Raw genomic sequence first — 461,373 nt, forward strand, 5'->3', positions numbered from 1 at the left:
TTCATATGGTGCAAAGCCAACATGTGTTAGGTTAATCGTGTTTGTACCATAATGCTCTTTTAATGGTCCATAGTACACTACCTCTGCTGTTCCTGTTTTCCCTGCAGCTGTATATGGTGCATCCGCAAACTGAGCTCGTGCTGTCCCTTGTTTACCAGTGTATACACGACGTAACCCTTGTTTGACATAATCAATTTCTTCTTTAGGGTTATCTATTTGATTTAAAATCCTTGGCCCAACCTCTGTTACTAATTGCCCTAGTTGTTTGCCATCCTGTGATGGATCACGTACCTCTTTTACTACATGTGGCTGCACACGATAGCCACCATTGGCAATTGTTGAAATATATTGTGCAAGTTGAAGCGGTGTATACGTATCATACTGACCAATCGCTAAGTCCAATGTTTTACCACCCATTGTTGGACCAGCTGGACCTTGTACCCCACTAAATTCATTTGGTAAATCAATACCTGTTTTTACACCTAAACCAAATTGCGCATAATTATTACGCATTTTTGCGAATGTATCATCCTTTAAACGTAAAGGCATACCATAGCTATAAGGTGTGCCATTAATCATCATGGCGATTTTAAACATATAAACGTTGGAAGAGCGCTCTAAAGCACTTAAATCATTCATCGTAATATAGCCGCCTCTGTTAAAGATCGATGTTTTAGGGGCTGTTCCAGCTAATTTAATTGGTTCATCGCCCATAGGAGTACCCATCGAGATAACATCTTGATTATAGCCCATTAGAACTGTTGCAGCCTTGACAGAAGAACCTGTTTCATAAGCTGTTGTAAATGTACCATAGGCATAGTCCACAACTATATTTTTTCCTGTTTCAGGGTCCTTTTCGATTTTTTTACCAACCATCGATAAAATATCGCCTGTATTCGGGTCCATCATAATTAAAAAGGCACGATCTAATAAATAGGAGCCGCCCATGGCCTTTAAGTTAAGCAGTTCTTCTTCTACAATTTTATCGGTTTCTGCTTGTAGCTCACTATCCAATGCTAAAACTAAATCTTTACCGGGCTCTCCTTCATAGGTTGTAACCGTATCGACTACTTGCCCCTTTTTATTGGTAATATTTTTTACAACTGTTTTTTGACCTTGTAATAACTCCTCGTATTGCGCTTCAATATAGCTTTCCCCAACACGGTCATTCCGTGAATAGTCACGTGCTAAATAATAATCAAGCCTTTCTTTTGGTATCCCCTTTGTTGGGACAGTGGTACGGCCAAGAATAGATAAGGATGATAGCTTTACACGCTTCCAGTCTGTTGTTGTATTGACGCCTGGCAGCTCTGTTAAACGCTCTGATACACGTGCAAATTCATCTGCCGATACATTTTCACTTTTAATAATTTGAGGTGATAAATTATAGCCAGAAGCCATTTCTCGATAGATTGCTAATACTTCTAAATCTTCCTCTGTTAATTGTAAAAGCTCCTCATTTGTAATACGTTCACGCACAAGCTTATCAATCTCTGCATTGATTTGACTTGTTGTAATATCTTCTTTTTGTCGAATTTTATCTTCCTCAGCCTTTGTTACTTTTTCATAGGCAGCATCATGGTTTTTAAGTATCCAGAAATCCTGCTTATCGCGCAATGTCACACGATTTGTTGGCTGTTCAATTAATTGTGCTAGCTTCTCAGCGATTTCCAGCATTTCCTCTGTTGTTGTTGTCTGCATTTTCGTATAGGTAATAGCATTTTCAGGGTGATTATCAACTAAAATACGCCCATAACGATCATACATGCGGCCCCTTGGCACACTTGTATTAACAGGCACTTCCTCTGTACTCGCTAAAAGTCGTACATATTCTTCTCCTTTTACGATTTGCATATAACCCAGTCTAAAAATTAACATTGAAAATACGATAAATATTGCAAAGAAAAGGATATTCATACGAAATGTTAAATTAGAATGATGTTTTGCCTTAACACTCGCCGCGCGATTTTTTCCTGGTACTTTACGCATATATTCCCCTCCTTATCTTGTTATCGTTTCAATACACGATACTTAGTATAGCATTCGTAGGCAGGTTTTGAAAACATCATTTATTTGACGGTGCTTGCTCATGAAAGGTTGCTCTTACAGCGCCTTTTTGGACTCTATCCGCCACTTTTGCCCTTTTATCCACCCGCCACAAAAAAAAGGGGCTGTCCCATAAGTCCTTAAAATAAATCTGGAGGAGAAAAACATCACGTTTTTCCCCTCCAGATTTTTTGTCTATTCGCTTGTTCCCTGAAAGTAGCTGACGGATGGCAGCTACTTTCAGGAGATTGTGGGCTAATGCCACAATCCCAAATTCCACGTGGACCTTATCAAGGCCCCGTAATAGGAATCGACGGAACGACCGATTGCCCTTGATGTGACCGAACACACTTTCTACCTCGATTTTACGTCGAGCATAGATGGCGGCTTTTTCTTCACATTCAAGGGCTGCTTTTGCCTTTGCCTTCATTTCTTCAAATACGGTATTCCAATGAACCTGACGATTACCTTTTGCTGTTGTACATTGTGCCTTTAATGGGCAATCTGAACAATCTTCACATTCGTAGATTTTATAGCTTTGCTGAAATCCCGAGGCATTCTTTTTGTTTTGATATTTTTTAAATAGCACCTTGCGTCCATTCGGGCAAATAAACCAATCGTCCTTTTCCTGATAGTCCCAATTTTTCGCATTCTTGATATTATTTTTATACTTGCGCGTGTTTTCTTTTAAATATGTATTATATGGAATTAAATAATCAAAACGTGGCTCTTTTTCTTCCCCTATTGCATATAAGTAATTTTCTTCGCTGCCATATCCTGCATCGGCGATGACGGTTTTTGGCATTGGCAAAGTAGACGCTGCTAGTTTTTCCAAATGAGGAATAAAACAGCGCGTATCTGTTGGGCGTTGATGGATGGAATAATATAAAATAAATTGATTCTCCGTTGCCATTTGAACATTGTAGCCGGGTTTCAATTGACCGTTTTTCATGTGATCTTCTTTCATGCGCATAAACGTGGCATCCGTATCCGTTTTTGAAAAACTATTGCGATCGCCAAATGTCTCATGATACGCTTGATATTTTTGAATGCGTGGGATGAAATTTTCTTGAATTAGTTTGATCGGTTTCTTTAACGCACTTCGACGTGAACGGAGTTCTTTTCGAACAGACACCTCTTTGGTCGCTTCGATTTCAGCTGTTAAGGTATTTACTTGTGTTTCTAATTGATGGGAAAGGGTTGTCAATTGTCCTGACGTTACATCTTCCTCCGGAATCTCCTCCAGTTCCATTTCTTCTGTCTGGGCAAGTTCGTGAATGTGCTGAAGGTTTTCCTTGATTTTCTCTTTCAGTTTTTCTTCAAAACGGACCGTAGATTTTTTCCAAATGAAAGAATACTTATTGGCATTCGCTTCAAGCTTTGTCCCATCCAAGAAGTAGTCCTCAAAGGTAATATATCCTTTCTCAATTAATTGGTGGATCATGTTTTCAAATAACTCATCCATTAGGGTTTTCATACGATAGCCACGAAAAAAGTTGATCGTACGGAAGTCGGGGTTTTGCATGCCTGCTAACCACATCGCGGGAATGCTTTCCCGAATCAATTTTTCAATCCCACGGCAGGAATACACCTTTTGGGAATAGGCGTACAAAATCACTTTCAGCATCATTTTCGGATGATAGGAACTGCGCCCACCACCTAAATAGTGTTGAAAAAGTAGCTCATCTGGAATGTCTTCGATCATTTCATCAACAACACGTGCGACGTGATTCTCAGGAATCAGTTCTTGGAGATCATAAATAAAAAAACTTTGATGATTGTTATACGGTTTGAACGTAGGGGCAAGTTGTCTTTTGGATACAGGTTTTTCTTGTACCTCTAGAAGAAGTGTGGTTTGTGTGGTATACTCTTCATTAGTAATCTTTTGATTGCTCATAAAAAATCGTCCTTTCTACTAGTGATTGTGTGGTACTTTCATTTTACTAGAAGTGGCGATTTTTTTGTTGCCTTTTTTAGAAAAATTAAAAGGGGTGTCGCAAAAGGTCAGTTTTCACTGACTTTTTGGACAGCCCCCATTGTTTAATGATCATTTGTATTCCTGTAATTAAGTTCTTCCCTCCCCAAAAATCCCACCAAACCCTTACCACTACTGACTTCATCGCTATTTTCCTTACATTTAATCTGTAATTAAGTTCTTCCCCGAAATAGGCTTAAGAGAGCAGATTTTAGAGGTTAGCGCGGTCATTTTTAGGCGCAAAAATGATATTAAGTTCTTCCCCGAAGTATGGATAAGAGAGTAGATTAAAGCGCGGGGAAATGCACGATAGCCAACGTTACAAGTCTTGCCAAATCCTTGATACGACTGTATTTAGCCAACAAAAAAGAACCGCACCACGTACAAAAATTGTACGAGCGCGGTCCTCAATCATCTTCATTTCTAAAATCTTACCCCTACTCTGGGTACCAACTTAAAACAGCTGAGTACCAACTTTAGAAGATGGGGAAAGACTTAGTTACAGGAAGATATCATTATTTTGCAGCTTGGAATTTCGCTTCTACTACATCCCAGTTTACTACGTTCCAGAATGCACCGATGTAATCTGGACGACGGTTTTGGTAGTTTAAGTAGTATGCATGCTCCCAAACGTCTAAGCCTAAAATTGGCGTTTTACCTTCCATTACTGGAGAGTCTTGGTTTGGAGTAGACGTAACAGCAACTGAGTCACCATCAACGATTAACCAAGCCCAACCTGAACCGAAGCGAGTTGTAGCAGCTTTAGCAAATTCTTCTTTGAAAGCATCGAAAGAACCGAATTTAGCATCGATTGCTTTTGCTACTTCACCAACTGGCGTATTTGAACCGCCTGGTGCGATTACTTCCCAGAATAATGTATGGTTAGCATGTCCGCCACCATTGTTACGTACTGCCGTTTGCTTATCAGCTGGAAGTGCATCAAGGTTTGCGATTAATTCATTCACATCTTTATCTGCAAATTCTGTACCTTCTAGTGCAGCATTCACGTTTGTGATATACGTTTGGTGGTGTTTAGTGTGATGGATTTCCATTGTTTTTGCATCGATATGTGGTTCTAATGCGTCATAAGCGTAAGTTAATTGTGGTAATTCATAAGCCATTGTTAAGTTCCTCCCTAAAATAAGAAATAATTAGTACATTATTAGATTATCAAAATTGGTCAAACCATTCAACGAAAAAAGCTTCAATTTGTCGATTTCAGCCTTTTGACTGAAAAACCGATACGTTTACTATCCTACCCTGTTCCTTTTAACATTAAACCTTCTTTAAATCATAATGAAGAATAAAATAATCATTACAATTTGAATAACTGCCTTTGCAAGAGTAGATGTTAAAAATCCAATTAATGAGCCAACACCGCTTTTAACAGCCTCGCTAAATGTTCTTTTCTCCACAATGAGCTCTGCAATGACTGCCCCTAAAAATGGACCAACTAAAATACCTGCCACAGGAATAACGAATGGGCCAATTAATAAACCAATGGTACTGCCCCACATACCTGCATTAGAGCCACCAAATTTTTTAATGCCAACAGCATTTGCAATTGTATCAGCGCCAAATAGCAGCACGACAAATAATATTTCAATTACCCAGAACCACCAGCTTAGCTCTGCAAATGAGAAAAATAAGCCATATACTAAAAATCCACCAAGTAAAAACAGTACGCCTGGAATAATTGGATATACTAAACCAATAAATGAAATTACAAAACAGGCAATTACTAAAATCCAGCCAATCACTTCCATCAAGTTTCTCTCCTTTTATTGTGCATTGTCTTTTATACGGAAGCTACCAGCTAAAAGTTTCACTCTATTAATGACGAATACCTAAAATGGAGTCTGCAATATTTACAGCATGGTCACCAATACGCTCTAAATTACTAACAATATCCATATAAACCATCCCTGCTGCACCACTGCATTCATTAGTATTTAATCTAGCAATATGCTTTTGGCGCAATTTATCTTCCATATCATCGATTAAGCTTTCTAGCTCCGTCACCTCTTGCGCTAAGCTTAAGCTTGCCGTATCCAATGCCTCGATACTTTTTCGTACCGCCTCTATTGCTAAGCTAAACATTCCAATTAAATCTTGTCGCGCTGATTTGCTTAAGCTGACCTCATGATGTGCCTTGTATTGTAGCAGCTCTAAAATATTTTCAAAATGATCGCCAATTCGTTCAAAATCTCTGACATTCGTTAATAATGTATGATGCCTTACTGAGTCTGCACGAGAAAGCGGCTGCTTAGACACCATCACCAAGTAATTGGTAATTTCATTATCTAAATGATTTAGCCCAGCCTCTAATTGTACAACTGTTGGAATATGCTCAGCCTCGCCTGTTTTCATATAGAGGAATGTTTCTTCTAATCCTCGCAGGGCATGCTCACCCATGCGTAACACTTCTTCCTTTGCTTGGCCAAGTGCAATCGCTGGAGATGAGTCGATAAAAGAGGGGTCTAAATGCTTTGTTGTAACATTAATATGTCCATCAGAACCTGGCAACAATTTTGTGACTAAAGCAGCTAAGCCAGCGATAAAGGGAAGCTGAATCATCATATTAAATATATTGAAGGAGCCATGTGCTACAGCAATTTGCATACGGGGCCCTAGCTGAAATAATTCGCTTACCCATTGCACATAGTGCAGAAAGGGCGTAAAAAATATCATAAAAATCACTGTACCAATCACATTAAAGAGAACATGCACAGCTGCTGCTCGTTTGGCATAGATGGAAGCACCAAGCGATGCTAAAACAGCCGTCACGGTCGTGCCAATATTTTCACCAAATAAAATCGGTAATGCACTATCTAAATCAATTAATTGTTCAGCATATAAGCCTTGCAGCACACCAACTGTTGCGGTTGAGCTTTGTACAAGCAATGTTAATAATGTTCCTAAAAACACACCGATTATTGGCTGTTGACTTAGTTGAACGGTTAATTCCGCCACATCTGCTAATTTATGAAAGGACTGCATACTTACACTCATTAACTCTAATCCTAAAAATAATCCTCCAAAGCCAAACATAATTTGACCAATGTGCTGATACATAGATTTTTTAAAGAAGAATATACAGCCTGCACCGAGCGCTAGTAATGGATAAAAATAAATACCTACATTAATGCCAATAATAAAGGCTGTTATCGTTGTACCAATATTAGCACCCATAATCACACCAATTGCTTGACGTAATGTTAAAAAGCCTGCGCTTACCAAGCCAACTGTAATAACCGTTGTAGCAGAACTCGATTGGATACAAACCGTTACAAATATACCGACTAAAACGCCCATAATAGGGTTGGTTGTAAAGCGATTTAACCATTCACGTAAACGCTCATCTGCTGACTTTTGCAGTCCATCTCCCATTAATTTAATGGAAAATAAAAAAACGCCTAGCCCACCTAAAAACTGAAAAAGTATACTTTGCCAATCTATTGTCAATTGTTTTCGCTCCAATTCCTACATCTCTATTTGTAATCATTAAAGGATTACAAACAAAAAGTAAAGAAATCCCTTCATTTCTTTACATAATGTTAACATTTTAACATGAATCTATTTCTTTCATATCTTGTCCTCCTTGAACATGTTAAAATATCGTTTGGAGGAGATAGTATGAAACACTCACAGCTTTTTATCGATAGCCTTATTCACCCTAAAAAACTAGCAGCCTATCGTTTACTACCTATTGGAAAGGTTATTCAATATACCTTCCTACTCATTACCATTGTCGCAGTATTCTCTTTAGGTCGATTTGTTACAGGAATGTCTGTGGATACATTTGATATGGATAGCTTACATGGTTTAACTGACTATATAGAGAATATTAAATGGCTTTTATACCCCTTTACCTTCTTAATGCTTTTTATTGTGACGACGATGCTTATTTTTGGTCAAATTGCTATTTATGCATTAGCTGGTTTATTTATCTTAAAAATCACGAAACGTCGCGGAGAATATCGTCATCTATGGCGAACAACAACCTTTGCCATTACATGGGCAACTTTATTATCTATGCTGGCAGAATATCTACCAGCTTATAAAGTTATTATCTCTGTGATTTCTGTATTTGTAACAATTATTCTATTAATAATAGCTTTGACAAAATATCCAAAACAACCAACCGCAAAATAATAGGCATGAATCCCCTCTCTGCTCAATATAGTGTAGAAAAGGAGGGGATTTTTTGCGAGCACTTATTCTAACAGCCATTATTATCATTATCGCCTTTGTTGTAAAAGTAGATTTAACAGAAGGGTCCATACCGCTGACAAACCTACAAACTAAAAATACAGAGGATACACGCCCTTGTGAAAAACAACGTGAGCCCAATTATATTACTGTACAAACAATTGAAGGAGATACCATCCATAGCTTATTTGCCCTACACCCTGCAAAAGTGCCCATGACCTTTCCTGAACGCTTACAGCTTTTTTATCAATTAAACCCTCATTTACAATTACAGGAAATCAGTTCGGGTGAAAATATTAAGCTTCCACTCTCGTTTGAATTGGCTAATCATTGCGGAAAATGAAAAGTTAGCGTTTCTTCCTTGTCCTTATTTTCTTACACTGCTAAAATAAATGACAGTGACGGCTGAAAATAGTGGCCCGAAAAGGAGAGAAAGTTAATGAGTGAAATTTGTCACCGTTCAAATACACGTCCCGTACGTGTCGGTAACTTAACAATTGGTGGTAGTAATGAATTATTCATTCAAAGTATGTGTACAACAAAGACACATGATGTAGAAGCAACGGTTGCAGAAATTCTGCGCCTTGAGGAAGCGGGCTGTCAAATTGTTCGTGTTGCAGTGCCAGATGAGCGTGCAGCGAATGCGATTGCCGATATTAAAAAGCGTATTCATATTCCATTAGTAGCTGATATTCATTTTGACTATAAATTAGCATTAAAGGCCATTGAAAATGGTATTGATAAAGTGCGTATTAACCCGGGGAATATTGGTCGTAAAGAAAAAGTAGAGGCTGTTGTCAATGCAGCAAAAGCAAAAGGTATCCCAATTCGTATTGGTGTAAATGCTGGTTCATTGGAGCGTCATATTTTAGAGAAATATGGCTATCCTACAGCCGATGGTATGGTAGAATCTGCCCTCCATCATATTAAAATTTTAGAAGACTTGGACTTCCATGATATTATTGTGTCGATGAAGGCATCTGATGTAAACCTTGCGATTGAAGCCTATGAAAAAGCAGCTAAAGCCTTTAATTATCCGCTGCATTTAGGCATTACAGAATCAGGTACACTTTTTGCTGGTACAGTAAAATCAGCAGCAGGACTTGGAGCGATTCTATCAAAAGGTATTGGGAATACATTGCGTATCTCCCTTTCGGCTGACCCTGTAGAGGAAGTAAAAGTAGCGCGCGAGCTACTCAAATCTTTTGGCCTAGCTTCTAATATGGCAACACTCATTTCCTGCCCAACATGCGGGCGTATTGAAATTGACTTAATTTCGATTGCGAATGAAGTGGAAGAATATATTTCAACGTTAAATGTGCCATTAAAGGTAGCCGTGCTTGGCTGTGCCGTAAACGGTCCTGGTGAAGCACGTGAAGCAGATATTGGAATTGCTGGCGCGCGTGGCGAGGGTCTGCTATTTATGAAGGGGAAAACCGTTCGTAAAGTACCTGAAGAAACAATGGTAGAGGAATTGAAAAAAGAAATTGACAAATTAGCGGCTGAAATGGCAGAAAAGCGAGCAGCTGAAGAGGCACAACAAGCAAATGCCTAAGGAGGTGCTACGTATGCAAAAGCCCCGCTTTGGGATTGATATTGATGGAACAGTTACATGTCCAAGCACACTCATTCCACATATTAATAAAGAGTATAATGTCAATATTACACTCGATGATGTTTGTGAGTATGATTTTTTATCTGCCTTCCCACATCCTGTTGATCGAGGTGCATTTAATACATGGTTTAAGGAAAATGAGCCTTATATGTATAAAGTGTCAGAGGTAGCAAAGGATGCCAAAAATATTTTAACAGCTTGGAAAAATGATTTTGAGCTTTACTATATTTCGGCACGAGGCGAAAATGTAGCAGATATTACAGTAGATTGGTTTCAAACACAAGCAATTCCCTACGACCATATCGAGCTGCTTGGTAGCCATGATAAGCTAGCAGCCGCTAAAAAATATGCGGTGGAAGCCTTCTTTGAGGATAAGCACGATAATGCCGTTATGCTAGCAGAAGAGCTAAAAATACCTGTTGTCTTATTTGATACACCTTATAATCGTCTAGCCGTACCTGATAATGTGGTGCGTGTCTATAACTGGCAGGAAGCCAATCAATTTATTACAAATTACTTCAAATAACAGAGCTGTGCAAAAAGTGAAAATCTTTTTGCACAGCTCTTTATTATTTTTCATATTGAAATTTAGCAAGTGCTAAATGCAAGGTATCAGCCATAGATGCCAATTGCTGTGCCTTGCTATTAATTGCATGAACCGCTAAATTTTGCTGTTCCATCGTTGCTAGTAGCTCCTCTGTGCCTGCTGAGGATTGCTCACTCACTGCTGTCATATTCTCTACTGCTCGCACAGCCTCCTGTGTTTCCTGCTGAATCATAGTAGCAGCGACAGTAACATGATTAATTTGTGCAACCGTATCAACAATATGCTGTAAAATCGTATCAAGCGCCTGTTTATTGGCAGCAATATACTCGGTATTTGTTTGCATCGCCGTGACCACCTGCTGCATAGCATCGCTTGCCGTTACTGCTTCTTTTACAACCATATCAATAATCACTGCGATTTGACTTGTAGCTTGCGCAGATTCCTCCGCAAGCTTACGCACCTCCTCTGCCACAATTGAGAAGCCTTTGCCATGCTCACCAGCACGAGCCGCCTCAATTGCTGCATTCAATGCCAATAAATCTGTTTGGCTTGCAATCGCATCAATAACCTGTAAAATACGATTAATTTCTGTGGACTGGTCACTTAGCCGCTGAACAACATTAGCCGTTGCTGTCACTTGCGCTGACATTGTCCCCATCCCTTCAATAGATTGCTCTGCATGAAGCAATCCTTGCTTGGAAGACTCGGTTGTTTGCTGAGAATGCTGCTGCATTTCTTCAATTGCCATCTGAATGGTTTGTAATTTTTGCTCGACTTCCTGTGTAACCCCCAATGTTGTTGTTGCTTGCTCAGCCTGTAACGTTACACCTGTTGCAAGTTCGCTCGTTGTTGTTACGACTTGGTCAATACTAATGCCCATCTCATTCGTAGAGGATTGTAGCTCATCGCTATAGAGCTGCACCTGGTCGGAAATATCAGCAGCCGCTTGGATAAGCTCACGCATATTATCTGTCATCTGGTTCATGGCTTGTGCAAGCTCACCAATTTCATCCTTTGAGTGCACTTGCAATGGCTCAACTGCTAAATTGCCAGCAGCGATTATTTTTACTTGCTCCGCCGTCTGAATGATAGGCTTTACAATATGTCTAGCAATCCAAATAATAGCTACAACTAAAATAATAATACCGATAACAGCTAATAAAATGGATAGCCACATCGTTTCATTTGCCCCTGCTTTAACCTCATCCGCTGGAATTGTAACCTGCAATGCCCATGGGGTCGTTGTTTGACCAATTTGGATAGGAGCAACTGCAACAAAGGAGGCTTTTTGCAAATAAGTAGCATAATCCTCTACTATATAGGAGCTGCCTTGTTCAATAGCACTTAAAATTTTATCTGTTTTTTCATATTTTTCCATGCTAGTGACTGGTTGATTGATATAATCAGCGGATGGATGTGCGACAAATGTCCCTTGATAGGACACAACCGCACTATAGCCTGTATCGTATAAGGTAATTTCATTGTTCAAAGCTATCAAAGTTTCTAAGCTAATATCAACCCCAACAACACCAACAACCTGCCCCTCTATTTCAATCGGAATAGCTGTTGAAGTCATCAGCACCTCATGGCCATCAATCGGATAAGCAAGCGGTTCTAAAATAATCTCCTGCTTAAGCGTTTTAGGTAGTAGATAATAATCACTTGTTTCATAATCTTCAAGCGCTGCAACCGTTATATTATTATTACTCCGTGCCCAATAAGGAAGGAAGCGTCCTGTTGCATCATGCCCCTCTTGATTGATAAAGAGGTGATCTTGTTCATCAAAGGCATTTGGCTCCCAAATCGTCCATACCCCAAGAAAGGTGTTATTTTGTGCTAATAATTGCTGAAGCATATCGTTTACTAAATCACGATCCCCCTTATTGTTTGCCACCATTGTTTGGAGAGTTGTCGCTAATGTTCTGGTTGTATCCATTGCATAATTAAGCTCCATCTGCATTTTATAGGCACTTTCAGAGGCACGCGATTGAGCAAGCTGCTGTGCATCATAGACTGCTAATGTATTCGTCTTTACAATATTGACACTTAAAATAATCACGAAAACAATCATTATTGTTGATAATATTGTTAGTAAGATTTTGTATAATAACTTCATAATTCAATCAGCTCCTTACCTATCTATCATATTATTATAACAAAAAAAACAGAATTTTCAGTTTTTTATAAATATAAGCTTTTGATAAAGCCGTATATCATGCTACTTTCGCAAGTAAGATGATATACGGCAGCTATTTTCTATTCGTAATGAAATTTTGCTAATGTTTGTTGTAAAGAATTAGTCATAGCTGTTAAATTTTTCGCCATGCTTTGTACCTCATGAACAGCGTTATTTTGCTGCTCCATCGTTGCTAACAACTCCTCTGTTCCTGCTGAGGATTGCTCACTAACTGCTGTCATATTTTCAACTGCTCGTACAACTTCTACAGTTTCCTGTTGAATTAAATGAGAGGCATTTGTTACCTCATCAATTTGTGCAACAGTATCCACGATATGCTGTAAAATCGCATCAAGCGCCTGCTTATTGGCATCAATATACTGGGTATTTGTCTGTACAGCAGCCACAACATGTTGCATAGCATCACTTGCCTTCACAGCCTCTTTTACGACTGTATCAATAATCGCTGCAATTTGACTTGTTGATTTCGCAGATTCTTCAGCAAGCTTGCGTACTTCCTCTGCGACAACTGAAAAGCCCTTGCCATGTTCACCTGCACGAGCCGCTTCAATCGCTGCATTTAGTGCTAGTAAGTCTGTTTGGCCTGCAATTGCATCAATCACTTGTAAAATCCGATTAATTTCAGTCGACTGATCGCTAAGCTGCTGAACGACATTTGCTGTTAATGTAACTTGCTCTGACATCATCTCCATACCCTGGATGGACTGCTCTGCATGGGCTAACCCTTGCTTGGATGCCTGTGTTGTTTGCTGAGAACGATGCGTCATTTCCTTAATCGCTGCTTGAATCGCTTGTAGCTTTTGTTCAACCTCTTGTGTAACGCTCAATGTAGAAGCTGCTTGCTCTGCCTGTACGGAGGCTCCTGTTGCAAGCTCACCTGTTGTTGTCAGCACTTGCTCAATATTCACGCTCATATGATTTGTCGAGGACATTAGCTGATCACTATATGTATTAGCTTGATGAGAGATTTGTGCGGCTTCTTGAATCAATGTACGTGTATGACTTGTCATTGTATTAACAGCCTGTGCTAATTGACCAAGCTCGTCCTTTCTATCCTCCGCTAATGGCTCCACAGCTAAATTGCCAGCTGCAATCTCTTGCACCTGTGCCACTGTTAATGTAATAGGTTTAACAATACGACGAATAAGCCATGTTAAAACAATGGAAAGATAAATTATACCAGCAATGCCTATCATAATCATTGTCCATGTTAGCTTTGTTGTTTGTGCTAATACTTCCCCAGTTGGTACTGTCGCAAGTAATGACCAAGGTGTTGCCGTTTCTCCAATATGAATGGGTGCGGTAACAATATAACTATCCTCTTGTAAATAATTTGAAAAATCCTCCACAATAGTAGCATTGCCTTGTTGAATAGCAGTCTGTATCTCTCCCATATTCGTATAAGGCTCATGCTCAGCTAGTGGCATTGTTAGATAATTATTATTTGGATGTGTCACAAACATCCCCTCATTCGAAATAATGGAGCCAAAACCACTATCAAATAATTTTACTTGTTGGCTTAATTCAGCTAATGTTTCTAAGCTCATATCGACAGCAACAATGCCTTGAAAATCATGATCAATCATAACTGGCACAATGATAGATGTTAATAAAACATCCTTGCCAGCAACAGGATAGACAAACGGTTCTAAAATCATTTCCTGCCCTTTTTGTTTAGGCAGCGTATAAAAGTCAGCTGTATCATAATCTATAATAGGGGAATGAACGATCATGCTACCATCACGTGTCCAAAATGGTAAATAACGTCCTGTTGCATCATGTCGCTCTGTATTTGCGTAATGTTCGTCTTGTCCATCAAAGGCATTTGGCTCCCATACAGCCCATACACCCATAAACTGCTCATTGCTCGCTAAAATACGCTGAAACATTGCATCTGTTAAAGCACGATCAGCCTTGTTCTCCTCTACCATTGTTGTTAAGTTGGCAGCTAGCGTGCGCGCCGTATCCATCGCATAATCAAGTTGAATTTGAAGCTGATAAGCATGGTCAGACGTTTCAGCCTGCACCATTTTTTGCGCTGCCCCAACCGTTAAATTTTTCGTTTGATAAACATTTACGGTCGTTATCACTGCTAATACAACAAGCATTGTGCCAATAACAGTTGTGAGAATTCTTGCCAATAAATTCATATGTATAGCTCCCCCTTTTAGATACAAAGTAATAATCCAGCAGTGAATTAAATTAATTATACCACCAGTTATTATGATAATAGTATCTAATATAGAGGGATTTATGTCTTTTTTTAGATAAATAATACCGATATAAAAGTTCTATATTATTTACTGAACCTCAAGTAATCCTCTTAACCAGCGCTCTACAAAATTTTCAAAGGTAATTCCATAATTTTCATAAACACTATGATAAACAAAATATGTTCCTAATCGCTCAAGAATTTCATCATTAATTTTCATCACAAACCGCACCCTTTCTCCTTGTACTTTACTAAATTTTCAGTCTTTAATACGTCCCAAATACCGAACAATCGAGTGGAGGTCGCATCGTTGCAAAACCGTCACAATCTGCCGCCTTCATGCCCTTTCTTCGTATTTTTCTTTTCGATAAGATAGTAGTAACAACTTGCCAAACTGGAGGGACTACTTGTGAAATGGATGATAAAGATAGCTTGTATGACATGTATCTGCACACTATTGTCAGGCTGTGGTGAGCAATTGTCTGAAATTAAAGATGCAGCTTCAGGCATCAACACAGCAGCAAACTCCGCAGCAAATGCTGTTAGTCGAGATGTTCATGCAATACGCGCTATGGACATTAACTATCAAGACACAGCTTTTACAGTTAATGATCTATTTAAAACTATTTTACGTGATATCCGCTGGGATTATGACCTTGAAAAAAATGAGCTATCTGTGAGAGGCACTTGGCAACCCCCGCTATTTTCAGATCAGGCATGGGATCAGCAGATGATAAAAAAACTTGCTGAGGAAGGAATCGTCCATGTGCGATGCAAAATTGCAGATGATACGCTCGATAGCGCACATACAATCATTACATTAAGCTATAATCATGAAATTATTTTCGAAAAAAGTGGTGAAGAAGCCCTTCATCATCTCTACGATACTTTTTTACATTTTTAAATCCTTGCGCGATTCTGTCAGCAATAATGGCAGAATCGCAATTTTTTTAGGTCGAAGTCTTACAATTCTGAAAGATTTATAGTGATTATTTGAATAAATAAAAACCATCACGTTATAATAAAAGTATCACGTGATGGTTTGGAGGTGTTTGCATTGGGACAGAGAAATTAAAAATTGGTGAGCTTGCAGAAAAAACGGGCATTACAAAACGAACAATCGATTATTATACAAATATTGGATTGTTGGATGCAGAGCGTTCTGTCACAAACTATCGCTATTATGATCCAACGATGATTGAACGATTACACTTTATTGAACAACGTAAACAACAAGGGCTTTCACTTGTCGAAATTCAACATGAATTAAATATCACACCATATGAAGAAATCGATGTCCAAATGCTTCGTTTAAAAATGCAAGACCTAGAGCATGATGTAGCTTCTCTGCTAGAACAAATGAACAAGCAAGACGATCAAAAAATTGAAACCATTAAGAAAAATGTTTCACCCTCAAGTATTGCATTAATGCAGTCCTTGCTTTTACTTATTCATCAATAGGAGGTGACGTTCTGTTTTTACAGAACGACTATTTGGAGACCATTATTAACTTATCAATTTTTATTATCTTATTAGCATTAACAGGCTTTTTCGTAGCCACAGAATTTGCCATTGTAAAGGTGCGTTCCTCAAGGCTTGATCAGCTTGTTGTAGAGGGCAATAAAAAAGCAATTGCCGCTAAGCATGTTGTCGATCATTTAGACGAATATTTATCTGCCTGCCAATTAGGAATTACGGTAACAGCGCTTGGTATCGGGATGGTTGGTGAAAAAACGTTTGAGTTTATGCTTCATCCGTTATTTGAGATGATTGGTATTTCGGATAAGTATATGACAATCTTTACAATTGGTTCAGCCTTTGCTATTGCAACATTTTTACATGTAGTTGTTGGTGAATTGGCACCTAAAACTGCTGCTATTCAAAAGGCTGAAACGATTACACTGCTTTTTGCCAAACCAATACTATTTTTCTATAAAATAATGTATCCATTTATTTGGTTCTTGAACGGCTCTGCCCGAGTGCTGGTAGGTCTATTCGGTATGAAGCCTGCAAGTGAGCATGAGCTTTCACATACAGAGGAAGAATTGCGACTACTATTATCTGAAAGCTTTAAAAGCGGTGAAATCAATAAATCCGAGCTAAAATATGTCAATAATGTCTTTGACTTTGATGAACGTATTGCCCGTGAAATTATGGTTCCACGTACAGAAATTATCGGGATTGAACGAAATGAGTCCTTTACCAATATTATTCAGTGCATTGCCACAGAGCAATATACGCGCTACCCTATTTATGATGGGGATCGCGATAATATTTTAGGCTTTATTAATGCAAAGGAATTATTTACACATGGCTTACTTGAACAATTAACAGATGAAACATTAGTGTTAGAAAAATTTATCAATCCCGTTATTCGCGTTATTGAAACAATTCCTATTAAAGAATTACTTTTACGTATGCAAAAAGAGCGTATTCATATGGCTATTTTAATGGATGAGTATGGCGGTACATCTGGTCTTGTGACAGTTGAGGATATTTTAGAAGAAATCGTTGGTGAAATTCGAGATGAGTTTGATGATGATGAAATTGCAGATATTCGCAAAATCACAGATCATCATTATATATTAAATGCCAAAATGCTTGTAGAAGATGTGGAAAGGCTCTTAAATATTACATTGGATGCAGAGGAAGTAGAAACATTAGGCGGCTGGTTCTTAACGGTCAATAATGGTATTAAAACATCGAAAAATATTGAACTTGACACATACGTGTTTAGTATTTATGAGCAGCAAGGACATCAAATTCATTATATCGAGGTACGACCTTTACGCAAAAGTGCTCCAGCCATTACTGAAGTGCAAACATAATCATATTTTCAGTGCCTAATAGTAGAACTCCCCTATTCCATTATTAGCCATTTCAGGATATAATAAATAAAGAGTTTCAGGCGTGTTGATTGTAGTGGAGAGGCGACTCTGGCAGGAATAGCTGAAAACCCATAAGGTTGTCTGAGATTCAGACGCCTCCTTCGTTGAAGCCGTAGCCAAAAATCAACAAATTCGTAGGTCTTCTCTGCAAAATAAAGACTAATCAACACGCCTGAAAGAAAATATGATTATAGTTTCAGGGGGCCATATCAATGACATTGTTTAAACTGTACCATTCAGACGGCATTCATATTATTACTGATGTAAAAAAGCATAAAACAAATATTGAACTCAAAACAATTACAGGGGAAGTACTATATATTATCGTGGTAACTGACGAAAACTACACAGTATATGATGACCGCTTTGCAGGTGCTTCTAAACAATTAAATTCCGTCGAAGCTTTTGATATTGATGGAAGTTTTCGCAGCTTAGACTTTGATAATATGCGTGCTTTATTTAAGGAAGCCTTTACAAAGCTTTTACAAGAAATTGCTACATGTGTTCAAAATAAAGAGGAGCTTGTAGATATTGATACACTTCGTCATAAAGTGAGCGCGCAAATTACAGGCATCCATTTCCGTGTTATCTCAGATACAAATAAATATGAAATTTAACACTTAGCAGACTGCTCTCCTTGAAGACAGTCTGTTTTTTAGTATAATAGCTCCCCCCTATTGAAATGAAAAACACGTATCTTTACTTTCATGTATAATAGAATATAATAATCTGAAAATAAGGGGTGTTAGGATGAATCGTGAACAATTGATCACACTCGTTTCAGAAAAACTGAAATTAATCCGTACAGAGAAAGCTTTTACACAGGATCAAATGAGTGATTTGCTAGGATTATCCAAAAAAACACTTGTTCAAATTGAAAAAGGTCGTATTTTGACTGGCTGGACAACTGCTGTGGCTGTTTGCACGTTATGTCGAGATAGCACCATTTTACAACATGAGCTTGGTGGTGACCCATTAGAAGTTATCGATTTAATCGCCAATCATGGAACATTACAGCCAAAGGAAAAAACAATGGGTGGATACATATGGTGGAAAAATATTAGTGAATATAAAGGCTTTCGACTTCAACAAAATATGATTAGTCATCATTATCGTATTTTGGATGAGCAGCATTTTCGTCTTCTGTCAACATTTGATGAACAAGTAGCCATGCAGGCGTGGGAAAAGCTAAAGCATTAATTGCTATTTTACACTGTACAAGACAAAGTCATCGTGAGTGATGAGTGGCTGTCATATACTAAAATAAAAAATAGTGATAAGAGAAGTATTTCTTGCAATATTCTATGGAGGAAAAAGCACCGGAAGCTAGAAAAGTCGAAATTTGTAGAATTTTCCTCTATACTAATTGTAACCGCTCTGCAATTGGAAAGGATGCTTGTTCATGAATCGAATATTAGCAATTAGTGATATACATGGAGAATTAGCGCTGTTTGAAGAATTACTCCTAAAAGCAAACTATCATCCAATGAAAGACCAACTTTTTTTACTCGGTGATTATATTGATAGAGGTCCTGCTTCTAGCGGTGTGTTAAATTTAGTTGGGGAATTACAGGCACAGGGCGCACGTGTGTTGCTTGGGAATCATGAAGCAATTATGCTCCATGCCTGCCGCTCAGGGCATCCGAAGCCTTGGAACCATTGGGTTGGGCTTTGTGGTGGAGAGGCAACACTTGCCAGCTATGGCTACCAGTTGGCTGATTTTGAGGAGGCTATTCAAAGCCAAACATTGCCTGACTTTATTCAAACATTACCAAAGCTTGAAGCGCATTTAAAGTTAATCGAAACCTTTGACACCTATATCGAATTAGAGGATGCTATTTTTGTACATGGCGGGGTTGTACCCGGTGTGGCACTAGCGGAAACAGACCCTATGCAATTTCTATGGATTCGTGAGGAATTTCATGCAGGCTACGAGGGGGACAAAACGGTTATTTTTGGACATACCCCCACATATCGACTGCATCACGATCCAACAGATTATAGTGTCTACTTTGGGGAAAATAATATTATTGGCATTGATGGCGGTGCTGTGTTTGGTGGTCAGTTACATGCCTTTGAATGGCCTAGCCGTAAAACCCTTTCCGTGCAAAATCAAAAACCAACAAGCGCCGAATAGCTTGTTGGTTTTTATCATATTAATATAGTTGAAAAATAACTCCTACTAATGAGTACACAATGACAGTTGCAAATAATACCGTCATATGAAACAGGGAAAAGACAAACATTTTTGTTGCCCATTTCTCTTGATTTGTATGACGATGATAGCCATAAATACTCATAATAAGCCATGCAATGCTTAAAAGCAATGCTACAAGCATAATGCCTATACTTAATGAGCCAAATAAAAAGCTTGATAAAATCAGTAAAATTAAATAGAAGTTTGTTTGATAGTAGGTACGACGCATACCTTTCACAACAGGAAGCATTGGCACATTAGCCGCCTCATAATCCGCATGCTTGCGAATCGCAATCGCATAAAAATGAGGCATTTGCCATATAACCATCACTAAAAATAAACCAAGAATCGCAGGATGTGTAATATCTGTTGATACCGCAGACCAGCCGATTAATGGTGGCACTGCTCCACTAATACTCCCTATTTCTGTATTATAAATCGTCCGACGCTTTGTCCACATTGTATAAGGAACAACGTATAAAAAGACACCTAATAAACCAAATGCAGCCGCTAATGGTGAAGCAAGTGCCAACACTGCTACCCCCACAATTAACATCGCAATCGCTAATGCTAACGTCGATTTAGCTGACATTTCACCTGTTACAGTGGGTCGACTTTGCGTTCGAGGCATAATGGCATCTATATCACGATCATAGACATTATTAAAAGCGCCAGCTGCCCCAATAACAAGAGCAGAGCCAATTGTTGAAAAAATAATTTCAGGTATATTATCTACAAATGTCATTTTATTTTTGTACATGCCTAGTGTTAAGCCTGCCCACATTGGTATTAAATTAGATTTAATAATGCCTGTTTTAACTGTTTGCGCTAAAATTGTAGAGCGTGATGACTTCTCTTGTATTTGTTCGGAGGATTGCAGGTTATGCTCCGTTTTTAGATTTTGTTCCATTCATCTTAATTCCTTTTCTCCATAATTTCTATACATTTTCATCGATAGAAAGCGACAAAATTTGCATCTAGCACATTAAATAATGATTTTACCCCTCTTCACTTCTTGCTGTTTCTATGTTTCATAAACTTTAACAAAGTACGTTCATTCACAACATCTTCTATGATACCACCGACTGACATGAATTTGAACCTTCTTGTCTTGATTCTTGTTATTACTATTTAAGAAAAGTAATGATTTGTACAAAAAAACCAAGACAATTCTTTTGCCTTGGTTTTAGAGCTATTGTAAATCTTGTTGGAGCTGCTGTGCTAAAAATGCCACAAGGTCACGTAAATTATCAGGTGTAACACCATGTCCATCTGGATATTGTTTAAAGGTAACTGTTGCACCAAATTGCTCAAAGATCTCTTTGCTTTCTATACCTAATTGTGAAGGAATAATATAATCATAATCTCCATGAGAAATAAAAGCCTGTAGATGCTCAATTGAACGAATGGCATATTCTTCCGTGACAAACTTTGGTGTATAGCCACTTAATGCCACAATGCCTGTTACTAAATTCCCCATCACAAATGCCAATGATTGCGCTAAAACAGCTCCTTGATTAAAGCCTAGGACAAATACTTGATGTGGGTCAATTTGATATTCGTCAATTGCCTCTAAGATAAAGCGTTGCAGTGCCACTAATACCTTATCGAAAACTGCACGGTCTGGTTGATCCATCTCCTGAATCGTGAAAAAGGCATAGCCAGGCTTTTGTGTAATAGGGCCTCGTAGGCTAAATATATGACATTGCTCGCGAAAATCCTGCACTAATTGCGGTAAATCCTCCTCATTGCTGCCCATGCCGTGCAATAAAAAAAGAGCAGGATATTTTTTCGTAGCGTCCATTTGTGTAGGCTGTGTATGTTTAAACGTAAACGGTGTATTCATGCAATCAAAGTCCTTTCACATTCCTTAAATTAGTGTAATTTTGTTCTATTAATAAGTCCGTCTGTATGATAAGCAATATAGCCATTCACAATACGAATCGTTTCTTCTGGGTCCGCCTCAAATAGTAGCTTGGATTGCTTAGGCGTTGAAACAAGCACCGTTAATAAATCCATCCGCATCGAGTGTCCAGCAGAGCTATATGCATAATCATAAATAATGGCTTCCTCTGTTATCTCTGCTGTTTGATATTGCTGATGGAATAATTCCTTCGCTGTTTCCATTTGCGTTGCCACCTGCTGGCGAATACGCATTTGATGCATTAATAGCTCTTCTTCCAGCGCTGCTGGCGTTAACCATTGCTTCGTTTGCAGCATTTTTAGAAATAGTTGCTCCCAAGCTTGCTCATTTTCAGTAAAATACAGCATATTGACCATCAGCATATCCCAAAAATCTTGCTGTGTTGTCGCTGATGCTCGTTGCATAGCAATTGTTTCATTAAAATGCGCTTCCACTTTTGTAATATTCATATTGCGTACTAAATGATTACATACATTTTCAATAAATGCATTTGCCGCTTCTTGTGTCATCCAAAATCCGTCCTTTATATCTCTAAATCATTTCCTTCTTATCATACCATGATTGTGAAAGATGGCAATCAACCCACCTCCTCTATCAATTACGCCCCAGCGTAATGGCGTGTTGATTTTAGCTGATGTTTTGAAGGGGTCTTACAGTCTATATCTATCGCTTTGCTTTTTAGTACACAAAAATTGTTAATACGGGATAAAAAAGATACCTCCCAATGCAAATGGAGGCATCCTGCTTTAATTATGAAAAAACATAACTGTCCATATTATCAATTGTATTTTGGATAGCCGCTTGCAATGATTGCTGGTGCTCACCACAACAAGCCAGCGCATCCTCTAATGCTAGTGCGGCATTTGCCATAAACGGGGCTAGCTGCAAATCCTTTGCTAATTGAATTAATACTAATGCTCTGTTCCATTTCCAGCGCGGGTTTGTCGGGTCAAGGTCAATCGCCTGCTCTAAATAGCCAAGCGCATCAAAAGGCATCCAGCCAAAGCGATGCATTGTTTGCCCTGTAATGCCCCAATAGACAGCCTTATTCGGGTTTTCCTTTACAGCGTGTTGAAAGCAGTGAACACTCTCATTGTAATGATGGGCAAATAAAAAGAGCTGTCCTTGTGTAAAAAAGGATTGTGCCTTCTCTTGCGATGTGCCCGTTTTTGCAACTTCCTCTAGCTGCCAAATACGTTTTGTAAATGCCCCTTCATCCTTAATCGCCCGAATTTCTGCTACAGCGTCAAACTCAGGATATGTTTCATCAGCACGCTCAGCAGACTGTGCTTCTAGAGTAGATATTGGCTTTGGATAATGCGCCAGTTCATATTCTTCCAATAATGCGATATATTTTTGCGCGCGTTCCTGTTCGGCTTCATTTGTAATCGCCTTTGCTAATTTATAGCATTTCATCACTTCACCATTATAAAAATAATCATCCATTGACATTTACAATTCCTCCATTGTACAACTTTTCAGTATTTTAAGTATACACTACAAAATGAAAAGGGACTGTATCAAAATAACTTTTGACACCGTCCCCTATCTTCTATTTCTTTAATACAACCGTTTCTAAAAATGTTCGTAAATCATCTTCTTTAAGAGCGCCTACAAAGCGATTCACTTCTTTCCCATCTTCAAAACGAATAAATGTTGGTGTTGCTTTAATGTTATACGTATCCCATAAGTCCTCGTATTCATAAACATTTAATTGGGCAATATTAACACCCATTTCATCTGCAATTGGCATTAACACAGGTGTAAACGCTTGGCAGTGAACACAAATTGGGCTATAAAAATAAGCATTGACAGGTTCACCTGCTTCAATTTTTGCTTCAAGTTCATCTGGCAGCATAATATTTTGGTAGTTTTCATCATCCAGTTGATCGATGGTTTCTTGTTTTAGCTTTTTATCGCCATAAGGATTGTTTGCGCTTTCTAATTTACTTTTGTTTGAAACATTTGTTAGCACAATAATTGCTGCAAATAATACAACAATCACTGAACCAATAATTAATAATTTCTTCACTAGAGTAGTGACCTCCTTTTTTACACTAAAAGCCCTAGTTTTAGTGTATTCGCGATTGATTATAAATTGTTTTGAAAACCTAGTAAACTAATTTGTCCTTTTTCCGGGATATTTCACATTTACAACATAATTTTATTTATAATTGGGAACATACATAGTAAAAGGTATTATAAAAATTCAGCATGGAGTGGTCAGATGAAAAACTTTTTACAACATATTTCTCAAATTTATCTAAGAGACCTTCGTAATATTTTTACGAACTGGGTAATTGCCGTTATTATAGGTGGACTTATTTTTCTTCCTTCACTTTATGCATGGCTCAATATTTATGCCTCCATGGACCCATACGCGCACACAGCCAATATGAAAATCGCAATTGTCAATGAAGATACAGGAACAACAGTTAGAGATACCGCGATCAATGTTGGCGATGAGGTTATAAAGCAGCTAAGCACGAATAAAAGCTTTACATGGGAATTAGAAACGGAAAAAAAGGGTACTGAGCATGTCAAAAATGGAGATTATTTTGCGATGATTGTTATTCCAAAAGATTTTTCGCAAAAGCTTACCTCCATTTTAACAGACCAGCCGACACAGGCACATATCGATTATTATGTGAATGAAAAAAAGAATCCTATTGCCCCTAAAATTACAAGTAAGGGGGCAAGCGTTCTGACGCAGCAAGTTTCCAATGAATTTGTGTCAACTGTCAATGGCACATTATTCTCTATCTTTAATACAATTGGTGTTGAGATTGAGCATGAAATTCCTGATTTTCGAAAGTTTGAAAACTATGTCTTTACAATTGAACAGCATTTACCTGACATTCAATCCTTTTTAACGCAAGCTGCTAATCAAGGTAACGATGCAGCACAATTGTTAAACAAAGCGCTTACGCAAGTACCTCAAGTGGAGCAGTTAACAAAGGATGGTCTTACAACGATCCAGCAAGGGTTACAGCTCATTAATGAAGCAGATGCCTTATTTAATGAGCTATCTCCGAGCATTAAAAAGGATGTCCAAGCTGTTCAAACAATTGCTGAGCATTTTACAGAAATCATTACTAAACTAAATGCCATTGATTTCGATACATCTTCTTTCGCTCAAACAAAGGAAGCCCTTCAAAATCAATTGGTACAGTCAAAAGAAAATATAGCAACTAGTATTCAAACGCTTGAAGCATTGCAGCAATTAACACAAGCAGATGCTGCAACTCGTAAGCAGCTAGTAGATGTCTTGGACCAGATGATCAATACCCTACAGCAAAGCGAAGAAGCTCAGGATCAACAAATGCTGGCACAGCTTATCACGATTCGTGAAGCTTTACAAAATGGTCCAAGCTTTGCTGATAACACTGCCAATGCATTAGCTGCATTAAAGCAGCTTCAAACCGTGCATAGTGATCTTCTTGCAAAAATGGATGCCTTACAGCCTATAGACCAAGAAGCAATTAAGCAGCAAATAGCAGCCATTCAAACAATCGCTCAAAATGCAACAGCTCGTTTACAGGAGTTTTTGACTTATTATAATGATCGCTTGGAGCCGCAAATTCGTTCAACATTATCAAGTGCTAAAAAAACATTAACAAATGCCTCGGCAATGCTAACAGATGTACAGCAATTTATTCCACAGGCAACTACTAAATTAACAGAAACACAAGGTACATTAGCAACAGCAAATAGTGCTATTCAAAAAATCCAAACAGAGTTTCCAGCATTAAGCTCAAAAATTAAAGAGCTAGCAGATAAACTTCGTACATTAGAGGATGAAGCTGATATTTCTGAGATTGTGCAATTATTAAAAAATGATGTCAACGCTGAACGAGATTTCTTTGAGGAGCCCATTCAACTAAACGAGCATCGCCTCTTCCCTATTGCCAATTACGGTACAGCCATGACACCGTTTTATACAGTGCTTTCGATTTGGGTTGGATGCTTATTATTAATTTCGTTATTATCGGTTAATCTTCATAGTGGTACACCATACAGTATTCGTGAAGTTTATTTTGGTCGATTATTAACATTTGCAACGTTTTCATTTATTCAAACACTTATTATTACAATTGGAGATATCTTCTTACTAGATAGCGCCATTCAGGAACCTGTTTACTTTGTATTATTTGGTCTGTTGATTAGCCTTGTATTTATTACAGTTGTTTATACACTTGTATCTGTCTTTGGCAATGTAGGAAAAGCTTTAGCAATCATTATGCTTGTCTTACAAATTGCTGGCTCTGGTGGCACATACCCTGTTGAATTGCTACCAAGGTTCTTCCAAATTCTTAACCCTTACTTACCATTTACGTATGCGATTGAAATGATGCGTGAGGCTGTTGGTGGTATTATTTGGTCAACTGTATGGATGGATATGCTCTTCTTAGCTTGCTGCTGGCTAGCCTTTATTTTATTTGGTTCTTTCTTAAAAAAATTGCTGAGCGAGAAAATGGAACATTTTATGAACAAAACACGTGGATCAGATATCTTTCATTGATTTGCAACAATACTACCTGTCCATTGTTCGAATAGCAATGATATAATAATCGTATTGTGAAACGGTAGGAGGCGCTATTGTTGAAGAAATTAATGTCCCTTTTTGCTATTTTTATGTTAGTGCTTTTAAGTGCATGTGGAGAGGATAAGCAAGGTGTAGATGACCATCAAAATAATGATTCACATGAAGGTCATAGTCATGCTTCTGGTGATATACAGGAAGAAACGGCTTCGGCTAATGTCCTCCCTTCTTTTTTAGATGATAAACAAGAAAATATTCGTATGGTCTATCAAATCGCAGGGCAATCAACAGAAGTTTTAGAATGGATGCCATGTTATTGTGGCTGTGGTGAATCTGCAGGGCATAGAAATAATTTAAACTGCTTTATTCAAGAAAAACGTGAGGACGGCTCAATTGTTTGGGATGATCATGGCACACGCTGTTTAGTGTGCTTAGAAATTGCTGTCCAATCTGCTAAAATGCATCAAGATGGGATGAGCCTAAAAGAAATTCGTCAAGTTATTGATGATACGTACAAGGAAGGCTATGCTAAGCCTACTCCAACAGATATGCCTGCATAATAGAATAAAAGCAAAGTCGCATAGTGCGGCTTTGCTTTTATTCATTATTCCTTCAATTGATTTTTCTTTCTTTTGCGTAAAATCATATATAAAATAACAGCGATAACAATAATAAGCCCGACAAACTCTGCAATTAATAGCAAGGAAATTTCAATACCTTGTGCTGCCTCTGTCTTAGGTTCATTTACTTGCTCAGCAACTGCCACAACAAATTGCCCTTCTTTTGTTTCAATTGCAGCAGCAGCTTTCGTATCTGTTTCCTTTAAATGAGCATAGAAATCATTATCAGCAGATGTAGCATTGGATGCATGTATCCATAATAAAGGTTGCTTTGTTTGCCAAAAGCTTTTAGTAATATAAGCATACTTCGCCATAGCTTCAGGTAAAAAGCCTTGCTGTATCAACTGTTGTGCTGTATAAGGAATAGCCTCCGCATTTTTAGCAAGCCATGCTAGCTCATCCATATTGCCAATAAAAATTACCGCATGTTTTTGTAAATCAGCCTCTGTCACATCTTTATCTTTGATAAGCGTAATTTGTGCTACTTTACCATTTATCATCAATGCTTTATATAGCGCACCCATTTCCATATCATTTATCGGTTCGTTATCAGGCACGACCATTAACACATTGTCATGAAAGGCATTTGGAAAATCACGTAATGTAAAGGATAGCTCCTCCGCATCTTTAGTCATGGATAGTGAACTATCGCTATCAATATATAGCCAATAACGCTCATTCGTTGTTTCACATGGCTCCTCTAACTGAAAGCCTGTTACCTCAAATTGCATATCTGTGATTGACTGTTTATTTAACACATTTGTTTGAATCGGTATAGCTACCTCATATATATCCATTGCTGTTTGTTCCAGCTTTCGTAAATCCACTGCATGTGGAACATTATTAATATAAACAATCAATTCTAATTTGCGGTCATCGTCCTCCTTACTGCTCGGCATCGTTGCTGACTTTTTCAATAATAAGTGCATCACCGCTTCTTGATTTGCCTCTAGCTGTGGCAAAGATACATAATAATGCGGTGTGATCGTTGTTTGACTTGATAACGTTTGGTCCTCAAAGCCAAATTGTTTAAATGGTATTGTTGTTGCTGATGGGCTTTCAACTTTTGGCAAATCTTTAATGGTTAATGTTTGACCTACTAATTGCTCAAAAAGCTTTGCTTCTGTTAAAAATAATAATCGCTCTGAAATAGCTTCTGCATTTGTAGCTGTTATAATAAAAAGTGGTACTTGTTGCTGTTCATTTGTATTTTGCAATTTATGCATTGCAAGTGTCATTGTTCCCTTAGCTGTATCAACATCAGCTAATATATTTTGCCATAACGCTGAGCGAAATTCATGTTTTGCACCAACTACAATAACAGGGCCTGTTACCTTCTGAACAGCATCTTCACGCTGAATATGCACATCTGTTTGACCATGCTCTGATAAATAAGCAGCTAGCTGATAGCCGCTATTTAATGTCGCTGTGGAAGCTTCTTTTGGTAAGATAAGCGTTGTTGTATAGCCCTCATAGCCTAAAAATGCCGAAGGGTAACTACTTAATAACGCTGCTTGACCATCCTCAGCAAAAGCCGAAATAGAGGATAAAATATCAATACGCAACCAATTGCCAACATTGCCTGGAGGAACACAAATTCCCTCCTTTAAAATGCCATAAAAGCTCGCTGTAATTTTATGTGTCCCTTTGACTAAAGCTTCTGCTGGCAAATTTACAGTAACCGTTTGCTTTCGTAAATCTGCTGTCAACGGCACCGTTTTAAGTGCAACATCATCCACTTTTACTGTAAAGGATGAGGGGGCAATTAATAGCTCTGAATGTTGAATATGGAATGTTACCTGCTGGTTATGAACCTGCACATCTTCGCTAAGGCTGTAATAAAAATCTCTTGAAGAAGATGGTCCTTGTAATTCAATTGGTTGGGATAATAATGGTTTTTTCTGATATTGATTGCCTTTAATGACAATTGTTTGCTGATCCACCGTAATGGTAGCCGCAGTTGCATCATGTGTAAAACATAAAAAACCAATGACAACTAGAAGTAAATAAAATTTGGCTTTCATTTGTCTGCCCCTTTATCTGATTGCTTTGAAAATCGCTCTGTCTTATACCATTGCACTTCTTGTCCAGTCAACATGCGCTTTATTTCTAATAGCAATGACCAAACAACAAGCACAATCCACATTTGAGAGTACGTAAAATACATCAGTATAACGTAAAAGAAATTTTTTCGATTCATTTCTGTTTTTTCAATACTTAAGGTTATCATCACTTCACCTAGGAATAGTAAAAAGGCTAATACCCATAAAACAAGGGCAATATCACCAACAGTCAATCCAATATCATAAAATAAATTAATGATAAACAAAGCATTGGATAAAATAACGCCAAAGAAAAATAGGAAATACGTAAAGAAAAAGTAAAATAAATCAAAAATAATACTTTTTCTTTTTAATGTAAAAAATTGACTTAAAAATTTAAGGACGACATATTGGTTACCTCTTGCCCATCTTGTTCGTTGCTTCCACCATACTTTGAGTGTTTCAGGCTCCTGCTCCCATGTAATAGCCTTTGGAAAAAAGTGAATATGATAGCCTAAATTATAAACACGAATGGTCAGCTCTGTATCTTCTGCTAAAGCTTTGACATCCCAGCCACCTAGCTGCTCTAAAATCGAACGACGAATGGCAAAGTTTGTCCCAGGAATTGTTGCTACCTTAAACCATTTCCAGCGACCACCTTGTGCCATCCACTGGAAACAAATTGTTTCGATATTAATAAAACGTGTCAGCCAGGTTTCTGCAGCATTAATAACGCGAAACTTCCCTACTGTGGCGGCTGCCTTTGGATCATTGATAAGTCCCATTACTAAATACCAGACTGCCATGCGCTCAGGGGTATTATCCGCATCATAAACTACGACAATTTCTCCTGCCGAATCAGCTAGGGCTGCATTTAATGCAGAGGACTTTCCTTTTCCTTTGTTTGGCTCTACAGTTTCCATCACACGAATAAATGGAAATTTCTCAGCATATTTAGAGGCGATTACCCCTGTGTCATCTGAGGAATTATCATTTATGACAATGATCTCTAGCTTATCTTTTGGATAATACAAACGCGACATAGCCCGTAATGTTTGTTCAATAACGAGCGCCTCATTATGTGCAGGAATAAAGACACTAACGGATGGCACATTACGCATCCTTTTAGACCATTGATCGATTGGCTTTTCAAATGAGCGAAAATGTAAATAACCGCCTTCCATTAAAAACATATGGTAAAGCAGCATGACCCAAATGAGGAAAAGTGAAATAAAAAATAATGTATTAGCCATTCGTTTTCCTCTCCTCAAATAACCTTTTACGCAAGGTAATACGTAAACGTAAAGTATTCATAAAAAATAATGCTACAAACAATGAAACAATTAAAACAAGCGCCCATAAAATGGATTCAAATGGCCTTTCATTCCATAGAATTTTTAAACGCTGAAAATTTGTCAATGAAAGATGAACCATTTGTTCGCCATTTTCATGCTGAACAATGGTAATATTCTCCGATTTTACTTGCTGCTTCGTTTGACGAAAATTAATGAGCTTAATCTGTGGATGGTTAGTTAAATAATCTGCAAGCTCCTGTACATAAGCTGCATCACTATAAGCAGGATATTGCATACCGATAACGGAACCGGGCGCTTTTAATAGCAAATCAATTTGCTGTTTCACAGGATAGAAAGGATACATAGCTGAGTCCATCACCGTTCCTGCTGTTAGGGGATAAATAATATGATTGTCTAGCTGTGCGCTATACAATGACTGATTGCCTTGTTGAATGCTACTTGTAAAAAGCGCACTATTATCAGTACCCATTGTTGGATAGATGTTACGAAGCGCTAAATATTCAAGACTTTGCTCCATTGAAGTAGCAGCAGAAAGAATAAATGTATAGCCTTCTTTTTGTAATTGCTGTAAATAACGTAATAATGTTTTATTATCATGTAAGTAATTGACTTGTTCCTCCACTATAATCGGTGTTACTTCAAGAGCAACTGGTATATTGTGCTCTGCAAATGCATCTACAACCTTTTTTAGCTTTTGGACATTTGTTTTCATCGTAATATCACTTAACACAATAAACGCTTGATGTGCTTGTGGCTTCGGTAACTGTAATAGCTCACCTAGTAGCGCTGGCCAATTATATTGCAATGTGCCCTCATTAATAAAAGCCCCAATAAATGACCAATTCTGCTGCTGGATAATAAACGGATATGACTGATTGATAGCTGAAGCCATCTTGATAATTTTTGCATTGGCAGTCGGTTGCACGCTTTCCCACTGAACAGGTTTGTTCAAACTTTCCGCTCCAAGTGCTCGCAGCTCTACTACGGGACCTTCCTGCCATTGTGCAAAAGGTGCAAGCTGCAACGCATTGTCACCAATCATTAAAGCTGGTCCTTGAAATTGATTTAGTGCATCAAGTGCCTTTGCTGGTAGCACTGTTGAATACGTATTAATCACAACGATTCGCTCATAGCGCTGGAGGCTGTGCGGATAGATATCTTCTAAAGCAATCGTATCTACCGATGTATAAGCTTGTAGTATTTGTTGTACTGCTTGTACATCCTCATTAGGCTGCTTATTGCTTGTGACATAAATTAATGCAACGTCCTTTTGAGCATCTGCCGCGTATACCGTATGATCTATATGCCATGTATAAAAACAAAGCCAGCCCATTATCAGCCAAAGGCAATAGTTAGAGCGCATTTGTTTTCATCTCTCTTTCCAGCTCTGCCAGCAATACATCAAACGTTGCTTCCATCAATGGATAATAGGTAAAGAAGCTTGTTTTATAGCTTAATGTCACCCATTTACCATTAAGCAATTGATGATTTTTTAAAGCTTGATCTAATTTATTATAAATTATTTCCATATGTTGGTCTGTTGTATCAATAAGCAATAGCCCAATATAATTGTCACGAAAGCGAAATTTTTTATCAGTGGCTCTAACCGTCTGTTGAATTTTTTGCGAAAGCTGCTGCCATAAATGCTGAACTTCCTTTGCACCGTAAAGCTGCTGAAACTGATTATAGTTCTCAAGCATTAATACTATAAAAACAAATGTATGCTTATGTCGGTCAGACCTACGCATTTCTTCATTGACGCTTATACGCATACGTGATTCATTATCAAAGCCTGTTTCTACATCTATTGCGACATAGTTCCTTACATCTTCTTGCAGCTTCTTTAAATAGTGTTCCTGCTCCTTCATTAATTCATGTATCTTTCCCGCACAAAGAATTAACAGCAATAACATAATGCCATAGGCAAAAAACATCTGCATGGAAAAGGAAGCATTTAAAAATGTTACAGTACCCGATATACCTGTATACAGTAATGTTGAGCCTGTAATAAAAATAAAAATAAGGCTACTAATAAGTCCAAAAACAGTTCCTCTCCAAAGTGTAAGTAGTAAGAGCACCAGCAGAAAAGCATACAATAATAAACTTTCAGCATTTAGCCGCAATAAAAAATAAGAAGGTATTTGCAGCAATAAAATTAATAGCACCCCATAAAGAAAAATGGCTCTATTCCAGTTCATCGTTGTGCGCATTGTCTTCCTCCTTTTCCGCTAGCAGTGGCAGCAAATTATCAAAAACATGCGTTGATTGTGTCTGGTTATGGATATAACCTGTCTTTGGGTCACTTTTTAAGGCTGTCATTTTAGCAAGGAACTGCTGTGCCATTTGTTGTTCATTCAGCTCAAGCATATAGCGCGCTGCCATCGCATAAACGGCTGGTGATTCATAGCTCACGGCTGGCTTATTTGTTGTAGCATTATAGCGACCATATAGCTTATCGTCTTGTGTGAACAAATGCAGTAGCCAGTCTTTAAAAGCAGTCGTATCTTCGTTTATAGAGGCTAAGTGGTAGGCTGTATACAATTGTTCAATCATATGCAATTCTTCATCAAATACATAGCTTTTGGAGGAAAGGTCATAATATTTTGGGAAAAATCCTGCCTCCGAAAATGGTGCATGTTGTAAAATAGCTATTTGCTGCTCCGCCTGCTGTTGTGATAATAGTCCATGCTTTTCCATTTGATAAAAAGCAGCGGGCATAATATAGCACAGCGTTAATGTATGTGCTTTATCATGTGTGTGAACATCCACAAAATCGACAAATAGCTGATCTGCCATACCAAATTGTTGTAAATTTTCGCCAATGTTCTTCCCTAGCCGTATATAAGAAGCATTATCCCATTTTTCACCTGCTTCCAATAACACACGAATAATGCGTAAATCATCAATCAATGCGTTTACAGACGCTTTTTTCGTTCCTTCTATACGCCATACAATAAAATTATCTGTTAAAAAGAAGGTTTTTATGACTTGAACCTGTTCCTCAAAACGAGTTTGGTCACCTTTTTCTAGCAGGTAAGCAAGCCATAATCCAGCTGATTCAGATAAATATATATCCTTTTGGCTTGTTAAATCTGTACGCAATAGCCCTTTATCTGTCATTAGCTTGTGAAGGACAAATTGCTCTGTAGGTGAAAGTGGCTCCTTTGGTAGCGCAGTTTCTTTTTTTGCACAGCTTATTAACATAAACAGCGCACATATCATCACAATAATTTTCTTCTTAATAAAATCACCCCAAGTACGCCAAAATATATCCTTATCTCCTACATTTTCATTATAATATACTATCCTATACAAACTATAAACATTTCTGTGAAAAAAGCCACATTGTATATAAACCAAGACAAAAAATGATATTAAATAGAGCATAAAGATATATCCATTATCATTGTTTTTTATTTTATTTGATATTTATAAAAATTAAATGCTTTATCTCTTATATTTTTCTTAAATAACAATTACAAATTATTTCTTTTTGGCTACTTTATAAGCCGTAATTAGCACTAATTAAAAGAACTATTTTTAAGACTACAAGCAATATATGTAATAACAGTAAAAAAACATTCATTATTGAATAGGTATTGCTCCACGCTCTGGCAATATTTAATAGCTTCACAGGCTGTAAATGTCAATTGAGTACAAAAGGTCTTTTCAATCAAGAATATATTCATAAAGTCGTGCAGCGTGAGCACATTCATAATCCCATGTTCCCCCTGATAAAATCAAAGCAAGTAACGGCTTCTTCATAGCTTTTTAATTTCGGATATGTGCCAATCGCCTTCACCCATAAAAGATAAGAATTGCATTTAAAAGCTACTATTCGAAAATATTTGAGAGATAGAATTTAAAAGTTGTCTGCGTCATTTTGTGTAAAGGGTATGGAAGCAACATAATAAAAGCAGCTATTTTCATATTAAAGGCTTCCCCATACGTTAAAAATACTTAACGTTGTAACATGTAAAATAATGTTGACCGATAGATTATTGTACCTTAACATACAATATATAGAAAATATTTTTCTATATATAGGAAGAGGTGTATTTTATAGAGCGCAAAAAATATTCTGAATATTATGGAAAATGATTTGTTTCACAATAAAATTATTAGGAGGAAATATTATGACAGTTGCAGTAAAAAATTTTAGCAGCATTATGGACCAAATAAGAGATGCCTATGTAGGAGAGTCTTCTAATGAATTTTCTTTGGCAGAACACATTGGACTTCGGGCTCCTTCAGTATCTGATACACCTGAAGAATTGCAAAAATTAACACAAGACTATCAGCAGAATGTAAATAATTTTTATGAACAAGAAGAATTAAGCTTAAAAGAGAATGTTAAACAATTAGAAAATAATGATGTAAATAAAACAGATTTTATTGAGAAGATGCGTAAGAGAAAAGAAGAAGCATTAAAAAAATCTGAAGACATGATTAATAAACTCTATGATTCATTAACAGATTTTGGTGAAGTGCATCCTGCATCACAAATAATAATCCTTACCCTTGCTGATAAGATTGGGGCTTTTATACAAGACATTATGAATAAAGTTGTAGATGTCTTTGTTGGTGTAGTAGACGCTGTAAAAAAGGCAATTAGTGTAGCTGTTGATTTTATTTCTTCTACTTTCAATTCAATTGTTGATTCAACGAAAAACTTCTTTTCTGAGTTATTTTAAATAATAATGAATAAATGACTGAAAGCAGGACTGTTTACGGACAGTCTTGTTTTCCCTATTTAATATCTACACCAGCATATTTTTTCAAAGACTATCATATTTATTAAGCCAACTATCAAAAGTACAAGGTATTCTTTGCTTGTCCTCTACAGATGATAAGTTTTTTACTCACCCTATTATTTAAACGCTCCACAGCTTTACTATATGCCCCTACAAATACAGCTGAAATGAAATGAAACGAATTATCTTACACCCGCTCAGCTTAGTACTGCTGGATTGTATCAAGCGGAAAATATAGCGTACTATAGCTTATTTTTAATCATCGCCTATACAGGGGTGCGAAAAGGAGAGGCGTTGGGGCTTCCATGGCGAAATATCGACTTTGCCAATCAAACAACTACTATTGAGCGCACTATCACAGAACTATCGAAAGGCTGTCAAAGTATTGTTGCTTTCACATGGTCGGACACTGCATAGTGACAGAGCGAAGGTTAATTCGTTTATTTTCCTTTCACCACATACAACAAAGCCCTTTGAACCTACTGGCTTAAATGCTACATTTAATCGCATGGTAGCAACGGCTGAACTGCCAGCTACTACTATTCATGGATTACAACATACACATGCGACACTTCTTATTGAATAATGGTATCTCTATTAAGACAAGCGCTGAACTACACCTGAAATAATTCCTACAGCATACGGACATGTACTAAAGGAAACAGTATCCGTATTTAGTGAAAGTTTAAACGCAATTGGGGCTAGCATCTAGCTAACCCCCTCTTAAACCGCTTCATATCAATGTTTTTGTACTACTCGTTATTTTACAAGCTGTAAAATTGTTTTAAATTGTGGATGGTCGGCACGTTGTAACAGTTCGTATAAAATCATTTCTGTGCTTGTTGGAGCAATACCGAGCGCCTGCATTTTAGCTAGCCCAATATCTTTATTCGCCTTAGTGCGAGAGGACACAGCATCCACCACAACCTCAACCTCAAAACCTTGCTCCTTCAGTTGTCTTGCTGTTTGATATACACAAATATGTGTTTCAATGCCTGTCACAATAAATTGTGAACGACCACTTTCTTTCATAGCCTTGACAAATGCTTCTTCTTGACACGCACTAAAAGCCATTTTCGCTATTGCCTGTCCCTGTAAATGTTGGGCAATCTCCAGTGCTGTGCCCCCTAATCGACTTGGATTTTGCTCCAGCCATAAAATCGGCACCTCCAATGCTTGCATTGCCTGTACTAGCCTTGCTACATTCCCAATTACCGTTTCACTATCATCTACAATTGTTGCGAGCTTTCCTTGCACATCTACAACAACTAAACACGCTTCTTCCACTGTAAACATTTGTTAAACACTCCTTTCTCTATTTATTATACAAAAAACTACTTCTCTATTGTTATGCGTTCACTACACATGCTATAAACACGAACATTACTAAACAATATAACTATAAATAGCTTTTAATAACGAAAGTTACAGAGAAATAAATATATTATTTTTAATTTTATTCGTGTTTAAATCATTATCCTGCTTAAAATATGTAGATTTTGTTGCGCGCCTGTCGATATTTTGCTCAAATATTAAGAATTTTATTTTTTCTTGTGAAAATTAAGGTATAATTCAGTAAAGTTCGTTATCTTACAACAAAATAAGGAGTGTATCACTTTGACAAAACGTGCATACAATTTTAATGCAGGTCCATCTGCACTACCACAAGAAGTATTAGAAAAAGCTCAGAAACAATTAGTAAACTTCCGTGATTCAGGTATGTCCATTATGGAAATGAGTCACCGTAGTGCTATTTTCGACATCGTACATAATGAAGCCATTGCTTTACTTAAGGAGCTTTATGCTATCCCTGAAAATTATGAGGTGCTATTCCTACAAGGCGGTGCAAGCCTTCAATTTACAATGGTTCCTATGAATTTTTTAACAACGGAGCAACAAGCTAGCTACGTATTAACAGGGTCATGGTCTGAAAAAGCCTTCAAGGAAGCAAAACTATTTGGTACACCTGTTGAAGCAGCAAGCACAAAAGACCAGCAATATCGCAGTATTCCTGCCTTAGAGGATATTCATTTTACTGAAGACGATGCTTATGTGCATATTACTTCAAATAATACAATCTACGGTACACAATGGAAGAAGTTCCCTGAAACAGGAAATGTACCATTAATCGCCGATATGTCTAGTGATATTTTGTCAAAGCCTATTGATATTGAAAAATTCGGCTTAATCTACGCAGGGGCACAAAAAAATCTTGGGCCTTCAGGTGTAACAGTCGTTATTATTCGCAAAGACCTACTTGAAAAAGCGCATAAAACGATTCCAACAATGCTAAAATACACAACGCATGCAGATAGTAATTCTCTTTATAATACACCTCCAACATTTGGTATCTATATGCTAGGAGAGGTCTTAAAATGGGTAGCCGCTAAAGGTGGCGTTGCTGAAATTGAGAAGCATAATGAATTGAAGGCAAAAGTTATTTATGATGCCATTGATAATAGCAATGGTTTCTATAAAGGACATGCGACACCAGAAAGTCGCTCACTTATGAATATTACATTCCGCGTTGCAGATGAAGAACTTGAACAGCAATTCCTTACTGAGGCGAAAGCAGCGGGCTTTGTAGGGCTAAATGGGCATCGTTCTGTAGGTGGCTGCCGTGCTTCCACTTATAATGCCGTACCATTAGAGGCATGTGAAGCTTTACGAGATTTTATGGTAGATTTCCAACAAAAGCATCAAGCATAATGACAAACGACGATGAATTACGCTTCTGTAATGATTCGTCGTTTTTTTAGTTGGAAAACTATATGATTTATAGCAAATTTAACGCTTAGGGCTTTGCACAGCGCAAAAGATTTTGAGAAAAATATAGTTTTTTCAATTGCCTAGCGGACATATTACCAAGCTTTAGCGCTTCTCTAAACATAGATTATTACTGTAAGGGTTACTCTTACGAATCTAGTCGAAGGGAGGTCTTGAGAATGGAAGATAAACGTTATATGACACATATGAACTGGCAAGGCTGCAAATGCCCTAAAAAAGAGGAGCAACGCTGTCCACGCAAAGTTGAAAAATGCCCTTGTGAAAGTACACCAAAAATGAGCAGCAACTGTAGAGGCTGTATTTGTCAGCAATTAAGAAAATTAGAGCTTGCAACAGCAGTTGATATTTTCTTAGCTGGCGGTGTTAGCTTCTTAGGTGTAACATTCATTTCCTTTGACCCACGTACTTGCTGTGCATACTTCCTTGAAGCAGGCGCTGCAGCTACTTCTCCATTAATTGTGGACTGTAATAAAATTGTTGCACTTCGTAGAGCAGCTTAATCATAATAGTAGAGGGCGCTTCCTGCACGAAGCACCCTCTTTTTTAATGTTAACACGCTATCCGTCACTTCTTGTGTTCTATCCGTCACTTTTATAATGCTATCCACCACTTTTGGCGTTCTATCCGTCGCTTGCCTGATGCTATTGTTTACAATCCGGGCATTTCCCGTAGATTTCGAATTTATGGCTTTCAATTTCATAATCAGGTAGTTTTTCGCCCAGCATTTCCATTGGACAAAGATGCAGCTCTTTCACATTGCCACAATCCATACAAATAAAATGATGGTGATGATGAGGTGATTCACAGTGCATACGGAAATTACGCTCTCCTGATAGCTCTGTTTCCTCTAAAATTCCAAGCTTTACAAATGTAGCAAGGTTGCGATAAATCGTATCAAAGCTCATTCCTGGAAAATCTTTTTTCAAAACATCCAGTAAATCACGGGCTGTTAGATATTTATCGGTTGCTGCAAACATATCTAATATTAACTCCCGTTTATCTGTTTTTTTATAGCCATTTTCTTTTAAAATTTCCCACGCTCTTGAAACATTCATGGTGCTACCTCCTCCTGCTTCGCAGCCATTTTAAATGCTATTTTCTTTCCTAGAATTACTAATAGCAAGATCAAAATAGAAGTGACAACAATCGTACCCCCTGGTGCTAAATCCATATAAAATGCGCTCGTTAAGCCAATTAATACAGCCGCTTCCCCAAAAATAATCGCATAAATAATGGTTTGCTTAAAGCCCTTTGCTAATCGCATCGCAGCCGCCACAGGTAATGTCATTAGCGATGATACTAATAAAATACCTACGATACGCATACTTGCTGCAATCACAAGAGCTGTAATAATCATAAATAAAAGATGAATCGAGCGTGCAGGAAGACCGCTTGCTTTAGCATATTCCTCATCAAATGATAGCACAAATAGCTCTTTAAAAAATAAAGATAAAAAGATAATCACAATTGCAGCAATACCAATTACTACCCATAAATCCTGACGCGATACAGCGGATACCGAGCCAAATAAATAGCTCATTAAATCCGTGCTAAAGCCGCTTGCCAGTGAGATAAAGATGGCACTAATGCCAATTCCCCCCGACATAATAATTGGAATCGCCAGCTCCTCATAATGCTTATATAAACGTCTTAATCGTTCAATTAAAATCGAGCCACTCACAGAGGCTAGTATTCCTAAATAGATGGGGTTTAACATGGCTAGAGCTGTTACAGATTGACTGATATATAAGCTGCCCGCTATTCCCGCGAGCGTTACGTGTGATAGAGCATCTGCAATTAATGATAGCCTGCGCACAACAATAAACACGCCTAAAAGTGGTGCTAATACACCGATTAATAGCCCTGAGAAAAAGGCGTTTTGTAAAAATTCATAATGTAAAATTGCTTCAATCATTGTGCCTTCTCCTTCTAATGAATCTTTCTTACCGAATGACCGTACCATTTGTCCAGTGCATCCTGAGAAATATTATCAAATTCATTTTTATAGCCATGGAAGTGAATCGTTTGATTTAAGCATGCTACATGACTAATACGATTGGATACTGTGTCAACATCATGCGTCACAAGAATCATCGTAATTCCCTGTTCCCGATTTAATGTCGCCAGCATATCATAAAATGACTGCACATTCTCGTGGTCAATGCCAACAGTTGGTTCATCTAAAATAAGCAGTTTTGGATCGCTGACTAAAGCTCTTGCAATAAAAACACGTTGCTGTTGACCACCTGATAGTTCACCAATATTGCGATGCATAAAAGCATCCATACCAACTGCCTTTAAAGCTCTCTCTACTTGCTCTTTCGCATTGCGCCCGGGTCTTTTAAAAAGCCCTAATTTTTTGGTTAATCCGCTTTTCACAACCTCCTGCACGGTTGCTGGAAAGCCAGAGTTAAAGGCATTGGATTTTTGCGAAACATACCCAATCCATTCACGGTGCTTAAAGGTTGCACTTGGTTCACCAAAAAGTTGTATCTCACCTGATAGTGGCTTTAATAAACCTAAAATAATTTTTAATAATGTTGATTTACCTGAGCCATTGGGTCCAAGAAGGGCTAAAAAATCGCCCTCTTCTACACGAAAGGAAATGTTTTTTAAAACCTGTGTATAGTCATATTGGAATGACACATTTTGAATGTCGATAAGTGTTGATTTCATACATGATCGCTTCTTTCTAAGTCAAAATCATTACGATTTACAAAATTTAAGTATAAATGAAAGTGCAGTTTTTGTAAAGAAAAGAAGATAGGTGCTTTGCCCATCATTTTGCATAAAGGAGGATTGGCTTTGAGTATACAATTTTTACAGCAATTGCTTCAAAGCACTGATAAGGAAATTGTTGAAATTGCCCGACATGAAGGGTTTACTATTACAACTTCTGAAGTTAAAAAGCTTCGACCTTATTTGGAGCAATTCTCATTTTCTTGGCTTTTTTTAGGTGTGCCTAAAGATATTCTTGTAGAGGTTGAGGCAATTTTAGGAAGAAAGCGCTCTCGTCAACTTATCGCATTGTTTACAAAATAAAGACAGCCCGAAATCAGTACCATTGATTTCGGGCTTTTCCTTAACCTTTTAATGCTTCAATAAGCTCAGGCTTAAATGTACCGCTTCGCAGCATATCAATTTCAGCTTTATATGGAGCTACCTTAGATTTTGCATCACTATTTAGCGGGACAAATGGTGTTTCTAATATTTTCGGAATAGCCATTAGCTGTGGATGATGGACAACATAGTTTAATGCATCAAAGCCAATATGACCAAATCCAATATTTTCATGACGGTCTTTTCCTGCACCTTGCACATTTTTAGAATCATTAATATGCAGCACTTTAATGCGATCAACGCCGATTATTTTATCGAATTCATTTAGGACGCCATCAAAATCCTCTACAATATTATAGCCAGCATCATGTGTATGACAAGTATCAAAGCAGACGGAAAGACGCTCATTATGTGTCACACCATCAATAATTTGCGCCAGCTCTTCAAAGGAGCGTCCGCATTCTGTCCCCTTCCCTGCCATCGTTTCTAAGGCGATTTGAACGGGATAATCCTGCGCTAATACTTCGTTTAAGCCTTCGATAATTTTGGCAATCCCTGCATCCGCACCAGCGCCGACATGTGCACCAGGATGTAAGACAATTTGCGTTGCCTCTAATGCAGCTGTACGCTCAATTTCAGATTGTAAAAAATCTACACCAAGACGAAATGTTTCAGGCTTTGTCGTATTCGCAATATTAATAATATAGGGTGCGTGGACAACAATATTTGTCATACCATGCTCCTTCATATGAAGAAGCCCTTTTTCAATATTAAGATCAGCAATCGCCTTACGACGTGTATTTTGTGGTGCTCCCGTATAAATCATAAAGGTATTTGCGCCATACGATAGCGCCTCTTTACTAGAGCCAAGTAGCATCTCCTTGCCACTCATTGAAACATGTGAGCCAAGTAGCATATTAAAGCCTCCTTATTTTTTACCACGTGCTTTTAAGCGACGCTCACGCTTTTTAATTTTTTCCATTTCCCATTTCATATTACGTTTATAGCCTGGCTTTACTTTTTTAGGCTTACGTACTAATGCTTTCGCTTTTACATCAATTTCATTCTCATGCTTCACACGGTTTTTACGGGCATGACGATCCTTTAATTCCGACCATTCCCCATTTTTTACATCCTTTTGAACAAATGGAATCCCCATTTTTTCCACACGCGCTAATGCATCCTCATCCGATGGCTCAAACAATGTAATAGCTGTTCCTTTATTGCCTGCACGTGCTGTACGCCCAACACGGTGAATAAAGAATTCTAGGTCCTCTGGGATTTCATAGTTAATAACATGTGAAATTCCTTGAATATCAATACCACGTGCTGCTAAATCCGTTGCTACAATATATTGGTAGTCAAGATCACGTATTTGCTTCATCATCTTTTTACGGTCGCGCGGGCTTAAATCGCCATGGATTTGTCCGCAGCGAATCCCATGCTCGTTTAAGTAATTAGCAACATGCTCTGCCGTTTTACGCGTATTTGTAAAAATAACTGCTAGGAATGGGTTGATGCCTTCAATTACTTCCAATAAACGTTTATTGCGAGATTTAGAGCGTACTGGGACAAGTACAAAGTCGATGCCTTCTGCGACTGGTCGTTTATCATTCATATGAATATGAATAGGTGCTTCCATATATTTTTTTAGGAAGGGCTGTAGCTTTTCAGGAATGGTTGCTGAAAATACAAACATTTCAAGCTTCTCAGGCATTTGAGCAGCAAAGCCGTCAATATCTTCAATAAAGCCCATATCAAAGGCTAAATCAGCCTCATCCACCACTAAAATTGGCGCTGTATGCACAAATAATGCCTGTGCTGCCACAAGGTCACGAATACGGCCAGGTGTGCCAACAACAATTTGCGGCTGTGTTTTTAGCTTGTCAATGGAGCGTTGTTTATCTGTTCCTCCAATAAATAGCTTTGCCTGAATTGCTGTTCCTTCTATTAATTGCTGTAACGCATCAAAGATTTGCTGTGCAAGCTCACGTGTAGGAGAAGTAATCACAGCCTGTACTTCCTGCTTTTCTGCATCAATACGCTGCACAATCGGAATTAAAAAGCTATGCGTTTTCCCTGTTCCTGTATGTGCCTGTCCAATGGCACTTTTCCCTTTTAAGACAAGTGGAATAATCTCCTTTTGAATAGGTGTTGGTTCTGTAAAGCCAAGTTTTGCAATGGCGTCCTGTAAAAATGGCTGAAAATTATAATCGGTATATTTTGACATAATGCGTTCCTCCTAACATCTTTCTTATTGTATCATGATTCGCACTTGAAGGCGTATTGACGTCCTATTAGTAACAGCTTCCACATGTTTGCATCATTTTATTACCTTATCAAAGGTACTTGAAATACCAACAATATGCAATCAAAAAAAGCAATAGAGAAATGTTCAGAAATATTCGCAATATGTAATTTTCATGTCAATTTATAGTAAACTAATGATGAGTAACTTCCTTACATGTTATGATAGGAATGTATATTATTACAGGAGGTTGAGAACTTATGAAAGCAGCAAGATGGTATAAAGCACACGATATCCGCGTAGAAAACATTGAAGAACCAGTCATCGCACCTGAAAAAGTAAAAATTAAAGTACATTGGACTGGTATTTGTGGCAGTGATTTACATGAATATGCAGCTGGGCCAATCTTTATTCCAGTGGAGCAACCTCATTATGTAAGTAAAGATATTGCACCAATTGTCATGGGACATGAATTCTCAGGAGAAGTTGTTGAAATTGGCGATGGTGTCACATCTGTTCAAGTGGGCGATTCTGTTGTTGTTGAGCCTATCCTTGCATGTGGTGAATGTGCCGCTTGTAAAAAAGGAAAATACAATATTTGTAAACATTTAGGTTTCCACGGTCTATCTGGTGGTGGCGGAGGCTTCTCCGAATATACAATGGTCGATGAAAAAATGGTACACAAAATGCCAGAGGGTCTTTCCTATGAACAAGGGGCGCTTGTAGAACCAGCAGCCGTAGCATTGCATTCAGTACGTCAAAGTAAGCTAAAAGCTGGCGATAAAGCTGCTGTTTTTGGCACAGGTCCAATCGGGCTACTCGTAATTGAAGCATTACGTGCAGCAGGTGCAGCAGAAATTTATGCTGTAGAGCTTTCAGAAGAGCGTGCGGCAAAAGCTTTAGAGCTTGGTGCAACAGCCGTTATTAATCCTAAAGAAGAAGACGCCGTTGCGCGCTTACTTGAATTAACAAATGGTGGCGTAGATGTTGCCTTTGAAGTAACAGGTGTGCCAGTTGTCTTACAACAAGCCATCGATTCTACAACATTTGAGGGCGAAACAATTATCGTGTCTATTTGGGAATCTACAGCTGCTATTCAGCCAAACAATCTTGTCCTATCAGAGCGTTCTGTAAAAGGTATCATTGCTTACCGCGATATCTTCCCTGCAGTTATGGAGCTGATGACACAAGGCTATTTCCCTGCCGACAAGCTTGTGACAAAGCGTATTGCACTGGATGAAGTTGTGACAGAAGGCTTTGAAGCACTTATGAAGGAACGTAACCATATTAAAATTCTTGTAAACTCTCAAGCATAATCATAGATTGTAAAACGTCAAGAAGCTCATTCTTGGCGTTTTTTATTTGAAGTGTTCAAGCTTATACATAAAATCTCTTCAAAGCGCTCAATTCCTCAACTGATTAATCCTTTGTCGAACCCTCTCGTCAATCGCTGCATATCATAGCTATAATCAGGTATGTCATCAATGATAAAGAAGTAGAAAGGAGATCATTATGGTATTTCGACCACCTTATCCATACCCTATGTATCCCAGTGGCATGAGAATGCCTATGCCAACACCTCCACAGATGTCACCACAGTCCTTTTTCCCGCCTGGAGGCTTCCCTGCTCAACCACGAATTCCAGGCGGCTTTCCGATGGCAAATGGAATAGGTTCCTTTGGAGGACAAATGCCAATGCCACCTGTGCAGGAACCGTCTAAAATCGGTTCATTTCTACAGCAAGCCAACAGCTTATTTAATACGGCTAAAACCTATACGCCTTATATTCAGCAAGCAATGCCAATGGTGAAAAATATCCCGTCACTGCTAAAATTATATAAAGGCTTCCAAGGACTCCCCGCTGCCGGTGCTGGCGCAGCAGCTGCGGCTGAAGCGACGGGCAGTGCAAGAGCCTCTGGTGGAAGCAGACGATCTGCAAGGCAAAGTGAATCATTTACGCCGCCTGAACCACTACCATCTAAGCCAAGAATTTTCCAACCACCGATGTAAATGAACGTTTCTTTGTATTCGTAGTCCCTGTCCGTTATAATGTAGGTAGGTAAGCTTGAAAGGAGTCACAACCATGCAAGTATTAAAAATTAATCCACGTGGCTATTGCTACGGTGTTGTGGATGCGATGGTTATTGCACGAAACGCCGCACTCGATAAAACATTACCAAGACCTATCTACATTTTAGGGATGATTGTGCATAATAAACATGTCACAGATGCATTTGAAGAAGATGGTATTATCACATTAGATGGCGATAATCGTTTAGAAATTATTGAACAGGTTGAAACGGGTACTGTTATTTTTACAGCACATGGTGTTTCGCCTGAAATTCGTGAGATTGCAAAGCGCAAAGGCCTCGTGTCCATTGATGCTACATGCCCTGATGTAACAGTTACGCACGATTTAATTCGTGAAAAGTCTGCAGAAGGTTATGATATTATTTATATTGGTAAAAAAGGACATCCTGAACCAGAAGGTGCTATTGGTGTTGCACCCGACCATGTCCACTTAGTACAATCCTCTAACGATATTGATGCGCTAGAGCTAACCAATGATAAATTACTTGTCACAAACCAAACAACAATGAGTCAATGGGATGTTGCTCATTTAATGGATAGTTTAAAAGAAAAATTCCCACATATTGAAGTACACAAAGAAATTTGTTTAGCTACGCAAGTTCGTCAAGAAGCTGTTGCGAAACAAGCGGGCGAAGCGGATTTACTCATTGTTGTAGGTGACCCAAAATCAAATAACTCAAATCGTTTAACACAAGTTTCTGTTGAAATCGCTGGCACACCATCCTATCGTATTGCGGATGTTTCAGAGCTGAAAATAGAATGGTTAAAAGACATTAATACCGTTGCTGTCACTGCGGGTGCTTCAACACCAACACCGATTGTCAAAGAGGTAATTGCCTTCCTCGAACAATTTGATGAGCATGATGCATCGACACATACGATTAAACGTACAGTAACATTAGATAAAATTTTACCTAAAATTAAAACACCTGCACCTGTTGAGAAAATTATGCCTTACTAATAGCAAAAAAAATCCTGATTGCCCTACGACAATCAGGATTTTCTCTATTTACTAAAATAATAGTTAATAGGGCGACCAACGCCACCATAATGGACATCCATGGTAATAGAGCCCTGCTTTTCTAAGTAATCTAAATATCTTCTTGCGGTAACTCTGGCGATGCCAACACCCATTGCTACATCTTCTGCAGATGCGCCATCCACCGATTGTAAAAAATGGACAACCTTATCAAGCGTTGCACGATTAAAGCCCTTTGGTAGATTCTGTTCTGACTGTAATGTATTAGCCTGTATTACATGACCATGCCCGCCGCGATAATGGAATAGCTGGTCAAGCTCACCTTGTGTAAGAGCACGTTCTGTTTGTGTTTGTTTTTTAAAGCGCAAGTAATTTTCAAGTGTTCCTTGGACTCGTTCAAATGAAAACGGCTTCATAATATAATCGAAGACACCTAAATGTAGCACCTGCTTCACAGTTTCCATATCATTGGCGGCTGTCACGGTAATTACATCTACTGGTAAATCAAGCTCACGTATTTTCCGTAGGCTTGTAATACCGTCTTGCTCTGGCATAAAAATATCCATAAATACTAAGTCTGGCTGGAGCTGATGAATTTGTGTAATACCATCTAAGCCATTTGATGCCTGTCCAATTACTTGAAAATGCTCAACTTTTTCAATAAATTGACGATTGACCTCTCGCACCATTGGATCATCTTCAATTAATAATACGGTTATTTGTGCCATTGTCATCCCTCCATCCTACTTAACAATAATAAAAAGTGATTAAAAAGCTAGTTCCTTTATTTGGCTCACTCACAACTTCGATATCCCCTTGCCCTTTATGAATAATTTCTTTTATTAAATAAAGCCCTATCCCACGATAACTTTTCTCTTTTGTGGAATAGCCATTGTCAAAAATATGCTTCTTGATTTCATCTGTCATACCAACCCCATTATCTGATACAAGGATGGCTAGCACATCATCATCTTCATCAACTGATACATGAATTACTTTCTCCTCAACTTGTGCATCCTTTACTGCATCAAAGGCATTTTCAATTAAATTCCCAAATAGAATAACAAAATCATGATGATCTAAATTCGGCGGAAATGTTGTGAAGCGACTTTCACGGTCAATGTCCAAGCGAATACCTTGTTCTTTGGCATAGGAAATTTTACTAAGCAATAGCCCTGAAATATTTTCATTTTTAATACGTTCATTTAAAAAATTCGTAATTTCATCGTGCTCTTCCTTCACCTGTGTTAAGTAGGTCAATGCCTGTTCATAATGACCAAGCTGTAACAACCCAGCAATTGTATGCAGTTTATTTTTATGCTCATGTGTTTGTACACGTAACGCTTGGACAAATGCCTTGACACCTGTTAGTTCCTCCGCAAGCTTTTTCACCTCTGTACGATCTTTAAACATCGCAACGGCTCCAACTGTTTTGCCATTCACCTGTATAGGGATGCGATTGCTCATAATACTATGGTTATTAATATATAGCTCACGATTAAAGATTGGTTGATCAAGCTCTAAAATTTCAGGAAGCCGTGTATCTGGCAACACATGGAATATTTTCTGCCCAATCAATGTGGAAGGGCGTTCATGAACACCTAGTATATCGCATGCCTTTTCATTAAAAATAGTAATGGTCAGCTCATTATCAATGGCAATAATCCCTTCATGCATCGCATTAAAGGTTTCTGTTCGTTCTACATACATTTTGGCTATTTCATGAGGCTCTAACCCAAACATTTGCTTTTTTATATGTAGCCCTAATGTGTGTGCACCCCATGCACTAAAAAATAATGATAGTACAATCGTTATCATTAGCTCGATCTGCATTGATTGCAGTAATTCCACTACTGTTAGCACACTATAGCCTACAATGACAACGCCAATCTGTTGCCCCTCATTGCTCATAATAGGCACAAAGGCACGCATCATATTGCCATGCTCACCATGTGCAATGGATGTATAATAATGCTCTGTAAAAGCGGCATTGAGATCACTAGATTGTGAGATTTGTCCAATTTCCTGTGGATTTGGATGAGCATATTTGCGTCTTTGCATATCAAGCACAACGATATATTGTGCCTCATTTATATCACGAATTTCTTCTACAACTGGATGAATATGCGCTGTTGCCTCTTGAAAATTTGGCTGTGCAATATAATTTTTAATTTCAGGAAGCTGTGAAACCGTTTTAGCTACAAGTAATGCCTGGTCACGAAGGTCTGTCTTTTGTCCATTCATCACAAACCCTAATAAAAAAGTACCACCAATACTAAAGGAAAGCATAAGAATAAAAAATGTCAGAAACATAATTTTTCGTTCCATTGACAACCTTTGTAATTTCAAACAAATTCGCCTCCCTTCGACTATATTTTAGCTTACTTCGTATGTTAAAATAACAAAAACATCAGAAAATACAAATTAATTAGGTGCAATCAATGAAAAAATTTATTCTAGGAACTATTATCACTGTTTTATTGTTAATTATTGTGATTAGCGTGCAGCAAGGCTTACTACTAGCCAAACCCCTTCCTTATGATGATGAACAAACAGGATTAAGCACACAAATTACGATACATTTAAGTCATGTTGTAGCCGAAAATACACCAAAGGGACAGGCTGCTAATAAATTTGCTGAGTTAGTAGAGGAAAAGACAGCTGGTAAGGTCAAAGTACACGTTTATGCAAACGCCTCTTTATTTAATGATGAAAATGAATTTCGTGCTTTACAAAAAGGTGATGTCGAAATGATTGTCCCTACATTTTCGAAAATGACAACATATGTACCTAGCTGGCAGGTGCTTGATTTACCCTATCTCTTTCATACAGAGGAGCAAATACATGAGGTGCTAACAGGGACAATCGGTGAACAATTATTAGCAGAACTAGAACCGCTCCGTCTTCGTGTGAAAGGGCTTGGCTTTTGGTACAACGGCTTTAAACATTTAACCTCTGCCGACCAGCCCATTCATACCTTTGAAGATTTACAGGGCTTACGTATTCGCACAATGCCGAGTAGAACATTAGAAAAACAATTTGAAGCAGTGAACGCAAAACCAACATCGGTATCCTTTAGCGAGCTTTTTACAGATTTAGAAACACATACAATTGATGCACAGGAAAATACCGCCTCCAATATTTATTCTAAAGGCTTTTATAAAGTACAAAAGCATATGACCATTACCCAGCATGGCATTTTAGGCTATGCCGTTTTAATCAATGAAAGCTTTTGGAATTCATTACCTGAGAAAATCCAAAAACAAATAATCGCAGCTATGAAAGAAACAACAGAATGGCAATTTGAGCAAGCAAGATCAATGAATGATCAAGATATGCAAAAACTGATGCAACAGGATCATTTCAATGTTTATACAATGAGTAAGCAAGAAAGACTACGCTTTAAGGAACAGCTTACACCTGTATATGATTTTTATAAAACGCATATCCAAACAAATGATATTTTAACAGAGATTGAAAAAGTTGTGACACCCTAATAGTTTTGTTCATTTAGAAAAAGCCTTTACAAATAGTGAAGGCTTTTTCTTTTGTATTATAATAGAATCACCGTTTTTTAAGTTGCTATAAAACAGCTTAAACCCCTTGCTATTACTGACTTTATCTATCCTCTTACTAAAAAACGAACAAAATGAACAATAAAAACATTACGGTCATAAAAACCATTGTCGGAAAATTTCAGCTATGATTACTTCATTGAAAGCGTTCACACTAGTGATAGGAGGAAAAGAGATGCGGATAAATTTTAAAAACTTAACAGTACAAGTGATTATCGCTATTATACTCGGTATTATTGTTGGGGCTGTCTTCCCAGAGTTTGGCGCAAAATTAAAAATATTAGCAGATATTTTTATTAAGCTTATCAAAATGTTAATTGCACCAATCATCTTCTTAACAGTTGTTATCGGGATTGGCAGCATGGGTGATGTGAAAAAGGTTGGGAAAATTGGTGGAAAGGCATTAATTTATTTTGAAGTTGTTTCTACATTTGCGCTGGCAATTGGCTTAATCGTTGTCAACCTTGTTCAGCCAGGTAAAGGCTTTAATACAGATGCAGCTAGCAAAGCAGATATTTCTCAATATACAAATGCAGCGGCTGAGGATCATGGCTTTGGAGCATTTATTTTACAAATTATTCCTGAAAATGTAGTAGGAGCTCTAGCAAATGGTGAGTTATTGCCTGTTTTATTCTCTGCTGTTTTATTTGGGCTAGCTGCTGCTGCTATTGGCGAACCAGCAAAGCCTGTTATTAAATTTTTCGAACAGGTAGCGGATATTTTCTTTAAAATTGTTAATATGGTAATGAAAATCTCGCCAATTGGGGCATTTGGGGCAATGAGTTATACAATTGGTAATTTTGGTCTAAAATCGCTGCAAAATTTAGGATTTTTAATGTTATCAGTCTATATGACAATGTTTATTTTTATCGTTGTTGTTATCGGTATTATTGCATACTACTTTAAATTTAATATTTTTAAATTTATTAAATATATTAAAGATGAAATATTTATTGTTGTTGGAACATCCTCATCAGAGTCAGCATTGCCTTCAATGATGCGTAAGCTAGAAAATTACGGCTGTTCAAAGCAAGTAGTTGGACTAGTATTACCAACAGGCTATTCCTTTAACCTTGATGGAACATCTATTTATCTATCGATGGCAGCGCTGTTTATTGCCCAAGCCTATGGTATCGATTTAGATATTTGGCAACAGCTTACATTGCTTGCAATTTTAATGCTTACATCTAAAGGGGCTGCGGGTGTAACAGGCTCTGGCTTTATTACACTTGCTGCCACACTTGCTGCATTCCCAATGATACCAGTAGAGGGAATTGCCCTATTAATCGGTGTAGACCGCTTTATGTCAGAGGCACGTGCTGTGACCAACCTGATTGGTAATGGTGTAGCAACAGTTGTTGTATCAAAAGTAGAAAAAGAATTCGATTTTGAGCAGGAGAAACGTGCGCTTGCAGGACAAGTGACAACGGCTCCATAAGTAATAAAAACTGCTGAAAGAGCATGGCTATCGCCTTCAGCAGTTTTTTTATGGCTAATTAATTTTTTCTCGTTGTGCATTTAAAATATGAATAACGTATGCAGCCTGCTGTGGTGCATTTGTTTGGACAATTTTATTAATGGTATCTTCCATTTTAGCAACTAGTGTCAGTGCTTCATGATTGGCATCTTTTATCGTTGTGTGAATCGTAATGGTCGTTTGATTTTCAAGCGTTAAATATTCATAGACATCGAAAGCTTGGAGACCTTCCAGTAAAGCCTCTATTAAAAAATTCGTGCTATCATCCATTTTTTGATAATCCAGCAATGATGTTAGCTCCCATCTTTCAAAAACAATTGTATAATCCTTCAACACAGAGTTTTGAATCGTATTTTTAGCAATGGACATTAGATCATCTTTTATGGCAAGAAAGTACTCCTCTCCTCCAACAACCTGTATAACCAATTCTTTGTCTGCCGTTCTTTTTACATCAATCCCTACATATGTTTCAAGCAGCTTTTCTTTTAATGTAGCCTGCGTGAATGCTTCCTGCGTGATGAGCCGCTGCTCCTCTTGCACAATTTTGGGCTCTCTACCCTCTGCAAACAATATGACGACAGCTATAGTCGCTAACAGTAACCCTATAATTATTCGTAGCCTTCTATGCATATCACCCCTCCTGATAGGAAGGTATGACTAGCAGAAATGCAATATTCACTACCTAAAAAGATGACCGCTTCCATGCGAGAAAACGGTCATCCTATTATTTTCTATTGATTGGTCGTTCTAATGCCATTAGCTCTTCTTCAATAGAAGCATATTGTCTTTCTACCACATACTTTGCATCGGATAATGCCGCATTGTAAATGTATGGCGCAATATGTTCTTTCATAAAGTCCAATAAACGCTCTGCCTCAAATTCGCTTAGCTCTTCATCTCGCTGATTATAGAAAAAACGTTGAATATCCTCAATCATCATTTCTTGTTGTGCCTTTGTAAAACGAATAAACATAGCCATCTCCCTTTCTGCAAGTATATTAATAAGCGTATTTTTTAGCCGAATACTAATTTACCTAGTATTCGGCTTGTTGATTACTTTTGACATTCAAAGCCATATTTCGTAGATAGAAAGCTTTTTTCCTTTGTTACAATGGCTTGTCCACCTTCACTTTCACATTGCTGTGTCATTGCATCGATTTTTTTATCATTCATCATATTGGTCATCATTGTCATACCAATGCCAAATACGGCGATAAATAGACCAATAATAATCCATAGCTTACCAGCAGATTGTTTAGTTGCCATATGTGCTCTCCTCACTTATACAAATAAAAATGGTTCTGTATGGATGGCTGATTGGACAAATTCAACATGATATTTTTTCTCTGCGCATAGTGTCGCCATTTTCTTGGCAACGCCTGCAATCATCACCTTTTCCACATGATGACCAGGGTCAACAATTTGTAAGCCAATCGCCTGTGCATCCTGCGCTGTATGGAAATACATATCTCCTGTTAAAAAGACATCTGCTCCTGCACGTTTTGCTGCATAAATATATTTATTGCCATCACCACCAACGAGTGCAACTTTCTGAACCTTTGACTGTAAATCGCCTACTACACGCACTGCTGGTACATCTAGCTGCTGCTTTACATAGCTTGCAAATTGCTGTAAGGTCATTTCCTCTGGTAGATAGCCTACACGCCCTAAGCCCATTTGATTTGTACGCTGTTCAAGACGGATAATATCATAGGCAGGCTCCTCATATGGATGGCTGTTTAGCATCGCTTTTATGACGCGATTTTTAATGGATTCTGGAAAGACAACCTCTACCTTTACCTCTTCCTCCATATGTAATTCGCCAACAGTCCCTACGAATGGATTTGCACCTGCTGCTGCACGAAAGCGCCCTTCACCAATAGATGTATAGCTACATGCCTCATAATCACCAAGTCGTCCTGCACCTGCCGTTGCTAGTGCCTCACGCAAATGTTCAGCATTCGCTGTTGGGATAAAGACAGCAAGCTTTAAAAGGCTTTCTGAATAAGTTTCTTCTAAAATGGTACGCTGCTCAAGCTGTAAAGCATCTGCCAATAAATCATTAACACCACCTGCAGCTACATCTAAGTTCGTATGAGCTGCATACACAGCAATATCATGCTTAATTAGCTTTTCATATAAGCGTCCTGCTGGATTGTCTGTGCGAATATTAGCAAGACGTCTAAAAATTGGAGGATGGTGTGCAATAATTAGCTCACAGCCTTTGTCAATCGCCTCACTCGCTACAGCTTCATTGACATCCAATGTAACTAACACTTTATGAACAGGTTTATTTAATGTACCAATGGCAAGTCCAATTGGATCATTATCCATACAAGCTAGCTTTTTCGGTGACCATGATTCAAACACTTGAATGATTTCTTGACCATTTACTGCTTTCATCTTACAAAACCCCTTCCACTAAATGAATCAGAGCCGTTAACTCTGCACGTTTTGCTTCAATTTCAGGTGTTTGTTCTGCATCTGCAATGGATCGCAATACTCGTTGCCAATTTTCCTTTTCACGCAGCCACTTTTTAATAAATGCCGGTGAGCGACGTTGGCTTAATCGAGGACCAACTAAAATTTCTGCCTCTGAAAGCTCCATTTGTCCTCGTTGTAATACGAGAATTTCATAGATTTTATCATCTTCTTCTAAAATTTCTTCATCAACAATTGCCCATTGATGTGCTAAAGCCCATTCGCGAATTACTTTGGCATGAATATTCGGCTGTAAAATAAGACGTGTTACACCTTGCAGCTTTTCTGGATGCTTCTCTAAAATAGAAACAATTAAAGGTCCGCCCATGCCAGCAATTGTTATTGTGTCTACATGGTCAGCCGCTTCAATCGCTGCCAGCCCATCAGCAAGACGTACTGTAATTTTTTCTGTTAGCCCTTCCTTTTGTACCTGCCCGACTGCTGATTCATAAGGTCCTTTAACAACCTCTCCTGCAATGGCATACGAGGCAATCCCCCTATGAACGGAATAGCATGGTAAATAAGCATGATCACTCCCAATATCAGCAACAATAGCTCCTGAAGGAATAAATTTTGCGACTGTTTCTAATCGCTTTGATAGTTTTTGTGCGTTCATTTTATACCGCCTACCTTAAAATAGAGTCCACTCTTAGTATGGATGATGTAAAGAAAAAAAACAAATGGCGTCGCCCAAAGTTTATCATCTAAAGAAACAACCCCATATGCATGATTTTTTGCATTAAAAAGTAGCTGCACCATTTCAGTACAGCTACTTGTCATTCATCCTATTCTAATGTAGAGATGTATTCAGCAATTGCTTTTGCTTCATCTTCTGTTTTCATGTTTGGTTGCATTGGTGTACCTTCAATACCGTTTACTAAAACGTCTACGATATGCTCTTCATCTAAACCATGTAGATTTGGACCCATACCGCCTGTTAAGTCACCGCCATGACAACCGATACAAGATTGTACTAATGCAGAGCCATCATCATTCGCCTCTGTTGTTTCTGTAGATTCGCCACCTTCATGTTCAGCAGCAATTTCTTTCTTGTTATCTGCACCTTGTAAAGACATGAAGAAAATAAGACCAATACCAAATGCGAGAATTAAGATGTAAGGAACGACTGGATTGTTTTTCATAAGTTTCCCCTCCTCATTTTAAGTCTACTTCTATCTATAATATAGAATCAGTCAACATCTAATATTGTACTTCATTCCTAGAGAAACGAAAAGCCCTATTCGCTAAGTTTTCCTTTGTTTGTAACAAATTCGACATTTCTGTATCTATTGGCTAAAATATGTCTTGCCATTCCAAAAATGAATACTAATCAGTTGCTATTTATATGCGCTACTAAAAATCAAAGTTTCCTTTTGCTACTAATGATAACTACTAAAGCTCACACTAAATTTATGATATAATACCCAATCAGCGCTAGTAATCCTAGTACACCTGAAACAGTGAAATAGAGTAGCTTCATTTTGATGCCTGACCAAAGCCAAATCACACAATTGGCAGCAATTAAGCAAAATAACACGAGATTATCACCACTAAAATAAGTAGTGCAAATGCGAATAGACATGCTAAATAGTAAAATGGCAGCAAGTAAATGAAAAATAGGGGCTAATAGATGTTTTTTTCGCGCCATATTCCATGCAATGATAAATAAGATACACGCACTAATCCCCACTACAATGGTTAAAATCAATGTCAAGGAAGTGATTGTAAAATAGATGGCTAGCATCGCAATAATCACGATACATAGCCCTACGATTAACAAAATCATTTTGCGTTTTTCTGTTGGCAAAACAGCTTGTTTTGGGTGTTGTACAGGCTCTAATTCTTCTGGGTCTGCTCCTTCTGTATAAAGAGCTGCTAAAAAATCACAATAGTGTTCTGGTAAAAGTTTATTTTGTTTCCAAAACAAAATCTCATTCAGAATTATCTTTTTTCGAGGATTTGTCATAGTGTTAGCTCCAAACATTGCTTAATAATGGTTGTTGTTACAATTTTATCTCACACTATAAAAAAACACATCTGTATAAAGTAGCAAATCTATTATTTTGTTCCTTCTAATTATCTATTATTACCCATCATGCTATAGGCGAATAGCTTTTGTTTTGCAGCTTTAAGCTATTAAAAAGGAGCTATCCTCATGAGCTTGTTGCTCATTATACGGACAGCTCCATCTATATTCAATTTATTCTAAGAAATCTTTTAGACGTTTACTGCGAGAAGGGTGGCGTAATTTTCTTAGCGCTTTCGCTTCAATTTGACGAATACGCTCACGTGTCACACCAAATACTTTCCCTACTTCTTCTAATGTACGTGTGCGACCATCATCCAAACCAAAACGTAAACGAAGCACGTTTTCTTCACGGTCTGTTAATGTATCTAGCACATCTTCTAATTGCTCTTTTAACAATTCATAAGCTGCATGGTCAGATGGAGATTGAGCTTCAGAGTCCTCGATAAAATCTCCTAAATGGGAGTCGTCTTCTTCCCCAATTGGTGTTTCAAGAGATACAGGTTCTTGGGCAATTTTTAAAATTTCGCGTACTTTCTCAGGTGTTAAATCCATTTCTTCGCCAATTTCTTCTGGAGAAGGCTCACGACCTAAATCCTGTAATAATTGACGTTGTACACGGATTAATTTATTAATCGTTTCGACCATATGAACAGGAATACGAATTGTACGTGCTTGGTCAGCAATTGCACGTGTAATTGCCTGACGAATCCACCATGTTGCATAAGTAGAAAATTTAAAACCTTTACGGTAATCGAATTTTTCAACGGCCTTAATAAGCCCCATGTTCCCCTCTTGAATTAAATCAAGGAATAGCATACCACGACCAACGTAGCGCTTCGCAATCGATACAACAAGACGTAAATTCGCTTCTGCCAGACGTTTACGCGCTTCCTCATCACCTTGCTCAATACGCTCTGCTAATGCTATTTCTTGCTCTGCAGATAATAAGTCCACACGACCAATTTCCTTTAAATACATACGTACAGGATCGTTAATTTTAACACCTGGTGGTACACTTAAATCATTTAAGTCAAAAGTTTCCTCATTTGCTTCTTCTTTCATTAAGCTTTCTTCTTCAAATTCTTCTTTACCGATAATTTGAATATCTTTATGCTTTTCAAGGTCTTCAGCAAAATGGAAAATTTCTTCGTTTTCCAATTCATAAGGAGCAAGTTTCTCTGAAATTTCTTTCATTGAAATTTCACCTTCTGTTTTTGCCTTTTCTTGTAGGATTTTTTTTGCATCATCTAATGTAACTTCTACTTCTATCTCTTTTGAACGTTCTGACTTGTCCGCCATAAACCTTCCTCCTTCTAAACAACCGAATCGGGTTAAATCGCCGATAACGATTTTCTTAAATGAATAATCTGTTGGGCGATTTCAAGTGCACGTGCATACTCATGCATCTTCTCCGCTTCCTTTGACTCATGCATCTTTTGTTCAATTTCTTGCTCAATTCTATATTTTTGAAGCTGGCGTATAGAGTCTAGTACCTCTGCCTCTGCTTGATCAGGATCTCGCTCCACTAAAGCCGCTTCCATCACAATTTTTCGCAATTCAGCATCATCCAAAATTTCCATAAAGCGTTGATAATCAGGATGACCATATTCCTCATAAAACCCTACTAAGCGAACAAACACTGCCATATAAGCATCTCGTACAAATGGTTCTTTTTGCTCACTTCGTAATACCCTGTCTACTACATCTATATTATGAAGCATATGTGCAAGTAATAAACGTTCGGCACGTTCGGCTGCATCCATAGGCTTATGTTGTTGCGTGACTGGCATCGAAGGCTGATATATCGGTAATTCTGCTTTTGTAGAACGTACCTGATTTGCCTCTAGCTTTCGGAATTGAGCATAAATGGCTTCCTCTGAGATATTCGTTTCATTTGATAGCTGCCGTATATACAAATCTCGCTCGACTGGTGAGGACCTACCTATTAGCTGCTCTAGTACTTCTTGAATATATTGAAGCGTATCATTTTCAAATTGAAAATTCTTATTGCGTCTAGCATGCATCATCATAAAAGCAATATACGCGTGAGGATTTTCCAAAATTTTCTCTTTAAAGGCTTGTCCTCCAAAAGTACGAATATATTCATCTGGGTCTAATTTTTCTGGTAGCACCGCAATATTCACTTTCATGCGCTCCGTATGCAGTAGTTGCGCCGCTCTTTTCGCTGCATCAAAACCAGCATTATCACCATCATAGCAAATTGTAACTTGCTCTACTAAGCGCTTCAGCTTTGTGATATGCTGATTTGTTAGCGAAGTCCCCATTGTTGCAACGGCATTGCTAACGCCTGCTGAGCTAGCTGCCAACACATCCATAAAACCTTCCATCAATATTACTTGACGATTTTTCCTGATAGAAGTTCGTGCTTGATCTAGGTTATAAAGCACTTCACTTTTTTGAAATATTGGTGATTCTGGACTATTTAAATATTTTGCCTCTTCACCAGTAGCTGAAAGTATCCGTCCTGAGAAAGCAATGATTTTGCCGTTCTCATCACGAATCGGAAACATAATGCGCCCTCTAAAACGATCAAAATAACGCTCTTCCCCTTCTCGCTTAATGATTAAACCACTTTCTGCAATCTCTTGTAAGTTATAACCTTTTCTTTCAAGCAATATTGTTAATGCATCAAAGCTTGGGAGAGACCAACCGATGTTATTAGATTCGATAAGTTCCCTTGTAAATCCTCTTTCTAGCAAATAATTTAAAGGTTCCTCACCATCTTCGGTGTTCAACAGTAAATGATGAAAAAAATCTGCCGCAAAAGCATGTGCCTCTTTCATCCGCTCTTCTGCTTTTGAAACCTTTTTCGTAACGCCTGGGAAACTTGGCTCAATATCTAAATGTATGCCAGCACGCTCCCCAAGTTTCACAACTGCATCAGGAAAAGAAATGCCCTCTATATCCATTACAAAAGTAATGGCATTACCACCTGCACCACAGCCAAAGCAATGAAAAATTTGCTTGTCCGTTGATACAGAAAAAGACGGTGTTTGCTCTCCGTGAAATGGACAGAGCCCAAACCAATTTCGCCCACGTTTTGTAAGCTGCATATATTCACTAATCACATCAACAATATCTGACTGTGTGCGAATTTGCTCAATTACTTCTTCTGGAATCTTCCCTGCCAAATCCATCACCATCTTAAATATTTACGTTCTAAAAACACAATTCGCTATCCATTTTAAAATTCCTTTATTTCTCGACAAAAAATAGGATTTTTCTCTTTTCAATATTTTTACCACAATTTTATTATTATAAAACAAAAATTAGTATTTATCTATACCATTTTCAAAATCCACTCAAAAAAACCGCCTCTATGAACCGAGGTGGCTTATGGAAGTCCCATCTTTATTTACAAGTTAAAATATATTCAATAATCGTATTTGCTGTTTCTTCAACAGCCTTATTTGTGACATCAATGACTCGGCAGCCTATTTTATCGACAATTTTCTCAAAATGTTGAATTTCTTCTAATATACGATGATGTTGCGCATAGATGGCATCATCATTTAAGCCAAGCGATAGCAATCTTTCTTTTCTGATAGAATTTAACTTTTCAGGCGAGATAATTAACCCAAAGCATTTTTTCGGATCTATCTGTAAAAGCTCTTCGGGTGGCTCTACCTCTGGAACTAAAGGTACATTCGCCACCTTATATTTTTTATGGGCCAAATACTGTGATAGTGGTGTTTTCGATGTTCTTGACACACCGACAAGTACAATATCAGCTTGCAATAATCCACGTGGGTCTCTACCATCATCATATTTTACGGCAAATTCAATCGCTTCGATTTTTTTAAAATAGTCATCATCTAGCATATGAACAATACCTGGTGCTTCCAATGGTATTTCTTCCATAAAGGTTGCCATGGACTGTAAAGCTGGCCCTAAAATATCAACAGCCTGTACATTTTCTTGTGCACATAGCTCATGTAATAATGAGCGCATCTCTTGCCGCACAAGCGTATAAACAATAAATGCTCGTTGCTGTGCTGCAAGACGAACAATTTTACGGATAAGGTCCTCAGATTGAATATGAGGGAATCGACGAATCATCGTATTTTCTAAGCCTGGTCGGAACTGGCTAATAACAGCTTTCGCTACTTGATCACCAGTTTCACCGACAGAATCTGATACAACAAATACGCGTAATCTTTTCATACAGCTCTCCTTCAAATCTCGATGTTTTGTGCAAGTGATAAGAAAGCTCTTGTAATCGTTGTTTTTGTTAAACGACCTACAATGTTTAAGCCACCTTCTTTTGGCTCAACAACTGGTAGCGAATCGACTTCCCTTTCAATTAGCTTATTCGCTGCCACAACTAAAGAATCTGATCTTTCACAATACGAAATATTTGGCATACGCGTCATAATAATGTGTACAGGAATTTTGTTTAAATCCTGTGAACCGATACTTGTACGTAATAAATCCTTACGTGATAGGACGCCTGTCAAAAACTCATTCTTATCTACGACAAAGAGTGTACCAACATCTTCTGAAAACATAAAGCAAATTGCATCATAAACTGTCATCGTTTCTGGTACAACGACAGGACCAGAGTGAAAATCTTTCACTTTCAATGAATGAATACTATCTAGCAATGTAACAGATGCCTTTTTACCTGAATAAAAATAACCGACTCTCGGCCTTGCATCTAAAAATCCTGCCATTGTTAAAATTGCTAAATCTGGTCTTAACGTTGCCCTTGTCAGATTGAGACGCTCTGCAATATGCTCACCCGTAATAGGGCCATTTTCTTTCACAATCTGTAAAATGTCTTCCTGACGTTTATTGAGTTCGATTGGACTCACCGCCTCAAATCTAATAGTGTTATACTTATGCTCGATTATTATATACTATTTTAATAATTATTGCGAATTAAAGAACTACATGCTACAATATCAACACATACGCTTCTGTTCGATACATGTTCGAGCAAGATTGTGTTATACAGGCGATGAGGGGAAAAAAGTATCTGTTCCATATACAAGCGAGTAGAGATGGTGAAAGTCTACACAGTAACAGAGAAAAGGCACTCCCTGAGCTAACTTTTTGAAAAGAGGTTTTAAACATAACGTTTAAAACAATCAGGGTGGAACCGCGGGTATTAGCACTCGTCCCTGGGCATACATTGTGCCCGGCGACGGGTGCTATTTTCATGTAGTGTAATTTAAAGGAGGCTATTTTCATGACAAACAAATCAATGGAAACAATCGTATCATTAGCAAAGCATCGTGGCTTTGTCTTCCCAGGTTCTGAAATTTACGGAGGTCTTGCAAACACTTGGGATTACGGTCCACTTGGTGTGGAATTAAAAAATAATATTAAAAAAGCTTGGTGGCAAAAATTTGTCCAAGAATCTGAGTACAATGTAGGTCTTGATGCTGCTATTCTGATGAATCCTAAAGCTTGGGTGGCATCAGGTCATGTTGGTAACTTTAATGACCCAATGATTGACTGTAAAGCTTGTAAGGCTCGCCATCGTGCAGATAAAATTATTGAGGATGCTGCACTGGCACAGGGCGATGAAATTATTGTAGACGGTATGACGTTTGACCAAATGAAAGAAACAATGGTGAAATACAATGTTGTTTGCCCTGATTGTGGAAAGGCTGATTTCACAGATATTCGCCAATTTAACCTAATGTTTAAAACATTCCAGGGTGTAACAGAGTCTTCTACAAATGAAATTTACTTACGCCCAGAAACAGCTCAAGGTATTTTTGTCAACTTTAAAAATGTCCAACGCTCAATGCGCAAACGTACACCATTTGGTATAGCACAAATCGGTAAATCATTCCGTAATGAAATCACACCAGGTAACTTCACATTCCGTACACGTGAATTTGAACAAATGGAGCTTGAGTTCTTCTGTAAACCTGGCGAAGACCTTGAGTGGCATGCATATTGGAAAGAATTCTGTAAAAATTGGTTACTAAATTTAGGGATGAAAGAAGAATCTATGCGTCTTCGTGACCATGAGGATGATGAGCTATCTCACTACTCTAACGCTACAACAGATATCGAATTCAAATTCCCATTTGGCTGGGGAGAGCTGTGGGGTGTAGCGGATCGTACAGATTACGACTTAAAGCAACATATGGAGCATTCAGGTGAAGATTTCACATATATCGACCCTGTATCAAATGAGCGCTATGTTCCTTATTGTATCGAGCCATCATTAGGGGCTGACCGTGTAACATTAGCATTCCTATGTGATGCGTATGATGAGGAGGAGCTTGAAGGTGACGATAAACGTACTGTTTTACGTTTCCATCCTGCACTAGCACCATTTAAAGCGGCTGTACTACCGCTTTCTAAAAAATTATCTGATGAAGCGGCTGATGTTTGGGCTGAGCTTCGCAAAGCATTCCCTGTTGACTTTGATGAATCACAATCAATCGGTAAACGCTACCGCCGTCAAGATGAAATTGGTACTCCATTCTGTATCACATATGATTTCGACTCCAAAGAGGATGGTCAAGTAACAGTGCGTCATCGTGATTCTATGACACAGGTTCGTATGCCAATTGCCGAAGTAAAAGCATATATCGAAAAACACCTTCAATTCTAATGCACAAAAAGAGAGAGTTCGCCATCTGTTAGGCAACTCTCTCTTTATGCTTTATAGGTTGAAAATAAACGCTCCTGCATTTTTTCCTCAAATGAAAACTTTTTCATGCTCATACCGATTAAGCTTACAAGGATTTCCTCAATATCTGCTAGCGAGTAATAAAGAAATGCTCCTTCTCGCATAGGGCGAACTCGCTTTTCCACAGTCGGTTCATCCTCAATAAAATAGGCAACATTTACATTACAATGCTCCATTAACTGTGTAATCTGTTGGTCATCACCAGGGTTTATAAAGAACGGAACAATTTTATCAATATATAAAATGCTTTGCACAAGTTTAATAAAGAAGTTTTCACGAAGAGGCGTTTCCACCACTAAAATGGTTGTATGTTCATGCTGGTAATCCATATATAAAACAGCTAATTGCTCCTCCAGTAACTTCTTTAATATATAAATAGAATTTTGATATTTTGTTTGATCTGTTTGTATTTCTCTTGTTAATAGGCGCAAGATACGAAAGGCTGGTAAGAAAATTTTTAATACAATCTCTTTTGGATGTAGATGATCAATTAATTTACTATAGTGCATTCTTAAATTATTTTCATCACAGCGGATTAATTGCTCCACAAATAAATTAAAAATCTCCTCAAAACTATCTGCACGGTAATCAATCATTTTGACAATTTTCACACTATAATTCAACGGCAGATTCATGGATGTTTGCTCATCTAGCAATCTTACCTTTGGCAATGTTGGAAATAAATCATAGACAAGCTCCACTCGTGCACTACGGTTATCGGATAATAAAACAACCGAGTTCACAGGATAAATACCTAAACATTCCACAAATTTATGCATAAAGCCTTCATTATATAAATGTCGATCCCTATATAAGACAGCTAAAGCATCTGTAGCGCCATAGCCAGTATGATACACACGCTTCGATGTCATCGCTGAATAGCCATCAATAATTTGCAGCAATTGTACACCTTCACTCATTTCATCTGCACATAGCTGATTCGGATAGCCTTTGCCTGCAAATCGTTCATGATGATCGCGTGCTAAATAAGCAATATCTTCCTCACCATTTTCCACCAACAGCTCATAGCCCCTTGTTGTATGTGTTTTAACAATATCAAATTCATCCTCAGATAGCTTTCGTTTTAAATTTAATATTTCTTGTGGAATAAATACTTTTCCAATATCATGAAATAAATAGCCTCTTGCCAATGTTTCAATATCTGTTAAGCCAAGGTAACGAGCAAAAATAGTACCTAAGACAAACACATCAAATGAATGGACAAATGAATATTCGTCCCATTCCTTTAAGCGCATTAGTAAATCATAGCGATGCTTCTCTTCCAAAATCTTTTCAAAAACACCTCGTACATAGGCTGTATCCTGTATGCTTTTCAATATTTGCCCATAGCGTAATTCATGCACAACATTCTCGAGCGTTGTCATAAAAAGCTGGCTTACCTTTTCTTTATAGTCATCTACTGGTTCTTTTTCATCAAGGAATGGCTCAAATAAATCTTCATATTCTCTTGCTCGCTGCACACTTAAATCATGGACAACACGAACCGAATCAGCAGGTATATAAACAGACAATTCATCTACTTTTCGAAGCTTCAGTAATGCAATAATGCGTTCCGTTAAAACTAAATCTTTTTTAGCTAATAAACGATATTCCGAAAAAATATCTTCGGCTAATATATCATTTGCTTCAACTTCATTAATGCTTAAGGTTACTTTTCGCAGCATATTTTATGCCACATTATACATAAAGGATGCATAATGTGACTCCCTCCTTTTTCCATAGGAATGCATTATTCTGATAAACGTATCCATAACACCTCCGCTAACTCTCGTCTAAACCACAGAAAAATCTGTGACATTGGTTAGAGGCTTTATCATAGTTCAACGAATGGTTGTATAGCATTATTTTTTACTATAAAAACAGTTGTAAAACTAAGATAAAAGGACGTTTTGCTGATAGAGGCATGTTAAAGCTATATAAAGTTTATTTTAATCATTCACAATCATTAAATTTCAAAACAATTAGTTCCATTCTATCGCAGATAAAAGAGCTTTCTATAGGCTTGGCTTTCTCCTCTTTCATGTTCAACGCTTCGCACTGCCGCCACAAGCTCTAGCTTATTACATGGAAATATCCGTCATCATTTTCACTCATTTAGAGCTCATAATCAAAAAGAAATATCAACAGGATGATCTATATTTATTACAATATCATAGGTTAAAATGCCTTTTCAACTAGTATATGGTGTTCATATGATTAGTTTATACTATTAAAATGATGCAAACTATGTAAAAATAAGATTACTTTAGACTATTTTATATCTAAAAAATAATTAATTTCAAATATAACTATTTCTAAGGTACTATTAAATTCTTTTTATAAGCAAATATATTATTATATATATTAATTTTATATAATAATCCCTCTTTTTAAAAATTTGAAATTTTATTTATTTACACTACTTATGATTTATATAAAGCAGCCTTTCAATGACCAAATAAATAGGTCTTTTCACTTAATTCATTTGATTGTTATAATAGGGGGGAAATTGCCTAGAGGCTATGAAAATATAAAATGCCAGAAGCATTTTAATCGTCTTCTGGCATTTCATCTTTTGTAGTAGTGGAGCGAATTTGTAATTCGGGCGTACGCTCTAGCTGGTCAATAAATTTCCTTGTTTTAAAGCGTATCCCTGTTTGCTCCTCATAGATGGTGGTAATAATCTTCTTAATAAAATATTTTGTTTCTTTTTTCAATTCTATTTTGCCAATTTGCTCAATTGGTACAGTATAAAACATGCGAATTAGCTTAAGCTGTGTTGGTGTTAGACGAATAATATAAGGATCATGCTGGTAGCAGCGGTGGCATAAAAATCCCCCTTGTGCAAAGGAAAAAGCAAATTCACCATCAACAGCCCCACATGAGGCACAAGCATGTAAAATAGGCTGCACACCTGTATAAGGGAGCATTTTCCATTCTACAAATAATGTAATCGCTTCAGGATCATACCCTTCCTCTATTGCTTGTAATGCTTGAAGTAGCACCTCAAATGCAAAAGGCTCAGGCTTTCCTTCCTCTACAACGCGCTCCACTAGCTCCATAATATAGCTAGCATAGGCTGTCGCTACAATATCCTCACGAATATGGCGCATTGAATGAAGGTGCTCCCCTTGTTGCAATGTTCCCATGCCTGTATGGTGCTGTACCATAAACATGCCATATGTAAAGGGCTGTGTCACAGATGCCAATCTACTAGAAGGCTTCTTGGCTCCTCTAGCCATCGTCGCCACCTTACCAGCCTCTCGCGTTAATAATGTAACGATTTTATTGGATTCTCCGTAGGCGCGTGCTTTTATGACAATCCCCTCCCATTTATGAAGCATCATACCGCCTCCTTTCTTCAAAAAATAGAGCTCTCCAAAATTTTTGGACAGCTCCACATACACCTATAACAGCACCTTAATATTCATCATCACGGAATCCAAAGTCACGTAAATGTGTTGATTTATTGCGCCAATCTTTTTGCACCTTCACCCATAGCTCTAAATATACTTTAGAGCCTAGCAGCATTTCAATATCTTTACGTGCACGTATCCCCACTTCTTTTAATAGTGCACCACGTTTCCCAATAACAATCCCCTTTTGAGAGTCACGTTCTACAATAATCGTTGCCGCCACATGAATTTTACCTTCATTTTCCTCGTCACGGCGAATTTTATCAATGACTACTGCTATGGAATGGGGAATCTCCTCACGTGTTAAATGCAATACCTTTTCACGAATAAGTTCAGAAATAATAAATCGCTCAGGATGATCAGTCACTTGATCTGCTGGATAATATTGTGGACCCTCTGGTAAATATTTTGATAGTGTTGCTAATAGGTTTTCAACATTATTACCTTGCAGGGCAGAAATCGGCACAATCTCCGCAAATTCATAGCGCTCTTTATAGCTCTCAATAATACCGATTAATTCATCTGGATGAATTTGATCAATTTTATTAATCACAAGGAACACAGGCGTTGAATTTCCTGCTAGCATATCGAGAATAAATTCATCACCTTTACCAAGCTTTTGCTCTGCATTGACCATAAACATAATAATATCGACTTCACGCAATGTATTTTTTGCAACTTTTAACATAAAGTCACCTAGTTTATGTTTAGGCTTATGAATACCTGGTGTATCAATAAAAACCATTTGGCTATCATTTGTTGTTAGTACGCCCTGTACTTTATTTCGTGTTGTTTGCGGCTTATCACTCATAATGGCAATTTTTTGACCAATCACACGATTTAAAAATGTTGATTTCCCTACGTTGGGACGGCCGATAATGGAGATAAAGCCTGATTTATAGCCCTCTTTAGTTTCCAGCATTCTCTAAATCCTCCGTTGTAAATGCAAACGGTAATAATTCGCCCACTGAGGTTACCGTCACATCACCTTTTAAATTCGTTAAATAAACAGGCATTGTTGGCGCACAAAACTCCATCATTACCTGACGACACGCTCCACAAGGGGCACATGGACCATCTGTATCCGCCACAATTGCAATCGCCTCAAAGTCATAAATCCCCTCTGATACAGCTTTAAAAAACGCTGTACGCTCGGCACAATTTGTCATACTATAGCCTGCATTTTCAATATTACAGCCGTGAATAACCTCTCCATCCTTCGTTAAAAGCGCTGCACCTACCTTAAATTTAGAATACGGTACATAGGCTTTTTCTCGTGCTTTTTTTGATTCCTCTAACAATGCTTGCATATCGATTGTCATCTATATAAATTCTCCCTTATGTCATTATTCAAGGCACTCTTTTTGCTTAAAACCATTTTGGTAGAAAGATGAGTAACCCGATGATAGCACTGAATAGCGCAAATACTAACACTGCACCTGCCGCAATATCTTTTGCCTGCTTTGCGAGCGGATGGATATCTGGTGACGCTAAATCAACGACCCGCTCGATGGCTGTATTGATCATTTCCAGTGCCAGCATTAGTGCTATTAATAGTAGCACAATATACCATTCTATACGAGATAAACCTGTAAAATAACCAGCCAGTATAACAATGATTGCACTTAGTACATGCGATTTCATATTTTGCTCTTTACTTGCTGCAATAATGCCCTCAAATGCATAGCCAAAAGACCGCAAGTATTTACGCATATTCATTTAGTTTCTTCCTAAGCCAAATGTTTGTAAAATTTCATCCTGCTTGGTAAACATCACTTTCTCTTCTGCTGGCTCCATATGATCATACCCAAGTAAATGTAAAAAGCCATGTACGGCTAAAAAGCCTAGCTCTCTTTCAAAGGAATGATTATATTCCTCTGCCTGCTCCTTTGCACGATCCGTTGAAATAATAATATCGCCTAGCACACGCGGCATCCCTTCAAAAATGATTTCCATTTCACCTTCACCTAGCTCCTCTAGCGCAAAGGAAATAACATCAGTTGGTTGATCCTTGCCACGATATTCACGGTTAATCTCCTGAATCGCCTCATTTGTCACAAATGTAACAGAAACTTCTGCTTCAGGTTCAATATTTTCTACACTTGCAGCATGCTGTAACAGCTTTTCCACAAGCTCGATATGTTGTGCTGCGACTTCATGTGTGTCATCTGTAAAATCAATTGTTAAAACCATAGACCCTCCTACTTATCTGCCTTTGGATATTCAATACGTGAATGGAAAATGCCATTCATCGTTTCACAAAGTACCCGCTCTATACATTTTAACTCTTTTATCGAAATATCGCATTCATCAAACTGATTATCTTGTACACGGTCATCAATAATAGCTCGCACTAGCTTGCGAATTTTCTCAGCATTTGGCTCTTTCATGGAACGTACCGCTGCCTCGACACTATCCGCAACACTGATAACTGCCGCTTCCTTTGTTTGCGGCTTTGGTCCCGGATAGCGGAACTTTGCCTCATCCATACTTTCTCCTGCTTCTTTTGCTTTATACCAGAAGAATTTTAACAAGCTTGTCCCATGATGCTGTAACGCAATATCAATAATTTCCTGCGGCATTTTATAACGTTTAAGCATCTCGGCTCCGTCTGTTGTATGTGCAATAATAATTTCAGCACTTGTTTCAGGTGGTAATGAATCGTGCGGATTAATGCCCGACATCTGATTTTCAATGAAAAATGCTGGACGCTTTGTTTTACCAATATCATGATAATAACAGCCAACACGCGCGAGTAAACCATCCGCTCCTATTTCTTCACAGGCAGCCTCCGCTAAGTTCGCCACCATTACACTATGATGATAGGTTCCCGGCGCTTCCATTAATAATTTCTTTAATAATGGATGGTTTGGGTTTGATAGCTCAATTAAGCGTAAAGATGACAACAAGCTAAATGCTGATTCAAAGAATGGTAAAAGCCCCATCGTTAACGCGCCTGAAAGCAGCGCAGATAATATAGCTGCAATAAAGTAAAAGACTAACTCTTTTAGATCATAGGATGATTGTGTCATTAATAAATAAAAGGCAATAAAGGTCATGTTGACAAAAGAAATTACACCTACCGCCTGTAAAATATGCGAGCGCTTTTCCACATTACGTAAAAAGAATAGGCTTGCAAACCCACCAAAAATAATATAGAGCGTAATTTCCATTTGCATCACGGATGAATAGCCTTCTTGAAAAATAACACCCGCAGAAGCAGCAGTCATCACCGTGATTAGCACAGCAGTACGCTCATCTGCTAACAATCGCACAAGCATTGTTGCCAATGCTGTTGGGAATAAAAACGCAATCGTTACATCAAAGCCTCCTGCCACTAAGCTAATAAACTTCATCAGCAGGATGGAAAATGTATAAACAATGGCTGTTACTAACAAGGCATTACGTTTTTTACGTTCGTCAGCCTGCCAACGCTCAAATAAAATAAACATAAACATCATTTGCAACAATGTTAAAATAAGCAGTCCTGCAATCGGCTTTAAGGAAGGTTTATTACTAATCATCCCTAATAGCTCTAATTGTCGATAAGCCTCATTATCAATAATTTGTCCTTCCTGCACAATAATTTGCCCTTGCAAAATACGTGTAGGCTCAACACTTTCTTTTACCTGCTCTCGTCTAGCTTTTGTTTGTTCTTCGCTAATTGTTTCATTCTCAATAATACTTGTGCGCGCTATTAATACAACGGTATTAAAAATTCTATCTGGATAGCCACGCTGTCCTCGAATTTTTGCTTCAAAATCATTTTGCGCAACAAAGACATTTTCTGGTCGTATGGATTTTTGTAAGTATTCTTCTACAGATTTAGATAGTTGCGTACTTGTTCGATTCAAATCTGCCTCACTTTGTGTTAACAGACCTTCTAGCTGTGAATCTGTAAAGTTTAAAGGCATTTGACCTTCATCAATCGATTCAAACTTTTTACGGAGCTGTGTCACTTGATCCGCTATTGGAATAGGTTCTTTACTGTCTTCAACATCTTTTTTCACTTCAAGCACATAGCCAAATAATGATGTAATAATCGCTGCCCTTTGCTTGGCGACATCCTCCGAAAATTGATAGACAGGCTCTACTGCATTTGCGGCTTTTTCCCGCTCTTGCTGCGTCTTATAGGTGTCTTCAATTGTTTTAGTAGATCGTACAGTTTCAGGCGCAAGCTGTAGTGGTTTGAAATCGTATGTAACTCCTTTAACATTCCCGTACATAAATGCAAACTGTAGGGCTCCTGTTAAAATGAGAATAATGATAAGAAAATAGCGAAAACCAATAAGCTCTGTAAATTTTCGAAGTTGTTTCTCCATCTGGCACCTCCTCTATCTACCTACTATCATACCAATTCAACATACATTTTTCTCGAAAAATGTATAAGAAAGCAAAAAACAGCTATACAATTTCGCATAGCTGTCACATATTTTGATAAATTTCGATTCATCAATATCCGAACGGATGGCGAATTGAGCGCTTGTGCCTGATAATTGAGCGGTTTTATAGCCAAATTGATTACATGCTATTTTAGGGACAAATTATTGCCCCTGCCGCTAGCGCTTTCGGGGCAGACTTTAACCCTGTTGCCCCTGCCGCTTCGCTTTCGGGGCAGACTTTAACCCTGTTGCCCCTGCCGCTTCGCTTTCGGGGCAGACTTTAGCCCTGTTGCCCCTGCCGCTAGCGCTTTCGGGGCAGACTTTAACCCTGTTGCCCCTGCCGCTTCGCTTTCGGGGCAGACTTTAGCCCTGTTGCCCCTGCCGCTTCGCTTTCGGGGCAGACTTTAGCCCTGTTGCCCCTGCCGCTTCGCTTTCGGGGCAGACTTTAGAATTGCTACGCAATTCTAAAGTTGCTGCTCTTCATAGGCTTGGATAATTTTAGCTACGATTGGATGGCGCACGACATCGCCTTGTTCTAGCACTTGGAAATGGATGGATTTTACGTATTTTAATGTACGTTCAGCAACGATTAATCCTGACTCTGTATTTTTAGGCAAATCAATTTGTGTTTTATCGCCTGTAATGACCATTTTAGAGCCAAAGCCTAGACGTGTTAAAAACATTTTCATTTGCTGATGTGTTGTATTTTGTGCTTCATCTAAAATGACAAAGGCATCGTCTAATGTACGGCCACGCATATAGGCTAGTGGGGCGATTTCAATTGTTCCTCGCTCAATTAGGCGCTGTGTTTGTTCTGCCCCGTAAATGTCGTTTAAAGCGTCGTAGAGAGGTCTTAGATATGGGTCTACCTTTTCCTTTAAATCACCTGGAAGAAACCCTAGGGACTCTCCTGCTTCAACGGCTGGGCGCGTTAAAATAATGCGCTTTACATGTCCATTTTTCAGCGCTTGTGTTGCCATCACTACTGCCAAATACGTTTTCCCAGTACCTGCTGGTCCAATACCGAAAACAACGTCCTTGTGACGGATTGCTTGTATGTATTCTCGCTGACCAATTGTTTTTGCACGAATGGACTTGCCCTTTGTCGTGCGTGCTATTTCTTCGTCATATAGTTCTGCAAAATATTCAATCGTTCCTTTTTGTGTCATTTCAATTGCTGTTGTGACATCACGCTGATCAATATTGATGCCTTTGCGAATCACTTTTAATAATGCATGCAGAAGAAGTGTCGCTTGTTCCTTAGCATTCTCTTCACCTGCAAGTTGAATTTGTTCACCACGTGTAATAATGTGAACATTTAGTGCCTCTTCAATTAATTTCATATTGGCATCGGAAATACCGAGTAGCATAACCGCTTCATTTGGATTATCCACCTGTAATACAGTTAACTGTTCTGACATAATCATTCTCCTTGTAGGCCTTGTATTGGACTTGCAATGTTCTCATTGATTAAAAAGAGAACTTTCCCTTCAACTGTACCATTCCCCCACTTTGCCTGTAAAAGGTTTTCTTTTTTGATAATCGTTTTTGTTGGTAATGTACGTAATACTTTCTCATGAAGCAGCGGTATTAGCAATGACTCTATTTTTGATTCATCAAGCTCTACTTGCATTGTTTTTGTCTGTTGCTCCTCTACAATCGAAACATATGGGTCTAACCAATTTGGCAAATCCTTCTTTTGCACATAATCAATCTGCTCTTCATGAATTCCCTTTATCAATACGCGCCACTGCTTATGCTGTAATGTTTCCAGTGTTATTTTCGTAGGTATTTTGAACGAACATTCCAACCAATAATCCGCAAAAACCTCTCCCTTTGCTCCTACAAAAACTTGCTCTGTACCGCTTTCAATAACACCGCTAACAAGCACATCTCCATTATAAGCTGTATCATTAACGGAAATTTTACGTTCACCATTTTGAATATTAAAATGCGTAATGACACCGCTTTTTGTCGCTACTAAATGTGAGGCTAGCTTATCATTTGCTTGCTCTGTCTGCTTAGGCGATTCTTGCGGTCTAAGAATCATACGCCCGCCATGCTTATCAATATGCACCCATGACAGCTCACGATGCTGTTCCAATAGCTTTTGTCGTATCACTGTATTAGACGGTATATTCTTTTTCGATAATGGCGTTGCAATATGAAAGGTATCTTGAAAGGTCTTTCCAAGACGTTGCTCCATTTCAGGTGTTGCGGCTTCAATATCGACCTGCCAAATCACTTGCGCACATAGCACTGGAATAATAATCATTAAAGCCATACCAAGCAATGTCCAAAGCTGTGCTCGAACAACTTGTAGCTCATCTGCATAAAAAACCATCATTTTCAAGCGAAAGCGTCTACGCGCTCGGCGAATTTTTGGTAAATAACGCATTGTTGTTTCAAAAGAAACCTCTTGTTCACGAAAAACAACACGCTTTAAAGGCACATGTTGAGCATGCAATGTTTGAATAAAAGGATGAACATTTTCATGACGCTTTATACGTATAATAATTGGCCGATTATTCCACATGTTAGCTCACATCCATCTTCTTTGTTATTTTCATATGCAGCTCCTGAAGATTTTCAACCGAAAGATGGAGCATTTCTTCCTTTAACGCATGAATTGTCACTGCTTCAGCATGTACAGTAATATGATATTGTGCATAAATAAATGAGCATGTTGTAGCATCAGCATGGAGAAAACGATACGGTCCAATAATTTTTAATGATTCAAATTGTGACAATTCAAGTAGTGGCGTTAATTGAAATAATTTTTTCATAAAAAATGCCTCCTTCTTCGGCAATATATGCATCAAAAAAGGAGGACATACTTATTTATTTTCTTTTTGCTTTCGGAGGGCCTAATACTTCAGCCATGACAATTGCTTGCATTAACGCATTTTTAGAGCGTGGTATTTGCAAAGTTGATGGTGCGCCCACCACTACTTCTTTTTTTCCAGCAGCCAAACGTCCTACATTTTTTCGTTGTACGGAATCAGTTGGCATAGCTGGTGGTGCTACATAGCTTGGTACAGCCTTTTTTCCCTGTTCTTCAACAATTTGTTTAGATTCTTCTACCTGTTCATTTGCCGGAATCCAATCACCTATAAACTCACGGGCAAAGTCTTCAAAGCTCTGCGTTTTCTCTGCACGGCGTGACAGTTCCTCAGAGGCAGGAGGCTCTACATACGTGTTTTGCTTAGGAGTTGCCTCTTTTTCTGGCTTTTTACTTTTAGCCTTCCCGAAAATAGAGCTAACTATGGCAATTATTGCGAAAATAATTAATTGTTCCATATGCTAGTTCCACTCCTTTCCGTTTTTAGGCATTTGGTTCATTTGTTTCAGGCTTATCCGTACCCACTTTTGAAATCGAATCACGCATTGCTGTATCAGCTTGAATATTGCGATAGTTCATATAATCCATAATGCCTAGATTACCAGAGCGTAAAGCTTCCGCCATTGCTTGTGGTACTTCTGCTTCTGCCTCTACAACTTTTGCCTTCATCTCTTGAACACGGGCAATCATTTCCTGCTCATTCGCTACCGCCATTGCACGGCGTTCCTCAGCCTTCGCTTGGGCAATATTTTTATCTGCCTGCGCTTGTTCAATTTGTAACTCTGCCCCAATGTTTTTACCGATATCCACATCAGCAATATCAATGGATAAAATTTCAAAGGCAGTTCCTGAGTCTAATCCTTTGGCTAATACTGTTTGTGAAATCATATCAGGATTTTCCAATACTTCTGTATGATGTTCAGCCGAACCGATTGTCGAAACAATCCCCTCACCTACACGGGCAATAACTGTTTCTTCACCTGCACCACCGACTAAACGTTCAATATTGGCACGCACTGTAATACGTGCTTTTGCCTTTACTTCAATCCCATTCATTGCCACACCTGAAATAAACGGTGTTTCAATAACTTTCGGATTAACGGACATTTGTACAGCCTCTAATACATCACGACCTGCTAAATCAATCGCTGCACAGCGCTCAAACGATAGTTCAATATTGGCACGATGCGCTGCAATTAAAGCATTAACAACTCGGTCTACATTACCACCTGCTAAATAGTGACTCTCCAATTGATTAATCGTCACAGGTAAGCCCGCCTTATGCGCTTTAATTAACGGATTCACAATACGAGAAGGAATTACGCGACGTAAGCGCATCCCAATTAATGTAAAAATACTAACACGAACACCTGCAGCTAGTGCAGAAATCCAAAGCGCTACTGGTACAAAGGTAAAGAATACCGCAAGAACAATAAATAAAATTACCAGCCCAGCAATTGGACCTATTAAAGCTAAATCAAAACCCATTTTTTTATTCCTCCATCTCTTTTTCTGTTGGCCTCACAACAATGCGTGAGCCTTCAACTTTAATCACTTCCACATGTTTATTTGCATCAATATAGCCGCCTTCTGATACAACGTCAATGCGTTCACTACCAAAGACCATTGTGCCTGCAGGACGTAGTGGTGTCAGTGTTTTCCCCACCTTCCCTAACAGCTCGGTGCGATTAACGTTAGACACATAACCTTCTTCAGTTGTCGTTGCATCCATTAACACAAGCTTATTTAACACATGTAACTTTTTACCAAAAAATTTCATCAGAATCACCATTCCTATCATTGCGATTACAAGCGCAATGAGAATTGCTATTACCATTTGCATCATATTTGCACCTGCCAGTATAAGACTTAGTAATATAAGTACACCACCTAAAATACCGACAATACCACCGGGGACAAAAAACTCCGCAATGATAAGCGCCAAACCAATAATAAATAATAATAAGGTTTCATAGCCAGCAAAGCCTGCAACCATATGTCCAAAGAAAAATAGCCCTAAGGCTGATAGCCCCATAATCCCCGGGACACCAAACCCTGGTGAATACAGCTCCATCACAAGCCCTAAACTTGCCACAGACAATAAAATAGGTACAATAATTGGGTTTGTAATAAAACGTGCCAGCTTTTCTGTAAACGTTGGTTCAATTGGCACAATATCACTACCATCTAGCTTTGTTACCTCTAAAAGCTCCTGAAAATTACGAACCGTTCCTTCAGAGTATCCCACCTTCAACGCTTCTGCTGCTGATAAGGTTAATAAATTCTCTCCACCAGCACGATATTCAGGAAGATTATAAGTAGAATCTGCCATTGCTAATGCATACTTTGGATCACGGTCTGACGTTTCTGCTGCTGCCTGCATTTGTGCAAGCCACGCACTATGCGCTTTTAAATCGGCTGCGTTCCCTGCTGAATCAATCACTGCTGCAGCGCCAATTGTTCCATTAGGGACCATATAGATTTCATCCGCATGTAAGGCTAGAAAAGCACCTGCTGAATGTGCATCCTTATTAATATACGCTATTGTGTGTAATTCCGTAGCATCCATAAGCTTGGCGATCTCACCTGCTGCATTGACAAAACCGCCAGGCGTATGTATATCCAAAATAATCGCCTTCGCATAGTTTTCTTCAGCCTCTTGAAAAGCTCGCTCTAAAAATGCATGAAGTCCTCGCTCCACTTCATTATGAATAGGAATGTGATAAACCTTGCTGCTGGCAAACGCTGAAGTTAATGGAAACGCTAACAAAAGAGCCATCCATATGACCAGTGAAAAACTGAGGATTCTCCTTTTTCGCACCTTCTTCCCTCCCTTCTAACATGCTTCTCTACTCTATATACGGCTGGTCATGTAAAAAGTTTCACAAATTTAAAAAAATTTTAATATGCTATCTACCTATAGTGTGACATAAAAAAGCCGAATGCATCAACAAAAGTGCATTCGGCTTTTTCCATATGTACGTAAAATAGAGCAATGTAAAATACCTGAAATTAATCACAAACATGATTAATTTCAGGTATAACGTTGTCTGCTCAATGAATCATACAATTGCGTGTTATGAACGTAGGGATTTTTAATGGGAAATTAAATTACCACTTACGTTTACGTGCAGCTTCTGATTTCTTTTTACGTTTTACGCTAGGTTTTTCGTAGAACTCGCGCTTTCTAACTTCTTGAATTGTACCACTTTTTGATACAGTACGTTTGAAGCGGCGAAGAGCATCTTCAAGCGATTCGTTTTTGCGAACGACAGTTTTTGACATCTCTCTTTCCCTCCCTCCGAACACACGTCAATACACAATTAGGCAAATTACCTTCTGTTGTGTACTAAAAAATTATATCGTATTGTCTAATAATGGTCAATAGAAAGTGTGCGAAAATATCAAGTGAATTTTTTGTAGTCGTTTTCTTCCTAAAAACATCTATTTTATTTTATGCCTATAGAATTGTAGCTGTTAAACATTTTAACTATCGTCTTATGTATTGTTCGAAAACCTTCTTATTACTTAAAATTCAAAAATAAACCCTCCCTATTTATGGCAGGATGAATGGCAAATCGGTCTAGAGTAAACTTTGCAATCGTTCCAATTCTAGCTCTAAAGTGACAAGCAACTTCTTTCGGCGCGGTTAAAACATCCTTCAGCTTGGATGTATGCCAACTCTGTGGCATTAATATCACATTACGCCCCAATGTAATTGCGTTCAGACAGCCACTGAACAGAGGAAAAAATCTTCTGTATCTGCTGCTAATGCCTTGCTTTCGCGCAAAAAAGATTTGTTGCTTCACTTTCGATATAAAAAGAATTTGCTGAATCAAGATAAAACATTACGTGATTCGCTGAATTGCCAGAAGATTTTTGGATATTAAAGATATAAATTCAGTTTTCGGTTGTCTTATAAAAATTTAAATCTTTCTCATGCTTGGAGAGGAATAGCTTTATATCCTGCTTGAGCATAGTATGAAAGATTTGCTGCAAATATCACACCCCCTACGATAGAATATATCCATTCATTAAAGTATTGATTTTAAATTAAATATGTTATCATAAATCAGTGTTATCATAAAACATGTATCGAATAAAAATCAAAGGCTCTATAAAGCGTAAAGGTACAAAGTGTAATTGAAAGGATGATATATATTATGAGTAACGAGCGATCAAAAATCGTGAGTTTTCATACTCTAGGTTGTAAAGTAAATCATTATGAAACAGAAGCCATTTGGCAGCTATTTAAAGAGGAAGGCTATGAACGTACGGAGTTTGATCAACAAGCAGATGTTTATGTGATTAATACATGTACGGTGACGAATACTGGAGATAAAAAGTCACGTCAGGTCATTCGCCGAGCAATTCGTCAAAATCCCGATGCTGTCATTTGTGTCACAGGATGCTATGCACAAACATCCCCAGCAGAAATTATGGCAATCCCCGGTGTTGATATTGTTGTTGGAACGCAGGATCGTACAAAACTACTGGGCTATATTGACCAATATCGCGCTGAACGTCAACCGATTAATGCCGTACGTAATATTATGAAAAATCGTGTCTATGAGGAATTAGATGTACCAGCATTTACTGACCGTACACGTGCCTCATTAAAAATTCAAGAAGGCTGTAATAACTTCTGTACATTTTGTATTATTCCATGGGCACGTGGCTTAATGCGCTCTCGTGATCCAAAGGAAGTATTACATCAGGCGCAGCAATTAGTCGATGCAGGCTATCTTGAAATCGTCTTAACAGGTATTCATACAGGTGGTTATGGACAAGACTTAAAAGATTATAATCTAGCTCAATTATTGCGCGATTTAGAAACTCATGTAAAGGGACTAAAACGCCTTCGTATTTCTTCGATTGAAGCGAGCCAATTAACAGATGAGGTCATCGATGTATTGCGCGAATCGAATATTGTTGTCAATCATTTACACATTCCAATTCAATCTGGCTCTGATACGGTGCTAAAACGTATGCGCCGTAAATATACAATGGAATTTTTCGGCGAACGTTTAACAAAGCTACATGAGGCACTGCCTGATTTAGCTGTTACCTCTGATGTGATTGTTGGATTCCCTGGCGAAACAGAGGAAGAGTTTATGGAAACTTATAATTTTATTCGTGACCATAAATTTTCTGAGCTCCATGTCTTCCCATTCTCTCCGCGTACAGGCACACCTGCTGCACGTATGGAAGATCAAATTGATGAAGAGATTAAAAATGAACGTGTTCATCGTTTAATTGCTTTAAATGATCAGCTTGCAAAAGAGTATGCTAGTCGTTTTGAGGATCAGGTGTTAGAAGTAATCCCTGAAGAATTTGTGCATGATGGTGAGGAAAAAGGTCTTTTAACAGGCTATACAGATAATTACTTAAAAGTAGTTTTTGAAGGCTCAGAAGACCTAATTGGGCAGCTTGTAAAAGTAAAAATTACACAAGCTGGCTATCCATATTCAAAAGGGCAATTTGTTCGTCTATTAGAAACGGTTCATTAAGTAATTTTTAAATGCCAAAGTGCTGTTTATTCAACGCTTTGGCATTTTATTTTGGATGCAACACTCTTTGTTACCCGCCATAGCGTGTTGTCTTCGCAAGAAATTAGACGCAGACAAAAAAAAATGATATGATGCGAAGAGGTACGTACATCTTCAGTTATAAAGGAGTGTTCAAAATGGAACAAAATTTTGCACGTATGATTGACCATACATTATTAAAAGCGGAAACAACAAAGGAACAAATTGAGAAACTATGTGCAGAAGCCAAACAATTTAATTTTGCTTCTGTCTGTGTGAATCCAACATGGGTAAAGCAGAGCAGTGAGCTTTTACAAGGTTCAGATGTTTTAGTGTGTACAGTAATTGGCTTCCCACTTGGAGCTAATACGCCAGCTGTCAAAGCATTTGAAGCAAAAGATGCCATTGCGAATGGGGCAAAAGAGGTCGATATGGTCATTAATATCGGCGCTTTAAAGGATAAAAACTATGACCTTGTACAAGCGGATATTGCAGCAGTAGTGGAAGCAGCTAAAGGGCAAGCACTTGTCAAAGTTATCATCGAAACATGCTTATTAACAGATGAAGAAAAAGTAAAAGCATGTGAACTAGCAGTAGCAGCAGGTGCTGATTATGTCAAAACATCTACTGGTTTTTCTACTGGTGGTGCAACAGCAGAGGATATCGCTCTCATGCGTAAAACAGTAGGCCCTGAGCTTGGCGTAAAAGCTTCAGGTGGTGTTCGCAGCTTAGAGGATATGAAAAAAATGGTGGAAGCTGGAGCAACTCGTATTGGCGCAAGCTCTGGTGTAGCCATTATGAATGGTTTAATTGCTGATTCTAATTATTAATCATGACTTTACTTTATAAGCCTCAAGCTTTTGCCAAACATGGCATGCGCTTGGGGCTTATGCTATTGAGCATAAAAAAATTTTTAAACACATATACTCTACGGATAAATCGACGAACAGAAAGGAGGAAGCCATGTTTACCCAATATAAGTCTTGGAGGCCCTATAATAGCCCTTTCGACCCCTGCAAGCCGATTAGAGTGAAATATTTTGCAACTCCCCCACAATTATATATGGGATTTCAGCCATATGGATTGCCGCAATTTGAAACACCTAAGGAAGCTCTAAGGGCTGGAACATTATGGCCACAACTATCTAGCCCTTATCCATTTCCAATAAAGGGAGGGACGAAGCATGACTAACAAGATGCCGCCCGAATTTTATACACTATTAGAGGAAATACAGGCTATTGACTTCGTGATTGTTGAATTAAATCTCTATTTAGATACCCATCCCCATGATTATGATGCTATTCAGCAATTTAATGAATACACCGAGAAAAGCATGAAGCTGAAAGTTAATTTTGAGCAAAAATATGGCCCGCTAATGAACTTCGGGAGAAGCTATTCCAATTATCCTTTTAATTGGATTGATACACCATGGCCATGGCAAGTTTAACGCTATAACTTAGGAGGAATAAGCGATGTGGTATTACGAAAAAAAGCTCCAATATCCTGTTAAAGTAAGCACCTGTAATCCTATGCTTGCTAAGTTTTTAATCGAGCAGTACGGAGGGGCGGATGGAGAGCTTGCGGCTGCTCTACGCTATATGAATCAACGTTATACAATTCCAGATAAAGTAGTTGGGCTATTAACAGATATTGCAACAGAGGAATTTTCGCATTTAGAAATGATTGCTACGATGATTTATAAGCTTACAAAGGATGCTACGCCAGAAATGCTAAAGGAGGCGGGATTAGGGGATCATTATGTAAATCATGATAGCGCATTATTTTATCAAAATGCCTCTGGTGTACCATTTACAGCCACTTATATTCAGGCAAAGGGCGATCCAATCGCCGATTTATATGAGGATATTGCTGCTGAAGAAAAAGCACGTGCTACTTATCAATGGATTATCGACTTATCCGATGATACTGACTTAAACGATAGCTTGAAATTTTTACGAGAACGAGAAATTGTCCATTCTCAGCGCTTTAGAGAGGCTGTAGAAATTTTAAAAGATGATCGCGATCAAAAGAAGGTTTTCTAGTAAATTAAGTGCTTGGCTGTATCAAGAAAAACTTGAAGCAGCCTTTTTATTTTAGGCAACATCAATTACGCTGAAGCTTTTATCTTGGTTCAGCAGGCGTTGGATATCCACTGAACCAAGATAAAATGATAGCAATTGCATTAGTAATAACATCACCTTGCCATTAACCTATCTATAAATTAATGGCAAGGTGATAGGTGCTTTATTCAAATTCATATGATATAGCAGATAGTGCATAGAGTGGGGCTGTTTCTGCTCGTAAAATTCTCGGCCCTAGCGACATCGTTTGTGCACCTGCCTGCAATAGTGCCTCAGCTTCTTTGCGCGAAATGCCCCCCTCTGGTCCAAAAATAACAAGCATAGACTGTGCCTTCTGCTCCTTAATAAGTTGCAGTTTGTCGGCAAAGCTTGTGCGTTGCTCAGCCCTTGCATCCTCTTCATCTGCCAAAAAAACAGCATCGAACTGGCTGGCTTGCTGGACGAGTTGTGAAAAAGAAATCGGCTCGTACACTTCTGGAATATATGTACGATGGGCTTGCTCTGCTGCCTCTTTTGCAATTTTTTGTAAGCGCTCTTGCTTTTTTGCCCCCTTTTTCTTGTCCCATTTCACAATTGAACGTTCAGCCTCAAATGGTAATAAAGCAAACATACCAAGCTCTGTTGCCTTTTGTGTAATAAGCTCAAGCTTATCCCCCTTTGGTAAGCCACACGCTACTGTAACTTGAATGGGTAGCTCTGGTGAAGGGATCGTTTGATCTGTTGCTTGAATAACTACTTCATTCTCCTCAAATGCTTCAATTGTACAAATATAAGCTGTATTTTGTGCCACAACAACAATTTTATCGCCCTGCTTCATGCGCATTACTCGCTCAATATGTCGTGCATCCTCTCCGTAAATACGTGCATTGTCTATAGGCGTTTCAATAAAATATCGCTGCATTGTCTAGTATGCTCCTTTCTAGCAAGAGAAAAAACGCCAACTTGCAAGCACACGGCTCACAACTTGGCACTTTCTTAGTCAAGTTATTGTGGACGGCGGGCAATAATAGCTACCCAGTCTTCCATTAATAATACTTCTTCAATGACAAAGCCTGATGCTTCTAGCGCTGCTTTGACATCATCACGCTTTGCACCAATAATGCCTGAAGTGACATATAATCCACCCGGTTTCACAATTGTAAATGCATCGTCAGTAAAGGACATAATAACTTCTGCCAAAATATTTGCCACAACTACATCTGCAGGTTCCTTTACAGTATCCAATAAATTTCCATGAAATACCTGTACTGTATCTTCTACGTTGTTTAAGGCAATATTTTCTTGTGCTGCACGCACAGCTACCTCGTCTAAATCAAGCGCATGTACGCTTTTAGCACCAAGCAATGCGGCTCCAATTGCCAATACACCTGATCCTGTACCAATATCAATGACTGTATCGCCTTCTTGAATCACTTTCTCTAGTCCCTGTAAGCACATAACAGTTGTTGGATGTGTACCTGTACCAAATGCCATACCCGGGTCTAATTCAATAATTAATTCATCTGTTGAAACAGGCGTATAGTCCTCCCATGTTGGTACAATTGTAAAGCGTTCAGAAATCTTGACAGGATGATAATATTGCTTCCAGGCAGTCGCCCAATCTTCCTCATTAACCTCAACAATAGATACAACATTTTCGCCAATATCAATATTAAAGTTCGTCAGATTTGTAATGGCTGCTTTAATTTCTTCGACTGTTTCATTTAAAAAACTAGACTCCGATAAATATGCCTTCACAATGACACCGTCTTTTGGAAAATCTTCTTCATTTAATGCATAAATTTCACCATATTGATCTTCCCTTGGCTTCGCAAATTCTGCAGAATCTTCAATGACAACACCGCTTGCACCTGCTTCATGCAAAATATTCGAAATTGCTTCTACCGCTTCATTTTTTGTATGAATGGATAATTCTGACCACTTCACGTAGCTCTTCAGCTCCTCTAATTATTCGCCTTGGAATTTTTTCTTAATTTTATCGAATAGTGAACTACCTTGCTCTTCAGGAATATCGCCACTAATTTCTGCAAATTCACGCAGTAATTGCTTTTGTCTTTCTGTTAGCTTCTCTGGTGTAATAACTCTTACTGTTACATACTGATTCCCCATGCCATAGCCGTGTACATTTTTAACACCCTTATCTTTTAAACGGAATTGAGCACCTGATTGTGTACCTGCTGGAATGCGTAATTTTACTTTTCCATGAACAGTTGGTACTTCAATTTCATCACCAAGAGCTGCTTGTGGGAATGTCAATTTCAGCTCGTAGTAAATATCATCTCCATCACGCTCAAAGTCTTTATGCCCTTGCACGCGGAACATAATATATAAATCGCCTGCTGGACCACCGTTTATACCTGGTTCACCTTGACCAGATACACGTATTTGTTGACCATCATCAACACCTGCTGGAATCGTTACTTTAATTTTTTTGCGCTTTTGTACTTTTCCTTCTCCACGACATGTTGAACATTTTTCTTTAATAATTTTACCTGTACCATGACATGTTGAACATGTGCGGCGGTTCATCATACGCCCAAATGGTGTATCAACTGCTTGGTTAATTTGACCAGCACCTTTACATGTTGAACATGTTTCAGGCTGTGTACCTGGCTTTGCACCTGAGCCATGACATGTATCACATGTTTCATCCTTTGGAATTTCAATTTCTGTTTCTTTTCCAAAAATAGCTTCCTCAAATTTGATGTTCATGCGATATTGTAAATCATCACCTTTACGTGGTGCATTGGGGTCTTGACGGCGACCACCACCGCCAAAGAATGAGCTGAAAATATCCTCGAAGCCGCCAAAGCCACCGCCTCCGAAGCCACCGCCAAAGCCTGCATTTGGGTCTTCATGACCAAATTGGTCGTAGCGTGCTTTTTTCTCATCATCACTTAATACTTCGTATGCTTCAGCGATTTCTTTGAATTTTTCATCTGCACCTGGCTCTTTGTTCAGGTCAGGGTGATATTGTTTTGATAATTTACGATATGCTTTTTTAATCTCATCTTTTGTAGCTGATTTTGTTAAACCTAGCACCTCGTAATAATCGCGTTTCTCCATTATTCACACTCCGCTCTATTTGCATAAAATCTATTGTACCATGCAGTCGCTAAAACTGCCTTATTTTTTCGCTGAATCATTGATAAGCGCAAAATTTTGTTAGCGTATGCAATGATTTTGCCAATCATATAATTTACTCGTATCATAACCTCGCAATAAGAAAAGCCAAAGCCGCAAGCGGTCTTTGGCTTTTTCACTTAACTGTGCTGTGTATTATTTATCGTCTTTTACTTCTTCAAAGTCAGCATCTACAACACCATCATCTTTTTTGCCAGCGTCTGCACCTGCTTCGCCGCCTTGTGCTGCTTGAGCCGCTGCTGCTGCCTGCTCATACACTTTCATCACAAGTGGTTGTAACACGCCTTCTAATTTTTCTTTAGCTGCTTTAATGCCCTCTAATTCACCAGCTTCAAGCGCTTTTTTCAATTCATCACGAGCATCTTCAACAGATTTTTTCTCATCTTCTGTAATTTGCTCACCAAGGTCAGCAATTGTTTTGTCCACTTGGAATACTAATTGGTCTGCTTCGTTACGAAGATCTGCTTCTTCTTTACGTTTAGCATCTGCTTCAGCATTAGCTTCAGCGTCTTTTACCATACGTTCGATTTCTTCCTCAGATAAGCCAGAATCAGATTGGATTACAATTGTTTGTTCTTTATTTGTACCAAGGTCTTTTGCTTTTACAGATACGATACCGTTTTTATCAATATCGAATGTTACCTCGATTTGTGGTACACCACGTGGCGCTGGTGGAATATCTGCTAATTGGAAGCGACCTAATGTTTTGTTGTCAGCTGCCATTGAGCGTTCACCTTGTAACACATGAATATCTACCGCTGGTTGGTTATCAGCTGCTGTAGAGAATACTTGTGATTTAGATGTAGGGATTGTTGTGTTACGGTCAATTAACTTTGTAAATACGCCACCCATTGTTTCAATACCAAGTGAAAGTGGTGTTACATCAAGTAAAACAACATCTTTTACATCTCCTGTTAAAACGCCACCTTGTACAGCAGCACCCATTGCCACAACCTCGTCAGGGTTTACACCACGGTGAGGCTCTTTACCAGTTTCTTTACGTACCGCTTCTTGTACTGCTGGAATACGTGTAGAACCACCAACTAAAATAACTTGGTCAATTTCTGATGTAGAAAGACCAGCATCTGATAATGCTTGACGTACTGGACCTACTGTACGATTCACTAATGGTAAAGTAATTTCGTCAAATTTCGCACGTGTTAAAGAAATTTCTAAGTGTAACGGACCCGCTTCACCAGCTGTAATAAACGGTAAAGAAATTTGTGTAGATGTTACGCCAGATAAATCTTTTTTCGCTTTTTCTGCCGCATCTTTTAAACGCTGCATTGCCATTTTATCTTTTGATAAGTCAATGCCATTTTCTTTTTTGAATTCAGCAACAAGATATTCGATTACTGCATCATCGAAATCATCCCCACCAAGTTTGTTGTCTCCAGCAGTTGCTAACACTTCAAAGACACCATCACCTAGCTCAAGGATAGATACGTCAAATGTACCACCACCAAGGTCAAATACTAATACTTTTTGGTCTGTATCTTGTTTGTCTAAGCCATAAGCAAGTGCAGCAGCAGTTGGCTCGTTAATAATACGCTCTACTTCAAGACCAGCAATCTTACCAGCGTCTTTTGTTGCTTGACGTTGTGCATCATTAAAGTAAGCAGGTACTGTAATAACTGCTTTTGTTACTTTTTCACCTAAGTAGTCTTCTGCATAGCCTTTTAAGTATTGAAGAATCATTGCAGATACTTCTTGTGGTGTATATTCTTTATCTTCAATTTTTACTTTTTCAGCTGTACCCATTTTTGATTTGATCGACATAATTGTGTTAGGATTTGTTACTGATTGACGTTTCGCTACTTCACCAACTTGACGTTCGCCATTTTTAAACGCCACAACAGATGGTGTTGTACGGTTACCTTCTGGGTTTGGAATTACTTTCGGTTCCCCACCTTCAAGTACAGAAACGCAAGAGTTTGTTGTTCCTAAGTCAATACCGATAATTTTGCTCATTTAAAATTTCCTCCTATTATTTCAACGCAAAGGATGCGTTTTCTCACTAGCTATAATTGATAAAATAGTACAATGACTATTCGTTCACAGATACCATTGTTGGGCGTAATACACGATCTTTCAGCATATACCCTTTTTGCAGCTCGCGTAAAACAACGCCTGCTTCTTTTTCACTATCTTGCTCTTGCATAACAGCTTGATGAACATTTGGATCAAATGGCTCACCTTCTGCTTTAATCACTTGCAAGCCTTCTTTTTCTGTTGCTTCTATTAAAGAGCGATAGACCATTTCAATTCCTTTAATAATAGATGCAGCTTCTTCTGAAGTTGTTTCTACTTGTAAAGCACGCTCAAAATTATCAAGAACTGGCAATAAATCAGCGAGTAAGCTTTGTGCTCGATATTTTTCAGCAGCCTCACGATCTATTTGTTGGCGGCGGCGCATATTATCAAAGTCAGCACGTAGGCGTAGATGACGGTTTTCCTCATCTGCCAATTTCGCTTCAAGCTCGGCAATCTTCGCCTCATACTGCTCTTCTATTGATAATTCTACTTCTTCTTGTACCTCTACTGTTTCTTCTGCAGTGTCAGCCTGTACATTTTCTTGCTTCTGTACATCCTCTTGTACTAGGTCTTTGTTTTCAGTTGTTTCTGTCACTTGAATCCTCCTCATTATTGCTCATTAAAATTCTTTGTAAGGGCCTGCGTTAAATCCAAGCGCATTACATCTAATAACGCTACAACACGCTTATAATCCATACGTGTTGGACCAATGATAGCAATAGCTCCCTGTTGATCATCGCCAATGGAGTAGGTAGTTGTAATCACACTACAGTTTTCCATTTCTAATTGTTTGTTTTCTGACCCTATCCGAATATGAATGCCTGATTCATTTGGATGGAAAAGTGACTGTACTTGGCTTGTCGTTTCCATCAAGTCTAAAATCATACGAACTTTATTCAGATCATGGAATTCTGGTTGGTTAAACATATTTGTTTTGCCACCATAGAAAATCTTACTTTCTGAATTATGCATCGTTGCCGTTACAAGCGCATGAATAAAATCATCCGCTGAGCGAACGTGCTGCTGTAAAACGGCTAGCACTTCGGCCTCAAGCGTTTTATGAATATCTTCTAACGATACACCAATTAAGCGTTCATTTAAAATATTTACCATTTTCTCTAAATCAGAAGCGGTAACACCCGGTGGTAAGGTAAACATGCGATTTTCAACATGTCCTTTGTTCGTCACAATAATTGCTACTGCGGTATCGCTAGAAAGCGGCACAATGGAAAATCGTTTAACACGATGTCTTTGAACATCAGGTCCTAAAAGGATGGACGTATATGATGTCAGCTCTGATAAAATATTCGCTGACTTTCGGATAATATGCTCTACTTCTACAAGACGATCATTAAAAATTGATTGAATTTGTTGAATGTCCCTTGAGTTAATACCTTGTGGGTGCAACAAATGATCTACATAAAATCTATAACCCTTTTCCGAAGGCACTCGACCAGAGGAAGTATGTGTTTTTTCTAAAAATCCCAGTTCCTCTAAATCCGCCATTTCATTTCGAATAGTAGCTGGACTAAATGTAATCCCTTGTTTTTTGGAGATTTGGCGAGAACCTACCGGCTGCGCAGACATAATAAAATCGTCTACAATTACTTGCAATATTTGTAACTGCCGATTTGTTAGCATGATTATCACCTCTGTTAGCACTCAACTAAGAGGAGTGCTAATACTATTATTAAGTTATCAAATCCCACTTTTTATGTCAATGAAATCGCTCAATCTTCTTATAAAAATTGTTGAAATACTTCATTGCCTACAAAACGTCCTTTTCTTGTAAGACGAATTCCTTTATGGTCGTGTTCTAAAAGACCGTTTGCTACTAAGTTTTCAATAACAGCAGAATAATGTGCCATCATTGGTGCTTGAAATTTTTCTTCATATATTTTGTGCAAAACGCCCTCTGTTTTACGCAATCCTAAAAACATCTGCTCTTCTCGCTTCTCAGCTTGTGTGACAGTATGCTGATGCACAATTGGTAGCTCTCCTGCTAAAACAGCATCCATATATTTTTTTAATGGGCCGTGATTGGAATAGCGTACACCCGCTAAATAGCCATGAGCACCAGCGCCCAAGCCTATATATTCGTCATTATCCCAGTAAATTTTATTATGAATGGAATCAAAGCCAGGCTTTGCAAAATTACTGATTTCATATTGTTGACGTCCATGCAATGCCATCTGTTGCATTAACACATCATACATATCCGCCTCTAAATCTTCTGTCGGTAAATGTAGCTTCCCCTTTGTATACTGATTATAAAAAATCGTTTTTGGCTCTACAATAAGGGAGTAAGCTGAAAAATGCGGCAAATCAAGCGCCAATGCTTTGTTCAATGATTCCTGCCATTGCGCCATCGTTTGCCCCGGCAGACCATACATTAAATCAATGCTAATATTGTGGAAGCCAATCTTTTTAGCCAAAGCGATTGTTTCATAGACATGCTCATTGCTATGAGTACGTCCAATCTTCTTTAATAGCCCTTGGTCAAAGGATTGTACACCCATGCTTAAGCGATTAACGCCACCATCCAGCAATACTTGTAGCTTCTCAGCTGATAATTCATCAGGATTTGCCTCTGATGTAAATTCTGTCACACTATCCATTGGAATATACATTTGAATCAGTGTAAGCAGCTTGTCCAATTGCTGCGGAGCTAAAGCGGTTGGTGTGCCTCCACCCAGAAAAATTGTTTCAATATGACGAAAATGTGCAGGGTATTTTTCTGTCACAAGTGCCATTTCTTTTCCCAATGCTTCTATATATTCATCGACAGGCTGATTTTTAAAATAAAATTTATTGAAATCACAATAATTACAGATTTGATGACAGAAAGGAATGTGAATATAAACACCTCGTGCCACAGCAATCCCTTCTTTCTTGTTAAGTCTTTTCCATTTCTACATTATAACCAATCCATGCAAGGAACGCTATGAATCCCATCTAGTCAGCTTTACACATCTATATCTCCTTTTTCATCCAAGCAAAAAAGTATGCTAAAATCCATCATTCTAGCATACTTTACCTTATAATATGAAAGATTTTACTAGTCATCTTTCTTTATTGTCAGAGCTGGACCAAGCTTATTACCCTCCATATCGACAGGAAAAAGCTTATAATTTTTCTCTGTTAAATAAAGTGCATCCACGCGACTGCCCCATTTAGTACCTTCATGATTTAATGAATAAGGCTGTTTAAAATGCCATGTTTTCCCTCCCTTTGATTGAATTTTAAACGGAATCGCATCATTAACCAGACGTTGCTCTGTATAAAAATAAATTGTTGTCGAAATCGGTGTTGACACAATCCTGTCAATCTTTACTTCCTGCTGATCGACATGCTTGACTTTTTTTTCTACAGTAAAAACATGACGATCCTCTTGTAATTGCTCTTGTGAAGCCTCTACTTGAAATTCCCATGGCTCTTCGATGGGTGTTTCTACGTTCCAATCTTTATAACGAATGTCCAATTGTAAGCTATCACCTTTTGGTAAATTGTCCATCTTTATACTATTATAGATGGTATACGCTTTAGTAGATTGTGCAATGGACTGACCTCCACTGCGCACCATATAATCTTTACCATTAATAAGTATTTGCGGAAAGAAAAATAACTGATGACCTGGCGCAAACGTCTTTCCAGGTTCGAAGGTTGCATTTAGTAAAATTTGATTGTCATCAATGATTACTTCATGTAATGTTAAACATCCTAAGCTATTTTTAGAGGTTTTCTCTACTTCAGTTTTGTAGGCTTCAAATGCTACTTCCTTATCCCACCACAAATACAGCACAGCACCACTAGCAACTATCAATAACAGGAATGCAGCCATAACCCATTTTTTGCGTCCTCGATTTTCCTTATCCAGATCGATAACTCGAAGCATATCATCAGCCAACATGTACACCTCTTTTTAAAAATAGTTATGATTTATTGTAGTTAATAATGAGGCATTATATAACCTATATTGAATGACAGGCTGGGAGAATTTCGCTATGTATAAAAGGAATCCTAAAATTCCTTTATTGTTGGTGACGAGCTTTACTCGCTTCCTGCATTAAATAATCCACAAATACATCATCTCTTACTAGCCATGCTTGAAAGTTTCTTTTTAAAAAACATTCCGCTTCATAAAAGCTTGTAAAGGTATGCGTTAAAGGTATTTTATCTTTTTCAATTACCCAGTCAATCTCGTTCTTTGAATACAGCATAAATAATTCATCGTGCTGATTTTTATAAAAAGTACCAAATGTAGAGCCCTTTAAGTTATAGCGATTTCGTTTGGCATCCTCAGGTATTGGCTCAATATGGAATGTCGCTAACACAAACTGCTTATAAGCCTCCTCTGTTAAAGAACAACCAGCCGCTTTTTGATGCCCTCCTCCCTCAAATGCTGCCGCAATAGATGAAACATCTATATGCTCATGAATTGTACGCAAGGACATTTTTTTATTGCCCATATTAATCATGGCTATATAGTCAAGATGTACATTGTCATTGCCCAATTCATTGCCCAGCTCAGAAAGATAGGACTCTGCATAGACAACACCTACATAGAAATCTCCTATATTCGTTTGTATAAGCTCTCGTTTTTTTCGTCGAATATAACGCTCTATTTTGTCTTCTTCCATACTTAAAATTTTCTTTTCGAATTCATCAAAATCAAAATGCTCACTTGTTTTTAAGCGCTCCAGCATTTTCTCCTCAAATTCATCAATGGATACTAAGAAAAAGAGGGCATTGAGCCGCTGTGCTTGAAAATTTTCATTCTTTTCCCATTCCCATGTATCGTACTGTCTTATTAACTCTACAAATTCTGTTATAGCAGCCGTTCTTTCCAATAAGCCCTGTGCCACAAGATAGTGATAAAATAAAGATGTGGCTGATGTTAATAAACCTTGCTCATCTTCAATTAATACCCTTCCCCATTCATAATGATTGAAATGAAGGGCTGTTTTATGATGGTCCAGCAATTGTACATTACCAGTCGCTTGATAATAATCATTTAACAGTTGCTCATTCGTTTCATTTGGCGAAAGGTCTGTAATAAACAAAAAAGTATTTTGGTGATCATTTTCCAAAAAGAATTCAATCTCTCGATCTAATGAAGCAATGGAATTGTAGCGTATTTTTACTTTATCCTGAAAGGCAAGCTTTGCTAAAATGCCACACCCTACACCATCTAAATCGTTATGTGATAATAATTTATACATGTCTTCACCTCAAAAAGTAGTATGGTTGTTTTTCCGAAATTCAAACAAAAAGACGTTCTATCAATTACGCCCCAGCGTAATTGTACCTGTCGCTAATGCTTTCGGTACATAAAGCATCTGCCGCTTTCGATCCAAAAAGAATTTGCTGAAATGACCACGCTTCGATCTATCATGAAAAGATTTATCATTGAATAGAAATAACCATGACTACAAGAAGAAAGGAAACTGTCAATGAAACGAAAAATAATTTATACCGGAATTGGCATTTTATTTATCTTTGCTTTAGCATTTTCAGCATATAAATTGATGAATGCCCGAAACTATCAACTATTTGGTAATATTACCTCTCATATTGAAACCCATGAAAAAGTCGTTGCCTTAACGTTCGATGATGGACCTACTCAAAATACAGATGCTATTTTAACGCTTTTAGATACCTACAATGTGAAAGCAACCTTTTTCTTAATAGGTAAGGACATTGAAGAAAATCCTGAAGAGGCGAAAAAAATTGCTGAGGCAGGACATCAAATTGGCAATCATACGTATTCACACAAACGTATGGTATTCAAAAGTCAAAGCTTTATCAAAAGCGAAATCGAAAAAACAGATGCGTTAATTGCCAGTATTGGCTATACAGAAACACCTGCTGTTAGACCACCACATGGTAAAAAACTAATAGGCTTTCCCTATTATTTAAACAAGCACCATCGTAAAACCATTACATGGAATTTGGAGCCTGATACTTACTATACATCGACTGAGGATAAGATCACGTATATCAAAGAAAATATTCAACCTGGCTCAATTATACTTATGCACCCGATGTATGATACAACAGGCAAGGAATTGCAAACAATTGAAAAGGTTTTACAAACCCTTATCGATGATGGCTATACATTTGTAACGATTGAAGAACTACAAAAATTTAAAAATTAATTACTTTTACCTGTGAGGAAAAAATCTGCAACTTCATCGTTGCAGATTTTTTTATAACGTTAGTAGTTATAAAGCATTACATTATCAATAGTTTAAAATATAATTTCCCTCTTCTATTCACCTTCCTAACAAGGGCATAACCTTACTCTACTCTGAATTTAAAATTTTCGGAAATATTAATAAATATTTTTCTACTAAAATATAAGCCCCATCTATGCTATTATAACTCTAGTATAATGTCCTATTCTTATCGGATTAAAAACAAAGGAAAAACGAACTATAAAAGGATGATGATGATGAAAAATATCCAACAATTATTCCAGAGCGAAGATGGAAATATCCAACAACGAGAGCATTTTTTATTGCTATTAGAGAAAATTATGTCTTCCTTAGATGCTTTAAAAAACCCAAATACAACAACTCTTGGCCCAATAAAGGAGCGTTCTGCTAATTTTTATCAGGAGCTTATGCAGGAGCATGATGTGCCAGCAGCAGGCATTGGGCTTGAGCAAGTTGTAGAACAATTAACACAATTAATGCAAGGCCACCCTTACCATACACGTAACTTTGTAACAAATGTGTTACCAATGGCAAGCATTCCTGGTGTATTAGGTCAATTTACCACTGCACTACTAAATGGGAATAATTTATGGGATGTTTATGGACCTGCTGCTGCGGAATGTGAAGTCAAGGTCATAGCAATGATGTCCAAATTAGTTGGCTATGACTATACAAAAAGCTTTGGCTATACAACTTGGGGCGGACAGGGTGCTGTATTTAGCGGGCTACGTCTTGCTATCGCAAAGCAATTCCCACAGGCAAAGGAAAATGGCATACCAAATAATTTATATTGCTTTGCTTCAGAAAATGCACATTACAGCTTATTAAAATCGGTAGAAGCGGTAGGTATCGGCAGCAAGCATTTAGTGCGTGTGAAAGCAGGCAAAGATCACTCAATGGATGTGGAAGATTTACGTATGCGTATGACTGAAGTAGTTGAAAATGGCGGTATCCCGATTTATGTTGTCGCAACAACGGGCGCAACGGACCAATTTGGTATTGATGATGTACAAGCTATTAAAGAGGTAACAACAAGTCTTGAGAAAAAATACAACCTGCAACCAGTACATATTCATGCAGATTCAGCTTTAGGCGGTTTTTATGCGTTCTTTAATGACTATGATTTCAATAATAACCCACTACAGCTTGAGGAGCATGTTTTACAAGGGCTATTACAAATACAGAGCCGCATGCAGCATCTAGCCATTGCGGACAGCCTATGCTTTGACTTCCAAAAACTTGGACAAACACCTTATTTAACGAGCTTATTTTTATTAAAAGAAGGTAAGCATTTAGAGCTATTAGATATCGAAGACTTTGATACACCTTATGTTGGTAACCGAGGCTATGGTTCTTATCATACAGGCTATACATTGGAATGCTCTCGTATGGGCAGTTCTATCGCTATTTTTGCTGCATTACAAGCATTTGGTAAAGAAGGCTATCAACAATTACTCGCTAATTATGTACGAGTGAATCTAGCATTCCGCGCACAATTAGCAGAGAAAATACCAATGCTACAAGTTGTCAATGCACCAAATATCGGACCTGTTACAGCCTTTCGTTTATACCCTGAAGGCTTGAACTGGCAAGCCGAGCAAGCTGGTCATTATACACAAGATCAAATCGAACATATTAATGCTATGAATGCCTCTTTCTTTGAAATTATTGGCGAAGGCCGAGAGGAAGTATTTTTCGGTGACACAACACGCGTCTGCACAGTGAAGGCAAGTGATACAGCACAATCTGTTCCTGTTGCTGCAGCAAAATTCTTCTCAATTTCTCCTTATACTGAAACAGTGCATATTCCGAATATGATTGATTTCTTACAGGAAAAGCTTAACGTTTTGGAGGCAGCTCACCATGCGTATCATTAATAAATTTAAAAGTTCATTACTCTATAAATATATAGCTAGCTTTACCATACCAATAGCGATTATTTCAGTGTTATTTAGCATCGTGTTGTTTGTTGTTTCCTACCGTATTATTGATAATTTTGTACTAACACAATTTGAAGCTTCCCTTGAAACAACATCAAATGCTATTTTTGAAAACATTGAAAAAAATGATGTTGTTGCAGCGGATAATAGCAATCCTGATAAATATAAAAAGTTATTAGAGCAATTAAATGCAGCCGTTAAAAAATATGATATTGAAAATGCCTATGTTCTTTCAAGGGCAAATGGTAAGGAGCATATTGTTGCTTTAAGTAATACTGACAACCATCATCAGGACTATGTATTTGATGAAAAAATGCATGTAGCTCTGGATAATGGCTCTCCGCAAGTAAGTGATATTTATACAGATGAATATGGCACTCATAAATCGATCTTTATTCCATTTAACAATACAGATATTATTTTTGGCTTGGATATGGATGCATCTTTTATCTCTAAGCTCCAAACAGAAACACTGTGGATTTGTATTGTGATGACGATTATCTTTATTATTTTTGGGGTTATTGTCGCTTACTTTATTAGTATCGGCATTACAAAGCCGATTAAAAAAATGACCCATTATGTGGAGAAGGTAGCACAGGGAGATTTAGTGGTAGAGCCGCTTCAAATTCATGGCAACAATGAAATTGCACAGCTAGCAACAGGCATTGAAGAGATGACTCAGGACTTACGTGCTCTTATTGAACAAATAGCCCAAAATGCTGAACAAGTAGCTGCCATGTCTGAAGAATTAACAGCAAGCTCTGAGCAAACAAGTGCATCCATTCAGCAAATTACCTCCTCCATGCAAGAGGTGGCAGCAGGATCAGAAAAGCAAACAGCTGCTATCGAAGATGTGGAAAGTCATATTACAGAGATTTCTAGCAAAATGACAGAGGTTGTGACAAGCGTTAATGATGTGACAGATAAAGCATTCCAAACATCTGCTATTTCAGAGAAGGGCAATGCAACCATTCAAGAAGCAACAGAAAAAATGTCCATCACCTCTCAAGCGATTCAGGAATCAAGCTCGGTTGTAGAACGCTTAAGCATTTATACAAATGAAATTGGTGATATTGTCACACTAATTACCCAAATTACAGATCAAACAAATTTACTTGCTTTAAATGCTTCCATTGAGGCAGCCCGTGCAGGCGAACATGGGAAAGGCTTTGCCGTTGTTGCCGAAGAAGTTCGGAAGCTAGCCGATCAATCGTTAGCAGCCACAAATAGTATTCGCACGCGCATTGAAACGATTAAAGATGAATCCGCACAAGCTGTTAAATCAATGGCTATTAGCAGTGACAACCTTGCTGAAAGCTCAGCAACCTTCCATGCATCAGGCGAAGCATTTAGTAATATTTATGCTCAAATTACAGCACTTACAGAGGAAATGGATCATGTCAATACGATTATGACCACTATGAATAAAGGTATTGGTGGCATCGCTACTTCCGTAGAGCAGGTTGGCATTGTCGCAGCACAAGCTTCTGGCAATATTCAAAATGTAGCAGCTGCCTCCGAGGAACAATCTGCAAGCATTGAAGAAATCACCGCCTCCTCTAACAATTTAGCGGAGATGGCACAGCAGCTTCGCCATATTATCCACAAATTTAAGTTATAAATGCAAATCCGCTATGCTACAAGAAAGCATAGCAGATTTCATTTTTCTATCCGTCAGTTTTGCTGTTTTATCCGTCACCTTGAGCTGGCTATCCGTCACTTTTGTTATGCTATCCACTACATTAAGAAAAAATGGCTTTATATAAGACTTTTCACCACTTTTGACATAACAGCCCCATCAGCTTGACCTGCTAGCAACGGTTTAGCAATTTTCATAGCCTCGCCCATATTCATGCCCTTACTAACACCAGCAGCAGCTAATTTCTCAGCAATTTCCTCTTCCGATAATTGCTTTGGTAAGAAGGACTTTAAGAGCGTTAATTTCGCTTCTTCTTTTTCAATTAAATCTGCCCGTCCAGCCGTTTGAGCACCCTCTAAAGCCTGATTGGTTTGCTTTACTTCACGGTTAATAACCGCCATTTCTTCCTCAGCAGTGAGTGCCTCGCCTTTGTCCTTTTCAGCCGCATCTAACGCCGATTTTAATAGCGATAATACGCCCTTCGCTAAAGCATCCTTCTCCTTCATAGCTGTTTTTAATTGTTCAAATACCTTTGTTTTTAACAATGCTTTCACTCCTTTTTGTCATCGATTATACCATATAAGCATCGGATAATTTTACTTGATACAATAGCATCCCTTTTAGCTCGCCCTGATAAGAAAAAACACCCTGCTGAATCAGTTGTTGAATACGATATTCAATCCATTCCGCTTCCCTATACTGCTCCATATGCCCTAGCACTTCTCCAACAATCCTAGCTGTGTGTTGATAATCATGCCTCTCCTGCTCATGATGCAGGCGCTTAGCACAGGCAATAATCAAGGCATCATCTTTTGCTTCATCATTGCTATGCCAAAGCTCATGATACTCCCATGTATGAATACAATGAAAATCATCTACTAGCATATGTAAACCTTCCTGACACAAAGTCTGTCGTAATGCTGTTTTGACAGGACGTTCTTGATAATGCTCATAAAAATATAATAAATCCTCTGCTCTAACCTCTCCTGATGACCTTGGATAATGCTCCTCTACTAGCTGTGGATATGTATACATTTCATGGAATAATTGAAAGGTATCAAATACGTAAATATCATTGATGTTATCTTCTAATATCGCCAATATAAGCCGAAGCCCTATTTGTTCATGGGCATTTTGACAAGTCCAAATAATAATATCGAGATGTGGTGGGCTATTTTTAATGTGCTCTATCGCTTCCATTGTTTGACGCTGCACGAGTTCTAAGTCATCAGTGTTCATACTATAGCGCTCTTGAAGCCATTGAAAACGAGCCTCAATCCCTGCAGCTGTATGTATAGCCTTTAAGGGACCGATAGAAAAATTACCCGGTATTACAATCACTTCATCTGTCTTATTATAGCTTGTGTTGCGAAATGCTGCTTTTAAACTGCCTCCTGGTGAATCACCAAAAACAATATGGACTGTTTGCTTAGCTGAAACAGAGGGTTCTTCTGTTTGCTGTAATAAAAACTGCTGTATGCTATCTCTGGATTGCTTATTTATAAGAGTTGGAAAAAGCATGGACTTTGCTTCATCTTCACTTAATTGTTTAATCGCCTTTTTTAATTGCTTTATCTCTGCCATTCACTATCCTCCTTAATCGCTTGTAAGAAATACTTTCCCTTTATTAGCATCAGAGGTTTCAACCGCTTGGATAGCCTTATGAATAGCTAGCAATGGATAGTGAGCGTTAACCTTCATCATTGTTAATAAACCGCTCTGTACGAGGCTAATAAGCTGTTGCATCGTTTGCTGCCACTTATCAACAGGCGTCTGGCGCTGCCAATGTCGTAAATGAAATAAATTAGCCTGTACATGTGCTTTATTCACAATACTTGTCCAATCCACCTGCACGCCTGATAAAAGACCAATCGCTAAAAAATGTCCACTAGACTTTACACAGAAAGCTAGCTCTGTGCCCGCCTCCCCTCCAATGGAATCAATCGCTGCATCTGCCCCTCTACCATTTGTAAGTGTCATCACTGTTTCCTTTAACGGCATTTGTGACGTATCAATCACATAGCTAGCACCAAGCTGCTGCAATGTTTTAGTATGTTGACCATTGCGCACCACTGCAATAAGCTGAAAACCGAGCAGCTTTGCCAATTGTGCAAAAATATGACCGATAGCAGAGCCACATGCATTTACAAGTAAAGTATGATTTGGCTGCAATTTCAAAACCTCTGTACATGTGACAAAAGCTGTTATGGGGTTAATATACATTTGTGCCGCTGTAAAATCATCCATGTTATCAGGAATAGCTACAGCGAATTCAACCTGTGTTTTCACCATTTCCTGCCATGTTCCCTCTCCACGCAATGGCAATACACGCTGACCAATAAGCTGTGGTGACACAAGTGGTCCCACTTGTTCAACAATGCCAACTCCCTCATAGCCAGGAATGGTTGGTAAAGGAATGCGATGTGCATATTTTCCTCGTATCGGTATTAAATCAGAAGGATTAATCGGTCTTACTAACATACGCACAACAATTTCTTGTTGCTGTGGAGGTGTAATCGTTTTATTTTCAAGACGCAGCACCTCTGTTGGGTTGCCAAATTCATAGATTTTCAAACATTTTGCTTTCAATAATTTTAGCTCCCTTCATAAAGTCCTTTCGCATTCCAGCCCGTTGTTTGGTGCAATGCTATATATTCCTCTTTTGTAGAATTAAAGGTACTGCTTGTATACATCGTGTATCCCCTGCAATTACATTCGTCAACTTTGTAGAAACTCTGCCAAGCTAATTTGCCTTTTTTCATAGTCCGCACCAATCGCTTTAAGCTCTTGTTCTATTTGCTGGGCAGTCGCTTCTATTCCCTTATAAATTAAGAAAGGAACATTCTCTAATGATTTTTTTGCTTGTACATAGTCACAAGATAATCGTTTCTTTAGTAATAATAATGTTCTCACTTTATCGTTCCCTGTGCCTGTTATATACAGCGCAAAATAATGGAGGGGAAAATCCTCAGCTATTTCTTCCTCAAAGTTAGGTGGAATAAGCACACTTTCAAGAAACATTACTAAATTGTCATAGGCTAATGAAAAATCCCAGCTACCCATTCCATGCTGGGCAGTAAAAATCGCCGTATCCCCTCTTGCTAAATCTAAACAATAAGGATCACCCTCATCCGAAGCAATAACCAAATAATGTTGCGGCCAATCTTCGATAACCTCATTTGTCACCGAGTTAAACTGATAGCCATCCTGCCCTCGCAGCAAGTCATCTGCACTATAAATCCAAAGATTGATATAGTCACCCGTACTCCATGTCACCCCTTCCACAGCGTAATGCTGTAAAAAGTATATATACTCATCAGGTAATTGCCATTGACGATGAATAAAATGACGACTATCATTTTCCATAGTGTGCTGAAAAACCATCGGAGATTGAGAATTTTGCATTTCCACCATAAACATTCGCATATTTTCGATCACAAGGTCTAGTTCTTTTTTTAGCTGTTTCAATGAATCAACCCCCTTCAGTATAAATTACTTATTCTTTCTATTATAAACCGATAAAGGAGAATAGAAATATGGAAAATATCATCATCCGACGCCCTCTGCCAACGGATAAAGAAGTATTACATCAGTTCTTTTTTCTTGTGATTCAGGATACGTTTGCCAAAGAGGGCCTGGCAGCATTAGCTGGAGACCAACATAATGAATGGGAAATGAAAAAGCATTATTTAGCAATGGATTTCGCAAGCCAAGGTCAACAGCGATTTTTTTGGGTAGCTGTGGAGCCAAAAACAGGAGAAATAATTGGCACAATTGAATATGGCGAGGCAAATGCACTTATCCAGCAAACAATACAAGAGGATTTAACAAACTGTCCAGAAATCGGAACCGTTTATGTTCATCCAAGCTATCAGCAGCGCGGTATTGGCACGATGCTATTTCGACATATGCTTACTACACTCGAAACACAGCAAATACCGAGCTTTTGCTTGGATAGCGGCTATCGACAAGCTCAAATAGTTTGGCAGAAAAAACTGGGCAAGCCAGATTTTTGTCTGAAGCATTTTTGGGGAACAAATATTCCTCATATGATTTGGAAACGTTCAATACCATTTTGAGAAAGTGAATCTTCAATCAGTGTAGTTTTCGCATATCCTCCACTGTTTGAACGTTTCACCCACCTTTGTTTTTACAGGCTAAATGTACAAGTACATCATTACAATGTCAATCCTCCACTTTAGGAATAGAATATTGTCAAAAGGTTATTACAATGAATATTTTAATAAAGTTGACGTATTTAACCTTTAAGCCTTACCATTATTTTATAAATGACACAGAGGATAATAAAAGGAACACTGCCAATAAAAGATTATTATAGGCAAGTATCTTTCTTACTTGTATTTCTATATTTTTTATCACCTATCACTAGCCGAATTTTGGCAAATTAATTCCATCAGTCCGCTATATTGGAGCGGACGATTTCTCCTATTTCAGCCCTGCTATTTATCTAAATAGTCACTATAATATGTTCTACTTTTTTATTAATGTAGGAATGCTCTATATTACTTTAGCCATTAGTAAAAAACGTTTCTAAAAATCATTTGAAGTGTTGATTGAGATCTATTTTTTATGTTTGGAGGGAAGTAAAATGTTTAAATTCATGGATGATTTAGCAGGTGCGGTTTTCGATGTTTTTATGTTATTTTGTTATTTCTTGACAGGTGTTATCATCGTAGGAGTTCCCCTTTTTCTATTAGCTAAATTGTTCTTATTATTTTATTAAAACTGGAGATAACAGTCAAAAGGAACCACAATCTAGCCGTGATTCCTTTTGTTTTATTGAATATTCATAATGAGGAGCCGATAAACACTTATCTAGTAAAAGATTATTAACTAATCAGCTTGAATAAGATATATTTTTAAATAATATTATCTTATTAGTCTAAAATCTTGTTCATGGATACCCGAAATCTAAAGAATCACTCAGCAGAAAATTCCATCCTTCTAGTCAAAAGATAGTGCACGAAATTTAATGCTTCATGTGTACATATCCTAAAAGTGATGCGTCTTTCATTATAGATAAAATTTTTAGTTAAGATGGGTTCTTCTGTTTATCCTCTATATGCTCGTGCTACATAATAAGCTATCGATCCACTTCCAGAGTTGCAACGAATGCTTAATTTGATACCATTTTTCTCAGCTTCCCAAAACTGTTTATTCTGTTTTGTAGTCATTTCGGCAACGGTACTCGCACTTTCATCTATAGCACAATAACAATTATTATCCGTATAGATACCCGTTAAAGGACATTCTACACCGAAAGAAAGCTTCGTGTCTGTACCTCCATACTGCATGGTAAATCCGTATTGTGTGCCTACTAAAGCGTTCTCTCTCTTTTCTGTGGCAATCAATCCTGATACTGGATATGTACCCACTTCAGGAATCACAACAGCTTCAGGAATTGGCGTTGTCATTAACATTGGTTTACCATGAACATTATGATCTGATACAAAAGTAAGTGGTTTGTCCAGTTCATTAATTAACAACACAATCGCATTTGCTGGCTTTGCCATAAAATAAATAATTGGGATGATAATAGCCACAATTACTAGAGCAGCAATGGCTACAACTGCACCAACTGAAGCAACTGTAACACCAGCAAAAGCTGCGACTGCTTCAGCTGCTCCAACTGCCAATTTTGCAATAACAGTAGAGGTTGATAATAGGCCAATCCCTAATGCACCCGAAACAAGAATTTGTGCAGTAACAAGACCAGCATCATCATCTTCCATTCCTTGCAATCGATTTAAACCATCAATCAGTACATGGAGTTGTTTTTTAATATCATCACCAGTAGCATTTATAAGAATTTTATACATATCTTGTTTCAGTGGAATGGGTGCAGTCTGATCGCTTGCCTCTAGCTCGGATATATCCTTGCCTAGCGCTTCCGCCAAAATTTGTTTTCTTTCCTCTATAAATTCAGCCTGAAATCTATTAATTTCTTCTTGTGAAGTTGCTTTCTCTAGTTTTGTTGCATAATCAGGGAATAAAGAACGAAATCCTTCTTTTAATTTAAAATCAATATCAAGTGTAGTATGCATATATTACTAGCCTCCCATTAATTATAATCTGTATTAGCTATAGCTAATAGTTCCCCTCGAGTTATTTATATCCTATCACTTCCAAAATAACCATACAACGGTTAATTCACGCCAATATTTTGCGTTTCCCCCGCCATTTTTTGGCGGATTAAAGGTCCATTCTCATACTATACGCCAATTCACATATAATTGTTTTTTCATGAAATAATACTTGTCACAAAATTGTCAAATTTGTTATGTGTGAAATAAAAAGTAACCAGCTCGGCTATATAAAAAAATTACCTAAAGAATATTTAGACGATACTCTTGTTCGATTGGCTCACCATTCATCGGCACTTGAAGGAAATACGATTACATTAGCCGAAACATTATTTTGCACAACCAAGTGTCAAGCAATCGTAGTATCGATTTACGTGAAGTATATGAAATCAAAAATCATGAACAAGCCTTTCAATACTTAATACAAGAACTTGAACAAGATGCACCGCTCCATTTGCAAACAATCAAGGAAATTCACACTTTATTAATGGATCGCCTGCAATATTTAAATCGATAGACAATGCCATACTAGGGACTGATTTCATGACAGCCAATGTGCAAGAAACACCGCTTCCTATGCAGCAATGGGTCGATAATTTGAACTTCCGTTTAGATGTAGCTGCTACTGAAGACGAAAAAATCGTTAGCATTGTGGAAGCACATATTGCATTTGAACGTATTCATCCTTTTGCAGATGGCAATGGACGCACAGGGCGTGTGGTCCTTAATTATTCTTTATTACAACATGGCTTTGCTCCACTTATTATTAACAGCAAAGAGAAAGCGACTTACTTACGCTATCTTGCTGAACAAGATGCAATAGGCTTTAGCAAGTTTATTGAATCCGCATTGACAGAAGAACAGCAACGCTTACAACGCTTCGTGAATAAAGAACAACACCAAATATCTCTTGCCCCATTGGATTGAGATATTAATTAATTTGCAAATTAATTAAAAATGAGCAAGATTGCCGTCTTGCTCTTCTTTTTCCAGAAAGGAGAATCATATAGGAAAACGCTTAAAAAAAGAGAAGTAGTAGAGGTTCAATAAGACTAAGAGGGCGCAAATGATACTGCTCCTTTGCGCTCCCAGCCCGAAAAGGAGAGAACCGAAAAAGAATAGAGCGTGTTGGTGGGAATACTCAAGCAGAAGCAGAAATTGCACTCACAACCGCATTTGCTGAATATGATGATACTGGACGTTTTTTTGAATCTTCAAAGTCATCACTCGAAGATTATATGTGGTATTGGTTTGAAGAATATTGCCTAATCAACTTGAAATACAATACACAGGAGAACTATCGTAGAGTTATAAAAAACACATTGCTCCCCCAATCGATCATTATGCTCTGCATGATCTTACACCAACAATATTGCAAAAATGGATTAATGGCAAACATCGTGAGGGATTTTCTAGGAAATCATTATCCATCTTTTATAGTGTCCTTAATAATACTTTGAAACACGCTGTACATCCGTGGGACTTTTAAAGGACAACCCTATGCAATATGTGTCAATGCCAAAACATCCACGTAGAAAGACGTCAAAAGAAGATTTAAAGATTATTAAACGAGAGGATTTAATAAGTATTATGGAATACTTAAAGCCAGACATGCCGCTATATATGCCATTCCATATCGGGCTACACATAGGCTTGCGTGTTAGCGAAGTATGCGGTTCGCGTTGGAGAGATATTAATTTTGATTAAAATACATTAACTGTTGAACGCGCAATGGTCAATATCAACAGAAAATGGGTGCTCGATACAACAAAAACGGCATCGAGCGAAAGAACGATACCGTTAGAACCTACTATTGTCAAACTATTAAAAGAGCATCATCTTTGGATTAAGAAAAACAAATTGTTCTATGGTGAATATTATCCCAAAACAGATCATGTATGCGTCAAGGAAAATGGCGAACCGCTAACACCTAGTAGCACAAAATATAATACAAGAAAATTAACAGAAACACTCAAAATTCCATTTAACTTCCATTCATTGCAACATACGCACGCTACAATGCTAATGGAAAACAACGCAAAAACAAAAGACATCCAGACTTGTCTTGGTCATAGCCGGTCAGCTATTACTATCGACACCTATTCACATCTTACGGAAAAGATGCAAAAGGAATCCGTCGATATTTTTGAACGAGCACTGGATGATATTAAATAAAAACTTGCCGATCAGTTGCCGCTGGTCGGCAAGTTTTTTTCGCAAGCAAAATTGTTTCGCAAGCAATTCGCAAGCAAAACGGGTATTGGTGCTTTTATCCAACACCACCAACCCTTGATACGCCTACTATTTGCTATCGTCCATCTTCAATACCGCCATGAATGCCTCCTGAGGAACTTCAACGGAGCCTACTTGCTTCATACGTTTTTTACCTTCTTTTTGTTTATCAAGAAGTTTACGCTTACGTGAAATATCGCCTCCATAACATTTCGCTAAAACGTTTTTACGGATAGCCTTAATTGTAGAGCGGGCGACAATTTTTTGACCAATCGCTGCTTGGATTGGTACTTCAAATTGTTGACGTGGGATTAATTCTTTTAGCTTTTCTACAATTACCTTACCACGCTCGTAAGCAAAGTCACGGTGTACAATAAAGCTTAGTGCATCGACTTGCTCACCATTTAATAAAATATCCATTTTCACTAATTTCGATGGCTGGTAACCAATAAGTTCATAGTCGAATGATGCATAGCCCTTTGTATTGGATTTTAAATAGTCAAAGAAATCATAGACAATTTCTGATAATGGCATTTCATAAATAATACTTACACGCGATGTATCAATATAATCCATTGTCATAAAATTACCACGCTTCATTTGACAAAGTTCCATAACCGCTCCCACATAATCATTTGGCACCATAATAGTCGCTTTTACATATGGCTCCTCCACACGATCAATTTTTTGTGGATCTGGCATAAAGGATGGATTATCTACTTTGATGGCAGTGCCATCCGTCATATGGACATCATAGATTACGGAAGGCGCTGTTGTAATTAAATCAATATTAAATTCACGCTCAATACGCTCTTGGATAATCTCCATATGCAATAGACCTAAAAAGCCACAGCGGAAGCCAAATCCAAGGGCTTGTGATGTTTCTGGTTCATATTGTAAAGCAGAGTCATTTAACTCTAGCTTTTCTAATGCCTCACGCAAATCATTATATTTTGCTGTATCAATTGGATATAAGCCACAGTATACCATTGGGTTTAAGCGACGATACCCTGCTAATGGCTCGGCTGCTGGGCGATTCGCAAAGGTTACAGTGTCCCCTACACGTGTATCACTTACATTTTTAATCGACGCAGTTAAATAACCAACATCTCCTACTGTTAATTCAGCTTGCGGCACAGCCTTTGGTGTATGTACCCCAACTTCAATAACCTCAAATTCCGCGCCAGTTGCCATCATACGAATTTTATCGCCAGGCTTTACTGTACCGTTGATAATACGGATTGAAATAATCACGCCTTTATAGGCATCATAGACAGAATCAAAAATTAAAGCTTGTAGCGGTGCATCAGGATCACCTGTTGGCGCTGGAACCTTCTCCACAATTTGCTCTAAAATATCCTCAATCCCAATACCTGCTTTTGCAGAAGCTAGCACTGCTTCAGAGGCATCTAAGCCAATAACATCCTCTACTTCCTGACGTACTCGCTCAGGATCAGCCGCTGGTAAATCAATTTTATTAATAACAGGTAAAATTTCTAGGTCATTATCAAGCGCTAAATAAACATTTGCTAATGTTTGTGCTTCAATCCCTTGTGCAGCGTCTACCACTAAAATAGCGCCCTCACAAGCAGCTAAACTACGTGATACTTCATATGTGAAATCGACATGTCCTGGTGTGTCGATTAAATGGAATGTATACACTTCGCCATCTTTTGCTTCATACTTTAATTGAACTGCATTTAATTTAATCGTAATGCCTCGCTCACGCTCTAAATCCATCGAGTCAAGGAGCTGTGCTTTCATTTCACGGGACGTTAATGACTTTGTTTGCTCTAAAATACGGTCAGCAAGCGTTGATTTCCCGTGGTCGATATGTGCAATAATAGAGAAATTTCGGATATTCTCTTGTCGTTTTAAACGTGCTTCTCGGTTCATCTTTTCCACTCCTAATTAAACTATACTGAATTATACTATGAACGTTATGTAAAGTACAACAGCAACTCCATGACAAAGCCTCTACTATCAATGCTTGACGTATACTAGAACATTTTTAGGTTTTGCGAAACACGGTCGGATTTGGAGTTAAATAGAGCAGTATTCGGAGCTAATATATAAGAATATATGAGCAATAACAGATTAGGGTTCATTCGTTTGTGGCTAATAAAAAGTGCCCACTGTTTGAAATGAGCACTTTTAGCTTGCTTTATAAAGGAACATATGACGGATTATTTACTGTAATATGCCATATTTATTTTTAATACGCTCTAGCTTTTCTCTTATTGGCTTTTCTAATAATAATAAAAAGATAACATTTGAAACCGCATAAACCATCATAAACGGCACTGCTGAAGTTAATGCCAGTGTATAAGCCTGCCAGCTAAACACACCGTACATAGATATTGTTCCCCAAATATCCATACCAAAGGAAAAGAATACGCCTGCGAAAATACCGAATAAGATAAGAGAAATTTTTTTATGCATCAGCCCCGTTTTCCCTAATAAGCCTGCTATAAAGCCAATCATCCCCCACATAAACATTTGAAAGGGTGTCCATGGCCCTTGCCCAAAAAACATATTCGACACCAATGCGGAAAGAGCGCCTGTTAAAAAGCCTGCCTCTGCTCCAAGTGAAAAACCTGTAATGGCTGTAATTGCTGCAACAGGCTTAAAGCCAGGGGTAATAACAAATAAGGCACGACCTGCCACAGAAATAGCAGCCATCACAGCAATGACTAAAATTTCACGTGGCTGTGGCTTGCGACGTTCAAAGGATAGAAAGAAAGGAACACATGCTAAAATAATAATGGCAATCGAAATAAAATAATATTTTCGATCAGCAAATAGGGTAATACCCGCATATAAAGTAAGTGGTATTAGCACAAAAATAACAAGGAATGAGATCATTAGACGAATGTTTTTTGACATAACGTAACAACATCCTCACATGTAATGGCATTGCTTAGTAGCTCTCGCGATATGCGATGTGCGGCAGTTGTATAAAAATTATTGCCGCTATAAAATGCGCGCGGCTCATCCTCAGATACAATACTACCATCAAAAAATAAGGCACATCTGCTACTGTACTGTGCTGAAAATTCAATATCATGTGTCACCATAATAATTGTCATTCCTTTAGCCTGTAAATCCTTTAATATTCCAGCTAACTCTTCCTTTGCATGTGCATCAAGCCCCTTTGTTGGCTCATCTAGTAACAAAATTTTCGGCTCTATTAATAAAAGCTTAGCGAGTGCTAATCTTTGCTGCTCCCCACCGCTTAAATCATAGGGATGGCGATTTAATAAATGCGTTAAATGAAATAACTGAATCGTTTTTTGCATATTTGCTTCTGTTACTTTATGTAAACGAGCCATATCCTCCAGCTCTTGGCGCACTGTTTTTTGCACAAATAATGTTTTGGGATCTTGCGGTAATAACGTTAAAAATTGTTGATACAATTGTTTATTGCTATAGCTTTTTAAGGCTTTATTGAATAAAGTCACTTTGCCACGATAAGGCTTTTGTAATCCTGCTAAAATAGCAAGCACCGTAGACTTGCCTGTACCATTACCGCCGATGATCGTTAAAAATTCCTGCTCCTTCACTTGTAAGTTAAAATGATAGACAATATCCTGACCATTTTTTTCATAACGAAAGGCAACATCCTTTGCTTCTACTGCAATAGCTGTGTCATTGTACGATATTGTAGGTGACATATCTGCTGGCGTCACTTGTTGATTATGAAGCCAGCGCTGCCCTTCACGAATCGTCAGCGGAATAGATCCGACACCATTAAGCCGATGGAAAATTTTTGTCGCTGCCGGCAATGCAGTAATCATCGCATGCTCTTTTGGCAATGTCATTAAAATGTCCCTTGGTAAACCATCGAATAAAATTTCCCCACTGTCCATAATCAATACGCGATCTGCGAGAGGCAACACCTCCTCAAGGCGATGCTCAATTAAAATAATGGTAATACCCAGTTCCTTATTTAAGCGATGCAATGTTTGAATAAATTCCAACGCAGCGATTGGGTCTAATTGCGATGTCGGTTCATCTAATAGCAATAACTTTGGCTGCATCACCATAATAGAGGCTAAATTTAATAGCTGCTTTTGTCCACCGGAAAGCGCCGTTGTTTTTTGATGAAACCATTTTTGAATGCCGAAAAAATTTGCCATTTCAGCTACTCTTCGGCGAATTGTTACTGAATCAAGCCCCAAGCTTTCTAACCCAAAAGCGAGCTCATGCCATACTTTATCTGTAACAATTTGATTATCAGGATTTTGAAAAACATAGCCAATATCTGCTGCTGCAACTTCAGCATTTAATTGTTGTAAATCGCAGCCTTTATAAAAAATTTGCCCCGCCATTTCTCCATGTGGCTGTAGCTCACGCTTGAAATGCCGTAGCAACGTGCTTTTTCCACAGCCCGATTGCCCTATCAGCACGATAAACTCACCTTGCTGAATTGTTACATGAATATTTTTTAATACAGGGCTTGTCTCATTAGGATAAGTAAAACTTACATTGTCGATTTTAACGAGCGCCATTTGAACGCCTCCCTGATTTCAATTGCTAATGGGATAGACAGCAGCAGGAAATAGCTACTATAAAACAATAGACTACCAATGTCCCATTTAATAGTTCCAAATGTTGGATAGAAATAAAAGGTTGTTGTACCAAGAAAACTCGCAACGAGGTTCGTAACAAAAAGTAGCATAATTATCGTTAGAGCAATGCCATCGCGACGCTCAAAAATAAAAAGCGAAAAGGCTGTTCTCTTTTTCACACCATAGCCGCGAGCTTTCATCGAATCTGCCGTATCAATTGCATTCTCTAATGCCCACGTAATTAAAATAGATAAAATTCGGACGATGCATTTGATGCGATGCCATAATGAGCCAGCAGTATAATCCATGCCAATAACCTTTTGTGCCTGTATGATTTGCGTTAGCTGATGCCGAAAGCGTGGAACTAAGCGCAATGAAATAGATAAGGTTAGTGACAAGGCTGGTGATACTTTGCCAAATAAATAAATAAATTTATCCGATGTCATCACCACATTGTAGCAGCTAAACCAGAGCATCACAGCGACAATCATCGTGGCAATGGCAAGTCCATACATAATTGCCTCCATAGTAAGGGCATTGCCATTGATATAAAGTAATACGAGCTGACCATTATGGCTAATCAGTGGGTTAATAATCGCCATTAAGAAAAACAGTGGTACATATAGCTTCCAGTCCTTAAAAAATAGCTGTCTACGTAAAGCAATATTTAAGCTAATAGCCGAAAAAATAGTAATCGCCAAATAGACTGGATGCATAAAAAACATCGATAAGCCAACAGCAGCTACAAAAAAAGCAAAAAGTACGATAGGATGAAATGTTTCAAATGCCTTCATTATTCACCATCCCAATAATGTCCTAAGTCGCGACCTAAATCGACTGTGTAGTTCCATTCAATGACATCGCCATCCTTTAAAACGTATTGACTACAACCGTAATTTGGATAGACCCCATTCACTTTGTACATCCAGCCACTTAATTCACCTGCACTAAATTCATATAAATGGTTAATCCCTTCTACATAGACACTGTTATACATATTTTCATTGGCCCCTTGATACTCCATTTGAATTTTATGCTCCTTTGTTGCGCGTTGCAGCACATCCCAAACCGTATCATTCTCTGATAATAGTTCATAGGTTGTTGGTTTCAGGATAACGCCATTTTTCGGGACATATTTCTCACTTTGTAGCGCAGGGTCTAGCTTATCCCAATGCTTTAGCAATGTATCAACACGGATTGCAATGGTTACAGCGCGTTTTTTAGGTGCTGGCTGTTGCTGCTTTTCGGTTACTTGTGGCTTAGGTTCTTCTGCTGAGGGAGTAGCTGTATTTGTTGTTGGCTGATGATCGCCTTTTTGAACCATAGGCTGCTCTGTTTTTATATTTGGTGCTGGTGGTGGTACTTCTTGCTTTTCTCCCCGTTGCTGAGGGGCTTGCTCCCGCTCCTCTAATTGAACCTTTTCATCTACCCCAGGCTCTTGCTCTTCTTGTTCTTCCACAACCATCTTATTTTCTACTAAGGGAGTCTGTTCTTCGACTTCAGGCTGCCCAGGAGACGGTCGGGTTTCCATGCTCCGTTCCTCATCCTGCATTTGCTCAAATTTCTCTACGGTTTGAATATTACATGCTGTTAAAAAAACAACAAGCAACGAGATAAAGAAAAAATGTAGAAATCTTTTCATACTAATCTTCAACTACCTTTAAGAAATTAACATACATTTTAGCTGCTTGTGCACGCGTAAGAACATCTGTAGGGCTAAATGATCCATTCGCTCCCTGGGCAATGTTAAAATCATATAAAAATGTAATGGCTTGCTGCGATTCCTGTGATAATTTTGCAATATCGTTGAAAGGTGCATTATTTTTCGGTACATATGGTTTATCTGTTTTAAATGCATAGGCTCTTGCCAGCATAACTGCCAGCTCTTCACGTGAGATTGGAGAAGATGGTGAAAGCTTATTGGACTTTACCCCTAATAACTTTGCCTCATAGGCAGCTCCAATTTCTTGTTTTATGTCATTTGGATAGGCATTAATATCTGTGAAAGGTGCATTGCCAGAGCCTGTTAAATGAAGAGCACGCACTAAAATCGATATAGCCTGTACCCGTGTTAAATTATTATCCGGCTTAAATGTATTGTCTTCATAGCCCTTTAACAGCCCTTTCGCCACAGCCGCTTCGATATCAGACTTTGCCCAGTGAGATTGTGTATCTTTAAAGCTCACTTTCACAGGAGGAGCTGTAGGCTGAGTCGGGGTAGATGAGCTATTAGGCTTTTTATCGGATGTATCATAAAGCTTTGTTTTGCCTGCAAGTAATCGATTATAGGCTGCTAGTGTATAAGAAGCCTGCTCTGTTGCCATGCCATTAGCTGCTCCCTCAGTTAATACATGCTTGAAGCCACCGTCTTTTGCATGGTAGAAGGTGAAAAAGCTTGCAAATAGCTTATGGAAGCGCTCATCTTTGCTGGCATCAATATTTAAACTGGCAAGTGCTGTAATAACCTGTGCTGTGCTTTCTAAGTTGGTTGTGCCCCAGCTTTTGTAACTGCCATCAGCTCCTTGTAAACTTGTCAATGTATGAAGTGCCTTATCAATGGATGTCTTCACATCTGGTTGATCCTTATACGTGGAAAGGGCTTGAATAGCCATTGCAGTCATATCTGGGTCTGCCTTCGTCCCCGATAAATCCCAGCCCCCATCAGGCAATTGCTTTGCTAGTATATGTTGAATCAATTTCTCGCGAGTAGTTGTAGCTGTTTTAGAAAGCTCAAAGTCCCATGTATCTAAAGCAATTAAAGCAAAATAAGCACCATTGGGACCTTGCCATACAACTTTATCAAAATCACTTAATTTTTCGACTAAATTATAGCCACCCACATTCGTAGGATCTTTTCCGATAGCAGTAAGGGCAATAATTAAACGTGAATATTCCGTATATTTACGATTGTGTAATTCACCTTTTACTGCCTGTATATGTTTTACAACATTTGCATAGTATTGATCGTAATAGCCATCAGGAACATTGTATTCGCCACGGGCAAGTGCAATAATAAACCATTCATCACCAAAAGCAGGATTTGGTGCTTTTGTCACCATAAATTGCCCAGTCGTTTTGTAAGCATCTACAGTAGAAATATTTTGAGCGGAAACTGGCGTTACAATTAACACGAATGCAAATAGCATCATGATAAGCATGGATAATCTTTGCTTCATTTGGATAACCTCCATTCTAAAAAGTACTAACCCAAAAGCTTTCTGCAATTGGGTTAGCCATGAAAATTACATCATACCTGCAGTATTTAACGTACGTTTTAAAATTTTTGCTGTTTGTTCACGTGTTAATGGCGTCTTTGGATCAAAAGAGCCATTCGTCTTACCCGTCATAATATCAAGGCTATTTAATAGCTCGATATATGGTAGATATTCAGCACTAATATTGTGAATGTCCTTGAAATGAATTTCTTCATTGTTATTCTTCATATCAGCATTTAAATATTCTAAAACACGTGCCATAAATGCAGCAGCCTGTTCACGTGTAATATGGGCCTGTGGATTAAAGGCTGTAGCTGTTACTCCGTTTGTAATCCCCGCCTCATATAACGCTTGAATATCTGCCTCATACCATTTACCAGCCGTATCACGGAAAGGATTTGTACCAGTTGCTTGTAAACCAAGGGCACGGCTTACTAATGCTGCTAACTGTGCACGTGTAATTGGTTGAGTTGGGCCAAACGTGTCTGGTGTAACACCTTTAATAACAAGACGATTCGCTAAAAACTCAATTTCCTCTTTATTTGCTAAATGCGCGATATCTTTAAAGGTTACTGCATTCTCTATGATCACAAATGTACCACCTGCTTTTGTAAATAAAACAATTTCGCCATCCACAATTTTATGTGGAACAGGTTTATATTCGTCACCTACAAGCTGTAAAACAACGCTGTTTGGCTTTAGATCGTTGGCTGGTAGCGTTACTTTTAAATACTCCTTTCCTAAAGAAATGGGCTTTAAATTTCCTTGCTTTGTTTCAATACCAAATGTCACTGTAAATTGTTGTTGTCCTGTCTCTTTCGTTACAGCAGCAATGATGTTCTCGGATTCAGCAAGTTTAATTCCAGCAAATACAGAAGTAGCCACCTCTAATTTAAATTGGTTTTCCTTCTGAATCACAAGTTTTTGAATATTTTTATCCATGTATTCTTGAATATTTTGAGGTGTAAGCACGACTTTATTAGCGTTTTCTTCAATCGTAATTTCGACCACTGAGCTATCTTCCTTCTCTTTGTTACTTTCATTCTTAGATTCTTCTATACACTCTTCATCTGTACATGGCTTTTCTTCTAACTCCAGACAATTTTCTGTTGCTTCCTCAGCACATTGTTTTTTCTCTTCTTCAACAGCGAGTTTATCCTCTATTCCTTCCACATAGCCACCAATATCTTTTCCTAAATCAGTTGTGTATAGCCATTCAACAGCATCATTTGGAGAGAGTGTGTAATTGGCTGCTGAGTATGAAGGATATTTGCCATTGACCCGGTACATCCACCCACTTAAAGGACCACGATCGAATTCATAAAGCCCCGCAATACCATCTACATATATGCCATATTCTGTTTGACGATAGCTTAGGGCAACCCCGTTTTCTTCTGCTGCTCGTTGTAAAACATCAAAAGCAGTTTCACCAGCAAATAACTTAGTTGCTGTCGGTTTTAATGGAACTTCAGATGACGAAATTCGTATGGAAACCGTTGCATAACCAATTTCTTCAGAAGGAACAGATGGCTGATTGCCATTGTTATCAGGAGGGGAAGGCTCCTCGTCATCATCACCATCTCCGTCCTTATCCCCTGGAGTTGATGGTCGATCTTTCGTATCTGACATATCATAAAGCGCCGTTTGTCCACTTAGTAGACGGTTGTAGGCTGCTAATGTATAACCAACTTGCACGGTTCCCATGCCATCTGCTTTCGATTGGCTATGGATATGCTTAAAGCCACCATCACCAGCGCTAAATGTCATCATATTAGCAATAACTTTATTAAAGCGAGGGTCTTTGTTGGCATCAATGCCCAAGCTAGCAAGGGCGGTAACAACTTGAGCAGCACTTTCAGCAGCTTCAGAACTGCCTGCCGTCGATATATAGCCACCATTCGCTGTTTGGATAGCTGCCAATTTAGCTATTGCTCGATTCGTGACAGCTGCCACATCCGATCTGTTTTGATAGGGTGCTAATGCCTGAAGCACCATGCCTATCATATCTGGATCAGCTACACTTCCACTCCATGCAAATCCCCCGCTATTTTGAATTTCCTTAGATAAAATATGCTGAATTAATTTATCCCGCGTTGTTGTTGCAGTTGCAGGTAGTTCAAACCCCCATGTATCCAGTGCAATTAATGAATAAATGGTTGCGTTTATTCCTTGCCCTGTAATAAAGCTTAGATCTGCTAATCTATCGACTAAATTATAGCCAGCAACATCTGTCGGGTCTTTTCCAATTGCTGTAAGAGCTATAATAACGCGAGCCCAGTCTGTTGCTTGCTTATCTATTTCACCATTCGTGGCTTTTACATGGTTTACAATATTACGATAATATTGATCATAGTAAGTTGCATACTTCGCAGAATGATCACCGCGAGCCAATGTTATTATTGTCCATTCGTACCCATAACTAGGATTGTTTAAATTTTTTGTTAAATATTCTGCAACAGCGTTATATGTATCAACTGTTGGCGGCTGTAATTGTATAAGACGCTTTTGTAAAGCCTCTAGCTTAGCATAGTTTGTTACTAGGTCTTTATGAATCGCTAGTAATTGGTCATAGGCTTGTTGAGCTTCAAATATTTTTAGATAATCAGCCCAAATAAGTTCTTCTACAGAAGGAAGTGCATCAATTTTGGCAATAACTTGATTAATATCGCCCTCTGCATTAATTATTTTCTCCTTTTCAAGGAGGTCATTATAGTTTGATACTTTTGTATGCAGATTATTAGGATCTTTTATCTTCTTCAAGCCATCATATGCATCTTTTGCTGCTTTTAATTGATCTTTTACTAAGGGGCTATTAATATCAATAGCATCAATTAATAATTCAACATATTTAACTTCTTTATCAAAAAGTTCCTGTTTATTTGTTACATAATTAGTAAATGGCAATGTTATATTCAGCGATGGGGGCAGATTCGGGTCAGCATAGCGACTAATTATGTTACTATATTTTTTTCTTGCATACTCTAGTTGCTCTTTTATTACTGGATTGATTGTTAAATCTTCTATTTTAGGTAGTACATCGATAGCAAGAATGGCATATTTAACTTCTTTATATGCCAAAGTATGATCAAATGTTTCTATTCTTAGATCTGTTGGTTTCCAACGATCAGATTGACCAAGATCGAAAAGAGATAGGTACACCTTACGAATTTCATCTAGCTTAGCACTAAGTTCTTCATCTAAAGCTGTTATCTGATTAACAGGAGGAGTGTAGTTGGCTGGCTCTTCCATATATTTGATAAAATATTCAGTAGCTTTCTCTAGTAACACACTAGTTTTATAAGGTGTTTTGTTTAATATATTTCGATTTGATTGGCTTAGCGCTTTTTCTTTCTGTTTAATCGTAAGCAATTGCTGATAGATCGTTTCAGTTGGCTCTAATTCATCAGGCAGTGCGATAATTAAATCGATTATTTCCTTTACTGCCTCTGGAACAACGTGGGCTTTAATTGTTTTAGATATCGCACCTATCGTAACAGTAATTTCTGTATCTCCAATAGCAATGCCTGTTACGAGCCCGTCACCATCAACTGTCGCAATGTTGGGCTTGCTTGAAGACCATACAACTGTAGCACTATCATCTGTTGTTGTGTTAGTTACAGTAAATGGATATGTTTCTCCTTCTAATAATAATAAAGGCTCCTCTGTATTTAGCTGAATCTCACTAACTGAGAAGGGCGCAAATTCCATTGCATCATTTAGTGGTATAGGATGCTCTAGTTCGGCTTCATTCTCAGATTCTATAGGATTATCTAGTTCTGCCGAATTGTCTAGTTCTGTTTCATTATTAGATTCTATCGTATTATCTTGCTCTGGTGAATCATCAAGTTCAATATCGCTAATATCAGTAGTATCTTCTATAATTGGATCGAATATTTCTCCTTCAAAATGCTGTGCTTTTACAGCGATGGATGGAGAAAATAGCGACAATATTAAAATAAAGATAACTGCTATATGTAGCTGCTTTTTCCATATAGCCATGTAAAGTTCACTCCCTCTATCAAATAGTTAAATACTGACAAGATGGAAGAATTCACCTTATCAGTATTAATTTACCTAGCTATTGGACGTCCACTTCAAGTGGCTCGCTTGCTGAATTACCAAATAATGCGTTAGCAGAGGCTGTAATCGTAATAGTGCCTTCTTCCGCTTGACCTGCAAATGTAATAACAGCTTGTTGGCTTGTATTCACAGTAACAGACTGAGCTGTTAATGCTGTTGTACCCGTGTCAATTGTCCAATTTGCTAAATTCGAAGCAGTCCCCGTATTCAATAAATCACCAGTTAAATTTACCGTAACAGATGGATTTATATCATCTACAGCAACTGTGCTCGGCGTGTTTAGCTGAGCCCATGTAGTGTAATACACATGAACTTCATCATTCGGAGCTAATACGTAAGCACCTAAGCCAACTGTTGGGCTAATATCATTTACTGTATATACCCAGCCATCCCAGCCATTTAAGCTCCCTGCAGCCAGTCCATCAATTGATTCAAGGTATGGCCCATACACAGGATGAACAGTTACTACATAGGGTTTGTTATTGTCTTGTAGTACTTGTTCTAAAAGCTCTAGCGCCGTTGTCCCTGCTTCAACATCCTCAATTGTTTCTGGCACAATAGTTGTACCGTATAAACCATCAATAGATAATGTAACATCAAATGTTGTTGCTTGTTGTTCTTGGTTTACAGGCTGTAATACTGCGGCACTTGCTGTTGGTGATACAAGCGAAACTGCTAAAAGCAGGGCAAACGCTAATTGCCACCATTTCTTGAAAATCTTCATTTGCAAAACCTCCTATTTTATTATTTCGTGAATGTTCTTGCTATTAACTCGAAAAAGAAAAAGATGCTTCTCCCAAAAAGGGGGGAAGCATCTAATGGAAAACAGAAAAAAGGCGTAAAATACAGTTTGCCTGTCCGTCTATTTGCCGTAAGTTCTCCTAGCTTCCGAAGAGAGTTAATACGATGAAATAAAGGCAGGTCTCCTGGCTTGTGTATCCTAAAATCAGCACCTTCCCATCTACTGGAGGCATTTTTCCTCGTTCGACAGTGGTATTACGCTGTAGTCATCTACACTTACAGTTGCGGAAACAGCTTCGGTTTTGCACCGAATTCCCTATTAAGCTCTATAAAAGAGCACCTTTATTCTGCAATTGCTATTCACTTATTAGAAAGTATAGCACAAATTCCTTATTTTCAAAATATTATAATAAAAAAGAAAAAATGTTGGAAAAGTTTACTTATATTTCACCCTTTTGTAGCGATTCTATTCATTAGTGACAGTATAATAATCTTTTTGATTAGTAGAAACGTACATAGTTGTTTTTTTAATACACCTATAAAAAATGGCTTACACTAAGTAATTAACCGAAAAAAGCCAGTGGCGCAGTTAACAGCGCGGCACTGACTTAATATTCCCTTTACTATATAGTTATTTTTTTGTATCATTAACAAATGCTTTGGCGATTGCCTTTCCTAAAACAGCAATTGTACGATTGACCTCTTCCTCTGTGTTACCAATGCCACCGATTTCTACAATCATCATTTGCTTCGCTAAATCTTGATTGTAGCGGCCATCAACGCCATCACCACTTTTGGAAATAACGCCTTTTGATATTTTTGGCACAATGGCATTTAATGTGGATGATAGGCTTTCAGCATAGGCAGTATTCCAGCGGAAATTTGCATGCTCTGCACCAACAACGATTGCAATTTTCGCGTAGTTTTCACCATTATACCCAACTGTTGTAAGATCATGTTTTAATGAATCACGATGTAAATCTAGTATTAAATCATAGCTATTTGTTTCTAAATGCTTACTTAAATGTGGTCGCATCACATTATAGGATTCATGATAGCCCTTGCCTGCTTGCTTTAACTCTTTCATCACATCTACATTTAATACGTCCGTTTTCAAGCCATTGACATTAAAATGATTCACAATCTTATCCTGCATGCTTAAAATATTAATTGTTTCATGAGAGGTCGCTATCTTACCACTTGCAGCTTTCACGATTGGCTCATATGCTTCATGTGAATGCGTAAACAACACTAACACTTTAAAGGGATCAGCATCTGCTTCAGGCTCTTTTGTTTGTTCAAGCGCATTTTGTTCAGCTAAATTGGTAGCGGCAAACACGACTTGTTTATCTTCTGGTTGTTTCGTCGGAGTCGATGCTTGCTTGTTGAACGGAAGTTGCCCAGCAATGACAGGTAATACGAAAAAGAACAATAATATACCAAATGACCATTGTAGTTTTTTTAGCAAAGTCACACCCTCCTCCCCTTATCGTATGGAGGGGGTGTGGCGTTTAGAACGAAAAAATTTTTCTTGTTTTTCGCATAAATTATAGTAGCTTTAGACGATTGTTGTTATAAATCGCTTGCCCAATTCATTAGCATAGAAGCGACTAATTTTGCATAGCGATCAACCCAATAATCTGCTTCTTTTGGCGTTACCATTAGCTGCATACGTGTGCCTGCAAAGGTTTCTTCAAACAGTTGCTGACGTTCTTCTCTTGACCATGTTGCCCATTCTCCAAAAATAGGCTGTACTAAGGACATGTCCACCTCCTGCTGAATATCTGGCTGCCAAGAGGATAAGGATAGCTTTGAAGAGGGTTTATTGCGCTCAGCTACACGAGCAGCTATTGAGCGCAGCATTGTTTCTACAGCATCCGCAATTAAAACAGGTGCATCTACCACTGTTGGGATACCAATGGCTGTCACAGGAATACCAAGCATCTCATAGGAAATTTCTTGTCGTTGATTACCTACCCCTGAGCCTGGATGGATGCCTGTATCGGTTAATTGAATTGTTTTACATAATCGATCACTTGCTCTTGTAGCAAGTGCATCCACTACAATAATTAGCTTTGGTTGTAAACGTTCGGCAATAGCCGCGACAAACTCCCCTGTTTCATAGCCTGTTTGCCCTGTTACTCCCGGCGCATACATAACAAATTTATCGTCAATGACATCTAAGCTATGCAGATGGTCAATCAAATAGGGACCTATTGCATCGGGTGTGATGGTACGATTTCCTAAACCAACGATTAAAATTTTATCGTCTTCTTGCCAAGCAAGTGCATCATGCATTTTTTTGAAATTCACAAGCAATTCCTGCTCAAGTTGTGCAAAGCCATCTTGATCTTCTAATGTCAGTGTCGGGACAGAAAGTGTAATATATTGACCTTCTTTTTTGCCAATTTGCTGTTCACCTTCCGCATCCACCAGCACATCTGTAACTTTAACACGACCAGCATTCCGATCTTCTATTTGAATGCCACTCGATTGTTTAAGCTTATCTTTTTGCTCTTTCGTCTGATGGACAACGACCTCTTCTGATTCATCAATTAAATCTGTTCGTTGCCAGTTTACATTTTTCATACAGCTCACCTCAAGCTGTAGTTTGTTCAAACTGTCAAGTAAATATTCTTTGCATTTATCTATTGCAATTTGGTCAGGCGTTTGTTAAAATGATTTTTGTTGTATTGACACAAGAAATCAATGAGAAGTTATCATCTCGTACCTAATTTAGGAGGTGAAATAGATGCCAAACATTAAATCTGCCATTAAACGCGTAAAAGTGAACGAAAAAGCTAACATTGCTAATTCTCAAGCTAAGTCTGCAATGCGTACTACAGTGAAAAAAGCTGAAAATGCTATTGCTACTGACGCTGAAAACAAACAAGAACTTTTACAAGCAGCTTACAAATCTTTAGATAAAGCAGCTTCAAAAGGACTTATCCACAAAAATGCGGCGGCTCGTAAAAAGTCTCGCCTTGCTAAAAAAGCATAATCATGTAAAAGACCAACTACTTGAAAAAAGTAGCTGGTCTTTTTTATCTTGGTTCAGTAAATTCATTTTGGATCGAAAGCGAAGCGTCAGCGTAATTAATTAAAGCTGACGCAATAAAAAAAGTTCTAAATAGCGCTCACGATTACCACCTGTCGATTTAAGCTGTAAATCAACCTCAGCCAATTGATACAATGCCCTTAGTAAGCTTTCTTCTGAGGGCCGATGACGCTGCTCAACCATTAGCTTAACACGGTATGGATGGATTTTTAAATTTTTCGCAATTTGCTGTGGATGGTAGCCCTTTTTTAATAAGTAAAATACATTCGACATCGTTCGAACATTGGAGGCTAGCAATCCTACAAGCATAATTGGCTCTTGCTTTTGGCGCAATAAATCATGATAAATCGTTAAAGCACCGACAGCATCATTTGCTAAATAAGCATTGAGCATTTTAAAGGCATCCTCTTCCAATGTTTTTGCTACTAACTCCTCCACTAGTGGGGTCGTAATTTCGCCACCCTCCCCTAAATAGAGTGTTAGCTTATCAATTTCCATTTGTAATTGCAGCATATTTGTCCCAACCATTGCCACAAGCTGTTCAATCGCATCCTGTCTAATCGTATTACCCGCTGCCTTGACAATACTCTGAATCCAAACAGCTAAATCCTGCTCCTTAGGCGTTTCTGCTTGAACATATAGAGCATGTGCCTTCATCATTTTTGTGACTTTTTTTCGTTCATCCAATTTTTCATAGGGGGCAATAAACACGGTAACGGAAAAATCTGATGGATTGGTTAGCCATGCTTCTAGTCGCTTCACATCATGATCTATTTTTTCCTTGCCCTTCTCTGCTGCCTTTAAAAACGAAGCATTTTTAGCAATAATAAGCTTGCGTTCGGAGAAAAAAGGAATGGTATCTGCTTCATCTATTACGACATCAACAGGCACCTCATCCAAATCGAATATTGTCATTTCCAGCTCTTCCTCTGGCCCCAGTGCTTCCTTTAAACGTTTGATTGTTTCATCTATAAAATAGCTTTCTTCACCGACAAGTAAATAGACTGGTGCAAGCTCTCTTTTTTTGATTGTATTCCAAACCGTTGAAATCATAATTTTCCCTCCATCTAGCAATATTATCAGTATACATGATTTTATCGTTTTTGTGACTTTGACCGAATTGTGTCGATTCATTGCTAGACATTGAAATCTCCTTTTCAATATAGCTTTTATGCACAGGTTGTCTTATAATAAATAACAGAATTGGAGGGATATCAATGAATCCATTTGAAGGAAAAAACATTCAATGTCGACGTAACGATGCAATTGATTCTGGTGTTGGCTTCGGCGTATCATTTGGCGTTTTTACAGTTATGTTTATTATTGCAATTATCGTAGAATTTGTATCACAATAAACAAACTTATCCGTGAAGAAAAAGGCCTTTGTCATTGGACAAGGTCTTTTTCTTTCGCTGTCACATGCCATTGATTATCACGAATGCGAATTTCAATCGTACCATCAATACCCGTTGTTAATGTTGCTAAATTTCGACTCACAAAGCGCTCGACTATGTCTGGATGAGGATGACCATAGCGATTATGAAGCCCTGCACTAAATATCGTTAATTGAGGCTGTAATAGCTCAATAAAAGACTCAGAACTCGATGTTTTACTACCATGATGGCCTGCCTTTAACAATGTTATCCGACGTATTCGCTGACCATAGTGTTGTATAAGCCGCTGCTCACCCTCTGCCTCTAAATCACCTGTCAGCAATGCTGTAAAACCTTTTTGTCGCATCAATAGCACAAGGGAATCATTATTTCCCTCATACATAGTATCTTCTGGCCATAAATAAGAAAAATTTGTTTCCCCTTGCTGCCAGCCCATACCCTGCATCCTCTCCTTTACAGCAACACGCTGCTTTTTAGCTTCCTTCAATAAATCTGCCATAATAGGCTCGGTAAGAGAGCTCGGTGTTACATGGATTTCATTCATAGCAATCTCTTGTAATATTTCCTCTGCCCCTTCCACATGGTCTGCATCAGCATGTGTCACAATAAAAATATCAATCGTTCGAATACCTTTGCCCTTTAAAAATGGTACAACAACCTGCTTCCCTATCTCATAAGGCTGATCTGCCTTTTTCCACTGCTCTTGCTCAAAGCGCAGTACACCACCAGCATCAATGACATAGACCGCTTTGCGAAAAGGTAGCTCAATCACAATGCTATCTCCTTGCCCAACATTTAAAAATGTAATTTTCGTATCTTTGTATAGCATAGGAAATAGCTGAATTCCTATAATTGGAATTGCCAATGTACTAATGAATTTTCTATACTGCTTTGTTTCTAAAAAATAAAAGCCCATAAGTACACTTAACATGGCTAAAGCAATAAGCCAGATAGGTGGTCTACCCGGCGACCATAACTGAAATGGTAGCTCCTGTATAGCAAAAATCATCTTGGTTAGCCATGTGCGTAATGGCTCATAGACAGCAAATAGTCTATTGGCTAGTGGCAACGATACATACGTTACACCTAATGCCACAATATTCAAAGGCAAGATCACAAAGGAAAACAGTGGGACAAAGATAATATTCACTAACAATGACGAAATGGAAAGCTCATAAAAATGATAGAGCAATAGGGGATAAACAAGAAGCTGACAAACAAATGTAATAAGGAAGGAGCGTATAAGCCAGTTCCTTATCTCCTTTAAAATAACACCTGAATAAATAAGACTAACTGTTGCTAAATAGGAAAGCTGAAAGCCAATTTGAAAAATAACACCCGGCTCAAGCAAAACAAAGCCTATAACGCTGATGGCAAGTGCATCATCCATAGCAATTGCCCAGTTGATAGCGCGCAATATCATGATTAATTCAACAACAGAAACCGCACGCCATACAGAGGGTGCACCTCCTGCAAGAACTCCGTAAAGAGGCAAGAGCACCATTAATGCAATTGTTGCTAGTTCTTTGCGCACACCTAATCGCAACAAGCTTTCAAAAAACAACCAAGATAACAAGGCTACATGAAGCCCTGAAATTGCAAATAAATGAGTAATACCAAGCTTCTGATAGGCACGTTGCAAGTCCTCATCCACCTGATCTTGTAAGCCAATCAACAATGCCTGTGCCTCCGCTACAAGTGATGCAGGAAAAGTTCTTTCAATATGCATGTTAATGCTATGTCTAAGTGTGGCAAGAGATGTACGAATGGAACGCTGTTTCTCTATATACGTCCACTCGTGAATGTCAACAATACCCGTTGCTCCTTTACTCACTAAATAGTCCGTCATTGAAAATGCATAAGCATGTGCAGGAGGATTAGGCTCAGATAGCTCACCCTTTGCAAGAAAGGTCATACCTGCTAATGATAGCTGCTCATAAAAGGCTTTCTCCTGCGCTGACGTAAATGTATAAACAATATAAAGCTTGTCGCCATTAGCTGTTGTAGCAAAACCGCGCAGCTTTTGACCTTTTATTTTATAGTCGCTTGTCCATGTTAAAGGGAAGGTTGACGGAAGAGGGGAAGATTTTTGTAACTGATAGGTTACAAAAAATAGATAGGCTAGTAAACCACTTATAATGACCAATAGAGCAAGAAAACGGCTTTCTTCCTTCCATATAAGCCATAATGCTAAAAGAAGTAACAAGATAAGTAGCCCTGCTGCCTTGTGTGCCGCTATGGACGCTACAAGTACAGCAAGTGCTACAAATATCCATTTATGCTTTAATGCCTTTACCAAATAATGCACTCACCCTTTGCTCATAGGGCAACAATTTTTCTGCTGACACACCACTCTCACGTAGCTCTTGTAGCATATCTGTATACAAGGCTAGTTTTTCATCGCTTAAAAAATCAATTTTGCGCTCGTCAAATGGGACATGTACAACCTCTACCCCTGCTTTTGCCAATAGCTCTTGAGCATATGGATTATTTTTATAATCTGTTGCATAATACACACGCTCAATCCCAGCTTGAATAATTGATTTTGTACATGGCAAACAAGGAAAATGCGTCACATATAAATCTGCCCCTCTTGTTGGCGTACCATATTTAGCACATTGCAGTAATGCATTCATTTCAGCATGTACTGTACGCACACAGTGATTATCCACCACATAGCAGCCCTTTTCAATACAATGCTCATCGCCTGTAATAGAGCCATTATAGCCGCCTGCAATAATACGTTTATCACGCACTACTGTTGCGCCTACTGCTAGCCTTGTACATGTGCTACGTAATGCGAGTAAATGGCTTTGTGCCATAAAAAATTGATCCCAAGTAATTCGCTCCATATGACTACCTCCGAAAATATCCAAGTTAAGTGCTTGTTTTCTACTCTAGTGTAGCCCTTTTGGAAAAGACGCGTCAATATCACTCGTTACTTTACGGTAATCAAATCCTTGAGCTTTTCAAAGGTTTTATCACCAATGCCACTAATGTTCTTCATATCCTCAATCGTTTGGAAGCTACCATTTTCCTCTCGATAAGCGAGAATGCTTTGAGCTTTAGACGGACCGATGCCAGGCAATGTTGTTAATGCTGCTGCATCTGCTTGATTGATATTGATTTTTTGCTCCTTACTATTACTCTCCGTCTGTGCTGTTCCATGTACAGGCATTGTTAAAATAGCAGAAGCAATGTCATCTAGCTTCTCACCCTTTATTGGTATATAAATAACCATTTCATCCTGTACTTTTTGCGCGTGATTAATAAGCTGGGTGTCAGCATCCTGTGTGTAGCCACCTGCAAGCTGTACAGCGTCGATAATGCGCTGATCTGGCTGTAGCTCGTAAACACCTGGATGCATGACAGCGCCCTTTATATCTACAAATACCTGCTGCTCAACCGCTTCCTCAGCAGGTTCAGTATCCTTGATTTCTTCAATAGGTTGGATTTGTTCGATAAGCTCTTCTTGGGGAGGTGAAGAGTTAACATTTGAAAAATAGAAGTAAAAAATGCCACTGACTACTAGTACGCTGGGGAATAGCATACTTTTTCTATACTTTTGCCATAAGGTTTGGAACATCGTACCATCCTTTCATTGCAAAAGGTAATCATATGGAGTTAACTCCATCATACACGATCATGTGTTTGTTGAAAAGATGTCATGATCGTCTTTATTGAGCGAATTTTTGTCATGCTATCCGTCACTTTGCTCTCTCTATCCGTCTACAAAATAAAAAGCCACACTGCTCCATCACAGTGTGACCACTTCTCTTCTTATTTCACTGCACGAATAAAAATGCGCTCGCTGTCATCTTCGGGTGCATCAGCCGTAAAGTCTGCTGTTATTTCCACATCGCTAAAGCCAATTGCACGAAGCCAAGTCATATATTGTGTGACTGGGAAAGTTCGCTGAATATGCTCCTCATCAAAGCGTTCGTATAAATCACTGGCAGACTCTCGTACATAAAAGGTCATTTGATGAATCACAGAATGCTCAACATCACCAGGCTCTGTATGCCATACATAGCTAATATCACCATCATCATATGTAAACGGCCCATCTAAAAAGATTTCAGTCATTTTAAATAATGAGTGGACATCGAAAAATAGCTGACCCCCATCTCGTAAAGCATTATAAATACGCGCTAATGTTGTATAAACAGCCTGCTCCTCCACAATATAATTGAGGGAGTCAATCGCAATTGTCACAACATCCAGCGCCTCAAAGCCTTCTAACTCATCCATTGACATACAATACAGCGGCACACTATATCCTACATTTGCAAAGCGCGCTGCTGCAATGGATAGCATTTCCTCTGATAAATCAAGTCCGCTGACCTGATAGCCAGCCTGTGCAAATAACAAGCTTAGTACACCCGTACCACAACCAATATCTAATAATGTCGGATATTGATCGCTTGGTGCATGCTGTACAACCCAATCTACATAACGATTGTAAGGAATATCAGTTTGTAGCTTATCATAAACATATGCAAAGCGTTCGTAACTACTCACACTTAAGCCTCTGGCATGTCTAGTTGCGGTGCATCGCCCCATAGACGCTCTAAATTATAATAAGCACGCTCATCCTTATGGAATATATGCGCTACTACATCGCCTAAGTCTACAAGCACCCAACGAGCTGCATCAAAGCCCTCTATACGGCGGATTTCATAGCCTTGCTGTTCAGCGATATCTTGTAATTCACGAGCAATTGCTTGCACTTGGCGATCTGAATTACCATGTGCAATGATAAAATAATCCGCTAAAAGAGAAATGCCCTGCATATTTAATACGACAATATCCTCACCATGTTTATCGTCGATTGCTTTGTACGTTGCTTGTAATAAAGTTGAAGTCATCCTTCACTATCCTCTCTGTTCATTATATCGTTATAACATTCTATTGATAACGGATAAATGGGCTGCTTTGTGTCAATTAAAAAAGCCAATGTATGGCGTACACATGCACTAACCGCCTTATCCAAATTTTTTTTCGCCTTTTTTCGCAAACGATCAACACCATCAAATCGACGGTTTGGTTCAATCATATCTGCGACAAAAATAATTTTTTCTAAACGGCTCATATGAGCGCGTCCTGTTGTATGGAAACGAATAGCATTCAACAGCTCTTCGTCTGTGATACCAAACTCACTTTGTGCGATATATGCACCCACTGGACCGTGTAGTAATTCACTACCCCAGCCAAGGAGTCTTGCATCTAAATGTTGATCACGAACGATATTCTCCATCCATTCAATGTCTGCATATTTCGCAATATCATGGAGGATTGCGGCTGTTTCGGCTTTTTTCACATCTTCGCCATACTTTTGTGCTAACTCGATTGCGGTTTCCATTACACCGATTGTATGAATATAACGTTTTTCAGGCATTCTTGGCTTAATCGCTGCTAAATACTGCTCGCGTCCCATAAAGACCTTCCTCTCGTATATAAGCTTCCACTGCTTCTGGTAGTAACAATGTGACGGTTCCACCAGTTGCAAGACGTTGACGAATCAGTGTGGACGATAAATCGATTTGAGGCACTTCCACCATACATATAGGATACGCCGTTTTAGCAGCTGTCCCTGGACGCTTTACACCAACAAATTGCACAAGCTTTACTAACTCATCGATACAATACCAGGTATGAAGTGAATCAATCATATCGCCACCAATAATAAAGTAAAACTGCACATGTGGCTCTCGCCTGCACAATGCTGACAGCGTTTTATAAGAATAGGATACGCCGCCCTTTTCCACCTCATACGCCTCTATTGAAAAATAAGGGAATGGCTGAATGGCACGCTTTAGCATTTCCAGCCGTTCGATATTGCCAGCATCATTGTGGATGTGCTTATGTGGTGGGATGGCATTGGGCATAAAGCGGATTTCGTCAAGCTCTAGCGCATGGTAAACCTCATTTGCCATCAATAAATGCCCCATATGCGGTGGATTAAATGTGCCCCCTAATAAACCGACCCGTTTCATTGCTTCACCTTACTTTGCTGCTTTTGGTAAGACAATCTTTTTATGATTGCGTGATTCTTTATATAAAACAACTGTAAGACCAATTAATTGGACAAGCTCTGCATGTGCGCCCTTTGCAAGCGCTTCTGCAACAGCATGTTTATCTTCTTCACAGTTATCTAAAATACGCACTTTAATTAGCTCACGTACTTCTAATGCCTCACGAATTTGCTTTGTCATTTCATCATTAACGCCGCCTTTTCCCACTTGGAAAATAGGTGTTAAATGGTGTGCTTCCGCACGTAAAAAACGTTTTTGTTTACCTGTTAACATAAAAATTAGTTTCCTCCTAATTGCGCCTTTAACTGCACAATCATTGAATTTGTATTTGGATAGCTTCCTAGCCAGTGCTCAAAGGCAATTGCTCCCTGATGCACAAACATGCCTAAGCCTGTGACAATTGTTGCTCCCTGTTCTTCTGCCGCTTGTAAAAAAGGCGTCATTAATGGATTATACACAATATCTGCAACAATTGCTTCTGTTGTAAGCCGATCTAACGAAAATGGCATTGAAAAATTGCCCGTAGCAAGACCAGCCGATGTCATTTGCACAATAATGCTGAAATCAGCTAATGTTTCCTCCGCTTCTTGTAATGACATTGCACGGCCCATTTCCATCTCATCCACAATCGCTTGTGCATTTGCCACTGTGCGATTAGCAATTGTTAAATCGCGATAGCCTTGCTGCTGCATTGCAAAGGCAATGCCACGCGCAGCACCGCCAGCACCAACAAGCAGCACAGGTCTATTTTTATGGTCTGTACCAACAGCCTCCTCTAATGAGCGTACAAAGCCTATTCCATCTGTATTATAGCCTTTCAGCTTGCCTTCTTGTGTACGCACCACCGTATTAACAGCACCCATTTTTTGTGCCAGCTCATCCAGCTCATCTAAATAGGGAATAATCGCTGTTTTATGCGGGATTGTAACATTCCAGCCGCTTGCCCCTAATGTTTTTAAACCTGCAACGGCTGATGCTAGCTGGTGAGGCGATACATGGATAGGAATATATGTTGCATCAATACCCATCTCCTCAAACCAGGCATTGTGCATAGCTGGTGATTTAGAATGTTCAATCGGATCACCAATAACTGCAAACCATTTTTTCATGCTCTAACTCCTTTGCTCTCTTTAAATAAGTGAAGGACGAATGGACACTTGCACACCTTTTGGCGCATACGCTGCAACAACAACATTGGCATGCTGAACAGTAATCCAGCCTAACCCAGAAATCACCACATCCGTTTTAGCTTCTTTAATGGAAAATTCATGGCGCACAAGTGGTGGTAGCTGGTCAATAAAATCGGCTGTTGGTGGTGCTAGCAGCTCTCCTTTATGCTCTGCATACAATGTATCTGCTTTCTCAAGCTTTGTCCGATGAATTGGCAAATCATTGGCTACATGTACAGTAAATGCAGAGCGATCTCCCTGAATAAAATCAAATCTCGCCAATGCCCCAATAAATAAGGTTTGTCCTGCATTTTGCTGGTAGACCTTTGGCTTAATTTCTTTTTTCGGCATAATATATTTTAATTCACTAGCATCAATATGATGAGCCATTTGATGGTGATTAATAATACCAGGTGTATCATATAATGCACTACCATCATCCAATGGAATCTCAATCATATCTAAAGTCGTGCCTGGGAAATGGGATGTTGTAATCACTTCACCCTCCCCTGTAGCCTGTTTAATAATACGATTAATAAATGTGGATTTCCCAACATTTGTACAGCCAACAACATAAACATTGCGTCCTTGACGGTACTCGTCGATAGCTTCCATTGCTTCCACCATGCCTTTGCCTTTATGGGCACTGACTAATAGGACATCTACAGGCTGAAGCCCTAGCGCCTTTGCTTCACGCTTCAGCCAGTTAATCACCTTTTTCGGCTTTACAGACTTTGGCAATAAATCAGCTTTATTGGCAATTAATAAGACAGGATTTTTACCGACAAATCGGTGTAACCCAGGTAGCCAGCTTCCATTAAAATCAAAAATATCAACAATTTTTACGATTAAGCCCTGCTGTGTACCAAGACCATTTAAAATACGTAAAAAGTCATCATCTGTTAATGACACTGGTTGAATTTCATTATAATTTTTCAAACGGAAGCAACGCTGGCAAATGACCACATCCTTTTCTAATGATGATGGGGGTGCATACCCAACTGCTGTTTGATCTTCTGTTTGAATCGTTGTACCACAGCCAATACAATTTGGCATTTCAATCATTCTTGTTCCTCCCAAGTTATTATTCCTTTACGTTTTAAATCATTAAACACGCGACGTTCGACAAAGCGATTAAACTTTGTCACAAGCCCGTCCGATTGTGCAACAGGCTTCACTAATACGGTATATAATCCTAAGCGATTGGCACCCATCACATCTGTAAGCAGCTGATCGCCCACCATCACAATTTCATTAGGACGTAAGCCTAATTGAATAATGGCACTATAAAAAGCATTGCGAAGCGGCTTTTTGGCTTTATGAATATACGGGATGCCTAATGGCTCAGCAAAATGTTTCACACGCGCCTCATTGTTATTCGATGCAATAATAACACGAATACCTGATTCTTTCATAATGCGCAGCCAGATCGTCAGCTCCTCTGTTGCATCTGCGCGATCCCATTCTACAAGCGTATTGTCTAAATCTGTAATGATGCCTTTAATCCCTAATTCTTGTAGTTTTTCTGGTGTAATAGCAAAAATATTTGTGACAAATTCATTTGGTAATAAAAAATTGTACAAAATAGCGACCCCTAATCTTAACGTATTATTCGACCATTATAGCATATTTGCGAAGGCTTCACCCATTCGAATTGGGCTTCCTTGCACAACATTATCTGTAAACTCAATCGCACCTTTTTCAAATAACATCACAACGGTTGAGCCAAATGAAAAATAACCAACTTCCTGCCCCTTACGCCATTTGGATGTGGTATTTGTTAGCACAATGGAATTCACAAACGTAGCACCCACTTTGATAAAGGCAACATGCTGATTGTTGGTAGCTTTCAACTCTGTTACTAAACGGTAATTATGCGAAATTGGTTTTTTACCGTATGTAAGACCTAATTGATTTACAGGATACGATTTTTGCCCTAGTGTATATTGACGAATAACCTCCCCATCAATTGGGCTATGGATGCGATGATAATCAGCAGGACTTAAATAAAAGACAATAAAATGACCATCCGCATATTGCGCAGCACGTTCTGTATTGCCAAGTAAATCCTGTAATGCATAGGGCTTACCTTTTACAAGAAATGTCATATCCCATTCAATACGTCCAAAGGATTCCACTTTGGCATCTACAGGACTAGCATAGATCATTGGATTTTCTTCAATTGGTCGAGCATCCTCCAGCAGCTCTCTTGTAAAAAAATCGTGTAAACATGAAAATTGTTGTGGTTTTTTTGAAACTTCTTCAAGGTTAATATCGTATAGTTTCATATAGCTTGGAATAATGCGTTTACTCCACCTTGCCTTTGCAATTGCTTGCAAAAGATGAGAGGATTGCTTACCATTCGTTAGTTCTATTAAGCTTTGGTATAGTTTTTCTTTCATATCTGTAAAACCCCTATCTATTAATTTAGACTGTCAATTTTTTTGCATTCGAAGTATAATGGTATAATATCTTAAGTCAAAGGAGTGATCCCCCTTGTTTTTTTATCACAAGTTGGTGGATACCACGGTTAAGAAAATGAAATCGCACGCAGCTAACTTCATCACAATTAGTAATATGTCCTTTGGAGGAGCGGCTATTATGGCCACTTTACATGAATATTATAGCTATAGTGTCTTGTTTATCTTTATTGCAGCGCTTCTTGATCGCTACGATGGTAAGGTAGCGAGAGCGCTTGGACAAGTGTCTGAGTTAGGTAAACAATTAGATTCTATGAGTGATATTATATCATTTGGTGTGGCGCCTGCATTATTAATGTATGAAGTTGTTTTAGTTGATTTTGGTTTTGTCGGTATGATGATGACCATCTTATTTATTGTCTGTGGTGCAATGCGGTTAGCTCGCTTTAATATTAGCGATACAAACGGCTATTTCACAGGCTTACCAATTACAGCTGCAGGTACGTTCTTAACATTAACGTATTTTGCAGTAGGTACGTTCCACCCGGCATTTTATCTTTTCCTTTTTCCCATTTTAGCTTTATTGATGATCAGTACATTTACACTAAAAAAAGTGTAACAGCACATTTGCTGTTGCACTTTTTTTCATTTCCCGCTGCTTTTAAACATATACTGTCGAAAAATGGGGAAAGGATGACATCATTCAATGAGCGGAATTTTTACATCTATGTTGCAGTTATGGTTTGAGCTTCCTGCATTACTTGGCTATTTAAAGGGGCAAACATTCCATAAACCCTTTTCAAAAGAAGAGGAAGCTGCTTGTATTGAACGATTTTTAGGTGGTGATGAGCAGGCACGTCTTGACCTAATAGAGCGTAATATGAGGCTTGTTGCGCATGTCGTAAAAAAATTCCATCCAAAGCATGAGCAGCTTGATGATTATATTTCAATTGGCACAATTGGTCTTATGAAGGCTGTAGAAAGCTATACGCCTGATAAAAAAACAAGGCTTGCCACATATGCCGCACGCTGTATTGAAAATGAAATATTAATGCATCTACGCACACAGAAAAAAGTACAAAAAGATGTTTCATTGTTTGAACCAATTGGTACGGATAAAGACGGCAATGCTTTGCAAATTCGAGATTTACTACAATGTGATGAGGAAAGTGCTACAGAAAAGCTTGAGCATAAGGAGCATGTTGCACAGCTCTATCGCTATTTAGATATGCTTGATGAACGTGAACTCGAAATTGTCACACTTCGCTATGGTTTAAATCAGCAGGACGCACTTACACAAAAGGAAATTGCTGCCCGCTTAAATATTTCTCGTAGCTATGTATCTCGTATTGAAAAGCGAGCGCTTATCAAACTCTATCAATTATATAAACGCGATCAAAAATCGATTGAATAGCCCGCATATAAAAAGCTCCCTTGCAACCATCACAAGGGAGCCTTTCTTATTCTACATCGTTCTAGTGCGTTGATTCTGTTAATTCCACTGAAATTAGTGAGCCGATTAAGGCTGTAATAATCACAACACCCGCTGTTAAAAATAACATACTAACTACCTCCCATAAAGAGATTCCTTGCTAATAGTGTAGCATGTATCATTTCGATAAACTGTGATTTTTCTCACAGAGAAAACAGCACATTTTGACTATTTTGTGTAGTTTATAAAGCGGTAATGGCCTTTAGCACGACCTGTGTTGAATGCTTTGCAGCAATTGGTAAAAATTCATCAAAGCTAATATTTGATTCCTTCCCTGCAATATCTGATAGCGCGCGAATAACAACAAAAGGTGTCGCGAATTGATAGCATACTTGTGCAACCGCAGCCGCTTCCATTTCTACAGCTTTCATTTGAGGAAAATGACGACGTACAGTTTCTACGTGCACAGGATCATGCATAAACGTATCCCCTGAGCAGATTAAACCAATGCCATACTGATGCTCGCCTACAGCCTTTACAGCCTCCTCAGCAACCTTTATTAAGCCCTCATCTGATGGATAGGCTGCTGGCATCCCTGCCATTTGTCCAATTTCATAGCCAAATATTGTAACATCTACATCATGATGACGTACTTCATCCGAAATAACGACTGCACCAACCTCAAGATTCTCATCATAGCCACCTGCAGAGCCTGTATTAATGACAACATCAGGCTTAAATTCATGTAAAAGTATTGTCGTGGACATAGCAGCATTTACTTTACCAATACCACTTTTCAATAAGACAACTTCCTTACCCTCATATGTACCTGTTGTATATTCACTGCCTGCAATCGTTGTACTTTGTGCATCGTTTAATGCTGCACGTAGTAGCTCTACTTCTTCTTCCATTGCGCCAATTACTGCTATTTTCATGTTTTTATTTCTTCCCTTCTTTATTATGCTTTTGTTATCAATTATGCCTCGACAACATTGCATGCGCCAGAGGCTTTAACCTATTCAGTAAACGGCAAAGCATTCACTGAATAAGTTAAAAGTAAGCAAAGACATGATTTTCGTTAATAGGCGCCTTCTAATGTATTGAGTTGCTCAAGCTTTACAGGCAACCAGCCTTCATTATCTACCCATTCCATGCTCACACGATATATTTGCGATTTATCATTTGTGGAAACAACAGCCAATGTTGAATTAGGACCACCATTATTTTGCATACGCCAAATAATCATATTGCTTTCATCAATGCCTGTTACCGTTGTTACGGTTGCCACCTTTTCAGCCCAGTCCACAGATTTATCATCATAAGAAGATACATGCTGTCCTGTTTGTGTTGTAGGCGTTGGTTGCCAATGTTTACTTGTAATCACCTTATCAACGATTGGGTCATCCGATGTAGATTCTTCTAGTGTATCTTGCTTATCCTGAGGTGCTTCAGGCTCTACCTCTGATTCCTCCTCTAGAGGTTCTTCATCTACCGCAATATCTTGATCGTCCTCTTTAATAGGCTCTTCATCAACATCCTTCTGGTCTTCTTTATCACCGCTCTTTGCCTCTTGTTGCGGTTCATCCTTTGTTGCTTGTTCTGCATCATCTTGCCATTTAAACACATAGGTTGCCGTTAGTATAATTAGTACGACTACAATACCAATTAAAACATTTAATAGTTTATCTAGCTTTTTATTACGAGATGGCTGCAAATGACGACTACTACGAGTTTGTCGTTCACTCATAATATTTCCCCCTCTCTAGCCAATATTCTATCAAGTTCGACAGCACTTGCAAAATAATTATACCCATAATTTCAATCCTGCCAATGAAAGCATATAAAAAGCAGCCAGCCTTTCTAACAAAAGAAAGACCAACCGCTTGTACATCTACATCATTATTTAATAGAAAGAATTTTTACTTTCATTTCGCCACCAGGTGTTTGGATTGCTACTTCTTCACCTTCACCACGCCCAAGCAGACCTTTAGCAATTGGAGATTCATTAGAAATACGGAATTCCATCGGGTCCGCTTCTGCTGAACCTACAATTGTGTATGATTCTTCCTCTGTTGATGGCTTACCATTAATAATTTCAACAAATGTAACCGTTTTCCCTAATGATACAACACTGTTATCTGTTTCATCCTCAGAAATAATTACAGCATTACGAATCATTGATTTTAATGTAGAGATACGTCCTTCTAAAAAGGCTTGCTCCTCTTTTGCTGAATCGTACTCAGCATTTTCAGAAAGGTCACCGAAATCACGTGCTATTTTAATACGTTCTACGATTTCCTTACGTGTTTCCGTTTCTAATTTCACTAATTCTTCTTCTAATTTACGCTTTCCCTCAGCTGTCATTGGGTATTGTTTTTCATTTGCCAAAGTCCTTCACTCCTTATTTCTTCAATATAAAAACATAAAACTCGACTAAATGCTATAGGAGAGCATTTAATCGAATTTTATTATTTTTAAACGTTTTTCAAATTACGCTTTGACCTAATAGTATGCATAGCCTTTTTAAATATGCATGAAAATATTGTCAACACCACTCTATCTTATTACAATACGTTATCAGTTTCAAGAATAGTTTTAATTTTCGTTACCATTAAATCAATCGCAACTTCATTATCCCCACCTTCAGGAATAATAATATCAGCATAACGTTTCGTTGGTTCAATAAATAAATTATGCATTGGACGAACAGCTGTTAAGTATTGTTCAATCACAGAATCCGTTGTACGTCCACGCTCTTTAATATCGCGCATTAAACGGCGAATAATGCGTAAATCCGCATCCGTATCTACAAATAATTTAATATCCATTAAATCTCGTAAACCTGCATCCTCTAACACAAGAATACCTTCTAAAATAATCACATCTACTGGGTCGACATGAATAACGTCCTGCGCTCTTGTATGTTGCACATAATCATAAACAGGCTTGTCGATTGGCTGACGTGCTAATAATTTTTTTATATGCTCAATCAATAAATCATTATCAAAAGCTAATGGATGGTCGTAGTTTGTGCCTAAACGTTCTTCAAATGTTAAATGACTTTGATCTTTATAATAAAAATCTTGTTCAATGACAACTACGGAATGGTTACGGAAAACATCATAAATGGCATGCGTTACACTCGTTTTACCTGAGCATGAGCCTCCCGCAATACCAATAACAACAGGACGCTTCACTACCATTTAGCGATTCTCCTTTCGCATCATGTTATGCGGCTTTAAAGGTGTGTCGCATTTGAATTTCACAATTTGTAATGGATGGCGAGCTGCATCTAAGCTATTCCCATCCTCATCCCATATTTCACCCATTGTAAAGCGGAAGTTGTCGATTTCAGGACCAAAGAACTCCACCTCATCACCAGGTTTAAAATAATTTCGTTGCTGCATTGTAACGATTTTTGTTTCTGGGTCATGATTTAAAATTAAACCAGCAAACTCATAGGTTGTTTTACGACCATGCACACCAAACATTTGCTCCTCAAAGCCAGGTGCATCATGGAAGAATGCTTCCGCTGTATCACGGTTAGCACATTTGTCTAGCTCCTCTAACCACTCACGTTTAATTGTAAAGTTGTCAGGGTCAGCACAATAAGCATCAATCACTTTACGATAAACAGAAACAACTGTTGCCACATAGTGAATCGATTTCATACGACCTTCGATTTTTAACGAATCAATACCAAGCTCAATCATATGAGGAATGGCTTCGATTAATTTTAAATCTTTCGGGCTCATTGCAAAAGGTGCATGATTATCATCGAAAAGCGCTTTCTCTTCGCCCTCTTCCAGCTCATATAAATCATAGTCCCAACGGCATGATTGACAGCAGCCACCACGATTCGAGTCACGAGCTGTCATATGATTGGATAGCACACAGCGACCTGAATAAGCGATACACATCGCACCATGAACAAAAGCCTCGATTTCAATATCGACGTTTTCCTTCATTAGCTTCATTTCTTCGCCACCTACTTCACGCGCTAGTACAACGCGGTGTAAGCCCTCTTCCTTCCAGTATTGCACAGCCTTCCAGTTCGATAATGATTGCTGTGTAGAAAGATGAATTTCAAGCTTAGGTGCTGCTGTACGGCATGTTTCGATAATTAATGGATCTGCTACAATAATACCTGTTACACCGGCAGATTCAATATCTTTTAAGTAATCTTCTAAGCCTGCCATATTTTCGTTGTGTGCAAAAATATTTGTTGTGACATAAATTTTTGCACCATATCGATTAGCAAACTCCACACCTTCACGCATCTCTTCAATCGTAAAGTTATCTGCATTGGAGCGTAAACCAAACTCTTGTCCACCGATAAAAACAGCATCTGCTCCATAATGAACCGCTACTTTTAATTTTTCTAAGCTACCTGCTGGGGCAAGTAGCTCTGGTTTTTTTGTAATGACACGTTTACCGTCGACAATCTCACGGATTTTGTCATTTTGTTCTAATGCTAATGCCATGTTATTGCCTCCTCCTAGTAAACTGTTTCTTTAAAGATAAAGCCTGTATCTAAAGGTCTGATAGCTGGCTGAATCGCTTCAATTTTTGCCAATAACTCATCCTTTATCTCTTCATACGCTTCTTCTGATTCATCAAAATAAGTATCAATAGCTTGACGATAAGCTGCTGTTACTGTGACCACATATTCTGGTGTTTGTAAAACGCCCTCAATTTTTAGCGCATCAATGCCACCTTCAAATAATTCACCAAGCTCATCAATGACGCACATATCATTTGGACTGAAAATGTGTGTGCCATTGACATCCTCATAGATTGGATATTTATTATTGCGCTCATCATCATGCAGGAACATATTGCGATTTTCATGGCGATTCTCAATTTCCATTACTTTATCTTGATATAAGAAATAATGTCCTAGTAATGGGCGTTTTGATTGGAACATACATGTCATCCCATGTACCTGCACTTCAATTTCGACTTCCGCATTTTCCTTAATTTCTAATATTTCATCCAGTGAAAGCTCACGGGCTAAAACGGCACGAGTCGCACCACGCTTGCCCCAATAATTAGCTGTAAACCAGTTCGTAGCAATTGTTTCTGGATTCCAATGTAGTGGAATTGTAACACCTTGCTCACGACGAAGTATTAGAACAGCTGGATCACCATAAATTAAACGATCCACACCGATACGTTGCATTTCTTTTAAATAATTCGCAAGAGCTTCTAGCTTGTCATTATGGAACAGTGCATTGACTGCCACATATACTTTTTTACCTGCTGCATGAATAAGCTTTGTCGCTTCTTCCACTTCATCAACAGAGAATTCTCCTGCTAGTCGTAGACCAAATTGTTGTTCACCAATAACAAAAGCATCTGCTCCAGCATTTAAAAGTGCTTTTATATGTTCTATTGATTGTGGTGTTACAAGCAATTCTGGTTTTTTCATAGTAGTCACCTCTTCAAACATAATAATAAACCATCACCGACTGGTAAAAAAGCACTTGTATAATCGGGGTGCTGCATAATCCATTCTGTGAAGTTTTTTAAATTGCGAATCATTGTACGCTTACGACGTGGTACATCCTTTAACTCTAAATCTGATAAGCCATGCATATACATATTGTCGATATATAGAACACCACCTGATGCTACGAGAGGCGCATATTTTTCAAAAAAGCGCTGATATTGTCCCTTTGCGGCATCAATAAAAACAGCATCAAATGTTGTGTGAATGGCTTGATCATCCACCTCTAAAGCATCTCCCTCAATGACCGTAATGCGATCTGCTACAGCTGAGCGTTCAATATACGCTTTTGCTGCTGTGACACGCTCTGTATCACGCTCAATTGTAACAATTTGCACATTTGGCAATGCCTCTGCCATTCTGATTGCAGAATACCCAATTGCTGTGCCTATTTCTAAAATCTTTGACGGATTTTGAATACGTAACAGCTGATTTAATGCATCAATAGCTGCTAGCTGCATAATTGGTACATGATGCTCCTCCGCATATGCTTCCATTTCTAAAAGCAATGTATTACGTGGCTGGATAAATGATTGTATATATGCATCTGATAATTCCATTGTTTCACCCTCATTTAAAAGGCAACGTGCATTTTGCCGTTGTCTGTACTTCATCATTTAACAAAAAGAAAAAGACCAAACATAAAGTCTTGGTACTTACCCATACAAAAATGAGCAATTGTTTGGATGATGCTCAAACAATTGCCACCACGCATATTTATTCCACATAGCAATGCAGATTGATCAAAAATCACACTTTATAATAGCACGAAAATAGAAGGAAAGCTATTTTTCTTTCCTTCTATCGCATGTTGTCGAAAAACAATTATGTCAATAGCACAACAATGCCTTTTTATAAGGCAAGAGGTTGACCTCCATTATGACCGTGTGGTGTCCGCTAAGCTGCTAGGAGTCACGCAGTCTTCTCTCCAATCAACCATTTTACATAAGCATCCGCTACTTTTTTATAAAAAACAATTGGTCACTGCTATTTCGGTAACAATGACATAGCTACCTCACTTTATTGTCAGTTCAACCATACTGTCATGGTTACTTTACTTTCGTATAGAGCATTTTTCTAGGCAAAAGCGAAGTAAAGCTTAAAACGAAACTTCAATCTACATCATCACACTATATGTTTGTGTTTACTCTGCTTGGCGTAAATATTTTTCAACCTTTTGTAAATGCTCATCATATGTTTTCGAGAAGTGGTTGACACCCTCTTTATCTGCCAAGAAGTAGTAATACTCTGTTTCACTTGGGTTTAATGTTGCCTCAATCGATGTTTTCCCAGCGCCTGCTATAGGGCCAGGTGGTAAGCCTTTATTTTTATAAGTGTTGTAGGCATTATCTACCTCTAAATCTTCATAAAGCACACGATCTTTATGATCGCCAAGTGCATATAAAACAGTCGGGTCTGTTTGCAGTGGCATATCTGTATTCATACGATTATAGAAGACACTTGCAATTGTTTCTCGGTCTGTTTGAGCAGTCGCCTCTTCTTCCAATAATGAAGCAAATGTTAATAACTGATGCACAGACATTTGTTTTTCCGCTAAAATATCATTGTAATTTTTCACCACATTATTCATAGCCGCTACCATTTCTTCTACAATCGCCTCTAAAGATGGCTTTTCTTCATAATAAGAGTAGGTTGCTGGGTATAAATAGCCCTCTAAGTCATAGCGAATATTTTCCGCTAACACAGCCTCTGTCACAAGCTCTGGGTAATTTGCCATCATTTGCTGAACAAATGTATCACTTGTCACTAAATCCATAAATTCCTGCTGTGTATATGGTGTTTTCTTTTCAATAATTTGTCCAATCTGTTCAAGCGTTAACCCTTCAGGAATTGTCATTGTAAAGACAGGCTTACGATATACTTTCCCTGTTTTTAAGCTTTCAATAAGCTCATCAAATGTCATGGCTTGTGTTAAATCATAATTTCCAGCTTGAAATTGAGATTCATTTTTAAATTTTGCATAATATTTAAAGACACGTGCATCTTTAATAACACCTTTTTCCTCTAATAGCGTTGAAATAGAGCTTAAACCAGAACCGATTGGTACCTCAACCGCAATTGTTTTTGTGGCATCAGGATCAAGTGGCTTCAATGCACTTTTAACATAATTGTAGCCAAGTAAGCCACCGATCCCTATAATCAGTACAAAAACAATAGCAGTAATTGCAACGATTTTTCTCACTATTTTTACCTCAGATTTTCTTTCTTGCATTTTTGCAAACATTTCTTGTTTTTTTGAACCGTTATCCACGGGTTTCCCCCCTATCACTATTCAATATCATACTAGAAATCAACTTTCACGACAAACGGAAATCGTCAATTCAGGAGAATTTGCATATGTAAAAAATCTGCCAACAACTTTCGTTAGCAGATTTTTGGGCTTTTATAGAATTTGTTTAAACTATAAAGTGTTTAATACTTCTTCAACAAAATCCCACTCTTCATCTGACTCAATCGGCAATAGCTCTTCAATATGCCCATTTGTTCCAGCAATATATTGTGCAGCAAATACATCTCGTTGATCAATCGGCTCATCCGTTGCTGGTGTATATAAAACATAAGACTTAGCAAATTGCTCAGATGAAAATGTATGCATTACCTCACAAACCTGCTCTGTGCCATCTTCATCTGTTATAGTAATAAACTGTGGCTCTTCCTCAAATTCATCAAGAAGCGTTAAGACAACCTCATTAATCATTTCCCATTCTAAGTCTGTTTCCACAGGTCGTAAATTTATCATTTCCCCAGTATTGTCATCATAATCAAATGTCATTGCGGAAAGGTCCCCTGGCATTTCCTGACCATTGTCATCCAAAATCGAAAATAAAACATAGGATTTTTCCTCAGCATCAAATGTTAATACAACACGACATTGCTGCTTCTTACCATCCTCACTGATAATTGTAAACTCTTGTGCTTCTTCATTCATTTCCGTTCCTCCTTTATTGAATTGAGTGGTTCCTCGCATTTTATGAGCGCTTCCTCTCACTTTTGAGGGGTTTCCCTAGAGCTTCTCCATAAAAAAGGAACAAGGACTGCAAGCTGCGATCCTTGTTCCAAGCCTTAAAATAAAGAAGATTAATCTTCGTATTCGTCCTCTAAAGCGTTTAAAACATCCTCTACCATATCCCACTCGGCTTCTGTTTCGATTGGTGTTAATTCACCATCTTCACCATTTTCAGATGGTACAAATGAAGATACAAAAATTTCAACTGAGCCATCTTCATCTTCCTCTGCGCCTACCATTGAGTAAAATACGTATGATTTGCCGAACTCTGGAGATTCATGAACGTGAATTACTTCACAAAGCTGCTCATTTCCGTTCTCGTCAATCACTGTAATGTGTTGAACATGTAGTTCTTCTTCATGGTTATGCTCGTGTGCCATGCATTGTCACCTCATCAATTAATTTTTGCTATCTAAGTAGCCTTGTAAAATCATCACAGCCGCCATTTTATCAATGACCTGCTTACGCTTTTTGCGACTCACGTCCGCTTCAATTAGCATACGTTCAGCTGCCATTGTTGTTAAACGTTCATCCCATAATGTAACCGGTAGAGAAAAATGTTCTTCTAATAGTTTTTTATAGTGCTCAGAAGCCTCTCCACGTGGTCCAACCGTATTATTCATGTTTTTAGGATATCCTACAACAAATTCTGTAATAGCATACTCCTTTACTAACTGGGCTATACGTTCAATGCCGAATTCTTCGTTAGCTTCATCAATTTTTACGGTTTCAATACCTTGGGCAGTCCACCCTAATGCATCGCTAACAGCAACGCCAACGGTTTTTGACCCAACGTCTAATCCCATAATTCTCATTTCTAGTCCTCGTTATTCTTTTTAATATAAAATTTAACAAGCTCTTCTAAAATTTCATCACGTTCAAGCTTGCGAATTAAATTACGAGCATCCTGATGGCGAGGAATATACGCCGGATCACCAGAAAGTAAGTAACCAACAATCTGATTGATAGGATTATATCCCTTTTCCTCTAATGAAGAATGTACTTTCAACATTACCTGCTTGACTTCCTGTTCCATTGATTCTTCTGGAAAATTAAATTTCATCGTTTGATCAAATGAACTCATGACCAGCACCTCGCTTTCAGAAATAAGGAGATGTGCAAACAAAGCTCATCTCCAATTTCTCTTTATTATAACATGTTTTGGTGAATTAATTAAATGGATTTAACATAATCATACACAGAAAGTAGTGCTTCATCAAGTTTTGATGCATCTTTTGCGCCTGCCATCGCCATATCTGGACGACCGCCGCCTTTACCACCACAAGCTTCAGCTACCATTTTCACAATATTTCCTGCATGATAATTGCCACCAACTAAATCTTTTGATATGCCTGCACATAGCATAACTTTGTCACCATCAACTGCTCCAAGGACAATTACGGCTTTTGGCATTTTCGCTTTTAAGTCATCCATCATTTGACGCAGTTGATTATTATCCTTTGCCTCTACCTTTGTAGCTAGCACTGTCACATCACCAAATGTTTGAGCTGCATCAACAATTGCACCAGCTTGCGCATTGGCAATTTTTTGAGATAATGCTTCATTTTCACGTTGCAATTCTTTATAGTCAGCTTGTAACGCTTGTACTTTTGTCACAATATCTTTCGGATTTGCCTTTAATAATGCTGCTGCATCATTTAATAATGCTTCTTCCTCTTTTATTGTTTCATAAGCCACTTTACCTGTTACTGCTTCAATACGGCGCGTACCTGCACCGATACCACCCTCTGACACAATTTTAAAGAAGCCAATTTCAGAAGAGCGTTTAACATGAATACCACCACATAGCTCAATTGAATACTCTCCAATGGATACAACACGTACAATATCGCCATATTTTTCACCGAATAATGCCATTGCGCCTTTTGCCTTTGCTTCGTCAATGCCCATTTCTTCAATTACGATCTCTATATCATCCCACACTTTTTCATTGACAATACGTTCAATTTGCTGTAATTCCTCTTTTGTTACTTGCCCGAAGTGTGAGAAGTCAAAGCGTAAACGATCAGGCCCTACATATGAACCAGCTTGATTGACATGGTCGCCTAATACATCTTTTAATGCGCGCTGCATAATATGTGTTGCTGTATGGTTTTTAATAATTAAATTGCGGTCATCACGATTGACAACGGCTATGACTGCATCTTCCACATGCATTTCGCCAGATTCAACAACTACAGTATGAAGCGGCTGTCCATTTGGTGCCTTTTGTACATCCTTCACAACAGCTGTAAAGCTATCGTTAGAAATAGTACCACTATCAGCAATTTGACCACCCATTTCAGCATAGAATGGTGTTTCTGCTAAAATAACAAGCGCTTCCTGACCCTCTGAGGCAACTTTTGCTACTTGACCATCAACAATCAACGCCGCGATTTCTGTATTTGCTGTTAATGTATCATAACCAACAAATTCACTTGCAACCGTTAAGTTTGCTAATACTTCATTTTGCACTTGCATCGAATCAACATCTTGGCGAGCTGCACGCGCACGTTCACGTTGTTCCTCCATTGCTGCCTCAAAGCCTTCATGGTCAACCTTCATGCCTACTTCTTCTGCATACTCCTCCGTTAATTCAATTGGGAAGCCATACGTATCATATAAACGGAAAGCATCTGCACCTGGAATATAATCATGTCCAGCTGCTTTTTGTGATTCTACAACCTCATTAAAAATGGCAAGACCACCGTCTAATGTTTCATGGAAGCGAATTTCTTCATTTTTAATAACACGTTGAATAAATTCACATTTTTCCGTTACCTCTGGATAGAAGTCTTCCATAATTTTACCCACAGTTGGCACTAGTTCAAACATAAATGGCTTTTCAATACCGATTTGTTTTGCATAACGAACAGCGCGGCGTAATAAGCGACGCAATACATAGCCACGGCCTTCATTGGATGGAAGCGCACCATCCCCAATCGCAAACGCCACTGTACGAATATGGTCTGCAATCACTTTAAATGGTGTATTAATATCCTCTTCTGAGCCAAAGATTTCATTTAAATCTACTTCATCTGGACGCTTATATTGACGGTTAGCAAATTCCTCAATTTTTTCAATAATCGGCATAAATAAATCCGTATCAAAGTTTGTTGGTACATTTTGCACAACGGATACAATACGCTCTAAGCCCATACCAGTATCAATATTTTGCTTTGGTAGTGGCGTGTAAGTGCCATCAGGATTGTGGTTAAATTGTGAGAACACTAGGTTCCAAATTTCAAGATAGCGCTCATTTTCTCCACCGGGATACATTTCTGGATCATTTTCATCTGAACCATATTCTTCGCCACGGTCATAAAAAATCTCCGAGTTTGGACCTGATGGACCTTCACCAATATCCCAAAAGTTTCCTTCTAAACGAATTAAACGCTCTTCTGGAATGCCAATTTCCTTATGCCAAACATCGTAAGCTTCCTGATCCTCAGGATGAAGTGTAATGGATAATAGCTCAGGGTCAAAGCCCATCCACTTTTTATCCGTTAAAAACTCCCAAGCATAGTGAATTGCTTCCTTTTTGAAATAATCGCCAATCGAAAAATTCCCTAGCATTTCAAAAAATGTATGGTGACGCGCTGTTTTCCCTACGTTTTCAATATCATTTGTACGAATGGATTTTTGCGCATTGGTAATACGTGGATTATCAGGAATCACACGTCCATCAAAATATGGCTTTAATGTAGCAACACCTGAGTTAATCCACAGCAATGATGGATCATTAATGGGCACAAGCGGTGCTGATGGCTCATGATGATGCCCTTTTTCTTTAAAGAATTCTAAATACATACGACGAATATCTACTGCTTTCATGAAAAAAATTCCTCCTAAAATGTTTTGTAAAAATACGATAGATATGCAAAAAAGCCCTCATCCCAATAAAGGGACGAGGACTTGTAACAATCTCGCGGTACCACCCTAGTTGTAAGCATGCAAAAATGCTTACCTCTCTAGCACTTGTAACGTCAGTGAACGGCAGGGATTAGCTGCACTCTGGAGTAGCTTTCGGTATTTGCTATTGTGAGGATTTTTTCAGCCAAGAAATCCCTTTCTTCTACACGCACAAATACGTACTTGTTCCATCATCGTTTTTACTATAGCTCTACCGAAAATTATAAAAAAAATAAGTTCCACTGTCAATCAGCACAATGATAATGAATGCTTCTATATCTTGAGCAATTAATCGCTGTTTAAAAAATCCTCTACTCTTTGCACTAAATGCATACGATTATAGGTTTGATAAAGCATAGATGATAAACGAACAGGATCGCCAAAGAAAAAGCGTTCATACAATGTTTGTCTTGTACCAAAGCTACTCATTGTTAAATCCCAAGCTAAACGGAATTTTTGAACCCGCTTCTCCCCATCATCCTGAAATGATTGTAAGTAGTGTGCAAGATTACCCTCATCCTTGGCAAATGCTTGTGCACTTGGTATAGACATTAAGCCACTTGCGCCAAGTAATTGAATGATTTCCGTAAAGGTCGGATATGCTTTCGGAAAAATTTGAATAGCAACTTGAAGTGTCGCTAGGTTTGGTCGAACAAACCCAAATTGATCTCGCTGTGCTTCGATTTCAGATTTTATTAGCAATGCTTTCATCGTTTCAAGCGTGACGATAATATCGACCACTTTTTGCTGTACATGCTGATAATCGCCAATATTAATGGTATCGACAATGGACTGCACAACGCCTAGCACAAATTCCGTTTTCGCAATTTGACGAGAAAGCACCTGATGTAATGTATAGGCTTTAAAGCCGCTAACATCCATAAAATGATTTGCAACATCCACATTTTCATAATAAAAAACACGTTCCCAAGGGACAACAACATTATCAAATACAACAATGGCATCCATTTCTTCAAAACGAGCACTCAATGGATGATCAAAGATCGAATCCCCACCAACAAAAGATTGTCGACATAAAAACTTTAGACCTTCCGTATTACTTGGTATAGAAAAGCCAAAAGCTTTCCATTCATCATAGCCATTTGTTGATAAGACAAGCAGTTCATCGGTAATTCCGCCTTGTGTTGCAAGCAACCTTGCCCCTTTTATCACTAATCCCTTGCTTGTTTTGCCAACAATTTTAGCAGCAATGGTTACTTCTTCATCTTCAAAATAAAGCCGTTTACGATTAACCTGAGGCTCTATAAAGGTATGTGTCATTGTTAAATCATGCTCACGAGCATCCTCATAAAACTGTTGTAAATGCTCTGGAAAACAATTTGGCTTATCTTTTAAAAAGTCGGATGCTGAGGCTAATGCCATTAATGTTGTATTCATATAATCAGGACTTCTGCCCATAAAACCATGTGAACATAAGGCCCATTCTTGTGCAGCATAACGCCTTTTTACAAGGTCTTCTGGCGTTATCACTTGAAGAAAGGACATCCCGACTCTCTCTTTACTAGTTGGCGATTCATAGGTCATTGTTTCAAGCAGCTCCTGCTGATGTTGTAAATCAAAGAGCTTCGCTTGACTTTGCATAACCCCTTTAAAGGCTGGATGCTCTGACACCTTCCCTGTTATAACGTCCCCATCAATTGAAATATACGACTTTAAAGCATCAATACGGTCAATATATTGCTGTCCTGTTCGAATTGGCATGCTGTCACCCCTAAATAGTTCTATGTTTTTGTACTCATGTAGTATATGAAATAACTAAATAGTAGGTGAATTGCAAAACCCGATCAGCTATATGCTAATCGGGTCAGACTGTAGACAAAAGCCATCGAGAGGTTCACTCTCGATGGGCTTTTGTCATTTTTCTTCCTATTTTATCTTTAACATTTGGTAATATACTACCAAATTCAACATACTCTTCGAGCATAGCTACCTTCTTAAGCTGCCTGCCACGTCCAAGTAGCCAGTTTCTTTAAATTCATGGCAGCAAAAGTAAGCATCGCCTGCATGGACAATTTTTTTAGACCTCTTAAGGTTGTCCAACGCATACCATGCTTTTCTTTTGCATCCGCAAATACACGCTCAATCGTTTCTTTGCGCTTTGCATAAATCTGTTTGATGTCATAGGAATGGCGTAAATGTTCAGCTTCCTCCACATACGACTCCCAAATATGGCGTTGAATGAGTTTTTGATGATGCTTACTTTCTGTACATTGGGAAAGGCTTGGACACTTCGCACAAATCAAAGGATTCGATTTATATTGACGATACCCTTCTTTAGTCGTTGTCGTATACTTCAATATCTGTCCTTGTGGACAAAGATAACAATTATAGTGCTCATCATATATATACTCATGCTTTCGGAAGAATCCATCTTTCGTTTTAGGACGTGTATAAGGAAGAACAGGCAACATTTGATTCTCTAATAAAAAATTCGTAATCGCTGGTGTTTTATAGGCTGCATCTGCCGCAACAGCTAATGGTTTTTGAACGTTTTCAATGACTTTTTCCACAAGTGGCTGTAATACATGACTATCGTGCACATTTCCCGGAGTTACAATGGCACCCAAGACAAAGCCCTTTTCATCTGTCGCTGCATGAAAAGAATACGCAAACTGCTTCGTACGTTCATCCTTCACGTAATAGCCACTTTCAGGATCTGTCGTGCTTTCCTTTATTTCTTTCCATTCTTCCTTTTCAAACTTCTCCGGGGGAAAGGGCTTTTTTCCGTGTTCCTCACGATCCATATTTAACTCTAATTGAAGTTTCTCTTCATAAGCCCGTGTTTCTTTTCGCACAACTTTTTTATCATACTTTCGTTTATTCGCACTCGCTTTCACATGCGTGGAATCGATAAATAAATGGTCTGCATGGAGGAGTCCTTGATGCATAATCTCTTTTAATATACGATAGAATATCTGCTCAAATATATCAGTGTCTTGAAAGCGACGGACATAATTTTTACCGAAGGTAGAGAAATGCGGGACTTCTGTATGGAAGCCAAATCCTAAAAACCAACGATACGCCATATTCGTTTCAATTTCTTTGATGGTTTGACGCATGGACCGTATACCAAAAACGTACTGAATAAACGTCATTTTAAAGAGAACAACAGGATCAATACTAGGGCGTCCTTTAGCAGAGTAGAGATTTTCTACTAAAGGATAGATAAATGAAAAATCAATAGCCGCCTCTAGTTTTCGCACTAAATGATCTTGGGGAACTAATTGATCAATCGTTAGCATTTCTAATTGTTCACGTTCATTGATTTGATTTTTTGTCATCATGGTTGATCACCTCGAAAGTGTACTTTTTATCAATAGATGAATAAGGAATTCTTTATGTAGAAGTTGATTGGAACGAAGGGTGGCGACTCCTGCGGGAAAAGCGGGAAAGTCGAGATCCTGGACTGAGCGAAGCGAGGGAAGCAGCTCGACCCCGCCCGCGGAAAGCGTCCGCCCGTAGTGGAAATCAACGGCTTTACTTTATTTTATTGTAAAAGAAAAAAGACTGTAGGCAAACTCAAAATTCATTGAGTTTGTCTACAGTCTGACCCGATCAGCTATATGCTAATCGGGTTTATCTTAAAACAATGTTAGTCATCTAAAAAATCATAGGGTGATACATGATCCATACCAATCATTGGATGAATAGAAGGGGCAGTTTCGACAGTAAGCCTATAGTCCGCGGATGCTGGCTCCTTTCGATCTACACCCTCTACAGCAATAGCCTCTACTGTCACTACCTCTTCCGTTATATCCATTGGATTGAGTCGTGCACGCAAGGATGTAAAGCGCTGAAGGTCATCTGTACGCTGTAAGCCATCTGCCAGCACATCAGGCTCCCCACATAAAATCAAGAAATTTTTCGCTCTTGTAATACCTGTATATAAAAGATTGCGGCGTAGCATTTTCGAATAGCCTCTGACAACAGGCATAATCACAGTCTGAAACTCAGAGCCCTGCGATTTATGGATAGAGCAGCAATAAGCGAGTGTTAGCTGATTCAAATCACTGCGCTGGTAAGTAACCTCGATGCCATCAAAGGATACAACAAGTAAATCCTGCTTCTCAATCGTTTCTTTGGCTTTAATAATACTAACAACTTCTCCCATATCTCCATTAAAAACATTGCTTTCTGGCTGATTGACAAGCTGTAGCACTTTGTCTTTGATGCGATAGGTTGTATCGCCAAAAATAAGCTCTTTGCGTGTACCTGTATCATTAGGATTAATCAGCTCTTGAATCATTTTATTTAAATTATCAATGCCAGCTGGTCCCTTATACATAGGCGCAAGCACTTGAATATTACGAATTTCTTGTCCTTTTGCAACAGCGCTTTTGACCACTTGCGTAACGACATTTGCCACTTGATCGGCTGATGCTTTAATAAATGAACGATCCGTTGTTTTCACCGTTAAATTATTAGGAATCGTACCTTTTTTTATTTGATGGGCTAGTTCAATAATCGTTGAGCCTTCTGCCTGCCTATAAACATCCGTTAATTCAACCGTTGGTAATTGTTGCGATGCTAATAAATCCTTTAGCACCTGCCCAGGACCTACTGGTGGGAGCTGATCTTGATCGCCAACAAAGACAACCTGTACATCCTCATGTAAGGCTTTTAATAGCTGATGGGCAAGCCATGTATCAACCATTGACATCTCATCCACAATAATGAGCTTCCCCGTCACTTCCCGCTCTGTTTCTTCTTCTTTTTCTTGCCCTGTAAAGCCTAGTAAACGATGGATGGTCATTGCAGGAAGCTCTGTTGATTCAGCTAAGCGTTTTGCAGCACGTCCTGTTGGTGCACAAAGAATAATGGGAAAAGGCTGTTCCTTTTGTGCATATTCTTTTGGATTTAATGATAACCCATGCAGCTTTGCATAGACTTCAACAATGCCTCGTACGACCGTTGTTTTCCCAGTGCCAGGTCCACCTGTTAAAATCATTACAGCTGAATTTAATGCCTGCTCAATAGCATTCGCTTGTGTTTCAGCGTAGGTGACATTGAGTAGCTCCTCTGTTTCACCAATTGCTTTGCGAATTTCATCCTTACTAAAATGTTCTGCCTTCCGATTCCGTTCAATAAGCGTTATTATTTTGGATGCAATACCTACCTCTGAAAAATAAAGAGAGGGTAAATACAATCTTGTTTCTTCGCCGCATATCTTGCCTTCCTCTCGTAGCTCAATACATGCCTGTGAAATAGCCTCAAATGGAATTTCCTGCTGTTGACTTTGCTCCAGCATTTCTTTCACAAGAGGTAAAACATGTTCTGCATCCAAATAAACATGTCCATCCGATAAAGCGGCTGTATTTAATATATGCAAAATAGCTGCCTTGACACGATCAGGATGATTTCCTGTAATCCCCAACTTCGCTCCTAGCTCATCTGCTCGAAAGAAGCCAATCCCTTCAATATCTTCAATAAGACGATATGGATTTTCCATCAGTAGCTCTATTGCCTCTGTACGATAGGTTTGATAAATTTTCATGCCAAGCTGTGGACCAAAGCCCCACTCATTGAGCTGAATCATAACACGCTCTAAACCAAGATTTTGCTCAATCGTGCTACGAATCACTTCTTTTTTCTCTGCTGATAAGCGTGGCACAGCATCTAATGCATTAGGGTCCTCCAAAATTAGCCTTAATGCATTGGCTCCAAGCTTATCAACAATTGTTTCGGCTGTCTTTTTACCAATGCCAACAAATAAATCACTCGATAAATAATGGACAATCCCTTGCTCAGTTGCTGGTACTTCCTTTGTAAATGTTTCAATTTGAAATTGCACACCATATTTGGGATGCTGTTTTAAGTTACCTGTAAAACGGTATTGCTCATCCATTTGTAGCGGTGGAAAATAACCAACAACAATTATTTCTTTATCTTCATATTGCAAATTTGTTTCTTGAATTTTCACACGCACAATCGAATACATATTTTGTGCATTATGAAAGATGGAAACAATTGGACGTCCGAGTATAAAAAACTTATTAATTTCAAATAAATCGAATTGGTCTGTCATGTTCGGTTCGTCCTTTCGTATCATTTTCAATCCTTTTATTTTACCATAGGCTTTACAAAATAGTGGTGTGAAAAATATTTTCGCTCTATTATCCTCAGATTATTTCGATAAATGACAATTCTCTGCTTTTATAATTCTTTCCATGCTATGATAAAATAAATAAGAATTTGCATGGAAGGATTGTGGAGCAATTGGAATTTAGACCTTGCATCGATTTACACGATGGCAAAGTAAAACAAATTGTTGGAAGTACGCTCGGTTATACAAACCAAGCAGTCGTGGAAAATTTTATTTCTAATTATGATGCTAGCTATTATGCTCAAATGTTTGCAAACGATCAGTTAACAGGTGGACATGTAATTATGCTTGGTTCAGGTAATGAGGAAGCTGCTCTATCTGCCTTAGCCGCCTATCCCCAAGGCCTCCAAATTGGTGGTGGTATTACAACTGAAAATGCACAGCGCTATATTGATGCAGGTGCTTCACATGTTATTGTCACTTCCTATATTTTTCATGATGGTCAGCTAGATATAGCGCGTTTACAGCAACTATGCCAGCTAATTGGCAAAGAACATCTGGTGATTGATTTAAGCTGTAAAATGCGGGACGGCAAGTGGTTTGTCATGACTGATAAATGGACAAAATTTAGTAATTTCGAAGTAAATGCTGACTCCATTGCCTATATTGAAAATTTTTGTGATGAATTGTTGATTCATGCGGTAGATGTGGAAGGAAAAAAGGGTGGCATGCAAGAAAGCTTAGTGCATGATTTAGCTGCTTGGACATCGATCCCCACAACCTATGCAGGCGGTGTGCGTTCACTGGAGGATTTAGAAAAATTTCATGAGTTAGCACAGGGTAAGCTTCATGTTACAATTGGTAGTGCTCTCTCCATTTTTGGTGGAGATTTACCTTATACAGATGTAGTGGAATATTGTAAAAAAGGCGGGATACTATGAATCTGATTTATAAAGACTATGTTTTTCCTTTTCAAGAAACAAATTTAGAGCGCATTATTGATGGCAAGTATTTTAAAGTAAATAAAAAAGATGACTCCCTTGCTATACAAATTCAGCTTGATAATGAGCAAATGCTGTTGGAGTTTTCTAAATCGTTAAAAGCAACATGTGGCTTGTTACGCGATCAAGAAACAGAACCTTATATTGAAACATCTATTGATTTACAAATATTTGTGGAGGAATTTAATAAACGCTATAACTTAAATGCTAAAATTATTGCTTAAAGCAAAGGGCTACCTTCTCCCTTTGCTTCCTCCTCTCCTTTTTAACCGAAACCTTTTCCTCATGAATATAGTTATATAAAGGACATCTCCTTATTAAATCATATAAAATTTTCCAATTTTCAGCTAATTTATTGCGATTTATAGCATCTCTACATACAATAAAATTAAGAAGAGATATGCTTAGAGGAAAGGATGAATCAATCAATGAAAACCGAACATGAGGTAGCATCTTTCGCATCCGTTCAAACAGAACTAACTCGCTTCTTTTTAGCTTATAAATTTGCTTTACAAGAAGTGGAAACAAAAATTAATATTTTACAAGAAGAATTTAAGCTTATTCATGAATACAATCCAATCGAGCATGTTTCAACACGTATGAAATCACCTAAAAGTATTCTAGCTAAAATTATGAAAAGAGGCATTCATCCATCACTAGAAGCTGTTCGCGAAAATATTCGTGATATAGCAGGCGCTCGTATTACATGTTCCTTTGTAGAAGATATTTATAAAGTTAGTGCTATGTTACAGGCACAAAATGATATTGAAATTGTAGAGATCAAAGACTATATTGCCAATCCAAAAGAAAATGGCTATCAAAGCTTACACCTGATTATAAAAGTCCCAATTTTTATGTCTGATCGCATGGAAAAGGTGTACACAGAAATTCAAATTCGCACCATTGCCATGGATTTTTGGGCAAGCCTTGAGCATAAAATTTATTATAAATACAACAAAGAAGTACCAGAGCATATTCGTAGAGAACTAAAGGAAGCCGCTCTACAAGCAGCGGAACTGGATCGTAAAATGGAACGACTAAATAAGGAAATTAATATTTTAAAGGAAAATGAAGCTGAATCAACTGTCCTAGACAGCACCCCCATATCCCATCTGGCTAAATATTTAACACAGCTACCGATTGATAGATAAAGCCATTACGCTGGGGCGTAATGGCTTTCAGATTTTTCGAGTTCACTCGAAAAGCTTCTCTCCAAAATTCGCCTTACTATATGCAAAAAAGCACAAACCATAAAACAAGGGTTTGTGCTTTTTTTGCAGAAGTTATGCAGATTCTACCTAAGCTCTTTCGATTTTGTGGCGATAAAGAAGGAGAAAATAAGAGCACAAATGGCAAATACAAAAGCTGTAATATAAACATAGCTAACACCATTCGCAATCGTTTCCTTTAAAAAGCTTACTTCGTCAATGCTAAAGCCGCCTTTCGCGAATTCACCATTTAATTGAATTTCGCCCTTCTCTAAAGAAGCTATTTTTTCACTTGTTGCTAGGTTAAAAATCATCCCAAATAATGCTGCACCTACCGCTTGGCTAAATGTATTTGTAAAAGAATTCAAACCAATGGATATACCAAGCTGCTTTGGATGAGCTACCTTTTGAATAGAAATCATCAGCATCGGCATAATAAAGCCCATACCAAGCCCAATTAATGAAGATCCAATATAAACGCTGTAATCACTAGAGCCTGCAGATAATCTTGCGAGCAAAATCGCTCCTACTATGAGTAAAATCGTCCCCATTTGAATAATGCGCTTATTCGTTAAACGTCCGATTAAATAACCTGCTGTAATGGAGTTGACCGTCCAAAAAACAGACATTGGTGTTAATAATAAACCTGCCTGCGTCGCATTTTTGCCAAGAACACTTTGGGCAAATATTGGAATATAAACAGTTACGCCAATTACAATCGACATAGCACTTAATGTTAATGCATTAATCACCATAAGACGACCATTTTTAAACAACGTTAATGGAATAATTGGCTCCTCTGCTCGAAGCTCCACCCATACAAAAATGCTTAAAAAAACAATGGCAATACCGAACATTAACAGTGATTGGCTTGATAACCAAGCTTGTGTTTTACTATTGTCAATAATCACATATAAAAGGGCCACCATACCAATTGTAAATAATGTCGCACCGAGATAATCAATTTTACGCTTCACGGCCTCTATCTGCTCTTGATAATGTTTAACAATCAAATAAATAGAAGCTAAACCGAATGGTACATTAATAAAAAAGATAAAATGCCATGATACTTGGTCAACAATAAAGCCGCCAAATAACGGTCCGACAACACCCGATACGCCCCATACCATGCTTAAATAGCTTTGTCCTTTTGCTCGTGCTTTTTCAGTCTGGAATAGCTCGCCAACCATTGTTAATGTAATAGGTAAAATCGAACCTGCACCAATTCCCTGAATTGCGCGAAAGACAATTAGTTGCTCCATTGATTGTGCTAAACCACATAACATGGAGCCGATTAAAAAAATAATAATACCTATAATAATCATCCGCTTACGCCCAAATAAATCGGCTAGCTTACCAAAAATAATCGCTGCAATGGCAGAGGCTAATAAGTAAGCAGAATAAATCCAGCTTATTAAGTCTACACCTAATAAATCAGCTGTAATACTTGGAATAGCGGTACTAACAATTGTTCCTTCAATTGCTGCAAGCGCTGTTACCAATAATAGTGCAATAAATACTTTATTCATGTTGTCACCTTGTTCCTTTCCTGCATGTCATACATTAACAAGTTTGAAGAGAAAATAAAAGAGGAAAGAATTGAACCTTCAATTAGTGGAGGTGTCTTACAGCCTATTAATGTGGGATAAAAAACAGCAAGTCCACCAAGTGATACTTGCTGCTTTTTCTATAGTTAGTTAAAACGCTGAGCAATCATATCGTAAATATAACGTGCTTGGTCATATTCAGGTTGTAGTGTAAATGCCTGCTTCAAATGATACATGGCATCCTCTGTTTGCTCCGTGGATACAGCATAAAGCACACCTAAATTATAGTGGGCATCTGCATTATTCCAATCCTGCTCGATTAATAAATCCAGCTCCTTTTTCCCTTCCTGAAACATTTCAAGCGCACATAATACAATGGCATAGGCTAAACGAATTTGTGTATCGTCAGGAGCAAGTTCTACCGCACGCTGTAAATATGGTAGTGCTAATTTTGGATTTTCCATGCGCTCAAAGCATTTTCCCAACATATAATAAACATCTGCACCTTCGATTTGATAGGTTAGTGCTTGTTCATACAGCTTCGCCGCCTCTGCATAACGCTCTGCATTATAATACAAATTAGCTAAGCCATAATAAGCAGTAGCTGCCGTTTCATCAACAGTAATCGCCTTTTGGAAAAAACGCTCTGCACGCTCTGTATCCTCTAACACAGCTAATAAATTCCCAAAATTAATATAACCAATAGCATTATCAGGCGCTGCTTCGATTGCCTTTGTAAACAATTGGGCAGCATCCTCATAACGCTTTTCTTGAAATGCTTGAATACCTTGTTCATTATAATCCATTTATTTATTCACCTCTATGTAGCGAAAGACTGCTTTTATGCATAAAAGCAGTCTAAACGCAAACTATCCAACATATGTTAGCTTTTCGTTATGTTTAAAGACCTCATCAATTGTGCCGCCACCAAGACATTCTTCTCCATGATAGAGTACAACAGCTTGCCCTGGTGTAATCGCACGTACAGGCTCTGCAAATGTAATATGTGCACGTCCATCTGGTAAAATCTCCACTTCCACAGGTGTATCTGTTTGACGGTAGCGGAATTTTGCTGTACAAGAAAATTTCCCAGGCAATGCTTTTGTTGATGTATAGCTCATTTTAACAGCTGTTAATGAGGAAGAATATAAATACTCATTATGGAAGCCTTGTCCTACAAGAAGAACATTACGCTCTAAATCTTTTCCTAAAACAAACCATGGCTCACCATCTCCACCAATACCAAGACCATGACGTTGACCAAGTGTATAGTACATTAAGCCATCATGCTGCCCCATTACAACACCATCCATGGTTTCCATTTTACCAGGCTGTGCAGGTAAATACTGACTTAAAAATTCTTTAAAATTACGTTCACCAATAAAGCAAATACCTGTTGAATCCTTTTTCTTAGCTGTTGCAAGGCCTGCTTCTTCAGCAATTTTACGCACTTCTTTTTTCTCAATATCACCAATTGGGAACATAACATGTGCTAACTGCTCCTGTGATAGCTGATTTAAGAAATACGTTTGGTCTTTATTATCATCAACACCGCGCAACATTTTGACCTCGCCATCACTGCTACGATCAATACGTGCATAGTGACCTGTTGCTAAATAATCTGCCCCAAGGCTCATGGCATGCTCTAAAAAGGCTTTAAATTTAATCTCTTTATTGCACATCACATCAGGGTTTGGTGTACGTCCCGCCTTATATTCTTCTAAAAAATAGGAGAATACTTTATCCCAATATTGTTTTTCAAAGTTAACAGCATAATATGGAATGCCAATTTGATTACATACTTTGATCACATCATCATAATCTTCTGTTGCTGTACAAACACCATTTTCGTCTGTATCATCCCAGTTTTTCATAAAAATCCCGATTACTTCATACCCTTGTTGTTTTAAAAGATATGCAGCAACTGAGGAATCTACCCCACCCGACATGCCAACGACAACACGAATTTGTGAGGGGTCACGTGTTTCTTTCATTGTGGTCACCTTTTCTTTTATCTAATTGCTATAATACTTTATGATTATTTTTTCGCTAGTCTTTGTACGATTTTAGCCGTTTTTTCAGCTGCCTTTCGTACATCCTCCGTTGTTAAATCCTGCCCAAAGCTAAAGCGAATAGAATTGCGAAGTTCCTCCGCACCCTGACCAAACATCGCAACTAGCACATGGGATGGATCAATGGAGCCTGCTGTGCATGCTGAGCCACTGGATGCACAAATGCCAGCCATATCAAGATTCACTAAAAAGGATTCCACTTCCATGCCTTCAAAGCTAATATTTAAAATATGCGGCAGTGAAGCATCCTGATTTCCATTTATATGGAATGTTAAGTTTTCCTTTGAAAAAACATCAAGCATTATTTGCTTAAAGTGATTGTATAGTGAACGCTTTTCTTCACGCAACTTATTTGCAACTTGCATGGCTGCTGCAAAGCCAATAATAGCAGGAATATTCTCTGTCCCTGCACGGCGTTTCTTCTCTTGTGCGCCCCCTAATGCATAGCTTGCTAAAGGCGTTCCTGCTTTTTGATAAAGGAAGCCAATACCTTTAGGACCATTTATTTTATGGGCAGTCACGCTTAATAAATCTACCTGTAATGCAGCTACATCTATGACCTCTAAGCCATAAGCCTGTACCGCATCTGTATGAAATGTAGCTGTATGATCACGTAAAAGCTCGCCAATTTCCGCAATCGGCTGAATAGTGCCAACTTCATTGTTCCCATACATAATCGTCACTAAAATTGTATCTTCACGCAGCGCCTTTTGAACATCGCTGGTAGCTACACGCCCCGTTTTATCCACTGGTAAATATGTTACCTCAAAGCCATCACGTTCAAGTTTTTCACAAGTATGCAACACCGCATGATGCTCAATTTGTGTTGTAATAATATGCTTGCCTTCTTTAGCACGAGCATAGGCAGTTCCTAAAATAGCTGTATTATCAGCCTCTGTACCACCACTTGTAAAGATAATTTCTCCCGCCTTGGCACCAATGGACTGAGCGAATACCTCACGCGCATCATCTAAATATTTACGTGCCTCTCGACCAGCCCCATGAATACTTGAGGCATTGCCAAACACTTGCTGCATTGCCGTCGTCATCGCTTCAATGACTTGCTCATTCATCGGGGATGTGGCTGCATGATCGAGATAAATATATGAATTCATATTGAAAACTCCTTTGAATTAAAAAGCGCTAAAGCTCATATTGCTAAAGACAACATAGCATATTATGAGCAACGCCTTCACTTAAACATTTTAAATATAGAACATGTAGCCTTCCACTACATTTTCCTCCGTATATTGTGCTAAATCTTCAATTGTTGTTGTATCTAACACATTTTTTACAGCATCACGAATGCGTAGCCATAGCTCTCGTTGCGGTGCTTCTTCATTTTCAATACCCTCTACTGGTTGAATTGGTCCCTCTAATACACTAATGACATGTGCTGCTGAGATTTCGCTAGGTGGATTTGCTAGCATATAGCCACCATAAGCACCACGTACGCTTTTTACTAAGCCTGAATTACGAAGCGGTGATACCAATTGCTCTAAATATGCCTCAGAAAGCTCCTTTTCAGCCGCAATTTTACGCAAAGGAATAGGACCTTCCCCGTAATGTTTTGCTAATTCAATCATAATTGTTAGCCCATAACGGCCCTTTGTTGAAATTTTCATTTTATCACCCTCAATTAGTCTAGTCAAAAATACTATCAACAGTATATCATAATCTCCTCTTGAATAACTCGGAAATACACCTCGAAGGATATGATATACTAATAAATGTTGCTTCAATAGCTATATGAGCCGTACAAGAGCTGAAAGGAGAAATGATTGTGCACAATGAACCACTCGCTTTTCGCATGCGTCCCTTAACCCTTGATGAGGTTGTAGGTCATCAGGATTTCATTGGACCCAATACAGCGCTTTATAAAATGATTCATAATGGACATGTACCCTCTATGTTGCTTTATGGTGAACCAGGCATCGGTAAAACATCGATTGCTAATGCCATCGCAGGCAGCTCAAAGCTTCCCTTCTTTGCCCTTAATGCCACACGAGCTGGTAAAAAGGATGTTGAGGATATTGTACAAGAAGCTAGAATCTCAGGAAAAGTCCTGCTGTTTTTAGATGAAATTCATCGCTTCAATAAATTACAGCAAGATACATTACTGCCACATGTTGAAAATGGCTCGATTGTATTAATTGGTGCTACAACAGAAAACCCTTATCATGATGTAAATCCAGCGATTCGTTCACGCTGCGGAGAAATTTATCAGCTAAAGCGACTGACAAAGGACAATATTATTGAGCTGATTCAAAAAGCACTTGCTGATGATAGGCGTGGATTAGGGAAATATCACTTTGGCTTAACAACAGCACAAATCGAGCTAATTGCTGGAGCAGCAAACGGAGATGCACGAAAAGCATTAACATTGCTAGAGTCCATTTACTATGCAAGTGATGAAGTGGACGGTCAAACGGTTGTAGCAGATCATATTATTGAGCATCTAAGTAGCCGAATTGGTGTTTATGGCGATAAAAAGGGCTCACATTTTTATAATCTGCTCTCTGCCTTGCAAAAATCTGTACGTGGTAGTGATACAAACGCTGCCCTATATTACTTAGCACATTTATTAGAAATAGGCGATTTAGTGGCTGTTAGTAGACGCTTACTTGTCATGGCATATGAGGATATTGGGCTTGCGAATCCTACGGTTGGACCTCATGTGTTAGCTGCTGTCCAAGCAGCCGAACGCCTCGGATTACCAGAAGCACGGATACCGCTTGCTAATGCTGTGATTGAAATGTGTCTAGCCTCAAAATCGAATTCAGCCATTGCAGCAATTGATGCAGCCATTGCTGCGATTCATGAAGGCAAAACAGGTGATATTCCTCATCATTTACGTGATGCTCATTACGAAGGGTCAAAAGATTTAGGACATGTCGGCTATCAATATCCACATAATACACCCATCGGCACATTTGGAGGCTGGGTAGACCAGCAATACTTACCAGATGAACTTGAGGGCATAGAATTTTATAAACCTGTTATTGCAGGTGAAGAAAAGCGCATGGCAGGCATCTACGAAAAGCTAAAATCCTTTCATAAAAAGTAACATCGCTTGCAGGAAGTGATGTTACTTTTTATACAAAAAAACAGGATAAGCTGTTTAAGCAATTATCCTGTAAAGCTAGGGTTATTTGTTGTGTAGCGCTCTTGATAAAATCGATTTAATGTTTCTGCTATATTGCGAAGTGAGGGCAAAATTGGTTTTTCCCCACCTTCTTCATTTACTTTATTATGCAAAAATGCAATCAATTTATACGATTGATACAAAAGACTTGTAAATTCTTGTGTATGTTCCCGCACTTCAAAGCGAATAGCTTTAACCGCAACAGCCTGTGCCACTTTTTGCTCTCTTGTTTCAAAACATTGCTCTTGACGTACTTCATCATCACTCACTCGATAGAGCAACCTTAGTGTACTATAGACCTCTTGATTATCACGAAAACGCTCCTTCAGCCACTGCAACACAAATTGTAAAAGAATGACCGCATACATAAAGGAAAGGCATTCGTCACCGCGTGATTTTTTTGCTAAACGTTGGAAATACTCTGCCTGTGTCACTAATTCAAATAAAATTAAACGAACCGGATACAACATGGCATGACCGCTATTGACATATAATTTTTCTCGATCTCTGTACATTGCTAGCCAAATATCCTTTACCAATGAAATGGATTTCCTTGTAGAGAGTGCTAATTGACATTGAATAAGCTGATGCTCAATCGTTGGCTGTAGTAGTCGTTGAAATAAAAGCTCATCTTCCTCACTCACAAGTAATAGTGGTTTTTCCAAATTTGCTACATCTATTTCGATACCATTTACAAGCATTGCCTAGCCCCCTTCATTCCAAGTTTACAGACTCACACTATACAAATTACCTGTTTTTAACTATAATTCGACAAAAAATTATAAATACCTTTTCCAAAACATAGCTTTTTACTTTCTGTACAATCAATTACGCTCCAGTGTAATTGTACCTGTCACCAATGCTTTCGATACATAAAGAATTTGCTAAACCAAGATAAAAAAAGAATCTATGAAACTTCATCCATCCTATTTTTCAACAGCAAATGTTGTAGAAAAACAAAATATCATTGTAGAAGTCATATAGATTCTAAACGTATAAGCTATTTTCAAAGCAAAAGTTGGTTGTATTGTTTACGCAGATATTTCATGATCGACAAATACTTTAAGCTGAAGAAGACATTGCTTTATGTCACCTTGCTGTGCAAGAACTTCATTGCGTATCACTGCCACTTTTTCTTTATCCTCTAGAACTTCCATCATAAGGTCAAAAATAGCCGTTAGTAATTGTTCATTCTCTTCCTGTACAATATTTGGCAGCGAATAGGCAGCTACTTTTAATAAATGCTCCACCTGTTCAGGCGTTTTTTGTAGGGCATTCGATGAATAATAGGTTGCTTCTGCTAAAAAATAGCATAGCTTTGCATAGCAGTCGACGAATAAATGCCAATACGTATTCGCATTCGGTAACTCCCCTGCTCGTTTATCAATATACTCTTTATAAAAAGTTGTTGCTTGTCTATATAAAGGATTTAACTCTCTCATCGCCTTTGGGTAATTATTAGAAGTATCCAAATAATCAAATACAATATCATTCATTTTCTCTTGAAGCTTTACAATATCTAGATGGTCACGAATTACTTGAATTTCCATTTTTCTCACTCTCCCATATCATTTGTTATTTTAACGTCATGGCTATTCACTGAGTAGCTTTGAACATCCCAAACAATTGATTATCCATTGGTATTACTCAAATTATAGCAATAAACCAAATAGATAAGGGAGTACATGAAAAAAATAAGACAATTTCGTGAATTATTAGCATTTTATATACATAACGCGAACTATTTTGATAAAATTATATTTTTTGTACATAGTCGTCAAAAAGACCTAAGTCCTTTGCCTGATCAATGATTTCGAGAATGCTTCCCTGTGCATATTTTATGATGCGCTGTTTTGGACGATAAAAATAGGCTTTGTTCTGTATTAACCATTCATTAAGCGTTATATCACTAGCGGTTTGCTGATTTGTTAATATTCGTTTATGTCGAAGTATATCTGCCATTTGATAAAAACCATCTGATGGCTCATAGGCAGATACATCAAAGTTAAAAATCGGGCTAACAACCTGTCCAATATCAAAAATATGGATCGTTTGCTGCTGTTCATCTATCGCCAACTCTACTGTACTAATTTCATCGAAAAGATTTAAGCCTTTATACTCCATTTGATAAATTTTCTCCATTTACAAACGCCCCCCTTTACAGTGCCCTTATTGTAACATACAAAAAATAGCTGCCTCACAATGAGAAAGGCAACTATTTTTCAATACGATTAACCTTGTACACGTGTAATTTTTACATCTTGTAAAATAGTGTTCACAACCCAGCTTGCCGCAATTAAGCCTGCCACTGAAGGTACAAAGGCATTGGAAGAAGGCGGCATTTTTGCTTTACGAATTGCTGCATCAGGCTTTCCTACATGCTCCACAACATCTGGACGCACAACAATTGGGCTTTCATCTGAAAAGACAACTGTTACACCTTTATGAATTCCTTCTTTGCGTAGCTTTGTACGTATGATTTTAGCTAGAGGGTCTGTATGTGTTTTTGATATATCAGCAATTTGGAAGCGAGTAGGGTCCATTTTATTTGCCGCACCCATACTAGAGATAATCGGGATATTACGCTTTAGACATTCTTTCATAATATGAATTTTATACATCACTGTATCACTAGCATCAATCACATAATCAATGCCTTGTGCAAAAAATTCTTCATATGTTTCTTCTGTGTAAAACATATGCATATCAATCACTTCACATGCTGGATTAATATCGGCAATACGTTCCTTCATAATCGCTGATTTAGACTTACCGATTGTAGAAAGATACGCCACTAATTGTCTATTAACATTGGTAATATCTACATTGTCCTTATCCACTAAAATAATGCGACCGATGCCACTTCTTGCACATGCTTCAGCGGCAAATGACCCAACACCACCTACACCAAGAATGGCTACTGTTGTATTTTTTAATTTCTCAAGCCCCTCTGTTCCTATAGCGAGCTCGTTACGTGAAAATTGATGTAACATCCTGACACTCTCCATCTATGAAATTTTATTAGTAAACCTAGTTAAATGCTAAGATAAAGCAAGCCTATCTTACATTTTCTCAAGGTATTTAGCAAGTAAAAATTTAAAAGGGATAAATAGATTTCTTAGCAAATCCATTTACCCCCATAAGTTCTATTATAATAAATTAAGTAGGTCGTGCCCTCATTTGAGCGCTTGTCCGCTGTTATTGAGCGAAATCTACTCTACATTGAGCAATTTTCTCCAGCAATTAGCATTCTTCTCCGATTGCCTTCGATACGATTAGCTCTGTTACTGTTTGCAATAATTTTTCAGCATCTGGTCCATTAGCTGTAATTTCTACTACACTACCTGGTGTTACTCCTAAGGACATCACACCCATAATAGATTTTAAATTAACAGACCTGTTATTATGCTTTAATTCAACATCACTTTCAAATGGTGTTACGGCAGCTACAAGTAATGCTGCTGGTCTTGCATGAACGCCTTCTGATGTCGTAATTTTATACGTTTTTTTCATTTATAATGCCTCCATTTTCATGTAAATTTAATGCGATGTTGATATTTGGCAATCATCCGTTCATTATAAGATCCATCTGCATCAACATTATTGCTAATAAAGACAGGTAATGCTGTTGATGATTGTGCCATTTGCTCAATAACTTCACTAAACAACGCATTTAATAAAAGCGAGCCAATAACGGTTGAGGCAGGTGCATATTGCATATGATGCCAATGCAATATACCATCACCAATTGGTATATGTGTATTTAGCACAAGGTCAACAACCTCCTCTAAGCGTTGGCCGCTCTGATGGTGTGCTGACTGTTCGCTATAGGCAAGTGATTGCAGGGAGAGGACAAATACGCCTGCATCCTTTGCTAATAATGCCGCATCAATAGGAGCTGCATTTCTTCCTGAGGTTGAAATCACAATACATGTGTCGTGTTCATGAAAGTCAAATTGCTCCTTATACCGTTCAATAATCGTTGGGTCTTTTTCATTTTCAGATGAGGCTAAGGCTCCTGCCTGTAATGTTAAAGGTTCAATAAAAATTGGTCGCACAGGCACTAAACCACCAGCACGATAAAAAGCCTCCTGTGCTAAAAGGTAAGAATGACCACAGCCAAATAATTGAATAATGCCACCCTTCTGAAGGCGTTGTATTATAATTTGTGCTGCTTCCTGAATACAAGCAGCCTCCTGTTTCTTGACAATCTCGATTAACTTTTCGATTTCAGAAAAATATGCATGCATATAATCACCTTTTAATTTCACTTGTAAATTTATAGCGATCCGCTCGGTACGTACTACGCACAAGCTCAAATGGCTTACCGTCTGATAAATAACTAGTCCGTTTAATAATTAACACAGGCGCTGTTGGATGAATTTGCAATAATTTACTATCCTCTTTAGAAACGATGGCTGCCTCCATTTGTTGAATCGCATTGCCAATTTTTTGGTGAGATGCTGTTTCAATTAATGCATAAAGAGAGCCCATTAATTGTTGTTCATCTAATTTTGGATAAATTTTAACAGGAATATACGTTCTTTCAATAGCCATTGGTTGTGCATCAGCATTTCGAATTCGCACAACAAAGAAGACTTCTTCTTTAGGCGATATCATTAAATCCTTTGCAATATCCACTGGCGGCATTATTTTTTCAAAACGCAACACCTTACTGCTCGGCTCCATCCCTCTTGCACGCATATCCTCGGTAAAGCTTGTTAACCCTTGCAATGGCTGCTCTAATTTCGGATTCGCTACATATGTTCCTCTTCCTTTTTCTCGATACAACAAACCGCTATTCACAAGATTTGTAATCGCTTGACGAACAGTCATTCTACTAACATTAAACTGTAATGATAGCTCTCGCTCGGAAGGAATTGTTTCACCAATTCTATATTCCTCTAAATCAATCCGTTGCTTAATAATTTCTTCTATTTGTATATAAATAGGTATAGGAGAATTCTTCTCTACCAACGCTTGCACCATCCTTATTGCCTCATATAATGTTGGTGATAACAATAACGATAAAACGCTATTATAATGAGGGTTTAAAGCGTATTTTAATCTATTCCAATTATAGGCTACTTTCACGAAAATAAAAAGGAATCGCTTGCTATTCTCTCAATTTTTCTGCTTGCAACAATAAAAAAAGAGCTTGCACCTAGCATCGCTCTCTTTTTGCTTATGTATAGGACGAATCCCGATTGTGCCGTAATGCCAAAAAACATTCGTTTTGAACCCGCAATTCGCAGGTGGGTGCCCGCTTTATAGCTTTAAACGTCCCCTTAAATAGGGGCATGTTTGCCGCTACAAAATAAAGGCTCCCGATTCAATAATGTTCGGTCAAAACTGTGAAGTAGCGTTAGCAGTTAGACAAACACATCAGGATTCGTATTACAGATATCATACCATCCCTTTTCTGATAATTCAAACGATTTTCTCTTATAAACTTTGTTTTTTATAAAAACGCAAAAAATACCTAGAATCCCAGCAATTTTTGCTAGAAAATCCAGGTATTTTGTAATATTGATTATTTTCTAAATGCTTTAATTGCCAAGCTTAGCTCACTTAATTGGTCAGGTGATACTTCACTTGGTGCTTCTGTTAGCAAGCAGCTTGCACTTGCTGTTTTCGGAAATGCAATGGTATCACGTAAATTTGTACGACCTGCTAATAGCATCACAAAACGGTCAAGACCAAAAGCAAGGCCCGCATGTGGTGGTACACCATATTCAAACGCCTCTAATAAGAAGCCAAATTGTGCTTGTGCCTCTTCTTCTGAGAAGCCAAGTAATTCAAACATTTTTTCTTGTAGATCACGTTCGTAAATACGTAATGAGCCACCACCAAGTTCGTAGCCGTTTAAGACGATATCATATGCTTGTGCTCGTACTGCTGAAGGATCTGTATCCATTAATGGGATATCTTCATCAAATGGTCGTGTAAATGGATGATGCGCTGCATAGTAGCGTCCATCTTCCTCCGAGTATTCAAATAATGGCCAGTCAGTAATCCATAGGAAAGCAAATTGTGATTCATCGATTAAGTTTAAGTCTTGCCCTAATTTTGTACGAAGTGCTCCCAATGCAGCGGCTACAACAGATGCTTTGTCCGCTACAAATACTAAAATATCGCCAACTTCTGCTCCCATACGTTCAATTAATGCTGTTGTTAATGCTTCATCAAAGAATTTTGCAATTGGGCCATTCAAGCCTTCTTCTGTTACCTTTAACCAAGCAAGACCTTTTGCACCATAGATGCCAACGAATTTTGTTAGCTCGTCCATATCCTTACGAGAATAGTTATCCGCTGCTCCTTTAATATTAATACCTTTTACTTGTTTGCCTTGTGCTACAGTATCCGCAAACACTTTAAAGCTACAGCCATCAAAAATATCATTTAATGCCACTAACTCTAAGCCAAAGCGTACATCTGGCTTATCTGAACCATAACGATCCATCGCCTCTTGATATTTCATGCGCTGGAATGGTGCAGGAATATCAATGCCTTTTACTTCTTTCATAACCGCCTGAATTAAGCGCTCGTTCATTTCTAATACTTCTTCCTGCGTCAAGAAGCTTGTTTCAATATCAACCTGTGTAAACTCTGGCTGACGGTCAGCACGTAAGTCTTCATCACGGAAGCAGCGCGCAATTTGGAAGTATTTTTCAAAGCCAGCAACCATTAATAATTGCTTAAATAATTGAGGTGATTGTGGCAATGCATAAAATTCACCTTCATGAACACGTGATGGCACTAGATAGTCACGAGCGCCCTCTGGTGTAGATTTAGTTAAAATTGGTGTTTCTACCTCTAAAAAGCCTTCGTTTTGTAGGAAGTTACGAATTGTACGCGTAACATCTGAACGCATTTTAAATGTATCGAACATCACTGGACGACGAAGGTCAAGATAACGATATTTTAAACGTAGGTCCTCTGATACATCTGTGCGATCTTCAATTTGGAATGGTGTTGTTTTTGCTGTATTAATGACAACTAATTTTGTCGCTTCTACTTCGATTTTACCATTTGGTACATTTGGATTAATTTGATCCTCAGCGCGAAGCAGCACTGTTCCTTCTACTTCAATCACATATTCATTGCGCACTTTATCCGCTAATGCATGTGCTTCTGCAACATCAGGACTAAACACAACTTGTGTAATACCAGTACGATCACGTAAATCAATAAAAATCAACCCACCAAGGTCACGACGACGCTGCACCCATCCTTTTAATACAACTTTTTCACCCTGTAACGCTTCCGATAGTTCGTTACTAGCATGTGTTCTTGTAGCCATAGTTAATTCCTCCAAAATCTCTTCAATTCGGTTTTATGATTGTTGTAATAGGTAATTTACTAATTCTGAAAATGCAACTTTTTGTTGTTCTCCAGATTCCATCTGTTTCACTGTTGCCGCCTGCTCCTCAAGCTCTGTTTCACCAAGAACAAGCGTATATTTTGCACCTAGGCGGTCTGCAGATTTCATTTGTGCTTTCATTTTACGGTCTAAATAGTCCATTTCTGTCGCAAGACCCTTCGCACGGAATGTACTTGTTAATTCTACAGCCTTTTGTTTCGCTTCATCGCCCATTGCAATAACATAAACATCTAGCCCTGATGCTGTATCTAATTCAACACCCTCTGCTTCAAGTGCTAATAATAAGCGTTCAATACTTAAAGCAAAACCAATCCCCGGTACATCTGGACCACCAATCTCTTGGACTAAGCCATTATAGCGTCCGCCACCACAAAGCGTTGTAATCGCACCAAAGCCTGACGCTGTAGACATAATTTCAAATGTTGTATGATTGTAATAATCAAGCCCTCTTACAAGGTTTGGATCAACCTCATATGTAATGCCAAGTGTATCTAAATATGTTTTTACTTGTGCAAAATAAGCGGCTGATTCTTCAGTCAGGAAGTCTGTTAATGCTGGAGCTGTTTGCATTAATGGATGCTCACGGTCCACCTTACAATCTAAAATACGTAATGGATTTTTCTGTAAACGATTTTGACAATCTGTGCAGAACTCATGGATATGCGGCTCAAAATGTTGTAATAGAGCTGTGCGGTGTGTATCACGTGTCACTTTATCACCAAGGGAGTTAATCACTAATTTTAAATCCTTTAAGCCTACTGATTCATAAATATCCATGGCAAGAGCAATAACTTCTGCATCTATTGCAGGGTCTGCTGAACCAATGGCTTCTACACCAAATTGGACAAACTGACGATAGCGCCCAGCTTGTTGTCGTTCATAGCGGAACATTGGTCCTAAATAAGAAAGTTTTACTGGTTGATCAGGCGCACCAAACATTTTATGCTCGACATAGGCACGTACAACACCTGCTGTATTTTCTGGACGTAATGTTAATGAACGTCCCCCACGATCCTCAAATGTATACATTTCTTTTTGCACAACATCCGTTGTTTCACCAACACCACGTGCAAATAACTCCGTTTGCTCAAAAATAGGTGTACGGATTTCGTTATAACGGTACACACGGCAAATATCACGAATAATTGCTTCAACCTTTTGCCATTTTTCAGACTGCCCCGGCAAAATATCTTGTGTCCCTCGTGGCACTTTAAAACTCATGTAATTCCCTCCTGTATAGATTGCTTATGATGTAGCAGGGGACCTTGGAATTAAGTGACTCTTCACTACTTTTGAGCGAGTTTCCTTTTAAATTTGAGTGGTTCCCCACTGCTTTAGAGCAAATTCTCCCTTGCATTGAGTGGTTCTTTATCACTTTTGAGCGAATGCTCATCCAAATTGAGTGAATCAAAAAAAGCTCCCGTCACCTTGCAATTGCAAGGGACGAGAGCTGTATTAGCTTCCGCGGTTCCACCCTAGTTGACACAAATAATAGCATGTGTCCTCCTCATAATCGGATAACGGCCGATTCCGTTTTTTCCTACTAAGTCATACCTTTCAGAAAAAAGCCTCTCAAGTGTTATTCGCGCTATACGTTTTTGTAGGAAAGATTGCAGCCTAAGTCTTTCCCTCTCTTTTCCAATAGAGGTATACGCTACTTGCTTGGTCATAAGCGATTAATCATTTTTCGATTACTCTTTATGTTAGTCACTAGGTAAGCTAATGTCAACTATTTTTGTATTTTTCATAAAACAGTTACGAAAATAGCAAATTCCATTACCTTTTTACCACGAATTCTCGTATAAAAGCATGATAAAATAACACAAGGAATAGGAGGAATCTGATGAGGAAAAAAATTTTACATAGTATCATTATCTTTATACTCATGGTAACAATTACGTTTCCAAATAAGGGCTATATTCAAAACGCATTTGCTGATACTAGTGACTTGAAAGTAGCTGGGACGATTCTTCATTTACGTGAGGGACCCGGATTATCCTATCCCATTATTACGACGTTAGAAGAAGGTGACCCACTAACCTCTATTGGTCGTGAAGGTGATTGGATTCAAGTAAAAGCTGGGAGCTATGAAGGTTGGGTTGCCTCTTGGCTCACAACATCGACAAATGCTACACAAAGCATTCATAAAACTGTTATCGCACAGGTGGATCGTTTAAATATTCGAACAGAGCCAGACATTTCTTCAGCTGTTCTTGGGCAGCTTTCTACAGGAAATCAAGCAAATCTGCTAAAAGAAAATGATGGCTGGGCTAAAATTGATTGGAATGGGCTAACAGGCTGGGTTTCTAAAGATTATGTAACGATTAACGACAGCTCCCCTGAACAAGAACAAGAGCAAAAACAAGAACCTGAATCCAAAGAGGACACTGTAGAAGTATCTACACCAACTATTAATAAAGATACGACCTTTACCATTTTAGTAGACACCCTCAATGTTCGTAAAAAGCCAGACTTAAATGCTAAAAAAGTTGGCACTGTTACAAAAGGTCAGGCCTTTAAGGTGCTTGCACATGAGCATAATTGGGTACAAATTCAATATGATAAGAAAAAAACAGGATGGGTCTATAGCTTTTATGGTACATTTTCAAATCAGGTAAAAAGCACATCGAAAGCCTCCTCTTCAAAAGAAGTAGAGTCCGTTACAATTATCTACAATGGGACAAACTTGCGTACAGATGCCTCAACAGCCTCTGATGTAGTGGAGCGTGTCGATGCGGGTAAAACCTATCCAATTGTAGGCGTTAAAAATGATTTTTATGAAATACAATTGGATGACGGAACAGCCTTTGTTGCGAATTCGGTTGTCACAACAAGTGCCGATAAAACAACTGTCTCTCAAAAAGAACAGACAACGCCTCGTAAAAAAGGAACATTAAACGGACTAACGATCGTGGTGGATGCTGGTCATGGAGGAAATGACCATGGCACAACGGGTCAACGTGGTACAGAGGAAAAGGATATTACGTTAAAAACAGCCACGCTTCTTGCTTCCAAGTTGAGTGCTGCTGGTGCAAATGTGGTCATGACAAGGGAATCTGATGAATATGTAGCATTAAGAAAGCGTGTATCCATTGCCCATCAATATGAGGCAGATGCATTTATTAGCATTCATTATGATGCAACTGACGATAGCTCAATTAATGGCTTTACTTCCTACTATATGAATAGCAATCAAAAAGGGCTTGCAGAAGCGATTCATGATGGACTTGCTAGTAAGGTTGATTTAAGAGATCGTGGCACACAACAAGGCAATTTTTTAGTGCTACGAGAAAATCGCCAAAAAGCTGTTCTTGTTGAGCTAGGCTTCCTGAGTAATTCAAGTGAGGAACGAGTAATTACAACGGCTAAATTCCGTGAGCAAGCAACACTTGGTCTTTATCAAGGCATTTTAAACTATTTTAATAATGAAGAATAATCAAAAGCTTTCGCACAGATAAACATTTTTGTTGCTGTCGCTTCGCTTTCGCACAGAAAACATTTTGTTGCTGTCGCTTCGCTTTCGCACAGAAAACATTTTGTTGCTGTCGCTTCGCTTTCGCACAGAAAACATTTTGTTGCTGTCGCTTCGCTTTCGCACAGAAAAATATTTTGTTGCTGTCGCTTCGCTTTCGCACAGAAAACATTTTGTTGCTGTCGCTTCGCTTTCGCACAGAAAACATTTTGTTGCTGTCGCTTCGCTTTCGCACAGAAAACATTTTGTTGCTGTCGCTTCGCTTTCGCACAGAAAACATTTTGTTGCTGTCGCTTCGCTTTCGCACAGAAAACATTTTGTTGCTGTCGCTTCGCTTTCGCACAGAAAAATATTTTGTTGCTGTCGCTTCGCTTTCGCACAGAAAACATTTTGTTGCTGTCGCTTCGCTTTCGCACAGAAAAATATTTTGTTGCTGTCGCTTCGCTTTCGCACAGAAAAATATTTTGTTGCTGTCGCTTCGCTTTCGCACAGAAAAATATTTTGTTGCTGTCGCTTCGCTTTCGCACAGAAAAATATTTTGTTGCTGTCGCTTCGCTTTCGCACAGATAAACATTTTTGTTGCTGTCGCTTCGCTTTCGCACAGAAAACATTTTGTTGCTGTCGCTTCGCTTTCGCACAGATAAACATTTTTGTTGCTGTCGCTTCGCTTTCGCACAGAAAACATTTTGTTGCTGTCGCTTCGCTTTCGCACAGATAAACATTTTTGTTGCTGTCGCTTCGCTTTCGCACAGATAAACATTTTTGTTGCTGTCGCTTCGCTTTCGCACAGAAAAATATTTTGTTGCTGTCGCTTCGCTTTCGCACAGAAAAGGGGAGTTCAAAAATTATTTGAACTCCCCTTTTTCCTATGAAATTCCTAATGCTACTGCAACAACTAACGCAATACATGCGATAATAGCCCAGCCAAGAATCATTTTCCAAATAAATTTGATCCACTTTTCATAAGGGATACCTGCAACAGCTAAATAAGCCATTAATGCAGATGAGGTAGGAATAATAGAGTTTGTTAATGAATCTCCATATTGGAAGGCTAAGACAGCTACTTGTCGCTCTAATCCTAATAAATCTGTAATCGGAATCATAATAGGCATTGTTGCAGCTGCCTGTCCACTGCCTGATGAAATAAATAGGTTTAAGATTGCTTGAATAAATAACATACCAATTGCACTGATCGCATGTGGCAAATGACCGATTGTTTCTGATGCCGCATAGACGATTGTATCAATAATTTTCCCTTGCTCTAATACGACAGTAATAGCACGAGCAAACCCAACAATTAACGCACCAAATGTAACAGCCTTTGCGCCCTCAATAAAGGAATCAAAAATAGTGGCAGGCTTTAACCCACCAATAAGCCCTGCAATAAGACCCATAATTAAAAATGATGCGGTTAACTGCGTTAAAAACCAGCCCCAATTAAAGACTCCGTAAATATTAAAACCAATCCCACAAGCCATTACAAGAAATACTAGTTTATGTTTTCCTGTTAATGAAGGAATATCAAGCGTAGCCACAGTCGATTTAGCCTTTTGCTCAATATCATAAATAACACTAGCCTGTGGATTCTTTTTCACCTTAAAGGCATAACGAGATACATAAAAAATAGCAAAGGCTAGCACAAACACATAGACAACAGCACGGAAGCCAATTCCTGAGAACAGCGGTACATCTGCTAATGATTGCGCCACACCTACTGTAAAGGGATTAAGCATTCCTCCAAAAAATCCACTAGCCGCACCAAGTGTGATCATCGCTGTTCCTGTTACAGCATCAAAGCCCATTGCACGGGCGATTGCGACACCAATCGGAACAAAAATAATTGTTTCCTCAGCCATTCCCATTGTAAAGCCACCAACAGAGAATAAAATCATTGATAACGGTATTAGTAGCTTTTCTCTGCCCTCTAAAGCTTTTACACCTTTATAGACACCTGCTTCAATAGCTCCTGTGGAACGAATAATCCCAAATACACCACTTACCAAGAAAATATAGAAGATAATTTGAGCCCCTTTTTCCAACCCCATCGGAACCGCTGTAAACACTTCGAAAAATGATACAGGATCACTTTCAATCTGATGGTAACTACCATCGACAACGAGCATTCGCCCTTCTTCATCCTCTACACGCTCAAACTCACCTGCTGGAATAATATAGCTCGCAATACCTGCTAGAAAAATAATAGCAAAAATAATGGTATATGTATGAGGTACTTTCAACCAACTTTTCTTTTTTACTACTTGCTCTTCTTCCATTTAAACACCAACTTTACTTAAGTTAGACATTAGCACCTATCAATCCCTTTTGTCGCTATATGTCGTTAATTGAAAATAAATATACATTAGTTTAAATTTATTGTAAAGTATTAATTTTCTATTATTTTAAAAGCATCATTACGAGCCATAAAAAAGAACCTTCCATCATCCATGATTGAAAGGTTCCTATACATTTATTTTTTACTTGTATCCAATGTTACCCATACAATTTCCTCCATCGCAATAAAGAAAGCTGTACGACTTATTTCTAACACAATATGGTCAGGTAGTATCGACATTAGAATACCTTGCTGAATACTTTTTTCTGTTTGCACAACAATTGCCTGACCAACCATCATTTTAAGCGTTTCGTATAAATATGGATTTGATATACTTTCCATCTGCGTCATATTTAAGACACTCCTTCCTACAAAACTAACCATACTCTTTAGTATATGAAGGAATGATAGGAAATGTACCATTATTTTGATTCTAGAAGTATTGTTACTGGACCATCATTAATGAGTGCCACATCCATCATTGCACCAAAAATACCTGTTTCCACCTGTAAGCCATGCTCACGTAATGCTTGATTAAAAGCTTCCCATAGTGGTTCTGCTACTTCTGGTCTTGCTGCACCTGTAAAGCTTGGTCGATTCCCCTTTTTGACATCCCCATATAACGTAAATTGTGAAACAGATAAAATAGCGCCTCCATGCTCTAAAATGGAATGATTCATTTTCCCCTCAGCATCTTCCCAAAGGCGTAAATTCGCTATTTTTTTAGCTAAATAGGCGATGTCCTCCTGTGTATCTCCCTGTGTAATCCCCACTAAAAGTACATAGCCTTGATCAATCGCTCCCGTCACAGTTCCATCCACTGTAACAGAGGCAGCCTTACTGCGCTGTAATACTACTTTCATGCGTTCAAACTCCAATCCTATCTATGTTGCTTACGATTAATTGATCACACGCTGTACCGAATAAATATCAGGTGTTTGTTTAATTCGTTCAACAACTTTATGCAAATGCGAAATATCTGAAATGGCAATCGTTAAATGAATGGTTGCGATTTTATCGTGATCAGCACGTCCACTGACCGCTAAAATATTTGTTTTTGCTTCACTAACAATTTGCATCACTTCGTTTAAAATTCCCGGTCGATCAAACGCTGACACTTCAATATCAACAGGGTATTCTTTTTTCACAGGTGTTATACCATGCTCCCATTCAACCTCTATTAAACGCTCCTGCTCATCTTCCACTTGAATATTTGGACAGTCAGCACGGTGCACAGATACACCTCTACCCTTTGTAATAAAGCCTACAATATCATCGCCAGGCACAGGCGTACAGCAGCGTGACAGGCGAATCAGCATGTTATCAATCCCCTTGACAATGACACCTGATTCTGTGCGTTTTTGGGGAACCGGATTTTTCATTTTTTGTTCGATTTTCTCTAAGGCTTCTTCCTGCTCACGCTCTTTGCGACGTTTTTCGGCTAAACGATTCACAACTTGCTGTGCAGTAATACCATTCATGCCAACTGCCGCATATAAGTCATCTTCGTTTGTATAATTAAACTTATCACAAACACGTTTTAAGTTTTCTGCTGACATCGTTTCCTTTAAATCGAAATCTTGTGCACGAATTTCTTTTTCAATCATATCTTTTCCTTTGACAATATTTTCTTCGCGCAAATGACGTTTAAAGAATTGTTTAATTTTATTTTTTGCCTGTGAGGATTGAGCTATCTTTAGCCAATCACGGCTTGGTCCAAAGGATTGCTTAGATGTTAAAATTTCAATAATATCGCCTGTTTTTAATGGTGTATCAAGCGGCACCATTTTACCGTTAACCTTTGCACCAATTGTACGATTTCCAACCTCTGAATGGACACGATAGGCAAAATCAATCGGAACAGAGCCTGCTGGCAACTCAATAACATCGCCCTCAGGTGTAAAGACGTAAACCATATCAGAAAATAAATCAAATTTTAAGGATTCCATAAATTCCTCAGCATTGGATGATTCATTTTGGAATTCTAAAATTTCACGGAACCATGTTAGTTTTTGATCGACATTTTGCTTTTGTTGATCGACCTTTCTACCCTCTTTATATGCCCAGTGTGCTGCAATCCCGTACTCAGCAATTTGATGCATTTCCTTTGTGCGAATCTGTACCTCTAATGGGTCGCCATAAGGTCCTATGACTGTTGTATGCAAGGATTGATACAAGTTTTGCTTTGGCATCGCTATATAGTCTTTAAAGCGACCTGGCATTGGCTTCCACAATGTATGAACAATTCCTAACACGGCATAGCAATCTTTAATGCTATCGACAAGTACACGAATGGCTAATAAATCATAAATCTCATTAAACTGCTTTTTTTGCAGTACCATTTTGCGATAAATACTATAAATATGTTTTGGTCGACCATATATATCTGCCTCAATTTCGACCTCTGCTAGCTGTGACTTCATTTCAGCCATTACATTCTCTAGATAAGCTTCACGTTCTTCTCGCTTTTTCTTCATCAAACTAACAATACGGTAATATTGCTGTGGATTTAAATAGCGAAGTGCTGTATCTTCAAGCTCCCATTTAACAGCCGAAATTCCAAGACGATGTGCAAGTGGTGCAAAAATTTCTAATGTTTCTTTTGAAATGCGTCGTTGTTTTTCAGCAGGTAAGTGCTTTAATGTACGCATATTATGAAGACGGTCTGCTAGCTTAATTAAAATCACACGAATATCCTGTGCCATTGCTACAAACATTTTTCGATGATTTTCTGCTTGCTGTGCTTCTTTTGATAAATATTTAATTTTCCCTAACTTTGTTACACCGTCAACAAGCACGGCTACCTCTTCACCAAATTCCCGTACCAAATCATCCCGTGTAACATCCGTATCTTCGACAACATCATGTAAAAAACCTGCCGCTACAGTTGCTGGGTCCATTTGTAATTCAGCGAGAATACCTGCTACTTGTACTGGGTGAATAATATACGGTTCACCAGAGCTACGGAATTGCTCAATATGAGCATCCCTTGCTACTTCATATGCTTTTTTCACGAATGCGACATTTTCAGCATTCATGTAGGATTTGACCAACTCAAAAACGTCCTCAGGAGTCAAAATTTGCTCTTTCGCCATAACATGTCCACCTTGCTCGTCAAATTTTTCAGATTAGATATAAGCTTAATTGTATAAAACATTGGTGTCGCTTGTAAAGGGAGTGTATCATTTAGTTGCGTTAATCTCGTGAACAGTTTGAAAAATAGCAAAAAATAATGTAAATGCTACTGAAAAAGGCCCTTTGCGATTCAACCGCAAAGAGCCTTTTATTTTGCTAATATTCTATGAAAAAGCGTACATAAATAAATTAATGTAGTTGATTATAGGCTACAGCAATTTTTGCACCTACTACTGCATTATTTTTCACCAATGCAATATTTGCATCAAGGCTTTTGCCTTCTGTTAGCTCCTTTACTTTTCCAAGTAAGAATGGTGTAACATTTTTACCTTGAATACCATTCTCTTCAGCTTCTACTAAAGCTTTTTCAATAATAGCTGTAATAAATGCATGCTCTAATGCATCCGCTTCTGGAATTGGATTTGCGATCACAGCGCCACCTTTTAAGCCTAATTGCCATTTCGCACGTAGCATTTCAGCAACTTCCTCTGGTGTATCAAGCTGGAAGTTTACATCAAAGCCACTTTGACGTGTATAGAATGCTGGTAATTCAGCCGTACCATAGCCAGCAACTGGTACGCCTTTCGTTTCAAGATACTCTAATGTTAAACCAATATCTAAAATAGATTTTGCTCCTGCACAAATAACGGCTACATTTGTTTGTGCTAATTCTTCTAAGTCAGCCGAAATATCCATTGTTGTTTCCGCACCGCGGTGTACGCCACCAATACCACCTGTTACAAAAATTTCGATACCTGCAAGCTCTGCACAAATCATTGTCGCTGCAACTGTTGTAGCACCTAATTTTTTCGTTGCAAGTAAATAGCCTAAGTCACGACGAGAAGCTTTTGCTACATCTTGCGCATTGCCAAACATTTCAAGCTCTTCATCCGATAAACCAATTTTTATTTTGCCATCAATTAAGGCAATTGTCGCTGGCACTGCACCATTATCACGAATAATTTGCTCGACTTCTCGTGCAGTTTGTACGTTTTGCGGGTATGGCATACCATGTGAAATAATTGTTGATTCTAATGCAACGATTGGTAAGCCCTTTGCTTGTCCTGCTTTTACTTCCTCTGATAATACGATAAATTCTTTCATGTTGTTATTCCTCCATTTCACTTTTTAACACATCAACTGATAATTCTGGTCTTACAGTATAAGGAGATGCCAGCGTATTTTTAGCATTTGTTAGCCCAGCATCAATACATGTTGTAAAAGCTTGCCCTGTCAGCCAGCTATGGATAACCGCACTGACAAAGGCATCTCCTGCGCCTGTGACATCCTCAATTTTGTCTATTGCCTTCGCAGCAAAATGACTTGGTGCAATTGTGGCAGATGCTGCATAGACACCCCTGCTGCCCGCTGTGATAACAGCATGCTCAGCTCCTAGCTGCAGAAGCTTGTGTAATGCCTTTTCATAATGGGTAGCGTTGTCAATTGGATGTCCAACAATTGTTTCTGCCTCATCTGTGTTGCAAATAAACCATGTGACACCCTGCAATGTTTCAGGTAAGCGATTCATTTTAGGTGAGGATACAGGCACAATAACAAGTGGGATAGCACGCGCAATCGCTACTTGCTGCATATAAGCCACTGTTTCTTTTGGACAATTTAAATCCAAAATAAAGCAGCCAGCATTGACAAGCATTGTTTCATATTTCTGTAACAAACTCGGTAGCAGAAGGTCATAAACCTCCATATTCGCGACAGCTAACGCTAGCTCTCCCTGCTCATCCATAATGGCTGTATAGGAACCAGTAGAAGCCTCTGGTAGCTGCTCCACATAACGTAAATTCATAAAGGGCTCAGAAGCCTCTTGAATAACTTGCCAATCGGCATCCTTACCAGCCGTTGTCAATAACGTTACTTGATGGTTTAATCTGCCTAAGTTTTCAGCAATATTGCGACCAACGCCTCCTACACTAAAGGAAGAGCTCGCAGGATTGGATGTCCCAAATTGAACATTGCCCTTCACATGAAATTTACGGTCTAAATTAGCTCCCCCGATACAAATAATTTCATTTTCTTCAGGTAAAATATATGCACGACCTACAATTTTTCCTTGCTTCATTAAATTCGACACTAAATTCGCAAGCACAGGACGCGACAGATTCATAGCATCTGCCATCTCCTGCTGAGACATAAACGGATTTTGGCGAATTAAAGCAAGCACCGCCTGTTCTCTTTCATTCATAGCATCACCTTTTATTATATTTGTTTGTATTATAAACTTTTGTTTGAAATAAGTCAAAAAAAGTTGAACCCTTTTATCGGTGTTCAACTTTTTCATTATAAATGCGCTTTAGGTTGCTTTTTAATAATAATCACACATAAACTCGCCATGGCACAAAATAGACCTGCAAGGAAAAATGCCCATGTATAAGCATTGAAAAACTTATAAATAAGTCCCCCTCCATATGCAGCAACGGCGGCCCCTACTTGGTGTGCTGCAAATATCCAGCCATAGATGACACTACTTTGCTGCATACCAAATGTTTGGCGTGTAATGCTAATGGTTGGCGGCACTGTAGCAATCCAATCAAGTCCATAAAATATTGCAAAAATTGTTAATAAAATAAGTGACCCTTGTGCAAGTGCATACGGCAGTAATAATAAAGAAGTCCCTCTTAATAAATAATACCAAAACAATAGCCAACGATTGTCAAAACGATCAGATAGCCAGCCTGAGATTGTTGTCCCAAGTAAATTAAAGACACCCATAAATGATAGCAATGATGCAGCGGTCACTAAAGGGATGCCAAAGCTAATACAATAAGAAACAAAATGCGTACCAATTAGTCCACTTGTTGATAGCCCACAAATAAAAAAGCTACCTGCCAATAGCCAAAATGCTTTTACTTTAACTGCCGCTAACAAACCATTAAAGGCAATCGTAATTGGATTTTTATTAATATGAACAGGCTGTTCCTCTACCACACCTTCCTGCCCATACGGCGTGATACCTATATCCTGCGGTTTGTTTTTAATGACAATGGCAATCAGCATAAACATAATGGCACTAAGAATAAGAATTAAGCTGATGGCACCTCTCCAAGAATAGTGTTCAATCATCATAGCTAAAACTGGCAATAAAATTAATTGACCTGTTGCTGTGCTAGCCGTTAAAATACCAACCGCTAGCCCTCTTCGCTTCACAAACCAATGATTAGCCACATACGGGCTTAGCACTGTTAAAAAGAGGCTTGCACCAAGACCAATTATACCTCCCCAGATTATGATTAACTGCCATGCTTGACTCATAATAAAAGTGAACGCCATCCCGACCATCAACGTAGCCATTGCGCTTAACATCATTTTCTTTAAGCCTATAATTTCAAGTAACGCTGCCATAAACGGTCCCGATATACCATACAAAAATAAGCTGATGGCAAATGCTAAGGCAATTGTTGAACGTTCCCAATGGAATTCCCTTTCAAGAGGGTCTATAAAAACACCTGCTGAGGAAATTGTAATCCCCGCTACAATAATTGAAAAAAAAGTAACAACTAAAATTAGCCAGCTATAATGAATACGTTTCATAAAGACACCTACTTTTCTATGTCTATTGTTAAAAGTATGTATATACATATATAATGAAGGTAATAAGAAGAGCTGTCAAGAAGGGATTTCCAGCTCTTCGGTGTATACTTGACATAAGTTGAATTTTTTAAAGGAGTGTAAGGCTATGAAAAACATAGATTATACACAAATATGTGTTTGTGCAAACCTTCGAAAAAAAACAAGGGTTGTCACGCAATTATATGATAAGCTACTTCAGCCTACAGGTTTAAAAATCACACAATATTCCATGCTGGCAAACATCGCTCATTACCAAGCTGTGTCGATTAGTCGCTTAGGTGATATTTTGCAGCTTGACCAAACAACTGTTACACGCAATATCCGTCTATTAAAGGAACAAGATTATGTACAGCTAACAAAGGATACGCAAGATGCTCGCAGTAAAAATATTACGCTTACTGATAAGGGCTTCGCAAAGCTCAATGAAGCAAGACCTATTTGGCAAGCTATTCAAAGGAGAGTAATTGACGATATTGGTATCGAAAAGTACACAGATTTCTACGATACTTTGCAAACACTGCAAAAAATTATCAAGTCCTATGATGAAGAAGATAACATATAATAAAAAATGCCTAACATGAAGTGAAAGACCTTCATGCTAGGCGGATTCTTTAACCCTCTTAATATTGGATAAGCGCTTTAATATCTAAGTCGCCAAGCTTTGCACGACCATTTAATTCTACAAGCTCAATTAAAAATGCACAGCCTACTACTTGTCCGCCTAATTGCTCTATTAAGCGAACAGTCGCCTCTACTGTACCACCAGTTGCCAGTAAATCATCACAAATCAATACTTTTTGCTCTGGCTTAATGGCATCCTTATGCATTGTTAATGTATCTTGTCCATATTCAAGACCGTAATCTACACTAATCACTTCTCGTGGTAATTTGCCAGGCTTACGGACAGGAGCAAAGCCAATTTGCAGTGCATAGGCTACAGGGCAACCAATAATAAAACCGCGAGCTTCAGGGCCTACGATAATTTCAGCACCTAATTCTTTGGCATACTCGACAATTTGATCTGTTGCATATTTATAGGCAGGACCATTATCCATAATTGTTGTGATATCTCTGAAGGTAATGCCCTCTTTTGGCCAGTTTTCAACCGTTGTAACATATTGCTTTAAATCCATGTAATTGTTCCTCCTACGAAACGTTTTCGTCTAGTTCTGTAATCGTTCATCAAACCATTGTTTTAATTCAATATAGGGGGCATAAACTAATTTTTGCTCCATTTCAATCTGCTGTGAACGGTGTTTGTAAGACGGTGCCTCTGTTAGTGCTTGTTTTGGGACATTCACGTTGACAGTTGTCAGTCCATTCTCCATTTTAACAAAACCGAGCTCAAAAAACACCTGTGTCATAAATTTTAATGCTTCTAATGGCCATCCTGTATGCTTGGCTAAATCGGCAATATGCATATTAAGCGGAAAGGCTGGTCGATTTTTCAAAAATTTATAATACCAAGCAAATTGCTCACGAGTAGGTAAACCGCTAAAGTATTGTGAATCTGGTATATAAAAATGCGCATAAATACGCGAAGGCTTTGTTTTCTGTAAAACCGCCTCTAATCTCTCAATACTTTGTGGCAAATCTAATAGCACAATATAATCACTTTGCTCAATATTTGATAGGGCAGGATCAACCACCACAATTGGTGCACCAATTAATGATTGATAATATGTCATCGTTTCTGGACGAAAGGCAATAAATATGGCAACATCTTTTGGCACTGTATTCAACCAACGAGCTGTTTGACGAATACCTCGAATATCAAATAATTGCCATTCTGTTGTTTGTACATCCTCAATCATAAATTGAGCCTTTTTGCGTCCTTGCCATTCATTAATTTGTAAATCTCCTATAAAGGACACCTTAATGCCGTATGTTAGCTCATCGTGTAAATGTCCTTTATTAAAGCCAACACTATCTAGCTTTTCATAACCATCTGTTAGCTCCATTTTAATATGGTTATCAGCTGCCCCGATTTTACGCATCGATGCAATTTCTACATCTTCCAGCACATACGTAGGCTTTGGAAAATCTGTACCAAATGGACCAAGCATAGCAATTTCCTCAATGGCATCTGCTGAAATTTCATCAAGGCGCAGCGGGATATCAATATGAACAACAGGTGTTAATTGCTCCTCTGTTAAACAGGCTCTTGCCTGAGCATCTAAGCGAGTACGTAGTTCATCCACATGCTCTAATGATAAGGTCATACCTGCAGCCATAGGATGTCCACCGAAATGCGGCAAAATATCTCGATTTTTAGCAAGCTCATTATATAGATGGAAGCCTTCAATACTACGAGCAGAGCCTTTCGCTATACCTTTCTCTGCATCAAGTGATAGCACAATGGTTGGGCGATAATACAGTTCAACTAAACGCGAGGCGACAATACCAACAACCCCTGCATTCCAGCCTTCACCTGCCACAACAAGCACTAAGGAATCGCCAATCTTTTTATCTGCTTCAATTAAGGCAACAGCTTCATCTGTAATGCTTTTCACCAGGTCTTTGCGCTCTGCATTGCAGGCATTAAGTTGCTTTGCCAAGGCAGCTGCTTTGGCACTATCCTCAGCCATTAATAGATGAACGCCAGGAGCCGCTTCCCCAAGTCGTCCAACAGCATTTAAGCGTGGGCCAAAATAAAAGCCTATCGTTTCTTCATTAATTTTTGCCTGCTCTGTGCTTGCTACATCACACATCGCCTGCACCCACGGACTAAGAGAACGGCGCATTTCCTGTATGCCACGCTTCACAAGATAACGATTTTCATCCACAAGTGGCACTAAATCCGCTACCGTACCAATCGCAACAAACTCAAGCAAATGGGTTGGCAATTCTCCGTAAAGCGCATGTGCTAGCTTAAAGGCTACTCCAACTCCCGCAAGCTCCCCAAATGGATAATGCCCCTCTGGTATACGAGGATGTAAAATAATATCTGCTGGCGGCAGCTCCTCACCCGGCTCATGGTGATCCGTTACAATCACATCCATGCCTAGCTCCTTTGCCATGCGAATCGGCTCAATACCTGATATGCCATTGTCCACTGTAATAATTAACTGTACACCCTCATCATAGGCTTCACGGAATAATGCCTCATGCGGGCCATAGCCATGAATAAAACGATTCGGTATCTTAAACGATACATCTGCCCCAAGATCAAGCAGAACATTTAACATCACGGTTGTGCTTGTGATTCCATATAGTGATAGGTAAGCCTTTGAAGTCATCTCCAGCTTTTCCCCCACTTCACACCGTGCATGAGATTTTCACCTCACACGGCGTTCCATCGAAAACATTCAAAACTTTTGTAATCTACATAACTTAACAGAATTCACTTTATTGTTTACTATGTCTAATCGTCCAAATTTAGATTGTTAATGCTTCTAGTTCAAGTTTCTTTCTTAGCGTATTTAGCTTACTTAACATACTGATGTTCATTATTAAAGCTTTATATTTTGGGATTACTGCTTCATCTTTTGCATGTATCAAGATATGTATTTCTTTATCAACTATGCAGAGGTTTTTATATTCATCAGTACTACCTTGCAATCGTGGTACTTTATGATGTCAATGTAAAGTCATCGGATTTAATTCTTGCGCTGTTACATAACATTTACCTCTTTATGCACAATATAATGCAATACGATTATCATTATATTCAATACTTCGTTGTGGAATTGGATGTTCCATTAAAAAGCGTAGTATATTGACATCAATAGTAGATAGATTTCTATGAATTTCTTCTCTACCTTCTTTTGTATATGCATTTACTACATTGCGTTTCATTATTGGACTTTTGTGTTTAATGTAGCCAATAGGTAGAAACGGTGCTCCTGATATAAATCTAAGTTGTTTGCTTTTTCCGTATTCTTTCTTAATAAAGTCGGATGTAATAACACCCGCCTTCTTGATTCGCCGTTTCATTCGATGGTCTTTTAAACATGCATTGATTTCATACGCAATGTTTCCCATATCCTCAGCTATCATTGTGGCTATACGGAAATATTGATGAAGCCCTATTACAGTTGAGCTGTATAATGCAATTTTTCTTGCTTGGTCGTTTGAGCCACTATCATCTCGAATACCCTTAATAATTTCTTTTATTTAAAGTTACTACCTCTTGAACTATGGTCATACAGCATATCGAATGTATCTTGCATGCTGTAGTATTCCATATTTCTTAGTTTGGACTTTTTAACATGTTTTGCGATTCGTGAATTCGCCACAGACATCAGCCCCTTCTCAAGTGGTGATTCTATTAGTCATACTCGAATCTGTGATTTGTTATGCATTTATAAGTCTTTGAAAGTTCCGACTAGAGCCTATCCCTCCACCGCTTATTATCACGGTTTCAATGGTACTGTGACTCCACTCTCACGGAAAGTTAATCAATTTTAATAGGTTGCCCCTTTATATATTGAACTGCTTCACAGGTAGGTTAATACCTCCACATCCTCCGCTTTCCACGTTCCGATTCCTTTATCCCTACATATATCCTTAGGTTTCTCCTATAGTCCTGTATGCTGGAACTTGCCTGTAACAAGCTATGGGCTTTCATAACGCCAGATTCTTACTTACCCACACATACGATGGCATTGCCACCCATTGCATTTCTACAATGTCTACGTCTAGATCCGTACATTCAGAGATTCGTCAGTGCTTATGCAGCACATTCTAACCATAGATATTTTATGGACTCCCGGCATATAGGATACACCATCTACCTCTAGACAGCTTTCGTGATTTACCATTATCGTAAACTTACGGTATCTCTCTGCCGACTTCACCGAGCTTCATACTTTCCTACTTAACCTTGGTAAAAGCATGTCGGAGTATCAGAGTAGGCGTTTCAAGGCGTTACCCTATCATTCCACCTATCAAGGAATCAGTTCTCCTAGAAAATCTAGTGTCTAAGCTTTTCACTTAGAAACGTGTCGCACCCGCGTCATAATCGCCATAAATCAAGATTTTCTCTCCATTATCTAATGCTTGCTCAATTCGTGCCACTGCTTCAGCCATACCTTTCATTAGCAATGGATCATGTATACTTGTCTCAGTCATATTTATTAAGCTCTCTGCATCTGCTGTTGTTTCACAGCCTCTTGCCGCTAAAATTTTCGCTGCAATCGCAGAAAGTTGTAAGTCATTTTGCAATGCTTGTACAAGTGTGGCATCTGGGCGCTCCACCTGCCATCTTTTTTTTGATAGAATCATCTTCTCACTTCCTTACGAAGGCTATTATACCGAATTTCTATACAATCCGCACTATTCTCTTTATCAGGTGGATTTTCTCGTGCTATCCGTCAATTCTGATATTCTATCCGTCACTTTCCTCATTCTATCCGCCATAAAAAAAGCCTACTCATTGAGTAGACTTTGTTCGTATATCTTTTGAGGCAGCTACTAGAGCTTGCACTGTTGCCATATCGCCCTTATGCAGAGCTGTTACAATGGCGCTACCAACAATAACGCCATCTCCTAATGCGCCCATGCTTTTGACTTGCTCAGGCGTAGAAATGCCAAAGCCTGCTAGCACAGGGATCGGACTTGCTTGACGCAAGCGTGCAAAATGCTGCTCTAAATTATCCGCAAAATCGGCACGTGCACCTGTAATCCCATTGACCGTTACAGCATATACAAAGCCTTGGCTAGCTGCTGCAATACGAGCGATGCGCTCTGGAGGGCTCGTTAATGATACCAATTGTACAATATCAATGGCATATGGATTTAAAGCTTCACGCAAAATCTCGCTTTCCTCTAATGGCACATCAGGTACGATTAATCCCTTAACGCCTGCTGCTACACAGGCTTGAGCAAAATTATCTAAGCCATAAGCTAAGACAGGATTAAAATAGGTCATGACAACTAATGGTACTTTGATTTCTTCGCGAAATGAAGCTAATGTTTGCAGCACCTTTCTTAAGGTCACGCCTGCTGCAAGTGCACGTTCACCTGCCTGCTCAATCGTTGGGCCGTCTGCTACAGGGTCTGTAAAAGGAATCCCTACTTCAATAGCCGTAACGCCTAGCTGCTGCAAACTTAAAATCGTTGGTTGAATGGTTTCAAGTCCTCCATCACCAGCCATGATATAGGGTATAAAAGCTTTATGCCCTGCGATTTGCACCTGCTCAATTGCCTGTTGTAAAGTTGTCATTTTTCATCCCCTCCTAATGCTGCTCGCACGGTATGTACATCCTTATCGCCTCGGCCTGATAAACATACAACAATTACCTGATCTTGCGGCATTGTTTTGGCAAGCTTTGCTGTATAGGCAATAGCATGAGAGCTTTCAAGCGCTGGGAGAATGCCCTCTGTTCGGCATAATAATTGCAAGCCCTCTAATGCTTCATCATCTGTTATCGCATCAAATTGGGCACGACCAATATCATGTAAATAGCAATGCTCTGGTCCTTTTCCTGGATAATCTAATCCCGCTGAAATAGAGTGTGCCTCCTGCACAAAGCCATTGTCGTCCTGCAATAAATACATATAGGCACCATGTAACACGCCTAATTGTCCGCCTGCAATCGCTGCCGCATGCTTGCCTGTTTCAAGCCCCGCGCCTGCTGCCTCCACGCCATATAAGGCTACTTCCTCATCATCAACAAATGGATGGAACATACCAATCGCATTGCTGCCACCTCCTATACAGGCAACAACTGCATTTGGTAAACGTCCTTCCTTCTCTAAAATTTGCTTTCTTGTTTCAACACCAATCACACACTGAAAATCACGTACAATTTTTGGGAATGGATGTGGTCCTAATGCAGAGCCTAAAATATAATGGGTATCCTCCACATTCGTCACCCAGTAGCGCAGTGCCGCATTCACAGCATCCTTTAATGTTTTAGAGCCACTCTCTACAGATTGAACCTTTGTGCCAAGCAGTTCCATTCGAAAGACATTTAACTGCTGGCGCTTAATATCTTCCGCTCCCATAAATACAACACACTCAAGATTTAATAATGCACAGGCTGTAGCTGTTGCCACACCATGCTGTCCCGCACCTGTTTCGGCAACAATTTTCTTTTTGCCCATACGTTTTGCCAGCAGTGCCTGCCCAATGGCATTGTTAATTTTATGCGCGCCTGTATGGTTTAAATCTTCACGCTTTAAATAGATTTTGGCACCACCAAGCTCCTTTGTCAGATTGGCTGCGTAATAAAGTGGCGTTTCTCGCCCAACATAGTCCTGTAAATAATGAGCTAGCTCCTCTGTAAATGTTGGATCATTTAACGCTTTATCATAGGCTGCTTCTAGCTCTAATAAGGCTGTCATTAATGTTTCTGGTACAAATTGTCCGCCGAACTTTCCATAACGCCCATCCTTTGTAGGTACACTATTTGCAATTGACATGATGCGCTTCCCCCTTTACTGCTTGTAAAAATGCTTGTATTTTTGTAGGGTCTTTTACCCCATCTGTTTCCACACCGCTTGATACGTCTACCATAAAGGGTGTGACGCTTGCGATGGCTTCGTTAATATTCTCGGCATGAAGCCCACCCGCTAATATTAATTTCTCTCGTGGAATCCCTACTTCCTCTAACAGTGTCCAATCGAAAGTATGACCGCTACCTCCTTTAAAATCAGTGCCGGGTGCATCAAATAAATAATAGTCCACCTGATAATTGGCAGCAACTTGCACATCCTCTTTTTTACGTACTGACAATGCCTTAATGGCTGGATAGCCCTGCTTCTGAATAAACGCTGGTGTTTCCTCCCCGTGGTATTGTACATAATCTAGCGGCACACGTTCTACTGCTTCCTTTAATTCAGCGGGCGTTGGATTTACAAACACACCAATTTTTAAAACGCCCTCTGGTATTTGCTGTGCTAGGTGCTGTGCCTGCTCAAGCGATACACGGCGTTTACTTGGTGCAAAGACAAAACCAATAGCATCTGCACCTGCCTGCACAGCCGTCATAACATGCTCTGGCTCACGCAAGCCACAAATTTTCACCTTCGTCATACAGATGCCTCCTCTTTCAATACCTGTAATTGTTGCAACGCTATGCCTGCATCCCCACTACGCATTAAAGCCTCACCAACAAGCACACCGCTTGCGCCCATCGCTGCTACCTTCTGCGCATCCTCCTGTGACCAAATACCACTTTCACTAATTAACACACGCTTCTCGTCAAATGGGAAAACCTCTGCAATTTCTTGTGTATGTGCTAGACTAACCTCAAAGGTGCGTAAATCACGATTATTGATACCAATTAACTTGGCATCTACTGCAAGCGCACGTTGAAGCTCTTCCTTATCATGCACCTCTACCAGTACCTCCAAGCCTAAGCTCGTTGCATAGCTATATAAATCGCGTAATGTTTCATCCGTTAAGGCAGCTACAATTAATAGAATAATAGATGCACCCGCTGCCTTGGCAAATCGAATCTGCACCCGATCCACCATAAAATCCTTGCACAGTAGCGGTGTATCTACGACATTGGCAACATCGGTTAAATCCTGAAACGAGCCTTTAAAAAATTCCTTATCCGTTAAAACAGAGATAGCAGCAGCTCCTGCCTGTGCATAGATTTGTGCTTGCGCAACTGGATTTGCGCCCTCTGCAATCAAGCCTTTAGAGGGAGAGGCACGCTTCATTTCTGCAATGACCTGCAGCTTATTTGCTTTGTACAATGCTTCAAATAATGATGGACGTGGTTTTTCTACAAAATTGGCTAACGGATCAGGCTGCTCCAATAAAGCGCCTACCTCAACCTTTTTTTGCTGAAGAATTTTATTTAAAATATTCATTGTCCTACCTCCACCTCTTTTATTTGCTGACTATAGGTAACAACCGCCTCTAGTTTTTGTAATGCTCGCCCACTAAAAATGCTATCTTTTGCCATAGCAACACCCTCTTTAACGGTATTTGCAAGACCATAGCCAAATAACCCAATGCCAGCATTTAATAACACTGTATCCAAATAGGCACTTTGCTCACCAGCTAGTAATTTTTTCATAATCACGGCATTTTCATCTGCATTGCCTCCGCGAATCGCCTCTAGTGGTGTAACAGGAAGACCAACATCCTCTGCTGTTAATGAAAAAGGAATTAAATCACCTTTATCGACTAACACAAATGTATTTTGCCCTGCTAAGGAAGCCTCATCTAGCCCTTGTGTACCCGAAACAACAATCGCACGTTCACGTCCAAGCATTTGTAGTACAGATGCATATTCCATGACAAAATTAGGTCGATTAATACCAGTAAATTGTGTGGACAATGGTACTGGATTTGTTAATGGTCCCACAAGATTAAAAATGGTTGGCTTGCCAAGTGAACGGCGCACCTCACCAATCCGCTTTAACTTAGGATGAACATTTGGCGCATATAAAAACGCAATGCCCTCCTTTTCCAATAGCTCAACCGTTTGAGCAATTGTAATATCTGTATGAATTCCTAATGCCTCCAAAACATCCGAGCTACCAGAGGAGGAGGAAATTTTACGATTCCCGTGCTTGGCTATTTTGACACCTGCACCTGCTAAAACAAAAGCAGATGCTGTGCTAATATTAAATGTATGAAGCCCATCTCCACCAGTACCGCAATTATCCATATAACCATTTTCTTGAATGGGCACTTTTCGTGCAAAGGAGCGCATAACTGTTGCCAATGCTGCTACCTCATGGGCAGTTTCTCCCTTAGCAGATAAAGCTGTTAAAAAGCTGGCAATTTCATCTTTCGGTGTATCATCCTGAAATATCCATTGCGCTGCCTGTAACATTTCTTCATATATTAAGTGTTCACCTTGTAAAACTTTTTGTTGGTAATCTTTCATTGACTTTGCCCTCCATTACTAGCAAGTAGCTGTAGAAATGTCCGTTCTTCCTCTTGCACCTGCTGTAAAATATCGACTATATCTGTATATTTCGTTAGTGTAACCATCGACTGCATATGCATTGTTTGCTGTTCAACAACAATGGATTGCCCTGTTAAGGCAAAATCTAAATGCCCATTAAAGCCAATAAAACCAAGTGCGCCACCAAAAATGCCTGCAGTATGATGCCATTGTTCTAAAGACTGTGTTGCTTGCTTCTTTGGTATCCCTGTAGCAGAGAATGGTGGTATTGTTATGGCTAATACATCAAGAGCATGAAGCATTGGTAACAGCTGACCTTCTATCCTTGTTGTCATATGAAGTGCATGCTTGGAGCGGACAATGCGCATTGCATCCATCACCTGCACAGAATCTCGGAAACAAACAGACTGTAGCTCTTGCTGCACTGCACTAACAAGCACTGCATGTGATTTCCTCACTTCTGTATGCTCAGATAATTTTCGTTCATTCTCTAAATCTTCGCCCTTTGTCATACCTCTTGGATACGTGCCCTCTGTAGGTGTGGCAATCACGCGCTCACCCTTTACTTGTATTAAACTTTCAGGGGAAGTACCTAACACAACATGATCATCAAATTCAACATAATACATATAGGCAGCAGGCTTTTTCTTGCGTAGCTGTCTATATAAAGAAAAGGCATCTCCCTGAAGGCTTGCCACATAACGTTTGGATAACACAATTCTCGTTACTTCCTCGTTAAGTGAATCTTGCATAGTCTGTAAAGTTGTTGTAAATGCCTCATTGCTTGGTGTATCAAGTAATTGATAATGGCAGCCTACATCCTCACAGGTATCTCCATGTACTAATTGTTGTGCCAACGCCTCTAAATCAGGCTCTTGTTTTTCTGCATCAATATTTGTATAAATTAATGTCACTTCATCTGTTACATGATCAAAAACAATAATTGTTTCATATACATGAAAATGTGCATTTGGAAGCTCTAATGTATCGTCTGCTAACATTGTTGTGCCATGTCCAATATAACCAACAGCACCGCCAGAGAACGGAAATTGTGTTGTATTGGATATCCGTGGCATTAGTCGTTTAAGAAGAACGAAAAGCTCTCCATGATGTGTATACGTTTTGCCTGTTTTATAGGAATACTCCTGAATTTCTTGCCCAATGCCCTTATAGGTTTTTCTTGGATTTGCCCCAATAAATGAAAATCTTCCTGCTTCTTCGTGTTGAGCCGAGCTCTCAAGCAAAAATTTATGTTTTCCCTGTAAACGTCTAAAAATTAAAATAGGTGTTAATGAATCACCATTTAAGCTTTTTATTTTTGTTCTTGAACTCGTTGTTTGCATAGCTCTCAATCTCCTTTTAAATTGCTATCACGAAATAAAAAAGCCCCCTGCAAAAAGGATTATTCCTAATTGCAGAGGACGATTATAACCGCGTTGCCACCTCATATTAGAGCCTATGATGCTCTCATCTCTAGCTTCCTTTATCATAACCTCAATAAAGCAAGCAACCCCTATAACGTGGGGAATCCCGTTCGCCTTTTAGAAGCGACTCTCCTAAGTCCATTCACACTAAGTTGCAAATCAGTTTACACCATCCACTGACTCTCTAAATTGCACACTTAAGCTACTACTCTTATTCAACAATTTCTCAGCTATTCTGCTCTACACTCAGCTCATCTGTTCTAAGGCTGACCTCGCTCCCGAAGCCTTCTACCTTCACCGAACAAAAAGTTAGCTCTAATTCTATGTCAAAGCTTTGTAATTGTCAATAAATTCTGAAGAAAAAGTTTAAATTTATATATTCATAGAAAATAAATCCCCAGCTTCCCTCAGTATTGACCGAGTAAACATATCAAGTTATAGTAACCTCAGAATATGTTTGATCAAACATCTGTTGAGTCAACATAAAGCCTCTAGCAAAGATCATTATTTTTCTATACAAAAGAAGAAAGTAGGCATGTGTATGTCCATTCGAAAAAAATTAAATTTAGGTTTTATTTTCCTAATAGGTCTATTGTTTATTTCTAGCATTGTATCCTTTGTCGAATTCAAAGCTACACAAAATGATTTAAATGAAGTGCTTAATCATCGCATCGTTCAAATTGAGTTAACTGAAAAAATACGCCAGCAGCTTGCCTCTCAAGGTTTATTTTTACGATCCTATATTTTAAATAGTAAAGATGAGATAGCTAAAGCAAATTTAGAACGCTATGAACAGCAATTACCAGAAACAATTGAAGAGCTTTCTTCGATTGTACGCTCCGATTATACAAAAAATATTATGCAACAAATCACTGAGCTACAAGATGGACTACTCACCAATTCAGCAAAAGCAATCCAAGTATTTGAAAGTGGTAATACGGACGAAGCACTCACTCACATTAATGTAGATGTAACCTATTACAATAAGGAAATTTTCGCACTAACAACTGAGTTATTAAATTATCATCAAGAAATGCTGCAAAAAACAGATCAAGAGGTCAACCACACCGTTTCACGCGCTCTAATTATTTCAATTAGTTTACTAGTTGCCAGCATCGTTACTGGTCTATACTTTATGCGATTTGTTAAAAGTTCCATTGTTCAACCATTACACAAGGTTATTCATGCAGCAGATACTTTAGCTCAGGGGGATTTATCCATTGCACAGCTTGACTATCATTCAAAGGATGAGATTGGTATACTGGCAAATGCGGTAAACACTTTACAACAAAATTTATCCGGCTTAATCACCAATATTCAAGATAGTGCCTCTCATCTATCAGCGGTTTCAGAGGAGCTTTCTGCTAGCACAGAGGAAGTCACAACAACTTCTGATGATATTGCACAACGTATTCAAGAAAATGTAACATATATCAATTCATCTGCTAGCGCCTCCCAACAAAGTGCTATTGCTATGGATGAAACAGCAGCTGGTGTCCAACGTATAGCTGAAGCAACGCATAGCTTACATGCCAATGCGACAAATATGACACAGCTTGCCCAAACAGGAGGCACAACAATTTCAACAGCACAGCAGCAAATGGATATCATTTCAGTAGCCACTGCTGACGTTGCAACATTAACCAATAAACTTAGTCAGCAATCAAAAGAAATTGAACAGATTACAGCCGTAATTACAGCGATTTCAGAACAAACAAACTTACTCGCACTCAATGCAGCTATTGAAGCAGCAAGAGCTGGGGAGCATGGCAAAGGCTTCGCTGTAGTAGCTGATGAAGTACGCAAGCTTGCAGAGGAATCTAATCAATCAGCTCATCAAATTGTCGCCATTACAAAGGAAATTCTTGTAGATACAGAAAATGTAGCAGCCGCTGTAGATAATGGCTTAGCTTCTGTACAGGATGGTGTTGCCAAAATTCATGAGGCAGGCGATGCTTTCTATGCAATTACATCGGCAGTCACAGCATTTACCGAGCAAATCGAAGAAATCTCTGCCACATCTGAGGAAATCTCTGCAAGCGCCGAACAGGTCGCAGCCTCTGTTACAGAAATTGCAAATGTTTCAAAGCAATCAGCTAATAACTCGCAAATTATTGGACAATCTGTGGATGAACAAGTTGCCACAATGCAGCAGGTCAACGCTGTCGCAGAGGAATTAAGCGATAATGCTCAACAGTTACAGGCTTTATTACAGCAATTTAAGCTATAGATAAAGTGCATTATAGATAAAAAATCTGCTAGCTTTTAAAAAGCTAGCAGATTTTTTATGAAGAAGAACTGGCTAAAAGAATTTTAATAATGCAATGCCACTAATGATCATCATAACAGCAATCACTCTTCTTTGATCAATCGGATATCTTGGCAATCCCATTATACCGAAATGGTCAATGCAAAGCCCCATTAAAATTTGCCCTAGAATAGCCGTCATCAATGTCAATGTCACACCTAAATGAGGCATTAAAATAATATTTGTTGCAATATAAATAGCGCCTAATAAACCACCTATAAAATGCCAAGGTCTTAATTGAAGGCTATCGGTATAAAATAGCAGCTTGATTCCTCTATTAATAATCATTGCTAGGATCAATAAAATAATCGTACCGACTGTAAATGAAATAAAAGCAGCATATAAAAAAGAATCAACCTTATATCGAAGCGCACTATTAATCGCCGTTTGTATTGGAGGCATCATACCTGTGCATAATCCGAATAATAGCCATAATCGAGAAGAGCTTGGAGAAACGCTTGGATTTTTCTTTGCATTCATGTAGATAATTCCACTTAGCAAAAGGAGAACCCCAATGATATGTAAAATATGCAATGGCTTTGCTTCCACACCAAACCAACCAAATGTATCGATCATTATACCAATTACCATTTGTCCAGTGACTGTAATAATTACAGTTAGCGCAGCACCAATTCTTGGCAATAAAAGAATATTTCCCGTAAGGAAAATAACTCCTAATGCACCTCCAGTAACCCAAATATATGAGAAGGATTGAGATGCAAAAAAAGATACTGTAAACTTGCTAGGGTTTACAATAAGATTAGCAATCAATAGTAAAATAGTTCCTGTTAAAAAAGAATAAAATGATGTAGTAAATACAGACCTAGTAAACAAATTTAAGCGATTGTTCACGGCTGTCTGCATCGGAATCATCATACCTGCGATTATCCCTAAAACAATTAATATGTACAAAAAATACCCTTCTTTCTAAAAAATATAATGGTTCTCATTGTAAACAAAGAATTTGTGAAATACAATCTTCCTGCTTTTATTGAAAGAAGAACTAGCTCGATAAATAATTATCATGCTCACCACCTAACATAAAAAAGACTGTGCAAAAAGATTTTCACTTTTTGCACAGCCTTGTTCGATTTATGAGAATACGCTAAATAAGCTTGCACCAAAAGTTTATCCTAAAAGAAGCGTTTCGGACAAACTATTATTCATATTGTTACACAACAGGCTCATCTGTACCCCATTGTTTTTTCTCTTTTTTCTTTAGCTGACCATCTGTTTTTTTCATTTCACGTATTTTTAATGAGTACCAAATTTGAGCTGCGATACAGATAGATGAATACATACCTGTTACTAAACCAATCAATAAAGCAATGGAGAAGTTTTGAATAGATGGTGCGCCAAAAATTAATAACGCCACAACTACAATAATAACGGTTAATACTGTGTTAACAGAACGTCCCATTGTTTGGCGTAACGATTTATTGACAATATTCGCCAATATTTCTCGATCATTAATTGTATCATATCGCTCTAAGTTTTCACGCATACGGTCAAATGTAACAATCGTATCATTAATCGAGTAGCCAACAATTGTTAACACAGCCGCAATAAATGTAATATCCACCTCTAAGCGCATAAAGCTAAAGACAGCAACAATTAAGAATACATCATGTAACAGGGAAACAATTGCCCCGACACCCATGCGCCATTCAAAACGAATCGCTACATAAATAATGATCCCTAGTGCTGCAAGTGACAATGCCTTAATAGCATTTTTCACAAGCTCCTTCCCAACTGTAGGTGATACGGTACTGACAGTAGGATTATGACCATATTTCTCCGTTGTTTCATTTTGGAATGTCAAAATATCAGCCTGTGATAAATCGGTTTTATAACGCACAACAGCAGAATTACTCTTTTCTCCTGAAAGAACAATATCATCTGATGGGAAGCCGATGCTTTTTATATATTTTGATACTTCTTCTTTTGTTAATGTTTGATCTGCTTCAATTTGAATACGTGTACCACTAGAGAAATCAATACCAAGATTTAGACGGAAAATACCAAGAACAACTAAACCAGCCACTAAAATAGCTAATGACAATGTATAAAATTTCTTACGGTTGTGTACAAAATCAAAACGATCAAATTTCGTCGATAAATCTAATGCACCAATATTTTCATCCAGACTATGCTGCTTCGATTTAGCAATACCAAACCATGCTGGATTATTGAAATAGCCACTATTTACAAGCAAGCCTAATAGGACACGTGAACCCCATACCGCTGTAAGGAAGCTTAGTAAAATACTAATAATTAATGTTGTCGCAAAGCCTTTTACAGAGCTTGTCCCAAAGTAAAATAGCACTGCTGCAGCTAGTAAAGTCGTTAACTGTGCATCGACAATTGCTGATAGGGATTGCTTCGATCCAAGCTGGAACGCTTTTTTCACAGGATGCCCTACACGTAATTCCTCTCGAATACGCTCCGCTGCTAAAATATTAGCATCAACAGCCATCCCAATACCAAGTACAATGGCTGCAATACCCGGAAGCGTTAATACTGCATTAATCCAATCAAAAACAACCAATACTAGGAATGTGAAAACAGCCAGTGTAATAACTGAAATAAAGCCAGGTAAGCGGTAGTAGAATAGCATAAATAAGAAAATAATTACTACGCCAACAATACCCGCAAAGATTGTATCATTTAATGCATCTGCACCAAACTGTGCACCTACAGATGTTGAATAAATTTCATCCAATTTAACAGGCAATGCTCCTGCATTTAAAATACCTGCTAAATTTTTTGTTTCTTCAACTGTAAAGCTACCACTAATCATTACATCCGTTGTATTTAATGTTTGGTCAACTCTTGCAGCTGATGCATAGCGAGGGTCCGCCTTTTGTGATTCCGCTTTATAAGAATCGACGCCTTCTTCAAAATCTAACCATACAACAAGTAAATTTTCGCCTGGTGGTTTTGCGGCAATTTTGCTTGTGATATCAGCAAATTTTTTCGCATCTTTTAATTTTAATGATACAATTGGACGGTTTTGTTGGTCAAAGGAGTCAGTTGCTCCATTTTCCTTTAGGTCATCTCCATCCAATAGTAAATTATCATCCACATCACGGAATGTTAAGTTCGCAGAAGTAGACAGTAGCTTACGTGCGGATTCTTGATCCTCAACACCCGCTAATTGCACACGAATACGATTTTCTCCCTCAACCTGAATGCTTGGCTCACTGACCCCAATTGCATTTACGCGGTTGCCTAGAGCTGTAGCCGTTGCTGCAACAACTTCTGGTGTAATTTTTTGTCCTTCTTTTAATTCATTTACCTCATAAAGCACTTCAAACCCGCCTTGTAAGTCAAGACCAAGCTTGATGTCCTTTAAGACGCCGTTTACAGTCGTACTAATTCCTGCGGCAAAAAGCACTAGAATTAATAAGAATGCAACTATACGACTTTTTAGTTTCATCAATAAATCCTCCTCGAATTGGTGTAAGGGCTGTCCTTACACGCCAAACAAGTAACTAGCAATACCTTTTGAAACGCTTTAATCCTCCCTTTCCTTTAGAATCATGTTACCTGTGTTTCAAAAAGGTTGCTCTACTTATTTCAATCGTTCATAACGCGCAAGTTTATCTTTGTATTATTAGGCACTCGCCTTCTAAATTCAAGTAAAATGTATAGAAGGTTTATGTAAGAAAAAATTTATGCAAAATAAAAAAAGCGCAACACACTTATTATGAAACAGGTTGCGCTCGGTGTCAATTCAACATAGCTATCATTCTTTAATTTCTTGAAAAATTTAACACCTTTTTATGATATTTTTGCTGGGCCAAGCAGCATTTTTAATTCCTCTGTATTTACTTCCTCAAACCAGTTATCACTTTGTAAAAGCTCTACTTGATTAAATGACACAATATCAGATGGTGATACTGCAAAAATGGTAGCAATTACCTCATGTAAACGCAGTTGCTCTACATTTTTTTTACGCCACTTTTTCTCCACACAATAACGCCAAAGTTCCTCAGCCGTAATCGCATCATATTGAAAATGCTTGAACTCTGCTATCTTACTATCAATTGCCGGACGAATTTGTTCAAATAGTTGCTGATGTTGCATACTCATTTTGAATCATCTCCAATCAAAGTCGTAACGTAAGACATGCTTGCATACAAATAGTGTAAATGAATTTTTGCGGCTTGAGAAGGGACGGATGGCATGAGTTCTTTTGTACGAGGTACATTATTTTTAATGTTTGTGATTTTTTTATCGAAACTTTTTGGCTTCTTTTATAGAATGCAGTTTATGCGGATTGCTGGTGAAGAGGCTGTCGGCATTTATATGACCGTCTATCCAGCATTTATTTTCTTTATCTCACTCATTCAATTAGGGCTACCGATTGCTGTAGCAAAAATTGTAGCTGAATTACTCGCAAAAAATAAACGTGATAGCATCTTTGGTGTTATGCGTACAGCCATTATTTGGTCATTTATTGGCATGATTATTTTTATGCCCCTTGTAGCACTAGCAATACCATATATTTCAACAACACTTTTACATAATGAACATACCACATTTACACTATGGATTGCACTCTTTGCTGTACCTGTGTCTGTAGGCTCCGGTTTATTGCGTGCTTATTTACAAGGTGTAGCGAAAATTACACCAACAGCTTGGGCACAAATGATTGAGCAGGTTGTACGTATTAGCTTTATTACATTCATGCTTCCTTATGTGGCAAACTATAATAATGCAGCTGTTACGGCTGCTGCTGCAATGGGTATTACGCTTCTTGCAGAAGTAGTTGCATTCCTTTATTTAGGGCTACATTATATTGTGTCAAAGAAGAAATTACTAACACGTAAAGCAAAAATTGAAAGTTATCCAGCATCCCCTATGCTACGTATTGCCCTGCCATCAGCAGGTAGTAAGCTATTTGGTTCTTTCACTTGGTTTTTAGAGCCAATTATCTTTTTAAAGGCTTTAACAGTAGCTGGCTTAACAGCATCTGCTGCCACTATTTTATATGGTGTTATTTCAGGTGTTTTAGTGCCATTATTATTATTTCCTGCTTTTGTATCAACAGCATTATCCATTGTTCTTATTCCCGCTGTGAGTGATGCAGTTGCCCGTCAACATATTCCATTACTACAAGAGCGTATTTCGGTTTCCTTACGCTTATCTTCTTTAGTAGGCTGTGTTGCTGCTACCTATTTTTTTGTACATGGTGATGAATTGGCGATGAAGCTTTTCCATTTAGAAGAAAATCGTGGTTATGTGAAAATTTTAGCACCTATTTTTTATTTTTATTATATTCAAAGCCCGTTGCATTCCATCCTACAAGCAATTGGTGAGGCAAGAGCTGCCATGATGAATTCCATCTATGGTGGACTAGGTAAGCTATTTGTGATGTTTGTACTAGCCTCTCAACCAGGCATACAGGAAAAAGGCGCTGTTGTAGCAATTGGCTTTGGTGTTTTGTTGACGTCTTTCTTGCATATCGCAACAGTCAGACAACGAAAAAATTTGCGAGCAGGCTTTCGAATGTTTGTTGTGCCGTATAGCTGCTTTATCGCGGTTTGTGTAGTGCAGTATTTTTTACTGCCAATATTTTCTCTACCTTTTATACTAAGTAGCTGCGTGACATTGTTTTTACTATTTACATTTTTATTATTTACCAATCAATTGCGCATGACCGATTTCCGCTATATCCGTAAATTAGCAAAAAAGGTTTAAGATTCTTTTAACTGAATATGCAATCGACCGTCCTCCCAAATGCAAAAAAATACACCACTGCTATCTGTAATATTATTTTTAGCAAGCTCAGCCATTAACCATTCCTCATCCTTATGCATTGTTAATAAATGTCTTTCTTGGATATCGCCATCAATAATTAATGGGTAAATAAAAGGTTTTTCATCTTTTTTATAAACAGAAAGATTACCAGAAGGTTCCAAATAGGCAAATGCCACATCTGTGATTGATGCAATACCATTTTCTCGGAGTTGCTGACATAAATCATCGAGATTATAACGATGTTTACGCATTTCACTTTCTAAAATCATACCGTCTTTCACCAATAATGCTGGATCACCGTCTACTAAATCACGTATTTTCTTAAACTTTAAGGATAAATAGGCACTTAATATTTGAATCACTAATAGCAGAATAATGGGCAGTATCGCTTTCAATAAAGGATTTTTATAATCGTCCAATGCAAATGCAGCTACCTCTGCAATTAAAACAAAGACAACTAAATCAATCACGGATAATTCGCCTACTTCTCGTTTACCCATTAAGCGAAAAACAATAATAATAAAAACATATAAAAAACAAGTTCTAAAAATAATATGGAAATATTCTTCCATCGAAACACCTCCATACTATCAAGGTGACCTTCCTATTTGTTTTTTATACAAAACGACTGCACGAAAATATAAGCACTATTTACATATACTAGCTACGTTTAACTATTCACACATAAAAAAGACTTACAATTAAGCATTTGCCCATTGTAAGTCTTTTTCTTTTATTTACTTCACGCTATCGTTTACAATACGTCCAATTGCTTGACGGTCAAACTTAACACGCACATTTTCAGCGATTTTTAATGTCACTGCTGTGTCCTCGATTGCATCAATAACACCGTGTAGACCACCGATTGTAATGACTTTATCTCCACGCTGCAAGCTATTTTGCATATTTTGCGTTTCCTGCTGTCTTTTTTTAGCTGGACGAATTAAGATAAACCACATAGCAACGAACATTAATAGTATTGGTGCTAGCCCTAATAGTTGATCCATAATGCTTCTTGCCCCCTTTCCACATATCACTTTTTTAGTATAGACTATTCCACTAATAAAAAGCGATGGACAAGCACAAAAATTTTCTATATTGCTAATATTATTTCTATGATTGACAATATTTTGCTAGAAATATTCACTTTTTACAAAGATTTGTACGACTTACTATACAATTAAAAGTTTTTTGCGTTTGGTCCATTAAAGCCATATTTCTCGAAAAATTCTTCTCGGAAATCACCTAGGCGATCTTGGCGTATTGCCTCACGTACTTGCTCCATGAGTTTTAATAGGAAGTGGAGGTTATGATACGATGTTAAACGGATACCAAATGTTTCTTCCGTGCGAATCAAATGACGAATATAGGCACGTGAATAGTTTTTGCATGTATAGCAATCACAGTTTGGATCAATTGGTCCAAAATCGCGGGCATATTTAGCATTTTTCACTACAAGACGCCCTTCAGATGTCATCAATGTACCATTGCGCGCAATACGTGTTGGTAGTACACAGTCAAACATATCAATCCCGCGAATAGCCCCATCAATTAATGAATCCGGTGAACCTACACCCATTAAATAGCGTGGTTTATTTTCAGGCATCATTGGCGTAGTAAACTCTAACACACGGTTCATCACATCTTTTGGCTCACCAACCGATAGCCCACCAATCGCATAGCCCGGGAAATCTAACTCTACTAAGGCTTCGGCAGAACGTCGGCGTAAGTCCTCATACTCACCGCCTTGAATAATCCCAAATAAACCTTGCTCCTCAGGTCGCTGATGTGCTTCCTTACAGCGTTTTGCCCAGCGTGTTGTACGATCTACGGATTGTAGCATATAGTCATATGTCGCAGGATATGGCGGGCATTCATCAAATGCCATCATAATATCAGAGCCTAGATCATTTTGAATTTCCATTGCCTTCTCTGGGCTTAAAAATAATTTATCACCGTTTAGATGGTTGCGGAAGTGAACGCCTTCCTCTTCAATTTTTCGGAATTGGCTAAGTGAGAACACTTGGAAACCACCTGAGTCTGTTAAAATTGGACGATCCCAATTCATGAATTTATGCAGTCCGCCTGCTTCCTTGACAATATCATTACCCGGACGAAGCCATAAATGATAGGTGTTGGATAAAATAATGCCCGCATTCATTTCCTTTAGTTCCTCAGGTGACATTGTTTTCACCGTTGCTTGCGTACCTACTGGCATAAATGCAGGTGTTTCAAAGGAGCCGTGTGGAGTATGCACAATGCCAAGGCGCGCTCCTGTTTGTTTACAAGTATGAAGTAGCTCATATCGAATTGCTGGTTGTGTCATAAACTAAAAAATCCTCTCTTATCTAAAGTAAAAACAGTACTTCGATTTTATCGTAAAATTATCGTGTTGGGCGAATAAACATCGCATCGCCAAAGCTAAAGAAGCGATATCTTTGCTCTACCGCTTGCTGATAGGCACTTAAAATGGTTTCTCTTGTAGCTAGTGTACTAACAAGCATCACAAGCGTTGATTTTGGTAAATGGAAGTTTGTAATTAAGCCATCCACTACTGTAAAGCGATAGCCTGGATAAATAAAAATAGATGTCCATCCCTGCTCTGCTCGCACTTCACCATGATATTTAGAGCCAATTGTTTCTAATGTTCGTGTAGAGGTTGTCCCAACAGCAATCACCTTGCCGCCATTCTGTTTTACTCGGTTAATGGTAGCTGCTGCTTCCTCCGTTACACTATAAAATTCGGCATGCATTTCATGATTTTCAATCGAATCCACACTAACAGGACGGAAAGTGCCTAATCCAACATGCAATGTAATAAAGACAACCTCTACCCCTTTTGCCTTCACTTGTGCTAATAGTTCCTCTGTAAAATGTAGCCCTGCTGTTGGTGCTGCGGCTGAACCACGCTCTTTGGCATAAACCGTTTGATAGCGATCCCTGTCCTCTAGCTTCTCACGAATATATGGTGGTAACGGCATTTCGCCAAGCTGTTCCAATATTTCATAAAAGATGCCGTCATAGTGAAACATAAATGTACGACCACCATGCTCAAGCTCGCCTGTACAAGTAGCGGTTAATAAACCATCGCCAAATGTAATGACCGTACCTACTTTAACACGCTTTGCTGGTTTAACAAGTGTTTCCCATTCATCTGTACCAGCTAACTGCTTTAACAGTAATACTTCTATATGTGCCCCTGTTTCTTCTTTGACACCCATTAAACGCGCTGGTAAAACCTTTGTATCATTTAATACAAGACAGTCACCAGCATGTAGTTCCTCTAAAATATGGGCAAAACGGTGATGCTCCACTTGCTTAGTGCCTGGTGTTACAACCATTAATCGACTCGCTGTTCGATCCACTAATGGTGTTTGAGCAATAAGCTCCTCTGGTAATATAAAATCAAAATCTTCTACACGCATGAAAAAACTTCCTTTTTTATGTTTGTTGTGGATAGTCATATCCAAAATGTTCGTAGGCTAAATGTGTTGCCACTCTTCCTCTTGGTGTACGCTGGATAAACCCTATTTGCATTAAATACGGCTCATATACATCCTCTATTGTCACCCGCTCCTCACCAATTGATGCAGCGAGTGTATCTAAGCCCACAGGACCTCCCTGAAAGCGTTCAATCATATTTGTAACAAGCTTATGGTCAATATGATCAAGCCCTCTAGGATCGACTTGTAATAGCTCTAATGCCTGCTTCGCAAGACCCTCCGTTATCATACCATCTCCAAGCACTTGTGCATAATCCCGCACTCGCTTTAATAAACGATTAGCAATGCGCGGTGTCCCACGTGAACGTCTTGCCATTTCCATTGCCGCTACTGCTTCAATCTCCACATCAAATAAATGGGCACTGCGTACAACAATTTCAGCCAATGAACGATCATCATAATATTCCAAGCGTAGCAATACACCAAAGCGATCCCGTAAAGGAGCTGATAAAGCACCAGCTCTTGTTGTCGCACCTACAAGTGTAAAGGGAGGTAAATCAAGGCGAACGGAACGTGCTTCAGGCCCTTTCCCAACAACAATATCTAAACAGAAGTCTTCCATTGCTGGATATAAAACTTCCTCAATAGCACGGGGAAGTCGATGAATTTCATCAATAAATAGGACGTCCCCAGGCTCTAATGAGCTTAAAATAGCTGCTAAATCTCCGGGACGCTCAATCGCAGGACCACTTGTCATACGTACATTGACATTCATCTCATTCGCAATAACGGCGGCTAAGGTTGTTTTACCAAGCCCTGGAGGTCCATATAGCAGCACATGGTCTAAACTTTCCTGACGAAGCTTTGCGGCTTCAATAAATATTTGCAAATTTTCCTTTACTTTATGCTGTCCAATATATTGTGACAGCCTTTGGGGACGTAATGATAATTCAAACTGCTCATCATAGCTTCCTGCCTCACCAGCCATTATCCGTTCAGACATGCACCTCCCCTCCTTTCCTTACTTTAATTTTAATAGCAGTTGCAATGCTTGCTTCATATACGCATCTGTTGTTTCTAGCTTGTCATTATCTTCAAGCTGCGGACGAATTTTTTCAAGCTCTTTTTCAGAATATCCAAGTGCCAGTAATGCCAGTATTGCTTCCTCTAGCTCATGCTTATTTGGATGAACGCCAAATAGTGGTAGCTCTTCTTCTGTACTTGGTAGCTCTATTGTTTCCAATAAAGCACCTAGCTTGCCTTTTAAATCGAGGATCATTTGGCGCGCTGTTTTTTTCCCGACGCCCGGGAACTTCACTAAAAATGTTTCATCCTCACGCTCAATTGCACTAATTACCTGCTGTGGATTGCCAGTAGCTAAAATAGCTAGCGCCCCTTTTGGCCCTATACCTGACACTAAAATCAGCTTACGGAATAGTTCACGCTGGTCTAAGTTTGGAAAACCATATAATATTTGTGCATCCTCACGTACATGCAAATGGACATATATTTGTTGCTCAAGTGCTGATAGTCGAAAGGCAAATGGATTAGGTGTATTAAGCTGCCAGCCAATGCCCTGCTGTTCAAGTACAATATATTCAGGTGTAATACGGGTAATTTGTCCTTTTAAATAATCATACATTTAAAATCCCTCACAATCATCGTCTTCGATTATAGCATATAGCGAACGAATGCTCGACAAAAAGCCAAAAGTGAGATTCACAGACAAAAATGACCGCCAAATGACGGTCATTTCTTCACAAATCTATCAATATCGTACCACAATTTTGGCCAATAAGTGAGAGCGCGTTTTGTAAATGGCACTAAATAATCTAAAAATACTAGCTGCTGCTCGAGTGGTAAATCCACAGCAAACAGCCATTCACGTAATAACTCATTTGGATATTTCAAACGATGAAGCTTTCTTTTATCCAGCCGTTTCAGCTCTGGTAACTCTGCAAATATCTTACCAAGATCGTAATCCACAGCTGGCAATACACGATGCAGCCATAAAATATATTCATCATCTGCTTCTCCAAGGTGCGCTAAATCAAAATCAATTAAGCGTAATTGTCCATCAGAGCACCATAAAAAATTATGATGAACAACATCTCCATGTAAAAGCGTGATGTCTTTTTCAGGTGCATCCTCCATCGCTATCAACTGTAGCGACTTATCACTATAATGTAAAATTTGATCGATTTCTTCTCTTGTTAAAAATGCCCTAAATTCATTGCGTCTGCTTTTAAAACGCATATAGCGCATTTGCCATTTTAAAAGCTGTGAGTAGGTATGCAAGCCTGGCACTCGCTGCCAAGCAATTTTTTTATGTGTGTCATGTAAAGTGATTAAGAGCTTAAGAGCTTCCTTGCGATCTTTTTTATAGGTAAAGTTTGCACCATGGCTTCCTTCTTGCCATGCTTGCACAATTAACTGTTCATCATCACTTTGTACAATTGGTAAAACGAGGGAAGGCTCCATACAGCCTAGCTGACGATGGATAGCCCTCACCTTCTCCGCAATTTCTACTTGCTTCGCCCGCTTCACAAAATAAGTATTCGATTGATATTTATATTTCCAAATATTTGGCTTTACTTCTTCAACAATATACGCTTTTTCACCATCGATAAGGCGTCATCCCGCCTGGGAAATAATGCGGTGGCATCCAAGGACCACCTGACGGGCATGGAGGCGGTGGACAGTGACAAGGGTCCATATACCAAGTAGGCATCATCATTGGTTGCGGTTGTGTACCACATCCGCAGGATTGACCCATATTCATATCAGGCATCATCATTGGCGGTGGTTGCGTACCACATCCACAAGACTGACCCATATTCATATCAGGCATCATCATTGGTTGCGGTTGTGTACCACATCCACAGGATTGACCCATATTCATATCAAATTGTGGCTGCATCTGTGTATCATGTTTTGGGAAAAACGGTGTAGATTCTAAGAAATCATCTATCCCCCCGATCTTTTGCTTTGGCATATCACAAGGCATTGGCTGCTGTGGCATCATATACGGCTCGACTTGTGGCTGCATTGGCATTTGCCACCACATTTGATGATAAACAGGCTGATGGCAGCTCGGACAATATGGAACAGCAGGCATTTGTGGCATCATTTGCACTGGTGGCGGTGGCGCTGGTTGAGGCTGTGGCTTCGGTGGTGGCGGTTCTGGCTTTGGTTTAGCGACAGGTGGTGGTACTGGTGCTGGTTTCGGCGGTGGCTGTATTTGTACTGGCGGTGTAACATTTTGCTCAACTTGCGGCATCACCACTTGCTGATGCCAATTCATTTCCACAGGCTGCGGCACCCACATTGGCTGTTGTGGCATTTGCATCGGCATTGGTATCGGTATTGGTATCATACGTGGCTCCGGCATCGGCATTGGAGCTGGTGGTGGCGGCACAATGGGCGGCGGTGGTGGCGTTGGCTTCTGTACCTCTTTTTTAGGTGCTTCCTTCGTAATAGGAGCCTCCTTTGGTACCTGTGTTTCCTTCTTCGGCATCTCCTTAGGTGAATGGCGCTGCGACTCTTTATTTATTTTTTCAGGCAAAATAATTTCCATACCTGGAACAATATAATCTGGGTTGGCAAGATGGACATTGAGCCGCTTCAAATCTTCAAACGAAATGCCGTACTCTTTCGCAATCTTCCACAATGTATCTCCCTTTTGAACAATATGAATACGCAATTTTTTCCTCCCTTCCTCTCTACGTATCATATGTTCAATGTTGCATTTGGATACAAAAATTTCAGCAAGTTCGAAATGCTTCATGGTACACTATTTCATAGGGAATGCGATTTCCTGTATTATAGGCAGAGGTGAGCAATGTGAAAAAAATGTTAGGCGAAGAACGCCGACTGCAATTACTAGCACAATTAAAAAAAAGTAAAGCACCTATTACAGGAACAGACCTAGCTAAATTTGCAAATGTTTCTAGACAGGTTATTGTCAATGATATGACATTATTAAAAGCTAGGAATGAGCCAATTATTGCCACAAGCCAAGGCTATCTTTATATGCAGCAGGAACAATTTCAACATACGGTTGAGCGTACATTCGCATGTTCGCATACTTCTGAACAAACAGAGGATGAATTACTGACGATTGTCGATTGTGGAGGAACCGTTAAAAATGTGACTGTTGAACATCCTATCTATGGTGAGCTAACAGCCTCCATTATGGTAGCAAATCGCCATGAGGTAAAACAATTTATTGAGCGTGTTAATGAAACACAGGCAAATTATTTATCTGCTCTTACGGGGGGCATTCATTTGCATGTAATTGCTGCACCATCTGTAGAGGTATTAGCATTAATTGAACAAGCTTTACAGCAAAAAGGCTATTTAGTAACAGAAAACACAGTATGACTTGATGCTCATACTGTGTTTATTCGTAAATGCGGGTATTTCACTTCTCTTCGTGGATATTACTCCTGTAAGCGCGAGTATTTCGTTCCCCTTCGTGGGTATTACTCTCATAAGCACGGGTATTTCGCTTTTCCCCGCGGGTATCAGGAAAGAAATCGTTGTCGCTGTGCAGGTGTAGGTAATAAACATGCTTGCTTTTGCCCAAATAAACGATAGCGATGCTTTGCAAACCGTCTATACAGCGCATCGCGAATTCGTTGTGGTATCGGCATAAACAAATAATACAGTGGCCATACTTTATCTAATTTTTTGCCTATTTTTAAAGCCGCTGTAGATTCCATATAAACATTACCATCTTCAATCAGGACAACACTATCTATATTGTTAGGTATATGAAATTGTTCAAGAAGTGTTTGGCCGACATCACTTTGTAAAGCTGCAAATTGAAAATAGCCAGCTTGATCATGCTTCATAATAAATTGAACAGTGCTATCACAAAAATTACAAACGCCATCAAATAAAATAATTCCGCCCATTATAAACCCCTCCTTGTCATTATTATACCTCATCTGAAGTGACGTACGTAAAATATGTACCGAGTGACTTGACCTTACAGCCTAGTGCCGCTAACTCCTCCATTGCACCACGCATCATTGGCTCTTTTTCATCTGCTAAGACATCAACCATAAAGAAATAGTCACCTAGCCCTGTTTTCAACGGACGTGATTCAATTTTACTTAAATTTAGCTGACGCCATGCAAACACAGATAATACTTGATGCAGGGCTCCTGAACGATCCGTTGGCAATGTAATCATAAATGTTGTTTTAGGCTGCCCCTCTGATAATTCCTGTGGCAAGCGCTTATTTTGCTTTGATAGCACAAAGAAGCGTGTATGGTTAAAGTGGAAATCATGGATATTCGACTCCACGATTTCAAGATCGTACTTGTCAGCTGCAGCAGCATTGCCTACTGCGGCGATACAGCTATGTGGATTTTCTGCTACATATTTTGCCGCGGCTGCTGTGGAGGTTGTTTGGTGTAAGGGTACATGGCTGAATCGATAAAATAAATATTTATGGCATTGCGCCAAAGCATGTGGGTGCGAATAAACACCCTCTATAGCCTGCCAATGCTCTTTTTGCGCTTTATTAACCATTAAATGTTGCTGGATTTTTAGCAATAACTCCCCTGTTACATACAGTGTTGCCTCATGAAATAAATAATCTAATGTAAGCGGCACAGAGCCCTCTAAGGCATTTTCTAATGGTACGACCGCTAAATCCACCTTACCCTCTGCTACTGCCTCAATGCATTCTGGAATCGTTGCACACGGTACAAGCCACTCATTTGGAAAAATAGCCTTTGTAGCTAAATATGTAAATGATGCTTCTGGTCCTAAATATGCGATTCGATTTTCCCATTGTTGTTTTATCATGGCAATTGCCTCCTTTATGGCATCTATTACAAAATAAGGAGCAGTCCCTGATGATCGACCAATCACACGAGGACAGCTCCTTCTTTGAGCTATTTTATATAACCATTATGATATTTGGTTCCTCACCAATCGATATGCTTGATTGTCTAGTAAATAGCAAGCATCTAGGCTGGCGATAACCTTTATGTTTCTTAGAACGAAAAGGATTGAACACTATAATGCACCAGAGCTAATTACTTCTGCTGATTCCACAAAGTCTAGGCGTTTTAGTTGTTGAATCAAATCATCCAGCTCACATGTCATGCTTGTAACATCTAGTGATAATGTTACGTTGGCACGCCCTTGAATAGGGATTGTTTGGTGGATGGTTAATACATTACAATGTGTCATCGTCACCGTTTCTAAAAGCTTGGCAAGTGTTCCTTTTCTGTCTTGAAGCTGTAAAAAGACTGTTAAAATGCGTTCCTGCACAATTGAATGAAACGGAAATACAGCATCACGATATTTGTAAAACGCACTTCGCGATAAATCCACCTGCTTTACCGCATCCCAAATGGAGGATACTGAACCACTTGACAGTAGGTGCTTCGCCTCCAAAGTTTTTTGCATTGCATCCGTTAAAACATCTTCACGAACTAAATAATATCGCTGATTCGCAACATTCTTCATACGCTTCCCCCTAAAACTCATGTCTTAATCGACAAATTCAAATTCAAACTCTTGTAGGCGTACTGTATCGCCATCCTGTGCTCCACGTTGACGTAAAGCCTCGTCCACGCCCATTGCACGTAATTGACGTGCAAAACGACGAACGCCATCTTCACGGCTAAAGTCTGTCATTTTAAATAGACGTTCAATTGCATAACCACTGATGATAAATGTCCCATCATCATCACGAGTGATTTCAAATTCCTCGCCTTTTGCCTCATGCTTATACATAACCGTTGCCTCTGATTGCTCCTCTATATCATCATATAGTGGGAATTCAGGTGTTACTTCAAGTAAATCAGCAATCGCAAATAATAGCTCTTTTAAGCCTTGACGTGAAATCGCTGAGATTGGGAAAATTTGAACATCTTCTCCTACCTTTTGGCGGAATTTTAGTAAGTTTTCTTCTGCATCTGGCATATCCATTTTATTGGCTACAATAATTTGTGGACGCTCTGTTAAACGAAGATTATATTGTTTAAGCTCTTCATTAATTGTTAAATAATCTTCATACGGGTCACGCCCTTCCATTCCTGACATATCAATCACATGGACAATAACACGTGTACGTTCAATATGTCGTAAAAACTGATGACCTAATCCAACTCCTTGATGCGCCCCTTCAATAAGCCCAGGTAAATCTGCCATCGCAAAACTACGGTGATCATCTGTTTCAATCATGCCTAGATTCGGTACAATTGTTGTAAAGTGATATGCACCAATTTTTGGTTTTGCTGCAGAAACAACAGATAAAAGTGTTGATTTACCAACACTTGGGAAACCTACTAGCCCTACATCTGCTAAAACTTTTAACTCTAATATAACATTTAATTCTTGCCCTGGCTCACCTTTTTCAGAAAGTTCTGGCGCTGGATTTGCAGGTGTTGCAAACCTTGAATTTCCACGTCCACCGCGTCCTGCTTTTGCAATGACAGCTCTTTGGCCATGCTCCACTAAATCGGCAATAACAGCTTCTGTTTCTTCATTAATAACAACTGTTCCCGGTGGTACTTTGATAATTAAATCTTCCGCATTTTTGCCATGCATGCCTTTACTCATCCCATGCTCACCACGAGGTGCTTTAAAATGGCGTTTGTAGCGGAAATCCATTAATGTACGTAGGCCTTCATCTACTTCAAATACAACGTTTCCACCGTGACCACCATCGCCACCAGCTGGACCACCATTTGGTACATATTTTTCTCGGCGAAAGGCCACCATACCATCTCCGCCATCGCCACCTTTTACATAAATCTTTACGTGATCGACAAACATTTACTTCACTCCCTATTTGCACTCAAGACATATTGCCAGCGTCTATTTGTCTGTTCAATTGTTTGAATGTCGAATTGTGTCAAACCTTTTTCGGTGAATGCATCAGCACTCCATAACCCATTTAGCGTGAATGTCACGGCAAATGTATGATCGTCAACACGTATATCAAGCGTTAAGACCTGCTCTGTAAATGGATCTAATGTATCATAAACATGCATAACTGTTTTGTTTAAATAATCTACAACTGTCTGATCAATATCATTGGTCACAGGCTTTTTTATCTCACCATGCAGCTTCCATACTAATGAAGGATAACGCCATCCTGCTGTTTGTAGCCATTCAATTGTTTGTGGTAATTGTAGTCGATTTAGGATAGAAAGCACTCGTAATTGCTCTGAATAGTGTTGAATAAGCTGTTTGGATTCATCAATTCTACCTAAATCTAAATTCATGCGAATCAGTTGCAATTGATTCACAAAGTCATGATTTGCAAAACGTAATACTTCACTCACGGTTAGTGATTGATCGTTCATCCCATTCACTCCAATAAAGTTATCCTTACTAGTATAACAAGTTTTATTGTATTTTTCCCCTTAATTCTTCTTTGAATTTTACGAATGTTTTCTTCAAAACTTTCTCAATCTTTCTTATTCATATATCGACAGTTCCTTATCCCTTATGATAGTATGTTACCAAATTTGATATTCATTTATATAAGTCAAAGAGAAACGCTACTATCGTATATCACTCAGGAAGTTGCCCAAGAAGAAGTACATATGACTACTGTTCCTTACTATAAAGGGCAAATCGTGCAGCAAGAAGCGTCTATGCACAAAAGCCTTTACACACTGTTATCTCTTTTTCTGTATACATACTTATAATAAAGGACATTTTGATAATCATGATTACTTGGAAAACCTATATTTTAATCGCTATTCCGTTAATACTTTCAACGATTACAACGCCTATATTAGGGGTTGTTGATACGATGGTCATTGGTCATTTATCTAATGCCTCTTTGATTGGCGGTGTTGCAATTGGTGTAACAATTTTTAATACACTGTATTGGTTGTTTGGCTTTTTACGTGTTAGTACAACCGGAATGGTGGCACAAGCTTTTGGGCAAGACAATATACATGAACAAAAGCTAGCCTTTTGGCGACCATTACTACTCGCCATCGCGATGGGCTTAGTATTTATTATTTTACAGCAAGTGATATTAATCGTTGCAGCTATTGTTATGAAGGCAGATGCCACTGTTTGGCTATATGCGCAACAATATTTTTCAATTCGTATATGGGGAGCGCCGTTTGCGTTAGCTATGTATGTTATTGTTGGCTGGCTTATTGGCGCAAAGCAGGTAAGAACAACACTATTTCTGCAGTTGTATATGAATATTTTAAATATTATTTTATGTGTTGTCTTCGTGATGATCTTCCATATGGAGATACGGGGAGTAGCTTTCGCTACCGTTATTGCGGAGATTACAGCACCATTGATTGGGCTTTATCTTTTAAAATCACGCCAGCTTCTTGCAGGCTGGCAAAAACTACGAGCTGAGCTGTTGAACAAACAGGTTATGCAAATGATGTTTCGTATCAATAGTGACTTTTTCATTCGTACAGCCTGTCTATTAACTGCCTTCACACTTTTTACATCCATTGGTGCATCCATCAGTGTGGATATTTTAGCAGCTAATACAATTTTATTTCAGCTTCATTTTGTTTTTGCTTACTTTTTTGATGGGCTTGCCAATGCATCCAGTATCTATATTGGCAATGCAGTGGGCAGTAACAATAAACAGCTCTACAATCAAACGATTCGTATTTCATTCTGGTGGTCATCTGGACTTGCAATTGGGCTATCCACTCTCTTTTATTTCTTAGGGCCTACTATTTTAGCAAGCTTTACAAATATTGAAGCCATCTATCAGCTAACATTGCAATATCAAATGTGGCTTGTGCTATTCCCACTTGTTGGCTTTTGGGCATTAATGCTAAGTGGTATTTTCTCAGGTGCAATGATGATTGCCCCCATTCGTAATTCGCATATTTGGGCATTAATAAGCTATGTGTTAACATTGGCAATTTTTCTGCCGCTGTGGGGAAATCATGGGCTATGGTTTGCATTTATTGTATTTACAATAGGAAGAAGCCTCTTTTTAGCCATCTATCAGCCTCGACTAGCAAAGCTTTTTGTCTAACATAAGCATTCAGTATGTTGTAGCTATCACACACTGAATGCTGCTTTATTTTATACGAATTCTTCAATATGTTCCGCATACTCCTGTGCCCTTACTGCTCCATTTAATCGCTCAAATATAGCAATTCGCTCTTCTTGCTCTAAATATTCCCTTACATTAAAGGTTAATAAAATATCTGTATATGCCTGATAAAAAGGCGATGCAATAAGCTGACAAAGCGCTTTTTTACAGGTAGCAATAATGGTAGCCCGGTGCTGCTCAAAATGCTCTGTATCATCGGTCGTGTCATGAAGCTTTTTCATATACTGATGCATCTCCGCTGACAGTTTGTCAAACGTTGCAAAAATGCACCATTCTTCTTCACAATATTTATAGTACCAATAATCTTCTGCATCCTTATCGGCTTGTTCTGCCAAATAAGTCTTTGTATTTGCCATTAAACCAATTGACCACAAATCGCTGCTACAATCCAATGCGACAATGTACAAATCATCATACATAGCTCTATATGTTTGCAATGCTTGTTCCATCTCAAGTACAATAGCAGCTTCCAATTTTATATAATCAAATGAAGCCTGTGCCTTTTGCATATGCTCTCACCCTTCTACCTAGTATCATGCCTCTATAAGCAAAAAAAGGACCGCCTCAATAGCAGTCCTTTCAACATTAAGCTTCTTGTGTTGCTGGGTATACAGATACTTGTTTGCGATCGCGACCTAAACGTTCGAATTTAACAACGCCATCAACTTTAGCAAATAGTGTATCGTCACCACCACGACCTACATTTGTACCTGGGTAAATTTTTGTACCGCGTTGACGGTAAAGAATTGAACCACCAGTTACGAATTGGCCATCAGCACGTTTAGCGCCAAGACGTTTAGACTCAGAGTCACGTCCGTTTTTAGTAGAACCTACCCCTTTTTTCGATGCGAAAAATTGAAGGTCTAATGCTAATAATAATTTCATCGTGTTCCACCTCCTACAGCATTTTATACTTTAGTTCGATAAATTCTCCATAACTTGCGACCATAGTATAATACTGTGTCACCATTGTTTGAAGAATAACTTGTAATTTTGCGTCTGTTTCAGCATCTATATCTTTTGAAACGATACAAGATAAAAAGCCACCTTGCTCGCCCTGCTCAATTGTTGGTTGTAATTGTAAAATATGACCAATTGCATTTACCGTGCCAAAAGCAATAGCAGATGCACCTGCACATACTAAATCACGACCATATTCATCTGAGTAAGCATGACCTGAAATTTCAAAGCCATATGACTTTCTGTTTTCATCACTATGAATTGTAACAGTAATCATATTGTTCACCTCACAATTAAGCGTTGATTGCTTCAACAACTAATTTTGTGTAAGGTTGACGGTGACCTTGTTTACGACGGTAGTTCTTTTTAGCTTTCATTTTGAAAACAACGATTTTTTTCGCACGGCCTTCTTTCACAACTTTCGCTGTTACAGTAGCGCCTTCTACGAATGGAGCGCCAACTTTCACGTTTTCGCCACCTACGAATAATACTTTATCAAAAGTAACAACTTCGTCAGCTTCTACACCTAATTTTTCAACATAGATTTCTTGACCAGCTTCTACTTTGACTTGTTTACCACCAGTTTCAATAATTGCGTACATTTTACTGCACCTCCTCATAGACTCAGACTCGCCTGTTTGTAAAGGTGATCTTCTAAAAGATGCTTAAACCTTTCCAGAGCGGTTGTAGTAGCACAGGTGCTACAAACAATAACATTACAATATTATCATACAATTTTTTTCAAGTCAATCGATTCATCACATATTTTTCAAAGGCTAAACGATATTTTCGATAATGCCATTCTTTCAATGCTTGCAGCCAAATAAATAACATAATAATGGCTAAAAAAATAGCTTGTGGTAGCAAGCATAATGTCACAAAAAATAGTGTTGTTGCTAAGATAAAGGACAACCAATAATAGCCTTCCACAACAACGGCACTTGGATAATGTAAAAATAGCCATGCTAAAAATATCCTACCACCATCCAACGGGATAATCGGCACAATATTAACAGTTAGTAATACAAGTTGCACACTAATCAACCGTGTAGCAAGCAGCTCAGGCATAAAAAAAGCGAGGCCAACCCCAATAATCGTTGCGATTGGCCCTCCTAATGCAATCCATAGGAGTGACGATGCTGGCACAACCGCCGGATTTTCAAATTGAATCTCTCCTCCGTATGGTGTAATTACACATGATTTCACCTTGACCTTGCAGAGCATTGCTGCTAGTAAATGACCTGCCTCATGCCATAAAAGTGACAATAAAATAATCGCATAATAAGCGAATTGTCCGCTAAAAATCATGATAAATACGAGAGGGATACAGAGAAGATGTAATTTAATTTTCATTTGTGTCCGTCATTTCAAGCCATTGTACCATTTGCTCTAAATCGTAATGCGTATCTCCCTTTTCAATCGATAAATAAAGTTGCCCCGCTTCTTTCATGCCAATTAAATCATTTGCCTGAATAGCTGTATATGGTAGCTGTGCTAAACTATCCAACATACCATACGATACCTTTGTGCCATCTTCATAGTTAATAATCATTGTTTTACCTGTATATTTCGTATGACCTGTAAAAACAACCAAGCCATTTTGCCCAGCATACACTGGTAAGCCAACATCATACTGCAATAAAAATCCTTCTTTAAAAGCTTTTGCATTAGCAAAGGTTAAAAGCTCTGTTTGTCCTACATCACTCGATACCATAATTGTTTCTTTTTCTTGATCAAGCCAGCTTTGTCCAAGCTCACTTAAATACGTTAAATCTGCTGAAGTGGTCACAAGTTTGCGGACAGGTGTATCCACAACACCTTGGTCTTCTAACCGAATCACAAGCATAATTGCAGCCACTAGCAGGATCGTAACAAACCATTTCCATTTTTTAAACAAGCCCTCATCCTTTTTTCCACACTATATGAGATTGCATGTCCAAACATGCAAAAAACCTTCTCGCACAAATGCACGAAAAGGTTTTAGATTATCTTGAAAACAGTGCTTTAAGTTTGGAAAACATCCCTTTTTGCTCGTCTTGAATCGCCATTAATGGCACAGACTCACCAAGAATACGACGCGCAATATTGCGGTAGCCTAAGGATGCCTTATTGGAAGGGTTCATCACAACTGGCTCCCCTTTATTGGACGATGCAATAACATCTTCATTGTCTACAATAATTCCTAATAAATCAATCGACAAATGCGTTGTAATTTCATTGACATCTAATGTATCGCCATTTTTCATCATATGCTGTCGTATGCGATTAATAATAAGCTTTGGTGGCGTCATATCCTCCTGCTCCAGCAAACCAATAATACGATCTGCATCACGCACAGCCGAAATTTCAGGTGTTGTCACAACAATGGCATGATCTGCACCAGCAACGGCATTACGATAGCCTTGCTCAATACCAGCAGGACAGTCAATTAACACATAATCATAGTCCCTTTTTAATTCCTCTATTAAGCTCTTCATTTGCTCAGGGCTAACAGCATTTTTATCTGTTGTTTGAGCAGCAGGTAATAAAAATAGTTTCTCATCTACGCGCTTATCCTTTATTAAAGCTTGATGAATTTTACAACGCCCCTCCACAACATCAACGAGGTCATAAATAATACGATTTTCTAAGCCTAAAATTACATCTAAATTACGTAGGCCAATATCTGTATCAATTAAACATACTTTTTTACCTTGTAGAGCCAATGCAGTCCCAAGGTTAGCCGCTGTCGTTGTTTTTCCGACACCGCCCTTACCTGAAGTTATGACGATCGCTTCTCCCACACTAGCTTCCTCCCTTAGACACATTTAACAATGGTCGAATATTTTTTAAGGCGTGAATTTGATCGTACGTAATGCGTCCATCGTAGCCAATAAAGGCGCAAGTCATTTCTGATTGATGCATTGCTTGAACATGCTCATCTGACATTGCCTGCACTTGGTCAGCAATCATAATATGTGTAGCCTCAAAGCGTGATGCAGCAATAATTGCCTCCTTATTGCCTTGTGCACCCGCATGTGCAATCCCTTTTAGTTTCCCAAGAACATAGACATTCCCTCCAGCCTCTACACGACCATTTGGATTAACATTGCCAACAATGATAATGTCCCCTGACGAACGGAGAATTTGTCCTGATCTGACCACACCTATATATGTATCTTGCTGACTTTCAATCATTTTCTGGTTGCTTTCATGGACAGTCAGTACCTCACTTTGCACCTTTGATACAATAAGCTGCTCCGTTTCCTGCACAATCTGAATAAGCTCATTCATTTGTTTTTCAGTACAGTATCGATAGCCTAAATATAATTGTACATCCACTTTGCCATCAATACCGCCCTCTAGCACCTTTTTCTTTAATTCTTCCACTAAATCACTATATGCACATTGGTCGTCTAGACGTAGTACAAAGCCATCTTTTGTTCCCTTCATATGAACTAGCTGTTTTTTCATGAATGCCTCACCTCACGTTGTTCTTTGTTAAGAAACTTCACGTGCTCTCTGTAAGACACGCGCATTAATCAGATACTTGAAGGCCCAACCAAGAATCATTAAAAATAAGGCATTCGCAATGATTGTTGGCAGTAGTCGTGAACGTAAGAAATCTGCTAATGGAATTGCTGTAAAATCAATTAGGTAGAAGAATTGATAGAGTATAAATTCTAAAATTGCTACTAAAATAACTGAAATCGTTGTTGTGACAACTAAGTGCTGATGGATCACTTTCACGATAGACCCTGCTAAAAAACAAATAAGTGGATAAAGTACAGAATATAATCCAATAATATCAATGTAAAAGACATCATACAAGACACCAAAAAAAAGTCCATACATTACCGCTCGTTGACGGCTGTAATAGATGGAGATAAAGATTAAATATAAGATTAAAAAACGTGGTACTAGATAGTAGATATCCCCCTTCATTTCAATCGGGGATAGCATTGCAAATTCTGGTTCAAGTAAAAATAATAGAACCGCTACAGAGGGGATGAGAAATCGAACCATCACTCCGCCTCCTCTTCACTTGCCTTTTTTTGCGGATTCGATAAATCTTCATTTGTCGCATTGCCATCTGAGCCATCCACAACCGTTGATGTACGTTTAGCAATCACAACATGCTCTAAAATTGAAAAATCAGCAGATGGTTTGACATAAGCCATTTTTGTTAAACCAAAATCATCTGTACTTACTTCCGTAATTTCTCCAATTGGCACACCTTTTGGGAATATGCCACCAAGACCTGAAGAAACTACCTGCTCGCCTTCCTTAACCGTCAAGCTAGAATCGATTCGCTTCATAATGAGTTCATTACGTTCTTCATCAAAGCCCTCGATTAAACCGTATGCTTCTTTTTCTCCTAACACCATCGCAGATACACGATAGTTTGGATTATTTGTATATAAAAGCTCTACTTCAGATGTGAAAGGTGTCACCAGTATAATTTTACCAACTAACCCTTTCGCCGTCATAACTGCCATATTTTTTTCGACACCATGAGAAGACCCTTTATCTAGAATAATTTTCTCTTCCCATTGGTCGGGATTTCTAGCAATTACTGTTGCATGAATTGGATTAAATGCCTTTAAGCTTTCTGATTTATTCAAAAGCTCTCGAAGCTTTGTATTCTCTGATTTTAAATCCGTAGCTTCAGCTTGCACAACCGCAAAATCTTCTAAGCGTGCTTTTAAACGTTTATTTTCTTCGTACGTGTTTAAGAGGGAGTCAATATTATTAAAGATACCATTAATATAATTCGCCGGCTTCGCTACAAGTGATTGTGCGACGCCGACAGTATCTTTAATAATTTGCTCTGGTAAAGTTGCATTCGTCCGATCACGTAATGAGAAGCTAATCAATGCCACAAGAAAAACCATGCCTACGAGCAGCAAAATTACTTTCTTATTGAAGAAAAAGTGTGGCATTGCCTAAACCTCCTTACCCTTTCACTTGTTGTTGACGAATTAAGTCGATATTATCCAATGCCTTACCTGTACCAATTGCTACACAGTCTAAAGGGTCTTCTGCGATAAATACAGGCATATTTGTTTCTTGGCTAATCACTTTGTCCAAGTTTGTTAATAATGCACCACCACCTGTTAATACAATACCGCGCTCCATAACGTCAGCAGATAATTCAGGAGGTGTTTGCTCTAATGTTTTGCGAACGCCATCAATAATAGCAGCAACCGCTTCACGCAAAGACTCAGAAATTTCTTGAGAGGAAATCTCGATTGTTTTTGGTAAGCCTGTTAACAAATCACGACCTCTAATCTCCATTTTTTCCTCTGAGCCTTCAGCCAAGGCTGTACCAATTTCCATTTTTACAGCCTCTGCTGTACGTTCACCAATTGTTAAATTATACGTTTTACGAATATAGGAAATGATAGACTGATCCATTGCATCCCCACCAACACGCACAGATTCACTTGTTACAATACCGCCTAGCGAAATAACGGCAACCTCTGTTGTACCTCCACCAATATCAACAACCATAGAACCTGTTGGGTCCCATACTGGTAGGTTCGAACCGATTGCTGCAGCAAATGGCTCTTCGATTGTGAATGCCTCTTTTGCACCTGCTTGTCGTGCAGCATCAATGACCGCACGCTGCTCAACTGAAGTAATGCCATAAGGCACACAAATCATGACATTCGGTTTTTTCCAGTTACTTCCTGAGTTTTTAGAAGCTTCTTTTAAATAATACTCAATCATAGCAGTTGTAATATCAAAATCAGCAATAACACCATCCTTCATTGGACGAATGGCTACGATTGAACCAGGTGTACGCCCAATCATATTTTTAGCATCATTACCAACGGCAACGATATCTCCTGTTTTTGTATTTTTTGCTACTACTGAAGGTTCGCGTAAAACGATTCCTTTTCCTTTAATAAACACTAATGTATTCGCTGTGCCGAGGTCAATCCCGACATCTTTGCTTCCTAATCCAAACAAATTGTGTACTCCCTTTCTATTTAAGCCATACTTTCATTCATATTCATTTCCTTCGCGATATGTATAGAACATTGAATTGTGCATCACACAATTGACTCCTCTCAATATCCATAACACCCGCCAAAGCATCTATCTTCATCAGTAGGTGTCTAATACCTGGAAAAAACTACACGCCTATTTACCTCACCACAATTGTGATGGGGGTCTTTCCTGAATAAAGATAAAATTGATACCCTTCATTATAACGGAAAAGTGCAAGAATTTGTAGTGCCACATGCCTTATCTCGCAGAAAAGATACTATTTTAATTCCCTCTTAAATTAAATATAGTACGTATAGATTAGCATATAATTTTTATTCTTATAAGACAATGCATAATAGACTACCAATTTCTGTGAAGATAATAGAGTTTTCCTGAATACATTAACGTTTTATAAAAAAAAAGGTTCACTAATCATAAAGAAAAAGCTCTGCAAATTATATGCAGAGCTTACAGACTGTAGACAAACTCAATGAATTTTGGGTTTGCCTACAGTCATTTTTCTTTTACAATGAAATCAAGGAAAGCCGCTGATTTCCACTACGGGCGGACGCTTTCCGCGGGCGGGGTCGAGCGTGAACTTCTCGATTCCTTTTGTCTACAATCTGAAAGAGGCTGGGACATAACTCATTTTATTGAGAAAAATCAAAAAACGAATGTTATTTTTGTGATTTATTAAAGTATATGTGTTCTAATAACGCAAAAAAATGTTAGACCAAACTTGTAAATGGTCTAACATTTTTTTTTGTCCCAGCCTCTTAAAAATACCCTTTTTCCTTAAGACTTACAAATTGATGATCGCCAATAATAATATGATCAATAACTTCAATGCCGATAATATAACCTGCTTCTACGATACGTTGGGTCACTTCAATATCCTCTGTGCTCGGTGTTGGTACGCCGCTAGGATGATTATGAGCACAAATAATCGAAGCCGCAGACCTTTTAACAGCCTCACGAAATACCTCCCTTGGGTGAACGATTGAGGCATTAAGCGAGCCAATAAAAATGGTCTGCTTATGAATGACCTGATTTTTAATATTTAAAAATAGAACTACGAAATGTTCCTGATTCAGCGAGGTCATATCAGGCATTAAATACGCAGCAGCATCTTCTGGAGAGCGTATTGTAAACTTTTCATCATTATTTTTTTGAGCCAGTCGCCTGCCAAGCTCAATGGCAGCTAATAATTGAATGGCCTTCACCTCGCCAATGCCTTTAATCGCCATCATTTCTTCAATCGTTGCATGCTTTAAATAATGAAGGCGTTCAAAAACATTTAACACTCTATTCGCAAGCATAAGCACAGATTCTTCCTTTGTGCCTGTCCGTAATAAAATAGCAAGCAGCTCTTGATTTGATAAGCTTTTTGCCCCTTGTCGTAACAGCCGCTCACGAGGGCGGTCTTCCATATGAACATCGCGTATCATTAAGGTTGGCAAAACATTATTTGACAAACATGCTCACTCCTTCGCAAATTGGACAATTTGTAGGTCTACCAATTGCGAAAACAACGCTGCAAGTGGTAAACCTACAACATTGTTGTAATCTCCTTCAATTCGTTTGACTAACAGTGTTCCCATTGTTTGGATACCATATCCACCTGCTTTATCAAATGGATCACCTGAGTCTACGTAGGCTTCAATTAGCTCCTGTGATAGCTCATAAAAGACAACCGTTGTTTCCTCCACAAAAACGGTTTCTTTGCCATCAGGCTCAATAATCGCCACGGCTGTCATCACGACATGCTTATTGCCTGATAGGCGTAATAAATGGGCAATAGCCTCCTCACGGGACCTTGGTTTATGTAGTAGCTCATCGTTAGCAACAACGATTGTATCAGCACCAATAATTGTGGCATCGGCTGCTTTTTTAGCCACATCTCGTGCCTTTAACAGAGCTACTCCTTTTACATACGACTGCATTGTTGTCGCTTGTACACTTGTTTCTTCTACTTCACTTGTTATCACTGTAAATGGTAGTGTTAGCAAGTCCAGCAATTCCCTTCGTCTTGGTGATGCAGAAGCAAGCACAAGCTGATGATTTGTTTGTAACATTATCTAACCATTCCTCCTTATTTTCTATCATACCGAAGAATGGATAATTTGAAAATTTTCAAAAAATCAAGATAATGTTGATTTCAGCTTAAAATGTCACTTGAAGACAAGTATTTTTCGATTGATAATGAGCAAAAACATGTAAGCGAATAATATTGATATCATCGGAAATCGTTGAAGCTGCCTTGCCGATTGTTTGCCAATCCTCAGGCAATGTTGAATCTTTCGCATCTTCCTTAAAATTTAATTTTTTACCGTCTTTATCTTCTAAGGCAGCAGGAATTTCTGCAAGTGTAGGCTCCTTACAGCTTTCACCACTGACACGAAATGCCTTTTTAAAGGTTGCAGGGTCCTGTAAAAATTCAAGCTGACTTTCTTCTGTCACAATACTTGTCCAGACATAGTATTTACCCTCAGCCTGAATAATCGCACTTTCTTTTAAAGAAGGATATTCAGCAATAAATGCACTGGCACTTTCATAATTGGAATAGACGCCCGCTTGGCTGGCAAAAAACATTGATGCATTTGAGGTATTCTCCCCTGCTGTTGGAATCGTTTCTGCTTGCGATTCATTCTTTGCCACTCCACCATTATTTTTTGGTAAAGGTATCTGTGTACTTGCTTGGAGCACCCCTAAAAAGATAGCTACACCTAATAAACCAACAACTCCACCAATAATGATTGCTCGCACGATTTGTTTTTTCATGACACGACTAACAATTTTCATTTATTTATCACCTCATCCTTCCACATAGCTATACCATTATGACCTTCATATGGTATCAGTATATGTAAAATAAGAAGTGTACATGCGGAGGTGTTATTGAAAACGATACTATCCTGCTACTGGATAGCTTTTTAATATAGGGACAAATTTTACTAGTTGAGAAACAAACTTATTGCTGTAACCTATGGCAATAATTCTACCCTTACTTAATTATTTTTACATCGTTCGTTTTTTTTAAGAAATACTATACGCAAATAAATGAAAACCAACATCCAAAAAATGAAATCTAGCAAAATAAATAGAAAGAAGTAGTGATTTTTATGAGTCGTAAAATTTTCACTATTTTTTAACCAGCTTTTTATTAGTATCAGTATGATTGCAACCTATACAATCTCAGACCGAAGAGATACCAGCTTCTGAAACTATAAGTGATGGGTATATTGAAACTTTTATAGATGGGTCTGGAAATACAACTAAAGATGAGATTATTTACAACCAATTATTCGATGTTAAAGAATCTGAATCTGAAGAAATTGTATATATTGAAAGCGATGTTGAAGAAACATATAACGTTAATGATTTTATTACCGTAGAATCAGGGGAAATTTCACTTTATAATACTACTCTCCCTAGACCTTATGCATTTATTGCATCAAAGTGTAATTGGACATTAAATCAATGTGGTACTTTATATGGAAAAAGTAAAGTAGATCAAATTAAAAAATTTATGTTTGACTTTAAAAAAGATGCTGCTATTTCTGTAGTTGCTGCTGCAATTACTATGGTATGGGGGGCGCCTATTGTTGCAGTAGGTGTATTATTGGCTTCTTTAGGTGTGGGGGTTGTCAATCCACTACTAACAGCTTCTTTAAATGGGTATTATGATTCTACACGTACACAATATTCTTATTATGTTGTGGTTAAACAAAAGGAAACTTTTAAACACAACCAAGAGAAGTATGTTGTCTATTACTATAACACAACAAATGGTAAACAGAGTACAAGAACTTCACAAAGTGCAAGTTGGATATCAGAGGATGCGGTATTAGATATAGGTATAGTTTCATATTAAAAGAATAAAACAAAAAAGTAGCTCTCAAATCGAGTCGCTACTTTTTCTCTATATATCCAAATGGTACTTTATATTAATCTTTTACTGCTTAAGAAAGGGTTAGATATTCTCTTTATCGAATTTCTTTAACCAACATCGCTATAGGATTGGGAGGATTATGTGTATTGCTAAAATTAAATGTAAAACAGCAATTATTGGCTACTTTTATTGTTCTTATAATATCTATCATTATCGCTATCACAACACCTTGGAATCAATATAAACTACTATTTATGGCTCCCGTTATAGTTTTTTCTGCATTTATTAGTATCTTCATCTCAAAAAAATTTTTTAAACAAGATGATAGGTATTAATCTATAAGAATAAAATATTTAGTACTCATCATAAACATCTTCAAGCCATAATAGCAACACTTCAGATTATGCACAGCCAAAAGAAGCGGCATAGCCAAAGACATATACAGATTTAGATGCATTGGATCAATAGGCATCGAACTAGACTTTAAAACCATTATTGACAATATTCAACCCCAAATTTTCGCAAAAAAAACACAGCCTCTACTCACAATAGGCGCTGTGTTTTTGCTTGTAAACTACTCTTAAGCATCCTCAATCAATAAACGATTACGCACCGCTGTTAATAAATACAATGAGCCTGCTACAATTGTGTGCTCTTTGTTGGTAGATTGCTGCTGTAAAAAGGAAACATAGTCTAGCAAAACTGCTTTCTTTGTCGCATTGGAAAGTGCCATCAATTGTTCGGCAGCCATTGCGCGAGAATTGTCAAAATCAACGAAATAAAAATGGTCGCTAACCTGCTCCAACAATCTTAAAATTTGTTGGACATCTTTATCTGCAAGTATACCAACAACAAAGGTTATGGCTTCATTTGGAAACTCATGCTGAATTGTTTCCACTAATTTCGCTACACTCGCTGGATTATGCGCACCATCTACAATAATAAAGGGTATAATTTCTTCAAAGCGTCCTAAAATAGCGGCATTTTTAATAGCTTGTCGAATAGCTGCTGAGCTCGGTGCTATATTTAAAGTAGCTGCCACTTCTAAAAATGCTGTAATTGCCAATGCCATATTATTTGCCTGATGTGTCCCCTTCATTGTACGTTGAAGGTTGGAAATTTCGTATAAATGCTTATTATTCCGATAGCATTCCCCATTACTCGTTTGCACGACAGAAAAGTGATATCCTAGCTCAAAAATAGCTGCCTTTTTTTGTATGGCTTCTTGTTCAACAACACGCTTTGCCTCTTCTGGCAATTCCCCAATTATAACTGGTCGTTGTTCTTTAATAATACCTGCTTTATGATGCGCTATACTTGCAAGCGTATCCCCTAAAAACTGTGTATGCTCTAAAGCAATGCTTGGAATAATGGAAACAATTGGTATCACAACATTGGTGCTATCCAATAAGCCTCCCATCCCCGCTTCAATAAGAGCAATATCAACATTACTATTGCTAAAGTGTAGAAATGCCGCAACTGTTAATAGCTCAAAATCTGTGAGCTTTCCACTAAGACCAGCGCGTTGCATTTGCTGAAAAACCTTATCCATCGCAGCCTGTGAAATCGCTTGCCCATCTACTTGAATTTGGTCATGCACATCGACAATGCACGGTGACATAAATTTACCGACACATAAGCCATGCTCCTTTGCAATTGCTTCAAGAAATGTTAATGTTGACCCTTTTCCGTTTGTACCCGCTAGATGAACGGTTGGCACTAGCTGCTCTGGATTGCCTACTAAGGATAGCGCCTCTTTCATTGCTGTAAGGCCGGGCTTAATCACATCATCGCTGTGAACATGCCAATGCTCTTTATAATAATTTAATTTAGGAATCATTCCTTTACCTCCTGTAGCCACTGACGAACTTCAGCGATAAAGTAAAGAGAACCTGTAATCACAATTATGTCAGTAGGCTGCCTTTTGCGTAATAACATGCTAATCGTGGCTTGCCAATTTTCATTATCGCTTTTCTTCGCATTCGTCGACAGCTGTGCTAAGCTTTTGGCAGACATAGCATTTGGTAAACCAATTTGTGTAAAAGCAATGGAGGCAGCAACGGCATCCATTAATGCAATACTAGTTGCATGATCTTTATCTGCTAATGCTGCATAGACAAAGTGATAGTGATAGTTTGGATATACCTCTTTCAACGTTTGAATAAGTGCAGTCGTTCCCTCTGAATTATGTGCACCATCTAGTACAATATAGTCTTGCCATTGTTCAAAGCGCCCTGCCCACTGTGCACCTTGCAATGCTTGGCGAATAGCTTGGTCAGTAACCGTAATCGCATTCTTTTCACGCAATGTAAGCATTGCTGTAATCGCAAGGCTTGCATTATCAATCTGATGTGAGCCAGCCATTTTTAATGCGATATCCGTCATTAACTTATTGCCCATTTGATAAGTAAAGCGCTGACCATCTACCCCTTGCAAGCTCGTAGTCACTGTAAAGTCTTGCCCTAAAACAAAGCATGGAGCCTGCTGTTGCATAGCCGTTTCTGTTATGACCGCTAATGCTTCCTGATTGTGAACGCCTACAATAACAGGAATGCCTTCTTTAATAATGCCAGCTTTTTCAGCAGCGACCTTTGCAAATGTATCTCCTAAAAACGCTGTATGCTCCAGTGAAATTGTTGTAATAATAGCAAGAAGCGGTGTGACAACATTTGTTGCATCAAGGCGTCCACCAAGTCCTGCTTCAATCAATGCGATATCAATACCTTCGTCTGCAAAGTATTGGAACATAATAAGTGTAACAACCTCAAAAAAGCTTGGAAAATCACCATTATAGTGTTGCTCTATGATTTGTGCGAGCTTATTAAAATAAGCTAAAAAATGCTGATCTGAAATGGGCTTACCATTAATCGTTATCCGTTCATTTACACGTTCTAGATGTGGCGATGTAAATGCGCCTACTTTGTAATTGGCATGTTGTAGCATTTCTCTTAATGCGTTTACCGTTGAGCCCTTTCCGTTAGAGCCAGCTACATGAATAATGCGTAGCTTGTTGTGAGGGTTATCTAAAAGCGCTAGCACCTCTCGCATAAGGACAAGCGGTGCACGTTTATGGTCAACTGCTTTTAATGAAAAAATAAATTTAGTACATTCATCCATTGTATTAAACAACAAAAACACTTCCTTTTCATGCAATATCTCTATTTTAGTACAAGTAACGTTGAATAACAGCGATTTCAATAGAAAAAACACACAGATAGGTGTGAACCTTTCTGTGTGTTTAACTATTTTTGTTTAATTCATTAGCTGGCGCGTTCCCAATAAAGCACCCATATTATCTAAAATAATTTTGGCGTCATTATTTAAAAGTGGCAATACATCTGAACGTTGCACTAATTCAAAGGAATTTTTTAATGTTCTTTTAAGCATAGAAATATCAAAGTTCGAACAATATTCATTAATTTTATGAATGGTTAATAAATCCGTACGTGATAATTTCGTTTCTTCTTTTTGCTCGCTATTGCTTGCTAGTATATGTTTGATCAATACACGACCACTCGTATTCAATAATCGGTAATACTTTGCTTCTGATAATTTTAAAAGATTTGTTTCGATTAGTACCCTTGCACTAACAAAATCAAGATCGTCACAAGCTCTATTCACCTTTGTAATAATTGTTGCAATATTCCCTGTCATCTACAATACCTCCATTTAATGGGATATTTACTATTTTCGCCAACAAAACATTAGTCTTTGCTTCCTAATTTATATAAAACGACACTCATCTATACTACTAATTATCCTTGATTTTACTATATACTTTTACCTAACACAACATATATCTTTCGTTGCATAAAATAAAAAAAGATGGATGACTTTATTGCCATCCACCGATTTTTTTACATATTTTTCAGTTCCTCTAAGCGTTTCAAGACAACGGCATGCTTGCTCTCATAATCTGCTAATTTTTCACGCTCTGCGTTTACTAATGCTTCAGGTGCTTTAGCAACAAATTTCTCATTAGATAGCTTACCTGTTACAAGTTTTACTTCTTTTGCCCATTTCTCTAGCTCTTTTTCAAGACGAGCAATTTCTTCCTCTAGGTTAATAAGCCCAACAAGCGGTAAGAAAACTTGTGCGCCTGTAACAACTGCTGTCATTGATTGACCTGGAGCCTCTAAGTTCTCACCAATTGTTAATGTTTCAGGGTTACAGAATTTTTCTAAATAGGCTTTATTTGTTTCAAGCACTGCCACTGTTGTAGCATCTTTTGCTGAAATAAACAATGGTACTTTTTTGCTCATTGGTGTATTCACTTCCGCACGAATATTACGTACCGAACGTATAATATCCATTAGAAGCTTCATATTATCTGCTTCTTCAGCAAAATGAAGGTCTGTGCGTACTGTTGGCCATGCAGCTACTGTAATTGATTCACCATCGTGTGGTAAGTGCTGCCAGATTTCTTCTGTAATGAAAGGCATAAATGGATGTAATAGACGCATTGTTTGATCAAGTACGTAAGCTAAAATAGAACGCGTTGTCTTTTTCGCTGCTTCATCCTCACCATATAGCGGTAATTTTGCCATTTCAATATACCAAGAACAGAAATCATCCCAAATGAAATTGTAAAGCTCACGACCTACTTCACCAAATTCATAACGCTCTGCAAGTGATGTTACGCGTTCAATTGTTTCGTTTAAACGTGTTAAAATCCATTTGTCAGCGACTGATTTTTCACCTGTTAGGTCAATGTCATCATATGTCATACCGTCCATATTCATTAGCGCAAAACGTGATGCATTCCAAATCTTATTGGCAAAATTCCATATGGACTCTACCTTTTCTGTTGTATAACGTAAATCTTGACCTGGAGAAGAGCCTGTTGCTAGGAAATAACGCAATGAGTCTGCACCATATTGTTCAATAACATCCATTGGATCGACACCATTGCCAAGTGATTTACTCATTTTACGTCCTTCACCATCACGTACTAAACCGTGAATTAACACATCTTTAAATGGTCGTTGTCCTGTAAATTCAATGCCTTGGAAAATCATACGCGATACCCAGAAGAAAATAATATCATAGCCAGTTACGAGCGTATTTGTCGGGTAGTAGCGTTTGTATTCTGCATTTGCTTCATCTGGCCAGCCCATTGTAGAAAATGGCCATAGCGCAGAGGAGAACCATGTATCCAGTACATCTTCATCTTGTGTCCAATTTTCGCTGTCTGCTGGTGCTTCTTTGCCAACGTAAATTTCACCTGTTTCATTATGATACCAAGCTGGAATTTGATGGCCCCACCATAATTGGCGAGAGATACACCAGTCGCGAATATTTTCCATCCAGCGAGAATATGTGTTTTCAAAACGAGCTGGTACAAAGTTTACTTTCCCTGCTTCATTCTTTTGTAATTCTAGTGAAGCATCTGCAAGTGGCTGCATTTTTACAAACCATTGTGCTGATAAATATGGCTCTACAACAGCACCTGAACGCTCTGAATGACCAACAGAGTGCATATGCTCTTCAATTTTAAATAACACGCCAGCCTCTTGTAAATCAGCTACGATTTGCTTACGACATTCAAAACGATCCATACCTTGATATTTACCAGCTAGCTCATTCATTGTGCCATCTTCATTCATCACAAGAATGCGCTCTAAATTATGACGATTCCCTACTTCAAAGTCGTTCGGGTCATGCGCTGGTGTCATTTTTACAACACCTGTACCAAAATCTTTATCTACGTAGTCATCGGCTACAATTGGAATTTCACGTCCTACAATTGGTAAAATAACAGTTTTGCCAATTAAATGTTGGTAGCGCTCATCATCTGGGTGCACAGCTACGCCTGAGTCACCAAGCATTGTTTCTGGACGTGTTGTCGCAACTTCCACATGACCTGAACCATCAGCTAGTGGATATTTCATATGATAAAATGCACCTTGCACATCCTGATAAATTACTTCAATATCAGATAATGCTGTTTTCGCCGCAGGATCCCAGTTAATAATACGTTCACCACGATAAATTAAGCCTTTTTCATATAATTGTACAAAAACAGTTTTAACAGCATCTGATAGCCCTTTATCAAGGGTAAAGCGTTCACGTGTATAATCTAAGCCAAGACCAAGCTTTGCCCATTGATCACGAATATGTCCAGCATATTCTTCTTTCCATTCCCATGTTTTTTCGAGGAATTTTTCACGTCCTAAATCATAACGTGTAATATTATCCTCACGTAGCTTGGCTTCTACTTTTGCTTGTGTTGCTATACCTGCATGGTCCATCCCTGGTAACCATAGTGCATCGTATCCTTGCATACGCTTCATGCGGATAATGATATCTTGTAAGGTTGTATCCCAAGCATGACCCAGATGTAGTTTACCTGTTACATTTGGTGGTGGAATAACGATGGAATAAGGCTTTTTGCCACTTTCAGGCTGTGCCTCAAAAAATTTACCTTGTAGCCACCATTCATAGCGTCCAGCCTCAATGGACTGTGGGTCATACTTCGTTGGCATTGAAATGTTTTCTGTCATCTTGACTCCTCCTATTGTTTGAAAACTATTGGTAAAGAAATGCTGTTCATTTTTTACCCAATAAAAAAACTCCTGTCGTCTAAAAGGACGAAGGAGTTTTAGTTCGCGGTACCACCTTTAATTCCAGCAGTGGTTAAGAATTTTTCTTAGCCTACCCTACTGGCTCTTAATTCGGTAACGGTGTTTAACCGGCTTTAACTACTATTAGTTCACTAAAGCTGCTCAAGGGCTACCTTCAATTTCGTACAAATGGAAATTTCCCAGCTACCATTTCCTCTCTTAAAATGTACAACAAATTTACTCTTCCCTATCATTGCATCCATATTGAATTTTCCTTATTGTACCGCAAAATCGTGTTGTCTTTCAAGTGATTTCATTGTTTTTAGGAACTGTGAAAAGGAAGTGAATCATTAAATGCGTCGACGTAAATATAACCCTTGGCTTTTACCACCATGGCTACGACAAATTCGTTTCTATTGTCGAACGATTATCGTACCGCTTTGTGCTTTTCAATTTATCCGTGTTATTATTGTGCCAACATCTGGCGATCTTATTTTTTTACTAGTTTTGCTGCTGCTTTGCTACTTACTTTTGAAAGATATCATTTGAAACACGGACTTTTAGCGGTGTATATTCCTCCGTTAAATCCCAAATCATTGAAGGTACTTCATGCCAAGAGCTCGACTCACGTACAACAATATGGCTTGAGGATTCTCTCAGCGTCACTTTTTGATCTGTTGTTGTCGTTATCTCTTGGTGTGAAGCTGCTACAGCAGTATGCTGCTTTACTGGCACACTTTCTGCTACAATGGCAACTGACTGTTCTTCCTCCGCAACGCTTACAGGCACTTTTTCTACAATAGGTTCTAGTTCATTAAAGACACTTGTTACTGTCCACTCCAGTTGACACATTTGGTTTGTTAAACTAGGGCGAATATCTTTAATCATTAAATCTTTTACATCTGATTCTTTTGGCAAATCGATATGCAAAGGTACGGCATATTCAAAATAGCCCGTATCCCCTTGAATATCAAGCGCATCAATAGCGATAATATCCTCTTGCTCCATATAAGCCTGCATATCCTGAAAATCAAAGCGTACATGTGCAGTAATATGGTAAATACCCATCAGTCGAAGCGAGTCCTCTAATTGCATTGTCTGCCACTGTGGTTTAATTTGCACAGCTGCTATTTCTGTTGGGCAACCATAGCCAGGAAAACAAAATGTTTCACACATCTTCCAAGTTTTGTGTTCGATAATAATCCCTCCCCTTGCATCATATGACTATGCAAAGGATAGTATGCGAGAAGGCTCACAAAGAAATGGCATGCTAGAATTGCTCTCTAGCATGCCATTTTTACTGTTACGTATGTTGATTAAACATTCACTAATTTAATTTTATTTGCTACACGATCTGTTAGCATTTGTGTAGCTTTTGGTACGATAGGTTTGAAAATTGGGTTTAAAACAGGACCCGCTAATCCGCCTGCTGTTACTTCTAAAAAGCCTGTCATTTTTGTGTTTTCAGCATCTAAGCTTTCTGCAAGGAAATAACCATTTCCTGAAAAGTTATCAGAAATACCTTTCAATTCAAAAGTTACTTTTGTTGGCGCTACCCATTCTAAAATCGTAATCTCTACCTCTACTGTTTTTTTCAAAACACCAACATTGCCTTTAAAAGTCCATGTAGAGTGCTTATCATCAATCATTTTATGTGCGTTATAGCCTGGGACAAGCTTTGCCCATTTTTCCATATCGCTAACGAAATCCCATACATGTTCAATTCCTACAGGTACTTCGACCGTATGTGTGCCTGTTGCCATATCATTTCACTACTTTCTATTATGAATAGCTTTATTATAAACGATTTTGCCCGTAATTTGACTATGCTGAAAGATATAATTTTGACAAAAAACAGTCCTTTTTCCAATCCGCAGAAGCTCCCCTTTAGAAAAGAGTCTGCACAATTTTTGTTACCCTCCTCTTTATGGAAGTCCTTTTGTCATTATCTCCTACGAATAAACCATCATTAATTAAGAATTAACGTTATTAAATTTGCACTAAATAACTATACTTTCTTCCTATTTAAAATGCTTAATCAAATTAAGAGAAAAATTCGAAAATTTTAAAATTATTCTTGATAAAAACAGAGTAAACCAGTATACTTTGTTTCATAATAAACTTTAGTGAAATAGTTGGTTTTAAAAGGAGATAATAAAATGCCCTCACATGTAATTGATATGATAATGTTGAAAAACAACTTCGGTACAGAGGAAATGCGCAATGTTTGGTCTGATGAAAATAGATTACAAAAGCATCTAGCTGTAGAAATTGCTTTAGCACAGGCAGAAGGTGAGCTTGGTGTTATTCCCCAAGAAGCAGCTGAGGAAATTGTCAAACAAGCAAGTCAAGCACATTTCGATCTCGAACAGCTTGCTGCAAATATGGCGAAGCTCAAACACTCACTAATGCCAACCATTAAGGCTATTCAAGAAATTAGTGGCGAGCATGGCGAATTTGTTCATTATGGTGCTACAACACAAGATATTGTGGATACAGGCACTATCCTACAACTTAAAGAAGCACATCAAATTATTCGACGTGATGTATTGAAGGTAGCAGATGCCCTAGCCGTACTTGCTAAAGAACATAAGCTTACATTAATCGCAGGTCGTTCACATGGCATGCAAGGCTTGCCAACAACATTCGGCTTTAAAATGGCTGTCGTATTAAGCGAAATATTACGTCATATTGAGCGTCTACAACAAATCGAGGAGCGCGCTTTTGCTGGTAATATTAGCGGTGGTGTTGGTACATATGCATCATTTGGAGAGCAGGGCATTGCTATTGAGCAGCGTGCTATGGAAATTTTAGCACTTCAAGCACCTGAAATTTGCTGGCACTCCTCACGTGATCGCTTAGCAGAATACGCAAGTGTACTTGGCTTTATTAGTGGGACGCTTGGCAAATTAGCCAATGAATTTTATAACTTAATGCGCACAGAGATTGATGAGGTGGAGGAACCTTTCTCCAAAGGAAATGTCGGCTCATCCACAATGCCACATAAACGTAATCCAGCGATGTTTGAGGGCATTGCAAGCTTAACTCGCCCTATTTTACAAAATGTATCGCTGATGCAGCATTCCTTAATTGTTGAACATGAGCGTGATGCCATGTCATGGCGTGCAGAATGGATTGCTTTACCTGAAATCACGATTTACTTATCATCTCAGCTAGCTACTACCATTGCCGCATTACAAGGCTTAGTCGTGAAGCCACAAAATATGTTGAAAAACTTAGACAAATTAGGTGGTTTACTATTATCTGAAAAGATAATGTTTGAGCTTTCTAGCCAATTTGGGAAGCAAACTGCCCACCATATTCTCTATGAAATTTCAATGACAGCACTTGAAAACAATGTGCCATTTAAAGAGCTTTTAGCACAAGATGAACGCATTACAGCTAGTTTCACAGAAGAACAATTAACAAATATTTTCGACTATGCCTCTTATGTTGGGCTTGCACCAGCAAAAGTAGAGGAAGTTTTAGCGCATTACAAACAGGTGAAAGAGGAGGCTTGCTTATGACCTATACATATCGTGCAGCAACACTCGATGATGCAGAAATATTGCGCAATTTACTGCATGCTTCCTATGCAGAAAATTTACAATACGGCGTACATTTTGATGCAACAACCGTTACATTACAGCAGGTACAAGCGCATTTAATCTATAATCTTTGCTATTTTTTAGAGGATGATGGTGTTGTGCTATCCACTGTATCGCTCCGTATGCCATGGGGACCAAATCCCGGTCCCTGCCCTGTTCCACATATTGGCTGGTTTGCTAGCCTCCCCAATAGCGGAAAAAAAGGCATTGGCTCTGCTCTGTTGGAATGGCTAGAAACAACCATATTGAAAGAGCAGTTGAAAGTACCCTATGTAACACTAGGTACAGCAGACTCTCATCCATGGCTTGGCACAATGTATGAGAAAAAGGGCTATGTAAAATTTGGGCAAAAAGATTTAGGTAAGGGTCATCTGACAAACTATTATAAAAAGAACATTTTGGAGGCTTAATAGATGAAAAAGAAAATTTTACTGACAGCATTTATCGCTGTATTCGCACTTGTATTAGCAGCATGTGGTGGTAGCACAAACGAACAAGGATCGGATAAAGATTCTGCTGATGACAACAAAGTATTACGTGTTGGCTCAACAGGGCAATCTTATCCAAATGGCTATAAAGATGGTGATAAATTAGTGGGCTTTGATGTAGAAGTAATTGAAGCGATTGCTGCAAATCTAGGCTACTCTGTAGAATGGGTAAACTCGGATTTTAGTGGCTTAATGGGGCAACTAGAAGCTGATAAAATTGATACAATTGCTAATGCCGTTGCTGTAACGGATGAGCGTAAAGAAAAATATGCTTTCTCTGATGCATACTCTTATGCAGGGGTGACAATTGTTACACATAAGGACAATGCAGATATTAATACATTAGATGATTTAAAAGGAAAAACAGTATCAGGTGTACTTGGCTCAAACAACGTGAAAAACTTAGAAAGCTTTGATAAAAACGGCGATATCACGATTCGTACATATGAAAACCGTGATGGCGCACAATTAGAAGCGATTAACAAGCGTGTAGATGGCTATGTCAATGCCAAGTCTTCTTTATTAGCAGAAATTCAAAAAAGTGATTTACCATTAAAATTTGTTGGCGAACCATTTATCTATGAGGATGTTGCCTTCCCATTCCGTAAAACAGCTGAAAATGAGGAATTAATTAAAGCGATCAATACAGAAATTCAAAAATTACGTGAAGACGGTACATTAACAAAAATATCTGAAAAATATTACGGTGGTGAAGATATCACTGTGAAAGTAGAATAATCACTATTTTGTACAGAAAGGCGTCAGATGGATATGAACTTAGATTTTTCTTATATGATTGAAGTTCTCCCTGCCATTTTAAAGTACATTCCAATCACATTACTTATGGCAATAATCGCAATGATTATTGCCGTAGCTATTGGTTTAGCTTTAGCACTGGTATATAAAACAAACTTCAAAATTTTAATTTACGCAGCCAATGTCTATATTTCCTTCTTCCGAGCAATTCCAATGCTTGTACAGCTATTTTTAATTTACTACGGTTTACCGCAACTGTTCCCTGTTTTTACAAAGCTAGATGCTGTCACTGCCGCTATTATCGGTTTAGGTTTTAAGCAAGCTGCCTTTTTAGCTGAAATTTTCCGTGCAGCCTTCGCTTCTGTTGAAAAAGGACAGCTAGAAGCATGTCTTGCAGGAGGTATGTCAAAGTTCCAAGCATATCGCCGTATTATTTTGCCACAAGCTTTACGCAATGCTCTGCCAGGTACAGGTAATACATTTATTAGCTTAATTAAAGAAACATCCCTTGCTTTTACACTTGGTGTAGTCGAAATTTTTGCAGAGGCAAAAATGCAAGCCTCTAACTCCTTCCGCTACTTTGAAGCCTATTTAACTGTAGCATTAGTATATTGGGCAATTATTGTTGTCTATACGTATGTGCAAAAGCTGATCGAGAAATATTTGGATCGCCCATATAAAACATAGAGGTGACGATTGATGTTAAAAGTAACAAATTTAGTCAAAAGTTTTGGTGCATTAGATGTCTTAAAAGGTATTAGCTTTGAAATTAAGCAAGGTGAAGTGTTGGCAATTATCGGTCCTTCTGGCTCTGGGAAATCGACACTGATCCGCTGCTTAAATTATTTAGAGCAGCCGCAACAAGGCATCATCGAAATTGATGATGCACGTTTAGATGCCGCAAAGCCAACAAAAAAGGATATTCAAAGCCTACGCTCTAAAACAGCAATGGTGTTCCAAAACTATAATTTATATAAAAATAAAACAGCATTAGAAAATGTTACAGAATCATTAATTGTTGTGAAAAAGACACCAAAAGCGGAAGCCGATAAAATTGGTATGCAGCTTTTAAGCGAAGTTGGCTTAGAAACGAAGCGTGATAATTACCCTGTCACGATGTCTGGTGGACAACAGCAGCGTGTGAGTATTGCCCGTGCACTCGCACAAAAGCCGCATGTGATTTTATTTGATGAGCCCACTTCTTCCCTTGACCCAGAGCTTGTGCAAGAAGTATTGTATGTTATTAAAAAATTAGCTGAACAAAAAATAACAATGATTATTGTGACACATGAGATGGATTTTGCACGAGAAGTTGCTGACCATATTATTTTTATGGCGGATGGCCATATTGTGGAACAAGGACCTGCCAAGGAATTTTTTGCAAATGCACAGCAGGAGCGCACGAAAAAGTTTATTCGACAAATTACTTCAGAAAGTGAAGGTGCCATTTGATGACCTCTATTTCTATAACAGACGACTTACAACAACAATTAATTGCTTATCGACGCGAATTGCATGAGTACCCTGAATTATCCATGCAAGAATTTGAAACAACAAAACGTATTACGAACTGGCTGCAGCAACATGGTATCACGATTTTAACGTATCCATTGAGCGTTGGTGTTATTGCAGAGGTCCGTGGCGAGCAGCAAGGGCCAACCATTGCGATTCGTGCTGATATTGATGCACTGCCAATCGAAGAACAAACAGATGTACCATTCCGCTCTAAAAACGCTGGTGTTATGCATGCTTGCGGACATGACTTCCATACTGCCTCCATTCTAGGAACAGCCATTTTATTACAACAACAGCGCCATTTATTAAAAGGTACTGTGCGCTTTATTTTCCAGCCATCTGAGGAAACTGCACAAGGCGCAGAATATGTCGCAAATGCAGGCGTCTTAGAAGGTGTGGAGGCTATTTTCAGCATGCATAATAAGCCCGATTTACCTGTTGGTACAATTGGTATTAAAGCAGGCCCCTTAATGGCAAGTGTTGACCGTTTTGAATTAGATATTATCGGAACAGGTGGACATGCAGGTATTCCCGAAAGCACAATAGACCCTATTGTGATTAGCAGTCAAATTGTTACTGCATTCCAATCCATTATTAGCCGTAATATCTCTTCTTTCGATAACTCCGTGTTATCTGTAACAAAATTACAAGCAGGTAATACATGGAATGTGATCCCAGAAAAAGCAGAGCTAGAGGGTACTGTACGCACATTCCAAGCCACGTCACGTGCTACTATTCCACAGCGTATGAAAGCATTAGCGGAAGGTATTGCTACAAGCTATGGCGCAACAGCTGATTTCAGATGGTTCCCTTATTTACCAACCGTCCTTAACGATGCACGCTTTACAGACGTACTGCAGGAGGCTGCTCATATAAGTGGTTATCAAGCGGTTGAAGCCGAAATGGTTCCTGCTGGTGAAGATTTTGCCTTTTATCAAGAGCGTATTCCTGGATATTTTGTATGGGTAGGTGTAGATGGGCCATTTGGCTGGCATCATCCTCAATATCGTTTAAATGAGGATGCAATAGCTGTTGCTGCTACTTATTTTGCTAATCTTGCAGTGAGTGTGTTGAAGCAATGGCAGTAAACCATATTACAAGGCGCTTTGTTCATCAACTATTTTTAAAGCCTCTAGACATCGCTGCCATTGAAGATGCCAAGCGTGGGCTTATTGACTTTGTCGCTGTCACCCATTGTGGCAAAGATGATCCAGGCGTACATAAATTATTACAGCTTGCTGATGCGGGGACAAGTAAGGTGATTGGTCACTCTATTTATACATCACCTGAGCAAGCTGCTTTAATTAATGGCTTTATGGCACATGCACTAGACTTTGATGATGTACACCATGAGCTACGAGGACATCCGAGTGCTGTATTACTCCCAACATTGTTTGCTTTATGTGATGAAAATACGACAGGTATACGCTTGATACAAGCCTATGCCATTGGTGTAGAGGCGATGGCAAAGCTTGCTCTTGCCCTATCCAATGTTCATTACGAAAAAGGCTGGCATAATACGTCAACGATTGGCATTGTCGGTGCAGCCATTGCAGGTGCATATTTAATTGGCTTAACAGTGGATGATACATGCCGTACAATTGGCTTTGCGACAACAATGGCGAGCGGGATGCGCGTTCATTTCGGTACAGAAACAAAGCCTTTACATGCAGGTATTGCTGCCAAACATGCTATCGAGGCGATTCGTTTTGCACAAGTAGGTATGCACGTAAATGATAATAGCTTAGAAGGCTATATTGGCTTTTTATCGTTATATGGTGAAAATACACCAAAAAAGGCAGAGGCATTATTGTTAGATGTAACATCTGCAACTTGGCGTATCTCCTCACCAGGGCTATGGTTTAAGCTATATCCTTGCTGCTCTGGCTCTTATTTTGGCATTGATGCCGCATTACAAATTGGCCCAATCACTGCTGAAAAAATCGAAGAAATTCATATTACCTTCTCTCATTATAGCGATGCCGCCCTTGTGATTCGTGAACCAAAAACATGTGAGGAAGGCCGCTTTAGCATCGAATATATTGTGTCATTAATTTTAGCCAATAGACCTTTGCATTTAGCTTCTTTTCTACCAGAACCAATTGATAGCACATTGCAACAGTATATGAAAAAAGTAAAGCGCTCCAACGACCTTGAAGCTGTGTCCAAATACACGCAAATAGATATTCGCTTAACAGATGGCACACAATTATCTGCCAGAGGCATTAATCCAAAGGGCTCCCCTTCTAATCCATTAACAACAGCGGAATTAGAGAGCAAGCTCGCTTCAGTTACGGAGCAAGCTGATACGATTATTGCCGCTATCCGTGCATTAAACGGCTCAAAGGTTTCTTCGTTATTACAACTGCTTTAATAATTTGATAGGCTACCTCTACAAGAAGTCCTCATAATAAAGGGCTTCTTGTTTTTTATTGCTTCTCTGATAAAAAATAATGAAGAAAATAGGAACGGATAAAACTATAAAGTGTACCTAGACACTAAAAATAGTTATCACCTTTATCATATCTTTTTTCAAGATAGCTCCCTCCTATTCCCTAACTATCAACAAGCTCAAACTATCCGCTTAATTTTCACAATATACAAAAACCACTACCTATCAACTAACAGGTAGTGGTTCATAAAGCTATAGTTCTTTATTATCTCGCTAATTGCGCAAATACGTTGTGGAAAGCCTTTACCGTTTTGGCAATATGCTCCTCTGTATGAGCTGTGGAAATAAATAAGCCTTCAAATTGTGATGGTGGTAGGAAGATACCTTCTTCCGCCATTAAACGGAAATATTCCGCAAACAACTGTAAATCAGATGTTTTCGCAGAGGCAAAGTCTACGACATCCTCATTTGTGAAGAAAAAGCCGATCATTGAGCCAGCACGATTAACCGTATGTGGGATATTATATTTCGTTGCCGCTTCACGGAAGCCAGTTTCGAGCTGATCGCCTAGCTTTGTAAAGTAATCATATGTGCTATGGTCTAAACGTGATAATGTTTCATAGCCTGCTGTCATCGCTAATGGATTTCCTGATAATGTGCCTGCTTGATAAATAGGACCTGCTGGAGCTACTTGCTCCATAATTTCTTTCTTCCCTGCAAATGCACCTACAGGAAGGCCGCCACCAATTACTTTACCTAAAGTCGTCATATCAGGTGTTACATTAAAGTAGCCTTGTGCACAGCCATAGTCTACGCGGAAGCCAGTCATAACCTCATCAAAAATTAACAATGCACCATGCTCAGTTGTAAGGGCACGTAAGCCTTCTAAAAAGCCTGGTTGTGGTGGTACAACACCCATATTTCCTGCAACTGGCTCAACAATGACTGCCGCTAGCTCTGCACCGAATTTTTCGAACACTACTTTTGCCCCTTCTAAATCATTATAGGCAACTGTTAATGTATTGCGAGCAATATCTGCTGGTACACCAGGGCTATCAGGTAAACCTAATGTTGCAACACCAGAGCCAGCTTTAATCAATAATGAATCACCATGACCGTGATAAGAGCCTTCGAATTTTAAGATTTTATCACGCCCTGTTACACCACGAGCGACACGTAACGCAGACATTGTCGCCTCTGTTCCTGAGGAAACAAAACGAATCATTTCCATCCCCGGCAGGCGGTCTAACACTAATTGTGCCAAACGATTTTCTGTATAGCTTGGTGCGCCAAAGGAAGAACCCTTTGCAGCTGTATCAGCAATGGCTTTCACTACCTCTGGATGTGTATGCCCTAAAATAAGCGGTCCCCAAGACAATACATAATCAATATATTCATTGCCATCAATATCTTTAATGATAGCACCATGACCTGATTCCATAAAAATCGGGTCCATATTGACTGATTTGAATGCACGCACCGGGCTACTCACACCACCTGGCATTAATTGTACAGCTTCTGCATATGCTTGTTTTGATTTTTCGTAAGAACGTGTCATTTACTTCTCCTCCAACCAGCGTGCAACATCTTTTGCATGATACGTAATGATTAAATCAGAGCCTGCACGTTTCATGCCTAATAATGTTTCAAGCACAACTTTTTTCTCTTCAATCCAACCATTTATAGCAGCCGCTTTAATCATTGCATATTCCCCTGAAACATTGTACGCAACAAGCGGTAATGGATAGTTATTTTTCATATCTCGAATAATATCTAAGTAGCTAAGGGCAGGCTTAACAATTAAGAAATCTGCGCCCTCTTCAATATCTGACTCTGCTTCACGGAATGCCTCTAAACGATTCGATGGGTCCATTTGATAGGATTTACGATCGCCAAATTGTGGCGCACCATCTGCAGCATCGCGGAATGGGCCATAATAGCTAGAAGCATATTTCACTGCATACGACATAATAGGAATATGTTCAAAGCCAGCCTCATCTAACCCTGCACGGATTGCAGCCACAAAGCCATCCATCATATTAGATGGTGCAATAATATCTGCACCAGCTTTTGCTTGAGATATGGCTGTACGTGCTAAAACATCCAATGAAGGGTCATTTAAAATTTGGTCGCCCTCAATTAAGCCACAATGCCCATGATCTGTAAATTCACATAAGCATGTATCTGCAATGACTAAAAGCTCAGGGTGACGTGCTTTAATGAGTCGAGTCGCTTCTTGTACAATGCCATGGTCATGGAACGCACCAGTTCCAACTGCATCTTTTTCAGCCGGTAAGCCAAATAAAATAACCGCAGGAATTCCTAATGCTACAACCTCATCAATTTCTGCTTCTAGCTTATCCAATGAAAATTGAAAAACGCCAGGCATTGAATGTACTTCATTTTTAATATCGTTGCCTTCGATTACAAAAATTGGATAAATCAAGTCCTCTTTATGTAAATATGTTTCCTTTACCATTGCTCGCATCGCAGCATTTGCACGTAAACGACGATGTCTTTGAAATTGAAGTTTTGTCATGTTTTGTCCCCTACTTTCATTATTTCTTCGATGACTGCTTCCATTGTATATACGCTTGGCATAATATCCACAGTTGCACCGTATTGTTGAAGAGCTGCCTCTGTAATATGACCGATTGCCGCAATACGTGTTGCACCCCAGCCAATTTGCGATGCTACATCCTTTGCGTACACATCTACCGCTGAAGGACTAGCAAAAATCACCGTTACATCTTGGTGATGCTGGAGGCAATTCATAATAACAGCTTGCTGGTCGTGTCGTTCAACTGTTTCATAAACAGTCCATTCCTGTATTGCAAAGGGTAAACCATCTTTCAATGTACGCTTTGCCTTTGCTCCACGAATAAACAGACAAGTTGGCTTACTACCTGCGACACTTGGAAATTCTTTAATGAAAATATCGGCACTAAATACAGAAGGCATAAAGCTCACTTGAAATCCTAGCTGCTCTAATGCTGCTGTTGTTTTCGTTCCAATCGCAGCAATTTTTCCTTGAATGGCTTGTATGTTTAACTGATGACGTTGTATCTTATTCGCAAAGGCATCTACAGCATTTTGACTTGTGAAAATTAACCAATCTAATTGCTGTGCAAGCTTTATATACTCTGCATCATCGCTATTTATGCGCTCACAAGTTTCAATTAATGGTGCCATCACTGCATGGCCACCTAACGCTGTAATATCATCTATAATTGACGTTGTCTTAGCTGTACCTGTTAAAAGTATTGTTTTACCCTTTAACGGTAAATTACTCGGCATCTTGCTCTGCCTTTACACGCTGAATTAAGTCGAAAGCACCTTGCTCTGTTAAAATAGCAGCAAGCTCCTCTCCGATCTTTTGTGCGTCTGTTCCTACAACTGTTTCCTTATACACCACAGAGGCATCCGGTGCGGCAACAAGACCCGTCAATGTAATCTCAGCTCCATTTGAAGTTGCATAACCAGCGATAGGTACTTGGCAGCCACCATCCATCGCTGCTAAAAATGCACGTTCTGCCTGTGCCTCTTGCCATGTTGCTGCATCTGTAAGCTTTGCTAATTCAGCTAATAGCTCCGCATCATCGGCACGACACTCAATGCCTAGAGAGCCTTGTGCTACTGCTGGCAAACAATGCTCTACAGGTAAAAATTCAGTCACGACATCATCACTCCAGCCAAGTCGCTTTAAGCCTGCTGCTGCTAAAATAATGGCATCATATTCTTCTGCTTCCAGCTTTGCTAAACGTGTATCCACATTTCCTCGAATCCACTTAATTTCAAGGTCCGGACGCACCGTTAATAGCTGTGCACTACGACGTAACGAGCTTGTTCCTACAACAGCCCCAGCAGGAAGATCGGCAAATTTTACATGCCCGTTCGAAATAAATGCATCACGCGCATCTTCGCGCGAAGGAATACAGCCAATTACTAATCCCTCTGGTAATACAGCAGGCATATCTTTCATTGAATGCACAGCAAAGTCAATTTCTTTATCGTAAAGAGCTTGTTCAATTTCTTTAACAAATAGCCCTTTTCCACCTACTTTTGATAGTTGCACATCTAAAATTCGATCACCTTTTGTGACAATTTCTTTCACTTCAAATTCAAATGGTGCACCCGCTGCCTTTAATTCATTAATAAACCAATTTGTTTGCGTTAGTGCTAACTTACTTCTCCTAGAACCTACAATAATTTTTCTCAACCGTCTCCAACCTTTCTTTTAATACCATAGATGGAATCGCGATAAACTACTTCCAAGGAAGAAATTTGCAACTACTAATAAATAAGCGTAAATATGTACCCATGCATATGATGTACCTGTTAGCTTATTTTTGCGATTCACATACAAGATAATGCAATATAACATTAAGATAATTACAGACCCTATAACCTTCGCATCGAAAATCGAAAGACTCTCTAATGTTAATAGTGCCCATTCAAACCCTAATATTAAACTTATAAATAACATCGGAATCCCAATGAAAAAGGAAACATTCATCCAGCTGCTTGTTTGCTGTAAGGATGGCAGCCTTGTCCATAAGTGTGACCACTTTTTCTTCTTCAGCAAACGATACAAAATAAGATACAAAATAGCAAACACAAATGTTAATGTAAATGCTGCATACGATAGGATCGCAAATGATATATGAATAAAAAGCAACTCCGAAATAAGCGTATCTCCGACAGCTCCTGTAGGACGTTTAGGCATAAAAGTAAAAATACTAGCAAATAAAAACCCTAGTATATTAATAATAAACACTGGTAAATCCACTCTTGCAATACAATGCAAGATAATTGATAATGTCACAAGCAGCCAGGAATAAAAAAGAATTCCCTCGGATAACGATAAAATCGGAAAACGCTTTGTTTCCACAAACGTTAAAATAATAATGGCACTTTGAATCATCCATACAAATGAAACAAGCCAAAAAGCGATACGTCTTGCTCGTACTTGTTTATAAAAGTAATCAGTAAAGTAAAAAACTAGACTGATCGCATACAAGACAATCATCACTTCATAAAGCCTCGTCATGGTCAAATCAGCCAATAGACATCCCTTCTTTGTTATGAAATTGTAAAGCTATATCAACGCTTAGACAATAAAAAACGTTTTCGTATCTTTAGTTTACCATACAGATACGAAAACGCCTCATGTAATATCAGTAGAGAATCTAAATGCGTAAAACAGCCTCTATTTACGCACTCTAGAAAGAATACTTTGGTTCAGCAGAAGCTTGAGTTGCTTGTGAGCGTTCTTTACGCTCAAGCTCTTGCTTTGTCATCTCTTGAACTTCAGCTTCCACAGCAGCTTCTATACCAAAAATTTGTTGGAATAAACGTAACTGTTCATTTGCTTTTGATGAATTTGCCATTTCCTTCGCTTGAAGAATTGGCTCTTTTAACAATTGATTAATAATTGATTTAGTATGTTTACTTAAAATTTTACGTTCACGTTCCGTTAAATCTGGCATTTTATTTTCAATACTCGTCATCGTTTCTTCTTGAATACGACTTGCCTTTTTACGTAAAGCCGAGATGACTGGTACAACACCTAATGTAGCAATCCAGTCTTTAAATTGTACAACTTCTTTACTAATCATTGCTGTAATATCTGCAGCAGCACGTTCACGCTCTGCTAAATTCGCTTCAACAATCCCTTGTAAATCATCAATATCATATAAGAAAACATTTGCTAGGTCGCCTACACGTGGATCAATATCACGAGGCACTGCAATATCTACCATAAATAAAGGTCTACCCTTACGCAGACGCTCTACAAATTGCATAAGCTCATAATCAATCACATAATCTGTTGCACCTGTAGATGTGATTAAAATATCCGCTTCTAACAATGAGCATTGCAATTCTTTCATGGATTTAGCTTCACCATGGAATTTAGCCGCTAAGCTTTCCGCTTTTTCAAATGTACGATTGATAACAGTAACTTTTCCTACACCGCTACCATAAAGGTTCTCAATCGCAAGTTCCCCCATTTTCCCTGCACCTAAAATTGCTACATGCTTGCGTTGTAAAGAACCAAAAATTTTCTTAGCTAATTCTACTGCTGCATAAGAAACAGATACCGCATTCTCACCAATAGCTGTTTCATTATGTGCACGCTTTGCAAATGTGACAGCTTGTTTAAATAGTTGATTGTATATCGTTCCTGTTGTGCCAATCTCTTGTCCATTTAAAAAGCTTTTTTTTACTTGCCCTAAAATTTGTGTTTCCCCTAGAACCATTGAATCGATTCCAGCTGTTACTTTAAATAAATGTTCGACTGCCTCATCTTCTTCACGAATTGTTAAATACGAAGAAAATGTCTCCACAGGCAAGTCAAACCAATTTGCTAAAAATTGTTTCACAAAATGACGCCCCGTATGCAATTGATCCACAACAGCATAAATTTCGGTACGATTACATGTCGAAACAATAACATTTTCTAAAATACTTTTCTGCTTTTGCAGCGCTTCCATTGCCTGTGGTAGTTCACTCTCAATGAATGATAACTTCTCACGTATTTCAACAGGCGCTGTTTTATAATTCAAGCCTACTACGATGGTATGCATGAATAACACCTCACACGTTCTAATTGACAATTCTCATTATAACATAGTTCGACAATAGTTCACTTATAATTTGTGAACATGTCATGAAGAACTATCTTTCGTTTTTCTACATTAGAATTATTATAAACTAAGTGTAGCAAATTATACATCCTGTTTCAAATGAAAAATTTTTTCGAAAAATTCCGAAGCATCACTACCAATCATTTCCGTTGCTGACACACTTCTTTCATACTAGTGTAACCAAAATTCTTCTTCGCTGTGCTACTGACACACGCTTTTTTTCAGCAATAAAAGAGCTATCCAAAAAGAGATTCTCTTTTTGGATAGCTCAAGCTTCTATCATAACGATTCGCTAAAAACCAAAGGAGCCGTTTCAAAATAACTTGTCAAACGGCTCCTTTCAGAATTAATTTGTAATGGTAACTGATTTTAACGCAATAATATTGCCATCTTTATCATATGCTACAAACTCTATCTCATTATTCACTTTAAAGTCCTGCATTGTTTGAACTGTTTTCGTTAACATATAAACACTATCACTACGCTTTTGCAATTCGAATTGTATATCACCACTAACCGATTTAAAGCGTACATTCATTTTATCAACGTTTTGGCAATTACCGTCAACACGTGCACTCATTGTAATATAACCTTTACGCAATGATACTCCAGCTTCCTCAAATAAATCCTCAGGGTTAATACAACTTGAAGCTGGTGTTTTACATAAAATTGCGTCAACTAGCTTTTGGAACACTTGATGCAATTGCAAATTATCAAGTGCATGGAAATAAGCGCCATCTGTTGCTGTTGCTAATTGCATTAATGTAGCATCATTAACTTGCGATTTTTTCCCCATGCTCACTGTGTAAATTTTCACATTTTGCTTTTTCGCTTCATTAATAACCTTTGTCATTTTCGATTTACTTGTTTTACCATCAGAAACAACAACAATTGCTTTCGATGTTCTTGTGTCATTAGAAAATTTCGAGAGCGCAATATCAATGCCTGCTAGAATATCTGTTGCACCTTTTTCTTTTGATGCTTGATAAAGATCTTTTGTCAGCACAGCCTCTGTTGTTCCCTCTCCAAGTACAGTCGCTGCTGTATTGGTTTCGACTACAATATTATGCTTAGCCTTTAGCTGATCGATAAATTCAATCATTTTCTTTCCACGATAATTTGTTGGGTCCACTGTTTTCATAGAGGAAGAATAATCCACTACATAAGCAACTTCTGTTGTTAAGGAACAAGAGTTTTTGCTAAAGTATGGGTTTGTAAATATTTCCTCTGTTACTTTTTTATCTTTTAAGTCTTTTAAGATTGTTGTATAGCGAGGGTCTATTGGATTAACAAGCACAGCCTCTACCTTCGATTTTCCATAAATAACAGAATCAAAGTATGCGACAGCCGTACCTGGATTCCCTGTATTATTTAATGGATCTGAAGTATTTGTGACAAATGATGCTGTTTTCTCTACACCATCAAATTTAATTTTCACTGTCCCTTGATAATCCGTCACAGGCTCTCCACCAGGACGCACTAATGTCACCATTACTTTTGTATAACGGTCTTTACCAGATGGTCTTGATGCAGCATCAGCGCTTTCCTTTAATGCCTCTACACGCTCTCGATAAGCTTCTACTTGCCCAAGTAATTGCCCACCTTGATATTTTAACAGCACAGTACGATCATAATTACTTAAATTTGTGAGAATCGTATAAATCTTCATCACACTATCATAATGCTCTAACGTTAAATCTCTTTCCTCTGGCATATAGCTCATTAGCTGAATAATCGAACCAACAGGATTAATATTTTCAACTTGTGAAGCAATCGCATCATCGATTCCTTGAATACGATAAATCGGGCGTCCATCATCTGAAATCATATACATAATTTCTGTTTTAGCAGGTGTTGTAATGGATGTATCTATCCGATCATTTAATATTTTTTCAAATAAGTATACAGAAATATCGTAGTTTTCAAATTGTAAAACCGCATGCTCATACCCTAATGCTGGATATCGTGGGTCAGAGCCACCATATTGTAAATAAATATTTTGCACATTTCCTAAAGCATCTGTTACATTAGTTTGCTGTCCAATGCTAAAGAGCTTTTCATCTGCATCATCATCTAAAGGAACAGGACCATAGACATCAATTAAATTTTCTGTAAAGAACTCTGGTAATTTTTCATATGGTACATATGGAGGTGTTACACTGCCATTATCATCATCTATATTTTCAGGATCATATACTTGATAATCAATACGTAATTCTGGCTGTGGTGTGTAACGAACATGTGCATTTAACTTCTCACCAACAAGACATTTCATCGCTGGGTCTGTATTATTGATAAGCTCAAAAGAAATCGTATCACGCACAGATTTTGTTAAGGCTGGTGCAATAACAATCGCTGAAACCGTTGAACCATCCGATTGCACATTACGAACAGCCTCACCCGAGGTATCAACAATTTTTGCACCATAGGATGATGTAACACGGAATGTATACGATTTATCATCTGCGATTGGATCGCCATTACAAGCCTTTAAAGACACTGTAACAAGTGTTGAATCCACATCATTCGCAATTAGATCAGGTTTTTCAACAACAATGCTTTGCAATGCATTATTAACATACTCTGGGCCTGTAAAATCATTATTGTTATTCTTTGGCTCTTCAAAATCAACACTGCCTGATCCCATAAAGCCTGGCGGTAATGTAACGCTAGCATTGTCACGACCAGCAGCACTACGCTTTAATCCTTGTAAAGCAAAGGAGCTATTTTGAACAGCTCGATATAAAAAGACAGCCGCCTCACTACGTGTTAGCTTTGTTGATGGATTAAAGCTAGCAAATGTCTTTGTAGGGTTCGTTGATAAATCATTGGCATATAAATATTGCACAGCCTGTGGTTCATCTAAATCTAATCCTTTAAAAGCAGCATAAATACGAGCAAATTGACCACGTGTGACCGCTTTTGTACGATTAGCATTTAAATGTGTACCACTAAATGGTAAATAAAAATCACTATAAAAATTATACGCAACACTATCAACATAGGATAATGCATAGTTACGATCAAGCTTTGCAAACATAAGAACAAGCTCGCGATCTGTCACTTGTTCATTTGGTAAAAAATTATTGGCACTATTTAACGACATCACATCATTATCAACTGCCCATGAAATTGCCGTGTAATTTGTGTTACTTGTTGGCACATCTCTAATTGTTGTAGCTGCATGTGTAACAGTAGGTGTTGCAATCGTTAACAGCAGGACAAAGCACAATAAAGAGAGCAATGTTTTTTTCACATATACCATTCAGTTCAGCCCTTTCCTTAGTTGAAGAACAATATGTCATCACGATAGTTTTGTTTTAAATCGTCTTCTAAATATTTTAAGAATCGTTCCAGCATAATGGATGCATCTGCTCTTGAAAGTTGTTTATTTGGGTTAAAGCGACCTGTCGTATCACCAATGATTAATCCAAGCTCACTAGCAATATAAACACCATCTCTTGCATAGTTCGGAATTTGACTATCATCTACAAAACTCGTTAAATAGCCTGGGTCTGGCGCTCTATTTTCAAGCCCTAATGCACGGACAAAAATAGTGGCTGCTTGTGCTCTTGTAATGGCTGCATCAGGCATAAAGTAATCAGCAGATACGCCTTTAATAATGCCTTTATTTAATGCCGATTCAATATAGCCATAATCTTTTACAGAGCGTTTTAAATCTAGAAAAACACTTTTAGCAGGTGTTTTTCTAGATTTCTTTTCTTCTTCAAATACACGTAAATCAACTGCTTTCCCAATTGCAGCCGTAAAATCAATACGTTTCATTGGTGTATTTGGTGAAAAGAAATTACTTGAATCTGAGTAAATACCTAAAGAATAAAGTTTTTCAATAGATTCCTTTGCATAATGATTGTTTAAATCGCGGAATTTCGGAATAATAAGACGTTCAATTGTTGGCATATATTCTGTATCTAAATCAAGTGTACCTTTTTGCCCTGAAGCTAAATCATACGTGTATTCAGAAATAACATCCTTTTCGCTAACAACCGCGTATCCACCTTCAAAACTTCCTAAACTGCCGAGATTTTCCTCATAATTTAAAATACGAGATTTACTTGTAGATAAACGATTTTTCACATGACTTGTTCTACCATCACTATAGGCATAAACAGACTCTGTAATTTGTGTTTCTGTAGCACCCCAAAAATTTTCATACCCTGCATGGCGACTATCTGTTTCAACTGTTATTGTGTTTTGAACAGCATCTCTTCCTCGTCCTGTTTCATAGCTATATGTTTTTCGAGAAATAATATTTCCTGAGTAATAATCAGAGGCTGCACGATTATCTGTTACAGTTCCTTGAGAAAATTGATAATCTACTAATGTATACGTAACACCGCCAATTGTCACCTTTTCTGTATATTTGTTCACTTCACCATTCGATGTTTTTTGGCCAAGCACTGCATAATCCACAACATCAGACTCATAAGCAATATTTCGTGTTAAGGTTTCCCCATTGCTGCCTGTTAACTTCATATTATAAGTTTCTGTTAACTTTCCCTTTGATTCCTTCTGCGTAATTTTAATATCTCTGCTTGTTCCTTTAAAAATAACAGGTTGTCCTGATAAAAAAACAGCTTCCTCATATGTATACTCATTTTTTACAGCACCTGTTGTTTCCAATGAAGCAGCAGATGCATTAAACGGAATAGTAGCCCCAATCACAAAAATTGCAAGCGCTACTAGCATTATTTTGGATAATTTTTTTTGCATTCGCTTCTCCTTTCCTTCATTGTGCATTGTTGCATGATGAAGCTTCATCAAAAAAATCTGCTCGTCCTTTGAAAGTAATCATAATATAGTCATTCACCTATGCAAAATCATTGCATGTTTAGCTTACGAATATATTATTTTCTCTATACTATTCATATTGGACTCGCAGATTTTCTCCTTGTTTTTAATCAACTAAAATAAAATGACCTTTGACAAAGCGGTCTGATAATACAACTAAACGATCTGATGGTTGTAAATCAGAAGGTTGAATCACTTTACCAGCTTTGATAAGTGTTGCTTGATCAATATTCATATCAATCATTTCACCAGCTTCATACCAGCGACCATTTTGCCATTGACTTACACTCTTCACATTTATAACAGCAGGATAAGTAGCTTTTACAAATTGCAGCTTACCTGTCAGCATTAATGGTGCAACAGGCTTCGCATTATCTAAAATATGAAGTGCCTGTACATGACCATCCTTCACATAGAAGTAACCATAATCACCTTCTGATAAATAAAGCTCAATATCTGGCATCACTGTGTATGTTTTATTGCCATCATCAACCTTCGCTTTTGTTGAATTGCTAATGGATAGAACTGTATCCTCTGTTCGCTTGAAAACATTTGATTCAATTTTCATTGCATCGTCAATTTCAATTAAGTAGCCATCAGCTTGTGATAAGCGTCCATAATATAATTCATGGCCAGCAAGATTTGGTGACATAAAGCTATCGCTTGTTACTTGTACAACCTGTGCATAATGATCACGGGCAGCACCATCTGCAATAACAAAAGCTGTACCATATGCCATTAACCCTGTAGGCTCAATTAAACGTCCATTACGAATTAAAATTGTTCCATCATGGAAGTACATTGTACCTGCTGATTTTAGCTTTAATAGTTGATAATCCGTATCGACAGATAGCATCGGCTCATAATAAGAGCGCTCATTATTTTTCAATACGACAATTTTTTCGATTACTTCTTTTCCAAATTGTTTCACTGTAGCATAATAAGCTTCACTGCCAACATAATTTTTTAGCTTACCTTTGTCAATTTTTGTATTCCCAACATATATCGGTACTTTTGATGCAAAGGTCATTGTCGAAAGATTTGCTGTTGCCTGAGCGCCAAATTGCCAGTTCTCAAAGGCATGCTGATTTTTCACTGTTAATCTATTGGCATTAGGGTTAACCGCTTGAATTTCACCTTTATATAAATTTTCGACAACTGTACCTGTTTCACTAATTTCTATCTTTGTCACAACAGATGTATTTCTATTTTTAAAGTTTAATTTTACGCGATCTCCCACATATAGCGCGCTAATATCTGTTGCTGAAGCGCCTTTTTGATAGCTTGTATCTTTGTTTAAATAATAACTTGTTTCTTTGCCAACATCAGGCTTTACCATAATAAATAAACCGTTTGGATCAATGCTTGTGACCACACCACTCATTTTTTTAACATTGTTCTCAACAGATGGAAGCTTTGGTTCAGTTGTAGCGTTAGATGTACCTCGAAGCTCAACAACTGTTCTTAATGATACATCTGCCTCAATTTCCATGCCCATTTTAAAGCCTTCAATCGTTGTAGACGTATTATTAATAAATAGACGAGTATTTTTATTAATATTGAACGTCACTGTTCGCCCACTTGCATTTTGCAATGTTACTTTACTTAACCTTTGCTCTATTGTGCCATCTGGATTTGTGTATTCTGAATAGGTTACATCCACAAAAGTTCCAGTCACCAATTGAGCTGCCTTTGCTGGTTGGCTAAAGGAAAAGCTTAGCACTAAGAGCAACATCATCATGACTATGTATGAATATTTTTTCAAAAAACGTACCTCCTTATCAAATTATTAACAAATAATAGTATATCGTATAATTGGTAATTTTCAGCGATGGAAAAGTATATGTTCGAATATTATACATATCTATCATTCTATAAAGTTAGAGGTAGCCTTTGACTTTCAACTACCTCCGTAACCTTATACTTGAATATCAATTGTATGTCCAGCTGTTGGATGTGGAGCATCTAGCATTTCAACTAACTGTTCTGTCTGTTGCTGCTGCATTTCCATTGTTTGTTTTGTAACAGCCAACGAAACGTTCTGCATAAGCGTTGCTTGATTCATTGCAATTGATAAAGCTGCGATATCCATATTGGCCCACCTCCTATGTAATTTATCGGACAAATCTTTTATTCATCAAGTATTTTTCTCGATTTTCTATACAGGTTCCTATAGAAAACAAAAAACATCTACTGTCCTAAATAGTTAGACGCAATAGATGTTTTTCTGTTACATTTTACTTTCGATAATTCGCCAAGCTTCTTCAAAGCCAAGACCCGTTTCTGAAGAAAATACAACAAGTGGGTCACTTTTCTCCATCTCCAATGTTTCCTTGACGATTTTTTTATGTTTATCCCATTTACCTTTTGGAATTTTATCTGCCTTTGTTGCAATCACAATGCAAGGAATATTGTAATGCTTTAAAAAATCATACATCATGCGGTCATCCGCTGTTGGGGGGTGACGTAAATCAATAATTTGTACAACAGCCTTTAATTCCTGACGTCCTGTTAAGTAACGCTCAATCATTTTTCCCCATGCCTCACGCTCAGACTTCGAAACCTTCGCATAGCCATAACCCGGAACGTCTACAAAAAACAGTTGCTCTTCGATTTTATAAAAGTTCAATGTCTGTGTTTTGCCGGGCTTAGAAGAAATACGTGCTAAAGCTTTACGTCCGATCATTCGATTGATAAAGGAAGATTTCCCTACATTTGAACGACCTGCTAATGCAAATTCTGGCAGTCCATCTTCTGGATATTGGTCTGGCCTCACTGCACTAATGACCATTTCGACATTATGGACTTTCATTTTTCTAAAAACCTCCATCCAGTGCATAGGCTAACACTTCATCAGCCGTTGACACTAGTTTAAATGTAAGCTGCTCACGTACGCTATCAGGAATATCTTCTAAATCTCGTTCATTATCCTTTGGACAAATAATTGTCGTTAAGCCTGCACGATGAGCACTTAATGTTTTTTCTTTTAAGCCCCCAATTGGTAATACACGACCACGTAGTGTAATTTCACCTGTCATCCCAACCTCACGACGAATTGGGCGATGTAAAATGGCTGAAGCAATTGCTGTCGCCATTGTAATACCAGCAGAAGGTCCATCTTTTGGCACAGCACCTTCTGGTACATGGATATGAATATCATGTGTTTCAAAATATTCTGCATCGACATTTAGCTTATCCATTTTTGTACGCACATAGGATAATGCCGTTTGTGCAGATTCCTTCATCACTTCACCAAGCTTACCAGTAAGCTGTAACTTACCTTTTCCGGGTGTTAAGGACACTTCAATTTGTAGTGTATCGCCACCAACTGTTGTATAAGCTAATCCTGTAGCAACTCCTACTTGATTTTCCTTCTCTGCCTGCCCATAACGGAAACGGTGCTTGCCAAGTAGCTGCTGTAATGATTTGGAGTTGACGGTTACACGTTTTTTCTCACCAGATACAATAATTTTAGCAATTTTACGGCAAAGCGTAGCAATTTGGCGCTCTAAGCTTCGAACTCCTGCTTCACGCGTATAATAACGTATAATATCGATAACTGCTTCATCTTTAATAATAACCTGTGTTTTTTTCAAGCCATGCTCTTTCAACTGCTTAGGTATTAAATGGTTTTTCGTAATTTGTGCTTTTTCAATTTCCGTATAGCCTGCAATTGAGATCACTTCCATACGGTCTAATAAAGGTCCCGGGATTGTACTTAAATCATTGGCTGTTGCAATAAACAAAACATTGGATAAATCATAGGACTCCTCAATATAATGATCGCTAAATGTATTGTTTTGTGCAGGGTCTAAAACTTCCAGCATTGCTGCTGCGGGATCCCCTCTAAAGTCATTAGACATTTTATCAATTTCATCCAATAAAAATACAGGATTAATAGTGCCTGCTTTTTTCATTCCTTGAATAATTCGCCCTGGCATTGCCCCTACATACGTACGGCGATGACCACGAATTTCCGATTCATCACGTACACCACCTAAGGAAATACGGACAAATTTACGATCTAGACTCTCAGCAATCGAGCGAGCTAATGATGTTTTCCCTACTCCTGGCGGTCCTGCCAAGCATAAGATAGGGCCTCTCAAAGAATTTTTAAGCTGGCGTACCGCTAAATATTCAAGGACACGCTCTTTTACCTTTTCTAAACCATCATGATCACGGTTTAAAATTTGTTCTGCATAATTGATATTCATGCGATCCTCTGTAGCATCTGTCCATGGCAAGGAAATTAGCCAATCAATATAATTGCGAATAACGCCACTCTCTGCACTAGCAGCTGGTAATTTTTCATATCTATCCAGTTCTTTAAGTGCGACTTCTTTTGTGGAATCAGGCATCCCAACTTCATCGATACGCTTACGTAATTCTGCTACTTCACCAGTTTTCCCTTCACGATCTCCGAGTTCTGTTTGAATAGCTTTCATTTGTTCACGTAAATAGTATTCCTTCTGTGTGCGCTCCATCGATTGCTTTACTTTGGAGTTAATCTTTTTTTCAAGATCCAATACTTCCTGCTCATCGTGTAAACGAATAATTAGATGATCAAGTCGCTTTTTCACACTCAGCATTTCCAGTACCTCTTGCTTATCTGCAATTTTAAATGGCAAATGAGAGGCAATAATATCCGCTAAACGACCCGGCTCTTCAATATCTGCTACTGTGCTAATCGTTTCATTTGTGATTTTATTAGAGGACTTTGCATATTTTTCAAAATACGTTAGTAGTGTACGCATTAAAGCCTGTGTTTCTACATCTTTACTTGTTGATTCCTCTTTAATATCAACATCAACAACCGTATACTTCTCTAGCACACGGTAATTTGTCCATGTTGCCCGAGCAAGCCCTTCCACTAAAATACGCAATGTGCCGTTTGGCAATTTTAACATTTGTTTCACATAAGCAACTGTGCCAATCGAATATAAATCCTGCTCGTCAGGTTGTTCGTCATGCATTTCCTTCTGTGTTACTAATAAAATCATTTGGTCTTCTAACATTGCTTGCTCTAACGCCGCTACAGAACGATTTCTACCCACATCAATATGTAACACCATCGATGGGTATACTAAAAGCCCACGTAAAGGCAATAATGGTACATTCGTTGTTTTTTGTATAGCTACCATGCGGGCATTCACCTCCGTCAAAATTTTCATGTTCACATCCCGCGCTACTAGTATGTGTTTAAAAAACTGATTCACACTAGTTAATCATGCGAGCCAAAAATTTCTTTTAGTTACAGCTGGTATTATGTAAGAATGAATAAAAAGCTGATCTTCGATATGTGCGAACATTGCACAACCGAAGTCAGCTAATTACTCTCTATCTCATAACCATAGACAGCTATGTCTGTTCGTTATGCTGAAGTTTTTGTGTCGCTACCTTCATCGAGTACAGTGCCATCTTCAAGAAGCAATTTCGGTTTCTCTTTATCCGTAATTGTTTTTGCTGTAATGATACATTTTTTCACGTCTTCACGAGAAGGCAATTCGTACATTACATCAAGCATTGTTGACTCAATAATTGAACGAAGACCACGTGCACCTGTCTTACGCTCAATTGCTTCCTTTGCGATGGCAACAAGCGCATCTTCATCAAATTCAAGCTCAACACCATCTAGTTCAAGCATTTTTTGATATTGCTTCGCTAGTGCATTTTTTGGCTCTGTTAAAATTTGTACAAGTGCAGCTTCATTTAATTGCTCTAGACTTGCAAGTACGGGTAATCGACCAATGAATTCTGGTATTAAACCGAATTTCAGTAAATCCTCTGGAATCAATTTGGCCATAATAGAACCTTCATCTACATCTGTTTTACTTGGATCGGAACCAAAACCAATTATTTTTTCACCTTGACGGCGTTTAATGATTGCTTCAATACCATCAAATGCTCCGCCAACAATAAATAAAATATTAGTTGTATCGATTTGTAAAAATTCTTGATGAGGGTGTTTACGTCCTCCTTGTGGTGGAACGCTTGCTACTGTTCCTTCAAGAATTTTAAGAAGGGCTTGTTGCACACCTTCACCAGAAACATCACGTGTGATTGATGGATTTTCTGATTTACGAGCAACCTTATCAATTTCATCAATATAGATAATGCCCTTTTCAGCACGTTCAATATCATAATCAGCTGATTGAATTAATTTTAATAAAATATTTTCAACGTCCTCACCAACATAGCCTGCTTCAGTTAGTGAAGTGGCATCTGCAATAGCAAATGGAACATTTAATATACGTGCTAATGTTTGAGCTAATAAAGTTTTACCGCTACCAGTTGGGCCGATTAACACAATGTTCGATTTTGCCAGTTCTACATCATCGATCTTACTATTCGTATTGATGCGTTTATAGTGATTGTACACTGCAACTGCTAATGCTTTTTTAGCGCGCTCCTGTCCAATAACATACTCGTCTAAAATCGTTAAAATTTCCTTTGGTTTCGGAATATCTTGGAATTCAATTTCCTCTTCCACACCTAGTTCTTCTACAACGATTTCTGAACAAAGCTCGATACATTCATCACAAATATAAACACCAGGACCCGCCACTAATTTACGTACCTGTTCCTGTGGCTTTCCACAGAATGAACATTTTAAATTGCCTTTTTCATCATTAAATTTGAACAATATGTTTCACCCCTATTCAAGCAACAATCTTACAAGATTATTGAACCTTTATCAAATAAATTGTCTGCACGATTTATGTCATTGCATAGATGATCGTGTACCATCATGTTGTTTACTTCATTTCTCACGATGAACAAATTTTGAAATAGATGTCCATTTTCATCAAATGAATGAAGCTCTCCTAGAAATATTAGCAGTCACTTTTACCCATTTAGCATTCCTTCCTAGTTGGCAGGAATTTGTTTGCTTCACGACTTTACGGTGTACTAATGTTTATAGCTCTTCACTACTGACACTTGAGATACAAGTTGGCATCAAATGACTGACATCTCGATCAGCTACATAGCTTTTCTTTAAAATCTACTACATTTATTCGCCAAGGTTTACTACATTCAAGAGAAGGATTTTGTCAATGAAGTTTAATTTCCCATCGTGTAAAACTAACAATACTATGTATAAGTGAAGTGTAAAGTAAGTAAAATAGGACTGATTAAACAGTCTATGTGATAAAACAAGGCACGGTTAAATGCCGTACCTTGTTTTCTATTAGCTATCAAGTTACATAAAAATCTTATTCAGTAATTTTAGCGTTTTCTACTAAAAATTCAACTGTTTTTTGAATTTTAATGTCATTTTCTAGTACAGCTGTACCGCCTAAAGCATCTGTAATTTGCTCTTTTGTCATATTGAATTGAGCAGCCATTTTTTCTAATTCTACTTCAATATCAGCTTCAGTTGCTTCAATTTTTTCAGCTTCTGCAATCGCTTCAAGTGTTAAAGATACACGTACACGGCTTTCAGCTTCTTCTTTCATTTGACCACGTAAATCTTCTTCAGATTGACCTGAGAATTGATAGTAAAGGTCTAAATTCATACCTTGCATTTGTAAACGTTGACCAAACTCTTGTAACATGCGATCTGTTTCAGAGTTAATCATACCTGCTGGTACTTCAAATTCAGCATTTTCTGCCGCTTTTTCTACTAGCTCATCGCGAAGAGCCGCATCTGATTCCGTTGCTTTTTGAGCAGCAGTTTGCTCTTTAATTTTAGCGCGTAAAGCGTCAACGCCTTCAACCTCTGGGTCTAATTCTTTTGCAAATTCATCGTTTAATTCTGGAAGAACTTTTGTTTTTACTTCTTTCACTGTTACTTTGAAAGTTGCTTCTTTACCAGCTAATTCAGCTGCATGGTATTCTTCTGGGAATGTTACAACAACATCTTTAGACTCGCCAGCTTTTACGCCTACAAGTTGCTCTTCAAAGCCAGGGATGAAAGAACCTGAACCAATTTCTAGTGGGTAGTCCTCACCTTTACCACCTTCAAAAGCTTCTTCACCTACGAAACCTTCAAAGTCGATTACTGCTGTGTCGCCTTCTACGATTGCTTCGTCTTCTTTAATTTCAAGCTCTGCTTTACGAGCTAATTGCTCTTGAATTTGAGCTTCTACTTCTTCATCAGTTACTTCTACTGGAAGTTTTGCTACTTCTAAGCCTTTGTATTCACCAAGTTTTGGCTCTGGTTTCACTGTTACTTGTGCAGTGAACGTGAAATCTTGACCATGTACAAAGTTTTCTGTACCAGAAATTTCTGGGTAATCAACTGGCATAATTCCCGCTTCATCAATTGCTTTTGCATAAGAATCAGGAACGATGATTTCTAGTGCGTCTTGGTATAAAGATTCAATACCAAAGCGTTGTTCAAACATTTTACGAGGCATTTTACCTTTACGGAAACCTGGTACGTTAATTTGTTTTACAACTTTTTTGAACGCTTGGTCCATTGCTGCATCTACTTCTGCAACTGGTACTTCAACTGTAAGAGTACCGATATTACCTTCTTGTTTTTCCCATTTTGCTGACATGTATAAATACCTCCAAATAAATAATCAAGTTTAAATGTTAGACAATTCATTCGTAACTACGATTTTGACAACCATTTTAGTATAACATAGATGTGTATAGTTTCAACTTTTTTCATATCGACTGTAGTTCTGTTAACTTTTCTAACATTTGTAAAAACTCAACGATTTCATAATCCATTTCTTGCACATTCCCTAACATTGAAAAGACAAAATCAATATAGCTATAGGCAACATCATCGGCTTCAAATGGATGCCATTCAAACGGATATGTGACAATAGCATGTTTCGCCATTAAATATTGTACCATTTCTAAGGTCGATGGGTCTTGCTCTAATTTATTTTCAACAATATTTTTTATTTCCTCATATTGTGGCAGCTGATTTGGTAATGCAAGCTGTGCAGGATTAACCGTTGCTGTTTGATTAAATTTTGACACGTTAATATCCATTGCCACCTCTTGTTCCACTAGTAAAATTAAAGCTAGGCTTTGGACAAATGGATGAATGCTGGAGCATTCAACAATAGCCTTTAAAGCTTCTTTCAATTGCCTTACATTTGTATCCATTAGACGATGCAGGCGATTAGATTGTTCATTTGGTGTAAGCGCACAAAATTGCGTCAGCTCATATTCGCCTGTTTCTACAAAATATTGCGCCTGCTCCTTTTTTGCAAGATTGTTAGATACATCCCGATTCAAATTTTTCAAGCGTTTAAATTTCTCAGCTTGGTCATATGGTAATACATTTTCTTCAAGAAGCGTTGTAATTAACGTTTCTACATGATTGTATTCCTTTAGCTGCATACATATAGTAATGTACAACTCCATCACTTCTGCATATAATGTTGTTCCCATCGCAAGGAGCTGTTCACATACATGTTTCGCTTTAGCATAGTTTTTTACTTCGTATAAAGCAAAGGCATAGGCACTAAGAGCAAACTCATCTCCTGCTTCATACATAAATGCTTTTTCAAAACTTGCAACAGCCTCTTCATATTGATAATTCTCTGCAAACTTATGCCCTTCACGTATTAAAGCTTGGACAGTGCCTGGAAAAACTACAATATTGTTATGTTTAATAACATGATGTTTCCGTTTTGTCATTTTTCTCACCTCTTTATGGCTATTTTTCACTTTTTCTCACCATCGACAATGACCAAAGCAATGATTTTGAATTACCTTTTGCTATTACTTTGCACTAAAAGCACAACAGTATGCCTATACCACCTGAAATTAGCAGTAATTATTTTGACTCATTTAGTAAAAAATCATTGCTTTTGTATTCATGTTTTGTAATAAATTGTATTATACTTAGAATAGTCTAAATTTTTATGCTATTCATTACTCTCTATTAAGAAATCACGTTTTTTCACAAGGAGTGGACTACATGCAATTACTAGATACAATCACTGAATTTGATCATTGTATCTCATCTGCATTCAAAGCACGATCAATTAAAGTCATTTCATTCGCTACAGCGAACGGACCTCGGCAAGATAGTCCGTTAGAATTTGAATTTTTAACGCGTACAAAGGTCGATGTATACACTCAAGAAGCCTGTACTTATATTTTGCGTATCCAAGGCTTGATTCCTAACCCTATTTCACTTGGTCATCCATATGAAGTGCTGTCAATTATCCCACAAAAAGTAAATATTGAATGTAACTATAAGCTACTACATCTTGATAAAAAGGATATGCAACAAATTTTACAGCACCCTAAGCCAGATCAACATTATAGTGAATGGCTAATTGATGCTATCAAAAATACCAATATTCTCGTTGAGCTAAAAACAAACCAACATACCTATACAGAATGGCCTATCGGTATAAAATCAGCATCCATCTTATAGTTTGATCAGGACATACTTTTAAATAGGTATGTCTTTTTTATGATATTTCCTTAATGCGCTTCTATCATAACAACTTTCTATTGTTTCTGAAAATAGAAAGATATCTGCCCCATCAGCAAATTAAGGCAATTCGAGCTATAATATACCTGTATCAATTTTAAGATAGGGGCTTATCAAAATATGATGATTCAAGAAGCATTACAAAATTTTTCTACCATGACACTTTCTGAGCGACAAGCATTTATGTCACAGCACGGTGAATGGCTATTACAACAAATGTTAGCACACATTGGCTCTACAGATGCTGAACTACGTGACCATTCTATTTATCGTACATTTATTGATTTGCTAAGTGATAATTTGTTAAGCACACAGCAACTGCAATATTTATTTCAAACGGCAATAAGCGAGGATTTCCTTTATTTACACATAGGTGAAAATAATACAGATAGTGTTTTTACCCGCTCATTTTCTGCACTACTTGTTGCAGGTCTGCTTGCCAAGGATGCTGAGCTGCTTGTTTTAGATGATGATGACCTGCAAACATTCTTTAAAAAAATTGGTCGCTATTTACTAGTAGAGCAAGATACAAGAGGATATGTACAAGACAAAGGATGGGCTCATAGCATTGCTCACGGTGCAGATTTAGCCGCAACAGCCATTAAACACCCCAAATTCAACTTACAATATGCACCATCTATCTTACATGCATTAAAGCTTGTTACATGGAAAGACATTGTCTATATCAATGATGAGGAAGAACGTTTCGTTAATATTGTAGAGGCATTATTAGATCAGCACTACTCTGAAGAGGCACTTATTGAATTTGTAGAGCAGTCCTTTGATAAATTTGAAATACACTTAATGACACAGGGCTATAATGAAAGTTTCTTTAGTGGACGTACTAGTACATTAAACTTTATGAAAACATTGTATTTTTCTTTAAAAATGAATAATAAAGCCCCTCAGCTTCAAAATATCATTTATGGACAAGTAGCAAAATGGTTAAAGCTCGGTGCCTAGCTGGCTTTTAGAAAAATGCTATTCTAGTCCGTATCCTGCTTATTTTGCATAAATTTTTCTACCTTGTTAGCAAACTAGGATAATTCTTAGTTTGCTTTTTTATTTTTCAAATAGAACATATACAGGAATTTTATGGATAACAAAGAAAATTTATTATTATTTCAAAATAATTATATCCTCTTCTATTCTATACCTTTTCCATCCTTTCTTATCACTGAGAATTCACCCTATTATTTCCATACCCCCTATTGGCTTTTACTCCTTATTTTAAAAAAAGGCAAATAAAAAATAAGCTTATACTTGTCAAAGCACTGACTTTATTACAAATCAGCGTCTAAAATGTGAAATACATTTTTCACAAAAAAAATTATTTACTTAGTTAAATATCAAGAATCCAGTGTTTTCAACGTTTTTACAGTGTTTAATAAACAGCACTTAAAAATATTAATATTGAAATAATGATTTCTGTTCAAAAAATGTTCAAATTCAACTCCCCTTTACTATCATTTTCATAACAAAATAATGTTTTTTCTTAAAAACAGGGCGTATAATCCAAGATGCAAACAACGACAAATTGTGACAATCATAGGTGCGTGCAATGCACAAGCTTGCAAACGATTGCACAATTATTGCCTTTGCTAATGTTCGCATTAGATCAATCAATAATTGATTGATACGCCATTATAAAAGAGGTGACCTCAGTATCCACTATTTGTAAATGTGCACTGATAAAAAAACACAAGAGTTTTATGAATAGCTGTTCTAATAGAAAGGAGTCAAACATGAAGAAAAAATTAAGTTTATTGTTTGTAGCATTAAGTGCCCTTCTCGCTGGATGTGAACCATTAACAGTGTTCAATCCAAAAGGACCAAATGCTGAAACATTATCAAACACAATTATTTTATCCATTATTACAATGGCCTTTATATTACTAGTCGTGTATGTGCTTTTAGCCTTTATGCTAACAAAATATCGCGCTTCCAAAGCACCAGCAGATTATGAGCCTCCCCATGAAGAAGGCAGCCATTTGCTTGAAATCACTTGGACAGTCATTCCAATTATTATCGTAGCATTTTTAGCAATCGTAACGGTTAAAACAACATCTACTGTAGAAGCGCAGCCAGCAGGTTATGACGATAAGGAGCCTTTAGTTATTTATGCATCATCCTCTAACTGGAAATGGCATTTTAGCTATCCAGAAGAAGGTGTGGAAACAGTCAACTATGTCAATCTTCCAGTGGACCGTCCAATCGAGTTTAAACTTTACTCATTCGGACCAATTACAAGCTTTTGGATTCCTCAATTAGCAGGTCAAAAATATGCGATGAGTGATATGTTAACAACGATTCACCTAGCTGCTGATGAAGTTGGTTCATTTATGGGACGTAACTCTAATTTCAATGGTCGTGGATTTGCCGAAATGGAATTCGAAGCACAAGCTATGACACAAGAGGACTTCGATCAATGGGTGGCTGATGTCAAGGCAAAAGAAGAACCTTTAACTGAAGAAAAATTCGATGAGCTTTTAGAGGCAGAGCATGTTGGTCGCCAAAGCTTCTCATCTACACATTTAGATTTCAGACCTGCACCAATGGAGCATGGTAAACATATGGATATGGAGCATGACGATATGTCTGACACAGATATGGAGCATGAACATTCAGGTCATTAAGATTGAACACATATACCTATTAATTTTTAATGCTGAAAGGAGCGCATCCCATGAGTATGGAAGAATTATTCCATCCAATGCAAGAACCGATGATTTTAGCGGCAGCTATTAGTATCGTTGTTGGAGCAGTCGTGATTGTAGCTGGCCTTACTTATTTCAAAAAATGGGGCTATTTCTACAAAAACTGGCTATCAACTGTTGACCATAAAAAAATCGGGATTATGTATATCGCAGTAGCCTTATTAATGCTATTCCGCGGTGGTATCGATGCACTATTAATGCGTGCACAAACAGCCGTTCCAGATAACGGACTTCTTGATGCACAACATTATAATGAGATTTTCACAACACACGGATTACTAATGATTTTATTTATGGCAATGCCATTTGTTATTGGGTTAATGAACATTGTGATTCCTCTACAAATCGGGGCACGTGATGTTGCATTCCCACGTCTAAATGCAGTCAGCTTCTGGCTATTCGCAGCAGGTGCTGGTTTATTAAACTTATCATTTATTATTGGTGGTTCACCAGATGCTGGTTGGACAGCCTATTTCCCACTAGCAAGTACGGATTTCAGTCCAACGGTTGGGAATAACTATTACTCTTTAGCCCTACAATTATCAGGGATTGGTACATTAATGACAGGTGTTAACTTTATTACAACGATTATTAAAATGCGTGCACCTGGTATGACATTAATGAAAATGCCAATGTTTACTTGGTCCATTTTAATTACAAATATTATTATTGTCTTTGCATTCCCAGTATTAACTGTAGCGCTTGCACTAATGATGCTTGACCGTCAATTCGGTACAAAATTCTTTGCGATGCAAGATGGTGGTATGGATATGCTTTGGGCCAACCTCTTCTGGGTTTGGGGACATCCTGAGGTTTATATTGTTATCCTACCTGCTTTCGGTATTTTCTCAGAAATCATTGCAACATTCGCACGTAAAAACTTATACGGTTACAAATCAATGGTGATGAGTATGGTGGTCATTTCCCTACTATCATTCGTAGTTTGGGCCCACCACTTCTATACAATGGGTCATGGTGTAATGGTAAACAGTGTATTCTCTATTACAACAATGGCAATCGCCGTTCCTACTGGGGTTAAAATATTCAACTGGCTACTCACAATGAGGCACGGGAAAATTCAGTTTACAACCCCAATGCTTTATGCGCTTGGCTTTATTCCAATCTTCACAATTGGTGGAGTTACAGGGGTTATGCTAGCGATGGCAAGTGCCGACTATCAATATCATAATACAATGTTCTTAGTTGCCCACTTCCACTATGTATTAATACCAGGTACTGTATTCGGTGTACTTGCAGGATACCATTACTGGTGGCCAAAAATGTTTGGTTTCCGTTTAAATGAAAAATTAGGGAAAGCTGCTTTCTGGTTTATTGCCGTAAGCTTTAACGTAACATTCTTCCCACTATTTATTTTAGGTTTAGATGGTTATGCTCGTCGTATGTACACATACTCTGAATCTACTGGCTACGGTCCATTGAATATGCTATCGTTTGTCGGTGCATTAGGATTAGCAGTCGGCTTTGTATTACTTGTCTATAATATTTACTACAGCTGGAAACATATGCCTCGTAATGAAAAAGCAGATGTTTGGGATGGTCGCACACTTGAATGGGCTACTCACTCACCAGTGCCAGAATACAACTTTGCGGTAGTACCAACAGTCACTCGTTTAGATGAATTTTGGTTTGCGAAAAAAGAAGGTCGCGATATTACAGCAGGTACAATTGAAAAAATTCATATGCCTAATAATACTGGCACACCATTTTGGATGAGTGGATTCTTCTTCCTTGCAGCATTCTTCGCTGTCTTCAATCTATGGATTCCAGCCATTATTAGTATGCTTGGTGTATTTGGCTTTATGATCCATCGTTCATTCGAAAAAGATCACGGTCGTTACATTTCAGTTGAGGAAGTAATGGCAACTGAAAAAAGCTTGAGAGGTGATAAATAATATGAAAATCGATTCTTCACTTCCATTAGAATATAGTACAGAGGAAAACCGCCTAAAAATCTTTGGTTTTTGGGTTTTCCTCGGCGCCGAAATCGTGTTATTTGCCACGTTATTTACAGTGTATTTCACACTGCATACACGCACAGGCAGTGGCCCAAATGGCGCTGAAATTTTTGAATTAACGCCTGTCTTATGGGAAACATTCTTATTATTAACAAGTAGCTTTACAATTGGTCTTGGCGTTCACGCAATGCGTATCGGCCGTAAAAAGGCAATGATGACATTTTTCATTATTACCCTTTTACTAGGTCTTGGCTTCTTAGCCATTGAGATTGATGAATTTGTCACATATGTACATGAAGGTGCAACAATTCAAACAAGTGCATTTTTATCATCATTAATGACATTACTTGGAACACATGGTGCCCACGTAACATTCGGTTTCTTCTGGGGCGTAGCGATTTTAATCCAAGTCGCAAAACGTGGTTTAAATCCACAAACAGCAAATAAAGCGTTTATCTTCTCATTGTACTGGCATTTCCTAGACGTTGTTTGGATTTTCATCTTCAGCTTCGTCTACTTGAAAGGACTGATTAGCTGATGAAGGAATTATTCCCTAAACAACATGTCATGGGCTTCGGCTTCTCATTATTACTGACACTTGTCGCTTTAGCCGTTGTAACCTTTGATATGAGTTATAAAATGGCATTCGCTATTTTACTTGTCACTGCCCTTGCACAAGCAACTGTACAATTAGTATTATTTATGCATATTGGCGAATCTGAAGATAAGAAAACGTTATATACAACGATTTTATATTCAGTATTCGTAGGTGTTGTAACAATTATTGGTACATTGTTCGCGATGATTTGGGGCTATCATTAACAAACAAAAAGCTGTCTCAAAATACCATGCTAAATGGTATTTTGACGACAGCTTTTATTTGATTCCTTTGACCCTTTCCAACTAGTACAATACGATGATTTTCTTTAAATAACGAAACTTTTCCTTTTTTACCATGTATACTAGAGCAAGATAGTATTTATTATCGAAAATAGGAGATGAAGCGAATGAAGAAATTTATTAAAGTATTAGCAGTTGGAACACTCGCATTAACACTCGCCGCTTGTAATTCTAGCGCTACGCCTAAAAAAGATACAACAAAAACAAGTGACCTTACTTTAGAACAAGTATATGATAAGGCTGTGGAACGTCAGACAAATATTAAAAGTGCAAGTGCCACGATGGATATGACACAGGCAACAAAGGTTGGTGCTGGTGAGGAAGCGATGGAGTTTTCTTCTAGCACAAAAATGGATATGGATTTTATCGTTGATCCGCTGGAAATGCATTTATCAGGCACGATGACAATGCCTAATATGCTAGGTGAGGGTGGAGAAACAACAGACTTACCAATGGAAATGTATATGAAACAAGGTACAGGATTCTTCATGAAGGATACAGCATCTGATAGCTGGTTAAAGCTTCCTGATGATAACTTTGATGAAATTTTAGAGCAAACAGCTTCCTCTGCAGATGCAAAGGAACAATTAGAGCAGCTAAAATCATTTATCGATGACTTCTCATTTGAACAAACAGATGATGAATATGTACTAACATTAGATGCAGAAGGCGATAAATTTAAAGCATTAATTGATGAAGAAATTGAAAAATCAATGCAAGGTATGGAGCTAGGTGAAAACCCACTAGATGGACTAACAATTGATCAAATCAACTATGTTCTATACATTGACAAAGATACATTCGATACAAACAAAATGGATATGAATTTTGACTTAAAAATGAATGTTGAAGGTAATGAAATGGTGATGAATACAAAATCAGTTATCACATACACGGAATTCGATCACCTGAAAACAATTGATATCCCTCAAGAAGTTATCGATAACGCTCAAACAATTGAATAAGTAAAAGAACCTGCTTATCGCCACCTTAGCGTACAAGCAGGTTGTTTTTTCTTCTACTCTAGCGCACGATTAAAACATCACATGGTGCATGACGAGCCACCTTTTCTGCAACTGACCCTAACACCATTTTTTCTATCCGATTTAAACCCGTTGCCCCACAAACTAGTAAATCAATATTTGGTAGCTGTGTTAGGATTGCTTTAGGCAAACCTGCTTCTACTACTGACTCTACCTCTTTCACACCTGCCTGTAATGCCTCTTTTACCAATTTTTCAATCTTATCTGCATATTCCTGCTTTAGTGCCTCTGCATATTTTAAATCATATGCCGATGCTGCTCCAAATGATTTTGTATCCACAACACTGACTAATTGTAAAACAGCATTGTATTGTAATGCTAATTGACTTGCTCGCTCAAAAGCTTTAAGTGACTGCTCCGAAAAATCAATAGCTACTGCAATCTTAAGATAACTCCCCACACAAACCCTCTCCTTTTTCATACTTTTCTAAATAATTATATCATAACGCTATTCAATATAATGCTAGATTCCTATTGTAGAAAAAAAGACTTTTGACTACTACTATAAACAGATGCATTGAATATTGGGCGTGTTTGCTAGTTATAAATCTATACGATCATAGCGTCGCAATCAATGGTTAATCTGATATGATATACTAGCTACGATAAATAATTAAAAGGTGGATTTTATGCTAGAAGTGAGTGAAAGTACATTAGCGCAATATAGTATGCATTTTATAGGGGAAACACTTATTTTAGGGGAAGAAGCACTGACGCAGCCCGAGGTAATGCTAGAAGCAGCCTTTACACAGCTTGCCTTTCATAAAATAGATATGGAGCAGCAATACGAATTTTTTCATGAAATAACGATTACCCTTAACGAAGTTTATACCTATGCCAAGGCAATCTTTACACAGGAAAATAGCTTTCTTGAACAATCCCAAAATATCGCTAAACACTTACATAGTGTATCGCAGCACCCTAATATTAAAAGCGGTGAACTATTTATCGGTTTGTTTGATAATTGCTTATTATTAGATGAAACAAAAAAAGTAATCGCCATTGTAAAAATTGATGAAAAAGAAATATTTTTAGATGTGCAAAATGACCATCATCAAATGACCGTCAATGGTATTGATGGCATCAATGTCAAAAAAATCAACAATGCAGCGATTATTATTGATATGGGACCAGACCAACCCCCTGCCGTTTTTATTAAAACAAAACGAAAAGAGGACATTGTTTATTGGCAAGAGCGTTTTTTAAAAATAAAGGCAGCGGATGAGCACTATTATAAAACAGATTTAGCGTTGGCTGAATGCAAGAAATATATTTTAAAAGAAGAGCATTATACAAGCACTGAGAAGCTAGGGCTGTTAAATAAAACATTGGACTACTTTAGAAATGAGGAGGAATTTCAAGTAGACCATTATATTGATACGGTGTTTGAGCAAATAGATGCTACCGAAAAGGATATCATTGTTAAAACCGTTAAACCCTATGAAACGATTATTTCTGACAGCGCACTTGAAAAAGCTGAAAAGAAATATAAACGTAAAATTAAGCTAGATAGCAATATTGAAATTCAGGTCAATATTCAGCATATTGAACATATTGATGAGCTAATTGAGGTTGGCTATGATGAAGCAACCAATCGAAAGTTCTATAAAATTTATTTCCAAGATGAAATGTAAACAGGTAAAAAAATCTGCTTTCCTTCCCTAGGCAGATTTTTTACCTTTTAATAAACCATTTCCTTTAAATAACAGGCAAGCTGTAATTTTAAAACATCCTCTGTATTTTGAAAAGAAATATTTAATTTTTCCTCAATTTTTCTTAGTCGCTGATATAATGTATTAACATGAATATGCAATTGCTTTGCAGTTTCCCCTATAGAGCCATTTTGCGCCATATATATTAGCAGTGTTTCTTCTAGTAATTGATGCCTCGTTTTTTCATTTTTTAACGGTTGAAAAACTTCGTTAACAAAGCTGAGTAGCTCCTCTTGTGTTTGATGGATAAATAGTCGATTGACACCAATCTCCTGATAGTGCATAATGCCCCAGCGCTGACGTGTCATTAAAAATGATAGTGCTTTATCCGCCTCATTATAGCTTTTCGCAATTTGCTCTATCCCTTGATACATGGAGCCAACACCAACTTTTAGCATATTATGTTTTGCCTTCTCCCAGCTTGTTTGCAATTGCTGCATTAGAAATTGCAGCTCATTACTTAGTTGCTTAAATTGACAAAGAATCGTTATTTTATTGCCAAAACCAAAGACAATCAGTGCATGCTCTTGAAATTGTTTTTTTATTTCACCAATTAAAAAATGCACCTGCATATCCATTCCTTGAATATTAGAGGCTGACGATAATTGAATAAGCACAACAGCATAATAGACATTTGTCTGAATACCAAGCTCTTCCCCCTTTTTTATAAGCTGAACAGGGTCTTTACATAGTAAAAAATCATGAAAAAGATCATGGGTTTTTTTATAAAATGCATCCACAATTGTTTGTTTTCGGATCATTTCAAGGGCAATCATTGCGCTTGCTTGTTCAATAATAAGCTGCTGAAGCGGTTCAAGCTTCTCCTTATTCACCTCCACCAGCAATAAACCAAGTGTTTGATCAATCCCAACAATTGGCTGTATATAGCAAGTAATAAGCTCATCATCTATATTTATTGTATAAAATGCTGGCGCATCACTTCGATTAATAGCGCGCAATAAATGGATATCATCCAACCAATGACGCGGGCTTGCATATATCAAATCATCTGTAAAATCCATAATAACAAGGCGTAAGTTTAGCATATGTCTTATTTCATTGACAATGACTTGCATTCCTGTGTTTTGCAAGGACAGTTTCATAAAGGTGTGATGAATCTGATCGCGTTGAAGCAGCAGCTCATTTTGCATCTTTAAATGCTGAAATAGCTTTGAATTCGTTAGAGCAATCGATACTTGATCAGAAAAGCTTTCTAAAAGCTGCATATCCTCAATTGTCAGCAGCGCATCTTCTCCATTTTGATAAATAATTAATACACATAGTGTTTGGTCCTCTACTGCAATTGGCACAGAAATAACAGACTGCACATGCTCAAATGTATAGGCTTTTAATAAATGGCGTAGATTTTCTTCTGTTAACGATGATGATGCCTTTAAAACATCTTGATAGGAAGTAAGGATAATGGATTGCTGTTCTTTAAATGTTCTGCCAATAATCCCCTCTCCCACCTTAACACGCATATGTTGAATATCCTCACCTGGCCCACCTGTCCAAGCTTTTGGTATCAATGTTGTGTTATTTTCATCGTACATCCAAAGCACACCAAAATCTGCTGATGGAATAACGGATAATGCATTCTCCAAAATTTTTGTCAGCAATATTTGAATATCATTTAAGGCAGAAATTTCTCTTATACTTTCCATCATTTTTTCTCGAATAAATTGCTCTTTTTCGACCATTAATGCCAATTGATATGCATATAGTAATGCCTCTAGTATTTGTTCTTCCGTCGGCGAGGGCATCCATTGATGATCAGTACGAATCACAAATGTACATTTGTGATCTATTTCAACATAATAATCATGAAAATCTACAGAAATAGCTGAGGAGGGCGGTAGTATATGCTCTATGCCTTGAGAAATAGCAAGCGAAAAACCAGTTCCATCATGCTTTTTCCATAATTGAAATTGTGTAAGCTGACAGGTGTTAAGGAGAAATTGTGCTATTTTTTCTACATCGATCATTCATATATGCCTCACTTTTATGTATAAACATCTATATTTAATAGCTTTATTATATAGAAACGCACATTATTAGAAAAGTCTTAATTTTTTATACTTTGCAATATACACAAAACTACTATTGTGAGGAGGAAAAACAATGACAGCAGCAAAGTCACAAAACACAAGATATATTGTTATTGCTATGTTGTTTATAGGATGGTCATTAGGAAACTTTGACCGTTTCATTATAAACTTCGCAATCCTCGATATTTCAAAAGATTTACAATTAACAGACTCACTAACAGGTATCGTTTTAAGTAGCTTCTTTGCTGGCTATGCTTTAATGCAAATTCCCGGTGGATGGCTGGCAGACCGCTTTGGCTATCGTAAAGTATTAATTTCAACCATTTTAGTATGGTCTGTATTCACCATTCTAACAGGGGCTGCATGGTCGTTTTTATCGATTATTGTTATTCGTTTTCTTTTCGGGGTTGGTGAAGGCAGCTATTTCCCTGCAGCATCAAAAAGTATTGCCAATTGGTTCCCAATACATGAACGTAGTAAAGCAATGTCAATTATGTTAACATCTGGCTCTATTATGGGGGTTGTTGCACCAATTGCAGGAACTTACCTTATGCTAGCGCTAGGCTGGCGAGAGATTTTTTACATTGTTGGAGCAGCTGGTATTTTTATTGCACTCGCTTTCTTCTTTTTCGTAAAAGAAAAGCCAGCACAGGCAACAATAGAGCAAACACCAGCTACAAAAGCACCGTTAAGAGATGTTTTAAAAACACCAATGATTTGGAAATTGTTTATTGCTTATTTTAGTATTTACGCAGTGAATTGGGGCTTAATGTCTTGGATGCCTACCTACTTATCAAAAGTAAAAGGATTAGAGCTAACTGCTGTTGGCATTTACTCAGCTATTCCTCCATTTGTTGGCATTTTCGCGATGCTTTGTAGCGGTTATATTTTAGATAAACTGCCACAAGGAAAAGATAAACTAATCGCAGGCATTTTCGCTATTATCGCAGGTATTTTCCTTTTATTAATGGCAAATGCACCAAGCATGTTAATTTTCACAATTTGTCAAAGTATTGTAACGGTGATGTTGTCCTTTAATATTATTTTAATTACATCTGTCCCACTTAAAATTTTACCAGAGGCTGTTGTAGGTACAGCAAACGGCTTTATTAATACAGGGGCACAGTTTGCAGGTGTCTTAACACCAATGCTTATTGGCTTTTTAGTAGACGCTTTTGGCGGCTCTTATAGCTCTGCATTTGCCATGTTAATTGGCTTTACGCTTGTATGTGCAGTGTCATTATTTATGATTCGGCCAAATAAGCAGGCTGTTGTTGCCAATTCCCCTTCCGTATAAGGAAATCATTAGCTAAGGAGTGAAAGAGTATGAGTTTAACAGAAAAAATTGCTAGTTTTATTGATCAAAAAAGTGAAGTCTATAAAAATGTGAGTGATAGTATTTGGGGCTTTGCGGAAACAAGATTTGATGAGGTTCGCTCTGCTGATGTATTATGCCAAACGTTAGCGGCTGAAGGTTTCCATGTAGAAAGAGGTGTTGCAAATCTTGAAACAGGCTTTATTGGAACCTTTGGAAGTGGCAAGCCTGTTATTGCTATTTTGGGTGAGTTTGATGCACTTGCAGGCTTAAGCCAGCAGGCAGGTAGCTCAAGCTATAATCCAATTACCCCAAATGGCAATGGACATGGCTGTGGTCACAATCTTTTAGGCGTTGGTGCGCTTGCTGGTGCTATTGCTACAAAGCAATATTTAGAAGAAAACAATTTAACAGGAACAGTAAAATACTTTGGCTGCCCTGCTGAAGAAAGTGGCTATGGTAAAGCATTTTTAGCACGTGATGGCTATTTTAAAGACGTGGATGTGGCATTCTCTTGGCATCCTGGAACAATTAATGCGGTCATGCATGCAAGAGCAAATGCTGTTATTAATGCTACATTTAAGTTTAAAGGACGTAGCTCACATGCCGCTGCCTCCCCGCATCTTGGGCGAAGTGCATTAGATGCAGTTGAATTAATGAATGTCGGTGTCAACTATTTACGAGAGCATATGGTGGATGAAGCAAGAATTCATTACGCTGTGACAAATACAGGCGGCTTTGCTCCAAATGTTGTACAAGCAGAGGCTGAGGTAACTTACCTTATTCGTGCACCAAAGCCAAGCCAAGTAAAGGATTTATATCAACGTGTACTAAACTGTGCAAAAGGTGCAGCTTTAATGACCGAAACATCTGTAGAGGAGCAAATCGTTGGCTCTTGCCATAATTTAATTCCTAACAAAACATTAGAGCAAGTAATGCATCAGCATATGCATGAGCTAGGTGGCTTTGCTATAACAGATGAGGATTTACAATTTGCTAAGGAGCTTTATGAAACACTTTCTGAGGAAGAGAAAAAAGTAGCTGCTGCACAAGTAGGCAAGGAGCTAGCACAGCAATTAGCAGAAAAACCAATTGCTAGTTTCCTTGCACCGCTTCCAAGCGAGCCTATGTTTATGGGCGGTTCAACAGATGTCGCAGATGTTAGCTGGAATGTCCCAACTGCACAATGTACAACAGCAACTTGGGCATTCGGTACACCATTCCATACATGGCAGGCTGTTGCACAAGGAAAATCAGCCTATGCACATGAAGCAACCCTATTTGCTGGCAAAGCAATTGCTTGCACAGCTATCTCTGCGCTTGAAAACCCAGCATTGATTGAGGATGCAAAGGTAGAGCTGGCACAACGTCTTGATGGAGAAGCCTATGAAGCATTGATCCCACAAGACTTAGTACCACCAAAACCCGCTGAAGTAACACCCGTACCAGTAGGGTAATAACAACTATGTAAGGCTTTCTATGTTTAGAAGGTCTTACTTTTTTTATTTGCCCAAATAGTAAATTAAATTTCCTCCAAAAAGAGAAAACCTTTTTGGTTGGTAAAACGTCTAATAATTGGAAACACCAGTCAATTTAAAAGGAGAATCGATACTTATGAGAAAGCCATTTACAAAAACATGGATCACTGCTTCAGCACTTACATTAGGTCTAACTGTTTTAACACCTCTTTATGTTGGTGCAGCGCCTGTAGAAACAACAAGCAATGCCGTTACACAATTAGCGCAAACCTTCACAGGCACTATTCAATATTTTGATGAGGAAAGCATCACATTAAAGGGAGCAGACGGCAAAAACTATTTTATCGGTCTATACAACTTCTCTGACAAACAAATTCAGCAGCTAGCATTAGCAGAAGGTCAGGAAGTTTCAGTTGAAGGAAGCATCGTGGAAGATTATTTAGATTTTCTTACATTTGATGTCTATAAAAAAACCTTACCTGAGGGTATAACAGCCGAAGAATTAGTACAGCTAGAAAAGTTCTTTCATGACTTGAAAAAGGCAGCCAAAGAAGATAATTATGATGAGCTAGACAAAGCGTGGCAACAAATAGAACGTATCGTAACGCCTTATGAGCTAGCAAGTTGGGAACCTGAACCATTTGAAGAATTTATTAATGAAGCTGAGTTTACTAAAAATGATATTGTTATCAAAGAGCAGGATCGCAAGCAGCTTGAAACACTTTATCAGGAATACATTAAGCTAGCAAAAGAGAATAAAGCAGAACAAGCAAGCGAAATAATGGATGCCTTCTATACAATTCTCAATCCCTATTTCGATGAGCTATACCCACCATTAACATTTGAAGAATATATGGCTGATTACGAAGTAGAGATACCAGAAGATGAGCTAGCAAACCTTCAAGCCGTTTATGAAAAAGCATTAACGGCAGATGCAGAGCATAACGAAGAGCTATCGACAGAGCTATGGGAACAATTCCATCAACTATTAAGCACACATATAAAGCCTGCTTCTTTTGAAGAATTTATCACTCATTTTGAATTTGATATTCAGGAAGATGATTATAACAAGTTGCAGCAATATTATGAGGAAGCTATTACTCTTAGTCAAAGTGGTGAAGATGAAAAAGCTGACGAACAGTGGACAGCATTTTATGCTATCCTAGACACTTATTACGAAGAACTTAGACCGATTCTTATCTCCGCTTCTAAGCTAACAATAAACGGCAAAGAATTACTATCAGAGCTTTCTAAATAATAGCAAGGGGCTACTTTGCAAAGTAGCCCCTTTAACATTAATCTATATATTTATTTTTTAATTGATCTGAAGCAATGCCTCCAATTAACATAAGAGCTAATGGTAAAAAGTTAGGCACAGCTTTTGGTAAGCCTTCTAAAATCGTAATATTTGTGCCCGCAAAGTGATTAAGCGCAAGAATGCTTAGTTTAATGACTAGCAGGAAAGCCCCTAATAAAAATACACTATCAAAAAATACCTTCCATTTTGGATATGCCAACTGTTTACTATCTTGAATAACCTTCGCCTTCAACTCTTCATCACTCCTTAATAATTCATCTATCGTAATACCAAATAAATCACTTAAATCAATAATGATTTCAATACTAGGATAGTTTTTGCCTGTTTCCCATTTTGAAACAGCCTGACGACTAACTTGAATTTTTTCAGCAAGCTCCGTTTGTGACCAGCCCCTCTTCTCTCTTTCTTGTTTTAATCGTTCGCTAAAAATCATGTTGTTCATCGCCCTTTCTTACTATTCATTATGTGGAGAGTGAATAAAAAAAGTAAAGATAGTTATAGGTGCATCAAGGCGCAACCTGCCGTTGCCCCCTATAAATACAGTGTTTGGTCGAAACTTTTCAAAATAAAAAGAGATAATTTATACAATCCAATAATGTACAAATTATCCCCTATAATTATTTTCTTTTTCAAGCGCTAGGTATGTGAGCGAGCATTATCCGCAATTTTCCCATGTAAAGAGAATACCTATTATGGGCAAACACTTTCTATAGATACGGCTTCAACTAATTGATTTCGGTTAAGGTTTGCAGCATCGGCTCATCTGAAGGAAAGCGTAGTCGTATGGAAATTTATAGCTTGCAAGACGCTCACAATAAAAAGCAATTAATGATTCAAAATATGGGACGGCTAAACACTATCATTTAACCGTCCACTCCGATGCTTTATTGTGAAGAAAAATGCTTATTTTTTCTCATACAATTGTAACATCGAAATAATTGCCTGTTCCAATGTATAATTGTTCTTCGGTAAAAATAACCCTTGCTCCGTACCAGCCATAATCTCTGCCAACTGCATAGCATAAACACTTTCCTTCGCCCAATCAGAAATATCGCTATCATCAAGGTAAATTGTAGGACTAACATTACCAGAAGCATCTTTGATACCTAAATACGTATAGATTTTATGAAGAATGACTGCTGCTTCCTCGCGAGTTATCGTATCATCTGGCGCAAATAACGTGTCACTCTTGCCATCGATAAGACCAAGTTTATTCACAGCAATAATATAGCTATCAGTTGTGTCCTCAAATGGCGTAGGCTCCATCATATCTGGCTCCCAATCCGTTTTCTGGAAAAGAAGTCCAACGACAAGCATAGCAAAGTCGCCCCTTTTAATATCGTCATAATAGTTTTTACGAAGCTCATAAGGGAAAATGCCTGCCTTCATTGCTCTTGCCATCTTCATATTTGCTTGCATATCCTTGTCAGTATAACTGCTACCCAAAGAATGTGTCAGATCAATATGGTCAAGATAAAGATGCGTACCTTCTATAGGTATAAACACACCTATATCCTGCCCCTCCTGCAAGCTCTCTTCCCATTCAGAGGTATCCTCCATAGGTTCAGAAGCAGCTCTTACCATACTAATTGCAAAATCACCATCTATACCATCTGAGCCGATCCGAATAAAACTAATCTCTGCCAGCTCCTCGGCAGAAAGCTGTGATTTTACCTTCTCCCATGCCTGCTTTGCATGGTCTGTTACAGGCAATGTAGCAGAAGGCTTATTTATTATTTCCTCTTTCATAATTTTACCGTCTTTTTTGGAAATACGCATTTCATGTGCGCCATATCCCGATTCCATACGAACAAGCTCGCCATCGACAAGCGTATAGCCCTCCTGTGGCTCATCGTAGTAAGGTGTGATATGCAATGTAAAAATATTTTCCTGCTCATCATACTCAATATCATAGGAATTTCCATAAATATTGTTCCAGCGATTGTTCTCTGACTTATTAAATTTTTCATCCAAAATCGCACTTAATTCCTCAAAGGAAATACCTGTATCACGGAAATCTACAGTAAGAGAACCTAACCATCCCCAATGACTCGTTGCAGTCAATGTAAGCGGCTCAGGAATATCAAAAAGCTGTACCTTTGCCTGATACCTCGATGTGCTATCCTCCGACGGAACTTGACTAAATCGAATACCTAATGCTTCTTCTATCTCTTTTTTCGAACCATCCGGTATTCTGATCGTACTAGAAATGGGATATACCGTAGGATCAAAGACAGGTCGTGCTACTGCTTGATAGGATGGCGTTTGCTCATTCATAATTTCCCGCGCAATGACCTGTCCTGCATCAGCCGCATAGGCAAGCATTTCAGGGCTGACATGCTCTATCGTGTCATTATCATTATGATACTCTCCATGTACAGCCGGATGTGAAAAGAACAAATTTGGAATAGCCTTTGGCGCAAAGGCAGCATGGTCACTTGTCCCACCACTGTTATACTCAAGAACTTCAATATTTTTATAATTGTCATTGTTCTTTAATAAATCAGATAAAAAGCTTGATTCCCCATCAGCCGAATAAATTTTCACATTCTCCTCTTTTTTTGCCGCTAGCATATCAAAGTTAAGCATACCAATCACTCGATCACTATCGGCCCCTAGCTGACTCACATAATGCATTGAGCCAAGCAAGCCATCCTCCTCTGCGTCAAAGGCAATAAAACGTATTTCCGTATCAGTAGGTACATTATGTAATAAACGCACAAGCTCAAGCATAACCGCAACACCAGAAGCATTGTCATTGGCTGCTGGTATATTTCTAATACCATCATAATGCGCACCAATAATCAAAATATCATTCGTTTTTACAGCTGTATTCGGTGCAATTGTGCCAATAAGATTGACCGCTGAATATTTGCTATAAGGCTCATCCTCTCCCCTGTCAATCTTATCCCAATCGAGATGCTCTGCCTCAAATTCTTGCTTTGTCACCGTAAGGCCATATTGTTCAAATGTGTCTATGATTAATTTCCTTGCAAGCTCCTTTTCTTCATTATCATGTCCTCGTGGATAGGAGGATAAAATTTCGACAGTGGACATCATCTCATTTTTATCCACACTCGTTTCCATTGCATTTGCTGTAAAAGCACTCGGTACACCTACAAATATCATAAAAACAGCAAGCAATATACCCAATATCTTTTTCATTTACCAATACCCCCTTGTCATACTTTATAAGAACGTTTCTATTATGATAGGAAACAACCTAGCCAAAATAAGGAACTTATATATGGATAAGTTTACATGAGGAACATTATTTTAACAATGGTTTTTACCTACTTTCAATCGGAGTCAATTATCAATAATTCTTGCTGAGAAAAAAAGAGAATTGTAAAAATTCCTATTCAAACAAACTTTGTATTTTTCTACTAAATTATAGAGTAAACCTACAATACTAAAAATAATCTTAAATTGTATTCTTCTATAAGACGAGGACTATATATTAGTTTAAAGCAATATTAAGCCTTATAATAAATCAGACGAAAAAAATGGAATATAGTTATCAAGTAATTTACCTTGCTCTTTATTGCTCTTATAAAACAGTTACTCTAATAGATAAGATTTCTTGCTATAACAGAGGAACTAAAATTGGAATAAGTAAAACCCATGATAAATTGATAAGTATTCATACAAAAAAAAGAGCCAAGCATCTGCTTAGCTCCATTCTCTACTTTATATAGTTACCATCCTCGTCTACGTGATTTGTACCTCCCCCAAAATGCCAGCCATTCTCCTCAATAAACTCAATAAATTTATCAAGAAAATCATCTAGGTCAATATCTCCATTATTAGCAAATACACAGCCATTAATTTCTATACCTACCTGTTTTTTCTCTTCTGAATTGGAACTCTCATCTTTTATATCCTGCTTTATCCTGTTTAATCGATTTTCATACCTATCTTTATCAATGTATCCCTTAGCAAATAGTTTCTCAACTCTTTTTATTCTTTCCTGATGGTTAATAGGTTTACTTTCATTCTTTATACCACGTCTCTTATAAACTTCATCCATCTTAACTTTAAAATCTCTATAGGTTATTTTATAGTCATTATACTCTTGAGTGTATCTCCCAAACTCTTCATCTTCCAGTAACAAGTTAACCTGTTCATCAGTTAAAGCCATATTTTACCCTCCAAGTAATTTTTCATATAGGAATATGCAATGATATTGTCATTTTGTAAATATGAACCTGTATATTGTCTTTCTAAGAATATAGAAACTATAGCAAATAATAATCGGCTTTCTTTAAATCAATAGCTCTCACTTTAGTGTTTCAAATGTACAATTTTAGATACATCAAGCTCATATGTATTTTGATAAACACGACAGCTATCAATAATTTTTTCTTTCTCTCCAAAAAACACAACTTGGAACATATCATTTTTATATTGAACAATAAATAAATCATCACACAAATGAAATGTATTACGATTAATCGCTATAAAGCCATTTGTCTGAGCCGTAGTTTTCACACTAATTTTACGACCATTTGCGCTGACAACATCATAACCACGCTCATTTGCATTTAATGCTAATTGTCCATCTGTTTGAAGCACGCATAAAAATTCTCCAATACGCCCCATTAAATGACGCAACTCTGTCGGTTTACTTTGTAAAATATGCAATTCATAACGCCAAATCTCATTATAGTGAGTATGCAATTGAGTGATTTGTGCTTTACTAAGTCCATCACGTTTCACATATTTCACACCATTAATCCACTCTCCTACTATACACTCATTCGCTTGACCTTTCTTCTTTTGAAAAATGAGCCCTGTATACAACGCATTCTCTCCCAAATATTGATACATATTATGGTCAATATATTGAAATAAATGCTTTGTAAACAAAACTCCTTCATTGTAGCGATTGTAACAATAATCCGACAACAGTACACTTGATTTATTCACACCATATTTTTTCTCAAGCAATCCCTTGATAGCTGTTGCTGTTATTATATCGCCTTCACGCCCCACTAACGCCTCTTTCAACTGTTCATAAATCGTTGTCATATTCCTCTCTCCCCCTAGTATCTCAAGTATATAATTTCATATGTATCTAAACTTAATATGCTGTCAACTAAAAAAAATCACCATTTTCATTTCCAAAATAAAAAATTTGCACTGGACAAGTTTATATAATAAAGGATGGAATCTAGATGACGACATAAACCCTATTGAGGAGATGTATCGTATTTATTAAATATAGACTATTTATAACTTTCAATATTTCCTACAAAAATACCCTTATCAAAATTCTTTGGCATTTTTATTCATTAATTTCACTTTTTCTGAAATTGATGAAGCTCTTATAATTAAATCATTATATAGTAATAGAGGATCAATAATTCTTTTTTTATTTAAAAGCAATTTCATTATTTTCTTCATCATATCCACTAGATAGCAATGCAAAAAACTTGGTCTGTTGAGTGGCTACTCATTACTACAAACTAGCGACTTCCTTTTTAACGTTCTTCTACATCGCCTCTATACCCAATAAAATGGAATTTTTGGACACGTCCTAGGTCTATCGTGTAATTGTTCATTCTTATACAACAAAAATAATTATCGTTTACTCCTTAAAATGGTAAAATCATATATGGAGGTGAAATTGTGAAAAAATTTAGTGTATTGTCAATAGCCTTGATATTTATAGGGCTATTATTATTCGGCTTAAATTGGATAATAGATAGTTATTCTGAACCGATAGTCCTTTTTAGTTTTATTTCTTTTTTAGTTGGGATGGTATTAAGTTTTATAGCAATTGCTAAAAGGGAAAAAGGAACATTAAAATTTATATCACCCATTTCTTTCTTCATTATGATGTTTTTAATTACTTGGTTTGAACCATCTCATCTACTTCGAGTTATTACTTGGCTAAAAAATATTTCTTAACATTGAACAAGTCTAAAATAAAAAAGCGAAAAACCCTTATATTTGGGTTTCCTCAGACTGTAGGCAAACTCAATGAATTTTTAGTTTGCCTATGATCTTTTTTCTCTTACAAATGAAATAAAAGAGGGCTGTTAATTTCCATTACGGGCGGAGGTTTTCCGTGGGTGGAGTTGAGGTGAAGAATCACGTTGACAAAGCATCTAATCAATCAACGTGAACAAGTAGAAATGCTGACGATTGATTAATTGGTTCCCCAAGATCGTTTAGTACGAAAATTAGAGGCTACTATTGAGTTTATGTTTATTTATTCCTAGAAAACCTCTATTCATCGCATGAGCGTCCAAGTATTGATCTCGTCATTTCTTTAAGACACGGATGTGTTTGAACAGATTTTCTATCATATCTTATACATCGAGGATTCCTTCATACAGACCATCTATTTATTGATTCTACGCATGTGAAAGTGAATGCGAATAAACGAAAATATGATAAAAAGATTGTGCAAAAAGAAACACGGGCTTATACAAGTAGAGCTAAATTTGGATCGTGAGGAACACGAAAAAACCCTTTCTCCCGGAGAAGATTGAAAAGGAGTAAGGGAAAGAAATCGAGGAAAGCACGACAGATCCTGAAAGTGGATATTATATGAATGAAGGGAGATTGATTATTTTGGAAATAAACTCATATCAAGAAATTTTAGACTTAATGGAGGTAGAAGGTATTGTTACACAAAATGATTTTAATGATTTAATACTACCTTCATTCTGTAAAAGACTTGGAAACCAATTAACTCTAGATGGTTACAATAATTATGTTTTCACATTCGTACAAACCAATCTTGATAATGCTTACGCTCTATTTGACCATACTAGATTTTCTATCAAAGCAGCTAATGATTACTTACTAAAATATGTTTTAAGCTAATATAAACTTAAAGGAAAAACAGTCAGATTACCAAAAATTCATTAAATTTTATGGAGAGAGTAAATCGAGGGAAACTGTCAGGAAGCTAAATACTTACATCAGAACATATGTAAAGAATGCCATCGAAAACGGGCATGATTCACTTGGATTTTGCACGAAAAGTCGAATTAACAGCATCTAAAATTGCTAAGAAGGCATCTGAAAAACATTTGAACTACACGGACAGCATGAAACTATATAATGAACTATTCAAACATTTAGACAGTTCCACAGGCACATACCATCTATTTACTTTTTTGTCTTGTATCTGGCTTGCGTTACGTGAATTAGTTGGTTTAGCACCTGACTACTTCAACTTCAAAAATAATAAAATATATGTTTATCAATCTTGGAATTATAAAGATGAGGCTGATTTTGGGGATTTAAAAAATACAAGCTCAGAGCAAACTATTTCCAACGACAAAAGAGCGGTGAATGAATTTAAAAAACTAATTTTATCTTTACCTGAAAACCCATGTAATTGAATTTTCTATCGTCCATCATCTGTCAAAGTAATTACAAATGAAGGTGCAAATATTCATTCTGTATCGAAACGTTAAGGACATAAAGACATTCAAACAACTGCAGATTACTATACACATATTTTAAAAGCAATAGAGCAGCAAGACGAATTAATTGCGGTAAATGTCTATACACAGTAAGCTGTTTTGGATGTTTACCTTGTATACCTACTTTCAAAAATAACCGTTTTCTCTCATATTCTCCCAAAAGTAAAAAGCGTTAGAAACATTGATATATCAACATTTCTAACGTCTTTGTAATCACTCTCTGACCTGTGATTTTTCTTAAAAAACGTCCCAGGAGGGATTCGAACCCCCGACCGACGGCTTAGAAGGCCGTTGCTCTATCCAGCTGAGCTACTGAGACATAATATTATGATGTTACTTTTAGTCGTTCCAATGATGTATCCCATATGAAGGACAATATTTATTATATGTACTTTAAAGCATAATGTCAACATTAATTTTACTATGAAGGCAAGGTTTGGCTTGTAACAGTGATAAGTTATTGGGAACATGTTTATGATGCCATTTCTATGATCTTTTAGATAGTAGGGGACACATGAATGTTTGTTAAAATATTGGCACTATAACACTTGGAGGTATGCAGATGTTTAAGGATTCGGTTGTGATTGTGACGGGTGGGGCACAAGGAATTGGGAAAGGGATTGCGCTTGCCTATGCACGAAATGGGGCAAAGGTTGTAATTGCTGATATTGCACAGGAGCTAGGACAGCAGTTAGAAAAGGAGTTGCTAGTGCAAGGCTTCCCTGCTTTATTTGTGCAAACGGATGTTACAAAGGAACAGGATATTGTTTATTTAATGGAACGTGCTGTTGAGCAATTTGAAACGATTGATATACTCATTAATAATGCTGGGAAATTTCAGCATAAGGCTCCTTATGATGTGACGTTTGAAGAATGGAATAATCTCTTACAAACAAATTTAACAAGTGCCTTTTTCTGTGCAAGAGAGGCAGCTAAAGTAATGAGAAATAATGTAAGAGGTGGTGCAATTGTTTCACTTGCCTCTACCAGAGCTGAAATGTCTGAGCCTTATACAGAAGCTTACGCAGCCTCAAAAGGTGGCATTGTAGCATTAACTCATGCTTTAGCACGGTCACTAAGTCCTGATCGCATCACTGTGAATTGTATTTCTCCAGGGTGGATTGAAACAGGGGATTATAAGGCTCTTCGTCCAATCGATCATGCCCAGCATTTATCAGGACGAGTAGGCGTTCCTGAGGATATTGCTCAGGCTTGTTTCTATTTAACAAACCCTAACAATAACTTTGTCACAGGTATTAATTTGACAGTTGATGGTGGTATGACAAAGAAAATGATTTATGAAGATTAAGTATGTTCAATAACTGGTAGAAAAACCTTTGCTACTTGTTGTTTTGCATAATGAGCGATTGGTTGCGTATGCTGAAATGTGTTTTTAATAAAAGGTGCCAGTGTATTGCTTTGGATCGTAGTCTGGACTTGCTGTAGCTGCCATGGCGCATGGTGAATATCAATACGAAATAAAGCGTTACCCCATTTTGCCCATGAATGATAGCGTTCCACTAGCCATTGATCAATCTCTAAATTAGTATTATCCACTGGCTTATAAGTAGCCCTTAATCTTTCATCAAATTCTCTATAATGACTTGTATATAAGCCTGGCTGTAAAAATATTTCTGTATAACGATATGGTAAACTACCCACTGTAGCTAGTTTTGCAAGAAGCTGTTGCGTAATATCTAAATGAAAAAAATAAATACCTTTCCTGCCGTTGTACTCCACATATGTTCGAACATTTAATTGTAAATAGGAGCTAATACCAGGAAACGGTGGAAGAAATCGCAGTCGTTGCCCTTTTACTTTAAAAAGAACAGCGCTAAGCCAAGCATTATCTTTATAAATATCTAGCTTTAACTCTTGCGGAATATGCTCCGCCAATATTTCAGGTGCTATTGGCCAATGTAAAAATAATACATCTTGCCATGTTTGTGTCAGAATCCACATAGTATAACTCCTTTCTATCGTCTAGTTTTTCCTAGAAAGGAGTTATTCAAACTATTTTGCCTGCACTTCCACATAACGATAATATAAATTGCGTAATTCAGACTCCTTAAATAAGCCTAGATGACTTTTTAATTGAGGATGTACTAAAATTCCATGTGTGCGTAGCTCTTTCACAAACCATCCTTTTGAATATTTATGCATCTTCTCCATTCCCCTTTAGCTATATTCATAACATAGAATATGCTTTTGATCGCTATAGGGACACTAAAAAACGAGAGAATAGGTCCCCTCGTTTTAAGCTTATGTGCCGCAAAAAGTGCGATATGGTTGATGCGATGGCTCTGGCAATGAAGCATAGCCCTGCTGCTCCTTTGTATAGGCAAAGGGCTGTGTAAGAACATTCAGTAGTTTATCAATTAAGCTGTAGTCCCCATGCTCAACAGCAGCCTCTAATGCCTCTTCTACTCGATGATTACGTGGAATAACAGCAGGATTATGCTGCTGCATTAGTTGTTGGGACATTTCCTTTGTTTGTGGCTGTCTTGCTAAACGTGCAAGCCAGTTTTGATACCATTCTTTAAATGCAGATGCATTCCATAACTCCGATGCATCAGCCTGCTCTAAAGTGAATGCGATAAATGTATTTGTGTAATCTGCCTTGTATTGTGTCATAAGTTCGAGAAGGTCTTCAACAAGCTGTCCATCTTCCTGTTCCTCATTAAAAATTCCAAGCTTTGCACGCATTCCTGTTAGCCAGTTTTGATAATATAACTGTGGGTATTGCTGTAATGCATCTTGTGCAAGCTGAATAGCCTCCTCTTGATTGTCATGGATTAGTGGTAATAAAGCTTCGGCTAAGCGAGTTAAATTCCAGCCACCGATATTTGGCTGGTTACCATATGCATAACGACCTTGTCGATCAATAGAGCTAAACACTGTTGCTGGATCATAGGTATCCATAAATGCACAAGGTCCATAATCAATCGTTTCCCCACTAATGGTCATATTATCTGTGTTCATGACACCATGAATAAACCCAACTAATTGCCATTTTGCAATTAAAGAGGCTTGTTGTTTGATTACGGCTTGTAGTAAATAAAGATAACGATTTTGGCTATTGTCGCTATTAGGGAAATGGCGTTCTAATGCATAGTCTGCTAGTAGTTGTAGCTCCTTATCTGTTCCCCATTGTGCCGCATATTGGAAAGTACCCACCCGTAAATGGCTACTTGCAATTCGTGTAACAATCGCTCCCTGTAATGCCGTTTCGCGAAAAACTGTTTCACCTGTTGTTACAACTGCTAAGCTTCGCGCAGTGGGAATCCCTAACGCAAACATTGCCTCACTAATAATATATTCTCGCAGCATGGGCCCTAGCGCAGCTCGTCCATCGCCACCTCGAGAATAAGCTGTTCTTCCTGAGCCTTTTAATGCAATATCATATCGTTCATGCTGAGGTGTAAGATGCTCGCCATATAACAGAGCACGTCCATCCCCAAGCATTGTAAAATGACCAAACTGATGCCCTGCATAGGCCTGTGCAATTGGCTCAGCTCCCTCAGGCATTTTGTTGCCCGCCAATTGAGCAACCGCTTCCTCAGTGTGCAATGCCTCACTATTTAATCCGAGTGAAGCTGCAAGTTCTTTATTGAGCAGCACTAGCTTTGGCGAACGCACAGGCTGTAATGAAACCTCAGAATAAAAAATACTCGGTAAACGAACATAACGATTATCAAAATTCCAACCAATTGTCTTTTCCATCGTTTCTCCTTTATGGCTATTTCCCTTTATTTTTTCTAGTTGATTATAAATCATGCTTAGTTAATTTTACCATGCTTCAATCAACTTTCTATAAAGAGAGAAACAAAAATACAAATGTTACCTACGACGGACATTCAAAAATTTCAATCCATTCTCTCTATACGGAGAGAAACGATGACTAAGACATATACCACTATTTCAGGTGATATTTCAATCCATTCTCTCTATACGGAGAGAAACTAAAATCACCATCCTTTTAACTAGTTAATTGCATATTTCAATCCATTCTCTCTATACGGAGAGAAACTTCTAAAAAATCAGCTTACTATCTATGACGTGCTAATTTCAATCCATTCTCTCTATACGGAGAGAAACTGTGAAAATTGATATAAAAATATTAATTATAATCGATTTTCACTAAAATATAAATGTTTATAGTTATATTAGCATAAACTTCTTTCCATTTTCATGGAAAATCAATTAAATTATAGGTGCGAATCTCCCTAGAAAATTATGTTTGCTTGACATTCGCACTTGCTGTTTAAAAGAAATGACTCCTCTTCTGGAATTTATAAACTAACAGCCAAATTAGATGTTTAATCATTCTGCTTTTCTATACCCATGGCCCTTTAAATGAAAACCCTATATCTCTCATCAATCCCCAGCCTTTCCTGTAGTTCGTTACATGCTTTAGCATTGAGGGTGTAAAACTCCTCCTTGGACATGTAAACTGAAAAGACCGCTTCATAGGTTTCATCAATGCGACAAAGTAAAGGACGGTCTGTGTAAATACTACATTCTCCTTCAACCAAATTTACACAGACACCATTTTGATTATATAGCTCTAAAAAACCAATGCCTTCGATCGAGCTACAGCAGGCTCCGCATTTGGTACAAGGAAATTTCTTGGTCATAGCTCTAATGTATCTTTGCTTAGCATAAAGTCTTGAAATTCCTCTAATGTATTGTATTGGAATTCGCTAGATAGACCATCTGCTAATGCAACGATTGCCTTTTCAGTAAATGAACCATCTGCAACAGCTAAATCAACTAATTTTTTTAAATCCTGCAATGTTTGGCTGTATTCCTCATAGTACGCAATTAGTCTAGCTTCTTCGGCCTTAATTTCTGCAATTAATAGCTCAGATAATGCTTCTGCCTGTAATCTAGCCTCTCGCGCTAACTCTACATCTCCTCTTGCTGATTCAAATACTTTATATAGTTGCTTCATTGCGATTAATCCTACTGTACCAGCTACAGCAGCACCGATTGGGCCAAATAACGCTGCACCTGCTGCAGTTAAAACAACACCTGAAAAACAGCTTACAGCATTAGAACCTAGCCCTATGACATACTCATCTACTGTTATTTTTTGCGTTAAAAATTTATATGTTAATTCTGTCATATTTACTGCAGAGCTTGCTAACGCACTTGCTACATTCCCATTAACTATTGGATTATTTTTACTTAAATATTTAATGCCATAAGAAATGCCTGCAACTACTGAACCACGGGCTGCACTGTTAGCTGCTGCTTTACCTGTTTCTTTCACACAAAAATTATCTTTAAAATAGCCTTGAGTTGCTGAAACTGTCCCTCCTATAAAAGCACCTGCTAGCGCTCCACTAAGCATTGCACTTTGAACCCCAGAAATAAATTCAGTACGATTCATTTTGGCTGCAAAGGTTTCTGAGTTTTCGGCTGCATCCATTGCCTCTTCATAAGTAGTACCACCACTACTTATATCCTCATAATAAACTTCACCTGTAATATCGCCATATGCATCTTTATAGTCTTGAGCATAAATTCCTTGTGAATTCATACGTTTCTCTACCAGCTCACTAACTCGTTCTGCTTTCTCAACATTTACTAATCGATCCATCCCATTATATTTTGGATTGGCTATAGCTCTTGCTGCAGTTGGTGTTGTACTATAGGATTTTGCTTGAATTTCCTTTAAAACCTGACCACTTGGATTGCGAATTAATAGGTCGGCTGCGGCATGGGGCTCCCCTAGTTCATCTGTTGTAACAGCTCTCAATAGACTACCTGCTTTAACAGCATTCACATTAAATTTGGTCGTTTCAATAATTTCAAACATACGCCCCTGTGTCTTATCGCTAGCACAATTAATATATTGCTCAGCAACGGCAACTAAACGCTTGGTTCCAGCCACTGTTTCACTAAGTGCATTTCCTTGCCTTTCAATGGTTTCACTAACCACTTGTCCTGTAATATGGTCAGTTTCTGTTTGACGTAGCGCTACCACAGCAACTCCCTCTTAAAATGCTGATAGCTTTTGACGTTCAGCAGTGATAACGGATTGGATATTTGGTACTAAATTTCCGTCTTCATCTAAAATTGTTGTATTCAAAATATCACGCATAATTACTGCTAATTTATAATTATTATGAATTGTTTTTTGTTCTTCATTAGAATATCTTTTAAAGTCTACTCCTCGGCGACTAATAATCGCTGCCATCTTGTCAATATTCACTTTAAATAATCGCTCTGTACTCTCAACTAATTCCTGCATACTTTCTGTTGCTATACGGATTCTATCCATTACTTCTGATGCGGCATGTAACTTTTCAACTTCTGTATTCACCTCTGCTTTTTTAGCATACATGTCCTCTAGCTTTTTCTCGGTAGAGGCTGCAAAAATAAAACTACCAATTGCCAGTGCTGGCGCTAAGGCAATTCCGCCTAAAACTGTTGTGCCTCCTGCAATGCCCAAACCGCCTGCCTTTAATGCGCCACCCCCTAAAAATGCTAATGTCGCATTTTGTGCAGCAATACCGCTTAATGACGCAATAGCTGTACCTGTTGATGCAGCAGCAAATGTTGTTGTTGCACCTACCGCTCCCATTGCAGCTAAGCCTCCTCCCGCTAAAGAAGCTAAACCTGCTGCCATGACTTGTCCTGCCTTCACTACTTGCTTTTCAATATTTAACACAAACTGCTCAACCTCTTGCGTTGTCACAAGACTGTCTATTACAGTTTGATCTGTGAAATTAATATTTTTAATTTTCTTAAATTCATGAATAAATTCTTTCATTACTCCATCTAAAATCTTTAGTTTTAGCTTACCGTATTCTTCGAAAGTTGCATTAGTATTATCTTTTGATTTTTCAAAAGCTGTGTGCGCTTTTTTGTATTTTCTCTCCAGTTGTTCAGCTAATTCCTTTGTTTCCTTCATATTTTTATATGAATCATATCCTTTTTTTCCTGCAACTGCTGTAGAAGCCGTTGCTGCTCCTGCTACGATTAGTGGGATTAATGGTAATGGCATAATGACCAACTCCTATTGTTATTTTTAGTAAAAAATTTTAAGATTACATTTGTTAGCGTTATAGCTTTTATGAATACTTTCTTCAACACACCAAACAGTCATGCTAAAATTTCTTATGATTTTAATTCAAAAATAGATGACAATTGACAGGGCATCTCCTACTTATCCTGATACAAACCTACCATTACATCAATCATCTCTATCATTTGTGTGCGTAAGTCTTGTGGTTTAATGACCTCCATCTTTTTTCCTTGACTAAGCAGCCACATCATACAGCCTGTTGTACCGTATATCTCCGCTTCAATTAACCAACATCCTCTAATGTTTTGACAATGCGCCCATTTGGGAAGCGATCCAGCACAGAGTCAATTGTTACGCCTCGAAAAATAAATTGTAGACGCTCAAGCTGTCCTGCATACATAAATTGAATACGTTGGCGTAGCATTCCTTCTTCAAAGCGATCTTTTTCTGCAAAGAAAAACTTTCTGCTTAATAATTTGAAGTGACAAATGCGATCCATTCTGAAAATAACAGGCGATGGGTGCTCACTATCATGCATAAAGGCAATCAAAATAGAAATAATATTCTAAAAATAAAATAGCAACTGGCTTTACAATATGATGCTTTTTTTGATAATCCATTCGTTGATATTCGATTTCTATTACGGTCTTACTGCGAATGCTGGCCGCAATAGCCCACAGCGTATCGAGCAATGGCTGATTGTGCTGCAATGGGCGATAATGAAGTAACTCATTGCCTACAATCGAATGTATAAATTGTTTATCATCCTTTGTGCCCTGTGCTAGTAGTGATGCAATCAAATCTTTCATTTCAGCTGTATTCAGTGCACGACTTTCTAGTAATATCTTTGTTACTGTTAGCAACCCTTTTGGTGAAAGTCCCTCCCTATCACCGACCAAGCGATAGCCTTTCTCCGCCCGACTATACTGAATCGATTGGGTTACAGATGACTTTTCTAAATACGTTCGTATACTTTGAATATCCCGCTGCACGGTACGTTCATTGACATCTAAACTTTTAGCTATTCCTAGCTTATTAATCGTTTCACCTTTACGAAAGCGATCATACAATTGCAATATACGATATACTTGTTCCTCCTTTTCCATCAAAACATCCCCTTTAAATTGATAAGTGGATTTGTTATGTATTGCAACAAAATACCTAGACATAATATGTCATCCTACCCACTAAATTTACTAATAGTGAAAATATATCATATAAATTACTAGTGTGAGTATATTTTATATGAAAATAAAATCATGCTAAGATAAAATTAACTACTTAAACAATTGTGAAATCAAAAATAATAGAAAAACCGAACAATTCTGAAACACTTTACTTCAAATTGAAGGTTTCATTGAATAGTTCGGCATTTTTATATGTTGAAATCTAATTAAATTTTATATACTACTGAATAATATATTATTGGTTACCAATTCCATCCATATGGCTTTACTTCAATCGTAGCAATTTTATCTTGTATATTTGGTGGTAAATCAGGATAGCTTAATTCAAAGCCTGTTTCCCCATTAGGTGCAAGTCCTATATCGACAGAACCCTCTAAAGCTCCTAATAAATTTCCTTCAGCATCCAATAAAGCTGCTGCAATGCGAATATCATCTTGCTGATCTTCTGTTATATTTTTAAGAACACCTGTTACCTTATAGCCGTATTCACCAACAATTCCCTTTATACCACTTACCTCCATAAGCGTTGGGTCTTCTGTTGTTTCCTTAAAACTAAAATTATAAGTTGTTTCAGCAAATGCCTCTGGATCAACTCCATCTAAATATCCTGTTTCTACAATAATTGCCGTTTCACCAGGCAAAATAACGGATGGTACAGCATAAATCATTGTTTCTGTTCCTAGAATTGAGTCATCTGTCGCTTTATAATTCATTTGTGTTTCCTTCATTTCAACAGGAACATTTCCTTTGTTTTCATAAATTGCTGCTGAATGAACATAAGTCGTATCGTATGATTTCCATGCTGTGCTTACATGTTTTTGAATTTCAGCTAAAGCCGTTACTTGCTTCTTTTCTTCCTTATCACTCGTTTCATTATCTGATTGCGAGCTAGCAATCTTGTCCTCTCCACAACCGCTTAAAATTAATCCTAAAGATAGGATAGTGCTAGCTACTAATAGTTTCTTCATTCATAGTCCCCTCTTCATCCAATAAATATTTAAGCATTTGTTATATCTGCTTTAGGTGTTTGTTTAATTCGAAATGCTAATATCCCTGCTAATATTAAAAAGATAAATGCTACTATGAAAAATAAGCCATTTGTAAAAAAGCCATAGATAGCAATTAAGATTAACATTATTCCGCCAATTTTATGAAACTTCCAAGAAATAAAGCCCATAAAGATAGCAAGAGCAGACAGCCAAAAGACCGTTGCACCGTCATTTGCCATATCATTTTCTCCAAAGCCTGTACCAAAAGCTGTAACAATAAAACCACTTGCTAATCCTGCTAAACCACCAATCATTGCTAACACTGCCACCCAAATTTTCATTATTCAGCCTCCTATTAATCGCCAAAAAATTTATCCATACTTATTTAAAACATACTATTTTTAACATTCTATCCCTAGCTCAATTATGTATTCTTAAGCCTCTTTATAGCTGTATAGCATGTTTTCAATAAGCTTTTTCATATGCTCTCGTAAATCCACTGGATAAGTCACTTCCACCTTATCGCCCTGACTTAGCAACCACATTATGCAGCCTGTTGTGCCATATACTTCTGCTTCTACAAGCCAGCCATCTTCTAACGTCCTGATAATTTTTCCATTTGGAAAGCGGTCTAATACAGGGGTAATTGTCACACCTCGAAACTTAAATTGCAGACGGACTAAGTTACCAGAATACATAAATTGAATACGTTGACGTAGTATACCTTCCTCAACGCGATCTTTTTCAGCAATTGAAAATGGCTCATTCAATTGTTTCAATAACCGTATACGATCTAATCGAAAAATAACTGGAGAATGGTACTCGCTATCTTTTATAAATGCAATAAGATAGAAATAATATTCTGAGAATAAAATAGCAACTGGTTTTACAATATGTTGCTTCTGTTGCTGATCCATTCGCTCATAAATAATTTCTATAAATCTCTTTTTCTGAATACTTTCAGCAATATCCCATACGATATCAATTAATGGTTGATTATGCTGTAAAGGGCGATAATGTAGCAATTCATTTCCTACAAAGGTATAAATGGTTTTTCTATTTTTCGTATTGCTTTGTGCTAGCAAAGTGTCAATCATACGTTTCATCTCATCAGCACTCAAAACACGGCTCTCTAACAAAATTTTCGATATTATCAATACTTCTTTAGCTGGTATTCCTTTTGGGGTACTTTCTGTTAATACATAGCCCTTTTTAACCGCATCATATTCTATTGTTTGTCCAGAAAATGAGTTAGCTAAATGCTCTTGAATATTACTAATATCCCGCTGTATTGTACGCATACTAACCGCAAGTCTTGTGGCTGCTTCTGACTTATTAATTGTTTCTCCGTTACGCAGCTGGTCATATAATTGTAGAACACGGTGTATCTGCTCCCATTTTTCCAAAATGACACCTCCCTTCCTAGCACAACTAACTCACTCATTACATTAACAAATCGCCTAGACGTAAGATGTCATTTGATATATATTTTTTTATTGTTCAACTGAAAATAATCTTAGAGTTTTCATCATTCTATTTTCTGTCATAAAAAAACACCTAAATGGGTAGAATTATTCTCTAACCATTCAGGTGTTATTTAAATTTTTATGCTTTTTGTTATCTCGGGAATGTTTGGGTTGCCAGGCACTCATGATGATCCGTCCAAAAATCCACCTTAAAAGATGTGCTACTGATTTCCACAATCGCAAAGCTTTTTTCCTTGCGACCGCGTGGCTTTAGAAGACTTCCAGGGTTTAAAAATAAAATATTGTCGATAACTTCGGCACCCAGGGTATGGGAGTGACCAAAACATACAAGCTGTGCGCCTACCTCTTTTGCGCGATAGGCTAATGCTAGCATAGAGCTTTTCACATTGAATAAATGACCGTGTGTAGCAAAAATCGTTACATCCCTAGCAGTAAACACTTCTTCTTTTGGGAAGGCTTCATCATGGTCGCAGTTTCCCCGCACTTTTTTCATGCCTGCTAATGCTGGATGTGAAAAAGGAAGTTCACTATCACCACAATGTATTAGCATATCAATATTTGGATAAAAGCCTCTCACTTTATCAATCACATGGCTATCACCATGGGTATCGCTCATAACTAATATTTTCATCGACTCACCTCTTACTTTATAAGATTCGGCAATTGCTCCTTCAGCTTGCGAATCGCATTGCCACGATGCGAAATAGCTCCTTTTTCCGCTGGTGTCAGCTCAGCCATCATACGGTTTAAGCTTGGTACAAAAAAGATTGGGTCATAGCCAAAGCCATTTGTTCCACGTTTCTCATGCGCAATTACACCCTCACATGTACCAAAAACTGTTGTTGTTTCAAAGTCTGGGCCTGCAATCGCAATACAGCAGCAAAAACGCGCTGTACGTTTGGCATCCTCTACCCCTTGTAGGTTTTCTAATAGCTTTGTCATATTTGCTTCATCATCATGGTCGCCCGCGTAGCGTGCAGAGTACACGCCTGGCGCACCATTTAGGGCATCCACTGCTAAGCCGCTATCATCAGCAATGACAATTGTACCAAGCTCTCTTGCTAGTGCTTCTGCCTTTAAAATAGCATTTTCCTCGAAGGTTGTACCTGTTTCTTCTATTTCCATGTCTGGTGCGGCTTCAAACATTGTGACCACCTTATAGCCAAGTGGACCAAATAATGCTTCGAAATCTTGTGCTTTTCCTTTATTTTTTGTTGCGATCACTACTTGTTTCATTTTACTGATTGCCTCCCACCATCATTGCTAGCTCACCAAGTGCCGCTTTTTGGTATTCAATTAATTGCTGAATGCCCTTTTCACCTAATGCTAACAAATCATTTAATTCTTCACGAGAAAATGTTGCTTCCTCACCTGTGCCTTGTAATTCCACAAAGCGTCCCGTACCTGTCATAACAATATTCATATCAACAGCAGCGTCAACATCTTCTACATAGTTCAAATCTAAAATAGCACCCTGTTCTTCTACAATCCCTACACTTGTAGCTGCTAAAAAGTCTGTTACTGGGAAGATAGCAAATGGCTTTTCTTCAGCCAGCTTAGCTATTGCCTGTGTCATTGCGACAAATGCGCCTGTAATGGAGGCTGTACGAGTGCCGCCGTCTGCTTGAATGACATCACAGTCAATCCATACAGTACGCTCACCAAGTGCCTCTAAATCAACAACAGCACGCAATGCGCGGCCAATTAAGCGTTGAATCTCCATTGTTCGTCCATTAACCTTGCCACGAGAAGACTCGCGTGGTGTACGCTGAGCTGTTGCCCTAGGAAGCATTGAATATTCCGCTGTAATCCATCCTTTTCCTTGCCCACGTAAAAAGCCTGGTACTTTTTCTTCTATTGTTGCTGTACAAATTACTTTTGTATTGCCTACCTGAATTAATACGGAACCTTCTGGGTGTAATAGATACTCGCTATCGATTGCTACAGGTCGTAGTACATCTGCTTGTCTTTCATCAAATCTTGTCATATATTTTCCTCCTAAAAACTTTCGCGCACTCATCTTATCATAATTTATTCCACTTAGAAAAGCAGTTATGATAGCATGCTAAAAACGGCAAAAATCAGCCTAGCCCAATTGCTAAGCTGATTTTTTATTTTAATGTAATACGTTTAATATCGAGAGTGCCTCTCTCTAACCAATTTTCAGCGATAGAGCGAAAGATTGGCACAGAACCTGTTGCAAAAAATTTATGAGCAGGCACTGCATCAGCATCTGCCAAAGTGCCATTATACGCTAACATTTCTTGAACATCCTTTGCTGTTTCCTCCGCAGAAGATAAAACATGGACATCTTCTCCGACAACAGCTTCAATTTGTTTTTGTAGGATCGGATAATGTGTACATCCTAAAATAACTGTATCAAAATGTTGATTTTTTAGTGGTCTTAAGCCTTCCGCAATTAATTTATTCGCAAAGTCACCTTTGTATTCTCCACTTTCTACGAGTGGGACAAATGTGGGACAAGCTAGTGGAATAATATGTGTGGACGTATTTAATGATAATAAGGCTTCCTCATACGCCCCACTTTTAATGGTTCCTTCTGTTGCAAGCACAACGACTTCATGTCGCTTCGTTTTCTTTACAGCTGCACGTGCGCCAGCATTAATAACACCTAGTACTGGAAAAGGCATATTTCTTTGTAAGCTTTCGAGTGCTACTGCAGTCGCTGTATTACAAGCAATAACGAGCATCTTAATATTCATTTTTTCAAGTGCTTTCGCCATTTGCCAAGTAAAATTTCGTACTTCCTGACGACTTCTTGGACCATATGGACATCTTGCTGTATCGCCAATATAATAGATTGTTTCATTTGGCAATCGTTTCATAATTTCTTTTGCTACGGTTAAACCGCCTACTCCTGAATCAATAACGCCTATCGGGGCATTCATACCTTCCGCCTCAATCCTGTTTCATGTGTACATGTAGTTTTTCTAAATAACTTGATAATTGTGCGACTTCTTGTTCAGTAAAACCAACAAGTTTCTCCTGCAAATATCGCTGCCTTTTTTCGATAACCTCTTGGATAATGCGTTCGCCCTTTTCGAGAAGATGAACAACAACAACACGTCGATCATTTTCATCGCGCACACGCTTTACTAATTCATTTTTCTCCATTCGGTCTACTAAATCTGTTGTTGTGCTAAAAGCTAAGTATAAACGGTTTGATAATTCGCCAATTGTCATATCACCAAGCTCTTCTAACCACTGTAATGCAACAAATTGTGGCGGTGTAATCGCATAATCGGAAACGATTTCTCGTCCTTTTTGCTTTACGATGGCCGCTATATAGCGTAATTCCTTCTCAACCGTTGCAACGGTTTCAGGTGAGTGCTTTGTTACTTCATTCGACATATAACTATTTCACTCCTAAAAATACGTTGAATAGTTCTATTTTGTCGTTTTTTTCACGAAATAGCAAGTGTCCATTAGTCTAATTTAAATTCTTCCAAGCGTAACAGCTCAATCAACGCCTGAGATCGATTCGTTACACCTAGCTTTTGAATTGTATTGGAAATGTGATTACGCACTGTTTTTTCACTAATACCAAGCTGCTCTGCAATATCTCTCGTTGTTTTTTCAGCTAATAAAAGCGCAAATATTTCACGTTCTCGGTTTGTTAAAAGAGAACGATGATGAGAGCCATTCATTCAGTTACACCCTCCTCCCCCGCACGTATTGTAACTTATGTTAAGGAGCGTGGAGCGGTGACGGCTATTTGCATGAATATTACATGTTTCCTTAAAAATTTCAGAAATTGTGTTTTCTTATTCAAAAATTGCATATAAAGTGAACCTTCAATCAGTGGGGAAATCCTTATCCCCACTGATTGGTAGTTTCACCAATCGGGTTTTTACAGGCTGGTGATCCCCACTTAGCTATTGCGTTTCTACTCATTATTTGGATGTGGGGCTCCCGTTAATACGGGATAAAATTCATTACAGACAGTCACTAAAACAATTATTTCCATTTTATTAAAAGAAAAAAATCTTCCATAGGCTTGGCTTTTTTAAAAGTAAAGGTTATCACAATTAATTGTGACAATCACAAAGGCAATTTCATTTAGCATAAAAAGAAAGCTGTGCAAAAAGAATTTCATTTTTGCACAGCCCGCTACTATAAATTTAACTTTATAATTAGTGTGAAATGGTTGATAGGTTGACGAGGCGTACTTTTTCCTCTTCCGAAAGAGGTACACTTTTGCCTGTCTTCGCATCAATTTGAACAAGTGTACCACGACCTGTAAAGCAAATTTCATCCTTTTGATTTTTCGCTAAATAATGAATATCCAATGATGAATTGCCGACTTTTGCAATTTTCGTGTAAATTCGTAACACATCATTAAAGAAAACTTGCTTTATATAGTCGCATTGTAAATCAGCTACTATTGGAATGCTTTGTGTATTCTGTCCTGTTGTTACAGGTATTGACACCCCTAAATGACGAAGATAGTCTGTCCTTGCTTGCTCAAAATAAATAAAGCTCACCGTATTATTCATATGCCCAAACATATCTGTTTCTGAAAAGCGTACACGCACTTCCGAATAAAATGAAAAGTCCTTTACCCACTCTTGAAAGTTTCCAATATAGCTTGCTTTCATGTGAACACCATCCCCTATTATTTTATTTGCCAATTTTAGCAACTACTTTTCATTGATAGCTAATGGCAAATAGTAAATGAATACATATTCATTATAAAAGAAAACACTATATTATGATAGAAAAAACATGAAAACTCCCTTATACATAATGTATAAGGAAGTTTAGGTTGTCCATTATTAGTCCACAAAGTGGTCAGAACCGAAGAAGTTACGGAACATTTGCACTGTAGTTGCACGGTTTAATGAAGCGATGGATGTTGTTAAAGGAATACCTTTTGGACATGCAGCTACACAGTTTTGAGAGTTACCGCAGTTTGCAAGACCACCATCACCCATAATCGCATTTAAACGTTCATCTTTAATCATAGCACCAGTTGGGTGAGTGTTGAAAAGACGTACTTGTGATAATGGAGCTGGTCCGATGAATGAAGCTTTTTCAGACACGTTTGGACATGCTTCCATACATACACCACAAGTCATACATTTAGATAATTCATAAGCCCATTGACGTTTACCTTCTGGCATACGTGGACCTTCACCTAAATCATACGTACCATCGATTGGCACCCATGCTTTAACTTTTTTAAGCGCGTTGAACATACGTTCACGGTCAACCTGTAGGTCACGAATAACAGGGAATGTTTTCATTGGCTCCAATTTAATCGGCTCTGTCAATTGGTCTACTAGTGTAGAACATGATTGACGTGGACGGCCATTGATCACCATTGAACATGCACCACAAACTTCTTCTAAACAGTTCATATCCCATGATACTGGTGATGTGTTTACACCATCTTCAGTAACAGGATTTTTTTGAATTTCCATTAAAATTGAAATTACGTTCATACCATGACGGTAAGGCACTTGGAATTTTTGCCAGTAGCTATTGCCGCCTTGTGTATCTTGACGTAAGATTTCCACTTTGACCATTCTTCCAGTATTAGCTGCGATTTGCATAACTTTTAGTCTCCTTTCGCAGAGTAGTCGCGTTTACGTGGTGGGATTAATGAAACGTCGACTTCTTGGTACGTGATGATTGGATTACCAGTAGCTGGGTCAAACTTCGCCATTGTTGTTTTTAAGAAGTTCTCATCATCACGGTTAGGGAAATCAGGTTTATAGTGTGCACCACGAGATTCATTACGTAATAGTGCACCTTTTGTCATTACTTTTGCAAGCACTAACATATTTTTAAGCTGACGTGTAAAGTGTGCGCCTTGATTGCTCCATTTTTGCGTATCATTGATGTTGATGTTGTTCCAACGCTCAGTAAGCTCATCAAGTTTTTTCAATGTATCTTCAAGCTGATCATTGTAACGTACTACAGTCATTGTAGCAGTCATCATTTCACCAAGCTCTTTATGCAGTAAGTAAGCGTTTTCTGTGCCTTCCATTTTCATGATAGCATCCCATTTCGCTTGTTCCTCTTTTACACGAGCATCGTAAATCTCTTGTGGAAGATCTTCAGCATGCTTTTTAAGACCTTTTACATAGTCTACTGCGTTTGGTCCTGCAACCATACCACCGTAGATAGCAGATAATAATGAGTTTGCACCAAGACGGTTTGCACCATGTTGAGAGTAATCACATTCACCTGCTGCAAATAGACCAGGAATTTCAGTCATTTGATTGTAGTCAACCCATAATCCACCCATTGAATAGTGAACTGCTGGGAAAATTTTCATTGGTAATTTACGTGGGTCATCCCCTACGAATTTTTCGTAGATTTCGATGATACCACCAAGTTTAACGTCCAATTCATGTGGATCTTTATGTGAAAGATCTAGGTATACCATGTTTTCGCCATTGATACCAAGTTTTTGGTTTACACAAACGTCGAAAATTTCACGTGTCGCAATATCACGTGGTACTAAGTTACCATAAGCTGGGTATTTCTCTTCTAAGAAGTACCAAGGTTTACCGTCTTTATAAGTCCAAATACGACCACCTTCACCACGAGCTGATTCTGACATTAGACGGTTTTTGTCATCTCCAGGAATCGCTGTTGGGTGAATTTGAATGAATTCACCATTCGCATATGAAGCACCTTGTTGATAAACGATAGAAGCAGCAGAGCCTGTGTTAATAACAGAGTTTGTTGTTTTACCGAAGATAATACCAGGGCCACCAGTCGCCATAATAACAGCGTCTGCACGGAATGATTTAATTTCCTCTGTACGCATATCTTGCGCTACGATACCACGACAAACGCCGTCTTCATCGATAATAACACCAAGGAATTCCCAATGTTCATATTTATTTACTAAACCAGCTACTTCATGAGAACGAACTTGCTCATCTAGCGCATATAGTAATTGTTGACCTGTTGTTGCACCAGAGAAAGCTGTACGGTGCATTAAAGTACCACCAAAACGACGGAAATCTAAAAGTCCTTCTGGTGTACGGTTGAACATAACACCCATACGATCCATTAAGTGGATAATGCCAGGTGCTGCATCACACATACCTTTAACTGGTGGTTGGTTCGCTAGGAAGTCCCCACCATAAACTGTATCATCAAAGTGGATCCATGGAGAATCCCCTTCACCTTTAGTATTTACCGCACCATTAATTCCGCCTTGCGCACAAACAGAGTGTGAGCGTTTTACAGGAACTAATGAGAATAAATCAACTTCAGTACCAACTTCAGCTGCTTTAATCGTTGCCATCAGACCGGCAAGACCACCGCCGACAACAATTATTTTGCTTTTCGCCATGATTATTTCTCACTCCTCTTAAAAAATTGCAATGATTGCATGTGCTCTTCTACTATAGCTTCTTATTCAATTAAACGAATGCTAGAATAGCAGCCACACCAACGACACTTAGAATTACGAAAATAATGTTTGTTACGTAAGTAGCAATCTTTTGAGACTGAGGAGATTGTGTAATACCCCAGCTTACTAGGAATGCCCATAAACCGTTTGATAAGTGGAAAGTTGCTGATAGAATACCAACAATGTAGAATCCAAGCATAAATGGATTAGCAACGATTTCTTCCATCATGTTAAAGTTAACATCAGCACCAAGCGCCTTTTGAATACGCGTTTGGAAGATATGCCATGCAATGAAAATCACTAAAAATACACCAGTGAAACGTTGTAAAGAGAACATCCAGTTACGGTATGTACTAAAACGTCCTGTGTTTGGTGTAGCCGTGAATGCAATATACACACCATAGAATGCATGGAATAGCAATGGGATATAAATCACAACCCATTCAATTAGCAGCAGTAGTGAGTGAGGAACTAACTCCATAACTCCTGTTGCATCATTGTAAGACTGTTCACCGCCAACAGCAGTGAAGTTCAATGACAAGTGGAACACCAAGAACAAACCTACTGGAATGACCCCAAGTAGAGAATGTAAGCGGCGCCATAAAAACTCTCGATCTTTCGACAAGACTATTACCCCCCTTAGTACTTAAAATAGCACAACAAAAGAAGTCATCATTTTGTAAATGATACTTCATTGACTGTGTATTTCATCATGGTACAATATTATGACATGTTTATTGTACTCTCAAGAGCTACAAGCGTCAAGGTTGCTTGGCGTTTTTCATAGCGCTTATTAAAGAATTAATCTAGTACATAATGCGTTGTTTTTTCTCGAAAAATCTATTTTTACATTATCGACATTGAGTTTTAAGAAAATTCTAAGAAAGAAGGATACTAATGTTAAACACTCCATCTCCTACAATCTCAGCATTTGGCTATGAAATTATTCGCGATCATATTTTATCTGCTATCCTTGGTAAACATGAAGATGATGTCCTTTATTGGGCTGGTAAAGACCTTGCACGCAAGTTTCCCTGTAAAACACAAGGCGAATTAATCGCATTTTTCACAGATGCCTGTTGGGGTACATTAGAGCTTATCAAGGAATCAAAGGATGGGCGCATTTTTCAATTGACAAATGACCCCGAACTACTGCAAATGAAGCAGCGCAGCTTTAGACTTGAGGCAGGATTTATAGCTGAACAAATTCAGCTCGAAAAGGGCTTGTTAACAGAATGCTATGATGAAAAGCGTGAGAAGCAACAATATGTTATGTTTACAGTAAAATGGGATGCTAAGGAACATATCATATCTGCAAAGTGACAAAAAGAGGAAATCTCTGATGAATATGAGATTTCCCCTTTTTTATTACAGTTTCTACTATTATTATAGAAGATATTCATCTATTGATTATGGTAAGGCAAAGTCTGTGAAACAAAGGTCTATTAACACGCCTCATTATATATAAATCGTTTGCTCTAAATTAAATTCATCATGCAATGCATTTGCTGCACGAATCATCTCATCCTGTGGTACAACAACAGATACTTTAATTTCAGATGTGCTTACCATTTTAACTGGGATATTTTCACAACGTAAGCGATCAAACATACGTGCAGCAACACCGGGATTAGATGCCATACCTGAGCCAATGATGGATACTTTCGCTAATCCAATCTCAAAGTCTGCAAAGTTAAAGCCTAGCGATAATTTGCTATCCTCTAAAACACGTAATGCGTCTGCAAACTCCTCTTTTAAAATCGAGAATGACACAGTCGGCTTCACTCCATCAATAATGGCTTGAACAATAATATCTACATTAATATGATTTTCCGCAAGCACTGTAAAAATATCAGCTAACGAAGCATCAGAATATGTATCATAGCCAACTGTTAAACGAATAATATCTGACTCAAAGGCCACACCACGAACAACTAAATTTTTCTCCATCTCAACTTCCTCCTTCAATAAAGTGCCTACTGATTGCCCCGAACTAGCACGTATAATTACAGGCATTTGAAATTTCTTTGCCAACTCTATCGCACGTGGATGAATAACTTGTGATCCTAAATTGGCTAGCTCTAGCATTTCATCATAGGAAATTTCCTGTAGCTGCTGAGCCTTTGCTACATAACGAGGGTCTGCTGTATAAACACCATCAACATCTGTATAAATATCAACACGCTCTGCTTTCAATGCTACAGCTAGCGCTACAGCAGTTGTTTCAGCTCCCCCTTTGCCAAGCGTTGTTATATTATTCATATCGTCAATGCCTTGCTCACCAGCAACAACCACAATACTGCCTTGTGTAAAATGCTCTTCGATACGACTAACATCTAAATAATCGATACGTGCATGACTATATATACGATCTGTATGAATACCTGCTTGCCACCCTGTTAATGACACCGCACCATATCCTGCTTCCTGTAGTGTAATAGCCAATAAGGCACTTGACTGCTGCGAGCATGTTGACATAAGTACAGCTAGCTCTCGCTTTGATACCTCATCTGTTAAATGCTGCACCATTCTTTTTATCTCATTTGCAGATTGCCCTATGCCAGCAACTACAACAATCACATCTAGCCCTCTATCCTTTTCTGCAATAGCTCTTTGAGCCATTTCTTGAATTTGTTCAGTGGAAGCTAAAATAGCTCCTCCACATTTCATCACAATTCTAGCCATTTGTATTCCCCTCTCTGTTTCTCCAGAAAACTAAAAGCAGCTTTCACATAACGTGAAAGCTGCTGATAACATGTACAATAAACGTAACTTGTGCATGTGTGATAGCTCTCCGAAACGTTTAGAATCGACAGTCTTACATCTCTTAAATGCAAAACCAGTACAGCACTGGAAACAACAATGCTATACTTCGGCAAGCTCCCCTTTCACACAATGTCCTTGGATTTGTTCATCCTCAATCGTGTTACTTTTGAACCTTGCACCTCTATCATCACTTAAATAGTGAAGTATTTAATTTGTCTAGCCTTTGTATTCATAACCTTAGCATATGTTTATTCCTTTGACAATGACTGTTGCTGAAAATAGGCATAGATATTGCTTGCTAGATGAGCTGGCATTCCAGCCTCCTGTAAGGCAAGTTCACTAGCCTCACGAATTTTTTTTACTGAGCCAAAATGCTTTAACAATTGCTGTTTTCGTTTTGGACCTACACCCTCAATATGATCAAGCACAGACTGGATAGCATGCTTCTCATGCTGCTGACGCAGGAAAGTAATGGCAAAGCGGTGTACCTCATCTTGAATACGCTGTAGCAAGTAAAAGCCATCGCTTGTACGCTTTAGGGCAATTACTTCTGGGGGATCGCCAAACAACAACTGTGATGTATTATGTTTATCATCCTTTGCTAAACCTGCAATCGGTATAACAAGTCCAAGCTCATCCTCTAATACTTCGCGAGCCACTTCCATTTGCCCCTTCCCACCATCAATTAATACTAAATCTGGGAGCGGTAAGCCTTCCTTTAAAACGCGTGTATAGCGTCGACGTATCACCTCTTGCATTGCACCATAGTCATCATGTTTGGCAGCTGTACGTGTTTTATATTTACGATATTCCTTTTTAGCAGGTTTGCCATCGACAAATACAACCATTGCAGAAACCGCATCAGCTCCATGCATATGGCTATTATCAAAAGCTTCAATGCGCAGGGGCGCAGAGATGCCCATTGCTTCTCCAAGTGCCTCACATGCACCAATTGTTCGCTCTTCCTGCCGTTCAATGAGCTGGAATTTTGCTGCCACTGCAATTTCAGCATTTTTAGTGGCAAGATCAACAAGTTCCTTTTTTTGTCCTCGCTTTGGTGTTAATACTTTGATCGCTAATAGCTCTGTTAAAATAGCTGCATCAATTGCCTGTGGAATAAAAATCTCCTTTGGCTTAATATGTTCAGGCTTTTCATAAAAACGTCCAACAAATGTTAAAAATTCCTCCTCTGCTTCTTGATAAATTGGGAAAATCGAAACATCACGCTCAATAAGCTTGCCTTGTCGCACAAAGAACACCTGAACACACATCCAGCCTTTTTCAACGGCATAGCCGAATATATCACGATTTGTTGTATCATTTGACACAATTTTTTGTTTTTGCATCACCGTTTCAATATGTGCGATTTGATCCCGAAACTCCTTTGCTCGCTCAAACTCTAAATTTTCAGCAGCTGCCAGCATTTTCACTTCAAGCTCCTTTTTAACAGCCTCAACACCGCCATTTAAAAACTTCGTTATATCCTCAATCATCTCTTGATAAACTTGCTGCTCAATATCTTTGACGCACGGTGCTAAACATTGGTTCATATGATAATATAAGCAAACTTTAGATGGCAATTGCACACATTTTCGTAGCGGATATAGACGATCTAGAAGCTTTTTTGTTTCATTTGCTGCATAGGCATTTGGATAAGGACCAAAATATTTCGCCTTATCTTTTTTTACTTTACGTGTTGTTAGAAGGCGAGGATATTTTTCATTGGTAATTTTTAAATAGGGATATGTTTTATCATCTGTTAGCATGACATTGTACTTAGGGTCATGTAATTTAATAAGATTTAGCTCTAAAATAAGTGCTTCAATATTAGAGGATGTCACAATATACTCAAAATCCTCAATTTCACCAACAAGTCGTTGCGTTTTCCCCTCATGTGTACCTGTAAAATAGGAGCGCACACGATTTTTTAATATTTTGGCTTTCCCCACATAAATAATGATCCCCTGTCGATCCTTCATCAAATAGCAGCCAGGCTGATCTGGTAAAATTTCAAGCTTACGTTTTATTAAATCATTCATTGCCTACCTGCCCCCATCTCCTAAAATTTCTATTTATGATATTATTATAACGAAAAAAAGCCGAACACATCTATAGATGGTTCGACTTTTGTAAATTTCATTGCTTACGCATGTTTTGCGATAAATGCTTCTAGTGCTTCTTTAGGTTGGAAGCCTACAGTTTTATCAACTAATTCGCCATCTTTAAATAATAGTAAAGATGGGATGGACATAATTTGATATTGTGCTGCTGTGCCTTGGTTGTTGTCTACATCCACTTTTACAATTTTAGCTGCGCTTCCTTCAGCGTCCATTTCTTCAAGAACTGGTCCGATCATTTTACATGGTCCACACCAAGCAGCCCAAAAGTCTACTAGCACTAACCCCTCTTTAATATCATCTTGGAACGTAGCGTCCGTTGCGTGTACAATTGCCATTTGAAATCCTCCTTAAACTTACTATGCTTGTAGTATAGCATGGATAAATTCACTTGAGCGAACAATCTGCCTAGAATGTATTTTTTACCCTTCTATCGCTTATTCATGCTATATCAAGCTTTCCGTAGTCATATAAAAAGCTGAGGAATTAGCTTCCTCAGCCCTACTATTTAAGCATTTACTTTTAATGCTTTAAATTCTTCAATTAGAAGCGGAATCACTTCAAATAAATCGCCTACAATACCATAATCAGCTACTTTGAAAATATTCGCCTCTGGGTCTTTATTGATGGCAACAATTACTTTAGAGTTAGACATACCAGCTAAATGCTGAATAGCCCCAGAAATACCTGCTGCAATATAAAGATCAGGTGTTACAACTTTACCAGTTTGACCGATTTGTAGTGAATAGTCGCAATACTCAGCGTCACATGCACCACGTGATGCACCAACTGCACCACCAAGTAAATCTGCAAGTTCTTTTAATGGCTCAAAGCCTTCTTCAGATTTTACACCACGACCCCCAGCAACAACTACTTTCGCCTCTGATAAGTCAACCCCTTCTGACGATTTACGAACAACCTCTTTAATAATTGTGCGTAGGTTTGTAATATCTACAGTCACAGCAGAAACATCACCTGTTTTACCTGCTACTTTTTCGAGTGGTGTAATATTGTTTGGACGAATGGATGCCAATACAACGCCATCTTTTACTTTCACTTTTTCGAAAGCTTTACCAGAGTAGATTGGGCGAATAAAGACAGCATCATCGCCAGCACCTTCAATAGCTGTCACATCCGATACAAGACCTGCTTGTAATTTACTCGCAATTTTTGGTGATAAATCTTTCCCATTCGCTGTATGACCAAAGACAATTCCCTCCGGTTTTTCTTGTTCAATAACAGCTAATAATGCTTGGCTATAGCCATCAGATGTATATTGTTTTAAATGTGGGTGCTCCACTGTAATAACACGATCTGCACCGTATTCAAATAATGGACCTGTTAAATCTGCTACTGCATCCCCTAATAATACGCCAACAACTTCACCACCATCAGCGATTTGCTTTGCAGCTGCAATGGCTTCAAATGAAACATTACGTAAGCTTCCTTCACGAACTTCACTTAATACTAATACTTTTTTTGACATAGCATATTCCCTCCGTTACCCTTTAAGATTCGATTGATCGCTTTTATTCGTTACACGACTTTTGCTTCTGTATGAAGTAGATTTACCAGCTCTTTTACTTGTGCAGAAAGATCACCTTCCAAAATGCGTCCTGCTGCCTTTTGAGCAGGTAGGAAAATATCTACTGTTTCAATCTTTACTTCTACATCGTCTTCATCGATATCTAAATCATCTAGCTCAAGCTCTGCAAGCGGTTTCTTTTTCGCTTTCATAATACCTGGTAGAGATGGATAACGCGGCTCATTTAAACCTTGTTGAGCTGTTACTAAAAGTGGTAAAGTTGTTTCAATTACCTCTGAGTCCCCCTCAATATCACGTACAATTTTTGCAGTTGTACCATCAATTTCAAGATTTGTAATTGTTGTTACATAGTTAATATCTAATAGGTCAGCAACACGCGGACCTACTTGACCAGAACCACCATCAATCGCAACATTTCCTGTTAAAATTAAATCAGCATCTTTATCTTTTAAATATTCAGCTAAAAGATAAGCAGCTGCATTTTGGTCTAATTCGTCTAAGTCATCTTCTGTATTAATAAGCACTGCTTCATCTGCACCCATAGCAAGCGCTGTACGTAATTGCTTCTCTGCATCCTCGCCGCCAATTGTGACAACCGTTACTTTACCACCAGCAGCATCACGCACTTGGATTGCCTCTTCAATGGCATACTCATCATAAGGGTTAATAATGAATTCTGCACCATCCTCTTGAATTTTGCCACCCGACACAACGATTTTTTCTTCTGTATCAAACGTACGTTTAATTAATGCAAAAATATTCATATATCCATACCTCCTGGAACGTTTTATAATTCTAAGTAAACTTATAAATATTATATATTTTTAGTTTCAATAACATCGATAACATATGTATAGCTATCGACATTGGGAATTTTATTTACCAGTAAATACAGGCTCACGTTTTTCAATAAACGCTTGTATGCCTTCTTTTGCATCCTCTGTGACAAATACTGTGCCAAAGGATTTTGCCTCTGCTTCGATGCCTTCATAGAATGAAGCATGCTTTGCATATTGCAATGTTTGAATAGCTGCTTTTAATGCTACTGGACTTTTCTTAGCAATTTTCTTAGCAATCGTTAATGTTTCATCTATTAATGCTTCATCTGAAAATGCACGGTTCGCTAAGCCCCATTGCACAGCCTCAGCACCAGAGATTGGTTCGCTTGTAAACATCATCTCAGCCGCCTTTGCTACACCAACATAGCGTGGTAAGCGCTGTGTACCACCAAAGCCAGGAATAAGCCCTAATTGTAGCTCAGGTAAACCTAGCTTTGCGGATTCTGTCACAAAGCGCATATGACAGCTCATTGCCAATTCAAGTCCACCGCCTAATGCTGCGCCATGAATAGCTGCAATGACAGGCTTAGAGAATGTTTCAACACGCTCAAACACTTGCTGACCATTACTTGCTAGCTTTGTAAACTCTTCTCCAGAGCTTACCTCAGTAAATTCTTTAATATCTGCGCCAGCAGAGAAGAAACGGCCTTCACCATGAAGGACAAGAACTCTTACAGCGTCATCATTTTCAACAGCATCTAATACATCATTTACTTCTGTAATGATTCCGCGAGATAATGCATTTGCTGGCGGACGTGCAATTGTAATAATCGCTACGCCATCTTCCACTTTCCAACTTAGAAATTCCATTTCTCCACATCCTTTTAAGCTTTAATACCGTTCAAGATTAATGCCTGAACCTTTGGAACTTGTTCCAGTAAATCATATCGATAGTCATTCATAACCCACGTTGTAATAGTTTCGTCAATTGTGCCAAAAACCATTTGACGTGCCAAGCGTACATCCATCGTCTGATTAAGCTCACCTGAAAGCATACCTTCGATTAAAATTTGATCCAGTAGCTGTAAATACTCGCGTAATACTGCATTAATTTTTAGTCGTAAGTCTTTATTTGATTGGCGAAGCTCTAACTGCGTGACAGTTGCTAGGTATCGATCTGTCGCTAGAACCTTAAAATGATTTTCAATCATTCGAGAAAGTTTATCTCTCGATGAACTTCCATTTTCTATTATATCTTGTAATGACTCTACAAAAACAGCCATTTTTTCATTAAAGACAGAAATTAATATATCTTCTTTATTTTTAAAATATAAATAGATTGTTCCGTCGGCCACCCCTGCCTGTTTGGCGATTTTCGATACTTGCGCTTGGTGATACCCATTTTCTGCAATAACGATGACAGCTGCATCAATAATTTGCTTATATTTTGGCTTATCTCGTTTCACTCTTATATCACCACCTAAAAAACATGCGCACATCCTCATACAAGCTTACCTTAAATAGTAAATAACAACTTGCATGTGACGTGTAAACCTAAAAAAATACGAAAATATGAATGGTCATTCATTCATATTTTCATATTATAATTTACAGCATTGCTTGTCAATACTTTATCACGTATTTATTTTGCTTCTTTATTCGCTAATTTTGTTTTTTCCTCTTCCACTAACGTACGACGTAAAATTTTCCCTACCGCTGTTTTTGGCAGTTCTTCTCTAAATTCATAATAACGCGGAACTTTAAATGACGCTAGATGTTGACGGCAATATTTATTTAATTCTTCTTCAGTAATCGAATATCCTTCTTTTACAACAATATATGCTTTCACAGTTTCTCCGCGATACGGATCAGGTATACCTGCAACAACACATTCTTGAATTTCTTCTCGCTCATATAATACTTCCTCGACTTCACGTGGATAAATATTATAGCCGCCAGCGATAATCAAGTCTTTTTTACGATCAACTACATAGAAAAAGCCTTGCTCATCCATATAGCCAAGGTCACCTGTTAAAAACCAGCCATCCGCAAATGCAGCAGCAGTATCCTCTGGTCGGTTCCAATAGCCCTTCATCACTTGTGGTCCTTTAACAGCGATTTCACCAACTTCTCCCACTGGCAGCTCCTCTGTATCTCCTGTGCGTAAAATAACAGCATCTGTATTTGGCCAAGGTAAGCCAATCGAGCCAATCACTCGCTTGCCCCAAATTGGTGTAGCATGCGTTACAGGCGATGTTTCTGTTAAACCATAGCCTTCTACTAGCTTCCCGCCTGTAATGGCTTCAAATTTCTCTTGAACCTCAATTGGCAGTGAAGCGGAGCCACTTAAGCATGCCTTAATCGATGATAAATCATAATTTGCAATATCCGGGTGGTTTAAGAGCCCAATATATAATGTTGGCGCACCAGGGAAAAGCGTTGGCTTTTGTTTATCAATCGTTTTTAATGTTGTTTCTGCATCAAATTTCGGTAAAAGCACCATTTTACTTTGTGTAAAAACAGATAGTATCATTACTGTTGTCATTCCATAAACATGGAAGAATGGCAGTATGCCCATAATTGTTTCCTCGCCGTGGACACATTTATACATCCATGCATCGCACATCGTTACATTGGCAATTAAATTTTTATGTGTGAGCATAACTCCTTTTGGGAAGCCTGTTGTGCCGCCTGTATATTGTAGTAATGCTACGTCCTCCTCAAAATCGAAGTCTGTTTGATCAATTATCTTTATTGGAGAAGAGCGCATAATTTCTGTAAATAAATGACTTTGCCCACTATGCTCCACTTTTACACTAAAGCCATATTGCTTTTTTTGAATAAATGGATACACCAAATTTTTCGGGAATGGTAAATAATCTTTAATCGCTGTGACAATAACATTTTCAAGTGCTGTTTCTTTTATAATTTTCATTACTCGTGGATATAAAATATCCATCACAAGAATAACCTTTGCCCCTGAATCAGCCATTTGATATTGTAGCTCACGTTCTGTATACAGCGGATTTGTTTGCACAACTGTAGCACCCGCATACATAGCTCCATAGTAAGCGATTACACTTTGCGGTGAGTTAGGCAACATAATCGCCACACGCTCTCCTTTTTCTACCCCTAATGTCTGTAAATAATTTGCGAACCTTAAAGCAGATTCATAGAGCTCTGTATACGTTAGCTCCCTCCCCATAAAATGAACCGCTACTTTTGATGGGTTCTTTTGATAGGCACGTGTCAACAACTCTTGCACTGGAATTTCCTCAAACGTTAAAGACGATGGTACTTCTTCAGGATAATTTACTAGCCATGGTTTTGCTGTCATATGTCCTCTCCCCTTTGTCCCAAACTTTGTCAATTCTCTTTTCTATTATAATGAAAAAGAACTATAGTTTCAAACACAAAATAGAAAATAAACGCATTTTCGATTAATTATTATGCATTTTACAACATTATTAGAACTGTTATTTATGGCTGTTTGAGTAACTATCCTCGATGAATACTGAATCATTATTCATTTGTAAAAGCTAATCATCTCTATGTTATTCCTATATTCAAAAAATAAATTTTATGCTGACTATATTGTATTTTTGGACATAAAAAAACATTTTCTTATGAAATTTGTATGAGCAATGATAACGGATTTCCGTTCCAAGCTTTGCTAAACTCATAAAAAAACGCATCCCTTTATTCAGAGGGCACTGAAAAAGTCCCTCAGGCACAAGTGAGAGAGTACAGGAACGAATATTCGTTCCTGTACTCTCTTTTTCTTCGATGCCGTTGATTTCCATTGCGGCGGACGCGTTTCGCGGGCACGGCTCCAGCCTTCTCCCTCGCTTTGCTCAGTCCGGGTGCTTCCGCTCGTGCTGTTCCCGCAGAAGTCGCCGCCTCCATTCCAATCAACTGGGACCACTTTCATCACTAGAAGGGTTTTCCTCTCGTATAATCTCACAAATTTCCTGTATAATTAAAGGACTAATAAAAGGTGGTGCGACCATGATTTCTAAACAGGAAACATTCAATTTAAGCCCGTACATGGCGTTGTACGATTTAATTATTCCAAAGGACAATATGCTTCGCCAAATCAATGAACTTGTGGATTTCTCATTTATTCTAGACGAACTAAAATCGAAATACTGTTTAGTTAATGGCCGTAACGCGATTCCACCGATTCGCATGTTTAAATATTTACTGTTAAAAGCGATTCATGACCTGTCGGATGCCGACCTTATCGAACGTTCAAAATTCGATATGTCCTTTAAATATTTTTTAGATATGGCACCAGAAGAGGAAGTGATCGACCCCAGTTCCCTGACAAAATTCCGTCGACTCCGTCTTCAAGATATGAATTTATTAGATTTACTGATTCAGAAAACTGTTGAAATTGCTTTAGAGAAAGGACTACTCCTTAGTAAAATGGTGATTGTCGACGCTACCCATACAAAAGCGCGATATAACCAGAAAACGCCCAAAGAATTTTTACAGGAAAAATCCAAAAATGTACGTAAAGCCGTGTATCAACTAGACGAAAACATGGTCGGAAAATTCCCTGAGAAGCCTGCGTCAAATGAAGTCACAGAAGAATTAGATTACTGTCGTCAAGTAGTTGAAGCAGTCGAAACACAATCAAAGGTTGCACAAATCCCGGCTGTGAAAGAAAAATTAAATGTTTTAAAAGAAGTGATAGATGATTATGAGAATCATTTAAGCTATTCAAATGATCCGGATGCACGTGTTGGCCATAAGTCAGCAGATTCTTCTTTCTTTGGTTTTAAAACGCATATTGCGATGAGTGATGAACGTATTATTACAGCAGCGGTTGTGACGACGGGTGAAAAAAGTGATGGGCACTATTTACAAGAGTTGGTAGAGAAAAGTAGAACTGCCGGCATGGAAATTGACACGGTGATTGGTGATGCCGCCTATTCCTGGAAAGAGAATTTAGTGTATGCAAAATCGGAGCAGTTTCAGTTAATTTCAAAGTTAAATCCAGTAATCACAAATGGCAGCGGACAACGGAAAATTGAATTTGATTATAACAAGGATGCGGGTATGTTTGTTTGTCCAGCGGGGCACATGGCAACTCACAAAAGACGTACGGGCAGGAAAACCCTGAATCAAAGTTTAACGTTTCATTTTGATATTGAAAAATGTAAAGTTTGCCCGATGCGAGAGGGCTGTTATAAGGAAGGGGCGAAAAGTAAAACGTATAGTGTAACGATTCAATCCGATACACATCAAGAACAAGCAGCATTCCAGGAAACAGCCGAATTCAAAGCACTTGCCAGCAAACGCTATAAAATCGAAGCGAAAAATAGTGAATTAAAGAACCCACACGGCTTTAAAACAGCAAAATCGGCGGGTTTATTTGGCATGGAAATTCAAGGAGCCACGACGATCTTTGCGGTCAATCTGAAACGGATACTCAAACTACTGAGTGAAAAAGAGTAGGAAAAAAGAAAGAAATAAGGCACCTTCCATTCAAAAACGAATGGAAAGTGCCTTATTTTTGTTTGAAAAACTAATTCATCGTAAAAAATGTAAGTTTTTCAGTGCCCTCCTTTATTCAGGATGCGTTTTTTTAGCTTAAATTGTCATCATATAGTAGATACCGACTGCCAAAAATGCAATACAAACAATGATTAATACCTTTGCTAATTTTTCCATGTCATGACACTCCTATGCAATACTTGCCCCAATTACAAACGATAGACCGACTGAAATGGTGAAGGAAATAAAACCAACTGAACGATTGTCATTTGCTATTTCTTGATCTACATTAAAACGAGGTGTCATAAATTCAAACAAGAAATAGGCAATAATTAGTAGCGTAAAGCCAAAAAGGCCCCAGCCAATCATTTCACTTAATGTATTGTGACGTGCAATGGAAAAGCGAAAAATATTACAAATACCAAGAATTTTTCCACCTGTTGCAAGTGCTACAGCAATATTACCATTTTTAATTTCTTCCCAATTTTTATATTTCGTAACGACTTCGAACAATGCCATTGAGACGACTAAGCACAACACAACAACACTAAAATATCCTGCCGTTTCGATAATTGGATATCGCCAAAAGCCAGAATTCAGCATTTTTCTCCGTCCCCTTTATCACTTATTTCAATTCCACAACTGTGACACCTAAGCCCCCCTCACCTGCTTCACCAAAACGGAAGGATTTTACACGCCTATGCTTTTTCAAATAGCTTTGAATGCCTTGGCGTAAAGCTCCTGTACCAACACCATGGATAATTGATACCCGACCATAGTTTGCCAATAATGCATCATCAATATATTTTTCTGTTCTTAAAATAGCATCTTCATAACGCTCTCCGCGCAAATCCAATTCTAATTTTACATGGCTATTGCGATTTTTCACACCCGCTGTTCGCACCACAGGCTCTTTTTCAGGCTTAATATACTCCAAATCACTATCAGAAATTTTCATTTTTAAAATGCCCATTTGGACAGTCCATTCTGAGTCCGATACTTTCTCTAGCAAGGTTCCTCGCTGACCATAGCTTAACACCTTTACCTCATCACCGACAACTAGGTTTTGTGCACGTGCTTTTACTTGAGCTGCTTTTTTCAGCACTTTATTATTGTCAAGTGGTGTTGCTTCTTCCAAACGTTTACGTGCCTCAATCAGCTCATGCTCCTTCACAACTTGATCGGCATTTTTACGCATTTCACGAAGCTCAGCAATGATTGCCTCTGCTTCTCTTTTTGCCTCATCCACAATTTTACGCGCTTTGTCCTTCGCTTTTTTATCAAGTGCTTCTTTACGTTCCTCATAGGCTTGCAATTTTTCTTGCAGCTCTTTCCGTAAAGACTCTGACTCCAACAGCAATGCATGTGAACGCTCAGCATCATCTTCGGATTGGCGACGTGTTTCTTCCAATGAGGCAATCATCGATTCAACCTCATGACGATCTGTTCCTGTAAAGCTCTTTGCACGATCAATAATGGACTCTGGTAAGCCAAGGCGACTTGAAATTTCAAATGCATTGGAACGCCCGGGCACACCGATCAATAAACGATAGGTTGGGCTTAATGTTTCGATATCAAACTCCACACTTGCATTGGCAACCCCTTGTCGATTATAGCCATATGCCTTTAGTTCAGGATAATGGGTTGTTGCCATCACACGTGCACCACGTCCATGTACTTCATCTAAAATTGAAATAGCTAAGGCTGCCCCTTCCTGTGGATCAGTTCCTGCGCCTAACTCATCAAACAGCACAAGTGACTCATGATCAAATTTTTGTAAAATGTCTACAATATTGACCATATGAGATGAGAAGGTTGACAGAGATTGCTCAATGGATTGCTCATCACCAATATCTGCAAATAGCTGCTTAAAAACAGCTAATTCTGAGCCATCTAATGCTGGCACTGGTAACCCAGCTTGCGCCATTAGCGTACATAAGCCAACTGTTTTTAATGTGACCGTTTTACCACCTGTATTTGGCCCTGTAATAACAATTGCGGTAATATCTTTGCCAAATTCAATATCATTGGGTACAGCAGTATCTATTGGCAACAGTGGATGACGTGCACGCACAAGTCGAATATAGCCATCCTCATTCATTTTAGGCATTGTGCATTTATTTGCTTGTCCATATTTACCCTTTGCTAAAATAACATCAATATCACCTAAAACTTTTACTAAGTTAAATAAATCTGGCGCAACCTCCTGCACCATCGCACTTAGCGCTAGTAAAATACGTTCAATCTCTGCCTGCTCTTTCATTTTTAAGCGATGAATTTCATTATTGGCTTGTACAACTGAATCTGGCTCAATAAATAATGTTTGACCTGAGGAAGATTGGTCATGGACAATCCCACCATAGTGGTGACGATATTCCTGCTTTACGGGAATAACAAAGCGATCATTACGAATTGTCACAAGTGTATCAGAAAGCATTTTTGCTGCATTGCTTCCACGAATTAAACTTTCTAATTTAGAGCGTACCTTCCCTTCCTCAGCACGTAGCGATTGACGAATAGAACGTAATGTTTGACTTGCTGAATCCACGACAGCGCCATTATCATCAATACAATTATTAATTTCATGCTGCAATCCTGTTAAAACGGGCATTGCTTCCTTTTTTGCTATAAAATGTGGAATAGCAATGGTTTCATCTGCCTCTAAATCTTCAATGAAATTACGAAGAATTCTACTTGCTCGAATCGTACTGGAAATTTCCATCAATTCGATTGCAGCGAGCATGCCTCCAATTTGTGCACGTCTTGCAGAGGGACGCACATCAAAAATTCCTCCCATTGGTACATTGCCTTTGACTCGTAAAATGGATAAACCTTCATCCATTTCTTCTAGTAATTGTACTACTTTATTAAAATCAGTTTGTGGCACAAGCTCCTCAATGGCTGATTTACCAATAGAGGAAGTACAGTATGTCGCCACTTGCTGTCGTACTTTATCATATTCCAGTGTTTTCAATGCGCGTTCTGCAATCACTGAGAACACCTCCTCAACCTATTTATTTCGTCGTATAAACGCTTCAAACTGCTCACGTGTCCATGTATTCACAATCATATCTTTTGGCAGCCATGCTCGATTGGCATAGCGAACACCAATATCCATAAAGCGTAAATGAGCAATATCATGGGCATCCGTATTAATCGCTACAGGTACACCTGCTGCCAGAGCCATTTCTAAATGCTCTACACATAAATCAAGACGATATGGATTTGCATTTAACTCTAAAATTTTACCATATTCCTTTGCCCAAGCAATTAACTGTGGCATATCAGGATTATAGCCATCACGATCTGCAATAATGCGTCCCGTTGGATGGGCAATCATATGCACATACGGATTTTGCATCGCTGTTAATAAACGTGCCATAATTTTATCCTGCGATTGTGTAAAGCTAGAATGAATAGAGGCAATAACAAAATCCAATTGCTGTAATACATCATCGGAAAAATCAAGAGAGCCATCTGGCAAAATATCCATCTCTGTGCCTTTAAATAAGCGAAAATCAGGATGTGTTGCATTAAATGCTTCGATTTCCTCCCCTTGTTTTCTTAAACGCTCTGGCGTTAAACCGTTTGCTACCTTTAAAAACTGAGAGTGATCTGTAATCACACTATATTGATAGCCACGCGCCAGCAATGCTTCGCCCATTTCTGCCACAGAATAAGCACCATCTGACCATGTTGTATGCATATGCAAATCTGCCTTGATATCCTCCAAGCGCACTAACTGTTGAATGGCATCCGTTCTGTCAAATTCTGTTGTGCCTGTACGTAAGCTTGGCGGAATCCAAGGTAAGTCAAAGTGTGCAAAAAACGCTGCTTCATCCTGAAACGTTTGAACAGTCCCATCAGCTTTCTCTACACCATACTCACTAATTTTTTCGCCGCGTGCTTTTGCCAATTGGCGCATACGCACATTATGCTCCTTTGAACCTGTAAAATGATGCAAGGCTGTTGCATATTCATGATCCTTCACTAAACGAAAGTCAACGCTAACAGGCTCCTCTAAATCTAAAATTACTGAAATCTTTGTATCTCCCGCTGCCACAACTTCTTGAATAGCTAATGTGTGAAGCAGCTTTTCACGTATTGCCTCAGCCGCTTCTGTTACTACGATAAAATCAATATCCTTACTTGTTTCAGCTGCCCTACGAAAGCTTCCTGCCACAGAGAAGCGCTCCACTTCCTTCATACTACCTAGAAGTGCTTCTATTTGTAAAACTACAGGCTCTAGCTGCCAAATTGGTAAACGTTCAGAGCGATTCGCTAAATTAGCTAGCTCCTTTAAAATTTTCTCCTCTGTTTTAGCAGCAAAGCCCGCTAACTCACGAACTTTATGCGCTTCACAAGCTTCTTTTAAGCTTTCAGCAGAGTCAATCCCGAGCTCTTGATGTAGCTTAGCAATCTTTTTTCCGCCTAAGCCAGGCAATTTTAATAGCGGCAATAACCCTTTTGGTACAATTTCTTCAAGCTCTTTTAGCAAGCTGGATTCACCAGTTGCCAGCAAATCCTCAATAACAGCCGCTGTTCCCTTGCCAATGCCTTTTAGCTTTGTCACATCGTCCATTTCACTTAATGAACGCTCATCTCCTTCAAGCGCTGCAGCCGCTTTGCGAAAGGCAGATACTTTGAATGGATTTTCTCCTTGTAATTCCATATATAAAGCAATTTTTTCAAGTGTGCGAATAATGGTTTTTTTATTCATCGGTAGGTCCTCCTATCGTAAAAACACTTCCCTCAAAACAGAGAGAAGTGCATAGTTTGACTATTGCATATAAATATACCACCAATTTTGGAACATTTTTGTAACAACTGGTGTATGTTCCAAAATAAGACCACTTAACAATGACTTCGACATTAAATTTTGAATGAGTTCAACTGGCAATAAAGCACACACATATAGCAAAATAAAAATAATTAAATAGTTTTCAATAATACCAAGCAATGCACCAAGCCAACGATTCAATGTTTCCAGCACAGGTAAATACGCAATAAAATCAAAAATAGATGCTACAATTTGCAACGTGATTTTGACCGCAAAGAAAATAACCGCAAAAGCAATCACACGATAGAATGTGCGGTCTATATCTAAACTATCAATGGCCACACCAAGATTACCTGATTCCGTAATACCCGGATAAGGAACCCAAAATACAAATTTTTGTGCTAATGGCTTATAATAAATATACGCAACAATTAGTGCCACTATAAAGCTGACAATATGCATCATTTGTACAATAAAGCCGCGCTTTGCACCGACGCCAATACCAGCTAAAAGCACCACTAATATGATTAAATCTAACATTCTCTTCAACCCTTTAATTTTTTCAATTCTTCTTCTAGTTGCTCCATTCGTTCTTTTAATAGTAAATAATCGTGTACGGTATTTACGGCTGTTAGAACAGCAAGTTTTGTGCTATCAAGTGAGGGATTGTGTAAATTCATCTCGCGCATACGGTCATCAACAATCGAAGCGACAAGTCGCATATGACCAATGGATTCTGAGCCGACCATTTTATATGTATGACCATAAATTTCCACAGAAATTTTATTCTTTTCTTGATTTTCCATAGTCGCACCCTCCTATAAATTCGATGCACTCACGATTTTTTTACTTATGAGCACCATCACACAAAAAAGCTATTTATTATCATACCATGAAAGGTATAAAATTGTGAACAACGAGGACAGAAAGGAACGATTAAATGTCAAATATTGTGCTTTCCATTTCAACAAATCTACAAAAAGAGGTGATGGCTTACTATGCAAGCTATTTTATCGAACGTAAAGCACCGGGTGTAATCTTTGCTGCAAAGCTACCAGATACGGCTATCACAATGTATAAATCAGGAAAAGTAATGTTTCAAGGAGGAGGTGCTGAGCGAGAAGCGGGACGGTGGGGTACTGTTGAACAATCAACTACACAAAAAGCTTCTATTGGGGCAAAGGGTGATGCACTGCCAGAAAATTTTGCAACAATGTCTGTACTAGGCTCGGATGAAACAGGCACAGGCGATTATTTTGGCCCTGTGACAGTTGCGGCAGTCTATATACCTTCATCTAAAATTGAATTAATCAATGAGCTTGGTGTGAAAGATTCAAAAATGCTAACGGATGATTATATGCGAAAAATTGCCCCTGATTTACGTGCAGCCTGCACTCATAGTGTACTTGTCCTACGCAACGATAAATATAATAGCTTACAGGCAAAGGGCTACTCACAGGGAAAAATAAAGGCAATGATGCACAATAAAGCGCTGCTTAATACATTGACAAAAATGGCTCCTGAAAAGCCTGAATTTATTTTAATTGACCAGTTTGCAGAGCGCGGTGTCTATTATAACTATTTAAAAAATGAACGAGAGCTTGTGCAGGAAAATGTCCTCTTTTCTACTAAAGCTGAGCAATTACATGTAGCTGTGGCGACAGCATCCATTTTAGCGCGTGCCGCATTTTTAAAGGAGATGGATCGTTTAAGTGAAATGGCAGGTTTTGGTTTAATGAAAGGGGCATCTAGCAAAGTAGATCAGCAAGCAGCACGAATTTGGCGAAAGCAAGGCGAGGAATTTCTACGCTCGATGACAAAATGGCATTTTGCCAATACAGAAAAGGCACGAAAATTTAAATAGCAGACTGGTTTTGAGCGCTTGTTCTTTGGAATGGAGCGCTCTAGTCCATTTTTGAGCGGTTTTTCTGCTGAATTGAGCACTTACAATAAAATTTGATACTTCCTTTATTTGGTTGCTCTGACTTTATGATACGTGCTTGTTGTTAGTAGCCGTTACAATTGTTCAATTGTAAAAAGTGCTGGGCTTGTTTATGCGTAATATTTTTATTGATTAGCATTCCATAATCTTGCAAAGCTACTAAATACGCCTTTTGATCTGAATACAGACAACCAGTACAAATCCACTTTCTCTCTAGCCATTGCAGCTGTCCACATTGACATTTTGGACAAAACACTCCAGTTTGAATAGCCTCTATTTCTATACTAGAATAACGGCAAAATGGGTATATTTCATAGGGCTGATGGTGCTGTATAAGGAATCTGCTAATGGCATAAGCATCAATACATTTTTCTTTTCGAGGACATTGCTGTAAAAAGCTCCTTAGCTCTCCCGCTGTTGATACAGGAAAGAAATCATTCTCATAATCAATTCGGGCATTATTAAACGGAATTTATGAAACTATTTTTTGAGCCACGATGCTACACCAAATTTATCTGGACTTTTGAGCGGTTCAGCCACTTTTTTGAGCAAACCTTCCCTCATAAAAAAGACTGCCCCGTAAGACAGCCTTTTTCCATAAAATTTAGCGTACTTCAGTACCTTCAATTGTAGCAATAGCTTTTAATACTTTGTTATGTGCCGCTACTACCTCTTCATCTGTTAAAGTGCGTTCTGGGTCGAAATATGTGAGTGAGAAGGCAACAGACTTTTTACCTGCCTCCATTTTCTCCCCTTCATAAACATCGAATACACGAATATCCTTTAATAGCTTCACGCCCGCTGCACGAATCACACGAATGACTTCACCTGCTGCTGTTGTACGATCCATAATAAGTGCAATATCGCGCGACATCGCTGGGAAGCGTGGCACTGGTGTGTATGCTAATGGCTCTATTTGCGTTGTTGCAGTAAATAGTGCTACTAAATTTATTTCCATCACATACGTATCTTTCACACCCCATGCTTTTTGCTCTGCTGGGTGTAATCCACCAATAATACCGACTTGCTCACCATCCAATAAAATGCTAGCAGTGCGTCCTGGATGTAAGCCATCTACTTGTGCTTTTTCAAATGTTATACGATTCGCTAAGCCTAGCTTACCAATCACACCTTCTACAATGCCCTTTAATACAAAGAAATCTACTGCCTTTTTCTCACCTTGCCAAGCGTGGTCCAGCCATTTTCCTGATAACACAGCTGCTACATGCTCTTCCTCATATGGCTGACCTTCGCCTGATTGACCAAGGAATACCGAGCCAATTTCGTATAGGGCAACACTATCAGCTTGACGTGCTACATTATAAGCAGCTGCTTCAATTAAATGCGGAATTAAGCTTTGACGCAATGTAGAACGTTCTTCGCTCATTGGCATTAATAGGCGTGTTACTGGCTCTGCTTTTAATGCAAAGCGTTGTGACAATGCCTCAGATGTTAATGAATAGGTCACAGCCTGATAAAGCCCTGCTCCCTCCATAACATTACGCACTACGCGACGATTTGCCTGATAAGGTGTTAAACTACCTACTTGTGTAGCACCCTCTGGCAATGTAGTTGGAATTTCATCATAGCCGTAAAGACGTGCAATTTCCTCTACAATATCCTCTTCGATTTTAATATCTTGACGACGCGTTGGTGCATCAATAATTAATAGACCATTTGCTGCTTCAACACCAAATTTTAAACGCTCTAAAATCGATAGCATATCCTCTAATGCAATTTTCATCCCTAGTCGTTCATTAATAAAATCTGGTGAAACAACAACACGCGCTGGTGATTTATCTAATTCATCTACTACACATGTACCTTCTAACACTTCTCCACCTGCTAATTCAGCAAGTAATGCTGCAGCACGTTCAGCAGCAGGTAGTACACGATTTGGGTCTACTCCTTTTTCAAAACGAGCAGATGCATCTGAGCGCAAGCCAAGATGACGAGATGTTTGACGAACTGTTAAGCCATCAAAATAAGCAGACTCAATAACAACCGTTGTTGTTGCATCTGTTACCTCTGAATTAGCGCCACCCATGACACCAGCAATAGCTACTGGCTCTTTACCATTTGTAATAACTAAATCAGAAGCTTTTAATGTGCGTTCTTGATCATCCAATGTTGTAATTTTTTCACCTTCTGTTGCTTTACGCACAACAATTTCACCTGTTGCTAGACTATCATAGTCAAAAGCATGAAGCGGTTGACCATATTCCATTAATACATAGTTTGTGACATCGACAACATTATTGTGTGGACGTACACCTGCTGCCATTAAACGATTTTGAAGCCACATTGGAGATTCACCAATTTTAACGTTTTTGATAACTTTAGCAACATACATTGGATTTGCCTGTAAATCGTCCACACGAAGCTTTAATAAATCCTCTGCTTTTTCATTGGCAGTATGATAGGTAATCTCTGGATATTGCACTTTCTCAGCAAGAATTGCACCTACCTCATAAGCAACACCTAGCATGGAAAGAGCGTCTGAACGATTTGGTGTTAAGCCTAGCTCTAGCACTGTATCATGTAGACCTAAAATCGTCAGTGCATCCGTTCCTACCTCTGCATCTGCTGGTAGTACGTAAATTCCTTCTGCATATGCCTTCGGAACAAGCTTGCCCTCAATTCCAAGCTCCTGTAAGGAACAAATCATACCATTGGATTCCTGCCCACGAAGCTTTGCCTTTTTAATTTTAATGCCACCTGGTAAATGTGCACCAGGACGAGCAACAATTACTTTTTGTCCTGCATCTACATTTGGCGCACCGCAAATAATTTGTTGTAGCTCAGCTTCTCCAACATCAACTTGACAAATATTTAATTTATCAGCTTCTGGATGCTTCTCTTTGGACACAACATAGCCAACAACAACCTTATCCATCCCATTTGCACGATCTATCACAGCATCTACTTCGATACCAGAGCGTGTAATTTTTTCAGCTAATACCTCAGGTGCTAAGTCCTGTGTATATACATAATCTTTTAACCAATCTAATGATACTAACATGTTTTATCCTCCTTACGCCTCTGTTCGCTCAAATTGTGCTAAGAAACGACTATCGCTTGTATAGAAATGACGAATATCGTCAACACCGTATTTCAACATCGCAATACGTTCTGCGCCAATACCAAATGCAAAGCCAGACACTTTCTTTGGATCATAGCCAGCCATTTCTAACACATTTGGATGAACCATACCCGCACCTAAAATCTCAATCCAGCCTGTGCCTTTACATACATTACAGCCTGCTCCGCCACATTTAAAACAAGAAATATCCATTTCAACAGATGGCTCTGTGAACGGGAAGAAGCTCGGACGTAGTCGAATTTCACGGTCTGCTCCAAACATTTTTTTCGCTAAAGTATCCAATGTTCCTTTTAAATCACTCATGCGAATATTTTCACCAATAACTAATCCTTCAATTTGCATAAATTGGTGAGAGTGTGTTGCGTCATCATTATCACGTCGGAAAACCTTTCCTGGACAAATAATGCGAATGGATTCGCCTTTTTTTGCCTCCATTGTGCGAGCCTGTACAGGGGACGTATGTGTACGCAGTAGTATTTCCTCGGAAATATAGAACGAATCCTGCATATCGCGAGCTGGGTGTCCTTTTGGTAAATTTAATGCTTCAAAGTTATAGTAGTCTTTCTCTACCTCAGGACCTTCTGCAATTTCATAGCCCATTCCGATAAATAAATCTTCAATTTCCTCAATAACACGAGTTAAAGGATGACGATTCCCTACCTTTACTGCTCGACCTGGTAAAGTGACATCAATCGACTCACTCGCTAATTTTTCAGCAATAGCCGCTTCTTCCAAAACAACTGCCTTTGCTTCTAATACCGCTGTGACATTTTCACGAACTGTATTTACTAATGCACCCATTTTAGGGCGTTCTTCAGCCGATAATTTCCCCATTCCCTTTAGTAAATCTGTAATAGGCCCCTTTTTCCCTAGATAAGCAACACGCACTTCATTTAGTTCTTTTAAATTTGCTGCTGCTTCAATTTTAGCAAGTGCTTCTTGCTCTAATTGTTTTAACTGTGCTTCCATCATAAAACCTCCTTAGAAAATACATGCCTATTTTTAGGCATAAAAAAATCGCCCCTAAAAAGGGACGAGGACATATTCGCGGTACCACCCTAGTTACTGTAAGGTTTGTGCCTTACAATCACTTCATTTATATAACGACTTTATAAAAGCCGGCACACCTTTACAGCTTGCTGCTGGTCCCGGTAGCTGCTCACAGGCTGAATTCAAAAGTATAGTGGTACGGCGTTGGCTTTCAATCCATGGCCTTACGCTCCCTGTCGTCCATTCACACTTTTTACTACTTCCTGGTCAACGCATTTATTATTTAGCTTACATTTTAGAATAGATTATACAATAATAAATGATAGCAAAGCAAGCAGCAAATGCCTAATAATTGGTTCATTATTGCACAAAGCCATATAAAACAATACCTGTAGCTACGGCAACATTTAACGACTCAGCCTGACCAAAAAGTGGAATAATCATATTTTGATCTGTTAATGCTAATAATTGCGGATGAATGCCACTGCCTTCATTCCCCATTATAATGGCAAATGCTCCAGTATGCTGAATATCGCTATAGATGACAGCATCCTCATCTAAAGCTGTGCCAAATACAGGAACTCCTTGATGTTGCAGCAAATCTATCCACTCTGCTAAATCGCCTCGTACAACAGGAATATGGAAATGTGAGCCTTGTGCAGCGCGCAATGTTTTAGGATTATAAATATCCGCACAGCCTTTGCCTAAAATAACGGCATCTAACCCTGCTGCATCTGCTGTACGAATCATTGTCCCGATATTCCCTGGGTCTTGCACAGCATCAATTAACAATACCTTACGCCATGTTGTCATCACGGCTTCCTCTAAAATAGGCTGCTTGCACACGGCAAAAACACCTTGAGAAGTTTCCGTTTCTGCAAATTCCTTCGCCACAGCTGCTGATACTTCCACTATCGAAACATTATCAATTGCCCAAAGCATTGGTAAATCAATACCTTCGCGCACAATAATTTGTATGACTTGCTCTTTATTTTTTAAAGCCTCTTCAACAAGATGAAAGCCTTCCACAATAAATTCGCCTGATCGTTCACGTTCCTTTCGCATCATCGCTAATTTCTTCCAGTATTTCACTAACGCATTTTGCGTAGATTCGATTCTCTTCATCGCTGCCTCTTACCGCCTTTTTTCTCTATATTGATCATTATTATACATTAGAAAATAAGCTATTTCATAGCGATATTGCAAACAACAAATAAGCCAATTTCAATATAAGGCTATTTGTCATGACCTTGTTTATAATTTTTCCCATGAAAAAAAGTTTATTTCAAAGCCATATTAAGATATATCAACAAGAAAGGAGCAACTGATATGGGTAGAGATAATAAACAAGGTCAAAGCAATAATAAAGGCTCATTACCACAAACGCCAAAAAATCAAAAAATCGCGCCAAATAAGGTCGCTGAGGAATTTTCCCAAGAGTTTATGGAACTTATTCATTCCGTTACACAACAGCAAAATAAGAAGAAAAAATAAAGCGAGCCTTCAATCGAAGTCTTACAGCCTGTTAATACGGAATAAAGGGGTGTTACAATTGGATTTTCAACGTGCACAGGAAATTGTCACCTCATCATTAGAATATGAAGTAACCTATAATGGCGTTTCTGTATGGATCGACCAACTTCATAATGATGAAAAAACAGCCACTGTTCATCTTCGCCGCTCTTTAGAGGAGCGCTCCGAAGTGGCGATATCCGAGCTAAAAGAAGAATACCTTGTCCACTAAATAAGTAAAGAACCTGCTTCATTTTCCCTAGAAAAAGCAGGTTCTGTTTATTGAACACCCTAAATTGTATAATCACCTTTTAGTCGTCGTAATGTTTCTTTTACATGTTGATGCAGCGCTGTAAACGTTTCTGAAATCTCTTGGGGAGAGATGGGCTTGCTAAATAAATACCCTTGAATATAATCACAGCCGCCATCGCTAAGAAATGCAAGCTGCTCCACATCCTCAATCCCCTCTGCCACAACTTTTAGACGTAAATGCTTTGCCATCGAAATAATCATCGCTACAAGTGCTTCATCATTTGGATTATGTGGAACATTTCTCACAAATGTACGGTCAATTTTTAAACAGTCAATTGGAAATTCCTTTAAATAAGATAAGGATGAGTAACCTGTACCAAAATCATCTACAGCAATTTGAATACCAAGTGCCTTTAGTTCATGAAGTAGCTGTGTCATTTGGTCAATGTTCATCGTCATACTTTCTGTAATTTCCAACTGTAAAAATTTCGGCTCTAATTTTGTACGTACTAAAATGGCTTCCACCATTTCCACTAAATCCTGCTGAAATAGTTGACCAAGTGATAAATTTACTGCCACCTTAAGCGGTGGTAATCCTTGCTGCTCCCAAATTTTTGCTTGCATACAGGCTGCTTCTAATATCCATTCACCAAGTGGAATAATCAAACCACTTTCCTCAGCGATAGGAATAAATAATTCTGGTGATACAAAGCCACGTGTTGGATGACGCCAGCGCACTAAAGCCTCTACCGATTCAATGGTGCCTGTTTTTAAATTAACCTGTGGCTGATAATCTAAATAAAATTCATGGTTTTCTAATGCTTTATGTAACTCCTGCTCTAAAAGAATACGATCTGCAATGCCTTTTGACATATAAGGCTTATAAAACAGCAATCTTTGAGGGATTTGCCTTGCCTCCTGCATAGCTAACTGTGCATGCATTAATAGCTCCTCACCTGTCCATTTTTCCTCGTATAAGGCAATACCTATATTTAAGTTACCATTTAAGGAAAACAACTGCACTTGCACAGGGTCCTTCATTACACTTTTTAAATTTAAGCAAAATTGTAATAGCTCCTCAATACTCTTTACATCATTTACATAAATAACAAACTGTTCCTCACGCAATTTCGTAGCAAAATAATTGGGGGGCACAATTGCTTGAATACGATCCGCTACGAGCTTCATCATTTTATTGGAGTTGCTGATGCCTATAGAAGAGCGAATGGCTGCAAAGCGATCAATTTCAACTGCAATAACCGCCTTTTGCAAACTATTTTCATGTAAATGGTCCTTTAATGTTTTGAGCAATAAATGTTCATTAGGCAATAGTGTAATATCATCATGACATGCCTGAAATCGCAGCTCCTGCTGGGAATGCTCAAGGTCCTTCTTAATTTTTAATAGCTGCTGAAATGGTTTTTCAACAGATGTATAATAAATCGCCATTAAGAAAAAGTAGAACGCTAAAAATTGATAAATCAGTGCTGAGAAGTCCCATATCGCATTGTTATCACGGCTAATCATAAAAAAGATATCACTTACAATAAGAGCAGCAGCAGCACCAATTATCCACATTGAACGCTTTGGTATTTTGTATATATACCTACTAACAATGATGATTGTAATGATTTGAAAAACTACTGAAAAAAGATGAACTATATTATCAATGCGAATCAGCCATTGCGTTTGTAGTAATTGTGTAGCTAGATAGGCAAGAAAAATACTTGCGATCACAAAAAGAAAAGAGCTGCCATACGTCAATGCTCGATATTTTAGCGATAATTGTTTTTTAGGGCATAAAATAATAAATAAAAATCCAAGTGACACATATAAACGCGCTAATATATGTAATGGCTCACCCATAAAATCCCAGGCAGCTAAATGCTGTTGACTAAACACTAAGCTAACTAATTCCAACAAAGCAATGATAAAAAATAAATTCCCTATGTATAAAGTTTGATTTGATAATAAGTGTGAAAACACTAAATAGGATTGTATAGCAATCGCCATTGTAAACACGATAATCAACACTTGGATCACTAATTTTAAATTTTTATAAATATCACCATGAAAAACACCATAAATTTGATTGCTAAAGCTTAGTAATGGTATTACAAGCAATAAGGGCAATACCACATGCCAAACCTCTTTTTTCTCTAGCTGACTAAACCATTTCTCCAATCCGAACCCTCCATACAGTATGCTCAAAATTCACTAGGAAATTTTAACTATCTATATCGAATTAAAATAAGTTGTCTATACCCTTAACTTCTTACAAATCATAACACTTTTATCGGAACTTGTATGCATTTTTACAAAGTATGCTAATATTCATGTTATTTCAATATTAGCATACTTTTGATAATTTATTTCGTTATTCTATAATAAAAAACTGTTTTTGTAGCTTTTTTATTATCCTTGCACGCCTTTTGGTCACAGCGGCGACAGATAAACCTAGTTCCTTTGCTATCTCCTGATGACTATATCCTTTTATATAATAAAGGAGTATGATGCTTCTTTCTACCTGCTGTAACTGGGACAGTATACTCTCTACCATCATAACATTTTTTTGATTATTTCCTTCCTCCAATGCATCATATATATAGTTAAGTGTTTCATAATCAACAGTCGTTATCTTCTCTGTATAACGCTTTTCCTTTGCTAATTCCTTTAAAAGCTCCCCTTTCACTGTTGTATAAATATAAGCAGAAAATTGTCCTTTGGATGGATCAGCTTTTTGCCATGCTTGCCAGACTGCAATGGCGGCAATATGACGATAATTATCAAAATCCTTGTAGATACGGAGCTGTGAAAAAATAGCTGTAATCATTGGTTGCACTGCCTCCAATATTTCATCGAATGGTTGGGTAGGTGATAGCTTTTGCTTGCCTTGAATAGTCATATTCCTCTTCCTATCAACTGTGCACAGTCCAATATTCCTAGGTACTTTTATCTTAGACTGAAACAGTGCTGATAGGCGAATAGCCATTTGTCCCTTTAGCAGCAGCAGTTTTCATAAATTTTTTGTAATATTTATGCATAACAATAGTTTATTTATAAAAAAATAAGCTATTTTCTTTGGTGCTTCATACATATTTTAGTGATGGTTGGACAAATTACTAGTAAGGAGGCGAATATCAATGAATTTTCAAATAAGAAATGCAATTGCAGCGAATGTACATGGTCAATCGGCAGACGAATTTAAAGATATTGTAGAGGATGCGATTAGCCGTGGAGAGGAACATTTATTGCCGGGGCTTGGTGTATTTTTTGAAAAATGGTGGCAGCAATCAAGTACATCTGAACAGGATGCATTCGTTCAAAAATTAGAAAAGGCTTTTGCCAATTAACTTTTTAATGTTAATGCATTCCCTTTCCAATAAATGCATGATAAAGTTTTAGTTATCAGAAAATTTGGAGGGATTGGCATGGCAGTTGCAGTAGAACTTATTGTAAATCAACTTAAACAAGTTTTATTAGAAGAACAAATATCTACAAATGAAACCGTACGACAGTTACATGGAAAAGACGAATCTCATCATGCACTAAGCTTACCTGATGTTGTTGTCTTTCCCCGTTCCACAGCAGATGTTAGCGCGATTTTAAAAATTGCGCATGCGGAACGTGTACCTGTCGTACCTTTTGGTGTTGGCTCAAGTTTAGAGGGCAATGTCATTCCTATTGCACATGGTATTTCCATTGATTTCTCTGATATGAATGCCATTTTGGAAATTCGGCCAGATGACCTTCTTGTAAAGGTACAGCCCGGTGTGACACGCTCACAATTAAACAAAGAATTAAAAAAGCACGGTCTGCAATTCACAGTAGACCCAGGCGCTGATGCAACACTCGGTGGCATGGCAGCAACCAATGCAAGTGGCACAACTGCGGTACGCTACGGTGTAATGCGAGATCAAGTGCGCGATTTAGAGGTGGTGCTAGCAGATGGCTCTGTTATCCATACAGGAAATTTGGCTGCAAAATCCTCTTCTGGCTATCATTTAAATGGTTTATTTGTTGGATCAGAAGGAACACTTGGCTGCTTTACAGAATTAACATTAAAAGTTTACGGCATACCTGAATTTGTGACAGCAGGGCGTGCTATTTTTGACACAGTTGCTGATGCTGTTAGCGCTGTCACTGCATTATTGCAAGCGGGTATTTCAATAGGTCGAGTGGAACTCGTTGATGAGGCATCTATCAAGCAGGTTAATCTGTATAATGAAACAGCCTTTACTGAAAAGCCAACACTATTTTTAGAATTTCACGGAAATGAAGCAGGGATGCAAGAAGATATTGCATTTACAAAGGAAATTTTTGAGGACTTTAACTGCTTATCTGTTGAATTTGAGCACGACAATGCGGCACGCAATAAGCTATGGGAGGCACGTCATTCATTAGCCTATGCCTATATCCACGCATACCCAGGCAAAAAGCTAATGTCAACAGATGTTTGTGTGCCTATTTCAAAGCTAGCAGAAACTATTTTATATGCACGTGAACAGCTCGATCATGTTGGACTTGCAGGTGGTATTGTTGGGCATGTGGGAGATGGTAATTTTCATACACTATTAATGCTCAATCCACTTGACCGAGAAGAACAAGCAAAAGCAGACCACTTTAATGAGCGTATCGTTCAATATGCTTTGCTACGAGGCGGCACCTGTACAGGAGAGCATGGCGTGGGAATTGGTAAAATGAAATATCAATCAACTGAGCATGGAGCAGCACTAGTCGTCATGAAAAGTATAAAGGCAGCATTAGACCCCTATAATATTATGAATCCCGGTAAAATTTTCACATAATCAAAAGCCCCCGCTGATTACCTAAATAATTAGCGGGATGTATTTACCTAAAAGAAAAAAGCAACCCAGCGTCTCCCAGGTTGCTTTACATATGTAGCGATGTAGCCATCCATCTTGACAACAAACATCGCGCGTGGTTTACATCCCTCTGTCTGTGCACCACTATCGCCTATTTGCAGGGACACCCTCTGTTGCCCAAGCAAACTTTATCGAGATTGTATTTTAAGCTAGAATCGAAGCAAGTACAGCCTTTTGTGCATGCAGTCGGTTTTCAGCTTGCTCAAAAATATAAGAATTAGGACCATCAATAACTGATGTTGCCACTTCTTCTTCACGATGTGCTGGTAAGCAATGAAGGAACATATAATCTGATTTAGCATGTGCTACAAGCTCATCATTAATTTGATAGCCTGCAAAGTCTTGTAAACGCTTTGCTGTTTCCTCCTCTTGCCCCATTGATGTCCAAACATCTGCATAAACAACATCTGCATTTAGCACTGCCTCCACAGGATCATGGGTTTCAAGAATTGTACTACCATTTGCTGCAGCAATTGCCTGTGCTTTTGCTATTACTTCCGCGTCACATTCATAACCAACTGGTGTTGCTACCGCTACATGCATGCCGACATGGGCAGCAGCAACGACTAATGAGTGCGCTACATTATTGCCATCGCCTACATAGGCAATTTTAAGCCCTTGTAAATCCCCTTTGTTTTCGGCTATTGTTTCTAAATCAGCTAGTGCCTGACATGGATGATAAATATCTGTTAATCCATTAATAACAGGAATAGCTGCATGCTCAGCAAGCTCCTTCACCATCGCATGGGAATTTGCACGAATCATAATACCATCTAAATAGCCTGATAAAACATGTGCCGTATCATAAATCGACTCGCCACGGCCAATTTGTAAATCACGTGCATGCATAAACATACCTTTTCCACCTAATTGATTCATACCAACTTCAAATGAAATACGCGTACGAGTGGAATGTTTTTCAAAAATCATGCCCAATGTTTTACCCTCTAGTAATTTTGGGCATTTTCCTTCTTTTGTAATTGTTTTTAGCTGTGTTGCTAGCTCAACCAATTGCTGAACCTCTTGACTTGTATAGTCTAGCAAAGTTAGTAAGTCTTTCCCCTTTAAACTAGCTACTAACTTTAACTGTACTTCTTCGAGTAATTTCATCGCCTTCGCTCCTTGCTTTCGTTGCTGTTGAACTTAGTATAACATGCATAAATATAAAATCAACTGAATTTTTATAATATTTTTTTATTTATTTTAAATTGTGACAAAAATTCGTACAACCTACTATTTATGCATATTAACAAAATTGTCGCCATCTATACCGTCACTTTTGAAAGAAATATATAAACTTATGAACGCGCTGCTTAAATACAAAACATCCGATTTTATAGTGAGAAATGAAGAGTCGAGCATTATCAATCACGATATTTATGCTATGTGTAATATTGTTTATAAGCATTTTTAGTACCAATAAGTAAAAAAAGCCTCCTAACATTTAGTTAGAAGGCAAAACGATAGTATTTCTATTTAGTTCTTTTCATTCAATCAGTCAAATGTAATTTTATTGACTGCATTACGGTCTAATTTTTTAATCACTTCTACCATTAGTTTTACTGCATTATCATAATCATCACGGTGTAGGATACCTGCATGTGAATGGATATAGCGAGTCGCAATACCGATTGATAGCGCTGGTACGCCATTTGCTGTTAGATGAATGGAGCCAGCATCCGTGCCACCACCAGCCATTGTTTCAAATTGATATGGAATATTGTTGTCATCTGCCACATCTAATACAAACTCACGTAAGCCGCGGTGTGAAACCATTGATGCATCATAGACAACAATTTGTGGACCTGCGCCCATTTTACTTGTTGATTCTTTCGCTGTCACACCAGGAGTATCTCCAGCTACGCCTACATCTACAGCAAAGCCAATATCAGGTTGAATTTTATGTGTTGCTGTTTTCGCACCACGAAGCCCAACCTCTTCCTGTACAGTTGCTACCGAATAAAGAATATTTGGGTGCTTTTCATTTTGCAATGCTTTCATTACATCAATGGCAATCGCACAGCCAATACGGTTATCCCATGCTTTTGCCAATAAATATTTATCATTTTTCATCACATTAAATTCAAAATATGGCGTTATCATATCGCCAGGACGTACGCCCCACCCAAGCACTTCATCTTTAGAGGCTGCACCAATATCAATAAACATATCTTTAATGTCTACTACTTTGTTACGTACATCTGCTGGTAAAATATGTGGTGGCTTTGAACCAATTACCCCAATAATTTCATCACCTGTACGTGTCGTGATTGTGACGCGTTGAGCAAGCATAACTTGGCTCCACCAGCCGCCCACTGTTTGGAATTTGATAAAGCCTTTATCATCGATTTGTGTCACCATAAAGCCCACTTCATCTAAATGTCCTGCTACAACAATTTTAGGACCGTTTTCATCGCCTACTTTTTTAGCGATGACACTACCTAAGTTATCTGTTTCAACAGTATCAGCATATGGTGCGATATATTTTTTCATTACTTCGCGTGGTGCACGCTCATTGCCTGCAATCCCATTCGCATCTGTTAAATCTTTAAACATTTGTAATGTTGAATCTAGCTGTGTCATCCTTTTGCCTCCCACTTCTTATTTCCTCTTTATTATACTTCGTTTATCGAAATATTCCTAGCTTAATCGTCTGAAAATTGATATATTACTTTATTTAATAGCCTGATTGCTGACGCTTATAATTTTCTTTATTTTTTTCAAGATATGCACTCACAACATCGTCAAATGTAAAATCAAGGTTGTATGCAAGCAATCCATAGTATTGCCATATCGTTGTATATTGATTCTCGGTAGGCTTTTCAATAAACAGTAAAATAGCCTTTTGTGTTTCTAAAAATAACTCGGTTAAATTTCTTTTTTCAGCGCTTATTGGCCATGTTTCAATGGATGTATAGCCCTTTAATAAGCCAAGCGATAAGATAAAATGGATAGAATCCACATATTCTTCTAAAATAACTTCACGCTCTGATGGTCCCTTGGTACTCCAAAATTTAAAGCAACGCGTTTCATTTGCAAGCTCGGCTAGCTCTACTAGTAATGCTAAGCCTTTTTCTTGAAATACATCATGTTGAATATTTTGTGTTTGCTCAATAAAAGCATCAAGCTCTTTTTGCATGTTAAACAATTGTTGTAAATTCATTTTCTTCTCCTAAATTTTAAAAAAATAATTAAATAAAATGAAACTATTTGACCCCTTTAATCGTATAGGAAGGAATAACCTTTCTTCAAGGGGGAAATTTAAAAATGTTGCCGTTACTTATTCGACTTGCTGTAATAGCACTTATTATTTATGTATTTTACAAAGCGATACGTTATATAACCGATCCTAAGCGCAAACTTGATGAGGCATATGAAAAAGGTCAGTATTATTTTTATGACGATGTAAAAAATGTGCGAAAGAATTTCTTTATTTCTTATAAAGGCGCTCTTTTTGAGGGGGAAAAATACCTAGGTACAACAGAAGATGCCTTTGAAGTTGTTTCCATTTTCATCGGTGCTCGTGATGCTGCAACATTGCAAGGTTTTACAAAAAGCGATTTCCAATATTTACAGCAAGAAATTTTAATGAACTATCCAAATGCTAAAATTAATTGGAAACAGCCTATTGAACAGCTTATGCGCAACACATCCTCATGATGAGGATGTGTTTCTTTTATTATGCCCACAATTGTACAATACAGAAGATTTGAATTGCTGCTAACAAAGGAAAGCCAAATGCAAAGCTATTGTGGCGTGTTTTATGGCGAAATAAATACATACCAAGCACACCGCCGACAGCTCCTCCTGCTATTGCAAGTATAAATAACGTGCGCTCTGCAATACGCCATTCCTTATTTTTTGCTCGTGATTTATCCATACCCATTAAAATAAGTAGCACAATTGATACAATGCTTATATAAGCTAATAATGCTTGCCCCATACCTGACTCCTTTACCCAAAACATATACTACTAATCTAACATAAAAAAGGCTGACGGAAAAATCCATCAGCCTTTTTAACACCTATTGCTTTGGGTGTAAAAATTACTTAGCGACTGCTTTTTTAGCAGCGTCTGCTAATTGAGAGAATGCTGCAGCATCTGTTACAGCAAGGTCAGCTAGCATTTTACGGTTCACTTCAATACCTGCAACTTTTAAACCGTGCATTAAACGGCTGTAAGAAAGACCGTTCATACGAGCAGCTGCATTGATACGAGTGATCCATAATTTACGGAAATCACGTTTTTTCTGACGACGGTCACGGTATGCATATTGACCTGATTTCATCACTGCTTGGTTAGCAACTTTATATAATGTATGTTTAGAACCAAAGTAACCTTTAGCTAATTTTAAAACTTTTTTACGACGTTTGCGCGTCACTGTTCCGCCTTTTACGCGTGGCATATGAATTACCTCCTGCTTTTCATTTAAAAATGAATGTTAGTTGTTAGTTATTTTGTAGTCAATTATTTCATGTAAACAAGTAAAGATTTGATGCGCTTGAAGTCACCAGATGAAACGATGTTTGCTTTACGTAGGTGACGTTTTTGTTTCGTAGATTTGTTTGCGAATAAGTGGCTTCCATAAGCACGGTCGTATTTTAATTTACCTGAGCCTGTTTTTTTGAAACGTTTCGCAGCTCCACGGTGAGTTTTCATTTTTGGCATGTCGAATTCCTCCTAAACTGTTCGTCTAATATTATTTCTCGTTCTTTGGTTGAAGAACTAAGAACATGCTTCGGCCTTCCATCTTCGGTTTTTGTTCTACCGTTGATACTTCAGCACAAGCTTCAGCAAAGCGATCTAACACACGTTGACCAATTTCTTTATGTGTAATCGCACGACCTTTGAAACGTAGGCTACATTTTACTTTATCGCCCTTTTCAAGGAATTTAATCGCATTACGTAACTTCGTTTGGAAATCATGCTCATCGATTGTTGGGCTCAAACGAACCTCTTTCATTACGATGACCTTTTGATTTTTACGAATTTCACGGTCTTTCTTTTGCTGTTCAAACTTAAATTTACCATAGTCCATGATACGAGCGACTGGCGGCTTGGCTTGAGGGGCCACAAGGACAAGATCCAAGTTTACACGAGCGGCGATTTCTAGCGCTTCATTACGTGTCTTTACACCAAGTTGGTCACCATTGTGATCGATTAATCGAAGTTCACGTGCGCGAATGCCTTCGTTTACATACATGTCTTTGCTAATAGTAATCCACCTCCAAGTAGTTGTCGCGAATACATGGTTTGGGCAAAGCCTTGCCCGGTTGAACGGTACATCCTCTTGTCATGTCCATAAAAAAAGGACGGACATTTTTGAAGATGTCCGCCCGCTATATGTGCATGCGCAAGTCTACGCAAAACAATTCAACGTGTCATACCTGTTCACAGCCTTTAAAGCGTTGTATCAGGTGAGAAGCGGGCAGCCTCTACTTCAACCACAAACTTTGTATTCATTAACCTTATCTATATTAGCATGTATAAAATAAGCTGTCAAATATTTATTTTGCTTATTATCATTACCTTAGCCCAAACATTGGTTATTTATACAGAAAACCTCACTTCAAGCATTGAAATGAGATTTTCGTGCTAGGTATTATTTTGTGCTTTCTGCTTTAATAGTTGCCAAAAATTCCTCGAAGCTTACTGTTTCAGAATCTTTTGAGCCATAGCGACGAACGTTGACACCGTTTGCCTCTACTTCTTTATCACCGATAACAAGCATATACGGGATTTTCTTCATTTGCGCTTCACGGATTTTATAGCCAAGCTTTTCTTCACGGTCATCCATTTCTACACGTAAGCCTGCTGCTGTTAATTGTTCTTCGATTTGTTTTGCATAGTCGAAGTGTGCTTCATTGGATACTGGAATGACTTCTACTTGCACAGGTGCTAGCCATGTTGGGAATGCACCTTTATATTCTTCGATTAAGAAGGCTACAAAGCGCTCCATTGTTGATACAACACCACGGTGAATAACAACTGGACGATGTGGCTTGCCATCTTCACCAACATAAGTGAGGTCAAAGCGTTCAGGTAATAAGAAATCAAGTTGAACTGTTGATAGTGTTTCTTCTTTACCAATAGCTGTTTTCACTTGAACATCTAATTTTGGACCGTAGAATGCTGCTTCACCTTCTGCTTCGAAGTAATCTAAGCCAAGCTCATCCATTGCTTCTTTTAACATACCTTGCGCCTTTTCCCACATCGCATCATCATCAAAGTATTTTTCAGTATCTGCTGGGTCACGGTAAGATAGACGGAATGAATAATCATTTAAGTCGAAATCTTTATAAACCTCTAAAATTAACTGTACTACTTTTTGGAATTCTTCTTTAATTTGGTCAGGACGAACAAAGATATGTGCATCATTTAATGTCATCCCACGTACACGTTGTAAGCCTGAAACCGCCCCTGACATTTCGTAACGATGCATTGTACCAAGCTCTGCAATACGTAATGGTAGGTTACGATAAGAATGCATACCATTTTTGTAAACCATCATATGGTGCGGACAGTTCATTGGGCGCATAATTAATGTTTCATTATCCATCTCCATTGGTGGGAAAATAGAATCTTGGTAATGATCCCAGTGACCAGAAGTTTGATAAAGCTCTTTAGAACCTAATACTGGTGTATAAACGTGCTTATAGCCAAGCGATAATTCCTTATCTACAATATAACGCTCAATTACTCGACGTATTGTTGCACCATTTGGTAGCCATAATGGTAAACCTTGACCTACCTTTTGAGAAGTTGTGAATAAGTCTAGTTCTTTCCCAATTTTACGGTGATCACGCTCTTTTGCTTCTTCCAGCATTTGTAGGTGATGCTTTAACTCATCTTTTTTGAAGAATGCTGTACCATAAATACGTTGTAGCATTTTGTTATCAGAGTTTCCTCTCCAATAAGCACCCGCTAAAGATAACAGCTTGAATTCACGAAGCTTACCAGTGGATGGTACATGAATACCACGGCAAAGATCGAAAAACTCTCCTTGATAATAAATAGATACTTGCTCATCCTCTGGGATCGCTTCAAGTAGTTCTAATTTATATTCATCGCCAATTTTCTCATAAATGGCTTGTGCTTCAGCACGGCTTACATTTTTGCGTTCAATTTCAAGGTTTTCTGCAATGATTTTCTTCATTTCTTTTTCAATAGCTGGCAGGTCTTCAGCAGTGATTGGTGTTGGTGAGTCAATATCGTAGTAAAAACCACCATCAATAACTGGGCCAATTCCAAGCTTTGCGTCTGGGAATAGACGTTTAACCGCCTGTGCTGTTAAATGCGCTGTTGAGTGACGTAAAATCTCAAGTGCTTCCTCATCATCCTGTGTAATAATTGAAATTGTTGCATCCTCTTCAATCGGTGTTTTTAAATCGACTAAGACACCATTAATTTTACCTGCATAAGCTTTTTTACGTAGGCCAGGGCTGATGGATAATGCTACGTCATCAGTGGATGTGCCTTTTGCAAATTCCTTTACAGCGCCATCTGGAAAAGTTAATTTAATATTCTCTGACATGTTTTTGCACTCCTTTGTTTTTTGTAACATACATAATGCTTGATGAAAGCCATGATAAGTTTAAATAGCTGCTTATTTGAGCGACTCTATACTCTTTATGAGCAGTTTATTTTATCCTAGAAAAATAAAAAAGCTCCGTCCCTCACGAAAGGGACGAAGCGTATGCTCGTGGTTCCACCCTTCTTCCTTCCGACTATAGTTAGTCAGACGAAGCTCTAGGCTAGCTAACGGGCTAGGGACCGGCGAAAGATTATCCCTTTCGCTGCTCAGTAGGTAGTAAATTTAGTGCTCACACTAGGAAGCTTTCAGCCGATGACTTCCCTCTCTTATAAGCTGATACACAAAATTCATGTCCTCATCAACGCATGTTGCTATTAAGTATATGAGTCAGTATACGCTCGATTGGCGAAAAATGCAACTTATAGTCGACGATTTTTACCACGCATTTCAATGGGCACAGTTAAAGCTTTAATGCGCTCCATAATTCGCCCTGCCTTTACAACCTCAATATCTCCTTTTTGTGACTGTGCTAAATGATGCTCTAATTCCTCATAATTAAAATTAGAAGTAATAAATGTTGGCAATTGCTCCGCCATACGATAATGGAAAATGGTTCCTAAAACCTCATCGCGCGTCCAAGCCGTCATTGTTTCCGCACCAAGATCGTCCAACATTAAAACAGGTGCTTTTTTTACATAATCAATTTTCTCATTTAATGTATTATCACCGATAGCATTTTTCATTTCACGTAAAAATTCTGGGACGAAAACTACAACAGAGCGAATTTTAATAGACGCTAATTCATTCGCAAGCGCACCTAACACAAAGGATTTCCCTACACCAAATTTACCATATAAGTAAAAACCCTTTGACGGTAAGTGACCTGTTTCTTTCGTTATTTTTACAAATTGAGCTGCTTGCTGGGCAATCGCCACACGTGATTCATCATCAATACTTAAATCTTGAATCGTTGCTTGTAATACATCTTTTGGCATATGCATACTTGCAATCATGTTTGCCACATCTCGACGCTCTTCTTCTCTTATCTTTTGCTCACAGCGCACATAATCCATTTCAATGGAATTCCGTACCACCCTTAATGTAGGGAGGAAGCCCTTTAAATAATTTGTACAATGCTCTGTATTGTCACAGCCACAGCATTCCGTTGATTGACTAATATATTCATGTAGCTTTGGTAAGTTCCGTTCAATATTGTCATAGCTTAGCTCCTGTGCATGCTGTGCTAAAAATTCCTGCACATGCGGATGCTCTAAAATTTCACGTCGCATGGCTTCATAGCGTTCTTGAAACGACGGTACTTGAATTGCTCGTTTTAATGGTCCATTAATGGGTTCGATTGTGACTCACCTTCTTTATTATTCGCTTTTTCCTAGCATTTCTAATATTTTTTGACGCTCTTTTTCAAAATCTATCGTGCTAGCAGTAGCTTCCTCTTGTTTGTCATTCCGTTTATAAAACCATTCAGGCACTTTTTCTTCACGCTGTTGCCTTGCACGTCCCTTTGACTGTGAATTCGTTTTATTTGTCGTTTGTGGCTTGTTTTTCCATGCCATATATTTATCATGCTCTTGACGTGCAAGCTCCATTGCCTCTTTCGCTGTTTGCACATTTTTCCGTACCCAATGATCGGCAATAGTTTCCACATATTTTTTAGGAAGCTTCATATCAGTTGTAAGCATCACATACTCCAGCAGTGCATTCACTACCCCAATTGGCATACCATGCTGCACAATTAAGCTCTCAGCTAGCTGTACAGAGGTTTGTAGAGGCTCTTTGCCATTATTAATATCACGTAACACTTGCACAGGTGCAGTTGTTTCTAAATAATACTGTAGCTCCTGCTCCTTTGTTTTTTGTCCCGACTCTTCTGCTGGAGCAGGCGCTGTTACTTTTGCTAATTTTGGTGGCTCCTTTGAAACCGTTAGTTTATAAAAATCTGCCGCAGCTTTGCGTAAGCGTTCCTGTGAAATGCCTAAATCATCATCTAAGGCAAGTATCACTACCTTTTGCATATCAAGAGCTGATAAATGATATAAAAATGCCAGCTTTGCAATGGCTTCTCGAATTTCCATTGTCAGCAAGCTAGCAGGCACTAATTGCTCTGATAAACCAGCCTGCAGCAAGTCAAAATCAAATTGCTCCAAATAAAAAGGATATACCTTTTGCTGTTTATCCTCACGGCTTGTATCAACTTGTAAGTCCAATGGCATATTGGCATGAATAGGCTTATAAACATCCATAAACGCACGAGATACATCCTTCAATTCCTTGTCTTTTACTGGTACTATAAAGCGTTGACGTAAATTTCGATATGCCTGCTCCCCAATTTTACTAAATAAAAACATCGATAGCAGGGGGTCTTTCATAAATCGATCCGCATCAAGTGGACGCTGTAACTCATATAAAAAGCTTCGTTCACTCGCATTTTCTTTTTTCCATGTGCGTAATAAGCCAATAGCCTCCAATGCAATACGAGCCTCAAACACTTTACCAATCGGCAGCCCCAGCACATTCATTAAATAATAATGTGTCATTTGCTGCTTTGGTTTTTGCTCTGCCTCTGCCCATAATGTTAAATAAAGACTAATTGGCTCTGAACCCGTTAATGGCTGATAAAATAATGTCACTAATTGACGCTCTTGTGTAGAAAATGCATGAGGAAGACGAATGTCGAAAGGATCGCCAGGCTGCAATTCCTTATATAAATGCATCAACGTCATTCACCCTCTCTGTTTTCTATGATTGCTGGTCCGTTTGACGTTGAATAATGTCCTTTATTTCCTCGATAAAGACATTAATATCTTTAAACTGACGGTAAACGGATGCAAAGCGCACATAGGCTACCTCATCTATTTTAGCTAAGCGATCCATCACCATTTCACCGACATCCTCTGAGCGTACTTCTGAGTTTCCAATACGACGAAGGTCTTTTTCAATGGATAATACAAGCTCCTCCAATACATCAAGTGCAACTGGACGCTTTTCACAAGCACGAATAAGCCCACGCAGCACCTTTTCACGGCTAAATTCCTCTCGTGAACCTTCTTTTTTCACCACAACTAATGGTGTTTCTTCAATTTTTTCAAACGTTGTAAAACGAAAGCCACATGACTCACATTCACGACGTCTTCGAATTTCTTTATTATCATCTACTGGCCTCGAATCCACTACACGCGTTCCGTTAAATTGGCAAGATGGACATCTCATAGCATTACTCTCCTGATTGACAACAATTTAATATTTCTATTATAACAAATTTCCTGCATATAAGAAAAGTGCATTAGTATTTGGCAATAGATAACCAATTTAAATCTTGTCCCATCAAAAAAACACATTGAAACCGTTTAGATTTCAATGTGTTTTACATATGCTTAGGCGCTCACTGTTTCTAATGCATTTGCTACTTTTTTCACAAGGTCTACGACGCGTGCAGAGTAGCCCCATTCATTATCATACCATGCAAGTACCTTTACTTTACGGTTGCCTAATACCATTGTTGACAGACCATCGACTGTTGATGAGTAAGTAGTTGTATTGTAGTCTGCAGATACTAATGGTTCAATAGAGAAATTTAAAATTCCTTTCATTGGTCCTTCTGTTGCTGCTTTCACAAACGCTGCATTAACAGCATCGACTGTAACATCTGTCTTTAAATCTACAACAAGGTCTACTAAAGATACATTGGCAGTTGGAACACGTAGTGCCATCCCATGAATTTTTCCTTCTAACTCAGGTAATACCAATTTTAATGCTTTTGCAGCACCTGTTGATGTTGGGATAATAGATTGTGCACACCCACGTGCACGACGTAAATCTTTATGTGGATTATCTAAGTTCTTTTGATCGTTTGTATATGCATGAACAGTTGTCATTAATCCATTATCAATGCCAAATGTGTCGTTTAATACTTTCGCTACTGGTGCTAAGCAGTTTGTTGTACATGAAGCATTTGAAATAACATCATGTTTCGCAATATCAAGCTTGTCATCATTAACACCTAATACAACTGTTACATCTTCATTTTTACCTGGTGCTGTTAAAATCACCTTTTTTGCGCCTGCTTCTAAGTGCATAGCTGCTTTATCACGTTCATTAAATTTACCAGTAGCCTCAATGACAATATCCACACCCATCGTAGTCCAAGGCAATTTTAAAGGGTCACGTTCACTAATAATTTGTACACGTTTACCATTTACAACTATAGCATCGCCTGCTGGTTCAACCGTACCTGCAAATGTTCCGTGATTTGTGTCATACTTAATCAAATGTGCTAACGTTTCAGCTGAGTAGCTTGCGTTAATCGCAACGATATTTAAGTCTTGCTGTACGATCGCTTGGCGGAAAACCATACGCCCGATACGTCCGAAACCATTAATAGCAATTGATACTGTCATTTATAAATCCTCCTGTGGATACATATTCATAATAATTATATACTTTATAGTGAATAGTATAACACAATTTTAAAAAAGATGAACAATTAATATGCATAATCTTAAAGTTCTTATTTTCTGAAAAATTATATTTCCCCAAAAAAAATACGCAGCAAGCTTATGCTTACTACGCATTTGATCACTAGATAACATCCCAATGAGTAAGGATTTTTTTTAGCTGCTCCTCTGTATGCTCAATAGTGTCATTATTATAAATAACTGCATGTGCGCCCTTTTCTTTCACTGACATGGGTAGCTGAGAATGTATACGTGCTAAGGCATCCTCTTTCGATAATTGATTGCGCTCCATCAAACGCTGAAGCTGAACTTCCTCACTTACGGATACAACAATAATCTTATCCACAAAATGCTGAAGCTTGCTTTCAAATAATAGTGGAATATCCATTACAACATGCTGATAGCCTGCTGCTACATAAGCATCACGCTGGCGCAGCATTTCCTTCCTAATAGCTGGATGCATAATATCATTTAATACTTTGCGCTTCGTAGGCTCATGAAAAATAATATCTCCTAGCTTTGTTCGATTTAGGCTGCCATCCTCTTGTAAAATAGCCTGTCCAAAGCTTTCAACAATCAATGCCAATGTAGCTGTTCCTGGCTCTACTACATCTCGTGCTACACTATCTGCATCAACAATTGGTAAGCCTAGTGCCGTCATCATTTTTGCTACTGTGCTTTTTCCACTCGCAATACTTCCTGTCAGTCCAATAATCATTGCTAAATCCCCTTTAATGTTGACAATTTGGGCAAAAGACAGATGTACGTCCACCAATTGTCATTTGACTTGTTGCCGTTTCACATACTGGGCATACCTTTTTCCCATACATTTGTAGTCGATTTTGCATGCTCCCAGCTTCTCCATTAATGTTTCGATAATCAGAAATCGTTGAGCCTCCCGCTTCAATGCTTTGACGTAGGACAGCTACGATTGTTTTAAACAATGCACGTTTACGCTTTTCACTAATGCGGTTTACTTTGCGTGCTGGGTGAATTTTCTCTATGAACAATGCCTCAGTAGCATAAATATTGCCACAGCCTGAAATGACTTGCCCATCCATAATCACTTCTTTTACTGCCTTATTTTCATACTTTGGTAATTTACATTTTGCGATAAAATAGTCACAAGCTTGTTCATCAAATGGCTCTGGTGCCATTTTTGTTAACGGTGCATGGTCCTCAATTTTGGTCAAAAAGCGAAGTTCACCAAAGCGGCGAATATCTGAATAAATTAAATAACCGCCATCCGCCATGGCAAATGTTGCATGAATATGCTTTTGAAATTTTGCCTCATTAATGTCCTCAGGTGAATTTACGACAAACCATGCACCTGTCATCCCTAAATGGCTGACAAGTACATATGGAGCATCTTCCTTCAGTAAATGAAAGAAAATATACTTTGCACGTCGTTCAATTTTTGTAATCGTCATTTTGGACAACGTTTGCTCAAAAGCATCAGGCTCTGCTTGTTTAACAATGCATTGCTTGCCCTCACTAAAAGAGAAATGCACCCTGTCAGATAGCTGAACCTGTTGAATAGTACGTCCTTCAACCTTTGGCTTCAATGCCTGGACGACACCTTCTACCTCTGGTAATTCAGGCATTTGAATCCCCCCTTATTTTGCTTCATACCATGTTGAGCCAGAGTTAAAATCTACTTTAAGCGGTACAGCAAGCTCAATAGCATTTTCCATTACCTCTGGTACAATTTTTTCTAGTAATGCAATCTCTTCCTTAGGTGCTTCAAAGATCAACTCATCATGCACTTGTAAAAGAAGTTTTGCTTGCATCTTTTCTTTTTTCAAGCGAGCATCCATATCAATCATTGCCTTTTTAATAATATCAGCGGCACTTCCTTGAATTGGTGTATTCATAGCTGTACGCTCTGCAAAGCTTCTAATATTAAAATTTGAACTTGTAATATCAGGCAAATAACGACGTCGATTTAAAATGGTTGTCACATAGCCATCAAATTTTGCCTTTTGCACAATATCATCCATATACTGTTTTACACCTGGGAAACTGGCGAAATATTTCTCAATAAATGTTGCAGCCTCTTTACGTGTAATATCTAAGTTTTGCGATAGCCCATAATCGCTAATACCATAAACAATCCCAAAATTTACAGCCTTTGCAGCTCGGCGCATATTGCTATCCACCTCGTCCGCTGCTACATGGAAAACATCCATCGCTGTACGTGTATGAATATCCATGCCCTCACGGAAAGCTTCCACTAAAGTTTGGTCCTCTGACATATGGGCAAGTACACGTAGCTCAATTTGTGAATAATCCGCCGCAAATAATAGCCAGCCTTCCTTCGATGGCACAAAGGCTTGACGGATTTTACGCCCCTCCTCTAAACGGATCGGGATATTTTGCAAATTCGGGTCTGTCGAGCTTAAACGCCCCGTTGCTGTTAATGCTTGCTGGAAGCGTGTATGCACCTTGCTATCCTCTGGATGAATTTCCTTTAATAAACCTTCGATATATGTGGATTGCAATTTACCAAGCTGACGGTATAACAAAATATGCTCAATAATTGCATGCTCTGGCTTTAATTTTTCTAGGACATCCGCTGCTGTGGAATAGCCTGTTTTGGTCTTTTTAATCACAGGTAAGCCTAGCTTATCAAATAAAATAACCCCTAATTGCTTTGGTGAATTAATATTAAAGGTTTCTCCTGCCGCCGCATAAATATCCTGCTCAATAACTGACAGCTTATCGCTTAACTCCTGCCCCATTTTTTCCAATGTTACACGGTTTACCATAATACCTTCGCTTTCCATCTCGCCTAAAATAGCAGCAAGCGGCAGCTCTAAATTTTTATAAAGCTCAAACTGTTCCTTTTCCTGCAGTAACTGTTCTAGCTTCGGCTGTAATGACCATACAGCAAATGCCTTACGACTCGCATGCTGTGCCAATGTATTCTCATCAGGAATGGCACGCTTTGCGCCTTTGCCATAGATCGCCTCGTTTGCTTGCACATCGCGATAACCAAGCTCCTTCGCTAAAGTCGCTACATCATCTCCACTTAGCGCTGGATTATTAATATAAGAAGCAAGCAATAAATCAAACGCAACGCCTGCTAACCGTATACCCGCTCGCTGTAATGCAGCTTGAGCAGCCTTTGAATCTGAAAGATACTTTGTTTTGGTTGCATCCTCTAGCCAAAGGCGTAATGTATCTGATTTGACAGCAGCTTCAAAAGCTATATAGTATGTTTGTGTACCATCTGATAAAGCAATTCCTAGCTGCTGACAAGTATGATAATGTTCATTTTCAAGCTCCACATGTACAGCCATCACATCCTGTAAATGCTCTGGCTGCACCTCTTGAATAATGTGGTAATCAAATGGCGCTTGTTCCTCCTCTTGCACCGTAAAATCACTTTTTTCTAATAAGGATTTAAAGCCAAGTTCCTGCCATACACCGATTAATTCCTCTTCCTTAGGTCCATCATACGCAAGATCAGCAAGTGAAATCCCAATTGGCGCATCCGTATAAATTGTTGCAAGCTTTTTACTCATCAATGCCTGCTCCTCATTTGCTACAAGCTTCTCCTTCATTTTTGAAGCCTTTAACGTATCCATTGCTGCATAAAGCGCCTCAACCGAGCCATGCTCCTTCAGCAATTTCACAGCCGTTTTCTCCCCAACGCCCGGCACACCCGGGATATTATCTGAGGAATCACCCATTAAGCCCTTCATATCAATAATTTGCAAAGGCGTTAAACCATATTTTTCCTCAATAAAGGCTGGCGTATTTTTCTCGATTTCTGTAATCCCTTTTTTCGTAATATAAACCGTTACCTGCTCTGTCGCAAGCTGTGTTAAATCACGGTCACCCGAAACAATAACGACATCCATCTCCTGTGATGCAGCCTCTTTCGCAAGCGTTCCGATAATATCATCCGCTTCATATAACTCCTGCTCATATTGCTTAATACCATACGCATCAATGAGCTTTCGTAAATAAGGAAATTGCTCTGATAATTCTGGTGGTGTCTTTTGACGTCCTCCTTTATATTCTGTAAAGGTTTCATGGCGGAATGTTGTTTTCCCAGCATCAAAAGCCACTAATATTTTTGTTGGCTTCTCCTCTTCTAATAATTTTTGGAGCATTGTTGTAAAGCCGTATACAGCATTCGTATGAACACCACTATCATTTGTTAATAATGGCAACGCAAAAAACGCGCGATACGCTAAACTATTACCGTCCAATAATAGCAATTTTTCCTTGGTCATCATTTTATCCTCCTGCGCTGTCTTCTACTTCTACTTTATCATAACAGGACATTTTAAGTAAAAAAACTAATGGGTGGCTTCTCTATCAGCTCTATCCATCAGTCCCTCTATTCTATCCATCTATTTGAGGAATCTATCCGTCACTTTAAGCTTTCTATCCATAGGAAAAGCCAACCGCACAGAGCGATTGGCTTTTCCTATGAATTAAGATGCAGAATAAAAAACTTCTTCATAAATAACCGTTACAAGGAAGGCATTCATAAAGGCAAATACTAAAAATAACGGCATTCCGCCTAATTGTGGCTGTGTTAGCTCTTGACTAAATACCATCACGATTCCAATTTGGGCTAAAAAGAAAATAAAGCCAATGCCAACCTGCCAAATGGGACGCTTAACCTTACGTTTCTCATACCAAAATATTTTTTTAAATATATTTCGTACATCATTTGCAATGATCATGCTTACAAAAAAGATTATAACAAAAAACAGCGGTATATGATAAACACTTTTGGTCACCCATGCAAAATCAGAGAGGCGGAAGAAAAGTGTTAATAACGATGCAATACTACAAGCAATTCCTAAATTTTGAAGCCACACACTAATTTGCAATTTCACAGCTATTACCCCCAACTGTTCATATTAAACATTATTATTCTATCAAATTATCGCAAGTTGGGGAATATAAAATTATAAATTCCTATTATTTCTAAAATATAACAAATGAAAATCACCCCTCTAAATAAGAGAGGTGACTTATACTTGCTATTATTTAATATAGCCAGACAGTATATTTGCATAAGGCGAAGTAGCTGGCAAAATAATGACTGTGTCTTCTCCGACCGTTTTCTTATATGATTCTAATGTACGGTATAAAGAATAAAACTCAGGGTCTTGTGAGAAGGATTGATTGTAAATTTTGGCTGCCTCTGCTTCTCCTTCTGCTTGAATAATTGCCGCTTCCTTATTAGCTGTTGCTAGCATTTCTTGCACCTGCTGATCTGTCTGTGCTTCGATACGGCGTTTTTGAGCATCTCCTTCTGAAAGATATAATTGGGCAGTTGATTCACGCTCTGAAATCATACGTGTAAAGACAGATTGTTCATTTTCTGTTGGTAAATCTGTGCGACGAATGCGTACATCCACTACCTCTACCCCATATTGATCATTTGCTAATAATTCATTCACTCGCTTTGTAACACGATCATTTAAACTACCGCGTGAGGAATTTTCATCATTAATAATTTCATCATATCTTAGCTGTCCAAGCTCTGTTCGAATCACTGAATAAATAAATTCCTCCATGCGCGACTCTGCTTTGCTCAATGTGCCTGCATTGGAGATTAATGCTTTAGGGTCAGTAATACGCCAAACAGCATAGTTATCAATAATAATACGCTTTTTATCCTTTGTATTAATTTCTTCCTCTGAAATATTATAGGTCATTTGATTTTTGGGTAGTCGTGTAACACTTTGAATAAAGGGAATTTTCATTTTCAAACCAGGATCACGTTCAAATTTCACAACTTCCCCAAATTGGCGCACAACCGCATACTCTGATTCCTTCACAATATAAACATTGGTAAAGATAATAATGGCAGCTACAAAAACAAGTGTCAGTGTAATAGCAAGAGATAAATATTTTTTAGCATTTAATGGTCCTTTTTTTGACATTTTTACAACATTATCATCTGTACCATTAGCTGTTGGAGCAGTCTTTTTCGGTTTGCCTGATAAAAAACGAAGGAATTTATTCGCATCCTTATTTTTTTTACTCATCCTTACTGCTCCCTTCTTTTTTCTCTGTTTGTGCTTGCTGTGGTTGCAATGGCTGTAGCGGTAAATATTTCATTGTACTGCCATCATCATTCATAATATAAATCTGTGCCTTTGGTAAAACATTTTCAAGCGTTTCTAAAATTAGACGTTCTCGTGTAACTTGCTGATTACCTTTATATTGCTCATACATTTTATTAAAAACTGCGACATCACCTTGCGCTTGCTCAATGCGGGCTGTTTTTGCTCCTTGTGCCTTAGAAATAATGGCATCCTTTTCACCCTCAGCTTCGCTGATGCGCTGGTTTTTATATTTTTGTGCCTCATTTGTTTTCGTATTTTTTGTTTCACGTGCATCTGTTACCGCCGTAAATGCAGCACGTACTTCTTTATTTGGTAGTTCAACATCCTGCAGCTTTACACCTAAAACACCAATGCCAATATCGTATTTTTCGATCAATGACACAAGTAAATCACGTGTATTTGCTTCAATTTCCGCTTTACCATCCGTCAATGCAGCATCAATTGTGGAGCTACCAATAATAGAGCGAATCGCGCTGGATGTAGCACTATGTAAAATTTCTTCAGGATTTTGTGCGTTAAATAAAAATTTACGAGGGTCTGTAATTTTCCATTGGACAACAAGGTCTGTTAAGACAATATACTCATCCCCTGTAATCATCTTCGTTTCCGCATCATAGGTTTCCAATTCACCTGATTTTGTTTGTTTATAGCCGAACTGTAAGCTAAATGTTTCTTTGGACAAAATTTCAACGGATTGAACTGGCCAAGGTAATTTAAAATGTAGACCTGAGGTTGTGACCATATCATCTGCACGGCCAAATGTCACGACAACAGCTTGTTCTGATTCATCCACTGTGTACCACGATGTAAATACAGTAATAAGCGCGATAATTCCAAAAATTCCAAGTCCAACAATCATTAGTGCCTTCTTCACACTCATATTTGTTCCCCCCTTTTGCTTGTTACTATTGTTTACGGAACGTATAATAAAAAGTTTCAAAATATTTTCATATAATTAATTATGCCCCAGCGTAATGGCCGTTGACGCTTTGCTTTCACGCAAAAAAGATTTGTCGCTTCGCACTCGATATAAAAAGAATTTGCTGAACCAAAATAAAAAATCCTGCTACCTTTTACGGTAACAGGATATTAATAACAAGCTGCTCAAATGCCGGGAAAATAGTTGTGGATAGCACAATGCTTATTAATGCAGCCACAATCATCGCCAAGCTTGCAAATGTACCTTCTAGCTCTCCAAACTCAAATGCTTTCGATGTACCTGCACCATGTGCACCCATCCCAAGCATTAAGCCTCTAGAGGAAGATCTATGGAAGTGACATATTTTTATCACGATAGGGGCTAAGAGGCTTCCTAAAATACCTGTTGTCATAACAAAGACAGCTGTAAGCGTAGGAGAACCACCAATCATATTGGAAATATCCATGGCAATTGGTGTTGTGACTGAACGTGGTACTAAGCTATGCACTAACTCATCATTTAAGCCTACCACCAAAGCCATTATAAAGGATGACACAATAGCGACTACCGAACCAACCGCAATACTGATAAAAATTTCTACTGCATGCTTTTTTAATAGCTGAATATTTTTATAGATGGGCACTGCAAATGCCACCGTCGCAGGACCTAATAAATTCGTTAGCATATGGGCTCCCGCATTATAGGAGCTATAGGATATACCTGCTAATAGTAAAATAATAATAATCAGCAATGGTGTGATCAGCATAGGTGTTAACCATTCTTTTTTATATTTTCGATAAAATTGCTTACAAATATAAAAAAGCACAATTGTTCCTACTAAGCTAACCGTAGCGATTAATAGCTTCATATTGCTTTACCCTTCTTTCGTTGCTCTAGCCATTGTGCAGTAAAGCCTGTTATCAACATCACAATAATCGCACTGACAACGATAACAAGTATAACCTTTATGCCTTGGACACCGAATAATGCATGGTAGTCCATAATACCAATAGCAGATGGAATAAAGAATAACAAAAGCTCACTTAATAATACTGCCGCTCCTAGCTCAATCCATTCAAGTTTAATAATATGAAACTGTAAAAGTAAAAATAATAAAATAAGCCCTACGATGCTCCCTGGAATCGGCAAGTGAAGTAGGCGTGCAATACTATTGCCAATCAACAATAGCACATAAAGATAGCCAATTTGCACGATACTTTTGACGATTTTCATGGTTAATCCTTCTCTCCATTTTTCTCTGCTTCAACAGTCAGAAAAAAACTAATTTAGATGAAAAGAAGTATAATTTACTGACCGTAAAAGCAAGAATTCATTTAAGATAACTGTTATGCTACTATATTTTACACCTATTTATCCACTCTGTAAAATAGAAAAAAAGAATCCAATGCCAAAACAAAGCACTAGATTCTTTCTACATAGCAGTTATCAAAAATTTTTATGGCGATTCATATAGGGGGTTTCTACTAATTAAGTATAATGCCCAAATATGAATGTAATATTTTATAAATGTAAAGGATTTGTTAATTTTTCTTTGGAATCATCACAATCATTTTTGTGCCTACTCCTACTTCACTTTCCACTTGAATACGACCATGATGGGCTTCTACAAGGTGTTTGACAATTGCTAGCCCTAAACCTGTGCCACCAGAATTGCGGCTGCGCGCCCGATCCACACGATAAAATCGCTCAAAAACGCGAGGAATTTCATGCTTTTCAATTCCAATTCCTTGATCCTCTATTTCAATAATGCCATAGGTTTCATTTTCCTTTAACCGAATCGAAACGGTTGTGTTTTCAAGGGAATAGGTAATCGCATTTGTAATTAAATTTGTGACAATTTGAATAATCCGATTGGCATCACCCATAACTTGTACATCGCGCTCTATATCTACATGAAAGCTCATATTTTTCTCATCCAATCGTGGCGCTGTAAGCTCTGCACCACGAATCAATACATCCTGCAAGCCCATTGGCATAATATTAACCGTAAAACCATGCTGCTCAATTTTCGACAACTCTAACAAGTCTTGAATAAGTATTTGTAGACGATTACTTTCTTTATAAATAATTTCTAAAAAGGAAATTAGCATTTTTTCATCTTTATAGGCTCCATCCAGCAACGTTTCTGAAAAGCCTTTAATGGATGTAATCGGTGTGCGTAATTCATGGGATACATTAGCGACAAAGTCCTTGCGAATTTGCTCTAAACGTACTAGCTCCGTAATATCATGCATAACAATAACAACGCCTAGCCATCGCCCATGATCTCCAATAACAGGCGCTCCGTATACCTCTTTATGATAAAGCTCCTGCTGCACTTCCATTTTAATTTGTTGGCGGTAAGGCATCTCTGTTAAAAATACATGATCAATAAATTGCTCAAGTGATTGCGGTAAGCCAATTGTGCGAAATACTTTGCCCTGTACATCATCAAGCTGCATCCCAAAGCGATCTAAAAAGACCCGATTCACGATCGATATATTGCCTTCACGACCAATCATCATAAGAGAGCTACCCATATTTTCAATTAAGGTTTTCAGCCGCTCCTCCTCTACTTCACGTATAGTTGTAATATCTTGTAAATTACGTGCCAAAATATTAATGGAATGGCTAAGTGGTATCATGCGTTCGTGTTCATTTTCATGGGCACGCGCACGATAATTGCCTTTTGCCAGCTCAAGTGCCGTTTCTGTTACATTATCAATAGGTGCTGTAAAATCACGAATCATATAGCGACTAATAATCGCTATTAAAATAAGCGTTATTGCAAAAAGAAGAGCTAGAATCATGTAAAGGCGTGTGCGTGCAGAGGTTAATAAAGATTCCTTATACTCTATATTTTGTACGGTATACAATGCCTCTTGATCTTCCTTTGATAGCTCAATTTCACGTTCATCAATAACTTGACGCATGGATGCTTCGATTTGCGAGCGTTCCTGCTCATTGTATTGCTTCATATAAACAGGAAAAAGCTGACCTATCACAATCATTAGGACAGCTAATATCGTTCCAATTAAAAGCATGAATGTCAAGAATAAGCGGTTGCTCATTGATTTCATGTTGTTTTAGGCTCCTCAAATTTATAGCCAAGACCTCGAATCGTTTTAATAAACATAGGCTTACGGCTATTTTCCTCAATTTTATCGCGAAGGTGACTAATATGCACATCCACAATGCGAGTATCGCCTGCAAAATCATATTTCCAGACAGCACTTAATAGCTGATCACGCGTTAATACACGATTTTTATTTTCAAGTAAATAAATAAGTAGTTCGAATTCCTTTGGTGTAAACTCCAGTGCTTCATCTTGTAAAAAGACTTCAAAGCGTTCTGGGAATACGCGCAATTGACCAAACTCGTACATTTTTTCTTGTGGCTCGTCCTTATCCTCCGTCACAATATTTTGTGTAAAACGTCTTAACACTGCCTTTACACGTGCTAATACTTCGCGAGGACTGAAGGGCTTTGTCATATAATCATCAGCGCCTAGTTCCAGCCCTAATACTTTATCAAATTCATCATCTTTCGCTGTTAACATAATAATCGGTGTATTCATGCGTTGCTGCCGAATTTGTTTGCAAACTTCCATACCATCCAACTTAGGTAGCATCAAATCAAGCAAAATTAAATGAGGCTGTATATCGATAGCTTTATCTAATCCTTCTTGACCATCTACAGCCGTTTCGACGATATAGCCCGCTTGCTCTAAATTATATTTCAATAATGTTGCAATAGAAAGTTCATCTTCTATAACTAAAATTGTTTTTGTCATAACTAATTAATGCCTCCGTAGGTGATTTGAAACCCCCATTTCAAATCCCAAGACGTCTATATTGCAAGTGGTGGTGTTACCAATAGCATACCTTCAATCACAAGCTGTTTTTGCTCATTATAAGAGTGTACAGATATAGTAATTGTATTGTTTATCTTATCAACTGCTGTTACTTCTAAAAGCGTATCAAAAAATTCATAGTGATAGAGAGGTCCTAAATATTTTAAATGTTGCTCAATAATTCGCACACCTGGTCCAGGAATATGCTTTGACACAGCTGATGTAATAATACCATTTAACATGATTGTTGGCACAATGGGCTTTTGAAAAGGTGTTGTGGCAGCATAATCATGTTGAATATAAAGCGGATTACTATCATTTGTAAGCCCTAAATACAGCAATAAATCTCGATCTTCAATTTTTTCCGTAATATGAATTTTTTCGCCAACTGTAATTTCGTCAATCGTGAAACCAAGCTTACTATTTTTTTGAAGCAAAGATACGCCAACCCCTTTTCCATCATACTACATTCATAGTATCAATTTTATGCCAAAAGTACAATAAAACATTCATATACAGCAAGCTCTTGCTTTGCTGATGTTTGTTCTATCCGTCACTTTGAACATCCTATCAGTTTTTTATAAAAAAAACGAGCAGGAATCACTCCCGCTCGTTGCTTACTTATACTAAAATCTTCATCACATTGCGTACTGCATCTGCTGATTGATCTAACGCTGCTTTTTCTTTGTCTGTTAATTCCAGCTCAAAGATTTTTTCAATGCCATTTGCGCCAAGTAATGTTGGTACGCCTAAGTATAAATCGTGATAGCCATATTCGCCTTCTAAATAAGCAATAGATGGAAGAATACGCTTCTGGTCTTTTAAAATTGCCTCTGCCATTTCAATCAATGCCGCAGCTGGCGCATAGTATGCTGAGCCATTGCCAAGTAAGTTGACAATTTCAGCGCCACCATTGCGTGTACGATCTACAATTTCTTCTAATCGTTCAGTCGCAATTAATGTTTCTAATGGAATACCACCTGCAAATGAATAGCGTGTTAATGGAACCATTGTATCACCGTGACCACCTAAGACAAAGGCAGTGATATCTTTTACAGAAACATTCAATTCCTCTGCCACAAATGCACAGAAGCGAGCTGTATCCAGAACACCTGATTGACCGATGACACGGTTTTTCGGGAAGCCTGTTTCTTTGTACACTGTGTAAGTCATGGCATCAACTGGATTTGTTAACACAAGAATTGTAGCATTTGGCGAATATTCAGCAATTTCTTTTGAAACAGCTTTCATCACACCTTGATTGATTTGAACAAGGTCATCACGACTCATCCCTGGCTTACGTGCAACACCAGCAGTAATAATTACTACATCAGAATCAGCAGTATCTGCATAATTCGAAGTGCCTTTTACGTAAGAATCATAGCCTTGTATTGGTGCTGCTTCCCACATATCCAATGCCTTGCCCTTTGTTGGGTTTTCTGCTTGCGGGATATCCACAAGTACAACGTCACCAAGTTCTTTCTGAGCTGCTAAAAATGCTGCAGTAGCGCCTGTAAAGCCACTACCGATTACTGAGATTTTTTTACGTTTCAGAGACATTTCAATACGCTCCTTTAAATTAGGTTATATATTTTAAAAGAGGGAGGAGAAATACATCTCACTCCCTCTATTAAACAAGTTTCTCGTAAATATTTTTACTTTTATCCTAATTATATCGGCATCATCAAGCATTAGCTTTTGTGATGAATTCTATATTCATATAGAAAATTATAGGTTTTTAATTAACTCATTTGCGAATTCTGAACATTTTACTTCTGTTGCGCCGTCCATTAAACGTGCGAAGTCGTAAGTTACAACTTTAGAAGAAATTGTTTTTTCTACAGAGTTAGTTACTAAATCTGCAGCTTCTTGCCAGCCTAAGTGTTCAAGCATTAATACGCCAGAAAGTAATACAGAAGATGGGTTTACTTTATCTTGACCAGCGTATTTTGGAGCTGTACCGTGAGTAGCTTCAAAGATTGCATGTCCAGTTACATAGTTAATGTTTGCACCTGGAGCGATACCGATACCACCAACTTGTGCAGCTAATGCATCAGAAATATAGTCACCATTTAAGTTCATTGTAGCTACTACATCGAACTCAGTTGGACGAGTTAAGATTTGTTGTAAGAAGATATCAGCGATAGAATCTTTTACTAAGATTTTACCAGCTGCTAAAGCATCAGCTTGTGCTTTGTTTGCTGCTTCTTCACCTTGTTCAGCTTTAATTGCATCATATTGGTTCCAAGTGAATGTTTGATCAGCAAATTCTTTTTCAGCTAATTCATAACCCCAGTTTTTGAAACCACCTTCAGTGAATTTCATGATGTTACCTTTGTGTACTAAAGTAACAGATGGTTTGTTATGTTTAATAGCATACTCGATAGCAGCACGTACTAAACGCTCTGTACCTTCTTGAGATACTGGCTTAATACCTAAACCAGAAGTTTCTGGGAAGCGGATTTTGTTAACACCAAGTTCAGTTTGTAAGAAGTTTAATAATTTCTTTTGCTCATCTGAACCAGCTTTGTATTCGATACCTGCGTAGATGTCTTCTGTGTTTTCGCGGAAGATAACCATATCAACGTCTTCTGGACGTTTAACTGGAGAAGGCACACCATCAAAGTGACGTACTGGACGTAAACATACATATAAGTCAAGTTCTTGACGTAATGCTACGTTTAGAGAGCGGATACCACCACCGATTGGTGTAGTAAGAGGACCTTTGATTGCAATTAGGTATTCATTAATTTTGTCTAAAGTTTCTTGTGGTAACCATTCACCAGTTTGGTTAAATGCTTTTTCACCAGCTAAAACTTCTAACCATTCAATTTTCTTTTCACCGTTATAAGCTTTGTCTACTGCTGCGTCGATTACGCGTGATGCTGCAGCCCAAATATCTGGACCAATTCCGTCACCTTCGATGAAAGGAATTACTGGATTGTTTGGTACATTAAGTACGCCGTTTTCAACTACAATTTTGTTTGACATTCTGTTGCCTCCTAAATTCATAATCATAGGACTGTGTTAGCACTAACACAGTCCTAAATATTCTAGCATATTTTCCAAATTAGCGCTCGCTGATTGGAATATATTTTTGCATACCTGGTCCAACATACTCTGCACGTGGACGGATTAGGCGATTATTCGCATATTGCTCAAGGATATGAGCTACCCAGCCAGAAGTACGTGATACTGCGAAAATTGGTGTGAATAGGTCATGATCGATACCTAAAGAATCATACACTGACGCAGAGAAGAAATCTACGTTTGCAGGTAATTTCTTTTGTTCTACAATCATGTCATGGATTTTAACTGACATTTCATAAAGCTCTGGTTTACCAGTTAATTTTGTAAGTTTTTCAGACATTACACGTAAATGTGGTGCACGTGGGTCGCCTTTACGGTACACACGGTGACCGAAGCCCATGATTTTTTCTTTGTTATCTAATTTATTTTGAATATAAGATTCAACATTATCAAGTGAGCCAATTTCAGTTAGCATTTTCATTACTTGCTCATTTGCACCACCATGAAGTGGTCCTTTTAATGCACCGATTGCAGCTGTAACACCTGAATAAACATCTGATAATGTAGCTACACATACACGTGCTGTAAATGTAGATGCATTTAATTCATGGTCAGCATGTAATACTAGTGCTTTGTCAAATGCTTCTACTTCAATAGCTTCTGGCTCTTCACCTTTTAGCATGTATAAGAAGTTTGCAGCATATCCTAGTTCAGGTTTTGGTGCAACTGGCTCTAAACCTTTACGAACACGTGAAAACGCAGTTACTACTGTAGCAATTTTTGCTTGAAGACGAATTGCTTTACGGTAGTTTGCTTCTGGATCCATCACATCCGCCTCTTCATCGAATACACCAAGTAAAGATACTGCAGTACGTAACGCAGCCATTGGATGTACAGTTGATAGTGGGTATGTTTTGAATTGATCAATAATCGCTTGTGGAATAGACATATTGTCTGCTAATTGTTGCTTTAACTCAGCAAGCTCGTCTTCTTTTGGTAAACGAGTATGCCATAGTAAATAAACTACCTCTTCAAATGAAGCATTTTCTGCTAAATCATCAATGTTGTAACCAACATATGTAAGTGTATCATCGATAATTGAACTAATTTTAGATTCCGCTGCTATGATACCTTCTAAACCTTTAGTTGCTGACATAAATTATCGCTCCCTCATTCTTAATTTTTTGATGTAAATGCGTTATTTATATGGCATTTACGTTTTCTGCTCATATGAACCATTAAGTAAATCGCTTACATTGCTATTATAATCATTTTTGACAGCTTTGTGAATGGGAATTCAACAAATTAAGAAAAAGACGTACGAACGACTAAATATGCGCTTTAAAGAAGTTGTTTTGTATATTTTGACATTAATGTATCAATGATTGTGGGGTGAATTTGTAAAAATGAGGAATTTGAAGTATTTTTCATATGAAATAACTACAAGTATTTTGCTTTTTATTTTTTATTTAATCATACTTTGGTTCGTATTACCTGTTTCTCTCGCTATTTTTTTGTCATTTTCGACGTATCCTATTATAAATTTCTTACATAGATACTGTCGGATTGCTTATTGGATAGCAGCTATTATTGTTGAAATATTAATATTAACTTGTATTTTTCTACTTGTGCTTATATCAATCAATAGCGTTATTCTAATTTTTCCAGAAATCCGTGATACACTGCAAAACTTTCCACTTTTCAGCGAATATGAATCGATGTTTATACAGGTTTTAAAGGAAAAATCATTATCCATTTTTGATTCTATCATTATATACACAGCAGACCTTTTCCAATTATTAATGAAGCATGTCATTGAAGTATTTATTTTTTTAGTAGCCTATTATTTTGCTTTATTGGAAACGCGTAAATCTCGGTACTGGTTTTTTCAATATGTGCCAAAAAAATATCGGCATGAATGGCAATCACATTTTGCAAAAATTATGAAGCTTTTTCATTACTTTTTGTTTGTAGAATTTCAATTGTTTACAATTACCCTATTTATTTTATGCGCAGGATTTATGATTCTTCAATTTGAACAAGCCATTATTAAAGCGTTTATTGTGGCATTTGCAGATGTGCTACCGTTTTTTGGTATCGGTGTTTTTCTTGTACCGATGAGTATTTATTTTTATTTCAGTGGCAATACCTTTTTATGTGTAGCCATCTTACTATTATATTTATTTGTCCAATTAACAAGGCAGCTTGCTGATTCCATGCTGTGGTCAAATACGCTACAATTACGTACATTCCATACATTTTTTATCAGCGCTGCCTCTATTTTATTATTTGGCTTTTATGGAATTTTGCTTAGCCCCATCTTTTTATTTTTAGCGGTCAAGCTTAAGGAAAATGCTATCTTTGAACGATAATAAATTGTCCTTTTTTCATTTTTTTACGCATCCAATAATAGGCAATCGGCTGGAACATTTTTCGTGAAAAAGGCATAAGTAACAGTAAACCAACAATATCCGTTAAAAATCCTGGTAATGCTAAAAGCAACCCACCACTAAATGTTAAAAATGTATCAACTAAGGCAGCTCCAGGAGCCTCACCATGTGCCATTGCCTGTTTAACATTTTGCATAGAATGCATGCCTTTATTTTTCATCACATAAATACCAAGAGCACTCGTCGCAATAATGAGCAACAATGTACTTAAAACACCAATATTTTTCCCAACAATTATTAATAACGCCAATTCGGCTAATGCATAGACAACGAAACCAAGAAAAAATTTACGCATATTTTTCCCCTCTCTACTTAAGAAGCTATACTTTATATACGTAATTATAGCCCATTTAGTTTCATTTAAATAAAGAAGGTTGTCCAAATATAGTATAGAAGAAGCTGTTTTTAGACAGCTTCTTTGCTATACATTACAGAACGCTAGCGTGTCCTTTATAAATAACACCTGTTTCTGCATCCATTGTAATTTCTTGACCGTGGCGTATTAATGTTGTCGCTTCTTTTACACCAACAATTACTGGAATGCCAAGACTTAAGCCAACAACTGCCGCGTGGCTTGTTAGTCCACCTTCTTCTGTAATTAAACCAACGCAATTTTCTAATGCTGGCATCATATCACGATCTGAACCAATTGTGACAAGGATACAGCCATCTGTATCATAAGCAAGTGCCTCAGCAGCATTTTTTGCAATGACTGTTTTACCAACTACAGATGCTTTGCCAATTCCTTGACCACGAGCTAGTAAATCACCAATAATATGAACTTTCATTAAGTTTGTTGTGCCCGCTTCTCCTACTGGTACACCTGCTGTAATGACAACAGCATCTCCATGTGTAACATAACCGTATTTCAAGCTTTCATCTACAGCTAACTCTAAAATTTCATCTGTTGTTGTCACACGCTGACAAACAATTGGGTAGACACCCCATACTAACGTTAATGTATTTGCTGTATGGGCAGAGCCTGTCACAGCAACAATTGGTACACCTGGGCGATATTTAGCAATCATTCTTGCTGTATTACCACTTTCTGTTGGTGCTAATACCGCTTTTACACCTAAATTAATGGATGTATACGCTACTGCTTGAGAAATCGCTTCTGTCATATTAGCCTCTTTTTCACGGCTACGTGCAGAAACAATGGATTTATATTCTAATGAGTCTTCTGTGCGCTGTGCAATTTTATTCATTGTTTGTACAGATTCCACTGGATATAAACCTGCAGCCGTTTCCCCTGACAGCATAATTGCGTCTGTTCCGTCAATAATAGCATTCGCTACATCACTAGCCTCTGCACGTGTTGGACGAGGGTTACGCTGCATTGAATCTAACATTTGTGTTGCTGTAATAACAGGTTTGCCGACTTGATTACATTTTAAAATTAATTTCTTTTGTACAAGCGGTACTTCCTCTGCTGGAATTTCCACACCAAGGTCACCACGTGCAACCATTAATCCATCAGACACAAGAATAATTTCATCGATATTATCGACACCTTCTTGGTTTTCGATTTTTGGGATAATTTGAATATGGCTACCACCGTTTTGTTCAAGCAATTCGCGAATTTCTAGCACATCTTTTGCTCGGCGAACAAAGGAAGCAGCGATAAAATCAACACCTTGTTCAATACCAAATAAAATATCTTGTGCATCCTTTTCTGTAATACCTGGCAGTTGTACAGAAACACCTGGCACATTGACACCTTTTTTATTTTTTAAGACGCCAGCATTTTCAACAATCGTATGAATTAAACCTTTTTCCATATCTTTTGCTAAAACACGTAATTGAATAAGACCATCATCTAGTAAAATAATTGCGTTTTGCTCAACATCTTCAATTAAACGATCATACGTAACAGAGAAGCTTGTTTCTGTACCTTCTACTTCTGTCATTGAAATATCAATTACTTGTCCTGCTGTTAAGTGAAGCTCGTCATTTTTCATATTATGCGTACGAATTTCAGGACCTTTTGTATCAAGTAAAATACCAACTGATTTGTTTAGTTTTTGTGCGACTTCACGTATTAACTGAATACGTCCTGCATGTTCTTCATGAGAGCCGTGTGAAAAATTCAAACGGGCAACATTCATACCTGCTTCAATTAGTTTTTCTAATGTTTCTGGTGACTCACTTGCAGGTCCAATTGTACATACGATTTTTGTTTTTCTCATTATTTGCCCACTCCGTTTTATAACAAATTATATTGATAGTTCTTTCATTAATGTGTAAAGGCTAACATCTGCCTCATGATTCTTTTCAAAAGCTTCAGGCATATTATAATCAATCACTTGATGATTGCGAATACCTACAGCTCTGCCAGCCTTGCCTTCCATAAGCAGCTCTACAGCATGTGCGCCAAATTGACTTGCTAACACACGGTCGCGCGCTGTTGGTGAACCACCACGCTGAATATGACCTAAGACAGATACACGTGTTTCTTTTCCTGTTTGCTCCTTTAATAGCTTTGCCAGCTCATTTCCAGACATAACACCTTCTGCCACAATAATAATGCTGTGCTTCTTCCCTCGTGCTGCACCACGATCTAAGCGTGCCACAATCTCATCTAAATTATAATCTTCTTCTGGGATAAGCACCGTTTCAGCACCAGCTGCAAGACCTGCCCATAGTGCAATATCTCCTGCATCACGTCCCATAACCTCAACAATAAAAGAATTTTCATGGGATGTAGCTGTATCTCGGATTTTATCAATGGATTCTACAACGGTGTTAAGTGCCGTATCAAAGCCTATTGTATATTCAGTGCCTGGTACATCATTGTCAATTGTTCCTGGTACACCTACAACAGGGAACCCTTTTTTCACTAAATCCATTGCACCACGATATGACCCATCGCCACCAATTACAACAAGTCCTTCAATGCCTGCTGCCTGCAAATTTTCAATAGCCTTTTGCTGAATTGCATCCTCTTTAAATTCAGGACACCTTGCCGAATTTAAATAAGTGCCACCACGCTGAATAATGCCACCTACTGAGCCTAAATTAAGTTCTTCCATAGAGCCTTTTACTAAGCCCTCATAACCATGCTTAATGCCGACAACATCGATTCCATGGAATGCTGCCTTACGAACAACTGCTCGAATAGCTGCGTTCATTCCCGGTGCATCTCCACCACTCGTTAATACAGCAATTTTTTTCATCATCGGACCTCCTGCATTTACTATTATTATTCACATTAACATGAAAAAACAAACTATGTAAGGGTTCTGTGGGCATAAAAACATAACTTTTACATAAAAAATGAAAAGAATGCGCTTTCACACACTCTTTCCATTCAAAAACATCCTAAATTTAACATTTCTTCAAGAAGTCTGACGTCGATTTTGCGCGATTATCTTCTTTAATTTTAAAAGCTTTTAGAGGCTAGGATACAAATTTTAACCCTTTCCGAGCAAATTTATACGCTTCTTACACCTCTGTATATTGCCCAATTTTCTTAAATTTTTCATAGCGATCTTCAATTAATTGTTCATCGCTTAGTGAATTTAATACTTGAAGTGTGTCACTTATGCACTCTTTAATAGAAAGTGCCTGCTTTGCCACATTGCGATGTGCTCCACCAATAATTTCAGGAATAATGCCATCAATAATACCAAGTTCCTTTAAATCCGGTGCTGTAATACGCATTGCCTCAGCCGCCTGCTTCGCAAGACTACCGTCACGCCATAAAATTGAAGCAGCACCTTCTGGCGAAATAACCGAATAGGTTGAGTTCTCTAACATAAAGATACGATTAGCTACACCTAATGCTAGCGCACCACCACTACCGCCTTCACCAATAACGATGCTAATAACTGGCACTTTTAAGCCCGCCATTTCAACAAGGTTTCTAGCAATAGCTTCACTTTGTCCTCGTTCTTCCGCAGCTTTACCGGGATACGCACCTTTTGTATCAATAAAACAAATAATTGGGCGTTTAAATTTTTCTGCCTGTTTCATTAAACGTAATGCTTTACGATAGCCCTCTGGATGTGGCATTCCAAAATTGCGGCGTATATTTTCCTTTGTAGATTTTCCGCGCTGATGTCCAATAACAGTTACTGGCTGTCCCTCAAACATGGCAATTCCACCTAAAATGGCAGCGTCGTCACCAAAGGTACGGTCACCATGCAACTCAATAAAGTTTTCACACATTGCTTCAATATATTGTAATGTTGTAGGTCTTTCAGGATGTCGTGCAACCTGCACACGATCCCACGGCTTCATATTCGTATAGATAGACTGCTCTAATTGCGTTAAACGTGTTTCAAGCTTTTCAATTTCACCTGTCATATCTACATCTGCTTCAGCAGCAATTGTTTTTAATTCATCAATTTTTTCTCGTAATTGTACGACTGGTTCTTCAAACGCTAAATTTTTAGGCATGTTGTACGCCGCCTTTCGTATGCATTTTTACAAGTAATGACACTTGCTGACGTAAATCCTGACGATGGAAAATTGCGTCAAGCTGTCCGTGCTCTAATAAAAATTCTGCCGTTTGGAAATCGCTCGGCAATTTTTCTCTAACTGTTTCTTCGATAACACGACGTCCTGCAAAGCCAATTAATGCTTGTGGCTCTGCAATATTAATATCACCAACAGATGCAAAGCTTGCTGAAACCCCACCGGTTGTTGGATGCGTTAAAATCGAAATAAATAATAAGCCCTGATCACTATGACGCTTTAATGCCACACTTGTTTTTGCCATTTGCATTAAGGATAATACACCCTCTTGCATACGTGCGCCACCACTAGCCGTAAAGATAATAAATGGCACACCTAGTGCTGTTGCTTTTTCAACTGCTCGTGTAATTTTCTCACCAACTACTGAACCCATTGAACCCATACGGAAATGAGAATCCATAATGGCTACAACAACTTCCTCTCCATCTAATGTACCTACACCTGTTAAAACAGCCTCATTTAAGCCTGTTTTTTCTTGGTCTGCCGCAATTTTCTCCACATATGCTGGGAAATTAAGTGGATTAGTTGTTTGTAAATGGTCATCCATGGACACAAAAGAGCCTTCATCTAAGAAGTAGTCTACACGCTCTTGTGCTGTCATTTTGAAATGATGATTGCATTTTGTACATACTTTATGATTTTTTTCGAGTTCTTTTGTTAATTGAATATGACGACATTCAGGACATTTGGTCATTAATCCCTCTGGAAATCCCTTTTCCTGTCCATCCTCTTTCTTTTTTCGATTGCCACTAAATAAACTGCGTATTGCCATGTTTGACTCCCCCTTCGTTGTCTAAGTGCTTGTGACAGTATTCATCCACTGCTCATAAGCTTTTAATGCTTCTTTTTCGTAACCAAGCTGCATCGATTTCAACATCGTTTGGATCATTAATTTTTCGTCTTCTGTTGAGCTTCGATTTAAGCGGTCGCCATCATAAGCTGCTAGTTGAAACCAGATTTTCAATGAAAGACGATTGCCTGTCGTAATTAATAACTCTCGCAAAATATCTCGACAATTCACCGCACCCTCTATTTCCAGCTTCACAAAAAAACCATCCCACACGGGCAGTGTGCGAAGATTCTCTGTACAACTTATTACGCGAATTGCTTCCTTTTCATGAATTTGTCGCGTTAATTCGACATCTCTTTTTGATTTTTCATCTTCTAAGATAAACATCGACAATATTTCTACAAGCTGATGTTTATGAGTAGAGGCAAGAAAAGTACCACCGCCGTGTCTTGTTTCAATAAGCCCTAGTAATTCTAAGCTGCGCAGTGCCTCTCTAACAGAAGACCGCCCAACGCCTAGACGCTCTGATAAAACTCGCTCGGAGGGCAGCTTTTCACCTGCTTGAATTTTTTCCATTTTAATGAGTTGACGTAATTGTTGGACGATTTCTAAAAACACTTTCTTTTGTTCGGTTTTTTTATCCATACGACTAACTCCCCTTATCAAAAAGTGGCCAGACCACTTTTAACATTGACTCTAGCTTACAAAAGAACTATCCAAAAGTAAAGAAAAAACTGCATAAAATTTCATGCAGTTTCTAAATTCTTGTTTAAATTCCTCACTTTTTCATCGCTTGTGCATGTTTTACTTTGATCTGTGGTTTGCCAAAGCGTCGCTCCAAAATTCCTTCAATAAAAAGTATATCATCCTCTCGCAATATATCTTGAACAAGCTGAAATACTTGTGGAAATAATGTAATAGACACAGCCCCATATTCGTCCTGAAGCTGCACAAAAGCCATTTGCTCGCCCTTTTTTGTTCGAATTTTTTTTACTTCTTCAATCAAGCCAAGCATTTTCACATAAGTACCATCTCGTGTATGCTTAAGCTCTCGACATGTGCAATTAAGATCAGACCAGTATAGCCTTTCTTCTGTGACTGGATGTGCAGAAATATAAAAGCCTAAACTCTCCTTCTCATGCATCAATTTTTCCTTTTGTGACATGGCTGCTGCCTCCACATATTTTGGCGTGCCAAAGCTGAAGGTGGTCGCTGTTGCTAGGTCAATATCTTCAGTCGGTCTTAGTAGCTCAGCATGTTTCAATGCAGCATCCACTGTCATCATAAGAACAGCACGATCCTTTTCTAAATAATCAAGTGCACCTGCGAAAATTAACGACTCCATCACTTTTGGCTTAAAATGCTGTGCACTTAAGGCAACAGCCAAATCAAATAAATTATTGAATGTTTCTGGATTTGTTTGTCGTAATGTCTTGACTTTATCTATAAACGTATGAGGAACACCCTTAATGCCTGATAAGCTATAGCGAATCCCTTGATTTTCTACTGTAAAATATTTTGTACTATTTTTTAACGAAGGTGGATAAAACGGAATTCCCTTGTCTTTTGCCTCTTGCACAAGCTGTAAAATTTTATCGATGTTCCCTGTTGCATTTGATAGCAATGCTGCATAAAAGCTATGCGGGAAATGTGCCTTTAAATAAGCCATTTGATAGGAAATCACACTATAGGCTACTGCATGGCTTTTAGGAAAACCATAGTCAGCAAAACGCACAATCAATTCATATACTTCTTCTGCCACAGATTGTTCATAGCCTTGTTGTAATGCTCCATTTACAAAGACAGCACGCTGCTCCTCTAAAATTTGGCGATTTTTTTTACTAACCGCTCGACGCAGTAAATCAGCCTGTCCCATTGTAAAGCCTGCTAGCACAGAGGCGATTTGGATAATTTGCTCCTGATAAACAATTACGCCAAAGGTTTCTTGTAAAATAGGCGCTAACACAGGATGGGGCATAGCAATATGCTCTTTGCCCGCTTTTCTTCTTGCATAGACAGGAATAAATTCCATTGGACCCGGACGATATAGTGCATTGACAGCCGCAATATCTAAAAAATGCGTTGGACGAATATCCCGTAAAGCTTGCTTCATTCCTTCTGATTCTAATTGGAAAATACCGAGTGTATCGCCTCTTTGTAACAGCTGGAATGTTTCTGCATCATGCAGAGGAATTTGTTCAAATTCAATCCACGGGCCTCCTGCTTTATAAATAGACCAACGCATCTGCTCTAAAATGGTGAGATTACGCAAGCCTAAAAAATCCATCTTAACAAGACCACATGCTTCGATATCTCCCATTGGCCATTGTGTACAATAGATATCATCATGCCCCTCTTCAATTGGTACTGTTTGTACTAATGGTGATGGAGCAAGCACAACACCCGCTGCATGTGTGGATGAATTTCTTGGTAATCCCTCTAACTTTAAAGCTATTTCAAACCAATGCTGATGCTTGTCATCTGCTGCAAGCCAGCCCTGTAAATCATGCGATTCTGCGAGCGCTCTTTGCAAGGTCATTCCCGGCTTATTCGGAATCATTTTAGAAATTTTCTCTAATGTTTCCGCATCAAAGCCAAAAACTCTTGCTACATCCCTAGCCACAGCCTTAGCAGATAATGTACCAAACGTAATAATTTGTGCCACATTTGCTTTGCCATATTTTTGCGCAACATACTGGATAACTTTCTGCCTTTTACTATCGACAAAATCAATATCAATATCAGGTAGAGTAATACGCTCTGGATTTAAAAACCGCTCAAATAATAAGCCATAAGCAAGTGGGTCTACTTGCGTAATAAATAAACTATAGGCAACAAGTGAGCCTGCTGACGAGCCACGACCGGGTCCCGTTAAAATACGATGGTCTTTGGCAAAGCGCATAAAATCAGCCACAACTAAAAAATAATCTGCAAAGCCCATCGTGCAAATAATATCCAGCTCATATTGCAGGCGCTCCTGATAATTAGCTGGTATTTCTTGTTGTTTAAAGCGCTCCTCCAATCCTTTAAACGCCTCTTTTACAAGCAAGCTTTCAGCCGTTTCGCCTACTGGCACTGGAAACTTAGGCATTTGCACAGGCATGTCAGGAATCACTGCTTTACAGCTTGCAAGCATGGCTGCACTAGATGCTAACCACTCTGGGCGATCAGAAAACCAGCTTTGCCATTCATCTGCTGTTGGCACAAAATATCCTTGTAAGCTAGCTGTTCGTAGTGTTGTGCCAAGCTTTTCTCCTGTATCAATTGCCCTTGCAACCTCATAGGCAATATGGTCTTCTGGTCGTAAAAAATAACAGCTTTGAGTAGCAACAAGCTGGATCGCATTGTTTTGACACCATGCTACAAATGCCTCCTCATTCGCTGTTTTTATCCCTCCTGGTCTTGCAATGCCCATATAAAAATAATGTTGAAATAACTGGGCGACAGCATCAACCATTGGATACCAGTTCTCACTCTCTATTAAATCATCCGTTGATAGCATTGCTATACAGCCCGCTGCATAGCCTTCAAGCCATTTCCAAGGTAATATCTCGTCCTCCCTAATGGAAATAGCACTGCTAATTTTCAACAGATTTTGATAGCCCTCCTGTGACTGCGCATACAGTACAAGTGGTATGATTTCTTCCTGCCACTGCACCTTTACTGAAAGCCCTATAACCGCATGAATATGAGCCTGCTGCATCGCTTTGCAAAAAGGCAAAAGCCCGTACAATTTCGTATTAACGATTGCACAGGCCTGTGTCTTTTGCTCTTGTAAAAAAGGAATCAATTGCTCAAGTCGAATTGTACTTTTCAATAAATCCGCGCTCGTATGCATTTTTGTATATACATGTGTCAAATGAATCCCTTCCTTTTCTTTATGAATGGTACGCTTTACAAATCTCTTGTAATCTAGCGATAACGCGATCTGCTTCCTCCCATGAATAAGCTGTAGCACCAGATGCAAGCGGATGCCCACCACCATTAAATTCCTTTGCTAATGTATTAATGACTGGTCCCTTTGAACGTAAACGCACACGGATTTGCTCTCCCTCCTCAATGAACACAACCCATGCACATATTCCCTTCACACTGCCAAGACAGCCGACTAATAGCGAGGCTTCTGACGGTACAACATCATGTGCTGCCAGCAATTCCTTTGTTAGCTTGATATGTGCGGCTCCATGCTTATCCATTTGAAAATTTTGATAAATATAACCTTGTAAATTTAGTAGTTTTTGCTCCATTTCATACATACCATCAAAAATTTGATTGCGATCAAAATCATATGTAATCAGCTCTGAAGCCACTTTAAATGTTTTCGCTGTCGTGCTTGGGAATTGGAATCTTCCTGTGTCGCCAACAATACCAGCAAATAATAGGCGTGCGGCAGCCGCTGAAAGTTGCCAGTTAGCCACTTCCTTCCCTTCCTCATAAAGCTCATAAATCATTTCACTGCAAGAGCTAGCTGTTGTATCTACCCATAAAAGGTCACCATAAGCATCATCATTTGGGTGATGGTCAATTTTGATAACCATTTTCCCCTGTGTATAACGCTGGTCATCTACACGCTCTGTATTGGCAGTGTCTGTTACAATGACTAAAGCATTGTTATAAATATCATCTGTGATTTGGTCAGGCTGTGCCATAAATGTTAAAGAGGCATCATGCTCTCCTACAGCAAACACCTTTTTATGAGGATAGTTTGCTAAAATTAACGCTTTTAGTCCTTGCTGGGAGCCGTAAGCATCAGGGTCTGGACGTACATGCCGATGAATAATAATAGTGTCGTATGCAGCAATTGTGTCGATGATTTGTCTTTTCACAATAAATTCCTCCAAAATGATAGTAAGAACCGTTAGCATTTTTCGATAATAATCGTTACAATAATGTCTAGTTATGCTAGGAGGTTTACTATGCTCAATTTAATATTTGTATTTGCGATTATTATATCTTTCGTCTTTTATTTCTATTTTAAAACAAAACAGTTTCGTTCTCCATTGCCTATTGCTAAAAAATGGTACAAAAGTAAGGCGAATATCGGCTTTGGGTCCTTTATTTTGTTTTTCGCTTTAAACCAAGCCTACTTATTCCCAGGGCTTTATACATTTATTATTGTAACAATTCTTGTTGTATTAGGCATCTTTGTGATTGTAGAAAATACGAAAAAAGCACGTCATTATGGCCAATTTGTGGAAGAAGAGTTTCGTATCAATCAATAAGAAAATAAGCCATTCCCATATATTTTTATCATGGAAAAGGGGTATCTCAAATGACGTTGAGATACCCCTTTCTACTATTTAACGTTCTAATAGCTGGAACATCATCATTGCCTTTCCAACAAGCATTTGTTGGTTGTACACTTCGAAATCCATTTTCACAAACTTACGACTCATATCCAAAATTCGAGGCTTCACCGTTAGCGTGCTTTCCATTTGCACTGGCTTAATAAAATAAATCGTCATATTCTCTGCCACCGCATCCCCACGCTTACGGCGTTTTAATGCAAATGAGCCTACCTCTGCTAACAAGGTTGTAAAGGCTCCATAAGAAATCGCCCCGTATTGATTGGTCATTTGAGGTGTGACTTTAAACTCTACAATTAACTCTTCGTCACCAAGCACCTTGATTTCATTTTTCACTAAATCATCAATTGTTTCACCATGCTGAGGTTGCCTTTGTGCTAATTGCAGTGCCTTTAATACATCTTGGCGACTAATCACACCTTGCAAAATATTATCATCATCAACGATTGGCAACAAATCGATGCCTTCCCAAATCATGCGATGTCCTGCAGAAGCTACACTCATTTTCATAGAGCCTGCAATCGGATTTTTGGTCATAACCTTTTCAATCAGTTCATTTTCCTCACGTCCAATAACATCTTTAACAGTAACCATCCCAACAAGCTTATTTTGCTGTGTGACAACAGGAAATGCACCATGCGTTGTTTGCTCATTCAGCTTTTGGAAATGACAAATCGTTTCATCGCTTTTTAATACAGCTGTATCCGTCATTGGGATATAAATATCTTCGATAAATAAAATATCTTTTTTAATGAGCTGATCGTAAATTGCACGGTTAATCATTGTTGCTACTGTAAATGTATCATAGCTTGTTGAAATTATTGGTAAATCCAGCGAATCCGCAAGTTCCTTATTACTATCAGTTGTATCAAAACCACCTGTTATTAATACAGCTGCACCTGCTCGAAGTGCATTACCATGCGCTTTAATACGGTTTCCAACAATCAATAGGCTGCCTGCATCTGTGTAACGCATCATGTCCTCTAGTTGCATCGCACCGATCACAAATTTTGTTAATGTTTTATGTAGGCCTGATTTGCCACCTAAAACTTGACCATCTACAATATTAACAATTTCTGCAAATGTTAAGCGTTCAATATTTTCTTTCTTTTTTTTCTCGATACGAATGGTTCCAACACGCTCAATGGAACTTACTAAGCGACGGTTTTCTGCTTCCTTTATCGCACGGTAAGCCGTTCCTTCACTTACTTGCATTTCCTTTGCAATTTGACGTACTGAAATTTTATCGCCCACGGGTAGTGATTCGATGTATTGTAAAATTTTCTCATGTTTTGTCGACAAAATATCACCTATTTTCTATGCTTCCATTAGCTCTTAGTGTAGCATATTTTTTATAAAAATATTGAATATAAAGTGATGAAATTGCTTAACCTTTCCCATTATGTCAACTACCAGCGTGGTATTCAATCATATAGTACAGCACGGTCAATGATTAGAAACAGTCTACTTTTTCACCAGCTTTTAAAATTTGAACTTCTGCATTTTGTACTAAATCTGCAAAAACTTGTGGATTTTGCTCGATTGGTGGGAATGTATTGTAATGAATCGGTACAACAATTTTCGGCTTTAACAATGATACCGCATAAGCTGCATCTTCTGGTCCCATTGTAAAATTATCACCAATTGGCAAAAACGCAATATCAATTGGATGACGTTCAGCAATTAGCTTCATATCACCGAATAGGGCTGTATCACCTGCATGGTAAATTGTTAGCCCCTCTATAAATAGTAAAACGCCTGCTGGCATCCCCATATAAATAATTTCATTATTTTCTGTTACATAAGAAGAGCCGTGGAAAGCTTGTGTAAATTTCACCTTACCAAAATCAAATTCCTTTGCGCCACCAATATGCATAGGATGTACCTTTACACCCTGCCAAGAAAGCCAGTTCGCTAATTCATTTGGTGCAATAACAAGCGCATCTTTTTTCTTGGCAAGCTCCACTGTATCGCCCACATGATCATTATGCCCATGTGTCAGTATAATAATATCAGGTGCTTCCTCCGCTACTATTAAATCAGTTTGTCCGTTTCCATTAATAAATGGATCAATTAAAATGGTTTGTTCATTTGTTTGAATTTTAACAACCGAATGTCCATGATAACTTATTTTCATTGAAAAATCCTCCCTGTCTTTCAAATTATGACTCATCATTTTTATTCGCTATCCATGCGTGTTTTCCCTTTTTTTGATATGCTTGTACAGAGAATAATCATAAGGTTCTCTAACAGCTATATACCCTGTTAGAACACAGTTATTCAATTCACAAGATAGAGCGTGTTAATAATAGTTATCGACACTTTATCGTACAATTCCCCATGGTATTAAAGGAGGACATATTTATGTCAAAGGTTGAAGAAATTCAAAGTTACTTACAGCAAAACAACATCGATGCAGCATTTATCACAACACCTGATAATGTTTTTTACGTTTCAGGCTTTAACAGTAATCCACATGAAAGGTTACTAGGTGTGATGATTTTTCAGGAGGCTGAACCTTTTCTAATTTGTCCTAAAATGGAGATTCCAGATGCTAAGGATGCTGGGTGGTCTTACGAGGTGATTGGTCATCAAGATACTGATAATGCAATGGAAATTGTTGCGCAAGCGATTACCGCACGCCAAGTACCTCCACATACAATTGCTATTGAAAAAGCACATTTAATCGTTGAGCGTTTCGAGGCACTACAGCAATCATTTCCACAGGCAAACTTTGTTCGCCTTGATGAAAAAATAAATGCCATGCGTGTGATCAAAGATGAAAAGGAATTAGATAAATTGCGGAAGGCTGCGGAACTTGCTGACTATGCTATTGAAGTTGGCTGCAAGGAAATTGCTGAGGGGAAAACAGAAATGGAAATTCTTACAGCAATTGAAAGGGCTATTCAAGATAAGGGCTGTAAAATGTCCTTTGAAACAATGGTACTAAGTGGTCCTAAAACAGCATCACCACATGGTACACCAGGTGCTCGTAAAATTGAAAAGGGTGATATGGTATTGTTTGACCTTGGCGTTATTTATGATGGCTATTGCTCAGATATTACGCGTACTGTTGCTTTTGGGGAGCCTAGTGAAGCACAGAAAGACATTTATCATGCCGTTTTAGCTGCTAATCAACAGGCAATTGCAGCCGTGAAGCCTGGTATTCGTGCAATGGACTTAGATAAAATTGCGCGCGATGCTATTACAGAAGCAGGCTATGGTGAATATTTCACACACCGCCTTGGCCATGGCCTTGGTATTTCCGTACACGAATTCCCTTCCGTAACAGGAGCAAATGCTCTGACAATGGAAGAAGGTATGGTCTTTACGATTGAGCCAGGGATTTATAAAGCAGATGTAACAGGAGTTCGTATCGAGGATGATGTGGTTGTAACAAAAGATGGCGTTGAAGTTCTAACAAAATTCCCAAAAGAATTAATTGTTCTATAAAAGGATTGCAACATAGCTCGTTGTCTTATTTATCAACAGAAAGAACGAACGATTCTGAAAAACTTGATAACAGTTTCACATTGGATTGTTCGTTTTTTACTAGTGAAAATGCTTGTATGCTAGCATCTTTATCAGTTTCGGCAGCAATTACAAGTAATGGATACTTACTCTTTCCTGAAACCAATCATTATAAAAAGGAAGCACTATGAATATGCTTCCTTTTTTATTTATTAAATTAGCTCATCCACACTGACATATGGTAATCCTTGTGAATCTGCCACTGCTTTATAAGTAAGTTGTCCATCTAATGTATTTACACCTTTTTTCAATGCAGCATTGTCTAGACAAGCCTGTTTATAGCCTTTGTTGGCAATTTGCAGTGCGTATGGAATTGTATTATTTGTTAAGGCAATTGTTGATGTACGTGGAACCGCTCCAGGCATATTAGCGACAGCATAGTGTACAACACCATGTTTGACATATGTCGGATCATCATGTGTTGTAACACGATCAGATGTCGCAAAAATACCGCCTTGGTCAATTGCAATATCCACAACAACTGAGCCTGGCTGCATAGACTGAATCATTTCTTCAGACACAAGCTTTGGTGCTTTTGCGCCCGGAATTAACACAGCACCAATCACTAAATCAGAATTTTTCACTGATTCTGCAATATTGTATGGATTAGACATTAATGTTTGCACATCGCGACCAAATAAATCTTCTAATTGGCGTAAACGCTCAGCGCTTAAATCAATAACTGTTACATCTGCGCCCATACCAACAGCGATCTTCGCAGCATTTGTCCCTGCAATACCACCACCGATAACTGTTACTTTACCGCGTGGTACACCTGATACGCCACCTAGTAAAATACCTTTACCATCATGATTTTTCTCTAGGAACTGTGCACCAATTTGTGCAGCCATTTTACCTGCTACTTCACTCATTGGTGTAAGCAATGGTAACGAACCATTTGCTAATTGAACTGTTTCATAGGCAATACCTACAACCTTTTTATTTAAAAGTGCCTGAGTTAATTCAATCTCTGGCGCTAAGTGTAGATATGTGAATAAGATTTGACCCTCATAGAAATAATCGTACTCAGAAGCTACAGGCTCTTTAACCTTCATAATCATCTCTTGTGACCATGCTTCTTTGGCAGTTTGCACAATATGTGCTCCAGCTGCAATATAGTCAGCATCTGTAAAACTTGAGCCTAAGCCTGCTCCTGTTTCAATGAATACCTCATGCCCTGCATGTGTCAATGTCACAACCCCTGCTGGTGTCATTGCCACACGATTTTCATTGTTTTTAATTTCCTTTGGAATACCAATCTTCATTGTTTCCTATCCCCTTCCGTAACCTAAGAAATCAGCATCATTTATCTAACGATGGATTGATGAACCGCTTACAATTCCATATTACCAAACAAATACAAAAAAAGCTTTAACTAAAATTAAAACAAAAAGGTTCCTAATATTTTCAAAATACAGAATATTCAAACCATGGAAACTCTCTTAAATTATTATATTCAAAAACTAAATAGTACGGTTAGCATAACAATGAATTGGTAACATTATTCAAGCATTATGACTACAAAAAAACGTTTACATACTTTAAATAGTGGGAATTAGATAAATATACATTGAAGTGAAATTCCTTCACTTTTTTACAAATTTTCTGTCGGAAAGTATTTCCTTTAGAAAATCATTTGGTATAATCAACATATACAAATTAGGGAGGTTATTCAAATGGCTAATCATTATAAAAGCATTGTTGTGGCAGTAGATGGTTCAAAAGAGGCTGAATATGCATTTCGTAAATCAATTGATGTTGCAAAACGTAATGAGGGTTCTGTATTAAATCTAGTGAATGTTATTGATACTCGTTCATTTGCAGCAATCGAGGCATATGACCGCTCCATTGCAGAGCGTGCGCAAGCATTTTCTGAGGAGCTATTAAATGGCTACAAAAAGCAAGCTGAGGATGCAGGTTTAACAAATATTAACCTTATTATCGAGTATGGTTCTCCAAAAAATATCATCACAAAAGAGCTTTCTAATGTTGTAGACGCAGATTTAATTATTTGTGGTGCAACTGGTTTAAATGCAGTTGAACGCTTCCTAATCGGTTCAGTATCTGAAGCAATTGTACGCTCAGCTAAATGTGATGTACTTGTTATCCGTACACCAGAAAATTAATATGCAATACATAAAAAGGTATCCTTCTACTAGGATACCTTTTTACTTGTGTTGACTTTGTGAACACGAACAATTATTTGCCCTCTTTCCACATCTTCACTTTTTCAAAAAATAAGGCAAGTGCCTGTTTATTTTGCATATTCGGTACTTTAGCTAATAACACCTCTTTAGGTGCTTTTAATGTCTTTTCTTGCTTTTGTAAAATAACAATCGTCTTCTCTAATGCTTTGTTGGCAAACATGGCGTCTGGTAGCTGAATAATCGCCTGAATCCAAGCGTGCTTTTGAATATATTTGTGTAGCTGTTTCGATTGCTCTGACTCAAAAAGATGTGATGGTGCAAGGAAGAATAAATAACCACCTTCCTTTGTATAATTGATGGACTGCTCAATAAATAAATGATGGGCATAGCTCATTCCCTCTGATGGACATAGCTCATAATTAAGAGCAACCTCTTCATTTGGATAATAGCCAACAGGTAAATCACATACAACTGCATCAACAGGATTTACCAATAAATCCTCTAAAGCGTCCTGACGATATAAAGAAACAGGCTGTTCCGTTAAGTCCGCAGTGGCAGCGGCTAAACGAATGAGTAACTCATCGACCTCTACGCCAGTTGCATCTACTTTTCCATCCAATAAATTCATAACCGTTAATAATAAATTGCCTGTGCCTACTGCTGGGTCCAACATCGAAATTTTTTCATGCTCAAGACGTTCTGCAAATATTTGCTCTACAAAATAACCAACTAATAAACCTAATGTATCAGGAGTCATTTGATGGTTTGGCTGTGAACCTTTGCGCATTCCTTTTAAAATGGCAATTTGAATAGCTTTACGAATATCCTCTTTCGTTGCATCTTGCTGTGAAAAATCAAGCTCACCATCTAACCATGCCTCTAAGCCCTCTAATAGCCCCTCTAGCAATGTTACATTTTGTTCTTGTTCAACTTTTTCAGCATGTTCATTTAACAACCCAAATAATTTCTCGATATTTTCCATAAATAACTTCCTTTCACGCAGAAAAGAGCCGTGACAAAAACTCGTCACAGCTCTTTTGTCTAGTATTATCTTAGCCTAAAAGCAATACATTATGCCAGTGCTTTGACAGCTGCAATTGCTGCTTCATAATTTGGATGATCTGTTGCTTCAGGAACATATTCAACATATGTCACTTTATTATTAGCATCCACAACAAATACTGCACGTGTCAGAAGACGTAATTCTTGAATGTACACACCATATGCCTCACCAAATGAAAGGTCGCGGTGATCTGAAACAGTTTGAACAGCATCAATACCTGCTGCACCACACCAACGTTTTTGAGCAAATGGAAGATCAACAGATACCGTATAGATTACTACATTATCACCTAGATTAGCTGCTTCCTCATTAAAGCGACGTGTTTGTGCATCACATACGCCAGTATCTAATGATGGTACAACACTGAATAAGCGAATTTTCCCCTCTGAATCTTTCAATGTTACTGGTGATAGGTCATTTGCCAATACTGTAAAATCTGGTGCTTGGTCGCCCACCTTTACTTCATTTCCTACTAGTGTTACTGGACCATTTTTAAATGTTACTTGTGCCATCTAAACGCCTCCTCATCATCATATGTATTCATATTACTAAATGAAGGGAATTCATTGCAACTCAGACAGCTTACTTTCTTACAAGCAATGATCACAAACATCCTTTTTAACAGCAACTATTAAATAGCAGACATGTTGATGAGCCTGTATTTTACAGAGCTTAGCTAGAATTTTATTAAATTCCGTGGATACCTCCTCCACGCTAATCAACAAAACAGTGTTTTTCCCTACAAAATACGCTTATTATTTATACCATCAACACACCTGATTAAATATAGTAGCTTCAACTATTGCTCATGTTTTTCTTCTAGCTTGGCAAGTTCCACGCTTTCCTTTTGTTCATCTGCTACTGTTATATCCTCTTGCTTTGGTAAAGGCGATGATACTACTTCTTTTTCAACAAAAACTTTTTCATGCACTACTGTTGTATCAGCAAAATAATCATGCAAGCCTTGGTTTTCTGGCAAAATCACAACCAATATATATAGTGGCATAAAAATATTATTGATAATACGGCCTATCCAATCACGAAATAGTACATCTGACCAAGTAAGCTTTTCATGCTTTAAGGAAATAACACGTAAACCAAATACCATTTTCCCTAATGTTTGCCCAAAAAACTTTGTCATTAGCACAAAATAGCTATAATAGAGGATTGCTGTGATAATAGAAACTGGTGCATACCAAACAGATTCTGATAAAGACCAATCCATTAGATAAAAAATAGGATTAACGAGTATACCGCCTATAGCCGTAACAATAAATCCATCTAATAAAAATGCCCAAAATCGAACCCAAAAGCCTGCTGTTTTTAAAGCATAGTTTTTGGATTTTATCGCTACATCCGATGGCTCCATTACAGCACTATTCTCCGTAGAGGGTGAACCTTGCATAACAATCTCATTGTTTGTCATTGTACTCCCTCCTTAGTATTCACCATATAAGTACATCATTTTAGGTGCGCTATAGTCTGTCATGATTTTCATCAGCATTTTTTCCTCTGCCGATGGGCCAAACATAGAGCCAATTTTCATCCCAACATAGGACTGCCAGCCACCCATATCATAGGCATATTCGAACAAAGTAGCATCTTCTAATCCATAATCTTCACGCAATGCAGCAATCGTTGCTTCCTCATCACCAATTTCATCTACTAAGCCTGCTTCAAGTGCTTTTGTGCCACCAAAAATACGACCATCTGCAACTTTTTTAACATCTGCCTCAGACATATTACGTCCTTGCTCAACAATATCTACAAATTCCTCATATGTTTCATTAATCATATCTTGCATCATCGCACGCTCTTCCTCTGTTACTTCACGCATCGGACTTAGCATATCCTTGTGTGCACCTGATTTAAACGTTTCGAATTTTACGCCTACTTTTTCAGCTAATGCCTGATAATTAATAGATTGCATAATAACACCAATAGAGCCTGTAATTGTATCGCGATGTGCAAATATTTTATCTGCTGGTGCTGCAATATAATAACCGCCAGATGCAGCCATCGAATCCATTGATACATAAATTGGAATTTGTCGTTCCTCTTTAATCTTAACAAGTTTTTTATAAATTTCTGCTGATTCTTTCACGCCACCACCTGGTGAGTTAACACTTAATACAACACCTTGAATAGACTCATCATATAAAATATTATCCAATTGCTCTAAGAAAAATTGATGGTCATATGCCACTGGCTGCCAAAGTGTGCTTGAACCAATATCTTGAATCGTACCATCCACCTTTAAATAAGCAATGCGTTTATCAAAATTATCACCCTCAATAACATTTTCATAAACATCTAAGCTATTTCCTGCCATTAGGCTATCAAAATTCCCTAAGAAGTCTGACTTAAATAGCGCAAAAATAGTGTTAACACCTAATGAAAACAATAAAAGAACACCTGCCACTACTAAAGCAACCCATCTTTTTACATTCATGTCTTTCCGCCTCCTCAACATGTAATACGAATAATTACCATATTCGTTTCATTTTTTTGAAATAATATGCAAGTGATTGACTCATCTGCCTAACCAACAATAAAACTGATGCTATTTATTTCCTCATAATACCTTACCAAAAACCTAAAAAAAATCAAAGTCCATTCTCTTACATGAACTTTGATTTTCGATATTATTTCCCAGAAAATAATGAAGATGTGAGCTGCTTCGCTTCTTGCTGTCGTAATTCGACACGACGAATCTTCCCAGAAGAGGTTTTTGGTAGCTCCTCTACAAACTCAATAGCACGTGGATATTTATATGGTGCTGTTAATGCTTTTACATGCTGCTGTAATGTTTGTATAAGCTGCTGATCACCGATTTCACCATGATGAAGCACAATAAATGCCTTAACAATATTTCCTCGAACCTTGTCAGGGCTTGCTATAACAGCAGCTTCTTTGACAGCTGGATGCTTTATTAAGGCATCCTCTACTTCAAATGGTCCAATTGTATAGCCTGATGAAATAATCACATCATCCCCGCGTCCTTCAAACCAAAAATACCCATCCTTATCTTTGTAGGCACGATCTCCTGTAATATACCACTCACCACGGAATTGTAATTGTGTACGTTCAGGGTCTTTTAAATATTTTTTAAAGAGTGCAGGTGTTTCTTGGTGAACAGCTATATCTCCCACTTCCCCAACTGCAACAGGCTGACCCTCATCATTAATAATGTCTACTGTATTGCCGGGTGTTGGTTTTCCCATTGAACCAGCTCTTGCTTCCATGCCCACCATTGTACCGACCAGCAATGTATTTTCGGTTTGACCATAGCCATCACGTACTTGCACGTGACAAACGTCTGAAAATACTTTAATCACCTCACTATTTAAAGGCTCACCTGCTGACACAGCCTGACGAATAGCACTTAAATTATAGTGCTGTAAATGATTAAGTGCTGCCATAAAACGATATTCCGTTGGTGTGCAACATAGAACATTAATATTGAATTTTTCAAGCAATGTTAGGTAAGTAGCTGCATCAAACTTCCCTTTATAAACAAATGCTGTTGCACCGCTTCCTAGTGTAGCGAGGAATGGACTCCATATCCATTTTTGCCAACCAGGTGCTGCTGTAGCCCAAACAATATCATTTTCTTGGACACCTAACCAATGGGGTGCTGTTGTGCGTAAATGTGCATAGCCCCAGCTATGACTATGCACCGCAGCTTTTGGATTACCTGTTGTACCGCTTGTATAAGCTAAAAATGCAATATCTGTGCTTTTGGTTGGAGTAGCATTTATGTAAGTTGTTGGTTGCTGCTGCATTTTTTCTAGTAATGGCTGCCATGGCTTATGTGCATGCCCAATAACAAATTGCTGCATACCTTGTAAATTTTCTACCTTGTCGAATTGCTCAATATAAGGCTCATACGCAATAACGGCTTTTGCCTCTGCATGTTCAATGCGATATTCAATATCCTTTGTTCTTAACATTTCTGAGCTTGGTATAATGGTTAAACCCGCTTTTAGAGCAGCGATATAAACAATATAGGCTTCTACAGAGCGCGGCACCATTACAAGTACTACATCACCTTTTGCTAAGCCCTCTTTTGTAAAGACATGTGCTGCCTGATTTGCCTTTTCAAATAAATGTGTGTATGTAATCCATTGAACATTTTGATGTTCGTCACAAATAATTAATGCATTCTTTGTTGTATCCTGTGCATATTTTTCAATTTCCTCTGTGATGTTATACCATTCTGGTGCAATTAAATCTTGTCTGTTCACGGCAAATGCCCCCTTTTGTTATGACACATTATAAAGCTCCCTTTTTATGATTTTCAATGCTTTGCGCCCAATTTGCCAAAAGTCATGACAACTATCATATTTCGGTATATGGTATCAGTCATATTCATATGAATTCTCTATTGAATAAGCTAAAAAAATATGGTACATTTTGGTCAACTAAAAATAAGATTGCAGGGGGACTCATGATGAGTTGAGAAGGTAAAACCTGACCCTTTGAACCTGTTAGTTAATACTGGCGTAGGGAGCAATTTACATCTATCTTTACTGATGACAGGCTCTTTTACGTGTATTTTTACACAAAAAAGAGCCTTTTTGCATGCTTACGTCCATCCAACAAAGGAGGACTTATAATGATTATTGAAACAATCCGTAAAAAAAATCCATTAATTCATTGTATTACAAATTATGTCGTAGCGAATTTCCAAGCAAATGGACTCTTAGCAATTGGTGCCTCACCTGTAATGGCTGATGGCAATGAGGAGGTGGAGGAAATGGTGGCAATTTCCTCAGGCCTATTGATTAATATTGGAACACTAAATGATACAGCTAAAACATCCATGCTATTGGCTGGTAAAAGAGCAAACGCACTTGGTATCCCTGTTCTATTAGACCCTGTTGGCGCTGGCGCAACAGCTTATCGCAAGCAAGCTACACAGCAACTATTAAAAGAAATTCAATTTGCAGCTATTCGGTGCAATATTGGCGAGCTTGCCGCCATTGCGAATATAGATTGGCAGCAAAAGGGCGTAGATAGTGGAACTGGCTCCATTGCTATAGAGGATGAGGCAAGAAAAATCGCACGGCTTTATCAATGTATCGTCATTGTTACAGGAGAAAAGGACTTTATTACGGATGGCACTCAACAGCAATGGATTGCGGGCGGCAATGTGCAAATGACAGATGTTACTGGAACAGGCTGCCTCTTAAGTGCGATTTGCTGTGCTGCTTATGTAGCTGGTCAGCAGCCCTACCAGCAATTAGCTGAGGTACTAAAGCTTTATAAACAAATTGCTGAGCAAGCTGCCGCTGCTGCACAATATATTGGTGATTTTCAAATTGCTGTGTTAAATGAACTAAATCGTCTATCAAAGGATGGTGAGCAATAATGCAAATTGTTACAACGATTGCTGGGTCTGATAGCAGTGGCGGCGCTGGTATACAAGCTGATTTAAAAACCTTCCAAGAATTAAAAGTGTTTGGAACGACTGTTATTACAGCTTTAACAGCTCAAAATACACTTGGTGTTTCAGGTGTTTTGCCAATTGAGGCGGCTTTTGTAGAACAACAACTACAGGCATTGCTTGAGGATTTTTCAATAAGTGCTGTAAAAACAGGTATGCTATTTTCTCCAGCTATTATTCAAACAGTGGCACATACATTTGCTAATACAAACATTCCACTTATTATTGACCCTGTTATGATTGCCAAAGGTGGCGAAAGTTTATTACAGCAAGAAGCAATTGAGGCACTTAGCCATTATTTACTGCCAATCGCAACCATTGTAACACCAAATATTCCAGAGGCTGAAACATTAACAGGCAAAACAATCAACACAATCGATGATATAAAAGAAGCCGCTGACCATCTATTGGCAACAGGTGTACATTGTGTCATTATCAAAGGTGGTCATTTAGCAGATACAACGGATGCCATTGACTATGTATTTTTCAACGATGGGCAAGCTTTTTCAATGCAAACACCTCGTATTGCAACTAACAATACACATGGCACTGGTTGTACATTTTCCGCAGCATTAACGGCTTTTATAGGACGTGGTCTGTCGATTAAAGAAGCAATCATCGAAGCGAAAAAATTTATTCAGCTAGCCATTACACATGATTTAGCACTAGGTCATGGACATGGACCGACAAATCATTTTGCCTATCAAGACAGCAAAAATTGTTGTGAGGTGACTATTTATGAAGCGTGAAGATTTAGCGCTCTATTTTATAATGGGTACAGGTAATAGCAGACTTCAAGAACCACTCATTGTTCTAGAACAAGCCTTACAGCACGGAATTACCATGTTTCAGCTACGCGAGAAGGGGCACAATGCATTAACAGGACCAGCCTATGAAGACTTTGCACGCCATTGTCAGCAGCTGTGTCAGCAATATCGTGTCCCATTTATTATCAATGATGATGTAGAACTTGCGATAAAGCTTGGAGCAGATGGTATTCATATTGGTCAGAAGGATTTTCCTGTATGTAAAATTCGAGAAAAAATTGGCAAAATGATTCTTGGTGTGTCCGTTCATTCTCAAGACGAATTGCAAATTGCACAGCAATACGGGGCAGATTATGTAGGGATTGGTCCAATTTTTGCTACAACATCAAAGAGCGATGCCAACCCACCAAGTGGCACAGCATTTTTGCAAAGCGTACGCAGTGAAAACCGTGAACTTCCCATTGTTGCCATTGGAGGCATTAATTGTGCCAATGCACCAGCAGTTTTACAAGCAGGCGCAGACGGTGTTGCTGTTATTTCTGCTATTTGTGATAGTAAAGATATTGCCCATACAGTAACTATGTTCAGGTCGTTGTTTGCAGAGCATAAAAAAGGATAAATATAAACAAACTAAAACCAGTGCCTGTTACGGTCACTGGTTTTACGTTTAATAATTGCTTATGCTGCAATTATTGGTTGTTGTTTGGCATACCTTTTAATTGAGATTCTGCCATTTGTACAAGACGTTTAGTGATTTCACCGCCAACGGAACCGTTAGCACGAGCTGAAGCTTCAGCTCCTAATTGAACACCAAATTCTTGTGCAATTTCGTATTTCATTTGATCAAGTGCTTGTTGTACACCAGGTACTGCAAGCTTGTTTGAATTACGGTTGTTGTTTGTAGTCATGTTTCTCACCTCCTTGTGAATATAGAATGTGCGATATTAGATTTTTAATACAAAAATTTTAGAGGTAAATTGTGCCTCTATTGGGATACAGCAAACAATACAAAAAGCCGCCTCCAAATAGGTATTGGAAGCGGCGTGAAAACCTTTGCTTATAAAAGCTCAGCAAACTTATCTTGTTGTGGCTCATCTTTTTTAGGGAAAATATAGACCTCGCGATTTTGCACAGCTCGTGCAATCAGTTCATCAAAATCCGAGAAGCTTTCATAATGCTCTACTTTTTCAAGCTTTGGCTTTGTTTTTGGACTTGCTGGTGTAAAGATTGTACAGCAATCCTCAAATGGCTGAATAGATGTTTCGTATGTGCCGATTTTTTCTGCAATATCAATAATTTCTAATTTATCAGTTGAAATTAGTGGACGTAAAATCGGTGTATTCGTGACAGCATTAATAGCCGTTAAGCTTTCGAGCGTTTGACTGGCAACTTGTCCAAGACTTTCACCTGTAACAATGGCAAGAGCACCGATTTCTTCACGTACTTGATCGGCTACTTTTAACATCATACGACGCGTTGTTGTCATCGATACATTTGAAGGTACTTTTTCCTTTATTAAAACTTGAATTTCTGTAAACGGAATAACATGTAGACGAATGCTTGCACCAAATTTCGTTAATTCATTCGCAAGTACCTTTACCTTTTCCAGTGAATTTTGACTTGTATATGGTGGACTAAAGAAATGAATAGCTTCTAGACGTACACCACGTTTCATCATTAAATAACCTGCAACAGGGCTATCAATGCCTCCTGATAGCATTAATAAAGACTTCCCATTTGATCCTACTGGCATTCCACCTGCACCAGCGATTACTTGTGCCATCATATATATGGCATCATGGCGCACTTCAACACGTAATTCAATATCGGGCTGCTTTACTTGCACAGATAAATTTTTAAAATGTGGTAACACATAACCACCAATCTCGCGTTGAATAGCATGTGACTCTAAAGGAAATGTTTTATCTGTACGTTTTACTTCTACTTTAAATGTATGTTGCCCCTCTTTAAAGCTATCCATAATTGTAACAGCAAGCTGCTTCATGGTTGCTATATCTTTTTCACATGCCGCTACAGGGCTAAAGGATTGAATACCAAAAATTTTCGGTAGCCCTTCAATTAACGTTTGCATCTGTCTTTCGTTGTCAATCGCAATAAACATACGATCGCGCTCTGTACGAATATGTAGATGTCCTAAATCTACAAAGGCATGACGAATATTCTCACGCAAGCGGCGAATAAAGTCCATTTTATTGCGCCCTTTTGTAGAAAGCTCGCCATATCGAATTAAAATTTCTTTCCAAATCATTTGCTTTGTTCTCCTTTAAGTTCCATCATTACTTCCGCTAATACTTGTTGTAACTTTTCAATATCCTCGGCTGTGTTATATGCACCAAAACTCATTCGAATAACACTTTTTTTATAATGCTCATCAAGCTTTAATGCTTCCACAACATGACTTGTTTTTGTTTGTTTCGATGAGCAAGCACTTGATGTAGAAACAATCACGCCTCGCTTTTGCATGGCATTAATAATAATTTCACCCTTTAAATCACGCACACTAAATGAGAAAATATGAGCCGCTCCTTGTGGGGTCGATAAAATATGCACAGCCTCCCCATAGCTTTGGAGCTGCGCACAAATAGTTTCTTGCCATTGGCGATATTTTTTTGCACGCTCATCCATTTCTTCAACTGCCAGACGAGCCGCTTTTGCTAAAGCTACAGCTTGTGGAACAGCTACAGTTCCACTTCGCATGCCAAATTCCTGACCACCACCAAATGTATATGGCTGCCATCTCATTGCTTTACGAAATGCTAGTATGCCTGAGCCTTTAAAGCCATGAATTTTATGACCCGAAATTGACAAACTATCTGGTCCATCTTCTCCATTAAAAGATACGGCTAATTTGCCAAAGCTTTGCACAGCATCCACATGAAAAGCAGCTCGACTTATTTTATGGATAATGCTAGCTGCTTCAAAAATAGGCTGGATTGCACCCATTTCATTATTGACATGCATAATGCTTACCAAAATCGTATCTTTACGTAGTTTTGCTGTAAGCTCCTCTAAGGAAATTACACCGCTTTTATCAACGTTCAAATATTCAATCTCAAAGCCTTCTTTTTCAAGCTGCTTTACTGCCTCTAGAACAGAAGGATGCTCAATTTCCGTTGTTAAAATATGCTTTCCTATATGTGTATTACTGCGTGCTAAGCCAAAAATAGCTGCATTATTTGATTCTGTCCCACCTGAAGTAAATAGCACATTTTTCGCTGTTGTTTGCAAAATATCTGCTACTTGCTCACGCGCACGCATTAATAAGTTATTTGCTTCAACACCCATAGCATGAATGGATGCAGGATTTGCATAATACTGCTCATTCACAGCCATAAATGTCTGCATTACCTCTTGTAAAGGCTTTGTTGTTGCACTGTTATCTAAATAAATTACATTACTCATTATTCTTCACACACTTTCAACGCGTTGATTTAACGGTATTTATCATAACGCAATCTTGCCAGAATGACCACTAACTTTCACGATTATTTATATTTTGATGAGAAAAGGACACTAGAATATCGCTGAATGTTTTTAAAGAAACAAAAAACCTGAACTACTACGAAATACTAAAGAAGCATTTCATAGAATAGTTCAGGTTTCATTATTTTGATACAGATTCCTCTGCAACAATTTCTTGAATACGTTTTAAAGCACCCGGCTCCATTTCTTCAACGGCTGTTCCAGCTTCCTCTAATGCCTTAGCATAACGAAATTGATGGAATGCTTCCTCCGCTTCCGTTAAGCGCATATGCAATTTTGAATTTGTTGCACGATGACGATTACCATATTGAATAATACGCTCAATTAACATGACATTTTCAATTAGCTCATGTGCCTTTGCATTAACATCCTCTACACAAAGTGTCGCTGCATTTAAGTTATTATGCACCGTCCCCATATTTAGCGGCACTTCCTGCAAGCTTTGCATTACTACATAAATATGCTCTGCCGCTTCATCAAGGCGTGCATCCATCTCCTCAGGGATTCCTGGAATATTTGCCTTATTTAATATACGGTCTGTTTCTTGTAATATTTTCTTTAGTTTTTCTACTTGTGTACGTGCCTTATTTTCATCAATTCGTAGCTTTTTCATTGTATTAGAGAGATGCTCTTGTTCCTCATGAATACGCTCAAGCTCGTCACTAATCGCTATTAATTCTTCCTGTAAGCTTGAATACGCAGATTTTTCTTCTCTCACACGCATGGCTAATAGATCATAGCGACGTTGCAATGCCTCCAACTGCTTAAGAGCTGCTTTTGGAATTTCCGCATCCTTTTCGTTTAGACGATAGCTTTGCTGTACATAAGCTGCTTCCTCACCAACTAATTTAGTGGAAGCAATAATATTTGTAATGGAGCTTAATAAGCGATCACAGTTTTGATCAACATAATTTTTCGCAATAACCTCTTTTTCAAGTAAATCATAAAAATGGTCGATTTCTTCGTTAATTTCAGCTACGCGAGGCTTCACAACCGTTAATTTAAGCTCTGCTAAATCATTTTTCAAGGAAGCAAATTCTTTTTCATATTTATTTAATGCTTCCGTTAGCTCTAAATGCTGTAAATAATAAGATTGATCTTCCATTTCACGCTGACCATTTCGCAATTCTTGCACTGCCCCTGGAAGCTTTACTTGTAGTTCCGTTAAAATCGTTGGAATATCATTAATATAATCAAATATTTGCTGTGACTCTTGGTTTAAGCTAATAACGATTTCTCGCGCTTGTAGGTAGTTTCCTTCATTTGTAAGAACATCAAACTCATCAAACTTTTGAGCAAATCCTTCCAGCTTTTTCTCAAGTGCAGGCAATGCTACACCAAATGAATGCTGGTGGGCCAACAATGTTTTTCTTGCGGAACGATAATATTCTTTTAACTGCTCAATTTCAATTCGATTTTTTTCTTCGCTGCCAATTAATTCATTCAGTTCTTCTAAAATTTTATCTTTATCTTGGTCACACTTTTGAATATAATCCTCTATTTCGCGCTCTATTAACGTCGCTTTTTTAAAGCGAAGTCGATTAATTTGATCCTCAGCATCAAATAGTAATGAATCAATTTTTGTCATATGTACATCGATGACTTCATCCCAAATATTACGCCATCGCTCAAACATTTCTTCCGTTTCACCGTTCATGTTTAAAGATTTGACTTTTGAAATTTCTTCATTAATAGGTTTATGTTGAATTTGTAATTTTTCATGTTCAAGTTTTGCAATAATTGCAACATGTTTTCTTCGCATCATAAATCCCACTATGGCTAAAATTAATAGTAGGATAATCGGAATGATGATATACTCCATCGTAAGCCCCCTATTCTACAATAAACGAATTGGCTAGTTGTATTTATTATATACTATACTTTCGCCTTTTGTACTAAAATTTAAGTGTTTTACAGAAAACTGTTTTTTTGCTATTTTAAAATATTTAATAGCACAACTATAGAGCTAAAGGAGTGGTACATTATGAAACGCGATGGGCATATACATAGTCCTCATTGTCCACATGGCAGTTCGGATTCATTTGTTCAATATATTGAAAAAGCAATTTCTTCTCAATTTACAGACATAACATTTACAGAGCATGCCCCATTACCTAAAAATTTTGTTGACCCTACCCCACAGCAAGACAGCGGGATGCATCTAGATCAGCTTTTGCCTTACTTTGAGGAGCTGCAATGCCTAAAAAAGCAATATGCACAAGATATTCGCATCCGAATTGGGCTAGAGGTTGATTATATCATAGGCTTTGAACAGGAAACTCGTCAATTTCTTGACACGTATGGGCATTTTTTAGATGATGCTATTTTATCTGTCCATTTTTTACAATGGCAGGATACCTATACATGTATCGACTTTTCACCCGAAAACTTTATCGATTTTTCACAACAAGTTGGCTCTGTTGAACAGGTTTATCATTTGTATTATGATACTGTTCTACAATCGATTAAAGCAGACTTAGGTTTATACAAGCCAAAACGAATCGGGCATCCATCACTTATTCATAAATTTCAGCTAGCTCATGGTAAACAAATAAATGACACTATGCGTATTCAGGAAGTCTTAGATGCTATCAAGCAAGCAGGCTATGAGCTGGACTTCAATAGTGCTGGGCTTAGTAAAAAATATTGTCAGGAGTCGTATCCACCATTATCTTTTATGAAGTATTGTCAAGCCATTGAATTGCCATATGTATTTGGTTCAGATGCCCATACTGCCGATGATTTACATCAACATTACCATGTACTATTACCACAATCAATTACGCCCTAGCGTAATTGCGTTCGGATTTTTTTGAGTTCACTCGAAAAGCTCCTCTTAAAAATCCGCCACAATGTTTTCTGTACCGAAAGCGCTAGCGTCAGGTATATCTGCTGAGGCTTTTATCTTGGTTCAGTGAGCGTTTGGACACTCACTGAACCAAGATAAATAATAACTAAATGAGGTGCTTATATGTTTACACAAATTAATTATAATGGGTCCATTGCTGACCAATATGTTACATTATCTAAGCAGCTAGATGCGCTGCTAACAGGTGAAACAGATCGGATTGCAAATTTAAGCAATGCCACTGCCCTGCTAAATCAGTTTTTACCAAATATTAATTGGGTAGGATTTTATCTTTTACAGCAAAACGAGCTCGTTTTAGGACCATTTCAAGGTCTACCTGCCTGCGTAAGAATTCCAGTCGGTCGCGGTGTTTGTGGAACATCTATTGCCAAGCAAGAAACAATTATTGTGAAAGATGTGCATGATTTCCCAGGACATATTGCCTGTGATGCAGCTTCACAATCAGAAATTGTTATACCGTTGATAAAGCATAAAGAGATTATTGGTGTGCTGGATATTGATAGTCCAATCGTCAACCGCTTCTCTAAAGAAGATCAAGAAGGTTTAGAGCTATTTGTCAAAACATTGCTTACACATTTTTAGACTAGCTTTCACCATTAAAAATTGCCCTGAAATGTTGTTTATTGTCATTTCAGGGCGAATCATTTATGGTATTATCACTATTTGATGTAGTTATGTTAGGAATTGGGGTGAAAGGAACCATTGTGAACACAAAAACGATTTTTTCCGCTATTCTTTGCTTCGTACAAAGCCGTATCTGCATGTAAAAAGACAGATTGGAATGCTGGTCGATCCCGCTCATCCCACATAATCAATCCTGCTGAAATGGTTACTTGCGGATTAGTAGCTTTAGGCATGACCTCTACAATGGCTGCTGCCAATTCCAATGCCTCTTTCTCCTGTATATTGGGTACATAGACAGACATCTCTTCCCCACCCCATCGTGCACAAATACCACGATCACCAATTGTTTCTTTTAACTGTATTGCAATTTGCACAAGAATATTGTCACCAACTTGATGACCATACGTATCATTAACACGTTTAAAATTATCAATATCCATCAATAAAAACATGCCTGATTGATCACATTCAAGTGACTTTTCTACAAATTGATCTAAATAACTGCGAGCATAAAGTTTTGTTAAATGGTCTAAATCCACCATTTCCTGAAGCTGTGTTCGTAAAATCGAGTTGGCAATGGCTAATGATGAGTGATGAATAAGCGACTGCATTAATTTAAAGCTATCAAACGAAAAGAAATATGGTTCTTTGTGCAACACAATACTAAAGCCATTTATTTTTTCTTCCATTAAAATAGGAATGGCCATGATTGAACGGTAATTAATTTGCTTAGGGGTTAATCGGCTAAAATCGGCAATAAACAGCGGGTCATTTGTATGCTCAAAATGCTGCTCAACATGCTTGATATAGATTTGACCCTCCTCAGAGCTAAACAATGGTGTACTAGCATTTGCCACTTCAAAGGTATCATTCTTTTTAAACGCAAAACAAACTTCCATTGGTTGAAAAGATTTCAATAATTGTTTTTGTAGGAAAAGTAACATTTCATAAACGTCAAGCCGCATATTTAGACGATGTGATGTTTCATTGATAAGTTGTAAGTCACTAACGAGGCGATGTGATTGATGGTATAACTTTGCATTTTCCAGTGCATTTCCTGATGCTTGTGCAAGCATCCGCACAAAATCCTTTTCAGTTGTGGAAAAAAGGTATGTCGTTGGTGCACTTACTTGCAATATGCCGTAAATTGCTTGCCTGCCCTTAATAGGCGCATTTAATAAACGACAATTCAAATCACTCGCAAGCTCTGTGGTTAGCTCTCCTGATACAAATGCCTCAACTGTAGCAGGTCTTTCTGATAAATAATCAAAAAGCTTAATATCAATAGTTGTATGTCGATCTTGATCATTCGATAGTATAAGCTCTACATTAAACTCTGGAAAATTATCCTTAATATTTTTTAAAACGTTTTCTAAAATTACATCAATATCCATTGTTGAATGAAATAAATCCGTCACGTTATATAGCTTTCTGTATTGATCTTCATTTATCTTTAGTTCTAAATTATCTTTCATTGTTTGAAGAACTTTTGTTAATATTTCTATACATTCTTCGCCATAACTAGAGGCCATAAAGTCTGTCCAAGACTCTGTTGCCTCCACAAGTAATACACCAATAGGGTTTTTACCCTCTACTTGGAAAAGCACCATATCTGTCATCATGGAATAAGCTTGGTTTGTTTTCAATACATAGGGGATTTTTACTATTTTCTGTTGATAAAAATTAGCTTCAATCATTAGCCATGACACAGCATTTAACTTTGTTTCAATTGTTAATGAAGCCATTTCTTCAATAGGTATTAAAGAATTACCTTCAAAACTAAGAAAAGCAGCATTATCAATTTTTAAGCGCTTCTTTAGACACTGTTTAAATGAATAAAAATACCCATTAAAACTAGCTTGTTCTTCATTAGAACTCACCCACAAGCTCAAAACATCAGATTTTATAGATTTTAGCGTTTGTAAATGGTCTGTCATGAAATCACCTTTTCTATATAACGTACAAATCAATTACTATTAACTTATAATATATTATACATAATTTGTGTCATTTTGACTATGTAATTCTCCTTACTTTTATATTTTAACTTCTACAACATAGCATTAACCCTATTGTAATTGTGGAAACATGAACAGTGAGGAATTTCCTACTATAATATAAGTAAAAAAAATATCAATACTAATAATTGACGTACATGTCTCAAACAGTTACAATGGAGGTTGTGTAAAATAAACGCAGCAGTGGTATAAGCTTATAATTGTATTTTATTCCTCTATTTTAACCACAACAATGATTTTCAACAATGGAAAATAGATGGTGTATTGTGTAACCTAACGGCTGCATAGGCGAAAATACATGAAAATAAAATGCGTATAAGAATGGGTACTACTGGTTTTTGTTTTACAACAAAAAAACCAAATTTAAAGGAGGAGACAACAATATGTCTCGTTATACAGGTCCATCTTGGAAATTATCACGTCGTCTTGGTATCTCACTAAGCGGTACAGGTAAAGAAATCGAAAAACGCCCTTACGCACCAGGTCAACACGGTCCAAACCAACGTAAAAAATTATCAGAATACGGTTTACAACTTCAAGAAAAACAAAAACTTCGTCATATGTATGGTATGAACGAACGTCAATTCCGTACACTATTTAACCGCGCTGGTAAAATGAAAGGTGTACACGGCGAAAACTTCATGATTCTTCTTGAAACTCGTCTTGATAACTTAGTTTATCGTTTAGGTTTAGCTCGTACTCGTCGTGGAGCTCGTCAATTAGTAAACCATGGCCATATCTTAGTCGATGGCAAACGCGTTGATATTCCATCATACAGCGTAAAACCAGGTCAAACGATTTCTCTTCGTGAAAAATCTCAAAACCTTGCTGTTGTAGCAGAAGCAATCGAAGTAAACAACTTCGTACCTGACTACGTAACATTTGATGCTGACAAAAAAGAAGGTACATTCACTCGCCTTCCAGAGCGCTCTGAATTATCAGCTGAAATCAACGAAGCATTCATCGTAGAGTTCTACTCTCGTTAATCAAATTCTTCAGCTTCTTAAACCTCACAACCTTGGATTTCCAAGTGTTTGTGAGGTTTTTGTTTTATCCTATATTTATATCCCGCTGATTGAAGGTTTATTTTATTGTTAATAATTTTCACCGCATTATTTTCATTTCCTTCAACTATCAAAATAATAGTCACCATTTTGTTATAAAAATTTCATAAAATATAATACATTTTTGTACTGTAAAATAGCAATCATCACCCTTTATCCACCACCTTAACATTAAAAACCAAATATCAATTATGTACTATTCAGAAGCACCTCAAAATAGAACTGTTTTCTAAAAAATATATTTTACTTTTATAGTAAAACATTTATCAACCAATAAATTCATGTAACTATTTGCTAAAAGAGTTTTTTAATGCGCTAATTTTTTTGTAAAATAATACACTATTTAAATTCTTATTTTTGATAAAAATTTGAGTTGATGCTTACTGAAAAATAGACTACGATAAATTGCGAAAGGTGGTTCACCATCATTCAAGCAATAATAATTTTAAAGGGGTTGGACATATGTCAGACGTTCTAAAGCAATTTGTTATGCCGAAAACAAACTTATTTGGAGCTGGAGCAATTCAAGAAGTTGGTAATCGCTTAAATGATTTAGAAGTAAAAAAGACATTAATCGTAACAGATGAGGGCTTACACAAATTAGGCCTTTCTCAACAAATTGCAAACATCATTACAGCTACTGGAATTGATGTAGCAATTTTCCCGAAAGCCGAGCCAAATCCAACAGATCAAAATGTGGAAGATGGAGTTGCAGTGTACCATGCAGAAAATTGTGATTCCATTGTATCTCTTGGAGGAGGCAGTGCACACGATGCAGCAAAAGCTATCGGACTTATTGCTTCGAATGGTGGACGCATTCATGATTATGAAGGTGTTGATAAATCTCAAAATCCACTTGTACCGTATATTGCGATCAATACAACTGCTGGTACTGCAAGTGAAATGACTCGTTTCACAATTATTACAGATACAGCACGTAAAGTAAAAATGGCGATTGTGGATAAGCATGTAACACCTTTACTATCCATTAATGATCCAGAGCTAATGATTGGTTTACCACCTGCACTTACTGCAGCAACGGGTATTGATGCATTAACACATGCTATTGAATCATTTGTTTCGACAAATGCAACACCGATTACGGATGCATGTGCTGAAAAGGTACTTCAACTGATCCCTGAATATTTACCACGTGCCTATGCGAATGGCACTGATTTAGAGGCTCGTGAGCAAATGGTATATGCGCAATTTTTAGCGGGTATGGCATTTAATAATGCATCGCTTGGCTATGTCCATGCAATTGCTCATCAGCTAGGCGGCTTCTATAATCTACCACATGGTGTATGTAATGCTATTTTACTGCCACATGTTTGCCGCTTTAATGTAACAGCACGTACAGAGCGCTTTGCTCGTATTGCTGAATTATTAGGCGAAAATGTAGAGGGCTTAAGTAAGCGTGAGGCTGCTGAAAAAGCAATTACAGCGATTGAAAAGCTGTCTAAGGATTTAAACATTCCTAGCGGCTTCCGTGAATTAGGTGCAAAAGATGAGGATATTGAAATATTAGCGAAAAATGCGCTATTAGATGTTTGTGCAGAAACAAATCCTCGTAAAGCAACATTAGAAGATATTAAACAAATTATTAAAAATGCAATGGGTCCTGTTGCAAAGAAAGAGCAGTCGCTTGAAGCTGTGGCACTTTCTTAATAGAGTTATGTTCTAGGTGGGGAAATTTTCTCCACCTTTTTCTATGTTATGTAACGATAAGCTCATTGTCTATAGAGCTAACTCCCGTTATACTTTTCTTAAAAAAGGATAGGAGATAGCCTATGCGTTTAATTTCAATTTGTCCTAGTAATACAGAGCTTGTCGCCTATTTAGGGCTAGTCGATCAGCTTGTTGGTGTGGATGATTTTTCTGATTGGCCTATAGCAGTGAAAAATTTACCACAGCTTGGTCCTGATTTATCGATTAATATGGATGCACTTGAAGCATTGCAGCCTGATCTTGTACTTGCCTCTTTGAGTGTACCGGGCATGGAAAAAAATATTCAAGCATTGAAAGAACGAAACATTCCACATATTGTGTTTAACGCAAACTCCTTGGACGAAATCGCGCAAGACCTTCTTACACTTGGTAAGGTTTGCAATATGGAGCAGCGTGCACAAGCTGTTGTGCAGGAATATTTACAAACGATTGACAGCATGCAGCACATTGCACAAACAATTACAGATAAGCCCACGCTTTATTGGGAATGGTGGCCAAACCCTATTTTTACCCCCGGCAACATTAATTGGCTCACAGCAATTAGTGCAATCGCCGGCGGTATCAATCTCTTTCAGGATGTAGAATTGGCCAGTGTCCAAACGGATTGGGCAGATGTGGTACAGCGTAAGCCTGATTATATTATGCTGGCTTGGGTTGGTGTTGCTATTGAACGTATAAAGCCAGCCCATGTCTTAAAGCGTCCAGATGCCAAGGAGTTGCATGCCATCCAAAGGCAACAGCTATATGTCATGGAGGAATGGCTTTATTGTCGCCCTTCTCCCCGCCTTATTGAAGGGGCCATTAAGCTTGCAAAACTATTACATCCCAAGGCATATAAGCATATAGAATATCCAAGCTTCTTATAAAAAACAACATCCCACAATATACATGCGGGATGTTGTTTTTCGTATTGTATTTAGCCAAATTTCACCATATGGTATTTTTTCTTACCACGACGAATAATGCTAAATGCATCTTCTAAGCGATCTTTGCCATCTACTACGTATTGTAAATCTGTTACCTTTTCACCGTTTACACTAATTGCACCATTTGATACATCCTCACGTGCTTGGCGTTTTGATGATGAAATACCCGCTTCTACAAGAAGGTCCACAATGTTTTTATCCTCTTTTGCCATTTCAATAGAAGGAACATCTTTAAAGGCATCCTTCATTTCTTCCGCTGAAAGAGCTTTTAGGTCGCCTGAGAATAAGGCAGCTGTAATACGAATTGCCTGCTCTAATGCTTCTTGTCCGTGAATTAAACGTGTCATTTCCTCAGCAAGTGCCTTTTGTGCCTTCCGTAAATGCGGCTCCTCCTCTACAGAAACAGCTAATGCTTCAATTTCCTCACGAGAAAGGAATGTAAAGATTTTTAAGTATTTTACAACATCCGCATCCGCAGCATTGATCCAGAATTGGTAGAACTCGTATGGTGATGTTTTCGTGCCATCTAACCATACTGCACCACCTGCCGTTTTACCAAATTTTGTACCATCAGCTTTTGTCACTAAAGGAATTGTAATCCCAAAGGCTTTTGTTTCTTCCTCATGTGTTTTGCGAATAACCTCTAAGCCTGTTGTAATATTACCCCATTGATCAGAGCCACCTACTTGAATACGGCAATTGTAGTGATTGTATAAATGATTGTAATCAATACCTTGAATTAATGTATACGCAAACTCTGTAAACGAAATACCAGTATCAAGACGTGAAGCAATTGTATCCTTTGCGAGCATGTAATTCACATTAATTAATTTCCCGTAATCACGTAAAAACTCAATTGTGTTCATATTGCCAATCCAGTCACGATTATTGACAAGCTGTGCACCATTACCGTCTTCTGCAAAATCAAAAATACGCTCTAATTGACTACGGATACCTTGAACATTTTTATCAATTTGCTCTACCGTTTGTAATTGACGCTCTTCAGAACGACCAGATGGATCACCAATCATTCCTGTTGCACCACCAACAAGTAAAATTGGACGATGGCCTGCTTTTTGGAAGCGACGTAATGTTAACAGAGGAACAATATGTCCAATATGCATAGAATCTGCCGTTGGGTCTACGCCACAGTATAGAGAAACGGATTGCTCCTCTAATAATTTAGCCATACCTTCCGCATCTGTTTGTTGGTAAAGCAAGCCACGCCACTCTAAATCTTGTAATAATTCGTTTGTCATCTTGATTCCTCCTAAAATGGTTGAACTTTATCACGTGTAGGGGCTTGAATTGCAAATAAGATAAAAAAAGTCCCTACACGCAAACAATTGCATGCAGGGACGTTAAATCGACAATTAACGCGGTACCACCCAGCTTGAAGATGTGTCTACCATCTTCCACTTCATTCAACCGCCTTTATCGCAGGCGCGCACGTCTAAGCTCCAAGCACGTAATTCGTTTCTACACTATGACCAGTTTTCACCAACCACTGGCTCTCTAAACAGGGAGTATAGATACTACTGCAAGCTCTTCCTCACTAGAAAACTATACACATTATTCTATACGAATCTTTTTCAAAGTCAATAACTATGTTCCTACTAAAACAATATGTGCTATAATAAACAAGATTTTAGGAGGTCGATACATTGAAAGATAAGATTCAACAAATCAATGCAAAGATCGATGAATTACTAGAACGAACATGGATGAAGAGATTACGCATTTCAGGTAGTGTTACCTGGAACTTATTTTTACTATTTTTAGTCTTCGCATTGGTTGGTACTGTATTTGTCGGTTCAGTTGGTGCTGGTTATTTTGCTTCTCTTGTGAAAGATGAGCCATTACGCTCAAAAGAAGAGTTGCGAAATCAAATTTTTAGCTATGAGGAAACCAGTGAGATTTATTTTGCTAATGATATTTATATTGGGAAACTACGTACAGATTTAGATCGTCGTGAAACTTCACTTAGCAATGTTGCACCAGATGTTATCAATGCTGTTCTTGCAACAGAGGATGAATATTTTCGCGAGCATAATGGCATCGTACCAAAAGCGGTTATCCGCGGATTATTACAAGATGTCACAAACTCTGCTACACAGACAGGTGGCTCTACTCTAACACAACAGCTTATTAAAAACCAAGTATTAACAAATGAAGTATCCTATGAACGTAAAGCAAAGGAAATTTTACTTGCGATGCGTTTAGAGCATTTTATGACAAAGGAGGAAATATTAGAGGCTTACTTAAATATTATTCCATATGGTCGTAACTCATCAGGTCGAAATATTGCAGGTATTGAAACAGCCGCTGAAGGGATTTTTGGCATCAAAGCGAAAGAGCTATCACTTCCGCAGGCAGCATACATAGCTGGTATTCCACAAGCTCCATTTGCCTATACACCATTTACAAATACAGGTGAGCTAAAAAGTGAGGAAGCTTTACAACCAGGTATTGATCGTATGAAAACAGTGCTTTACCGCATGAAAGAAGCTGGTTATATTGATGATGCACAATATCAAGCAGCGCTCGACTACGATATTACTGCCGATTTCCGCGGACCAGAAATGCGTGCGGAGGATCGTTATCCATGGCTTACATATGAGCTTGAAAGTCGTGCAATAGATATTATTGCAGAAAAACTAGCACAAGAGGATGGTATTGATCCAGAGCGTTTAAAATCCGAAAAGAAACTAAGGGAAAAGTATAGAATCTTAGCTGATCGTGATGTTCGTTCGAAGGGCTATCGTATTTATTCAACGATTAATAAAGATATGTACGATGCTATGCAAAAAGCAGCGCAAAACTTCCAATATTATGGTCATACGTATACTGGAAAAGGCAAGGACCCTGTAACTGGTGAGGAAACTGATATCGAAATGCCAGTACAGGTAGGTAGTATTTTAATTGAAAACACAACAGGTCGAATTTTAAGCTTTGTCGGTGGACGAGATTTTAAAACAACACAAGTAAACCATGCCACACAAGCTTATCGTTCGAATGGTTCTACAATGAAGCCACTACTTGTTTATGCACCAGCGATTGAATATGGTGTAATTGGTGCAGGTAGCCCCTTAGTTGACGTAAGATTCTCCATCGGTTCATGGAGTCCAAGTAACTATATTGCAAGTGATGAACGAGGGATTATTCCTGCGCGTGAGGCTTTAGCAGACTCTCAAAATATTTCAGCATTACGTTTATATAATGACATTTTAAATAGACGTCCTGCTGATCTATTAGTCAAAATGGGCTTCAGCAAATTACATCCTGATGATTTCACAAACCTTGCAACAGGTATTGGTGCTTTACATGAAGGTGTAACTGTTGAAGAAAATACAAATGCCTTTGCAACCTTTGCAAATGGTGGACAGTTTATTGATTCCTATATGATTGATCGAATTGAAGATCAAGATGGCAATATCATTTATCAGCATGAGGTAGCACCTACCCAAGTGTTTAGTCCAGAAACATCGTATATCATTACAGATATGCTACGTGATGTTTTAACACAAGGAACGGGTACACTTGCACGAAATTCATTGAAATTCTCCTCTGATTTCGCTGCAAAAACAGGTACTTCTCAAGATTATAAAGATGTGTGGTTAGTAGGATATAATCCGAATATCTCTCTTGGTGTTTGGATGGGCTACGATCAGCCACGTACCTTATATGCATTTAATAATACGTATTCACAGCCTAGTGTTCGTGTTAATAGACTATGGGCAACACTGATGAATGCTGTTTACGATGTGGATCCACAATTTATTGATCCAGCAACAAGCTTTGCGAGACCGCCAAATGTCATCACTGCTTCATTCTGTGGTATTTCAGGCTTAGCACCTTCTGCAGCTTGTGCAAACGCTGGCCTTGTACGCTCAGATTTATTTAATGCGAAGGTCTTTGTCCCGTCACAGCCAGATAATAGCTTTGGCTCTGGAAGCGGCAGCGTTGTAACAATTAAAGGAAAAACATATAATGCGCTATCAAGTACACCTGCTGAATTTGTACGCTCTGGTGGTGTAGGTCTTAACCAAGACTTTATTAAACGAATGTTAGGAAGACTTGGTGGGAACCCTGCAAGCCTATTACCGAAAAATTCATCACTATCTACGTCATCTGTATCAGCAGCGGATTTCCCAGCAGATAGTAGCCCACCAGCGGCTGTAAGTGCTTCGATTAATGGCTCAAGATTGTCTTGGTCAGGTTCATCCAATGACGTTGTAGGCTATCGCATTTACAATGTAACAAATGGGGGCAAAACATTAGTAACCTCTGTCTTGGAGTCAACACAAAGCATTACTGTTGCTAGTGGACAAGCCTATGTTGTTGTCGCTGTTGATATTACAGGTTTAACCTCTGCGCAATCTAATGTTGTTTCTACAGGCGGTAGTGAAAACACGCCTGAGCCAGAAGAAAGTGAAGAGGAACAAGAACAAGAGCCAGATCAAGAAACACCACCACCTGCTGAGGGTAATGAAGGTGACACTGAAGGGAATGGTAACGGCTCTACAAATGGCAATGGGTCTAGTGATAATGGCAATGGCTCAAACCCTAGCAATAACAATGGAAATGGTGGTACAGCTAATCCTGAAGAAGGATCAAACGGAGGAAATACCAGCCCCCCTCCTCCTACTGATACACCAACTCAATAACAATCAATTACGCCCCAGCGTATAAACTGCATCCCAATTGTTAGACACATCTAACAATTGGCAGGTGCAGTTTTTCTATGGCTAAATTTAGTACAGAGGAAGAAGTTTTCTGTATCTATTGCTGACGCTTCGCTTTCGATACAAAAAGAATTTGCTGAACTAAGATAACCTACTACATTTCATCTTTAAATTGTAGTAGGTTGATTTTTTTGTCATGATAGAGAGGACTACTATTTTAAAGAGGTGGGCATATCATGAATATATTAGTTTTAGGAGGTACACGCTTTTTTGGTCAAAAGCTAGTGGAGCTCTGTCTTCAAGAGGGGCATCATGTTACCATTTTAACGCGTGGTCAAACGAAGCATCCGTTCGGCTCAAATGTACAGCAATTCATTGTTGATCGCAATAATAGCGAGGCATTAGCACAAGCACTTGTTAATTCAACATGGGATATTGTCTATGATAATATTTGCTATTCTCCAAACGAAGCACAGGTTATTTGTGAGGTATTAAAGGGGAAAACAAAAAAGCTTATCTTTACTTCTACACTGGCAACCTACGAGGTGGATGGCAAAATAAAAAAAGAGGAAGACTTCGACCCATTCCATTATCCAATTCGTATGGGACAGCGTGAAGATTTCTCCTATGGTGAGGGAAAACGACAAGCAGAGGCTGTTTTATATCAAAAGGCTACATTTCCTGTTGTTACTGTACGCTTTCCAATTGTAATGGGTGAGGATGATTATACACGACGTTTACATGTTCATATTGAGCGTATTTTACACAACAAGCCTATCACTGTAACCAATATTGATGCACAAATGAGCTATATTACAGACAAAGAGGCTGCCGCATTTTTATACTTTGCTGGAATGTATCCAATTGAAGGCCCTTACAATGCAACAGCAAACGGTACAATTTCATTAAAGGAATTAATTGCGCTTATTGAACAAGCCAGTGGTAAGCAGGCGAAAATTGCTCTTGTTGGCGGTGATCAGGCATCCCAATCACCTTATAATGTTCCTGCCCATTGGTATATGTCAAATACAAAAGCAACTACAGCAGGATTTACCTTTAGTCAGCTCCATGAGTGGCTACCTGAATTAGTAACAACCTTAGTAAAGCAGTTTCAATAATGCGCTAAAACATAAAGAATCTGCTAGATAACCAGCAGATTCTTTATACATTAAGGTAAAATGGTCTTTAAAATAGCTACAGCCTTATCGATTTCTTCCTTTGTTACTGTTAATGGTGGTAAAAGACGAATAACATTTGGCCCTGCGCTTACTAGCAATAAGCCTTTGTCTTCTGCTGTTGCAATCAAAGAGGCCACCTCTGTGTCACCACAGTCAATGCCTAATAATAGACCCTGTCCTCGAAGCGTATAATGAGAAGGTAACTGTGTTGTTAATTGTTCCATAAAATAGGCAGCCTTGTCTTGAACTTGCTGTAAAAATACTGGCTCAAAAACATGGCTTAACACAGCCTCCGCCACACTCATAGCAAGAGGATTACCTCCGAATGTAGTGCCATGTGTACCTGGACTAAATGTCGAATAAAGGTCTGCTACCCCAAGCATAGCGCCAACAGGGAAGCCACCACCTAAGCCCTTTGCCAATGTAATAATATGTGGCTTTAATACCGTTTGCTCAAAGGCGTAGCGTGTTCCTGTACGTCCAATACCTGTTTGTACCTCATCAACAATCAGTAAAATCCCTTTCTCATCACAAATCTTTGCAATAGCTGCTGCAAATGCTGGCGTAACATTATGAATGCCACCTTCTCCCTGAATCATCTCCAGCATAATAGCTGCGACAGAGTCATCTATCGCGGCTTCCAATGACGCAACATCATTAAATGGTAAAATCGTAAACTTTTCAACAAGTGGTCCAAAGCCATTATGTATTTTGCCTTGACCTGTCGCAGACATTGCTCCAAATGTACGACCATGGAATGATTTTTCAAATGTAATCATATGATGTTTGCCTGTATGCTTACGCGCTAATTTAATCGCGGCTTCATTAGCCTCTGCTCCGCTATTACAAAAAAAGGCATGAGCAAAATGTGTATTAGCGATTAATTGTTGGGCTACCTTTTCCTGACCAAGAATATCAAAAAGGTTGGATATATGCCAAAGCTTTTCACTTTGCGCTTGTACTGCCTGCACAATAGCTGGATGGGCATGACCAAGACTTACAACAGCAATGCCACTTGTAAAATCTAAGTATTGCTTGCCCGCAGCATCTTCTACAATCGTTCCTTGCCCTTTCACAATTTGTGCGCGACGTTGCCCATAGTTTCCAAATAAAGCACTCATTTTATCATCTCCACCATTATTTAAAATGCTTTTCTTATCACACTATACTTCAAGAGCTTATATATTATGAAGAACTTGAAGTGATAATTGTTGTCCCTACTAACGCTTCTCCTACAATTTGTACAGATGGAATACCTGCATGTAAACAATCAAGAGCACCTTGTACTTTTGGGATCATCCCTCCATATATATGCTCTTCCTCTATCCATTGTTCAATTAAGGCGGGTGTAGCTGTTGCTTGATATTCATCCTCAATACGAATACCACTCACATCTGTTACAAGCAATAGACTATCTGCTCCTACCGCTAATGCTATTTCACTTGCGACTGTATCCCCATTAATATTTAAAGCCTGTCCTTCTGTATTGGCTCCAACACAGGCAATCACAGGAACAATGCCTGCTTGTAAGAGCGCCTCAAGCAATGCTGTGTTGATAGCTTGAACAGCGCCCACATAGCCATAGGTATCTTTATCTAAAAAATCTGCTACCATTAGCTGACCGTCAAAGCCATTTAAGCCAATTGCTGTAATATTAGCGCTTGTTAATTCATGAACTAATGCTGGATTTACTTTCCCTATTAGCGTTGACTGGACAACTTCCATAGCGTCTTTAGTTGTCACGCGTATACCATTTAACGTATGTGACGTAATGCCTTGAGCAGCTAGTTCACGATTAATGGCAGGGCCGCCACCATGGGTAATAATAAGCTCTACACCACTTTCTTGAAGCCCTTTAAAGCTTTCAAAAAAAGCTTCATTCAAGCCCTCCAACGTACTGCCTCCAAGCTTAATAACCATACGTTTATGAGCGGTATGATGCATTGATTTGAACGTAGTCATATGTTAAATCACATCCCCAAGCATGCCCCTTACCTTCACCAATACCAAGGGACACATAGATTTTTACTTCATGCATTTTTAATATTTGAATCAACTCATCCTCTGAGAAAGGCACTGGCTCTCCATTTTCAACCATTGTAGCACCGCCTATTTGAATGGTAATTTTATCTGGATCAACTGTTGCACCACTGTACCCTACTGCCGCAATAATACGTCCCCAGTTGGCATCACAGCCGAATACAGCAGTTTTAACAAGTGGTGAGCCAACAACGGATTTAGCAATTTTACGTGCCTCCTCGTCTGACACAGCCCCTTCAACTTCTACTTCAATTAGCTTTGTTGCACCTTCGCCATCTTTTGCAATCATTTTTGCTAAATCTTCTGCTACTGTTTTCAATGTATAGTAGAAATGATGCCAATCTGGATGTTCAGGTGTTAGCGTAGCATTGCCCGCTAAGCCATTTGCCAAAACAACAACCGTATCATTTGTAGATGTATCTCCATCCACTGTAATCGCATTAAATGTTAAATTCGTAATATCAACAAGTGTTTTTTGTAAAACATCTGTTTCAATATTGGCATCTGTTGTAATAAAACCAAGCATCGTTGCCATATTCGGCTCAATCATGCCTGACCCTTTGGCTACACCAGCAATAATCACTTCTTTGCCATCCACAGTCGTACTGTAGCTTGTGTTTTTCATCACCGTATCTGTTGTTAAAATAGCCTGTGCAAAATCAATGGCACTTTCTAAACTATCCTTTGGCTCTAGCTTTTGAATACCTGCTGTTACTGGTTCCATCTTCATGATTTCCCCAATTACGCCTGTTGAGCAAACCCCTACTAAATTTGCGGCAATCCCTAATTTTTCAGCCGTGAGTTGTTGCATTGCTTGTGCATCTTGCAAGCCTTGTTTACCCGTGCAGGCATTTGCATTACCAGAATTCACAATCATCGCCTGCATTTTTTGTGTTGTGTAAACCACTTCTTTGGTTACTTTTAATGGTGCTGCCTGCACAGCATTTGTTGTAAAAACACCTGCAACACTAGCTGGAACATCACTTACTAAAAGCGCTAAATCCTTTTTTTTATGCTTTAAACCGCAGTGTAATCCTGCTGCCTTAAAGCCTTTTGGTGAAACAATATTTTTACTTGATAATTTTTTCATACTATTTGTGGATGTCGTCATGGTCATTCCATTTCCTCCTTCAATTGAAAAATCACAGTTGCTAAATAAAGAACGGTACAACATCTAGTCCTGTTGTTTGTGGTAAATCAAACTGAACGTTCATATTTTGGATTGCTTGTCCCGCTGCGCCCTTCACAAGGTTATCAATAACACTAACAATTGTGGCACGGTTTGTACGGCTATCCACTTTCACTAAAATATCGCAATAATTAGAGCCCTTTACACGATTAGTTGCTAAGCTATTACTATCTGTTACAACTCGAACAAATGGATGTTTTTCATAGGCTGTCTGTAAGCAAGCCACTAATTGTTCCTCAGTAATACCCGGTAAGACAGGTGCATAGGTTGTTGCTAAAATTCCCCGCGTCATCGGCACTAAATGTGTATTAAATGTAATGGTTGTATCTACATCCGCAAACATCGAAATAGCCTGTTCAATTTCAGGGATATGCTGATGCGTATTCATTTTATAAATCGAAAAGTTCTCATTTGTTTCACTAAAATGCGTTGCTTGTGATGGCTTATTACCAGCTCCTGAAATACCACTTTTTGCGTCAATGACTAAAAAGTTTGGATCAATTAGCTGTTCTTTTAATAATGGTAGCAATGCTAATAACACAGCCGTTGGGTAGCAGCCTGGATTTGCAATTAATGTTGCCTGCTGTATCGATGCTGTATTCCACTCTGTTAGACCGTAAACACTTTGCTGAATGCTTGTTAATGGTGCAGCTTTTTTGCCATACCACGTTTCATAGCTTGTAGGGTCCTTTAATCGGAAATCACCAGACAAATCAATTAGTTTAGGTCCTTTGCCTACTAATGGTGGTAATAGCTCACTTGTTACCCCTGAAGGTGTACTTGTAAACACAACATCATATTGCGTTAAAATATCATAATCAATTTTTTGTAATGGTGTATCAGCAATTTGGACAAGGTGCCCAAACTTGGAGGAAAAAACAACACCCTCTTCAGAAGATGTAAATAGCTCAATTTGCTCTACAGCTGAATGATTATGTAAAAATCGAATAAGCTCCAATCCACCATATCCTGTTGCTCCAACAATACCTACTTTCAATGCGCTCACCTCTGAAATAAGTTAAAAATAGTATACGTCTGCATAAATATTAAGTCAACTGAATTTTTATTTAATCTATATTTTTTTCTTAAACGATACCGCTTTCTTTTATAGCATTGTATGTTTACAAAAATAAGGCAAGAATTCTTTCGCTTATCGAATGAATTCTTGCCTTCTTTTTATGCATCTATTGTATAAATATCAATCTCTTTCTTAATCTTCCATTGTTGATAAATCGCCTGTTGGTAAATTTAATTCCCACGCCTTTAATACACGACGCATAATTTTCCCACTACGTGTTTTCGGCAGCTTGTCTTTAAATTCAATTTCTCGTGGCGCTGCATGTGCCGATAAGCCCTTCTTCACAAAATCCCTTATATCTTCAATCAATGCCTCAGAAGGTTCAACCCCTTCACGCAATGCTACAAAGGCTTTAATAATTTCTCCGCGCACTGGATCTGGCTTACCAATGACACCCGCTTCTATTACATCTGGATGTTCAAGTAGCTTACTTTCTACCTCAAATGGTCCTACACGCTCACCAGCCGTCATAATAACATCATCTACACGTCCCTGGAACCAGAAGTAGCCATCCTCATCCATATAAGCAGAATCGCCAGATACATACCATTCACCTTTTAAGAAATAGGATTCATAGCGCTCTGGATTGCCCCAAATTTGGCGCATCATCGCTGGCCAGCCTCGACGAATCGCTAAGTTCCCCATTGTAAATGGAGGTACTTCCTCACCCGTATCATCAACAATCGTTGCATAAATACCTGGGAGCGGTTTCCCCATGGAGCCTGGCTTAATATCCATTGAAGGATAGTTACAAATCATATGTGCCCCTGTTTCTGTCATCCACCATGTATCATGTATACGATGTCCTAGCTCCTCTACTCCCCAGCGAATTACTTCTGGATTTAATGGCTCACCTACTGATAAAACATGTCGTAGCGACGATAAATCATAGCTTTCAAGTAAGCCGCTGCCTGCACCCATCAGCATACGGAACGCTGTTGGCGCGCTATACCACACCGTTACACTATAATCCTCAATAGCTTGATACCATGCTTGCGGTGAAAATCTGCCACCAACAATTAACATTGTTACACCATTTAGCCATGGGCCGAAAATACCGTAGGCTGTGCCTGTTACCCAGCCAGGATCGGCTGTGCACCAGTAAATATCATCATCACGTAAATCAAGCACCCACTGTGTTGATTGATATTGCTGAATCATTGCATTATGAACATGCAATACCCCTTTCGGCGCACCTGTTGAACCAGATGTATAATGAAGAATCATCCCATCTTCTCGATCTACCCATTCAATATCAAACTGGCTTGAAGCCTTATTTAAATGTTTCTTAAAATCTAATATTTGCTCTGTTTCTTCTATTCCTTCACCTACTAAAAATACACGTTCTAATTTTGGTAATTTAGCTAAAGGTACACGCTCAAGTAGCTCTGGTGTTGTAACGATTGCTTTTGCCTCACTATCTGCCAGTCGATCATAGACAGCGCCTTCCATAAAAGCCTCAAATAACGGGCCAACAATAACGCCCATTTTCAATGCACCTAATAATGAAAAATAAAGTTCAGGTGAACGTGGCATAAAAATAAATAGACGATCACCTTTTTGTAGATTCGTAGTTGCTTTAAAAACATTTGCCGCTTTATTTGTTTGCTTTTTCATGTCGTTAAAAGAGTATGCCTCTTTACGTTGCCCGTCATTAAAATAAAGCGCGATCTTATTTTTTCGATACGTTTCTGTATGGCGATCAATTGCCTCATACGCCATATTCACTAAACCTGTTTCAAACCAGCTAAATGCCTTTTCTGTATCAGCCCAATTATGTGTTTGTGCGACTTCCTCATAATTTGTTAGGTGGTGCTGACCAGGTAAAGCGGCTAACTTCTCCTTCATTTTCATCCCCATAAAACTACCCCTTTCTTTACATTCACCTTTGACGCTAGCCATAAATAACAATAATCCCCTCTATTGCCTTATGATTGACGTCAAAGAAAATAATGATGCAGCATTTGTTATATAACAGTTTAGAATAGTGAAAACAATTAAAACGTCGTTTACACTACTTTCATCTGTTAAATAACAGAAGCAATATAATACTATTTTACACGAATTCAGATGGAATGTCCTAATATTTTTATTTTTCCAAAAATATAGGTATATTTTGCAAAAATAAGCGTTTTTCCGCAAGAAATCAGCTATAATGTAATTATTAAAATCAGGTGGTGTAATTATGGAACATAAAAAAACTTTTTTTTCTGTCACAAAGGAAACAAAGCATGGTACTGTTTATGTGGAAGGACCTGTTCCTCCAGAAAAATTAGCTACATATTCCTTCCACGAAGGCTTAGTTGCCTTTAGACCTCCAAGGCAACAGCAGCAAGCCATTATAGAAATTGCAGGACTTCCTGAAGGACGCATTGTTATTATGCGTAAAGAGGATATTATTGTAGGCTATGTGACCTATCTCTATCCTGATCCACTTGAACGATGGGCAGAGGATCGTATCGATAATATGATTGAACTTGGTGCTATCGAAGTGATTCCAGAATACCGTGGTACAGGGGCAGGAAAATCATTGCTAGCCGTTTCATTTATGGGAGATGAAATGGAGGATTACCTTGTGATTACGACTGAATATTATTGGCATTGGGATTTAAAGGGGACTGGTCTAAATGTTTGGGATTATCGTAAAATGATGGAGAAAATGATGAGTTCAGTAGGTTTTGAGTATTTTGCTACAGACGATCCTGAAATTACATCACACCCAGCAAACTGCTTAATGGCACGTGAAGGCAAACGTGTACCCACTGAAACAATGGAAAGATTTGATAAGCTACGTTTTCGCAATCGTTTCATGTATTAACATCAACACAAGGGGGATATGTATAGATGATCGTAGAAGAAATTATGAATGATGCACCTTACACATTAGCTCCAAGCAATACAGTGCTTGAAGCGCTCAAGCTAATGCGTGAAAAAAAGGTGCGTCATTTACCAGTAGTCGATGAGGAGCAACATGTTTTAGGGGTGATTACAGAACGTGATATTAAAGAAGTCCTCCCCTCCTCATTACAGGATGAGCCTAACTCTCCTGTTTTTCATGCAAAAGTAGAGGACATCATGGTAAAGGATCCACTGATTGCTCATCCACTTGATTTTGTTGAGGAGGTAGCACTTACATTTTATGAATCAAAAGTAGGCTGTCTTCCTATTGTTTCTGGGGGAAAATTAGTCGGAATCGTCACAACAACTGATTTGCTCTATACCTATATTGAGTTAACAGGTGCTACAGAGCCTGGCTCAAAAATCGATATTCGCGTATCCGATACGCCAGGAATTTTATTTGAAATTACTAAAATCTTTCATCAGCATCATGCCAATGTCCAAAGCGTCTTAGTTTATCCTGACTCTGAAAATACACAAAATAAAATTTTAAGTATCCGAGTAAAAACACTCAATCCTTTAGTCATGATTGAAGACCTTCGCAAAGAAGGCTTTGATGTATTGTGGCCTAATTTACCAGGTGTTTCATTATAATGAAAAAGGCTGTTTTTGTTTACTCGCCTGAACAACTCGGATATAAATTTTCAGATACACATCCATTCAATCATAAACGCTTGACGCTAACAATGGACTTATTAAAAAATATAGATGCACTCGATGATAGCGATATTGTACCTGCACGTGTAGCAACAGAAGAAGAGCTTTTACTGGCACATGATCCTAAGTATATTGATATTGTCAAAAAAGCAGGACATGGTGAATTATCAGAAGCTCAATGCGAAAGCTATGGCATCGGTACAGAAGATACACCCATTTTTGAAAATATGCATGAAGCCAGTGCACAGCTTGTTGGTGGGACATTAACAGCTGTAGATTATGTGATGGAAGGCAAGGCAAGACACGCCTTGAATCTGGGCGGAGGCTTGCATCATGGTTTTCGTGGTCGGGCATCGGGCTTTTGTATTTATAATGATAGTACGGTTGCCATTCGTTACTTACAGGAAAAATACAATGCCCGTGTACTCTATGTTGATACAGATGCACATCATGGAGATGGTGTGCAATGGAGCTTTTACGAAGACCCAAATGTTTGTACATTGTCCATCCATGAAACAGGTCGCTACCTTTTCCCTGGCACGGGCAACATCACTGAACGAGGCAATGGGCAAGGCTATGGAACTTCGTTTAATTTTCCAATGGATGCTTTTACAGAGGATGAAAGTTTCCTAGATATTTATAAGCAATCCATGCGTGAAATCTTTGAATTTTTCAAGCCAGATGTTGTATTAACTCAAAATGGTGCTGATGCTCATTACTTTGATCCATTAACACATCTACATGGCACAATGAATATTTATCGTGAAATTCCAAAGCTTGCACACCAATTAGCCCATGAGTATTGTGATGGTAAATGGATAGCTGTTGGTGGTGGGGGCTATGATATTTGGCGTGTAGTGCCTCGTGCCTGGGCAATGTTATGGTTAGAAATGACAGATCAAACACTACCAATCGGTCCACTGCCACAAGCATGGCTGGATCGTTGGCAGCCTGAAGCACCCGTTCCATTGATTCCAACGTGGGAAGACCCAAGTCCCTTATATGAGGCCATTCCACGAAAAGCTGAAATTGAGGAAAAAAATGCACAAATGTTAGCAAAAGCGCTACATATTATTCGCAATGAAAAACGAGATTAACCTTGAGCCTCACAATAGTTGTGGGGCTTTTTTCAGTGGATTCATAGCAACGTCTAGGCTCTATCCGTCACTTTTAAGTTTTTATCCATCAATTTGAGCTGTCTATCCACCACTTTCGCATTTCTATCCGTCTAGCAACAAAAAAACACGTAAATCTGCTATCATCAAATTTACGTGTTGCTATTTCATTATTTACTTTTAACAGATTGTCGATGTTCGATACGATGCGGTAAAATGACCGCCTCATCCTCTACAGGCTCCTTGCTCATTAATTTCGTAAGCAGGCGCATCGCAACAGCCCCAATATCATAGAGCGGTAGCGCAACACTTGTAAGCTGTGGGCGAACCATTCGTGCTAGCTTTGAATTTTCAAAGCTAATAATTTCAATATCACCTGGCACATCTTTCCCTGCATCCTGTGCTCCATGGATTAAACCAATTGCTAATTCATCACTACCTGCAAAGTAAGCTGTGGGCGGATTATCAAGCGCAGATAGTATCTCCCAAGCCTCTAAGCCCATATCATAGCTCGATTCCTCTGCGGCAATTAAGGCCTCATCAATTGGCAAGCCAGCATCCTCTAATGCCTTCTTATAGGCAGCCAGTTTAAATTTTCCGTTAATTGTATACGATAGTGGACCTGTCACAAAGCCGATACGTGTATGACCATTTTGGATAAGTAAAGAAATTGCTTCATAGGCTGCTTGGAAATAATCAATATTCACAGTAGCGATTGTTTGGGATTCATCTACAGAGCCCGCAAGTACAATTGGCACTGGCGAATGATCCATTGTTTGTTGCATTTTTTCTGTCACTTCATCACTCATCATAACAATACCATCTACCTGCTTCCCTAGCATTGTATCGAGTAGCTGTAACTCTTTATCTTCATGTTGATCCGAATTGGCTAAAATAATATTGTAACGGTACATTGTGGCAATATCCTCTACCCCACGAGCCAGCTCAGCATAAACATTATTTGCAATATCTGGGATAATCACGCCAACTGTTGTTGTTTTCTTACTTGCTAAACCTCGCGCTACTGCGTTTGGACGGTATTCTAATCGTTCAATTACTTCTAATACTTTTTTTCGTGTCGCTGGCTTAACGTTTTGATTGCCGTTCACTACACGAGAAACTGTTGCCATTGAAACATTTGCTTCTCTTGCAACATCATAAATTGTAACAGTCATCGTACGTGCCTCCCTTGTTCTTATTATAAAACTTCTCATCACTAATAAAGATTTGATGACGAACCATTAATAGCTTTATCATACGATAATTTTCATAGCATTTTCAAGAAGAACTACATAAAGCCAAGTACAAATAGTCCTATTCTAGCCATTAATTTGTCACGATACAGCAAACACCGCCTGCCAAAGTAAGCAAGCGGTGTGTACTGTTAATCATTACGCATGAATTTCATGATTTTTCATGAATTTTTGTAGCGTATCATAGAATGCGTCAAATGTTGGAATATCCATTTGTTGTTGTGAGTCAGAAAGCGCTACAGATGGGTCTGGATGCACTTCTGCCATAACACCATCAGCACCAATCGCAATCGCTGCTTTCGCACATGGTAATAGTAAATCACGACGACCTGTTGAATGCGTTACATCTACCATAACAGGTAAATGTGTTTCTTGTTTTAAAATTGGTACAGCCGAAATATCTAATGTATTACGTGTTGCTTTTTCATACGTACGAATACCACGCTCACAAAGAATAATATTTTCATTGCCTTTAGACATAATGTATTCTGCTGCATGAATAAATTCATCAATTGTTGCAGCTAAGCCTCGTTTTAATAATACAGGCTTATTTGTAGCTCCTGCTGCTTTTAGTAGTTCAAAGTTTTGCATATTACGTGCACCGATTTGGATAACATCGATATAATCTAATGCTTCCTCTAAATGGCTTGGTGTTACGATTTCTGTAATAACGGCTAAACCATATTCCTCTGATACACGTTTTAAAATTTTAAGGCCATCTAATCCTAAGCCTTGGAAGTCATATGGAGAAGTACGTGGTTTATATGCACCACCACGAATTAATTTTTCACCTTTTGCTTGAATAGAAGCGGCAACTGCTGCTACTTGCTCGTAAGATTCAACCGCACAAGGACCAAACACAAATGATGGTTTACCTTGTCCAATTAATTCACCATTAATATTAATAACAGTATCTTCAGACTTTTTCTTACGCGATACAAGCAATTCCTTCTTCTTATCTGCTTCAAGCTGTTTTAAAGCTGTTTTAAAGATTTGCTTAAATATATAATCAACCGTCATTTGGTTTAATGGCCCTTGATTGTGTTCCTTAATAAGATCAAGCATGTGTCTTTCACGTAATGGATCATAGCGATTTACACCTTGCTTTTCTTTAATTTTACCAATTTCATCAACCACAGCTGCACGTTCGTTAATTAGACGAAGAATTTCTAAATTTAAACCGTCTATTTGACTACGTAGACTTTCTAAATCTTTCTGGCTCATGCTTTGTTGCTCCTCTCCTTATGACAGACACTTTCAGAACTCTGAAATGTATGTTACATTTTTAGATATTAGCAATATTATAATCAATGTTGTGCAGAATGTCACGCATTTTTAATTTAGCGCTTCAACTCGCTAAATTGTTTTCAGGTATGACAAGAAAGGAAGCGATTACATTGAGTTCTAAATTATTCGCACTTGATATTGGTACACGCTCAGTAGTCGGGATTATTCTTCAAGAAGAAAACGACCATTTTCATGTAGAAGATATTTTAGTGAAAGAGCATAAAGAACGTGCCATGGTAGATGGGCAAATACATAATGTCATGTATGTGGCAGAACTAATTAACGAAATAAAACAAGAGCTTACAGAAAAGCATGGCCCTTTAACAAAAGTAAGTGTTGCGGCAGCGGGGCGCTCTTTAAAAACAGAACAAGCAAGCGTGACCATTAATATACGAAATCGCCCAATTTTTACAGAGGAAGATATTAGTCGCTTAGAGCTTCAAGCTGTTCAGCAAGCTCAGCAACAGCTCTTACAACAAAAAGAGGATGCGAAAATTAGTCATTATTACTGTGTGGGCTATTCGGTACTCTATTATCGCTTAGATGGCGAGGAAATTGGTAGCCTGCTTGATCAGCAAGGCGATGAGGCACAAATTGAAGTGATCGCTACCTTCCTACCACGCGTTGTTGTAGAATCGTTGATTGCTGCGCTCAAGCGTGCTGATTTAGAGATGGAAGCCCTAACATTAGAGCCTATTGCAGCGATTAACGTGCTCATTCCACCTACGATGCGTCGCTTAAATGTGGCGTTGGTCGATATAGGTGCTGGTACATCCGATATTGCCATTACCGATAAAAGCACTGTTGTTGCCTATGGAATGGTACCAACAGCAGGCGATGAAATTACAGAAGCATTGAGTGACCATTATTTACTAGATTTTCCCATCGCAGAGAATGCCAAGCGTCAGCTTCAAACAGAAGAAAACATATTGATTCAAGATATTTTAGGCTTTGATCAGTATTTCCCAAAGGATGAAGTTTTATTAGCTATTGAACCAGCCGTTAAGCAGCTCGCAAAATCCATTGGAGAGGAAATTTTACGTTTAAATAATCAAACAGCGCCTAAAGCGGTGATGCTTGTTGGTGGTGGTAGTTTAACGCCAAACCTGCCAGCAGAGCTTGGATATATTCTTGATTTACCAGCAAATCGTATAGCCGTTCGAGGTATTGATGCTATTCAAAACCTTACAAGGGAAGAGCATATACAGGCATCCCCAGAATTAGTGACGCCAATAGGAATTGCGATTGCGGCTAAAAAAATGCCGATTCAGTATATGAGCCTTACTGTTAATAATCAAGTTGTACGTCTTTTTGAATTAAAGGAAATGACTGTGGCAGATGCTTTTTTAGCGGCAAATATTCGAGCAAAGCAATTATATGGCAAGCCCGGTCACGGCTTATCTGTTCATGTTAATGGACAGGATATTTTTATTCCGGGTGGTCATGGACAGCCTGCAGAAATACTTGTAAATGGGCAACCAGCAACGACTAAAACGCTGATTAAAACAGGGGATGCCATTCAGCTTATTGAGGGACAGGATGGACAGCCTGCAACAGCAAGTGTACGAGATATTGTTGATCCTGCAGCCATTAAAACCGTCACTATCCAAAATACTAAATATGTGATTGAACCAAAAATTTTGGTCAATCATACACCAGCATCATTGGATACTGTTTTAAATGACCGTGATATTGTGACATTTGATATTGCAGAAACCATCGAAGATATTTTTAAAATCACAAATAATTGGCATTTACTGAAGCAATTCGAATCCTATACGATTCAAGTAAATGGACAGCCTTTATATTTACCTGAATTTTCATCACAGTTAATGATTAATGATAAAGCAGCTAAATTAAGTTATACGGTGCAGGATGGGGATATCATTAGCTTCCAGCAACAAGCTTTGCCGACCGTGCAACGAATTGCAGACCAAATGAATCTTTTAGTTGAAGATAAAATAACGGTGCATTTCCAAAATGAAGTGCTAGAACTAACGAAAATAGTCAATGAGGCTCTCGTCAATGAACAGGTTGTTTCACCACTATCAACTGTGCCAAATGGTGCTGCTGTTATATTTAGAGAAAAAGATCGCAGCCGTTGGATTTACCAGGATGTATTCCGTTTCTCCAACTGGCAGTTACCTACTAGCTTTAAAGGAAACTTCACCATTTTAAGAAATGGGCAACCTGCTAGCTTTGATATGGAAATTTTCGGTGGGGATAAATTGGAAATTCTATTAGAACAATCACCTATTACTTAACAAAAGGCTATGTTACATTTTCCCATGTAACATAGCCTTTTTATCATCTATTATGCACGTACTTCTTCCGTTGTTTCCTCGGCCTGCTCTGGTGTTGCCTCTGCTGTTGGTTCCTCATTCGGTGTATAATCCTCTAGTGGCTCTTCACCTTCAAATGACACTGTACCATCATCAAAAACAGTCGGTGCTTTCGCTGTTTTTAATGTTTTCACCTTCTCCACTAATTGTGAAGATTGCTCCTGCAATTGCTTAGAAAGCTGTAATGTTTTATCTTTTGCAGTTGTAGAGAAATCTGCACTCTTATCTTTTAAACTAACAGCTTGTACAGCTACATCGCTACGTAAATCTTTTCCTGATTTAGGCGCTAATAATAGACCTGCTGCTGCTCCAACAATTCCCCCAACTAATGCACCAATCACAAAATCTTTCATATTTACACGCTCCTCTTCATAAATCGATTCCTGCGGATGATAAAGCTGTGGCAGTGAACTTTCAAGCTGCTGTTCCTTTACTTCGTTAAAATTCGGCTTTTGAGTTGTCATGCAAACAATTCCTCCCCATCTAATAGTCAATTTTGTCCAGACAAGTTATTCATCTTCTTTTACAGATGCATCTTCAACTTATGTCTAAGACTTTATTTTTATTCGGTCAGTATTGTATACTCACCAAATAATTATCACTTTTTACGACCCCATTTTCGTTTCGGCTTTTCAGCTTGTACCTCTTCAAATGCATATGCATTCTCCACGACAGCTTCTTCAGCCTGCTCAATAATTTTGCGCTTTTTCCATTTGTCAGCGATGCCCATTGCCACATTACTCCACTGTACAACCTGCGCAATTTTCTCTTCATTTTGCTCTACGCTTTTAGAAACAGAAGATGTAATCTGCTGTACAGATTGATTTAAACCATTCACAGAATCACCAATACCTTTAACAGCATGAACAACTGAATTTAATTGTTCAGATTTATGTTGAATATCCTCTGCTAAGCTATTTGTTTTTGTTAATAAGGACGTTGTTTCACGTGTAATGCCTTCCATTTGTCCTTCAATGCCTGATAATGTCCCAGCTAAGCTGTTTAAAATAGACTTGAGTGAAAATAATGTCATACCTACACTCACACATAAAATTAAAAATCCGATTGCAGCAATAATGGCTGCAATATACAAAATGACTTCCATAAATTGACCTCCTGCTAGTAAATTCTCTTTACTATTACTTTCCCTAACTTCGACAAAAAAAACAAAATTCCTGCTAAAGTTTAAAAAAACAGCTTAACCCATACGGACTAAGCTGTTTCATTACTTTTTAGCACGTTTTCAAAAGCATCTTGGAATTTATGAACATCACCAGCGCCCATAAATAAAAAGACTGCGCCTTTATGTCTTGTTAATATATCAATTCCTTCAGTGGTAATCACTGCACTGCCTTCAATAAGTGACGCTAGATCATGAATCGAAAGAGCGCCTTGTGTTTCTCTTGCAGAGCCGAAAATATCACATAAATAGGCTGTATCTGCAAGGCTTAAACTATCTGCAAAATCCTGTAAAAAAGCTTGTGTGCGTGTAAATGTATGTGGTTGGAAAATAGCGACTAGTTCACGCTCAGGGAATTTTTGTCGTGCAGATTGAATCGTAGCACGAATTTCTGTTGGATGGTGTGCATAGTCATCTATTAACACAGTATCCCCTATATCTGTTTCTGTAAAACGTCTTTTTACGCCTTTATACGAATTTAGACGCTCCTGAATAAGCTCAGGTGACATTCCCTCATACTCACATAGTGTAATTACTGCTAACGTATTTAACACCGCATGATCCCCAAATAATGGGATAAAGAAAGTGCTATAAAATTCATTGCGAACAAAAACATCAAATTTTGTACCTTCTGTTGTTTTTTCAACATTGCGCGCTTCAAAATCATTTTCAGCACCAAAGCCATAATACACAACAGGTACTTTCGCTTGAATACGTTGAAGCTGCTCGTCATCACCGCATGCAATAATTGCTTTTTTCACTTGCATTGCTAATGATTGAAAGGCTGAATAAACATCCTCTATATTGGCAAAATAATCAGGATGATCAAAATCAATATTTGTCATCACGGCATAGTCAGGACTATATGCTAAGAAATGACGGCGGTATTCACATGCCTCCATCACGAAAAAGTCAGCATTTTCATGACCAGCTCCTGTACCATCTCCAATTAAGTAAGATGTCGGTTTATAACCACCTACTACATGCGCCATTAAGCCTGTTGTAGATGTTTTTCCATGTGCTCCTGTAATGGCAATGGATGTATAGTTACCAATATATTCACCTAAAAACTTATGGTAACGAATAACCTCTACACCAATTTCACGTGCACGCACTAATTCGGGATGGTCATCAGGAAAAGCATTTCCTGCAATAACGGTCATCCCTTCTTGAATATTATCTGCATTAAATGGATAAATTGGAATATTACGTTCACGTAACGGCTGCTCCGTGAAGAAATATTTTTCGACATCTGAGCCTTGCACTCGTTCACCAGCATCAAATAAGATTTGTGCAAGTGGACTCATACCAGAGCCTTTAATGCCTGTGAAATGAAAAACTGTCATTAATTAAACCCCCCGGGAATTTCAATATCCCATCTATCATCTCTAGTAGGTGTAACGTATTATTGTACAACCGGTTAGGTATTAATACCTTTACAAGTGTTAAAAAATACGTACTATTCAACACATCTTGTCTATTATAGCACTTTTTAAGCATAAGAATAAATGTGTAAGTTTTCTAAAAAAATTAATTTTAGTATTAATAAGTTAATCTAAACGTAAACAACGTAATTTTTAGTCAAACATTGTCATTAAATCCTCTTCCGTAATATAGCTTTCACGTGGTTTACTGCCTCTCGCCTCAGATACAAAGCCATGTGACTCTAACATATCAATTAAACGGGCGGCACGATTATAGCCAATATGATATTTTCGTTGAATTAATGAGGTAGAAGCGCCACCTTGCTCATAAACAAATCGGCACACATCCTCAAATAGATCATCCTGCTCTGCAGTTACCTCTGTTTTCTTTAAAAGGTCTTCCTGATCGAAAATATAATCAGGCTCGCCCTGTTCCCGAACATGCTCAATAATCGCCTCAATTTCATCATCTGTGACAAATGTTCCCTGTAAACGGACAGGCGCTGACATACCATTACCTAAATATAACATATCCCCTCGACCAAGCAATCTTTCTGCTCCTTGCCCATCCAAAATTGTACGTGAATCAATTTGTGAGGAAACGGCAAAAGCAATACGTGTAGGAATATTCGATTTAATCAACCCTGTAATAACATCGACAGATGGCCTTTGTGTAGCAACAATTAAATGAATACCACAAGCACGAGCCTTTTGTGCAATACGGCAAATTGCCTCCTCTACATCTGCTGGAGACATCATCATTAAATCAGCCAGTTCGTCAATCACAATTAAAATATAAGGCAATTTCAGGCTATGTTCATTATTCTTATCAGCGATTGCATTATAACGTGTAATATCACGTGCACCTGCATGCGCAAATAATTGATAGCGGCGCTCCATTTCCTCCACTGCCCATTTCAGCGCAGCCGTTGCAGCCTTCACATCTGTAATAACTGGACTTACTAAATGTGGAATATGATTAAATGGTGCTAGCTCTACCATTTTCGGGTCAATCAGCATAAGCTTTAATTCATGTGGCGCAGCTTTATATAATAAACTAACCAAAATCGAATTAATACAAACAGATTTACCAGAACCTGTCGCACCAGCAATTAAACCGTGAGGCATCTTCCGTAAATCCAGCGTAACAGGCTTCCCTGTTAAATCAAGACCGAGCGCTGCCTCTAACGGCGAATCTGATTCAAGGAAGGCTGCGCTATTTGTCACTTCTGATAAGCGAACAGCTCGTGATACTCGGTTTGGAATCTCAATACCGATGGAGCTTTTTCCAGGAATCGGTGCTTGAATACGAATATCCTTTGCGGCTAGGGCAAGCTTTAAATCATCTGCTAGGTTGCGAATTTTACTAACCTTTGTGCCATGACTCACCGTTATTTCAAATTGTGTAACAGCAGGTCCCTGCATAATCGATTCTATTTGCGCAGACACTTGGAAATAAGATAATGCCTCCACCAATGTATCTCCCTGTTGCTCCATCCACTCTGTATCCTGTGTTTTTTCCTCTGGTGGCTCTAAATACTCATCAGCAGGCTTTTGGTAAACATGCACGGGCTTTGTCGGTTTTTCGGCTACTGCTATAGCCTGTGGTTCTTGCTGCTCCACCACCTCTACTTGCACAGGCTCTTCAGGGGTAGACACAACTTCAGTAATAGGCTCTTCCATTAACTCAATCGTTGCTGAAATTTCATCCGCACTAGCTAGCTCTGTTTCTGTTTTTTCTAAAGTAGCAACATTGGACATCGTTGTAACAGGAGCCATTGTAATAACCGTTTGATGATTATCTATATGGTGCTTATTTGTATTCGTTTCTGCATGCAATTGCTCAACAGTTGTTGAATTGTCTGCTTCTTTATGTTGTGGGACATCCGCTATATCAGCGCTATCCTCTGTATGTTTTTCCACTACAACTGGTTTCACATCCACTACCTTATTAGAAGGTGGTTGCTGATCTTCTGCGGTATTAGAGGATTGTGCCATTTTCAGCTGTTGCTGGATTCTCCACTTTTCTTTATCTGTTTTTAGCATTAAGACATTAAAAGGAATTCGACTTTTTTCTTCTTTTTGCACTGTATCAGTAGATGTAGATGATTCCCCAACAAGCAGTTGCTCATCCTTGTCATTTGTTGCTGGCTGCATAACCGTTACTTCGCCAATATGAATTGTGGAATTTTCAATTTGCACCTGCTCAACAATCATTTCTTTAACATGAATTTCAGATTGATCTGCTGACAGCTTTTGAACAGCTTGCTCTTGCGCAATATCCTCTTGCACAGGCTCTTCAAATTCCATTGCGTAGGCTGTTGTTTGAGGCACAGCTACATCAGGCTGTATATGCTCCTTCATATCATTTGCTTCATCCGCTAGCTCTTCATCAAAAATAATCGGTTCATGTATAGGCGGCTCTTCTGTTTTAAGTAGTTTAGACTGCTCCACGACAGTCTGTTGGTTGATGTTAACCGACTCTTTTTCTTCTAGTATATTTTCATTGGTCGTATTTGTTGTCGCTTCTTTTATTGGCTGAGTAGCTTGTTGTATTTCAGCTACATACTCTGTTGTTGTTAGCTTGTTGTGTTCTTCCTTGCGTTTATCCAATAGCTCCTTAATTGGGCTTGGCTTTGCGAAACCATAGACAGGTGATGGCACGTCTGTTGGCACAAATCGCTTACGGTTCTCTGGTAAGCTACTTTTAACCGTTTTTTCCTGCTGTTGAAATGTTTCTTTTGGTACAGGAGGCTTCGGTTGGACAGGCTCATATTGTGCATCTCGAAAAACAAGGCTTGCCCTTGATGAATGCTCCTGCTCCATAGGCTGACTTTTAGTTTTAGCTATAGTTGTTTTTCGTCCCGTACGCTTTGAACGACTTTCCAATAATTCTCGAATTCCTGAAACCTCTACATCGTACACCCGAGAATCTACAATGTGATTATTTAGATGCTTCGGTAAAGATAAATCCCCAATTTGCCCATAGTCATCATTATCCACTTGCTGGAACATTTCTTTTTGCGACGATTGAGGCATCATTTCCTCATCATCAATTAATGGAAAGCGAAACGTTTTTTGTTTTGCTGCTGGTGGTTCATTTGGTATTTGTTGCTCCTGCTCATAGTCCTCATAGTATTCTTCATAATCATATTCATAGTCTTCTTTATTTAAAATTTTATTAATTTGTTTTTTAAACCAGTTCACTTCATTTCACTCATTTCTATTACACTTCATTTATAGCATTGCCTATTACTAGCACAATGTCTTCACCCAAAAGCATACCATAAAAATGTGTTCAAAACTTGCATTTAGAGGCTTATTCTAAACAAAAAAATCGTTATGCTACTGTCATATTTGTAACATAACGATTTCAAATGTTTCACCTCGTTAGATGAGCTGTTATTCTATTTATTGTCTTGTAATCCATATCAATAAATAAGTATTTTCTATGCCATTTTTATTTGCTCGGTACTTCAAAGGCACTACCAACAACCGCATCCTCAGGCAATACTAAAATGCCTTTTTCAGAAGGGGCGTTTGGAATCGCTAATTCACGAGCTGAGCATAGCATGCCAAAAGAATCTACACCGCGCAAGTTGCCTGCTTTTATGAGCATGCCAGAGGGCATCACTGCACCGATTTTTGCTACAACTACTTTTTGCCCTGCTTCTACATTTGGTGCTCCGCAAACAATTTGTAATGTTTCATTACCAACATTTACAGAACAGATACTTAGTTTATCGGCATTTGGATGCTTATCCTTTGTTTCTACATAGCCCACCACAAACTTTGGTGAAAAATCAACATCAAGGCGAATCGTAGCACCATTTTTTTCAATCGCTGCTTCTAGCTGTGCTACTAACTCTGGTGTTACATCCACTACGCCTTTTGCATCCGTTTGTACATAGCTACTTGCATTAAATAAATTAAAGGCTTTAATTTCCCCTGTTTGTGCCTCCTTTAAAATGGCAAAATCACCAGCACGCTCTACAACTGTTTTAACGATTGGTTCTGTCGCCAATTGAACTAATAATACATCGCCTACATGCTCTTTATTGTAAAATACATTCATTGTTTTTCTTGCTCCTTTTTCACTCTGTTTTTTGCTAGGATAAAAATTGGCTCTAGTTCGCCATCCTCATAAATAAATGATAACGATGTAATCGGTACTGTACCGACAGTAAAGAAATGCATTGTCATCTGTGCTAATACATCATACCCTGTTTCATTACGAATATCACCTATAATTAACACATCTTGATGAGGCACTGACAATGTCATATCGCCCTCTACCTGAGCACGCATTTCTTTTAAAAAGCTCTCATTTAAAATACGGCTTGCATCATACCCGTCATTCACATTGACAAAATAAAATAGATTGCCTGCTACTTCATCTTTTTTATACGTAGTTGGTAACTGCTTAACGGAAAATCTAGCCATTTCGCGAATTTGCTCCACTGTTAATTGTAATGCTTCAAGCATGGATTCATCAATAAAGCGATATGTTTTTCCTAAATCAAGCGCATAAAAAATACGCGTTTCGGCTGTATGCTCTGTCGTAATAAATGCATGTCCCTCTTTTGATGCTTGTGGATATGATGTTGCACGAATCACAGGGTAAATTTGTGTTGTTTGCTGGAAGCCTTGCTCTGCCTCTTGCTCCATTGCATGAAAGGTTTGTTCAATTGTATAGACAACTTCTGCAATAGCCGCTTCTTGTTTATCATTATATTTAGCCGCAATGCCCGGCAAGGAAAGCTCCATTCCCTTCCCAAGCTTTCTATGATTTAAGCGTAATTTATCATGCTTTTTATCATAGTGAAATTCAAAGCTCTCTGTATTTAACCGCTCTTTTAGTAGCTCTGCAAGCTGTTCTGACTTTATTTGCTTCATTTTTATTCACATCCTATTTTTAGCTAACACAGCTTCTAACAATAATAAAAATCCACATTGCTTGCAAGCTTCTCGCAGGAGTTTATGTGGATTTTAACACGTTCATATAAGCTGGGTGTAATTGGTCTATTACATCTATCAAAAATCCTATCCAGTTACTTTATCTTAACGGAATGAACAATTTTCGTCATGTCTCGCAAATTATCCTCAATATGCTTTGCTTGTGAAATCGTTGTCATTTTTATGCCGCCACTGCTTACAATTAGCTCCATTTCATCCTCTTGCTCTGTCTGAAGAACTGCTGTAAAGCCAAAACGACCATCCTTTTCATAGGTCATTTCTTCAATAATTTTAGCGGCATCGTTTTCCTGTAAAAGATTATAATATAGCTTACTATCTTGTGCTTCACGATCATTAATAAAAAGAATATAGCTTTCTTTTCCTTTTGAAATCACAATATTGTATTCATCTGAACTATCTTCAATGTTAAATTTTGAAGGCAGGTATAATTTGATTTGACCAACTTGTTCTGTATGCTGTTCTGGCTCTTCAGCAAAAACAGTTTCTGTTATTTGAAGTCCGTTCGCAATTTGCTCATCAATAGATTGACTACAGCCAGCAAGTCCCAGAAGTAAAAGCATTAAGCCAATAGCTTTTAGCCACTTATATGACATTTCTCTCTTCCCTTCACTACTAAGTTTTTTCTATTTTAAAAAAATCTTTCATAAGTTGCAACCTCACGACTTTATTCTTATCATTTATTTTTGTGAATATGTAAATAAATATTGTCCGATTAAAAGTGATACAATATGCTCAAACATTACTTGTCTACTAACTAAACCTTGCGTAAAAATACCTACAGCACCCATACCTTGCCGAATATCTTGACGTTTTGTATATTGCTCCATAATGGGTCCAAGTTCTCCACCAGCTTTTATTTCCTGGGCAATTTCTTTTGGTAATATAATTTGTGCACCTGCTGCTGTCAATATTGTACCATCTGCAACAGTAAGTGCTCCCCAGTTGCAAATATACATAGCATCAGCAATTTCCACAACACCACCCTCTAAGCCAAATGATAGCTGTGCATTTGTTTGTACCATAGCATTTTGGGCACGGTTTATAGCGCCTGCTCGTGTTTCCTCATTGCCGATTGGCTGATCTGCTACTTCAGAAGCCGCCTTTACATGAGAAAAGCTTGCATTCTTAAAATAGTGTTGAGCAATTGCTTCAACTGCCTCTACTTTTGCTTTATTTGTTGTTCCAATTGCAATCTTCATCTAACCCCTACTTTCTTTCCATAGAAAAAGATGCCCGCTAAAGGCATCTTTCTAACTTCCTATACATTAGCGCGAATCGTTTCTAATGTCGAACGATCTGCTTTTTTCACTAATTCAATAATTAATGCTTTCGCTGCTGCATAATCATCAATATGAATAATCGACGCTGCTGTATGAACGTATCGTGAGCAAATACCAATTACTGCACTTGGTACACCATCATTGGCAATATGCACCTTCCCTGCATCTGTGCCGCCTGGTGAAATAAAGTATTGATATGGGATATGATTGGACTCAGCTGTATCTAAAATAAACTCTCGTATGCCTCGATGTGTAATCATTGTACGATCATGAATACGTAGCAATGCACCTTTGCCGAGCTGCCCAAATTGATTTTTATCTCCTGACATATCATTTGCAGGCGAAGCATCTAATGCAAAGAATAAATCTGGCTTAATCATATTGGCAGATACTTGTGCGCCACGTAAGCCAACCTCTTCCATCACATTTGCACCTGCATATAAATGCGAACTGAGTTTTTCGTGTTGTACTTCTTTCATTAATTCAATCGCTAGACCACAGCCATAGCGATTATCCCAAGCTTTTGCCATAATTTTTTTCGGGTTTGCCATTGGTGTAAATGGACAAATTGGAATAACGGATTGCCCTGGGCGAACACCAAGAGCGATTGCATCTTCTTTATTGTCAGCACCAATATCAATCAGCATATTTTTAATATCCATTGGCTTAGAACGCTCAGCATCTGTTAATAAATGCGGTGGAATAGATGATACAACTCCTGGAATTGCACCGTTTTTCGTAAATACCTCTACACGCTGTGCCAGCATGACTTGGTTCCACCAGCCTCCTAATGTTTGAAAGCGCAGCATGCCATTGTCTGTGATAGATGTCACCATAAACGCTACTTCATCCATATGCCCTGCTACTAACACTTTAGGCGCATCAGCAACCTCACTATATTTAACACCGAAAATACCACCTAAATTGTCTTGAATCATTTCATCTGAATATTTTTTTAACTCGGAACGCATAAATGCGCGAACAGCATGTTCATTCCCAGGCGCACCCGGTAGCTCTGTTAATGTTTGAAATAATTGTAATGTTTCTTTATCCATGATGCCTATCTCTCCCTACGAAGTAGAATATTTTTCTTGCCTATTGTATCATATTTATTTCTGAATTCGAAATATTGAACCATTTCTTTCAAATCGTGAACGTGCATTCACTCTATAGGCTATGCTAAAATAAAAAATATAGAAAAGGAGGAAGGAAACATGAAATTACGTGATTTTTTAATCGGTGTTGCAACTGGCTTAGCTGCCGCAGTCATTATTAAAGAAGCTAGTGAAAAAGTTTCTCCATTCGTACCCGCAGGACAAGTACTTGAAAACATAAAAAGAGAATTTAAAAAGGATGCGCCAATTGACGGCTCTTGGATTTTTATGAAAACTGAGGATTATACAAATGGTATTATGACAATCCCAGTCTATCGTGGAGGCATTTCCCGTATGCATGAAGGTGAACTACAAACCTTCGAATTTGCTGCTGATGCACGCTCAGGTGTTGTTGTAGAACTAACAGAAGTATAACTAACAAATGAAGGGGCTATGCAAAAGGTAAACATCTTTTTTGCAATAGCCCCTTCTTTCATTTATTCAGATAAGCCTTTATTATTAAAGTATTTTTTATACTTTCGATAATAGTTTAAGTTATTAAGTGTAAGCTTTGCCCAGCGCTTAGCATTCATATCCTCATTAAAGTATAGTGAGTTTGTATATTTACCCTCACGAATTAATTTCTTCGCCTCTAATTTTAGCTTTTCATTCGATGCATATTTAAAGAGTACGCCCTTTGGAATAACCATCCATAAATGCTTATTCTCCACATAAGTTGTTTCCTGCTCAATATTTAGCATATGATCATCTGCCACATACTTCATTAAATTATGACCGCTTGCTGTGACATAATAGCTGGAGCGACCATTGCGCAAATTAATTTCAAATAGCTTATACTGCTTATCTCGAATATCATATTTCATATCGAAATTCGCAAAGCCTGTATAGCCAATATCCTCTAAAAAGAAGCGTACTTGATCCATTAATTCCTTATCATATGTTGTCACGATGGCTGCGTAACTGCCAATGCCTTCAGGCGAATGCTCCTCAAGTATTGGATTACCTAAGCACATGAGCTTCACTTTGCCATCTTTCCCGACATAAGCATTTAACACGCGCATATAGGAATCATCACCAGGGATAAATTCTTGAATAATCATTGTATCCTGATAGGTTGAGCTATAAATCGCCTTTAAAATAGCTGTTTTTTCTGCTTCATTATAAGCGACAAAAACCTTTTTCTTGCCTGGGAATGTACATGCCCAATACTCTACAGAATTGGACGCTTTTAAAATGATTGGGTAATCGAATGGTGGTGTAAAGTTTTCATAGTTATCAGCTGTTACCGTTGTTGTACCTGGATATTTGAAATTATATTGGTCACACATTTTATAGAAATTTTCCTTTAGTAAAATTTCATCCATTAATGACTCATCAATATACGGAACAGTAAAATGCTCCTGTAGTGCAGGCTTATTTTTAATAATAAGCTTTGCATAATCATCACCACATGCTAATAGTAATAATTTTTTATCCCCATATTGTTTTGCCACCTGTGCAAGTGCAGGGACAAAAACATCTTGTTCATTTAAACGATCAATTTCTTGAAAATGTAAAATATGGCTATCTTGTGTGGCTGTTAAATGAGAACGCCCTAACACAAGCGGTTTAATGCCATACGCCTCGTAAAATGCACGTGCCATACCGTATGCATTCATATCTGATCCTAGTAAAACAGGTAAAAATGGTTGCTCAGTTGCCATGTTTATTTCAACTCTCTTTATAATTTAGTATCGTGTTTAGTGTATCATATTTTCCATATTGTTCACGAACAAAAAAGGCGAGGTATCGACATTTTATGATGCCAAGTACCTCGTCTTGTATTAAAACGTAATAACAGCTTGTCTGCCACGCTCTAGCTTATCTACAATTTCCTTGCCTGTTGCATCCCATTTAATCATACGGTAGTACGCATCATGATAGAAAATAAAGCCATAGTTATTGGCAAGTGCTTCCTTCATAAGACGTTCCTTGGCAAAGACACTTGTCATTGGGTAATCGTCATATGCTAATACCCATAAAGGATTTTGGTGAGCATGCGTTGGCATAATATCAGCCATATGCAATAATACTTCACCATTTTGCGTTAGTTTAATAATGGCATGACCTTCACTATGACCACCTGTATGAATCATTTCAATACCTGGTGCTACCTCTACTGTATCTTCATACGTTTCCACTAAGTGCTGTACAGGCTCCCAGTTCTCTTTCCAATACGTATTTCTGGAGCGAATATTCGGGTTACGCATTTCATCCCATTCAATTTTCGTGACAAAAATTTTAGCATTTGGGAATGTTGGTACAAGGACATCCCCCTCCCAGCGTGTTAAGCCTCCTGCATGATCGAAATGCAAATGCGTCATTAATACAACATCAATATCCGCTGCTGTTAAGCCAAGCTCCTGTAAGCTAGCTGCCAATGAGCCTTCTTCTGTGACACCAAAGTTTCGTAATTGCTTTTCATTTAATTTGTTAAAGCCTACACCTGTATCAATCAAATAGTTTTTCCCCTCATATTGAATAAGAATTGGCTCTGTTGGCAACTCAATTTGATTTTTTTCGTTTACAGGATATTTGCGTGACCATAGCGGCTTTGGTACAACGCCAAACATTGCACCACCATCTAGGCATGTAACACCCCCGTTTAGCCATGATAATGACATACTGTGAAACTGTAACTGATCCATCCATACTCCCCCTACAATTTAGTGATAAATTGCGATTCTAATCGATAAATCGGCTGCCCCTTTGCAGAAAACTTCTGCTCATATTCTGTCATCACATTGTCCTCTGGCATGTTAGCATGTAAATCAAGCGAAACATATTTTAATAACATACCATATTCAGACATACTGATTAATGAATATTCAAACAGACCACGGTTATCCGTTTTAAAATGGATTTCCCCATTATCCACCAAAATCGACTCATATAATTTCAAAAAACCCTCGTGTGTTAAACGTCTTTTAGCATGACGCTTTTTTGGCCAAGGATCTGAGAAATTCAGGTATACACGTGATACATCATTTTTATCAAAGAATTTATTTAAGTCCGCGCCATTTACTTTTAATAATCGTAAATTCGCTGGAGAATTTGCCTCTAAAATTTTCTCTAATGCACAAACAATCACACTATCATAAAGCTCAATGCCAATGTAGTTGATATGCGGATTTTGCAGAGCCATTCCTTTTACAAATTGCCCTTTTCCAGTACCTACCTCAATATGGATGGGATGGTCATTACCAAAAACAGCCTGCCAATTTCCTTTAAAGTCTTCAGGATTTGGAATAATCACCTCTGGATGATTTTCAATCATTTCCTCCGCCCAAGGCTTATTTCGTAATCTCAATGTTTTTCCTCATTTCTTTCTTGTAAAATTATTAATTTTTTATAGTATAACGTATTCCTCTTTAAATCGCATAAAATTATTGCGAAATGTTATCTCCATTTTGTGCTATAACCTGCCATGCTTGTTGCTTCACTGTACAATGAATAGTAGTGCCCTGCTGCATCACTCCAATATAATTACCATCTGTATGGCAATCCACCTGATGCCCCTCTACAACAATATTAAAATACTGTTCTTGTAAAAAGGTAATTTCCTTAAATTTTGTATGCTTGCCAAAAAATACTGTAACAAAGGCGAATAATAACTTTATGGGAGAAATTCCATGGACAATTGTTAGATCAACAAGCCCATCATCTGCCTTAGCAGCAGGAGCAATTTTCATCCCTCCGCCAAAATAAGGCTGATTGCTCGCTGCGACAAACCATACTCGCTGAAAATGCCGTGTTTGTTCAACTGAATGTACTGTTACATTAAAACAATTAAAATGAAATAGCCCTCTTATAACAGCAACAGCGTATGAAAGCTTACCTAGCCCGACTTTATTGAGGTAAAACTTGATGCGAGATGTATTAATAGCTTTTGCTACATATGCATCAAACCCTACACCTGTATTATTAACAAAGATGTCACTTTGCCTATCGCTAGGCTCAATAATGCCAATATCCATCTTTGTACTTGCCATCGCTGTTTTCACATACGCTTCAATTTGATTAGCATTGCGAAAGATTGGAAAATAACGTGCAAAATCATTGCCAGAACCAGCACGTACAACACCGATTACAATAAACTCATTATGTACTATACCACTAACTACCTCATGGATTGTGCCATCACCACCAATAACAATGATTAGCTTTTTACTATGATGTTGCTGTGCCCAATGCTTGGCTATTTTCGTTCCATGCCCTTCATATGCTGTAAAAGCGACTTCATAGGCAATTGTTAGTTGCTGTTGAAGCTGTTGCCAAACCTTTTTTGCTCGACCATTGCCAGCAGCTTCATTCACAATAAATAAAAGCTGCATAGTTAATCCTCTGGTGATGAGTTCGTTTGCTGCCAAATATCGCGATTAAAGGATGTTGTTTGTACATTATTTAAAATGGTTTGGGCAGCGCGAATTTGCATATGCTTCATCGGTGAAGATGCTTTTCGTAAATGCTCAATCCATTCTCCGTAATTGCGGCGATCCACAAAACGTACCCCGAATGGTGAGCCGGGATAGTCAAAATAGCCATTGCGCGTTAACACAACCTTGCGAATAGGCATATTAATATGATCTTGCTTAAATAATTGTGTAAGCACTGATTCCATACGTCCTAAATTAATCGTAGGATTTAGCACTTTTGCATCCTTTGTGCCTACTTTTTTGAGCCAAAAACGATCGCTGCCGCCAACATATACAGCTTGATTTTCAGCCTCTAAAACCGTAATACAAATGCATTCAGTCGGCGACATTAGCACTACATCAAGCTCAATCGGCGCTTTTCTTATTTGTAATATCGGGTAATAAAATAACAAGTAGTTATCTGGTAATGTTTGCAATAACATGCGTAGTAAAGAATCACGCATAAAGCGAGGGTCCACATACGATTTTTCTCGTAATGTTGAGCTCGCCCATTTTATTTGAAAATGGAAAAATTGATCGATAAACATTCGTTTAAGCTCATGAATTGATTGTGGTGCATAGACAATTTTAGGCTCAAATGTTAAGGTTGTTTCCTCCTCTGGAATGATATCCTCATCACTCATCAGTTCATTTGAGATTTCTAATTGTTCTACATCCTCTGATACTTCTTTTTGACGTCCAGCAAATATTTTTTTCAAGAAAGAAAACCTTTCCTTTTCTTCGAAAACATCTGTTTCTGCCTCATTGTCGACATGTTGCCATTCGCTAATATCCTCCCCCAATTCCCACTGACGCCTAATGCGCTCCCATTGGCTTTTCTTTAGGCGGACAAATTGTGTTGGATATCTCGCTAAATCAATTTGATAGCGTGAAATATAATCTTGTAATTTCACCAATTGTGCCATGCAAGGTCACTCCATTCTTCCTTACTTTTGTTGTACTAAAAGAGGCAGTTATACTCATTACATCGACATTTGTTCTACAATGTTCAATATGTAAAATTGTTCAATTGCTGTGTTTATATTTTACCATTAAAAAGAGAACTATCCATATAGAATAGTTCCTCTTCTTTACAAGATTCTCTTATTTTGCATTTATAGCAAGCGGCAGTTTTGCCTCGAAAGCTTGCTGTAATTTACGTGTCCATTCGCCTGGAACTCCAGCACCAATTTGATGGCCATCCACATCAATGACAGGTGTAATTTCAGATGATACAGATGACACAATTATTTCATCCATTGTAAGAACATCTGCTTTTGTCATTGGCTCTTCAATAACAGGTAAATTAATTTCTTCCGCACATTTTAAAATAACTTGACGTGTAATACCATTTAAGATGAAGTTATTCGCTGGATGTGTATAAAGCTTGCCATCTTTAATGCCGTATACATTTGCGGACGAGCATTCTGTTACGATATCCCCACGATGTAAAATGGCTTCATAGCAACCTTTTTCAGCCGCCTCCTGCTTAGCAAGTACAGCCCCAAGTAAGTTTAACGATTTAATATCACAGCGTAACCAACGGATATCCTCTACAAACGTAGCCTTTACGCCTTTTTCAAAGTTTTCATATGCGCGTTCACCCGCTTTGACATTACCCGTTAATACAGCTGGAACACTTGCATCTGGGAAAACATGATTACGGGAATTAGCACCACGTGTAATTTGGAAATAAACATGCCCTGTATCTAAATTATTTTTTTCAATAAGGTCGTGTAATAATTTGTGTAACACGTCTTTTGTATAAGGAATAACAAGACGAATTTTTTCGGCGCTCGCATAGAAACGATCAATATGTTCTTGTGCTGTAAACATATTTCCGTTATATACTTTAACTACTTCATAAATACCATCACCAAACTGATAGCCTCTATCTTCTGGTGATATTGCAATAGATCCTTCTTCAACAATTTGATCATTCCATAATGAATATGCCATGTTTTGTTCATCCTTTTCGTCTTTAAATTATTTTTTTCCTGCAAGCTCAACAATTGCTTCAGCATAAATAGCTGCTGCCTTTACAAGGTTGTCAATAACGACAAATTCATCCGCACGATGCGCCACATCTGGCTCACCTGGGAATAACATACCAAATGCTACTCCTTTTTTCATCACACGTGCATACGTGCCACCGCCTGTAGATAATAAAGGTGTTGTTGTATCACCTGTTTGACGTCGGTAGATCGCTACCAATGTTTGAATAAATGGATCATCCTCACTAACATAATGTGGCTTTGAATCATCTTGAACATCAAGTGAAAAACCTTTTTCAGCAGCTAAACGTTGTGCAGCTGTTATTTTTTCATCAAATGGATATGACACAGCATAGCGCATACTAATTACCAAGCTGCCACCCTTTTGAACATCATAGCTAACAATTCCAAGATTTAATGTTGTTGGACCAGACATGGCATCCTTAAACTGTAAATCAAGCTGGCTGCCATAATGATCTTGATAAAAAACATCTGCGATAAAATCAACAAATTGTTTACTTGCTTCTGTTGTTACCTCTTGTTGTAAAAATTTTGCAAGATAAACGGCTGCATTGACACCTTTTTCAGGCTCCATTGCATGTGCCGCTTTACCTTTGATAGTTATTATATAGCGAGAGTCCTCTAATAATAAAGAGCCTTCTAGCTGATTTTTGTTCAAAAATGTTCGAAAATTCTGTTCGAATGGTACTACAACATGTTGAACGACTGCTTTTGCAAAATCAGGTACCATATTTGGGCGCTTTCCTGCATTAAATAGTAGTAGCTGTTCTTTCGCTGCATTACCAGTTTGCTGTTGAGAGAACACAAGCTCTGCAATGCCCTTCTCAGCATTAATGAGCGGGAAATCCGCATCTGGTGCAAAGCCAATTGTTGGCATTTCCTCTTTTTTAAAATAGTGGTCGACACAGCGGAATCCTGTTTCCTCATCTGTACCAATAATCATGCGTACCCTTTTTTCTAATGGAATGCCCGCATCCTTGACAAGCTTCATTGCCATCCATGCTGCAATCGTAGGACCTTTATCATCAATTGCACCACGTGCATATAATTTGCCATCCGCAACCGTGCCGCTAAATGGTGGATATGTCCAATCCACTTCATCGCCGATTGGCACAACATCAACATGGCATAAGATTCCTAACAGGTCTTCACCTGCACCCATTTCAATATGCCCAGCATAGTTATCGATATTTTTTGTTTGTAGCCCTTCATTTTGACCCTTCGCTAATAACCATTCTAGCGCTTGTAGCGGACCATCACCAAAAGGTACTTCAGTAGTAATTGTATCCTCATCGAGAACACTCCTAATTTGCACAAGCTCCTGTAGTTCTTGTATTAATTCATCTTGTCTGTCTTTTGCAGCTTGTAACCAATCCATATGATGTACCTCCTTCAATGTCATAACATTATTCTACACCTTCCAACATAGATGACAACTATCTTGCTAACAACTATTTGCAATCGCTTAGACGAACACTACCATATATAGCATGATTTACCCATCTCTCCACAAAATACAGTATAAATTTTATATTTCAATTGTAAATTTCTCTTGTATTCACTAGAAAATCAAGTAGTTTTTCTATATAATAAAGTTATCAGAATAATTGTTCTGATCATCAAATTAGAAAAGGGGATGTCTAAGGCAGCAACTTAAAAGCCTAAGTGCACTCCGCACATATTGTCGTCCGCTAGTCTTTGCCAAGAGAATTAAGATGAAGGAGTGGTTCATTTATGAAACCAACTACTGATCGAATGCTTAATCGTATTAAAGACGTGTACATGTTTATTTTAGACAAAGGAACCGTGTCTACACAGGATTTAGTCGAAGAGTTTAGTATCACTCCTCGCACTGTTCAAAGAGATTTGAACGTGTTAGCCTTTAACGATTTGGTGATGAGTCCAAGTCGAGGCAGATGGACAACGACGAAGAAAAAAGTAAAATTGACGTCTTAGTTTTATGTTACGTAAAACATTGAGTATGGAAAAGGAATGACCTTTCGTCGGGGTCATTCTTTTTTGTCGTTTTGAAAGCTGCTCAATCTTGGATTTTCTTCACTCATTTATTGGGGCTACTCACTCAATTCTGATTCTCTCCGCCCAATTATCAGCACCCGTCGCTCAATCTCAGGCTTATTCTGCACCATTTATCCTTCTTACAATCATTTTCACTATTTACAGTTGCTTTACAATCCGTTAAACTCGAAACATTCTACATCTTGAGAGGGGGATTTTCGATGAAATTATCAAAATTGTTTCATCCATTAGTATGGATTATTTTAGGTGGAACGATTTTCACACGGATTGCGAGCTTTATGGCAATGCCCTTTTTAGCAATTTATTTACATAATGAAATCCAAGCCTCTCCACTACAAATAGGATTGACCATTGGTATTGCACCACTGATTTCTACAGTTGGCGGATTTTTTGGTGGGTATTTAACAGACCGCTTTGGCCGAAAAAGTGTGATTTTACTAACAATTATTGTTTGGAGCCTTGTGTTCTTTGGCTTTGCAACGGTCCATGTTGTTTGGCTATTTATTGTATTCAATGCGCTCAATGGTCTTTGTCGCTCATTTTTCGAGCCTTCTACACAGGCTTTAATGATTGACTTTACACCTGCCGATAAACGCAAACGATTATTTTCATTGCGTTACACAGCTATTAATATTGCCGCTGTTATTGGCCCCATTATTGGTGTCTATATTTCACAATTAGCAAGCCCAAGTATTCCCTTTATGCTTACTGGTATTATGTATATTATTTATGCAATATTTTTATTTTTCGTCTTAAATCATTATCCTATGCAGCAGCAAAAGGCAGTTGTTCAAACAAAAATACTCCATACTTTCACGATTTTGTTAACAAATCGTGTGCTGCTTAGCTTTATCTTTGGTGCTATTTTAATTAATATTGGCTACTCGCAATTTGACTCTACATTGCCGCAAATTATTGAGCTAACAATTGAAGATGGCGCAAAGCTCTATTCGTTATTAATCTCACTAAATGCAGCAGTAGTGCTATTATTACAATTACCAATTAGCATTCTGTCAGAACGTTTTTCCTCATCAGCAATATTATTAGTAGGTGTTGTATTTTTTGCGGCTGGTCTTTTATTATTTGGATTTGCCAACAATTATGCACTCTATATTAGTGCAATGATTATTTTTACAATCGGTGAAATCTTCGCCTTCCCAACAATGAATGTAATGATTGATGAAATTGCACCTGAAACACAAAAGGCTACTTATTTAGGTGCTGCACAATTTAAAAATTTAGGGGGCTTTCTTGGTCCTATTATTGGCGGCTGGCTATTAAGCCATTATATGGATGCCATGTTCCCAACTATCGCCATCCTTGTACTGTTTAGCTGCTTATTTTATAAAGCCAAAAAAGTTGGTCATTAAAAAAGCTCCACTTCTATTGAATTAGTCATAGAAGTGGAGCTTTGTATTATTCTTTGGTAGCTGCAACCTCTGCATAACTAGAATATTGGTCTTTTCCAGCATGTTTGGATTGATAGAGTGCTTGATCTGCTCGCATAAATAAGCTTGTTTCTGTATCTCCGCTTTGATAAATTGCACCGCCTATACTAACGGATAAAATAGACCATTGCTTGCCCTTATATCTGGCTGCTCGTATTTGTGTTAAAATGGCGTTTGCCATTTGTTGCATATGCTGCTCTGTTGCATGATGCAGCACAATGGCAAATTCATCTCCACCAAACCTAACAACAAAGCCGCTATTTTTCACGATCTGCTTTAAAATTTTCGCGGTGTCAATTAGAATGCTATCCCCTTCTGCATGACCAAATTGATCATTGACTTGTTTAAAATTATCTAAATCAACTAACAATAGGCCTAGCATTTTCTTTTTGCGTTTTCTTATTAATTTATCAAGCTTTCTAACGTAAGCTGCTCGATTATAAACACCCGTCAACGGATCGAATGTAGCCAGCTGCATCGTTTTGGATAAAATTTTATTAATTACTAACAGCATAATAAAGGATGTTAGCAAAGCAATCGACAATGTAAACCAAAATTGCCGCGTATTTTTTTGAAGCGCCTCCAATTTTGTAAAATTCCCATACTTTACATAGACAATTCTTTTGGAGGACTCCCCTCTTACCGTTTCCGCTTCATATGGTAAAAAAAGATGTGTTTCACTAAGACCATGATCCAAGGTCTTTTGATATTCAACAGGCTTCATCATTTTTAAGGCAAGCCCAAAATATTGCTGAAACTGCTCTGATTGATCCTGTACTGTAATTCTTTTAGCTTTAGCATTATTAAAAAATATACCACCAGCATTAATTGTTTGAATATCCATTAAATCTGTGTATTTTGCTATTAAATAATTTGCGGTTTTTTCAAAATTAAAGGTTTGAAAGATTGGATCGTCCAATAAATTGATGCCAAGCTCCAATATATATTTTTTATCATGTGTGGCGAGATAACCATATTTTCGGTATTCTCCAGTAGTTGTTGAAATATCAACACCATCTGTATAAAATTCACCACTGGCACGGCGCTCATCCAATAATGCTGAGAAGCGTTGACAGCATTCAGCAAAGTTTAAGCCTAAGTCTTTGTAAAAGGTTGTATAAACGACCGTGTTAGTTTGGTCTAATATGTATATATCCATGCCGATTCTATCTTTCATTTGCTCTAGGTTCCAAGTAGCAATATTCGGATTCTCTCGATAGTAGGAAGCTAAATCTCTCAGCTCCTGCTCTAACTTATCTGAGGTATTTTGATCAAAATAAAATTGTGCCGAATCTACAGCTTGCATATCTGTTAAAATATGACTTTCAATTAAACCTCGATTAATGGCCATTTGTTTTTCGATATCCGCTACTAATATTTGCCTGTTTACATATGAAATAACAGCTACGAGTATAACCGCAAAAGCTATTAAAGATAGTAATAATTTAATACGCAGGTTTTTCATTATCATTGTCCTCTACTTATTTTCGCTATCATTTTTGGGAAACATTAGAGACTGATTGATACCATGACTATATCACCATCGCTCATTTCATATTATACCGTGACAGATGATGCACTGTATAGAAAAAATCCCTCAGTGCTATATAACTAGCACTGAGAGATTTTTATTGTGAATGTTGTAAAAGCTCTAGTTCCTCTGGCGTTAGCGCTCGATACTCACCCAATGCTAGACGATCATCTAACTTTAAGGGTCCCATCGATAATCGCTTTAAGTATGTGACATGTTTACCGACAGCTTCAAACATGCGTTTGACCTGATGAAACTTTCCTTCTTGTATTGTTAGCTCGATTTCTGATTGTTGTGCAGATGTTACAATAACAAGCTTACCTGGCTTTGTTACATAGCCATCATCTAGCTCAACGCCAGCAGCAAATTTCTCTACATCATCCGCTGTTACTACACCATCAATTTGTGCATAATAAACCTTTGGCACATGCTTTTTTGGAGATAATAGATTATGGGCTAATACACCATCATTTGTTAATAATAATAAGCCTTCTGTATCTTTATCTAAACGACCGACAGGGAAAGGTTGAAAATGCTGATGTAAAGGCTCCAATAAATCAATGACCGTTTCATCTCGTAAATCTTCTGTAGCAGAAATAACACCAGGCGGTTTATTCATCATAAAATAAACAAACTCTGTATAAATAACACGCTCTCCATATACAGTGACAATTTGTTGATCAGGATCAACATGCAATGCTGCATCCTTTACATAATTACCATCTACTGTTACAGCTTTTTGTTTTAATAGCTGTTTAACTTCCTTACGAGAGCCATAGCCCATATTTGCTAATAATTTATCTAAACGCATAATACCTCCCTATTTTATTCCAAACTTGCTTGTAATACGTGTTAATCGTTCACCTAATAGCTTTTGTGCTAATCCTAAACGTAGCGATAAGAAGCCATAGACTGCAACACCAGCACCTGCACAAATAATCGAGTATAGCAATGCTGATAATTTACTATCAACAGGCCCCATGATGACTTCCAATAGCTTATGTACAAGCAGCACATTAATCGCCATTGTTATTGTCAATAAAACAATTAATGCAACACGGCGCAGCACCAATTCAGAGCGGTAATTTAGCGTTTTACGCAGCACCCACATATTAATAAGTATGGATACACTATAGCCTATAGCTGTTGCCACAATCGCACCATCCGCCTCCAACCAACGAATTAATGGAATATTTAGCGCTAGCTTCACTAAAATCCCTGATAGTAAGCTAAAAACAATCCATTTTTGAAAGTCGATTCCTTGTAATAACGCTGCTGTTACTTGGAATAGTGCAAATAAAATAGCGACAGGTGCATAATGCGCTAAAATCGTTGCACCCATTTCACTTTCAGAATACAACATAAAGTAAATTTCATTCGCCAGTAGCGAAATACCTACGACCGCTGGCAATGTAATAAAGATTAAAATTTGATACGTTTTATCCATTGCATGACGCAGTGCTAAATATTCACCCTGTGTAAAATATTTTGTAATCGTTGGCACAAGCGCCATTGAAAACCCTGTAGCAAGCATAACTGGAATAATCACAACCTTATGGGTCATAAAGTTGATCATTGATAAGTAAGTATCTGTTACCTCAGCTAACCCAATAGATGTCATAGCGCCGTTAAATGTTAGCATATCAACTAATTGGAATAATGGATTAGCTACCCCTACAAATACCATTGGAATCGAATAGGTAATAACCTCTTTATAAATATTCGACATTGGTAGCTGTGTGGAGGTCACACTTTGACTACGCAATAAATTAAATTCAGGCTGATACTTTTTCCAATAATAATAAAGTACAGCTAAGCCGCCAATCGCGCCAATAAAGGCTGCAAACACAGCAAAGGAGATGGCTGTTTCTGGTTTTCCTTGAAAAATAACAACCACGATAAAGGAGCCTGCAAGCAGCACAACAATACGTACAATTTGCTCCACTAATTGTGAAACAGCAGTAGGTTCCATTTTATTATAACCTTGGAAGAAACCACGCCATAAGCTCATAAATGGCACAACAATCAAGGCAAAGCTTACCCAGCGAATAACGGTAGCGATTTGCTCAACAGTAAAAACCTGCTCCTTACTTTTAATAACAAGTCCTGCAATTGGTGTTGCAAGAAAAAAGAGTGCTAGAAACGCAGCAAAACCTGTTACCATCATAATAAGGATGCCCGACTTCATCAGTTTGCGGCCTGATTGATAATCACCCATTGCATTATACTTCGAAACAAATTTAGAAACAGCAATCGGCGCACCTGAAATCGCAATGGCTAGCATAATAGAGTAGGGAATGTAGGCATATTGATAAAGCGCAATATTTTGCTCACCTACAATTGCATAAAACGGAAAAATATAAATTAATCCGAGTACCTTCGATAAAAACATTCCCATTGTTAATATCGCAGTACCTTTCATTAAATTGGACATCATACCCATCCATTCATTGTAAATTCAATATTTTTATCGTCACATTTTCACATCATTTTGTGCTAAGTAAACCAACTGTAATCTTACCATAATTTCAGAAAATGGAACGCACAAATCTATGAAAAAAATTACTTAAAGTGAATCTTTAATCAGTGAAACTTTCACACGTTCCCCATTAAATGAACATTTCACCAATCTTTGTTTTGATAGGCTATGGATCCCTCGCTCAAACATTTCGGTTTTAACTTCCATTTTGAAGTAAGCCTCCCACAGCCTATTGCTGTCGCACAGAAAATATTTGTTAACACGTGATAAAAAAGCTTAAAATAATCGGTGAGGATTGTAACATCCCCACCGATTTCAGTGCCTCTCTATTACATGTCCACAAAGAACTTTTTATACCATACTAAGAATACATAGGCTGTCCAAATATAACGCGCACGATTTGCTTTACCTGTATAATGCTCATCTAAATAGCCGACTAATTGCTTTGTATCGAAAAACTCATTGGCAAAGTCAGTTGTAAACATTTCTTTAACCATATTATAATATTTCTCTTCACGTAACCAATGGCGAATCGGTACTGGGAAGCCAAGCTTCGGACGTTTTGCCCATTCCTCTGGCAATTCCTGATGTGCAGCCTGACGTAGTACATATTTTGTATCAATATCATTGACACGGTATCTTGATGGAATATTTTTCGCTAATTCCATCACTTCTTTATCTAAAAATGGTACACGTAGTTCAATCGAGTGTGCCATACTCATTTTATCTGCCTTTAATAAAATATCGCCAGGCATCCAAAGGTTTAAGTCTAAGTATTGCATTTTTGTGACATCGTCATCACCAGGCACTTCATCATAAATGCGCTTTGTAATCGACTTAACGGATGGCGCATTTTTATAATCTGGCTTTAATACATGAATAGCATCTACTTCATCCCAAACAACCGCTTCCCCAATAAAGCGCTCCTCTACTGTTTGGCCGCCTTTGACAAGGAAGTTCGTATAGGCATTTTTCGGTAGAGCTTCTGCAATACCACGTAGCTTTTTACGTAAGCCTTGTGGAAGCTTTTCATACTTTTGCATTCTGCCTGAGTTTTGATACCAAGAATAGCCACCGAAAATTTCATCAGCACCCTCACCTGATAGTACAACCGTTACATCTTTAGAGGCAAGCTCTGATAAGAAGTAAAGCGGTACAGAAGATGGATTGGACTGTGGCTCATCCATATGCCATTGAATTTTCGGTAAAGCCTCAAAGCACTCTTCTGCTGTAATATATTTACGTTCATTCTGAATATTTAATTCATCTGACAATGCCTTTGCATGATGTGTTTCATTAAACATATCCTCGTAGTCTGCAAAGCCCACTGAGAAAGATTTATCAGGGCGCAATAAAGAAGTAATATAGCTTGAGTCAATACCACCTGATAAGAATGAGCCAACTTTTACATCACTAATTTTATGTGCCTCTACAGATTCTTTCACTGTTGAACGTATATCCGCGATATATTTGTCAATTGGCGCTTCCTGTGCATGGAATTTTTTATCCCAATATTGGACAAGCTGTTTTTGACCATTTTGAATCAGCATATAGTGTGCTGGTGGCAATTTAAAAACGCCTTTAAAGAATGTTTCATCCATTGCAGAATATTGGAATGTTAAATAAGGGCGCAATGCCTTTTTATTTAATTCCTTAATAAATGAAGGATGTGGTAAAAATGATTTAATTTCCGATCCGAAAATAAATGTACCGTCTGTTGTATGCTCAGAATAATACAATGGCTTAATCCCAAAGCCATCACGAGCAATAAACTGTAAATCATTCTTTTTATCCCAAATACAGAAGGCAAACATTCCACGTAGCTTTTTCACAAAATCTACGCCATATTCTACATAACCATAAATAAGAACTTCACTATCAGATTGTGTTTTAAATGTATGACCTTTTTCAATTAGGTCTGCACGTAGCTCCTGGAAATTAAAAATTTCTCCATTAAAAACAAGCACAATATTGCCGTCTTCACTATATAATGGTTGATTCGCTACTTCTGATAAGTCAATAATACTTAATCGACGAAAACCTAATGTTACTTTATCGTCACTGTGAATACCACCGCTATCTGGTCCACGGTGAATAATTGTATTCATCATATTTTCAATTGTTTGATGATGATCAATCACATTTGTTCCATTAATATAACCAATAAATCCGCACATTCTATTTTTCACCTCATAATTTAGTGCATAACCTTTACCATAATAGCATGAAAAGACATTTATTTCATTCCGACAATCCAATTGTATAACAAAATGTTTATGTTTCACTCTACTATAAGCGACTCTTCATCTTGAGAGAAGAGATAAAAAATTATAAAGCACTTTTCTCTTATTTTCAATGCGAAAGAAGCCCTCCCTTCTATAGACTTCATGTATAATAGGAAAAGTTCCTAATTTGAACAGAAAGTGAGTTTCTAACTATGTATGATGTAATTGTAATTGGTGGCGGTCCATCTGGCTTAATGGCGGCAATTGCGGCAGGAGAGCGTAACAAGAAGGTATTATTGCTAGAAAAAGGCGCAAAGCTTGGCAAAAAGTTAGCTATTTCTGGCGGTGGGCGCTGTAATGTCACAAATCGTTTGCCTGTTGAAGAAATCGTCAAACATATCCCTGGTAACGGTCGTTTTCTTTATAGCCCGTTTACCGTTTATAATAATGAAGATATTATTACATTTTTTGAAGGGCTCGGTGTGGCATTAAAGGAAGAGGATCATGGACGTATGTTCCCTGTATCCAACCGTGCACAGGATGTTGTGGATGCACTAATCCGTCAGCTTCAACATTTACATGTCGAGGTGCGCTTGCATACAGCCGTTAATAAACTCTTAATGGATGATGAAAAAATTTTAGGTGTACGCCTTGCAGATGGCACTGAAATTCGCAGTCAGGCGGTCATTGTTGCTGTTGGTGGAAAAGCTGTACCACAAACAGGCTCAACAGGCGATGGTTACCCATGGGCAGAGCGTGCAGGTCATACTGTCACAACATTATTTCCAACAGAGGTTCCTGTTACCTCCAAAGAGGGCTTTATTCAAACACGTGAACTACAAGGGCTAGCATTACGAGATGTCGCTGTATCCGTGTTAAACAACAAAGGGAAGGTGCTTGTCACCCACCAAATGGATATGCTATTTACCCATTTCGGCTTAAGTGGTCCTGCTGTTTTACGCTGTAGTCAATTTGTTGTCAAGGAATTGATGAAAACAGGCTATGAGCCAGTCACAATGCGTATTCAAACGCTCGTGAACTATAATGAAGAAACGTGTCTGCAATACTTAAACAAGCTTATAAAGGCAGAGCCAAAAAAAGCTGTGAAAAATATTTGGAAAGGCATTGCTCCTGAACGTTGGCTATTATTTTTATGTCAACGAGCAAATATTGATGTCCAGCTAATAGGTGCTGACTTGTCCCAAGAGAAAATGCGTCAGCTAGCACGTTTACTCGTCAACTTTACATTTACAGTAAATGGCACACAATCTCTTGAGAAGGCGTTTGTCACAGGTGGTGGTGTTTCCGTCAAAGAAATTGAGCCAAAAACAATGGCTTCTAAGAAAAAAGCGGGCTTGTTCTTCTGCGGTGAAATTCTCGATATTCATGGCTATACAGGTGGCTACAATATCACCTCCGCCCTTGTAACAGGTCGCATTGCAGGTATGCATGCAGCATTATAATATAAAGAAGCGTGTCCTAAAAAGAATGGACACGCTTCTTTAGCTTTCACCTGACATATATACTTCTTCAAATGGCTGGATAATCACAAAACCTTCTCCTGAAAATGCCATTTGGATCGATTCACCACTACCACGACCAATAAATGTACGGAAGCTAATATCTGTTTTAAACTCAGGTGTTAAATTGCCTGACCATGCAACCGTTGCATGTGGGTCTGTATAGACCGTTTCCCCCGGCTTTACTAATAATGTTAATGGCTCAAAATGTGTTGTAATGGCAACTTTGCCTTTACCTTGTAATGTGACATTAAATAGGCCACCTGACATAATCCCTGCCATTTTTCGCATTAAACGTATATCCCATTCAATGCTAGGCTCAAATGCTAATAAATCATTACCGTTGACGCAAAGACTTTCATTGTTTAAATCAAAAACAGTAATTTTCTTTCCTTGGTCTGCTAAATATAGACGACCTTTTCCGCTCGCTTTCATTAATTGCGTGCCTTCACCTGTTAATGCCTTTTTAAACATTTTACCAAGCCCATGCTCCAGTACACGCTCACGTTCAAATTTAATATCACCTGTATAGGAAATCATTGCACCCATTTTAGACCAGACATCACCATTTAAATTAACCTCTAATACGCGTTCTGTTTCTAACTCAAAATAATCGTTCTCATTATCATCCTGCTGTGTTTGACGAACAAATTCATTTAAAGAAAATTTCCCCATAATAAATCCCTCCCTAATTACCTTATATACGTTCATTTTTAGAAAAAGATTCAAGTTTTTATGCTGATAGAATTGACAATCAATAATCACTGTTATATATTAGTTATTAATTGTTATATAACAATATTGATAAAAAAAGACCATATAAATGCCCCTGTAGTAGGACATCTATATAGTCTTGATGCTTATTGTGTTGTTGACACATTTCCAACATTTTGTGCCGCTGCTTTTAACGCTGCTTGTTTGCGTACGTTTGCACGTAATGTAATAGAAATAATTAAGGAAGCAGCAATTAATCCTGCAAATACATAGAAAACAGGAATATAACTACCATAAGTATTTTTAATCGTATTTACTAACAGCGGTCCAAAAATACCACCTAATGACCAAGTTGTTAATAAATAACCATGAATCACACCAAGTTGCTTCGTGCCAAATAAATCACTTGCAAATGCAGGTAAGTTTGAGAAGCCACCACCATAGCAACTAACAACTAAGAAAATAAGTGCTTGGAAAAGTATAACGTTTGTTGTATGTGGTAAAACAATAAATGTAATTAACTGTGCTGTAAAGAAAATAACAAAAACGTTTGAGCGACCAATATAGTCAGACACAGCAGCCCAGATTAAGCGGCCACCACCATTAAATAACCCCATGATGCCTACCATTGCTGCAGCTCCTGCCACTGATAGACCAACAATTTCCTGCGCCATTGGAGAAGCAACAGAAATCATCATAATACCTGCTGTTACATTTACTAAATGCATCGACCATAGCATCCAGAAATGCTTTGTTTTTACAGCTTCGCGTGCTGACATGACAGCTAAATCTTTTTTGACAACCGCTTTGCCGTTTTCAGCCGCAGCCTTCATATTTGCTGGCATATAACCAGGCTTAGGCGGTGCTATATAGGAAGCCCCTAAAATCATTAACGTGAAATAACTTGCCCCTAAAATAAAGTATGTAGTAGAAATGCCAACTGCCTCCATTAAGTTAGCTGCAACGGGTGCTGTAATAAGCGCACCTGAGCCAAATCCAAGTACAGCCATACCTGTAGCTAAACCACGGCGGTCTGGGAACCATTTTACGAGTGTCGATACAGGCGCAATATAGCCAATCCCCATACCTAATCCACTTAAAACACCATATGTTAACCAATACATTACAACCGAATCCATTGCAATCGCTACGCCTGCACCAGCTTGTCCTGCTCCAAACAGCACAGCTGCTACCATCGCAGATTTACGTGGTCCCATTTTTTCTACTAAACTACCAAATAAAGCAGCTGCAAAACCTGCAAGCCCCATCATAATTGTAAAGGCAACCGTTACGTTCGTTTCACTCCATCCCATTTCTGTAACAATCGGTAGCTTATACACACTGTATGCATAGGCTCCACCGATTGAAAGATGAATCGCAATTGCAGATAATGCAATTAACCATCTATTTTTATTCATAAATTCTCATTTCTCCCCTCTTTTGCTACTGTGAAAATTCTATGAACGTCCATGTAAAACAATTTACCATTAAGAATTATTCAAATGCAAGATGTTTTTCTAAAAAATATTATTTCTCCAAAAAGTATTTTATTTTCCAATCACTCATATCTATCATTAAAACCTAACAGCCTCTAAGTATAACGATGTTTATCTAACAAAAATTACAACATTTTTTAGATAATATTACTTTTCCACTCTATTGTATAAATTCTATGTAATTATATTAAAATAATTAATTCTGTGTATATTTTCACATACTATCACAATTTATTTATCTTCTTGTATATAAATTTTAGTGCTATTTTCTTTCATCGCGAAAATTCATCAATAAGAAATATTAGGAATAAAAGAGAATTTTAACTCACAAAGAAATAATTTTTATCATGATAAACGAACGTAAAAAAACAAAAAGAAATGATTTATCAACCTTTTAAGGGATTTGCAGGAAAATAAATTATCTCTATACTTTGTATATTCAATAATAATGAATATTTATTGTTATTTTTTTATTATTCAAATATATATATTTTTAAACAATCCGCTATAAGCAACGATATTCATATTATTAAAAATTGCTATTTAGTTAGCCGCACAAGCTTTCTTATATTGATTTGCTTATTTATGATTCTTTTCGCATTATGCGCGAAAACTGTTATACTACACAATTAAAAATAGTTCCTTTCAATCAATATTGTATTACAACAAATGATTCATTTATGTTAATTTATAATAGAACGAAATGCTTCATGTATATAAAGAGGTGATAATTTGTTTAAAGGAGTATCCAGCGTCCTATGAAAAATATTTCACTACGATTAAAAATGTTTATTTTTTCATTTATTATTGTTATTTTCTCGGTTGCCACAAGTGGAGCCATTATGATTCATAATCTTGCTGGAGCGCTTGAAAAGGAATTTGGTGCACGAGCCATCGCAATTGCAAGAACCGTATCTCAGCTGACAGATGTTCAAAACAACGTGGGAAAGCCTGCGGGTTTTACTGTTATTCAGCCCATTGCCGAGCGCATTCGCCTAACAACGGATGTAGATTATATTGTCATTATTGATATGAACCGTATTCGCTACTCACACCCTTCTGAAAAACGACTTGGCACAGTTTTTGAAGGAGGAGATGAAATCGAAGCATTTTCTCAGCATGAGTATATATCAAAGGCACGGGGTGTTTTAGGCTATTCCGTCAGAGCATTTGTACCTATTATGAATGAAGAAGGTACAAAGCAAGTGGGTGTTACTACCGTTGGACTACTTGCACCAAAATGGTATGACCTTGTTGAGGAATATCAGCTCGATATATTGATGTCCCTTTTTTGGGGATTAGCAATTGGATTAGGCGGCTCTGTATTGGTTGCCAACCATTTAAAACGACAAACCCTTAACTTAGAGCCATATGAAATAGCTCGTTTAGTGGAAGAACGCTCTGGTATTATTCAGGCAATGGATATTGGTATTTTAGCTACAGATGAACATGCAAATGTCACCTTTATTAATGGACTCGCAAGACAGTATACGCATTTCTTTGGGCATCAAATTTCAAGAAAGACTTTATTTAAAGGAACTTGGCTGGCAGAGGATATACTTCAACAGCATGAAGCTTATCGACCACTTTTAATGTTTGACCAAATGTATTTAGTACGCACCTTCCCTATACGCATTATGGAACAAAATGCTGGCTACCTTATTATGCTAACAGATCGCAAAGAAGCTAATATGTTAGCGGAGGAATTAACAGGCATTAAAATACTTGTGGATTCATTGCGTGCCCAGCAGCATGAATATATGAATCGCCTACATAGCATTGCAGGATTAATTCAATTGGAACGGGATACAGAGGCATTAAGCTTAATTATTGATGAAATAACAGATGAGGAGGAAATTATTCAAAGCTTACATGATAAGATTCACGACTATTCTATTCAAGGTTTATTACTTGGTAAATTTTCACGTGCAAAAGAGCTTGGTGTAGAGCTAACTATCGATGACAGCTCAATGCTTGTTGATTTTATCAGCGGCTTTTCCAGCGGAGATATGATAACCATTATCGGTAATTTATTGGACAATGCCATGGAAGCTTGCTTTGACCGTACACATAAAGATGTTCATCTTACATTGATTGGCAATAAGCGCCATCTATTTATTGAGGTACAAGATAGTGGAAAAGGAATTGCTGGCAGACCAGAGCGAATTTTTGAGTATGGCTTTAGTACAAAAGGAAAAAGCGGACATGGTATTGGGCTTGCTCTTGTTAAACAAATTGTTGAATCGAATAATGGAGTGATTCAGGTAGAGTCAACCGTCAACATTGGAACAATTATTACAATCGAAATAGGGGTGACTGAAGAACAATGAGTAATCTTTCCGTATTTATCGTAGAGGATGATCCAATGGTACTTGAAGTAAATAAAGTTTTTTTAACAAGATTGAACGGTTTTCAGCTTGTAGGTGAATCTGTAAATGGACATGATGCCTACCAACAAATTCTAAAAAAACAACCGAATTTGGTTTTATTAGATATGTTTTTACCAGATATGACAGGCATGGAGCTATTTTTAAAACTTCGTGCAGAGCGTATCCCCTCTGATATTATTATGATTACTGCCGCAAGAGATGCACCTACAGTACAGGAAGCACTTCGATTAGGGGCTATTGACTATCTTATTAAGCCTTTTCGCTTTGAACGATTTGAAAGAGCTCTGCAACAATATAAAAACTCTACGAAAAAGCTTCAAAGCTCACAAACATTTCGCCAAGAGGATATCGATCAATGGCTTGGTATCCAGCTTGAATCATTAGAGCTTCCAAAAGGGTTAAATGAGCTAACAATGCAGCAAATTCTTGACTATTTAACAACACACCAAACAGCCATTACTTCTGAGCAGCTTGCTCAAAATGTTGGAATGGCTAGAGTGACTGTACGAAAGTATTTAGATTTTTTAGCGACAAAGGGAACTGTAAAAATTGAATTACAGTATGGAGCAGTTGGTCGTCCAACCAAATATTATTCTATTAAATAATTAACAATCTGCCTTTTCCTAAAGCTCTATTGACAATCGCATAGGAAAAGGCAGATTCTTTTTTTATTTATTAGCATATCTGTTTTGTAACAGTTTATTAAAATAGCAAATTGTTATATACCATAAATACCAAAATGTTCATTAAAACCATAATATTGAGTATTGAATGGAATAAGCTACAATAAAAACTGTTCACATCTTATAGTATTAGGAGTGAATTTATATGTGGATCAATCGTTTAATATACATTTCTGTTAGCGTTCTCATTTTGCTGACAATTCTGCTAGTTTCATGCCAAGAAGATTTTTACCCTACTGATAATGAGCAGTTAAGTCATGAGGAACAAATCGTTATTCGATTTTCGCATGTAGTTGGTGAAAACACACCAAAAGGCATGGCAGCCTTAAAATTTGCAGAACTAATTAAAGAACGTAGTAATGGCTATATCGAAGTTCAAGTGTTTCCAAATGGTGTTCTTTATAAAGATGGCGAGGAGCTAAATGCACTATTACGTGGTGATATTCAAATGATCGCCCCTGCTATTTCAAAAATTACAACACTTGTACCGGAATGGTCTGTTATGGATTTACCTTATGCATTTCAAAATGCAGATGAAGTTCATACATATGTTGAGAGTGATGTTGGTCAAGCATTAATGGCTAAATTAAATGCCCATAATTTATTGCCAATGGGCGTGTGGGATAGTGGATTTAAGCAGCTTAGCAACAGCATTCGACCAATTAAAGCTGTGCAAGATTTAAAGGGCTTGCGTGTAAGAATTATGCCTAGTGATATTTTAGATGAACAATTTTCGATTGTTGGCGCCTATCCGAAACGTATTGATTTTAATACTGTTTTTCACCAGCTCCAAAAAGGCAATGTTGATGGTCAGGAAAATACGCTAACGAATATTACGAGCAAAAATTTATATTCGTTGCAAGACTATTTAACAATTAGTAATCATGGCTATCTTGGTTATTTACTATTAATGAACCATGAATTTTGGAACTCCCTTCCAGAGGATGTGCAAACATTATTAATTGAAACATTAGAGGACGTACAACAATACGAATGGCAGCTTGCAGAGGATTTAACAATGGAGCGGCTAGAAGAAATGGAAGCATGTAATTGTATCCAAATTCATCATCTATCTGAGAAAGAGATGGAGGAATGGGCAGCTGCCTTTGAGCCTGTCTATCACTATTACACAAATAGCTATGGCAAAAAGTATATTCAAGCACTTCCAAAAAATCAATCACAGCACTAACTTGGGTTCAAAAGGGCAACCTTTTAACTATAATCATAACATTTAGGGGGATATGTAATGAAAAAATGGCTTCTTATGACACTGATGGCTGTCCTAGTGCTTGCATTAGCAGCTTGCGGTGGCGGTGACAAAAAAGAAACCTCTGCTCCAGCAGCAGAAGGTGATGGTGGTTATACAAAGGAAAAACCACTTGTCATTAAGTTTTCACATGTAACATCAATTGATAGTGTTAAAGGAAAAGCAGCAGATGCATTTGCAAAATTAGTAGATGAAAAAACAGAAGGAAAAGTAAAAGTAGAAGTTTACCCTTCCTCTCAATTATATGGTGATAATGATGAATTAGATGCATTGGTATCTGGTAATGTTCATATGATTGCGCCTTCTGTAACAAAAATGGTAAAAATCGACCCACGTTGGCAATATGTTGATATGCCATATCTTTTTGAAGACCAAGAGCATGTTCGTAAGTTCTTTAATTCTGATTTAGCAAAAACACTTTTAGAATCTGATCAATTAGCAGCGAACGATATTAAAGGTTTAGCTTTCTGGGAAAATGGCTTTAAGCAATTTTCAAATAACAAGCATCCACTTGTGAATGTCGAAGATTTTAAAGGCTTAAAGTTCCGTGCACAGGCTGGAAAAGTGCTAGAAGCACAATTTAAAGCATTAGAGGCTGGCTCTGCCACAATCGCATTCGGTGAAACATATGCAGCATTACAGCAAGGCACAGTAGATGGTGCGGAAAATCCATTTAATAACTTTGATACACAAAAATATCAAGAGGTACAAAATTATCTTTCAGTATCTGAACATGGTCGTCTAGATTACGCGATCTTTGTGAATAAAACATTCTGGGAAAGCATCCCTGCTGATTTAGCAGGAGCAGTTGAGGAAGCTTTAGCTGAAGCAACACAACTAGCTTGGGATTTAGCAACTGAGGAAAATGAAAAATCATTTGAAAACATTAAAAACTCTGGTATTGAAGTAACGGAGCTTACTGCTGAACAAAAAGAAGCTATTAAAACTAAGCTTGAGCCAGTATATGAAGAATTTACTGATGTGATTACAGAGGAATTAATTAATGGTATCCGTGATTTAAAATAATATTCATTTTGACAATAAGAATCTGCTATATTTTCATAGATTAGCGCTGTTAATAATCAGAATATACAGAAAATAGATTGTTCCAGCCCTCCTATAAAATCTCTACAGATTCTTTTTTTATAAATCGCTTACATTCATCTTGTATAAACGGGTGCTAAGATATCGCAATAAAGCACCCGTTTTAAACTTTAACTAAAGGAGGCAACAATATGAAGGCCTTATATAAGCTTTGGGGCTACTTAGAGGAAATCCTTGCTGGTATTTTTTTTATAGCAGGTATTGTACTTATTTTTTATGGTGTCCTTATGCGTTACATATTCAATGAACCACAAGCATGGGTAGAGGAATTAGCACGTTATGCAATTATTTGGGGTACATTTTTAGGCTTTGGCTTAGCCTTAAAGCATAATCAACATATCCAAGTAGATATTTTATACGATAAATTAAAGCCTTCAATGAAGCGTCTACTAGATTTAGTGGCAACAGGCTTAAGCATTGTTTTTTGTGTTATTTACACCTATTACGGCTTTATTTTAGTGGAAAATCGTTATACATCTGGCATGGTATCACTTGATATTGGCATACCAATGTGGATTGTCTATTTAGTTTTACCACTTTCAGGTATTTTATTTTTACTAAGGTTCGTAGAAAGATTAGTGAATATTCTACGAGGAAAGGATGAAGAATATGCTAATCCTCTTACTTAGTTTCTTTTTATTACTATTTTTACGCGTACCTGTTGCGATTAGCTTAGCACTCTCAACAATTTTTGTCCTCTTCCAAGTTGATTTTAATATGAATATGGTTCCACAGCGTGTTTTCACTGCATTGGATTCCTTCCCAATGATGGCAATTCCAGGATTCGTTCTTGCTGGAGTATTGATGGCACGTGGTGGTATTTCAAAATATTTAATTGAGGCTTTACGTGCATGGATTGGACATCTTCCAGGTGGGCTTGCAGTTGTAACTATTGTTGCCTGTGCTATTTTTGCAGCGATTTCAGGTTCTTCACCTGCTACAGCCGCAGCAATCGGCTCTATTATGATTCCTGCTATGATTTCAGCAGGCTATAAAAAACGTTACTCCATGGGGCTGGTAGCTGCTGGTGGCACATTAGGGATTTTAATTCCACCAAGTGTTCCATTAATTATTTATGGGATTACATCAGAGCAATCTATTGGTGAATTATTTATGGCTGGGGTTATTCCTGGTTTAGCTTTAACGGGGATTTTAATTATTGCAGCCATCGTATATGCAAAGCGTAATGGCTTTAAAGGAGATGAGCCAGCTTCTTGGGGAGAACGTGGTCGTAAATCCTTAAAAGCAATTTGGGGTGCATTTTTACCTTTTTTAATTTTAGGAACAATTTATTCAGGAATTGTTACACCAACTGAATCAGCCGTTATTGCTGTGTTCTATGGTCTTATCGTATCATTATTTATCTATCGTGAAATGAAGCTAAAAGACTTCCGTGAAGTATTAGTAGAATCTATTAATATTACAGCGATGATTTTCTTAATTATTGGTGCGGCTTCATTATTCGGCTTATATTTAACAAATGCACAAGTACCACAGCAAGTTGGGGCATGGATTGCTGAAAGTGATATGAACAAATGGATATTTATGATTATTGTTAATATTTTATTCTTTGTAATGGGCATGTTCCTAGAGGCTGTTTCGATTATTTTAATCACTTTACCAATTCTTCTGCCGATTCTTGCACATTTTGACATTAATTTAATTCACTTTGCGATTATTATGACGATTAATATGGAATTAGGTATGATTACTCCACCAGTAGGGTTAAATCTCTTTGTTGTTAGTGGTATTGCTAAGGAGAAGCTTGGTGAGGTTGTCAAAGGCGTTATTCCATTTATTATTTTAATGATTATCTTTTTAGCATTAGTTGTGTTAATTCCACAATTATCACTATGGTTACCAGAGCAAATGAAGTAAGAGAGGTTTCTTATGGAAAATTTCACAAAAGGGTATTCCATGAAAGATCGACAATTTTGGGTAATTGTTATGAGCCTAGGTGGAGCTTCGGTATTTGTTTTTGCAGCAATGTACTCAGTACAGCCCCTGCTCCCCTTTTTTACAGAGCAATTTCAAATTTCGGTTTCCTATGCAAGCCTATCCATGTCTATGACGACGCTTTCTATTATTATTGGCTTAATCGTTTTAGGGTTTTTATCTGATCGCTATGGACGTTTACCATTTGTACGGTTTTCCATTCTTTTAACGATTATTCCTTTTCTTTTAATGCCGTTAACAGACTCATTTGCGGTTATTATTTTTTTACGATTTATTCAAGGCTTTGCTATTGCAGGCGTTCCCGCAGCAGCACTTGCCTATATTAGTGAGGAAATCCATCCACAATCAATGGGGCTGGCGACAGCGCTATATATTTCCTGCAATGCACTAGGTGGAACAATTGGGCGTTTAATGATGGGCTATCTAACAGAAAATAAATCTTGGGAGATAGCCTTTCTCTCTTTAGCCCTTTTTGGTAGTATCATTTTTATTATTGTTTGGTTAACACTTCCTAAATCAAGAAACTTTACAATCCATCGTCGTTATATCCGAGAAGATTTACATGGATTTTGGCTGCATTTAAAAAATCCCTACTTATTACTTCTTTTTGGCTTCGGCATTATTTTGCAATTATCATTTACAGGTATGTGGTCGTTTATTCCCTACTATTTAGTAGAACCACCATTTTTACTATCCTTAAAAATGATTTCCTTTATTTTTTTAGCGTATGGCTTAGGTATTATCGGCTCTCCGATTGCCAATGCCCTTGCCAATAAAGTAGGTATTGCTAAAATTAGAACAATCGGTGTGCTTTTATTAGTAGGTGGTATTTTATGTACAGTAAGCACCTCCCTTGCGCTCATTGTTGTTGGGCTTTGTATTGCCTGTTTAGGTTTTTTCACAACACATTCCCTAACATCTGCAACTGTAAGTCGAACAGCCAGCCACCAAAAGGGACTTGCCTCAAGCTTATACCTTGTTTCGTATTATATTGGTGTTGCTGCAGGAAGCAGCCTACTTAGTCCAATATGGCTACATTTTAAATGGCACGGTATCGTCATCATTACAGTTCTACTGCCTATTATTTATCTATTCTTTTTAAATTACACCTTACACAAAAAGATGCCCTAAAGTTATTTTAAGGCATCTTTTATTTATTAAATATACATCAGAAGCAGAATAAGCCCAGGGATAGCTATTATAACCCAAGCAATTGATAAGTAATGTCTTTTTTCCTCTCTACCATAGTGATAATCTATAAAAATAGAGCTAATCACAGTAATGATAAGGTAGCTACCAATTACTGCTGTATAGAGAAACCAATTGGTTAGTAGCATCATTATTGGCATGACTGTATTACAAATCTTAATTATTCGTGTAGCGCGTTGATGTGCGGTATTCGCATAGCCCTTTGGTATATTAAATTTTTTCCTTACCAATTTTTCAATTAACCATGTGCCCAACAGCAAAACAATAAGAAATGTAAAAAGATTGCCCATCGTGAATTCCTTTTTATTTTCATCAATATGGACTAAAAATGTAGCTATCATCTCTGGATCATTGACAAGATAGACGGATTGATGTGTGTAATCCTTTAGCAGTAATTGTTGATCGTTAACCATAATTTTTAACTTGACAGCCTGCCCACTCTCAAAGGCTACCCATATATCCATCGTATTAAAGCCAAATAAATCATACTCCTGTACCTGTGTGGCAGTAGCCTGTTGTAATAATTGCTGTAATACCTCCGTATCTGCGGTAGTTTTAAAAATATCCTGCCCTATTACCCAACCTGGTCTGCCAGCTTGAAATGATGTTTCTTTTCCATTTTGAGCTACTGTATACATTGTAATCTCGTGTTGCTGTGCCAATTCAATAACGGAAGCCTGTTGACCATTATCGGTCTGCTTAAACGGCTCTGTTATGATTAACAAGAAGAACAGCACAATTGCCCCAGCCATAATAATTGGATATTGCCAATTCTTTGTTGATTGCTTGTTTTGTCGAGCCTGCTCCAAAATATCCTTTTGTAAAGCTTTTGAAAATCTTGGTGCTTCGCCAAGCTCCTTATCTAACTTATTTTTAAAAGCTGTCATCCTCTAACACCTCCCATTCATGCTCATCTAGTAGCTCATATAGCATTTTTCTTGCTCGATGCAATCTTGTTTTCACCGTATTTTCTGTGCTTCTAAGAATATCTGCAATTTCTCGAATTTTTAATTCCTGATAATAATAAAGAATGACCACTTCTCTGTATAAAATAGGAATCTGAAATAATACGTTTGTCAATGTTTTACGCTCATCTATTTCCACTAACGCTTTCTCTGGTGTGCGTTTACTTACACCAATATGGAATTTTTCCAATAAGAGATGTCGTTTATTTTTCCAGCTTCGAAGATAATCATGACTTTTATGTACAGTAATTTTCACTAAGTATGTTTTTAAGGATGCTCTTTGTTCAAAACGTTCTTGCTGATGATAATAGGCAAGAAATACATCCTGCACAATTTCCTCAGCCATCGCCCAATCCCTTACATATAGATAGGCAACACGCAAACAATATTCCCCATGTTCCTCCATAACGGCTGCTAAATGCTCACTCACCCAAACACCTCCTGTTCACTCTATAGTCGTAGTTACTTAATAGCTGGTTTCATAAAAACAAAAAATAATTACTTTTAGTACAGTAAGTTTATTGAAATCAACAAACATAATATCGCAAAAGCTTCACACACTAAAAAAAGTTTCTATACGGTGAGCATATTTTTCCCTTATCTCTTGAAGTACAAGTAAAAAAACTGGTATAGTGAGATTGTTTGTCTGACGTCTGACTAATAAAATACTCTAACTATTCAATAATTGAAATTGGCGTATGTTATGAGTGATAGTTATGAATTCGAGCACTCACAATTATTATCTATACTGATGGAGGAACTTATGAGGTACTTAATATCCTTTTGTGGATTACTACTCGTTTTTGCTTTAGCGCTGTTAGTAAGTAAAAACAAAAAAGAAATAAAATACAAAAATATCGTACTGATGTTAGTGATTCAATTTCTCTTGGCAACTCTACTTCTCAATACAACAATTGGCTATGTGCTAATTAAAGCCATTACAAATGTCTTTGACCATTTATTATCATACGCAAATGCGGGCATTTCATTTGTTTTTGGAGGTTTAGCAAACCAAGGAGAGTCACCTTTCTTTCTCACTGTCCTATTACCGATTGTCTTTATATCTGCGTTGATCGGGATTTTGCAGCATTTTAAAATTTTGCCGTTCTTTATGACATGGGTTGGCTTCTTACTGAGTAAGATTAATGGCATGGGGAAATTGGAATCCTACAATGCTGTTGCCTCTGCAATGGTCGGTCAGTCTGAAGTTTTTATTACAGTGAAAAAGCAATTAGATAAGCTTAGCCCACAGCGTATGTATACATTATGTGCATCAGCGATGTCAACGGTCTCTATGTCTGTTGTTGGCGCCTATATGACAATGATTGAGCCAAAATATGTTGTCACAGCTATTGTCTTAAACTTATTTGGTGGATTTATTATTGTTTCCATTATTAATCCATATAAGGTTGAAGAAAATGAGGATATTTTAACAATTGAGGATGAGCAGAAGCAAGCTTTCTTCCAAATGCTTGGAGAATATATTATGGATGGCTTTAAAGTCGCCATTATTGTTGGTGCTATGCTTATCGGTTTTGTCGCCTTAATGGATGGCATTAATTCCTTATTCGATATAGTAATTGGTGTGTCTTTCCAAGAAATATTAGGCTATATCTTTGCACCCATCGCTTTCTTAATGGGTGTGCCATGGGCAGATGCGATTACTGCTGGCGGCATTATGGCAACGAAATTAGTGACAAATGAATTTGTCGCGATGATTAGCCTTGGAGAGATCACTGATTCCTTGAGTGAGCGTACATTGGGCATTATTTCTGTCTTTCTTGTATCCTTTGCAAACTTTTCATCTATCGGCATTATCGCTGGAGCCGTAAAGGGCTTGAATGAAAGGCAAGGAAATATCGTTGCTCGCTTTGGCTTAAAATTACTCTACGGCGCAACACTTGTCAGTATCTTAACAGCTATTGTTGTTGGTTTAATTATTTAAGTTACATCTCAATACTATAAAACATGTCCACCACCTAATTCATGTTGGGTGGTGGACATGTTATTTTTATTTCACAACAATATTAACAAGCTTGCCTGGAATCACGATAATTTTTACTAAGTTTTTCCCTGCCATATATTCCTGTACCTTACTATCAGCAAGTGCTACTTCTTCGATATCTTCTTTTGAAGCATCCTTCGCAACAACGATTTTCGCACGTACTTTACCCGCTACTTGAACAGCGATTTCCACTTCATCATCTACCAATTTCGCCTCATCATATGTTGGCCATTGCTCATACGTAAGCGTTGTTTCATGACCAAGTAGCTGCCATAGCTCCTCTGCAATATGTGGTGCGATTGGTGCTAGCATTTTCACAAAGCCTTCTGCATAAGCTGTTGGGATAACCTCTGCTTTATAGCAATCATTAATAAATACCATCATTTGTGAAATCGCTGTATTAAAGCGGATGCCCTCATAATCCTCTGTTACCTTTTTCACTGTTTGGTGATATGATTTTTCAAGTGTTTGATCGTTAGATGCTTGAATTTTTGCTGACAGTGCACCTGTTTCTTCATTAACAAATAAACGCCAAATACGATCTAAGAAGCGACGTGCTCCATCTAAGCCATTTGTAGACCATGCAACAGATGCCTCTAACGGGCCCATAAACATTTCATATAAACGTAATGTATCCGCACCATGTGATGCAATAATCTCATCTGGATTCACAACATTGCCTTTAGATTTAGACATTTTTTCATTGCCCTCACCAAGAATCATTCCTTGGTTAAATAATTTTTGGAATGGCTCTTTTGTATGAACAACCCCTAAGTCGTATAACACTTTATGCCAGAAGCGTGCATATAGTAAATGCAGTACCGCGTGCTCTGCTCCACCAATATAAATATCCACAGGCAGCCAGCGTTTGAGTAGCTCTGGGTCTGCAATGGCTTCTGTGTTTGTTGGGTCGATATAGCGTAGGAAGTACCAGCTTGAGCCCGCCCATTGTGGCATTGTATTTGTTTCACGGCGTCCTTTTTTACCTGTTTCAGGGTCTACAACATTTACCCAATCTGTAATATTCGCTAATGGTGACTCACCTGTACCTGATGGACGAATATTATCTGTTTTTGGCAGCATTAATGGTAATTCTGATTCTGGTACTGGCGTTGTTGTGCCATCCTCCCAATGAATCATTGGAATTGGCTCACCCCAATAACGTTGGCGAGAGAATAGCCAGTCGCGTAGACGATAAGAAATTTTCTTCTCTCCTACGCCTTTGTCCTCTAACCATTCAATTGCCTTTGCAATACCATCTGCTTTGTTTAAGCCATTGAGGAAGTCTGAGTTAATATGTGAACCATCACCTGTAAATGCTTCTTGGCTAATATCGCCGCCCTCAAGCACAGGAATAATCTCTAAGCCAAATGCTGTCGCAAACTCATAGTCGCGCTCATCATGTGCAGGAACCGCCATAATCGCACCTGTACCATAAGACACTAATACATAGTCAGCGATCCAAATCGGCACTTTTTTGCCATTAATCGGATTGATGGCATAAGCACCTGTAAATACGCCTGTTTTCTCTTTTGCTAAATCTGTACGCTCTAAATCTGATTTCATTTTGACATTTTCTAAATAAGCCTCAACCGCTTGACGTTGCTCAGCCGTTGTAATTTGCTCTACCAATTTATGTTCAGGTGCAAGCACACAATATGTAGCGCCGAATAATGTATCAGGACGAGTTGTAAATACTGTAAAGCTGTCATCTGTGCCATCAATAGTAAATGTTACTTCTGCCCCTTCTGAACGGCCAATCCAGTTGCGCTGCATATCTTTAATAGACTCTGGCCAATCAACATCCTCTAAGTCATCGATTAAACGATCCGCATAAGCTGTAATTTTTAACATCCATTGCTTCATTGGTCGACGCTCTACTGGATGCCCACCACGCTCTGATTTTCCATCGATAACTTCCTCATTTGCTAATACTGTACCAAGTGCTGGACACCAGTTAACAGCTACTTCATCAATATAGGCTAAGCCTTTTTTATAAAGCTGAATAAAAATCCATTGCGTCCATTTATAATAGCTAGGGTCCGTTGTATTAATTTCACGATCCCAGTCATAGCTAAAGCCTAGCTCTTGAATTTGGCGCTTAAATGTTGCAATATTTTTTGCTGTAAATTCTGCTGGATCATTGCCTGTATCAAGCGCATATTGCTCAGCTGGTAAGCCAAATGCATCCCACCCCATTGGATGTAATACATTATAGCCCTGCATACGTTTAAAGCGAGAAAGAATATCTGTTGCCGTATAGCCTTCTGGATGTCCTACATGTAGACCTGCACCTGATGGATATGGAAACATATCTAATGCATAAAATTTAGGCTTCTCAACATCATTCTCCGTTTTAAATGTGTTGTGGTCAGCCCAATATTTTTGCCATTTTCTCTCAATTTTTTGGTGATTAAAACTCATTCTTTTTCCTCCTTAACATACGGTTCATCATTAGAATTGACAAAATATTTAAAAAATAAAAAAACTCGCCCCTTTCTTATATAAAAGGGACGAGAGAACTGCACTCCCGCGGTACCACCCAAATTAGTGATTACACTCGGCTCAAACTTCTTTAACGCAGAAGAAAACGGCACATGTTTTCACATGGGCAGACTCAGAAGGCGAGTTCAATTTGCTTTCCTACTAGCTTTCACCAACCGCTAGCTCTCTAAAAAGAACAACAAACCTACTATTCCTCATCACTGTCTTTACATCATATTGCATTTATTCTAATAGAAAGTATAAAAAAGCACAAGCCTTTGTTGATTAGCTACCTGCTACTGTGCAGTAATTGCTTCTTTTTCTGTCGTTTTTGATAAATCAGCGCACTCACGAAACGCAAAATGTTGGCAACCTTTACATTGCTGTCTATCCAAATATGTTAAAGCTTTTGTAATCACTTCACCTGTATGTTGATAAAAATGCTGCGCTCCAATTTTATCATAAATACCTGTACGCAGCAGAGCTAGCTGTAATTCTTCTTGCACACCTGTTACAAAAATCGTACCACCCTGTGCTATAAAGTTATCAACAATATTACTTAAATATGCTTCGCCAGTGGAATCCATAAAGGGCACTTTCCCCATGCGTAAAATTAATACTTTCGATTGTTGCTGAAGGGAGCTTTTAATGGTTTCTTCAAACATTTGTGCTGCTCCAAAGAACAATGGTCCCTCAATCGTGTATATTTTAATTTGTGGACAATCGTGCTGCTGGTGGACAACATGTGGGCGTACCTTTGCGCTTTTGTCCGTATGATCTGGCAGCACCTTTGTCACAACAAGCTTTTCACTCATGCGCTTAGCAAATAGTAGTACAGCTAAAACAAGTCCTACCTCGACGGCTAATGTAAGGCTTGTAAACACTGTTAATAAAAATGTAATCAGTAGAACAAGCGAATCTCCTGACTTTAATTTTACAATATGGGCAAAGTGATGACGTTCGCTCATATTCCAAGCGACAATCATCAATACAGGCGCCATGCTTGCCAGTGGGATATGAGAGGCATATGGTGCTAAAACAAGTAATGTGACTAGCACAAAAACACCATGAATAATGCCTGACATTGGTGAAGCTGCACCTGTTTTAATATTTGTCGCTGTACGTGCAATTGCACCAGTTGCTGGAATTCCCCCAAACAATGGTGTCACAATATTAGCAATTCCTTGTCCAACTAACTCACGATTACTATTATGCTTACTATTTGTCATCCCATCCGCTACAACCGCAGATAATAGCGATTCAATACCGCCAAGCATTGCAATGACAAATGCAGGTCCAATTAGCTGCTGTACTCGCTCCCACGTAATATGTGGTAGAGCAAAGCTAGGCAATGTATTGGGAATTTGACCATATGCCGTTGCAATCGTCGCTACCTGCCCTGAGAATAAGACTGTTGCTACAAGTGTTGACACAATAATCCCTGCTAATGCACCGGGAAGCTTTGGGAAAAATTTCGGTGTAATAAGAATGGTTAGTAAACAAATAGTAGCCGTTATAATGCTATATATATTGGTAGTGCCAATATGCTTGATAATCTCTTGAATATTATTTAGCAAATACTCATGCCGTGTAATATTACTTAATCCTAAAAAGTTTGCAATTTGCCCTGCAAAAATAATAACAGCTATACCTGCTGTAAAACCAACCGTTACAGGCCGAGGAATAAATTTAATTAAGGTTCCTAGCTTAAAAATACCCATTAAGCACAGCAAAATTCCTGCCATTAACCCAGCAAGCAATAAATCTTCATAGCCATAGGTAAGAACAATGCCTAATAAAATCGGTACAAATGCCCCTGTTGGCCCACCAATTTGATATTTGGAACCACCAAACAGCGAAATAAGAATACCTGCAATACAAGCAGTATAAATACCATATTCAGGCTTCACACCTGATGCGATGGCAAAAGACATCGCAAGTGGAATAGCGACAATACCGACAATAATTCCTGATAACAAGTCCTTCTTTACATGATGAATGGAATACCCTTCAAAGCGCCCTGTAAACAGTGACTTCATATATAACTCTTCCCTTCGACATAATAAGCAAAGCATCGTTTTTTCATATAAACGGTTTACATATTTTCCTCATCACTATCATTACTTGTCATTTCTTCTAATCTTGTAATGGTATTAATTAAATGGTTATTAAAAATATCCTTTGCTACGCCAAGTAGTTCACCGATCATGGGGTCACTTAAAGAATAGTAAACTTTTTTACCTTCTTTGACGCCATAAACAATATTTTTTGCACGCAAGACACTTAGTTGCTGAGATACAGCAGAGCCTTCCTTTTCCAAACAATCTTGAATTTCATTGACACTTTTTTGACCATCTACAAGCAGCTCTAATATTCTTATTCGTAATGGATGTGCTAGTGCCTTAAAAAAATCTGCC

At 38.2% G+C, this 461,373-nt stretch carries 429 protein-coding genes, 1 tRNA gene, 1 other RNA gene, 2 pseudogenes, 3 riboswitches and 7 other annotated features (2 of these 443 cut by a window edge); of the genes and pseudogenes, 115 read left to right on the forward strand and 318 right to left on the reverse strand.

Going from position 1 to position 461,373, the window contains the following annotated elements:
• The 5 genes from MHB42_RS12170 to MHB42_RS12190 all read right to left on the reverse strand — a co-directional run.
• On the reverse strand, nt 1–1,989 hold the 5' portion of the coding sequence (locus MHB42_RS12170) for a peptidoglycan D,D-transpeptidase FtsI family protein (protein ID WP_340806458.1). It extends 216 nt beyond the left edge of the window; 1,989 of the gene's 2,205 nt are visible here — the first part of the coding sequence; the start codon lies at nt 1,987–1,989; the stop codon falls past the left edge of the window.
• A 76-nt stretch (nt 1,990–2,065) separates the two neighbouring features.
• Nucleotides 2,066–3,943, reverse strand: a complete 1,878-nt coding sequence (locus MHB42_RS12175; protein WP_340806459.1) for an IS1182 family transposase — start codon at nt 3,941–3,943, stop codon at nt 2,066–2,068.
• 593 nt (nt 3,944–4,536) lie between these two features.
• On the reverse strand, nt 4,537–5,142 hold the full coding sequence (locus MHB42_RS12180) for a superoxide dismutase (RefSeq protein ID WP_340806460.1): 606 nt from the start codon (nt 5,140–5,142) through the stop codon (nt 4,537–4,539).
• 165 nt (nt 5,143–5,307) lie between these two features.
• Nucleotides 5,308–5,787 (reverse strand): DUF456 domain-containing protein, encoded by a 480-nt coding sequence (locus MHB42_RS12185; RefSeq protein WP_340808587.1) that lies wholly within the window; start codon nt 5,785–5,787, stop codon nt 5,308–5,310.
• 67 nt (nt 5,788–5,854) lie between these two features.
• Nucleotides 5,855–7,486 carry a Na/Pi cotransporter family protein gene (locus MHB42_RS12190; protein ID WP_340806461.1) on the reverse strand — a complete coding sequence of 544 codons (1,632 nt, stop codon included), beginning with the start codon at nt 7,484–7,486 and terminating at the stop codon, nt 5,855–5,857.
• A 171-nt stretch (nt 7,487–7,657) separates the two neighbouring features.
• On the opposite strand from MHB42_RS12190, the gene MHB42_RS12195 reads away from it, so the two are divergent.
• The 4 genes from MHB42_RS12195 (at nt 7,658) to MHB42_RS12210 (ending at nt 10,374) form a co-directional block, all read left to right on the forward strand.
• Nucleotides 7,658–8,176, forward strand: a complete 519-nt coding sequence (locus tag MHB42_RS12195) for a DUF1189 family protein (protein ID WP_340806462.1) — start codon at nt 7,658–7,660, stop codon at nt 8,174–8,176.
• Between the two features lie 52 nt (nt 8,177–8,228).
• Nucleotides 8,229–8,576 carry a hypothetical protein gene (locus tag MHB42_RS12200; RefSeq protein ID WP_340806464.1) on the forward strand — a complete coding sequence of 116 codons (348 nt, stop codon included), beginning with the start codon at nt 8,229–8,231 and terminating at the stop codon, nt 8,574–8,576.
• Between the two features lie 96 nt (nt 8,577–8,672).
• Entirely contained in the window at nt 8,673–9,788 is a 1,116-nt protein-coding gene (gene ispG / locus MHB42_RS12205) for a flavodoxin-dependent (E)-4-hydroxy-3-methylbut-2-enyl-diphosphate synthase (protein WP_340806466.1), read from the forward strand.
• Between the two features lie 13 nt (nt 9,789–9,801).
• Entirely contained in the window at nt 9,802–10,374 is a 573-nt protein-coding gene (locus MHB42_RS12210) for a 5' nucleotidase, NT5C type (RefSeq protein WP_340806468.1), read from the forward strand.
• A 43-nt stretch (nt 10,375–10,417) separates the two neighbouring features.
• Here MHB42_RS12210 and MHB42_RS12215 read toward each other — a convergent pair whose 3' ends face one another.
• The 3 genes from MHB42_RS12215 to MHB42_RS12225 form a co-directional block, all read right to left on the reverse strand.
• Nucleotides 10,418–12,511: a methyl-accepting chemotaxis protein gene (locus MHB42_RS12215; protein WP_340806470.1), complete on the reverse strand. Its 2,094-nt coding sequence runs from the start codon at nt 12,509–12,511 to the stop codon at nt 10,418–10,420.
• Nucleotides 12,512–12,651: 140 nt separating this feature from the next.
• Complete coding sequence (locus MHB42_RS12220) at nt 12,652–14,742, reverse strand: methyl-accepting chemotaxis protein (RefSeq protein WP_340806472.1); 2,091 nt, start codon at nt 14,740–14,742, stop codon at nt 12,652–12,654.
• Nucleotides 14,743–14,892: 150 nt separating this feature from the next.
• Nucleotides 14,893–15,024 (reverse strand): hypothetical protein, encoded by a 132-nt coding sequence (locus MHB42_RS12225; RefSeq protein WP_340806473.1) that lies wholly within the window; start codon nt 15,022–15,024, stop codon nt 14,893–14,895.
• 198 nt (nt 15,025–15,222) lie between these two features.
• Here MHB42_RS12225 and MHB42_RS12230 point away from each other — a divergent pair, with 198 nt between their 5' ends.
• From MHB42_RS12230 to MHB42_RS12255, 6 genes are all read left to right on the forward strand, one after another.
• Entirely contained in the window at nt 15,223–15,708 is a 486-nt protein-coding gene (locus MHB42_RS12230) for a hypothetical protein (protein WP_340808588.1), read from the forward strand.
• Between the two features lie 215 nt (nt 15,709–15,923).
• Nucleotides 15,924–16,265, forward strand: a complete 342-nt coding sequence (locus tag MHB42_RS12235; RefSeq protein WP_445299989.1) for a MerR family transcriptional regulator — start codon at nt 15,924–15,926, stop codon at nt 16,263–16,265.
• 32 nt (nt 16,266–16,297) lie between these two features.
• A complete protein-coding gene (locus MHB42_RS12240) occupies nt 16,298–17,632 on the forward strand; it encodes a hemolysin family protein (RefSeq protein WP_340806474.1) in 1,335 nt (444 codons plus the stop codon).
• A 272-nt stretch (nt 17,633–17,904) separates the two neighbouring features.
• Complete coding sequence (locus MHB42_RS12245; protein ID WP_340806475.1) at nt 17,905–18,309, forward strand: hypothetical protein; 405 nt, start codon at nt 17,905–17,907, stop codon at nt 18,307–18,309.
• 133 nt (nt 18,310–18,442) lie between these two features.
• A complete protein-coding gene (locus tag MHB42_RS12250; protein WP_340806477.1) occupies nt 18,443–18,892 on the forward strand; it encodes a helix-turn-helix transcriptional regulator in 450 nt (149 codons plus the stop codon).
• Nucleotides 18,893–19,094: 202 nt separating this feature from the next.
• Nucleotides 19,095–19,829 (forward strand): metallophosphoesterase, encoded by a 735-nt coding sequence (locus MHB42_RS12255; protein WP_340806478.1) that lies wholly within the window; start codon nt 19,095–19,097, stop codon nt 19,827–19,829.
• Between the two features lie 19 nt (nt 19,830–19,848).
• Here MHB42_RS12255 and cyoE read toward each other — a convergent pair whose 3' ends face one another.
• The 5 genes from cyoE to MHB42_RS12280 all read right to left on the reverse strand — a co-directional run bounded on the left by cyoE (nt 19,849) and on the right by MHB42_RS12280 (nt 23,845).
• Nucleotides 19,849–20,799 (reverse strand): heme o synthase, encoded by a 951-nt coding sequence (gene cyoE / locus MHB42_RS12260; protein WP_340806479.1) that lies wholly within the window; start codon nt 20,797–20,799, stop codon nt 19,849–19,851.
• Nucleotides 20,800–21,081: 282 nt separating this feature from the next.
• Nucleotides 21,082–21,735: an alpha/beta hydrolase gene (locus tag MHB42_RS12265; protein ID WP_340806480.1), complete on the reverse strand. Its 654-nt coding sequence runs from the start codon at nt 21,733–21,735 to the stop codon at nt 21,082–21,084.
• A 29-nt stretch (nt 21,736–21,764) separates the two neighbouring features.
• The gene (locus MHB42_RS12270) at nt 21,765–22,322 is read right to left on the reverse strand and encodes a hypothetical protein (RefSeq protein WP_340806481.1); all 558 of its coding nucleotides are present in this window, start codon (nt 22,320–22,322) and stop codon (nt 21,765–21,767) included.
• Between the two features lie 241 nt (nt 22,323–22,563).
• A complete protein-coding gene (locus tag MHB42_RS12275; RefSeq protein ID WP_340806482.1) occupies nt 22,564–23,265 on the reverse strand; it encodes an O-linked GlcNAc transferase in 702 nt (233 codons plus the stop codon).
• Between the two features lie 100 nt (nt 23,266–23,365).
• The gene (locus tag MHB42_RS12280; RefSeq protein WP_340806484.1) at nt 23,366–23,845 is read right to left on the reverse strand and encodes a thioredoxin family protein; all 480 of its coding nucleotides are present in this window, start codon (nt 23,843–23,845) and stop codon (nt 23,366–23,368) included.
• A 195-nt stretch (nt 23,846–24,040) separates the two neighbouring features.
• Here MHB42_RS12280 and MHB42_RS12285 point away from each other — a divergent pair, with 195 nt between their 5' ends.
• Both MHB42_RS12285 and MHB42_RS12290 read left to right on the forward strand, forming a co-directional pair.
• Nucleotides 24,041–26,335, forward strand: coding sequence for a YhgE/Pip domain-containing protein (locus MHB42_RS12285; RefSeq protein WP_340806485.1), 2,295 nt, complete (start codon nt 24,041–24,043; stop codon nt 26,333–26,335).
• A 92-nt stretch (nt 26,336–26,427) separates the two neighbouring features.
• Nucleotides 26,428–26,916, forward strand: coding sequence for a PCYCGC motif-containing (lipo)protein (locus MHB42_RS12290; RefSeq protein ID WP_402896678.1), 489 nt, complete (start codon nt 26,428–26,430; stop codon nt 26,914–26,916).
• A gap of 44 nt (nt 26,917–26,960) precedes the next feature.
• On the opposite strand, the gene MHB42_RS12295 is transcribed toward MHB42_RS12290, so the two are convergent.
• From MHB42_RS12295 to MHB42_RS12315, 5 genes are read right to left on the reverse strand one after another with little or no spacing between them, the layout of a single operon-like run.
• Nucleotides 26,961–29,000, reverse strand: a complete 2,040-nt coding sequence (locus tag MHB42_RS12295; protein ID WP_340806488.1) for a cellulose biosynthesis cyclic di-GMP-binding regulatory protein BcsB — start codon at nt 28,998–29,000, stop codon at nt 26,961–26,963.
• Nucleotides 28,997–30,271: a glycosyltransferase family 2 protein gene (locus tag MHB42_RS12300; RefSeq protein ID WP_340806490.1), complete on the reverse strand. Its 1,275-nt coding sequence runs from the start codon at nt 30,269–30,271 to the stop codon at nt 28,997–28,999. The genes MHB42_RS12295 and MHB42_RS12300 overlap by 4 nt, the downstream gene beginning before the upstream one ends.
• Nucleotides 30,264–31,697, reverse strand: coding sequence for a DUF2334 domain-containing protein (locus MHB42_RS12305; RefSeq protein WP_340806491.1), 1,434 nt, complete (start codon nt 31,695–31,697; stop codon nt 30,264–30,266). The genes MHB42_RS12300 and MHB42_RS12305 overlap by 8 nt, the downstream gene beginning before the upstream one ends.
• Nucleotides 31,687–32,544 (reverse strand): diguanylate cyclase domain-containing protein, encoded by an 858-nt coding sequence (locus tag MHB42_RS12310; RefSeq protein ID WP_340806492.1) that lies wholly within the window; start codon nt 32,542–32,544, stop codon nt 31,687–31,689. Before MHB42_RS12310 ends, MHB42_RS12305 begins: the two co-directional genes overlap by 11 nt.
• Nucleotides 32,519–33,538, reverse strand: a complete 1,020-nt coding sequence (locus tag MHB42_RS12315) for a hypothetical protein (protein WP_340806493.1) — start codon at nt 33,536–33,538, stop codon at nt 32,519–32,521. Before MHB42_RS12315 ends, MHB42_RS12310 begins: the two co-directional genes overlap by 26 nt.
• Nucleotides 33,539–34,470: 932 nt before the next feature.
• Between MHB42_RS12315 and MHB42_RS12320 the strand changes: the two genes are divergently transcribed.
• Nucleotides 34,471–35,028 carry a hypothetical protein gene (locus MHB42_RS12320; protein WP_340806495.1) on the forward strand — a complete coding sequence of 186 codons (558 nt, stop codon included), beginning with the start codon at nt 34,471–34,473 and terminating at the stop codon, nt 35,026–35,028.
• 382 nt (nt 35,029–35,410) lie between these two features.
• Entirely contained in the window at nt 35,411–35,674 is a 264-nt protein-coding gene (locus tag MHB42_RS12325; RefSeq protein ID WP_340806496.1) for a hypothetical protein, read from the forward strand.
• 173 nt (nt 35,675–35,847) lie between these two features.
• Here MHB42_RS12325 and MHB42_RS12330 read toward each other — a convergent pair whose 3' ends face one another.
• Entirely contained in the window at nt 35,848–36,384 is a 537-nt protein-coding gene (locus tag MHB42_RS12330) for a hydrolase (RefSeq protein WP_340806497.1), read from the reverse strand.
• 321 nt (nt 36,385–36,705) lie between these two features.
• Between MHB42_RS12330 and serC the strand changes: the two genes are divergently transcribed.
• Both serC and MHB42_RS12340 read left to right on the forward strand, forming a co-directional pair.
• On the forward strand, nt 36,706–37,797 hold the full coding sequence (gene serC / locus MHB42_RS12335) for a 3-phosphoserine/phosphohydroxythreonine transaminase (RefSeq protein ID WP_340806498.1): 1,092 nt from the start codon (nt 36,706–36,708) through the stop codon (nt 37,795–37,797).
• Between the two features lie 236 nt (nt 37,798–38,033).
• The gene (locus tag MHB42_RS12340; protein WP_340806499.1) at nt 38,034–38,375 is read left to right on the forward strand and encodes a hypothetical protein; all 342 of its coding nucleotides are present in this window, start codon (nt 38,034–38,036) and stop codon (nt 38,373–38,375) included.
• A gap of 141 nt (nt 38,376–38,516) precedes the next feature.
• Here the strand turns inward: MHB42_RS12340 and MHB42_RS12345 are convergent, their stop codons facing one another.
• From MHB42_RS12345 to MHB42_RS12355, 3 genes are read right to left on the reverse strand one after another with little or no spacing between them, the layout of a single operon-like run.
• Nucleotides 38,517–38,930 (reverse strand): Fur family transcriptional regulator, encoded by a 414-nt coding sequence (locus MHB42_RS12345; RefSeq protein ID WP_340806500.1) that lies wholly within the window; start codon nt 38,928–38,930, stop codon nt 38,517–38,519.
• The gene (locus MHB42_RS12350; protein WP_340808590.1) at nt 38,927–39,790 is read right to left on the reverse strand and encodes a metal ABC transporter permease; all 864 of its coding nucleotides are present in this window, start codon (nt 39,788–39,790) and stop codon (nt 38,927–38,929) included. Before MHB42_RS12350 ends, MHB42_RS12345 begins: the two co-directional genes overlap by 4 nt.
• A gap of 14 nt (nt 39,791–39,804) precedes the next feature.
• Nucleotides 39,805–40,551 (reverse strand): metal ABC transporter ATP-binding protein, encoded by a 747-nt coding sequence (locus tag MHB42_RS12355; RefSeq protein WP_340806501.1) that lies wholly within the window; start codon nt 40,549–40,551, stop codon nt 39,805–39,807.
• A gap of 129 nt (nt 40,552–40,680) precedes the next feature.
• Between MHB42_RS12355 and MHB42_RS12360 the strand changes: the two genes are divergently transcribed.
• Nucleotides 40,681–40,917, forward strand: coding sequence for an endonuclease IV (locus MHB42_RS12360; RefSeq protein WP_340806502.1), 237 nt, complete (start codon nt 40,681–40,683; stop codon nt 40,915–40,917).
• Between the two features lie 40 nt (nt 40,918–40,957).
• Here MHB42_RS12360 and MHB42_RS12365 read toward each other — a convergent pair whose 3' ends face one another.
• Together MHB42_RS12365 and MHB42_RS12370 are read right to left on the reverse strand one after the other, a co-directional pair.
• Complete coding sequence (locus MHB42_RS12365) at nt 40,958–41,851, reverse strand: deoxyribonuclease IV (RefSeq protein ID WP_340806505.1); 894 nt, start codon at nt 41,849–41,851, stop codon at nt 40,958–40,960.
• A gap of 12 nt (nt 41,852–41,863) precedes the next feature.
• Nucleotides 41,864–43,165 carry a DEAD/DEAH box helicase gene (locus MHB42_RS12370; RefSeq protein ID WP_340806506.1) on the reverse strand — a complete coding sequence of 434 codons (1,302 nt, stop codon included), beginning with the start codon at nt 43,163–43,165 and terminating at the stop codon, nt 41,864–41,866.
• 278 nt (nt 43,166–43,443) lie between these two features.
• Between MHB42_RS12370 and MHB42_RS12375 the strand changes: the two genes are divergently transcribed.
• From MHB42_RS12375 to MHB42_RS12385, 3 genes are all read left to right on the forward strand, one after another.
• Nucleotides 43,444–44,499: a 2,3-butanediol dehydrogenase gene (locus MHB42_RS12375; protein ID WP_340806507.1), complete on the forward strand. Its 1,056-nt coding sequence runs from the start codon at nt 43,444–43,446 to the stop codon at nt 44,497–44,499.
• Nucleotides 44,500–44,695: 196 nt separating this feature from the next.
• Nucleotides 44,696–45,193 carry a VrrA/YqfQ family protein gene (vrrA, locus tag MHB42_RS12380; protein WP_340806508.1) on the forward strand — a complete coding sequence of 166 codons (498 nt, stop codon included), beginning with the start codon at nt 44,696–44,698 and terminating at the stop codon, nt 45,191–45,193.
• Between the two features lie 73 nt (nt 45,194–45,266).
• Nucleotides 45,267–46,235, forward strand: coding sequence for a 4-hydroxy-3-methylbut-2-enyl diphosphate reductase (locus MHB42_RS12385; RefSeq protein WP_340806510.1), 969 nt, complete (start codon nt 45,267–45,269; stop codon nt 46,233–46,235).
• A 44-nt stretch (nt 46,236–46,279) separates the two neighbouring features.
• Here MHB42_RS12385 and MHB42_RS12390 read toward each other — a convergent pair whose 3' ends face one another.
• Nucleotides 46,280–46,981, reverse strand: a complete 702-nt coding sequence (locus MHB42_RS12390) for a response regulator (RefSeq protein ID WP_340806511.1) — start codon at nt 46,979–46,981, stop codon at nt 46,280–46,282.
• A 19-nt stretch (nt 46,982–47,000) separates the two neighbouring features.
• Nucleotides 47,001–48,581, reverse strand: a complete 1,581-nt coding sequence (locus tag MHB42_RS12395) for an ATP-binding protein (RefSeq protein ID WP_445299990.1) — start codon at nt 48,579–48,581, stop codon at nt 47,001–47,003.
• Nucleotides 48,582–48,694: 113 nt separating this feature from the next.
• On the opposite strand from MHB42_RS12395, the gene MHB42_RS12400 reads away from it, so the two are divergent.
• Together MHB42_RS12400 and MHB42_RS12405 are read left to right on the forward strand one after the other, a co-directional pair.
• Nucleotides 48,695–49,750, forward strand: coding sequence for a TRAP transporter substrate-binding protein (locus MHB42_RS12400; protein ID WP_340806512.1), 1,056 nt, complete (start codon nt 48,695–48,697; stop codon nt 49,748–49,750).
• A gap of 253 nt (nt 49,751–50,003) precedes the next feature.
• Nucleotides 50,004–51,266: a dicarboxylate/amino acid:cation symporter gene (locus MHB42_RS12405; RefSeq protein WP_340806513.1), complete on the forward strand. Its 1,263-nt coding sequence runs from the start codon at nt 50,004–50,006 to the stop codon at nt 51,264–51,266.
• 54 nt (nt 51,267–51,320) lie between these two features.
• On the opposite strand, the gene MHB42_RS12410 is transcribed toward MHB42_RS12405, so the two are convergent.
• The 11 genes from MHB42_RS12410 to MHB42_RS12460 form a co-directional block, all read right to left on the reverse strand.
• On the reverse strand, nt 51,321–51,935 hold the full coding sequence (locus tag MHB42_RS12410; protein WP_340806515.1) for a hypothetical protein: 615 nt from the start codon (nt 51,933–51,935) through the stop codon (nt 51,321–51,323).
• 94 nt (nt 51,936–52,029) lie between these two features.
• Entirely contained in the window at nt 52,030–52,284 is a 255-nt protein-coding gene (locus MHB42_RS12415) for a DUF2164 domain-containing protein (RefSeq protein ID WP_445299979.1), read from the reverse strand.
• A gap of 74 nt (nt 52,285–52,358) precedes the next feature.
• Entirely contained in the window at nt 52,359–52,571 is a 213-nt protein-coding gene (locus MHB42_RS12420; protein ID WP_340806516.1) for a hypothetical protein, read from the reverse strand.
• 15 nt (nt 52,572–52,586) lie between these two features.
• Nucleotides 52,587–53,708: a Nif3-like dinuclear metal center hexameric protein gene (locus tag MHB42_RS12425; RefSeq protein ID WP_340806517.1), complete on the reverse strand. Its 1,122-nt coding sequence runs from the start codon at nt 53,706–53,708 to the stop codon at nt 52,587–52,589.
• Nucleotide 53,709: 1 nt separating this feature from the next.
• Nucleotides 53,710–54,402 (reverse strand): tRNA (adenine(22)-N(1))-methyltransferase, encoded by a 693-nt coding sequence (locus MHB42_RS12430; RefSeq protein WP_340806519.1) that lies wholly within the window; start codon nt 54,400–54,402, stop codon nt 53,710–53,712.
• A gap of 169 nt (nt 54,403–54,571) precedes the next feature.
• The gene (cccA, locus tag MHB42_RS12435) at nt 54,572–54,928 is read right to left on the reverse strand and encodes a cytochrome c550 (RefSeq protein WP_340806520.1); all 357 of its coding nucleotides are present in this window, start codon (nt 54,926–54,928) and stop codon (nt 54,572–54,574) included.
• A 257-nt stretch (nt 54,929–55,185) separates the two neighbouring features.
• Nucleotides 55,186–55,752, reverse strand: coding sequence for a hypothetical protein (locus MHB42_RS12440; protein ID WP_340806521.1), 567 nt, complete (start codon nt 55,750–55,752; stop codon nt 55,186–55,188).
• Nucleotides 55,753–55,986: 234 nt separating this feature from the next.
• On the reverse strand, nt 55,987–57,114 hold the full coding sequence (gene rpoD / locus MHB42_RS12445) for an RNA polymerase sigma factor RpoD (protein ID WP_340806522.1): 1,128 nt from the start codon (nt 57,112–57,114) through the stop codon (nt 55,987–55,989).
• Between the two features lie 32 nt (nt 57,115–57,146).
• The gene (dnaG, locus tag MHB42_RS12450) at nt 57,147–58,979 is read right to left on the reverse strand and encodes a DNA primase (RefSeq protein WP_340806524.1); all 1,833 of its coding nucleotides are present in this window, start codon (nt 58,977–58,979) and stop codon (nt 57,147–57,149) included.
• Nucleotides 58,980–59,187: 208 nt separating this feature from the next.
• Complete coding sequence (locus MHB42_RS12455) at nt 59,188–60,000, reverse strand: pyruvate, water dikinase regulatory protein (RefSeq protein ID WP_340806525.1); 813 nt, start codon at nt 59,998–60,000, stop codon at nt 59,188–59,190.
• A gap of 11 nt (nt 60,001–60,011) precedes the next feature.
• Nucleotides 60,012–60,650: a helix-turn-helix transcriptional regulator gene (locus MHB42_RS12460; RefSeq protein WP_340806526.1), complete on the reverse strand. Its 639-nt coding sequence runs from the start codon at nt 60,648–60,650 to the stop codon at nt 60,012–60,014.
• A 377-nt stretch (nt 60,651–61,027) separates the two neighbouring features.
• Here MHB42_RS12460 and MHB42_RS12465 point away from each other — a divergent pair, with 377 nt between their 5' ends.
• On the forward strand, nt 61,028–62,413 hold the full coding sequence (locus MHB42_RS12465; RefSeq protein WP_340806527.1) for a glycine--tRNA ligase: 1,386 nt from the start codon (nt 61,028–61,030) through the stop codon (nt 62,411–62,413).
• Nucleotides 62,414–62,457: 44 nt separating this feature from the next.
• Here the strand turns inward: MHB42_RS12465 and MHB42_RS12470 are convergent, their stop codons facing one another.
• The 14 genes from MHB42_RS12470 to rpsU form a co-directional block, all read right to left on the reverse strand.
• Nucleotides 62,458–64,176 (reverse strand): HD-GYP domain-containing protein, encoded by a 1,719-nt coding sequence (locus MHB42_RS12470; RefSeq protein WP_340806529.1) that lies wholly within the window; start codon nt 64,174–64,176, stop codon nt 62,458–62,460.
• Nucleotides 64,177–65,040: 864 nt separating this feature from the next.
• Complete coding sequence (recO, locus tag MHB42_RS12475) at nt 65,041–65,835, reverse strand: DNA repair protein RecO (protein WP_340808593.1); 795 nt, start codon at nt 65,833–65,835, stop codon at nt 65,041–65,043.
• A gap of 76 nt (nt 65,836–65,911) precedes the next feature.
• Nucleotides 65,912–66,829, reverse strand: a complete 918-nt coding sequence (gene era / locus MHB42_RS12480; RefSeq protein ID WP_340806530.1) for a GTPase Era — start codon at nt 66,827–66,829, stop codon at nt 65,912–65,914.
• Nucleotides 66,816–67,229 (reverse strand): cytidine deaminase, encoded by a 414-nt coding sequence (locus MHB42_RS12485; protein WP_340806531.1) that lies wholly within the window; start codon nt 67,227–67,229, stop codon nt 66,816–66,818. The genes era and MHB42_RS12485 overlap by 14 nt, the downstream gene beginning before the upstream one ends.
• 46 nt (nt 67,230–67,275) lie before the next feature.
• Nucleotides 67,276–67,626, reverse strand: a complete 351-nt coding sequence (locus tag MHB42_RS12490; protein ID WP_340806532.1) for a diacylglycerol kinase family protein — start codon at nt 67,624–67,626, stop codon at nt 67,276–67,278.
• Nucleotides 67,627–68,100, reverse strand: coding sequence for an rRNA maturation RNase YbeY (gene ybeY, locus MHB42_RS12495; RefSeq protein ID WP_340806534.1), 474 nt, complete (start codon nt 68,098–68,100; stop codon nt 67,627–67,629).
• A gap of 8 nt (nt 68,101–68,108) precedes the next feature.
• On the reverse strand, nt 68,109–70,229 hold the full coding sequence (locus MHB42_RS12500) for an HD family phosphohydrolase (RefSeq protein ID WP_340806535.1): 2,121 nt from the start codon (nt 70,227–70,229) through the stop codon (nt 68,109–68,111).
• A gap of 524 nt (nt 70,230–70,753) precedes the next feature.
• Complete coding sequence (locus MHB42_RS12505; RefSeq protein WP_340806536.1) at nt 70,754–71,710, reverse strand: PhoH family protein; 957 nt, start codon at nt 71,708–71,710, stop codon at nt 70,754–70,756.
• A gap of 2 nt (nt 71,711–71,712) precedes the next feature.
• The gene (locus MHB42_RS12510; protein ID WP_340806538.1) at nt 71,713–72,825 is read right to left on the reverse strand and encodes a sporulation protein YqfD; all 1,113 of its coding nucleotides are present in this window, start codon (nt 72,823–72,825) and stop codon (nt 71,713–71,715) included.
• Nucleotide 72,826: 1 nt separating this feature from the next.
• Nucleotides 72,827–73,075, reverse strand: a complete 249-nt coding sequence (locus tag MHB42_RS12515) for a hypothetical protein (RefSeq protein ID WP_340806540.1) — start codon at nt 73,073–73,075, stop codon at nt 72,827–72,829.
• Nucleotides 73,076–73,130: 55 nt separating this feature from the next.
• Complete coding sequence (locus MHB42_RS12520; RefSeq protein ID WP_340806542.1) at nt 73,131–73,589, reverse strand: hypothetical protein; 459 nt, start codon at nt 73,587–73,589, stop codon at nt 73,131–73,133.
• A 25-nt stretch (nt 73,590–73,614) separates the two neighbouring features.
• Nucleotides 73,615–74,619, reverse strand: coding sequence for a flotillin-like protein FloA (gene floA / locus MHB42_RS12525; RefSeq protein ID WP_340806544.1), 1,005 nt, complete (start codon nt 74,617–74,619; stop codon nt 73,615–73,617).
• 4 nt (nt 74,620–74,623) lie between these two features.
• Entirely contained in the window at nt 74,624–75,952 is a 1,329-nt protein-coding gene (locus MHB42_RS12530; RefSeq protein ID WP_445299980.1) for an NfeD family protein, read from the reverse strand.
• A 290-nt stretch (nt 75,953–76,242) separates the two neighbouring features.
• Nucleotides 76,243–76,416 (reverse strand): 30S ribosomal protein S21, encoded by a 174-nt coding sequence (gene rpsU, locus MHB42_RS12535; protein ID WP_004227078.1) that lies wholly within the window; start codon nt 76,414–76,416, stop codon nt 76,243–76,245.
• An 878-nt stretch (nt 76,417–77,294) separates the two neighbouring features.
• On the opposite strand from rpsU, the gene mtaB reads away from it, so the two are divergent.
• The 5 genes from mtaB (at nt 77,295) to MHB42_RS12560 (ending at nt 80,701) form a co-directional block, all read left to right on the forward strand.
• Nucleotides 77,295–78,641 carry a tRNA (N(6)-L-threonylcarbamoyladenosine(37)-C(2))-methylthiotransferase MtaB gene (gene mtaB / locus MHB42_RS12540; RefSeq protein WP_340806548.1) on the forward strand — a complete coding sequence of 449 codons (1,347 nt, stop codon included), beginning with the start codon at nt 77,295–77,297 and terminating at the stop codon, nt 78,639–78,641.
• A 176-nt stretch (nt 78,642–78,817) separates the two neighbouring features.
• On the forward strand, nt 78,818–79,489 hold the full coding sequence (gene deoC, locus MHB42_RS12545; protein ID WP_340806550.1) for a deoxyribose-phosphate aldolase: 672 nt from the start codon (nt 78,818–78,820) through the stop codon (nt 79,487–79,489).
• 133 nt (nt 79,490–79,622) lie between these two features.
• Nucleotides 79,623–79,850 carry a spore coat associated protein CotJA gene (locus MHB42_RS12550; RefSeq protein ID WP_340806552.1) on the forward strand — a complete coding sequence of 76 codons (228 nt, stop codon included), beginning with the start codon at nt 79,623–79,625 and terminating at the stop codon, nt 79,848–79,850.
• Nucleotides 79,843–80,106, forward strand: a complete 264-nt coding sequence (locus MHB42_RS12555) for a spore coat protein CotJB (RefSeq protein WP_340806553.1) — start codon at nt 79,843–79,845, stop codon at nt 80,104–80,106. Before MHB42_RS12550 ends, MHB42_RS12555 begins: the two co-directional genes overlap by 8 nt.
• A 25-nt stretch (nt 80,107–80,131) precedes the next feature.
• Entirely contained in the window at nt 80,132–80,701 is a 570-nt protein-coding gene (locus tag MHB42_RS12560) for a manganese catalase family protein (protein ID WP_340806554.1), read from the forward strand.
• Nucleotides 80,702–80,903: 202 nt separating this feature from the next.
• On the opposite strand, the gene MHB42_RS12565 is transcribed toward MHB42_RS12560, so the two are convergent.
• From MHB42_RS12565 to MHB42_RS12605, 9 genes are all read right to left on the reverse strand, one after another.
• The gene (locus tag MHB42_RS12565) at nt 80,904–81,641 is read right to left on the reverse strand and encodes a 16S rRNA (uracil(1498)-N(3))-methyltransferase (protein ID WP_340806556.1); all 738 of its coding nucleotides are present in this window, start codon (nt 81,639–81,641) and stop codon (nt 80,904–80,906) included.
• 83 nt (nt 81,642–81,724) lie between these two features.
• Nucleotides 81,725–82,666: a 50S ribosomal protein L11 methyltransferase gene (gene prmA, locus MHB42_RS12570; RefSeq protein ID WP_340806557.1), complete on the reverse strand. Its 942-nt coding sequence runs from the start codon at nt 82,664–82,666 to the stop codon at nt 81,725–81,727.
• A gap of 21 nt (nt 82,667–82,687) precedes the next feature.
• Nucleotides 82,688–83,806, reverse strand: coding sequence for a molecular chaperone DnaJ (dnaJ, locus tag MHB42_RS12575; RefSeq protein ID WP_340806559.1), 1,119 nt, complete (start codon nt 83,804–83,806; stop codon nt 82,688–82,690).
• Nucleotides 83,807–84,019: 213 nt separating this feature from the next.
• Nucleotides 84,020–85,855 (reverse strand): molecular chaperone DnaK, encoded by a 1,836-nt coding sequence (gene dnaK, locus MHB42_RS12580; protein ID WP_340806560.1) that lies wholly within the window; start codon nt 85,853–85,855, stop codon nt 84,020–84,022.
• A gap of 76 nt (nt 85,856–85,931) precedes the next feature.
• Nucleotides 85,932–86,513 (reverse strand): nucleotide exchange factor GrpE, encoded by a 582-nt coding sequence (gene grpE / locus MHB42_RS12585; RefSeq protein WP_340806561.1) that lies wholly within the window; start codon nt 86,511–86,513, stop codon nt 85,932–85,934.
• A gap of 14 nt (nt 86,514–86,527) precedes the next feature.
• Complete coding sequence (gene hrcA / locus MHB42_RS12590; protein WP_340806562.1) at nt 86,528–87,559, reverse strand: heat-inducible transcriptional repressor HrcA; 1,032 nt, start codon at nt 87,557–87,559, stop codon at nt 86,528–86,530.
• A 98-nt stretch (nt 87,560–87,657) separates the two neighbouring features.
• A complete protein-coding gene (hemW, locus tag MHB42_RS12595; RefSeq protein WP_340806563.1) occupies nt 87,658–88,794 on the reverse strand; it encodes a radical SAM family heme chaperone HemW in 1,137 nt (378 codons plus the stop codon).
• A 182-nt stretch (nt 88,795–88,976) separates the two neighbouring features.
• Entirely contained in the window at nt 88,977–89,828 is an 852-nt protein-coding gene (locus MHB42_RS12600) for a DUF4179 domain-containing protein (RefSeq protein WP_340806564.1), read from the reverse strand.
• A 121-nt stretch (nt 89,829–89,949) separates the two neighbouring features.
• Nucleotides 89,950–91,140 carry a DHH family phosphoesterase gene (locus tag MHB42_RS12605; RefSeq protein ID WP_340806566.1) on the reverse strand — a complete coding sequence of 397 codons (1,191 nt, stop codon included), beginning with the start codon at nt 91,138–91,140 and terminating at the stop codon, nt 89,950–89,952.
• Between the two features lie 231 nt (nt 91,141–91,371).
• On the opposite strand from MHB42_RS12605, the gene MHB42_RS12610 reads away from it, so the two are divergent.
• The 3 genes from MHB42_RS12610 to MHB42_RS12620 all read left to right on the forward strand — a co-directional run bounded on the left by MHB42_RS12610 (nt 91,372) and on the right by MHB42_RS12620 (nt 95,697).
• Complete coding sequence (locus MHB42_RS12610) at nt 91,372–92,076, forward strand: polysaccharide deacetylase family protein (protein ID WP_340806567.1); 705 nt, start codon at nt 91,372–91,374, stop codon at nt 92,074–92,076.
• A gap of 296 nt (nt 92,077–92,372) precedes the next feature.
• Nucleotides 92,373–94,013, forward strand: a complete 1,641-nt coding sequence (locus tag MHB42_RS12615) for a pyridoxal phosphate-dependent decarboxylase family protein (protein WP_340808594.1) — start codon at nt 92,373–92,375, stop codon at nt 94,011–94,013.
• Nucleotides 94,000–95,697 (forward strand): methyl-accepting chemotaxis protein, encoded by a 1,698-nt coding sequence (locus tag MHB42_RS12620; protein ID WP_340806569.1) that lies wholly within the window; start codon nt 94,000–94,002, stop codon nt 95,695–95,697. Before MHB42_RS12615 ends, MHB42_RS12620 begins: the two co-directional genes overlap by 14 nt.
• A 137-nt stretch (nt 95,698–95,834) precedes the next feature.
• Here MHB42_RS12620 and MHB42_RS12625 read toward each other — a convergent pair whose 3' ends face one another.
• The 4 genes from MHB42_RS12625 to MHB42_RS12640 all read right to left on the reverse strand — a co-directional run bounded on the left by MHB42_RS12625 (nt 95,835) and on the right by MHB42_RS12640 (nt 99,183).
• Nucleotides 95,835–96,260, reverse strand: a complete 426-nt coding sequence (locus MHB42_RS12625) for a GatB/YqeY domain-containing protein (protein ID WP_340808595.1) — start codon at nt 96,258–96,260, stop codon at nt 95,835–95,837.
• A 25-nt stretch (nt 96,261–96,285) separates the two neighbouring features.
• On the reverse strand, nt 96,286–97,299 hold the full coding sequence (locus tag MHB42_RS12630) for a DUF1835 domain-containing protein (protein ID WP_340806570.1): 1,014 nt from the start codon (nt 97,297–97,299) through the stop codon (nt 96,286–96,288).
• Between the two features lie 12 nt (nt 97,300–97,311).
• On the reverse strand, nt 97,312–98,304 hold the full coding sequence (locus tag MHB42_RS12635) for a zinc-dependent alcohol dehydrogenase family protein (RefSeq protein WP_340806572.1): 993 nt from the start codon (nt 98,302–98,304) through the stop codon (nt 97,312–97,314).
• Nucleotides 98,305–98,433: 129 nt separating this feature from the next.
• A complete protein-coding gene (locus MHB42_RS12640; protein ID WP_340806574.1) occupies nt 98,434–99,183 on the reverse strand; it encodes an SMI1/KNR4 family protein in 750 nt (249 codons plus the stop codon).
• 68 nt (nt 99,184–99,251) lie between these two features.
• Here MHB42_RS12640 and MHB42_RS12645 point away from each other — a divergent pair, with 68 nt between their 5' ends.
• Nucleotides 99,252–99,794, forward strand: a complete 543-nt coding sequence (locus tag MHB42_RS12645; protein WP_340806575.1) for a GNAT family N-acetyltransferase — start codon at nt 99,252–99,254, stop codon at nt 99,792–99,794.
• Between the two features lie 993 nt (nt 99,795–100,787).
• Here MHB42_RS12645 and MHB42_RS12650 read toward each other — a convergent pair.
• Nucleotides 100,788–101,780 carry a hypothetical protein gene (locus MHB42_RS12650; protein WP_340806576.1) on the reverse strand — a complete coding sequence of 331 codons (993 nt, stop codon included), beginning with the start codon at nt 101,778–101,780 and terminating at the stop codon, nt 100,788–100,790.
• A 373-nt stretch (nt 101,781–102,153) separates the two neighbouring features.
• Between MHB42_RS12650 and MHB42_RS12655 the strand changes: the two genes are divergently transcribed.
• From MHB42_RS12655 to MHB42_RS12670, 5 genes and pseudogenes are all read left to right on the forward strand, one after another.
• Nucleotides 102,154–102,336 (forward strand): hypothetical protein, encoded by a 183-nt coding sequence (locus MHB42_RS12655; protein ID WP_340806577.1) that lies wholly within the window; start codon nt 102,154–102,156, stop codon nt 102,334–102,336.
• A gap of 26 nt (nt 102,337–102,362) precedes the next feature.
• Nucleotides 102,363–102,746 carry a Fic family protein gene (locus MHB42_RS12660; protein WP_340806578.1) on the forward strand — a complete coding sequence of 128 codons (384 nt, stop codon included), beginning with the start codon at nt 102,363–102,365 and terminating at the stop codon, nt 102,744–102,746.
• Nucleotides 102,747–103,057: 311 nt separating this feature from the next.
• Nucleotides 103,058–103,308, forward strand: a pseudogene (locus MHB42_RS20690) (N-terminal phage integrase SAM-like domain-containing protein).
• A gap of 26 nt (nt 103,309–103,334) precedes the next feature.
• The gene (locus MHB42_RS12665) at nt 103,335–103,526 is read left to right on the forward strand and encodes a hypothetical protein (protein ID WP_340806579.1); all 192 of its coding nucleotides are present in this window, start codon (nt 103,335–103,337) and stop codon (nt 103,524–103,526) included.
• A gap of 24 nt (nt 103,527–103,550) precedes the next feature.
• Nucleotides 103,551–103,994, forward strand: coding sequence for a tyrosine-type recombinase/integrase (locus MHB42_RS12670; RefSeq protein WP_340806580.1), 444 nt, complete (start codon nt 103,551–103,553; stop codon nt 103,992–103,994).
• A gap of 126 nt (nt 103,995–104,120) precedes the next feature.
• On the opposite strand, the gene lepA is transcribed toward MHB42_RS12670, so the two are convergent.
• The 10 genes from lepA to gpr form a co-directional block, all read right to left on the reverse strand.
• Complete coding sequence (lepA, locus tag MHB42_RS12675; RefSeq protein ID WP_340806581.1) at nt 104,121–105,947, reverse strand: translation elongation factor 4; 1,827 nt, start codon at nt 105,945–105,947, stop codon at nt 104,121–104,123.
• A gap of 294 nt (nt 105,948–106,241) precedes the next feature.
• Nucleotides 106,242–106,937: an ECF transporter S component gene (locus MHB42_RS12680; RefSeq protein ID WP_340806582.1), complete on the reverse strand. Its 696-nt coding sequence runs from the start codon at nt 106,935–106,937 to the stop codon at nt 106,242–106,244.
• Nucleotides 106,916–108,562: an ABC transporter ATP-binding protein gene (locus tag MHB42_RS12685; RefSeq protein ID WP_340806583.1), complete on the reverse strand. Its 1,647-nt coding sequence runs from the start codon at nt 108,560–108,562 to the stop codon at nt 106,916–106,918. The genes MHB42_RS12680 and MHB42_RS12685 overlap by 22 nt, the downstream gene beginning before the upstream one ends.
• Nucleotides 108,535–109,416 carry an energy-coupling factor transporter transmembrane component T gene (locus MHB42_RS12690; RefSeq protein ID WP_340806585.1) on the reverse strand — a complete coding sequence of 294 codons (882 nt, stop codon included), beginning with the start codon at nt 109,414–109,416 and terminating at the stop codon, nt 108,535–108,537. The genes MHB42_RS12685 and MHB42_RS12690 overlap by 28 nt, the downstream gene beginning before the upstream one ends.
• The gene (locus MHB42_RS12695; RefSeq protein WP_340806586.1) at nt 109,416–110,264 is read right to left on the reverse strand and encodes a DUF4430 domain-containing protein; all 849 of its coding nucleotides are present in this window, start codon (nt 110,262–110,264) and stop codon (nt 109,416–109,418) included. The genes MHB42_RS12690 and MHB42_RS12695 overlap by 1 nt, the downstream gene beginning before the upstream one ends.
• 1 nt (nt 110,265) lies before the next feature.
• On the reverse strand, nt 110,266–111,798 hold the full coding sequence (locus MHB42_RS12700; protein ID WP_340806587.1) for an S-layer homology domain-containing protein: 1,533 nt from the start codon (nt 111,796–111,798) through the stop codon (nt 110,266–110,268).
• Nucleotides 111,799–111,864: 66 nt separating this feature from the next.
• Nucleotides 111,865–115,836: an S-layer homology domain-containing protein gene (locus MHB42_RS12705; protein WP_340806588.1), complete on the reverse strand. Its 3,972-nt coding sequence runs from the start codon at nt 115,834–115,836 to the stop codon at nt 111,865–111,867.
• Nucleotides 115,837–115,915: 79 nt separating this feature from the next.
• Nucleotides 115,916–116,641: a DUF4430 domain-containing protein gene (locus MHB42_RS12710; protein ID WP_340806589.1), complete on the reverse strand. Its 726-nt coding sequence runs from the start codon at nt 116,639–116,641 to the stop codon at nt 115,916–115,918.
• Between the two features lie 175 nt (nt 116,642–116,816).
• A riboswitch (cobalamin riboswitch) is annotated at nt 116,817–117,017 on the reverse strand.
• Nucleotides 117,018–117,289: 272 nt separating this feature from the next.
• A complete protein-coding gene (spoIIP, locus tag MHB42_RS12715) occupies nt 117,290–118,132 on the reverse strand; it encodes a stage II sporulation protein P (RefSeq protein WP_340806590.1) in 843 nt (280 codons plus the stop codon).
• A 98-nt stretch (nt 118,133–118,230) separates the two neighbouring features.
• Nucleotides 118,231–119,247: a GPR endopeptidase gene (gpr, locus tag MHB42_RS12720; protein WP_340806591.1), complete on the reverse strand. Its 1,017-nt coding sequence runs from the start codon at nt 119,245–119,247 to the stop codon at nt 118,231–118,233.
• Nucleotides 119,248–119,410: 163 nt separating this feature from the next.
• Between gpr and rpsT the strand changes: the two genes are divergently transcribed.
• The gene (rpsT, locus tag MHB42_RS12725; RefSeq protein ID WP_340806592.1) at nt 119,411–119,659 is read left to right on the forward strand and encodes a 30S ribosomal protein S20; all 249 of its coding nucleotides are present in this window, start codon (nt 119,411–119,413) and stop codon (nt 119,657–119,659) included.
• A 99-nt stretch (nt 119,660–119,758) separates the two neighbouring features.
• Here the strand turns inward: rpsT and holA are convergent, their stop codons facing one another.
• A complete protein-coding gene (gene holA / locus MHB42_RS12730; protein ID WP_340806593.1) occupies nt 119,759–120,769 on the reverse strand; it encodes a DNA polymerase III subunit delta in 1,011 nt (336 codons plus the stop codon).
• A gap of 164 nt (nt 120,770–120,933) precedes the next feature.
• Here holA and MHB42_RS12735 point away from each other — a divergent pair, with 164 nt between their 5' ends.
• Nucleotides 120,934–121,071, forward strand: coding sequence for a YqzM family protein (locus MHB42_RS12735; protein ID WP_340806594.1), 138 nt, complete (start codon nt 120,934–120,936; stop codon nt 121,069–121,071).
• Between the two features lie 31 nt (nt 121,072–121,102).
• Here the strand turns inward: MHB42_RS12735 and MHB42_RS12740 are convergent, their stop codons facing one another.
• The 12 genes from MHB42_RS12740 to MHB42_RS12795 form a co-directional block, all read right to left on the reverse strand.
• Complete coding sequence (locus MHB42_RS12740) at nt 121,103–123,418, reverse strand: DNA internalization-related competence protein ComEC/Rec2 (RefSeq protein WP_340806595.1); 2,316 nt, start codon at nt 123,416–123,418, stop codon at nt 121,103–121,105.
• Entirely contained in the window at nt 123,387–123,962 is a 576-nt protein-coding gene (locus MHB42_RS12745) for a ComE operon protein 2 (RefSeq protein ID WP_340806596.1), read from the reverse strand. The genes MHB42_RS12740 and MHB42_RS12745 overlap by 32 nt, the downstream gene beginning before the upstream one ends.
• An 86-nt stretch (nt 123,963–124,048) precedes the next feature.
• Nucleotides 124,049–124,696, reverse strand: coding sequence for a helix-hairpin-helix domain-containing protein (locus MHB42_RS12750; protein WP_340806599.1), 648 nt, complete (start codon nt 124,694–124,696; stop codon nt 124,049–124,051).
• 194 nt (nt 124,697–124,890) lie between these two features.
• A complete protein-coding gene (locus MHB42_RS12755; RefSeq protein WP_340806600.1) occupies nt 124,891–125,631 on the reverse strand; it encodes a class I SAM-dependent DNA methyltransferase in 741 nt (246 codons plus the stop codon).
• Nucleotides 125,632–125,633: 2 nt separating this feature from the next.
• Entirely contained in the window at nt 125,634–125,978 is a 345-nt protein-coding gene (gene rsfS / locus MHB42_RS12760; RefSeq protein ID WP_340806602.1) for a ribosome silencing factor, read from the reverse strand.
• Nucleotides 125,975–126,547, reverse strand: a complete 573-nt coding sequence (yqeK, locus tag MHB42_RS12765) for a bis(5'-nucleosyl)-tetraphosphatase (symmetrical) YqeK (protein ID WP_340806604.1) — start codon at nt 126,545–126,547, stop codon at nt 125,975–125,977. The genes rsfS and yqeK overlap by 4 nt, the downstream gene beginning before the upstream one ends.
• The gene (locus MHB42_RS12770; RefSeq protein ID WP_340806605.1) at nt 126,516–127,106 is read right to left on the reverse strand and encodes a nicotinate-nucleotide adenylyltransferase; all 591 of its coding nucleotides are present in this window, start codon (nt 127,104–127,106) and stop codon (nt 126,516–126,518) included. Before MHB42_RS12770 ends, yqeK begins: the two co-directional genes overlap by 32 nt.
• Nucleotides 127,107–127,115: 9 nt before the next feature.
• On the reverse strand, nt 127,116–127,418 hold the full coding sequence (gene yhbY, locus MHB42_RS12775; RefSeq protein ID WP_340806606.1) for a ribosome assembly RNA-binding protein YhbY: 303 nt from the start codon (nt 127,416–127,418) through the stop codon (nt 127,116–127,118).
• Nucleotides 127,419–127,423: 5 nt separating this feature from the next.
• On the reverse strand, nt 127,424–128,254 hold the full coding sequence (gene aroE / locus MHB42_RS12780; RefSeq protein ID WP_340806607.1) for a shikimate dehydrogenase: 831 nt from the start codon (nt 128,252–128,254) through the stop codon (nt 127,424–127,426).
• A 21-nt stretch (nt 128,255–128,275) separates the two neighbouring features.
• Nucleotides 128,276–129,379, reverse strand: coding sequence for a ribosome biogenesis GTPase YqeH (yqeH, locus tag MHB42_RS12785; RefSeq protein WP_340806608.1), 1,104 nt, complete (start codon nt 129,377–129,379; stop codon nt 128,276–128,278).
• Nucleotides 129,376–129,897: a YqeG family HAD IIIA-type phosphatase gene (locus MHB42_RS12790; RefSeq protein ID WP_340806609.1), complete on the reverse strand. Its 522-nt coding sequence runs from the start codon at nt 129,895–129,897 to the stop codon at nt 129,376–129,378. Before MHB42_RS12790 ends, yqeH begins: the two co-directional genes overlap by 4 nt.
• A 36-nt stretch (nt 129,898–129,933) precedes the next feature.
• Nucleotides 129,934–130,716 (reverse strand): phosphatidylserine decarboxylase, encoded by a 783-nt coding sequence (locus MHB42_RS12795; RefSeq protein WP_340806610.1) that lies wholly within the window; start codon nt 130,714–130,716, stop codon nt 129,934–129,936.
• Nucleotides 130,717–130,852: 136 nt separating this feature from the next.
• On the opposite strand from MHB42_RS12795, the gene pssA reads away from it, so the two are divergent.
• Together pssA and sigK are read left to right on the forward strand one after the other, a co-directional pair.
• Nucleotides 130,853–131,353: a CDP-diacylglycerol--serine O-phosphatidyltransferase gene (pssA, locus tag MHB42_RS12800; RefSeq protein ID WP_340806612.1), complete on the forward strand. Its 501-nt coding sequence runs from the start codon at nt 130,853–130,855 to the stop codon at nt 131,351–131,353.
• An 87-nt stretch (nt 131,354–131,440) separates the two neighbouring features.
• Nucleotides 131,441–132,148, forward strand: coding sequence for an RNA polymerase sporulation sigma factor SigK (gene sigK / locus MHB42_RS12805; RefSeq protein ID WP_340806614.1), 708 nt, complete (start codon nt 131,441–131,443; stop codon nt 132,146–132,148).
• A 260-nt stretch (nt 132,149–132,408) separates the two neighbouring features.
• On the opposite strand, the gene mtnN is transcribed toward sigK, so the two are convergent.
• From mtnN to recD2, 16 genes are all read right to left on the reverse strand, one after another.
• A complete protein-coding gene (gene mtnN, locus MHB42_RS12810) occupies nt 132,409–133,101 on the reverse strand; it encodes a 5'-methylthioadenosine/S-adenosylhomocysteine nucleosidase (protein WP_340806615.1) in 693 nt (230 codons plus the stop codon).
• A gap of 143 nt (nt 133,102–133,244) precedes the next feature.
• Nucleotides 133,245–133,913, reverse strand: coding sequence for a YrrS family protein (locus MHB42_RS12815; protein ID WP_340806616.1), 669 nt, complete (start codon nt 133,911–133,913; stop codon nt 133,245–133,247).
• Between the two features lie 152 nt (nt 133,914–134,065).
• The gene (gene greA / locus MHB42_RS12820; protein WP_053996239.1) at nt 134,066–134,554 is read right to left on the reverse strand and encodes a transcription elongation factor GreA; all 489 of its coding nucleotides are present in this window, start codon (nt 134,552–134,554) and stop codon (nt 134,066–134,068) included.
• Nucleotides 134,555–134,730: 176 nt separating this feature from the next.
• Nucleotides 134,731–135,369, reverse strand: a complete 639-nt coding sequence (gene udk / locus MHB42_RS12825; protein ID WP_340806619.1) for a uridine kinase — start codon at nt 135,367–135,369, stop codon at nt 134,731–134,733.
• Nucleotides 135,370–136,650: a peptidase U32 family protein gene (locus MHB42_RS12830; protein ID WP_340806620.1), complete on the reverse strand. Its 1,281-nt coding sequence runs from the start codon at nt 136,648–136,650 to the stop codon at nt 135,370–135,372.
• 14 nt (nt 136,651–136,664) lie between these two features.
• On the reverse strand, nt 136,665–137,597 hold the full coding sequence (locus MHB42_RS12835) for a peptidase U32 family protein (protein WP_340806622.1): 933 nt from the start codon (nt 137,595–137,597) through the stop codon (nt 136,665–136,667).
• Between the two features lie 5 nt (nt 137,598–137,602).
• Nucleotides 137,603–138,235, reverse strand: coding sequence for an O-methyltransferase (locus tag MHB42_RS12840; protein WP_340806624.1), 633 nt, complete (start codon nt 138,233–138,235; stop codon nt 137,603–137,605).
• Between the two features lie 584 nt (nt 138,236–138,819).
• Nucleotides 138,820–139,947, reverse strand: a complete 1,128-nt coding sequence (gene mltG / locus MHB42_RS12845; RefSeq protein WP_340806625.1) for an endolytic transglycosylase MltG — start codon at nt 139,945–139,947, stop codon at nt 138,820–138,822.
• Between the two features lie 150 nt (nt 139,948–140,097).
• On the reverse strand, nt 140,098–140,625 hold the full coding sequence (locus MHB42_RS12850) for a DUF1292 domain-containing protein (protein ID WP_340806626.1): 528 nt from the start codon (nt 140,623–140,625) through the stop codon (nt 140,098–140,100).
• 149 nt (nt 140,626–140,774) lie between these two features.
• Nucleotides 140,775–141,083, reverse strand: a complete 309-nt coding sequence (locus MHB42_RS12855; protein ID WP_016994165.1) for a DUF1292 domain-containing protein — start codon at nt 141,081–141,083, stop codon at nt 140,775–140,777.
• Between the two features lie 18 nt (nt 141,084–141,101).
• Nucleotides 141,102–141,518, reverse strand: a complete 417-nt coding sequence (ruvX, locus tag MHB42_RS12860) for a Holliday junction resolvase RuvX (RefSeq protein WP_340806627.1) — start codon at nt 141,516–141,518, stop codon at nt 141,102–141,104.
• A 2-nt stretch (nt 141,519–141,520) separates the two neighbouring features.
• The gene (locus tag MHB42_RS12865) at nt 141,521–141,787 is read right to left on the reverse strand and encodes an IreB family regulatory phosphoprotein (protein WP_004226839.1); all 267 of its coding nucleotides are present in this window, start codon (nt 141,785–141,787) and stop codon (nt 141,521–141,523) included.
• 89 nt (nt 141,788–141,876) lie between these two features.
• Nucleotides 141,877–144,537, reverse strand: coding sequence for an alanine--tRNA ligase (gene alaS, locus MHB42_RS12870; protein ID WP_340806633.1), 2,661 nt, complete (start codon nt 144,535–144,537; stop codon nt 141,877–141,879).
• Nucleotides 144,538–144,603: 66 nt separating this feature from the next.
• Nucleotides 144,604–144,819: a binding site (T-box leader), on the reverse strand.
• An 84-nt stretch (nt 144,820–144,903) separates the two neighbouring features.
• Entirely contained in the window at nt 144,904–146,337 is a 1,434-nt protein-coding gene (gene hpaB, locus MHB42_RS12875; RefSeq protein WP_340806634.1) for a 4-hydroxyphenylacetate 3-monooxygenase, oxygenase component, read from the reverse strand.
• 233 nt (nt 146,338–146,570) lie between these two features.
• Entirely contained in the window at nt 146,571–147,920 is a 1,350-nt protein-coding gene (locus MHB42_RS12880; RefSeq protein WP_339280244.1) for an IS1182 family transposase, read from the reverse strand.
• Nucleotides 147,921–148,228: 308 nt separating this feature from the next.
• Nucleotides 148,229–150,661: an SF1B family DNA helicase RecD2 gene (gene recD2, locus MHB42_RS12885; protein ID WP_340806635.1), complete on the reverse strand. Its 2,433-nt coding sequence runs from the start codon at nt 150,659–150,661 to the stop codon at nt 148,229–148,231.
• Nucleotides 150,662–150,852: 191 nt separating this feature from the next.
• Between recD2 and hisA the strand changes: the two genes are divergently transcribed.
• The 3 genes from hisA to MHB42_RS12900 all read left to right on the forward strand — a co-directional run bounded on the left by hisA (nt 150,853) and on the right by MHB42_RS12900 (nt 152,831).
• Nucleotides 150,853–151,620 carry a phosphoribosylformimino-5-aminoimidazole carboxamide ribotide isomerase gene (gene hisA / locus MHB42_RS12890; protein ID WP_340808596.1) on the forward strand — a complete coding sequence of 256 codons (768 nt, stop codon included), beginning with the start codon at nt 150,853–150,855 and terminating at the stop codon, nt 151,618–151,620.
• Nucleotides 151,617–151,904 carry a hypothetical protein gene (locus MHB42_RS12895; protein ID WP_340806636.1) on the forward strand — a complete coding sequence of 96 codons (288 nt, stop codon included), beginning with the start codon at nt 151,617–151,619 and terminating at the stop codon, nt 151,902–151,904. The genes hisA and MHB42_RS12895 overlap by 4 nt, the downstream gene beginning before the upstream one ends.
• A 204-nt stretch (nt 151,905–152,108) precedes the next feature.
• Nucleotides 152,109–152,831: a GTP pyrophosphokinase gene (locus MHB42_RS12900; RefSeq protein ID WP_340806637.1), complete on the forward strand. Its 723-nt coding sequence runs from the start codon at nt 152,109–152,111 to the stop codon at nt 152,829–152,831.
• Nucleotides 152,832–152,974: 143 nt separating this feature from the next.
• On the opposite strand, the gene MHB42_RS12905 is transcribed toward MHB42_RS12900, so the two are convergent.
• From MHB42_RS12905 to cymR, 5 genes are all read right to left on the reverse strand, one after another.
• Nucleotides 152,975–154,417 carry a DHA2 family efflux MFS transporter permease subunit gene (locus MHB42_RS12905; protein WP_340806639.1) on the reverse strand — a complete coding sequence of 481 codons (1,443 nt, stop codon included), beginning with the start codon at nt 154,415–154,417 and terminating at the stop codon, nt 152,975–152,977.
• A gap of 164 nt (nt 154,418–154,581) precedes the next feature.
• Nucleotides 154,582–155,241 carry a tetratricopeptide repeat protein gene (locus MHB42_RS12910; RefSeq protein WP_340806640.1) on the reverse strand — a complete coding sequence of 220 codons (660 nt, stop codon included), beginning with the start codon at nt 155,239–155,241 and terminating at the stop codon, nt 154,582–154,584.
• A 63-nt stretch (nt 155,242–155,304) separates the two neighbouring features.
• Nucleotides 155,305–156,429 (reverse strand): tRNA 2-thiouridine(34) synthase MnmA, encoded by a 1,125-nt coding sequence (gene mnmA / locus MHB42_RS12915; RefSeq protein WP_340806641.1) that lies wholly within the window; start codon nt 156,427–156,429, stop codon nt 155,305–155,307.
• Nucleotides 156,430–156,473: 44 nt separating this feature from the next.
• A complete protein-coding gene (locus MHB42_RS12920) occupies nt 156,474–157,622 on the reverse strand; it encodes a cysteine desulfurase family protein (RefSeq protein ID WP_340806642.1) in 1,149 nt (382 codons plus the stop codon).
• 90 nt (nt 157,623–157,712) lie between these two features.
• Complete coding sequence (gene cymR, locus MHB42_RS12925) at nt 157,713–158,132, reverse strand: cysteine metabolism transcriptional regulator CymR (protein ID WP_004226809.1); 420 nt, start codon at nt 158,130–158,132, stop codon at nt 157,713–157,715.
• A 158-nt stretch (nt 158,133–158,290) separates the two neighbouring features.
• Here cymR and MHB42_RS12930 point away from each other — a divergent pair, with 158 nt between their 5' ends.
• Nucleotides 158,291–159,574 (forward strand): replication-associated recombination protein A, encoded by a 1,284-nt coding sequence (locus tag MHB42_RS12930; protein ID WP_340806643.1) that lies wholly within the window; start codon nt 158,291–158,293, stop codon nt 159,572–159,574.
• A 62-nt stretch (nt 159,575–159,636) separates the two neighbouring features.
• Here the strand turns inward: MHB42_RS12930 and MHB42_RS12935 are convergent, their stop codons facing one another.
• From MHB42_RS12935 to hisS, 10 genes are all read right to left on the reverse strand, one after another.
• Complete coding sequence (locus MHB42_RS12935; RefSeq protein ID WP_340806645.1) at nt 159,637–160,353, reverse strand: hypothetical protein; 717 nt, start codon at nt 160,351–160,353, stop codon at nt 159,637–159,639.
• Nucleotides 160,354–160,683: 330 nt separating this feature from the next.
• Complete coding sequence (locus MHB42_RS12940) at nt 160,684–161,202, reverse strand: hypothetical protein (protein ID WP_340806646.1); 519 nt, start codon at nt 161,200–161,202, stop codon at nt 160,684–160,686.
• Nucleotides 161,203–161,407: 205 nt separating this feature from the next.
• Nucleotides 161,408–161,794 (reverse strand): hypothetical protein, encoded by a 387-nt coding sequence (locus MHB42_RS12945; RefSeq protein ID WP_340806647.1) that lies wholly within the window; start codon nt 161,792–161,794, stop codon nt 161,408–161,410.
• 89 nt (nt 161,795–161,883) lie between these two features.
• Nucleotides 161,884–162,645, reverse strand: coding sequence for a tRNA threonylcarbamoyladenosine dehydratase (locus MHB42_RS12950; protein WP_340806648.1), 762 nt, complete (start codon nt 162,643–162,645; stop codon nt 161,884–161,886).
• A gap of 250 nt (nt 162,646–162,895) precedes the next feature.
• Nucleotides 162,896–163,165 (reverse strand): HPr family phosphocarrier protein, encoded by a 270-nt coding sequence (locus MHB42_RS12955; protein WP_340806650.1) that lies wholly within the window; start codon nt 163,163–163,165, stop codon nt 162,896–162,898.
• Nucleotides 163,166–163,182: 17 nt separating this feature from the next.
• Nucleotides 163,183–163,902, reverse strand: coding sequence for an SIS domain-containing protein (locus tag MHB42_RS12960; RefSeq protein WP_340806652.1), 720 nt, complete (start codon nt 163,900–163,902; stop codon nt 163,183–163,185).
• A 4-nt stretch (nt 163,903–163,906) separates the two neighbouring features.
• On the reverse strand, nt 163,907–164,629 hold the full coding sequence (locus MHB42_RS12965; RefSeq protein ID WP_402895622.1) for a GntR family transcriptional regulator: 723 nt from the start codon (nt 164,627–164,629) through the stop codon (nt 163,907–163,909).
• A 219-nt stretch (nt 164,630–164,848) separates the two neighbouring features.
• Nucleotides 164,849–165,047: non-coding RNA, 6S RNA (gene ssrS, locus MHB42_RS12970), on the reverse strand.
• A gap of 138 nt (nt 165,048–165,185) precedes the next feature.
• Nucleotides 165,186–166,955 carry an aspartate--tRNA ligase gene (gene aspS / locus MHB42_RS12975; RefSeq protein WP_340806655.1) on the reverse strand — a complete coding sequence of 590 codons (1,770 nt, stop codon included), beginning with the start codon at nt 166,953–166,955 and terminating at the stop codon, nt 165,186–165,188.
• A 33-nt stretch (nt 166,956–166,988) separates the two neighbouring features.
• On the reverse strand, nt 166,989–168,257 hold the full coding sequence (gene hisS / locus MHB42_RS12980) for a histidine--tRNA ligase (protein WP_340806657.1): 1,269 nt from the start codon (nt 168,255–168,257) through the stop codon (nt 166,989–166,991).
• A 215-nt stretch (nt 168,258–168,472) separates the two neighbouring features.
• Nucleotides 168,473–168,715, reverse strand: a binding site (T-box leader).
• A gap of 164 nt (nt 168,716–168,879) precedes the next feature.
• Here hisS and MHB42_RS12985 point away from each other — a divergent pair.
• The gene (locus MHB42_RS12985) at nt 168,880–170,472 is read left to right on the forward strand and encodes an SH3 domain-containing protein (RefSeq protein ID WP_340806659.1); all 1,593 of its coding nucleotides are present in this window, start codon (nt 168,880–168,882) and stop codon (nt 170,470–170,472) included.
• On the opposite strand, the gene MHB42_RS12990 is transcribed toward MHB42_RS12985, so the two are convergent.
• The 8 genes from MHB42_RS12990 to MHB42_RS13025 all read right to left on the reverse strand — a co-directional run bounded on the left by MHB42_RS12990 (nt 170,451) and on the right by MHB42_RS13025 (nt 179,521).
• On the reverse strand, nt 170,451–171,350 hold the full coding sequence (locus MHB42_RS12990; RefSeq protein ID WP_340806660.1) for a hypothetical protein: 900 nt from the start codon (nt 171,348–171,350) through the stop codon (nt 170,451–170,453). The genes MHB42_RS12985 and MHB42_RS12990 overlap by 22 nt on opposite strands.
• A gap of 24 nt (nt 171,351–171,374) precedes the next feature.
• A complete protein-coding gene (locus tag MHB42_RS12995; protein ID WP_340806661.1) occupies nt 171,375–172,781 on the reverse strand; it encodes a YfcC family protein in 1,407 nt (468 codons plus the stop codon).
• Between the two features lie 194 nt (nt 172,782–172,975).
• On the reverse strand, nt 172,976–173,191 hold the full coding sequence (locus MHB42_RS13000; protein ID WP_340806662.1) for a DUF2642 domain-containing protein: 216 nt from the start codon (nt 173,189–173,191) through the stop codon (nt 172,976–172,978).
• Between the two features lie 71 nt (nt 173,192–173,262).
• A complete protein-coding gene (dtd, locus tag MHB42_RS13005; protein ID WP_340806664.1) occupies nt 173,263–173,703 on the reverse strand; it encodes a D-aminoacyl-tRNA deacylase in 441 nt (146 codons plus the stop codon).
• 36 nt (nt 173,704–173,739) lie between these two features.
• Nucleotides 173,740–175,935: a RelA/SpoT family protein gene (locus tag MHB42_RS13010; RefSeq protein WP_340806665.1), complete on the reverse strand. Its 2,196-nt coding sequence runs from the start codon at nt 175,933–175,935 to the stop codon at nt 173,740–173,742.
• Between the two features lie 229 nt (nt 175,936–176,164).
• Nucleotides 176,165–177,079 (reverse strand): pseudouridine-5'-phosphate glycosidase, encoded by a 915-nt coding sequence (locus MHB42_RS13015; protein ID WP_340806666.1) that lies wholly within the window; start codon nt 177,077–177,079, stop codon nt 176,165–176,167.
• Between the two features lie 4 nt (nt 177,080–177,083).
• Nucleotides 177,084–178,175 (reverse strand): carbohydrate kinase, encoded by a 1,092-nt coding sequence (locus MHB42_RS13020; RefSeq protein WP_340806667.1) that lies wholly within the window; start codon nt 178,173–178,175, stop codon nt 177,084–177,086.
• A 95-nt stretch (nt 178,176–178,270) separates the two neighbouring features.
• Nucleotides 178,271–179,521 carry an MFS transporter gene (locus MHB42_RS13025; RefSeq protein ID WP_340806669.1) on the reverse strand — a complete coding sequence of 417 codons (1,251 nt, stop codon included), beginning with the start codon at nt 179,519–179,521 and terminating at the stop codon, nt 178,271–178,273.
• A 145-nt stretch (nt 179,522–179,666) separates the two neighbouring features.
• On the opposite strand from MHB42_RS13025, the gene MHB42_RS13030 reads away from it, so the two are divergent.
• Nucleotides 179,667–180,122, forward strand: a complete 456-nt coding sequence (locus MHB42_RS13030; protein WP_340806672.1) for a MarR family winged helix-turn-helix transcriptional regulator — start codon at nt 179,667–179,669, stop codon at nt 180,120–180,122.
• A 58-nt stretch (nt 180,123–180,180) separates the two neighbouring features.
• Here MHB42_RS13030 and MHB42_RS13035 read toward each other — a convergent pair whose 3' ends face one another.
• From MHB42_RS13035 to MHB42_RS13080, 10 genes are all read right to left on the reverse strand, one after another.
• Nucleotides 180,181–180,693, reverse strand: a complete 513-nt coding sequence (locus MHB42_RS13035) for an adenine phosphoribosyltransferase (RefSeq protein ID WP_340806673.1) — start codon at nt 180,691–180,693, stop codon at nt 180,181–180,183.
• Nucleotides 180,694–180,723: 30 nt separating this feature from the next.
• Nucleotides 180,724–182,799 carry a single-stranded-DNA-specific exonuclease RecJ gene (recJ, locus tag MHB42_RS13040; RefSeq protein WP_340806674.1) on the reverse strand — a complete coding sequence of 692 codons (2,076 nt, stop codon included), beginning with the start codon at nt 182,797–182,799 and terminating at the stop codon, nt 180,724–180,726.
• Between the two features lie 394 nt (nt 182,800–183,193).
• Entirely contained in the window at nt 183,194–183,559 is a 366-nt protein-coding gene (locus MHB42_RS13045) for a hypothetical protein (RefSeq protein ID WP_340806675.1), read from the reverse strand.
• A 936-nt stretch (nt 183,560–184,495) separates the two neighbouring features.
• Entirely contained in the window at nt 184,496–184,786 is a 291-nt protein-coding gene (locus tag MHB42_RS13050; protein ID WP_340806677.1) for a single-stranded DNA-binding protein, read from the reverse strand.
• A gap of 148 nt (nt 184,787–184,934) precedes the next feature.
• Entirely contained in the window at nt 184,935–185,726 is a 792-nt protein-coding gene (gene trpA, locus MHB42_RS13055) for a tryptophan synthase subunit alpha (protein WP_340806678.1), read from the reverse strand.
• Complete coding sequence (trpB, locus tag MHB42_RS13060; protein ID WP_340806679.1) at nt 185,723–186,928, reverse strand: tryptophan synthase subunit beta; 1,206 nt, start codon at nt 186,926–186,928, stop codon at nt 185,723–185,725. Before trpB ends, trpA begins: the two co-directional genes overlap by 4 nt.
• Nucleotides 186,912–187,541, reverse strand: coding sequence for a phosphoribosylanthranilate isomerase (locus MHB42_RS13065; RefSeq protein WP_340806681.1), 630 nt, complete (start codon nt 187,539–187,541; stop codon nt 186,912–186,914). Before MHB42_RS13065 ends, trpB begins: the two co-directional genes overlap by 17 nt.
• Complete coding sequence (trpC, locus tag MHB42_RS13070; RefSeq protein WP_340806683.1) at nt 187,538–188,329, reverse strand: indole-3-glycerol phosphate synthase TrpC; 792 nt, start codon at nt 188,327–188,329, stop codon at nt 187,538–187,540. Before trpC ends, MHB42_RS13065 begins: the two co-directional genes overlap by 4 nt.
• Nucleotides 188,326–189,357 carry an anthranilate phosphoribosyltransferase gene (gene trpD, locus MHB42_RS13075; RefSeq protein ID WP_340806684.1) on the reverse strand — a complete coding sequence of 344 codons (1,032 nt, stop codon included), beginning with the start codon at nt 189,355–189,357 and terminating at the stop codon, nt 188,326–188,328. Before trpD ends, trpC begins: the two co-directional genes overlap by 4 nt.
• A complete protein-coding gene (locus MHB42_RS13080; protein ID WP_340806686.1) occupies nt 189,354–190,721 on the reverse strand; it encodes a chorismate-binding protein in 1,368 nt (455 codons plus the stop codon). Before MHB42_RS13080 ends, trpD begins: the two co-directional genes overlap by 4 nt.
• 71 nt (nt 190,722–190,792) lie before the next feature.
• Nucleotides 190,793–191,030: a binding site (T-box leader), on the reverse strand.
• A gap of 313 nt (nt 191,031–191,343) precedes the next feature.
• Here MHB42_RS13080 and MHB42_RS13085 point away from each other — a divergent pair.
• Nucleotides 191,344–193,032 (forward strand): methyl-accepting chemotaxis protein, encoded by a 1,689-nt coding sequence (locus MHB42_RS13085; protein WP_340806687.1) that lies wholly within the window; start codon nt 191,344–191,346, stop codon nt 193,030–193,032.
• A gap of 72 nt (nt 193,033–193,104) precedes the next feature.
• Here MHB42_RS13085 and MHB42_RS13090 read toward each other — a convergent pair whose 3' ends face one another.
• The 3 genes from MHB42_RS13090 to MHB42_RS13100 form a co-directional block, all read right to left on the reverse strand.
• Nucleotides 193,105–194,022 (reverse strand): DMT family transporter, encoded by a 918-nt coding sequence (locus tag MHB42_RS13090; protein WP_340806689.1) that lies wholly within the window; start codon nt 194,020–194,022, stop codon nt 193,105–193,107.
• A 259-nt stretch (nt 194,023–194,281) separates the two neighbouring features.
• Nucleotides 194,282–196,549: a protein translocase subunit SecDF gene (secDF, locus tag MHB42_RS13095; RefSeq protein WP_340806691.1), complete on the reverse strand. Its 2,268-nt coding sequence runs from the start codon at nt 196,547–196,549 to the stop codon at nt 194,282–194,284.
• A gap of 344 nt (nt 196,550–196,893) precedes the next feature.
• The gene (locus MHB42_RS13100; RefSeq protein WP_340806693.1) at nt 196,894–197,205 is read right to left on the reverse strand and encodes a post-transcriptional regulator; all 312 of its coding nucleotides are present in this window, start codon (nt 197,203–197,205) and stop codon (nt 196,894–196,896) included.
• 93 nt (nt 197,206–197,298) lie between these two features.
• Between MHB42_RS13100 and MHB42_RS13105 the strand changes: the two genes are divergently transcribed.
• Nucleotides 197,299–198,816, forward strand: coding sequence for a putative polysaccharide biosynthesis protein (locus MHB42_RS13105; RefSeq protein WP_340806694.1), 1,518 nt, complete (start codon nt 197,299–197,301; stop codon nt 198,814–198,816).
• On the opposite strand, the gene MHB42_RS13110 is transcribed toward MHB42_RS13105, so the two are convergent.
• The 8 genes from MHB42_RS13110 to MHB42_RS13145 all read right to left on the reverse strand — a co-directional run bounded on the left by MHB42_RS13110 (nt 198,813) and on the right by MHB42_RS13145 (nt 206,052).
• On the reverse strand, nt 198,813–199,448 hold the full coding sequence (locus MHB42_RS13110; RefSeq protein ID WP_340806695.1) for a DUF421 domain-containing protein: 636 nt from the start codon (nt 199,446–199,448) through the stop codon (nt 198,813–198,815). The genes MHB42_RS13105 and MHB42_RS13110 overlap by 4 nt on opposite strands.
• 165 nt (nt 199,449–199,613) lie before the next feature.
• Nucleotides 199,614–199,883: a preprotein translocase subunit YajC gene (gene yajC, locus MHB42_RS13115; protein WP_340806696.1), complete on the reverse strand. Its 270-nt coding sequence runs from the start codon at nt 199,881–199,883 to the stop codon at nt 199,614–199,616.
• A 173-nt stretch (nt 199,884–200,056) separates the two neighbouring features.
• Nucleotides 200,057–201,202, reverse strand: a complete 1,146-nt coding sequence (gene tgt, locus MHB42_RS13120) for a tRNA guanosine(34) transglycosylase Tgt (protein ID WP_340806697.1) — start codon at nt 201,200–201,202, stop codon at nt 200,057–200,059.
• A 58-nt stretch (nt 201,203–201,260) separates the two neighbouring features.
• Entirely contained in the window at nt 201,261–202,301 is a 1,041-nt protein-coding gene (queA, locus tag MHB42_RS13125) for a tRNA preQ1(34) S-adenosylmethionine ribosyltransferase-isomerase QueA (protein ID WP_340806699.1), read from the reverse strand.
• 16 nt (nt 202,302–202,317) lie between these two features.
• Nucleotides 202,318–203,322, reverse strand: a complete 1,005-nt coding sequence (gene ruvB / locus MHB42_RS13130) for a Holliday junction branch migration DNA helicase RuvB (RefSeq protein WP_340806700.1) — start codon at nt 203,320–203,322, stop codon at nt 202,318–202,320.
• A gap of 18 nt (nt 203,323–203,340) precedes the next feature.
• Nucleotides 203,341–203,961 carry a Holliday junction branch migration protein RuvA gene (gene ruvA, locus MHB42_RS13135; protein WP_340806701.1) on the reverse strand — a complete coding sequence of 207 codons (621 nt, stop codon included), beginning with the start codon at nt 203,959–203,961 and terminating at the stop codon, nt 203,341–203,343.
• Nucleotides 203,962–204,068: 107 nt separating this feature from the next.
• The gene (locus tag MHB42_RS13140; protein WP_340806702.1) at nt 204,069–204,866 is read right to left on the reverse strand and encodes a phosphotransferase; all 798 of its coding nucleotides are present in this window, start codon (nt 204,864–204,866) and stop codon (nt 204,069–204,071) included.
• Between the two features lie 70 nt (nt 204,867–204,936).
• Nucleotides 204,937–206,052: a LysM peptidoglycan-binding domain-containing protein gene (locus MHB42_RS13145; RefSeq protein ID WP_340806703.1), complete on the reverse strand. Its 1,116-nt coding sequence runs from the start codon at nt 206,050–206,052 to the stop codon at nt 204,937–204,939.
• A 110-nt stretch (nt 206,053–206,162) separates the two neighbouring features.
• Between MHB42_RS13145 and MHB42_RS13150 the strand changes: the two genes are divergently transcribed.
• Complete coding sequence (locus tag MHB42_RS13150) at nt 206,163–206,702, forward strand: transcription repressor NadR (protein ID WP_340806704.1); 540 nt, start codon at nt 206,163–206,165, stop codon at nt 206,700–206,702.
• A gap of 143 nt (nt 206,703–206,845) precedes the next feature.
• Here MHB42_RS13150 and MHB42_RS13155 read toward each other — a convergent pair whose 3' ends face one another.
• On the reverse strand, nt 206,846–207,238 hold the full coding sequence (locus tag MHB42_RS13155; RefSeq protein ID WP_340806705.1) for a thiol-disulfide oxidoreductase DCC family protein: 393 nt from the start codon (nt 207,236–207,238) through the stop codon (nt 206,846–206,848).
• 22 nt (nt 207,239–207,260) lie between these two features.
• Nucleotides 207,261–208,139: a prephenate dehydratase gene (pheA, locus tag MHB42_RS13160; RefSeq protein WP_340806706.1), complete on the reverse strand. Its 879-nt coding sequence runs from the start codon at nt 208,137–208,139 to the stop codon at nt 207,261–207,263.
• Between the two features lie 50 nt (nt 208,140–208,189).
• Between pheA and MHB42_RS13165 the strand changes: the two genes are divergently transcribed.
• Nucleotides 208,190–208,318: a hypothetical protein gene (locus MHB42_RS13165; RefSeq protein WP_340806708.1), complete on the forward strand. Its 129-nt coding sequence runs from the start codon at nt 208,190–208,192 to the stop codon at nt 208,316–208,318.
• Nucleotides 208,319–208,352: 34 nt separating this feature from the next.
• On the opposite strand, the gene MHB42_RS13170 is transcribed toward MHB42_RS13165, so the two are convergent.
• From MHB42_RS13170 to MHB42_RS13180, 3 genes are read right to left on the reverse strand one after another with little or no spacing between them, the layout of a single operon-like run.
• A complete protein-coding gene (locus tag MHB42_RS13170; protein ID WP_053996302.1) occupies nt 208,353–208,808 on the reverse strand; it encodes an ACT domain-containing protein in 456 nt (151 codons plus the stop codon).
• Between the two features lie 24 nt (nt 208,809–208,832).
• Nucleotides 208,833–210,122, reverse strand: coding sequence for a GTPase ObgE (gene obgE, locus MHB42_RS13175; protein WP_340806710.1), 1,290 nt, complete (start codon nt 210,120–210,122; stop codon nt 208,833–208,835).
• A 5-nt stretch (nt 210,123–210,127) separates the two neighbouring features.
• Nucleotides 210,128–210,655: a Spo0B domain-containing protein gene (locus tag MHB42_RS13180; RefSeq protein WP_340806711.1), complete on the reverse strand. Its 528-nt coding sequence runs from the start codon at nt 210,653–210,655 to the stop codon at nt 210,128–210,130.
• 368 nt (nt 210,656–211,023) lie between these two features.
• Here MHB42_RS13180 and MHB42_RS13185 point away from each other — a divergent pair, with 368 nt between their 5' ends.
• Nucleotides 211,024–212,325 (forward strand): MATE family efflux transporter, encoded by a 1,302-nt coding sequence (locus MHB42_RS13185; protein ID WP_340806712.1) that lies wholly within the window; start codon nt 211,024–211,026, stop codon nt 212,323–212,325.
• Between the two features lie 50 nt (nt 212,326–212,375).
• On the opposite strand, the gene MHB42_RS13190 is transcribed toward MHB42_RS13185, so the two are convergent.
• The 14 genes from MHB42_RS13190 to MHB42_RS13255 form a co-directional block, all read right to left on the reverse strand.
• The gene (locus tag MHB42_RS13190) at nt 212,376–212,915 is read right to left on the reverse strand and encodes a DUF4303 domain-containing protein (RefSeq protein ID WP_340806714.1); all 540 of its coding nucleotides are present in this window, start codon (nt 212,913–212,915) and stop codon (nt 212,376–212,378) included.
• Nucleotides 212,916–212,991: 76 nt separating this feature from the next.
• Nucleotides 212,992–213,291, reverse strand: a complete 300-nt coding sequence (gene rpmA / locus MHB42_RS13195) for a 50S ribosomal protein L27 (RefSeq protein ID WP_340806715.1) — start codon at nt 213,289–213,291, stop codon at nt 212,992–212,994.
• A 13-nt stretch (nt 213,292–213,304) separates the two neighbouring features.
• A complete protein-coding gene (locus MHB42_RS13200) occupies nt 213,305–213,643 on the reverse strand; it encodes a ribosomal-processing cysteine protease Prp (RefSeq protein WP_340806716.1) in 339 nt (112 codons plus the stop codon).
• A 16-nt stretch (nt 213,644–213,659) separates the two neighbouring features.
• Nucleotides 213,660–213,968 (reverse strand): 50S ribosomal protein L21, encoded by a 309-nt coding sequence (rplU, locus tag MHB42_RS13205; RefSeq protein ID WP_205444661.1) that lies wholly within the window; start codon nt 213,966–213,968, stop codon nt 213,660–213,662.
• Between the two features lie 14 nt (nt 213,969–213,982).
• Nucleotides 213,983–214,062, reverse strand: a sequence feature (ribosomal protein L21 leader region).
• Nucleotides 214,063–214,107: 45 nt separating this feature from the next.
• Entirely contained in the window at nt 214,108–214,719 is a 612-nt protein-coding gene (locus tag MHB42_RS13210; protein ID WP_340806718.1) for a stage IV sporulation protein FB, read from the reverse strand.
• On the reverse strand, nt 214,709–215,263 hold the full coding sequence (locus MHB42_RS13215; protein ID WP_340806719.1) for a M23 family metallopeptidase: 555 nt from the start codon (nt 215,261–215,263) through the stop codon (nt 214,709–214,711). Before MHB42_RS13215 ends, MHB42_RS13210 begins: the two co-directional genes overlap by 11 nt.
• An 88-nt stretch (nt 215,264–215,351) precedes the next feature.
• On the reverse strand, nt 215,352–216,149 hold the full coding sequence (minD, locus tag MHB42_RS13220) for a septum site-determining protein MinD (RefSeq protein WP_340806720.1): 798 nt from the start codon (nt 216,147–216,149) through the stop codon (nt 215,352–215,354).
• 1 nt (nt 216,150) lies between these two features.
• Entirely contained in the window at nt 216,151–216,819 is a 669-nt protein-coding gene (minC, locus tag MHB42_RS13225; protein WP_340806721.1) for a septum site-determining protein MinC, read from the reverse strand.
• A gap of 27 nt (nt 216,820–216,846) precedes the next feature.
• Nucleotides 216,847–217,371 carry a rod shape-determining protein MreD gene (mreD, locus tag MHB42_RS13230; RefSeq protein ID WP_340806722.1) on the reverse strand — a complete coding sequence of 175 codons (525 nt, stop codon included), beginning with the start codon at nt 217,369–217,371 and terminating at the stop codon, nt 216,847–216,849.
• A complete protein-coding gene (gene mreC / locus MHB42_RS13235; protein WP_340806723.1) occupies nt 217,371–218,288 on the reverse strand; it encodes a rod shape-determining protein MreC in 918 nt (305 codons plus the stop codon). Before mreC ends, mreD begins: the two co-directional genes overlap by 1 nt.
• Nucleotides 218,289–218,301: 13 nt before the next feature.
• Entirely contained in the window at nt 218,302–219,321 is a 1,020-nt protein-coding gene (locus MHB42_RS13240; protein WP_340806724.1) for a rod shape-determining protein, read from the reverse strand.
• Between the two features lie 797 nt (nt 219,322–220,118).
• Nucleotides 220,119–220,790 (reverse strand): RadC family protein, encoded by a 672-nt coding sequence (gene radC, locus MHB42_RS13245; protein ID WP_340808597.1) that lies wholly within the window; start codon nt 220,788–220,790, stop codon nt 220,119–220,121.
• Between the two features lie 33 nt (nt 220,791–220,823).
• The gene (locus tag MHB42_RS13250; RefSeq protein ID WP_340806726.1) at nt 220,824–221,417 is read right to left on the reverse strand and encodes a Maf family protein; all 594 of its coding nucleotides are present in this window, start codon (nt 221,415–221,417) and stop codon (nt 220,824–220,826) included.
• Nucleotides 221,418–221,505: 88 nt separating this feature from the next.
• Entirely contained in the window at nt 221,506–222,144 is a 639-nt protein-coding gene (locus MHB42_RS13255) for a hypothetical protein (protein WP_340806728.1), read from the reverse strand.
• Nucleotides 222,145–222,520: 376 nt separating this feature from the next.
• Here MHB42_RS13255 and MHB42_RS13260 point away from each other — a divergent pair, with 376 nt between their 5' ends.
• Entirely contained in the window at nt 222,521–223,216 is a 696-nt protein-coding gene (locus MHB42_RS13260; protein ID WP_340806730.1) for a hypothetical protein, read from the forward strand.
• A gap of 598 nt (nt 223,217–223,814) precedes the next feature.
• Here MHB42_RS13260 and MHB42_RS13265 read toward each other — a convergent pair.
• The 4 genes from MHB42_RS13265 to MHB42_RS13280 all read right to left on the reverse strand — a co-directional run bounded on the left by MHB42_RS13265 (nt 223,815) and on the right by MHB42_RS13280 (nt 229,737).
• Nucleotides 223,815–225,074, reverse strand: a complete 1,260-nt coding sequence (locus tag MHB42_RS13265; protein ID WP_340806731.1) for a bifunctional folylpolyglutamate synthase/dihydrofolate synthase — start codon at nt 225,072–225,074, stop codon at nt 223,815–223,817.
• On the reverse strand, nt 225,071–226,351 hold the full coding sequence (locus MHB42_RS13270) for a bifunctional folylpolyglutamate synthase/dihydrofolate synthase (RefSeq protein WP_340806733.1): 1,281 nt from the start codon (nt 226,349–226,351) through the stop codon (nt 225,071–225,073). The genes MHB42_RS13265 and MHB42_RS13270 overlap by 4 nt, the downstream gene beginning before the upstream one ends.
• Before the next feature lie 135 nt (nt 226,352–226,486).
• Nucleotides 226,487–226,888, reverse strand: a complete 402-nt coding sequence (locus tag MHB42_RS13275; RefSeq protein WP_340806734.1) for a hypothetical protein — start codon at nt 226,886–226,888, stop codon at nt 226,487–226,489.
• Between the two features lie 203 nt (nt 226,889–227,091).
• A complete protein-coding gene (locus tag MHB42_RS13280; protein ID WP_340806735.1) occupies nt 227,092–229,737 on the reverse strand; it encodes a valine--tRNA ligase in 2,646 nt (881 codons plus the stop codon).
• Between the two features lie 80 nt (nt 229,738–229,817).
• Nucleotides 229,818–230,060 (reverse strand) — a binding site (T-box leader).
• A 91-nt stretch (nt 230,061–230,151) separates the two neighbouring features.
• Here MHB42_RS13280 and MHB42_RS13285 point away from each other — a divergent pair.
• Nucleotides 230,152–230,346, forward strand: a complete 195-nt coding sequence (locus tag MHB42_RS13285; protein WP_083448603.1) for a hypothetical protein — start codon at nt 230,152–230,154, stop codon at nt 230,344–230,346.
• Here the strand turns inward: MHB42_RS13285 and MHB42_RS13290 are convergent.
• Together MHB42_RS13290 and MHB42_RS13295 are read right to left on the reverse strand one after the other, a co-directional pair.
• Nucleotides 230,323–230,973 (reverse strand): valyl-tRNA synthetase, encoded by a 651-nt coding sequence (locus MHB42_RS13290; RefSeq protein WP_340806736.1) that lies wholly within the window; start codon nt 230,971–230,973, stop codon nt 230,323–230,325. The two genes, MHB42_RS13285 and MHB42_RS13290, sit on opposite strands and share 24 nt — an antisense overlap.
• A gap of 140 nt (nt 230,974–231,113) precedes the next feature.
• On the reverse strand, nt 231,114–231,560 hold the full coding sequence (locus tag MHB42_RS13295) for a CoxG family protein (protein WP_340806738.1): 447 nt from the start codon (nt 231,558–231,560) through the stop codon (nt 231,114–231,116).
• A gap of 396 nt (nt 231,561–231,956) precedes the next feature.
• On the opposite strand from MHB42_RS13295, the gene purB reads away from it, so the two are divergent.
• The 7 genes from purB to MHB42_RS13330 are packed head-to-tail and all read left to right on the forward strand — an operon-like array spanning nt 231,957 to nt 238,538.
• Nucleotides 231,957–233,324 carry an adenylosuccinate lyase gene (gene purB / locus MHB42_RS13300; RefSeq protein WP_340806739.1) on the forward strand — a complete coding sequence of 456 codons (1,368 nt, stop codon included), beginning with the start codon at nt 231,957–231,959 and terminating at the stop codon, nt 233,322–233,324.
• Nucleotides 233,321–233,815 carry a GNAT family N-acetyltransferase gene (locus tag MHB42_RS13305; RefSeq protein WP_340806740.1) on the forward strand — a complete coding sequence of 165 codons (495 nt, stop codon included), beginning with the start codon at nt 233,321–233,323 and terminating at the stop codon, nt 233,813–233,815. Before purB ends, MHB42_RS13305 begins: the two co-directional genes overlap by 4 nt.
• 3 nt (nt 233,816–233,818) lie before the next feature.
• Complete coding sequence (locus MHB42_RS13310) at nt 233,819–234,631, forward strand: amino acid ABC transporter substrate-binding protein (RefSeq protein ID WP_340806742.1); 813 nt, start codon at nt 233,819–233,821, stop codon at nt 234,629–234,631.
• A 33-nt stretch (nt 234,632–234,664) separates the two neighbouring features.
• A complete protein-coding gene (locus tag MHB42_RS13315) occupies nt 234,665–235,336 on the forward strand; it encodes an amino acid ABC transporter permease (RefSeq protein ID WP_340808598.1) in 672 nt (223 codons plus the stop codon).
• Nucleotides 235,337–235,348: 12 nt separating this feature from the next.
• Nucleotides 235,349–236,101 (forward strand): amino acid ABC transporter ATP-binding protein, encoded by a 753-nt coding sequence (locus MHB42_RS13320; RefSeq protein ID WP_340806744.1) that lies wholly within the window; start codon nt 235,349–235,351, stop codon nt 236,099–236,101.
• A complete protein-coding gene (locus MHB42_RS13325) occupies nt 236,101–237,252 on the forward strand; it encodes an amidohydrolase (RefSeq protein ID WP_340806746.1) in 1,152 nt (383 codons plus the stop codon). The genes MHB42_RS13320 and MHB42_RS13325 overlap by 1 nt, the downstream gene beginning before the upstream one ends.
• Nucleotides 237,243–238,538 (forward strand): MmgE/PrpD family protein, encoded by a 1,296-nt coding sequence (locus MHB42_RS13330; protein WP_340806747.1) that lies wholly within the window; start codon nt 237,243–237,245, stop codon nt 238,536–238,538. The genes MHB42_RS13325 and MHB42_RS13330 overlap by 10 nt, the downstream gene beginning before the upstream one ends.
• Before the next feature lie 283 nt (nt 238,539–238,821).
• Here MHB42_RS13330 and hemL read toward each other — a convergent pair whose 3' ends face one another.
• The 15 genes from hemL to MHB42_RS13405 all read right to left on the reverse strand — a co-directional run bounded on the left by hemL (nt 238,822) and on the right by MHB42_RS13405 (nt 259,621).
• The gene (gene hemL / locus MHB42_RS13335; protein WP_340806749.1) at nt 238,822–240,114 is read right to left on the reverse strand and encodes a glutamate-1-semialdehyde 2,1-aminomutase; all 1,293 of its coding nucleotides are present in this window, start codon (nt 240,112–240,114) and stop codon (nt 238,822–238,824) included.
• Nucleotides 240,115–241,095, reverse strand: coding sequence for a porphobilinogen synthase (gene hemB, locus MHB42_RS13340; protein ID WP_340806751.1), 981 nt, complete (start codon nt 241,093–241,095; stop codon nt 240,115–240,117).
• A complete protein-coding gene (locus MHB42_RS13345; RefSeq protein WP_340806752.1) occupies nt 241,092–241,853 on the reverse strand; it encodes a uroporphyrinogen-III synthase in 762 nt (253 codons plus the stop codon). Before MHB42_RS13345 ends, hemB begins: the two co-directional genes overlap by 4 nt.
• Nucleotides 241,843–242,775 carry a hydroxymethylbilane synthase gene (gene hemC / locus MHB42_RS13350; protein ID WP_340806754.1) on the reverse strand — a complete coding sequence of 311 codons (933 nt, stop codon included), beginning with the start codon at nt 242,773–242,775 and terminating at the stop codon, nt 241,843–241,845. The genes MHB42_RS13345 and hemC overlap by 11 nt, the downstream gene beginning before the upstream one ends.
• Nucleotides 242,776–242,793: 18 nt before the next feature.
• Complete coding sequence (ccsA, locus tag MHB42_RS13355) at nt 242,794–243,621, reverse strand: cytochrome c biogenesis protein CcsA (RefSeq protein WP_340806755.1); 828 nt, start codon at nt 243,619–243,621, stop codon at nt 242,794–242,796.
• Nucleotides 243,622–243,778: 157 nt separating this feature from the next.
• Nucleotides 243,779–245,143 (reverse strand): glutamyl-tRNA reductase, encoded by a 1,365-nt coding sequence (gene hemA, locus MHB42_RS13360; RefSeq protein WP_340806756.1) that lies wholly within the window; start codon nt 245,141–245,143, stop codon nt 243,779–243,781.
• 406 nt (nt 245,144–245,549) lie between these two features.
• Nucleotides 245,550–248,468, reverse strand: coding sequence for a VWA domain-containing protein (locus MHB42_RS13365; protein WP_340806758.1), 2,919 nt, complete (start codon nt 248,466–248,468; stop codon nt 245,550–245,552).
• A gap of 17 nt (nt 248,469–248,485) precedes the next feature.
• Complete coding sequence (locus MHB42_RS13370; protein ID WP_340806759.1) at nt 248,486–249,937, reverse strand: S-layer homology domain-containing protein; 1,452 nt, start codon at nt 249,935–249,937, stop codon at nt 248,486–248,488.
• Between the two features lie 184 nt (nt 249,938–250,121).
• Entirely contained in the window at nt 250,122–251,780 is a 1,659-nt protein-coding gene (locus MHB42_RS13375; protein WP_340806761.1) for a hypothetical protein, read from the reverse strand.
• A gap of 153 nt (nt 251,781–251,933) precedes the next feature.
• Nucleotides 251,934–252,107 carry a YjfB family protein gene (locus tag MHB42_RS13380; protein WP_340806763.1) on the reverse strand — a complete coding sequence of 58 codons (174 nt, stop codon included), beginning with the start codon at nt 252,105–252,107 and terminating at the stop codon, nt 251,934–251,936.
• A 138-nt stretch (nt 252,108–252,245) separates the two neighbouring features.
• Entirely contained in the window at nt 252,246–252,827 is a 582-nt protein-coding gene (gene yihA / locus MHB42_RS13385; RefSeq protein WP_340806765.1) for a ribosome biogenesis GTP-binding protein YihA/YsxC, read from the reverse strand.
• A 4-nt stretch (nt 252,828–252,831) separates the two neighbouring features.
• Nucleotides 252,832–255,156 (reverse strand): endopeptidase La, encoded by a 2,325-nt coding sequence (gene lon, locus MHB42_RS13390; RefSeq protein ID WP_340808599.1) that lies wholly within the window; start codon nt 255,154–255,156, stop codon nt 252,832–252,834.
• A 230-nt stretch (nt 255,157–255,386) separates the two neighbouring features.
• Nucleotides 255,387–256,658 carry an ATP-dependent protease ATP-binding subunit ClpX gene (gene clpX, locus MHB42_RS13395; RefSeq protein WP_340806767.1) on the reverse strand — a complete coding sequence of 424 codons (1,272 nt, stop codon included), beginning with the start codon at nt 256,656–256,658 and terminating at the stop codon, nt 255,387–255,389.
• Nucleotides 256,659–257,229: 571 nt separating this feature from the next.
• Nucleotides 257,230–258,519: a trigger factor gene (tig, locus tag MHB42_RS13400; protein ID WP_340806768.1), complete on the reverse strand. Its 1,290-nt coding sequence runs from the start codon at nt 258,517–258,519 to the stop codon at nt 257,230–257,232.
• A gap of 112 nt (nt 258,520–258,631) precedes the next feature.
• On the reverse strand, nt 258,632–259,621 hold the full coding sequence (locus tag MHB42_RS13405) for a hypothetical protein (RefSeq protein WP_340806769.1): 990 nt from the start codon (nt 259,619–259,621) through the stop codon (nt 258,632–258,634).
• 283 nt (nt 259,622–259,904) lie between these two features.
• On the opposite strand from MHB42_RS13405, the gene MHB42_RS13410 reads away from it, so the two are divergent.
• The 7 genes from MHB42_RS13410 (at nt 259,905) to MHB42_RS13440 (ending at nt 266,987) form a co-directional block, all read left to right on the forward strand.
• Entirely contained in the window at nt 259,905–260,369 is a 465-nt protein-coding gene (locus MHB42_RS13410; protein WP_340806770.1) for a hypothetical protein, read from the forward strand.
• Between the two features lie 180 nt (nt 260,370–260,549).
• Nucleotides 260,550–261,392, forward strand: a complete 843-nt coding sequence (locus tag MHB42_RS13415; protein WP_340806772.1) for a DUF2785 domain-containing protein — start codon at nt 260,550–260,552, stop codon at nt 261,390–261,392.
• Between the two features lie 782 nt (nt 261,393–262,174).
• Nucleotides 262,175–263,065 carry a cytochrome aa3 quinol oxidase subunit II gene (qoxA, locus tag MHB42_RS13420; protein ID WP_340806773.1) on the forward strand — a complete coding sequence of 297 codons (891 nt, stop codon included), beginning with the start codon at nt 262,175–262,177 and terminating at the stop codon, nt 263,063–263,065.
• A 50-nt stretch (nt 263,066–263,115) separates the two neighbouring features.
• The gene (gene qoxB / locus MHB42_RS13425) at nt 263,116–265,059 is read left to right on the forward strand and encodes a cytochrome aa3 quinol oxidase subunit I (protein WP_340806774.1); all 1,944 of its coding nucleotides are present in this window, start codon (nt 263,116–263,118) and stop codon (nt 265,057–265,059) included.
• 1 nt (nt 265,060) lies between these two features.
• Entirely contained in the window at nt 265,061–265,660 is a 600-nt protein-coding gene (gene qoxC, locus MHB42_RS13430) for a cytochrome aa3 quinol oxidase subunit III (RefSeq protein WP_340806775.1), read from the forward strand.
• On the forward strand, nt 265,660–265,944 hold the full coding sequence (gene qoxD, locus MHB42_RS13435) for a cytochrome aa3 quinol oxidase subunit IV (protein WP_340806777.1): 285 nt from the start codon (nt 265,660–265,662) through the stop codon (nt 265,942–265,944). Before qoxC ends, qoxD begins: the two co-directional genes overlap by 1 nt.
• A 185-nt stretch (nt 265,945–266,129) precedes the next feature.
• On the forward strand, nt 266,130–266,987 hold the full coding sequence (locus tag MHB42_RS13440) for a DUF6612 family protein (RefSeq protein WP_340806779.1): 858 nt from the start codon (nt 266,130–266,132) through the stop codon (nt 266,985–266,987).
• A 58-nt stretch (nt 266,988–267,045) separates the two neighbouring features.
• On the opposite strand, the gene MHB42_RS13445 is transcribed toward MHB42_RS13440, so the two are convergent.
• Nucleotides 267,046–267,465, reverse strand: a complete 420-nt coding sequence (locus MHB42_RS13445; RefSeq protein ID WP_340806780.1) for a universal stress protein — start codon at nt 267,463–267,465, stop codon at nt 267,046–267,048.
• A 229-nt stretch (nt 267,466–267,694) separates the two neighbouring features.
• On the opposite strand from MHB42_RS13445, the gene MHB42_RS13450 reads away from it, so the two are divergent.
• Entirely contained in the window at nt 267,695–268,699 is a 1,005-nt protein-coding gene (locus MHB42_RS13450; RefSeq protein WP_340806781.1) for a nucleoid-associated protein, read from the forward strand.
• A gap of 47 nt (nt 268,700–268,746) precedes the next feature.
• Here MHB42_RS13450 and MHB42_RS13455 read toward each other — a convergent pair whose 3' ends face one another.
• Nucleotides 268,747–270,762, reverse strand: coding sequence for a helix-turn-helix domain-containing protein (locus tag MHB42_RS13455; protein ID WP_340806782.1), 2,016 nt, complete (start codon nt 270,760–270,762; stop codon nt 268,747–268,749).
• A gap of 136 nt (nt 270,763–270,898) precedes the next feature.
• Between MHB42_RS13455 and MHB42_RS13460 the strand changes: the two genes are divergently transcribed.
• The 3 genes from MHB42_RS13460 (at nt 270,899) to MHB42_RS13470 (ending at nt 274,876) form a co-directional block, all read left to right on the forward strand.
• Entirely contained in the window at nt 270,899–272,122 is a 1,224-nt protein-coding gene (locus MHB42_RS13460; protein WP_340806783.1) for an MFS transporter, read from the forward strand.
• Between the two features lie 29 nt (nt 272,123–272,151).
• Complete coding sequence (locus MHB42_RS13465) at nt 272,152–273,597, forward strand: M20 family metallopeptidase (protein WP_340806784.1); 1,446 nt, start codon at nt 272,152–272,154, stop codon at nt 273,595–273,597.
• A 157-nt stretch (nt 273,598–273,754) separates the two neighbouring features.
• Nucleotides 273,755–274,876, forward strand: coding sequence for a hypothetical protein (locus MHB42_RS13470; protein ID WP_340806785.1), 1,122 nt, complete (start codon nt 273,755–273,757; stop codon nt 274,874–274,876).
• Nucleotides 274,877–274,913: 37 nt separating this feature from the next.
• Here MHB42_RS13470 and MHB42_RS13475 read toward each other — a convergent pair whose 3' ends face one another.
• From MHB42_RS13475 to MHB42_RS13495, 5 genes are all read right to left on the reverse strand, one after another.
• Nucleotides 274,914–275,369, reverse strand: coding sequence for a helix-turn-helix domain-containing protein (locus MHB42_RS13475; protein ID WP_340808600.1), 456 nt, complete (start codon nt 275,367–275,369; stop codon nt 274,914–274,916).
• A 470-nt stretch (nt 275,370–275,839) separates the two neighbouring features.
• Nucleotides 275,840–278,101, reverse strand: a complete 2,262-nt coding sequence (locus tag MHB42_RS13480; protein WP_340806786.1) for a M28 family peptidase — start codon at nt 278,099–278,101, stop codon at nt 275,840–275,842.
• A gap of 520 nt (nt 278,102–278,621) precedes the next feature.
• Nucleotides 278,622–279,077, reverse strand: a complete 456-nt coding sequence (locus MHB42_RS13485) for a hypothetical protein (RefSeq protein WP_340806787.1) — start codon at nt 279,075–279,077, stop codon at nt 278,622–278,624.
• A gap of 143 nt (nt 279,078–279,220) precedes the next feature.
• Entirely contained in the window at nt 279,221–279,967 is a 747-nt protein-coding gene (locus MHB42_RS13490; RefSeq protein ID WP_340806788.1) for a DUF7225 domain-containing protein, read from the reverse strand.
• A gap of 237 nt (nt 279,968–280,204) precedes the next feature.
• Nucleotides 280,205–280,345 (reverse strand): hypothetical protein, encoded by a 141-nt coding sequence (locus MHB42_RS13495; protein ID WP_340806789.1) that lies wholly within the window; start codon nt 280,343–280,345, stop codon nt 280,205–280,207.
• A gap of 222 nt (nt 280,346–280,567) precedes the next feature.
• Here MHB42_RS13495 and MHB42_RS13500 point away from each other — a divergent pair, with 222 nt between their 5' ends.
• The 4 genes and pseudogenes from MHB42_RS13500 to MHB42_RS13510 all read left to right on the forward strand — a co-directional run bounded on the left by MHB42_RS13500 (nt 280,568) and on the right by MHB42_RS13510 (nt 282,297).
• Nucleotides 280,568–280,849 (forward strand): hypothetical protein, encoded by a 282-nt coding sequence (locus tag MHB42_RS13500; RefSeq protein WP_340806790.1) that lies wholly within the window; start codon nt 280,568–280,570, stop codon nt 280,847–280,849.
• A 245-nt stretch (nt 280,850–281,094) separates the two neighbouring features.
• Nucleotides 281,095–281,509: pseudogene (locus MHB42_RS13505) on the forward strand (IS5/IS1182 family transposase); the annotation flags it as partial.
• Nucleotides 281,495–281,773, forward strand: a complete 279-nt coding sequence (locus MHB42_RS20695; RefSeq protein ID WP_445299996.1) for a hypothetical protein — start codon at nt 281,495–281,497, stop codon at nt 281,771–281,773. The pseudogene MHB42_RS13505 and the gene MHB42_RS20695, both read left to right, overlap by 15 nt.
• A gap of 116 nt (nt 281,774–281,889) precedes the next feature.
• Nucleotides 281,890–282,297: a hypothetical protein gene (locus tag MHB42_RS13510; protein ID WP_340806791.1), complete on the forward strand. Its 408-nt coding sequence runs from the start codon at nt 281,890–281,892 to the stop codon at nt 282,295–282,297.
• A 329-nt stretch (nt 282,298–282,626) separates the two neighbouring features.
• Here MHB42_RS13510 and MHB42_RS13515 read toward each other — a convergent pair.
• Nucleotides 282,627–282,700 (reverse strand) — tRNA-Arg (locus MHB42_RS13515).
• Nucleotides 282,701–282,943: 243 nt separating this feature from the next.
• Between MHB42_RS13515 and MHB42_RS13520 the strand changes: the two genes are divergently transcribed.
• Nucleotides 282,944–283,690, forward strand: coding sequence for a glucose 1-dehydrogenase (locus tag MHB42_RS13520; protein ID WP_340806793.1), 747 nt, complete (start codon nt 282,944–282,946; stop codon nt 283,688–283,690).
• Here the strand turns inward: MHB42_RS13520 and MHB42_RS13525 are convergent.
• From MHB42_RS13525 to MHB42_RS13630, 22 genes are all read right to left on the reverse strand, one after another.
• Nucleotides 283,687–284,343: a YqjF family protein gene (locus MHB42_RS13525; RefSeq protein WP_340806794.1), complete on the reverse strand. Its 657-nt coding sequence runs from the start codon at nt 284,341–284,343 to the stop codon at nt 283,687–283,689. The genes MHB42_RS13520 and MHB42_RS13525 overlap by 4 nt on opposite strands.
• Nucleotides 284,344–284,394: 51 nt before the next feature.
• Complete coding sequence (locus tag MHB42_RS13530) at nt 284,395–284,544, reverse strand: DUF2639 domain-containing protein (RefSeq protein ID WP_340806796.1); 150 nt, start codon at nt 284,542–284,544, stop codon at nt 284,395–284,397.
• A gap of 99 nt (nt 284,545–284,643) precedes the next feature.
• Nucleotides 284,644–286,104, reverse strand: a complete 1,461-nt coding sequence (locus MHB42_RS13535; RefSeq protein WP_445299991.1) for a protein adenylyltransferase SelO — start codon at nt 286,102–286,104, stop codon at nt 284,644–284,646.
• Between the two features lie 629 nt (nt 286,105–286,733).
• Complete coding sequence (locus MHB42_RS13540; RefSeq protein WP_340806799.1) at nt 286,734–287,018, reverse strand: YkgJ family cysteine cluster protein; 285 nt, start codon at nt 287,016–287,018, stop codon at nt 286,734–286,736.
• Nucleotides 287,015–288,373, reverse strand: a complete 1,359-nt coding sequence (locus MHB42_RS13545; protein WP_340806800.1) for a hypothetical protein — start codon at nt 288,371–288,373, stop codon at nt 287,015–287,017. Before MHB42_RS13545 ends, MHB42_RS13540 begins: the two co-directional genes overlap by 4 nt.
• A gap of 12 nt (nt 288,374–288,385) precedes the next feature.
• Nucleotides 288,386–289,396, reverse strand: a complete 1,011-nt coding sequence (locus MHB42_RS13550) for a hypothetical protein (RefSeq protein WP_340806802.1) — start codon at nt 289,394–289,396, stop codon at nt 288,386–288,388.
• 158 nt (nt 289,397–289,554) lie between these two features.
• A complete protein-coding gene (locus MHB42_RS13555; protein ID WP_340806803.1) occupies nt 289,555–289,668 on the reverse strand; it encodes a hypothetical protein in 114 nt (37 codons plus the stop codon).
• Between the two features lie 32 nt (nt 289,669–289,700).
• On the reverse strand, nt 289,701–289,916 hold the full coding sequence (locus MHB42_RS13560; protein ID WP_340806804.1) for a hypothetical protein: 216 nt from the start codon (nt 289,914–289,916) through the stop codon (nt 289,701–289,703).
• Between the two features lie 31 nt (nt 289,917–289,947).
• Complete coding sequence (locus tag MHB42_RS13565) at nt 289,948–290,523, reverse strand: hypothetical protein (RefSeq protein ID WP_340806806.1); 576 nt, start codon at nt 290,521–290,523, stop codon at nt 289,948–289,950.
• 323 nt (nt 290,524–290,846) lie between these two features.
• Nucleotides 290,847–291,572 carry an FxLYD domain-containing protein gene (locus tag MHB42_RS13570; RefSeq protein WP_340806807.1) on the reverse strand — a complete coding sequence of 242 codons (726 nt, stop codon included), beginning with the start codon at nt 291,570–291,572 and terminating at the stop codon, nt 290,847–290,849.
• A gap of 29 nt (nt 291,573–291,601) precedes the next feature.
• The gene (locus MHB42_RS13575) at nt 291,602–291,934 is read right to left on the reverse strand and encodes a hypothetical protein (RefSeq protein ID WP_340806809.1); all 333 of its coding nucleotides are present in this window, start codon (nt 291,932–291,934) and stop codon (nt 291,602–291,604) included.
• A gap of 93 nt (nt 291,935–292,027) precedes the next feature.
• A complete protein-coding gene (locus tag MHB42_RS13580) occupies nt 292,028–292,999 on the reverse strand; it encodes a helix-turn-helix transcriptional regulator (RefSeq protein ID WP_340806810.1) in 972 nt (323 codons plus the stop codon).
• A 211-nt stretch (nt 293,000–293,210) separates the two neighbouring features.
• Nucleotides 293,211–293,711 carry a metallophosphoesterase gene (locus MHB42_RS13585; protein WP_340806811.1) on the reverse strand — a complete coding sequence of 167 codons (501 nt, stop codon included), beginning with the start codon at nt 293,709–293,711 and terminating at the stop codon, nt 293,211–293,213.
• Between the two features lie 11 nt (nt 293,712–293,722).
• Entirely contained in the window at nt 293,723–294,316 is a 594-nt protein-coding gene (locus MHB42_RS13590) for an XTP/dITP diphosphatase (protein WP_340806812.1), read from the reverse strand.
• Nucleotide 294,317: 1 nt separating this feature from the next.
• On the reverse strand, nt 294,318–295,067 hold the full coding sequence (gene rph, locus MHB42_RS13595; protein ID WP_340806814.1) for a ribonuclease PH: 750 nt from the start codon (nt 295,065–295,067) through the stop codon (nt 294,318–294,320).
• 124 nt (nt 295,068–295,191) lie between these two features.
• Nucleotides 295,192–295,989 carry a glutamate racemase gene (gene racE / locus MHB42_RS13600; RefSeq protein WP_340806815.1) on the reverse strand — a complete coding sequence of 266 codons (798 nt, stop codon included), beginning with the start codon at nt 295,987–295,989 and terminating at the stop codon, nt 295,192–295,194.
• A gap of 10 nt (nt 295,990–295,999) precedes the next feature.
• A complete protein-coding gene (locus MHB42_RS13605; protein WP_340806817.1) occupies nt 296,000–296,452 on the reverse strand; it encodes a MarR family winged helix-turn-helix transcriptional regulator in 453 nt (150 codons plus the stop codon).
• Between the two features lie 74 nt (nt 296,453–296,526).
• Nucleotides 296,527–296,748: a helix-turn-helix domain-containing protein gene (locus MHB42_RS13610; protein WP_004226437.1), complete on the reverse strand. Its 222-nt coding sequence runs from the start codon at nt 296,746–296,748 to the stop codon at nt 296,527–296,529.
• Nucleotides 296,749–297,234: 486 nt separating this feature from the next.
• Entirely contained in the window at nt 297,235–297,699 is a 465-nt protein-coding gene (locus tag MHB42_RS13615) for an acyl-CoA thioesterase (RefSeq protein WP_340806832.1), read from the reverse strand.
• Nucleotides 297,700–297,876: 177 nt separating this feature from the next.
• Entirely contained in the window at nt 297,877–298,656 is a 780-nt protein-coding gene (gene sdhB / locus MHB42_RS13620) for a succinate dehydrogenase iron-sulfur subunit (protein ID WP_340806834.1), read from the reverse strand.
• 5 nt (nt 298,657–298,661) lie between these two features.
• The gene (gene sdhA / locus MHB42_RS13625; protein ID WP_340806837.1) at nt 298,662–300,416 is read right to left on the reverse strand and encodes a succinate dehydrogenase flavoprotein subunit; all 1,755 of its coding nucleotides are present in this window, start codon (nt 300,414–300,416) and stop codon (nt 298,662–298,664) included.
• Between the two features lie 70 nt (nt 300,417–300,486).
• Nucleotides 300,487–301,101 (reverse strand): succinate dehydrogenase cytochrome b558 subunit, encoded by a 615-nt coding sequence (locus MHB42_RS13630; RefSeq protein ID WP_340806838.1) that lies wholly within the window; start codon nt 301,099–301,101, stop codon nt 300,487–300,489.
• A gap of 272 nt (nt 301,102–301,373) precedes the next feature.
• On the opposite strand from MHB42_RS13630, the gene MHB42_RS13635 reads away from it, so the two are divergent.
• The gene (locus tag MHB42_RS13635; RefSeq protein ID WP_340806839.1) at nt 301,374–301,799 is read left to right on the forward strand and encodes a YslB family protein; all 426 of its coding nucleotides are present in this window, start codon (nt 301,374–301,376) and stop codon (nt 301,797–301,799) included.
• A gap of 135 nt (nt 301,800–301,934) precedes the next feature.
• Here the strand turns inward: MHB42_RS13635 and MHB42_RS13640 are convergent, their stop codons facing one another.
• The 8 genes from MHB42_RS13640 to MHB42_RS13675 form a co-directional block, all read right to left on the reverse strand.
• Nucleotides 301,935–303,161, reverse strand: a complete 1,227-nt coding sequence (locus tag MHB42_RS13640; protein ID WP_340806840.1) for an aspartate kinase — start codon at nt 303,159–303,161, stop codon at nt 301,935–301,937.
• A gap of 94 nt (nt 303,162–303,255) precedes the next feature.
• Nucleotides 303,256–303,434, reverse strand: a riboswitch (Lysine riboswitch).
• 56 nt (nt 303,435–303,490) lie between these two features.
• Nucleotides 303,491–305,281, reverse strand: a complete 1,791-nt coding sequence (gene uvrC / locus MHB42_RS13645) for an excinuclease ABC subunit UvrC (RefSeq protein ID WP_340806841.1) — start codon at nt 305,279–305,281, stop codon at nt 303,491–303,493.
• Nucleotides 305,282–305,385: 104 nt separating this feature from the next.
• Nucleotides 305,386–305,697 carry a thioredoxin gene (gene trxA, locus MHB42_RS13650; protein ID WP_053996396.1) on the reverse strand — a complete coding sequence of 104 codons (312 nt, stop codon included), beginning with the start codon at nt 305,695–305,697 and terminating at the stop codon, nt 305,386–305,388.
• Between the two features lie 170 nt (nt 305,698–305,867).
• Nucleotides 305,868–306,845: an electron transfer flavoprotein subunit alpha/FixB family protein gene (locus MHB42_RS13655; RefSeq protein ID WP_340806843.1), complete on the reverse strand. Its 978-nt coding sequence runs from the start codon at nt 306,843–306,845 to the stop codon at nt 305,868–305,870.
• Nucleotides 306,846–306,895: 50 nt separating this feature from the next.
• Nucleotides 306,896–307,669: an electron transfer flavoprotein subunit beta/FixA family protein gene (locus MHB42_RS13660; RefSeq protein ID WP_340806844.1), complete on the reverse strand. Its 774-nt coding sequence runs from the start codon at nt 307,667–307,669 to the stop codon at nt 306,896–306,898.
• A 111-nt stretch (nt 307,670–307,780) separates the two neighbouring features.
• Nucleotides 307,781–308,554 carry an enoyl-CoA hydratase gene (locus MHB42_RS13665; protein WP_340806845.1) on the reverse strand — a complete coding sequence of 258 codons (774 nt, stop codon included), beginning with the start codon at nt 308,552–308,554 and terminating at the stop codon, nt 307,781–307,783.
• Between the two features lie 14 nt (nt 308,555–308,568).
• On the reverse strand, nt 308,569–309,150 hold the full coding sequence (locus tag MHB42_RS13670) for a TetR/AcrR family transcriptional regulator (RefSeq protein ID WP_340806847.1): 582 nt from the start codon (nt 309,148–309,150) through the stop codon (nt 308,569–308,571).
• A gap of 176 nt (nt 309,151–309,326) precedes the next feature.
• Complete coding sequence (locus MHB42_RS13675; protein WP_340806848.1) at nt 309,327–311,021, reverse strand: AMP-binding protein; 1,695 nt, start codon at nt 311,019–311,021, stop codon at nt 309,327–309,329.
• Nucleotides 311,022–311,692: 671 nt separating this feature from the next.
• Here MHB42_RS13675 and MHB42_RS13680 point away from each other — a divergent pair.
• Entirely contained in the window at nt 311,693–313,147 is a 1,455-nt protein-coding gene (locus MHB42_RS13680) for an IS1182 family transposase (RefSeq protein ID WP_340805685.1), read from the forward strand.
• Between the two features lie 228 nt (nt 313,148–313,375).
• Here the strand turns inward: MHB42_RS13680 and MHB42_RS13685 are convergent, their stop codons facing one another.
• The 5 genes from MHB42_RS13685 to zapA are packed head-to-tail and all read right to left on the reverse strand — an operon-like array spanning nt 313,376 to nt 318,772.
• Nucleotides 313,376–313,789 carry a DUF350 domain-containing protein gene (locus tag MHB42_RS13685; protein WP_340806849.1) on the reverse strand — a complete coding sequence of 138 codons (414 nt, stop codon included), beginning with the start codon at nt 313,787–313,789 and terminating at the stop codon, nt 313,376–313,378.
• 22 nt (nt 313,790–313,811) lie between these two features.
• Nucleotides 313,812–316,178 carry an endonuclease MutS2 gene (locus tag MHB42_RS13690; RefSeq protein ID WP_340806850.1) on the reverse strand — a complete coding sequence of 789 codons (2,367 nt, stop codon included), beginning with the start codon at nt 316,176–316,178 and terminating at the stop codon, nt 313,812–313,814.
• A gap of 18 nt (nt 316,179–316,196) precedes the next feature.
• On the reverse strand, nt 316,197–317,906 hold the full coding sequence (polX, locus tag MHB42_RS13695; protein ID WP_340806852.1) for a DNA polymerase/3'-5' exonuclease PolX: 1,710 nt from the start codon (nt 317,904–317,906) through the stop codon (nt 316,197–316,199).
• 60 nt (nt 317,907–317,966) lie between these two features.
• Complete coding sequence (locus MHB42_RS13700) at nt 317,967–318,506, reverse strand: CvpA family protein (protein ID WP_340806853.1); 540 nt, start codon at nt 318,504–318,506, stop codon at nt 317,967–317,969.
• 5 nt (nt 318,507–318,511) lie between these two features.
• Complete coding sequence (gene zapA, locus MHB42_RS13705) at nt 318,512–318,772, reverse strand: cell division protein ZapA (protein WP_053996406.1); 261 nt, start codon at nt 318,770–318,772, stop codon at nt 318,512–318,514.
• A gap of 134 nt (nt 318,773–318,906) precedes the next feature.
• Here zapA and rnhC point away from each other — a divergent pair, with 134 nt between their 5' ends.
• Entirely contained in the window at nt 318,907–319,830 is a 924-nt protein-coding gene (rnhC, locus tag MHB42_RS13710) for a ribonuclease HIII (RefSeq protein WP_340806854.1), read from the forward strand.
• A 682-nt stretch (nt 319,831–320,512) separates the two neighbouring features.
• On the opposite strand, the gene pheT is transcribed toward rnhC, so the two are convergent.
• From pheT to MHB42_RS13725, 3 genes are all read right to left on the reverse strand, one after another.
• On the reverse strand, nt 320,513–322,930 hold the full coding sequence (pheT, locus tag MHB42_RS13715) for a phenylalanine--tRNA ligase subunit beta (protein ID WP_340806855.1): 2,418 nt from the start codon (nt 322,928–322,930) through the stop codon (nt 320,513–320,515).
• Nucleotides 322,931–322,942: 12 nt separating this feature from the next.
• Nucleotides 322,943–323,980 (reverse strand): phenylalanine--tRNA ligase subunit alpha, encoded by a 1,038-nt coding sequence (pheS, locus tag MHB42_RS13720; protein ID WP_340808601.1) that lies wholly within the window; start codon nt 323,978–323,980, stop codon nt 322,943–322,945.
• A gap of 381 nt (nt 323,981–324,361) precedes the next feature.
• Entirely contained in the window at nt 324,362–325,126 is a 765-nt protein-coding gene (locus MHB42_RS13725; protein WP_340806856.1) for a TrmH family RNA methyltransferase, read from the reverse strand.
• A 204-nt stretch (nt 325,127–325,330) separates the two neighbouring features.
• Between MHB42_RS13725 and MHB42_RS13730 the strand changes: the two genes are divergently transcribed.
• Nucleotides 325,331–325,495 carry a YfhD family protein gene (locus MHB42_RS13730; protein WP_340806857.1) on the forward strand — a complete coding sequence of 55 codons (165 nt, stop codon included), beginning with the start codon at nt 325,331–325,333 and terminating at the stop codon, nt 325,493–325,495.
• A 58-nt stretch (nt 325,496–325,553) separates the two neighbouring features.
• The gene (locus MHB42_RS13735) at nt 325,554–325,745 is read left to right on the forward strand and encodes an H-type small acid-soluble spore protein (protein WP_340806858.1); all 192 of its coding nucleotides are present in this window, start codon (nt 325,554–325,556) and stop codon (nt 325,743–325,745) included.
• Between the two features lie 59 nt (nt 325,746–325,804).
• Here MHB42_RS13735 and MHB42_RS13740 read toward each other — a convergent pair whose 3' ends face one another.
• Nucleotides 325,805–327,949: a putative bifunctional diguanylate cyclase/phosphodiesterase gene (locus MHB42_RS13740; RefSeq protein WP_340806859.1), complete on the reverse strand. Its 2,145-nt coding sequence runs from the start codon at nt 327,947–327,949 to the stop codon at nt 325,805–325,807.
• 193 nt (nt 327,950–328,142) lie between these two features.
• A complete protein-coding gene (locus tag MHB42_RS13745) occupies nt 328,143–328,670 on the reverse strand; it encodes an RNA polymerase sigma factor (RefSeq protein ID WP_340806860.1) in 528 nt (175 codons plus the stop codon).
• A gap of 238 nt (nt 328,671–328,908) precedes the next feature.
• On the opposite strand from MHB42_RS13745, the gene sspI reads away from it, so the two are divergent.
• Nucleotides 328,909–329,118: a small acid-soluble spore protein SspI gene (sspI, locus tag MHB42_RS13750; RefSeq protein WP_340806861.1), complete on the forward strand. Its 210-nt coding sequence runs from the start codon at nt 328,909–328,911 to the stop codon at nt 329,116–329,118.
• Nucleotides 329,119–329,196: 78 nt separating this feature from the next.
• Complete coding sequence (locus MHB42_RS13755; protein WP_340806862.1) at nt 329,197–330,573, forward strand: FAD-binding oxidoreductase; 1,377 nt, start codon at nt 329,197–329,199, stop codon at nt 330,571–330,573.
• A 222-nt stretch (nt 330,574–330,795) separates the two neighbouring features.
• Here the strand turns inward: MHB42_RS13755 and argF are convergent, their stop codons facing one another.
• The 3 genes from argF to MHB42_RS13770 all read right to left on the reverse strand — a co-directional run bounded on the left by argF (nt 330,796) and on the right by MHB42_RS13770 (nt 333,814).
• On the reverse strand, nt 330,796–331,761 hold the full coding sequence (argF, locus tag MHB42_RS13760; RefSeq protein ID WP_340806864.1) for an ornithine carbamoyltransferase: 966 nt from the start codon (nt 331,759–331,761) through the stop codon (nt 330,796–330,798).
• A 384-nt stretch (nt 331,762–332,145) separates the two neighbouring features.
• Complete coding sequence (locus MHB42_RS13765; RefSeq protein WP_340806866.1) at nt 332,146–333,234, reverse strand: M42 family metallopeptidase; 1,089 nt, start codon at nt 333,232–333,234, stop codon at nt 332,146–332,148.
• A 94-nt stretch (nt 333,235–333,328) separates the two neighbouring features.
• The gene (locus MHB42_RS13770; RefSeq protein ID WP_340806867.1) at nt 333,329–333,814 is read right to left on the reverse strand and encodes a dUTP diphosphatase; all 486 of its coding nucleotides are present in this window, start codon (nt 333,812–333,814) and stop codon (nt 333,329–333,331) included.
• 104 nt (nt 333,815–333,918) lie between these two features.
• On the opposite strand from MHB42_RS13770, the gene MHB42_RS13775 reads away from it, so the two are divergent.
• On the forward strand, nt 333,919–334,311 hold the full coding sequence (locus MHB42_RS13775) for a sigma-w pathway protein ysdB (protein WP_340806868.1): 393 nt from the start codon (nt 333,919–333,921) through the stop codon (nt 334,309–334,311).
• 19 nt (nt 334,312–334,330) lie between these two features.
• Here MHB42_RS13775 and MHB42_RS13780 read toward each other — a convergent pair whose 3' ends face one another.
• From MHB42_RS13780 to citZ, 23 genes are all read right to left on the reverse strand, one after another.
• Entirely contained in the window at nt 334,331–334,594 is a 264-nt protein-coding gene (locus MHB42_RS13780; RefSeq protein WP_340806870.1) for a DUF1294 domain-containing protein, read from the reverse strand.
• A gap of 103 nt (nt 334,595–334,697) precedes the next feature.
• Nucleotides 334,698–335,057 carry a 50S ribosomal protein L20 gene (gene rplT / locus MHB42_RS13785; RefSeq protein ID WP_340806872.1) on the reverse strand — a complete coding sequence of 120 codons (360 nt, stop codon included), beginning with the start codon at nt 335,055–335,057 and terminating at the stop codon, nt 334,698–334,700.
• A 62-nt stretch (nt 335,058–335,119) separates the two neighbouring features.
• On the reverse strand, nt 335,120–335,320 hold the full coding sequence (gene rpmI, locus MHB42_RS13790; RefSeq protein WP_004226312.1) for a 50S ribosomal protein L35: 201 nt from the start codon (nt 335,318–335,320) through the stop codon (nt 335,120–335,122).
• Between the two features lie 31 nt (nt 335,321–335,351).
• Nucleotides 335,352–335,855 (reverse strand): translation initiation factor IF-3, encoded by a 504-nt coding sequence (gene infC / locus MHB42_RS13795; protein ID WP_016994853.1) that lies wholly within the window; start codon nt 335,853–335,855, stop codon nt 335,352–335,354.
• 399 nt (nt 335,856–336,254) lie between these two features.
• Nucleotides 336,255–338,186 carry a threonine--tRNA ligase gene (gene thrS / locus MHB42_RS13800; RefSeq protein ID WP_340806878.1) on the reverse strand — a complete coding sequence of 644 codons (1,932 nt, stop codon included), beginning with the start codon at nt 338,184–338,186 and terminating at the stop codon, nt 336,255–336,257.
• Between the two features lie 419 nt (nt 338,187–338,605).
• Nucleotides 338,606–339,535 carry a primosomal protein DnaI gene (gene dnaI, locus MHB42_RS13805; protein WP_340808602.1) on the reverse strand — a complete coding sequence of 310 codons (930 nt, stop codon included), beginning with the start codon at nt 339,533–339,535 and terminating at the stop codon, nt 338,606–338,608.
• 27 nt (nt 339,536–339,562) lie between these two features.
• Complete coding sequence (locus MHB42_RS13810) at nt 339,563–340,918, reverse strand: replication initiation and membrane attachment family protein (protein WP_340808603.1); 1,356 nt, start codon at nt 340,916–340,918, stop codon at nt 339,563–339,565.
• Between the two features lie 25 nt (nt 340,919–340,943).
• The gene (nrdR, locus tag MHB42_RS13815) at nt 340,944–341,414 is read right to left on the reverse strand and encodes a transcriptional regulator NrdR (RefSeq protein ID WP_340806880.1); all 471 of its coding nucleotides are present in this window, start codon (nt 341,412–341,414) and stop codon (nt 340,944–340,946) included.
• A 164-nt stretch (nt 341,415–341,578) separates the two neighbouring features.
• Complete coding sequence (locus MHB42_RS13820; protein ID WP_340806881.1) at nt 341,579–342,601, reverse strand: glyceraldehyde-3-phosphate dehydrogenase; 1,023 nt, start codon at nt 342,599–342,601, stop codon at nt 341,579–341,581.
• Between the two features lie 181 nt (nt 342,602–342,782).
• On the reverse strand, nt 342,783–343,376 hold the full coding sequence (gene coaE, locus MHB42_RS13825) for a dephospho-CoA kinase (RefSeq protein WP_340806882.1): 594 nt from the start codon (nt 343,374–343,376) through the stop codon (nt 342,783–342,785).
• Nucleotides 343,377–343,389: 13 nt separating this feature from the next.
• Entirely contained in the window at nt 343,390–344,262 is an 873-nt protein-coding gene (mutM, locus tag MHB42_RS13830; protein WP_340806883.1) for a bifunctional DNA-formamidopyrimidine glycosylase/DNA-(apurinic or apyrimidinic site) lyase, read from the reverse strand.
• 12 nt (nt 344,263–344,274) lie between these two features.
• Entirely contained in the window at nt 344,275–346,902 is a 2,628-nt protein-coding gene (gene polA / locus MHB42_RS13835; RefSeq protein ID WP_340808604.1) for a DNA polymerase I, read from the reverse strand.
• Between the two features lie 204 nt (nt 346,903–347,106).
• The gene (locus tag MHB42_RS13840; protein WP_340806885.1) at nt 347,107–347,517 is read right to left on the reverse strand and encodes a DNA polymerase I; all 411 of its coding nucleotides are present in this window, start codon (nt 347,515–347,517) and stop codon (nt 347,107–347,109) included.
• Nucleotides 347,518–347,667: 150 nt separating this feature from the next.
• Nucleotides 347,668–348,678 (reverse strand): protease modulator HflC, encoded by a 1,011-nt coding sequence (gene hflC, locus MHB42_RS13845; RefSeq protein WP_340806887.1) that lies wholly within the window; start codon nt 348,676–348,678, stop codon nt 347,668–347,670.
• Nucleotides 348,671–349,639 carry an FtsH protease activity modulator HflK gene (hflK, locus tag MHB42_RS13850; protein WP_340806888.1) on the reverse strand — a complete coding sequence of 323 codons (969 nt, stop codon included), beginning with the start codon at nt 349,637–349,639 and terminating at the stop codon, nt 348,671–348,673. The genes hflC and hflK overlap by 8 nt, the downstream gene beginning before the upstream one ends.
• A gap of 193 nt (nt 349,640–349,832) precedes the next feature.
• The gene (locus MHB42_RS13855) at nt 349,833–350,546 is read right to left on the reverse strand and encodes an LrgB family protein (protein ID WP_340806889.1); all 714 of its coding nucleotides are present in this window, start codon (nt 350,544–350,546) and stop codon (nt 349,833–349,835) included.
• Nucleotides 350,543–350,911 (reverse strand): CidA/LrgA family holin-like protein, encoded by a 369-nt coding sequence (locus tag MHB42_RS13860; protein ID WP_340806890.1) that lies wholly within the window; start codon nt 350,909–350,911, stop codon nt 350,543–350,545. Before MHB42_RS13860 ends, MHB42_RS13855 begins: the two co-directional genes overlap by 4 nt.
• Before the next feature lie 308 nt (nt 350,912–351,219).
• Complete coding sequence (gene pnpS / locus MHB42_RS13865; RefSeq protein ID WP_340806892.1) at nt 351,220–352,758, reverse strand: two-component system histidine kinase PnpS; 1,539 nt, start codon at nt 352,756–352,758, stop codon at nt 351,220–351,222.
• Nucleotides 352,755–353,471, reverse strand: a complete 717-nt coding sequence (locus tag MHB42_RS13870) for a response regulator transcription factor (protein ID WP_340806893.1) — start codon at nt 353,469–353,471, stop codon at nt 352,755–352,757. Before MHB42_RS13870 ends, pnpS begins: the two co-directional genes overlap by 4 nt.
• A gap of 56 nt (nt 353,472–353,527) precedes the next feature.
• Nucleotides 353,528–353,968: a MaoC/PaaZ C-terminal domain-containing protein gene (locus MHB42_RS13875; protein ID WP_340806894.1), complete on the reverse strand. Its 441-nt coding sequence runs from the start codon at nt 353,966–353,968 to the stop codon at nt 353,528–353,530.
• A gap of 184 nt (nt 353,969–354,152) precedes the next feature.
• Nucleotides 354,153–355,091, reverse strand: coding sequence for a malate dehydrogenase (gene mdh, locus MHB42_RS13880; protein ID WP_340806896.1), 939 nt, complete (start codon nt 355,089–355,091; stop codon nt 354,153–354,155).
• 168 nt (nt 355,092–355,259) lie between these two features.
• Nucleotides 355,260–356,522 (reverse strand): NADP-dependent isocitrate dehydrogenase, encoded by a 1,263-nt coding sequence (gene icd / locus MHB42_RS13885; RefSeq protein WP_340806897.1) that lies wholly within the window; start codon nt 356,520–356,522, stop codon nt 355,260–355,262.
• A 79-nt stretch (nt 356,523–356,601) separates the two neighbouring features.
• Entirely contained in the window at nt 356,602–357,717 is a 1,116-nt protein-coding gene (citZ, locus tag MHB42_RS13890) for a citrate synthase (RefSeq protein ID WP_340806898.1), read from the reverse strand.
• 250 nt (nt 357,718–357,967) lie between these two features.
• Between citZ and MHB42_RS13895 the strand changes: the two genes are divergently transcribed.
• Nucleotides 357,968–358,933, forward strand: coding sequence for an AI-2E family transporter (locus MHB42_RS13895; protein ID WP_340806899.1), 966 nt, complete (start codon nt 357,968–357,970; stop codon nt 358,931–358,933).
• Here the strand turns inward: MHB42_RS13895 and MHB42_RS13900 are convergent.
• From MHB42_RS13900 to MHB42_RS13935, 8 genes are all read right to left on the reverse strand, one after another.
• Nucleotides 358,917–359,306 carry an FxsA family protein gene (locus MHB42_RS13900; RefSeq protein ID WP_340806901.1) on the reverse strand — a complete coding sequence of 130 codons (390 nt, stop codon included), beginning with the start codon at nt 359,304–359,306 and terminating at the stop codon, nt 358,917–358,919. The genes MHB42_RS13895 and MHB42_RS13900 overlap by 17 nt on opposite strands.
• A gap of 133 nt (nt 359,307–359,439) precedes the next feature.
• Complete coding sequence (gene pyk / locus MHB42_RS13905) at nt 359,440–361,200, reverse strand: pyruvate kinase (RefSeq protein WP_340806902.1); 1,761 nt, start codon at nt 361,198–361,200, stop codon at nt 359,440–359,442.
• Between the two features lie 27 nt (nt 361,201–361,227).
• On the reverse strand, nt 361,228–362,187 hold the full coding sequence (gene pfkA / locus MHB42_RS13910) for a 6-phosphofructokinase (RefSeq protein ID WP_340808605.1): 960 nt from the start codon (nt 362,185–362,187) through the stop codon (nt 361,228–361,230).
• Between the two features lie 268 nt (nt 362,188–362,455).
• Nucleotides 362,456–363,412 (reverse strand): acetyl-CoA carboxylase carboxyltransferase subunit alpha, encoded by a 957-nt coding sequence (locus MHB42_RS13915; protein WP_340806903.1) that lies wholly within the window; start codon nt 363,410–363,412, stop codon nt 362,456–362,458.
• Entirely contained in the window at nt 363,405–364,262 is an 858-nt protein-coding gene (gene accD / locus MHB42_RS13920; protein ID WP_340806904.1) for an acetyl-CoA carboxylase, carboxyltransferase subunit beta, read from the reverse strand. The genes MHB42_RS13915 and accD overlap by 8 nt, the downstream gene beginning before the upstream one ends.
• A gap of 21 nt (nt 364,263–364,283) precedes the next feature.
• Nucleotides 364,284–364,925 (reverse strand): FadR/GntR family transcriptional regulator, encoded by a 642-nt coding sequence (locus MHB42_RS13925; RefSeq protein WP_340806906.1) that lies wholly within the window; start codon nt 364,923–364,925, stop codon nt 364,284–364,286.
• Between the two features lie 133 nt (nt 364,926–365,058).
• Entirely contained in the window at nt 365,059–368,139 is a 3,081-nt protein-coding gene (dnaE, locus tag MHB42_RS13930) for a DNA polymerase III subunit alpha (RefSeq protein WP_340806907.1), read from the reverse strand.
• 19 nt (nt 368,140–368,158) lie between these two features.
• Nucleotides 368,159–369,106: a DHH family phosphoesterase gene (locus MHB42_RS13935; RefSeq protein ID WP_340806909.1), complete on the reverse strand. Its 948-nt coding sequence runs from the start codon at nt 369,104–369,106 to the stop codon at nt 368,159–368,161.
• A gap of 90 nt (nt 369,107–369,196) precedes the next feature.
• Between MHB42_RS13935 and MHB42_RS13940 the strand changes: the two genes are divergently transcribed.
• On the forward strand, nt 369,197–369,502 hold the full coding sequence (locus MHB42_RS13940; RefSeq protein ID WP_340806910.1) for a YtpI family protein: 306 nt from the start codon (nt 369,197–369,199) through the stop codon (nt 369,500–369,502).
• Nucleotides 369,503–369,580: 78 nt separating this feature from the next.
• Here MHB42_RS13940 and MHB42_RS13945 read toward each other — a convergent pair whose 3' ends face one another.
• Together MHB42_RS13945 and MHB42_RS13950 are read right to left on the reverse strand one after the other, a co-directional pair.
• Nucleotides 369,581–370,888 (reverse strand): DRTGG domain-containing protein, encoded by a 1,308-nt coding sequence (locus MHB42_RS13945; RefSeq protein WP_340806911.1) that lies wholly within the window; start codon nt 370,886–370,888, stop codon nt 369,581–369,583.
• A 151-nt stretch (nt 370,889–371,039) separates the two neighbouring features.
• Entirely contained in the window at nt 371,040–371,723 is a 684-nt protein-coding gene (locus MHB42_RS13950) for a metal-dependent hydrolase (RefSeq protein WP_340806913.1), read from the reverse strand.
• A gap of 227 nt (nt 371,724–371,950) precedes the next feature.
• Here MHB42_RS13950 and MHB42_RS13955 point away from each other — a divergent pair, with 227 nt between their 5' ends.
• Complete coding sequence (locus MHB42_RS13955) at nt 371,951–373,039, forward strand: M24 family metallopeptidase (protein ID WP_340806915.1); 1,089 nt, start codon at nt 371,951–371,953, stop codon at nt 373,037–373,039.
• Between the two features lie 230 nt (nt 373,040–373,269).
• Here the strand turns inward: MHB42_RS13955 and ald are convergent, their stop codons facing one another.
• On the reverse strand, nt 373,270–374,382 hold the full coding sequence (gene ald / locus MHB42_RS13960; protein ID WP_340806916.1) for an alanine dehydrogenase: 1,113 nt from the start codon (nt 374,380–374,382) through the stop codon (nt 373,270–373,272).
• Between the two features lie 411 nt (nt 374,383–374,793).
• Between ald and MHB42_RS13965 the strand changes: the two genes are divergently transcribed.
• Complete coding sequence (locus MHB42_RS13965; RefSeq protein WP_340806917.1) at nt 374,794–375,243, forward strand: universal stress protein; 450 nt, start codon at nt 374,794–374,796, stop codon at nt 375,241–375,243.
• A 73-nt stretch (nt 375,244–375,316) separates the two neighbouring features.
• Here MHB42_RS13965 and MHB42_RS13970 read toward each other — a convergent pair whose 3' ends face one another.
• The 5 genes from MHB42_RS13970 to mbcS all read right to left on the reverse strand — a co-directional run bounded on the left by MHB42_RS13970 (nt 375,317) and on the right by mbcS (nt 380,574).
• Nucleotides 375,317–376,246 carry a class I SAM-dependent methyltransferase gene (locus MHB42_RS13970; RefSeq protein ID WP_340806919.1) on the reverse strand — a complete coding sequence of 310 codons (930 nt, stop codon included), beginning with the start codon at nt 376,244–376,246 and terminating at the stop codon, nt 375,317–375,319.
• Between the two features lie 89 nt (nt 376,247–376,335).
• Nucleotides 376,336–376,839, reverse strand: coding sequence for a thiol peroxidase (gene tpx / locus MHB42_RS13975; protein WP_340806920.1), 504 nt, complete (start codon nt 376,837–376,839; stop codon nt 376,336–376,338).
• Between the two features lie 287 nt (nt 376,840–377,126).
• A complete protein-coding gene (locus MHB42_RS13980) occupies nt 377,127–377,753 on the reverse strand; it encodes an RDD family protein (protein WP_340806921.1) in 627 nt (208 codons plus the stop codon).
• Nucleotides 377,754–377,765: 12 nt separating this feature from the next.
• Entirely contained in the window at nt 377,766–378,779 is a 1,014-nt protein-coding gene (gene sppA, locus MHB42_RS13985; RefSeq protein ID WP_340806922.1) for a signal peptide peptidase SppA, read from the reverse strand.
• Nucleotides 378,780–378,972: 193 nt separating this feature from the next.
• Entirely contained in the window at nt 378,973–380,574 is a 1,602-nt protein-coding gene (gene mbcS / locus MHB42_RS13990; RefSeq protein WP_340806923.1) for an acyl-CoA synthetase MbcS, read from the reverse strand.
• Nucleotides 380,575–380,757: 183 nt separating this feature from the next.
• A riboswitch (TPP riboswitch) is annotated at nt 380,758–380,856 on the forward strand.
• Between the two features lie 89 nt (nt 380,857–380,945).
• Between mbcS and thiM the strand changes: the two genes are divergently transcribed.
• The 3 genes from thiM to thiE are packed head-to-tail and all read left to right on the forward strand — an operon-like array spanning nt 380,946 to nt 383,162.
• The gene (thiM, locus tag MHB42_RS13995; protein WP_340806924.1) at nt 380,946–381,701 is read left to right on the forward strand and encodes a hydroxyethylthiazole kinase; all 756 of its coding nucleotides are present in this window, start codon (nt 380,946–380,948) and stop codon (nt 381,699–381,701) included.
• Nucleotides 381,701–382,525, forward strand: coding sequence for a bifunctional hydroxymethylpyrimidine kinase/phosphomethylpyrimidine kinase (gene thiD, locus MHB42_RS14000; protein WP_340806925.1), 825 nt, complete (start codon nt 381,701–381,703; stop codon nt 382,523–382,525). Before thiM ends, thiD begins: the two co-directional genes overlap by 1 nt.
• Nucleotides 382,515–383,162, forward strand: coding sequence for a thiamine phosphate synthase (gene thiE, locus MHB42_RS14005; RefSeq protein ID WP_340806927.1), 648 nt, complete (start codon nt 382,515–382,517; stop codon nt 383,160–383,162). Before thiD ends, thiE begins: the two co-directional genes overlap by 11 nt.
• A gap of 70 nt (nt 383,163–383,232) precedes the next feature.
• On the opposite strand, the gene MHB42_RS14010 is transcribed toward thiE, so the two are convergent.
• The 4 genes from MHB42_RS14010 to ezrA all read right to left on the reverse strand — a co-directional run bounded on the left by MHB42_RS14010 (nt 383,233) and on the right by ezrA (nt 387,869).
• Nucleotides 383,233–383,451 (reverse strand): alpha/beta-type small acid-soluble spore protein, encoded by a 219-nt coding sequence (locus MHB42_RS14010; protein ID WP_340806928.1) that lies wholly within the window; start codon nt 383,449–383,451, stop codon nt 383,233–383,235.
• Nucleotides 383,452–383,600: 149 nt separating this feature from the next.
• The gene (gene thiI, locus MHB42_RS14015) at nt 383,601–384,812 is read right to left on the reverse strand and encodes a tRNA uracil 4-sulfurtransferase ThiI (RefSeq protein WP_340806929.1); all 1,212 of its coding nucleotides are present in this window, start codon (nt 384,810–384,812) and stop codon (nt 383,601–383,603) included.
• Nucleotides 384,809–385,966: a cysteine desulfurase family protein gene (locus MHB42_RS14020; RefSeq protein ID WP_340806930.1), complete on the reverse strand. Its 1,158-nt coding sequence runs from the start codon at nt 385,964–385,966 to the stop codon at nt 384,809–384,811. Before MHB42_RS14020 ends, thiI begins: the two co-directional genes overlap by 4 nt.
• Before the next feature lie 202 nt (nt 385,967–386,168).
• Nucleotides 386,169–387,869, reverse strand: coding sequence for a septation ring formation regulator EzrA (gene ezrA, locus MHB42_RS14025; RefSeq protein ID WP_340806931.1), 1,701 nt, complete (start codon nt 387,867–387,869; stop codon nt 386,169–386,171).
• Nucleotides 387,870–388,031: 162 nt separating this feature from the next.
• On the opposite strand from ezrA, the gene hisJ reads away from it, so the two are divergent.
• Both hisJ and MHB42_RS14035 read left to right on the forward strand, forming a co-directional pair.
• Nucleotides 388,032–388,838 carry a histidinol-phosphatase HisJ gene (gene hisJ / locus MHB42_RS14030; RefSeq protein WP_340806932.1) on the forward strand — a complete coding sequence of 269 codons (807 nt, stop codon included), beginning with the start codon at nt 388,032–388,034 and terminating at the stop codon, nt 388,836–388,838.
• A 180-nt stretch (nt 388,839–389,018) separates the two neighbouring features.
• The gene (locus MHB42_RS14035; protein WP_340806934.1) at nt 389,019–389,498 is read left to right on the forward strand and encodes a GAF domain-containing protein; all 480 of its coding nucleotides are present in this window, start codon (nt 389,019–389,021) and stop codon (nt 389,496–389,498) included.
• A gap of 95 nt (nt 389,499–389,593) precedes the next feature.
• Here MHB42_RS14035 and MHB42_RS14040 read toward each other — a convergent pair whose 3' ends face one another.
• The gene (locus tag MHB42_RS14040; protein ID WP_340806936.1) at nt 389,594–391,420 is read right to left on the reverse strand and encodes a sensor domain-containing diguanylate cyclase; all 1,827 of its coding nucleotides are present in this window, start codon (nt 391,418–391,420) and stop codon (nt 389,594–389,596) included.
• A gap of 521 nt (nt 391,421–391,941) precedes the next feature.
• Between MHB42_RS14040 and rpsD the strand changes: the two genes are divergently transcribed.
• The 3 genes from rpsD (at nt 391,942) to MHB42_RS14055 (ending at nt 395,216) form a co-directional block, all read left to right on the forward strand.
• Nucleotides 391,942–392,544, forward strand: coding sequence for a 30S ribosomal protein S4 (gene rpsD, locus MHB42_RS14045; protein ID WP_340806938.1), 603 nt, complete (start codon nt 391,942–391,944; stop codon nt 392,542–392,544).
• A 540-nt stretch (nt 392,545–393,084) separates the two neighbouring features.
• On the forward strand, nt 393,085–394,290 hold the full coding sequence (locus MHB42_RS14050) for an iron-containing alcohol dehydrogenase (protein ID WP_340806939.1): 1,206 nt from the start codon (nt 393,085–393,087) through the stop codon (nt 394,288–394,290).
• 122 nt (nt 394,291–394,412) lie between these two features.
• Entirely contained in the window at nt 394,413–395,216 is an 804-nt protein-coding gene (locus MHB42_RS14055) for a cobalamin-binding protein (RefSeq protein ID WP_340806941.1), read from the forward strand.
• A gap of 50 nt (nt 395,217–395,266) precedes the next feature.
• On the opposite strand, the gene tyrS is transcribed toward MHB42_RS14055, so the two are convergent.
• The gene (gene tyrS, locus MHB42_RS14060) at nt 395,267–396,535 is read right to left on the reverse strand and encodes a tyrosine--tRNA ligase (protein ID WP_340806942.1); all 1,269 of its coding nucleotides are present in this window, start codon (nt 396,533–396,535) and stop codon (nt 395,267–395,269) included.
• Nucleotides 396,536–396,627: 92 nt separating this feature from the next.
• Nucleotides 396,628–396,838: a binding site (T-box leader), on the reverse strand.
• A 102-nt stretch (nt 396,839–396,940) separates the two neighbouring features.
• Here tyrS and MHB42_RS14065 point away from each other — a divergent pair.
• Together MHB42_RS14065 and MHB42_RS14070 are read left to right on the forward strand one after the other, a co-directional pair.
• Complete coding sequence (locus MHB42_RS14065) at nt 396,941–399,943, forward strand: transglycosylase domain-containing protein (protein ID WP_340806944.1); 3,003 nt, start codon at nt 396,941–396,943, stop codon at nt 399,941–399,943.
• 254 nt (nt 399,944–400,197) lie between these two features.
• Nucleotides 400,198–401,079 (forward strand): NAD-dependent epimerase/dehydratase family protein, encoded by an 882-nt coding sequence (locus MHB42_RS14070; RefSeq protein ID WP_340806945.1) that lies wholly within the window; start codon nt 400,198–400,200, stop codon nt 401,077–401,079.
• 50 nt (nt 401,080–401,129) lie between these two features.
• Here the strand turns inward: MHB42_RS14070 and MHB42_RS14075 are convergent, their stop codons facing one another.
• The 5 genes from MHB42_RS14075 to acsA form a co-directional block, all read right to left on the reverse strand.
• The gene (locus MHB42_RS14075; protein WP_340806947.1) at nt 401,130–402,260 is read right to left on the reverse strand and encodes an acetylornithine transaminase; all 1,131 of its coding nucleotides are present in this window, start codon (nt 402,258–402,260) and stop codon (nt 401,130–401,132) included.
• 64 nt (nt 402,261–402,324) lie between these two features.
• Complete coding sequence (argB, locus tag MHB42_RS14080) at nt 402,325–403,101, reverse strand: acetylglutamate kinase (RefSeq protein ID WP_340806949.1); 777 nt, start codon at nt 403,099–403,101, stop codon at nt 402,325–402,327.
• Nucleotides 403,064–404,296 (reverse strand): bifunctional glutamate N-acetyltransferase/amino-acid acetyltransferase ArgJ, encoded by a 1,233-nt coding sequence (argJ, locus tag MHB42_RS14085; protein ID WP_340806950.1) that lies wholly within the window; start codon nt 404,294–404,296, stop codon nt 403,064–403,066. Before argJ ends, argB begins: the two co-directional genes overlap by 38 nt.
• A 34-nt stretch (nt 404,297–404,330) precedes the next feature.
• Complete coding sequence (gene argC / locus MHB42_RS14090) at nt 404,331–405,365, reverse strand: N-acetyl-gamma-glutamyl-phosphate reductase (protein ID WP_340806951.1); 1,035 nt, start codon at nt 405,363–405,365, stop codon at nt 404,331–404,333.
• 213 nt (nt 405,366–405,578) lie between these two features.
• Nucleotides 405,579–407,306: an acetate--CoA ligase gene (gene acsA / locus MHB42_RS14095; protein ID WP_340806952.1), complete on the reverse strand. Its 1,728-nt coding sequence runs from the start codon at nt 407,304–407,306 to the stop codon at nt 405,579–405,581.
• A 325-nt stretch (nt 407,307–407,631) separates the two neighbouring features.
• Here acsA and MHB42_RS14100 point away from each other — a divergent pair, with 325 nt between their 5' ends.
• From MHB42_RS14100 to MHB42_RS14110, 3 genes are read left to right on the forward strand one after another with little or no spacing between them, the layout of a single operon-like run.
• On the forward strand, nt 407,632–408,264 hold the full coding sequence (locus tag MHB42_RS14100) for a GNAT family N-acetyltransferase (RefSeq protein WP_340806953.1): 633 nt from the start codon (nt 407,632–407,634) through the stop codon (nt 408,262–408,264).
• Nucleotides 408,265–408,290: 26 nt separating this feature from the next.
• Nucleotides 408,291–408,938, forward strand: a complete 648-nt coding sequence (locus MHB42_RS14105) for an acetoin utilization AcuB family protein (protein ID WP_340806954.1) — start codon at nt 408,291–408,293, stop codon at nt 408,936–408,938.
• The gene (locus MHB42_RS14110) at nt 408,938–410,098 is read left to right on the forward strand and encodes an acetoin utilization protein AcuC (protein WP_340806955.1); all 1,161 of its coding nucleotides are present in this window, start codon (nt 408,938–408,940) and stop codon (nt 410,096–410,098) included. Before MHB42_RS14105 ends, MHB42_RS14110 begins: the two co-directional genes overlap by 1 nt.
• Nucleotides 410,099–410,286: 188 nt before the next feature.
• Here MHB42_RS14110 and ccpA read toward each other — a convergent pair whose 3' ends face one another.
• Entirely contained in the window at nt 410,287–411,291 is a 1,005-nt protein-coding gene (gene ccpA / locus MHB42_RS14115) for a catabolite control protein A (RefSeq protein WP_340806957.1), read from the reverse strand.
• Between the two features lie 216 nt (nt 411,292–411,507).
• On the reverse strand, nt 411,508–412,593 hold the full coding sequence (locus MHB42_RS14120; RefSeq protein ID WP_340806958.1) for a bifunctional 3-deoxy-7-phosphoheptulonate synthase/chorismate mutase: 1,086 nt from the start codon (nt 412,591–412,593) through the stop codon (nt 411,508–411,510).
• A gap of 173 nt (nt 412,594–412,766) precedes the next feature.
• Between MHB42_RS14120 and MHB42_RS14125 the strand changes: the two genes are divergently transcribed.
• The gene (locus MHB42_RS14125) at nt 412,767–414,920 is read left to right on the forward strand and encodes a cell division FtsA domain-containing protein (protein WP_340806959.1); all 2,154 of its coding nucleotides are present in this window, start codon (nt 412,767–412,769) and stop codon (nt 414,918–414,920) included.
• A 50-nt stretch (nt 414,921–414,970) separates the two neighbouring features.
• Here the strand turns inward: MHB42_RS14125 and MHB42_RS14130 are convergent, their stop codons facing one another.
• The 9 genes from MHB42_RS14130 to MHB42_RS14170 all read right to left on the reverse strand — a co-directional run bounded on the left by MHB42_RS14130 (nt 414,971) and on the right by MHB42_RS14170 (nt 424,914).
• Nucleotides 414,971–415,462 (reverse strand): YtxH domain-containing protein, encoded by a 492-nt coding sequence (locus tag MHB42_RS14130; protein WP_340806960.1) that lies wholly within the window; start codon nt 415,460–415,462, stop codon nt 414,971–414,973.
• 134 nt (nt 415,463–415,596) lie between these two features.
• On the reverse strand, nt 415,597–416,103 hold the full coding sequence (locus MHB42_RS14135; RefSeq protein WP_340806961.1) for a DUF948 domain-containing protein: 507 nt from the start codon (nt 416,101–416,103) through the stop codon (nt 415,597–415,599).
• A gap of 107 nt (nt 416,104–416,210) precedes the next feature.
• Complete coding sequence (murC, locus tag MHB42_RS14140) at nt 416,211–417,524, reverse strand: UDP-N-acetylmuramate--L-alanine ligase (RefSeq protein WP_340806962.1); 1,314 nt, start codon at nt 417,522–417,524, stop codon at nt 416,211–416,213.
• Between the two features lie 231 nt (nt 417,525–417,755).
• Nucleotides 417,756–420,809, reverse strand: a complete 3,054-nt coding sequence (locus tag MHB42_RS14145; protein WP_340806963.1) for a DNA translocase FtsK — start codon at nt 420,807–420,809, stop codon at nt 417,756–417,758.
• Between the two features lie 253 nt (nt 420,810–421,062).
• Entirely contained in the window at nt 421,063–421,677 is a 615-nt protein-coding gene (gene ytpR / locus MHB42_RS14150) for a YtpR family tRNA-binding protein (protein ID WP_340806964.1), read from the reverse strand.
• Complete coding sequence (locus MHB42_RS14155) at nt 421,674–422,498, reverse strand: DUF1444 domain-containing protein (RefSeq protein ID WP_340806966.1); 825 nt, start codon at nt 422,496–422,498, stop codon at nt 421,674–421,676. The genes ytpR and MHB42_RS14155 overlap by 4 nt, the downstream gene beginning before the upstream one ends.
• A 155-nt stretch (nt 422,499–422,653) precedes the next feature.
• Nucleotides 422,654–423,172: a hypothetical protein gene (locus tag MHB42_RS14160; protein WP_340806967.1), complete on the reverse strand. Its 519-nt coding sequence runs from the start codon at nt 423,170–423,172 to the stop codon at nt 422,654–422,656.
• 84 nt (nt 423,173–423,256) lie between these two features.
• Nucleotides 423,257–423,778 carry a DUF84 family protein gene (locus MHB42_RS14165; protein WP_340806968.1) on the reverse strand — a complete coding sequence of 174 codons (522 nt, stop codon included), beginning with the start codon at nt 423,776–423,778 and terminating at the stop codon, nt 423,257–423,259.
• 59 nt (nt 423,779–423,837) lie between these two features.
• On the reverse strand, nt 423,838–424,914 hold the full coding sequence (locus tag MHB42_RS14170; protein ID WP_340806970.1) for a M42 family metallopeptidase: 1,077 nt from the start codon (nt 424,912–424,914) through the stop codon (nt 423,838–423,840).
• Nucleotides 424,915–425,073: 159 nt separating this feature from the next.
• On the opposite strand from MHB42_RS14170, the gene MHB42_RS14175 reads away from it, so the two are divergent.
• Nucleotides 425,074–425,388 (forward strand): hypothetical protein, encoded by a 315-nt coding sequence (locus tag MHB42_RS14175; protein WP_340806971.1) that lies wholly within the window; start codon nt 425,074–425,076, stop codon nt 425,386–425,388.
• Between the two features lie 62 nt (nt 425,389–425,450).
• Here MHB42_RS14175 and MHB42_RS14180 read toward each other — a convergent pair whose 3' ends face one another.
• From MHB42_RS14180 to pepV, 7 genes are all read right to left on the reverse strand, one after another.
• Nucleotides 425,451–426,677, reverse strand: coding sequence for a carboxylate--amine ligase (locus tag MHB42_RS14180; RefSeq protein ID WP_340806972.1), 1,227 nt, complete (start codon nt 426,675–426,677; stop codon nt 425,451–425,453).
• Between the two features lie 120 nt (nt 426,678–426,797).
• Entirely contained in the window at nt 426,798–427,661 is an 864-nt protein-coding gene (locus MHB42_RS14185; RefSeq protein WP_340806975.1) for a YtnP family quorum-quenching lactonase, read from the reverse strand.
• A gap of 11 nt (nt 427,662–427,672) precedes the next feature.
• Nucleotides 427,673–428,323 carry a tRNA (guanosine(46)-N7)-methyltransferase TrmB gene (trmB, locus tag MHB42_RS14190; protein ID WP_340806976.1) on the reverse strand — a complete coding sequence of 217 codons (651 nt, stop codon included), beginning with the start codon at nt 428,321–428,323 and terminating at the stop codon, nt 427,673–427,675.
• Nucleotides 428,324–428,399: 76 nt separating this feature from the next.
• Nucleotides 428,400–429,347 carry a diacylglycerol/lipid kinase family protein gene (locus MHB42_RS14195; protein ID WP_340806978.1) on the reverse strand — a complete coding sequence of 316 codons (948 nt, stop codon included), beginning with the start codon at nt 429,345–429,347 and terminating at the stop codon, nt 428,400–428,402.
• A gap of 2 nt (nt 429,348–429,349) precedes the next feature.
• Entirely contained in the window at nt 429,350–430,354 is a 1,005-nt protein-coding gene (locus tag MHB42_RS14200) for an NERD domain-containing protein (RefSeq protein WP_340806980.1), read from the reverse strand.
• Nucleotides 430,355–430,532: 178 nt separating this feature from the next.
• Nucleotides 430,533–431,387, reverse strand: a complete 855-nt coding sequence (gene dat / locus MHB42_RS14205; RefSeq protein WP_340806982.1) for a D-amino-acid transaminase — start codon at nt 431,385–431,387, stop codon at nt 430,533–430,535.
• A 27-nt stretch (nt 431,388–431,414) separates the two neighbouring features.
• Nucleotides 431,415–432,821 carry a dipeptidase PepV gene (pepV, locus tag MHB42_RS14210; protein WP_340806984.1) on the reverse strand — a complete coding sequence of 469 codons (1,407 nt, stop codon included), beginning with the start codon at nt 432,819–432,821 and terminating at the stop codon, nt 431,415–431,417.
• Nucleotides 432,822–433,177: 356 nt separating this feature from the next.
• Here pepV and MHB42_RS14215 point away from each other — a divergent pair, with 356 nt between their 5' ends.
• On the forward strand, nt 433,178–433,399 hold the full coding sequence (locus MHB42_RS14215; protein ID WP_053996610.1) for a DeoR family transcriptional regulator: 222 nt from the start codon (nt 433,178–433,180) through the stop codon (nt 433,397–433,399).
• Nucleotides 433,400–433,680: 281 nt separating this feature from the next.
• Nucleotides 433,681–434,850, forward strand: coding sequence for an MDR family MFS transporter (locus MHB42_RS14220; protein ID WP_340806990.1), 1,170 nt, complete (start codon nt 433,681–433,683; stop codon nt 434,848–434,850).
• A 46-nt stretch (nt 434,851–434,896) separates the two neighbouring features.
• On the opposite strand, the gene MHB42_RS14225 is transcribed toward MHB42_RS14220, so the two are convergent.
• The 4 genes from MHB42_RS14225 to asnB form a co-directional block, all read right to left on the reverse strand.
• Nucleotides 434,897–436,393, reverse strand: a complete 1,497-nt coding sequence (locus MHB42_RS14225; RefSeq protein WP_340806992.1) for a GGDEF domain-containing protein — start codon at nt 436,391–436,393, stop codon at nt 434,897–434,899.
• Nucleotides 436,394–436,556: 163 nt separating this feature from the next.
• The gene (locus MHB42_RS14230; RefSeq protein WP_340806993.1) at nt 436,557–437,270 is read right to left on the reverse strand and encodes a pseudouridine synthase; all 714 of its coding nucleotides are present in this window, start codon (nt 437,268–437,270) and stop codon (nt 436,557–436,559) included.
• 9 nt (nt 437,271–437,279) lie between these two features.
• Nucleotides 437,280–438,893 carry a putative polysaccharide biosynthesis protein gene (locus tag MHB42_RS14235; RefSeq protein WP_340806995.1) on the reverse strand — a complete coding sequence of 538 codons (1,614 nt, stop codon included), beginning with the start codon at nt 438,891–438,893 and terminating at the stop codon, nt 437,280–437,282.
• A gap of 374 nt (nt 438,894–439,267) precedes the next feature.
• On the reverse strand, nt 439,268–441,115 hold the full coding sequence (gene asnB / locus MHB42_RS14240) for an asparagine synthase (glutamine-hydrolyzing) (RefSeq protein WP_340808606.1): 1,848 nt from the start codon (nt 441,113–441,115) through the stop codon (nt 439,268–439,270).
• 260 nt (nt 441,116–441,375) lie between these two features.
• On the opposite strand from asnB, the gene MHB42_RS14245 reads away from it, so the two are divergent.
• Nucleotides 441,376–442,626 (forward strand): BaiN/RdsA family NAD(P)/FAD-dependent oxidoreductase, encoded by a 1,251-nt coding sequence (locus MHB42_RS14245; RefSeq protein ID WP_340806996.1) that lies wholly within the window; start codon nt 441,376–441,378, stop codon nt 442,624–442,626.
• A gap of 39 nt (nt 442,627–442,665) precedes the next feature.
• On the opposite strand, the gene MHB42_RS14250 is transcribed toward MHB42_RS14245, so the two are convergent.
• Together MHB42_RS14250 and MHB42_RS14255 are read right to left on the reverse strand one after the other, a co-directional pair.
• Nucleotides 442,666–443,358 carry an AIM24 family protein gene (locus MHB42_RS14250; RefSeq protein WP_340806998.1) on the reverse strand — a complete coding sequence of 231 codons (693 nt, stop codon included), beginning with the start codon at nt 443,356–443,358 and terminating at the stop codon, nt 442,666–442,668.
• Nucleotides 443,359–443,543: 185 nt separating this feature from the next.
• The gene (locus MHB42_RS14255; protein WP_340807000.1) at nt 443,544–444,815 is read right to left on the reverse strand and encodes an L-lactate MFS transporter; all 1,272 of its coding nucleotides are present in this window, start codon (nt 444,813–444,815) and stop codon (nt 443,544–443,546) included.
• Between the two features lie 836 nt (nt 444,816–445,651).
• On the opposite strand from MHB42_RS14255, the gene MHB42_RS14260 reads away from it, so the two are divergent.
• The 7 genes from MHB42_RS14260 to MHB42_RS14290 all read left to right on the forward strand — a co-directional run bounded on the left by MHB42_RS14260 (nt 445,652) and on the right by MHB42_RS14290 (nt 453,424).
• The gene (locus tag MHB42_RS14260) at nt 445,652–447,223 is read left to right on the forward strand and encodes a sensor histidine kinase (RefSeq protein WP_340807001.1); all 1,572 of its coding nucleotides are present in this window, start codon (nt 445,652–445,654) and stop codon (nt 447,221–447,223) included.
• On the forward strand, nt 447,220–447,888 hold the full coding sequence (locus MHB42_RS14265; RefSeq protein ID WP_340807003.1) for a response regulator: 669 nt from the start codon (nt 447,220–447,222) through the stop codon (nt 447,886–447,888). The genes MHB42_RS14260 and MHB42_RS14265 overlap by 4 nt, the downstream gene beginning before the upstream one ends.
• Nucleotides 447,889–448,111: 223 nt before the next feature.
• Entirely contained in the window at nt 448,112–449,155 is a 1,044-nt protein-coding gene (locus MHB42_RS14270) for a DctP family TRAP transporter solute-binding subunit (RefSeq protein WP_340807004.1), read from the forward strand.
• A 57-nt stretch (nt 449,156–449,212) separates the two neighbouring features.
• Nucleotides 449,213–450,259 carry a DctP family TRAP transporter solute-binding subunit gene (locus MHB42_RS14275; protein WP_340807006.1) on the forward strand — a complete coding sequence of 349 codons (1,047 nt, stop codon included), beginning with the start codon at nt 449,213–449,215 and terminating at the stop codon, nt 450,257–450,259.
• A 209-nt stretch (nt 450,260–450,468) separates the two neighbouring features.
• Complete coding sequence (locus MHB42_RS14280; RefSeq protein ID WP_340807007.1) at nt 450,469–450,966, forward strand: TRAP transporter small permease; 498 nt, start codon at nt 450,469–450,471, stop codon at nt 450,964–450,966.
• Entirely contained in the window at nt 450,947–452,215 is a 1,269-nt protein-coding gene (locus tag MHB42_RS14285) for a TRAP transporter large permease (RefSeq protein WP_340808607.1), read from the forward strand. The genes MHB42_RS14280 and MHB42_RS14285 overlap by 20 nt, the downstream gene beginning before the upstream one ends.
• A gap of 12 nt (nt 452,216–452,227) precedes the next feature.
• Nucleotides 452,228–453,424 (forward strand): MFS transporter, encoded by a 1,197-nt coding sequence (locus MHB42_RS14290; RefSeq protein ID WP_340807008.1) that lies wholly within the window; start codon nt 452,228–452,230, stop codon nt 453,422–453,424.
• Between the two features lie 26 nt (nt 453,425–453,450).
• Here MHB42_RS14290 and MHB42_RS14295 read toward each other — a convergent pair whose 3' ends face one another.
• Nucleotides 453,451–454,389 carry a DUF4181 domain-containing protein gene (locus MHB42_RS14295; RefSeq protein WP_340807009.1) on the reverse strand — a complete coding sequence of 313 codons (939 nt, stop codon included), beginning with the start codon at nt 454,387–454,389 and terminating at the stop codon, nt 453,451–453,453.
• Nucleotides 454,376–454,897 (reverse strand): sigma-70 family RNA polymerase sigma factor, encoded by a 522-nt coding sequence (locus MHB42_RS14300; protein ID WP_340807011.1) that lies wholly within the window; start codon nt 454,895–454,897, stop codon nt 454,376–454,378. Before MHB42_RS14300 ends, MHB42_RS14295 begins: the two co-directional genes overlap by 14 nt.
• A gap of 333 nt (nt 454,898–455,230) precedes the next feature.
• Between MHB42_RS14300 and MHB42_RS14305 the strand changes: the two genes are divergently transcribed.
• Nucleotides 455,231–456,412 carry a NupC/NupG family nucleoside CNT transporter gene (locus MHB42_RS14305; RefSeq protein ID WP_340807012.1) on the forward strand — a complete coding sequence of 394 codons (1,182 nt, stop codon included), beginning with the start codon at nt 455,231–455,233 and terminating at the stop codon, nt 456,410–456,412.
• 66 nt (nt 456,413–456,478) lie between these two features.
• Here the strand turns inward: MHB42_RS14305 and leuS are convergent, their stop codons facing one another.
• The 3 genes from leuS to MHB42_RS14320 form a co-directional block, all read right to left on the reverse strand.
• The gene (gene leuS, locus MHB42_RS14310) at nt 456,479–458,896 is read right to left on the reverse strand and encodes a leucine--tRNA ligase (protein ID WP_340807014.1); all 2,418 of its coding nucleotides are present in this window, start codon (nt 458,894–458,896) and stop codon (nt 456,479–456,481) included.
• An 82-nt stretch (nt 458,897–458,978) separates the two neighbouring features.
• Nucleotides 458,979–459,187: a binding site (T-box leader), on the reverse strand.
• A gap of 65 nt (nt 459,188–459,252) precedes the next feature.
• On the reverse strand, nt 459,253–460,995 hold the full coding sequence (locus MHB42_RS14315) for a SulP family inorganic anion transporter (protein WP_340807016.1): 1,743 nt from the start codon (nt 460,993–460,995) through the stop codon (nt 459,253–459,255).
• Nucleotides 460,996–461,051: 56 nt separating this feature from the next.
• Nucleotides 461,052–461,373, reverse strand: the 3' portion of a protein-coding gene (locus MHB42_RS14320) for an ArsR/SmtB family transcription factor (protein WP_340807018.1). 26 nt of this gene lie beyond the right edge of the window; 322 of the gene's 348 nt are visible here — the last part of the coding sequence; its start codon lies off the right edge, out of view; it ends in the stop codon at nt 461,052–461,054.

This window comes from Lysinibacillus sp. FSL K6-0232 (genome assembly GCF_038008325.1).
In the GTDB taxonomy this organism is placed as follows: Bacteria; Bacillota; Bacilli; order Bacillales_A; family Planococcaceae; genus Lysinibacillus.

Excerpts from the sequence above, each read along its gene's own strand:
- MHB42_RS14050 (WP_340806939.1), top strand. The coding sequence starts at position 393,085 with ATGTCAGACGTTCTAAAGCAATTTGTTATGCCGAAAACAAACTTATTT.
- thiD (WP_340806925.1), top strand. The coding sequence starts at position 381,701 with ATGCAAATTGTTACAACGATTGCTGGGTCTGATAGCAGTGGCGGCGCT.
- mreD (WP_340806722.1), bottom strand. The coding sequence starts at position 217,371 with ATGGTTCGATTTCTCATCCCCTCTGTAGCGGTTCTATTATTTTTACTT.
- MHB42_RS13380 (WP_340806763.1), bottom strand. The coding sequence starts at position 252,107 with ATGGATATCGCAGCTTTATCAATTGCAATGAATCAAGCAACGCTTATG.
- MHB42_RS13200 (WP_340806716.1), bottom strand. The coding sequence starts at position 213,643 with ATGATTACTGTTACAATTCATAGTGATGAAAACAGAAAGTCATATGGC.
- MHB42_RS12270 (WP_340806481.1), bottom strand. The coding sequence starts at position 22,322 with ATGACACAAGAAGCGGCAAATGCATTTATTGAAAATGTATGTAATCAT.
- qoxA (WP_340806773.1), top strand. The coding sequence starts at position 262,175 with ATGAAGAAAAAATTAAGTTTATTGTTTGTAGCATTAAGTGCCCTTCTC.
- MHB42_RS13285 (WP_083448603.1), top strand. The coding sequence starts at position 230,152 with ATGCGTCGACGTAAATATAACCCTTGGCTTTTACCACCATGGCTACGA.
- MHB42_RS13280 (WP_340806735.1), bottom strand. The coding sequence starts at position 229,737 with ATGACAGAAAACATTTCAATGCCAACGAAGTATGACCCACAGTCCATT.
- MHB42_RS14265 (WP_340807003.1), top strand. The coding sequence starts at position 447,220 with ATGAGTAATCTTTCCGTATTTATCGTAGAGGATGATCCAATGGTACTT.
- MHB42_RS13190 (WP_340806714.1), bottom strand. The coding sequence starts at position 212,915 with ATGCAAAAGGCACAGGCTTCATTTGATTATATAAAATTGGAAGCTGCT.
- ald (WP_340806916.1), bottom strand. The coding sequence starts at position 374,382 with ATGAAGATTGGTATTCCAAAGGAAATTAAAAACAATGAAAATCGTGTG.
- MHB42_RS14155 (WP_340806966.1), bottom strand. The coding sequence starts at position 422,498 with ATGAAGCAAATAAAGTCAGAACAGCTTGCAGAGCTACTAAAAGAGCGG.
- MHB42_RS12745 (WP_340806596.1), bottom strand. The coding sequence starts at position 123,962 with ATGGAGCGAATTACTTGGGATCAATTTTTTATGGCACAAAGCCATTTA.
- MHB42_RS13345 (WP_340806752.1), bottom strand. The coding sequence starts at position 241,853 with ATGCCGAGTAATTTACCGTTAAAGGGTAAAACAATACTTTTAACAGGT.
- MHB42_RS14120 (WP_340806958.1), bottom strand. The coding sequence starts at position 412,593 with ATGAGCCAGAAAGATTTAGAAAGTCTACGTAGTCAAATAGACGGTTTA.
- sspI (WP_340806861.1), top strand. The coding sequence starts at position 328,909 with ATGAATTTTCAAATAAGAAATGCAATTGCAGCGAATGTACATGGTCAA.
- yqeK (WP_340806604.1), bottom strand. The coding sequence starts at position 126,547 with ATGGGACGCGAGCAGTATTTAGCAGCGATTAAGCCAAGAATGCCTGAA.
- MHB42_RS12935 (WP_340806645.1), bottom strand. The coding sequence starts at position 160,353 with ATGCTTGTAAATGGTATCGAAATAGATGTAGCAAATTTGGAAAAACCA.
- acsA (WP_340806952.1), bottom strand. The coding sequence starts at position 407,306 with ATGGGGATGAAAATGAAGGAGAAGTTAGCCGCTTTACCTGGTCAGCAC.
- MHB42_RS12180 (WP_340806460.1), bottom strand. The coding sequence starts at position 5,142 with ATGGCTTATGAATTACCACAATTAACTTACGCTTATGACGCATTAGAA.
- MHB42_RS12430 (WP_340806519.1), bottom strand. The coding sequence starts at position 54,402 with ATGAACGCACAAAAACTATCAAAGCGATTAGAAACAGTCGCAAAATTT.
- MHB42_RS12645 (WP_340806575.1), top strand. The coding sequence starts at position 99,252 with ATGGAAAATATCATCATCCGACGCCCTCTGCCAACGGATAAAGAAGTA.
- deoC (WP_340806550.1), top strand. The coding sequence starts at position 78,818 with ATGGAACAAAATTTTGCACGTATGATTGACCATACATTATTAAAAGCG.
- rplT (WP_340806872.1), bottom strand. The coding sequence starts at position 335,057 with ATGCCACGCGTAAAAGGCGGAACAGTGACGCGCAAACGTCGTAAAAAA.
- MHB42_RS12185 (WP_340808587.1), bottom strand. The coding sequence starts at position 5,787 with ATGGAAGTGATTGGCTGGATTTTAGTAATTGCCTGTTTTGTAATTTCA.
- MHB42_RS13925 (WP_340806906.1), bottom strand. The coding sequence starts at position 364,925 with ATGGATAAAAAAACCGAACAAAAGAAAGTGTTTTTAGAAATCGTCCAA.
- rph (WP_340806814.1), bottom strand. The coding sequence starts at position 295,067 with ATGACAAGATTTGATGAAAGACAAGCAGATGTACTACGACCTGTAGCA.
- cccA (WP_340806520.1), bottom strand. The coding sequence starts at position 54,928 with ATGAAAAACAATCCAGTCGTTCCTTACATCTTAATTCTCGCATTTGGT.
- MHB42_RS14165 (WP_340806968.1), bottom strand. The coding sequence starts at position 423,778 with ATGAAGATTGCAATTGGAACAACAAATAAAGCAAAAGTAGAGGCAGTT.
- sigK (WP_340806614.1), top strand. The coding sequence starts at position 131,441 with ATGAGCGGAATTTTTACATCTATGTTGCAGTTATGGTTTGAGCTTCCT.
- MHB42_RS12565 (WP_340806556.1), bottom strand. The coding sequence starts at position 81,641 with ATGCAGCGATATTTTATTGAAACGCCTATAGACAATGCACGTATTTAC.
- MHB42_RS13635 (WP_340806839.1), top strand. The coding sequence starts at position 301,374 with ATGTTAAACACTCCATCTCCTACAATCTCAGCATTTGGCTATGAAATT.
- MHB42_RS20695 (WP_445299996.1), top strand. The coding sequence starts at position 281,495 with ATGAATGAAGGGAGATTGATTATTTTGGAAATAAACTCATATCAAGAA.
- MHB42_RS13080 (WP_340806686.1), bottom strand. The coding sequence starts at position 190,721 with ATGCAAACAACGAGTTCAAGAACAAAAATAAAAAGCTTAAATGGTGAT.
- gpr (WP_340806591.1), bottom strand. The coding sequence starts at position 119,247 with ATGAAAAATGTAAACTGGCAACGAACAGATTTAATTGATGAATCAGAA.
- MHB42_RS12285 (WP_340806485.1), top strand. The coding sequence starts at position 24,041 with ATGAAAAACTTTTTACAACATATTTCTCAAATTTATCTAAGAGACCTT.
- trpC (WP_340806683.1), bottom strand. The coding sequence starts at position 188,329 with ATGAATATTTTAAATAAAATTCTTCAGCAAAAAAAGGTTGAGGTAGGC.
- pnpS (WP_340806892.1), bottom strand. The coding sequence starts at position 352,758 with ATGAAATCAATGAGCAACCGCTTATTCTTGACATTCATGCTTTTAATT.
- racE (WP_340806815.1), bottom strand. The coding sequence starts at position 295,989 with ATGAATGCCCCGATAGGCGTTATTGATTCAGGAGTAGGCGGTTTAACC.
- rpoD (WP_340806522.1), bottom strand. The coding sequence starts at position 57,114 with ATGGCGGACAAGTCAGAACGTTCAAAAGAGATAGAAGTAGAAGTTACA.
- MHB42_RS13365 (WP_340806758.1), bottom strand. The coding sequence starts at position 248,468 with ATGGTATATGTGAAAAAAACATTGCTCTCTTTATTGTGCTTTGTCCTG.
- MHB42_RS13310 (WP_340806742.1), top strand. The coding sequence starts at position 233,819 with ATGAAAAAGAAAATTTTACTGACAGCATTTATCGCTGTATTCGCACTT.
- MHB42_RS12320 (WP_340806495.1), top strand. The coding sequence starts at position 34,471 with ATGACAGTTGCAGTAAAAAATTTTAGCAGCATTATGGACCAAATAAGA.
- MHB42_RS13540 (WP_340806799.1), bottom strand. The coding sequence starts at position 287,018 with ATGACCAAGAAATTTCCTTGTACCAAATGCGGAGCCTGCTGTAGCTCG.
- ruvB (WP_340806700.1), bottom strand. The coding sequence starts at position 203,322 with ATGTCTGAACGGATAATGGCTGGTGAGGCAGGAAGCTATGATGAGCAG.
- MHB42_RS12945 (WP_340806647.1), bottom strand. The coding sequence starts at position 161,794 with ATGGAGAAAATTTATCAAATGGAGTATAAAGGCTTAAATCTTTTCGAT.
- MHB42_RS13250 (WP_340806726.1), bottom strand. The coding sequence starts at position 221,417 with ATGTTACAAACAAATCATCAGCTTGTGCTTGCTTCTGCATCACCAAGA.
- MHB42_RS13320 (WP_340806744.1), top strand. The coding sequence starts at position 235,349 with ATGTTAAAAGTAACAAATTTAGTCAAAAGTTTTGGTGCATTAGATGTC.
- MHB42_RS13170 (WP_053996302.1), bottom strand. The coding sequence starts at position 208,808 with ATGAAGAATGTTGCGAATCAGCGATATTATTTAGTTCGTGAAGATGTT.
- MHB42_RS13000 (WP_340806662.1), bottom strand. The coding sequence starts at position 173,191 with ATGACGCAGATGGAAAGTATATCAAATCCATATTTATACGAAACGCTT.
- qoxC (WP_340806775.1), top strand. The coding sequence starts at position 265,061 with ATGAAAATCGATTCTTCACTTCCATTAGAATATAGTACAGAGGAAAAC.
- MHB42_RS12505 (WP_340806536.1), bottom strand. The coding sequence starts at position 71,710 with ATGTCAGAACAGTTAACTGTATTACAGGTGGATAATCCAAATGAAGCG.
- rpmA (WP_340806715.1), bottom strand. The coding sequence starts at position 213,291 with ATGAAATTATTATTAGCATTAGACCTTCAATTTTTCGCATCGAAAAAA.
- tig (WP_340806768.1), bottom strand. The coding sequence starts at position 258,519 with ATGTCAGCAAAATGGGAAAAACAAGAAGGTAATATCGGTACTCTTACA.
- MHB42_RS12895 (WP_340806636.1), top strand. The coding sequence starts at position 151,617 with ATGAATCTGATTTATAAAGACTATGTTTTTCCTTTTCAAGAAACAAAT.
- cymR (WP_004226809.1), bottom strand. The coding sequence starts at position 158,132 with ATGAAAATTTCAACAAAGGGCCGTTATGGGCTAACAATTATGATTGAA.
- MHB42_RS13770 (WP_340806867.1), bottom strand. The coding sequence starts at position 333,814 with ATGAATTTACAACAATTGTTTAACATGCAAAAAGAGCTTGATGCTTTT.
- MHB42_RS13455 (WP_340806782.1), bottom strand. The coding sequence starts at position 270,762 with ATGATCGATGTAGAAAAAATAGCACAATTTCTCCTTAACACCTGTCAG.
- ccpA (WP_340806957.1), bottom strand. The coding sequence starts at position 411,291 with ATGACTGTTACAATTTATGATGTTGCAAGAGAAGCAAATGTTTCAATG.
- MHB42_RS12215 (WP_340806470.1), bottom strand. The coding sequence starts at position 12,511 with ATGAAGTTATTATACAAAATCTTACTAACAATATTATCAACAATAATG.
- MHB42_RS13495 (WP_340806789.1), bottom strand. The coding sequence starts at position 280,345 with ATGATGAAGAAAATAATGAAATTGCTTTTAAATAAAAAAAGAATTATT.
- MHB42_RS13665 (WP_340806845.1), bottom strand. The coding sequence starts at position 308,554 with ATGGAATTTCTAAGTTGGAAAGTGGAAGATGGCGTAGCGATTATTACA.
- pheS (WP_340808601.1), bottom strand. The coding sequence starts at position 323,980 with ATGGAAGCACAGTTAAAACAATTAGAGCAAGAAGCACTTGCTAAAATT.
- MHB42_RS14255 (WP_340807000.1), bottom strand. The coding sequence starts at position 444,815 with ATGAATAAAAATAGATGGTTAATTGCATTATCTGCAATTGCGATTCAT.
- MHB42_RS12355 (WP_340806501.1), bottom strand. The coding sequence starts at position 40,551 with ATGAAATCAACACTTATCGACATTCAAAATGTGTCATTCCAATATGAC.
- MHB42_RS12940 (WP_340806646.1), bottom strand. The coding sequence starts at position 161,202 with ATGGAAATTCAAGTAATTCGTGACCATCTAGATATTGTAAAGCTTCAA.
- rpmI (WP_004226312.1), bottom strand. The coding sequence starts at position 335,320 with ATGCCAAAAATGAAAACTCACCGTGGAGCTGCGAAACGTTTCAAAAAA.
- MHB42_RS13145 (WP_340806703.1), bottom strand. The coding sequence starts at position 206,052 with ATGATACGTAGAGAGGAAGGGAGGAAAAAATTGCGTATTCATATTGTT.
- MHB42_RS12510 (WP_340806538.1), bottom strand. The coding sequence starts at position 72,825 with ATGTGGAATAATCGGCCAATTATTATACGTATAAAGCGTCATGAAAAT.
- mreC (WP_340806723.1), bottom strand. The coding sequence starts at position 218,288 with ATGCCACACTTTTTCTTCAATAAGAAAGTAATTTTGCTGCTCGTAGGC.
- MHB42_RS13895 (WP_340806899.1), top strand. The coding sequence starts at position 357,968 with ATGAGGAATTTGAAGTATTTTTCATATGAAATAACTACAAGTATTTTG.
- MHB42_RS14075 (WP_340806947.1), bottom strand. The coding sequence starts at position 402,260 with ATGAGTGCTTTATTTGGAAACTATGGGCAACGTCGCGCACAAATTGTG.
- dnaG (WP_340806524.1), bottom strand. The coding sequence starts at position 58,979 with ATGGTGATGGATTTGGCAGGGAAGATTCCAGAAGAAGTAATTGAGCAA.
- rpsT (WP_340806592.1), top strand. The coding sequence starts at position 119,411 with ATGCCAAACATTAAATCTGCCATTAAACGCGTAAAAGTGAACGAAAAA.
- rsfS (WP_340806602.1), bottom strand. The coding sequence starts at position 125,978 with ATGACTTCAACTTTATTACAAGCAACGTACAAAGCAATCGACGATAAA.
- MHB42_RS13700 (WP_340806853.1), bottom strand. The coding sequence starts at position 318,506 with ATGTTAGATTTAATCATATTAGTGGTGCTTTTAGCTGGTATTGGCGTC.
- MHB42_RS13675 (WP_340806848.1), bottom strand. The coding sequence starts at position 311,021 with ATGACAGCAAAACCATGGCTAGTAAATTATCCTGAAGAAGTACCATCG.
- mdh (WP_340806896.1), bottom strand. The coding sequence starts at position 355,091 with ATGTCTCTGAAACGTAAAAAAATCTCAGTAATCGGTAGTGGCTTTACA.
- MHB42_RS12865 (WP_004226839.1), bottom strand. The coding sequence starts at position 141,787 with ATGAGTTCATTTGATCAAACGATGAAATTTAATTTTCCAGAAGAATCA.
- MHB42_RS13685 (WP_340806849.1), bottom strand. The coding sequence starts at position 313,789 with ATGCTGAATTCTGGCTTTTGGCGATATCCAATTATCGAAACGGCAGGA.
- MHB42_RS13535 (WP_445299991.1), bottom strand. The coding sequence starts at position 286,104 with ATGGAAAAGACAATTGGTTGGAATTTTGATAATCGTTATGTTCGTTTA.
- MHB42_RS12880 (WP_339280244.1), bottom strand. The coding sequence starts at position 147,920 with ATGATGACAAAAAATCAAATCAATGAACGTGAACAATTAGAAATGCTA.
- holA (WP_340806593.1), bottom strand. The coding sequence starts at position 120,769 with ATGATTTCAACGGTTTGGAATACAATCAAAAAAAGAGAGCTTGCACCA.
- MHB42_RS14135 (WP_340806961.1), bottom strand. The coding sequence starts at position 416,103 with ATGGAAGTCATTTTGTATATTGCAGCCATTATTGCTGCAATCGGATTT.
- MHB42_RS12340 (WP_340806499.1), top strand. The coding sequence starts at position 38,034 with ATGGAAGATAAACGTTATATGACACATATGAACTGGCAAGGCTGCAAA.
- leuS (WP_340807014.1), bottom strand. The coding sequence starts at position 458,896 with ATGAGTTTTAATCACCAAAAAATTGAGAGAAAATGGCAAAAATATTGG.
- MHB42_RS12700 (WP_340806587.1), bottom strand. The coding sequence starts at position 111,798 with ATGAAGCAAAGATTATCCATGCTTATCATGATGCTATTTGCATTCGTG.
- MHB42_RS14105 (WP_340806954.1), top strand. The coding sequence starts at position 408,291 with ATGATCGTAGAAGAAATTATGAATGATGCACCTTACACATTAGCTCCA.
- MHB42_RS12695 (WP_340806586.1), bottom strand. The coding sequence starts at position 110,264 with ATGAAAAGATTTCTACATTTTTTCTTTATCTCGTTGCTTGTTGTTTTT.
- MHB42_RS13550 (WP_340806802.1), bottom strand. The coding sequence starts at position 289,396 with ATGCCATTACCATTAATCCCACTAATCGTAGCAGGAGCAGCAACGGCT.
- MHB42_RS13155 (WP_340806705.1), bottom strand. The coding sequence starts at position 207,238 with ATGGGCGGAATTATTTTATTTGATGGCGTTTGTAATTTTTGTGATAGC.
- MHB42_RS13585 (WP_340806811.1), bottom strand. The coding sequence starts at position 293,711 with ATGAAAATATTAGTTATGAGCGATACCCATGGTGATAGCCATGTGATT.
- MHB42_RS13590 (WP_340806812.1), bottom strand. The coding sequence starts at position 294,316 with ATGAAACAAGTAGTGATCGCAACAAAAAATAAAGGAAAAGCACAAGAT.
- MHB42_RS13290 (WP_340806736.1), bottom strand. The coding sequence starts at position 230,973 with ATGTGTGAAACATTTTGTTTTCCTGGCTATGGTTGCCCAACAGAAATA.
- MHB42_RS14230 (WP_340806993.1), bottom strand. The coding sequence starts at position 437,270 with ATGCGTTTAGATAAATTATTAGCAAATATGGGCTATGGCTCTCGTAAG.
- MHB42_RS12680 (WP_340806582.1), bottom strand. The coding sequence starts at position 106,937 with ATGTCAAAAAACATTCGTCTAATGATCTCATTCCTTGTTATTTTTGTG.
- coaE (WP_340806882.1), bottom strand. The coding sequence starts at position 343,376 with ATGATTATTGGACTGACAGGAAGTATTGCGAGTGGAAAAAGCACAGTA.
- era (WP_340806530.1), bottom strand. The coding sequence starts at position 66,829 with ATGCTGGAAACTAAAGAGGGCTATAAATCAGGCTTTATCTCCATTATC.
- MHB42_RS14130 (WP_340806960.1), bottom strand. The coding sequence starts at position 415,462 with ATGACAACTCAAAAGCCGAATTTTAACGAAGTAAAGGAACAGCAGCTT.
- MHB42_RS12465 (WP_340806527.1), top strand. The coding sequence starts at position 61,028 with ATGACAAACAAATCAATGGAAACAATCGTATCATTAGCAAAGCATCGT.
- MHB42_RS14215 (WP_053996610.1), top strand. The coding sequence starts at position 433,178 with ATGAAACCAACTACTGATCGAATGCTTAATCGTATTAAAGACGTGTAC.
- hemL (WP_340806749.1), bottom strand. The coding sequence starts at position 240,114 with ATGACACGTTCTTACGAAAAATCAAAACAAGCATATGCAGAAGCTGTA.
- MHB42_RS12615 (WP_340808594.1), top strand. The coding sequence starts at position 92,373 with ATGAAAAATATCCAACAATTATTCCAGAGCGAAGATGGAAATATCCAA.
- MHB42_RS12410 (WP_340806515.1), bottom strand. The coding sequence starts at position 51,935 with ATGCATAGAAGGCTACGAATAATTATAGGGTTACTGTTAGCGACTATA.
- MHB42_RS14010 (WP_340806928.1), bottom strand. The coding sequence starts at position 383,451 with ATGACTACAAACAACAACCGTAATTCAAACAAGCTTGCAGTACCTGGT.
- MHB42_RS13480 (WP_340806786.1), bottom strand. The coding sequence starts at position 278,101 with ATGAAAAAGATATTGGGTATATTGCTTGCTGTTTTTATGATATTTGTA.
- MHB42_RS12900 (WP_340806637.1), top strand. The coding sequence starts at position 152,109 with ATGAAAACCGAACATGAGGTAGCATCTTTCGCATCCGTTCAAACAGAA.
- MHB42_RS14195 (WP_340806978.1), bottom strand. The coding sequence starts at position 429,347 with ATGCAGCTTTTATTTATTGTGAATGAAGCTGCTGGCAATGGTCGAGCA.
- MHB42_RS13270 (WP_340806733.1), bottom strand. The coding sequence starts at position 226,351 with ATGGATGAATGTACTAAATTTATTTTTTCATTAAAAGCAGTTGACCAT.
- vrrA (WP_340806508.1), top strand. The coding sequence starts at position 44,696 with ATGGTATTTCGACCACCTTATCCATACCCTATGTATCCCAGTGGCATG.
- MHB42_RS12230 (WP_340808588.1), top strand. The coding sequence starts at position 15,223 with ATGATAAAGATAGCTTGTATGACATGTATCTGCACACTATTGTCAGGC.
- thiE (WP_340806927.1), top strand. The coding sequence starts at position 382,515 with ATGAAGCGTGAAGATTTAGCGCTCTATTTTATAATGGGTACAGGTAAT.
- trxA (WP_053996396.1), bottom strand. The coding sequence starts at position 305,697 with ATGGCAATTGTACACGCAACGGACGCTACGTTCCAAGATGATATTAAA.
- ispG (WP_340806466.1), top strand. The coding sequence starts at position 8,673 with ATGAGTGAAATTTGTCACCGTTCAAATACACGTCCCGTACGTGTCGGT.
- aroE (WP_340806607.1), bottom strand. The coding sequence starts at position 128,254 with ATGAAAAAATGGTTTGCAGTTATTGGTGATCCGATTGAACATTCTAAA.
- MHB42_RS12960 (WP_340806652.1), bottom strand. The coding sequence starts at position 163,902 with ATGCATGCATATTTTTCTGAAATCGAAAAGTTAATCGAGATTGTCAAG.
- MHB42_RS13970 (WP_340806919.1), bottom strand. The coding sequence starts at position 376,246 with ATGGAAAATATCGAGAAATTATTTGGGTTGTTAAATGAACATGCTGAA.
- polA (WP_340808604.1), bottom strand. The coding sequence starts at position 346,902 with ATGACCAAGGAAAAATTGCTATTATTGGACGGTAATAGTTTAGCGTAT.
- MHB42_RS13210 (WP_340806718.1), bottom strand. The coding sequence starts at position 214,719 with ATGAAAATTAAATTACATCTTCTCTGTATCCCTCTCGTATTTATCATG.
- MHB42_RS14035 (WP_340806934.1), top strand. The coding sequence starts at position 389,019 with ATGTTTACACAAATTAATTATAATGGGTCCATTGCTGACCAATATGTT.
- MHB42_RS12365 (WP_340806505.1), bottom strand. The coding sequence starts at position 41,851 with ATGCTACTTGGCTCACATGTTTCAATGAGTGGCAAGGAGATGCTACTT.
- MHB42_RS13490 (WP_340806788.1), bottom strand. The coding sequence starts at position 279,967 with ATGACAACGATTTATGAACAGTTGAAAGAGGCGTTAGTGGGGCGTGAA.
- MHB42_RS13610 (WP_004226437.1), bottom strand. The coding sequence starts at position 296,748 with ATGAATGGCTCTCATCATCGTTCTCTTTTAACAAACCGAGAACGTGAA.
- MHB42_RS14280 (WP_340807007.1), top strand. The coding sequence starts at position 450,469 with ATGAAGGCCTTATATAAGCTTTGGGGCTACTTAGAGGAAATCCTTGCT.
- udk (WP_340806619.1), bottom strand. The coding sequence starts at position 135,369 with ATGGTAGTGAAGCGTCCTGTTGTTATTGGTATTGCGGGAGGCTCATGC.
- MHB42_RS12660 (WP_340806578.1), top strand. The coding sequence starts at position 102,363 with ATGACAGCCAATGTGCAAGAAACACCGCTTCCTATGCAGCAATGGGTC.
- MHB42_RS12815 (WP_340806616.1), bottom strand. The coding sequence starts at position 133,913 with ATGAGTGAACGACAAACTCGTAGTAGTCGTCATTTGCAGCCATCTCGT.
- MHB42_RS13295 (WP_340806738.1), bottom strand. The coding sequence starts at position 231,560 with ATGGCAACAGGCACACATACGGTCGAAGTACCTGTAGGAATTGAACAT.
- dnaK (WP_340806560.1), bottom strand. The coding sequence starts at position 85,855 with ATGAGCAAAATTATCGGTATTGACTTAGGAACAACAAACTCTTGCGTT.
- MHB42_RS13065 (WP_340806681.1), bottom strand. The coding sequence starts at position 187,541 with ATGACGAAGGTGAAAATTTGTGGCTTGCGTGAGCCAGAGCATGTTATG.
- pyk (WP_340806902.1), bottom strand. The coding sequence starts at position 361,200 with ATGAGAAAAACAAAAATCGTATGTACAATTGGACCTGCAAGTGAGTCA.
- MHB42_RS13030 (WP_340806672.1), top strand. The coding sequence starts at position 179,667 with ATGAAAAACATAGATTATACACAAATATGTGTTTGTGCAAACCTTCGA.
- MHB42_RS14295 (WP_340807009.1), bottom strand. The coding sequence starts at position 454,389 with ATGACAGCTTTTAAAAATAAGTTAGATAAGGAGCTTGGCGAAGCACCA.
- dnaJ (WP_340806559.1), bottom strand. The coding sequence starts at position 83,806 with ATGGAGAAACGCGATTATTACGAGGTGCTAGGTTTAACAAAATCAGCT.
- mtaB (WP_340806548.1), top strand. The coding sequence starts at position 77,295 with ATGAGTAACGAGCGATCAAAAATCGTGAGTTTTCATACTCTAGGTTGT.
- MHB42_RS13185 (WP_340806712.1), top strand. The coding sequence starts at position 211,024 with ATGATTACTTGGAAAACCTATATTTTAATCGCTATTCCGTTAATACTT.
- MHB42_RS12310 (WP_340806492.1), bottom strand. The coding sequence starts at position 32,544 with ATGCGCACAACGATGAACTGGAATAGAGCCATTTTTCTTTATGGGGTG.
- MHB42_RS13520 (WP_340806793.1), top strand. The coding sequence starts at position 282,944 with ATGTTTAAGGATTCGGTTGTGATTGTGACGGGTGGGGCACAAGGAATT.
- MHB42_RS13725 (WP_340806856.1), bottom strand. The coding sequence starts at position 325,126 with ATGAAGAGAATCGAATCTACGCAAAATGCGTTAGTGAAATACTGGAAG.
- hflC (WP_340806887.1), bottom strand. The coding sequence starts at position 348,678 with ATGAGTAAAAAAAATAAGGATGCGAATAAATTCCTTCGTTTTTTATCA.
- MHB42_RS13860 (WP_340806890.1), bottom strand. The coding sequence starts at position 350,911 with ATGAAAATCGTCAAAAGTATCGTGCAAATTGGCTATCTTTATGTGCTA.
- MHB42_RS12345 (WP_340806500.1), bottom strand. The coding sequence starts at position 38,930 with ATGAATGTTTCAAGAGCGTGGGAAATTTTAAAAGAAAATGGCTATAAA.
- MHB42_RS13615 (WP_340806832.1), bottom strand. The coding sequence starts at position 297,699 with ATGAAAGCAAGCTATATTGGAAACTTTCAAGAGTGGGTAAAGGACTTT.
- MHB42_RS12220 (WP_340806472.1), bottom strand. The coding sequence starts at position 14,742 with ATGAATTTATTGGCAAGAATTCTCACAACTGTTATTGGCACAATGCTT.
- MHB42_RS12520 (WP_340806542.1), bottom strand. The coding sequence starts at position 73,589 with ATGGAACAATTAATTATTTTCGCAATAATTGCCATAGTTAGCTCTATT.
- icd (WP_340806897.1), bottom strand. The coding sequence starts at position 356,522 with ATGTCAAACAAAATTGTAGTTGAAAACGGCGTACTTAATGTACCAAAC.
- MHB42_RS13870 (WP_340806893.1), bottom strand. The coding sequence starts at position 353,471 with ATGACAAAAACAATTTTAGTTATAGAAGATGAACTTTCTATTGCAACA.
- pheA (WP_340806706.1), bottom strand. The coding sequence starts at position 208,139 with ATGATAAAACAACAATGGGAAAATCGAATCGCATATTTAGGACCAGAA.
- tpx (WP_340806920.1), bottom strand. The coding sequence starts at position 376,839 with ATGGCACAAGTAACATTTAAAAATGGTCCAGTAACACTAGTAGGAAAT.
- MHB42_RS12255 (WP_340806478.1), top strand. The coding sequence starts at position 19,095 with ATGAATCGAATATTAGCAATTAGTGATATACATGGAGAATTAGCGCTG.
- MHB42_RS13660 (WP_340806844.1), bottom strand. The coding sequence starts at position 307,669 with ATGAATATTTTTGCATTAATTAAACGTACGTTTGATACAGAAGAAAAA.
- MHB42_RS13015 (WP_340806666.1), bottom strand. The coding sequence starts at position 177,079 with ATGAAAGAATTTATCGTATTATCAGAGGAAGTAAAAGCAGGACAAGCA.
- thiM (WP_340806924.1), top strand. The coding sequence starts at position 380,946 with ATGATTATTGAAACAATCCGTAAAAAAAATCCATTAATTCATTGTATT.
- MHB42_RS13680 (WP_340805685.1), top strand. The coding sequence starts at position 311,693 with ATGATTTCTAAACAGGAAACATTCAATTTAAGCCCGTACATGGCGTTG.
- mtnN (WP_340806615.1), bottom strand. The coding sequence starts at position 133,101 with ATGAAAATAGCAGTAATTGGCGCAATGGAAGAAGAAGTAGAGCTACTA.
- MHB42_RS14200 (WP_340806980.1), bottom strand. The coding sequence starts at position 430,354 with ATGGCACAATTGGTGAAATTACAAGATTATATTTCACGCTATCAAATT.
- MHB42_RS13900 (WP_340806901.1), bottom strand. The coding sequence starts at position 359,306 with ATGCGTAAATTTTTTCTTGGTTTCGTTGTCTATGCATTAGCCGAATTG.
- MHB42_RS13485 (WP_340806787.1), bottom strand. The coding sequence starts at position 279,077 with ATGGCTTTAACTGATGAACAGGTTAACTTGTTACTGGAAGATGAAGAG.
- MHB42_RS12950 (WP_340806648.1), bottom strand. The coding sequence starts at position 162,645 with ATGTTACATCAATTTTCACGTAACGAGCTCGCTATAGGAACAGAGGGG.
- argJ (WP_340806950.1), bottom strand. The coding sequence starts at position 404,296 with ATGACCATGACGACATCCACAAATAGTATGAAAAAATTATCAAGTAAA.
- MHB42_RS12300 (WP_340806490.1), bottom strand. The coding sequence starts at position 30,271 with ATGGCTAATACATTATTTTTTATTTCACTTTTCCTCATTTGGGTCATG.
- MHB42_RS14055 (WP_340806941.1), top strand. The coding sequence starts at position 394,413 with ATGCGTTTAATTTCAATTTGTCCTAGTAATACAGAGCTTGTCGCCTAT.
- trpD (WP_340806684.1), bottom strand. The coding sequence starts at position 189,357 with ATGAAAGATTACCAACAAAAAGTTTTACAAGGTGAACACTTAATATAT.
- argF (WP_340806864.1), bottom strand. The coding sequence starts at position 331,761 with ATGAAATTACTCGAAGAAGTACAGTTAAAGTTAGTAGCTAGTTTAAAG.
- MHB42_RS14020 (WP_340806930.1), bottom strand. The coding sequence starts at position 385,966 with ATGAGTAATGTAATTTATTTAGATAACAGTGCAACAACAAAGCCTTTA.
- MHB42_RS12350 (WP_340808590.1), bottom strand. The coding sequence starts at position 39,790 with ATGATTGAAGCAATTTTACATTATGAATTTTTACAAAACGCCTTTTTC.
- trpA (WP_340806678.1), bottom strand. The coding sequence starts at position 185,726 with ATGACAACTTTACAACAGGCAATTGAGCAGGTGCAAATCGCAGGGCAT.
- MHB42_RS12265 (WP_340806480.1), bottom strand. The coding sequence starts at position 21,735 with ATGAATACACCGTTTACGTTTAAACATACACAGCCTACACAAATGGAC.
- MHB42_RS13915 (WP_340806903.1), bottom strand. The coding sequence starts at position 363,412 with ATGCCTAAAAATTTAGCGTTTGAAGAACCAGTCGTACAATTACGAGAA.
- MHB42_RS12620 (WP_340806569.1), top strand. The coding sequence starts at position 94,000 with ATGCGTATCATTAATAAATTTAAAAGTTCATTACTCTATAAATATATA.
- infC (WP_016994853.1), bottom strand. The coding sequence starts at position 335,855 with ATGTATGTAAACGAAGGCATTCGCGCACGTGAACTTCGATTAATCGAT.
- MHB42_RS14175 (WP_340806971.1), top strand. The coding sequence starts at position 425,074 with ATGAAATTACGTGATTTTTTAATCGGTGTTGCAACTGGCTTAGCTGCC.
- MHB42_RS13035 (WP_340806673.1), bottom strand. The coding sequence starts at position 180,693 with ATGGATTTAAAGCAATATGTTACAACGGTTGAAAACTGGCCAAAAGAG.
- MHB42_RS12650 (WP_340806576.1), bottom strand. The coding sequence starts at position 101,780 with ATGCATACTACACTTGATATTGATTTTAAATTAAAAGAAGGATTTCGT.
- MHB42_RS14285 (WP_340808607.1), top strand. The coding sequence starts at position 450,947 with ATGCTAATCCTCTTACTTAGTTTCTTTTTATTACTATTTTTACGCGTA.
- MHB42_RS13755 (WP_340806862.1), top strand. The coding sequence starts at position 329,197 with ATGGCAGTTGCAGTAGAACTTATTGTAAATCAACTTAAACAAGTTTTA.
- obgE (WP_340806710.1), bottom strand. The coding sequence starts at position 210,122 with ATGTTTGTCGATCACGTAAAGATTTATGTAAAAGGTGGCGATGGCGGA.
- MHB42_RS12670 (WP_340806580.1), top strand. The coding sequence starts at position 103,551 with ATGGTCAATATCAACAGAAAATGGGTGCTCGATACAACAAAAACGGCA.
- MHB42_RS13330 (WP_340806747.1), top strand. The coding sequence starts at position 237,243 with ATGGCAGTAAACCATATTACAAGGCGCTTTGTTCATCAACTATTTTTA.
- MHB42_RS13855 (WP_340806889.1), bottom strand. The coding sequence starts at position 350,546 with ATGAAGCTATTAATCGCTACGGTTAGCTTAGTAGGAACAATTGTGCTT.
- MHB42_RS13555 (WP_340806803.1), bottom strand. The coding sequence starts at position 289,668 with ATGATGTGGCTGCTTAGTCAAGGAAAAAAGATGGAGGTCATTAAACCA.
- accD (WP_340806904.1), bottom strand. The coding sequence starts at position 364,262 with ATGGCAATACGCAGTTTATTTAGTGGCAATCGAAAAAAGAAAGAGGAT.
- MHB42_RS12455 (WP_340806525.1), bottom strand. The coding sequence starts at position 60,000 with ATGAAAAGATTACGCGTATTTGTTGTATCAGATTCTGTCGGTGAAACT.
- MHB42_RS13475 (WP_340808600.1), bottom strand. The coding sequence starts at position 275,369 with ATGATTTTTAGCGAACGATTAAAACAAGAAAGAGAGAAGAGGGGCTGG.
- MHB42_RS13820 (WP_340806881.1), bottom strand. The coding sequence starts at position 342,601 with ATGACAGTATCAATTGCTATTAATGGTTTCGGACGTATCGGGCGTATG.
- lepA (WP_340806581.1), bottom strand. The coding sequence starts at position 105,947 with ATGAACCGAGAAGCACGTTTAAAACGACAAGAGAATATCCGAAATTTC.
- MHB42_RS14245 (WP_340806996.1), top strand. The coding sequence starts at position 441,376 with ATGTATGATGTAATTGTAATTGGTGGCGGTCCATCTGGCTTAATGGCG.
- hpaB (WP_340806634.1), bottom strand. The coding sequence starts at position 146,337 with ATGCCAATTCGAACAGGACAGCAATATATTGACCGTATTGATGCTTTA.
- pfkA (WP_340808605.1), bottom strand. The coding sequence starts at position 362,187 with ATGAAAAAAATTGCTGTATTAACGAGTGGTGGAGATGCACCGGGAATG.
- qoxD (WP_340806777.1), top strand. The coding sequence starts at position 265,660 with ATGAAGGAATTATTCCCTAAACAACATGTCATGGGCTTCGGCTTCTCA.
- MHB42_RS12835 (WP_340806622.1), bottom strand. The coding sequence starts at position 137,597 with ATGAAAAAACCAGAATTGCTTGTAACACCACAATCAATAGAACATATA.
- MHB42_RS14100 (WP_340806953.1), top strand. The coding sequence starts at position 407,632 with ATGGAACATAAAAAAACTTTTTTTTCTGTCACAAAGGAAACAAAGCAT.
- pheT (WP_340806855.1), bottom strand. The coding sequence starts at position 322,930 with ATGTTAGTATCATTAGATTGGTTAAAAGATTATGTATATACACAGGAC.
- MHB42_RS14290 (WP_340807008.1), top strand. The coding sequence starts at position 452,228 with ATGGAAAATTTCACAAAAGGGTATTCCATGAAAGATCGACAATTTTGG.
- MHB42_RS12375 (WP_340806507.1), top strand. The coding sequence starts at position 43,444 with ATGAAAGCAGCAAGATGGTATAAAGCACACGATATCCGCGTAGAAAAC.
- MHB42_RS12985 (WP_340806659.1), top strand. The coding sequence starts at position 168,880 with ATGAGGAAAAAAATTTTACATAGTATCATTATCTTTATACTCATGGTA.
- MHB42_RS14160 (WP_340806967.1), bottom strand. The coding sequence starts at position 423,172 with ATGTCATATAAGTGGCTAAAAGCTATTGGCTTAATGCTTTTACTTCTG.
- MHB42_RS12665 (WP_340806579.1), top strand. The coding sequence starts at position 103,335 with ATGCCAAAACATCCACGTAGAAAGACGTCAAAAGAAGATTTAAAGATT.
- polX (WP_340806852.1), bottom strand. The coding sequence starts at position 317,906 with ATGAATAAAAAAACCATTATTCGCACACTTGAAAAAATTGCTTTATAT.
- MHB42_RS13085 (WP_340806687.1), top strand. The coding sequence starts at position 191,344 with ATGTCCATTCGAAAAAAATTAAATTTAGGTTTTATTTTCCTAATAGGT.
- MHB42_RS13575 (WP_340806809.1), bottom strand. The coding sequence starts at position 291,934 with ATGAAAATTTGGGTGGCAGTGTTAGCAATGATTGGTGGTTTAGCAGGA.
- ytpR (WP_340806964.1), bottom strand. The coding sequence starts at position 421,677 with ATGAATGTATTTTACAATAAAGAGCATGTAGGCGATGTATTATTAGTT.
- MHB42_RS12555 (WP_340806553.1), top strand. The coding sequence starts at position 79,843 with ATGACTAACAAGATGCCGCCCGAATTTTATACACTATTAGAGGAAATA.
- MHB42_RS13050 (WP_340806677.1), bottom strand. The coding sequence starts at position 184,786 with ATGATTCTATCAAAAAAAAGATGGCAGGTGGAGCGCCCAGATGCCACA.
- MHB42_RS13605 (WP_340806817.1), bottom strand. The coding sequence starts at position 296,452 with ATGTCGAATGAAGTAACAAAGCACTCACCTGAAACCGTTGCAACGGTT.
- MHB42_RS13415 (WP_340806772.1), top strand. The coding sequence starts at position 260,550 with ATGATGATTCAAGAAGCATTACAAAATTTTTCTACCATGACACTTTCT.
- MHB42_RS13640 (WP_340806840.1), bottom strand. The coding sequence starts at position 303,161 with ATGGCTAGAATTGTGATGAAATGTGGAGGAGCTATTTTAGCTTCCACT.
- ezrA (WP_340806931.1), bottom strand. The coding sequence starts at position 387,869 with ATGGAGTATATCATCATTCCGATTATCCTACTATTAATTTTAGCCATA.
- MHB42_RS13745 (WP_340806860.1), bottom strand. The coding sequence starts at position 328,670 with ATGACTATTCAAGGCAAGCAAAAGCTATCACCTACCCAACCATTCGAT.
- MHB42_RS13110 (WP_340806695.1), bottom strand. The coding sequence starts at position 199,448 with ATGGAAGAATATTTCCATATTATTTTTAGAACTTGTTTTTTATATGTT.
- MHB42_RS12850 (WP_340806626.1), bottom strand. The coding sequence starts at position 140,625 with ATGAATGAAGAAGCACAAGAGTTTACAATTATCAGTGAGGATGGTAAG.
- MHB42_RS13570 (WP_340806807.1), bottom strand. The coding sequence starts at position 291,572 with ATGAAGAAACTATTAGTAGCTAGCACTATCCTATCTTTAGGATTAATT.
- secDF (WP_340806691.1), bottom strand. The coding sequence starts at position 196,549 with ATGAAACTAAAAAGTCGTATAGTTGCATTCTTATTAATTCTAGTGCTT.
- radC (WP_340808597.1), bottom strand. The coding sequence starts at position 220,790 with ATGATACGCGATGTTCATATGGAAGACCGCCCTCGTGAGCGGCTGTTA.
- uvrC (WP_340806841.1), bottom strand. The coding sequence starts at position 305,281 with ATGAATGATTTAATAAAACGTAAGCTTGAAATTTTACCAGATCAGCCT.
- alaS (WP_340806633.1), bottom strand. The coding sequence starts at position 144,537 with ATGAAAGCAGTAGATATTCGTCGTATGTATTTAGAATTCTTTAAAGAA.
- MHB42_RS12600 (WP_340806564.1), bottom strand. The coding sequence starts at position 89,828 with ATGTTGGCTGATGATATGCTTCGAGTTATCGATCTGGATAAGGAAAAT.
- purB (WP_340806739.1), top strand. The coding sequence starts at position 231,957 with ATGCCCTCACATGTAATTGATATGATAATGTTGAAAAACAACTTCGGT.
- recJ (WP_340806674.1), bottom strand. The coding sequence starts at position 182,799 with ATGACTTCAAAGGCTTACCTATCACTATATGGAATCACAAGCACAACC.
- MHB42_RS12840 (WP_340806624.1), bottom strand. The coding sequence starts at position 138,235 with ATGGAATTATCAGATGCATATATACAATCATTTATCCAGCCACGTAAT.
- MHB42_RS13470 (WP_340806785.1), top strand. The coding sequence starts at position 273,755 with ATGAGAAAGCCATTTACAAAAACATGGATCACTGCTTCAGCACTTACA.
- MHB42_RS14235 (WP_340806995.1), bottom strand. The coding sequence starts at position 438,893 with ATGTCCAATTTAATGAAAGGTACTGCGATATTAACAATGGGAATGTTT.
- MHB42_RS13560 (WP_340806804.1), bottom strand. The coding sequence starts at position 289,916 with ATGGATCGCATTTGTCACTTCAAATTATTAAGCAGAAAGTTTTTCTTT.
- yqeH (WP_340806608.1), bottom strand. The coding sequence starts at position 129,379 with ATGATTGAAATGCCAAATTGTATTGGCTGTGGTACAACGATTCAAACA.
- MHB42_RS13025 (WP_340806669.1), bottom strand. The coding sequence starts at position 179,521 with ATGAAACGTATTCATTATAGCTGGCTAATTTTAGTTGTTACTTTTTTT.
- dtd (WP_340806664.1), bottom strand. The coding sequence starts at position 173,703 with ATGAAAGTAGTATTACAGCGCAGTAAGGCTGCCTCTGTTACAGTGGAT.
- MHB42_RS12400 (WP_340806512.1), top strand. The coding sequence starts at position 48,695 with ATGAAAAAATTTATTCTAGGAACTATTATCACTGTTTTATTGTTAATT.
- MHB42_RS13655 (WP_340806843.1), bottom strand. The coding sequence starts at position 306,845 with ATGTCAAAAAAAGTATTAGTATTAAGTGAAGTTCGTGAAGGAAGCTTA.
- MHB42_RS12515 (WP_340806540.1), bottom strand. The coding sequence starts at position 73,075 with ATGAAAAAATTATTTCAATTAACGCCACTACTTGAATTGTCACAATTT.
- MHB42_RS12175 (WP_340806459.1), bottom strand. The coding sequence starts at position 3,943 with ATGAGCAATCAAAAGATTACTAATGAAGAGTATACCACACAAACCACA.
- MHB42_RS12305 (WP_340806491.1), bottom strand. The coding sequence starts at position 31,697 with ATGCGCTCTAACTATTGCCTTTGGCTGATAATGGGCTGGCTTTGTTTT.
- MHB42_RS13325 (WP_340806746.1), top strand. The coding sequence starts at position 236,101 with ATGACCTCTATTTCTATAACAGACGACTTACAACAACAATTAATTGCT.
- hflK (WP_340806888.1), bottom strand. The coding sequence starts at position 349,639 with ATGAGTGTGAAGAAGGCACTAATGATTGTTGGACTTGGAATTTTTGGA.
- MHB42_RS13010 (WP_340806665.1), bottom strand. The coding sequence starts at position 175,935 with ATGGCGAAAGAGCAAATTTTGACTCCTGAGGACGTTTTTGAGTTGGTC.
- floA (WP_340806544.1), bottom strand. The coding sequence starts at position 74,619 with ATGGGTTTTGATTTAGCTTTAATAGGTCCAATTGCTGGGCTGGTAATT.
- MHB42_RS13410 (WP_340806770.1), top strand. The coding sequence starts at position 259,905 with ATGCAATTACTAGATACAATCACTGAATTTGATCATTGTATCTCATCT.
- MHB42_RS14225 (WP_340806992.1), bottom strand. The coding sequence starts at position 436,393 with ATGAAAAACCTGCGTATTAAATTATTACTATCTTTAATAGCTTTTGCG.
- yhbY (WP_340806606.1), bottom strand. The coding sequence starts at position 127,418 with ATGTTAACAGGTAAACAAAAACGTTTTTTACGTGCGGAAGCACACCAT.
- MHB42_RS13275 (WP_340806734.1), bottom strand. The coding sequence starts at position 226,888 with ATGACAGGGAATATTGCAACAATTATTACAAAGGTGAATAGAGCTTGT.
- queA (WP_340806699.1), bottom strand. The coding sequence starts at position 202,301 with ATGCGTGTAGAAGATTTTGATTTTATATTACCAGAGGAGCTTATTGCT.
- MHB42_RS12275 (WP_340806482.1), bottom strand. The coding sequence starts at position 23,265 with ATGTCAATGGATGATTATTTTTATAATGGTGAAGTGATGAAATGCTAT.
- MHB42_RS13370 (WP_340806759.1), bottom strand. The coding sequence starts at position 249,937 with ATGCAAAAAAAATTATCCAAAATAATGCTAGTAGCGCTTGCAATTTTT.
- MHB42_RS12690 (WP_340806585.1), bottom strand. The coding sequence starts at position 109,416 with ATGAAGGCATTTGAAACATTTCATCCTATCGTACTTTTTGCTTTTTTT.
- MHB42_RS12920 (WP_340806642.1), bottom strand. The coding sequence starts at position 157,622 with ATGAATTCATATATTTATCTCGATCATGCAGCCACATCCCCGATGAAT.
- aspS (WP_340806655.1), bottom strand. The coding sequence starts at position 166,955 with ATGGCTACAAGAACACATGCTAGTAACGAACTATCGGAAGCGTTACAG.
- argB (WP_340806949.1), bottom strand. The coding sequence starts at position 403,101 with ATGACTACGTTCAAATCAATGCATCATACCGCTCATAAACGTATGGTT.
- nrdR (WP_340806880.1), bottom strand. The coding sequence starts at position 341,414 with ATGAGATGTCCATCTTGCCAATTTAACGGAACGCGTGTAGTGGATTCG.
- MHB42_RS12685 (WP_340806583.1), bottom strand. The coding sequence starts at position 108,562 with ATGGCGCTCGTTAAAATCGACAATGTAAGTTTTACTTATCCTAATGAG.
- ybeY (WP_340806534.1), bottom strand. The coding sequence starts at position 68,100 with ATGGTTTTAACAATTGATTTTACAGATGACACACATGAAGTCGCAGCA.
- MHB42_RS12330 (WP_340806497.1), bottom strand. The coding sequence starts at position 36,384 with ATGTTTACAGTGGAAGAAGCGTGTTTAGTTGTTGTAGATGTGCAAGGA.
- MHB42_RS14250 (WP_340806998.1), bottom strand. The coding sequence starts at position 443,358 with ATGGGGAAATTTTCTTTAAATGAATTTGTTCGTCAAACACAGCAGGAT.
- MHB42_RS12905 (WP_340806639.1), bottom strand. The coding sequence starts at position 154,417 with ATGAATAAAGTATTTATTGCACTATTATTGGTAACAGCGCTTGCAGCA.
- MHB42_RS13510 (WP_340806791.1), top strand. The coding sequence starts at position 281,890 with ATGCCATCGAAAACGGGCATGATTCACTTGGATTTTGCACGAAAAGTC.
- rpsD (WP_340806938.1), top strand. The coding sequence starts at position 391,942 with ATGTCTCGTTATACAGGTCCATCTTGGAAATTATCACGTCGTCTTGGT.
- hisS (WP_340806657.1), bottom strand. The coding sequence starts at position 168,257 with ATGAGTTTTAAAGTGCCACGAGGGACACAAGATATTTTGCCGGGGCAG.
- sdhB (WP_340806834.1), bottom strand. The coding sequence starts at position 298,656 with ATGCAAATCGCAGCTAATACTGGAAGAATGGTCAAAGTGGAAATCTTA.
- MHB42_RS13565 (WP_340806806.1), bottom strand. The coding sequence starts at position 290,523 with ATGGAAAAGGAGGAACAAGTATATCGTATATTGCAATTGTATGATCGC.
- MHB42_RS12425 (WP_340806517.1), bottom strand. The coding sequence starts at position 53,708 with ATGAAAGCAGTAAATGGTCAAGAAATCATTCAAGTGTTTGAATCATGG.
- MHB42_RS12955 (WP_340806650.1), bottom strand. The coding sequence starts at position 163,165 with ATGAAAAAAACGTATAAAATTACGACATCAGAAGGCGTTCATGCAAGA.
- MHB42_RS13020 (WP_340806667.1), bottom strand. The coding sequence starts at position 178,175 with ATGAATGAAAGAGAACAGGCGGTGCTTGCTTTAATTCGCCAAAATCCG.
- citZ (WP_340806898.1), bottom strand. The coding sequence starts at position 357,717 with ATGTCAGCAACTAAAGGTTTAGAAGGTATCATAGCAGCGGAATCTAAA.
- recO (WP_340808593.1), bottom strand. The coding sequence starts at position 65,835 with ATGCTTCATAAATGGGAGGGGATTGTCATAAAAGCACGCGCCTACGGA.
- MHB42_RS13180 (WP_340806711.1), bottom strand. The coding sequence starts at position 210,655 with ATGAACGATCAATCACTAACCGTGAGTGAAGTATTACGTTTTGCAAAT.
- MHB42_RS13465 (WP_340806784.1), top strand. The coding sequence starts at position 272,152 with ATGAGTTTAACAGAAAAAATTGCTAGTTTTATTGATCAAAAAAGTGAA.
- pssA (WP_340806612.1), top strand. The coding sequence starts at position 130,853 with ATGAAATCGCACGCAGCTAACTTCATCACAATTAGTAATATGTCCTTT.
- MHB42_RS14070 (WP_340806945.1), top strand. The coding sequence starts at position 400,198 with ATGAATATATTAGTTTTAGGAGGTACACGCTTTTTTGGTCAAAAGCTA.
- MHB42_RS12295 (WP_340806488.1), bottom strand. The coding sequence starts at position 29,000 with ATGAAAGCCAAATTTTATTTACTTCTAGTTGTCATTGGTTTTTTATGT.
- MHB42_RS13955 (WP_340806915.1), top strand. The coding sequence starts at position 371,951 with ATGTCAAAGGTTGAAGAAATTCAAAGTTACTTACAGCAAAACAACATC.
- cyoE (WP_340806479.1), bottom strand. The coding sequence starts at position 20,799 with ATGGAACAAAATCTAAAAACGGAGCATAACCTGCAATCCTCCGAACAA.
- thiI (WP_340806929.1), bottom strand. The coding sequence starts at position 384,812 with ATGATTTGGAAAGAAATTTTAATTCGATATGGCGAGCTTTCTACAAAA.
- minC (WP_340806721.1), bottom strand. The coding sequence starts at position 216,819 with ATGAAAAAACAGCTAGTTCATATGAAGGGAACAAAAGATGGCTTTGTA.
- lon (WP_340808599.1), bottom strand. The coding sequence starts at position 255,156 with ATGGTAGCTATACAAAAAACAACGAATGTACCATTATTGCCTTTACGT.
- zapA (WP_053996406.1), bottom strand. The coding sequence starts at position 318,772 with ATGGAAAATCAAGAAAAGAATAAAATTTCTGTGGAAATTTATGGTCAT.
- MHB42_RS12995 (WP_340806661.1), bottom strand. The coding sequence starts at position 172,781 with ATGGAAGAAGAGCAAGTAGTAAAAAAGAAAAGTTGGTTGAAAGTACCT.
- MHB42_RS13730 (WP_340806857.1), top strand. The coding sequence starts at position 325,331 with ATGGGTAGAGATAATAAACAAGGTCAAAGCAATAATAAAGGCTCATTA.
- thrS (WP_340806878.1), bottom strand. The coding sequence starts at position 338,186 with ATGTCAGAGAATATTAAATTAACTTTTCCAGATGGCGCTGTAAAGGAA.
- hisJ (WP_340806932.1), top strand. The coding sequence starts at position 388,032 with ATGAAACGCGATGGGCATATACATAGTCCTCATTGTCCACATGGCAGT.
- sdhA (WP_340806837.1), bottom strand. The coding sequence starts at position 300,416 with ATGGCGAAAAGCAAAATAATTGTTGTCGGCGGTGGTCTTGCCGGTCTG.
- tyrS (WP_340806942.1), bottom strand. The coding sequence starts at position 396,535 with ATGACAAACGAATTATTACAAGATTTAGAGTGGCGTGGCTTGCTTTAC.
- MHB42_RS12485 (WP_340806531.1), bottom strand. The coding sequence starts at position 67,229 with ATGACAATCGATATGCAAGCATTGTTAGAGGAATCAAAAAAAGCACGA.
- MHB42_RS13045 (WP_340806675.1), bottom strand. The coding sequence starts at position 183,559 with ATGATAGCTGAGGATATGGGAAACATTGCGTATGAAATCAATGCATGT.
- qoxB (WP_340806774.1), top strand. The coding sequence starts at position 263,116 with ATGAGTATGGAAGAATTATTCCATCCAATGCAAGAACCGATGATTTTA.
- MHB42_RS12735 (WP_340806594.1), top strand. The coding sequence starts at position 120,934 with ATGAATCCATTTGAAGGAAAAAACATTCAATGTCGACGTAACGATGCA.
- MHB42_RS13780 (WP_340806870.1), bottom strand. The coding sequence starts at position 334,594 with ATGGGGCAAGCATTATTAGCTTATATAAGCATTGTATCAATTGTGCTA.
- MHB42_RS13940 (WP_340806910.1), top strand. The coding sequence starts at position 369,197 with ATGCTCAATTTAATATTTGTATTTGCGATTATTATATCTTTCGTCTTT.
- MHB42_RS12385 (WP_340806510.1), top strand. The coding sequence starts at position 45,267 with ATGCAAGTATTAAAAATTAATCCACGTGGCTATTGCTACGGTGTTGTG.
- MHB42_RS14220 (WP_340806990.1), top strand. The coding sequence starts at position 433,681 with ATGAAATTATCAAAATTGTTTCATCCATTAGTATGGATTATTTTAGGT.
- MHB42_RS13765 (WP_340806866.1), bottom strand. The coding sequence starts at position 333,234 with ATGACACAGCTAGATTCAACATTACAAATGTTTAAAGATTTAACAGAT.
- MHB42_RS14305 (WP_340807012.1), top strand. The coding sequence starts at position 455,231 with ATGAGGTACTTAATATCCTTTTGTGGATTACTACTCGTTTTTGCTTTA.
- mnmA (WP_340806641.1), bottom strand. The coding sequence starts at position 156,429 with ATGAAAGAAACACGTGACCCCTCACAAATTCGTGTTGTCGTTGGCATG.
- MHB42_RS12290 (WP_402896678.1), top strand. The coding sequence starts at position 26,428 with ATGTCCCTTTTTGCTATTTTTATGTTAGTGCTTTTAAGTGCATGTGGA.
- MHB42_RS12830 (WP_340806620.1), bottom strand. The coding sequence starts at position 136,650 with ATGGCATTAGCATTAGAACAAAATGACAAAATCCGTGAGATTGTCGAC.
- MHB42_RS13165 (WP_340806708.1), top strand. The coding sequence starts at position 208,190 with ATGATCGACCAATCACACGAGGACAGCTCCTTCTTTGAGCTATTTTAT.
- MHB42_RS12405 (WP_340806513.1), top strand. The coding sequence starts at position 50,004 with ATGCGGATAAATTTTAAAAACTTAACAGTACAAGTGATTATCGCTATT.
- MHB42_RS12210 (WP_340806468.1), top strand. The coding sequence starts at position 9,802 with ATGCAAAAGCCCCGCTTTGGGATTGATATTGATGGAACAGTTACATGT.
- rplU (WP_205444661.1), bottom strand. The coding sequence starts at position 213,968 with ATGTACGCAATTATTGAAACTGGTGGTAAACAAGTCAAAGTAGAAGCT.
- MHB42_RS12370 (WP_340806506.1), bottom strand. The coding sequence starts at position 43,165 with ATGTCAAAATATACCGATTATAATTTTCAGCCATTTTTACAGGACGCC.
- MHB42_RS13105 (WP_340806694.1), top strand. The coding sequence starts at position 197,299 with ATGAGTTCTTTTGTACGAGGTACATTATTTTTAATGTTTGTGATTTTT.
- MHB42_RS13440 (WP_340806779.1), top strand. The coding sequence starts at position 266,130 with ATGAAGAAATTTATTAAAGTATTAGCAGTTGGAACACTCGCATTAACA.
- MHB42_RS12195 (WP_340806462.1), top strand. The coding sequence starts at position 7,658 with ATGAAACACTCACAGCTTTTTATCGATAGCCTTATTCACCCTAAAAAA.
- MHB42_RS12500 (WP_340806535.1), bottom strand. The coding sequence starts at position 70,229 with ATGGAGAAACAACTTCGAAAATTTACAGAGCTTATTGGTTTTCGCTAT.
- rpsU (WP_004227078.1), bottom strand. The coding sequence starts at position 76,416 with ATGTCAAAAACTGTCGTTCGCAAAAACGAATCGCTTGAAGATGCTCTT.
- MHB42_RS13265 (WP_340806731.1), bottom strand. The coding sequence starts at position 225,074 with ATGATTCCTAAATTAAATTATTATAAAGAGCATTGGCATGTTCACAGC.
- MHB42_RS12415 (WP_445299979.1), bottom strand. The coding sequence starts at position 52,284 with ATGGCTATGTTTATTCGTTTTACAAAGGCACAACAAGAAATGATGATT.
- hemA (WP_340806756.1), bottom strand. The coding sequence starts at position 245,143 with ATGCATACCATCGTAGTAGGCTTGAATTATAAAACAGCGCCTGTTGAA.
- MHB42_RS12390 (WP_340806511.1), bottom strand. The coding sequence starts at position 46,981 with ATGGCACAAATAACCGTATTATTAATTGAAGATGATCCAATGGTGCGA.
- hemB (WP_340806751.1), bottom strand. The coding sequence starts at position 241,095 with ATGACAAAACTTCAATTTCAAAGACATCGTCGTTTACGTGCAAATGCT.
- MHB42_RS13305 (WP_340806740.1), top strand. The coding sequence starts at position 233,321 with ATGACCTATACATATCGTGCAGCAACACTCGATGATGCAGAAATATTG.
- MHB42_RS14170 (WP_340806970.1), bottom strand. The coding sequence starts at position 424,914 with ATGGATAAAGAAACATTACAATTATTTCAAACATTAACAGAGCTACCG.
- MHB42_RS14185 (WP_340806975.1), bottom strand. The coding sequence starts at position 427,661 with ATGGATCAGTTACAGTTTCACAGTATGTCATTATCATGGCTAAACGGG.
- MHB42_RS14260 (WP_340807001.1), top strand. The coding sequence starts at position 445,652 with ATGAAAAATATTTCACTACGATTAAAAATGTTTATTTTTTCATTTATT.
- MHB42_RS12855 (WP_016994165.1), bottom strand. The coding sequence starts at position 141,083 with ATGGCACACGAGCATAACCATGAAGAAGAACTACATGTTCAACACATT.
- yajC (WP_340806696.1), bottom strand. The coding sequence starts at position 199,883 with ATGGATCAACTATTAGGGCTAGCACCAATACTATTAATGTTCGTTGCT.
- MHB42_RS13965 (WP_340806917.1), top strand. The coding sequence starts at position 374,794 with ATGGCTAATCATTATAAAAGCATTGTTGTGGCAGTAGATGGTTCAAAA.
- ruvX (WP_340806627.1), bottom strand. The coding sequence starts at position 141,518 with ATGAGAATTATGGGATTAGACGTTGGGTCAAAAACCGTTGGCGTTGCT.
- MHB42_RS12440 (WP_340806521.1), bottom strand. The coding sequence starts at position 55,752 with ATGACAAATCCTCGAAAAAAGATAATTCTGAATGAGATTTTGTTTTGG.
- MHB42_RS12770 (WP_340806605.1), bottom strand. The coding sequence starts at position 127,106 with ATGAAACGGGTCGGTTTATTAGGGGGCACATTTAATCCACCGCATATG.
- MHB42_RS12795 (WP_340806610.1), bottom strand. The coding sequence starts at position 130,716 with ATGAAAGAAAAACTATACCAAAGCTTAATAGAACTAACGAATGGTAAG.
- MHB42_RS14270 (WP_340807004.1), top strand. The coding sequence starts at position 448,112 with ATGTGGATCAATCGTTTAATATACATTTCTGTTAGCGTTCTCATTTTG.
- MHB42_RS13315 (WP_340808598.1), top strand. The coding sequence starts at position 234,665 with ATGAACTTAGATTTTTCTTATATGATTGAAGTTCTCCCTGCCATTTTA.
- rnhC (WP_340806854.1), top strand. The coding sequence starts at position 318,907 with ATGTCAAATATTGTGCTTTCCATTTCAACAAATCTACAAAAAGAGGTG.
- hrcA (WP_340806562.1), bottom strand. The coding sequence starts at position 87,559 with ATGCTAACAAATCGGCAGTTACAAATATTGCAAGTAATTGTAGACGAT.
- MHB42_RS12550 (WP_340806552.1), top strand. The coding sequence starts at position 79,623 with ATGTTTACCCAATATAAGTCTTGGAGGCCCTATAATAGCCCTTTCGAC.
- MHB42_RS12315 (WP_340806493.1), bottom strand. The coding sequence starts at position 33,538 with ATGTTAATAAGCTGTGCAAAAAAAGAAACTGCGCTACCAAAGGAGCCA.
- MHB42_RS13405 (WP_340806769.1), bottom strand. The coding sequence starts at position 259,621 with ATGACAAAACGGAAACATCATGTTATTAAACATAACAATATTGTAGTT.
- MHB42_RS12705 (WP_340806588.1), bottom strand. The coding sequence starts at position 115,836 with ATGGCTATATGGAAAAAGCAGCTACATATAGCAGTTATCTTTATTTTA.
- mutM (WP_340806883.1), bottom strand. The coding sequence starts at position 344,262 with ATGCCTGAATTACCAGAGGTAGAAGGTGTCGTCCAGGCATTGAAGCCA.
- trpB (WP_340806679.1), bottom strand. The coding sequence starts at position 186,928 with ATGTCAATTGCAAATAGTGTACCTACAAAGGATGGGCGTTATGGAAAG.
- MHB42_RS12605 (WP_340806566.1), bottom strand. The coding sequence starts at position 91,140 with ATGTATAAATTATTATCACATAACGATTTAGATGGTGTAGGGTGTGGC.
- yihA (WP_340806765.1), bottom strand. The coding sequence starts at position 252,827 with ATGAAAGTCCATAATGTCGAAATGGTCATTAGTGCAGTGAGGCCAGAC.
- sppA (WP_340806922.1), bottom strand. The coding sequence starts at position 378,779 with ATGAATGTAAAAAGATGGGTTGCTTTAGTAGTGGCAGGTGTTCTTTTA.
- MHB42_RS13950 (WP_340806913.1), bottom strand. The coding sequence starts at position 371,723 with ATGAAAATAAGTTATCATGGACATTCGGTTGTTAAAATTCAAACAAAT.
- MHB42_RS12250 (WP_340806477.1), top strand. The coding sequence starts at position 18,443 with ATGAATCGTGAACAATTGATCACACTCGTTTCAGAAAAACTGAAATTA.
- MHB42_RS14110 (WP_340806955.1), top strand. The coding sequence starts at position 408,938 with ATGAAAAAGGCTGTTTTTGTTTACTCGCCTGAACAACTCGGATATAAA.
- MHB42_RS13460 (WP_340806783.1), top strand. The coding sequence starts at position 270,899 with ATGACAGCAGCAAAGTCACAAAACACAAGATATATTGTTATTGCTATG.
- pepV (WP_340806984.1), bottom strand. The coding sequence starts at position 432,821 with ATGGATTGGTTACAAGCTGCAAAAGACAGACAAGATGAATTAATACAA.
- MHB42_RS12750 (WP_340806599.1), bottom strand. The coding sequence starts at position 124,696 with ATGTTCCAAACCTTATGGCAAAAGTATAGAAAAAGTATGCTATTCCCC.
- MHB42_RS14180 (WP_340806972.1), bottom strand. The coding sequence starts at position 426,677 with ATGGCAACTGAGCAACCATTTTTACCTGTTTTACTAGGATCAGATATG.
- dat (WP_340806982.1), bottom strand. The coding sequence starts at position 431,387 with ATGGCATATTCATTATGGAATGATCAAATTGTTGAAGAAGGATCTATT.
- MHB42_RS12610 (WP_340806567.1), top strand. The coding sequence starts at position 91,372 with ATGAAACGAAAAATAATTTATACCGGAATTGGCATTTTATTTATCTTT.
- MHB42_RS12490 (WP_340806532.1), bottom strand. The coding sequence starts at position 67,626 with ATGAATATGCGTAAATACTTGCGGTCTTTTGGCTATGCATTTGAGGGC.
- MHB42_RS13255 (WP_340806728.1), bottom strand. The coding sequence starts at position 222,144 with ATGAAAATTGTTAGTCGTGTCATGAAAAAACAAATCGTGCGAGCAATC.
- MHB42_RS12245 (WP_340806475.1), top strand. The coding sequence starts at position 17,905 with ATGACATTGTTTAAACTGTACCATTCAGACGGCATTCATATTATTACT.
- MHB42_RS12910 (WP_340806640.1), bottom strand. The coding sequence starts at position 155,241 with ATGGATTATAATGAACAAGGTATTCAAGCATTTCAAGAAAAGCGTTAT.
- tgt (WP_340806697.1), bottom strand. The coding sequence starts at position 201,202 with ATGACACAACCAGCAATTCGATATGAGCTACTTCATACTTGTAAACAA.
- MHB42_RS12560 (WP_340806554.1), top strand. The coding sequence starts at position 80,132 with ATGTGGTATTACGAAAAAAAGCTCCAATATCCTGTTAAAGTAAGCACC.
- MHB42_RS13525 (WP_340806794.1), bottom strand. The coding sequence starts at position 284,343 with ATGTGGATTCTGACACAAACATGGCAAGATGTATTATTTTTACATTGG.
- asnB (WP_340808606.1), bottom strand. The coding sequence starts at position 441,115 with ATGTGCGGATTTATTGGTTATATTAATGGAACAAATGTGATTGATCAT.
- MHB42_RS14315 (WP_340807016.1), bottom strand. The coding sequence starts at position 460,995 with ATGAAGTCACTGTTTACAGGGCGCTTTGAAGGGTATTCCATTCATCAT.
- MHB42_RS13450 (WP_340806781.1), top strand. The coding sequence starts at position 267,695 with ATGCTAGAAGTGAGTGAAAGTACATTAGCGCAATATAGTATGCATTTT.
- MHB42_RS13100 (WP_340806693.1), bottom strand. The coding sequence starts at position 197,205 with ATGAGTATGCAACATCAGCAACTATTTGAACAAATTCGTCCGGCAATT.
- MHB42_RS12470 (WP_340806529.1), bottom strand. The coding sequence starts at position 64,176 with ATGCTGCGAAAAGTAACCTTAAGCATTAATGAAGTTGAAGCAAATGAT.
- ruvA (WP_340806701.1), bottom strand. The coding sequence starts at position 203,961 with ATGTATGATTATTTAAAAGGACAAATTACCCGTATTACACCTGAATAT.
- MHB42_RS12710 (WP_340806589.1), bottom strand. The coding sequence starts at position 116,641 with ATGAAGATTTTCAAGAAATGGTGGCAATTAGCGTTTGCCCTGCTTTTA.
- MHB42_RS13775 (WP_340806868.1), top strand. The coding sequence starts at position 333,919 with ATGTTGCCGTTACTTATTCGACTTGCTGTAATAGCACTTATTATTTAT.
- MHB42_RS13980 (WP_340806921.1), bottom strand. The coding sequence starts at position 377,753 with ATGACAAACAATGAGATTGTTATGCAAGGTTCACCCTCTACGGAGAAT.
- MHB42_RS12395 (WP_445299990.1), bottom strand. The coding sequence starts at position 48,581 with ATGGAACGAAAAATTATGTTTCTGACATTTTTTATTCTTATGCTTTCC.
- MHB42_RS12225 (WP_340806473.1), bottom strand. The coding sequence starts at position 15,024 with ATGAAAATTAATGATGAAATTCTTGAGCGATTAGGAACATATTTTGTT.
- murC (WP_340806962.1), bottom strand. The coding sequence starts at position 417,524 with ATGACAGTTTTTCATTTCACAGGCATTAAAGGCTCTGGTATGAGTCCA.
- recD2 (WP_340806635.1), bottom strand. The coding sequence starts at position 150,661 with ATGACAGACCAATTCGATTTATTTGAAATTAATAAGTTTTTTATACTC.
- MHB42_RS13530 (WP_340806796.1), bottom strand. The coding sequence starts at position 284,544 with ATGCATAAATATTCAAAAGGATGGTTTGTGAAAGAGCTACGCACACAT.
- MHB42_RS12630 (WP_340806570.1), bottom strand. The coding sequence starts at position 97,299 with ATGGCAGAGATAAAGCAATTAAAAAAGGCGATTAAACAATTAAGTGAA.
- MHB42_RS13810 (WP_340808603.1), bottom strand. The coding sequence starts at position 340,918 with ATGCATTTATATAAGGAATTGCAGCCTGGCGATCCTTTCGACATTCGT.
- MHB42_RS14275 (WP_340807006.1), top strand. The coding sequence starts at position 449,213 with ATGAAAAAATGGCTTCTTATGACACTGATGGCTGTCCTAGTGCTTGCA.
- MHB42_RS12420 (WP_340806516.1), bottom strand. The coding sequence starts at position 52,571 with ATGGCAACTAAACAATCTGCTGGTAAGCTATGGATTATTATTGGTCTA.